Source organism: Aquimarina mycalae (genome assembly GCF_029906345.1).
In the GTDB taxonomy this organism is placed as follows: domain Bacteria; phylum Bacteroidota; class Bacteroidia; order Flavobacteriales; family Flavobacteriaceae; genus Aquimarina.
Genome location: NZ_JARYGY010000004.1, coordinates 1 through 461,373, shown reverse-complemented (window position 1 = coordinate 461,373; position 461,373 = coordinate 1). Strand labels below are relative to the sequence as shown.

The following is a 461,373-nucleotide window of genomic DNA, read 5'->3' as shown; positions in this document are numbered from 1 at the left end:
AATCATTTCTGCTGTGCTTTTCTGTGGAACAATGAATACTATCGTAACCGCAATAATCAATTGTGCAATAATCAATTTTAAAACAGGCTTTGATTTTGTAGGTTTCCTACTAAATTTAATAAGATACACTGAGAAGAAAAAAATAGCGCAAATTACTAAAACACCTATTGAGAAAAACTTTCCATTGTTTAGGTATCCATCAAAAGAAAACGATACCGTATCCACATAATCTGTCATTCTGAAAAACGAATCATAAAACAATAAAGTGAAGCAATTAGATAACACATATACAACTAAAAGGCCAACTACAGGAATGATCCAGTTTCTGTAATTTTTTGGTTCAAAAAATAACACTCCCAAAAAAATAATTAGGATAAACCCTATACTCCAAAAATAAGTCAATGAAGCAATCCCAATGCAAATGGAAGCATCAAGAATATTAGACTTAATATATTTTCCATTTCTCAGGTTTAAAACACTCCTCATTGCAAAAATTACAAATAAGTTAGATAATAATATGCTTGGATCTGTAAGTGAGATAGGTAAAATGGCGGTTAAAAACCCAAATAGTAGTATAGTGTTGGTACTTTTTTGAGTTAGATCGTTTTTTTGAGTTATTAGGTTTAAAACTAACATCGTAATTATGTATGCAATAAACCCTCCTAAAAAAATAAGAATCGAAACATAATTAAGATCGAAACCATTCTTATAATATGCGATGATATACATTACTAACATATATAATCCAACAATTATAAAATTAATCGGTTTTGATTTACTAAAAAAGCTTGATAACACTACTATTTTTTATATTTTTGCGTCAAACAATATATCATTGTTTTTAATTATAATATAACTAATTTATAAAAAGTTTTTAGTTAACTTTTTATAATGAAAATGAAGATCATATTATGAAAGATTTTTTTGAAGCTATCGAATCTCTTGTTGTAAACGTGCTTTTTGCTCCATTTGATGCTCTTAGAGCTTTAGAATTAGAAAGCTGGACTGCTGCCAATATAGTAAACTGGTTGTTTATGCTTATTGGTTTTGTCGCTTTTTTCTATTGGATGAAAGAACTAAAGACATTTAATGACAATAATGAAGAGGATAGAGATCCAAAAGCTCATTCTTTTTTAGATTAAGCTTACTACAGAATATAAAAAAAGCTCGTTGTCTAGACAACGAGCTTTTTTTATTTATATATTTTTTTTACAGATCAAATCCCAAATCTTTTCTGTAATATATATTATCAAAATTTAGTTTTTCAATGTTTCCATAAGATTTTTTCAATGCTACCCTAAAATCATAATCAAAGGAAGTTACAGCGATAACACGTCCTCCATTAGTTATTACCTTATTTCCATCAAGTTTCGTTCCTGCATGAAAAACTAACGAATCGGATATTTGATCAATTCCAGTAATTTCTTTCCCCTTTTCATAGGCTTCTGGATATCCTCCAGAAACTGCCATTACAGTAGTAGCACTTCTAGGGTCAATCTCAACCTCAACCTGATCCAACGTTTGGTTCGATACATGAGTAAATAATGAAACTAAATCTGTTTTTACTCTTGGTAAAACAGCTTCTGTTTCGGGATCTCCCATTCTTACATTATACTCTATTACTTTAGGATCGTCTCCTACTTTAATCAATCCAATAAAAATAAAGCCTTTGTAGTCTATTTTTTCTTTAGAAAGGCCTTCTACTGTAGGCTTTATAATCTGTTTCTCGATCTTATTCATAAAAGCTTCATCGGCAAACGGAACTGGTGAAATTGCTCCCATTCCTCCAGTATTTAGACCTGTATCTCCTTCACCAATGCGTTTATAATCTTTGGCTGTCGGTAAAGTGACATAATTTTTACCATCAGTTAATACAAAAACACTTAATTCAATCCCATCCAAGAATTCTTCTATAACGACTTTCTCACTTGCAGTCCCAAATTTTTTGTTGGTCAACATGTTTTCAAGCTCTGTTTTGGCTTCTTCAATGTCTTGAAGAATCAACACACCTTTACCAGCAGCTAAGCCATCTGCTTTAAGCACATAAGGCGGATTAAGCGTAGTTAAAAACTCCTTTCCTTCGTTAACTGTATTTGCTGTAAAACTTTGATAAGCAGCAGTAGGAATATTATGTCTAAATAAGAATTCTTTCGCATATTCTTTACTACCTTCTAATCTAGCACCTTCTTTTGATGGTCCTATAACCGCTACATTTTTTAAATCTATATCATTCGCAAAGAAATCGGCAATACCTTGCACTAAAGGATCCTCTGGTCCCACAACAACCATTTCTATATTTTTGTTTAATACAAAATCCTTAATTGCAACAAAATCAGTAACTGAAATCGATACATTTGTTGCAATTTTAGCAGTTCCAGCATTTCCAGGAGCTACAAATAATTTATTGCATAGATTACTTTGAGCAATCTTATAAGTGAATGTATGTTCTCTTCCTCCTGATCCTAGTACTAAAATGTTCATTTTTATGGCTGTTTGATGGCTAATTTTATCCGTCAAAAATAGTTCTTTACCTCTTTTCTTACTAATTATTTTTAGATCTATTTTATCTATTCTGGTATCTCCTATGAAATGGGAACATTACGAATAATTCTACTACTTAAAATACTTCTCTTTTTAAGTAATAAAGGAATTATTATTGAGAAAAATACGATCCCATTAAATCGTACCAACATCGATTCAAATATTAGGGATATCATTAGAATTAAGAAAACAGAAAACTCATTTCTACTTCGTTTCATCCTTATTGCAAGTAATATAAAAATACTAACTAAAACTCCAAGTCCAACAATACCCGTCTGAAGTGTAGTTTGAAGAAATTGATTATGCGCATTATACTTATTTTCATAATTATAGGCATATCCTAATTCTTTATACTTTTGGATCAATATATCATTAGCATCTCCAATTCCATATCCTAATAATGGTGCTTCTTCGATTAATTTAACACTCGCGTCCCAAGATAATAACCTTGCTTTTTCTGAAGTAGAATTACCATATTCCATAGTATTCCCAAAATCCTTAACCTTAGAGTAAAAATCAAATACACGTGGATTGTTTAGGAAAACAATACACCCTAAAAAAAACATAATCATCATTGTATGTTTTCTATTCTTATCCGAAATATTAAAAATTAACAATAGTGACATTATGCTTAGTATCATATAAGCAGCTACAGAAGCTAATAAAAAAATATAGAGAAACAAAATAGTAACGATCACCGTTCTTAATCTTGTATCTAATTTATGTTTTAGATAATAACTTAATACAAGTAATATATATAAGGAAAGATAACTGGGGTTTATAAGCTTAGAAAACTCATCTCCTATAAAATAATTCCATCCATTTAAAAATGAATTCAAAAACACATTAAAATCATGGATTGAAATCTCAAATAAGAACTCTTCCTTCATGATTGATATTGAATTATATATCGCTACAGAAAAGTTTATGAAGAATGAAATTATTAATCCTAAAAGTAAAAAATCAAATAGTTTTTTTACTGTAGATGCGTCTTCTTTTACGAAAAGAAAAATAACAGGAAATAAGAATAATGATAAAGAACGCTGCAATATATTTAATCCATCAGAAATATTATCCGTATAGATTAAACTTAATGACATTACGATAAAATACAACGGAAATAGCAGTAGTATTTTGTTATCTGGAATTAGTTTCTTATCAGATTTAAAGATATTAATCCCTCCCAGAACTATTGAGCTAATAAAAAATGGTGTAGGTAGATTAATTCCTAATGGTAATAGAAGAAAAGCAATGTATAAACTATTCCAGAAAATAGTGAGTACCAAATTGTCTTCATGCTTATAAAACATTCCTGAAAACTCAACTATTTTTTTGCTTATTCTCACCAATTTTAATTTTATGTTCTCACAACATTATCACAGTATACGTCAGAAAATCCCGCAATAAAGCCAGGTCGGTTCGACTTATACCTTTAATCAATTCATTTTTGAAAGTTAGGTTTCGTTAATACGCTTTTTCCTGTCCTTTTATTAAGTTAATTATGGTGTCGAATATAATTTTTGAATCTAACAATAATGACCAGTTTTCTATATAAAAAATATCATATTTGATTCGATTTACGATATCTTCATTGTTTTCTACTTCTCCTCTATATCCTTTTACTTGAGCCATTCCTGTTATTCCTGGCTTTACAGAGTGACGAAAAACAAAATTATATTTATCTATTCTCTTACTATAATCTTTGGTATATGAGATCATATGAGGTCTAGGACCAACTACAGACATATCTCCAAAAAGAACATTAAAAAATTGAGGGAGTTCATCAATACTTGTTCTTCTAATAAAACGACCAATCTTTGTAACTCTTTGATCTTCTTTTTTAACCTGTACTAGATCAGAAAAGTTTTCGTTTCTCATAGATCTGAACTTATAACATATAAATTCCTTATAATTAATACCATTTCGTCTATGACTATAAATTAGAGGACCACTAGATTCAATTTTTATCAAAACATATAATAGCGGTATCAACCAGGAGAGAATAAAGATTATAACTAATAATGAGAAAACTATATCAAATCCTCTTTTAATAGCTCTATTTGTGGCACTATTTAACGATACTTCGGGAATAGAAAGTACGGGCAAGTACTCATAATAATCAGTCTTAAGTCTTTTAGAAAAAATTCGTTGTGAACTAGGTATAAACTTGAGAACACAATAATTTTGATCTGCATATTTTACGTATTCATTTACCGTTTCATCCGAAATTTCATCAATGGAACAATATATTTCATCTACATCTTCTTTCTCTAAAAATTCAAAACTATCCTTTATTGTGTTTGAGTGGTTATCAGAAAACACTTGTAGCACTTTATATCCCAAATCTTTTCTTTTTTCAAAAAAGGTTTTGAGTTGTTCTGCACTTTTATTACCACCTATAATAATAACTCTTCTATTATTACCGCCTAAGTATGAGCGATATCTTCTTAATGCATAATATGTGATAACCTTAACAACACCTACGGAAGACATGGTGGTTAGAATAAAATAAAATGTATCTCTAACCGAAAAGAAGTTTATTTTAAGTAATCCAAAATAAGCATAAAGAAGAATAAGAACTAATAAGCCTTGCCTGATTAGAAGAGAAATAATCGTAATTACTTTGGTAAAACGGTATACTTCATAAAAATTAAGCAAGTATGCAGAAACTAACCAAACTATTGACAAAAAGACATATAGTTTATTAGAAACAATATTGTTAAGCAAATAGTAAGAAGAAGCTAATAAGATTAATAGATCAATAACTACAAGTATTGGTCTAATTAAATATGAATATCCTCCTCTTTTATGATGCATTATACATTAAGAATATGATGAAAAATCCTTGTGTTCGCTTTTATAAAGTTCTTCTTTTGATAAATTCTTGAAATATTCTAAAGTTCGTTTCATTCCTTCAGATCTATCTATCTGAGGCTGCCAATCTAAAATTTCTTTTGCTCTAGTAATATCTGGTTGCCTTTGTAAAGGATCGTTAACTGGAAGTGGTTTGTAAATCACTTTTTGTTCGGTTCCAGTTAATTTTATAATCTCTTCTGCAAAATCTTTAATTGTAATTTCGTTAGGGTTACCAATATTAACAGGATACACATAATCACTAAACAACAATCTATAAATTCCTTCTATTAAATCATCTACATAACAAAAAGAACGTGTTTGCAAACCTTCTCCAAATACAGTAAGATCTTCTCCTCTTAGGGCTTGGCCTATAAAAGCTGGTACTACTCTTCCGTCGTTTAATCGCATTCGAGGACCATAGGTATTAAAAATTCGAACAATTCTGGTTTCTATACCATGGTATGTATGATATGCCATGGTTATGGACTCCTGAAAACGTTTGGCTTCGTCATATACTCCTCTAGGCCCAATAGTATTTACATTACCGTAATAATCTTCTGTCTGAGGATGAACAAGTGGATCTCCATACACTTCGCTTGTCGAGGCAATTAGTATTCTTGCATTCTTTTCCTTTGCTAACCCTAATAAGTTATGAGTTCCTAAAGACCCTACTTTTAAGGTTTGAATAGGAATTTTAAGATAATCTATTGGGCTTGCTGGAGATGCAAAATGCAATATATAGTCTAAATTACCAGGAACATGTACAAATTTTGAAACATCGTGATTGTAAAACTCGAAGTTTTCTAATTTAAAAAGATGTTCAATGTTTTTTAAATCTCCTGTAATCAGGTTATCCATACCAACAACATGATATCCTTCTTTAATAAATCGATCACAAAGATGTGACCCCAGAAAACCAGCTGCTCCAGTAATTAAAACTTTTTTCATTTTATAGTTTTATATCTTTTCGTCCAATTGAGAAATAAGAAATACCTTCCTTTTCTATATCCTTCAGATCATACAAATTCCTACCATCAAAAATAACGGGGTCTTTAAGCCCATTCCTTATCTTTTCAAAATCAGGTGTTCTAAAAATACTCCATTCTGTACAAATAACAAGTGCATCTACATCTTCTATGGCTTCATACATAGAATTAGAAAAAGTAATCTTATCTTCATATTTCCTAGAAACATTATCCATCGCTTCTGGATCAAAAGCCTTTATATTTGCTCCTTCAAGTAGTAAGTTATCTATAATATCCAGTGCAGGTGCCTCTCTAATATCATCTGTCTCTGGCTTAAATGCCAAACCCCAAATAGCAATGGTTTTATTTTTAAGATCGTTGCTAAAATATGTCTTTATCTTAGGAAGTAACGCAAGTTTCTGCGCAGCATTAACCTGAATAACGGATTCTAATATTTGAAAGTTGTAATTATCATCTTTTCCTGATTTGTGTAAGGCTTTTACATCTTTTGGAAAACAAGAACCTCCATAACCAATTCCTGGAAATAAAAAACGTTTACCAATCCTAGAATCTGTACCCATTCCGATACGAACCTTGTCTACATCAGCTCCAACTTTTTCACAATAATTAGCAATCTCATTCATAAAAGTAATCTTGGTTGCTAAAAATGAATTTGCCGCATACTTAGTAAGCTCTGCAGATTTCTCATCCATTATGATAATGGGATTTCCTGATCGAACAAATGGCTTGTACAACTTTTTCATTAGTTCTGTAGCTTTTGCAGATGAAGAACCAACGACAATCCTTTCTGGTTTTAGAAAATCATCTACTGCAAACCCTTCTCTTAAAAACTCTGGGTTAGAAACCACATCAAAATCGCATTTAGCGTTCATAGCTATTGCTGCTTGAACTTTCTCTGCTGTACCAACAGGAACTGTGCTTTTATCAACTACAACCTTATAATCCGAAATTATCTTGCCTATTTCATCAGAAACACCTAGTACATAAGACAAATCTGCAGAACCATCTTCATCCTCTGGTGTAGGCAGTGCCAAAAAGATGATCTCTCCGTGTGCTAAGCCTTCTTCTAGTGATGTGGTAAATTGTAGCCTATTTGCTTTTATATTTCTTTCAAACAAAACATCCAGATGAGGCTCATAGATCGGAACTTCACCATTACGCATTTTTTGTACTTTTTGTTCATCTATATCAACACAAACGACTTCATTTCCTGTTTCTGCCAGACATGTTCCTGTTACCAATCCAACATATCCAGTACCAATTACTGATATTTTCATTTTTTAGCAATTAATTTATAGGTTAGATACACTTAACTTATTTCTGGCAATTATCTATACCCTTTGACAAAAATATACTAATTCCTGCTTTTGGCATTAGAATTTTACAGTAAAAATCAATACGCATTTTTATCTCCTTTAAAAATATTTAAAGTTGTTTGAACAATTATATAAATATCCAGTAGCATAGACCAGTTTTCAATATAGAAAATATCATATTTTGTTCTATTTATTATATCCTCATTACTTTCTATTCCTCCTCTATAACCTTTAACCTGAGCTAATCCTGTTATTCCAGGTTTTACAAAATGTCGTACCATATATTTAGATATCTTGGTACCATACAACTCATTTTGTTTCCATAAATGAGGTCTTGGCCCAACTACAGACATATCTCCTAACAAAACATTTAAAAATTGCGGTAATTCGTCTATACTTGTTCTTCTTATAAACCTACCTACTCTGGTAATTCGAGGATCATTTCTACTAGCCGAAACCTCAGATATAGCGTTCATTCTCATAGATCTGAACTTATAACAATAAAAACCCTTTTCCTTAATGCCAGGTCTATTTTGTTTGAAAAAAACAGGCCCTTTACTCTCTAATTTTATAATTAATCCTAAAATAGGAATCAACCAAGAAAGGATGCACAACATTACAAATAAGGCAACAAAAACATCGAAAATTCTTTTACTCCAGCTTTTTAACGAATCATCTAAAGGAATATCTCTTAGTGATAGGATAGGGATTAAATCATAATAATTTAAATAAAGGTTTTTAGAAAACAACTCCTTATTATCAGGAATAAATTTTAGTGATTTCATATGAATGTCACAGAATTCAACATATTTTTTTAACTGATCATTATCCAACTCTTTTATAGAACAATATACTTCATCTATGCCTTCATCCAGTATGTATTTAAAACTCTGAACAAGGTCTCCTTGTCTGTTTTTTGAAGACTTATTGGTAAAAAATCCTTTAAATCGATATCCATAACCTGGCATACTATCAAAGAAATTGATCAATTTATTGGTCAAATCATTTGATCCTATTACAACTACTTGTCTATAGTTACTTCCTGTAAGTATCCTATATTTTCTAAATATTTCGTACAAAAAAATTCTCCAAACATTTAATACTACAAAAAGCCATAGAAAGTACTTTAGAATATCCCACCAATATATATTGGAATTCGCTATATATAAATAAGCAAATATCAACAGCACTAAAACGGTTATTTGTTTAGACAGTAATGCAATAATTTCAATAATTTTGGTAAAGCGGTATACTTTATAGAATGACAAGAAAATAGATAACACTATCCAAAAGAAAATAAAAAAACCCAAATCCATCACATTGGTAGTTAAAAACATAGCGGATAAGGAATATATTATCAATAAATCAATAGCATACAATAATGGTCTAATATATTTAGAATATCTATTATTATTCATAAAGTACTTTCTGTACGCTATTAAGTATTATAATTCGAAAGAAGTAAAAATAGATAGAATTATATTATTCCTAACTATTGCTCGTATATTTTTGATAAATGTCTTCGATAATACCAATATTATTGTTCAAATCAAAATTCTCCCTAAACAGTTTCAAGGAATTGCGTTCCATTGTTAATCTTAACTTTTGATCTTTATATAATTTTATCACTTTTTCTGACATATCCAATACATTCTGATCTTTAATCACATAGCCATTGTGTTCATCAATTATTAAATCTCTATTACCATCACAATCTGTTACAACACAAGATTTTGCTATAGCTAAGCTTTCTATAATAGAATAAGGTAGGCCTTCATATCTTGCAGTAGAGATATATAGTTTAGACTTAGAAATTATTTTAAAAATTTCTTCTCTATCAATCCATTTTACTAATGTTATATTAGACTGCAATTCATATTCATCAATTAATTTTTTAATGCTTTCCAGATTAGGGTAATATTCTCCTACTCCCATTAAAACAAGATGTATATTAGGAATAGTATTTTTTACTTCTCGAACTACCTCTACCATCATTTCTATGTTTTTTTGGTAAGAAGGACGGCCAACCGTACAAATATAATCTGAGGGCCAACTAACATTATAATTAATACTCTCTGGACTTTTTGGTATGGGTAATATCGAATTATTAAATAATTCGGTATTGGATTTGGTATACCCAACCTCTTTAATGCCTCTTTGGAGTTCTGATAAGGATGATGCTACTAAAACAGAATTAATTCTCTTTAACATTCTTTCTATAAACAAAAACACCTTTCTTTTAAACGCATTGTTTGTACTTAAGTATGAATATGCTTGAGGTGTATGAAGTATTTGAACAGGATAGGTTATTGATGCTATCCTGGCGATCAAACCTCCTTTTGCACTATGTGCATGAACAATATCTGGTTTTTCTTTTCTAAATATTGTTATCGTTTTTATAATAGACCGAATATCATTTAAGATACTGATATCTCTTAGAATTGGTAATTTATATTCTCTTATTTGATTTGAATCTTTGTCTAAATAGAGTTTTGAAGTATCTGCCTGACCATGAATTACAAAGTGATCAAACTTTTCCGTATTTACATTTTCCAAAATCAATCGTAATGAAACATCAACTCCTCCAATAGAATTCAATACATGTCCAACTTTTATTCTATTCATCTATTCTTTTTTTAAGAGCTTCATTACTATCAAAGTTTCTTAGCATTATCAAAAAGATCGCAAAACTATACGCTCCAATCTGCCTATGTAAATAATTTTCAACTAACCCTAACAAAACAAAAGCAATTACTAAGGAAATTTTAAGAAAACTATTTTTACCACCCCACAATGCACTAACAAAAATGCTTATAAAACATAAAAATCCAAGAAATCCAGCAACTAATAAAAAATCTAAAAACTGGTTATGAGTATTGTATTTGATATAGAGAAACCATTTTTTCTTTTCGGGATGCTCTATTTTATTACTATAACAATTTACTAGTTCTTGTCTTGATGTCTTATATGATCTAAAACCCATGTACATTTCGAAATCATCACTATTAACTATATCATATACACAAGGCCAAATAACCATTCTAGGCTCCCAAATTTTTAAGTTTTCTATAAAAACATTATTTTGATCAGTATAAAAAAAACGTTTTTGTAAGTTTTTATTTCCAATAAAAAAAATACTGATCACTATACTAATTATTCCAACTGTATAAAAAACTTTCTTTTTATTCAAAAACCTAACGATATAATAGATAGCAATCAGGACCATTGATAGTATTGCCATTCTTGCGGCTATTGTAAGTACGAAACCAACAACTACTATGCTATTTAATATCAATATCTTTTTATAGACGCCTTTGGTTTTATTCAATAAATGCAACGAAAAAATAAAACTTATTACGCATAAAAAAGCGATATAGACTCTTTCTAGTAATAAAATCTCGTTGATAATACTCCCGTTCGAAAAAGAAAACTCGCCTTGTTTATAAACATAAATGCCAATGGAACTTAAAGAAGCTAACACTATCAAAAAAACACCAATCATCAAGGAAGTTTGTAATAGCTTTATTTTTTTGGTAATTGGTAATGAAAGTATAAATAAACTTAAGGGTACATAAAGTTTTCCTAATTGAGACATCTCAGAATCTATTCCTCCTCGAAACCAGATACTAAAACTAACATACACAACTAAAAAAAAATAAATAAGAACAGTTAGTTTTTTAATTTCTAAAAGCATCTCTTTTTTAAAACAAAAAGGAAACAATACAGCCAAAGCAATTAAAAAAATATTTGGGAGTGCAGTTACTACATCGTTAAATGGAATAGAAAACAACAACAAACAAAATATAACAGCATATAGCTTTAAGAATATGTCTTTTTTCACCTTTTGAATTTCGATTTTAATGCATTACTCATCTTTCTGGATAAAAAAAGTAATAATACATTTCTTAATAAACCATATGTAGGATACCAGCCTATGTAATAATTATTAATAATGCCCTTAATTCTACTTTTAACCTGTCTTTTTCGTTTTAAAGAAGATATCGAGTTTGGATCAATAATATAGTCTATCAAAGTTTCAGGATAATTCTCTGATCTAAAATGTTTTACAATTTTCATAAAAAACCCATAATCTTCTGCTGCTTGGTAATCCAAAGGATATAGGCCCACAACTGATAATATATCTACTTCAAAAACCACCGAAGGATGCAAAAAAGTACTATTTAAGTAAATCTTTTTTTTTATCTCTTCGTATGAGACTGGATGTTTCTCTATATAAAGTAAATTATTTTCTTGATCTTTTATATTTCCCCAAGTACCTAATAGTTTTACATCTTTGTTTTTTTTGAGGTAGGTCAATTGCTTTCTTAATTTATCTTTATGAAAAAGATCTCCGCAATCTAATCTAGCAATATATTTATATTTCATTTCCAAAATAATAGAGAGACCAACATTTAGGGCAACTTCTATACCTTTGTTTTCTTCTATAATTTCAAAAATAATGTTTCCTTGATTATTATAACTTTTCTGAATCTCATCAATTGGTAATGGTTTATTTTTACTTCCATCATCCACTATAATTATATCCACAAGAAAGTTTTCTTGTATTGATTTTATAGAATTTATCAATCCTAACACATTTTCATAATGCGGTATCAAAACAATTACTTCAGACGACATTTGTATTTTCTTTTTTCTTATTATATAAAAAACAAAGCAATGCCAGGCATAACCATACTCCATACATTCTAAATGAATCTATCTGCAACCAGTTTAATGTAAACCCACTCATTGAAACAATAATTATTATGCCCATAATTTTATTTTGATTATCCTTTTTCAGTTCATTCGCCTGATAAAAAAACGACCAAATAAAAAACACAAAAAGCAACAATCCTATAATACCAGTCTCAGCCAATAGTCTTGTATATACATTATATCCAGGAGGAAAAGACCTTACTCTTTCATTCAGGTATTTCTGCTCGAACTCCCAATTATTTTTTACTGCCCAATATGGATATTTATGCTCTGCATGAAAAGCTTGTTGTCCATAACCTACTCCAAAAACAGGATTCTCCTTAAATATTAACAAGGAAGTATACTGTATCCCTAATCTGGATTGATTGGAAACATTATCTTTCATATTGGTGAAATCTAGAGAATCTGACTTTTCATCAACAAATTCCCTTACCGTTTTATAGTTAAAAACTGATATTAAAAAAATAATAGAACAGGTTCCCACAAATATTCTAAACACCAGTTTAGAATATTTTTTCAATGAAAAAATATTAATCAAAAAAACTATAAACTGAAAAAGTACAACCACTAAAGAAGTTCTAGAACCTGACAATAAAGCAAGTGATAATACTAAAATAGTTGGGATAAATTTTTTCAACCCTTTATCCGTTAAGATATAAGAAAACATCCATCCTGCTACAGTAATTAAATACATCGCGAGCGCTGGCGGTTCATATGTAATTGAACTTAGACGTTCTAATCTAGTATCTAAACGTACGTCCACAAAAGGTATATAATCAAATAAATTAATTAATGGTATTAATTGTGATAATCCTGCTCTAAGAATTAAAAACTCTAAAAAACCATAAATGGATACTATAATCAATGAAACTAAAAATGTTTTTCTAATAAGTATTAGTATTTTTTGCTTTCCGACATAACTAATTACGTTATAATAGAATACAAAAAATAGAATACTGGAAAGTACTAATGAAAATAACTGACGTAAAAATCTATTGATACCCGATGTCTGTTTAAAATAACTAGGGATAACATCTGGTATATTAACCACAAAACCAATAAAAATCCAGCCAAGAAATATGAGAAATGTATGATTCGTAAAATTAGATACTGGATATCTTATTTCTCCAGTAATAAAAAATTTAAATAATAGAAGAAGTACTCCTATCAATAAAATAAGTGCATTAGCATCTTGTGCATATTCCCCCATAAAAGACACTCCTTTATAGGAATTAAAGGGAATTAGGAAAAGTCCTAAAAAAAAAACCTGAATTATTATTTTTTTAAAAATACTCAACTTAACTCGCTTCCTTTAGAACTTTCTCTAAAAAAGAAAGACGTTGTTCTTCTTTAGTTTCATACCCCAGTTTCTTTGCTACCTTTTCTACTTCAATATTTCTTTCTTTCCAATTATAAACAAACTCTTTAATTATTGGAATATTAGTATGAATATTATCTCTTTTATTAGGCAGTTCCAAAATATATTCACATCCTTTCATATCCACATCAAATCCGCCTAAAATAACTGGAAGTCCATTTGATAAATACTCGCGCACTTTTAAGGTTGAACTTTCTTGTACTCCAGCTTTGTACAAGGATAAACTTCCGATAGCTACATCACAAAACTGGTATATCTTTTTTATCTTTTCTAAGGATAAATATCCATAAAATTTTAAGTTATCTAAACTGTCTCCATTCATCCCAATTATGTGAAAATCAAACTCAGGCAATTTCTTAGCTAACTTATATATTTTATCAACTCCATGCCATTGACAATTGGGGCTTCCTACAAATACCAATTGAGGTCTATCAGATATTTTCTTTTTTTCAATATGGTTTTTATCAAAAACATACCCATTTCCAATTGTAATTTTAGGGACTTCTATAAAATCATATAACGTATTCAATTCGTTGGTAACTGAAACAATTCCATCTATCTTATCTAAGATTTTATTCCTTCCAAACTGATATATTAGTCTCCTAATGTATGACTCGTTTTTTATCTCTATAAGGTCATTAGTATTAACTTCCATTACCGTAGTATAAGCTCCTAAAACCTTTGGTAATCCAGGAAACCAAATTCCTTGTCTATAATAGATGATATCAGGATTAAAAGTATTTATATCTCTTTGAATACGACTTGAGTGTTTTATTTTAAAAAAATAGTTGTTTAAAGAACTGTTTTTTTTTGTGGAATAGTAGTATTTCTTTATTACATCTTTGATCTTAATTTTATTCTTATCTCTGGACGGTTTGGTTGATATAATTTGAACATTATTTCCTTTTTCTACCCATATCCTGACCTGTTGAGAAACCTTATTTAATATCCCACTGGGAAAATTAAGGTCAAAATCTACTATATACAAAATCTTCATTACAACGTTAATCAATTTAAATAGGCTCGTACGATTTGATCGATTATTAATGAAGCTGCTTTACCATTGCCGTAATACTCATTAGAAAAGTTTAATTCTCTTGATTTGACTTTGTCATATAATTCTAATAAACTATCCTCATCCGACCATAGAAAATTACATCCTGCTTCAACCAATTCAGTCCATTCTGTTTCTGACCGTAAGGTAATACAGGGTTTTTTATGAAAAAACGCTTCTTTTTGTATTCCTCCAGAATCTGTAATAATCATGGCACATTTCATTTCTAACATTACCATATCTATATACCCTAATGGATCTATAAAAGTAATGTTTTTTGTTCTTATTTTGTACTCTTTCATTTTTTGATTAGTCCTGGGATGCAGTGGTAATATAACCTTATTGTTTGTAGAAATTTTATCTAATTCTTTCATGATTAAAGTCAATCTTTCTTTATTATCTGTATTTTCTGCTCTATGGACTGTTGCTAAAATGAAAGTAGTATTTATTAAACCTAAAGTTTCAATAATCTCACTCTGTTTAATTGCTTTTTCTTTATAGAATATGGCGGCATCATACATTACATCTCCTACTCTATAAATTTTGGAGTCAGATATACCTTCATTTTTTAAGTTGTTTAGTGCCGCATCAGTAGAAATAAAAAGCATTTCTGAGATGTGATCAGTCAAAACTCTATTTATCTCTTCGGGCATTTTCCTGTTAAAAGACCTTAATCCTGCTTCTATATGTAAAACGGGAATATGTAATTTGGAAGCGACCAGAGCTCCAGCGATTGTACTATTAGTATCACCATAAACGAGCACTATTTTGGGTTCTTCTTTTAATAGCACTTTTTCTATATTAATCAACATCTCTCCCGTTTGTTGACCATGTTTTCCTCCACCAATTCCTAAATTATAATCTGGTTTAGGAATACTCATTTCTTCAAAAAAAACCTTAGACATATTTTCATCGTAATGTTGTCCAGTATGGACAATAACTTCTAAAATACTTTTTGTTTTTTTTATACTTCTTGAGATTGTTGCTGCTTTAACAAATTGTGGTCTTGCACCAATGATCGTTACGATCTTTATCATTCATTTACATTTTTAATTGTAAGAAAATAAATATCTATTGAATTACATAGTTAAAAAACACTCCTGTTTGACATTATTCCAGGAGTTTTTTGCAATTACTTTGCGCTAAAAATAGTATATATTTAATCATTTTTCATTTATTAAACAGATTTGTGCACTTGATCCGTTTAATACATCCGAAAAAGATAATCCGCAAGAAATAAAACAAGGTAAAAAGACACACCATATTTAATTACAATTAACCAATACTTCAATACACCAATATCTGTGTATCTATTAATCATAAATGTGGCATATATAAAATAACTAATCGCACTCAGGTAACCAAAAAGCATTACTGTCATATACGCATCTCGGAAATAAAAAATTCCCATTAATAAGGCAATTAATCGTAACACAGACATTAATGAAAGGAATATAAAGCCTATTTGTTGCTTCTCATAGATCGTAATTATAAAGGTGATAGGTGATACCAAAAAGTTTAGAAATATCCAAGGGATCATTAACATTGCATACGTACCTGCAACTCTCCACTCATCTCCAAATACGAAAGCAAAAATATGATCTCCAAAAACCAAAATGATTAACAAAGGAACGAATGATAAAAACAACAGTTTTTTATGAGTACTAAATACAAGTTCTGAAAATTCCTTTTTGTTTTTTTTGAGTAGAGAACCTTGTTCAAAAAACACTTGTCCTATTGCTCCTCCAATAATAGATATAGGCATCATTAAAACCTTGTAAGCATGAAAATAGAAACCGCCATATAAAGCTCCAAAATAATGAGGTATCAACAATATTGGAGCTTGAATCGTTCCAATATTAAAAAGACTGGAAGGGACATCAAACAACGGGAACTTTGCATATCTTTTTGCCGTAGCTTTTAGCTGTACATATTTTATCCTTTTTATATACTTTCTGTTTCCGCTACATAAAACTATTCCTTCGACAATCGATGAAACAAAAAAACCGATAAGCAAACCAAAGTATTTAAAACTATACAACCCTATTTGTATGGTTGATTGGAATATTGATCTAGTAACTTTAGATAAGGATATGGTCTTATACCTTTTTTTCTTAATATTAGTAAAAGTAAACAGTTTTACAATACCTAAGAACGCAATTGTAGGTACTAATAGATATTTCCAATACACACTACCTGTAACGTTCAGGAATGATATCTTTTCGAAGAATAAAAAAAATAACAATCCAAAAAATAACCCTGTTATTCCAATTACCAATATAGCAAGTGATATTATATTAGTTTTCTCATCTTCATCATCGGCATTCATAATAGCCAACTCAAATTTACCAGTAGTTATTTCGGACAAAATTATTGCAATACTGATATATATTCCCAGAACAGAAAAATCTTGTGGTGTGTAAATTCTTGTAAGTATTGGTGATATTGCTATTGGTATAAACTGTGCTATAGAAGTTCCAGAAATCAGTGTCAATACATGTTTTACAAACTCATTTTTGACAGTTTCGTGAAATTTTCTTTTAACAAAGTTTACCATTACTGTTTATAGAACTTACCTTCTTAAAATATATGTGACAATAAAAAGCTTTTAAAAAAACTAAGTATCCCTTTTAGCTTTGTTTTTTTGAATTAATTTTTCTCCTCCTTTTTTCATTTCATTCTTTAAGTTATCAACTTTTTTTCGGAAAATTATTTTTCTCTTAATATTAGCAAAACTATAGTCAAATCTATAAAAAAAGTATCCTAGTAATATTACAGCAGCAATTAGTATAATAGTTAAATAAAAATTATATGATGCACTTCCAAGAATTACAAAAAGAATTACAAAAATTAGATTAAAACCTCCAATAACAAAGCTTGCGCGTTTATGAGAAATTTTGAAATAATCAATCAATATATGATGGGTATGATTTCTATCAGGAGAAAATGGGCTTTTTTTGTTCGCCAATCTGATTGTAAAAACCCTTGCTGTATCAAACAAGGGAACTATTAGAATGCTAATAGCTATTAGCGGTACATTCTCCAATAAAAACGGAAGAGTATCATATGACTCTGGAGATAACGCTAAAAACTTGAGTGTCAAAATACTTATTATAAAGCCTACAATAAGAGATCCTGTATCTCCCATAAAAATCTTTTTATTAGAAGATAAATTAAAACTCAAAAAAGCTATTAAACTACCATTCAGAGCCAAAGAAACAAGAACATAAAAGTATTCTCCTGTAATATAAAATATAGTCGTATAAATTATCAAAATTACGATACCAACAATTGCTGCTAACCCATCAATCCCATCTATCAAATTATACGCATTAATAATAGTGACCATCATAAAGCCTGCAATAAAATAATAGATATAAATTGGTATTTCATAAATCCCTAAAAAACCATTCAATGAATTTATTGTAAAGCTTTCATTACTTATAATAAAAACAACAGCAATAAGTTGTGCAATAAGTTTTGCATAAGGAGATAGTACAACCAAATCATCCTTTAATCCAATCATAAAAAGGATTGTAAGTCCTGGTATGAAATATATTGCTTCATCATAATTATCCCAATTATGTAGAAAAAAAAGTGCAAAAACTAATGTATAAAAAAAAGAAACACCTCCAAGAGTGGGTGTGATCTTGACATGTGAACTCCTATTATTAGGCTCATCCATAAGTTTTTTATACTCAACCAAACCTATTATTTTAGGTATAGTTAAATAAGTAAGTAAATAAGCTCCAGCAAAAAATATAATGGGATAATATAGCTCCAAGTTTAAAAATTTAGAAAATCATCAAAACAAAAGTACTAAATTTAGTGGCCTACTAATATTAATTCCTCCACCATTTAAAAAAATACTTCAAAAATGAATGGAAATGAATAAGGACTAATTTTAATTTCTTCGCAGATCCTTTCTCAAAATAATGATAAATATTCGCCTCAGGATAATAATAAACATTATATCCTAACTTTTTGACTTTTTTACAAATATCAATATCTTCCAAATACATGAAATATCTCTCGTCAAAACCATTTATATTATTTAAAACTTCAGTTCTAAATAGCTGGAAACAACCCGACAAGGAATCAACCTCTATCGGTTTGTTAATTGAAATATCAAGATAATGAGATCTTCTGTACTGTTTACTCAAAATTTTCTTTAAAAATGGAATTCTTCTAATAAATAAATCCTGAGGTTTGGGGAATTTTCTTATTGAATGCTGTAAATCCCCATTTGGATATAAAACTTTTGGTCCTAAAACACCTATTTGAGGATTTTCTTTTAAAAAAGTCATTAATTCAATTAAAACATTCTTATCAAAATAAACATCTGGATTTAGAATTAAATGAAAAGATGATATGTCTTTAATTTTATTTAGAATTTTATTATGACCAGCACCAAACCCCAAATTAATTCCAGAATGAATATATGTAACATCTGAATCATAATTAAGTGATTGTTTTAAATTTTCTGTCTCTGAATTATCTATTAAATAAAGGTGTGTTTTGCAATCAGTTTCTAAAAAACTATTTATAGATTTTTTTAGTTTTTCTATATCATTATTATATAGAACTATTGAAGCTGTTAACATATTTTTTACTATCAAAGTATTGGACAAATAATGTATTAAAAAAGGCAAAAAACATTACACCATTATTTCTACTTAATATGTTTTCGAAAAGCAAGGCTATAATAACAATTAGTAAAAAACAAATGTATGCATAACTATTGAACTGTAATGCTAATTTAAATAAAACATAAAACATAATTAGAACAGCAAATAAGCCAATAATTCCTGCAACTAATAAAGAGTGTAAGAAATAATTATGCGAGTTATAATTTTTCTGTTGATAAACATCTGTATTAAAATTAGAAAAACAATCATTTAAGCGGTCCTGAACATCACCAATACCAACTCCAAAAAACAAATTGTTTTTTATAACCTTTAAAGAACATTCATAAATTCCAATTCTTATATTGACTGAATTATGTTCTTTACCGACAGGAGGAGACATTTTAGTTTGTTTAAACTCATTTATAAATCTAGAAGAGATATAGGAGACATTTTTAAATGAAAAAGCAATAGCTATAATAAACAAAAAAGACAAAGTCCATTTTGTTTTTTTATTCCTTAACCTCAGAAAAAAACAAAACAAAACAATAATTAACGCTAGTATTCCTATTCTTGAAGAAAGTAATATAATTGTTCCTACTAAAACCAGAATAAAGGTAATTTTAATAAATAATATTAAGGTGTTTTTTCCAAGTTTTAATCGTTCAAAATCCTTTAAAATAAGAACAATTGCAAAACAATACCATAATGACAAATAAGTTGGATGAAGAGATTCATATTCAAAATTTAATACTGCATCTCTAAATGGCAATTTATAGAATTTAGCTTCTTGAATATTATTATACAACCCTAAATCATAAAAATTATAATGAATGTAAATAATATGAAGAAAACAACCAACTAAATATATTTTAAATATTATAGTAATCTCTTTTTTAGAAATTTTTTCAGAAAGAAAAAAAAAAGATATAGGAAAGAGCAATAATGGTATTAAATGTTGAACACTTCTAATTCCATATGATAAGTTTTCAGAAAACAACAAACTGAAAATAAAAACAAAAAAGATTAAAGACGTAAGAAAAAAAATATTTTTTTTTTCTTTAATTCTTATTACCAATTTTTCTCGACTTACTCTTGTTTTTAAACTAGTAATTAATCCATAAACAACTAATAATAATATTGAATAAGAATTATAATTTATTTTATATAGCGGGAATAATGCCACTAATCCCATAAAAAGAATATTTATTCTAATATTTTTAAAATATAAACTATTCATTAATCAAAATCTTATTTAAAAGTTGGGGCCACCCATTGGTATATGGTTCTTCTACCTTGTTTTCTTTGTTACCTTCATATATGATAGTATCATCAATAAAGTCAATTATTAAATCTCTTAATTCCTCTGGGGAGTTTATATCAAAAAAACTTACGTCTTTATATTCTCCAACAGTTTCTTTAGCATACGATTCCTTTGTTAAAAACATTGGTTTGGAAGTAGCTTTAAATTCGGTAATTGGTAAACCCCAAGTTTCTAATTTAGAAGGAAAGATTAGACAATCTGATATATTATAATATTCATATACCTGTTTTCTGGAAAGTAAACCTAAAAAATTTATCCCTTTGAAATTTGAGTATTCCTCAACGATATTTTTTGAATAACTATTTAAGGTTTCATCAATTGTCAAATTTACTTTACAATTATCTTGATATTTTTGAGGTAATAAAGAGTAAGCTTTACATATAATTTCAAAATTCTTAAATGGTCTTGGGAAACTTGGATAAAAAAAAGTTTTTATTTTATTCTTTTTGGGTATCGGAGGGTTTTCATTAAAAACTTCTTCAAAGTTAAATAGTTTCACTTTAGGATATGCAACTAATACATTTTTTAATTGCCAAAATTTCCTAAATTCCTTTCTTATCCAATCTTGTTGAACAATAACATATTTATTCTTTTTGATATTTATCCGATACAAATATTTATAAAATGAAGAAAACAAAAATGTTTTAGTATTCTTAAAAATATCCTTTTTATATGCCTTATAGAATGGAGTTGGATTATGACAATACACGAAACGATTTTTACATCTGACATTAGGAGTCATATCATGCATAGATAACCAAAAATCAGGCTTTATCTTTATGGATAAGAAATAAAAAAAGATATACTCATAGTATAACCTAAATATCCAGTTTTTTTTTGACAACGGAAACTCTATATATTCAATATTCGATATTTCATATAATTTTTTTGAATTAACCAATGCTATAATTTCATAATCCGAAGTATGATTTCTTGATAATTCAGAAAGGCAGTCTTGCATTATTGATAATGGCCCACCTGAATCAAAATTAATTGCTGAAATGACTATTTTCTTTTTCAAAAACTAACATTTTTATTATAAAACTTCCCATTTACTGGTGTCTTCATTATATTTTTTAACAGGTTTTCCTGGAGAGCCTACTACAATCTGATTTTTCTCGTAAAAACCACTTACCACAGAATTCGCACCAATAATACAACCATCTCCTATAACAGTACCTGGCAGTATCGCAACATTCTCAGCAATCCATACATTATCACCTATTACAATCGATTCTGCTATGGACTTCCGCTCTTTTGGAATTGAGAACGGAGAATCTTGATTACCATTTTTGTAGTTTCCGTGATTGTGATCAATAATTACAACATTACTCCCAACAAGAACATTGTTTCCAATCTTAATTTCCTTTATTACTCCAACATGTACATTAAAATTAAAATTAACGTTATTTCCAATTATTAGCTTTGGATCGTCATCAAAACCAACAATAGGATGTCTAACAAATTTAGAATCTAACACTTCAATTCTTAAATTAACACCTGAATTAAAATTCTCCCCAAAAGTAATATACTTTTTTCCAACAATATAAGCTGGTTGTCGAATTAACCTTATTTGACGTGGAAATAAAATCTTAGTAATTATAATATCCCGTATTAATCTAAATATATCTAGAAAATAATATTGGTTAAACAGTCTAATTATTTCTTTCATTAATTACGATTTCTTTCTTAAAAAAATAAAATAATAACAGAAACATTATAAAACCTAATGATGTATAGTGGCCCTGTCTTAATAATCTTAACATAATCAAAACAAAAATACCATTATTAAATGCCCATAAAAACCTTTTGTCCAAATTAATTGATGAAAATTTTATTTTGTTTCTTTGAATAAAAAAGAAAAACAAAAATATACCAGCTAAGCCCGTTTCGGCAAGCAATCTCATAAAGAGACTATTAGCATCTTTCTTATTTAATTGATATCGATCTCTTAATGCTGTTGCAGGAATCAATTCATTTATATATTTATTATAATTGCTTTCATAAGTACCAATACCTGTTCCCAAAAAAACATTATTAAAAAAAGTCTTTTTAGTAACCCTATAATTGCTATACAAAGCATATGTGCTTAAATTCGTTTTACTTATGTCTTGTTTGGAAACATTGTCATCTGAAAACAAATCGTAAGTATCATCAACCCTCAACTTTACATCAGGAATTTGATAAATAGAAAAACCCAACAACGGAATCGTTATTATCAAAGGAATGAAATAGGTTGGTTTTTTTATAATTGGATACTTACTAAAAACTACAATTATCAATGAAAATAACAACCCTAAAAGACCAACTGAAGATTTTGTTAGAAGTAATATTCCAATAATTAGTATAGCTTTTACCTTAGAAATGTTTTTGTGTAAATTAAACAATCTAGATAATGCAACAAATATTGCTGGCATCATTGCGTAGGCCATAAATGATGGTTCCTCGAACCAAGATTGTAATCTATCATTTCCTGTGCCAAAATTCCCTAAATCAAAACCTAAATATGAAAAACTCGCACCATAGTGAAAATTCATTTTAAGCAAGAGTAATTGAATTATTGCCGCATAACAAATTAGATAGGTTATCGATAAATAGTCTTTAAATATTTTTTTAAAATCAAAATTATAAGAACTAATTAAAAGATAACAAAAAAGCAACTGATAATTAATCAATATGAATTGTTTTATAAACCCTAAAATATAATTTCCCTTAAGTAAAGGAATCAAAAAAAAGAAAATGGAAGTTATCAAAAAAAAGAAAAGAGCTTTAAAAGAAATTCTAATCTTATTATGTGTTAAAAAATAATAAACAATAAATACTAAATACAAAAGGTAATTAAATCGAAAATCAAAGCCTAAATCAAATGGTAGATATAAGTTTTCCAAAAAAATAAAAAGAAACCCTAATTTATTTATTATCTGTCCCATTAAAATAACTATTAGGGTTCTTAATTAATTTAAATAACATAAAGATTCTATCGTATTGTTTTCTTTTTATTCTATTAAAAAGAAAGAAAAGAAAAGAAAGATATAATATAGGTGTTAATAATGGAAAAAACTTTTTAGTGAATAAGATCTTACTTCTTATACCATAAAAATCCGATAGTTTACTAGTTTTTCCTCCAGAACTTCCTCCTCCTTTATGGTACACCTCAGCTTCTGGACAAAAACACATTTCATATCCATTCCGTTTTCCTCTTAAGACCCAATCATACTCTTCAAAATAAAGAAAATATTGTTCATCCATAAGACCAACTTTTCGAACAAAATCGATATCTAAAAACATTGAAGCTCCTATAGGGTAATCAAACGTTACCTCTTTAGAATATTTTTTATTTACACTATCACCATTACCTACAATTGAAATTTTACCAATCCAAGGATTATATTTTCCTCCAATAGATTGAATAATTTTAGGATTATCATATTCTATCAGTTTCGCTCCTATTATTCCATACTTTGAATTAGATTCTGAAGTTTCAAGTAATTTGGATAGGGTATTTTTAGAAACAACTGTGTCATTATTTAGTAACCATACCTTTCCAGAACTGTTTGAAACGTTCAATACATATCTTAAACCTACATTATTTCCAGCAGAAAAACCATTGTTTTCGTTGGATTTAATAATAATTAGTTTCTTATCTTCAAAAACAGCTTCTTCAGCATTTTTTTCGGAAGCTAAAACATACTCTATTGGTTTTTTTTCTAAAGGATAAACCAATTCTGGAAAATCAGTTTTAATGTTTTCAATTTTACCGTTAGCCCAAGAAATTATATTATCTATGGATTCATTTGTTGGAGAATTATCAACTAGTATAATCTGAAAGGAATCTCCTTGTAATTTTAAAACACTCTCAAGACATTCAATAGTATCTTTCCACGACTTATAATTTAATAATATGATATATGTTTTAGGTATTTGCATTCTCAATATTTTGTCTGTTTTTATAATACAACATCCTAATCTTTATATTTAATGGTTTTTCGATAATTTCATAAACCAAAAAAGATATTACTGTGAGAGTCAAAACGAAAAATAAAAACCTTTCATTTGAAGTCATTTCTATAGATTTTGTAAAATAATTAAAAAATCTCCAAATAGGGCTTTGTAAAATATAAAATGCAAAGCTTATCCTCCCTAGGTAAATCAAAAATTTACTTTTGAAAACTTTAGTGATTTTTCCTTTACAAGATCCAAGCAATATAAGAAACAATCCAAACAAAGGAGCCAGAACTCCATTATGTAGATTAATAGCTTTAGGCTGAAAATATATACATAAGAATATAATAAAAGATATTATTATTACTTGATATGTTTTACTTTTAAAAGAATCTTTAATTTTTAAAAAAAATACCGCAGAAATAGTTCCTATTAAAAAAGCATTAATATGCATTAAAGGAAAATAAAACGTAAAATTATGAATAGCTGCAGGTGGACTTTTATAAATACCTGTATTTAAAATAACTGTCAAAATAACTAGTGATATTACCCAAATTATAGTTATTACTAAAAAAATCTTCTTTAAGCTCAATTTATAATATAACATTTTAAGTAAAAACGGAAAAACTAGATAGAAGAGAAATTCTACAGAAAGTGACCAAGCTGGTGAATTTAATGATAAAGCTAAACTAGGAAACCATGATTGTATAAATAAAAAATTAATAACAAACTCGTCTAACTGAATCTTATTCCCAATTAATATTGTTTCATAAAAGATATATAAGAATAACGCCAAATATACTGTTGGTAACAATCTAGCAATCCTATTGATATAAAATTGTTGTACTCCAAAAAAATTTCCCCTTTCGTAATATGCCAAAATCAAAACAAAACCAGATAAAACAAAAAAATAGGAAACACCCAAGTTCCCCCTTAATAATACAGGTTTTAGGACTTCAACATTAAAGGGATAAACATTTCTTCCATAATGAAAAACAACTACAAAAAATGCTGCTAAAAACCTAGTAAAAGTAAGTTGTTCAATTCTCATTATTCAGTAATTATATCTAAGCACCAATATTCAATGTATACAACACTAATATTCAAAAAAAACACCAAGGTTTCGCCAACTATTTCTTCTTATGTTTTTTTGTATGCATACATATCAATGGTATAATAAGATCCGCTTTCAAAATGATCTAAAATTTTGTCTTATCCTTTTATATTTGTTTTAGTTCTTTTTCAAATTCCAAATAAGTAGTATTTACAATCTCCATTGCTTTAGTGTTTCCTTTATCTACTTTTTGTTGATTATCCTTTCGACTTCTTAGACTATTTGAAATATCTTGCAACACTTCATTTATATCTTTTTTCGATTTGAAATAAGATAATAAATCTAAATTAAAGTCTTTTAACTCTAAAATAGAAAGCATATTCTCTATTTTATGTTCATAAGATAATGCATAGAATGGTATATTATTATTGATAGAAAAAACAATTGTATGGTATCTTGCACCGATTACAAATTGAGAATTCGCAATAATTTCTTGCTGCAAATCTGAATTATAATGGTCATCTATTATGGTTAATCTTTTGCTATTCACTTCTTTCGATAATCTTGTCATATAGTTCTGATCATTCTCATCCGCAAACATTTGTGGTAACAATACTACATCCAAATCTTCCTTATTAATGATATGCTTGATTATTGAAATATAAAGATCATCCATATCTCTTTTATTGATAGTTTTAAAATAAGTATGCCAACGATATAACTCATTTGGAACTACTACAACATACTCTTTGCTTTTTAGCTCATTATAAACCTCAGGGATTTCAACACTCTTTTTAACCAAATAAGTAGTGTCTATTGCTTTGTTATACCTCAAACCAAGTGTATCGGCAAAACCATGACTTTTATCATCCCTTAATGATAAAAATTTAGCATGCTTCAATACTTCAATTGCTCTTTTTTGAAATATCTTCGGTAATCCATCTAAAGGTCCAAAGGAGATAGAATAAATAGCTAGTTCTTTATTCATCCTTTTTGCCATAAACAATCTCCATAAATAATACCAATCCTGATAAGGCCCCAAGTTAATTCCTCCAGGCGCACTAACAATAAAATCATACGATTTAATCAATTGGTATTGTTTTTTTAATGTAGAACTAAATAAAAGAAATAACGCACTTAAAAACGGCATTAAAATAATTAGCCTGATTATAAGTTTATCCACTTTTCCTATTGGATAATGGTAATGATTTATCCCTTTTAAATCGTCCATGCCATTTCCTATATGTGCTTCAGGACTTAGTTTGAAATACCAATTATAAAGTATATCTATAGTTACATCTACATTGTTTTGTTTAATTTTTCTAATTAAAGCCATACCTGCAGATTCGTCTCCATGATTACAAGTATGTTGATTTATTAATAATATCTTTTTCATATCTTTAATATGTTTTTTTGCTAGTTATTTTATATTTAAAAGGTATACGTATACCTAATGCTGACTTGAACATAAAAGCTCTAATTCCCACAATTAATATATCTATTATAAAAAGTAAAAGAGCAACGATAAGTATGTCCTCTATTTTCATTTTTATAAATGTTATTGCCAATATTACATATATTATTAATGGATAAATCTGAGATAGAGCCAAATTTCTCGTTTTATTTATAATCAATAATCCATTTAATCCCAAGGCATTCACTAATGTATATGTTACTATTAATAGTGTCATTAAATAATAAAGTGAAGTAGTGAATTTAAAAGTCTTTAATTCTGAAAAATAATTAAAAATCAAACTCTTTGACATAAATAATAAAAATAGAATACCTACCGCGGCTATAATACTAACTAGGCTGCTTTTTTTCCAGAGTCTAATAAAATCGGATACATTCTTAGAAAAATAAATTGCTAACCTTGGATGAAACATTTGATTAATTATCATTACCATTTGTTTTCCGAAAGAAACCATTTTCTCAATTGAACTATACACTCCAACGATCTCATATGAAAATAATGATTTCACTAAAAGAGCTGGAGTATTTTGAAAAATATTTGATGCAATTGTAGAAACAAAAACAAAGCTACCTTTGTTCGCAAAATAAATTATATCCTTTTTATTGAAAATAAACTTTAAATTAAAAAAATAAATTGCACTAATAAAGGATATAATACTACCTAATAATAACCCTAACGATCTAAACAAGGTTACATATTTAAAACCAAGATTAATATTTATAAGTACTAAAATACCAATAATGTAAATACAATTTGAAATAAAATTAGTGATTGCAATAAAGCGCATTTTTTCTTTCCCCTGAAAGAACCAATCGCAATTAAAAATTCTTGCTATAATCATTCCTGAACTAAAGATAAATATGATCTCATATTCTTTATAACTTTCATAGTTCTCTACTAAAATATAAAACGTAGTTAATAAAAAAATCGAAAAAATAAGTTTTAGAAAAAAAATCGAATAGAAAATATTACTTGTCTTTTCTCTATTTTGAGCTATAAATTTTACTCCAGAAATATTAAATCCAAAATCGGCAAACGAACAAAATAACAAAGCAAGCACAAAAGATGTAGAAATAATACCATACTTTTCAATACCAAATTCCTTCAATAATAGAGGAAAACTTATCAATGGGCTTAAATAATTAAAAAACTGTGCTAGACCTAAAGAAAAAAGACTTTCGAATAACCTCTTATCAAATCTTATTTTATTTTTCATTTACACGTTTAAATAAAAATCTATATAAATCTTTCGTCCAAGCTGGTATTATACCTCTAATTCCATAAACCAAAAATTTATATCTCAGTATAGGTAAAGCAAGTTTTCGTTTAAAGTGTTTAAAGCTGTTTTTTTCTAATGCTTCTAGAAAATATTCGTCCACAACATCCAAAAATCTCATTCTATAATTCTGTACTTTAATATACTTCTCATCATCAAGTTTAGCTTCTTTTAGGTCTACTCTCTTTTTCGGAGCCCATACGCCTTCTTTATTAAGTTTATACAATCTATAGGCCAACCCTTTTCTTCGATGTCTAAAACTTCCTCCTTGAGATGCTATAACAATATCTTTACCAATAGGGTCAAAATTTAATTTCCCTTTTTTAATACCTTTTTTTAAAAGATCATCAATTGTTTTGTTTCTTGTTATAACAAGATTACTTCCTTTCCAGTCTTTTCTATATTTAGCTGCCCAAGCATCACCAAAAACTACATCTGCCGTTTCTGCTAATACATCATCACAATAATCACACGCTTTATACTTAAAGAATCCTAATCCCCAATCTGTTCCATATAACTCACTAGCAGGTTTTGAAATTTTATGGAGAATTTTATCTTCCTTCTTATAAGTAATTTTAATAGAATACAAAGCTGCAGAAGAAGAAGGTATTTTATGACGAAAATCTATGTTGACTACATCTTTTGGGTGTATTCCTTGTTGCCAAGCAAATAGAGAAGTGAAATTCTTACTTTTTAAGTGTCCACAAACTATTCCTATATAATAGACAATTCTATCTTTAATTTCTTTATCGTTCTCCGATAAATTTCTAATAGCTTTTATAAAACACGGAATACCAACTATCGCGTATCGCTTATCTGTATCTCTTATCTTTTTTAACACCGCAGACATTTCAACAGGGTAATATCTTGATTTGGCTCCTTCTCTTAATTCTTTTGCATTATTGGAAATGGCAAACTCAAATATATTATCCATGTTACCTTCTTTTACATGAATAACTGCATCAATTAAATTTTCTTCTAGTAAACTATTCAACAGCCAAGATACTCCTCCTCCAGAGCTTCCTAACTCTCTATAATTATCCTCTTCCACATAACCAGCATAAGAAGATAAATTATATCCCATTTCATTATCTTTATTAATCCCTTTAATATCAGAAAAGTATTTCTCAGCTAATTCATCTTCATTCAATGAAGATGACGAAAAAGGGCAAACCTTATCAGGCAGCTCATTATTCCCTTCAATATCTGTATTTATAGCCTTATAACGTCCTTCTTTTGTAGTTTCAATTTTATATATAGAATTGTTAACAGAAGCACATATTCCACATCCAATACAATAATTTCCTTCTATTACTTTTTCTATTGTAGTCATTAATTAATTTATTAGTGGAAAGAGTTTATAATGGCGCTCAAACTCTTCAGTTTTTAATACAATTATAGCTTAGTTAAACATTTTTTTAAACTATCTCTCCAATATGGAATTTCAAAATTTAATGTTTTTTTGATTTTGGATTTATCCATTACACTAAAACAAGGTCTTTCTGCTGGAGTCGGATAAGCTTCAGATTTAATTGGTAATAATTTAATCTTAGCATTACTTTCTTCAAAAATAGCTTTTGCAAAATCGTACCAACTCGCCACACCTTCATTACTGTAATGATATGTTCCAAAAGAATTATTTTCCTCCTTTACCAGTTTTACTATTACTTCTGCTAAGTCACCTGCATATGTGGGAGTACCTATCTGGTCGCAAACCACACTAATTTCATCTCTTTCATCACCTAATCTAAGCATCGTTTTCAAAAAATTATTACCATGTTCAGAATAGAGCCAAGATGTTCTAATAATAAAATGTTCTTCTAACGAATTCCTTGTTGCTAATTCGCCATTTAACTTAGTAAGTCCATAGATCCCTAATGGAATTGTTGCGTCTTCTTCTGTATATAGTGTTGCTTTTTTTCCATCAAAAACAAAATCCGTTGATATTTGTATTAAAACAGTATTGTTTTCTTTACACGTTTCTGCCAAGTATTGTGCTCCTATTTCATTAACATTTTTTGCAACTATTGCTTCGGTTTCAGCCTTATCAACAGCAGTATATGCGGCACAATTAATACAATACGCTATCTCTTGGTTTTTGAAAAAGGCATTGAGTTGTTCTTTTTTAGTAATATCTAGTTCTTCATAATCTACATAGATAAATTTAAAATCAACTAGTTTGTTTTCAATATCTTTAATACAAGAGGCTAATTGACCGTTACCACCTGTTACTACAATATTTTTCATAATCTAGCATTTTCCAGCGTTGGTAACATCATATCTTTTTCGGATATAATAAGCTGATCAGATGGTAGTTTCCAATCTATCTCGAGTGTTTTATCATTAAAAATGATACCTCCTTCAGATTCTTTGCTATAATAATTATCGCATTTATAACAGAAAGAAGCAGTATTACTTAAAACCACAAATCCATGTGCAAATCCTCTAGGAACAAAAAGTTGCTTTTTATTCTCTTCTGAGAGCTCTACAGCTACATGCTTTCCAAAAGTTGGCGATCCTTTACGAAGATCCACTGCTACATCAACAACAACACCTTGTATTACTCTTACAAGTTTAGCTTGTGCATATTCTCCCACTTGATAATGGAGTCCTCTAAGCACTCCTTTCGTTGAAAACGATTGATTATCCTGAACAAAATTAACTTCTTCCCCAACAATATTTTTAAAACTCTCTTTATTATAACTTTCATAAAAATACCCTCGCTCATCGCCATATACATTGGGCTCTATAATAAAACATCCTTTGATTTCTGTTTCAATTGCCTTCATTCAATTACTTTTCCAAAATACTTAATAAATGTTTTCCATAACCACTTTTCACAAGTGGTTTAGCTAATTCAATCATCTGATCTTTAGAAATAAAACCCATTTTATATGCTACTTCTTCTATTGCTCCTATTTTAAGGCCTTGTCTTTCTTCTATAACCTGAACGAATTGAGAAGCTTGCATTAATGAATTAAATGTTCCAGTATCTAGCCAAGCTGTACCTCTATCTAGTATACTTACATTCAACTTTTTTCTTTCTAAATAAACCTTATTTACATCGGTAATTTCTAATTCACCTCTATGACTTGGTTTGATACTTTTTGCGATATTTACAACTTCGTTATCATAAAAATAAATTCCAGGAACTGCATAATTTGATTTTGGGTCTTTAGGTTTTTCTTCTATTGAGATTGCTCTCCCTTCTTTATCAAACTCAACCACACCGTAACGTTCAGGATCGTGAACATGATATGCATATATTATTCCTCCATCGGGATCATTATTCGCTTGTAAGAGTTTAGCGAGTCCAGTACCATAAAAAATATTATCTCCAAGAATAAGTGCAACCTTATCTTTACCTATAAACTGTTCTCCTATTATAAATGCTTCGGCTAAACCATTAGGTGCTTCTTGAACCGCATATTCAAACCTACATCCGTGTGCACTACCATCACCTAACAGTTTTTTAAATGAAGGTAAATCATGCGGAGTAGATATGATTAAAATTTCTTTAATACCAGCCCACATAAGTGTGGATAAAGGATAATAAATCATAGGCTTATCATAAACTGGCATAAGTTGTTTGCTGACTGCCAAAGTAAGTGGATGCAACCTTGTTCCTGATCCTCCTGCAAGTATAATTCCTTTCATTTTTCTTTTAATTAATTATTCTAAATAGCTTTGAAAACGATTTATATATATACGTTACGGCTATTTTTTATATCTTTCCAAATACCAAAGTACTGTCTTTTTAATTCCAGACTCAAAATTTTCATCAGCTTTCCACCCCAATTCATCTTCAATTTTAGAAGCATCAATTGCATATCTAAAATCGTGACCAGGACGATCTGTCACAAAACTTATCAACTCATTATAAGATTCTCCAGAGGTTCTTGGCATCATCTCATCCAGTAAATTACATACTGTTTTTACGATGTATAAATTATCTCTTTCGTTTCTTCCTCCTATGTTATATGTTTCTCCTTGTACACCTTTATGGAGTACTTTCTCAATACCTTTACAATGATCTAAAACGTATAACCAATCTCTTATATTTTTACCATCTCCATATATCGGAATCGATTCATTCGATATGGCTTTTCTTATTATGGTTGGTATTAATTTTTCATCATATTGTTTTGGACCATAATTATTAGAACAATTGGTTGTTACAACGTTTAAACCAAAAGTATGGTAATAACTTCGCACTATCATATCAGAAGATGCTTTAGAAGCACTATACGGACTATTTGGTGCATATGGTGTAGTCTCCTTAAATAAACCAGTATTTCCCAAGGTACCATACACCTCATCCGTAGACACGTGTAAAAATCTTGAGTTTTGGTGCTCTTCTTTAATTTGAAAAGGTTTACTCATCCAATTTTTATAAGCAACATCTAACAAAGTGAATGTTCCTAAGACATTGGTTCTAATAAATATTGCAGGATCCTTTATTGAATTATCGACATGAGATTCTGCTGCAAAATGTACTACGCTTTTAATCTTATATTTCTCAAACAATTCTTCTATAAGAGTTCTGTCACAAATATCTCCTTTAATAAAGTGATACCGGGAATTATCAGCAACACTTTTTAAGTTCTCTAAATTGCCCGCATATGTCAAATTATCAAGATTATAAACAACATTCTGTTCATCCTCTAAGATATGTTCAATAAAATTTGCTCCTATAAACCCTGCTCCTCCAGTTACTAAAATGTTGTTCATATATATTTTGCTATTGATTAAGAAAGTTTGAAAAAAACTACTTTTTATTATAATTCTTTAAGAATTTATTTAACAAAACTGTCACTAAAAAAGCAAATGTTATTGCCATAAAAATAATTGGTAGCATAAACACATTTTTCTTAACAATATTGTTAACCGAAGTTGCCTTGTTTGGAAAACCAGATATAATATTAATAATGTTTTTTGTACTTGCCTTTTTATTATTTAAACTTATCTTACTATTTTTCAGTTGTTCTATACGATCAAATAACTCAACTTCAAAAATTGAATTAGATTCATTTTCTCCTAAACTTATGCTTGTGGTTGATGAAGGCTTATTCAATTCAAGAATTTTTATTTTTTTATAAAATTCTTGTAATGAATCAATGCTTGTCATTTGTTTTTTGATAATTGAATCACTTAAAACTAAGTTAACATCATTAACTTGTTTCATGAGTCTAAAATGATCTATTTTTTCTAAAGACTCAATTATTACATTTTCGCATTTTTTTGAAATTTCACTATTTGTAGAAATCATAATAACTCTATGAAATTTGGAATTTCTTTCGTCATAGTTTTTTACAAAATCTTCATAATTGTAATCAGATAATCTAAGAGAGGTCGTATCAATTTCGTTAATAAATTCATTAAACTCTTTGATCTTTTGTGTCTGATCAGAAAAAGGTTCAATGCTTAATTGTTTTATTGTTCTTGCTTCTTCAATAGAAATTCTAAAAACCTCTGAAAGGGACGTGTAATCTTTTTGATCTACCAATTCATTATAGAATTCAACATTATTATAGATTTGCAAAACACTATCAAAATTAGGCTGTATAATCATCGCCGAGGAATATATCGGTTTTAGCTCTTTATCCAAATACCATCCTATAGCTATCCCAAGAAATGCTGCAATAGCAAATTTTAAAAAATGTTTTCTTATAAATTGAAGGAATAAAACAATAAAGTGAAATAATTTATTAAAAATTGAAATAATAAAATGAAATAATTTATTAAAGCCATTCCCAATAAGTCTAAATAATTGACCTAAATCCACTTCTTCTGTAGTACTTTCTTGATTCCTCATATTTTATTAGTCTTGAGAAGGTAATTTTGTGTTAGTTTTCCGCAAAGTTAATTTCTTTTAAAGAATATAAGAATTAATTTATACTAAATCTTCACATCTTCCTAATTATGAATCCTAATTAGAGAGTTTGATTTTTGATACATTTCTCTCCTAATAATTTATCCTTATGATAATCCTTTAAGCTATTTTCAAACTGCATACTAAAAAACTATATCAACATTTCCTAAAATCTAATAACTTTTCAAATAATGATAAATCTAAGGGATTAGTCCAAAAAGGGGTTAACTATTAATATATTCGGTCAGTTTAGCTGGTAATCGTCTTACTAAAAAAAGTAAGGAAACAATTAGCACCAGCAAAATAGGAATTCTAACTAGCATCTTTTTAAAGAAGCCTACTTGAAAAAGTAATATCTCTCCTGTTTCTACAATATTAAAAATCTGGTTATTTAAGGTAAGTAATTCTTCTTGCTTACTTATTGCACTCAATAACCTTAACTTTCTATCTAATAAAGAAGCTACTGTAGGTATCTCTCTTTCTTTACCTACTACTATTATATCATCATCTTTTTTGGGAACATCGTTAATAAACTTTTCCAAATATTTCTCGATGTAGGCAATCATGTTTTTATTCTGATCTAGTGATTCTTTTGTTTTTTTAAGCCTCCAGTCTAAGGTCTTATCGTAGTAATCATTCGAACGAATATATTCGAGGATTTTCTCAGAAATGTTAACGTTATTAGGGTTTTTATCTCTAAAAGTAAATCTCAATCTGTGGTACTTATAGAAGTTCTTATACCTCTCATCTTCTAGCGTTTGAGCATCATATTGTTCAATAATATGATGAAAGTATTCCTTATCCCCATATTCTACATGTAGTTTTTCTAAAACATCTGTTGCCCTTATAATAGGTTTTATTTCTACATTTTTAAATGCTTTAATACTATTGGTGTCAATGTCTATCTTTTGTAAAAATAGAGAATCTCTAAGATTGTTCTTTAAATTATCTACGAGATCATAGATGTATTGCTGTGCATCATATTTAGGTTCGATTACGATTTCCTGAATATATCTTTTGCCATAGTTTCCTTTAGCATCCAAAAAATAACCACCTATCACACCAATAATTATCAATGCCAAAAACAGGATCCATTTTCTCTTGTAGAATAAGAATATTGAAAATAAAGTCTTTAAAACTGACTTAAAAGCTTTTACTATGCTTTTAGAAATATAACGAATATTAACCTCTTCCGTAACTTGTTCGGTGCTCATTTAGTTATCTTTAAATATTTGCTCCAAAATTTTCTCAGTAATGAGATATGTAGGTTTTACCCCTGTTGTTCCTAATCCACCAGAGGCTAATGTACTTCCTGTTTCTAGCGGATTATCTGATGCATAATATGCATAACGTACTTTTACTTCAGAACTTATACTTCCTCTTAATTTTGATGCAGATTGAATGGCTTTTTGATAATGTGCTCCTTCCATTTCTAATCCAATTACATTCCAGGTAGAATCATGGAAAAATTTCAGAATATCTCTATTTTGTAATGATGTTCCCAGTACTGTGATCATAGCTCCATCATATATGTCAATTCCTTGCCCTTCTAAATCATCTTTTTTTAGACCGTTATCAAAGGGATAATTATCTGCCGTTCCTTCAAAAACGTGAGCCGAAGGAATCATAATATCTCCTTTTCCTCCTTCGAGAATACCTGCTTTACCCATCAAAGAAACAGATTTAACATTGAGATACTTTCTTTCGTCTGGTTTTACATATGGTTTTAAAAGCTCATCCATCGTTTCATATGCTTGTTCTCCAAAGGCATAGTCCATAACGATAATTACTGGTTTATCTTCTTTTTTTAGTTTTGAAACCAGCGTTTCATATTCTCCATCAGCATATTTCGAAGTGTCGAATATCTGGACATTGATATTAGTTCCACTTTCATCCTCTAAATACGTCATCCCTTTTTGCGAAGCAAGTTTTTCTACTTTGGCACGTAGTTTATCATTCTTGCCTTCACTTAGTAATTCGTAGATATCAAAAGTAGTTTTGTTTTTCAACTCGGTTTTAAGTGCTATCGGTGCGTATAATGTATTCATTACACTATGCATATTGGCACTGATAATATGTATAGGTCTATCTAGTAAATTAAGTTGTTCTAATTTGTTCTTAATACTATTTGCCCATATTTCTCCGTGAATATGATGTCCCAGACGTTCTCTTAAAACAGGACTAAAGGTAACGATTCGCTTATTTTCATTAACAGATTCATCAATTGCCAATTTACCTAACCAGTATATGATATGTAGAAACCGTTCTTTATTTTCAGGGCAAGAAAAGCTTCCATAGATAGAAGTCACTTCTTCAAAGGTTCTTCCTAAAATATTAGCTGTATGCGTAAGTGCAACTTCTCGTTCTGCTTTTGTAAGATCTTTTTTAGAAGTTACTGCATTTTCTAACTTATCCCAATCACGTGTTACATTTCCTTCTTCATTGATAACCACTCGATTCATAATCTTATGGGATTCAATAAACAAAAATGTAAGGTGGGTAAGAATATCATAGATCTCTGATCGTCCACGAGTAATCTCGATATTCATTTGCTCTGCATCAATTCTGTAGCAATTTCTTCTTCTTTTAGGAGGAACAATTGCTTTAAAGTGTGAGTTTTTGTAGCCTTCTTCACTTGTTAGATTGATATAACGGCATTCTTCGATTCCTATTGGTAATCGATCAATTACGTATAACAATCCGTCTAATTCTACTTTTTCTTCTGCAACTGATCCATAGATTTCTGGTCTCAGTGTTAACAAACCTTCTCTTAGCGTATCTCCAGAAACTCCCATAGGTTTATAAAACCCTCTATTGAATAGGTGTCGCATTGTAATATACATGCGTTCTATTGCACTCGAGCTTTCCTGAGCTCTGGTTCTTCCTTGTAGTTTAAGATTTGCCATATATTTTTCCAAACAAATATATAACTTATTTAGCTATACTGATTGTTAACGAATCTACAATCTTTCTGTCGTTAGAAAGCCTTGGCAGCTTATTCTGCCCTCCTAGTTTTCCAATAGATTTCATATATTCATTAAAACCGTCTTTTGGAACAGGAGAAATTTTTAATGTTCTCAGCACATTACCCACAATCAAATCATCATAATACGTGTTTTGTTTACGAAGTGAATTATCGATTTCTATTGCAAAGTCATCTATATTGTCTGGATATTCCTGAAACTCAATAAACCATTCGTGGTACGGTAGTTCTGAATCTTCTGGATTGATCTGAGGTGCTACTGTAAATTCCTTGATCATTGTTCCTGTTGCTTCTGCAGCTTCTTTTATTGCTTGCTCTACTTCTTTACCAATCACGTGTTCACCAAAGGCCGAAATAAAATGTTTAATTCTGCCAGACACTACCAATCTATAAGGAGCGGTATCTGTAAACATTACTGTATCTCCAATGTTATAAGCCCATAATCCAGCATTCGAAGAAATAAGCATCACATAATTTACACCAATCTCTACATCCGCTATAGTGATTCGTTTTGGGTTTTCTTCAAAGAATTGATCAGCTTTTACAAACTCATAAAACATTCCTGAATCCAGCTGTAGCAGCATCCCTTTTTCATCTTGTTTATCCTGAAAAGCGAAAAACCCTTCTGAAGCAGGATACAACTCAATGCTTGCTACTTTTCTTCCTATTAATTTCTCGAAAGTAGCTTTATAGGGTTCAAAATTTACACCTCCATAGATAAATAATTCAAAATTCTTAAACAGTTCGCCAATTGCTTTTCCTGTTTTCTTTTGTAATTTTTCAAAATACATTTGCACCCAAGGCGGAATTCCACTAATGATTGTCATATCCTCATCTACAGTTTCTGCAACAATCGCATCTACTTTCTGCTCCCAATCATCAATAGAATTTGTTTCCCAACTCGGTAATCTGTTTTTCTGAAGGTATTTTGGTACATAGTGCGCTACGATACCTGATAATCTTCCTAGATTGATTCCGTTTTTCTCTACAAGTTCTGGGCTTCCTTGTAGAAATATCATTTTACCATCCACAAACGCAGTTTTACCACTTTCTGCAACATAACATAATATTGCATTTCGTGCAGCTCTTATATGAGTCGGCATAGAATCAGAAGTTAAAGGAATATATTTTACACCACTGGTTGTACCTGAAGTTTTAGCAAAATATATAGGTTTTCCAGGCCAAAGCACATCACTTTCTCCTTGTACAACACGCTCTACATAAGAGCGCAATTCTTCATAATCACGAATGGGTACTTCTCTTACGTAATCAGCATGGGTTTTTATAGTACTAAAATGATGGTCTTTACCAAAGGCAGTATTATTGGCTTTATGTAACAATTCTTTAAAAACACGCTCTTGAGTTTTTATAGGATTATCAGCCCATTTATTTATCTTTTTGCGAATTCGTTTTGCAAAGATTTTTGCCCCAAATGATTTAATAGACATTGTGTGTAATTATTCAAAATCAATAAATTTTGATGGATCTGTTGGATATCCATCTCTCCATAATTCAAAATGCAAGTGAGGTCCTGTAGAAAGTTCTCCTGTAGATCCTGCTGTGGCAATTACTTCTCCTGCTTTTACCAATTCTCCTTGTTGTTTTGTCAACGAGGCATTATGTTTATATACTGTAAGTAAGCTATTACCGTGTTCTAATATGATCACATGACCCGTCTCTGAGGTCCATTCTGCAAAAATCACGGTTCCAGCGGCAGCGGCTTTTACAGGTGTATCCTTTGGCACTGCTACATCAATTGCATAATGTTTCTCGTTTACATTATACTTAGACGTTATACTTCCTTTTACAGGAGGAAATAGTGAAAAATCGGTGCTAGATTTTTCGCTTTCAAACAAACTGTATTTATCTTCTCTAGATACCTCTTCTCTAAGCTGAATATCTTGTTCTGATGGGTTTAAATCTACTTCTTCTGGATTAAGCTTTTGTGATTGTATTGCAGAATCGATATCAAACTCTACTGTTTTTACATCTCCAATCAGCACTTTTTTAATTGAATTATAATATTTCTGGTTAACACTTAATACTGTTTCTAAAGAATCGGCTGTAGAAACTAATGTCGTTGCTTTTTGATTAAGAGATGTGGAGGAATATCCAGGTATATATTCTCTTAATGGTGTAAATGCAATCAAAATTGTCGTACACGAAACTAAAATAATCGAAGTAATCATTACCAGTACAAAAACATTAAGCCTGGTTAGCTTAAAGGATATACGTTCCTCAAAAGTATCTTCATTAAGGATTACCAATCTATACTTATTCAGTAGTTTTTTAGTAATTCTCTTTTGTTCTTTTTTCTTTTTAGCCATAGATTATTTTAATATCAGGGCACATGTTTTTGTTAACGCAAATATACATATTCTCTTAACGGATAAAAATGCTAAACACTACATTAAAACGTTATTTAATTGTGAATAGTCTTGCTTATTGCTGTGAATATTGTCTTAAAAGGAGTTTTTAATATGCTAAAAACACCTTTTTTGTTTAAATCTTACTAACTTTGTACTCTAATTTTTAAGATCATGATGTCATTAAGTATAGTTTTAGGAATGTTAGGCCCTTGGCAAATCGCATTGATTGTTGCTGTGGTCTTACTTTTATTCGGAGGTAAAAAGATTCCGGAATTGATGAGAGGTTTAGGAAGTGGGATTAAAGAGTTTAAAGACGCTTCTAAGGAAGAAGAAGATCCTAATAAGATAGAAGAGAAAAAGTAATTTTCGACTTCAAAAAGATATTGATAACCCATCTGTTTAAGCAGATGGGTTTTTTATTTTTAATCAATCAGTGATAATTGAATTCTTTTTCGAGGTAAATCTACACTCATCACTGTTACCATTAGGTGCTGATTTAATTGCACTACGGCGTTTACATCACTGATATATTCATTCGCAAGTTTAGAGATGTGTATTAAACCACTTTCTTTAATTCCTATATCCACAAAACATCCAAAATTGGTGATGTTGTTTACAATTCCTGGTAATTTCATTCCACTTTTTAGATCATTAATGGTTTTTACATTAGGATCAAATTCGAAAACCGTTGCTTTCTTTCTTGGATCTACACCTGGTTTTTCTAATTCTTTTACAATATCTGTTAATGTGGGCAACCCTACATTATCTGCAACATAATCTTGTAATCTAATGGTGTCAATTGCTTTTTTGTTTCCTATGAGTTCTTGTAAAGGAACACCAGCATCTTTAGCCATTTTAGAAACTAATTTATATCGTTCGGGATGTACTGCAGAGTTATCCAACGGGTTATTTGGTTCTGTAATTCTCAAAAATGCCGCGGCTTGTTCATACGCTTTTCCTCCTAATCGAGGTACTTTTTTCAGTTCTTCTCTGGTTTTTAACGCACCATTTTCTGAGCGATAATTCACTATATTTTCTGCAAGTTTCTCACCAATTCCAGATACATAACTTAATAGCGGTGCACTTGCAGTATTTACATTAATCCCTACACTATTTACACAACTCATCACCACAGTATCCAGTTCATTCTTTAATTTGGTTTGATCCACATCGTGTTGGTATTGTCCTACACCTATTGCTTTTGGGTCAATTTTTACCAATTCTGCCAATGGATCTGCCAGTCTTCTTCCTATAGATACTGCTCCACGCACAGTTACATCATAATCAGGAAATTCTGCTCTCGCAATTTTAGATGCAGAATACACCGATGCGCCACTTTCGTTCACCATAAATACCTGAATAGCTCCTTCAAAAGGGATTTTTTTTATAAAGGCTTCGGTTTCTCTAGCGGCAGTTCCGTTACCAATAGCAATCGCTTCAATTTTATATGCGTTTACTAAAGATCTTATTTTTTTTATGGCATTGGTCGTTTCACGTTGTGGTGGATGAGGATATATATTTTCATTATGCAATAAATCTCCTTGCTTGTCTAAACAAACCACTTTGCATCCCGATTTAAAACCTGGATCCAACGCCAGGATACGTTTTTGTCCCAAAGGAGACGCCAATAGTAATTGCTTTAGATTTTGAGCAAATACGGTAATGGCATTGTCATCAGCTTTTTCTTTTGCTTGATTTAACACTTCTGTAGAAATCGCTGGTGCTAATAACCTTTTATATGCATCTGCAATAGCCAAAAACATTTGATCTGTGCAAGATTCTACATTAGATTTAATCATGATATCATCAATAATATCTAATGCATCATTTTCTGGAACTGTAATTTTTACTCTTACAAATTTTTCGTTTTCTGCTCTAAGAATTGCCAGCAATCGATGAGAAGGACATTTATGTAATGGTTCCTCCCACTCAAAGTATTGCTGGTATTTTTGTGCCTCTTCCTCGTCTTTTTTAGTCTTAATTACGGCAGAAGATATAGCAGCTCTTCGTTGATATAACCTACGCAACCTATTTCTTACTTTTTCATCTTCATTGATCCACTCTGCAATAATATCTCTTGCTCCTTGCAATGCCAGATCCTCATTAATAATTGTTTCGTTAAAATATTGCGAAGCAACGAATAGAATTTCTTCTTCTCGTTGTTGCATAATAATCTTTGCCAGAGGTTCCAGACCCAATTCTTTAGCAACGGTAGCTTTTGTCTTTCGTTTCTTCTTATAGGGTAGGTATAAATCTTCAACTTCAGACAAGGTCTGTGCTACTTCTATTCTATTTTGTAATTCTGGAGTAAGTGCTTCTTGTTCTTTGATTGACGCAAGTACACTTTCTTTTCTTTTTTGTAAAGCATCAAAAGCGGCTTTATACTTTACAATCTCTCCAATCTCGACCTCATCCAGATTACCAGTCATTTCCTTTCGATATCTTGAAATAAAAGGAATTGTGGCTCCATCATCCAGTAATTCGATGGTTTTATTGATTTGTTTTTCTGAAACAGGAACTTGCTTAGAAATAAAAGAAACAATATTCATTGGTTACGTTTTTGAACCGCTAAATATATGAATTCAGTTCCAAAAATCTAATTCAGTTCTAAAACTTGCACTTTAGATATTAAACTCCCATCGCTTCCCATTCCTTCAATAAAAAGTTTGATGTTTTTAGTTTCGGTATCTGGTATTTTAAAAGTACCTGTTCCTGATTCATTTAAATTAACATAAGGTTGCCAATGAATGGTACCATAATCTCTAAAAAATGGTGTGGCAAAACTTGTATATGCAGGGTTATAGAACTCTTTGATGGACTGAAAACCGTTTTTGGCATTGTACTCAGAAAACTTAGCATTGACACTGCTTAATTCATCATTTTTAAAAGGAGTTTTTCTGCTATACATACGTATTATACCAGAACCTCCGCGAATTCCGCCTCCAAATCCAGAGTTATCAATATATACGTTCTCTATATCGGCGGTACGAATACTTAATAGAATACTGAAATCTAATATTGGTGTATTATCAAGAAATACTGCTGGAGATTGTGATGCCGAAATACTTGTTCTTGCGTTTGATATGATGGTAACCGTTTGTGCTAGCGTATTTATATTTACTCTAAATCCACCTTGCCTTGCTATGAAATCTGCAATATTAGTGCTTAATAAGGCATCTCTTTCTGTTACTGTTTTAGATTTACCAGGTAAAAAATTAGTGATCTTTTCGTTTTTTTCTTTTTTGACCTTTCCAGTAATTACAACCTCATCTAATAATTCTGCATCATCATAAAAATACTCTGGAACCTTTATTTCTGTAGTAATTCCCGTATTCACATAGTCAGGTAACTGATTGCTAGCAGTGAATGATTTTTTAAAACGATCTTCTTGTGTTTGTAGGTATAATCCAGTCTTAATAAGTTTACCATTAGATTTTATTGCCGATACTCTTATCGGTTCGTTCTTTTCTACGTAGTAGTTCTTAATAGTAAATGCATTTGTATCATCCAGATCAATAAATCTAGAAGTATTTTTGTTTGTAGGATATAGATATACTTGTGTGATATCTTTGTCTCTGGTGTTCTGAAGTTTTCCTTTGATCGTTAATCCATTATTAAAATCATACAACACCTTAGGTTGCTGGTTAAAAATAGTATTCCATTTATATCGACTCCAACCTTGTGTAATTAAAAGTAAATCAAGATCGTATGCTTTTCTTCTGTTTGTATTGGTGAAATAATATTTTGGATTTTCTATAAAACCTTGAACATATGGATTGAGCAACATTCCAGAATGGATATTATCCTGATGTTCATATGATTTTGTTTCTTCTGGTAATACAGAAACACTAATATCATACTGTACTTTTTCTTTCTTTGGTACAGCTACATTTAGTATTAGCGAGTCGTTTATACTATTTAGATGGGTGATTCTTACATCCGTATTTGTTTTGTCATATGGATTAAAAAGTAATCTTTCTAATACTGGTGTATTCTCTTGAAACAACGTTATGGTATTCATCCCATCAAATAGTTCTTCTCTTTTGATAGGTACTATCTTTTTTGTCTGATCAGCAGAAAGGTTGATGGCTATTTTTTTTGATGCATCATTCTGATGTACTAATAGATAATATATAGCATCTTTATGTTCGTTTAATGTAATTGCGTTTGTGTTTAACTCCACAATTACCTTATCTTCAAAAAGGTTATTGATACTTATAGCAATTCCTTTGTTTTGGATTTTTGGAAAAGAAGCGATGATCTCTTGCTGATTGCTTAATTGTAAGGTTGCTGTATATTGTTTTCCTTGTTGTGGTGCAAAGCTAAATTTACCAATCCCAAATTGATTTGATTTAAACGTAGTAATCGCCTGACCTTGATCATCTATTACAGTTCCTTTATCAAAAGGAACTCCATATCCACGATTATTAATTAATTTGAAACCGACTGTATTATCTGTATCGTACACGATGTGTCCACCTTCTGGCAATAACTGAAAATCATATTGTACCTTCTCTTCGGTTTTGGATTTTTGTATAGATTGATTTACGATCCTGATTTTTTGGGTATAGGAATCATCTTCTATAAAATTATTCATCCAATTGGTAGAGGTTCTAACATAATAATCTCCGCTTGCCCAAGTAGAATCGATCTTTATATTTCCTTGTGTACTACCTTGATAGCCTAGATACAAACCACTAAATACCTCATTACCTTTATGATCAAAAAGCTCTACATTAAAATTAGTAGTTACCTCTGATGGTAATTGATTTTTTCTATCATATGCATATCCTTTAAACCATATTTCTTCTCCTAACAGATATGTACTTTTATTAAGATGAAAGTATAGGGTTTCTCTGGGAACTTCAAAATATTTAGCATTGGCATCTTCTGGAGATGTTGTTGTAGTTTCCTGCCCTGATATCGTAATTGAGAATAAAAAAAGAAAAATGATGTATAAAGATTGCTTCATAAGAATAATTATTAGTGAATGTGAAATGATACATTCTTTACAATAAGTGTTCCTAAATACTACATTGTTACCCAAAATAGGCGGTTTTTGGAAAAGTTTAAGACTTGTTTGGCAAAAATACCTTAAAGAACATTATAAAAACACAAAAGCAGTTTGAGTAAGTTAATCGAACCTTACGGTTTACCAATTGATATCTAGTTTTTTTCGAATTTCAAATTGACGATACTCTCCTAACCTTCTTAAAAACCTTCCATTTGGCTTAATTATTATATAATTGCCACAATCAAAATTATACTTAAATAATAGATTCCTGATAAGCGCATCTTTATCTTCAAAAACAAAATCTTTTTTATAATCATATCCTTTTTCAGTGATAAAAAACTGGATGTTTTTATCATTTTTTCTAAAATACCTTTTGTATCTATTGTCTGAAGTATAATAATCGATGCACGAACCGTTTGGCTTTCTTGCTGGTTTAAAATAAAAATTAATAACTATTGTTTTTATTGAATCAATTGTAGATGAAGTAAGTTCTTCTAGGTATGTCAGTAATGCTATTCTTTCTTGAGGGCTTATGTTTCCTAGTTCTTCTCGCAAGAAAATTTTACCTAGATATGATGTATCGTTTTCAGTTAACTTATAGGTGAGTTTTTTATCTTTAATTTTGTCATAAAAGTCTTTTAGACTGATAGGATTCCATTCTTCATCAAACAAAATCTCTTCTTTTGATGTTCTCTGAGAATACCCTTGAAGGGCAAATAGAACTATTAAAAATTTTAGCGTCATATTCATAAATAATACAATTTATAAAGTATTGAACATTTGCTTACATCAATTCTTATTTTGATTTTTTAATTTATAATTATTAACCATTTCCCAATATACCTTATAAAACTTTTTTTGATTCTTTAGTTTCTTAATCCCATTAGAAAAATATTGGATTAAAGAATCTCTAATTTTGGAGTTCTTTGTTAAACAATCTTGATTTTTAGAATCAAATATGATCACGGAAGCATATATTTCTTCTCTACTTTCTTTTCCATTTGCAGCTATGGTATACAACTCATTATTAGAATCAAATAGTGAACGTTTTTCCCAAACTAAAATTGGATGTATTTCATTTTTAAGTCTTACTTCTTTGTCCCATTTCCCAAATTTATCATACATCGTTCTTTTTGTGTAAAAAGCCGAATATACTGATTGAAACCTTAGTTCATTAGTAAATGCTGAATCTTTTCCTATAATGCTTAAGATAGGTTTGACCTCATACCGATCAAATCCATTTATGTATGTATAGGGTATATTAGGATTAGAAGTTCTGTTTTTTAAATTTGAACAGCTTAAAAATGAAATTATAAATATGCAAATATACAAGTGCCTTTTAATAATTGCCCATATCCCTTTAAATTTTTCCATTTTTTCTAATAAAATTCAATAGCAGCCTGATCATATCAAACTGCTATTATATATTATTCCTATTTAATTTCTAATTGACTTTGGTTAGGTTCATTAAATATGGGATTTTATATCCTGATGTGAGTTCTCCAGGATTATCTGGATCATCATATAATATCGCATCCAAATACCAGTTTAATTTTTGAGTAAGAGGCGTGTACTCTAGGTACAATAATTGTCCATAATCTCCTATATCACTAGGTTCGTCATAGGTTAATATAATTTTGTTAAGATCTGGTTTTTTTATAATGCCTCCATCAATAAACTGGGATGGATCTTTACCTGTAGGTTGCAATATGGGGTAGGTATCATAAATAACTACTCCATTCTTTACATATTTGTAACGACTAATCAAAAAATCTTCATAATATCCCATTCCAGATCTATGATTCGTTTTCTTTGTAAAAGTAATTTCAAATAACTCATTAGCAGTTTGGTATCTCCAAGTCCCTAAAAACTTATCAAGTACACCGTTTACATCTTTATAGTAATAATCACTTGTGGTTTTTATACGATTTTCGATGTTTTCAAAATCCTCTAAAGGAATTATAGTTTGTGAATATCCTTGTATCGCAAAAAGTACCAATAATATCTTTAGTATTGCTTTCATCTTCTATAACAATAGCAGCTTGATCATATCAAACTGCTATTATATATTATTTCTGTCTAATCTCTAATTTACCTTGGTTAGGTTCATTAAATATGGGATTTTATATCCTGATGTGAGTTCTCCAGGATTATCTGGATCATCATATAATATAGCATCCACATACCAGTTTAATTTTTGAGTAAGTGGTATATATTTTAATTCCAATCGTTGTCCATGAAATCCAACATCATCTGGTTCATGATATGATAAACTAATATCGTTTAGATCACTCTTTTTTATCGCTCTACCAGAAATATACTGAGAAACCGCACTCCCTGAAGGTTGTATTGGAGAATATGTGTTGAATACTTCTTCGCCATTTTTTATATATTTATACTTGCTATTGAGTTCATCGATATAATAACCCATACCAGTACTAATTCTCTCTGACTTTGTAAAGGTAATCTCGAATAATTCATTAGCAGTTTGGTATCTCCAAGTCCCTAAAAACTTATCAAGTACACCGTTTACATCTTTATAATAATAATCACTTGTGGTTTTTATACGATTTTCGATATTTTCAAAATTCTCTAAAGGAATTATAGTTTGCGAATACCCTTGTATTGCAAAAACAACTATTAATATCTTTAGTATTGCTTTCATCTTCTATAACAATAGCAGCCTGATCATATCAATCTGCTATTATATATTATTCCTGTTTAATCTCTAGTTTACCTTGGTTAGATTCATTAAATATGGGATTTTATATCCTGATGTGAGTTCTCCAGGATTATCTGGATCATCATATAATATAGCATCCAAATACCAGTTTAATTTTTGAGTAAGTGGTATATATTTAAGAATTAATTGCTGCCCATAGTCACCAACATCATCAGGTTCATTATATAACAATTTAATTGTATTTAAATCCGTATTTCTTATAAAACTACCCGAAACATAACGAGGCGGAGATTTACCAGCAGGTTGTAATATAGGATAGGTATCATAAATAATGACTCCATTTTTTTTATATTTATAGCGACTGATTAGTAAATCTCCATAGTATCCCATCCCAGATTTATGATTCGTTTTCTTTGTAAAAGTAATCTCAAAAAATTCATTATCAGTTTGATATCTCCAGGTTCCTAAAAACTTATCAAGTACACCGTTTACATCTTTATAGTAATAATCACTTGTGGTTTTAGTATAATTTTCTGGATTTTCATAATCCTCTATTGGAATTATAGTTTGCGAATACCCTTGTATTGCAAAAACAACTATTAATATCTTTAGTATTGCTTTCATCTTCTATAACAATAGGAGCCTGATCATATCAAACTGCTATTATATAATATTCCTATTTAATCTCTAATTTACCTTGGTTAAGGTCATTAAATATGGTGTCTTATATGGGTACACTAAAACACCATTCTCGTTAGGCTCCATAGCTGCACTAACATACCATTTTAATTTTTGGGTTACTGGATTATAAGTAAGCTCCAGATAGTTTGAACCTGCAAAGCTAATCTCGGGCTCATCAAATTGAAGTTTTATTTTATTAAGGTCTGTATTTTTAATAATTCCTCCAAATACATTATGATCTGGATAGGAATCAGCAGCTTGTATCGGAGAAGTAGTGTCGTAAATTACCACACCATTTTTGATATACCTATAACGACTCGTTAATCTATCTTTATAATAATCGACTCGACCATACTTTTCAATTTTTCGAAAAGTTATTTCGAAGAGTTCGGTAGAGGTCTCATACTTCCAGGTACCTAAAAACTTATTTAATACCCCATTTACATCTTTATAATAGGGTTTGTCTTCTCTAGATAGGTCAAGATGGCCTATCATGTTTTCGATAGGTATGATTTCTTGACCATAACTTTGTATAGCAAAAAGTACCAATAATATCTTTAGTATTGCTTTCATCTTCTATAACAATAGCAGCCTGACATATCAAACTGCTATTATATATTATTCTTATTTAATCTCTAATTAACTTTAGTTAAGGTCATTCTTGTAGGTACTTTAAAGGGTGTAATCCGTTTATTTGGATTATTAGGATCTGGCTTGGATAGACTTGTAACTTTCCATTCTAATTTTTGAGTTACAGGATTATAAGTTAGTACTAATCTACCGTCAAAATCTATCTCTAAATCTGGTTCATCATATAACAATTGAATTGAATTTAACTCCGAACTCTTAATGCCACTACCGAAAACATAGTAATCATCATCGTTTTCTTGAGCAACACTTATTATTCCTTGGTTATACGTATTATAAATAGTTTGTCCATTTTTAATATACTTATAACGACTCACTATATAATCTTCATAATATCCCATTCCTGTTTTCTCTCTTTCCTTTTTCCTAAAGGTTATTTCAAACAATTCGGTACTAGTCTGATACCTCCAGGTACCTAGAAATTTATTGAAAACCCCGTTTACATCTTTATAGTAGTAACTAGAACTTGTCTTATTTTCATTTTCAGTACTGCCAAATTTTTCCGCAGGAATAATAATTTGTGCATACGATTGTATAGTAAACACCAGTATGCATATCTTTAGTATTGCTTTCATCTTCTATAACAATAGGAGCCTGATCGTATCAAACTGCTATTATATATTATTCCTATTTAATCTCTAATTTACCTTGGTTAAAATCATATGAAAAGGTATTTTATATGGATATATATCATTATTTGGGCCTATTAAAGGTGCTCTTACAAACCAATCTAATTGTTGTGTAGAAGGATCATAAGTCAGGTATAATTGTTGTAAAAAACTACCCTTTAATATAATACCAGGTTCGTTATACTCTAACTCTAAGCGATTAAGGTTGTCAGAAGTAATAGTTCCTCCAAATATTTTATGATCAGGATATGCATCTGCAGACTGTAACATAGCAGTAGTATCATAAATTACCTCTCCATTCTTTACAAATTTAAAGCGACCTACTAATCTATCACTGTCATAATTTCCGCCTACATATTTTTCTACTTTTCTAAAAGTAATTTCAAACAGTTCATTAGTCACTTGATGCTTCCAGGTACCTATGAACTTATTAAATACTCCATTTACATCTTTATAATATACTTTATTCTCTCTGCTGAGATCTATATGATCTATTTTGTTTTCAATGGGAACGATTTCTTGACTATAACTTATGATAGTAACAAAGAATACTAAAATTTTTATTATTGTTTTCATTTACGATTTCTTTATAATTTTTTCCATTCTTTGATGGTATTAAACTCTCCTTCAACCATTACATAAACATCTATACCAAAACCCTTGCCATTATACCCATCTATCTTATGATTTTTTAAAAAATCTATAAAATTATTTAATCGACAAGTATTATTTCCTGATTTACAAGGTCTATTAACTATATCATTATGGTCCAAAAGTAAATCTATAATTTCATCTTCAGTATCAAATGCATCTTTTAATTCTTTTACTCTTTCTGGATCACTAATTTTTAATGCATACACTCCAGAGTCAAGATTACCATCTGTATCCTTGGCAGGAGAAGTTACTAAAATATAACTAATATTATCATTTTCTACTGCTTCTGGCTTGCCGATATTTTCTCGTTCTCTTATCTTATGTAGTAAAATAAAAGATGCCATATCTTGCGCAGAAAAAATAGCTACGGTACGGCCCGTAGTTTCTTTAAAACCTGTTGGACTTGTACTATCCACAATTCTATCTTTCCAAAATCTAGTATGATAGTGCGTGGCAATATCCGTTTTTCTATTAATATCTAATTCAACCGATTCTTTATCTGTACTTTTTGGTGGTACTTCTGTTTCGGATAATGTTCTTTGTCCATTTACATTAGTAACAGTTATTTCGAATGATGCACCATCCTCCTTAAACTGATTTAAAGAATCTTTTACTTTGTCTCTAAGTCTATTAATCAACGCTTTTACCTTTGGTAAATTAGATTGTTCTAATAAACTCTTTGCATTAGGGTCGGTTTCCTGCGTAGGAGGTATAAACGGGATCACACCGATCTGGCCGATATTATCATCTGTAAGATCTGGGTCAGTTGGGTCAGTTGGAGTACCTGATCCGCCTGTTCCTCCTGTACCAGTTTGACCAGACCCATCACCACCACTGCTACTATCTCCCGCATCTAAACAATTGGTAACCCATCCACCAACACAAATTGTTGTAGGACCATATTGTGTGCCTAATTCATCTAATGAACAACTATCCGTTTGTGATGATCCTGAGTGTTGTCCTGATCCACATTCATAATCCACACAATCTTCTGACCAACTTGTAACAGGAATTTGACTCGCTCCGCAGGTATTCTTTTGTACCAATGCTTCGCCAGTAATCTGTGTAGCAATGGCATTATCGATATCATAGGTAACCGTTTCTTCATCTACCAATATTGGATAGCTTACATACATCTGATGAAAACTGTCATCATTATAGATCGTTAGTACATAGTTATCCAGATAGTTTTCATCTACTGGATTGCGATCAGCCTTAAAAGTATAACTAACATATTGTTCTGCTTCTAAAATCTGCACGATACTGGTATCGATCACAAAGGTGTGATCTTCCGTACCAGACTTGGCCATAATAGCATTACGAGATTGCATCTTTTGTACCTGATCTTGCAGCGTTTTACTTTTGTGTAGTTTGTGAAAATCGTGATACGAATATCCTTTTAAGGTAGACGCTGGTGGTAGTTCTAAGTCGTCATCCTTAGAACAACTGCTCATTAATACACCGCCAATGAGTAGGCAAATGAGCCATCGCATAGGGTATTGTAATCTGTGTTTCATAAATTCTCCCTTTTTTTTAAGTGATACTTTTTTTGTTTTTTCCTTTGCAAACATAGCTAATTTCCCCGATCCTATACTATTGTATACCTACAATAGTATGATTTATACTTTGACAGATCTACTAATTAATTGATTATCAGTACATAAAATATTTTATATTTATGTAGATAAAATAGTATACAAATATTAAAATTACCTTTTATGTCAGATATAATTATACATATTGATTGTTTTTACCTTATGCTTGCTATCTATTCGTGTCACGAGGAGTGTGTATGTCACCCTATATTTTTACTTTTTTTAAAAAAGTTCGTATAAAATTGCGTTTGACCTAGGAAAATTACTTCCTTTCGACACAAAACTTTTATAGAATTTCAATCTATTTTCTTTGCTCGCCTAAAGTAAACGGACCAAAAGGAAAGGTGCTTTTTTCAAAGCTCTGCTTTGGAACGCCAACACATTCAATGAATACAACGTATTGATTGTCTCTAGTTGACATCATTTTTAATTAAAACAGAACTGTAGTGACCATTATAAAAACACAAAAGCAGTTTGAGTAGATCAAACTGCTTTTGCATACTAGTTTTATTATATCAGATACTCAAAAAAGTATTGCACTGACTATATAGAAAAGCTAATAACGCTTTTATTTTTAATTTCACTTCGACAAGCTCAGCGTGACAAATTCGTCCTACTTACTCGAATTTTATGGTTTTGATAATGGCCTCTAATTCGAAGATATTGTCTCTTTTTCTAACCGATGGCGCGAGTACAAATCCTTCGATTACAAATTGTCTGTTGTTAGCAACATCATCGATGGTATAATTTACAAAAGGTCCTGCCATATATCGATCTTTGATTTCCCAGGTACCTTTGGTCTCAAACGCAAATTTATTATCTAATAAGGTTTCATATAAATATGGTGCGTAGGCTTCTTCGGTAATAAATTTTCCTGAGGTTGTTGGTATTTTTAACACACCAACAGAATCTCTTACTTGAATAATCTTTGCAATTGTGCTAGAATCCTTGGGTATGGTTCCCAATGGCAGCTCATATATCATAAGATTCATGTCTCCATTGGTAATATCTTTACGTAACCAAAAGAATTTATCTTCTTCTTTAGCTATTCTATACGCAGATGGGATTTTAAGGGTGATTCCCATCTTTTCTTTGAGTTGAGGGATATACTCTACCGATTTCTTGATTCGATATTGTTTTTCTGTAGTTTCGACTTTTTTATACTTAGAGATAATCCCAGCAGCACGTTCTTGAATTAGTTTAACAATCTCGGCTTCATTAGTACCTGTGATTACATATCCTAATTGTGGTGTTGCATATTTGTTATTTGCCACATATACTTTAGATTCATCTCCTGTTTGGATTTTAAGAAAGGTTCTGTTTCTTCTGGCAAAACTTGTAAAAGCTTCAGGAGGCATTTGTTTCATAGAAAACAACGGTTCTTCTTGTGGTAATCCAGGTACTTCTGCACCAAAATACTTACGGATTGTATCTCCTAAACTACCTTTCCATAAATCATTATCAATAATCACAGATAATTGATTGATTTTACCTGTAGATTGGGCCAGAGAACCACTTATTTTCTCTGCAGTATCTTTTTTTGTCTCTTTACATCCTACAATAGAAAGGATGCAGATCATGGCAAATGCTAGTTTTTTCATAATACAAATATACTTGGGATGAACTAAAATCAAAATAATAATATCCATATAACGGATATCGTGCTTGTTTTGACATCATAAACCGTTCCAATTGTATTTTTTAGAAAGAAACAATCAACAACTATCTAGTATAGAACGGAAAGTATTCTAATTACGGATTACAGGATCTGGATCATTGGGATCAGAAAGACACGATAGAGATATATTGATATTTGGAATCTTAACTGCACAAATGTAACCTTCTGCCTTAAACGTATCGCCATTATCTATTTCTAGTTCATATCGATACACTCTGGTGTCAAAATTATCATCATAAATACCAGAACTAAAATTCTGACTATCTTCAAAACTATAGCCATTGGCTTCAAAAACAAGGTTATTATTCAAGAAAATCTTAACTGTATTATCTGGAAAATCTTCAAGTCCATCAATGTAAAAAGTTTCATGAAACCCATCTTGATTAGGAGTAAAGTATTTAGAAGGATTAATTTCCTTCCCTTCTGGTAAATTATCTGTCTCTACAATATAAGAATCCTCAGAACAGCAACTTTTCTGTTCTAATGGAGTATCATCGTTATCATTACAACCGAATACAAGTACTAGACATACTAGTATTAGTAATTGTTTTTTCATATAATTTGTTTGACTAATTGCTGCTCTATGATTTAGACAACTTCAGTTTCATACCTGGTTTGATACCAGAACCACTGATGTCGTTCCAGCTTCGTAGGTTTTCAATAGAGACTCCTTTAAATTTTTGAGAAATACTCCATAAGGTATCTCCAGATTTTACGGTATACACTTCAGAGCTACCAGGAGTTGTACTTGCTACTGCTTTAGTGGTCGATTTTTTCTTCTGTGGTCTATCCACTACAGGACGTCTGGGATAAATGGTGAGTCGCTGACCTATTCTTAGGTTATTGCTGCGTAATCCATTCCATCTTTTGATCTGGCTTACACGTACACCATATCTTCTGGCAATTTTTCCTAAGAAATCTCCACTACGTACTCGATAGCGAATCTTATCATTGGCTTCATAAAACTTAGGAAGTGGTTTTTCGCGCTTATCGAATTCTGCTTGGGCCAGTGCATATATTTGTTCTTCATTAGATACAAATTTTCCTACTTGATCTAACGGTAATCGAAGTACATAATTTTCATCTTTGATATGTGGAATAATATCTAGCTTGTATGAAGGGTTTAAGAATTGTAATTCTTCTATATTAATATCCATATATTCTGAAACCTGATCCAAAGTGATCATCTGTTTTACCTTGATAGTGTCGGTTTCGAAATACGCAAACTCTGGTCTTTTTGGTTTAAATCCATGTTCTTCTGCATACTCAAAAATATACATCGTAGCTAAAAACGCAGGTAAATATCCAGCTGTTTCTCTAGGCAGGTTGTGACGAATATTCCAATAGTTGGTATATCCTCCACTACGTCGGATTGCTTTGGTTACATTTCCTGGACCAGAATTATAAGATGCCAGCGCAAGATCCCAATCACCAAAAACTCGATATAAACTTGCTAAGTACTTGCAGGCTGCTTGTGTAGCCATAATTGGATCCATACGTTCATCAACGTAAGAACTCACCTCTAATCCAAACATTTTTCCTGTACCAAACATAAACTGCCATAATCCTGTGGCTCCTACTCTGGATTTAGCTCTTGGTTTTAATGCAGATTCTACAATTGCTAAATATTTTATTTCTAAAGGTATGTTCTGATTGTCTAGTTCTTGTTCGAATAATGGGAAATAAAACTCACTTAATGCCATCAATCTTTCCAGATGTTCATGACGATTCTTAAGGTAATTCTTGATTACGCTTTCTAACGAAGCATTATATTCTACATTAAAAGGAGTACGTGCATTTAGCTCTTTTAATCTTGCTTTTAAGGTATCCGTAGGAAGATCTACAAATTCTACGGGTTCATATTCTAATTCTGTTACCGACTTATAGATAGAATCAAACAAACTAGAGTTGTACAATTCTTGTTTCCAAATAGCATCTAATTGAGACATTTTTGGGTGATCCTTGGCTACGTACATCACACTGTCCTTAACACTTGTCTTTGTAAATGTGCTAGTTTTTAACTCACCTATAGTGCTAATCACCTTTGTTGTATCAATTACCTGAACTGTATTTTTCTGAAGGTTTACATCTTTTGCCAAAACGATCGTTCTGGTCGGTTTTGATTTGGTACTTGCAGGTGTAGGAATGGTATCCTGAGCCTGAATAGTTACTAAGCAAAAAAGAAAACTAAGATACAACCAACAATTTTTATTCATTTTCATTCAGGTAACGTTTATATGTGTTCAAACTAACGGACATTTTGTGTTAGTTAGTGCCATGTTTTTATAAGTTATTAACAACACTGCTGCGAAAATCGCATTTTTTTTCTAAAATCCAAAAAATCAGCAAGTTAAAAACATAAAAAAATCAGTCGAAATGACTGATTTTTAATAACTTTTGGTCTTATTAAGACTTTTCTTACAGAAAATTAGTTCTTTTGTTAATTTCTTATGGCAGCAATACCAGGAAGTGTTTTTCCTTCCAGACTTTCTAACATAGCTCCTCCACCTGTAGAAACGTAACTTACTTTTTCGCCAAATCCAAATTGCTTAACCGCAGCTACAGAATCTCCTCCACCAACAAGTGAAAATGCTCCTTTTTCTGTTGCTTCTGCAATAGAATGCCCTAAACTAATCGTACCATTTGCAAAGTTTTCCATTTCAAAAACTCCTAAAGGTCCATTCCATAGTATCGTTTTAGATTGCAATATCACTTCATGAAAATTCTTTAAACTCTCTGGTCCTGCATCCAGTCCTTGCCATCCATCTGGTATGGCATCTACACTCATTGCTTTTGTGTTTGCTTCATTATCAAAGGCATCTGCACCAATTACATCTACAGGTAGGTGTATTTGAACTCCTTTTTCTTTGGCTTTCTTTACGATCTCTAATGCAAGCTCTTGCTTATCATCTTCACAAATAGAATCTCCTATCTGTCCTCCTTCTGCTTTGATAAACGTGTATGTCATTCCTCCACCAATAATCAGGTGATCCACTTTATCCAAAATATTTTCTATAATGGTAATTTTAGAAGAGACCTTAGATCCTCCTAACACCGCAGTAATAGGTTTTTCTCCTGTTGTAAGTACTTTATCTATACTTTCTATTTCTTTTGCTAACAAACTCCCAAAACATTTACGTTCTGGAAAAAACTGAGCCACAATTGTAGTAGAAGCGTGTGCTCTATGTGCAGTACCAAAGGCATCGTTTACATAGATATCTCCTAGTTTTGATAATTGTTCTGCAAAACCAGCATCTCCCTTAGTTTCTTCGCCATGAAATCGTAAGTTTTCTAATAATAATACTTCACCAGAATTGAGTTGTGCAACTGCGTCTTCTGCTTCTTGTCCTACACAGTTGGCTACAAACTTTACCTGTACACCTATTACCTGAGAAACCTCATCCACAATATGTTGTAAAGAAAATTCATCCTGAACTCCTTTAGGTCGCCCTAAATGCGACATTAAAACAGCACTACCGCCATCTTCAAGTACTTTTATAATAGTGGGTTTTGCAGCCTGAATTCTTGTATTATCAGTTACTTCAAAACTTTCATTTAATGGAACATTAAAATCTACTCTAATTAATGCTTTTTTATTTTCGAAATTGAAATCGTTAATCGTCTTCATCGGATTGGATTGGTATTGAGCAAACGAAAATAATTTTATTTCCTCAAAAACACTGAAAACTATTCGAAAAAATATCCAATTTCTACGCTAAACTTCCACTTTTATTGATTTTTAGCAAAAAGATGCTTTTCAATGAAAAAATCACATGCTATTTATATATAAATTGATCCTATAGATATTGTACATTATAAATTATATTTGCTTTATGCTTTTTTCGGAAATATTAGGTTTAACACATATAAAAAGTTATTTAACTACGAGTGTAGCGCGTGGTCGTATTCCACACGCACAGCTTTTTGTGGGTCCTAATGGTAGTGGTACATTGCCTATGGCAATCGCCTATGCTCAATATATTTTATGTCAAAACAAAGACGGAGAAAACACTGGAGGAATTCAATCCTGCAATGTAAAATTTGATCATCTTGCTCATCCAGATCTTCATTTTGCTTATCCTGTAGCAACAAATGATAAAGTAAAAAAACATCCTACTGCCAATCACTTTGCGGAAGAATGGAGAACTTTTATCAAAGAAAACCCATATGGTAGTATTTTTGATTGGTATCTGTCGCTAGGTATCGAAAAAAAACAAGGTCAGATTGGTGTGGATGAAGCATTGGATGTTGTAAAAAAACTATCTCTAAAAAGTTATGAAGGTGGATACAAAGTGATGCTAATTTGGATGGCAAACAAGATGAATATTGCTGCTTCTAATAAATTACTAAAACTTATTGAAGAGCCACCAGAAAAAACAGTTTTCATTCTAATCGCAGAAGACGAAGAACAGTTGATACAAACGATTAGGTCCAGATGTCAGGTATTGCATTTTCCACCTTTGGGTGAACAAGTGATTAAAGAGGCTATTCAAAAATCAGAAAATATTACAGATGCAGAAGCTTTAAAGATTGCACATCAAGCCAATGGTGATTATAGTAAAGCACTACATCTACTACATCACGATGGAGGTGATGAACAATTTGAAGATTGGTTTATTCAATGGGTTCGAACGGCTTTTAGAGCAAAAGGAAATAAATCTGCGGTAAATGATTTGATCAATTGGAGCGAATCTATTGCAGGATCTGGTAGAGAAACACAAAAGAAGTTTCTAAACTATTGCCTTGACTTTTTTAGACAAGCTTTATTATTAAATTATGGCGCAGCTGATCTTGTGTTTTTGGAACCTAAAACCAATGGTTTTAAATTACAAAATTTTGCTCCTTTTATTCATGGTGCTAATATCATGGATATCAGTAATGAAATACAGGATGCGATTTATCATATTGAACGAAATGGTAATGCTAAAATCATCCTAACCGATCTATCTATTAAATTAACACGATTACTTCACAAAAAGGCTAGCTAATATAAACTCACACTACTATGGATAATTTTATGACTCATATTGTATCAATTACAATTTTACTATTCTTACTTATCACTTTTTTGCAATCAGGAATTGACAAAATGATCGATTGGAAAGGAAACCTAAGTTGGCTGACTGGTCATTTTGCAAATACATTTTTAGGTAAACTAGTACCTGTGCTTCTTGGAACAATCTTAATCATCGAAATTATTACCGCTGTATTTTGTGTGATGGGCATTTATCACCTTATTATGGATAACCATACGGGTTTTGCGATTGGAGCCATGTTTTCTGCTTGTATCACCTTGCTTATGCTTCTTTTTGGTCAACGAGTGGCTAAAGATTATCAAGGTGCTTTAACGATTACCTGTTATTTTATCGTTGCCATTTTTGGGCTCTATGTAATCAATGCTTAAAAAATTTATAACATAAAAAGAGCGCCAAAATGGCGCTCTTTTTATGTTAGTTAACAGGTTCACATTATTCTTTCAATAATTTGATGACCTGTTTAGTACCTGCTATCGTTTCTACTTCTGTAAAATATACTCCTTTTCCTAGCGTACTAATATCAAAAGATTTTTGCGATGTTTCGATAACCGTTTTTCCAGAAAGATCGAATACTCTTATGTTTTTAACCTCAGTGTTTATAGTAACAATTGTTTTCGCTGGATTTGGATACAGGTTCACATTAATATCCTGAACATCCTCTGTGTTTAGTAAATTTCCATTTGCTCTAAAATAATACGTTTTTGTGCTTGCTCCAGATTTTGTGTTAAATGTAATAACCACTCTATACTCTCCTGGTTCTGTAATTGTACAGCTCGTGCCTGTTTCGAAATTAAACCAATCTGAACTACAACTATCATCTGTGGTAGGACACGTTTCATCTAAAGGCCTATTACATGAAACCTCATCTAATTGTTGCCATAGGATTGATAATACATTGCTGAACGGAATATCCAACACCTCTCCATTTTCATTTTGAATTGTAATGACTGGGTAGCTTTGCCCTGTGATTGCACAGAACAAAATTTCGTCTGCATAATCTATGATTGGGTTTTCTCCTATATTATCAACCGTAACCGCTTGATCATAAAAACAATCATTCGTGTCAATAACTCTCACCGTATAATCTCCAGCAGTATCCACTATAAAAACATTACTGCTTTGTACTGGTATAACTATATTCGTGTTTGTAGCGTCTCTTAACTCATAACTATAACCACCACCAGTACCTCCACTGGCATTTACCGTTATAGAACCGCTTTCGTTCGTTGTAATTGCAACTACATTAAGATCAATTTCTACTACTGATTGGTTAATAATTATATCAGGAACTGCTTGCGGACATCCATTAGCATCTTGAATTTCTACCCTATAAACTCCTGGTAATAGATTATCAAAAGTGTGTTGTCCCGTTACTCCATCAATTTCATCTCCTATAAAGGCAAAAAGCGGATTGTTTCCAGCATCGTATAAAGAATAAAAATAGGGAGCTGTGCTACCCATAACATTTACTGTAATTGATCCATTTTCGATACCATTACAATTAGTTACATCTCGTGAAGTTATAGATACATCAAAATCTGTTGGTTGCGTTATATCAAAAGGAATACTCGCCATACAGGTGTCACTGGTTACTGTATACGCATATGTTCCTGCAAATAAACCAGAAAAAGCACTCGTTGCTTGTGGCCCAACACTAACAGCACTTCCTAGATAATCTGTTCCTGTTAATGTGTACGAATATATACCTGTTCCACCAGTTACCATAGCATCAATACTTGCAGTTGCGCCTGCATAACAAATAATTTGAGTTCCTGATAAATCCAACTCAATATCTATCTGCGACACTTCATTAATTGTAACATTTAGGGGAGCAATACAGGCATTACTATCTCTTACAAATACTGTATAATTTCCTCCTTCTGTAAAAGTGAAAGAATTTGATGTTATATAATCTATGTTATCTATACTAAGTTCATAAGGAGGAGTTCCTCCAGAAATATCTAAAACAACCGTTGCTTCATCATTATCACAATTAATTTCTTCTATCGTGTCTATACTTGCAATAATTGGAGATGATTCTTGAATACTAAAAGTATCATTGTATCTACATCCCGAATTATCATTAATAACATTGATGGTATACACTCCAGGAATTAAATTATTCAACGTAATTGAGGCACTAGAAATATTTGTTCCTGTTATTGCAGGGACATTATTAGTCGTAACTTCATAACTATACGTGTCATTGGCAAGGTTTATTCCCTCTACAGTAAAGGTTGCAGAACCAGTATCTCCATTACACGTTCCATCTACTGTTGTAATTGAGGGTATTGATATTTCTTCCAGAGAACCAACTGTAATCGCACCTATATCAACAGGACAAGGAGAAGTAGCTGTATCTACTATGTACACGTTATATACTCCAGATGTCAATCCAGTAAAAACTCCAGTAGTATTACTATAATCAACTCCGTCTAAACTATATCTATAATCACCGTTACCTCCTAAAGGGTTGGTAACTGTAATTTCTGCAAATTGAATGCCATTTGCGTTGCATATATAATCCTGTGTAAGAAATACATCTGCTGTAATTGCTATTGGAGCTACAATAGTTACTGTTTCAATAAAAAAACAACCTTCGTTATTAGATAATACTTCTACATCATATGTTCCTATTTCCAGTCCTGTAAAGGTATAATCTGGAAACTCTATTGGTCCTTGAGTAATCGTAAAAGAATTTGTTCTACTCGTAACTTGATACACATAGCTTGGGTTTCCATCGGTAACCATTATGTTTATATCTCCTAGATCTCCTAAACAAATAGGTTGATTGACATTTACTGAAATTAAAGGATCTATTCTATTAAGCACTACATTATACTGAAAAATACAAGCTGATGGTAACCCATTATTTTGACGTGCATTTAACGTGTACTCACCAGCTTCAACTAATCCTGTAAATTCTGGAAATACCTGATAAGGAATAGTTGTTCCTTGTGGTGTTATTAATTGATATTCATAATCTTCAGAAGGATTGGTTACTCTTAGTATTCCCTCGGAATCACAGACAATATCACTTACAACTTCAACACTAAATGCATAATCGTTTATGAACACATTGAAATAAAAATCCTTTGTACAATTCCCTTCGAATTCAGCTCGAATTCTATATTCTCCAGAATCAATAACCGTAAAATCTCTAGTAGTAGCTACCTGAACCCAATCTGGATCACAAGCACTATCAAAAGTAGGGCAATCTTCATCTCTAACTACGGTAGGACAAGCAGCAAAATCTAAGCGTTCCCAAACAATATTAGTTGCATTTACAAAGCCTGAATCTAAATATTGCTCTCCTCCACTACATAAAAATAATTCGGGTAAAAGATCTCCTGTTATAGGACACGTGTTAACATTTCCATTTACAAGAGGGTCGTTTGCGATAGCTATTATCGGATTCTCAACAATTACATCGTCTACTGTCCAAATTTCAGTTTGATCCAAACAATCTGGGTTTCCTGTTTTATCAACTTTATATAAACCTGCCATGTTTAATGTAATTGTTTGTGTGTTTCCAATTACCATATTTGTGCCTAAATCTGTCCATACATATTGAGAAAAACCACTTTCTGCAGTAATATCGACACTTCCTGAACAAATTAATGCATTAAACTCTTGGTCACAATCACCTGGATTGTTCAAAATATTTGAGTTAACAGGCAAAATAAATTCGCAGGATGCAGGCTCAGAAAGAGCTGTATCCAACACTGCTATCATAGAACCTTGACCTGTATATGAAACAAGTAACGTATTTGTTATTTCATAATCACACGCATCTCGTAAATCTCTACAACTATCAACAACTTTTACTCCAAATTGTAATGTTAGTTCGGGATCTAAACGTTCTAAAACACTATCCTGAAACGTAAAAACAACTTGACGATTGATATCATCATATAATGCAGTAACTCCATCAGGAACGATAATTGTTCCTTGTCTAAAATCTACATTATCATTAATTCGAAACGTTGCCGTAACATTGGTTAAGTTTTCGTTTCCTGTATTTTGTACCGAAAACTCATAAACATATTCTTGTCCAAACTCTACATTGGCTCCAGTGATATCATTTCCATTGCTATCTAGTACCCTTGAATAACCTGTAAATTCTGGTTCAACAACTTCTATACTAAATGTATTTAAGAAAATTCTATATCTATCCCCTTTTGTACTGGCTATAAAATCAACTGTTGATTGATTGTTGCCTATAATTGAATTTCCTGTATTCCCAACATTAAAAATATCTGCATCAAACCCTAACGTATTTTCTGAATTAGGATTACGTGCTGTGTTATAATTTCCATCTACAGAGATCGAGCTATTAAAAAAATTAGTTGGTGTATTCACTGGTTCTGCAGATAAAGGAACCTCAAACCCTCCTAAAGGAGCTGCCTGTATTGCCAATTCATCTCCCGTGATCCCAAAATCTCCTTCTAAAGAAACTACTCCCAACCTAGCCCTAACATCATTTGGTGGTGGTGGTGTTTGAAATCCAGTATAAGTAAACGTCTCTGATGGATTTGTACAATCAGAAGGACTGCTGTTTATCAACGTTACACTTATCGAATCGCCCAATGCTTCTTCTTTAATAATTTCATCAATTATTAGGTCACCATCTTCATTACCTATCATCACCGCTGGTATTGAAATAGCTGCATCGCCTCCTGACATTGCCATTACTCCGTTTCCTCCACCATTATTCACTACAATTACCGCAATCGCTCCTGCATTTTGTGCATTTATAACTTTTTCGGTAAAACTGCATTAGCCTCTTCGCAACACTGCTATCTTACCATTTACAGCTGTTGTATTAATTAAAGTCTGACATCCATCATCTGTAGTTCCTGCCCCTGATTGATCATCATTATCATCTACCAATACCAAATCTCCTGTCAATCCAGACGGATATTCTGGTAAAGGTACATTTCCAGGATTAAAAATATTATCCGTATGAGAAAACCCTTGCCCAGCTAATGCTCCATTATTAATACCTAATTCGAATTCATTTTCACAAGCAATCTCTAAAAATCCATGCTGTGTACTAAAATATTTTCTGCTTAAAGCAGGGTCTTCATATATTATGACCATTGCCCAACCAGAAGAAATACCACTACCAGCTGCTGTAAGCCCTGTTGCCGATCGTACATTAGCAACAGTATATGTACCATCAGGATTAGCCAATGTTTTAAGAGTAGCAGTCACATCTGCATAACATACATATGGAATATCATTACTTGCATTATCATTTGGATTTGTTGGAGTGTTTCTATATCCATCATATATAGTACCATCATTTCCTGATTCTGCAGTCACATCGATATAGGTAGATGCACCAGGTAATTTAAGTTTAATTGTCTTAAAATCTGGCCTGGAGTCTACTAATGGAAGATTGTCTAATTGTGGACTGTTGTTTCCGTTAGCAGCATCAATTCTATCTACAAAATAAGTCGCAGACCAATATAATCCAGCGTAAGCAATTTTAGGGCAGTCAACTCCACTTATAAAATCTGCACTACTAGAACTAAATGTAGTAGCATCGCTATCAATATCAATATAATCAAGTGTTAATCGATCATTATATGAACCTCCATTATAAGGATCGTTAGGGTTATAATTTGTGGTATCTCCAGAGAAAAATGGATTCCCTGTTTGACTTTGATCACCACTAAGGCCTGTTATAGCATTAGCAATGATTTTCATATCTCCTTTTACGGTAATGCTACTTGCATTGTTCAAAGGAGCCTTAAAAGCCACCTCTTGAGCTATAGAGCTCAACGTACCCAGTAGATTCGTAAACACAAGTATAACTAGATACTTAAAAAGTAATTTTATTTTCATTAATTCTGTTAGTTATTAGGTACAATTTTTATCCTCATATGTTAGTGTCTTGAACACGCAAAATGTTACTATCAATATTCTATTAAATTGTAAAGAATTATTGTATGCAACTAAAAAAACCTGCCTTATAGGCAGGTTTTACATTTATATATTTTTATGAATTAATATGTACATCCACATTTACTCTGTCTACAACCAAAGTCTATCCCTAGTGTAATCATATGAGATCCTGCAGCACTACTTGCATCAAATACTTCGTTTACATTTATCTGATAACCATAGGCTACATAAAAGTTAGCTTTCTTAATTCCTATCATTGGAGATACAGATAAGGGTTTAAAATCCTGATCAACTAACGATCTTAAACTTACACCTGCCCAATAATAATCTCCTCTATGCAGTTTTCTAACCTTTAAATTTAAATCTGCTGTACTTCTTCCATCACCTGCAAAATTTTGATATAATACTGAAGGTTCAACTTCTATATCCGTAAATCGATCATAAAAAGTATATCCAGAATACACATAGTAATTCTGTATCGAAGATGGCTCTGTAGGATTAAAATCGTCTATCTCTTTCTGTAATAAATTGACAGCATTGGCGCTTAAGAAAAACCTACCTAAACGATATAACACCCCAATATCAAAGTTAGAGTTATTAACTGTAACATTCTGTAATGACTGACTTGGAGGTAAATTTGGGTCACCATCATTAAACTCAGAGGTATCAATACCGAATTGCGTAAACTTATAACTGATACCAAAAGACAAATATTGATTGGTGTACTCGTTCAACGTTAGGTGATGTGCAAAAGATAATTGAACACCTTTTTGCGTTGTAAAACCATTCTGATCGTTAAACAATATAGCACCCACTCCTGAACGATCTGATATACGCCCATCTATAGACACGGATTGTGTGCCTGGAGAATCTGCAATATTAACCCATTGTTCAAAACCAGAAGCGCGAACTTGCCAGCAATCACCAATCCCAGCATATGCACTAGAAATTAAATATGGATTGTCTGCAATATATTGGTTCTGAACTGGCGCAAAAAACTCCTGAGCATAACTCCTAGTACTTGCTATAGTAATTAATAAAACTATAGCTATTATCATATGTCTTGTGTACGTTCTCATACTTATTATCTGTATAAAGTAAAGTGACCTGTAAACTCTCTATTATCAATATCATTTAAGATAATTGTAAACCAATAATCTCCTGATGGTAATTCGCTTCCTTGGTAAATACCATCCCATCCTTCTTCATCTCCAACAAACTCGGCTAACAATCTACCATATCTGTCGAATACCTTAACCTCCATATCACTAAAGAAGAAAGGATCACCAGCTGGATTAGAACTATCTTGTCTTGGATACCATACATCATTGGTACCATCTCCATCAGGAGTAAAGTAATTAGGAATAACAATATTAATAAATGTTAATTCCTGAATTCCTATTACTTCACAGGCTAAATTATCCACTACTCTTAGTGCATATTCAGCTGTTTCATCAATAGAGAATATATTCTCATCTAACTCTCTATAATCAGCATCTGTTAAATCATTTACTGTTGATCCGTTTGGAATTATTGCAACAAAATAAGTGTAATCTCCACTTCCTCCTGTAACAATAATCTCATACTCATTAGGATCTTGTGCATTACCTGTCATCTGCGCAATTGGAACCGATAAAGGAGTGTATTCTTCAACCTCTATCGTACCTGCAGACATCTCACATCCTGATGCATGTAACATCAATCCTTCGTAAGTACCAGGATTCACTGTAAATGTTCCTGTCATATTACTATCGAAAACAATCGTATTGTCATTAGGATCTACTAACGAATAAATAATATCTGTGGTTACAGAATCGTCTCCTAAAATGAAGTCGATATAATAGATTTCATCCACAACTGCTCCTGTAACAGGATCAATTACTGGACAATCTATTCTATCACTTAAAACTCCATTTAAAACAACTCCTGGAGTAATATCTAAGTTCAATGGGAACTCACAGTTTGGACTATTATTAAAGTCTCTTATAAACAATGTAGTTATTCCTCCTGGAAGGTCAGTGATTACCAAATTAGCAGGATCGGCAACTGGTAAGAAAGTAACACCGTCTATACTCCAGAAGTATACTGGGTTTAGCGGGTCAGGACCAATCGTACCACCTGTTATTGATACCGTAGCTGTACCATCTGCAAAACCTGCACATGATTCTGCGGTTGTGGATAAAACAGAACCATCAATAGCAAGAGGTTCGTTAATAATAAGATCTAATATCGTCTCTGGACATCCATTAATATCTTCTACCTCCACTCGATACGTATCAGCAGCAAGCTCATCAAAAATATGCTCACCTGCAACACCGTCAATATCATCTTCCAAGAAGGTAAATAAAGCATTACCCGCACTATCATATAAAGAATAGAAATATGGTGCAGTACCTCCAGTAGCTGTTACAACAATTCTACCATCTGTTTCTCCATTACAAGTAATATCTTCAGTAGTAGCAAGAGCAACAAACTCTGTTGGCTGTGTAATTGTAAATACAGTATCTTCTGGACCACAATCTTCACTAGTTACTCTATATGTATAATCACCTGCCAATAAATCTCCAAAGAAACTCTCGGTTTGTGGACCAATATTAACACCTACTCCAAGGTAATCAGTTCCTATTAATGTATACATATAGTTACCTAATCCTCCTGTAACTTCAGAATCTATAGATCCTGTAGCCTGACTGAAACATATAATTGCTGTATTTCCTAAATCCAGCACAACTGCAAGATCCTCTGGTGCTCTTACTGGAACTGTATTCGATGGACCTCCAATACATCCATTATCATCTCTTACATAGAACTGGTAGTCACCTTCTACAAGAGAGGTAAATGTATCACCAGCAACAAATGTTACTCCATCAATACTATATTCGTAAGGAGGTGTTCCTCCTGATCCTGTTACTTGTATATCAGCAGTAGGATCCGTACAACTAGGGTCTCTAACGGTATCTACAGTTACCATAACCTCTGTTGGAGCAGTAATTGTAACAGTATCGGTTGACTCACAATTAAGGTTATCTGTAACATTAATGGTATATGTACCTGGTCCTAAATCGTTGAAAATAAAGGTATCTGTAGTACTCGTAAACTGTGCAGAGGTGGTACCATTAGGATTTGTAATACTAAATAAATAAGTACCTGGTCCTTGACCTCCACTAGCTGTTGCAGTAATTGCTGCATCTACACTATCAAAACAGAGTAAAGAACTAGTCTCTACAGCAACCACACTTGTTACAGTTGGAGCATTAATGGTAATGTCTTGTGAAGCTACACATAAGCTAGCATCCCTTACACTTACCGTATAAGTACCTGCATCTAAATTCTCAAACAATCCATTAGTAACCACTCCATAAGCAATTAATGGTGTCCCTGCAGGCTGTTCTAATTGATACTCAATTGTTCCAGTTCCTCCAGTTCCAACTGCCTGAATTGAAGCATCATCTCCTGGGTTACAAGTTTCAGCTGACACTGGATTGACAGCAACTGCTAATTCAGCTGGCGAAGCTAGTGTAACTCTATTTGTTGTTTCATCACAGAAAGGTGTATCCAACGCTTCTACAAAAATTTCATATGTTCCTGCTGGTAAACTACCTATTAATAATGGATTAGCTACGGCAGTATCTCCAGATCCAGTCGCAGTAACTGTACTCGTAACAGTATTTGTAACCGTATAGTTATACGTTCCTGTATACATAGAAACATCTAAATTTATCTCACCGTTCGAGTCTCCAAAGCAAGCAACATCGGTTACTAAAGCAGCCGTAGCTATAATAGTGTCGAATGGAGCTACTTCATATGGAGCAGTATCTATATAACATCCTGTATCAAGATCAGTAATTCTAATCACATAATTTCCAACAGCTGGTAGATTCACAGTAGCGGTTGTTGTACCAGAAACATCTTCAGGTACAGTTTGTACATCCGTTCCTCCAACAGGAAGAACATCAAACTCAAATCCAGCTACATTACCAGTAATTCTATCTACTGAAACAGTTACAACCTCAGCATTTGGAGCATCACAAGTAATTCTATCCACTAAAGTAACCGTAGGATTGGTCATTATTGGGAAAGGATTTACTACTTCTGTTGGAACTGCAAATGAACAATTATTATCGTCAAAAACAGTGATATCATAGTTACCAGATACATCCGCGTCAATAATAAACTGTGTTCCTGTTACTGGTTGATTCGTAACTGTAATACCAGGACCTGTATATGATATCGAATATGGAGGTGTTCCATCCACAATATCAACAGTAATGTCTGGGAATATTTCACTATTATCCGTAGGGTCACAACTATATGTGTTTTGTGAAGCAGTCGCCGTTACCTGAGTAGGACTCGCAATAGTAATTGGCTCTAATGTGTCTACACAAGAATTGGCAGAAGTAACTATTACTTGGTAATCTCCTGCAGCCAATCCATCAAACAATGGATCATCAGTTTGAGGCCCTTGTAATAATGCTCCCTGTATTCCTCCTGTGAAATCATATAATTCGTAAACAAAAGGACTATCGCCATCTGTTCCTGTTTGTAGGCTTACTAATATAAATCCGTCGCTATCTCCAATACACGATACTGGTTCATTTTCTTCTAATACTAATATTGGTTCCTCTGGTACATCAAATGAAATCAAGAAATCATCTGTACATCCCGCAGCACTTGCTCCTGGATCTAACGCGATTACTCTATAATCACCAGCAGGAACATTTATAAATACTCCTGTAGTATTCGTTGCAAAGACGGATACTGGTGGCCCTAAATCTTCTAAAGTATAAGTAATAACTCCTCCAGAACCTCCCGTCACAGTCGCGGTAATGGTTCCATTAGCGTCTAAACAAGTTGGATCTGTAGTAAAAGTCGCATCTACTATAAGTTCTTCAAGTACTGTTATACTTTCTTGATTAGATGGACAGTTATTACCATCATACACTGTAACTGTATACGTTCCAGGTCCAGTAACCATAAATTGATGTTCTGTATTACTTACGTTTCCAGGTTCTGGAACTCCTGCATCCAATTGATATGTTAATTGTCCAAAACCAGATGCTGTTACAGTAAACGTATAGTCATTATCAAAATTACACGCATCATCAACAAAAGGAGGTATTGGATCTAATACTGGATCTGGCGTCGGTGCTGGAATTGCTATTTGAGTAGAAACGATACATCCATTAGCATCCTGAACAAATACTACCCAATTTAAACTCACTAGAGGGTCTAAACTAAAGGTATCCGATTCAGGGAATGTTCCTGGGTTCGGTTGTGGCAGAACTCCAGCTACATACGCATAATTATATGGTCCAACTCCACCATCCGCATCTACAACTACATCTGATAGTGCTTCATTACAGTTAGCAGTAGTAGCACTTAAGAAATCTAATGTTAATTCTGCAGGTTGTGCAATAGTAGCTCTATTCGTAGTCTCATCACAGAAAGGCGCATCTAATGCTTCTACTGTAACTTCATATGTTCCTGCTAGCAAAGTACCAATTAATAATGGGTTAGATACTGCTGTATCTCCAGCCCCAGTTGCAGTAACTGTACTTGTAACTGTATTGGTAACTGTATAATTATATGTTCCTGTATACCCTGTTATATTAAGGTTAACTTCTCCTGAAGTATCACCAAAACATAAGACATCAGTAACTAAGTTCAAAGTAGCTGCTATTGTATCAAACGGCATCACTTCATAAGTAGTCGTAACTGAACATCCTGTTCTCTCATCGGTAATTTCAAATGTGTAAATACCAACGTCAGGTAAAGTAAACTGTGCATCTAAATCCAATAAAGCAGTATCCACAATTGCACCTGTCTCAAGTACTTCAAAAATATAATCTCCTGTACCTAAACCATCATCGGCTATAGAAACCAATACTGTTTCTGGGTTATCACAAGAAATTGCACCTAAATTCACAGCTGTAGCATCTCTTACTACCGTTTCTCCTGTAATTGCTGGGAACGCAGGAACAACAACTGTTGGTATTACAAACGGACAATTATTACTATCTGTAACTGTAATATCATAATTACCTGCAACATCAGCATCAATAATAAACTGTGTTCCTGTGACTGGTTGATTCGTAACAGTAATACTAGGCCCAGTATAAGAAATCGTATAAGGAGGTGTTCCGTCTACAATATCAATAGTAATATCAGGGAATACTTCGCTATTATCAGCTGCACAGCTATATGTGTTTTGAGATGGAGTTGCCATCACTTGACTAGGATCAACAATAGTTGCATCATCTTGTGCAGTACAACCATTAATTGTAGAAGTAACAATTACCAAATATTCTCCATCTCCTAACCCATCAAATAACGGATCATCTGTTTGGTCTGGTCCTATCTGTAAACCTTGAACTCCTCCTGTAAAATCAAATAACTGATAAGTATATGGGGTATCTGGTCCAACTGGTGTAGTTACCAATATGGATCCATCAGTTGCGCCTACACACAATGTATTTGTAGGAGTAGCAACTACCGTTGGATTATTAGGTATTACTCTTGACACATCATCACTTGCAGAACAACCCGCAGGCGCAGGTCCAATCCCTATATCAGTAACTGTAACAGTATATGTTCCTACAGAAACCAGCGTGAAAATGTTTCCTCCTGCTCCCGTTTGTGATATAGGACCAACTGGTGATCCTCCACTATCTGATCCTGTCAGTACAAAAGTAAAGTTTCCAGGATTTACTGTGAAGTCAGATCCACCAGTTACGGTAACTGTAATTTGACCATCGGCATCTGTACAGTTAGGTTCTGTAGAGAAATCTGCATCCACTATCAGTTCTTCATATACTATAATATCGTCTGTATCAAAACATCCATTAGCATCTCTAACAGTAAGTGTATACTGATCAACACTTGGTCCTGCTATAGTATATGTATAGGTATATTCATTAGGGTTTCCTGTTGGAGTTCCCGCAACAAATACTGGAGCATCTGCAGTTCCAGTATCTCCATCATCAATACCAAACTCTAATGCTGTTGAGCCAGTTGCAAGTACTGTAAGTGTATAATCATTATCAAATGTACAAGGGTCATCTACAAAATTAGGAACACTTGTAAAAACTGGATCAGGTGTCTCTACTATACTAACATCCAACGGACCTGCAGAACAAAAACCTGGAGCCGCAACTGTTACACTAGAATCAATAACATAAATATCCCAATCTAATCCTAAAGCTGGATCTAATACTAATGTACTACTTGGACCATAAGCACCGATTGCAGGAGCAGCCGCTCCATCCAAAACAGCAGCATATTGATATGGTGGAGTTCCTCCTTGACCATTCACTACTACTTCTGCATCAATGTTACAATTAGCAGCAGTTTGCGATATGAAAACAAGTTCTAATAAAGGTGGTTCTGTAATACTAAAGTTAATCGTTCCCGTACAGAAAGGATCTGTTGGGGTAGCAACAGCTAAAGTATAATTACCAATACCTAGATTTGGTATGTTTAACGAATAAGGATCTGTAGCCGCAGCGTCGTTATTTGTTAATATAGAAGCTCCTGTAGCACTATTGAATAACTCCCATTGCAAGCCAACACCTGCAAAAGCTGTAACATCTACTGTAATAGATCCATCGGTAAGGCCATTACAACTAATATTACTTAAAGTATCTAATGTTACTGTTGGCGAGGCAACATTTGTCTGCGGTGCCAATGTTTCTCTATAAATACACCCTCCAGCATCTTGAATCTCCACTATATAAGAAACACCAAACAATAAACCAGTAAATCTATGTAAGTTTCCTCCAACTGAAGCATCAGGAATAAATGGAGGACCAGGAAAATTAGTTGCTAATCCATTAGTAAGGTTAAAAGTACCTAGAGGTGCTGGTTCACCTACTAGTCTTATCTGATATGGACTGGCTCCATTAACAATTGCAATATCATATACTGCTCCTGTAGCATTACAATCCGAAGGTCCTGGTTCAAATACAATATCTAAATCATCTGGTGGACTCGATACTGTAACAGTACTAGTAGTAATTAAACAACTATTTTCATCCTCTACAGTAATATAATAAGTTCCAAAATTAACTTCTCCAAAAGTAAAATTATCAACAGTCGTGGTTACAGTGTTTCCAGTAGTAAATACTGCAGGTAAAGCACTTGCAGCGGTTACCAATGTTCCATCTGAATTAAATAATGTATATGTATATCCTATAGCACCTGTGGTACCCCCAGCAACATTCTCAACAATAACGGTACCATAAGAAAATGTCCCTCCAGCACAACTCACAGGAGTAGCTCGTATATCTGCAGTGATCGCATCGGGTTCATCAACCGTTACAGTACCTGTAAGTGTACATTGTTTAGCATCTCTTACCACATAGTTATACGTTCCAGCTGCAAGTCCAGAATATACAGTTTGCGAAGAAAAAGTACCTCCATTGTCTATACTTGTCTCATAAGGACCTGTTCCAACTGTCGTATCAATAGTAAATGTAATAATACCTGTTGTATCTCCGTTACAGAAAATATCCGTAGGAACTACTGTTGCTACCGGTGCAGGTGCAGGCGTAACTGTTATTATTGCAGTTTCTGCCTGACAAGCTGTTGGCACAGCCGCATCAGTAACTCTAAATTGGTAAGTTCCAGCGGTTAGTGTTGTAAATGGGAAAGGTCCTCCATAAGCCACATATGCACCTCCATTGGTACTAAGTTCAAAAGTATTTCCTCCGTTACCACCAGTCGTAGTAATATCTATAATAGCATTTTCATTACCAATAATACAAGTTAAATCTTGAGTTAAAGAAGCCGCAATCGTTAACTCATCAGCAATTGTAAAATTAATCGCTGGTGTAGAACAATTGTTTACATCATTTACAAAAAGACTATATGTACCAGGAGTTAATCCTGTTATTTCAAAAGTATTTGCCGGATTAGGTGGTGCTAAGAGGGTAACAGCCACTGGAGCATTTCCATCTAAAATATAGGTATATGGTCCTACTCCTCCTGTAATGGTAATCCACTGGCTGGCTTGATTTGTAGTATCATAACAAGCATCCCCTCCTGTCACAGCTAGTATCGAACCAGGTGATGTTTGTCCCACAATAACCTGACGTGAAAACTCACAAGCAGCAGCACTATTACCATCACGAACAAAAACAGTATATGTTCCTCCAGCTAATCCTGTAAATACATCACTAGCTTGGTATGCTACTAAAACTACAACGCCTGCAGCATCACGTAATTCATATTCATATCCTCCTCTACCTCCAGAGGCTGTTATCGTAATAATTCCTGTACTTGCTCCACAATCAGCAGCATCAACCACTTCTGTAAAACCAAGAACTGTAGGCTCATTAATAATAACGGTATCTGTAGCCATACAATTAGTAATATCGTCTGTTACTGTAATTGTATAGGTTCCTGCACCTAAGTTTCCTAAAGCTGCAACTGTTGCATCCGATATTGTAGAAGCAGTTTCACCAGCACCATTAATTGGTGCAATTGGTACATTTCCACCAGTAACCGTATAGCTATAAGTGGTAGCTGTTAAATCAACACCAGTAACTTCAAAAGAAAGAGAGCCATCTGTATCTGCATTACAAGTAGGTTCTGCTGTTGCAGTTCCATTTACTACAATTGCGTCTATATTGTCAATCGTAATATCCTCTGTATAGATACAACCATCTGCAGTCGTTCTTGCTTCGAAAGTATAAGTATCTCCTGCTGCCAAATTATAGGTGTCATTTATACTAAATACCGTTACACTTCCTGCAGGTGCAGAAATACGATATTCAAAAGTACTAGGTCCATTAGTTCCTGTTGCAGCAACCACTACAGTAGATTCCAATGCAGGACATTGTACCTGACCCAACGTGAAATCAAGATCCGTTACTTCTTGTAATGGATCAATAGTAATTTGAGGCGCTAATGTAACTGGACAACTAGCTGTATTCGTATCTCTGATGTATAATGTATAGGTTCCATCTGTTAAACCAGTGAAAACCCCAGTAGTATTAGTGAAATCCGTTCCGTCTATACTATATTCATAACTTCCATTACCATTGGCAGCACCAGTAATCGTTATTGTTCCAAAAATAAAGCCAGTTCCTGCGGCATCACAACTATAGTCTTGAGTAAGGGTTGGCGTCGCAGTAATCGGAGTTGGTGCAGTAATTGTAACATTCAATGCTGGGCTCAATACACACCCTAGAGGATCACTTACGGTAATTGTATGCGCACCAATTGCTACATTATTGAATGTATATGTGTTGGCAGCAATAGTTACTGTTTGCGCTCCACCATCTAAGTCATATGTATAAGGCCCATCTCCAGCTGTCACTGTAACCAGAATAGAACCTGGATCAGCAGGACAGAAAGGATCTGTACCTACTGCTGTAGCCGCTAATGGTATATAAGGGTTTACTACTATTGGAGCAGAAGTTGCTGTACAATTTTCTGCATCCGTTACTCTAATTTCGTAGGTTCCACCTACACTTGTAGAATAAGGAGAACCTCCTGTATAATTTGCTTCTATTACAGTTCCATCTCGAATTATATCAATTACATTGGTTCCGTTTCCTCCTGTTATTACAAACTCTATAGTCGCATCTGCATTTGGTGCACATGTAATATCTTTTGTTAGGTTGGCAGTAATAGTAAGTTGTGGTTGGATATCAAAATTTATTGGAGCAGAAACACAACTATTACTATCAGTGACCACTACACTATAACTACCTGGTGTAAGATTAGGAATCGTAAAGGTTGGAGTTGTCGCTACTGCAACTGGTCCTCCGCCATTAACACTATACGTATATGGCCCTACTCCTCCTGTAATTGTAATTTCTCTACTTGCGGCATTCGTAGTATCATAACATAGATCACCACCTGCAAGTGCAAGTGTTGGGACACCCGTTGCATTAATAGTCACGGGAGTTGTAGCCGTACACAATGTGTTATTTCCATTATCATCATTCACATAAACAGTATAAGAACCTGCAGCTAAACCAGTAAACACATTAGATGTTTGGAAAGTTACATTATCTAAACTATATACAAAATTACCAAGACCACCAGAAGCCGTAACTGTAATAGTACCAACAGGGTTTCCACAAAATGCATCTGTAGCTACTGCTGTATCTATTGTTATAGGATTCGTTGGTTCAGTTATTGTCACCTGTGCAGAATCTGTACAGTTGTTGGCGGGAGGTGTAATGCTTCTATCAACAATATCAATGGTGTAAGTTCCAGCAGGTAATGACCCTATGACTGTTGTTATAGGATCAGCTCCAGAAGCTGTACCGGTAATATTGGTAGATGGGCCCGTAATAGTATAGTCAAAAGAAGTACTATTGATTACTGTAAAAGAAAATTCTCCATCACCTCCTCCATTACATGTTACTGGATTTGTCTGAACTGAGCTCGTGATTTGTATCTCTGGTAAACCATTTTCACTAAAATCTTCTGAATATGAACATCCACTAGCAGTATTAGTAGCAGTAATTGTATAAACTATACCTCTTCGAAGTCTAAAATCTCCTGTAGTTGAATTTCCTGATATAGGTGCGGGAGTTATGCTATAAGTATACGTTGGTCCAACAGGTTGTCCTATAGCAGTTATATTAAAACTTTGAGTAACACAATTAGAAGCTCCTGGAACCGAAAATGTTATATCATCAACTGTAGCTAACGGATCAATAGTCAAATCTCCTAAATTAACTGGACATGCAGCTGTATCTGTGTCTCTTATATATAACGTATATGTACCATCGGTAAGGCCTCCAAAGACACCTGTAGTATTAGTGAAATCCGTTCCGTCTATACTATATTCATAATTTCCGTTACCATTCTGTGGATTAGAAACCGTAATTTCTCCAGGAATAAATGGCGAACCAGTTGCATCACATCGATAATCATCTGTAATGGCAATGTCTGCTGTTATTGCTGTAGCTCCTGTTAACGTAACATTTATTGGCGTGTTTATGGCACATCCGAAACGATCAAAAACGTTAATTACATGAGTTCCTATGGTTATATTGCTAAATGTTTGGGTAGTAGCGTTACTGGTTACAACTTGTGTTCCTGCATCCAGGTCATATGTAAATGGGCCTTCGCCAGCAGTTACAGTAACTAAAATAGAACCTAAACCACTTGGACAAATTGGATCTGTACCGGCAACAGTTGCCTCAACAACAGTGTATGGATTTACTGTAACAGAATTTGTGTCAATCGTACAACCCGTAGTAGTATCTGCTACTGTAAATGTGTAGGTTCCGTCCGCAGTGATTACAAATATGTTTGATCCTTGCTGACTTGCTGGATTCCCTTGGAAAGAATATACAAAGTTTCCTGAACCACCTGTTACTTCAATTCTTATTTCTGCATCTGTACAGCTTAGATCTGCATCTAAAATTGCCGTTGCAGTAAACGCAGCTGGTGTGTTAATCGTTACCTGTTGTGTATCGATACACTCTCCATCATACGATAATACCTCTACATCATATACATCAGGATCTAAGCCTGTAAAAATATGATTAGGATCAGTTGTTGGACCTTCACTTGCAGTAAATGCAGTGGTTGTACTACTAATATTATAGGTATAATTACTATCACCATCTGTTACCTGAATCTGAATCTCTCCTTGATCACTTGGACAAGAAGGACTAACAGGAGTAATTGATACTGTCGAGTCTAGTTCCTCCATAAACTGAGTCGCTTGGAATACACAAGCCGTAGGCAGACCATTACTCTGACGAACATTTACGGTATATGTACCTTGTTCTGTCAATCCTGTAAATTCTGGTGATGCTTGGTATCCAATTACTGTACCTGATAAAGGTGTGATTAGTTGATATTCGTATTCAGTTGAAGAATTTTGTACTCGTAATGTTCCAGGAATATTACATACGATATCTCTTACGATTACTAAATTAGGCTCGAAATTATTCTTAAAGACATTGAAATAAAAATCTATATTACAATTACCATCAAACTCTACACGTATTCTATATTCTCCTGCATCTGTAACTGTAAAATCTCTAGTTGTAGCAACCTGAACCCAATCTGGATCACAGGTACTGTCTAATGTTGGGCAATCCTCATCTCTTGTCACTGCAGGACAGGCTGCTGGATCTAATCTTTCCCAAACAATGTTGGTAGCATCTACAAATCCAGAATCCAGATACTGAGAATCTGTCGCCCCACATAAAAATATCTCTGGTAAAGCATCTCCCGTAATAGGACAAGTTCTAATATTACCATTTACTGTAGGATCATTTGCAATATCGATAACAGGGTTTGTAACTGTATTAAATGCGGTAACTGTCCAGATTTCAAATAAATCGGCACAATCAGGGTTCCCTGTTTTATCTACTCTATATACACCTCCAGCACTTACTGTTAATGTTTGACTATTACCTACAACTGCACCTGTTCCTAAATCGGTCCAGACATAGTTTGGAAAACCTCCTCCTGCGGTAAGATCTAATGTACCTGTACATAAAAATGCACTAAAGTTTCCATCACAACTATCTAAATTAATCAAGAAATTAGAAGCTCCTGCAATGTCAAAACTACAAGCATCTTGTCCTAATACACTATCCTCTCCAGAATTAGTCACTGTAGAAATTAATCCTGTATATGTTGCCGTAGCTATATTCTCAATTTCATTACTACAAGCATCTCGTAGTTCTGAACAACTACTTACTACCTCAACTCCAAAACGAATGGTTAAAGGCCCATCAAAACGCTCTACTACACTGTCAGCAAAATCAAACCTTACTTCTCTATTTCCATTTGTAAACGTAGCTGTTACTCCCGATGGGGTAGTAATAGTGCCTCCAACATAATCAACATTAGCTGGCAAAATATCATCAATAAAAGCATTTGTAACACTTTCGTTACCCGTATTTTGTACTGTAATTTCATAAAATAACTGTTGCCCCAATATTACATCGCCTCCAGTAATATCAACACCATTTATATCCAATACTCTTTTAAAGACAGATAGTTCTGGTTCTATAATTTCGATACTAAATGTGTTTAAGAAAATTCGATAACGATCCCCTTCTGTACTTGCAGTAAAGTCTACTTGAGTTTGATTGTTTCCGATTACTGAATTACCTGTATTAGGTACATCAAAAATATCTGCATCAAACCCTAATGTATTTTCTGAATTAGGGTTACGGGCAGTATTATAGTTACCATCTACAGAAATAGAACTATTAAAAAAGTTAGTTGCTCCATTTACTGGATCCGCTGATAAAGGAATCTCAAACCCTCCAAGAGGAGCAGCTTGTATCGCTAATCCATCACCTACTAACCCAAAATCTCCTTCTAAGGCAGCTACTCCAAATCTAGCTCTAATATCATTAGGAGGTGGTAATGTCTGGAATCCTGTATATGTAAATGTTTCAGGAGGATTTACACAGCCCACAGGCAAATTGTCTGTAAGCGATGCGTTTACCGTATTCCCTGTCATATCGGTAATAATATTGTTTCCACTAATATTACCAATCATCACTGCTGGAATCGTAATTCCAGTACCATTACCTGTCATAGTAAGGGTTCCATTTCCGCCATCATTATTCACAATTACAACAGCTATTGCTCCTGCGTTTTGAGCATTCAGTACCTTTTGTGTAAATGCACAACTACCTCTTCTGATTACAGCTATATTACCATTTACTGCTGCTGCATTCACTAAACCTTGACAACCATCATCTGTAGTACCATTTCCATCGTCTACCAATACTAAATCTGCTGTCAATAAAGCAGGGTAATTTGGTACTGATACACTTCCTGGGCTGAAGTTATTTTGCGTATGATTTACTCCTTGGCCAGCAAAAGTTCCAGTGTTAAGTGCGAGCTCAAAGGCAGATGTTGATTCACATTCGATCTCTAAGAATCCATGATTTGTACTAAAGAATTTTCTTGATAAGGTTGGGTCTTCATAAATGATTACCATCACCCATCCCGCAGAAATACCACTACCTGATTCTGTAAGTCCAGTAGCTGATCGTACATTGGCTACTGTATAGGTTCCGTCTGCTCTTGCTTCTCCTGTTGCAGGGTCTGCTAAAGATTGTAGTTCGGCAGTAATATCGGCATAACACACATAAGGAATATCATTACTAGCAGTGTCATTAGGATTTGTTGAAGTATTTCTATATCCATCATAAATCGTTCCTGCATCCCCAGCTTCAGCAGTTACGTCAATATAATTCGTAGTACCAGGCATCATTAATCTAACCGTTTTAAAATCTGGTCTAGAATCTGGTAATGGAAGATTAGATAACTGTGGTGCATCATTACCATTGGCAGCATCTACTCGATCAATATAATAGGTAGCAGACCAGTACAATCCTGCATACGCTATTTGTGCACAAGTTGAGCTCGCAGTGAAGTCAGCACTACTGGAGCTAAATGTTGAAGCGTCACTATCTACGTCAATATAATCCTGTGTCAGTTGATCATTATACGCACCACCATCATATGGATCATTAGGATCATAATTGGTTGTGTCTCCAATAAAAAATGCATTTCCCGTACCACTCTGGTCACCACTAAGACCGGTAATTGCGTTCGAAATAATCTGCAAATCTCCTTCTATGGTAAGGCTACTGGCATTACCTAAAGGAGTTGTAAAAGGTACTTCTTGTGCAACTAGACCTTTTATGCCAATGCATAAAAATGTCAATAGTATTACAGCTGATCTGATGTGTACTGCTAGTTTCATAAGCTGTTATTTTTGGGGTTGAGTTTACTTAATATTTTTAATAACAATGCTGACATACATTATTCTATTTTTAATATATAAAGATCTCCATCATATGTATTGTTGACATTAGAGAACAAGCTTTGTTTTGCCTGATCAAGATTATCAAACTTATCTAAATAAACATATATATAGTTGTCTTTTGGGTTCCTGAAAAACTTAGGCTCTAATCCTAGAGATTTAAGTCTAGTCATTCCTCTTTCAAAATAATTTTCTCTTTTGAAAATATTGGTGATCAAATAATATCCGTTTTGAATATTGTGTCCTCCAATATACGATAGACTCTCTGTTAATACAGTGTCATCCTTTACTGTATCTTTGATCAATCGTGTTTCTTGTACTAATCTTTTTAATGATTCAACTCTACTCTTAGCAATATGTAGTATCCACATATCTCCAAAGTATTTGTTTCCAATACTGTTTAAGTAATTTTCAGCTGCTTCGTCCTTATCAGAATAATACTTAATTGCAACATATTGATATTGATTTTCTGGATTAAGGATTACCTGAGAATCATTAAAACCAAGGTCTTTTAACTTTTTAGTAAAGCTATCTGCATAGGTTCCTCCTCTAAATACATTACCTATTAAATAATATCCTTCAGGATATCCTGGTATATATTTGGTAGCATATTTAGCTTCTGGTCTTGACGCTTCAGCAAATTTTATAAATCTATTCTTAGAAGTAAGTCTCCTAGAACTTGCAGGATCATTATCATTCTTAATCTCTTCTGCCTCATCACTCATATTTACCAGAGATTCTAAGAGCTTATTAAAGTCTCTTTTATCAAGGTTTGTAGTAGAGGTTAATAACGAGTCTCTCGTTGCAATTAATTTATTAGTAATCCTACTACTATTATCCAATTCTTGTTGGATCTGATCTAAATCTTCTGGACTCTCTTCTGTGGCTTGAGCCGCTTCCTCAGCTAAACGTGCCTCTTCTGCTAGTCTCGCTTCTTCTGCCAATCTTGCTTCCTCAGCTAAACGTGCTTCTTCTGCCAATCTCGCTTCTTCTGCTAGTCTTGCTTCCTCGGCTAAACGTGCCTCTTCTGCTAATCTCGCTTCTTCTGCTAGTCTTGCTTCCTCGGCTAAACGTGCCTCTTCTGCTAATCTCGCTTCTTCTGCTAGTCTTGCCTCTTCTGCTAGTCTCGCTTCTTCTGCCAATCTTGCTTCCTCGGCTAAACGTGCCTCTTCTGCCAGTCTAGTTTCTTCTGCCAATCTTGCCTCCTCAGCTAAACGTGCCTCTTCTGCTAGTCTAGCTTCTTCTGCCAATCTTGCCTCCTCAGCTAAACGTGCCTCTTCTGCTAGTCTAGCTTCTTCTGCCAATCTTGCTTCCTCAGCTAAACGTGCCTCTTCTGCTAGTCTAGCTTCTTCTGCCGACCTTGCTTCCTCAGCTAAACGCGCCTCTTCTGCTAGTCTCGCTTCTTCTGCCAATCTTGCTTCCTCAGCTAAACGTGCCTCTTCTGCTAATCTCGCTTCTTCTGCCAATCTTGCCTCCTCAGCTAAACGTGCCTCTTCTGCTAGTCTAGCTTCTTCTGCCAATCTTGCTTCCTCAGCTAAACGTGCCTCTTCTGCTAATCTCGCTTCTTCTGCCAGTCTTGCTTTTTCAGCTTCAGCTTCAGCATCTTTTTGTATTGCTACTTCTCTTTCTAAAGTTTTCTGAGATTCTTCTTGTCTCTTCTTCTCTTCCATCTCTAGCTCTAACTTCTTCTGAGATGCTATTCTTTCTTCTTCTGCCTTCTTATTGGCTAATTCTAACTCCAGTTTCTTCTGAGCCTCTAATTCCTCTTTTTCAGCTATTGCTTCAGCCTCTGCTTCTTGGCGTTCTGCTTCTGCTTCTCGTTCTGCTTCTTCAGCAGCAATTCTTGCTTCTTCTGCTTGTCTTCCCGCAGCTTCTTCTTCCGCTTTTTGAGCCATTTCAAGCTCTAGTTGTTTCTGAGCTTCAAGCTCTTCTGCTTGCTTGTTAAGTAATTTAACCTCTTCTTCTCTTTGTAATGCTAACTTACTTGCTTGACGAGCTTCTTCTTCTTTGGCTTCTTGAATAGATCTCTCTAGTCTATTCATGGTTCTTTCTGCCTGACTTAAAGAATCTCCTCTTGTATCTTGTAATTCTCTAATTAGTTTATTTTGCTGTAAAATTTCTTTCTTTAATCTTCTGATTTCAGAATCTCTAGCCTCATAATTTGGATTAGAAACCCCTCTTCTTCGTCTTCTTTTTTCTTCTCTTCCAAAATTATATGCTAATCCAAACTCCCAAGTCGAACCAAATTCTGAAGCATTCGCTTCTCCTCCAATTCCAGGCTCAACAGTAAGACCTATTGAAACAGCCTTAACTATATTTGCACCTACACCAATAGATCCACCATAAAAGCTATTATATCCTAATTGTGCCCACCCATATTTAGGGATTTCGAATAATACATTTCCTCCATATCTTAAATCCTGTTCTCCAGGTTTAGATGCATATACCATTCCGCGCAATTCATTATCCTCTCTCCAATCTAACTCGGTTGTATACATGACATGTCCAGAATAATCAAAATTATCTGTTAACAATTCACTTCCTGTAAGATTATACGCCACTAAGTTTCCAACGGACACACCAACATCAAAATTTCCGTAATTAAAATTTACTCCAGGACGAAGCAAAAACACGGAACTATTTTCATAATTATTAATTACATCATCGCTAACCTGAGCTTCGTCTAAATTACTTTTTAGAGAACTTTGAGAATAACTTAAGTTTACACCAAAGGTGAAATTCATATCTCTGTTTAGTTCTAAGTTATATGCATAGTTAAGTGTGGCTCCAAAGAATCTAAATATTCCTACATTCTGTTGAAAAAGACCAATTCCGACTCCAGTTTTTTCTTCGAATCTAGCAGAGTAATTTAAAAAATATGTTTGTGAATTATCATTAAAACTTGATCTTGGGTTACGGTTAAATATGTTTATAGAGTTCTTGTTTTCACGAACTAAAGAAAACGTTGGATTAAACATAAAACGATTATACTTCAATGAGTTATGCAGTGGAATATCCGACGGCAAAACACCTGAAGTATTAGAAGCACCTTCCTGACCGTAAATGAGATTTAGGGAAGTGACACATATTAATATAAAAAGTATTCTTTTAATCATAAATTATCTCATTACAGTAATTGTTCCTTTTTTGACTACTGCGCTATTTCTGGTAATTATATAATAGTATATAAGCTCACTCGCGCCCGAAGCTGAATTAGAAGGCCAATCTTCATTATATCCTCCTGATTTTTCAAAATCCAACTTACCATTTGAGCTATATATTGTTACTTTAACATCTGATGCTTCAAATTCATCTGGTAAAACCCAATTATCATTAACTCCTGGACTTCCATTAGGAGTTATTACATTAGGGATTACTGCTGATGCTCCTGGTTCATCTCCTACTGATATTTCTCGCTGAACCACACAATCCTGATAGGTAATGATTACTCGGTAATTTGCTTCTTCGGATACCACTAACATATTGGTAGTTTCTCCTTCTATAAGCTGGAAATCTCCACTAACATCTGTAAACCATTCATAAGTGTATAAGCTACTTAGTGGTACACTTAGCGTTACCGTTCCGCCGAAAGGCAAAAACGGTGGATCTGATAGAATCGTGATATCATCTGTTAAAAACTCTATCATTACTGGATCAGAAGTGTCTGTTGGAAAACCACCTGCTATAAATGTAGCTGTAAGTGTATATGAATCATTTTCATTAATTCCATTAACCGTAAAAGTTAATCCCGTTTCTCCTGTAGTAGTACCATCTCTAAACCACTCAAAATCAAAAAATGTATATTGATTAGTGGTTAAAGGAATTTCTAATCCTCCTGCTGTAATACCGAATAAATCTTCTAAAGCAAGTGTTGCAATATTATCATCACAATCAATAACTTGTGATACTGTTGGTTTAAAGTCTACAGGACTAAAAACCTCTGTTTCTGCTTGCAAAGTACTCATACAAACATCATTGGTTAACACATCTGCTCGATACAATCCCGTAGTAGTAATATCAATAGATAGACCATTAGCTCCGATAATTGGTGTGTCATTTTCAAACCATTGTATCGTACTACCTGCAGGTGCATTTGTAGTAATTGCTAATGTTATTGTTTCACTTGGTAATATAATTAATTGTGGTGGTGGTTGTGTAAGGATATCTGATCCAAGATTAATTACTTCCACTGAATTTGTTAATACCGAACAATTTTCACTTGCTGTAACCATCACTGTATAATCCCCTGCAAAATTACTTTGTGGTAAGGTAAGAAATGGAGTATTAGAATCTGCTATCGCTTCTCCATCCAAAAACCACTCATATGTATATGCTGGATCTGTAATGCTACAGGTTAATAATTTAACATCTTCTGGACAATACTCTACAGGTGATGCGGCTTCTTCATTAATAAACACATTCGCGGTGTTAAAAATAAAGACATTGGTATTTGCAGAATCAAAATTGAAAAATGCATTACAAAAACCAAAATCGATTTTCACATTATAATTTCCTGGTTGAGATACATTTTCTAATGTATTACCCGTTTCTCCCGCTATTACATTTCCATCTCTAGTCCAGATATAAGCAGGAAAACCATCAGGTAAAGCAGTTAAGGTTACAGAGTCACCTTGACATAGTGCCACATTATTGGCTTCGATATTTGGTCCTGTCAGCGTAACACCTTGACTAGTATCAAAATAATAGATAGGTATGTTTTCTGTTAGTCCAATAACTTGAGAGTCCGCATCACGTACTCTCATACTATAATTCTCTCCTCTAAGGTCGGTTGGTATAGGGAAAGGGCCAAAATCCAATTCTGCACTCGCGCCAACTGCAGTTGCAGATGTAAACCTAAACAATTCTAGGGGAGGATCTTGAAAAACACCATCAGCATCAGATAACTCTAAAATAAAGACTGTTCCTGGACCAAAAAAGCCTGATGGGCCATTATATTCTGCTATTACCGAACGATTGGGAACGTTCTGATTTACACAAGCAGCAGGTGCAGTAGCATTACTATCGTTGATATAGAATTCAGGCATAGTAATTTCCTGGGCTATAGCTTCAAGGGAAGTAAGGAAGCTAAGCGCAAAGGCAAGTAACGATAGGTTAAGTCTTCTTTTCATAGTAATCACACTGTTATTATGATGTGAATATATGCACAATCAAGCAAGCAATTTGGGGTGCTTGTTAATAATGTTGTTAATATAAATATTGTAAAGTCATAAAATTATGAATTAAATGTTTATATCAAACCAATTTTTCATTTTTTTTTGTAATAATATTCTTACCTTGTTTTGAGGACAATAATTACAATAGATTAAACCATACCTGTTTGGTGAAAAATTATAGTTTAAAAATCTGTTAATCAATATTTTATGTTAATATTAAAAAAGAAAATTACATCACAAAATGATAGTGATTTTGGTTTAAAAATGTCCAAAAAAACAAATTTTTATATGAAAAAATGAAAAAAACCTGTAAATTTTTCGTATTTTGAAAGGTAAAAAAACACCCAAAATCGGCAGGTTTTACCGATTAAGTGTACTTTTTTTATCACTTTTACATTGTTTTTGAGATCAAAAAGACATTTTATTATCCTCTTTTTAATATTTTAAAAATGACCGATTTAATAAACTAGCTACGACCGACCTTTAGTCTCAATTATAAAACTATTTGAAAGCAAAAAACTAGCGCATTACCGTAATTGTTCCTTTTTTTGACTACTGCGCTATTTCTGGTAATTATATAATAGTATATAAGCTCACTCGCGCCCGAAGCTGAATTAGAAGGCCAATCTTCATTATATCCTCCTGATTTTTCAAAATCCAACTTACCATTTGAGCTATATATTGCAACTTGCACATCTGATGTTTCAAATTCATCTGGTAAAACCCAATTATCATTAACTCCTGGACTTCCATTAGGAGTTATTACATTAGGGATTACAACTGATGCCCCTGGTTCATCTCCTACTGATATTTCTCGCTGAACCACACAATCCTGATAGGTAATGATTACTCGGTAATTTGCTTCTTCGGATACCACTAACATATTGGTAGTTTCTCCTTCTATAAGCTGGAAATCTCCACTAACATCTGTAAACCATTCATAAGTGTATAAACTGCTTAGTGGTACACTTAGCGTTACCGTTCCGCCGAAAGGTAAAAACGGTGGATCTGATAGAATAGTGATATCATCCGTTAAAAACTCTATCATTACTGGATCAGAAGTGTCTGTTGGAAAATCGCCTGCTATAAATGTAGCTGTAAGTGTATAAGAATCATTTTCATTAATTCCGTTAACCGTAAAAGTTAATCCCGTTTCTCCTGTAGTAGTAGCATCTCTGAACCACTCAAAATCAAAAAAGGCATATTGATTAGTGGTTAATGGAATTTCTAATCCTCCCGCTGTAATACCGAATAAATCTTCTAATGCAAGTGTTGCAATATTATCATCACAATCAATAACTTGCGATACTGTTGGTTTAAAGTCTACAGGACTAAAAACCTCTGTTTCTGCTCGCAATGTGGCTCTGCAAAGATCATTTGTCATTAATTCTACACTATACATTCCAGGTGCTGTTACATCTATAAAAAGATTTGTTGCTCCAGGAATTTCTATACCATTCTCAAACCATTGGATTTCACTTCCATCTGGCGCATTAGTTGTTATAGCGAGTGTTATGGTTTCTTCTGGTAGTATAATTAATTGTGGGGGCGGTTGTGTAAGAATATCTGATCCCAGATTGATTACTTCCACTGGATTTGTTTCTACAGAACAACCTTCACTTTCTGTTACTATTACCGTATACTCTCCAGCAAAATTGCTTTGTGGCAGATCTAAGAAAGAGGTGTTAGAATCGGCAATTGCCTCTCCATCCAAAAACCACTCATATGTATAAGCTGGATCTGTTATACTGCAGGTTAATTGTTTAGGTACAAAATTAGGGCAAAACTCTATCGGATCTGCCATTTCTTCGCTAATAAAAACATTTGTCTGATCCAAATTAAAAACTTCAATATTAATTCTATTTCTCCCTCCATATGGGGTATTACAAGATCCAGATTCAAATATTACTGTATATGTTCCTGGTTGTGTAATATTATCAAGAATATTAGTCGTTTCTCCAGGAATAGGACTGCCCTCATACAGCCACGTATATTGTGCAAAATCAACAGGAAATGCAGTAAGCGTGGTTGATCCTGTACCACATAACGCCACATTATTAGACAAAGGATTAGGACCAGTTATAGAGATTCCATTCTCACCAGATATATCAATATAGTATATCGGAATACCTTCGGTAACACTTACAATAAGCGAGTTTTCATCACGTATTCTTAAACTGTAATCCTCTCCTCTTAATTCTGATGGCATCTCAAAAGGGTCAAAAATCAAATCCTGACTAGAGGTGATTGCTTCATTAATGGTAAGTGTTGCCAGCTCTAAAGGTGGGTTCTGAAAAACTCCAAATTCATCTGATAATTCCAAATAAAAAGTAGTTCCAGCACTAAAAAATCCTGATGGTCCAGTATATTCTGATATCGCAATTCGTTCTGAACTTTCTGCCAATACACAAACAATTGTTGTAGTTGAAGCACTTCCTTCAAAAGAAAATTCAGGATCTGATAGTGATTGCGCAGTGCTTTCAACATTCATAAAAAACATTATAAATATGCTCACTACTAATATGTAAATCTTCTTCATAGAAATGTGTTTATGTGGTTCATAGATGATTTAAAAGCAATACTAAAGTTAGTAATTTATATAATACCTGTTCTCTTAAGCACATTTTACGCTTTAGAAAAAATATTATGTATTAAAAAACAAGCTTTTTCGGGGAATATTCCCTTAACATAAACACAAAAAAACTCATTTAGATTATCCAAATGAGCTTTAATATTATAATTACATAAGGGACTATTTTTCTTCTTTAGAAGACTTTTCTCCGTTTAATTCCTCTATTATCTTATCTGTCAAATCAAGTTCTTCTTTAGCATAAAAGATATTACCAACTTCGGTTTCACCATAGATATATGTGTATCCATTTTTCTTACCATATTCTTTTATGAAATCTTTTACTTTGCTAATTATAGAATCAATTTCAGTCTGACTACCCTTCTGAATTTCTTGCATTCTAGTCTGCTGTTCTCTTTGCAATCCTTGTTGTTTAACTAACAATTCTTGTTCTTTCTTTTCTCTATTAGCTTTGGTCATGGATTTCATTATAGTTTGATATCCTTGAACTTCTATTTGAAACTGCTTTGCTTTTTCTTCTAACTCAGCTCTAACCTCATTATTCTTTTTTGTCCATTTCTCTTGAGCAGTTTTCATCTCATTAAAATCAGACACTACTTTTGTGTTATTTACAAAACCTGTTTTTTCGATTTGCTGATTACAAGAAGCCATTGTAATTAATGCAACTGCAATCCATATACATTTTCTCATTATTCTAAAATTTAGTTCTGGCAAAAGTATCAAAGTTCATTTGATGTTATGGCGATTAATTCCTCAAATTAAGTAAACATAAGAAAAAACAATAAAGGATAGAAAAACCATAAGAAAAACCGATTAAATTCAATTAAAAAAGAGCTCTTTTAAGCTCCTTTTATAAAAAACCAATACAATCCGAAGTAAAACGTATCAAAAATGTCCTAAATCTTCTTAAAATTGAAAATTATTCGTTTTTTAAAACATATATATGAGAGGAATACTCTTTTGTTCGTTTTGCTTTCATGTTAGAAAGAAATCCTATCCAGAAAGATTTAAGAAAATTCATTTTTCCATTTTTATATTTTTCTGATAAAAGTGACACATAAAACGAATCAAATTTAAGAGGGATTGTTTTATTCAATAAAATTTCTTTATCATCAAAAATCTTAGCTATAGATTTTTTTGAAAAATGCCAAAGATGTCTCGGCACATCATATGCCGCCCAATAAGATTTATAATAATTAGCATCGTATGCCTTAAAATTAGGAACCGCAATAATCAAATGACCTTTGGGTTTTAAAAGTCGTTTTAATTCCTTTATCTGCTCTTCTAAATCTGGCACATGTTCTAATACATGCCACATTGTAATAATATCAAAACTATTGGATTCGAAACATTTTGTTTCTGATTCTAAATTAACACCTTTTTTGTGTGCCAACATTTTAGCATCATCATTAGGCTCCACACCACTTACTTCCCAATTCTTACCTTTGGCATATATTAAAAAATCACCCGTTCCAGCTCCTATATCCAACAAACAACCTGTTCCTTTGTTCAATTCGGAAATAAGCTTAACTTTTTTATGCAACGAGTATTTTTTTACTATGTGGTATAATTTTTCAAAAAGACTTCGTTTAGCATCTGTATGAGAAATATAATCTTCGCTTTCGTAATACTTTCCTAAATTTTCGTTTGTAGGTTTTGGATAGGTAATCAACATATCTCTTTCTCGATCATGATATAACTTAAAACTTTCACCTGACACGGTATGATCTTTACATTCTATAAAAAAATCCAATTTTTCTTTATTCATTACTAATCTGAAGCGATATTAATATAATCCTAATTCTTTAATGTTTTTTTCAAAACTACTAATACTTTTTTCAACTGAGATATTAAACTTTCCTCCTAACGAAAGTTCCGTTTATACAGAAGACAAAGTTTGTCAAAAGATTTTGTTTTATGCGATACACTTTTGTACAAAAAACACTTATTAAACCAAAATTGTTCCACGTGGAACTATGATTTAGTAGCGTCATAAAGTTCAACATTCAAAAGTTTACTCAATGTTTTTGCTTTTTGCAGTGCCATATCATAATTATCCGTTTTGTACAGTGTTACGTTTTTATTGTTCGTAAAAAACCGAATAACAATTTTTTCGTGCCTTTCCTTTATTCCAAGTGCGCTCACAGTACTCCATTCATTCTTTGCACTGAATGAACCTGAAAAAACAGATATATAATCTGGAAAGTCTATTTCTAATCTTGTTCGAAACAAAACAAGACCGAACACTGAAAACAATTTATAATTATTAAAGCTCTTGTCTATTTTATACGATATAGAAAAACCAAAAACCAACAAACTTATACTAAAAAGAATTATTCTTGACGACATAGATTCTGACCCGAAAAACAACATCAGTGTCGAAAAAACTAAAATTATAGCGGTTAGAATCTTTCCTTTTAGCGCTCTATCTTGTTTAAAAATTACATGTTCCATCATCTACCCATATACACCAAAAGAACAGAAATATCGCTTGGAGAAACACCACTAATTCTCGAAGCTTGAGAAATCGTAGCTGGTTGTATTTTTGTCATTTTCTCACAAGCCTCATAAGAAAGAGATTTTAATTTAGTATAATCAAAATTCTTTGGGATTTTAATATTTTCTAAACGGTTTAACTTATCTGCATTATTCTTTTCTTTTTCTATATAACCAGAATACTTTACCTGAATTTCTGTTTGTTCTAATACTTCCTTATCCAGATCATTATCTTTAATATAATTCGCAACTTTTTCAAAATGCTTAATATCATTCAAAGTGATCTGAGGTCGAGAAAATAACTTAAACATTTTTCCGCTTTGGTTAATAAGAGAAGATTTCTTTTTTTCCAAAACTGGATTTGCTTCCTGAGGAGTAACACTTGTATCTTTAAAAAACTGTACAAACGCATTTGACTTCTTTTCTTTTTCCTCCATTCTATTCATTCTTTCATCTGAAGCCAAGCCTATTTTATGTGATTTTGGAGTTAATCTAAAATCAGCATTATCTTGTCTAAGCAATGTTCTATACTCTGCTCTTGAGGTAAACATTCGATATGGCTCTTCAGTACCTTTAGTAATTAGATCATCTATAAGCACACCTATATAAGCCTCACTTCTTTTTAAGATAAATGCTTCTTGTTCTTTCACTTTTAACGCTGCATTGATTCCTGCCATTAAACCTTGAGAAGCTGCTTCTTCATATCCTGTAGTTCCATTAATCTGACCAGCAAAAAACAATCCAGACACTAACTTTGTTTCTAAAGTATGTGTCAGCTGCGTTGGTGGAAAATAATCATACTCGATTGCATACCCAGGTCTAAAAAACTTTACTTGTTCAAAACCTACAACAGACCTCAAAGCTTTAAATTGAACATCCTCTGGCAATGATGTAGAAAAACCATTCACATAAACCTCTACAGTATTCCAACCTTCGGGTTCAATAAACATTTGATGTCTTTCTTTATCAGCAAATCTGTTTATTTTATCTTCTATAGATGGGCAATATCTTGGTCCTATACTTTTAATTCTTCCATTAAACATTGGTGAACGATCAAAGCCTTCTCTCAATAAATCATGTACTTCTGGTGAAGTATATGTCATATAACAAGATCTTTGATTTTCTAATGGCTTTGATAAATCTGAATAACTAAATTTTTCTGGATTATCATCACCAGGCTGTTCTGTCATTTTTGAATAATCCAAAGATCGTCCATCCACTCTTGGTGGAGTTCCTGTTTTCATTCTACCAGAATCAAAACCCAAATTCACCAACTGTTCTGTAATTCCAGTTGCGGCTCTTTCTCCTGCTCTTCCTCCTCCAAATTGTTTTTCTCCTATATGAATTAAACCATTTAAAAAAGTTCCATTAGTTAACACCACGGTTTTGGCTCTTACTTCTATACCTAAAGAAGTTTTAATTCCTTTTATTTTTCCATCTTCAACCAACAGCGCACTTACCATTTCCTGGTAAAAATCCAAATTATGAGTTTGTTCCAAAAGCAATCTCCACTCTTCTGCAAACCTCATTCGATCACTCTGTACTCTTGGACTCCACATTGCTGGTCCTTTGGACTTGTTCAACATCTTAAACTGTATAGCGGTTCTATCACTTACAATACCGCTATATCCTCCCAATGCATCAATCTCTCGAACTATCTGTCCTTTTGCTATTCCTCCCATTGCAGGATTACAGCTCATCTGCGCTATGTTTTGCAGGTTCATGGTAATCAACAGCGTGCTGCATCCTAAATTTGCGGCTGACGCCGCAGCTTCACTTCCTGCGTGACCTCCTCCTACAACGATAACATCATACTCCTTATCAAACATAATTCTTATTCAATTTGTTCCACGTGGAACACTACTATTTTCTCAAAAAAACTTGTTCCACGTGGAACAAATTCACAAAAACAACACTAACGTTCCACGTGGAACATTAGTAGTTTTTCGTTTTCCTTTTCCCTCATCATTCTATCTTCATCCTCAGTCTTATCTTTATAGCCACAAAAATGCAACACCCCATGAACGATTACTCTTCTTAACTCATCCTCCCAACTCACATTAAAAACCCCTGCATTCTCATCTACTCTTTCTTTAGATATAAATACATCTCCATGCAACTCGTTTCCCAAGCTATTATCAAAACTTATTATATCAGTATATGTGTCATGAGCTAAAAATTCTTGATTTATCTTCAACAAATATTCATCATTACAAAAGATAAAGTTTATGTCTCCTTCCTTTTTTCCTTCAGATAAAATAACCTCTTGAAGCCAAGAAATAATCCTATCCTCATTAAGCTCGAATTCTAAAGACTCATAAAAAAAATTAATCATTTGCTTTCTTAAAATATTCCTGAACTTTGCGTTTGTAATTTTGGCGCAAAGGTAATACTTGTCTGTTTAATATTTCAGTAGTATTAAAATATTGTTTAGCCTTTTCTAATTGACCTTCATTATTGTTATCAAACAACTTATTATTGGTTTTGCTTTCCCTTTTTTCTTCTTCACCTTGCTCAAAAGTAGCTTCATCCAATTTCAATAATTCATGTTTAAGATTAAGCATTTTGCTTAACGTACGATCATTGAAGCCCTTCTCTAATAGTTCCCTTTCAACTTGTTCCATCCTCCTTAACAAATCACTTCCTCTATTGTTTTTAATTCCCTCTTTCATTAATTTCTCTTTCAACGCATTTCGTAACTGTTGCTGTTGTTTATATATCTCATACAACTCGCCGTTCATGTTCTCCTCCTGAAGTTCGGACTCTCCTTTTCCATTCTTACCGTCCTTACCATCCTTACCATTTTTACCATCTTTGTTTCCTTTTCCATTCTTTCCATTCTTTCCATCCTTTCCGTCTTTTCCAGATCCACCTTCACTATTCTCTCCTTCCTTTTTTCCTTTACTCTTTCCTTTGTTTTTTTCAGCTCCCTCTTTCATTTTTTCATTTAACTCCTCCTGCTTTTTTATGATATCTGGTAGCTGAAATCCTTTGGATTCTCCCTTTCCTTTTCCCTTACCAGGTGACGGCATACTATTCTGCATTTGGTCCAATGTTTGACTTAAAAAATATGCCAGATCATTAGAACCCGTTACAGTATATTGTTGGTTAGCCGTTCCCTGTACTGATTGATTCTCTGCCAATCTCTCCAATGATTTATCAATATTAAATTCTATATCCGTTAGCTTTCCTGTGACAATATCCGAAATCGTTGGGGTCCTTAACGCCAATGCATATAAGCTATCATCAATATGTATAAAGTTTTCTCTCAAAACACTTTGCTTCTTTAACTTTGTAGAGTACGATGGATTGTCTATATTAATTCCTTTAAAACCTTTCATTAGTGATTCTTGTTCTATTGAAAAATCTACAAGGTTATCCAAGATTTGTCGTAGCATTTCAATATCTTCCTGCTGCTGTTCTCCTCCACCCATTGCCATTTGCATTTGCATGCCATCGCTCATTTGCTTCATTTTTTGAGCAGCACTTTTTTGATTTTTCTTTGCTCCCGATTGTTCTTTCTTCTCTAACTTTTCACTAGCTTCCTGCTGTTCCTTTTTTATTTCCTCTTCCTCATTCTTATCTTGATCCAACTTCATTGGCTTCTTTAAATCTTCATTATCCTTTCTAAGGTTCTCCATTTCCTTTTGGAAATTTTCAAATTCTTTGTTCAGTTCTTCCTGCTTTTCTTTAGTATTCTCCTCTTCATTTTTCTCTGATAACTCCTCCTGTTTTTCCGAAAGATCATTTAATTTTTCCGCAAGCTTTTCATGTTTTTCAATAACATAATATCTCTTTGTTAATTCTAATAACTGCTCTAAATTCTTCTTTAAATTTTTATTCTCTTTAGCAAGCTCTTCTAACTTTTCTGTCAATTCTTCTTTTTGAATTTTATCAGCCAGCTTATTAATTTGATCCAACAGCTCCTCATTCTTTTTCAGCTTTTGCTCATTACGTTCTAACATTTCCTTCAAGGCATCCTTAAATGGTTCCTCTTCCTTTTTTTCCTCAAGCTGGTCCAAATTATCCTTTAGTTTTTTTGAAAAATTTTGCATCATTTTTTCCTGTTCTTTCTGACGCTTTAAATAATCCTCCAATCTTTTTTTGTCATTAAAATCTAGTTGTTTCTTTTCCTTTTGTAACTTACTTAATGACTTCAAATCCTGTTCCTGTTCTTTAAATTTCTTTAAAGATTTATTCAATCCAGAGATAGCCTCATTCTGTTCTTGTAACCTTTTGTCCTCTTCTTCATTATTAGTCAGCTCTCTAAAACTAAACACCTGACTTCTGGTACTTTTGAAATTATGTATTACATCATTATCAAATACTTCAAAATAAAAATCGTAATTAACGCCCTTCCTCAAATCCAAATCTCCAGGAAAAGCAAAAACAAATTCATCAAACACAGAAGAACTTACTTGTAAATTCTTGTAGCTTTTGTTGTCCTCAGTTTCATTATCATAATACACCAAACGCAATTTACTAAGGCCATAATCATCACTTAACCTTCCATAAAAATACATCGTATTATTATCTACAGTATCCTTCTCTGATGTTAGGTTTAATTCTGGATATTGGTCCTTTACAACATTTATATTAAAAGATAAGTTATCGTAATTAGTTACGTTAACGTTAGAAGTAGTGATCTCATAATCCCAATCGGTATATAGTTTATTATCATAATGAAAATCACTTTCACTTCTAGTAAAAAGAATCGTTGAATCCTTTGTAACCATATTTACATTATCTGTATTTCTAGTTTTCACTTTCCAGGTAACTTTTGTGCCTTCAGGTATAGAGGCATTTCCTGAGCTTTTTAATGATTCATCCTTCTTTTTAGTATATCCTGGATAATCCAATTCCATAACAAAATCCAATAATGTTGGTACTGGAACTACAGCCAGCGTATATTCTCTTGAGTATACATCATTAGAAGACAACACAAAATCTACTGGCTTTTTTGGTTGAACAAATGTGTACTGAAACTCACCCACTCCAGTATTCTTTAAAAAATAAATTTCATCATCATAGGTAATCGTCACATTCTCTGGAACTACATCTCCAGAAGTTTTGACTTCTAATACAAAATCCTTGCTTTCTAATGCATTTAAACTATTGTTGAGCACAAAAAACTGAAAAGGTGCTGGTGGTTCATACGCCGTTTCATAATTTACAACTCTATTATAACTTTCTGAAAACCAGTTCTTTTTACTAAAAAAACTTATCAATAAAAATATCACAATCGGAATTGCGACATACTTTAGGTATTTAACATTCTTTTTGAAATCTATAGCTAACTTAAAAGGTATCGGTTTTAACTGACTCGATTTTTGCTCTATACTTGCTAAAAGTAATGCCGATGATCCCTTATCATCACTAAGCTGAAGCAGGTTCAATAATTTATCGTTAACATCTGGGAAATGATCCCCTATAATTCTAGAAGCTTTTGTATAATTTATACCTGTAGTTAACCTGAATAGTTTAGCAATTGGTATAGCGATAAACTTTACAAACAGTGACAACTCCACAAGAATAAACAACCAAAATAATAATGTTCTACCCGTACTATTCAACCATAAAACATACTCGATTAATAGTGTGATCAAAAAATACAATAAACCAATTGCAAAGAATAATAGTACACCCTTTATCAATTCATTTATATAATATTTTCTTATAAACTGTTCTAATTTACCCTTTATGAATTCGAAATTATCCATATTTATACCTTTTCTTTTTCAGTAATCTATAAAGCTACAACTTTATTTCTTATAGATTTGTTATATTTATTATAATTCAAACCCCTAACATCTAAGGTATTATGAAGGATCTAAAATATATTTCTGCATACTCCATTCCTATTATAGCATTTCTTAGTATTTGGCTAGAAGGTATATATACCTATATGACACCATTATATGTGTTTGGTATCATACCGATTATAGAGTTATTTACTCCTTCATCTACCGAAAATCTTGATGATGATAATCGCCTATCTAAATCCAAAAAGCAATTATTTAATTGGCTACTGTATATAAATCTTCCAATTATATACTCTATATTAATATATACATTGTTTGTGGTATCCAATCGACCTTTAGAAAATTTCGAAATTATAGGTATTATTATTTCTACAGGTATAGTTTTAGGTGCAAATGGAATCAATGTTGGTCATGAATTAGGACATCGTTTTTCTAAAGAAAGGTTCATCGCAAAAGCCTTATTACTTCCATCACTTTACATGCACTTTTATGTTGAACATAATTTTGGTCATCACCTAAAAGCCGCCACAAAAGAAGATCCCGCTACCGCCAGATATAACCAACCCTTATATTTTTTCTGGTTTACATCTGTTATTGGTCAATACATTAGTGCCTGGAAAATTCAAACAACCTTATTAAAACAACAAAATCGATCTTTCCTTTCTATCCAAAATGACATGCTTTGGTATCTTATATTTACCACTATATATCTTAGTTTCATTTTTATATTCTTCGGTTTTCTAGGGTGTATTGTTGCGTTCTCTTCTGGAGTTGTTGGTTTCTTATTATTAGAGACTATCAATTATATAGAACATTATGGGCTATTGCGAAAAAAAAATTCCTCGGGCAGGTACGAACGTGTTCGTGAAATTCATTCATGGAACTCCAATCATCTATTGGGTCGTATATTACTTTTTGAACTCACAAGACATAGCGATCATCATTACAGAGCATCAAAAAAATATCAACTTCTTGATCATCATAATGACAGTCCTCAACTTCCATTTGGATATCCAACATCAATGGTATTATCACTGTTCCCTCCTATTTGGTTTATGCTCATGAATAAGCGAGTCCCAAATGAAATGAAACCTTAACTTTCCAATTCCAAGATTTAAAAAGAATACCTAAATACTTTTATTTAAGATTGTATCTTTGTCCACTCTTTTGTACGCCTTTCTTTTTTAAGGCATAAATCACAAGATCATGACAAAAAATACTAGGGTGCGTTTTGCTCCAAGTCCAACAGGACCTTTACATATTGGTGGTGTAAGAACCGCACTGTTTAATTATTTATTTGCTAAAAAACACAATGGAACTTTTGTTCTTAGAATAGAAGATACTGACCAAAACAGGTATGTTTCTGGAGCCGAAGATTATATTGTACAAGCTTTAGATTGGTGTAATATTCCTTTTGATGAAGGTCCAGGAAAAGATGGTGGATATGGTCCTTATAGACAAAGTGAAAGAAAACATCTATATAGACAATATGCAGATCTGTTAATAGAAAACGGTCACGCTTATTACGCATTTGATACCTCTGAAGAACTTGATGCCCAAAGAAAAAATTGTGAGTCTCAAGGAAAAACTTTTATATATAACTGGCATAACCGAGAAAAGCTCAACAACTCTTTATCAATTTCTGAAGAGGAAGTTCAGCAAAAAATTCAATCTGGTGATGCATATGTAATTCGTTATAAATGTCCTACCGATGAAACATTACACCTTAAAGATGAAGTTCGTGGGGACATTAAAATAGACACCAATGTTCTAGATGATAAAATATTATTTAAAAGCGACGGTATGCCTACTTATCATCTTGCTAATATTGTTGATGATCATTTAATGGAAATAACACATGTCATTCGTGGTGAAGAATGGCTACCTTCTTTAGCTCTTCATGTATTACTTTACAGGTCCTTAGGTTGGGAAGCTCCGAGTTTTGCACATTTACCATTAATCCTAAAACCAACTGGCAAAGGAAAGTTAGGAAAAAGAGACGGTGTTGCTGGTGGATTTCCTGTTTTTCCATTACAATGGACAGATCCTAAAACCAATGATATTGCATCAGGATACCGTGAAGATGGATACCTTTCTGAAGCGGTAGTAAACATGCTCTCATTTCTAGGATGGAATCCTGGAACAGAACAAGAGTTATTTTCATTAGAAGAGCTTATTCAAGCTTTTGATCTTGCCAAGGTTAATAAGGCAGGTGCTAAATTTGATCCTGAGAAAACCAAATGGTTTCAACAACAACATTTTCAACAAACAGATACTTCTGTACACGTGGAACAATTAAAAAAAGTACTTAGTGACCAAAATATTACTACTACTTTTGACTTAAACCGCATTGTAAATCTTATAAAAGAACGCGCTGTATTTCCTAAAGATCTCTGGGAACTTAGTTCCTTTTTGTTCATTTCTCCTTCTGAATATGATGAAAAAGCAACTAAAAAAGCTTGGAAGGAAGACACTTCTACTTTGATGCATGAGTTAACCAGAATCATTAGTGATATTCAAGATTTTTCTTCAGAAAACATTTCCAATATTGTAAAAGGATGGATCAAAGCTAAAGAGATTGGCTTTGGAAAAATTATGATGCCACTTCGTATAGTATTAGTTGGCTCTTTGCAAGGTCCTGACCTATTCGATATTATTGCGATCATCGGAAAAAAAGAAACCATTCATAGAATAGAATCCGCAATAGAAAAACTTTAATACTTATTAAGTTTATCTTATAAACACCCATTATCAGACCATAGATAATGGGTGTTGTTTTTTACAACCTGTAACATTTTGATAGAATTATCTACTAATATAGTAACCAACCAAAAACTTTGTCAACAATGAGAAAAGAATTTAGAGTTATCAAAATATCTGATAACTGGTCCATAGAAAAGCTTAGAAAAAAAGTTGAAGACACCTTAAATAAGTCTTCTTCTGAAGGATGGGAAATAGTAGATATTTCCTATATGGCTAATCTTTATACCGCAATGGTAACTATTGCAAAATAAAACACAATGATTTACAATTAATTAGTAAATTCATTTTATCAAATAACTTTTAATCTAAAAACAATGGGACTATATTTAATACCAATAGTAATATTTGGGTTTTTAATCCTTATATCGGGGATATTTACTGTAAAACAACAAACTTCTGCTGTAGTAGAACGTTTTGGTAAATTCCTAAGTATCAGAAATTCAGGATTACATTTCAAAATTCCAATCTTTGATCGTATTGCAGGACGAATCAACTTAAAAATCCAACAACTAGATGTATTAGTTGAAACAAAAACCAAAGATGATGTATTTGTTCGTCTAAAAATATCTGTGCAATATCAGGTAATCAAGGATAAAGTTTATGACGCGTTTTATAAATTAGAAAACCCTCAGGACCAAATTACTTCTTACGTATTTGATGTAGTTCGTGCTGAAGTTCCTAAAATGAAATTAGATGATGTTTTTGAAAGAAAAGATGATATCGCCATTGCAGTAAAACAAGAACTTAACGAGGCTATGGTTAATTATGGTTATGACATTATCAAAACACTAGTTACCGATATTGATCCAGACTTGCAGGTTAAAGAAGCCATGAATAGGATTAACGCTGCAGAACGTGAAAAGGTAGCTGCAGAATATGAAGCAGAAGCTGAGCGTATTAAAATTGTAGCTAAAGCTCGTGCAGAAGCTGAAAGCAAAAGGTTGCAAGGTCAAGGTATTGCAGATCAAAGAAGAGAAATTGCCAGAGGACTTGAAGAAAGTGTAGATGTATTAAATAATGTAGGAATCAATTCTCAAGAAGCATCTGCTCTTATAGTTGTAACGCAACATTATGATACCTTACAATCGATAGGTGAAGAAACAAATAGTAATTTGATTTTATTACCAAATTCTCCACAAGCTGGTAGTGACATGCTAAATAATATGATCGCCTCATTTACCGCTTCCAATCAAATTGGAGAAGAAATGAAAAAGCAAAATGCCAAAAAAGGTATTGGAGGAAAAAAATCAAACGAATAAAGTTTATTTATTATTTTTATAAACCCGATCACACTTTTTGATCGGGTTTTCTTATTTGTTACAATTTTATAACTAGATCTACGTTCTCATTACAAATTTTACTAAAAAATCAAAATAAAACGTTTTAAGACATTCTTTAATAATCTTTAGACAAATCGTATTGCCTAATTTTTATTTTCTCTTAAAACTCTTTAAACAAATCTGTTTTTAATAGATAAAAACAATACCTAAACTAATACTATAGTTATTTTTTATATTATAAAAAATAGTACCTTTATCAAAAAAAGTCGCCATGAAAAATTACCTACTTATTTTGCTTTTTGTTTCTGGAAGCATTTTTTCTCAAAACATAAGCAAACTAGAAAAATTTGCTTTAAGAGATGCCAAAGCAGTTTCTGAAGCTTCCTTAAAAAAAGATGTTAGTACTATCTTAAAATACACACATCCTAAAATATCCAAAAAATATGGTCAACAAGAATTAAAGGATGCTATTGAACAAGTTTTTAGAACCATGACCGCCCAAAAAATAAAAATTGTAAGTTCTGAAATAGATGAAGTAGCAGATATAAAAAAGGAAAAAAAAGAATATCGTTGTTTAGTCACAAACACGATTAAAATGGATTTTAATGGGAGGTTTGTTACCTTAAAAAGTTCTTTGTTTGGATTTTATGATAAAAAGAAAGAGCATTGGTATTTTGTGGAATCTAATAAGTTATTAAATGATGATGAAACAAAGAAAATATTCTCCAATTTTAAAACCGAAATACAAATACCAGAGGATGAACAAATAGCTGATAATTAATACGTTATATTATTTATCACAATAAAAAATAGATTCCTGTCCATTATATTCCTTGATATTAAATATATCCAAAATTGAATGATAAATTACGTCTGTAGTAATACTTTCATTTTTCTTTTCGGTTAATATATTGGTCTTTTCTTTATATTTTTTTCTAAAAGAATCAGAATACCAAACAATCATACCAGGGTTTGTTAAACTTTTATAATGTGAGTGTAACCATTTTCCATCTTCTCCAAGAGCTTCGCCATGATCCGATATATATATTAAAATACTAGGTTCTTGTTGCTGTTCTAAAACGGTTATTGTTTGATCTAAAAAGTTATCTAAATATAGTATTGTATTATCATAAGAATTAATCATTTGATTCTTCGTCATAGATGGAATATACTTACTATCTACAACAGGTTTAAATCGTCTAAACTCGTCTGTATATTTATCTTCATACCACCAATGACTTCCTATCATATGTAAAGAAAATAACCCCTTTTTATCTTTAGAAATTTGCTCCTCGAGTTCAGATACTAAACTAAGATCCTTTTTCTTATTAAAACTCCAAAACGACCTTAATTCATCAATGATTAATACCTCATTATTAGTTTCAACTATCTGTTTATAAGAGCTTTCCAAAAGTTGATTACCAATCCATTTTGTTAGGATATTTCTAGAATCCATCATATCAAAAAGCGATATTATTGAATCTCGATCACTACCATAAATACTTTGGTTTGTTACTATATTCGGTATACTTAATGCGGTGTTAGTTTTGTTAGTAAATACATTATTGAAACTAACTACATTCTTTCTTTTTGCAAGTTTCGGGGTTGTCTCCCTGATATATCCATTCAGTTGTAGATGATCTGCTCTCAAAGATTCTCCTATTACCAAAACTACTTTTATATCTTCTTTTGGTTCCTTAAAATTTACATTTTTTATGTTTTTTAAAGGCAATTCTTCTTCTTCCCAATACTCTTTTGCACTGTAAAATAAAGAATATGGTAATTTGCTACTGAAGCTTTGAAGTCTTTTTTGATCTACCCAGAAAAAAAGGCATATTAAGGCAATACTTGTCGGAACAAACACTTTATACCCCTTCCGTTTTTCTAATCTATTATAGAACCTAAAAATTAAAAAAAGAACACCTATTAATACCAATATATATAGTACCAACTGGATACTTATAAGGTCTTTTATTATATAGGATTTAGTAGTTAATGTAGCATTTATCAGTGCTGGTGAAACAGAAATATCTATACTATACACCCAAAATGAAATAAATCCAAGTACAAGAAATAATATAGAAAAGGTGGTTTTAAATACTATGTTCGATAGCGAAATAATATACAACACTCCCGCAAATGTGGATTGAATAATACACAAATGCATAAAGTACATAAAAACATCTTTTCCTCCATTAAGAGGAATATGATAATATGATGAACAAGTAATAAAAAGAGCAAAAATAAAATTCAATAATAAGTGAAAAAAAATCACCTTCTTATGTGCTCTGAATATCATTTTTCATCAATTAAATTGAAAATTTAGCTACAAGATGTTCTGCTTCTGTTTGCAATAATTCATTACTATCTTCTTTTCCTTTGATAATAAAATCTTTTGCTAACTGATCGGGTTTAAGTCCTTTGGTTTCTAAAACTACACCTAATGCTATTGTTACTACAATTCTAGTTCCGATTTTTTTGGCTGCTGTACCATATAATGGAATTAATTCGTCTATATCAACTTTTTTAGCAGCCTCTATAATCTTTGTTTTAAGCGCTTCTCGCTTCTCTTCTGGTAAATTAGTATACTTCTTCCCTGCTCTTTTGATTTCTTCAATTGCAGGTACCTCTTTTTGCTTATTTTGTTGTGGTTTATTGTTATTAGATTGGTTATTCGCCTTAGGTTTTACTTTTGCCCAAGTATCTCTTAAACCAACCGTTTTATTAAACACTAATTGCTCTGATTTACTATCTGGGTCCACATTAAAATATCCTAATCTCTGAAATTGAAACTGGCTTAATTGCTTTACTTCTTTAAGACTTGGCTCTATATATCCTGTTATTACCTTTAATGAATCTGGATTAAGAAATTCCATAAAATCTTTTTCCTTATGACTATCAGGAGCTTCATCATTAAATAAACGATCATATAGTCTAATTTCTGCAGGAATTGCATGTGCTATTGATACCCAATGTAATGTTCCTTTTACATTACGCTTAGATTCTTCGGTTCCACTACCTGATCTACTTTTTGGATCATATGTGCAATGAATTTCTGTAACTATACCGTTACTATCTTTTACCACACTTTCTCCTTTTAGAATATATGCATTTTTAAGACGAACTTCTTTACCTATTGTAAGCCTAAAATATTTACGTCCTGCTTCTTCCTTAAAATCTTCTCTTTCTATATATAATTCTCTTGAAAAAGGTACTTGCCTTGATCCTGCAGAAGTATCCTCAGGATTATTTTCTGCTTCTAACCACTCTTCTTTTCCCTCTGGATAATTAGTAATAATTAGTTTTACAGGATCTAAAACTGCCATTACTCTTGGTGCCTTTTTATTAAGATCTTCTCTAATACAAAATTCTAATAATGAGACATCAATTACATTTTCTCTTTTGGCAACTCCTACTGTTTCTACGAATTTTCTAATCGATGCAGGTGTGTATCCTCGTCTTCTTAAACCAGAAATCGTGGGCATTCTAGGATCATCCCAACCTTTAACAACACCTTCATTAACTAACCTAAGTAATTTACGCTTACTCATTATGGTATAACTCAGGTTAAGACGTGCAAATTCTCTTTGTTTAGGTCTTATACTACTATCATCATATATTTGATCTAAAAACCAATCATACAGTTTTCTGTGTGGCTTAAACTCCAATGAACAAAGTGAGTGCGAAATGTGTTCTATATAATCACTCTCTCCATGTGTCCAATCATACATAGGATAAATACACCAATCATCTCCAGTTCTATGGTGTGCTTTTTTTAATATTCGATACATCAGTGGATCTCGCATCAACATATTAGGATCTGCCATATCTATTTTGGCTCTAACCACATATGCTCCTTCATCAAATTCTCCAGATTTCATTCTTTTAAATAAATCCAGATTTTCTTCAACAGATCTATTTCTGTATGGACTATTAATACCTGGTTCTGTAGTGGTTCCTTTTTGCTCAGCTATTTTTTCTGAAGACTGACTATCCACATAAGCCTTTCCTTCTTTAATTAACATCACCGTCCAATCATATAACTGCTGGAAATAATCAGAAGAATAGCATTCTTTATCCCATTGATATCCCAACCACGAAATATCATTCTTAATTGCATCTACATACTCTTGTTCTTCTTTGGCTGGATTTGTATCATCAAAACGTAGATTTACAGGAGCATTATATGTAAGTCCTAACCCGAAACTAATTCCTATTGCTTTCGTATGACCAATATGTAAATATCCATTAGGTTCTGGAGGAAAACGAAAACGTAAATCCTTAGAATTCATTCCATTTTCTAAATCTTCTTCTACTATATGCTCTAAAAAATTGAGTGATTTTTTTTCTTCTGTCATTTCTAAAAAATAAAATACAAAACTACCTAATATTTCTAATGATACACAACAATTATATAATATCTATTTGATTACTTAAATACCTATGTATAAAAGGGTTCTTTTCCCATATATTCTTAACAAAGATTCTATTACCTTTGTAAAAAAAATCTGTGGGATTAATTAAACTAAAAAACATCAAGATATATGCGTATCATGGATGTCTGGTTGAAGAAAAAAAAATTGGTTCTGATTATCGTGTTGATTTAAAAGTAAATGCAAACCTTAATAAGTCTGCTAATACTGATCATCTTGCTGATACTGTAGATTACGTTCATCTTAATCACATTGTTAAAGAAGAAATGGCAATTCGTTCTAAATTATTAGAACATGCAGCAGAAAGAATTTTAACTCGTATATTAGATGAATTGCCATTAGTTGATAAAGCAACTGTGGATGTTTCTAAAATTAACCCACCAATTGGAGGAAATGTAGAAATGGTTACTATTACAAGAAGTAAAAAAAGATAAATAAATCTGAAGTAATCATAAATTTTTTTACATTTGCCCTCGAAGACAAAAAGGGTGTCGTGGCCGAGTGGCTAGGCAGTGGTCTGCAACACCATCTACAGCGGTTCGAATCCGCTCGACACCTCAAAAAAAAGTCCTGTAAATATTTACAGGACTTTTTTTATTTAACTATCTCATTATTAAATAAGTTTATATAAATTTTATTTATTTAAGGTGTAATTTTTTCAATCTTATCCTGAATTTTTTTCTCCATAGTTTCAGGAAGTACTCCTTTTAATATTAAGAATACACCAAAAACAATCATAAAAACACTGATCACTCTTTTAATAATATATGTTCTTTTAGGAGTTAATTTTCTTTTTAAACGTTTAGCTAGTAACATTTTAAAAATGTCAATAATAAGATATGTAACTAAAACGATAATAAAAAATACAACTATTCTGTTGGTATTCATATCCAATTGAGGACCGATAACAATAATAATACTCAACCAAAAACCTAACACTCCTATATTTATAAAATTTAATAAGAATCCCTTAATAAATAGAGTAAGATAGTTGTGTTTATTAATTATCTCTACAGATGTATCTCTTAGTCTATTATAATTTTTTCGTTCTTTTATAAAGGAAATAATACCATAAGTAGCTAACAACATTCCTCCAAACATAAATAATGCAGGATCGTCTTTTATTTTTTCTAAAATCTGATTTGTACTAAAATAAGCTATTAAGATAAATGCGATATCTGCTAAAATTACTCCTAAATCTACTGCTAATGCAGCGCGAAACCCTTTTATAGCAGCTGTTTCTAATAAGACAAAAAATACAGGACCTATTAAAAAGGCTAATAAAAATCCTAAAGGTATTGCTGCTTGAGCGTCTTGAAACATATAATGTAAGCGTATTTCTTACAAATTTAGAAAATACAACTTAGTTTACCTCAATAATTTTACCACCAAATACTTTTTTTCCATCAACTTCCTTCGGATTTCCATAAATTCTAATAGTTCCTCCTGCTGCAGTATTTGCTTTTACATAATCACTAGCATTAATATTGGCTTTTCCACCAGCGCTAATTTTTACCTGAGTTCTAAGTGTTTTTAGATCTTCTGCTATAAACTGTCCTCCTGCTTTTACGGTTACCTCTTGTTCTTTAGCGTTTCCTTCTAGATGTAATCCACCGCCACTCACAGCTCTTGCTAATAACTTATCTGTTTCAATTTCTGCATAGATATCTCCTCCTTCTTGAGCTCTTAAATCTAATTCGGTAGCGGTAATTAATTCTTTTACAATGATTTTACCTCCTTCGTTTACATCTAATTTTGATATATCTGTATAATACACAATTACTTTAGTATCATTATCATCCCAGGTATTACTTAAAGACATTTTAATTTTTAGTACCTTATCTTTAATAACTACATCCACTTCTTTTCTACTTATACCAGAAATTTCTACTTTATTTTCTGATCCTTTTAGAAGTTTTACTTCAATTTTATCAAAGACTTTAAGTTCATCAAAATCTCCAACATTTTTTGTGATAACACTTTGAGCAGTTGCAATAGATGCAACAAATAATAACGAAAGAAATACTATTTTTTTCATTGCCTATAATTTAAAATTGATTTATGTGTGATTTACTTTTTTAATAAACGAATACCTAGATTGTTTATTCTATTTCTTCTTTACTACCTAATAATGTAAAATCTAAATGTCTTTTAATAAGGTCTGCATTTTTAACTTTAACATAGACTTCATCTCCTAATTGATATACTTTTTTAGAGTTTTGTCCAATAACAGCATATTCATCTTGATCAAATACATAATGATCATCATTCATATCCTTAAGTCGAATCATACCTTCACATTTATTACTAATAATCTCGACATAAATACCCCATTCAGTTACTCCAGAAATTACTCCTAAAAACTGTTCATCTTCATGATCCTTCATAAATTTTATTTGCATAAATTTTATAGAATCTCTCTCTGCACTTGCTGCTAGGTTTTCCATAGAGCTGCTGTGATTACATCGTTCTTCATATTCTTCTTCTGAAGCAGATTTTCCATTATCTAAATAATGCTGTAACAAACGGTGTGCCATAACATCAGGATAACGTCTTATTGGAGATGTAAAATGAGAATAATAATCAAATGCTAATCCGTAGTGACCAATATTATGTGTAGTATACTCTGCTTTACTCATACTTCGTATTGCTAAAGTATCTACAAGGTTTTGTTCTTTTTTACCTTGAACATTTTTAAGTAATCCGTTTAATGATTTAGTGGTTGTTTTGCGATCTCTTAAATCTAATTTATAACCAAATCGACCAATTACATTTTGTAAAGCTGCTAATTTTTCATCATTTGGTTCATCATGCACTCGATAGACAAAAGTTTTCTTAGGATTTTGTTTTCCTATGAATTCTGAGACCTTTTTATTAGCAAGTAACATAAACTCCTCTATAAGCTTATTTGCATCCTTAGAAGTCTTAAAAAACACTCCTACTGGATTGTTTTCTTCGTTTAGATTAAACTTTACTTCTACCTTGTCAAAAGAAATTGCTCCATCACCCATACGTTTTAAACGCATGATTTTAGCTAATTCATCTAATTTTAATACCGCATCAGCAATTTTTTGATCTGCTTTATATTCTTTTCCTGTAAGAGAAATATTTGACGGAATCGTATTTTCTTTGGTTTCAATAATGTGTTGTGCTTCTTCATAAGCAAAGCGTGCATCAGAATATGTCACAGTCCTACCAAACCATTCGTTCTTAATTTCTGCTTTTTCATTTAGTTCGAAAACCGCAGAAAATGTATATTTTTCTTCGTGAGGACGCAGTGAACACGCATTATTAGATAAAACTTCAGGAAGCATAGGTACTACTCTATCTACTAGATATACAGAAGTAGCTCTCTCATAAGCTTCATCGTCCAAAACTGTACCTGGTTTTAGATAATGTGATACATCAGCTATATGAATTCCTATTTCATAATTTCCATTTTTTAGAACTTCAAAAGAAAGTGCATCATCAAAATCTTTAGCATCTTTAGGGTCAATAGTAAACGTAAGCGTTTCACGCATATCTCTACGTTTCTTGATCTCAGATTCTTGTATAGAAGTATCCAATTCATTTGCATACGCTTCTACTTCTTTAGGAAATTCATAGGGCAATCCATATTGCGCTAATATTGCATGGATTTCGGTATTATGATCTCCTGGTTTACCAAGAACTTTTAGAATTCTTCCAAATGGTGAATCCGCTTTTTCTGGCCAATCTTCTAACTTAACCAATACTTTATCACCATCTTCTGCATCTTTTATTTTATTCTTAGGAATAAAAATATCTGTATACATTTTTGTATCCTGCATATTTACAAATGCATAGTTCTTCTGAATTTCTATAACACCTACAAATTCTTTTCGTTTTCTAGAAATAATTCTAGAAATCTCTCCTTCACTTTTTCCTCTTCTTTTTCGTCTATATACATACACTTCAACTTCATCTCCGTGTAAAGCTTTGTTAAGGTTATTATTAGGTATAAAAATATCATCATCAAGATCTTGTACTACGACATATCCAGTTCCTTTAGATGTTATTTCCAGAATGCCAGAATATGTATTAATATTCGGTACCAGTTTAAATTTTCCTCGTTCAACTTCTTCTATTTCTTTCTTAGAAGCTAATTGCGCTAATTTCTTGATAATTTGATTACGGCTACTAGGATCATCTACTCCAAACTTAGCTGCAATCTGTTTATAATTGAATGATTTATTAGGTTCTGATTTTAGTATTTTGAGTATTCCTTGGGTAATATTTTCTATTTTAGGAGACTTTTTTCCTCTTCTTCTTTTTCTTTTCATTAATGTCTTTTAAATAATATAATATAAAATTACAGCTTATCTTTTAACATAAGTTGTTTTATGCGTAAACTTTTATTAAATATTAAATTTGATTCTTGTTTAAAGTTAAAAAATTGCATTATCTGTAAATCAATACATTACAAATAATTATTTTAAACAAATCTTGTTATTAATCTTAAAATTTCCTTAATTTTAAAATACCAAGATCGTTTTTTATTCGTTTGGTAAAGAGTTCATAATGCATAGAGTAAAAAAAATACATAAAATCATATTTCTATTTATCCTAATTTTTTTATTAGGTATCTATGTTCTTACGCTTTATATAGGAAATACAATGGATCAGAAAACAGATACCAATGAGCAATCAGAAATAAATGGTGCGATACACTCTGATAGGGAAGCTACACAAATCAATTAATTGTTTTTTAGATTAATTTGTATATTTAGATAATCTATTACCTGGATTATTTCTATGAAAGATTTTATTACAATTGCAACCTTTACTTATCCAAACGATTATGCAATATTACGACTTCTTTTGGAAAGAGAAGGTATTTCTTATTTTTTTGAAAACGAAACGATGATAGGAGTCTTTCCTTTTTACTCTAATGCGCTAGGCGGTATCAATCTAAAAATCCACCCAAAAGATCAAACAAGAGTTCAAGAAATCATAGATGATCTCAACACTAATTCACATCTTAATATAGTTTGATAGAATAAATAGCATTTATAATATAGTTGTCAACATATATTATATATATACTTTTTCTTTTTCTAAATTTTAAAATAAAAAATGATGATTATGATGTAGTGTTGATAGCGGTATAACTTTATTATATTTTATTTGTTTGTTAAGTTAATTTGAATTTTCAGATATATATCAACAGGATGTTAATAGGTTAAACAATTGAAAATGTTGTAAAAATGAAATTTAATTAACAGCTGTTGATAGCTTATAAACACATGATTTTATTGATATTTTTATGGCAAAACCGTAGTTTATAACATGAGTTTTATGTTTAAAAACTTATCTAAAAAAAACGGTTTTATAATTTTGATTTATGATACTTAAGCTTGTATTCTAATAAAAAATAAAACTACCAAAAAAAGTTTCTCAATTTTAGCAACTATTTATACACACGCTATGTTAACATAGGAACAGGAGTTATTAACATTGAAAATGTAAGCCGTTAAATTATTGATTTTTTGAAGTTTACTTTTTTGGATTAAATTATCTTTGTTGTCAACATGATATTGAGTGTATAAATAATTCTTAAAATTAAAACTTGTGAAAATAGCTATTGGAAATGATCACGCAGGAACCGAATATAAATTCGAAATTGTAAAGTACCTTAAATCAGAAGGAATAGAGGTTGTAAATTATGGAACAGATGAAAATAGTAGTGTAGATTATCCTGATTTTGTTCATCCTGTAGCAAAAGATGTTGATAACAATGCTGTAGATTTTGGGATTCTAATTTGTGGAAGTGGTAATGGTGTTTCTATGACTGCAAACAAATATAAAAACGTGCGTGCTGGTTTATGTTGGACGAAAGAAATAACTGAGTTAACCAGACAACATAACAATGCAAATATTATAAGTATTCCTGCTAGGTTTACTTCGTTACCACAAGCAATTGAGATGGTGAAAACCTTTTTAGCTACAGAATTTGAAGGAGGAAGACATCAAAATAGAGTAAATAAAATAGCTATGTGCTAATAGATAATATAAGTCGTTAACTTGTTTTTTTTGGAGTATTGATATATGGATATCGTGTTTGAAATTAAAAGCTTTGATGAGTTAAATACTCATGAATTATATAAAATTTTGCGCTTACGCGCAGAAGTATTTATTGTTGAACAACAATGTATTTATCAAGATGTGGATGACAAAGATCAAAAAGCATTACACGTAATAGGTTTTAAAAACAAAGAGATTGTTGCTTATACAAGAATTTTTGATTCAGGTGATTATTTTGAACAACCAAGTATAGGTAGAGTAGTGATTCCTGCTAAGGAAAGAAAATATGGTTATGGACATGACCTTATTAAGAGAAGTGTTGAAGCGATTTTAGAACATTTTAAGACTAAAGAAATTAAAATCTCTGCACAATGTTATCTTAAGAAGTTTTACGAAAAACATGGTTTTAAACAGATAGGAGAGGAGTATCTCGAGGATGGAATTCCACATATTATGATGATAACATCATAACAATAAAAAAACCAGCTATTATAACGCTGGTTTTTTTATTGCTGCTAGTTTTATTTTAAGATCTTATCGTATTTATTTTTGTTACCCAAGATTTCCTTACTTTTTGTAATTTCAGGATTATGATTGATGTAGTAATTATATAATCCTTCTCTATAAGAATAGCGCTTTACAATTTCATCAGTAAGTAAATTTACGATTTCTTTTTTATGAGTATCTAGCCCTTTTTCTTTAGCATTTTTTATGGATATCAACAACGCATTATAACTTTCAGAAATATCTTCATCTAATTTATCTTTTTTAGCAACTTCTAAAGATTTCTTAAGTGACTTTTCTGTGGCTGTTTCATAGTTAAAGCCACTTTGCTTAACAAAGTTTTTAAAATCCTGATAATCTTTATCTGTAAACTTAAAGTTAGTAATATCAGCTTGTTGATGAGCATAATAATATTTAGTTCCGTAATCAAAAATAGCATCAGATTGAAGCAGGGAAGTGGTAATATTACTGAATTTTGAAGTCTCCATTTCTATATCTGGTTGAATTCCACCACCATCATATACTGTTCTTCCTTTTTTTGTTTTAAAGGCTTTAAAATCTTTTTCATTTATTCGAACAGCTTTATTATTTTCATCTCTATTCCAATAATCTAACGCCTGAATACATCTTCCGCTAGGTGTATAATATCGAGATATTGTTATTTTTAGCTGAGTACCATATGTTAGTTTTTTTGGTCGTTGAACCAATCCTTTACCAAAACTTCTGGCACCAATAACGACACCTCTATCTAAATCTTGAATACTACCTGCTACAATTTCACTTGCAGAAGCACTTCTACCGTTAACTAGCACAACAAGAGGGATATTTGTATCAACAGGAGCTTTTTTGGTAAAGTATTCTTTGTTATATTTTTTTACAATTGATTTGGTTGTGGTGATAAGCTCACCTTTAGGAACAAATATATTAGTCACATTTATAGCTTCATTAAGCAAACCTCCTGGGTTTCCTCTAAGATCCAGTATGATTTTATCTGCACCTTTTGCCTTTAGTTGCTTTAAAGCAGCGATCGTTTCAGAAGATGCTTTATTATTAAATTTTGATAACACGATATATCCTGTGTTATCGTCTAATAGCTCAAAGAAAGGAACAGCATTAACCTCTATTTCTTCTCTTGTTAATACTGTGGTTTTTGTTTGACCTTGTCTTGTATATGTGATATCTACTTTAGTACCACTAGCACCTTTAAGTAGCTCTCCTGCATCTTCATTAAAATCCGACACAACTACATCACCAATTTTGATAATTTGATCTCCAGCCTTAAGACCAGCTTTATCAGCAGGATAATCTTTATAAGGCTCTACAATAATTATTTTGTCTTTAACTGTTTTTACTGAAGCACCAATACCTGTATATTCACCAGCATTTCTAATTTTAGAAGCTTCTACATCTTGTTCATTCCAATATTTAGTATACGGATCCAAATCATCTAGCATAGCCTTAATTGCAGTATCCATTAGCTCTGCAGGATTAGTTTCGTCTACATAGTTCATGTTTAATTCTTTAAACATGGTGGTAAAAATCTCAATCTGTTTTGCGATTTCAAAAAAATCAGATTTAAAACTTACTGTAGAAAATAAAATTACAATGGCAATTGCAGGATAAAGAATTTTCTTTTTCATCTTTTTCTTTGTTTTATCAGATAACAAGCGAATTAAAACTAAGTTGGTTTAATTTCTCGTGTTATGAACTTTTGTAATATTTCTTTTATTTTAGATTCTATCAATATATGATCAGGCATTTCTTTGCCTGTATATAAGAACATAAAAGTGAATTGATGAGTAGTGTTGTTGTGTACAATATACTTATTTTTTCTATAACTTTCGCGCAATAAACGTTTTATGCGGTTTCGATCTACTGCTTTTTTAAAATTACGTTTACTAACAGAAACTGCCGCCAGAACATTCACTTCTCCTTGTGACAAAGCTTTTCTATAAATTAGTCGTATAGGATATCGAGCAATGGATTTCCCTTCAGAAAAAAGGAGTTCTATTTCTTTCTTACTTTTAAGTTTTTCTTTTGTACCAAAATTCTCTTTCATCAGGGATAAAAATACTGATAAGATTTGGGATAGGATATTCTCAAAAAGAAAATCCAGTGTTGAAATATTTCAACACTGGATTTTAGTATAATTATATATATAATTTTTAGTTTTTAGTGAAAAGTATTGACTTGTCTCTAGCATTAGAAGACAATTGAAGTATATAAGATCCTTTAGCCAGATCATCTACACCAATTTGTTTTTCAGAACTTAATTCACCTTTTTTAATAAGACTACCTTTTAAGTCATATACAGAGAAATCTAAATCTCCAGCAACAAAGGCGTCATCAACAACTACATTTATAACATCATTTGCAGGAATTGGCCAAGCAACAAAGCTAGATTCTGAAGCATCGAATTCTTCTACAGAAAGTGTAGCTGCTACCGTACCTTCATACATTCCGTTACCATGTGTACCTACTAAAAGTTTATTATCTGCTGGTCTGTAAGCTAATGCACTAACTAAAGCAAAACCAATTTGATTAGGCGCTTCAATAGACCAATCTTGATTTACAGGATCAGTACTACTATACAACCCACGAGCTGTACCAACAAAATATCTTGTTTCTCCATCTACCTCTGTAATTGCAGCAGATCGTATAGAAAAAGCATCCAGATTTCTTTCTGCAACCGTCCATGTAGGAGTTGATGCAGTAGCATTGGTAGTTACATAAATATTAGTGATACCATAGTTAGCATATGTAACCATTGCAATATCATTATTGGTAGGATGAACAGCAATACCACTTACTTTTCCTTGATCTGTATTGGCTTGTGTTGGTGTAATATCTCTTCCTAAGGCAATAACAGCAGAATTTTGTGGGTTATTAAGTCGCACTAGAGACCCTCTATCTCCACCTATAAGTAAATAACTATTAGCACCATCATAAGTCCCCCATGTTGCGGTAAATTGACTTATTTCTTCACCACTTATACCCGCAGCATTAAATAAAGGACCAAGATCGGACCAAGTACCAGAAGTTACAGAGGTAGATTGTGATGTTCTATATAAATTAGTTCTACCCGCATAATAGAGTGCATTGTTACTACTAGGATCTAGGAAAAAGTACGTAACAAATTGACTTGAAGATCCAGTAGGTGTAATGTTTTGTCCATTAGGACAATCTCTAACAATACTACCATTTTGAGTCCCAGAGAAAAAAGGAATACAAGCATCATCTCTTGATATACCAACTGCAACACCATCACCTCCTCTAACACTAGACATTGTAGTAAGATCAGGTTGACCAAAATCGGTTCCTCCTGCAGTAGTTCCATTATCCTGAGCACCTCCGATTACAATATCAGAACTACTATTCGGATCTATAGCCACATGAAAATATTGATAGGTTTGATAGTTGTTATTTAAATTTGTCCAAGCTACAGTTGCCGCCGTAACGTCGGTTCTATGCACACCTCCATCAGTTCCACTAAATAAAATATCTGGATTATTAGGATCAAATACTAGCGCATGGATATCTGGGTGATGAGAATCTCCTCCTCCTAAATTGTATAAACCATAACTTTGATTGTTTATATACCCACCAATTCTAGTAAATGTTCCCTGTGTAATAATATTTTCAATTTTATACACATTGGTTCCTCCTATTACTACAAAGTTAGCATTATCTGGTTTTACACTTACTTCTATATCATATCCAAATTGAACAGAAATAGGGTCATTTCCTGATAAATCTCCTCCAACTTCGTCAGGCATTCTGCTTGTATAATTAGTCCAAGAATCGCTTGAATTATCCCATCTCCATAATCCTGCCTGAACTGTTACGTCTGCAAAAGAACTAACAAAAAATGAATATAGAATATCTTCATTAGAAGGTGCAAGTGCTAGTACCATTCTTCCATTAGAACCAAAACCAGGTGTGGTATTTGATCCTATTCTAGTCCAAGATCCATTACCATTGTTTGTGGATTGCCAAACACCATCTACCGCAGGACTATTGGGAGGGAAGCTAGCATATACATCACCAGATGTTGGAGCAATTACCAGATCAGTGAAAGAAGCACCACCACTTATTTCTGTTGTCCATACATTACCATCAAACCTTCTTATTGCACCTCTGGTTGCTGCAAAAAGATCACCAGTAATTGGATGAACAGCTATTCTGTTATTAAAGTCAAAATCGTCTTCTGTAGTTTGATCAGATGCTGTACTAGGAAGCTGTGTCCAAGTAACACCGCTATCTGTGGATTGCCATATTCCTTGACCAAAAAATGGAGCAGCATTACCTAAACTAGCAGAGTTAACAGTTTGTTCATTATATTCTCCTGTACCATAATACCATATGTTTTCTGACCCTGCTCTAGGATCTTGAACAATTGTTGATACATTATGAATTTGATTGTTAGGAGAAACTTTAACCCAACTAGCGCCTCCATCAGTAGTTCTAAAAAGACCACTTGTTACACCTCCTGCAATAATAGTATTACTCGTAGCATCAGATCTATCTATAACCACAGCTCTTGTCCTACCTCCAAGATTAGAGGGTCCTCTGGAAATATAAGTAGTGTTACTGGCGTCTTTGGCATCCTTAGCAAATGTAGATGCCATTATCTTTTTAGACATAACAACCTCATTTTCTTTTTCTATTCTTGGTATTTCTCCTGTAGTTGGATTAATTTGGAATGAAAGCTCATGTTGAATTCTTTCTTCAGCAAAACGACGACGTTCTTCCATCGTTTTTCCTTTCTTTTTACCCTCCTTTTTTAAAGGGATAATTTCCTTATTAGCTTGATTTTTGTTGTCATTGTTTTTACTATAATAAGTACCCAAAACAACAAAAGAAATCAAAGCAATTGAAAGTGGTAGTAGTAATTTTACCTTTTTCATACGCAATAGGTTTATTTATGTTTACAATTTTTGTCTTCTAAAATAATGAATAATTACATCATTATTTATTAATTATGATTCTAAGAAAAATCAAAAAGGATTTTTCAATATTTATATATAACAATTTATATGTCTAAAACCCTAAAAAATTTACAGTAAAACCATTTTTGTGGCGAAAATAAGCGCTTTTTTAACAAAAAAGCAAAGATTTTGTTATTTAACATTGAATATGTTAAGATAATATCAATAAAAAAGACCTTTTATTATTGGTTTTTTATAAAAGGTCTTTAGAATAAGGTTTAGTACAAATATCTCTATTGAGAAAAACTGTTATTATTGGTATTAATATCTGCAAGTTTATTTGAGGTATCAATCTTAATTGATTTTATATCAGATTTTTGTCTAGATATATCAAAAGAATATGTTGGGTTCGTCCAACTCCAATCGGATAAAACATTTCTATTAATAGAAGGAAATGGGTTTTCTTTATCTTTTCGCATCATTCGTAGCGGAATATAAAAAGACTCTTGTGTACCATCGTTATATTCTACATATAAATCTATTGGCATTGGCATGAGTCCAATGCGTTCTAAAGTTATTGATGTTTTCTTTTCGTTTGCTGAAACCTCCTTGATACCATAATCAATAGTATTGGTTGTTTGTGTCCAGTCTGTTAAATACCAATCAAGTTGCATTCCTGAAACTTTTTCAGCAATACGTTTAAAATCATTAGGAGTAGGGTGTTTAAAGCTCCATTCATCAAAGTATCGTTTAATCGTTTTTGATAAGTTCTCTTCTCCTATAATATATCCTAGTTGCGACATAAAAACAGCACCTTTAGCATATGCAGTGGCTCCATAAGCCGCATTTCTTGTATAACGATCGGCATGTGTTGATTGTGGTTGTTCTATACCAGAAGATGCTAATTGAAAATAACCCATATACATTCCTTGCATTGGGTTTGGTTTATTTTGTTTCATAACCTCATCCATTGCTAAAGTGGAAATGTAACTAGTAAAACCTTCATCCATCCATTCATGTTTGGCTTCGTTTGTTGCTAATATATGCTGAAACCAAGCATGTGCCATTTCATGAGCGGTGACACCAACAAGACTACCTAAATTTCTTCCACCAGTAATTAAAGTACACATAGCGTACTCCATTCCACCATCACCACCTTGAATAATCGAGTATTGTTTATAAGGGTATTTTCCAATTGCGGAGCTGAAATATTTCATTAATTCTACAGACTTCGGCTGCAATTTTTTCCAGTTTTCTAAGTATTCTTTTTTGTTTTTATATAAAAAATGTAATACTGGTCCATCAGGAACTTGAACAACATCATGTACATATTCAGGGTCCGCAGCCCAAGTGAAATCATGTACATTAGGGGCTATAAAATGCCAAGATAGTTTTTTACCTTTTTGTTTTACTTCGGTTCCAGGTTTTTGATATCCGTGTCCAATTTCTTGCGGGTTTTGTAAATATCCAGACCCTCCTATAATGTAATTTTTATCAATATTTATGGTTACATCAAAATTTCCCCATACTCCATGAAATTCACGTGCAATATATGGATCTGCATGCCACCCTTCGAAATCATACTCGGCAATTTTAGGATACCATTGAGTCATCGATAATGCAACGCCTTCTTTATTATTACGCCCAGAACGGCGAATTTGTTCAGGAACTTGCCCTTCGAAATTCATTGAAAAAGTAATCTTTTCTCCAGGAGCAATAGGTTTGTTTAGTTGTACTTCTAAAACAGTTCCTGCTACTTCATGTTTAACATCTGACCCATTTTGTTTTAATGATAAAACTTTTAAATATCCAATTTCTGATGGAGAAAGCTTATTGATTCTATCCATTACTCTAGGATCAGGATCTGCAATATTTCTAGAACGCACATCCATTTCACTTTCAGGTTGAAATGCGTTAAAATATAGATGATAAAAGACCTGATATAATGAATCTGGTGAATTGTTTGTGTATATCAGTTCCTGTGTTCCTGAGTATTGAAAATTTTCAACGTTCATGTCAACATTCATGGTATAATCAACATGTTGTTGCCAGTAACTAGTATTATTTTGTGCGGAAATACTGAGAACGGACAGTAAAAACCCGATTGAAACTATTTTAAACATAATATCTTTTCACTTTTTATTTAGATGTTTTCTCTGCCAAAATCAACGCATTATAAAGATTTACCATTTTACCAGATTTAGATAATTTGGTAAATTTATCAGTGTTTGTCGCTTCTCCACCAACAACTACTGTAGCATTGGTGCTTACACCACTATTCATTAATATTTGCTTTACCTGAGAAGCTTTTAATTTCGGATAATAAGATCGTATTAAAGCAGCAACCCCAGAAACCGCTGGAGCAGCCATAGATGTGCCTTGTAAATATTCATATGTGTTGGATGGAGTAGTAGCCCATATTTTTACACCTGGCGCAAAAGCATCTACATTGTTTTGACCATAATTAGAAAAATCAGCCACAAGATTAGAACCGTATTCATAATTTAAAGCGCCTATAGTAATAAAATTATCAGAAACTTCTTCGGCATTATCCGCCTGATCATTAGGATAAACTGCTTTTTGATCTAAATCTATTCCCTCATTTCCAGCAGCGTTTACAATCAAAACATCTTTTTCTGCGGCATATTGGATCGCTTCTCTTACCCATTCTGGGTGCGTTGAATAATATTTCCCAAAACTAGTATTAATTACTTTGGCACCATTATCTACAGCATATCTAATGGCTAACGCAATATCTTTATCATATTCATCACCATTTGGCACAGCTCTAAGTGCCATTATTTTAACATTTTGTGCGATACCATTAACTCCTTTTCCATTATTTCGCTCTGCCGCAATAATTCCTGAAACATGAGTACCATGTTTAATTCCTTCTTTTGCTGGATTAGGTCCCATTACGTTGTTGTTTCCGTATTTATTATCACTAAGATCATCAACATTATCACCTACTTTTGATCTTCCATCGAAATCAAGGTTAAGGTTATAATTTAATTGATCCGTAAAATGATCTATACCTTCTTTTAAGTTTTTTATTAAATCTGGAATCTTTTCATCATTTTCCAGAAAGCCAAACATTTGAGAAAGAATAGCAACATATTGTTGAGTTTCAGGAGTATCAGCTTTTGCAGCAAGTAACTCTTTTTGAGTATAATCTTTTTTTCCTATGATCTCTGTAAGTTTGTTATGTGATATTTGAACCTGTTGTAATATTTGTTCGTATTGATTTTTATTACCTAAAGCTTTTTGATACTCTTCTTCAAACTCTGCTTTTGCTTGTATATAGGTTTGATATTCGTTTTTATCAGACTCGTCTACAGAAGCTATATTTTTTCCTTCGTATTTAGGTTTAAGTTTTTTTATGATTCTTGTATATTCAAGGTTTTCATTTTCAGAATCTCCCAAAAAGTTCCATCCATGTATATCATCTATATAACCATTTTTATCATCGTCTTTTCCGTTATTTTTAATCTCTTTGGTATTGGTCCAAATCACATCGTCTAGATCTTCGTGTTCTATATCTACACCGCTATCAATAACTCCAACAATAACTGTCTGACCTTTTTTATTTTTGATTAATTCTGTGTATGCTCTATTTACGCTCATACCTGGAACTGTGTCGATTGTCAAATCTGCAGAATTCCAATTTTTTAATTGGGCATCAGTTAATACAATGTTTTTTAAAGGAATTGTATCAATATTTTCTATTGGAGTAGAAATTATTGTTGGCGCTCCACAACTACTTAAAAGAATAGAGGAAGTAATAGAGGCTATTAGTGTTTTGTTAAACTTGGGAATCATAGCTTTTTTAATTAAATATTTCATTACAAGTAAAAGTTTCTTTGTATCGCACACCTTTTTCGGTTTGTTGTACGGTTATAATTTCATTGTGAGCATCGTGCTCCATAAACAGGTACCAATTATTATTGGCCGCATTTTCCAAAAATAATTTTTTTTCAGGTAACGTTAATAAAGGTCTGGTATCATATCCCATAACATAGGGTAATGGAATATGACCAGCTGTAGGCAGAAGATCTGCCATAAACACAATAGTTTTTTCTTTATATGTTATATGAGGAATCATTTGTTTTTCTGTATGACCATCTGCAAATAGTACGCCAAATCCCAATTCTGTGTTTTTTTGAAAGGATTCTCCTGTTCTGGAAATAAAGTTAAGATGTCCACTTTCTTGAATAGGAAGGATATTTTCTTTCAGAAAAGATGCTTTTTCTCTGGCGTTTGGTGTAGTCGCCCAGTTCCAATGATTTTCATTGCTCCAAACTTTAGCATTTTTAAAAGCAAGCTGATAACCAGTTTTGTCATGATTCCATTGGACAACGCCACCACAGTGGTCAAAATGAAGATGTGTTATAAAAACATCGGTAATATCATCTCTATGAAATCCTTTTTCATTTAATGACTTGTCTAAGTTGTCATCTCCCCAAAGAGAATAGTATCCAAAAAACTTATCAGATTGCTTATTGCCCATTCCCGCATCGATTAGGATCAGTCTATCACCATCCTCAATTAATAGGCATCTTGCAGCAATGTCGATTAGGTTGTTAGCATCTGCAGGGTTGGTTTTATTCCATAAAACTTTCGGAACAACACCAAACATTGCTCCACCATCAAGTTTAAAGTTTCCTGCTTTTACCGCATGTAATTTCATGTGCTAATACTATTGTTTTAGATATCAGATGAAACGCTCCGAATAATAATTTTCGATATAGATCGAAAGTTTTTTATTGGTTTATTTCATAATTCGTTTAAAAATCTTTGCAAAATAGAAAAAATGACAAGGATCAGGATTTAATTTGTAGACTTTTTAACAATATTTCATTATAATCAATCTGTGACATAATTTTTTCTAATCGAATTCCATAATCCAATAGTGCTTTTATTTCTTTAACACTAGCAACACGTTCTTTTCTCATCAATAGAAGTGTTTGGCCATTGGATTCTATATGATAATAAGGATTACTCTCAAAAAACAACACCAATTGATTAGTGAAGAACAATTTAATATTTTCTTCATTTTCACCAAAAAGATAAAAACGTTTAGAAAAATCGGGATGACTTTCGATCAAAATATCCTTAAATCCAGCTATTTTATATACATATTCTATAAGCCCTTCTCGATCTAATGTGAATTTTGGAATTTCCTTTTGTAGATCAATAGTTAAAATGGTTGTTCTAATCACCTTTCTGGCGATGAATTCTCCTTCAGAAAATTCGACATCAGAAATTTTGAAAGAAGAATCATTATTATAGATATTATTATTACTGTAATGAATTTTTTTAGTTTTGAAAAAAACAAAACTATTTAAATCAGTAATATTCTCCTGTTTTATTGAGTTGTAGTTCCACACGAAATCGTCAGAAACCTTTTGTAAATCTTGTTGTCTTTTGGTCAGATTAGAGCCTATTTTAAATTTTTTAGAAAAGGAAATAAGACTTCTTACAGCCATAGGGTGTTCTGAAGAGGTGCCATGCTTATCAAGACCTGTTATTTCGAATGATCCGCCTTTTCTTTGGAAAGCTTCTTGATACCCAAATAGACTTTCTTGTACGGTATAATCCACAAAATCACAAAGAGAAAAATCTATTACAATATCACTATCTTCAGGAATAGAATCCAGATTTCTTTTTAACTTATAGTAATTTAGAAAGCTTGAAAAGTTTTTTACACTTACAAAATAGGTTCCGTTTATTTCTTCTTTAAACATCAGAACATTAGGCTTGAATAAGTTTCTGCCAAAAAGCATAATACTCTTATTAAGTATGAAGTGAATAAGTAATGTTGTTAAAATCCCTATAAGAATTCCACTAATTAAATTAGTTGTAATAGTACCAATTATAGTTGCCGAGAAAATAATCAATTGTTCTTTACCAATTTTAGCAACATCTTTTAAGTTTTTTGGCGCTGCCAGTTTATATCCAGTATATACTAAAATTGCTGCTAATGCTGTAAGAGGAATTCTGCTCAGCTGATCCTGAAATAATACAACAAAAAGTACTAGAAAGGTGGCATGGAAAAAGTTAGAAGATCGATTAGCTCCTCCGTTATTTACATTTACAGAACTTCTCGCAATAACGGTTACTACATTTAACCCTCCAAGAAAACCACTTACAATAGACGCAATTCCCAAAGCTCTTAAATCTTTATTGGTATTTGATCTTCTTTTCTCAGGATCTAGTTTATCTACAGCTTTAATACTTAATAAAGATTCTATGCTGGATATCAAGGTAATTGCTAGAACAACACCGATAAACTTAAACTGAAATACGGATGAAAAATCTGGTGAAGGAAAATTAGAAAACACCTTATTTGGTATTTGCACGAGTAATTTATCTGATATTGGGTAGATTTCTGATGAAAAAAACTCATAATAATAACTTAATCCAATAACCAGAAGAACAATCCACATAGGAGCAGGAACAAGCTGAAGGTATTTATTTCTGATTTTACCGTAGAAAACCATGATTAATAAACTTATGATCCCTACTGCGGCAGCAACAGCAAGGTGTCTATATTCTGGAGAAAATAACATAGAAATACTACCAGGAATATCTACAAGAAGAGAAACCGTATCTCCTTTTACTCCAGTATTCGCAATCATTACGTGAAATTGCTTTGCAAAAATACTAATACCAATTGCTGCTAACATTCCTTGAATTGCAGAAGAAGGAAAAAAATCGCTTAATATTCCTAATCGTAGTACTCCAATAAGAATCATTAAAATACCAGAACATATAATGGCAGCCAACGTAAAAAGATATCCTTGATATAAATCTCCATCAGCTAATGTGGTGATTGCCCCAAGCAATACAACCACTAAACCATTCCCAGGACCAGTAATTGTTACATTAGATCCACCAAATACGGCAACAACTATTCCTCCAACTACAGAAGCTATAATCCCAGATATTGGTGGAGCTTCTGAAGCCAATGCTAACCCTAATCCAAGAGGCAAAGCAATTAATGATACTACAAATCCAGAAAAAATGTTTTTAGGCAATGACGAGAGGAACTGCGACGTGTTGTTTTTAAAGTCTTTCATTTATCTAATTATTAACACATCGGTTGGTAATTCTGCTAAAATATGTTCGAGATCGTGAGGAAAAATACGATCCCAAAAATTGGTCTTTTCGGGAGCATTCATTACCAATAAATCTGCACCAATAACACGAGCATAATGACCGATCGAATATCCTCTTTGTCCAAATATTGGTTGAGTTTTAATATGAATTCCGTGTTTAAAGTCTTCGGGGACTTCATTAAGAATATCTTGTACCCTAAGATGCTCTTTTTTAGTTATTTGTTCTTTTCTTTTTATCGCTTTAAGCAGTGATTTATCATCTTGTACTACTACTTGTACTTCTTGTTGCGAAATTTCTTCTACGATTGTTAATTGTTGCGCGCCAAGATTTTGAGCAACCTCAAATGATGCTAAAACTGTTTGTTTGGTTTTATGATCCTTTAACCCGTTTACAACGATATGATTACAGGGTCTTAAATCTTCAGAAGGTTTTATAAGTAATAATACAGAGCAATGAGCGTTTCGAGTTATTTTTCGGGCAATAGACCCAATATAAAACTTTAAGAAATCTTCTCTTGGTGAAGCTCCGAGCATAATCAAGTCTGCATTGTTTTCTTTGGCAGTTTTAATAATTATATCCACTGGATTTCCTTCTCGCCAAATAATCTTTACTTTTTCTGTGTCTTCAGAAAAGCCAGAAATTAATTCTTTTATAGCCGATTCCTTTTTTTCTGTCTTCTTACCTACGTGTACCAATACCATTTTAGAATCAAAGAAATCCACCATTCTCATTGCTTCATATACGTTGTTCTTTAGGTTAGGAGAAAATGCAATTCCTATAAGTATTGTTTTAAATTTATGATCCAAAAGTCCGTTCAATATGATAGCTTCTAATTTAAAGGGCGAGAATATACTGTTAATTTTCGGAAGTATAAAATCCATAAAGGGATATGTATTTCTAAAAAAATTCCGATATTTTGGAGGTCGTAAATAATTTAAGATAAAATATGGTAGAGTTAGCAGGTATTATTATATTAGGAATCTTAGCCCAATGGGTGGCATGGAAATTTAAAATCCCAGCGATTTTACCTCTTATTTTGATTGGACTTTTAGTAGGGCCAATCGCAACTTTGTATACAGAAGATGGCACTAAATTAATACAACCCATATGGAATGGTGCAGAAGGTTTGTTTCCTGGAGAGAGTTTGTTTTATTTTGTTTCATTAGCTATTAGTATTATTTTATTTGAAGGAGGATTGACGCTGAGAAGAGAAGAGATTCTTAACGTTGGTCCAGTAATTCTTAAGTTAATCACAGTAGCCGTGGTTGTAACTTTTTTGGGTGCGGGATTAGCGGCACATTTTATTTTTGACTTAAGTTGGCCAATATCATTTTTGTTTTCTGCTCTTATAATTGTTACAGGCCCTACTGTAATTACTCCTATTCTTAGGAATATACCCTTAAAGAAAGATGTTTCTGCGGTGCTTAAATGGGAAGGAATACTTATTGACCCAATTGGAGCATTGGTTGCAGTTTTGGTTTTTGAATTTATAAGTGCAGGAGAAGGAGGAACTTTTACAAAAACTGCGTTTGTAGAATTTGGAAAAATTGTTTTATTCGGTTTTACTTTTGGTTTTACTTTTGCCTATGGATTGGCTTTTGGAATAAAGAAAAAAATAATTCCACATTATTTATTAAATGTTTTTACACTGGCGATCGTACTTGGTGTGTTTGTTTTATCTGATGCTTTTGCACATGAATCGGGGTTATTATCAGTAGTTGTAATGGGAATGGTTTTGGGTAATATTGACCTGCCAAATTTTGAAGAGTTATTATATTTCAAAGAATCATTAAGTGTTTTATTAATCTCTATTTTATTTATTCTTCTTGCGGCCAACATTAATATAGAAGAGCTTCAATTAATTTTAAATTGGGATGCTGTGTTACTTTTTGCTGCTGTTGTTTTTGTGGTAAGACCAATAGGAGTATTTCTTAGTTCACGAAAATCGGGCCTTAAGACCAATGAGAAACTTTTTATTAGCTGGGTAGGACCTAGAGGTATAGTAGCTGCTGGAATTGCGTCATTATTTGGACTAAAGCTTGCCAAGATTGGAGAGCCTGGAGCAGAATATATTACACCTTTAGTATTTATGATTGTATTAGGGACTGTACTTCTTAATGCGACAACCGCAAGACTATTTGCTAAAATGGTGGGTGTTTTTCTATCAAAATCCGAAGGAATACTTATTATTGGCGCTTCTAAAGTTTCCAGATTAATAGGATCATATTTAAAGACTAACTCACGTCATGTAGTATTAGTAGATAGTAATAGGGATAATATTAGAAAAGCAAAAAGCTTAGGGTTAGAAGCTATTGAAGGAAGCATATATAATGATCAATTAAAAGATAATGTAGAATTAAATGATGTTGGCTTTTTAATGGCCCTTACAGGAAATACAGATATTAATAAGTTTGCAATTGACAAATTTAGAGATCAGTTTGGAGAAAATGGATCTTTTAGATTGGTAAGTTCTGAAGAAATGAATGATCCAGAAAATAATCCAGATGAAGGGTTGTTTTCTCATACAGATGATTATATCAAACTCATGGAGTTAGCAGAAAAATATCCAAGTATTCAGGAGATGAAAATTAATGATGCCTCACATTATCATTCACTCATTCAAACTATCAAAGAAGGCCAAGATATTATTCCTTTATTTATTAAGGATCCAGACAGTAATATTAGAATTATATCTGCATATAGCGAAAAAATGGAACAAATTAATGAAGATAGCTTTTTGGTATATATTGGTAAGCCAATAGATGTAGAGGAGATTTAGTGTTTGTACGATAAAAAGTAGGTTTTTTCCGTCAAAAAGCACTTTATTAACAAAATATTTTGTTAATAAAGAATTAATCCTATATATTCGGCATCCTAAAAAATTAATTTTTTAAAACCCAGATTATGAAAAAACTTATGTATGTTGCCGTTTTTGGTATGGCTTTAGGATTCACTTCTTGTGGAGAAGATGATGTTATCAATTTTGCTTGTGACACAATTGATTCTGAATTAAGAGCTCCAGTAGTTGCTGCTTTAGCTGCTTATAATGATGCTACTACTCAAACGGAAGCGTTATGTAGCGCTGCTAAGAGTGCAATCGAAACGTATAGAGCTACTGATTGTGGTGCAGCTGATGCATATGCAACAGAGTTAGCTGCTTTACCAGCTGATTGTTCTACTGTAGGAAACTAATAGTTAAAAGACTATATACATAAAAAGGAGACCATTTTGGTCTCCTTTTTTGTTTAGTGTTATAATATTAAATATTACATTTCCTTTATAAGGTATACGTATACTGGAAAATGATCACTGTACCCACCAGTATATGCGCCATTTGCAAAACTTCGATAGGGATACCCTTTATACCTTCCTCTTGGATTTGCCAGATAGTTTTTATTAAAAACACCAGCTTTATAATATTTATAAGAAGAATAATCTTTGTCTAATAGGCCTTTAGAAACTATAATTTGATCAAAAAGGTTCCAGCTATCTCTCCAGGCAAGAGAACCAATTCCTTTTTTAGACATATTGTACATTGGATTATATAACCCTTTTAACTTTACATCTTCTTTTTCTGCTTTGGCAGCTAATACCTTTTTTACACTAGCATTGTCAGGATCATCATTTAGATCTCCCATAGTAATAACTTTTGCATAAGGATCGATGTCAAAAAGAGAATCAATAATTTTTTTATTTAGAGCAGCTGCCTTTTCTCTTTTGTAACGACTACGTGCTTCGCCACCACTTCTAGAAGGCCAATGGTTAACAATTACATGAATTAAATCACCATCTAAGTATCCACTAACCAATAATTGATCTCGAGTATACACTCGTTTTTTAGTATCGTTATTATTGTAAATCAACAACTCATGAACACTAGTATTTACTGGTCTGAATAATGATTTTTGATACAATAACGCTACATCAATACCTCTTCTGTCTGGAGAATCAAATTGTACAATCCCATAATCTTTAGGCAAAAGAGCGGGTTCATTGGCTAAGTCTTCCAGTACTTTTCTGTTTTCAATTTCTGCAACTCCCACAATTGCTGGAGCATTCTTAGTGACATCAGCACCAATTTCCGAAATGACCTTCGCCATATTCTTCAACTTGTCCTTATATATGTCTTCTGTCCAATGATCTTTCCCGTTAGGAGTTCGGTCATCATCAAAGGTAATAGGGTCATTCTCAGTATCAAAAAGATTTTCGAGATTATAAAAAGCAATTGTATTAACTTTATACGTTTTCTTTTCCTGAGAAAAAAGAACAATTATCGAGCTTAGTACAAAAGCGATGGTAAGCAAATATTTTGAGTTCATTATATAATTGAGTATTAACTTATTGTAAATTGTATTCCAAATTTTGGGCCAAAATTAGCTTTTCTATTTAAAACATGTACTTTTGCGCGGCAGAAATATTAATTTCTTAACTAAAATAACTATTTAATGAAAGTGTCACAACTCAAAAAGAATCTATTCTTTTTAATGATTTTTTTAAGTTCTGTTGCTACATCTTACGCTCAGCAAACAGGATTAAAGGGTAAAATTGTTGACGCATCTTCTAATGCAAATCTTTTTGAAGTATTAATTACTATCGAAGGAACTTTGGTTTCTACGACAACCAATACGGATGGAGAGTTTGATTTCGGAAGTGCGCAATTACCATTCGGAGAACAAGTAGCAGTAATATCCAAGGAAGGATATGTTACGAAACGTTTTCCTATAATTATTAATGAAGGAAGTATTCTGGATCTAAAAACTATAGATCTAGACTATGATCTAAATCAAGAGCAAATTCAGATAGGTACGATAAGCCTTTCTGATAATGAATTAGATGACGGGGACGATAATGCCTCTTTTAATGTATCTGGACTTCTACAAGCATCAAGAGATGTATTTCTTAGTGCAGCAGCCTTTGATTTTAGTGCAACGTTTTTTAGACCAAGAGGCCTTGGTAATGAAAATGGTAAAGTACTTATCAATGGTATCGAAATGAATAAGTTTTCTACAGGAAGACCACAATGGAGTAATTGGGGAGGATTGAATGATGTACAGCGAAATCAAGAATTTTCAATGGGTATTGCTGCAAATGATTATACTTTTGGTGATCTATCGGGAACTACCAATATTATTATGAGAGCTTCTCAATATCGAAAAGGAGGAAGAATTTCTTATGCAGCTTCTAATAGAAGTTATACAGGAAGAATGATGGCTAGCTATAGTTCTGGATTGATGTCTGATGGATGGGCATATACAGTTTCTCTAGCACGTAGAATGGGTACTGAAGGTTTTATTGATGGTACTTTATATGACGCTAATTCGATTTTTGCATCTGTTGAGAAAAAGATCAATGATAAGCATAGTATAAATCTTACTAGCTTTTATACTCCTAATCGTAGAGGAAGATCTACTGCAATAACAGAAGAAGTTTTTAACTTAAGAGGAAGAAAGTATAATCCTAATTGGGGTTATTTTGATGGAGAAAAGAAAAACTCCAGAATTCGAGAGATAGAAGAACCAGTAGCTATGTTAAATCATTACTGGAACATTACCAATAAAACTACGCTAAACACTAATGTTGGTTTCCAAACAGGAAAAATAGGAAATAGTCGTATAGATAATGGAGGTACTGATTTAGTTACTTTTAATGGTCAGGATACTTATGTAGGAGGTGGAAGAAGTAGAGATACTAACCCAATGCACCCAAGTAATTTACCAAGTTTCTACTTACAAGATGCAAACCCTACACCTTTGGATTTTCAGAATGCATTCTTAGCGCAACAACGTTTTAGAGCAGATGGTCAGTTAGACTGGAATAATTTGATAGAGGCAAACCAGTTAAATAGACAACAAGGAGGTAATTCGACTTATATTCTATATGAAGATAGAAACGATGATACACAGTGGACATTTAATACCATATTAAATAGTCAGGTATCTGATAATATTAGTATTAATGGTTCTATTAATTATAGAACATTAAAAAGCGAAAACTTTGCAGAAGTTTTGGATCTTTTAGGAGGTACTGGATTTTTAGATGTTGACGGTTTTGCATTAGACAACCCTTTGTTATCTTCAAGTCAATTAGCAGATAGAGCACAAAGTGATTTAAGAAATCGTAATCGCCTTGTAGGTGTTGGTGATCGATATGATTATAACTATGAAATTGATGCCAATACTTTTGGAGGTTTTGCTCAAGCGCAGTTTAAGTTTAATAGAGTAGACTTTTTTCTTGGAGGAAATGTATCTCAGACTTCTTACCAAAGAAATGGATTGTTTCAGAATGGGTATTTCCCAAATAATTCTTTTGGAAAAGGAGAAAAATTAGAGTTTACAAATTACGGAGCAAAAGCAGGTCTTACCTATAAAATTAATGGTCGTAACTTAATTGATGTTCACGGAACTTATTTTACAAAGGCACCAACGATTAGAAATGCATATGCTAATGTTCGTCAAAACAACATTACAGTTTCTGATATTGTAGGTGGAGATCAGGAAAGCGAAAAAATACAATCGTTTGATGCTAGTTATATTTTACGTACACCAAAGTTAAAAGCTAGAGTAACGGGTTACTATACTAAAATTGAAGATGCTACTGATATAGGATTTTTCTTCACCAATGCAATTTCAGGTTCTTTTGTACAGGAAATATTAACTGATATAGATAAATTACATATTGGAGCAGAATTCGGGATAGAATACCAAATTACTCCAACAATAAAACTTAAAGCAGCAGCAGCTATAGGTCAGTTTACTTTTGACAACAATCCTAATTTGACCTTAACCAGTACAAGCGAAGGTTTTACAAACCTTAGTCAAGGAGCGGTTATTGAACCAGCACCAAGATCATTTGGTAAATCTTTTCTTGAAGATTATAATATTGCAGGAGGTCCACAGAATGCAGCTCAGTTTGGTTTTGAATATCGTGACCCTAATTTCTGGTGGGTTGGAGCTACAACAAACTATTTTTCTAATGCATATATAGATGTGAGTCCTTTGACAAGAACTGAGAATTTTAGTATAGATCCAGAAACTGAGATACCATTTAACGATTATGACGAAAATATTGCTAGGGAATTATTGAGACAAGAGCAGTTTGATGATTACTTTTTAGTAAATGTAGTTGGAGGTAAATCCTGGAGAGTAAAAGATTACTACATAGGTTTCTTTGCAACGATTAATAATGTTTTTAATCAAGAGTATAGAACAGGAGGATTTGAACAAGCAAGAAATGCAGATTATAGAGCAGCTCTTGAAGAATCTCAAAGAGACACTCCTGTTTTTGGTTCCAGATATTTTTACGGATTTGGTACTTCGTACTACCTTAATGTATATGTAAGATTTTAATGATGAACACAACAAAAAAATATTATAAAATGAATACGATTAATTTAAAGAAACTAATAAGTGTTTTGGTTTTGGCAGTAACGTTTACTGCTTGTGTACAAGACGATGATTTTAAAACGCCACCACTAAGTATTGATGAGCCAAACATTGATGGAACAGTGATTGGTGTAGATGCGGTATTAGGTATTTTGGCTCAGGAAATAGCAGACGAAGGTGCTGATGCTAAAGTAACTTTTGAAGACACAAACAATTATGTAGAAGGATACATTGTGTCTAATGATAAAGCAGGTAACTTTTTCGAAGAATTTGTGATGCAGGATGCTGCAGAAAACCCAAGCGGAGGATTAAGAGTACTTATTGATGTAAACCCATTATTTACTACCTACGAATTTGGTCGTAAGGTGTTTATAAAACTAGATGGTTTATCTGTTGGAATTGAAAATGGTGTTACTACTCTAGGTGTTTTATCAGGTGATGAGGTGGATCAGATTCCTTCTTTTTCTCAAAATGATTTTATTAAAAGATCGGCAGAAGTAGCAACCATTGTTCCTTTAGAGATTACTTTTGCAGATTTTTCTGATGACATTACGAATGTATATGTTAAAATCAACAATGTTCAGTTTAATAAAAGTGATGTATTAGGAGATAATCCACTTACTTTTTCTGCCGAAGCAACTGATGAGTTCGATGGAGAAAGAAATCTAGAGAGTTGTGATGATGGAGGAATTGCTGTGTTAAGCACAAGTACATTTGCAGACTTTAAAGGATTAACTCTTCCGTCTCAACAAGGAAGCTTTGAAGGAATCTTAACAAAGAACTTCTTTGGTGACACTTTTAATTTAGTGCTTAATGACCCTACAGGTTTAACATTTGATAACGAAACCCGTTGTGACCCTAACGTATTAGAATGTACAGGAAATAGTGGAGGATCAACGGTAATCTTCGAAGAAGACTTTACAGGGTTAAGCATTAACGATCTTGAAAATGCAGGATGGTTAAACGTAAATACTACAGGTGGAAGCTTAGATTATTTTGTAGGAAGTTTTAGTGGTAATCAATATGCTCAGATTTCTGGATTTAACTCAGGAGAAAACCCATTCGAGGTTTGGTTAGTAACTCCAGAAATTGATCTTACAGCTTCCATAGAAGAAGAATTATCTTTTGATATTCAGGCTAATTTTGATAATGGTAACATTTTAACTGCTTTTATCACCGATAACTTTACAGGTGATGTAACTACTACAGAGTGGACACAATTAGATGCTAGTATCCCTAATGGGAATCCAAATGGTTTTGGAAGTTTTGAAGCCGTTGGACCAGTTAATATTTCTTGTATCGAAGGTAATGTAAGAATTGCATTCCGTTATGCAGGAGCAGATCCTGGACCAACAACCAGATACCATATTGATAATATAGAGATCTCAGGAAACTAAGAATTTCTGATATACTACAAAACAGTATAATAAAACTCCCTGAAGAAAGATTCTTCAGGGAGTTTTTTGTTGGCCTTAGGGTAATATATTAGTAGTCAAAAGTAACTGAATACGCGCTATTCTTTTTAGTTTTTACTCGCATTCTAAATTGATGACAAGGATTCTTTGTATGAGAAAAACTCTGATTATTTTTAATCAATTTCCACTCGTTCTGAATAGTTGCCCAACTACTTCCGCTATACGCTTTATACTTTAAACCATAGTATACTCTTCTCCAAACAGAGTGTCTTGCGATTTCAGCAATCTGAGCCTCACCAACAGCACTGTAATGAGTATAATATTGCCAGCTAGCTTTGGCAGTATTGTTTTGTGGATGATTAAAATTGATAGCATATTTTGAATTAGCATTTGTTTTAGTAAGCTGCACTAATTCGAAAGCGATATCATTACCAACGTCTTCAAAAGAATCACTTTTTTCATACTCGATATTAAGATTCTCATCTGGTTGCGTTAGATTCATTTTATCGTGGCGTACTAAACTCTGTTTTAAAGTTTCGTCCTGATTGATCTCCATTAGACTTAGATTAGCACTAGAATAGTTGATTAAAGCCGCTTCATTATTAGCATAAACACGTACAATTCCCGTACTTCCTTCTTCTGAAGAAACACTTATATCTTTATTAAAATCATAGATACTTTTTAAAGAAAACTCTTGTGCAATTGCTGATTCATCTATTACTTCGTTAGCTTCGTCTTTATCGCATGAAGCGAAGAATAATAGACCAATGATTGGTAATGCATAAAATAACTTTTTCATTTGTTTGGTTTTAAGAATAATTAAATTGATTTGTTAGTTTTTGGATACTAATGCATCCTGATTTTCACTGTTTGCTAAAAGGAAATTATTAATATAGAAACTACTGTTGGCGCCTGTTGTGTTTCTGATCCAATAGATGGAAGGTCTTTATAATTATCCTCATCATACAAGTGAAATTAACACTATAAGTATATGCTTATAGATGTGAGATCAAAAGTAGAGTAGGGTTTATAATTGGCAAAAAGAAAAATTTTATCCGCGGAAATTTCCGCAAAATAACAAGCTGATAAACAAGTGTTTATTGTTTTTTCGAGGGGTTTTGGCCAAGTCAAAAAAGGGCATATACCCCTTCTTTACTAAGTGGAACCGCTTTAATACACTAAGGTGTTTATGAGGTTTTTTATATGGAAAGCACGTATTTTATAATAGGACTAAAAAGCTACGTATACCTAATTACGTTTTAGATATACGTATACAGGAAAATGATCACTATATCCACCTTTATATTTTCTTCCGGTATATGTTCTAAAAGGTTTTCCTTTGTATCTGCCTTTATAGATTTTTAAAAAACTATCATCAAATATGTTGGCTTCAGAAAAACTGTGCGTAGCTTCTTGAAATTTATGAAAGTTATTACTAAAAATAATTTGATCGAATAAATTCCATCGACCTTTATAGCTCAGAGTTCCTCTATAACGTGTATGAAGCTTTTCCATAGGATTATAAAAATCGTGCAAAACCAAATGTTTTTTAATACTTTCACTATTAGGATCATCATTAAAGTCACCCATTATGATAATCTTCGCTTCAGGATCTTTTTCTAGAATCTGCTGTATGATTTCTCGGTTTTTATCAGCCGCAGCAATTCTCTTATAGGCTGTTAATTCGGCTCCATCTCTGCGAGAAGGCCAATGATTAACTAGTATATGTATTTCTTCATCATGTAAGTTTCCAGTAACCCATAAGATATCACGAGTAAAATCTCTTTCACCATGTTCATTATAGACCAACACCTGGATACTTTCTGAATGTGTTACTTTAAATTTTTCTTTCTGATATAAAAGCCCTACATCGATGCCTCGTTCATCTGGAGATTCATGATGAACGACACCATATTTTTTGTTCACCAAATGCTTTGTTTTAACGAGATCCTCTAATACGTTTTTATTTTCTACTTCAGCTACACCCAAAATTACGGGAGCCTTACCGGTTTTGGCAAATCCAATATTAGAAATAGCGGTCCCCAGCTTAAATATCTTCTTTTGGTATCTTTTTTTGTTCCAACGTTTTTCTGAATCAGGCAAAAAATCATCATCCAATGTTTTAGGGTCATCTTTGGTATCAAAAAGGTTTTCTAAGTTATAAAATGCTACCGTATGTAACTCTGTATGTTTCTTTTTAAAATAAGACTTTGAAGGCATTCGATAAAAATTTGTTGTAAACATCTAATGTACAAATTCAAATGCAGACAATATTGTACCTTTGTTGATTAATTGTAGAAAAATAGGATAAGAAGTAGATCGCTAGAAAAAGAGGCATTAATGATAGAGAAGGAAAAAACAGTATACGAAAAAGCAATTTTAATAGGTATTATCACCAAAAATCAAGATGAAGACAAACTGACTGAGTTTTTGGATGAATTAGAATTCCTTACATATACAGCTGGTGGAGAAGTGGTAAAACGATTTACCCAGAAAATGGACGTACCTAATTCTAAAACCTTTATTGGATCAGGTAAAATGGAAGAGGTGCTGACCTATGTGGAACAGCATGATATTGGAACTGTGGTTTTTGATGATGAATTAACTCCAGGACAACAACGTAATATTGAACGTATTTTAAAAGCTAAGATCATTGATCGTACGAACTTGATCTTGGATATTTTTGCTCAGCGAGCTCAGACAAGTTATGCTCGAACTCAAGTAGAATTGGCGCAATGTCAATATTATTTACCTCGATTAACAGGGTTATGGACGCATTTAGAGCGTCAACGAGGTGGTATTGGTATGCGTGGTCCAGGAGAAACAGAAATTGAAACTGACCGTCGTATTGTAAGAGATAGGATATCATTGTTAAAAAAGAAATTATTAACGATCGATAAGCAAATGGCTACCCAACGTGGTAACCGAGGTAAAATGGTACGAGTAGCATTGGTAGGATATACCAACGTTGGTAAGTCTACATTGATGAATGTAATTGCTAAAAGTGAAGTTTTTGCAGAGAACAAGCTTTTTGCAACTCTTGATACCACCGTAAGAAAAGTTGTGATTGGTAACCTTCCGTTTTTATTAAGTGATACAGTTGGTTTTATCAGAAAACTACCCACACAATTGGTTGAAAGTTTTAAAAGTACTTTAGATGAGGTGAGAGAAGCAGATTTATTATTACATGTTGTAGATATATCACATCCTCAGTTTGAAGATCATATTGATTCTGTAAACAAGATTTTAGATGAAATCGAAAGTGTTGACAAGCCAGTCATTATGGTTTTTAATAAGATAGATGCTTATAAATATGAAACGATTGATGAAGATGATTTGACCACAGAAAAAACCAAAGCGCACTACACTCTTGAAGAGTGGAAACAGACTTGGATGGCAAGAATAGGGGATAACGCCTTGTTTATATCTGCGATCAATAAAGAAAATATAGATCAGTTTAGAAAAAGAGTTTATAAAGAAGTAAGGGATATACATGTAACACGTTTTCCTTATAACAACTTCTTGTACCCAGAATTTGTAGAGGAGTAGTGTAGGAACTAAAATTCATAGTTAAGCCCTAATCCGATTACTTCTCTAATCTGAAATCCGCTGGTGGCGTTGTCATCATAAATTGCCTGAAAAGCAAAGCTACCAGAAATATATTTATTTACAATAAGGTTTAGATTTAGAGTGTAATCAATATCCACATTGTATGGATCCTCTATATAGTTAGTATACAGGTTCAATATGTTTTCTATGGTAATGTTTTTTATAAGTTTAAACTTAGTATATGCTGCTAAAGATCCTCCAAACTCAAATCGAGAGCTTTTACCTGCATCTACTCCAAAATAGTCTCCATCTACATAATCAGGAACAGTGGTAAATCGATCATCCACAAAGATCATACGCGAGGTAACAGGAGCAATGTTAACATTGAAATTGTCGTTTTTTTTCCATAAAATTCCAGGACCAATCTGTATAAAAGCAGGAGAGAAGAAATGGGTTTCTTCTGTACGAATAGTTTCATCAGTATCTGGATCTTTACTAAAACTATATCCTTTAGCGAACTGAGATCTGAAATTCACAAATAAAGAATAATTCCAGAAACTCTCTCCGATTCGTTGCCCTAATCTGGAGTTAAACTCTACTCTGTCATTGGTTTTTCGAGCAAAGTTTTCTCCTTTTAAAAAGGTAAGGCCATAATCAGCTAGAATTTTATTATCCCAAGTTAGACTTTTCCTTTTATAATTGAATTCATAATTAAGAGCCGTATTGCCAGCAATATTAGAAGTACCACCTCCTTGCCAATCAAAGTTAAAAGCAGATTGGTTAAAAAACAATGAGAATTTACCAATCTTTTTCCAGCCTTCTTCAGACTTTTTAGGTGGTTTAGGAGTGATTTTTTTAAGCAGATCTTTTAATACGATAATATTAAGATCATTTGGAGTGTTTTTAAGCACACTATCCAGAGCACGAGTCAAGTGTACCTGAATAGAATCCAATTGCTTTACTTCTTTCTTTTCCTGCCCAATTATTTTGAAGACAAAAGCAAATAGAAAAATAAGTAAAACAATCTTTCGCATGGTATAAATAATAAATTTTTGCACAAATATACTTTATGCATATAGCTTATTCAAATGTGATTAATCTATGCCAAAAATGTATTTCGTAGTAAGTGATTGTTATGATTAAAAGAACTTTTATTTTTTTAGAATAGTATATATTTATTCGAAAATTATCTTAGAATTTAAAGAACTATGGATGTAGAATTAGTTAAAGCAGCAGATGTTGACATAGAATTTTTATTTCAATTAAGAAAACAAACAATGGTAGAGCATCTAGAAAATGCAGGGCTGTATTTATCAGACAAAGACCATATGTCAAGAGTAAAATTCCATTTTGATGGTTCTTATATAGTAACACAATCTAATGAAAAGGTAGGTGTACTGAAATATATTAAAACGGATAAAACAATAGAGATTCTGCAATTACAAGTATTGCCAGAACACCAAGGAAAAGGAATAGGGAAGTATCTTTTAGAATACATGACATCATTAAGTAGATCCCTGAATAAAGAATTGATCTTAAAAGTGCTTAAAGAAAATCCTGCACGATATTTATATGAAAGAAATGGATTTAACGTAATAGATGAGGATCAATATGAGTTTCACATGAAACAGGTATATAATCATCTAGATCTATGATCAATCCAAAGCAAAAAAAATCCTGCTTTATCTTGTATAAAGCAGGATCACAATATATTTAATGGTTGGTTTTTACTATCCGAAATTTATTAGAAAGAATAGCTTAATCCTAGATTCCAGAAAGACTGTAATTCATTATCTGTGTTTTCTAGTGTTGGTGTTACTGCTGGAGGAGGAACTGCTATTGCAGCCTGTCCTAAAGCATAATTAAATGCTTCTTGTTTATTACTTCTAAGTCCAAAATCAAATCCAACTCCAATTGCTTTCCATAAGGTATAAGAAAAAGAATTTGTCCAAGTCCAGTTAGAATAGTCCGTATCTTCATAACTTACGAAAGCAGAAAGATTAGTTTTAAAATTAATAGCTCCGAATTTACGAGTATAGTCTGCAACAATTTTAGCTCCTAAAGAAGATTCATATTGCGCAGCACCTTCACTAAACACAAAGTTATAGTTAAGAGGGTGTACAACTACTATTAGATTATTAATAGGAGTCCAAGTGATACCAACACCAAGATCTAAGTATCCAGGATCATTAAAGTTATTTAAAACAGTAGTTCTGTATTCTCCTAATGTAGAAACTGCTAATGTTTTAGTTAGTTTATATCCAAATAAAGAAGAAATATTAAATACATCTGTAGCTTCTCTAAAATCATCATCATCCGTTGGATCGTCTCTATCATTTAGCTTTACCCAAGCAAGATTTACAGTTGCATTATTTCTCCAAAAATATTTTTCTTGTAATAAATTAGCATAAGCATTTACTGTAATACCAATTGTACCTGCATCGTTATTTGGAATTCCTTGTGAGAACCAATTATTAAATCCAGAAAGGCTTCCACCGATAGTACCGAAAGCTCCTATTTTCCATCCTGGCAATGCATCTATTTGCGATTGTATAGCGTTAGCTCTACCTTGTATTGCCGCAATAGAATCTTTTTTAGCAGATAGTTTTGTCTTCAATTCTTCTTCTGTTTGTGCAAGACCAATTTGGGTACCTGCAACTAGAAGGATAAATGTGAATACGATTTTTTTCATAAGTAATAGTTTTAAGTAGTTTGTTTTTGTTTTAAAAGTGTTGTGTAGAACTACATTTTACAAAAACATGTTCAAGATTTATGTTAAATTTTGCTTGGCAAATATAATTGAAGTAACGTTTTTCAGCGTAATACTATACAATCGAAGGAAGAATTTTCGATAAAAAACCACTTTATTGGATGAAACGAATTATTTTCTTTTAAATAGAGGGACAGAAGAACAAGCTTCACCATACATGATGCTTTTGGCGATAGGTTGTAGTTTTTGGATAAGTTCTATATAAGCGTTTTCAGGAACAGGCTTATTTGAACAACCTTTTATAATTAGAAATTTATCTTGATATTCTGCAACATCCATTGCATCAATAATATACGTGTAAAGAGTGGTTTCTAGATTTTCTAGCGAACCGACTACCACCTTTTTGGCAAATGGTATTAGAGAACTTGTTAGTAAAAGATATGCCCAACCAGGAATTATCGCATCTGTAGAACAGTTCAAAGCAACATATGCGTCCTGATACTGACTCCAATCATGATCAGAAACGTGTTTTCTGAAATCTTTTTCACGAAGAATGAAACCCTCAAAAAGCCAATCCTTTATATCAAACAATATACGTTTTCCATCAGGATAATAATCTTCCAGATCTAAGGTAATCAGGTTTTGGTTATTCGCTACTCTATTGATAATTTCTTCTGCCATCGAATAAAAAATCTGTTTTTTTTAAAGCATTCCTAATTCTAGCTTTGCTTCTTCACTCATTAAATCTTGTGTCCAGGTTGGTTCAAATGTAAGTTCTAGTTCTACATCATTTACAGCGTCCAAAGACTTTACTTTTTCTCGCACCTCTTCAGGTAAAGATTCTGCAACAGGGCAATTAGGTGAAGTAAGTGTCATAAGGATTTTCACATCATAATCTTCATTAACAAATACATCGTATATTAAACCTAATTCATATATATCCACAGGGATTTCTGGGTCATAAATTGTTTTAAGAACTCTCACAATTTTTTCGCCAAGTTCTGTAGTATCTATATTCGTTTCGCTCATTTTTATTTTTTTAGTCGACTTTTATTGATTATACCTAACAATAAAGACGAATTAACTTAATTGTGTTTGGTATGCAATTGCATACATCTTTAGTTGTTTGATCATGCTTACCAAACCATTTGCTCTGGTAGGAGATAGATGTTCTTTTAAACCAATCTCATCAATAAAAGCAGTATCTGCATCTATAATAGCTTTGGGGTGTTGACCAGAAAAAACTCTGATAAGGATAGCAATAATTCCTTTGGTAATGATAGCATCACTATCAGCGGTAAATTCAATTTTATCATCGTTCATTTCTGCATGAACCCATACTTTACTCTGACAACCCTTTATGATATTTTCCTCAATTTTGTATTTCTCTTCAATTAAAGGAAGTGATTTTCCAAGATCGATCATATACTCATAACGCTGCATCCAATCATCAAACATGCTAAACTCATCAACAATCTCTTCCTGAAGTTCTTGTATAGACATATACTTACAATTTTTGTACAAAAATACAATAAGATATGGGCATAATCAAAGTTTTCAATACGAACTAAAATTGATTGCCAAATAATTTATTGTATCCTTAAAAAACGATAAATTAAATAGTTGAATAGGGCTATTCAATACTTTCTGTCAATGACAATATAGTATTTACTAATACTTTTAAATCTTCAGGAGGATTTCCGTGATCAAATCCTGCAGAGGTATATATCTTATCTCCAGAAATGATTTTTAGTCGGGCGTGGGCTGCACCGTCAAAAGTACGCTTATCACTAGGTGCTTGTAGTGTATTAATTTTTTTGAGTTCTATATCATTAATAAGCAAAAGTACTTTGTTCCAATCTTTTTCTGTACAGTTTTTGGTGTCAAATTCTTTTAGATTCCGATCCTTAAATTTTTTGATTTGGTCTTTGTCAATGCTTACGGCAAGAAAATAACCTCTGGAAAAAGCATCGTATTGTATCGTAGTAATGTTCTGTTGATTGTAAGTAGTACCGTTTTGGATTATTGTTTTGGGTTGACCACAAGATCCTAAAAAGAAAAGAAACTGTGTACATAGAAAAAGCACCCTCATGGAATGGTATATAATAGGTTAATAGGTTTTAAATGTAATAAAAATTAATTCTTTGATGATCACTATTATATAAAACAAATAATCCCAAACAGCATATTAGGCTTTATATGCTATTCGGGATCCGTTAATCAAATTGAACTTAAATGAAAAAAAATTATTTTTGAATTATTATTTGCTTGGTTGTTACTGCGTTGTTGGTATATATTCTTACAATATAACCACCTGATTTTAAATTAGAAACATTTGCTTCATTGTTAAATGAAGTGAATACTTTAACTCCTTGTTGGTTATAAAATTCAACCTTTTGGAATGATTTTTTATTTTCAACACCAATAGTTATTTTTCTTGACGCTGGATTAGGAGTAATTAAAATTGAAGGTTCGTTTTCAATAGATGATATGGTATTAACACCTTCTGCACAATCGTTTTCATGTGCAACATCATCAGATGATTGTAGGTCATTTGCAAATTTCTGTTTTGCTGCTAGATCATCTTTTAACTTATAGTCAAACCATGAATTAAGAAAGTTGAATACTATTTCCTGTTGTTCATCTCTTGTAATCTGAATATCTCCAGAAGAAGTGTTTTCTCCAAAATCACAAGCAAAATTACTATTTGCATAATAGCAATGTGCACCTCCTAAAATATTGATAAAATATTTACAAGATGAACCTAAACTATTATAAATAGGAATGTGATTTTCGTCGGCAGGTGTTACTGCATCTCCACTTCCTGAAAAGACAATAGCGTCTTCTGTAACTTGAGAAGCAGGAGTTAACGTGTTAAAACGTAGCTTTGCGGGAGCAAATGTTACTAATGTTTCTACATCTGTTAATGATGCGGCTACAGTAGCTGCTCCACCACCCATAGAATGACCAATTAATGCACTTTTGTCTGCAACTGATTGGTAAAGAACGGAGTTTGAATTATCGTTTTCGGCTTGAATAGCGCCAACCATAAAAGCTAAATCTTCAGAGAAAGCCCTATGATTTGCAAAAAAAGAACCTTCTGTGTTAACAAAGACCACGATGTAACCTCTAGGAACTAAAGTGTCATAAAAATTTTGATAAGCATCAGATCCCATGATAAAACCGTGTCCTAGAATAATAACAGGAAACTGTCCTTCTGCAATTTCGGATTGGTTTCCAAAGTTAACTGTAGGATAGTAAATTCTGGCATTGACTCTTCGATTTCTTCGATCAGAATCTCTAAATGTTTTGGAACTTGAGCCAACATCGTATTGCGCAATTGCACCCGAAGTCATTAAGATAAAAGCGAGTAGTGTGAAGAATAAATTTTTCATTTGTGTTATCTATTTTTTGGTTAGTTACGTAAAACTATCTCTAAAACAGATACTATGCAAGCATAACAAGAACTTTTTTGTACTGGAAACCAGCATATTAAGTAGTATAAAACTATAAAAATTAACAAAAATTAACAGTAACTAACTAACATTCATTAGTTTACTAAAAAAATGTTAAGACAACATGATTTTCGCTTTTTTTACAGATTCTACAAGAATATCGATTTCTTGTTTAGTATTATAAAAGGAAAAAGAGGCACGAATGGTACCAGGAATTTTATAGAAATCCATAATAGGTTGTGCACAATGATGACCTGTTCGAACAGCTACACCTAATTTATCTACAATGGAACCTATATCATAAGGATGAATACCTTCTATATTAAATGAAATTACAGAAGTCTTATTTTCAGAAGTTCCATATATTTTTAATCCTTCGACTTCTAATAATCTTTGAGTTCCATACTTTAGTAATTCATCTTCATAGGCTGCGATATTATCAAAACCAATACTGTTCATATAATCTAACGCAGCTCCAAAAGCTATTCCGCCACATATATTAGGTGTTCCTGCTTCGAATTTGTGAGGAAGCCCAGCATACGTTGTTTTTTCGAAAGTAACCTGATCAATCATTTCTCCTCCACCTTGATAAGGAGGCAGTTTAGTAAGCCATTCTTCTTTTCCATATAATAAACCTACTCCCGTAGGCCCACAAAGCTTATGTGCAGAAGCAACATAAAAATCTACATTCAGGGCTTTAACATCAGGTTTAATATGTGGACAAGACTGTGCTCCATCAATTAACACAGCGGCTCCCACATTATGAGCTTTTTGTATAATCTCTTCGACAGGATTAATAGTTCCCAAAGCATTAGAGATATGATTGGTAAAAACCAGTTTTGTTTTGTCAGAGAGTAGTTGATCATATACTTCCATTACTAATTCTCCTTCTTCATTCATTGGGATAACCTTAAGAATGGCACCTGTTCTCTCACAAAGCATTTGCCAAGGAACAATATTGGAGTGATGTTCTAAAGCCGAAACGATGATCTCATCACCTTTGGTTAGTAAATTAGTAAAACCTGTAGCCACAATATTGATACTATGGGTTGTTCCAGAGGTTAGTATAATTTCATGAGAATGAGTTGCATTAAAATGCTGTTGCACTTTTTTACGAGCAATTTCATATGCATCTGTAGCTTCTTGCGATAGTGTATGCACACCACGATGAATATTAGCATTATAATTACTGTAATAATCCACAATCGCATCAATAACTACTTGAGGAGTTTGGGATGTGGCAGCATTATCGAAATACACTAATGGTTTTCCGTTTACTTTTCTATTAAGAATAGGAAAATCTTCTCGTATTTTCTGTACATCTAGCATATCAATTTCTTTCTGCAAAAATAGGAACTATTTCTAAGTGATATTGCTTATTTTTAAAAGGATTTAACACTTTACTCGATGAAACGATTTAAAAAGATTTTAGGGTTTGTATTTATTGGATTCGTTGGACTTATTCTGATTGCTGCTTTCTGGAATTACCCAAAACTCACGATACTTTCTGGGTACTCTGCTAAAAATATGGCGTCATCTGTTTTTATCGGAAACCGTAGTGTAGAATTTACAGATATCAATGATAATAATTTTGTTCCAGTTCATTTGGCAGATGATAAGGTGAATGTGGATGAAAAATTCTCTGTTGCTTCGGTTTTTGGATTAAAAGAAAGAAAAGCAATATATAGAGAAGGTTTGGGAAGTGTGTTGATTGATGATAGCTTTGACATTGATGTTCCTTATTTAAAACCAAAACGTAATAAGAAGAAAATAAATGTAGCTTTTCCATATGGAGATTTACCTCAAAAGGACACTGTTTTTGATACCGTTGATTATCACAAAATAGATACTACCGTTTCGTCAGTTTTTGATAAAGAAGGAGAAAGTATCAAAAAAACTAGAGCCGTTTTGGTAATTCATAAGAATCAGATTATTGCAGAAAAATATGCCGATGGTTTGGATGAGAATTCTATTCTTTTAGGATGGTCCATGACTAAAAGTGTATTGGCTACCAATTATGGAGTATTACAAAAACAAGGCAGGATTAATATCAATGAAAAAGCACCAATAAAAGCGTGGCAAAATGATCCAAGAAAGGAGATAACGATACATAATTTGCTCCAGATGAATTGCGGATTGGCATGGGATGAAGATTATGGGTCAATTTCTGATGCTACTAAAATGCTGTATATAGAGAAAGATATGACCTTAAGTCAGATTGATAAAGAAGCAATTCGCAAGCCTAATGAATATTGGTACTATTCATCTGGTGTGTCTAATCTGTTATCTGGAATCCTTAGAAAGCAGTTTGATAGTTATCAGGAGTATCTTGATTTTCCGTATCGAGAGTTTATTGATAAAATAGGGATGCATTCTATGCTTATAGAAACTGATATGGCAGGTAATTATGTAGGTTCTTCATATGCGTGGGCAACGGTTAGAGATTGGGCCAAGTTTGGTCTGTTATACTTACATAAAGGAAATTGGAATGGAGAACAAATTTTTGATCCTAGTTGGGTAGATTATGTTACTACACCAAGTCCAACATCCGAAGGAGATTATGGGGGACATTTTTGGTTAAATGCAGGAGGATTTTATCCAGATGCTCCCAGAGATATGTTCTCTGCAAATGGTTTCCAAGGACAGCGCGTATTTATAGTACCATCCAAGGATTTGGTAATTGTACGTTTTGGATTAATAGGAGACGCAGGGATGGACTTTAATACCTTTTTAAAGGAAATAGTTGCTGCCATTAATTAGTGCGCGAGTGCATCTAAAAAACAAAATAATATTGTCAGTCTGAGCTTGTCGAAGTTTTTAATCTATTGATTTTCGAAATGTCTTCGACAAGCTCAGACTGACATATCAGTATTGTTATAGTTTTTTTAGATTGTCTTTAGCATTATTTACCTCCCAAAGTAGTCATAGTATCTTTCTGCATGTTGTTCATAACGATTGATAAGATCAATATTTTAAGGGCTCTAGTTATATAAAGGTAAGCTTTTCGAAAATGAAAAAGCCAAATCTTTTAAAATTTGGCTTTAACAATACAGTTTATTATTGAAGTAGAAATTCTACAAATCAAATCCAATATTAACACCAAGTTTTTTGGCGATTAACTTGTTGATTCGTTGTTTAAGCTGAGGTATTTTTACACTTTCTAATACATTGTTAGCAAAGGCATACATCAGTAATGCTCTGGCTTCTTTTTCACCAATTCCTCGAGATCTCATATAAAACAACGCTTGCTCATCCAGCTGACCAATGGTACAACCATGAGAACATTTTACATCATCCGCAAAAATCTCTAGTTGAGGTTTAGAGTTAATTGTTGCTTTATCACTTAATAAAACGTTATTATTAGACTGAAAAGCATTGGTTTTTTGAGCTTCTTTATTTACAATGATCTTACCATTAAAAACACCTGTTGCTCTTTCATCAAAAATACCTTTATAATCCTGATGGCTTTCGCAATTAGGCGTAGTATGATGTACCAACGTATTGTGATCAACATGCTGTTTGCCTTCAAGAATGGTAACACCATTAAGAATAGAATCAATCCCTTCACCTTGCTGATAGAAATTAAGGTTGTTTCTGGTTACATTTCCTCCAAAAGCAAATGTATGAACAGAAGCTATACTTTGTGCTTGCTGTTCAATAAATGTATTATCGATCAATGAAGCGTTTTCGTTGTCATTTTGGATTTTGTAATAATCCACAATAGCTCTTTTGTCTACAAATATTTCAGTTACAGAGTTGGTCAAAACAGGATTATCTGTTAAACTCTGATGCCGCTCTATAATCTGTACATGTGAATTTTCTTCAACTACGATAAGGTTGCGTGGTTGTAATAGCTGTGCAGATTCACTTCCTGTAGAAAAATGAATAACCTGTATTGGTTTATCAGCTAACTTATTTTTTGATATATAGATGTAAGCTCCTTCACTAGAAAAAGCTGTGTTCAATGAAGTAAGACCATCTTCTTTGGCAACTTTATTAAAATAATTCTCGATAATTGGTTTATACTTATCGTGAGTTAAAGCAGATGACATTAGACACACATCTATTTTATCATGTGTGGTTTCTGACAAATGAGAAGAGTATTTCCCATCAATAAATACAATTTTATAAGTATCTAAGTCAGAAATGAAGTACTTTTTTACATCTTTAAATTCTAATGCATTTTCTTCTTTAGGAAATATACTATAGTCGTGCTTTAAGATCGCATTAAGTGAAGTATACTTCCAAGCTTCTTCTTTTTTAGTAGGGAATCCTTTTTCTTCAAAAACTTTTATGGCGTGGCTTCTGATATCATGCACAGGAGCATCTACATCTACCGTGTTTTCAAAAGCTAAAAAAGAGGATACTAATTTTTCTTTCAGCTCCATAACTATGCGTTTATCTCTTCTTTTATCCAGTCGTATCCTTTTTCTTCTAATTCTAAAGCCAAATCTTTAGTTCCAGATTTTACTATTTTACCATCGTATAAAACGTGAACAAAATCTGGTACAATATGATCTAGTAAACGCTGATAGTGAGTAATGACGATAACTGCATTGTCTTTACTTTTTAGCTTATTCACACCATTGGCTACAATACGTAAGGCATCGATATCTAATCCAGAGTCAGTTTCATCTAGGATGGCCAATTTGGGTTCCATCATTGCCATTTGGAATATTTCATTACGCTTTTTCTCTCCTCCAGAAAAACCTTGGTTAAGTGAACGTGATAAAAACTTACGATCGATATCCAATAATTCAGATTTTTCTCGAATTTTCTTCAACATATCCTTTGCAGGCATTTCTTCTAAGCCTTGTGCCTTTCTGGTTTCGTTGATTGCGGTTTTCATAAAGTTAGTAACCGTAACACCAGGTATTTCTACTGGATATTGAAAAGAAAGAAAAATACCTTTATGAGCACGCTCTTCTGCAGCAAGTTCTTCTATATCTTCTCCTTCTAACAGGATGTTACCTTCTGTTACTTCATATTCTTCTTTTCCTGCAACTATACTGGCTAATGTACTTTTACCAGCACCATTAGGGCCCATAATTGCGTGAACTTCTCCTGCTTTTACATTTAGGTTAAGACCTTTTAAAATTTCTTTGTCTTCAACACTAGCGTGTAAATCCTTAATTTCTAACATCTTCTGTGTTTATATCTTTTTTAAATAAATTCTTAGTGATTATGACCTTCATGTCCTGTCTCACTTGGTTCTTGTAATGAGTCCGAGGATTTGATTTTTGTCGGTAATTCTGACGTTGGCTCACTAACACCAACAATTTCTTTTATTTCTACAACTTCTGGCCATCCATCTTCAGTGTTGGCTTTTATAGTACCTTTAATTACTACAGGTACCATGTCATATTCTTCCCGTTGTAATGGTTTAATTTTTTTGTTCAATTCTATAGCCATTTCATCGATGACAACACCATAAATAAAATCTTTACCTTTAATAACCCCAGCATCGTCAATTAAGATAAACTCTCCTCGAATTAAGCTAGGTTCTTCTGTATCAGAGGATTTTTTCGAATCGTTTTTACACGATATAATGGATAGACTAAGGGTAAGTATTATAAAAAAATTCTTCATATTAATTTAAAAATTGAGGAGCCTTTGGCATTTTTGAAAAATCAGATAATTCGTGCTGTATATATACTTTAGCGTTCTTTTCTTTTGCATATTGTTCGAACAGTTCCATACTTTTTTCTGACAAAGGTATATCATGGTTAAACTGTGGTATTACTTTATCTTTTCTATTCTTAGCAAAATGGTACATATCACCAGACAGAAGAGTAGGTCCGTGATTAGGAAGATCTACAAATAAAACCTGATGACCTGGTGTATGGCCAGGTAATGATTTAATGATTACAGAGCCATCTCCAAATACATCGTGATCACCATTTAGCTTTTTTACATTAGATAGTGCATTAAAAGAATCTGGAGCATAGAAACCATTGCTTTTAATTTCTTCTCCTTTAGCATACTCATATTCTGGCGTTTGTACCAACCAAAGCGCATCAGAAAAGTTATTTGCTGCACCTGTATGATCAAAATGTATGTGAGAAAACGCAATATAATCAACTTGATCGTTAGTAATTCCTATAGATGTTAACTGGTTGCTAATTGAATCTTTTCTGGAGATTGTAAACGCTCCATCTGGAGTTGTATATGCTGGATTACCAATAAGACCTTCTGGTAAGCCTGTGTCCCATAATAAAACTCCTTTAGGATGTTTTACCACATAAAATGCATTTCCTAATTGAAGAGAATCACCTTTATACGTATCACCTTGTGCAAAAAGATTTAGGTTGTTCACTCCGATACTTCCTCCATCAAAGGTATAAAGCTTAATTTCGGGTTTGATAACCTGTTCAATTTCAGTGGATTCTTCAGTAACCTCTTGCGTTTTAGCATCCTTACAAGCAAGAAAACTGGTTATAATTAGTATTGAGAAAATTAGTTTTTTTATTAACATTTCAGGTTTCAATGAGTTTTTTAATTTTAAAGCTATCCAACAGAACCTTCCAAAGAAATTTCTAAAAGCTTTTGAGCCTCTACAGCAAATTCCATAGGAAGCTTATTTAATACTTCTTTACTAAAACCATTAACGATAAGAGCAATTGCTTTTTCTGTATCAATACCACGTTGGTTACAGTAAAAAATTTGATCTTCTCCAATCTTACTAGTTGTAGCTTCGTGTTCTATTTGAGCAGTTTTATTCTTTGCTTCAATATATGGAAACGTATGAGCACCACATTCATTGCCCATTAACAGCGAATCACATTGCGAAAAATTTCGTGCGTTTGTTGCTCTACTATTAATCTGTACCAATCCACGATAACTATTCTGAGATTTTCCTGCAGAAATACCTTTAGATATAATGGTACTTTTAGTGTTTTTTCCTAAATGGATCATTTTTGTTCCTGTATCTGCCTGCTGATAATTATTGGTCACAGCGATAGAATAAAATTCACCCACAGAATTATCTCCTTTTAATACACAAGAAGGATATTTCCAGGTTACTGCAGATCCAGTTTCTACTTGAGTCCAAGAGATTTTGGCATTAGTTTCGCAAATACCACGTTTGGTAACAAAATTAAATACTCCACCTTTTCCTTCAGCATTACCAGGATACCAGTTTTGTACTGTAGAATATTTTATTTCGGCATCATCAAGAGCAATCAGTTCTACAACTGCTGCGTGTAATTGATTCTCATCTCGAGAAGGAGCAGTACAACCTTCTAAATAACTTACGTAACTACCTTCATCTGCGATGACTAATGTACGTTCGAACTGACCAGTTCCTGCTTGGTTAATTCTAAAATAGGTAGACAACTCCATTGGGCATCGTACTCCTTTAGGGATGTAACAAAAAGAACCATCACTAAACACAGCCGAATTTAAAGCTGCATAGAAGTTATCTTTTTGTGGCACTACAGAACCAATATGTTTTTTTACTAATTCAGGGTGTTCTTGTATTGCTTCAGAAATTGAGCAGAATATAATTCCTTTTTCACCAAGAGTTTCTTTAAAAGTAGTTGCAACAGAAACAGAATCCATTACAATATCTACAGCTACTCCAGCTAATTTTTTCTGCTCATCAATAGAAATACCTAATCTTTTGAATGTATCCAATAATTCTGGATCTACTTCATCAAGACTATCATACTTTGGTTTTTTATTGGGTGCAGAATAGTAAGAGATGTCTTGAAAGTTCGGTTTTTCATATTGTACGTTGGCCCATTCTGGCTCTTCCATCTGTTCCCAAACCCGAAAAGCTTCGAGTCTCCAAGATGTCATCCACTCTGGCTCATTTTTTTTCTTAGAAATCGCACGAACAATATCTTCATTTAAACCTACAGGAAATGTATCCGATTCTATATCAGTATAAAAACCGTATTCATATTCTTTGGTTTCTAATTCTTTCTTTAAGTCGTCTTCAGTATATGCCATTTTCATAGGTCCTAAATTAAGTTTAGGATCTTTTTTTAATTTTTAAAGGGAAAAACTTTCACCGCAACCGCAGGTTCTGTTAGCGTTGGGGTTGTTAAATACGAAACCGGTTCCATTAAGTCCGCCGGAATACTCTAAGGTAGTACCAATAAGATATAAAAAGCTTTTTTTGTCTACTATTATTCTTACACCATTGTCTTCAAAAACCTTATCTCCTTCTTCTTGGGTTTTATCAAATTTTAAGTCATAAGATAAGCCAGAACAACCACCACTTTTAACACCTACGCGAACATAATCAGCGGTAGCATCATAACCATCGTCACTCATTAATTCTACGACTTTCTTTTTAGCTGTATCTGATACTTTAATCATACTATAATAAAATAGATTAATTCTAAATTGAATGCAAATATACTACATATGTAGGTTTTATTTACATAACCTAACATTTATCTGCTATATATTACAATAGGTAAAAGTTATGATAAATTAGAAGAATGGATTTTAGAATTCAGAAAAACGATTATCATTTACAAAATCATCATCAGTTAGCGTTTTTAGAAAAGAAATAATTTGCTGCTTTTCTTCATCCGTTAAGGCTATTCCTAATGTTGTTCCATCTGGATTTTTAAAAACAGGGTCTAAGGTTTCAGAATCTACCATACCATCACTATAGTGATCTAATACATCCATAAGTGTTTTTAGTCTTCCGTCATGCATATAAGGAAAAGTTAACTCAATATTTCTAAGCGTTGGCACTTTAAACTTATACAGATCAGAAGTAAGACCAGTTACTCTGTTTCTACCAATATCATTGTACTGTGGATCAATAGATAGACCATTATTGCGATAGGATTGGTCTGTAAACAATGTTCCAGAATGACAAGAAGCACATTTGGATTTAAAAAGCTCAAATCCTGCAGATTCATCAGTAGTGAAAACTGAGCCTTCATCTCTTTCTATTTTATCATACTTAGAATTAGAAGAGATCATCATAATCATAAATTGAGATAAGGCCTTAAGTAGATTTTCTGAGTTGATTTTTTGATCTTCAAATGCTTCAGAAAATAGCGTTACATACTCGGGTTGTTCTTCTAGTTTTTTAATGATACCACTAAAAGATTCGTTCATTTCTACTTCTGCCGTAATAGGTATAATTGGTTGTAAATCTAAATGTATCGCTGCACCATCCCAAGTAAACTCTTTCATAAATGCTAAATTATGCAAGGGTTGAGCATTGCGTGTACCAAGTGCTCCATTAACACCATGACTTACAATATGTGTGTGATGTGTAAAAGCAAAATCCTGAATATGGCAAAATCCACAAGAAATCACTCCGTCAGAAGACAAACGACCATCATAAAACAATTTTTTACCTAGTTCAAATCCTTTTTCTGTAGGAGGATTAAGCGTCACATTATAACTTGGCTCTGGAAAATTGGATGGAATAGTAAATTCTAATTCGGGATTTTGAGAAATGGGCACATAATCTTCCTTATCAGAACCACAAGAGATTCCGAAAAGAACAAGCATTATATAACCTAAGTTTCTTATCATTTAATTGGAAACCGTATTTATTGTAAACATAGTACTTACATTTTCTGCCAGTATTGGAGCATTAATTGGATCTACTTGAACATCGCTTTTTTGTTCTAAGGAATAGGTATTCGTACTGTCGAAAATTTTGGCAACATCTGTATCAATTGAAACACTTGATGTAGTTTCATCTCCTATTGTAAGGGTGTTAGAGATATCCAATGTAACCTCTTTATAATTATCCAAAACAGTACCGTGACTTCCTATATGTAAAAGAAAATCGTTAGCAGTACCTCCTTGAGGAGTAAAAGAGCCTTCGAACTTAAGAAATTTATATCCTGCTGACCAAGACCAAAGCATTCCGCTTTCTTCTGCTGTAGGGATAAAATTTGCTATTCCATTAAGTGGATAATTAGTTTGATCAACACCAAATCCAAATCTAATTTTTGTATAAGTGTCTGCATCAATATCGCTAAGTGTAATTTGTTTACTTGAAGAAACTTCTTCATTAATTAAGAAATAACTATCAGCTACTGGATAGACAAATTCATCTCCGTTTTCTTTGATCAATACAATATTACTAATAATATACTTTAGTTCAGAAATGGAGTATGTTTCATCACTAAGGTTGGTATAAGATTCTGTATTTAAAGTAATAACATCCGTACCAACTTTATTGCTGAAAGTTATATTTAGTTTTCCAAATTTTGGTGCGTTATCAGTATTTACATTTGGATCATCATCTTTACAGGATGTTATAGCAATTAAGATACTTAGTACTAGCGCAATTTTTTTCATTTCTTTTTATTTATATTTTATAATAATAACGTCTTTTCCTCCTCGATTATTAGGAATATCCATATCGCTACTTTCTGAGCTACCAGCGATAAGAATTTTACGATCACTTGTTTCAATACATCCTACTGCAAATTCAGAAGCACTTCCACCAATCGTAGATTGCCAGGTAACATCTCCGTCATTATCGATCATAATACTCCAGGCATCACTTTGACCATTATTTTCACTGATATCTCCATCATTACTTCTGGAGTTTCCTGTAATAATAAAACCTCCATTTTGAGTTTTATAAATTCCTCTTCCAGTATCAAATTCAGTTCCGCCTAATGATTTTTCCCAAATTAAATTACCGTTACCATCAATTTGAATCATCCAAAGATCTGCATTGCCATTGGCTTCAGAAATATCACCATTATTGCTTCTGGAATCTCCTACAATGATATATTTTCCATTACCTGTAGTTGTAATAGCATATCCTACATCAATTTCTGATCCGCCATATGATTTTTCCCATACTTTGGTGCCTTCTGTATTTACTTTTATAACCCAGAAATCATAACTTCCGTTACTATTGGTTACATCAAAATCATCACTTTCTGAGGATCCAATCATTAAGAATCCATTATCTTCAGTTTGTATAACATCATAACTACGGTCATTATTAGATCCACCAAAATAACGTCTCCATTCTTTATCGCCTAAGGCATCTAGTTTGATACCCCAAAATTCTCCAACACCATGTTTTTGAAAACCACTTTTGTCATCATTACCTTCTCCATTACTAGCAGATACATCTAGAAATCCAGTGATAAAATATCCGTTATCATTCGTTTGAACTATTGAAAACGCTCTATCAACACCTGGAAAACCGAATGATTTCTCCCATTGTATTTCTCCGATAGCATTAATTTTTACAATCCAATAATCTTGTAACCCTTCATTAGCACTAACATCTCCGTCATTACTTCTACTGTAACCGACTAAGGCATATCCTCCATCATTGGTTTTAATTATTTTTTGACCTCTGTCATCTCCAGTACCACCATAGGTTTTACTCCAAACAACATTTCCTTCTGCAGATATCTTAAGCACCCAATAGTCGCTATCAGTTGCATCCTTATCCGTAATATCGCCATCTGTACTTTGTGTATATCCAAAAACAAGATAACTCCCATCGTCTGATTCTATGACTGAAAAAGCATCATCTTCACCACTACCTCCAAAAGTTTTTATCCAATCTATTTCACCTTGAAATCCATCATTTTGATTAGGGTTGTTGGGTTCTGTTGGTGTATCATCACTACTACAGCCTATAAGACTCATTAGAATAAAACTAATGATGAAAACCTGAAAAATATAACGTCTTTTTTTCATGTTCTAATTGATAATTAATTTTTTGGTTGAATTGTTTATTCTTACCAAATAGATTCCAGGAGCATAGTTTAGTGTTAGATTTATTTTTTCAGAATCATTAAATTCAGTGACCTCCTTCATTTTTTCGCCTAGTATATTATAAATCTCTATTTTTTCTAATTGAGAAGTATTTCCTTTATCAATTGTCACTCCAGATTTTGTAGGGTTTGGATACATAGCAAAATTAGATTTGTTTGAAAAATCGTTTATACTTAATGTATTACTTTGTCTAACAAGTAAAAACCCCGATTCAATATCACTGATTACGATATTTCCACTATCGAAATATGGATATACACTCCAGGCTCCATTAAAACCAGCATTATTGTTGGATGGGAAACTATCAAAAGAACCAATCTCAAAGATATTTTTATTCGCAATATCTGCAATGTCAATTACCCGTAAACCAGCTCTATAATTGGCAAGAAAGAACTTATTTCCTTTAACATATCCATTATGATCTATTGCTGGAGTTGGACCAGTATAGTTCATATGAAATTTTGGATTATCTAAATCTTCAAAATCGAAAATAATTGTTCTGGTATCAAATCCAACGTTACTTTCATCAAACTCATCTCCTAATAAAAAATAGCGATGATCTTCAGTAAACCATCCTTGATGAGTATATCCTATATCAGAATAATTAATAGTAGATAATGTTATGGGGTTTGCTTTATTGGTAATATCTGCAATTACAATTTCGAGTTGATTACTTCCTATAAGAATTTCTTTTCCGATATGATCGGTATCAGGTCCATTGTATGTAACCACCTGAGCATCATGAGAATAAGGGTCTCCTCCAGAAGACACAAAACCACCTGCAGCAACAGGGTTTTTAGGGTCTTGCAGGTTTATAAAATGAGGCCCTCCACTAAAAGTCAAGGTTCCAACCGCATAGGCAAATCCTGTATCTTCATTAATCACAATATTATGAGCTTTTCCAAAACCCGTATATCTTCCATCTTCTGCAAATGTTTGAGGTGGATTCGTTACAGATCTTAATTTGGTAAGATCAAAAACCTGCATTCCATGATTGTGATCTCCAGGAAAAATATCAGAGACTACATATGCGTGATTTTGATACACTTTAATATCTCTCCACGATGTAGGAGGTGTAGGAGAAGGTAATTTTCCTAAGTAGATAGGATTAACAGGATCAGAAATGTCAATAAAGGCAGTTCCGTTATCAAGTCCAATTATAGCATATTCTTTTCCTGTTGAGGTATCTGTCCATCCCCAACTATCATTTCCATCGGAGGCATTCATAGTTGCTAAGGAAATTTGAGACATAAGATCATAATCATTACAAGGAAATGAATTTGCAGAACCATTATCACATATTGTTTGAGATTGAATCTGCGACGATAGTATTATTAAGATTAATAAAAATAGTTTTCTCATTTGTCTGGGTTTTAAGAGTGAAATGAAATTAACTTTTATAGCATACTAATGCTTTTTATTTTTCTTAGTTTGTAGAAAAACTTTCTTTTACAAGCAAAAACCCAGATTCAATATCACTGATAACGATATTACCACTTTCGAAATATGGATATACATTCCATACACCATTGAAACCTGCTCCATTATTTGAAGGTAATGTATCAAAAAAACCAATTTCAGACATGCTTCTATTCGAAATGTTAGAGATATCAATTATTCTTAAACCAGCTCTATAGTTAGCCAAGTAAAATTTATTCCCCTTTATATATCCATTATGATCGATCGCAGGAGTAGGGCCACTGTAGTTCATATGAAATTTTGGACTATCTAAGTCTTCAAGGTCAAAAACAATTGTTCTAGTGTTAAAGCCAACTTGTTGTTCATCAAGTTCATCACCTAATAAGAAAAATCGCTGATCTTCGGTAAACCAACCTTGATGGGTGTATCCTACATTAGAATAACTAATTGTAGAAATAGTTTGAGGATTATCCTTATCTGTGATATCTGCGATTACAATTTCTATTTGATTACTACCTATTAATATTTCTCTTCCTGTATAATCAGTATCAGGACCAGTATAGGTTACTACTTGAGCATCATGGCTATATGCATCCCCACCACTAGAGACAAATCCTCCAGCCGCTACTGGACTGATAGGATTTTGAATGTTTACAAAATGTGGGCCACCACCAAATGTAGAAGTACCAACTGCATATGCGAAGCCAGTATCTTCATTAATTACAATATTATGCGCATTACCAAAACCAGTATATCTAGTATCTGCTGTAAACGTTTGAGGAGGATTGGTTACATTTCTTAATCTGGTAAGATCAAAAACTTGCATTCCATGATTTGAGGCTTCACTTACGATAAAAGCGTGGTTTTGATACACCTTTACATCTCTCCAAGAACTATTTACTGTTGCAGTTGGTATTTTACCAAGGTACACAGGATTTTCTGGAGTAGAAATATCTATAAAAGCGGTACCGTTATTAAGTCCTATAATAGCGTATTCTTTATTGTCGGAAGGATCTGTCCATCCCCAGCTATCATTTCCAGCACTAGCTCCCATAGTGTTGAGAGATATTTTGGAAACTAAATCATAACGATTACAAGGGTATATACCACCTGCAATTCCATTTACACACGCATTACTACTATTATCTCCATCATCACCACCGTCGTCGTCTCCACCACCACTTCCAATAGGGGTTACTACTATAGGTTGACTACTATCATCGTTACTACAGTTATAGAAACCAATAAAGATTGAAAAGCAAATAATGTAAATAAAATATTTCTTCATGATGAGCAAATTGAGTGAATGTATATATATAAAACATTTAAATGTATGAATACCCTACAAATCCTCAAAGATAATGCCAACTATATAACATATTATTAAGATCGTTGTTAGATACATGAACTCCCAAAATCAGGCATTATTATGCTCAATTTTTTAAGAATATAAATGCAAAGGGGTAACAAAAAATGAAGATTGTTTATATGTGGTTGAAGAATATTAAAAAATAATACCAATGAAAACACAGATTTTAAAAAGAGTAATGATGTTATTAGTGATAGTATTATCCATTAGTTGTTCTAAAGATGATGATGTACCAGTAGTAAACCCAGGTGTAACGCTAATAGAAAAAGAAGGAGAATGGAGCTGTAACTTATCTGAAACTTGTCAAGATATATATAAATTTCAGTTTAAAGCAGGTTCAAGAATTTCAATAAGTATTGAAGAAGTTACAGGTAGTTCAGTAGTTTCATTGGATGTTTATGTCGATTTTGGTGAAATAGGAGGCCCAAATTTACTAACCAATGGAGGAATTACACATTACGGTTGTACAGGCCAGAATGAAGAGGTCTCATTAGGAAATATCCTGTTACCAGAGGATGAAACTTATAATATAGCTGTTGCTAGGGATTGGGGACTAAGTGCAGGTTTTGATGGCACTTATAAATTAACGGTAATTTCTGATACTCCATTTTTAGAAGGAGAAGTTATGGATGATGCTGCTGCTTCGGATTATGAACGAGAATGTATCTAGAGCTAACAAATTAATCCCGAAATTTTTTTCGGGATTTTTTATGTATTGAAATCCCCTTGTTTCCTACCTTTGCAAGTATGATTGAAGATAAAAACACATCAAGAACATCCTTGTCCGAATTAGGAGAATTTGGGTTAATAGATCACTTAAGTAAAAATTTCGAAATCACTCAGGAATCTACTATACGAGGAATTGGAGATGATGCTGCAGTGTTGGATTTTAAAAACAAGAAATGCGTATTGACTACGGATTTACTAATAGAAGGAGTTCATTTTGATTTATCGTATGTTCCGTTAAAACATTTAGGTTATAAAGCGGTAATGGTAAATCTTTCTGATGTATATGCAATGAATGCTACCGCAACACAGATTACAATATCTATTGCAGTTTCTAATAGATTTCCACTAGAAGCGTTAGAAGAGCTGTATGCAGGCATTCAAACAGCAGCTAAAATATACAATGTAGATGTGGTTGGAGGAGATACAACTTCTTCTACGACAGGTCTAATGATTAGCATTACTGCTGTGGGTCAGGCAGATGAAGAAGATTTGGTATATCGTGATGGAGCAGGAGAAAATGATCTGCTGGTAGTTACTGGGGATTTAGGAGCTGCTTATTTAGGACTTCAGATATTAGAAAGAGAAAAACAAGTCTATAAGGCAAACCCTAATTCTCAACCAGATTTAGATCAGTATTCATATTTAATAGAACGTCAATTAAAACCAGAGGCAAGAAAAGATATTCAAGAACTTCTAAAGGCATTAGAAGTAAAGCCTACCAGTATGATTGATATAAGTGATGGATTATCTTCTGAAGTAATTCATTTATGTACGAAGTCTAAAGTGGGAGTAAATCTCTATGAAGAAAAAATACCATTAGATCCAGCTGTGATTTCTACTTGTGAAGAGTTTAAATTAAACAGTACAACAGTTGCACTTAGTGGTGGAGAAGATTATGAATTATTGTTTACGATTAAACAGGAAGATTTTTCAAAGATAAAAGCAAACCCTAATCTTACCGTAATAGGTCATATGACCGATGAAAAAAGTGGAATAGGATTGGTAACTAGAGCAAACGAAAAGATTCAGTTACAAGCTCAAGGTTGGAATCCTATAAAAGAATAGTTTAAGACGCTGCCTGTAGATTTATATTGTTTTTGTTTCTTGCAATTTTCTTAGCATGAACAGAAGCTAAAGCATCATTAATTTCTTTAAGTTTCGGAGTCATCACTTCTAATCTACCTCTGCTGTTAGTAGTAGCTTGCTCACGGCAATGAGAACATGTATATTCTTTTATATGCTGCGTAACCTGTTTAGAAGTAACATAATTATGGCCAAATAAGGCACAATATATTTTTGATATGGAGAATGACGAATGGGGGGTATTTTTCTTCATCTTTGTGGGGTTAAAATTTCATTATCAATACAATAATAATGTTTTTTTAGTTATTAACAGCATTTTGTAAGAAAAAAATTTGAAAAATTGTCAAATTTTGCTTTAAAAGTGTATTTTATAGTGATTTTGACCCGTAAAAATGTATTTCATCGGTAAAATAAGGCATAAAAATGGCCTGTGCTACCCTTTTTTATCAAGGTTGTAAATAAGATATTAAACCACTAAAGCTTTTGTGAAATGATGTAATGATTTTTTAAAATCATCGCTGTTTTCAAGATAGGACATATGACCTCCATCAAAGGTTATTAATTCGGTATTACAAAGTTTTGATTCTGCTATGTTTTGTGAGTTCGACATCACAGGATCTTTCTCCCCAGAAAAAATGATCTTAGCGTGATTAAATTTTAATAAAGTGTCTGTATGATCTTTTCTAATTTTCATTCCTTCTAAAGCAGCTATTATTCCTTGTAGAGGAGTTTTTGCAGCTTCATTCTTTATAATTTCTATTTGATTTCTGAATTTAGAGCGATTTTCTTCCGCAAAAAGATTAGCAATTGCCATACTAGTATAAGCATGAGGGTTTTTCTTTACGATATCAATTGCTCGACTGCGATTTATTTTCCTTTCTTCACTGTCAGGAAATGAGGTCGAATTTAATAATACAAGTCCTGTAGCTATTTCTGGAAATAAGCTTAAATATGCTAAGGCCACATAACCACCCATAGAATGACCAATCAATACGGGGTTTTGGATGTTGATAGTTTCTAAAACGGCATGAGTTGCATTTGCCATATCATCCATGGTATGTATATAACCAAGACAATCTGTTTTTCCATGACCTAATAGATCAATTGTGATACATGTGTGACTATCTTTAAAATCTGAAATTATATCATCCCACATCGTTGAGTTTTCTAAGAAGCCATGTAAAAAAACCAAAGGAGTGCCTTTTCCTGAGATGTGATAATTAATTTCAATGCCTTTATATGCTAATGTCATTTTGAAATTTTATATTTCAACTTTTTTATAAATATACTAATGCTAGTTTAAGCGATATAAACCTAACTAAATGCGATTTAATAAAGAAACTTTTATTACGGGATTTGCTTTGTTCTCTATGTTTTTTGGAGCTGGAAATTTGATTTTACCTCCTAATCTAGGTTTTAAGGCTGGAGATATGTGGTTTTGGGTTACAATAGGTTTTGTTATTTCTGCAGTTGTACTTCCATTACTTGGAATTTTTGCCCATGCTCGATTGCAAGGAACTATGTTAGATTTTGGAAAGAAAGTGTCTCCCACGTTTAGTCTTATATATTGTTTTATAGTATATGCAATTTCAATCACATTGCCTTCGCCAAGAACTGCCTCAGTAACTCATGAAATGGCAATTCAACCTTTTTTTGGAACAAGTTCTTTATTAACCAGTAGTGTATATTTTGCAATTGTATTATTCTTTGTATTGAATCGATCAAAGATTTTGAACATCTTGGGTAAGTTTTTGACACCAATTATTTTTGTGGTTATTCTTAGTATTATTTTCATTGGAATATTTGCTGCACATCCTCCTATGAACGCTTCAGTTTTTCAAACCCCTGTTATCGATGGGTTATTAGAAGGATATCAAACATTTGATGCTATTGGGGCTGTAGTTGTTGGTGGAGTAATTATAATTTCTCTTCAGTTAAAAGGAAAGAAAAGCTTTGATGAAAATCGATCGCTGATAAGAAATTCTGGAATTATTGCTGGTATTGGACTCTTTATAGTATATGCTGGTTTGATATTTAATGGAGCATTATTTAATGGAGATTTTGAACAAGAAATTAGTCGTACAGAGTTGTTATCTGGACTTAGTCTGAAGACGTTAGGAAGTGTGGGAAGCACGTTTTTAAGTGTACTGGTTTCTCTTGCCTGTTTTACTACAGCTGTTGGAATTGTGACAGGAACTGCAGATTTTATAAAAGGAATATTTAAAGAATCTCAAGAAGCTTATATTATTACTGCTATTATTGGATGTATTCTGGGAGTTACTATGGGACAATTAGATGTGCATGATATAATTGTAGTTGCGATACCTGCATTAATGTTTATTTATCCAATCACAATCGTTTTAATATTATTAAATGTTTTGCCAGATAAATTTACCCCAGTATTTGTGTTTAGGGCGGTTGTTATTGTAACGATAATATTCAGTTTGCCAGATTTTTTAGCTTCTATAGGGTTTAAAGAGCAAGTACAACCAATTTTGGAGTTGATTCCATTTGGTCAATATAGTTTAGCTTGGTTATTACCTGCTATTTTTTGTCTTATCATTAGTAATACTTTTATAAAAATGACACCTTCAGAATAATAAGCGTTATTTTTAAAAAGTAAATAGTCTATGGTATTACCTTTTTTATTAAATTCGCGCCTTTAACATTTTATTAAGAATGTTGATAGCAAAAAACTCATCTAAAAAGGGAAACATATACCAAATGAAAAAATTAGCAATTCTAACTGCCATTACACTTATTTTGTCATCATGTACCAAGGATGACTATATTCCTATAACTTCTAGTTTAGATGATCAATTATTAGTTGCATTGGATAATGCATCTAATGGTGAAGGGGCAACTTTCTTTGTACTTCCAGAAAGTGATGATTATACAAGTATTCCACAAGATCCTCTAAACCCAATTACTAAAGAAAAAGTTGCCTTGGGTAAATTATTAATGCACGAGACAGCAACTGGAGGAAGCCCAAAAATTCCTGAGATGAAAGCTACTTATTCTTGTGCTTCTTGTCACCAAGCTGCAGCAGGATTTAGTGCAGGATTGAGGCAAGGAATTGGAGAATGTGGAGTAGGTTTTGGAGTAAGAGGAGAAGAGAGAATTGTAAATAGTACGGTAAATAGAGATTCTGTAGATATTCAACCTTTACGATCACCGACAATACTAAATGTCGCTTATCAGGATGTGATGCTCTGGAATGGACAGTTTGGAGGAACAGGGACTAATGCAGGTACAGAAGCCAGTTGGACTAATATACAGGAGAATTTCTTAGGGTTTCAAGGGGTCGAAGTACAAGCTATTAAAGGACAAAAAGTACATAGATTATTAATTGATGAAGACTTTGTAAATACTTTTGGATACAAAGGTCTTTTTGATGCTGCTTTTCCAGATGTTGCAGAAAACGAAAGATATACAAAAGACAATGCGGCTTTGGCAATTGCAGCATATGAGAGAACATTATTAGCCAATAAATCTCCTTGGCAAGAATGGTTAAAAGGGGATACTAACGCGTTGACCGATACAGAGAAAAAAGGTGCTATTGCTTTCTTCGGAAATGGGAAATGTTATGAGTGTCATACAGGTCCTGCTTTAAACGATAAAGGTTTCCATTCTTTTGGTATGGGAGATTTTGATAATGTTAGTGGTGCATTACTTTTATACGATGTAAATATTGAAAACGTTAAAAGAGGAAGAGGAAACTTTACTAATGATCCTGCAGATAATTATAAATTCAAAACTCCTACATTATATAATATAGTAGATAATGGTTTCTATGGTCATGGAGGAACTTTTACTTCTATAAAAGATGTGATAGCCTATAAAAATAATGGAGTTCCACAAAATACAGAAGTACCTGAAGAAAATTTAGCATCTCAATTTGGAACAATAAATCTTACAGAACTGGAAATTGATAATATGACTTCTTTTATTACCAATAGTTTAAGAGATCCTGAGCTAAATAGGTATGTACCTGAATCAATTAATTCTGGAAATTGTTTCCCCAATAATGACGATGCATCTCGATTAGATTTGGGATGTGATTAATTCAAGGTAGCGATCCACCAGGTATTACCATACGGATCTTTAAAACCAGCGCCGCGGGCTCCATAATCTTCTTCCATTGGTTGCATTAAAGATTTGGCGCCTGCATCTATCGCATTATAGTAGGTTTGGTCGGTATCTTTTACATACACATACATAGAGGTGTGTTGGGCAGGATAGGTTGTAGAGGCTTCGGTAATCATTATGGTAGTGTCTCCGATCATTACTTCAGAGTGCTCAATTTTATAGGCAGCATCTACTTTACGCACCATTTCCTGAGCATTGAATATTTTTCGGATAAAATCAATAAAATCGTCTGCATTTTCAACCACCAAATAAGGCATTGCCTGTTGATGACCAGCTGTAATTTTCATTCGTTGCATTCTTAATCTTTAACGTTTTGCTAGGCAACGATGAAACAGTCATAAATATTCTACAAAATTTCAAAAAACAATCATAAAAAAGCCCTACAACTTTTTTAAAGTTATAAGGCTTCTGATATATAATGGTATTAATATTAAGTTTATGACTTGTTCATTAATTCTTCAATTTCTTCTGCTTCAATAGGAATATTACCCATTAAATTAAAAGGCGCTCCTTTTTCTTGTATTACAACATCATCTTCTAATCTGATTCCGAATCCTTCATCAGGAATATAAATTCCTGGTTCTACTGTGAAAACCATATTTGCCTGCATAGGTTCTGTTAAGATTCCGTAGTCATGAGTATCTAAGCCAATATGATGAGAAGTACCATGCATAAAATACTTTTTATATGCTGGCCAATCTGGATCTTCTTTTTGAACATCAGCTTTATCAATAAGCCCAAGACCAAGTAATTCTGAAGTCATAATTTTACCAACTTCTATATGATAATCCGCCCAAATGGTACCAGGAACTAGCATATTGGTTGCTTCATTTTTTACCCTAAGAACGGCATCATAAACGGCTCTTTGGCGATTAGTGTATGTACCCGATACAGGAATCGTTCGACTTAAATCACTAGCGTAATTAGCGTACTCTGCCGCGATATCCATTAATATTAATTCACCTTCTTTACACTGTTGATTATTCTCTATATAATGTAGTACATTAGCATTATTACCACTAGCAATGATTGGAGTATATGCAAAACCCTTAGATCTGTTATTGACAAACTCATGTAGTAATTCTGCTTCAATATTATATTCCCATACTCCTGGCTTTACAAAACCAAGCAATCTTCTAAACCCTTTTTCTGTAATATTACAAGCTGTCTGCATCAAATCAATTTCTATAGAATCCTTTACTGAACGAAGTCGTTGTAAAATAGGATTGCTTTTTGCTACAGTGTGAGCAGGATATTTGGCTTTCCACCATTTGGTAAAACGATCTTCACGAGTTTCTGTTTCAACATTAGCTCTATAATGTTCATTTGTATTAACATATACTGTATCGCATTGTGTCATAATCTCAAAGAAAATCTTCTCTAAATCTTGTAACCAATACACCGTTTTGATTCCTGAGGTTTCAAAAGCTGTTTCTTTAGTTAATTTTTCACCTTCCCATATCGCTATTAATTCGCTGGTCTCTTTTAAGAACAAAATTTCACGATGTTTTTCATTAGGAGCATCAGGAAATAGTACTAATATACTTTCTTCCTGGTCAACACCACTTAGATAAAAAATATCTCTATGTTGTTCAAAAGGCATCGTACTATCAGCACTAATAGGATAGATATCATTACTATTAAAAACCGCAATACTATTAGGTTTCATTTTAGCAGCGAAATTTTTTCTATTCTTAATGAAGAGGTTTTTATCTATTTGATGATATTTCATGATTTTATTTTTAAAAAAGATGTGTTTCCAAAAATAGAATAATTATTTGCGTAATAAAAAAAGGAACTCAGAAGATTTGAGTCCCTTTTGCAAAGTATATGAATACCTAATATTTTTTTAACTAAAACCGATGTTTTATTTGCTGATTGCTTTTTTAATAAAGCCAATAATGGCCATTAAAACTCCACCACCAACTCCACCACCAGCAATGCTTCCTAATATCCCAGCGATATCCATGCCTCCAGATGTGTCTATTCCTAGATAACTTAGTAAATAGCCTCCTATTCCTCCTCCGAGTATTCCGAGAATTGAATTTCCAACTCTACCTAGAGAGGCATTCTTTAACAAAGAGCCAGCGATATTTCCTCCAACTGCCCCACTGATTAATTGAATAATTAATGGCAAGTATTCTTCCATAATTGTTTGTGTTTTGATTAGTTATCAATGAATTAACGAAAAATCCACGACAAACGCAAAAATAAGCCAGAATGATATCGTTTTTTGAAGAATCGTTTTTGACGTATTGTTAAACAATCTCTAAAAATTTTGACACTATATTAGCATTATATACTTTCAGCGAACTAAATTTCCATCATAATGAAAACATACGTTTTAGCTTTTTTATTACCACTCATTAGTATTTCTATTTTTTCTCAGCAATCTGCAACTCAGGCTGAAGAAATACAAAAAGCATTATTACAGAAAAAACAGCTCGAAAAATCATCCTTAGTAAAGAATGTTCCCTTTCAGAATATTGGCCCATCAGTTATGAGTGGTCGTGTAGTTGATGTGGATGTAAATCCTGATAATACCACAGAGTTTTATGTAGCCTATGCCTCTGGAGGATTATGGTATACTATCAATAATGGAACAACTTTCGAACCTGTTTTGGATTCTGCAGAAACAATCAATGTTGGAGATATTGCGGTGGATTGGAAAAAAGGAATTATCTGGGTTGGGACTGGAGAAAATAATTCTTCAAGATCATCTTATGCAGGAATAGGAATATTAAAATCTTTGGATAAAGGTAAAACATGGAATAATGTTGGGCTTATTGATTCTCATCATATCGGACGCATTATCATTAATCCTGATAACTCTGATGAGGTGATAGTTGGTGTTACAGGACACTTATATTCTTCTAATGAAGAAAGAGGAATTTATAAAACGATAGATGGAGGAGTTACCTGGAAAAAAACACTATTTATTGACAGCGAAACTGGAATTATAGATGTTGCGTATGCACCAGGAAACTTTAATGTTATGTATGCCGCTGCTTGGGATAAGGATCGAAAAGCATGGAATTTTGAAGGGAATGGTATAGGTTCTGGTATTTATAAGAGTATGGATGCTGGGAATACCTGGAATAAAATTTCAGAAAAAGGAAGCGGTTTTCCCACAGGAGATGGAGTTGGAAGAATAGGATTAGCGGTTTACGATGAAACTACTTTATATGCAGTTCACGATAGTCAATTTAGGAGAGACGAAAGCAAAAAGACAGACAAAGGTTCTGGATTAACTAAAGATGATTTTAAAACCATGTCTGTAGATACTTTTTTAAATCTAGAAGATAAAAAGCTAAATCGTTATCTAAAAACCAATGGATTTCAGGAAAAGTATCGTGCAGAAAATGTGAAACAGATGGTTCGAAGCGGTTCTGTAAAACCTATAGATCTTGCAAAGTATTTAGAAAATGCAAATGCAGCACTTTTTGATACTCCTGTAGTCGGAGCAGAAGTATATAGAAGCGATGATGGAGGAAAGACCTGGAAGAAAACACATAAGGAATACCTGGATGATATTTTCTATAGTTATGGGTACTATTTTGCGCAAATACAGGTAAATCCAACAAATAAGAATCACATCTATATTTCTGGTGTACCGATCCTAAAATCCAAAGATGGAGGAAAAACGTATAAAAGTATCAGCGCAGAGAATGTTCATGCGGATCATCACGCACTTTGGATAAACCCTAAAAACCCAAACCATCTTGTTAACGGAAATGATGGAGGTGTTAATATAACTTATGATGATGGAGAAAACTGGATTAAAGCAAATCAACCCAATGTAGGACAATTTTATGCAATCAACATAGATCATGAGAAACCTTATAATGTCTATGGAGGGTTACAGGATAATGGCGTTTGGGTCGGATCTGTAACATCAAGAGAAGATAAATCATGGCATCAAAGTGGACACTATCCTTGGGAAAGTATTATGGGAGGTGATGGAATGCAGGTACAAATTGATAATAGAGATAGTAATATTGTATATACTGGGTTTCAATTTGGAAATTATTTTAGATTAAACCGCTCAACCAATGATCAAAAATATATTCAGCCAAAGCATGAATTAGGAGAATCTCCATATCGATTTAATTGGCAAACCCCTATTTTATTATCTCCGCACAATCAAGATATTCTTTATTTGGGAGGTAATAAATTAATGCGTTCCATGAATCAAGGTGATGATTGGACTCCTATATCAGGCGATTTAACGAATGGAGGAAAAAAAGGAAATGTTGCCTATGGCACTCTAACATCAATTGCGGAGTCAACATTTCAGTTTGGACTAATGTATACTGGTAGTGATGATGGTTTGGTACATGTTACGAAGAATGGGGGTGGAAATTGGAGCAAAATTTCGGATAATCTCCCAAAAGATTTATGGGTGTCTAGAGTTGTTGCTTCATCTCATAAAAAAGAACGAGTATATGTAAGTCTTAATGGATATCGATGGGATGATTTTACAGCATATGTATATGCAAGTGATGACTATGGAAATACCTGGAAAAACATTGGTCAAAATATTCCAGCATCAGCTGTAAATGTAATCAAAGAAGATCCAGTAAATGAAAATATCCTATATGTAGGAACAGATAATGGAGCATATGTATCTCTTGATAAAGGAAACACCTGGCAAGTATTTTCTAAAGGGTTGCCTAATGTTGCGGTTCATGATATTGTAGTACAACCAGTGGCGAATGATCTGTTATTAGGAACACATGGTAGAAGTATTTATAAAACTAATATCGAATCACTACAAAACTTAAATGAACAAATTCTTAGTTCAGCTTTATATTTGTATCCAGCAAATACGGTAAAGGCTTCTCCAAGATGGGGAAGTTCGTGGAGCAAATGGTTGGATGCTTACGAACCTTCTACAACCTTGAAATATTATTCGAATAAGACAGGTGCCATCTCAGTTAAAGTTGCTTTAGAAAGTGGTAAAATTCTTCAAGAGTTTTCTTCTAATGCAGATAAAGGTCTGAATTATGCGGATTATGACCTTACAATTTCTGATAAAGGAAGGAAAGCGTTGTTAAAAGAATTCCCTGATGAAGATATTTCTAAAAAGAAAAATGGTAAGTATTATCTTCCTGTAGGAAAATATGAACTAATTATTTCGGATGGTAAGCAAACAGAAAAAGTTCCTTTAGAAATAAAATAAAATCATAAGCATAAATTTGTTGGGTTTAGAATTTATTTAAACAATTATATATAGACAATCAATCTTTTTTGTTACCTTATATAAAAGTTTATTAACCAACGTAATGAAAGTAAACCCCTACAATACGGTTATCTTTATAGGATGCCTGGTGCTTGTTATTCTCGCACTGTGGAGGCTTGTTAAGCATTGGAAAAAAGGCAAAACTTTCAGGTATTTTTATGGGTTTTTTATCACGGCAAACCTAGTAATTATCCAGGTGCTATTGATGGATTTTGGGCTTCATAAGCAATATCCATGGATATTGGTTTTATTTATCCCATTTCAATATTTATCTCCAGTATATTTTACAGCATTTATTTGTTATTACCTTAAAAAAGAAGAAATATATAAAAGGAATAGAATCTATCTATTCTTTCCTTTTATAGGCTTTTTTGCTTTATACACAATACTTAAGATTAATATATTTTTAGATTATGCCTGGATTTCAAAAGAAATCTTTACGATTATTCATACAGAAATCGATGAAAATTCTGCAGTGACATTTAGTATCGTTCTAAGTATATGCAACCTAGTGATCATTCGTAAATATGAGCATGCTATAGGGAAATTATCTTTTACCGAAGTTAAGAAAAAAACGCAATGGATTAAGACCATTGTTGCGGTGTTCATTACATTTAATGTGATATGGCTGCTCACAATTATTTTATTTTTTATTAGAGAGGATATAAGTGGACATTTTCCATATTATCCGTATTGGATAATGTATATGGTATTTTACTTCACCTTTTTATTTTTAGGATCAAAGCATCTTAATGATGTATCTATGAAAAATAAAACGGAGGAAGAAGAGGTACAAAAGGCAATTCAGAATTTTAGAATGTCTGGATTAAACCACATGTTTTCTGAAGAAGAATTAGAATTGATACATTATGATAAACCGTCTCAGATTACGGGTATATTGAGTTATTTTTCAACATCCTTATTTGACAAAAATAAGCTAGAAGATGTATTGTGGGATATCGTAGAGAATTGCATCTCTTATTTGCAATTAGAAGATTGTGTTATATATATATTGGATGTCTCGAAGAAAGTTTTGATCCAAAAGGCAGCTTATGGCAATAAAGATGGAGGAGGCCGAAGTATATTAAGCCCTATTGAGATTTCTTTAGGTGAAGGAATTGTAGGGCAAGTTGCGTTATCAGGAGCGTACGAATGTGTTTATAATGTAACGTATGATAATAGATATGTTGTTGATGATATTTACCGTAGATCAGAATTAGCTGTTCCTATCATTGTTGATGATAAAGTGGTAGGAGTTTTAGATTCAGAACATTCTCAAGAAGGGTTCTTTAATGAAAACCACATTATTTTGTTTCAGCTAATTGCAAAACTTACATCAAAGAAATTAGCACAGATTAATGTAAAGAATACTACTAATATCACAGATGATAATATGTATTTTAAAGAACTTAATTTCTTGATGAAAGAAGCCAAAATATATAGGGATGCAAGTTTAGGTTTAGAAGGTATTTCTAAAATGCTAAAAATAAGTAGCAACTATTTATCGCAGATGGTTAATAAATTAAGTGGAGCTAATTTTTCGGACTATGTGAATAGCTTTCGTGTTGAAGATGCTAAGTCTAAACTTAAAGACCCTAATTTTGCTAATTATACCGTTTTGGCAATTGCTTTAGAATCTGGTTTCAATTCTAAATCTACTTTTTATAATGCTTTCAAAAAACATACGGGTATTTCTCCTAACGAATACAGAGAAACTTCTTTAGAACTTAAATAATCTAAAATTACTAAGAGATATAAAACTTCTTGTAGCGGTATCTTAAAGTGAGATATTGTAAAAAAAGTTGTTCTTTTACAATAAGGTACAAAGTTAAATACCAAATTAAATCGTGTTAGATATTTAAAAACCAATGAAGTGCATCCATAAATTAATAGTGTTTTTTGCATGCTTTCTACTATCCTATTTCGATATTTCTGGACAGGCAGATGTTACTTATAATGTTAAATCATATAATGTTTTTAATGGACTATCTAATAATTGGGTTTCTAATATATTTCAAGACAAAGATGGTTTTATATGGTTTGCTACGCAATACGGATTAAATCGTTTTGATGGTCAGAAATTTAAGATTTACACCTATGTTCCAGGAGACACAGAAGCGCTTAGAGCCAATTGGATTCGCAGTATAACACAAATTGATAATGATCATAAACTATATTTAGGAACGCTTGGAGGAGGAGTTAATGTTTTAGATCCATATCAAGAAATCTTCTCCCAACTTTTTGTCAATGCCGACACTACCGATTATAACATGGCTAATATCAACAATCTGGTAAGTGATCATAAAGAAAATATTTGGATTTCTTCTACTGTTGGAGTATTTCGTTACCAGCCAAAGGATAGTACTATCAAAAGATTTTATGATAATACCTCTTCTAATATCAGTATTTCAGAAAATGGTTCAAAACGTATTTTAGTAAAACACTCCAAGGAGATATATGATATCGTAAATGATACTATTCAAAAAATCAACCTACTTAAAGGCAAACAATTTCGTAATATTTATACTGTTTCTAGGGATAGTATGCTAGTATATACAAACGAGGAATTAATACTTGCTTATAAATCGGATAGCATCTGGCAACTCAAAAAATTAGATTTTGAAACCAAATACACCACTAGTGTTCGAGAGCGACCTTTTATTTTTAAAGATAAAGATGAATATATCTGGATAAATGCTGGAGACAAGATCTATAAATTTTCACCCAATCTCGGTCAGAGTAGTGTAATACCAATAAAAGATTTATTAAACTCTAAATCATCAAAGAATATTAAAGCCAATTGTATGTTTCAGGATCAAGAAGATAACTATTGGATTGGGACTAATTTGGGAGCATTTCAACTCATTCCTCATAAACCACTTAGACATCCTTTTTTAGGAAATATAGGTAAAGCGAGAGAAATTGTAGAATGTGGTAATAAAATTTGGTATGCACTTTCTGATGGTATTTATTCTTGGGACAAAAACCCTGATAATCCTCCTAAAAAAGTTAGAAAAAGTATCGTTACATCCATGATTTGTGCTAGTGATACGTTTTTATATACTATGGGAAAGGATGATAATAATGAATTGGGATTGTTAAAAATTAATCCCGAAACTAATATCACAACACCAATATATTTTCCAGAATTAGAATTTCCTCTAGGAGTAAGTTGGCGAATTATAGAGGATAAAAATCAAAGATTATGGATTGCGCAATGGGATAATATTATTATTTATAGTTTGAAGGATCAGGATAATTTTAGTATTCCAGTTTTTAAAGAAAACACAGGAATTATAGAGTTATATAATGATAATCAAGATAATGTGTGGCTGGGAAGTATCGGAAAAGGGTTGCTAAAATTTTCGAAAGCCAGTACAATTACAGCAGATAACACTTACGAATATAAACAATACTTGCACGATATTAATGATCCAAAAAGTATTAGCTCTAATCTAATTCAAACCATACATCAAGATCATAAAGGCGTGTTATGGATTGGAACAGATGGTGGACTTAATAATCTTGATATCAATACAGAAAAATTTCAAAGATTTCTCAGAAATGATCAAATGCCAAATGATAAAATTTTAAATATTATAAGTGATAAAAATGGTGTGATTTGGTTGAGTACTGTGAGTCACGGAATCATATCATATCATCCTAAAACCAAAAAATTTACAATTTACAATGTAAAAGATGGCTTATTTGATAACTCTATGGTATTGAGTTCTGTATACCAAAATAAAGAAGGATTTATATGGATTGGAAGTGAAGGAGGTGTTCAATATTTTCATCCAGATCAATTAACTTCTACTATTGATGATGCTCCTAATTTAACGTGGTTATCTTTTACAAAATATAAAGCAGATACAACAGTTGTAGAGAAGTTTCCTAATAAAAGAGACATAAAGCAAGATCAAATAAAAGTATATCCTGAAGACCAAAATATTAGTCTTCATTTTCAGACTTTAACTTTTGAGAGGCCAGAGAATGTTAGATATCAGTTTTGGTTACAAGGGTTTCATGAGGACTGGTTGCCAATTCAGGAAAAAGGATTAATTACTTTGTCTTACTTGCCGAAAGGAAACTATACATTACATGTTAAAGCATCCAGTTCTGAGGATACCTGGGAAATTATACATAACCCAATAGCGGTGATCGTATTACCTCCTTGGTATAAAACTAATGTGGCGTATGTAATGTATTCACTGTTTCTATTTCTGTTAATGTACATCTTTTATAAAATTCAGTTAAGAAGAAGAGTCGCGGAGACAGAGAAAGAATACGTTTCTAATCTGGCACAAGTAAAAACACGATGGTTTAATCAAATCGCACATGAGTTTAGAACTCCACTTACTGTAATTTTGGGTGCAGTTGATCAGATAAGAACTAAATCTGTAAATAATAATCAATCAAAAGAGAATAAGCATTTAAACCAAATTGAAGATCAGGCAAACCATTTATCTAATCAGGTACATCAAATTTTGGAAATTGCACAGATGCAGGATGATCAGATAGAGGTAGATGAACAGATGGGAGATTTTATTTCTTTTCAGAGGTATCTATTATATTCATTTAATTCTCTTGCAGAGGAAAAAGAAATATCACTTACATTTTCGAGTGTTCCTGAAGAATTGAACATGTATTTTGACGAAGACAAATGGAGAAAAATTACTACCAACTTAGTTTCGAATGCTATTAAATATAATGTAGTTGGTGGAACAGTGTCTTTACAAATAAAATACACAGAAAATAAAGAAAATTCTGTTATCAATGTTATTATAAAGGATTCAGGAATTGGTATTTCTTCTGATTTCTTAAAAATCCTATATGACCCTTTTACAAGATCCCAAACCGCACAGGAAAAAGGAGTGGGATTGGGCTTAACACTAACGAAGGAACTTGTTGAGCTTATGCAGGGAGATATTACTGTAGAAAGTGAAAAAGGAATAGGAACTACTTTTAGCATACGTATACCAGTAACTATATCACCTGATTTTCAGGATTCTGATAAAGGGTTAGATTCACAAGATTCGTCTTTACCAATAGTTTTAGTCGCAGAAGATCATAAAGAAGTACAAGAATATATTCAATTTTGTTTGGCATCAAGTTATAAAGTGTTATTAGCAAGTAATGGACAGCATGCATGGGAGCTATGTCAGGAACACCTTCCTGATCTCGTGATTTCCGATATTATGATGCCTAAATGGGATGGTATAAAGTTAGGAACAATGATCAAAGATCATATAGCTACCGATCATATTCCTCTTATTTTCTTAACGGCCAAAGCAAATCAGAATAGCCAAATAGAAGGTTTGAAAATTGGAGCAGATGCATATTTGGCGAAACCTTTTGATAGAGAAGAATTGTTGATTAGAGTAAATCACTTAATACAAACTAGAAGAAAATTAAGAGAAAAGTATGATCGAGAAGATGTAGTAAGCATTTCTGAAAATAAAGCTATAGACAGCTTTATGCAATCTGTTATTGATATCGTGAAAGATCATATGGATAATGATGAGTTTAGTATACCTTTATTGGCAGAGAGGTTACATATGAGCAGAGTTCATTTGTTCAGAAAAATTAAAAACTTAACAGGCATGTCTCCTACTAAATTTATTCGTAAAATTAGACTACAACATGCGCGGGATTTACTAAATAATAAGGAATTTTCAATTGCCGAAATTGCATATCAAACTGGATTCAAGGATCCTGCATATTTTACTAGAGTATATGTAGAAGAATTTGGCAAACCTCCATCAGAATCCAGAAAATAAACCTCACAAACCTTTGTAAAACCTTGATTTTGTTACTAATGTAACCATAGTCCATGTATTGGTAACTATAGTACAACCTAACCTCTGCTTCTTATTTTACCTTGCTTACGTATTTAAAAGCAAACAAATTTAATTTGAAAGTATAACCTCTTTTTCGGGTTTGACTCAAGTTGTTTTTGTAAGGACAAAAAAAGTAAAATGGACACTCAGAAAAATTCAGGCTATAAAAATGCCAAGCAAGTTATATGTAAGCCAATAGAAATATATATATTATTTATAATTGCGATACTTACATTATATACACTAAAATATGACACATCTCTTTTATATAATGATCTTAGTCTAGGAGTAAACTTTTGGTGTGTCCTAAGCATCTTATTTCTTCCTCTTTTTTTGAGATTCGTAGAGCATTCAGAATCATTAAATACTGTTTTTCTAAATTCTTTTGAGCAACATATTACATCAAGAGAGACTTTTCAGACCTCTGTAAATAATAAACAAGCATATGAGAAATCATATTCTAAAAAAGATGCGCCATCTAATGCTACTAATAAAAGAGTATCAATTCCTTATCTTGATGAAGTCTTTGATGAGTTTGAGGATGATTATTTGCACAATGCACCTATCCAAACAATCTCCATACTGAGTTATTTTGCAACATCGCTTTTCGAAAAAAATAATGTTAATGATGTACTTTGGGATATTGTAGAAAATTGTATTTCCCATCTCCATTTAGAAGATTGTGTTATCTACATGCTTGATAAAGAAAAACAATATTTGATTCAAAAAGCAGCGTTTGGAAACAAAAACAATGGAGAAAAAAAAATCATAAGTCCAATTAAAATAAAGAAAGGAAAAGGTATTGTTGGAAATGTGGCAGAATCAGGAAGATATCAGCGAGTCAATGATGTAAGTAAAAACTCAACATATATTATCGATGATGCCTCTAGAATGTCAGAACTATCCGTTCCAATATGTATTGAAGGGACAGTGATAGGTGTTCTGGATTCTGAACATTCAGAAAAGAATTACTTTACAAATGATCACGTGTTCTTATTTCATTTAATAGCAAAGCTTACAGAAAAAAAACTGAAACAAATATGTAGCAACAGTACTCCTTGTAATATAACAAATGATAATTCATACTATAAGGAACTTGAATTCTTAATGAAGGAGGTCAAAATATATAGAAACCCTAACTTAGGATTAGAAAGTGTTGCGAAAAAACTAAAAATCAGCAGTAATTATTTATCCCAATTGGTGAATAAATTAACGGGCAAAAACTTTGCGGATTATATAAATACATTTAGAGTAGAAGATGCTAAATTAAAACTAAGGAATGTCAATTTTATAAATTATACAATTGTAGGTATTGCTTTAGAATCTGGATTTAACTCTAAGTCTACTTTTTATAGTGCGTTTAAAAAAATTGCAGGAATCTCTCCAAGTATTTATAGAAAAAAGATATAAGGTGTCCTAATTCTTTGAATTTCAACTTTTCTGGACATCAATTATTTTTGGAGGTGGTATATTTTCCAAAAATCAAACTGATGGAAACTGTATGATCGATGACAGGTATTACTACGAATCGAAAAGGAACCTGAAGAAATTTTGACTATTAAATTAGAATAATGGTAAGAACATGTAATGATTAGGTTTTTGTCCAATTGCTTTTCATTACTATCGGGTCCTCATTATCTAACCTAATCAAAGTGATGAGGATCCTTTTTGTTAAATTTAGATATGAAACGACTAGCACTATTTTTTGTATGCACTTTTTCTACTTGTTTTTTTGGGTTCTCGTGTTTTTGGGACTACGATACCATAGAAATGGAAAGAATACAGTTCCCAGATGTAATTGAATTAATATCTGGAAAGTTTTTAAGGCACTCACCAGAATTCTATCAATGGAGAATAAAGGATCGAACCCTAAGGCTTCAAAAATCTCCAGATAGTCTTGAGTTATATGATGATCTTGCTGTCGCATATTCTAAGATTGGAAATGACACAAAGGCTATTCAGATTATTCTGAAAAAAGACAGTATCGCTCCAAAAAATTATAAAACATATGCCAATTTAGGAACTTTTTATATCCATAATAAACAATTCTCTAAAGGGTTAGAATATATAGATAAAGCGATTGCAATAAATCCAAACGCACATTTTGGAAGAGAAATATATCAAAGACATCTGGTAGAATATGTAATGAGTAAAATGAAGGATGGTAAAATAACACTACCCCTTTCTTCCGAATTAAGCCCTAGTTTTGAGCGCTATCCACGCCATAAACTGGATAATTTCTATAATTTTTTGGTGCATAAGATTCATAATAAAACAGAAAACTCAGTAGAGAATAATACCTTGTCTAAAAAAGAACAGGATAATGCCATAAAAGGTATTCTGGGAATGATGAAGTTTGGAAACTATAACTCTCCTATTTTATTAGAAGCTTTAGGGGATTTATTGATGGCCAATGCATGGAAAGATGGAGCAAGACAATTGGCTGCAAGGGCATATTTTAAAGCGTCTTATCATAGCAAAGCACCAGAAACAAAAGAAATTTATAAACAGAAAGTTGCCTTTGCGCTATATCATCAATACACAAAAAAACAAGGAAAACGGTTTACCATTTTAGAGTTGGAAAAACTTTTAAAACAAGAAATAATAGAAGGAAACGATTTTTACCAAAGTATACGTAATGATGAAATACAATGGATACGACTTGATCAAAATCCAGAATTCGAGTTTTCAAAAAAATACTATCAAAAACCCTTACTAGGTGTAACTATTCAAAAATCAAATACTTCAATTGATAAAGTCGAAAATGATTATCAAAAGTTTAAGAGTACCAATATGGATACTACGAATCTCCAATCTACTTCAAAGGATACTATTTTTTTAAACAATAATACTGACAAAGAAATTGAATTGACTTCGTTAAAAAAACAAATTAAAATACCTAAGGTCATTTTTTTAGTAATTCCTATCGTAATCATTTTACTATTGTATGCTTTTAAAACCCGAAGAATAAAATAGTAATACTTTTTTTTTTAAACTCGATCTTAATTAAAATGAGATATCACATTAAATAGTATCCGGATTCTTTGAAATTCAAACTTTTCGGACATAGACATTGAGGACCCATGCTATTTTTGATTTATAATATCAAAATGTGATACAAATGAAAAATAGAATCAGATTAAAGTCCCTGAGTTCACTTATAGTACTATTATCGATCATCTGTTCCTGCGAAAAAAATGAAGACATATTAGAAATGTCTAATGAATCTTTTGCTAAGAAATCAATCACTAAAATAGATACAGATACATCTTCACCTTTTATAAATAAAGAAACTCCTTATGGAGGAAGAGCTAGTCATACTTCTGTAATTTTTGATGATAAGATGTGGGTAATAGCGGGTATAAATCATGATACAACCTTTAATGATGTATGGAGTACCAAAGACGGAAAGAATTGGGATGTAATGACTAAGGATGGTGGATTCGAAGAAAGATATGGCCACGCTTCTACAACTACAAAGACAGGTATGTGGATTGCAGGAGGAATGAACGGCGCTACTTTTTTAAATGACGTGTGGTATTCAAAAAATGGTAAAGAATGGATAGAAACCATAAAAAACGCTCCGTTTTCTTCAAGGAGATGGCATACACTAACCAACCTTAGCGGTAGAATGTTCCTGATTGGAGGATTCAGTGGCGATGTAGATGCTATAAAAGGAGATATTTGGGTAAGTAGTGATGGAGTACAATGGAATCAGGTAACTAATCTAGCTCCATTTGGTAGACGTTATGGACATGCAACGGTTGTATATGATCATAAAATTTGGGTTATAGGAGGATATGATCAAAACAATAATTATCTGAATGACGTATGGTATTCAAAAAATGGATTTCAATGGAATCTTGCTACACCGAATGCAGACTTCTCTATTCGACGAAATCATGCTGTGGTAGCCAACGAAAAAGGAATGTGGCTCACAGGAGGGATTGCTGCAGGACATGTGTATTTTGATGATATATGGTTTAGTAATAATGGGGTGAATTGGGTGAAGGTAAAAACCAACAAAAACTTTCCTTCCAGAGGATATCACTCTTCAGTTTATTATGATAAAAAACTGTGGGTCTTACATGGATTTAAACAAAACATAAACACGCCTAATGATTACTATAGTGATATATGGGCATATTAATACAATGTGAAACAATGAAAAATTTAATATTTATTTTAATTTTTTCTGTCAATGCTATGTTCGCACAACAGAAAAATACCATAATGGTTGCAGGAGAAGCAACAAAAACGATTGCTATTGAAAAATATGTGGTTAATGTGGAGTTTAGAGAGATTATGGCTGATACATACCAAAATATAAAACCTCAAAACCTTGAGGAACTAAAAAAAGAATATGCAAGTATGCTAAGTAAAATCGGTGTTGATTTTAGCCAATTTCAGGAAAATGCGTTATATCGTGTAACCTCTGGTCAATATAACACAACCACGTATTACTATTATACTGCAAACTCAATTGAAGAAGTACAAAAAATAATAAGCCTAAGAATGAAAGGTGTTACGAGCACTTGGGTGGATATCGTGTCAAAAGAAAAAACGACTATGGAAATAGCCGCTTTAAATAAAAAAGCTATTGAAAATGCCAAAGATAAAGCAAACGCGATAGCTAAAAATATTGATAAGAAGATTGGAGAAATTTTAAATATTGAAGATGTTAATTATCAGCAACACCTCTATTATCCTAGTAAACCAACAGAATCTTTAAAATACTATATAAAAGTTACATTCTTATTGGAATAGTAACATTATATATGATAGAATGATCTAATTTTAATACGTTATGGTAAAGCGAATTTCACTCAAAAACCAAGGAACAATCGAGGAAAAGAATATCGTGTAGACGGTGTTCTTAAAATTGAAAATCGATTGTATCAAATTAATGCATGTGATTTTAAAGAATTTGGTAGCTGAGAAACTAAGTTTTGTTTAGATTACCTATCCACAATTCAATTGATAAAATGATGATTTTATAATGAATTTAATTAAAATATACATTTTCGGTTTTATACTAATAATTGTTAGTTGTAAGGAAACAAGCCACCAGGAAACAAAGAATACACTAGAGATCGATAAAGAACAAGAGCAGCGTAACAATCAATTTACCCAGTTAGATACTTTTAATGTTGGTTATACATATTGGTGGCCCCAATCAGGACCATTTATAGGGAATTGTGGAGAAAAGTATAGCTTAGTTTTTTTGGGAACCATTCATGAGATTTATAAAAAAACCGAAGAAATACAATATCAATCCCAGAAAGGAATAATTAGTATTGATAAAGTACTTGTCGCTAAGAATCTTAAAAAGAAGACTTATAATCGAGAAGCTTACTTTTCCTCTGATTGCTTTGATAATGTTTTGGCAAATAAAGGGGATAAAGTTATTGTATTTTGCCATGAGTATGAAGGGAGTTATAGTATAGCAGGAGCAAAATCAATACTAAAAATTAGTGGAGTTAATGATCCAATCGTGAAATCCATAGAACGTTATATTCAGTCTAATCAGAACCCTTTGGCAATACAACAAGATATTCCTCTTTGGAAAAAGCATCAATTTGATACCGAGTTAAAACAATTGATTTTGTGTAAAGAAATGATGAATCCCTAAAACCCTAGAACATTTTTTTACTTATTAAATACGTCCGGATTCTTTGAGTTTCAAATATATCGGACATTCGAAAAGCAATTCGTATCTAAGTTTGCTTCATTAACATAAAAACTTTTATAAGATGAAAGCAATGAAAAATTTAATTGGATGTATCGCAATTCTATTAATATCTGCGAGTATTATCTCCTGTGAAGGAGAAGATGGAGCTGTTGGGCCACAAGGAGAACAAGGGCTTCAAGGAGATCAAGGACCACAAGGTGACCAAGGAGATCCAGGAACGGCTAATGTTATTTATTCCGATTGGATCATTAGAGATTATGAAAATAGTGGTGGATTAGCCGAAGAAACCAATACGCAATTGTTGGCTACGTTAGGTGTTGGTGATTTTGACCTTACTCAAGATATATTATTAGTTTACGGTAGACGCGAAATTAATGCAATAGTTACTGAGATTAATCAGCTACCATATATAGCTGTTTCGGATAATGACTTTTATGGCTTTGAGGTTGCTAGTTTTAATGGTGGCTTTACCCTAAGAGTACAAGTAGCAACTTTGGATGGCGCTACTAGTGCATTTGCATTCTTTGATAGCTTCAGATATGTCATAATTCCTGGCGGTGTAGGTTCAACTAAGTCGGTTAATGATTATAAAAAGATGTCATACGAAGAAGTAACAGCTCTTTTTAATATTAAATAATAGATACAAGGAATTAGCTGTTTTACCCCTTGACTTATTGATGTTACCTATTTTTTATTAAATGAACAGCAAACTTAATATCAAGCTTGCTGTTCATTAAAAATAGACAATAAAAATGCTCCTATTTAGTATACGAACTAAGAGAGAGTATTATCTAAGACTAATTAAGAGTAAAGAAAAGATGAAAACAATTAAATATATATTGGGATTACTATTTTTTGTAATCATAAATGCTTGTAATAATGATGATGACGCTAATAGTTTAAGAATTGAATATGAAAAAACATTTATAGAAAACACTTTTTTAGAAACAGGAGAAACACCAGCACCTATTGTAAACTGGTTAGAAGAAAAGGGAAGTTTCACTGCTACATCTATGCTGGGATCAAAAGGAGATGACCTGGTTGGCAGAGTAGTGTTTATTGATGAGGAAACTGGCGTTTTATCATGGAATCGATCTTTTCCAATAGGAGAAAGGGATATTTATATTACTGCGGCCAACTCATCTCAAACCGCTACCGTAACAATAACCATTAAAAACACTTTTACTGAAGGTTTTTTTGTTGGAGGGTTTAACAATGATACTTCAGAAGAACCAGACATTTCTACAATCATGAATGATACTTTTTTGATATTATCTAAAGAAGGTAATGTCGCATTGTCATCATCTAGCGAAAATGATGTAAGTTTTATTGGAACAGGAACCTGGATCGCAGATGATAGCAACATAACTATTAACTATACAATCTCAAATATGCCAGGAGAAAATTTAACAATGACAGGCTATTTGAATGGTAGTACTAGTCTACCCGCTGCTAGTTTTATTGGACAATGGGGAAAAGGGCTGAATCAAGATAATACAATAGAAAGCGCAATGGGGTTATTTAGTTTCGAAAATGATTAAAATTATGAAACAAAGTATGGTAAATTAGGCTACCTTAGTGTTGTATAAAGTATTTGATTATGACACTTACGATGAGTATTCCAGCATTACTTTTTCCAGCTATATCCTTAACCATGTTGGCTTATAATGCTAGATATTTGGCAATAGCAGCATTGATACGTCAATTACATAAAGAGTATCTTACTTCACCATCAAAAAACACAGTATTGCAAATCCAAAATCTAAGAAAACGATTATGGTTAATAAGAAATATGCAAGCTATAGCTATAGTTAGCTTTCTTACCAGTGTAGTCACTATGTTTTTATTATATGTTGAAGAAAATAGTTTAGCAAACTTAATATTTGGAATAAGTTTGTTTGCACTAATGATTTCACTTTTTTTATCATTTATTGAAGTTCAGATTTCTACAAAAGCACTATCTATAAGATTAGATAAAATTGAAGAAAACAACTAGAAATCCTTATCTTGTTAGGATCAATGTTTTTTTAGCCGATTTTAATGCTCCAGAATGAACTTTTTAATAATGTAATGCAAGATTTCAATACGGGTTATTGGGAGTTGCATCATGATCCTTATAGAGAAAATTGGTCAGAAAATTTTTATGAAACCCTTGGATATACTAGTAATGATGTACAATCCAATTTAGACTTTTTTTTAAATCGATTATTGCACAAAGAAGATGTTGAGGTTTTTAGAGATAATTTTCTTAATTACAGGAATAATAATCTAAATTTTAAACAGCATATTAAAATACTGAATAAACAGGGGAATTATCAACTATTTAGATGTGCTACAAATGATGAATTGCCTGTAAATATAAAATCTGGAGTTAATTTTATATTTTTCTTTGAGATCAGATTAGAACTAGATAAGGCCTTAAAAAAAGATAATTTCTATTATAAAGAAACTGCCCAGATGACCGCAACGGGTAGTTGGTATGTAGATTTTAATAAAAAAGAAAGTCACTGGGATTTTGAAACGTATAGAATATTAGAATATCCAGAAGATTATAAACCTTCTCTAAAAGACTCTGCAAATTATTATACTGAAGACTGTAGGCAATTGGCAGCAGATTGTTTTTTTAATTGCGCTATGATGGGAACTCCATTTAATACCGAAATAAAGATGGTCACTGCTAATAATAGAGAGTTTTGGGCAAGAGCAATAGGAAAACCAATGTATAATGAGAGTAAAGAAATCATTGGTATTCGAGGAGTTTTTCAGGATATTGATGATATAAAAAGTAAAGAAATTAAATTACAGCAGTCTGTTGATATTATAGCTGCGCAGAATTCAAGACTATTTAATTTTGCTCATATTGTATCTCATAACCTTAGATCACATACCAGTAACTTATCATTATTAGTGCAACTGATTGAAGATATTGATGACCCAAAAGAAAAAGAAGAACTAATTAAAGAGGTTAAAACCATTTCTTCTAACCTGAATACAACTATAGAGCACCTCAATGAAATTGTAACAATACAAACCAATAATAAACAAGAACGAGTACCCGTAAAGTTTAAAGAAGCTTTAAAGTTAGTAATCAATGGAATTAGTCATATGATTAATAATAGTAATTGTCAAATACGTTCGGATTTTAATGAGGTAGAAGAAGTTAAATATATCCCAGCATATTTAGAAAGTATTTTATTGAACCTGATCACTAACGCAATTAAATATAAACACCCAGATAGAGACCCTATTATTATTATAAAAACATATATTGAAAAAGGGGAAAAATATTTAAAAGTATCGGATAACGGGGTTGGTATTGATATGGCTCTTTTTAAGGACAAAGTTTTTGGGATGTATAAAACATTTCATTACAACAAAGATGCCGTAGGAATTGGATTATTCTTAACAAAGAACCAAGTAGAAGCAATGGATGGTAACATTTCTGTGGACAGTGAGGTTAATAAAGGAACAACTTTTACAATTGAATTTTAAACACACAATTCATATATAATGGGCGATAAAATAGGAGTAGCATGTATCATCGATGATGATAGTGTCTATGTGAATTTAGTTAAACGAATCATTGAAGCAAAACAGCTTTGTCAAAACCTATTGATATTTGAAAATGGGAAAGAGGCATTAGGATATTTTGAAGCTATTCTAAGTAATATGAATGAAGAAAGTATTCCTGAAATTATATTTTTAGACCTTAATATGCCAATAATGGATGGATGGGAGTTCTTAGCCAACTTCACAAATATCAAAAATAGATTTGGAAAAGTAATTACACTATATATTGTGAGCTCTTCTATCAATCCATTAGATATCAAAAAAACCAAAAGCATTAATGGTATCAAAGATTATTTGATTAAACCTATTACTATTGGAGAATTAGAATCAATTTTTAGTGCTGTTTAGAATAAAAGAGGTTATCTAAAAAAGTTATAAAAATATTCAGATGTCAGTCTGAGCTTGTCGAAGACATTTTAAAAAATCAACAATTCAAAAACTTCTACAAGCTCGATTTGACAATAAACTATATTTTAGGCTACTTCTCTTTGTATAGCGTTTATAAGAGAAATACGTTTATGTTTGAGATACTCTTAGTGTGTTCACCATTCCTTTTTCGGCAACAGGCATGGCGGCTAGATTAATCAGCATATCTCCTTTTTCAACAAAACCGCGTTCTAAGGCTAAATTATTAACGTCTTGTACGGTTTCATCTGTACTTACATATTTGTCATAATAGAATGCTTTTACTCCCCAGAGTAAGCTAAGCTGCGAAAGAATTCTTTTATTACTGGTAAAAACAAGAATATGTGCTCCTGGTCTCCAAGCAGAGATCTGAAAAGCAGTATATCCACTGTTTGTTAATGTACAAATTGCTTTAGCGTCAATGTCATTAGCCATGTGAGCTGCATGATAGCAGATAGATTTCGTGATAAATCGATTCGTTCTGATATGAGGAGGGTTTTGCGGAACCTGTATAAGATCAGAGTTTTCTACACTATTAATTATCTTGGTCATTGTTTCAATAACCTGCACTGGATATTTACCAACAGATGTTTCGCCAGATAACATTACGGCATCTGCACCATCCATTACAGAATTAGCTACATCATTAACCTCGGCACGAGTTGGTGTCAAGCTGTCGATCATAGTTTCCATCATCTGCGTTGCAATGATCACCGGTATTCGAGCTGTTTTAGCTTTTAAAACTAATTTCTTTTGAATCAGAGGTACTTCTTGCGCTGGAATTTCTACTCCTAAATCCCCTCTAGCTACCATTAAACCATCACAATAAGCTACAATTTTATCAATATTCTCAACACCTTCAGGTTTTTCGATTTTGGCTACAATAGGAATTTTGTGTTCGCTATGTTCTTTGATTAAGTCTTGTAGCTCTATAAGATCCTGAGCATGACGTACAAAAGATAATGCAACCCAATCTACTTCTAAACTACAGGCAAAAATTGCATCTTTTACATCTTTTTCAGTAAGCGCTGGTAAAGAGATATCAGTATTAGGAAGATTCACTCCTTTTTTTGATTTTAAAGGTCCTCCTTGTATTACTTTAGCCTTAACAGTGTCTTTATTATTAGAAGAAACTACTTCAAATATTAATTTCCCGTCATCAAGTAGAATTCGTTCCCCTGATTTAACATCTTTAGGAAAATCAGCATAGTTCATATAGACACTTTCTGCAGTGCCCTCAAAAGGAGTACCTGTTGTAAAGTTAATAAAATCACCATCCTGAACGATCACATCACCTTTCATGACACCAACTCTCAATTTGGGCCCTTGTAAATCTGCTAATATCGCTGCATTATAACCAAATTCTTCACTTAAGTCACGTATCATTTTTACGCGTTCTTTTACATCTTCATAGTCGGCATGAGAAAAATTTATTCTAAAAACATTTACACCTGCATTTAGCATTTTTTTCAAAATACCTTTAGTACTGGTAGCAGGTCCAAGTGTTGCCACTATTTTAGTCTTTTTACGTTTTGGCATTATTCAAATATTAAGTTGTTCTTTGATTTTAGTTGGGTATAATCCACAACATAAGCTGTTATGATTTGCGGAATGGTTAACAATCTAGCAGTCAATGACTTGCTAGAAAACTGATAATTTTCAGCTTCGATCTTTAAAAAATAATCTACATTTTTTAATTCTGGGATTAAATATTTAGTAACGTAATTGCTCTCCTCTGTCGACGTAAATAAACTTGTCGACACCGTATTGGATTCAATTTTTGTTCTAAACTTATTTCCCAAAAGACTATACGTGTTGTATTGAAAATGATTGTGATACTGAAACAGCGGAAAATGTGCTGAATAAGAATCATATTCAAATTTTATATCATTTTTTTTTCTGGAAAGTCGAAGATCCATATCTTTATTTAACATAAAGGCAAGTCTATATGAATCTAATGAACAATGAATAGCAATTAGATCATAATCATCATCATCAATGGTATCTAATATTAACCTTTGGACTGCCATTATAAATTACATTTTTCCAGAATTATCGAGAAATATACAAATAAAATACCCTTAGAAGTTTAATAAAGCATAAAGAAATTATACGAAAACGATTGAGTTAGTATCTTTTAACTAATTGTGAGCTAAGCGAGAGACAAAACTGTATTTTTTTACGTTATTCTTTTTTTTTAAGATATTAAAAAAACAACGAAATGTTACGGCAAATTGATTTTTGATTGCAATGCAAAATATGCACGTTTTGAAGCTTTTTCTTCTGCTTTTTTCTTAGAAGTTGCACGAGCCTTAGCAACTACCTTTTCATCAATCCAAAGTTTTACAGCAAAATGTTTCATCTCATCTTTTCCTGTGTCTTCGTAAATTTCATAATTAAAGTTATTTTTCTCTTTTTGACACCATTCTATCAATAGACTTTTATAACTAATAATTTGTCCCTCGAGGCTTTCTATATCAACATATGGGTTGATAACTGCTTCGTGGATAAATCGTTCACAATAGACAAATCCTCTGTCTAGATAAATAGCACCGATTAGTGCTTCAAATAAGTTTCCGTGGATATTAATTCCGAATTGAGATTTTGGAATATTTGTACGAACAAGGTCAATCAATTTTAAATCTTTCCCTAATTCATTCAGGTGCTTTCTACTTACTACTTTAGCTCTCATTTTTGTAAGGTATCCTTCATTACCTTCGGGAACTTCTTTAAAAAGATGAGCGGCAATAACGCTGCTTAGCATAGCATCACCAAGAAATTCTAATCTTTCGTAATTGACAGCATTTCCTTTTTTGTCCTTAAGATTTAATGATCTATGTGTAAAAGCTTTTTCGTAAGGACCAATATTTTTGGGCTTGAACCCAAGGATTTTTTGAATTTTTGAAAAAAAATTCCCGTTCTTGTCAGAGCGGGAACTTAATATGTTGCGAATAACACTCATTATTATTCGTCTAGTTTTTTAAATAACACACAAGCATTATGACCTCCAAAGCCAAAAGTATTACTCATTGCATATGTAATATCACGTTTTTGTGCTTTGTTTAAAGTTAAATTTAACCTAGAATCTATGTTTTCATCCACAGTAGTGTGATTGATTGTTGGTGGAATCATACCATGTTGCATCGCAAGTATAGAAGCAATTGATTCTATAGCTCCAGCTGCACCAAGTAAGTGTCCAGTCATAGATTTTGTTGAATTTATATTCATGTTAGGTGCATGATCACCAAAAACTTTAGTAATTGCTTTCAATTCGGCAACATCTCCTAAAGGAGTGGATGTTCCGTGAGTATTTATAGCATCTACTTGTTCTGGTTTTACACCTGCATCTCTTAAACAGTTAAGCATTACACGTTCTACTCCAATCCCATCTGGATGAGGTGCAGTCATGTGATAAGCATCACTAGACATTCCACCACCTACAACCTCTGCATAGATTTTTGCACCACGTGCTTTAGCGTGTTCATATTCTTCAAGAATAAGGGCTCCACCACCTTCTCCTAATACAAAACCATCTCTGGTTGCATCAAAAGGTCTAGAGGCAGTTTCTGGACTCTCATTTCTTGTTGATAATGCATGCATAGCATTAAACCCTCCCATACCAGCAATAGTAACTGCCGCTTCACTTCCTCCAGTAACAATGATATCACAGTGCCCTAAACGAATATAGTTTAAAGCATCGATCATTGAATTGGCAGAAGAGGCACAAGCCGAAACCGTAGTATAGTTAGGTCCCATAAAACCATTTCTGATAGAAATATGTCCAGGAGCAATATCAGCGATCATTTTCGGAATAAAGAAAGGATTGAAACGAGGTGTTCCGCTTCCCTTGGCATAACCAATTACTTCTTCCTGAAAAGTTTCCAATCCACCGATACCAGCACCCCAGATAACACCAACTCTAAATTTATCAACCTTCTCAAGATCAATAGCAGCATCTTTTATTGCTTCTTCTGAAGAAACAATAGCGTACTGCGCAAATTTATCAAGTTTACGTGCTTCTTTTCTTTCGAAATAATCTGTGGGATTATAATTTTTGACTTCGCAAGCAAATTTAGTCTTGAAATTTTCGGTGTCGAAATAAGTAATGGGTGCGCAACCGCTTTTACCATGTACTAATCCATCCCAATACTCTTCAATATTGTTACCGATGGGCGTTAATGCCCCTAGTCCTGTGACTACAACTCGCTTAAGATTCATATTGTGTTGTGAAGTTATTACTTTGCGTCTTCAATATAAGATATTGCTTGACCAACTGTTGCAATGTTTTCAGCTTGATCATCTGGAATCTGAATATCAAATTCTTTTTCGAATTCCATAATCAATTCTACAGTGTCTAACGAATCAGCGCCTAGATCGTTTGTGAAGCTAGCTTCAGTTACAACCTCATTTTCGTCTACTCCTAATTTGTCAACGATTATCGCTTTTACTCTTGATGCAATGTCTGACATAATGTTTAATTTTAATTTTTTAATTAGGTGGCAAAAATAAAAAACTTTATTTTAAAACCCCACAATCCTATAAAAATGTATTTGTATTTTATCAAATATATGGAAGTATTGGCTTTTTGCTACCTAAAAATGGATAATAATTATTTTTTTTGTGCTCTCTAATTAACAATTCAATCAAACTATGAAGCGTATTATCATTTTTGCTTCCGGCTCTGGTACCAATGCCGAAAATATAATAAAACACTTTCAGGATCGAAAGAATGCTGAGGTTACACATGTGTTCTCTAACAACCTGCGTGCCAAAGTCTTGAAACGTGCTCATGACCTAAAAGTAAAGGCGTTACACTTTGACAAACAGTCATTTTATGACACAAATGAAGTGTTAAACATACTTACTGATGCACAACCTGACATTATTGTATTAGCTGGATTTTTATGGATCTTTCCTAAAAAAGTTATTGATGCTTTTCCAAATAAAGTAATCAATATCCATCCAGCATTACTTCCTAAATATGGAGGAAAAGGTATGTATGGACACCATGTTCACGACGCAGTAGTTAGAAATAAGGAGAAAGAAAGTGGTATTACGATCCATTATGTAAACGAACATTATGATGAGGGAGCTATTATTTTTCAGGCAAAAACGTTAGTGCGTAAAGAAGATACCGCAGAAGATGTGGCTAAGGCAATTCATACACTAGAATATAAACACTTTCCTAACGTTATAGAAAAGGTTTTAGGTTTAAGGGATGAAGTATAGAAGGTAAATGATTAGCTAAAAATGGCAAAAAAGGAAAAGTTTTATGTGGTTTGGGAAGGTCACAGACCTGGTATATACACTAAATGGGATGATTGTAAAGCCGCAGTTAAGGGATATGCTAGCGCAAAATACAAGTCTTTTGAGTCTTTTGATATGGCAAAAAAGGCATATAATGGAGATTATGAAGATTATAAAGGTAAAAGCAAACCTAAAGCTTCTCTAACAGATGAACAATTATCAAAAATAGGAGAACCTAATCTATATTCTATAGCTGTAGATGCCGCATCTAGCGGTAATCCTGGAAAAATGGAATATAGAGGTGTAGATACACAGACCGAAAAACAACTTTTTCATCAAGGACCTTTTCCCCAAGGAACCAATAATATTGGTGAGTTTCTAGCATTAGTTCATGGCTTGGCGTATCTAAAAAAGAAAGGAAGTGATAGAATTTTGTACACTGATTCTAGAATTGCTATGGGATGGGTGAAAAAAAAGACATGTAAAACAAAGCTTAAGCGTAATGCTAAAAATAATGAAATGTTTGATTTGGTAGATCGCGCAATCCTTTGGCTTAAAGAAAATAAATATACTACGGTAATAGTTAAGTGGGAAACCAAAGCATGGGGCGAAATTCCTGCTGATTTTGGTAGAAAATAAAACGATGTTATAGTATCAAGATATTATATGTAAAAAAATGCCCTGAAGTAAAACTCAGGGCATTTCTTATTTTTAATCTATCTTATTATTAGTGTTTTTTACCCACCACATGCTCCTAGATTTGACCATCCAGTAGAAGTTCTTTGATATAAATCTCCGTTATAAGTAACTTGATCTCCCGCAGAATACGAAGTGTTACCATTATATGGTGCTACACCGTCACAAGGATCAGTACTAACAGGACCACATGCTCCTAGATTTGACCATCCAGTAGAAGTTCTTTGGTATAAATCTCCGTTATAAGTAACTTTATCTCCAGTAGAATACGAAGCGCTACCACTATATGGTGCTACACCAGCACATGGATCACCTCCTGTATCAGGAAATGGATAGATCGAGCCAATAAAAGCTTTATCCGTTGCTGATAATTGAGAATTAGAACCCACTCCAACTCCATCTAGCGTATGTTCTGCAGGAATAGGATAGTGCATAATTGATAAAGGATCATAAGTACTATAATTAGTAATGCTCGCCTCATAACGTCTAAAAAGATTGTTATCAACCTGCGCTCTAGACCAATTGTTTGGTGGACCAGCATAATATGCGTAAACAGCCTCTCTATCCCAATTAATTCCAGCAACAGGATTTTGATGCTCATGAATTAATCCAAGTGCATGTCCAAATTCATGGATTGTAGTTCTTCTAAATTCTGAATCTGTCGTATTATTATTAAACCATCCAAAATGCATACTATGTGAGTAGCGATTAGAATCAGTTCCTAAATAGGACCATGAACCTGCCTCATTTGCGTATTGACCTTCTCTAAAAGCAATTTTAATGTTTGCACTGCTGTTAGAGGAAACCCATTCGAATTTAAGGTTTGCATAGTTTTCCCATTCTACTGCATACTGTCTTACTTTGGATTGAACAAAGCTACTCCCGTTTAAAAATTTTATACGAATAGTTTGACCAGGATCCCATTGTACATCTTTGACGCTGGTCGCTTTTGTGTCATCAGATAAATTCCACTTTGCAATACATACATGGGCACTTTTAGAATTATCAACCTGATTTACCTCTAATACATCCTCGGTATCCTTTTCACAATTAAATAGAGAAAACGAAACTAGTGTAGCTAGAGCAAGTCTAGCCATCTTACTTTTTTTCATAATATAGTTGAGTTTTTGTTAAATATCTCATAAAATTAACAAATTTTTAGTAGGAATGCAAATTTATTTGAAAGAAAAAAGAATAAAACCATTTATTAAGTACGCTAAAACCGTAAAAAATTGAACTCTGTTTTCATGAAGTTTTTTAGTGAATCACCCTGATTATTAGTTGTTAATATGCACTTCTTATAGTGCGACTTTGTTTTAAAAAACGTGTAATTAATACAGGATTGGATATCGCCTTTTTAGAAAGTATATAATAAAATCAGTGAATATAAGAGAGGTAAAAGAAGTATAGATTTTGATAGAAAGTAAGTTTGCTTTAATGTCTTTCCGACTCAAAAGTAAAACGTATATTTGCAAAAAAATTATTACGCTATTTTATGAGTAAATTACTTATTGTAGGTACCGTGGCTTTTGATGCTATCGAAACACCTTTTGGTAAAACAGATAAGATCTTAGGTGGAGCTGCAACATATATAGGCCTTTCTGCAGCTAACTTTAATATTTCTTCTGCTATTGTTTCTGTAGTTGGAGAAGATTTTCCAGAAGAATATATTCAAATGCTTCAGGCTAAAAACATTGATACCTCTGCTATAGAGGTTGTAAAAGGTGGGAAGACTTTTTTCTGGAGTGGAAGATATCATAATGATTTAAATTCTAGAGATACATTAGATACTCAGCTTAATGTATTGGCTGATTTTAATCCAGTAGTTCCTAATGAATATAAAGATGCAGAAATTGTAATGTTAGGAAATCTGCATCCATTAGTTCAACTTAGTGTTTTAGAACAAATGTCAACTAAGCCTAAGTTAGCGGTGTTGGATACTATGAACTTCTGGATGGATAATGCTTTAGAAGATTTGATGAAAGTGATTGCCAAAGTAGATGTAATTACAATTAATGACGAGGAAGCAAGACAATTAAGTGGTGAATATTCACTTGTAAAGGCTGCAAGAGCTATCGAAAAAATGGGACCTAAATATGTAGTGATTAAGAAAGGTGAGCATGGAGCACTATTATTTCATGATGGACAGATTTTCTTTGCGCCAGCATTACCATTAGAAGAAGTATTTGATCCTACAGGTGCAGGAGATACTTTTGCAGGAGGTTTTACAGGGTATATTGCTAAAACAGGTGATATCTCTTTTGAGAACATGAAAAAAGCAATTATTCACGCTTCGAACCTAGCCTCTTTTTGTGTGGAGAAATTTGGAACAGAACGAATGGAAGATTTGAGGCGAGAAGAAGTTCAGAAACGTCTTCAGCAATTTAGGGAATTGACACAATTCGAAATAGAATTATCTGAATGATAAATAAATAGCCCTGCTCATTTTGTGTAAGGGCTTTTTTAATATGAATAATACCTACGATAACACAACAATAGAATTTTTGGAATACAATGAGTGATGCCTTAAAACATGAATGCGGAATAGCATTTATCCGACTACTAAAACCATTAGAATATTATAAGGAAAAATATGGAAGCGCATTTTATGGAGTAAATAAAATGTATCTAATGATGGAAAAACAGCATAATCGTGGACAAGATGGTGCTGGATTTGCTAGTGTAAAACTAGACACGCCTCCAGGAGAAAGATATATAAGTAGAGTTCGTTCATGTGAACCACAACCCATCCAAGATATTTTTTCTCAGATTAATGACAGAATTAATCATGAATTAGAAAGTCATCCAGAATATGTGGATGATGTAGAACAACAAAAAAAGAACATTCCTTATATTGGAGAAGTATTATTAGGGCATGTTCGTTATGGAACATTTGGTAAGAATAGTGTAGAAAGTGTACATCCTTTCTTAAGGCAAAACAACTGGATGCATCGTAACCTTATTGTAGCAGGTAACTTTAATATGACAAACAATAATGTATTGTTTGATAATCTGGTAAGATTAGGACAGCATCCTAAAGATAAAGTGGATACTGTTACAGTAATGGAAAAAATAGGGCATTTTTTAGATTCTGAAGTCGCTAAGTTATATAAAAAGCTTAAAAAAGAAGGTTATAGCAAGGTTGATGCTTCTCCACAAATCGTAGAACGATTAAATGTAGCTAAGATTCTTAAAAAATCATCAAGAGATTGGGATGGTGGATATGCCATGGTAGGAATGTTAGGACATGGAGATGCATTTGTACTTAGAGATCCTGCGGGAATACGTCCAGCATATTACTATAAAGATGATGAGGTTGTGGTTGTAGCTTCAGAGAGGCCAGTAATTCAGACCGTATTTAATGTGCCTTTTGATGAGGTTATAGAGTTAGATCCTGGAAAAGCTATTATTGTTAAGAAAGACGGTAATGCTGCAGTACATAAAATTATTGAACCATTAGAGCGTAAAGCATGTTCTTTTGAACGTATTTATTTCTCTAGAGGAAGTGATGCAGAAATATATGAAGAGAGAAAAAATCTTGGTAAATTAATTATGCCACAGGTATTAAAAGAAATTAATCATGATACTGTGAATACTGTTTTTTCTTTCATTCCTAATACCGCAGAAACTTCTTTTTATGGAATGGTAGAAGCGGCACAGGATGAGTTGAACAAACAAAAAAACGAAACCATACTTTCTGAGAAAGAATCATTAACTGATGAACGATTATCAGAAATTCTTTCATATCGATTGAGAACTGAAAAGTTAGCAATTAAAGATGCTAAGTTGAGAACTTTTATTACAGAAGACAGTAGCAGGGATGACTTAGTCGCTCATGTTTATGATGTAACTTATGGAGTTGTAAAAAAAGAAGATAATCTCGTAATAATCGATGATAGTATTGTAAGAGGTACTACTTTGAAAAAGAGTATTATTAAGATGCTCGATAGATTGAAGCCTAAAAAAATTATTGTAGTTTCTTCGGCTCCACAGATTCGTTATCCAGATTGTTATGGAATTGATATGGCAAGACTTGAAGGTCTTATTGCATTTAAGGCTGCTTTGGAGTTATTAAAAGAAAACGGTAATTATGATTTAGTAGAGCAGGTTTATGATAAGTGTAAAGCACAAGAAAATCTAGCTGATGAAGAAGTTCAGAATTTTGTAAAAGAAATCTATGAAGGGTTTTCTGATCAAGAAATAAGTGATAAAATAGCAGAATTACTTAGTGATGAGTCCGTAAATGCTGAAATAAAAATCATCTATCAAACCGTGGATAACTTGCATATAGCCTGCCCTAAGAACTTAGGAGATTGGTATTTTACAGGTGACTACCCTACTGTTGGAGGGAATAGAGTCGTGAATAAGGCATTTATAAATTTCTTTGAAGGTAAAAACGAGCGCGCGTACTAAAAAATTAAAAAACCACGCTGTTAAAATCAGTTAAATTGTGTATTTCAACAAGTATTTTAGCTTTTCATCTAAAACATTTTTACACAATGAAATAACGCTTTATATTAGCAGAGCCATAGCATAAGTAGGTTAAGTTCATGGTAGATTTGGGGCAAAAAAAGGTGGACTTTCCACCTTTTTTTATTTTATGACATTTCGTAAAATACAGATATAAAAAAGAGTCGCAGTTTATGCGACTCTTTTTGTTTTAATCGTATAGTTGTTTTATTTTCCTTGTGCGTATCTACTAGATACTTCATCCCAGTTAATCACGTTAAAAAACGCAGAGATATAATCAGGACGACGATTTTGATAATTTAGATAATATGCATGCTCCCAAACATCTAACCCTAAAATAGGAGTTCCTCCACAACCAATACCTGGCATTAAAGGATTATCTTGATTTGGTGTAGCGCATACATCCACTTTACCTCCTTCTTGAACACATAACCACGCCCATCCAGAACCGAATTGGGTAGCAGCCGCTTTAGAAAAAGCATCTTTAAATGCTTCAAAAGAACCGAAAGCAGCATTGATTGCATCGGCTAGTTCACCAGAAGGAGCTCCACCTCCGTTAGGAGACATAACTTCCCAGAATAAACTGTGATTATAAAAACCACCACCATTATTTCTAACAGCACTATTAGACTTATCCAGGTTGATAAGAATGTTTTCTATAGTTTTACCTTCTAAATCAGATCCCGCAATAGCCGCATTTAATTTACTAGTATATCCTGCATGATGTTTATCATGGTGAATTTCCATAGTACGTGCATCTATATTTGGTTCTAGCGCATCAAAGGCATAGTTTAATTTTGGTAATTCGAATGACATAATCTACTTTTTTAGTTAATAAGAAAAAAAATGAACCCAAATTTAGGAATTAGAGTGATCAATAAAAATTAATATTTGTTATAAATTGATTAAATCCTTTTTTTGTAAACTTCTTGTGATATCGGAGGTGTTCTCTTTTTATATTTATTTAATATTGATACTCGAAAACTACACTTTTTTGATACTTTAGTAAAAAAACAAACTTGAATTCTCAATACGCTTTTACGATATATAATGCTGCTGCTGGAGCAGGAAAAACGTATACCATAGTTAAAGCGTATCTAACCACATTATTAACTGGAGAATACAAGGATAGTTATAAGAATATTTTAGCGATCACTTTTACCAATAAAGCAGTAGCTGAAATGAAAACCAGAGTTTTAGAAAACCTGGTGGGTATAAGTGAATCTGTAACCTCGCCAAAATATGTGTCGTTATTACAAGATATTACAAATGATACTGGACTAGAAGAGCATATTGTAAAACAAAAAGCGAATCGTGTTCTTAAAAGCATTTTGCATAATTATGCAGCATTTGATATTGTTACCATAGATACATTTACACATAGAGTGATTAGAACATTTGCTCGAGATTTAGGGATTCCTATGAATTTTGAAATAGAAATGGATACCGAATCGTTAATTGAAGAGTCAGTGGATGCTGTGGTAGCTAAGGTTGGAGAAGACAAAGTGTTAACAAAAACAATTATAGAATTTGCGCTAAGTAAATTAGAAGAAGATAAGAGTTGGGATATTACGGTAGAGCTTAATAAAGCAGCACGCCTTTTATTTAGTGAAAATGATAGAGCTTATCTCGATAAACTCTCAGATAAAACTATAGAAGATTTTGAAGATTTAAAAAAAATATTGCTTCAGAAGATTACAGTTACCAAAAATAAGATTGTTACCACTTCAAAAGAAGTTTTAGATAAAATACGTGAAATTGGAGTAGCATATAATGATTTTACTCGTGGATCTATACCTAATCATTTTCAAAAGTTAGCTAATGGAGAAACGAAGTTAGATTTTAAAGCGGCTTGGAAGCAAAATATTGAAACCGCATCGTTTTACGGATCAAAGTTGGATACATCCAAAAAAGACGCTATTGACAATATTAGATCCCGTATTGAAGAAGCGTTTCTAGAGTCCAAGCAACAACTATTAGAAGTCGGTTTGTTTGAAAATGTAATTAAAAACATTATACCTCTTTCTGTATTACATGTCATTAACAAAGAACTTCAAAAGATCAAGAAGGAAAGGAACATTTTGTTAATCTCGGAGTTTAATAAAATTATTAGCGAAGCTATCCAAGATCAACCAGCTCCTTTTATATATGAACGATTGGGAGAACGGTATCGGGATTATTTTATAGATGAATTTCAGGACACTTCAGAATTACAATGGAAGAATATTATTCCACTTATAGATAATGCGATATCTTCAGAAACACTGACGGGAAAAAGAGGGCGAATCACTATTGTTGGAGATGCAAAACAGGCTATTTATAGATGGCGAGGAGGAAAAGCAGAGCAATTTATTAATCTTTCTTTAGATCAAAATCCGTTTTCTATCGAAGAAAAACAAGTGCTAGATTTACCTAAAAATTATAGAAGTAGTAGAGAGATTATTAGGTTTAACAATGATTTATTTACTTTTTTGTCAAATGATTTTAGTAGTGAACTACATAAAAAACTATATCTATTAGGAAACAATCAGGAGTATAATGATAAAAAAGGAGGATATGTAAATCTGTCTTTTATTAACGCAAAAAATGTAACAGAAGAAAACGAAATATATCCAGAACGAGTATATCAATCTGTCTTAGAACTTACAGAAAAAGGATATAGACTCAATCAAATTTGTGTACTCACAAGAAAACAAAAAGAAGGGGCTTTGATCGCTGATTTTCTAACAGAAAAAGGATTGTCCATTATATCTTCAGAAACTTTATTGCTTAAAAATGATCCAAGAGTCCGTTTTGTAATAGACATCCTTACTTGGTTTGTGTTTCCTAAAGAATTGTTGGCAAAAACCAATGTTTTGCATTTCATAGCAGAACAATATACGATCATTGATAAACATTCTTTTTTGGCTAAAATGGTGTTTACAGATAAAAAAGTATTCAGCGAAGAAATTAAGTCCTTGGGGATTGAGTTTAGTTTTAGTGAATTAGATGTAAAACCTTTTTATGAAGGAGTGGAGTATATTGTGAGTAGTTTCAACCTTACTAACTCGGCTCCAGCATATCTCCAGTTTCTTTTGGATATAGTGTTTAGTTACACTCAAAAAAACTCAGAAGGGATTATCGGTTTTTTATCATATTGGGAACAGAAAAAAGAGAAACTAAGCATAGTAGCTCCAGAAGGAGAAGATGCAATTCAGATAATGACCATACATAAATCTAAAGGATTGGAATTTCCTTGTGTTATTTATCCTTATGCTAATATTGATGTATATAAAGAACTTGAACCTAAAACATGGTTGCCAGTAGCTAAGGAAGATTTTAATGGCTTTGAAGAAGTGTTTGTTAATTACAATAAAGAAATTTCAGCGTATGGTGCTGTTGGAGAAAAAAATGTTCTGAAGAGACAATCTCAATTGGAGTTAGATGCATTTAATCTTTTATATGTTGCTTTAACAAGAGCAGAAGAACAATTGTATATTATTTCTAAAGCCGAAATAAATAGTAGAGGAGAAAATAATCCGAACAAGTTTTCTGGAAAGCTAATAAATTATTTAATACATACTGGAAAATGGAATAGTGAGCAATTGGTATATAGCTTTGGTGATGCTAAAAAAGCAGCTGAAGAAATTATCGAAACAGATGTTAAAACGAAAAATGTATTAGTAACTAAATTTGAGAATTCTAAGAAAAAATATAAAGTAAATATTGTTACCAATTCTGGAAAGTTATGGGATACATCTCAGGAAGCTGCAATAGAAAAAGGAAATTTAGTACACGATTTAATGTCGTTTATATATACTCATAAAGATTTGGATGTTGTTGTAGAAAATGCATTTGAAATGGGAATGATAGGCCTTTTGGAAAAAGAAATACTCTATACTGAATTAAAAAGGGTAATCTATCATCCAGAACTGTCGAATTATTTTTCTGAAGAGAATACGGTGTTAAATGAAAGAGATATTATATCTAATGGAGAAATATATAGACCAGATAGGGTAGTAATTGACCCCTTAGGGTTAGCTACTGTAATTGATTATAAAACAGGGAATCACAGTAATTCTCATACAAAACAATTAGAAGATTATGGTTTGCTTCTTGAGGCAATGGGGTATCAATTAAACCAAGGAATACTTGTATATTTTAATGACAAAATCACTTTAAAATATATATAAATAACAATTATTTTCGTAATTACTAGTAGAAATTTACTGATAAAAAATATTTTTATCTTATAATTGTAGCGTATTTATGGAAATTATTACCGTAAATTTTGTTTTAGCAGGTCATTTTTTTCACATTTGAGGGGTGCTTAAGGGGATTAATTGGAACTTTAAAAACTTCGCAAAGGTCGATATACACTGGCCTATTAAGAAAAATTTATTAGTTTTGTCTTTGACAGTAATTTTTAACATATTACATTTGCTCTAATTAACACTTAAAAATTAAATTATTGAATATGAAACATCTTAGCAGATTTTTAGTGGCTTCGTTATTAGTACTTGGGTTTAGTACTGCGAATGCACAAGATCAAAACAACCCTTGGGCAGTATCGATTGGCGTTAATGCTGTTGATATCTTTCCTACCGGAGGAGATTTACCTATACAAGGAGAAATCTTTGACGAGTTTTTTAACGCTAGTGACCACTGGAACATTCTTCCATCTGTATCTAGATTATCTATTGGAAGATATATAGGAGATGGTTTTACTTTTTCTGTTGCGGGATCAGTAAACAAAATAGATAAATTAGGAGAAACTCCTGATGGAACTGCAGTTACTGCAGATGACTTATCTTATTATGCAGCAGATGCAAACATAAGCTATAGTCTTAAAAACTTATTAAAAACAAAATGGTTTGACCCTTACCTAGGAGTAGGTGGAGGTTATACTTGGGTTGATGAGATTGGTGCTGGAACTTTAAATGGTTCTTTAGGTCTTAATCTTTGGTTGACTGAAAACTTAGCTTTCAACATTCAAACTACTTATAAGCACGTATTCGAAGATTACGAGGTTAATAACTATCCTCCAACTCATTTCCAACATTCTGCTGGACTTACTTTCGCTTTCGGAGGTAAAGATACTGATGGTGATGGAATATATGACAAAGATGACGAGTGTATTGATGTTCCTGGTTTAGCTGAATTTAATGGATGTCCTGATACTGATGGTGATGGAATCACTGACGCTAAAGATGACTGTCCTGATACTGCTGGAGCTGCTGAATTTAACGGATGTCCTGATACAGACGGTGATGGAATCGCAGATCCTAAAGATGAGTGTCCTACAGTTGCTGGTTTAGCTAACTTAAATGGATGTCCTGATGCTGATGGTGATGGAATCACTGACGCTAAAGATGGTTGTCCTAATGAAGCAGGTCCTGCTGCTAACAATGGATGTCCTTACCAAGATAAAGATGGTGACGGAGTATTAGACAAGGATGATAACTGTCCTGATGTTGCTGGTACTGTTGCTAACAACGGATGCCCAGAAGTAACTGAAGAAATTCAGAAAACTTTAAATGAGTATGCTGCACAAGTATTATTTGATTCTGGTAAATCTACAATCAAAGAGCAGTCTACTAAGGTATTAAATGATATCATCAAAATCCTTAAAGAATATCCAACAGCTAAATTCGTTATCGAAGGACATACAGATAGCCAAGGTGGTGCAAACGCAAATCAGAAGTTATCTGATTCTAGAGCGAACGCTGTTAAGAACTTCTTAACTAGTAATGGTATTGATCAGTTCAGATTATCTGCTATTGGTTATGGAGAAGAAAGACCAGTTGCTTCTAATAAAACTAGAGCTGGAAGAGCACAAAACAGACGTGTAGAGATCAATTTAGTGAAGTAATTATATATCACTAAATAATAAATAAGAAAACGTCCCGATTATTCGGGACGTTTTTTATTTTTAATGGGTGGATAGTTTTTTAAAAGAAATCATATCAGAAGTAAAAAGTAAGCATCAGAATATTAGTAAGCTTATTTTTATTCTTCCAAGCAAAAGAGCAGGTCTTTTTCTAAAAAAAGAGTTACTGAACCAGTATCCTGATCAAACATTTTTTGCACCCGTTATATGGAGTATAGAAGACTTTATTACACAATTATCTGGGTTACGACAGATTGATGCGATCCAAACACTATTTGAGTTTTACGAAACGTATCTCACTACACATAATCATTTAGAAAAAGAAAGCCTTGAAACATTTAGTAGCTGGGCGCAAACCTTGATTCATGATTTTAATGAAATTGATAGATACTGTATAGATCACCAGAGTTTTTTTTCATACCTGTCAGGAATACAAGATCTAAATCATTGGTATCTTCAGAAAGAAAAGACAGAACTGATACAAAACTATGTTAGTTTTTGGAATAACTTGTCTGATTATTATACTAACTTTAAAAGTAAACTTCTCGAAAAAAAAATAGGTTATCAAGGATTACTATATAGAGAGGCTTCAGAAAATATAACCGATTATATAAAAGAAAATACGCAGAAGCATATTTTTGTTGGTTTTAATGCCTTGAATAATGCTGAACAACATATTTTTCAATCTTTATTAGAAGCTAATATAGGAGAGATATATTGGGATGCCGATACTTTTTTTATAAAAAACAAGTACCATGAGGCTTCTTTGTTTCTAAGAGAATATAAAAATCAATGGAGCTATTATCAAGAAAAACCATTTAAATGGATAAGAGATAATTTTTCATCCTCAAAAGATATAAAGTTAATCGGTGTTCCTAAAAATATTGGTCAGGCCAAATTAGCAGGTCAAATACTCTCGTCAATACCATCATCAGATATAGAAAATACTGCATTGGTTTTGGCAGACGAATCCTTGCTGTTGCCTGTTCTTAATGCATTACCAGAATCAGTCGATTCGCTCAATATAACGATGGGACTTCCACTAAAAGAGGTGCCAATCGCTTCTTTCTTCGAATTATTATTTATACTACATAAAAACCCTAACCCCAAAGGGTTGTATTACAAGTCGGTTTTAGAGATTTTAAACAGCCAGCCAGCACATTGGTTACTTGGTTCATTTGCGTATCAATTGGTCACTATGATTTCCAGAGAAAATCTGGTTTTTATAACCACAGAAAAATTACAGCAGAATATTGGTGAATCAGAAGTTAGCATCATTGATGCATTATTTTCGCCTTGGAATACGGCAAAAGAAGCGATAGAGCAATGTAGAAAAATAGTGCAATTATTAAAAACAAGCTTAGATACAGAACAGAATTCTTTAGAATTAGAGTATGTATATCATTTTCATCTTGTATTTAATAAGTTATTGGCATTGAGTAACAGCTATCAATATTTTACAACGATCTCTTCTTTATATCACTTGTATAGAGATGTTATAAGTTCAGAGACATTGGATTTTAGAGGGGAACCGTTTAATGGACTGCAGTTAATGGGGATGTTAGAATCTCGTTGTCTTGATTTTGAAACAGTGATTATCACATCGGTCAATGAAGGAGTTTTACCTGCAGGTAAAAGTATGAACTCTTTTATACCGTATGACCTCAAAAGAGCCTATAATCTTCCTACGTATAAAGAGAAAGATGCGATATATACGTATCATTTTTATCGCTTAATCCAAAGAGCTAAAAATGTGTATCTTATATACAATACCGAGGATGAAGGAGTTGGTGGCGGAGAAAAAAGTAGATTTTTACGGCAGTTAGAGATAGATAAAATACCAGAGCATCAGCTATCTAAATATATCGCCTCTTCAGAAGTTCCTACGCTGAATAAAATTCCATTGGTTGTTGAAAAGAACAAAGCAATCGTTCAAAAATTAAAGGAATTGTCAGCGCATGGATTGTCCCCTTCTGGGTTAACAACTTATATTAGAAACCCCATAGATTTCTATTATAAGTATATATTGGGGATCAAAGAAAGTGAACAAGTTGAAGAGACTATTGCGGCGAATACGCTAGGAACCGTGATTCATAATACACTGGAGAATTTTTATAAGCCGCTCGAAAATCAATTTCTGACAGTTGAAGATATTACAAAAATGATTTCTCAAATTGATACCGAAATTAAATATCAATTCAGAAAGGAATATTCTAAACTAGACATCACTCAAGGTAAAAACCTGTTAATTTTTGAAGTAGCTAAAAGATATATTTATAACTTCTTGAAAGCTGAAGATAAAGTCCTGAGAACAGGTGCACAAGTAAGAATTATTGCAATTGAGAATAACCTAAAAACTGAATTGAAGATACCAGAACTTGATTTTCCAGTATATATTAAAGGAAAAGTAGATCGCATTGATGAAATAGATGGGAAGTTACGGATCATCGATTACAAAACAGGAAAGGTTAATAAAAGCGATGTAGTTCTTATGGATTGGGATGTAATTACTGAAGATTATAAGTATAGCAAAGCAATTCAGGTACTAGCATATGCTTATATGCAGCATGAAGAAAAACCAAGGACAGAATCATTTAACGCTGGAATCATTTCATTTAAAAACCTCAAAGAAGGGTTTCTAAAGTTTGGAACGAAAGCATCCGTAAGAGGAAAAGTAGATTATGAAATTACTCCAGATGTATTTGATGAATATCTGTTGCAACTTAAGAAGTTAATTATTGAAATTTCAACATTAGAAATTCCTTTTACAGAAAAAGAAGTATAGCTATGGTAACAAAACACAAAAATATAATTATAAACGGGAAACATGATAAACCAATTTTGGTTGATGTGTTTTATAAGAAACCAAAGACACAACAACCGATAGTTATTTTTTGCCATGGGTATAAAGGGTTCAAGGATTGGGGTGCTTGGGACTTGACAGGTGAAGCATTCGCAAAAGCGGGATTTTTCTTTGTGAAATTTAATTTCTCTCATAATGGAGGAACCATTGAACAACCAATAGACTTCCCCGATTTAGAAGCTTTTGGGTATAATAATTATATCAAAGAACTTGATGACTTAACATCAGTATTGGACTTTATTACCGCTCCTGATTTTGAGTATAAAGCATATGTAGATTCTGATCGAATTACTTTAATCGGGCATTCACGCGGTGGCGGTATTACAATGATTAAAACATCTGAGGATTCTCGAATTAGTAAATTAATCACCTGGGCAAGTGTTTCTGATTATGAAAGTAGATTTCCCAAAGAAGAGGCATTCGAAACCTGGAAAGAAGAAGGTGTTTTTTTCATAGAGAATGGCAGAACCAAACAACAAATGCCACATTATTTTGAGTTTTACACATCATTTATAGAAAATAAAGAAAGGCTTACTATAGCTAAAGCAACAAAAAATATAAATGCCCCTCATCTTATTATTCATGGTACCAAAGATCCAACAGTAACTATGCAAGAAGGTAAAGACCTACATAGCTGGAACCCACAAAGTGAATTGTTTTTAGTTGAAGGAGCAGATCACGTTTTTGGAGCTAAACATCCTTGGGAGAGCGTTGATATGCCTAAAGATTTGCTAAGAGTTGTTAAAAAATCTATAGATTTTGCAGTATTTTAACATAGTTATGTTATCAAATATGCATTGATTCTTATTTTTTTTTGTTTATTTGCGTTTATGAAGTCTAATAAACATATCATTGCTTCTGTATTTCTGATCTTATTCAGTTTTATGCAATTAGCGGATCTACACGCTGTAGATCATGATGCTAATGATATGGATTGTAAGATATGTCAGTTAGCTTCAGAAAATTTGGATGATGATTTCGTTTCTGTAGATTTTACAGAAATACCAAAAGTGGTTATTATTCCAGTAGATCGTATCCAGATCAATAATGTAGACACCTATTCTAATAGTGAGTCACATTATTCTTTCCTCAATAAAGCACCACCTGTAGTTTAAGTTATTAACTAATCAGGTGTTTTCACCAATTTTACTATTGCCTATTAGCAATAGAGATCCTTTTTTTTTAAATAATGAAACGAAACACATTATATATTGTGTTTCTTCTAGCAGCTAACTATTTATTCGCTCAGGATTGTAATAAAACACTTTCTGGTCGTGTAATTGATTTCCACGACGGAGTATCTCTAGAAGGAGCAACAATAACGTTTAACAGTACAACGGTTAAAACAGACAGTAACGGGATGTATAAATTAACAGGACTTTGCGCCACTTCTTATGCCTTTACCATATCTCATGAGGATTGTAATTCTCAGGTTGTTACTATCGATTTAAATGAGGTTTCGAGTAAAGATTTTTATTTAGAACATCACTTTACAAATCTAGAAGAAGTGGATGTGGCTTCTTCTGGCCAAAAGAAAACGACCAACAGTCAGACTGAAGATAGACTTAGTAGAAAACAATTGGATCAATATAGCAGCCTATCAATTGGAGATGCATTACAAGAAATATCAGGTGTAAATAGTTTAACTTCTGGAAACACTATTGTCAAGCCTGTTATACAAGGATTACATAGTAGTAGAATTATTATTATAAATAATGGAGTTCGTCAGGAAGATCAAGAATGGGGAGAAGAGCATTCACCAAATCTAGATATCAATGCCTTTAATGAACTTAAAGTTATAAAAGGAGCAGGAGCATTACAATATGGAGGAAATGCAATTGGAGGTGTAATCATAGCTGAAAACAAATTAACCACGCTTCAAGATACCATTTTTGGAAAAGCGCAATTGGCACTAAGTAGTAATGGTAGAGGAGGAGGAATCAACTCAGCTCTAAATCTTGGTTTTAAAGATGGATGGGGAGCTAAATTTCAGGGTACAGTTAAGCATTTTGGAGATAGTGAAGCTCCTGATTATGTTTTAAGTAATACAGGACATAGAGAACAGAGTTTCTCTACAGGGTTTGGATATAATGATTTTACATATGGGTTTGAAGGATATTATAGTTTTTTTAATACTTCACAAGGGATTTTAAGAGCGTCACACATTGGAAATGTAGGAGATTTAGTGAGAGCTATTAATAGTTCGGAACCATTAGTTATTAATGATTTTACTTATGATATTAACGCCCCAAAACAAGAGACACAGCATCATTTAGCAAAACTAAAAGCATACAAAAGGTTTCAAAACCTAGGAAAGTTAAACGTTCAATATTCTTTTCAATATAACAACAGAAAAGAATTTGATATAAGAAGAGGTGATGATCGGGATAAGGCGAGTTTGGATTTAGAATTAGTCACTCATAATCTAGAAAGCTCCTTTTTATTTGATTCTAATGATGATTTTACAAAAAACATTGGATTTCAATACACATATCAGATTAACACTCCTAATCCTGAAACTGGGATTCGAAGACTGATACCAGATTATAATAAAATGTCTGCAGGTGTTTTTGCGATTACAGAATTTAATATTTCAGAAAATTTGAAAGCAGATTTGGGCGCTAGATACGATTTTGTAAATATTGATGCCAAGAAATTTTATAGAAAAGATTTTTGGGATGAGCGAGGATACAATGCAGAATTTGCAGATCTTATTATTGCAGATGAAGGAGATCAATGGTTAACGAATCCCAATTTTGATTACCATAGTGTTTCTGCTTCTGCTGGAATTAATTATTTATATGGAAATCAGAATTCTCTTCTATTTAATGTTTCTTTTGCTAATCGTGCTCCAAATCCAGTAGAATTATTCAGTGACGGCTTGCATCATAGTGCTGCTATTATAGAGTTAGGAGATTTACGTTTTGATCAAGAAAAAGCGTTGAAGTTTTCGTTAAGTAGTGCGCATCAGGATTTATTTGGCGTAGGAAGTTTAACAGTTTCTCCTCATTTAAGCAGTATACAGGATTTTATATTATTAGAACCAACAGGATTAGAGTTTACAATACGAGGAGCATTTCCAGTATGGGAGTATACACAAACTAATGCTATTTTATATGGAGTAGATATTGATTATGGAGTTTCTATAACAGATTATCTTAAGTTTAATACATCCTTTTCTTATATATATGGGCAAGATACTGAAGCAGATGAAGCTTTAATTAATATGCCTGCACCTAATTTTAGATCAGAATTGATATATGAAAGAGAAAGATGGAACTTAAAACTGAAAAACCATTCGGTATTAGAACAAACAAGATTTCCTGATAATAATTTTGAAACAGATTTTATTGAAAATGGAGTAGAACAAACTGCATTGGTTGATGTTTCTACAACTCCAGCAGGATACAGCATTTTTGATATATCTGGGTCATATGTTTTTGATATATGGAATCGAAAAGATTTAACTGTTGGAATGAGCATTACCAATATGTTTGATACAAATTATAGAGATTACCTCAATAGACAGCGATACTACGCCGATAATGTTGGCAGAAACTTTACACTTAACATAAATTTTAAATTTTAAAAAAAATGAAAACAACAATTAACAAACTAGCGGTATTATTTTTATTTACTATAGCATTCACATCTTGTAGTAGTGATGATGATAATCCACTAGTAATTAATGAAGAAGAAACAATTACAACAGTTAGATTAACAGTTTTAGAATCTGGAACAACTGCTTCTCAAGTATACACATGGACTGAAGATAACCAAGATGCAATTACCCTATCTGCAAATTCTTCATATAATTTTAAAATTGAATTTCTTGACGAATCAAACCCTTCTGATGTAGAGGATATTACAGCAGAAGTGATCGAGGAAAGAGATGAACATTATGTTTTTTATGAAACCACTGTTACTGGATTATCATTTACAAACGCATCTGACGATACTATCGATGGTGACAATATCGGAATTAACATTTCTACAGATTGGTCATCTACAGATGCTGCTACAGGAATTGTAAGAGCGTTTTTGATTCATGAGCCTACAACAAAGACTGGAGACTCTCGAGATGACTTTGGAGGAGAAACTGATATCGAAGTAACTTTTAACGTAACAGTACAGTAAAATAGTAACAACACCAAGTATAACGATAAGTTGAGTTTGTTTATACTATAAGCAAACTATTTTTTCTGAGCAAGGCTCTTGAGAAGTAGTTACCTCAAGAGTCTTGTATTTCGATTTCTCATAAAGAGAAATCACTATTTAGTTGAAGCACCTATTCATAGCATAATAATAAGTTGAGTTTGTGTATTTTATTATTAGTAATGATTTGTTTCAATCCAACCCTTGAGGTATTTTATCTCAAGGGTTCTTTTATTTAATAAACATTTTAACCTCAATTTCCTGAATTTGGCACGCTATTTGAAAAAAAATAGTCATTCATCTATTTTTAGATAAAAAATGGCTAAGAATATGGTAACAAATTAGAGAGAAAAGATACTAATATATAGTAAAGGTTGATTTTTAGTGGTTTAATCTCAAAGATTTTAATGAGATATTATCGGATCGTTAAATGTGTATTATCACTCAAAATTCGTTCAAAAAATTGAAGATTAGAGCTTATATTCGCGACGGAAAAAAATCAATCAAAAAGAATAGCAAAATTGAAACAATCATAATTATGTATAAGTTGAGTTTGTGTTAAATATTATAATTTAGTTTCAATTCAGACCCTCAGGAAGTAGTTAGCCTGAGGGTTGTTTGTTTTAAATAGATAACTACATCTTTTTTTAACCCAACTTTATTTTTCAGGCATGGAGAAATAATACTGTTATCTTATAATGGTTAACAACCTCATTAGACAACACTAAATATGGGGGATAGTAAAATAAACCCTTTAAGGGATTACATCTCTGGAGGAGTTCCTTTTAATCGCTTTTCTATCTTACGCTTTTTTGCGGTTAATAGTTTCATAAGATCCATGATTTCAGGATCTTTACTTTCTTTATAAATCTCATTCAGACTTAAAATAAGCGACTTGGCTTCTCTAGAAGCTGCTACCCTATCACTGGTAGTCATGTTACTCATTTTTCTACCCTCGAATTCTAAAGCTTTTTCAATCAATGTCATATATCACTTTTTACAAAAATAGAATTTACTCTATATTTTAGAAAATGTATTACAAAAGTACAAACTTTTATTAATTTGTGGAGAGGATGGGACTCGAACCCACGACCTCTTGACTGCCAGTCAAGCACTCTAGCCAGCTGAGCTACATCCCCTTTAGGTATTTGCTATCTGGCTCCCTTAAGCACTAATAACGGAATTCTACTTTCAAAATCTTTTTTCAGTACTACATTTTCTTCCCAGAGCTTAGCAAAAAATCCTCTTCTACGCCTAAAAACGCATAATAAATCTGGATCGTTTTCATTAAGATGTTCTAAAACTCCCTGAAATAAAGTTCCATTTTCTGAGGATTTAAATGAACTAATAAGTTTAGCTAAATCCTTATGAAATTCTGCATCTTCTGGTAAGAACTCCGTTGTTTTCACCTGAAGAAGTTTCATTTCGGCACTAAATGTATTCAAAATTTCTTTTACAGGAGACAAAGTACTTTGTTTTTTAATGATTCCAGATTTGATTGCCATCAAAATCTTAGAAATAGGTTTAAAAATATAGTTTTCAGGAACTACTAATACAGGTATTTCTGTCTTTTTAACCAAACTTCCAGATATTTCACCAAGGAAATAAGGATCTTTAATATTACCACTTTCAGGTCCTAAAACTATTAAATCTATAGAATGTTTTAAATTAAATTCTGGAATCGCTTCTAATAAATCACCTTCTAACGGTAATGCAATTACATCGACACCTTTTTTATCAACCGCGTCCAGTTTTTCCTCAATTGTAGCGATTGAGATATCTTTTAAAGTTTTATTTACTGAGGGAAGACTACTCGATCTCGGTAATTCTTTAAAAACTTGTACTGCATACACTGTTCCTCCGAGTTCTTTTGCAAAATTGATTACATATTGAAGCCTGGCTATACTTACTGAATTTTCTGATAGACCTAAAGGAACAAGAATATTTTTCATCATTAAACTTGATTTGTGTTTTAGAGAGCAAAATTACAATTTTGAAACCTATAAACGCATTCTTTTGAGGATTCTTGCACCTAGAACTGTTTTTCTTTTCTTAAAGTTTGTATAAAATAACATCAAGGTATAATATAAACCCTGTTGCAGAAAAAGAAAGTTAGTATTTTTGATTTTTCCAAAGAAAATATGGTTCGTAAAGCAGCACTATCAGATTTAGATACTATTCATAAATTAACATTAGCATGTGCGAAAGCCATGATTGCAAAAGGTATCTATCAATGGAATGAACACTATCCAACTCGGACACGTTTTCAGAAAGATATTGAATTACAAGAATTATATGTGCTCGAAGAAGATCGTTTGATAAAGGGGATTGTAGTGATCACTGAAGTTATGGATGAAGAGTATGTCCCAGTCAAATGGGTAACTGCTAATGAAAATAACCTCTATATACATCGTTTGGCGGTACATCCTGAATATTGGAGTAAGGGATATGCTCAAGAATTAATGAATTGGGCAGAGGCGTATGCCAAAAAAAATAAATATACCTCAGTACGATTAGACACATTTAGTCAGAATAAAAGAAATCAGAAATTTTATGAAACTAGAGGATATCAAAAATTAGGAGATATCTATTTTCCGAAACAAAGTGAATATCCATTTTATTGTTATGAACTAGTATTGTGAATAGTGTTATAAGTTTTAAAAATATAAATAAACTAGCCATTCCAGCAATAATTGCAGGAGTAGCTGAACCTGTGTTGTCAGCTACGGACACTGCAATAGTTGGTAATATACCTGTGAATGGCACAGAATCACTTGCAGCCGTAGGGATAGTTGGATCTTTTCTGTCTATGTTAATCTGGGTATTGGCTCAGACTCGCGCGGCAATTTCAGCTATTATTTCACAATATTTAGGAGCAGGAAAATTAGAAGAAGTAAAAACATTACCAGCTCAGGCAATACTTTTTAATATAGGATTGAGTATTACGATTCTCCTTATTACGGTACCTTTTATTAAGGAGATTTTTGTGCTTCTTAAAGCCGAAGGTCAGGTATTGGAGTATTGTATTTCTTACTATAGCATTCGTGTTTGGGGGTTTCCACTATCCTTATTTGTATTTGCAATTTTTGGGATTTTTAGAGGGCTTCAAAATACATTTTGGCCAATGATTATTGCGCTTATTGGAGTTTTGGCTAATATCATATTAGATATCGTTTTAGTCTATGGAATAGAAGGCGTTTTAGAACCTATGCACCTTGAAGGAGCTGCTTGGGCAAGTCTGTTTTCACAGATGTTAATGGCTGTTTTATCATTTATATTATTGCTCAAAAAAACAGACGTATCGTTACGATTAGAAAAGCTTTGGCATCCAGAAATGAAACGGTTCTTAGTTATGAGTGGAAATCTTTTTATTAGATCCTTAGCATTAAACACAACATTACTTTTAGCGGTAAGAGAAGCAACTAGTTTAGGCACGAATTATATAGCAGCTCATAGTATTGCTATTCAACTGTGGTTGTTTTTTGCTTTTTTTATTGATGGATACGGAGGCGCTGGTAATATTTTGGGAGGTAGATTATTAGGAGCAAAAGATTATAAAAGTCTGGTTATTATGGCTAAGAAGGTGAATGTTTATGGAGTTATTGTAGCGTGCATTTTAGGAGGAATTTCTTTATTGATTCCTGAACAGCTAGCCTTAATTTTTACTAAGGATCAAGAAGTATTAACTATTTTTACAGGCTTTTTCTATCTAGTGGTAATAGCATTACCCATAAATGCACTTGCTTTTGTTGGTGATGGTATTTTTAAAGGATTAGGAGAAACCAGTTTTTTACGCAATGTACTGATAGGATCCACTTTTTTTGGTTTTATTCCTACCTTATTAATTGCTAGATATTTTGATTGGAAGCTTCATGGAATATGGATTGCAATCACCGTTTGGATGCTGATCAGAGGTTTAGCATTGATCGTAAAATTCAGAAATAAATATTACAGATTGGCGAATGTTTAGAATATAAACCTAATGATTGCCATCGCAATAATAACATATAGACAAATTAGTACAGCTACTAACCTGAATTTTTCCACATACTTTTTTTCCATATTTTCAAAAGTATACTAAATAGGAAAAAACATAAATACGTGTAAATACGTGTTTTACACACAGTTAAAAGAACACAGCCCTGAATATAAAATATTACTTATTTTTATCAAAAAAACATAATGACTACTACTCGTATCAACGGAAGTTTATATACCAATATAGAAAATCACATTGCTACTATAGAGTTTGGGCATCCTGCAAGTAATTCTTTTCCGTCCGAATTATTACAGAGATTGACTAATGCGCTAGATGAACTATCTAGTGATCCTTCTGTATTCGTAATTGTGTTAAAATCCGAAGGCGAAAAGGCCTTCTGTGCAGGGGCTTCTTTTGATGAGTTAGTAGCTGTCGATAATTTGGAGGAAGGAACAAAGTTCTTTTCTGGTTTTGCAAATGTAATTAATGCAATGCGCAAATGTAGCCAACCAATTATAGGAAGAATACAAGGAAAAACTGTAGGCGGAGGAGTAGGCTTAGCATCTGCTTGTGATTACTGTATGGCTACCGAAGCTGCTTCGGTTAAATTAAGCGAAATAACAATTGGAATAGGACCTTTTGTAATTGAACCAGCTGTATCCAGAAAAATAGGATTGGCTGCATTTGAAGCGTTGGCTTGGGATGCATCCCAATGGAAAAACGCATATTGGGCTAAAGATCAGGGTTTATTTGCCAGAGTGTTTGAAACAATTAGTGAGTTAGACAAAGAAGTTCAGTTGTTTGCAGAAAAATTAGCTAGCTATAATCCAGAAGCAACTAAACAAATGAAAAAGACATTATGGAAAGGAACAGAACATTGGGAAGAACTACTAATTGAAAGAGCTGCAGTTTCTGGAGCATTAGTGCTTTCAGAATTTACTAAGGAAGCATTGGAGAAATTTAAAAAGTAATACATGGATATATTGAATTTTTTAGGAGGTAACGGACTATTTTTGATCATGGGAATTATATTGGTCGTAGTTTACTTTATTAATAAAAGGAAGAGAAGATAATGTTCATTAACTTTGCAAAAAGTTACAATCTAAGAGATGAGCAAGATCAGAATCACCAAACAGTTTTCTTTTGAAACCGGTCACGCACTATATGGTTATGATGGCAAATGTAAAAATGTTCATGGTCATAGCTATAAATTAAGTGTTACAGTTATAGGAAGCCCTATAACTGACACTTCTCATGTGAAATTGGGAATGGTGATTGATTTTGGAGATCTTAAGAAAATTGTTAAAGAGGATATTGAAGATGTATTTGACCATGCAACTGTTTTTAACAAAAACACTCCTCATATAGAGTTAGCAAAAGAATTAGAACAAAGAGGTCATAATGTGATTTTAGTAGATTATCAACCAACTAGTGAAAATATGGTGATTGATTTTGCAAGCAAAATAAAAGCCAGACTACCAGAAAATATTGCACTGCATTCATTAAAACTTCAGGAGACTGAAACCTCTTTTGCAGAATGGTATGCAAGCGACAACTAATTAATTAGAGCTATAAGGTTTTGATAAGCTGATAGGTCTTCGTTATATTTGTTTTCTACATGAAGCATCCTTCCGAACAACACATAACTCTTACTCAAGGTAAAAAGATATATTTTGCATCTGATAATCATTTAGGTGCTCCCACTTCAGAGAAAAGTTTTCCTAGAGAGCAAAAATTTGTAAGTTGGTTAGATGAAGTTAAAAAAGATGCAGCGGCCATTTTTTTATTAGGTGATCTTTTTGATTTTTGGTTTGAATATAAAACAGTAGTTCCTAAAGGATTCACTAGAACCTTAGGAAAGCTCGCAGAGATTACTGATTCTGGAATTCCTGTATATTATTTTGTTGGCAACCACGATCTATGGATGAATGGTTATTTCGAAGAAGAATTAAATATCCCTGTGTTTCATAAACCACAAGAATTCGTGTTCAATAACACTACATTTCTTATAGGTCATGGAGATGGTTTGGGGCCTGGAGATAAAGGATATAAACGAATGAAAAAAGTGTTTACCAATCCTGTTGCTAAATGGTTTTTTAGGTGGTTACATCCTGATTTAGGAGTAAAATTAGCGCAATACCTTTCTGTTAAAAACAAATTGATTTCTGGAGATGAAGACGTTACCTTTCTTGGCGAAGAGAACGAATGGTTGGTGCAATATTGCAAGCGAAAATTAGCAGCAAAACATACAGATTACTTTGTTTTCGGTCATAGACATCTTCCTATGGAAATTGAGTTAAAAGAGCAGGCAAAATACATTAACCTTGGTGATTGGATAGTACATTATACATATGCCGTTTTTGATGGTGAAACATTGAAGCTAGAAAAGTATTAGTTTTTATAACAGGATATTGAAATAAATTCTGAATCGTATTCTATAGTTCCTTCTTTTCTCATTCCGCTCATAATATTACTTACAGTCTGGCGTGAAGTATTGGTAATACTAGCAATATCTTTATGAGACAAAAGGTTTTTTGCAATTACCCTTCGATTTTGTTGTTGGCCAAATTCTGAAATATAATTTAAAATAAAATCATTTATTCTAGTAGCACTATCATTAGATGCGATCGCTCCTAATCTTTGTTCTAATTTTTTTATTCTTGCTACATATGCCTTAAACATATTTTTCTTTAAGAATGGAAACCTGTTCATAGCTCCAAGCATCCTATCAACTTCAATAGAGCATAATACACAATCTTCTAATGCTACAGCTTGCTCCTGAACACAAGAATCGTGATCAAATAATGCTAACTCTCCAAAGATACTTCCCTTGTTGACTACATCTTTTGTAATACCAGTATAAGTATCTACGATTTTAACAACTCCTTTTTTAAGAAAAAAAATATGCTTTTTATGTCCTCTATTTAGTTCTATGATTTCTTTTTTATCAATGTTTTCCATTTCTAGAACAGAAGCCATTTTCATCATTGTAATTCTTCCCAAATTATTAAAAAGAATAAAGTCTTCTAGAAACCAAAGTTTAGTATACGTATTCAATATGCTTACAATTATATCCTTTTGCAAAGTAAGAAAATTTTACTTGCAGCTTTTAATAAGGGATTACACGAATACTATGAGTAAAAAAGTATGGTGTATTATGATAAGCTTTTTATTCTTTGTTGAATAATTTTTTCATCAATTGAAATTCCAACAATTTCTGAAGCCTGAAGTACCGCAGGGTGATTAAAAAAGATAACGGTATTATCAAAAACAGCTTCTATTAAGTAATGACTTCCATTAAAATAAGCTTTTTTCACTGTAGCATGTCGACTAGCATTTGGATCTATTTTTAACTCATGAGGATATACAAGAATAGTATTGTCATTTTCAGAATTTGGGAAAAAAGTAGTGAGAGGTAATTCATTTACTTCACCAAAAAGTGAAGCTATATAATAGTTTTTCGGATTTTGATAGATGTCGTATGTGCGTTCTTTTGCGATTATTTCACCTTGACGGATTACAATAGTTTCATCAGCAAATGATAAAATATCTGTTTTATCATGGGTAGCAGTAATACTAGTAATTTTATTTCTTTTTAGGTACGCAAAAAGATTTCTTCGTAACGAACTACGTCTAAAATTGTCAATATTGCCAAAAGGTTCATCAAGTAATAATAGTTCTGGTCTTTTGGCTAATGCTTTAGCCAATGCAACTCTTTGTTTTTGTCCACCACTTAAATTCTCGACTTTAACCTCAGCAAATGGAGTCATTTCTACAATCTCTAACAACTCATTTACACGACCAGTTTTAAGTTCTGGTTCAAAACTGGATAAGTATTGACCAATGTTTTCGACAACTGTTCGATAAGGTTGTAATTCAAATCCTTGAGAAAGGTATTTCATGTTTTCCTGCCCTGGAACCAAATTATACGCTGGACCCAGTATTTTTTGATCATCCCAAAACAAGGCACCTTGATCTACATCCAATAATCCATAAATAATCTTTAGTAAGGTGCTTTTTCCACAACCACTTGCGCCAATTAATGCAATGTGTTGCCCTTTTTCAATAGTAAAATTGATGTTTTTTAAAACAGGAACAGTATCATACTTGAAGGAAACATTTTGGATTGCTAGCATATCCCAAATATAAATAACTTCAACAAAAAATCCGTCTCTTTTCAGAAAACGGATTTTTTATTGTGTGTAAATAAAATATTATCCTTTTATCTCGTCGTTTACTTGTTCTGGTAATACTTCATAACCCATGTTATAAAGTGTGAAACTAAAAATATCTGCATATTGCTCGATTGTTTTAGCAACAGGTGTTCCTGCTCCATGACCAGCATTGGTCTCGATTCTAATCAATGTTGGGTTTGTTCCATTTTGCTTTGCCTGCAACTCTGCCGCAAATTTAAAGGAATGTGCAGGTACTACACGATCATCATGATCACCTGTAGTAACTAGTGTAGCAGGATATTGCACACCTTCTTTTACGTTATGTACAGGAGAATATCCTTTTAAGTATTGAAACATCTGTTTGTCATCTTCTGCAGTTCCATAATCATATGCCCAACCTGCTCCAGCAGTAAACGTATGATAACGTAGCATGTCTAGAACTCCTACAGCAGGTAATGCTACCTTCATTAAATCTGGACGTTGAGTCATAGTAGCTCCCACCAATAAACCTCCATTAGAACCTCCTCTTATAGCCAGATATTCACTTGAAGTATAATTGTTGTCAATTAGATACTCTGCCGCGGCAATAAAATCGTCAAATACATTTTGTTTTTGCATTTTAGTACCAGCATCATGCCATTTTTTACCATATTCTCCTCCACCTCTTAAGTTAGGTACAGCATAAATCCCTCCTTGTTCCATCCATACTGCATTGGCAATACTAAATGAAGGAGTTAAACTGATATTAAACCCACCATAAGCATACAAAATGGTTGGGTTTTTACCAGTTAGGGTTACACCTTTTTTATGCGTAATAATCATAGGAACTTTGGTGCCATCCTTTGAGTTGTAGAAGACTTGCTTACTCTCATAATTTTCTGGATTAAAGTCGATCTTTGGTTTACGATATAAGGTTGAAGTACCTTCTGCAATATTATATTTATAAATACTACCTGGAGTTTTATAGTTCGTAAATGAATAATATAATTCTGTTTCTTCTTTTTTAGTACCAAAACCACCTACACTTCCAACTCCTGGTAATTCTACATCACGTATAAGTTTACCATCATAGTCATATTGTAATACTTTAGATACGGCATCTACCATATATTCTGCAAAGAAAAAGCCTCCACCTGTGCTTGGACTTAATACATTTTCGGTTTCTGGAATAAAATCTTTCCAATTTTCTGGTGTTGGATTAGAAGCATCAGTAGTTACTATCTTTTGATTTGGAGCATTTAAATTAGTTACCAGATATAATTTGGAACCTACATTGTCAATAACATAAGTATCACTATCAGTATTATCTAAAATGGTAACCAGTTTGCTATTAGGTTTGGTAAGATCTTTAATAAACAATTTATTTCCTGATGTTGAAATACTCGCCGAAATAACTAAGTATCGGTTATCTTTAGTTACTCTTCCTCCAATATAGCGATGTTTTTCTTCTGGAGTACCTCCAAAAACTAACTTATCTTCTTTTTGAGGAGTTCCGAGTTTGTGATAATATACTTTATGTTGATCTGTTTTAGCAGAAAGTTCACTTCCCTTTGGCTTATCATAACTAGAATAATAGAACCCTTCATTCTCTTTCCAAGACATACCTGAAAACTTAATATCAACCAATGTATCTTCTATGATTTCTTTGGTTTCTACATTTTTAACAATCACTTTACGCCAATCACTACCACCTTCAGAAATTGCATAAGCCAGAAGTTTTCCATTATCAGAAAAACTAGCCCCACCAAGAGAAGTGGTTCCATCTTCACTAAAAGTATTTGGATCTAGAAACACTTCTGGTTCATCACCTTCATTTTTAAATCTATAAATAACATATTGATTTTGAAGTCCGTCGTTTTTGTAAAAATAAGTGTAATCTCCTTCTTTAAATGGAGCACCTACTTTTTCGTAATTCCATAAACCAGATAAACGTTTTTTCAATTGATCTCTAAAAGGGATACTATCCAGATATCCAAAAGTGACCTTGTTTTGTTCAGTAACCCAATTTTCAGTTTCTTCACTACGATCATCTTCTAACCAACGATAAGGATCTTTGACTTTAACATCAAAATAAGTGTCGACAGAGTCTACTTTTTTAGTTTCTGGATAATTCAATGGAATAATAGTTTTAGCGGTTTCTACTTTTGATTCATCGTTACATCCCAATATGGATAGAATCAAAAATAGCATAAAAAGCGTGTTTTTCATGATGAGTTAAATTTTACAGAAATAATTAATGGCGTATTAAACATATGCCAAGTATTTAATTTTTAATACTTAGTACACTAACTCACAAATCTATTAAAACTAGTTTGGCAATATGCTAAAGAAAATATAAAAAAAAAGACCGCTCAAACAATGATCATATATATAGTTACACATTTGTAGCGTTGCTTTGGGGTTTAGCAACTCTTTTGATCATTTTATAGAGCGGTCAAGGTTTTCTGTACCCGAAGTAACGAAAAATTTTACTTTTATACCAGTAAAATTTTAATGTATAGTGTTTTAGAAGAGGGATTTAAAAGTACTCCAGTTTGCATAAATAAGGAATGCATTTACTAAAAAAACAAAGGCTCCAGGCCCAATGTTCGCTGGGTCTAAAGTCGCGTGGAATAATATGATATTTACTGAAATAGGAGCCATTAGGATTAGAGCAAAAGGAACAGCTTTATTAAGAACAAGAAACAGTCCCACTAAAACTTCTATAAGCCCCACAGTTTTTAATACGTAACTTCCAGCTAATGCGCCGAAAAGAACTCCAGCCTCTGGATTCGCAAATTCAAAATCTGGCAAAAACCCGATAAACTTGTTACTTCCAAAAACGATTAATAAGACTCCTAATAGCATTCTTAAAGCTAAAATTAATTTAGTATTCATTGTTTTATCTTTTTGTAATTAGTGATGTATTAGAAGGTAAAATGTTAAAAACCTTACAAGGATTTAAGATAAAGAATACATAGGATAAATAAAAAACCCTCACTAATATGCTTATAGTGAGGGTTCGTATATGTGTGTAAACTAATTATCCAATCAGTTCATTTTCAATAAGGTATTCTCCTATCTGTACAGCGTTCGTAGCAGCTCCTTTACGTAGGTTATCGGCTACTATCCACATATTAAGTGCATTTTCTCTAGAATGATCTCGTCTAATTCTACCTACAAAGACATCATTCTTTCCTTCTGCATAAATCGGCATTGGATAGGTATTTGTATCTGGATTATCTTGAACAGTAACCCCAGAAGTGTTATTTAGTATTTGACGAATTTCATTTTCTTTGAACTCGTCTTCGAATTCAAGGTTTACACTTTCACTATGTCCACCAACAACAGGAATACGAATTGCAGTAGCAGTAACTGCAATGGTACGATCATCAAGAATCTTTTGAGTTTCGTTCACCAATTTCATTTCTTCTTTAGTATATCCATTTTCTTGGAATACATCACAATGAGGGATTGCATTACGATGAATTGGATAAGGATATGCCATTTCACCTTTTTCTCCTGCATATTCATTTTCTAATTGTTGTACAGCTTTAACTCCAGTACCAGTTATTGATTGGTATGTAGAAATAATAGCACGTTTGATCTTGTATTTTTGATGCAAAGGTGCTAAAGCCATTACTAATTGTATGGTGGAACAATTAGGGTTAGCAATAATTTTATCTTCTTTAGTTAAGTCTTTAGCATTAATTTCTGGTACGACTAACTTTTTGGTTGGATCCATTCTCCAGGCAGAAGAATTGTCGATAACTGTGATGCCAGCTTCTGCAAATTTTGGAGCCCATTCTTGAGAAGTACTTCCACCAGCAGAAAATAAAGCAACATCTGGTTTCATTTCTATAGCTGTAGTCAAACCAACTACTGTAAACTCTTCATTTTTATAAGATATCTTTTTACCTATAGATCTTTCTGAAGCCACAGGAATTAATTCTGTAACTGGAAAATTACGTTCTTCTAATACTTTTAACATTACTGTACCCACTAAACCAGTGGCACCTACAACAGCTACTTTCATCAGCTTTATTTATTAATAACATTTAACGATACAAAAATCGGTCTTTTTTTTAAATTCCAGCAAATGTGTCGATTATTTATAATAGAAACATTATTTTTCTTGAAAAATACATCAATTTAAACATTTTGTTATATATAAAACATTTCGTAAAAAGAACCGCCCCATTTATGAAGCGGTTTAGTTAGAATATATAGTATAGCGGTAGCTATAGATAAAACATTCTGATAGTTTGAGTTTTATTTTTTAAGTAAATCTCTAATTTCAGCTAGTAATTCTTCTTGAGTTGGACCAGCTGGAGCTGCAGGAGCTTCTTCTTCTTTTTTCTTTGATTTTTCGTAAGCTTTAAGAACAACAAAAATGAACAGACCAACAATAATGAAGTTAATAATCGCTTGAATTAAGTTACCATAGGTCATAACTGCAGCACCTGCTTCTTTTGCAGCGGCTAAACTTGCATATTCTCCTCCATCTAAAGCTATAAATTTTTGTGTAAAATCAGTTCCTCCTGTTATAACACCTACGACAGGCATGATAATATCTGCAACAGCAGAGCCAACAATTTTATTAAAAGCTCCTCCAATTACAACAGCAGTAGCTAAGGCTACAATATCTCCTTTTAACAAGAAAGACTTAAAATCTTTAAAAAATCCCATTTTATTTATTTTAGATAATTAGTATGCTACTAATTTAACAAAAATTAAGAAACAAATGAGGAATGCACACTGGCTTAAAATGTCTTTTTTTCGACAAAAATCAATTAGTATCGATAATAGTACGTTTTACTCTTGGTGAGATCGCCGTAAGGAGTTCATAAGAAATGGTACCTGTCGTTTCTGCTATTACTGCTGCAGAAGATGTATGATCGAATATAACTACTTCGTCTCCTTCTTTACAATCAATATCCGTGATATCGATCATAATCATATCCATGCAAACATTACCAATGATATAGGCCTTTTTTCCATGAACAGTGACAAACCCCTTTTTGTTCCCATATTGTCTACTTATTCCATCTGCATGACCAATAGGAATGGTTGCCGTTTTAATAAAACCACTAGCTGCGAAAGCTCTATTATATCCCAAGGTTTCTCCTGGTTCTAACATATGAATCTGAGAGATAACAGATTTAAGTGATGCTACAGGTTTTAATTTATGATCATAGATGGCTTCATTACCATATCCATATAAGCCTATTCCAGTTCGGACCATATCAAAATGTGCTTCGGGATAATTTAAGATTCCAGAAGTATTGCATTGATGGAGTAACGGTTTGTACCCCAGTTTATCAATCATTTCTGAAGCTGTTTTCTGAAAGGAATTGATCTGATCTGTTGTAAACTCTTTTTCATTGTGGTCCTCACTCGCTGCAAGGTGAGAGAAAATAGATTTTATTTTAATAGAGCTAGTTTCATTTAAATGACTCATAATATAATCCACATCATTTTCCCAAAGACCTAATCGGTTTAATCCAGTATTGAACTTAATATGTACTGGATACTCTTTTTGTTTTTTAGCTTCAGCTGTGGTTATGAATTCTCTTAAAATTCGCGGACTATACAAACTAGGTTCTAGTTGATGTTCTATTAATTCCGAAAAATTTACTGGTTGAGGATGTAGAACAAGAATTGGGGTTTGTATTCCAGCATTTCGTAGTACTACTCCTTCTGAAACATAGGCAACGGCAAAGTAATCTGCGCCAATTTTCTCTAAATGTTTTGCTATAACTACTGCATCACTGCCATATCCAGCTGCTTTTACTACAGCTAATAGTTTAACTTCTGGTTGGAGCTTACTTTTTAAATATGTATAGTTATGGGTAAGATGCGCCAGATTAATTTCCAGAATGGTTTCACGTGCACTACTCATTGGATTTTTCAGAATTTTTGGATAATTCTTTCGGATCAGTTACCTCTATATCTTTTACTTTCTCTTTTAAAGAAGCTTTGTAGTATGCAGCGCGACTTAGCGGCTCATACTCATCAGTTTCTCCTAATAATACCAAATCATCCTTTGTGGATTTTCTATAACTATATTGAGCAAGATTACCTGTTCTTGTGCAAACTGCATGAACTTTGGTAACATATTCTGCAGTTGCCATAAGTGCAGGCATTGGACCAAAAGGATTTCCTTTAAAATCCATATCTAAACCAGCAACTATAACTCGAATCCCTTTATTAGCTAAGTCATTGCACACACTTACTATTTCATCATCAAAAAACTGTGCTTCATCAATTCCTACCACATCACAAGTATCTGCAAGGATTCTGATATTAGCTGCTGCAGGAACTGGAGTAGAACGAATTTCGTTGGCATCATGAGAAACCACCATTTCTTCATCATAACGCACATCAACTGCTGGTTTAAAAATTTCAACTTTTTGTTTGGCAAATTGTGCACGTTTCAGTCTGCGAATCAATTCTTCAGTCTTACCAGAAAACATTGAACCACAGATCACTTCTATCCACCCAAATTGCTCTTTATGATTTACCGTATTTTCGAGAAACATTTTGTATTTTTCAGCATCAATTAAAAGAAACCCTACTCCTTTAATACCAAATGAATTTTGAAATGATTCTTAAAACGATGACTCATTCCATTTTATTATTTGGTATTGCTCTAAAGATGAGGTAAATTTATTAAAAAACAAAAAGCATAGCCCAAACGAATAAGAAAGTTATGAAGAAGAAATTGGAAGCAGAACTTATAAGCATCGCACACAAGATACTGCAGCTTAAGGATACATCAACCTTGCCTCAATTACAGGAAGAGACAAGACAGTTATACGAAAAATTAAGTGTTTTAAATTTTGTTGAATCTCATTTTGCGGATATTGAACCTACAATAGGACAAATCAAAAGTGTACTAGAAGGTCAACAGACGCAAGAATTTCAAGAAGAAACTGCAGAGGTTATAAAGCCAAAGCCAATTGTAAATCTGGATCAGAAAAATGAAATAGAAGAGGTTTCAGAAACAATGTTTAATCTTGGTAATAAGGTCATGGATTCGCAGATTGAAGAAGTTGAAGAACAGAAACCTGAAATTATTATTGAAAAAATTAATGAAAAAGTAACAGAAGATCTTTTTGTTCCTGTTCCTAAATTTACCGAAGAAAACGTTTCCTTATCTGAACCAGTGTATGAAAAAAATGATAAAGAAGAAATAGGATCTGCTCCCCAAAGTATGCCTATTTTAGATAAGGTTAATGATCAAGATGAAAAACCTAAATCACTGAATGATCAATTAAAAAAAGGAATAAACATTGGACTTAATGACCGTCTTGCGTTTATAAAACATTTATTTGACGGAAGTTCTACTGATTATAATAGGGTACTTTCTCAATTGAATACCCTAAATAGTAAAAGTGGAGCAACTCAGTTTATTAAAAATATGGTAAAGCCAGATTATAACAATTGGGTAGGCAAAGATGAGTATGAAGAGCGTTTTATGGAGATCGTGACCAATAAATATGAGTTTTAGGTAAGGATTATTCTTTTTTGATCACTAAAGTCTTCAAGAAATAAAATAAAAAAACAAATTATATGAAGATCATTTATTGGGTTGCTACAGTTGCCATGTGTGGAATTATGTTGTTTTCTGCGCAGATGTATTTTAGAAATACAGAAATGGTAAGAGGTTTTTTTGAAAATCTGGATTACCCGACATACTTGGTAATACCTCTGGCGATTGCCAAAATATTAGGAATTATTACAATTCTTACCAATAAAATAAAATGGTTAAAAGAGTGGGCATATGCTGGTTTCTTTTTTGATATGGTGTTAGCTTATACTGCACATTACATGAAAGACGATGGGCAAGGTTTATTCGCTACTTTGGGATTAATATTCCTTGTGATATCTTATGCAACAGGTAAAAAAATAAGACCTTAATAGATGGCTAAATTATATCTGGTTCCTACTCCAATAGGTAATTTGGAGGATATGACTTTCAGAGCTATCAAAGTTCTGAAAGAAGTAGATTTAATTTTAGCAGAAGATACCCGTACAAGTGGTAAACTGCTAAAACATTATGAAATTGCGACACATATGCAAAGTCATCATATGCATAATGAACACAAAACTACCGAAAGTATTATTCGCAAACTGAAGAGTGGAGAAACTATTGCATTAATTAGTGATGCAGGAACTCCAGCAATTAGTGATCCAGGGTTTTTATTAACCAGAGCTTGTGTAGAAAATAATATTGAAGTAGAATGTTTGCCTGGAGCAACTGCATTTGTACCAGCTTTGGTAAATAGTGGATTACCAAATGATAAGTTTGTGTTTGAAGGGTTTCTTCCGGTAAAAAAAGGAAGACAAACTCGATTACAACTTTTAGCAGAAGAAACCAGAACGATGATCTTCTATGAGTCTCCTCATAAACTGATAAAAACATTAGGAAATTTAGTAGAATATTTAGGGGCAGATCGAGCAGTATCTGTATCTAGAGAATTAAGTAAATTTCATGAAGAAACGGTTCGAGGAACTGTAAAAGAAGTACTATCTCATTTTGAACAGAAACCTCCTAAGGGTGAGATTGTAGTAGTAGTTGCAGGTAAGAAATAACATATGACTATCCCAAAATTTATTCACAAACTTAGAGATACTCCCGAAGAAGTTACATTTCAAGATACGATGCAGGTTATAGATGTTAATTATAACTTTAAGTCAGTATCTTTTATCAACGGAGAAGTTACAAATGATGTTGGACAAAATATGGGTTCTTGTAAATTGTTTTCTTTTGCAAAAATTCAGAATTTAAACAAAGAAGAAACATTATATTGTTTTGGAGAACATTATAAGAGTGTTATCAATACTCCAGAAGGAAATGATCATCAAAATATTCGCAATTTTATAAAAACTGGTTGGGAAGGAATCTCCTTTGAAGAATCTCCTCTAGTCGAAAAATAAATACGTTTTAGTTATTTATCTCTTTTAAGTTTTTTTGCAATCTCTCCATATGTTAATTGCCTTTTTGGATTTATCAATAGGGATGAAAAAGGATCATATATCGGCATTAGTATTTTTTCTTTGGTATCATTAATAAGAGCAAATTTGATCTGATTATCTAGATTATAGTTTGGATTATAAACAGGCATTGTATACAAATTTTTGGGATCACTGCGCTGATCAGATGAAAGGATAGTATTGTTCTTATTCTTTTCTTTTGTAACTTTCTCTTGACCATGAATACAAATAGTTAATAAGCAAGCCAAAACAAGAATCTGATATTTTAAGATAGATGAATTCATACCAAGCGATTTTTGTGAAACGTAAAATAAGGTATTAGGTTTGTAATAAGGACTTTAAATTAATTTAAAAATTACAAATATCTCTAAACGTTTTGATTATACCATAGTTGTCGTTGCCTTAGTAGTTATCATATTGTGGCAATTACCTTATTTTGGTTGGGTTCAATACCCGTTTCGTTTATTGGGCACCTGGTTTCATGAAATGGGTCATGGACTTACTGCTTTATTTGTAGGTGGCAGTTTTGAGTTTTTAGAAATTTATGAAAACGGAGGCGGTGTTGCCTATTACCATTTAGGAGGAAGTTATTTACCATCTTTTGTTGGCAACGCATTAGTAGCGGTAGGAGGATTGTTAGGTCCCGCAATTGTCGGTGCATTGTTAATCATATCTGCCAGATCACACAAAACTTCTATGGTAGCTCTTAGAATTCTGATAGGTATAATGATTCTTTCTTTGCTATTATGGATTCGATCTTTTTGGGGCATTGCAGTACTTACTAGTTTTGCCGTATTTTTATTTGTAATTACATTATTTAAAAGCAGAAGATTAGAAGAGATCATTATTTTGTTTTTGGGATTGCAATCTGTGTTGAGTACCTATCTTCAGTTAGATTATTTATTCACTAAACAATTCGAAAGAGATGGTGTGATCCAGATCTCAGATACACAGGCAATTGCAGAAAACACAATCGGTACCTATTGGATATGGGCGATATTGATTATTATGATCAGTGTTTATTTGCTTTGGAAAAGTTTTCAATATTATTTTAAAAAGTAACAACCCGAATCGACAGATTCAGGTTGTCTTTGAAAATGTTAGAGGCTATTAGCAAGAGATTTTTGCATATTTAGGATCTAATGTTGTTCCATAAACTTTATAGCATTCTGTCACTGGTTTGTCGTAGTTTTTTGTGAAAATCGTAGACCAACCAAATGCCCAGTTTTCTTCCACTTTTAGATGTATAGAAGTCGCTCCTTCTGGAATAGTTTCTGACTTATTTACTCCTAGCGAGATATTTCCTGAGTGTTTGCTAAACTCTTTACCATTTAATTGATATGAAAGTGTAAATCGTGCCACATATCCTCCTTCACATCGTATGAGAATAGATCCTGTTTGTTTTGCGTCTAAGTGAGATAATACCGCTTCTTTTAATTCCATGATTTGTTTTTTTATACTTCTACTCTATTTATAATTTGGCTTTTCGAATCCGCCATTGTAATCAAAAAAAGTAGCTACCCTTTTTAATATTATGTTTTTAATTACATTCAAAATTATTGCAACTATTTGTTTATCAATAGCGTAGAAGTTTCCGTTTTTTAAAACAGGTATTTGCCGCAATTGAACAGTAGAATTACAGATTTTAAAATCAAGGAATAATACGTATAAATCAATTTTGATACATATATGTGTGAAACAGAAACTATAGGCACGTGGTAAATACGTGTTTTTTAATGGTAATTACCTGTTAATTCAGTCATTATTAGTAGCAATCTTGTTTTTTATGTAGCTTTAATGGAACAAACCAATTTAACGTAATAAATTTTCACACAAATGGAACAAACAATAGAACTAGATCAGGTACTGACTAAGAAACAATCGGATAATATAAAACGATGGGAACAAGAAGAAGTATTGTTACTAGCAAGACATTTTCAGCGATTAAATGATGGAACTAAATCATCTGGCAGTTACTATACTCGTACGAATCGTTTTGTGATGAGTGATAATGATTTAAAATGCTTAAATAAATTAAAAGATATTACAAGCATTCGAATTTATATGAGTTTGGAAAAGGAGGATAAAACCAAATTCACATTTTGTCCAATTATAAAAATAACAACTACTAGCAGAAAGCATCCTTATTGTTTTTCTCTTATACCTGAATTTGATAAACCACGACCATTACGTATGAATAATGAAAGTGTGAACGGCGGAGGAAGGTTGGTTCCAGGTATTTTTAAAGAAATGATTTTAACCAATTGGAATAATGTAGAGGATAACCTAATTGATGATCTTTTCGTAGCAAAAGATGAGGGAACAAGATCTTTAATGCGCGTTAATTTTTTTGATGTTAGTAGTGATATAGTATTGCATCTTTTTAATGGCACATTTCATAATAATGTAGCAAGATTTATTATGTATCCAGGTATTGATATGAATAAATTTCAGAACCGGAATATGATTTCATTTACACCTGTATTGGGTATCGTTCCAAAGAAAAAAGTACAAACTGAAATAATATCAAGACATGGATTTGCTGAATTCGGAGATGAAGAAATTTTTATAGAATATTCTACACCATGTCCGCCCACTTGTCCCAACGAATAAACTATATAATAAGATACTAATGAATGAGGAGTTTTTTAAATTTTTAGGGAATGTTTCGTCTTTTATAGTGATTGTACCACTATTATTGGCGATATATAGATTTAAGAAACTAAACACTGTACAAATAAGGCTTTTGTATTTATTAGTATTAGTACTAATTGTAGAGTTTATTTCAAATATGCTTTGGCGTAAAAAAATTAATAATTTACCAGTATATCATTTTTACGCGATCATAGAGTTTTTGTTGATCATTAATATATATAGAGCTGTCTTATCGAAAACATTTTCTAAACAGTTTTTTATCGTCTTGGGTATTTCTTTTACTGTATTTTCAGTTGTTAATACCTTGTTTTTTCAGAACCTGAATACATTTAATTCTAATGCGACAACACTTTTAGGAGTAGTAGTAATATTTCTTGCGTTAAGTTATTTTTATACGTTATTAAAAGAAGTAAAATATAGTGCGTTAGAAACCAATCCTATGTTTTGGATTAACGCGGGCTTTTTGATTTATTTTTCTAGTAACTTAATATTGTTTTTTATTAATAACAATATGTTTAAAGGTTCTACAGAAGCAAGTTATTTGGTTTGGGGTCTTCATGCTATTGTAAATATAGTATTAATGTTATTTTACACTTTCGCTATATGGGTGAATCCGAAGAAGCTATAACACTAAAGATCATCATCATCGGTATGGTAGTGATATTTTTACTATCACTATCAGTGATTGTGTTTTTTATTATTTATCAGCGCAGATTACTTGCACAGCAAAAAAAACATCAAAAAATAGAGTCGGATTATCAAAAGGAATTGCTTAAAACATCGATTCAGAGTCAAGAAGAAGAACGAACAAGAATTGCCAAAGAATTACATGATGATGTAGGAGCCATGTTAACTACTACAAAACTTTATATGGGTCAGATAGAACCAGAATTAGCGCCAGAAGAATTAACAAGCATTGTAAATAAAATAGGCGGTTTTTTTGATGATATGATTAGAAGTGTACGTGGTATTTCTCAAGACTTAAGACCAGTTGTATTAGAAAAACTAGGATTTTCTGAAGCGGTGGATAGCTTAGTACAAACAGTGCGTGATTCTGGAAAAATTAAAATATCTTTTGTAGACAGCACAACGCAAAACATTGCAAAAACTAAAGAATTAAATTTATATCGGATCATTCAGGAATTGATTACGAATACACTAAAACATGCAGAGGCCTCTAATATATATATAGAAATGAAGAATCATGACAATATATTGATTCTGGTATATGAAGATGACGGAAAAGGTTTGGATCAAAAACAACTTCAATATAGAAAGGGATTAGGGCTTAAAAATATAGAAAGTAGATTATCTATTTTGTCTGGGACAATTAGTTTTCAGGAAGAAAAACATGGAATGAAAGTACAACTAGAAATTCCATTATAAATACACTTAACAACCTAAAATGATACAACCATGAAAAGAATTCAATTAGGATTGGTAGATGACCACAACCTGTTTCGGGAAGGCATAAAATCTTTATTAGATAAAATGAACAATATCGAACTTGTTCTGGAAGCAGTGAGTGGAAAAGATCTTTTAGCTAAATTAAATAACACTACCCCAGATGTGATATTATTGGATTTAGAGATGGAGGAAATGAATGGAGTAGACGCAACGGTAAAAATAAAAGAGTTGTATCCAGATATCAAGATTATCATTCTTACGATGCATAAAGAAGAACGAATGATCTCTTATCTTATGGAAGTTGGTGCTAATGGATATTTATTAAAAGATACAAATCAACAAGAACTGGAAGAGGCAATTCGATCTGTCTTCGAAAAAGGTTTTTATTTTAATCCTTTTGTTTCTCAGGCATTATTGAAAGGGCTTAAAAATAAAACCAATAAACCACCTATAATAGGTAAAGATTACCACCTTACCACAAGAGAAATGGAAGTATTAGAATTGGTTACCAAAGAATATACTACCGCAGGAATTGCTGAAGAGTTATTTTTGAGTATTCGAACTATCGAAGGACATCGCAAAAATCTAATGATCAAATTAGGAGTAAAAAACACTGCTGGATTAATTATTAAAGCAGTCAAGGAAAAGATTATTTCTGTATAAATAATTTAAAAAAAGACCTGTAGTATTTCAAAAATACCACAGGTCTTTTTTATTTTTTTGGATAAAGAATCAAATAAAAACTATACGTGTTTTCCTTTTTCCCATCCGTGTTTACCAAGATATTGTTCTCCAGATTCGATGGCTCCTTCTTCTACGGTAGTTCCCATAGAATCATTCCATCGGTTTAGGTATCCAAATAAAGAAATAACACCAAGCATTTCTACAATTTCGCCTTCGTCCCAATATTTATATAACTCGGTTTTGATCGCTTCATCCACATTATTAGGTACTAAGGATGCTGCTAGCGAAAAATCAAGTGCTGCTCGTTCTGCATCGCTAAATGCTGGGTGTGTTTTATATTCCCAAATATTATCTAATTGTTCTTGCTCTGCTCCATAACGTTCAGCAGCACGAATTGCGTGAGCCTGGCAGTATCTACATCCTGTAGCATTACTACTTACCCAGGCAATCATACGTTTTAATGCTGAGGTTACACGACCTTCATTCGCCATAACCGCTTTATTAAGGTTAATAAAAGCTTTAGAAATGGCAGGTCTTCGTTGCATAGTTAATACCGAATTAGGGCAAAATCCAAGTGTTTCATTGAAGAATTCAGCTAATTCTTTGGTTTCAATATCGTGATCCGCTGATAAAGGTGTTACTAATGGCATGTGTATATCTAATTTTTTGAGTTTACTTATATTTTTGACAAAGCAAAATACGAAACTAATGTCAAACGGAAAGCAGTAGAGATGTTTTTTGTACTTTGGATTTTTAAATAATTTTTGGAATCACAATGCCGATGAGATGGACCCTAAAACCAAAACCTGATACTGCAATAGTTAACAATTTAGCAAAAGCTCTTAACGTAGATTCGACAGTTGCTTTGTTATTAGTTCAGAGAGGTATCGAAACGTATGATCAAGCTAAAACATTTTTTAGGCCCTCATTAGAAGATTTACACGATCCTTTTTTAATGAAAGACATGGATAAAGCTGTTTCCAGAATAGAGAAAGCAGTATCAGATCAAGAAAATATTATGGTTTATGGGGATTATGATGTAGATGGAACAACGTCTGTAGCGCTAATGTCTTCGTATTTAGAATCAATATCGCCTCAAATCACTACATATATTCCAGATCGTTATAAAGAAGGATATGGAGTGTCATATCAAGGAATCGATTATGCATCTGATAATGATATCTCATTGATTATAGCACTGGATTGCGGGATCAAAGCTATAGAAAAAGTGGCCTATGCAAAATCAAAAGGAATCGATTTTATAATCTGTGATCATCACCGACCAGGTGATACCATTCCAGATGCAGCAGCCGTATTAGACCCTAAACGAGAAGATTGTGAATATCCTTATAAAGAATTATGTGGTTGTGGAGTAGGGTTTAAATTAATTCAGGCAATTGCTGTAAAAAAGCAACAGTCTATCGATGATTTAGTATTGTATTTGGACCTGGTTGCCACAGCGATAGGAGCAGATATTGTTCCGATAACAGGAGAGAATAGAGTATTGGCTTATTATGGTCTTCAGGTTATTAATCAAAATCCTAGAACAGGTTTTAGAGCAATGCTTTCGCAAGTCAAAAAAGAGATCCTAACAATTACTGATGTAGTCTTTATAATAGCCCCAAGAATTAATGCAGCCGGAAGAATGAAACATGGATTACATGCAGTGAATTTGCTGAAAGAGGAAGATCCTAAGATTGCATCAGAATATGCTGCCGAAATAGAAACGTATAATAGTGATCGAAAGGATGCAGACAAAAACATTACAGAAGAGGCTTTAGTACAAATAACTAAAAACAAAGAAGAAGACAGATTCACTACAGTGGTGTATGATGAAAATTGGCACAAAGGTGTTATCGGGATTGTGGCATCAAGACTTATAGAAACGTATTATCGACCTACTTTGGTTTTCACCAAAAGTGGTGCAATGCTGGCTGCTTCTGCCAGATCTGTAAAAGGGTTTGATGTATATAATGCCTTAGATGCATGCTCAGAACATATAGAACAATTTGGAGGTCATAAATACGCTGCAGGATTAACGCTAAAAGAAGAACAATATGAAGTATTCAAGCAAAAATTTGAGGAAGTTGTAAGTGAAACCATAGATAAACATCTGTTGATTCCAGAAGTAGTAATAGATATTCCGATAGAATTAAATGAGATTACACCAAAGTTCTTTAGGATTCTTAAACAATTTGCGCCATTTGGTCCAGGAAATATGACACCAGTATTTATGACAGAAAACGTTAAGGATTCTGGATATGCAAAATGTGTAGGAGCCGATGAGAAACACCTGAAATGTAGAATTCAAAAAAATGGATTGGGTATAAATGCGATTGGCTTTAACTTGGGACCAAAACAAAATTTGATTTCGAATAACCAGAATATTAAGGTTGCCTATACTATAGATGAAAACCATTGGAATGGTGAGGTATCACTACAATTGAAATTAAAAGATATAAATTAACTTATTTTTATTTAGATTAATTATAAATAATTAATACTTTTGAATCTAATAAAATTCGAAATGAGTGCTATCGATAGAATTTACAGTAATAAGTTAGGAATATCTTTTTTTTGGAAAAAGAAAGAACGTAATACGTTAAGTAAGGTTCAGTTGGTGTTTAGAGATATTGGATTCTTACTTACGCTAAACGAGTTAAAGGATTTCTCGGATGCTTGTATACTTGCGAAACAATCTCAATGCTGTGATGATTGTAATCATGATCAACATTGTAGATCACTTTTACTAAGAACACCATCTGATAAAATAGATTTGGCATTAAATAAGGAGGAACTTGATCAGGTTCAAGAATTGATAAATGGTACTATTTTTAGAATAGAATTAGAGGATTGGGTTAAGAATGTTGGTCTTAATTAAATAAATATTATCGGAGAAAGTCCAATATTTTATAAGAAATCTCTTCTGCTTTTGTTTCTTGTATAAAATGTTTTTCATCAATGAAATGAACATCGGCTTCGTCGATTTTTAAAGCCGTAACTACCTTGGTTTGTTGAGGGGTCCATTGTAGCATAGTATCATGAATTCCCCATATTACAGCAACAGGAATATCAATACTTTCAAAAACAAGAGAGTAATCAGGAAAATAATTACAAGTTCTTGTAAAGAAATAATACATTCCATCCGTTTTACCTTCGAGCAACGGAGTTTTATATCCTTCTATATCTAACTCATTTAATTTATTTTCTTTTAGACCTTCTTTAAAAAGCATTTTTAATAAAGTATTGGTGGTAACTCCATTACGATAGGACCACATAGCTGCTTTAGCCGCAGGACCTGGACTAAATCGGATCGGTGGATAGAATCCTTCTTCGTATAAAAGTGTATTCAATACAATTAATTCTTCAATTCTTTTTGGAGCTTGATTGAAAAGTTCCCAAGTCCATACACCTCCTACATCATGCATTACATGTGACCAATAATCAATGCCTAAGCCATCCATAAGTTCGAGGATGCGTTTAGCATGTTCTTTTTCACTATATATTTTATATCCTTCTGGAGAGTCGCTAGAACCATACCCTAACATATCAGGCACAATAACTCGATATCCGCCAGCTACAAGAGGATCAATCATTTTACGATACAACCAACCAGAAGTAGGAACTCCATGAAGTAATAAAATCACGGGGCCATTTCCTTTATCTATATATTTTATGATGCCATCTTTACTAGGAAAAGATCGTTGTTGCGCTCTAAACTCTTCATAAGTCATCTGACCTTTTCTGATTTTAGTATTTTGATATGGTTTACACCCAAAAACGAATACCCCGATTAGAAGTAATAAAGAAAGCTTCTTCATTTAGAATGATAATTTGTGAATTGGCAATTTACTTAAAATCATTTTTTTATGCTATCGTATTTGATAATTTTAAGAGAAAGAAAAAAAATACGCTTTATACTATGCTATTTTCTGGATTATATATTGTTTTTCATTAAAATTAAAATGATCACTGGTTTTCTTTCCTAATAAGAGTTTTCCAATGGGAGTATTTGGAGCTATGGCAAAATAGAATTCGTTTTCAACAGTTATTTTTCCAACAGAAATACTTATAAAATAATTGCCCTGAGAAGTTTTAACTAAGCTTCCGAGTCGGATAACTTCAGAAGATGATGAAACATCTATCTTAGCTAAAAGTATCTGTAAATTCTGAGCTTCAGCTAGCTGAACACCAGCCTTTTCTCTTTCTAGTTGCAGCATTGCCCTTCCAGTTTCATGTTTGTCTCCTGCGGTACTTTTTGTTTCGGATCCTAATGATTCTTGAATGTTAGCAATTCTATTTCGAATTCTATGAAGACGATCTTCTACAAATAGCTCACATTGATGATATAATTCTTCCTTTATCTTTTTCAATAAAAAAATGTTTAGGATTTCAAGATAGAATAACCATGGTGATTGCACAAATATAATTCTGATGATAGCATAAAAAAAGGAGGCAGTTTTGTAACTAAACTACCTCCTTGGCGTATAAAAATAATTAAAACTAAATTTCAGGTAAAAAAATATTTACTATTCCTTCTAAATAACCTGTGTTACTGTATTTAAAGTCAATGACTCTAGAATCTTCTGCTACTATAGCGATCTCATCGATCAGAATTCTTGGATCATTTTTAAAGTAGATTTGAGTTTCTAAAGTAGTATGTCCTTCTGCAGAAATTTTATAATGAAAATGTCTCGCTCTATATCCATAAATCCCTGGGCGGATTGTTCTTATTTTGTATTCACCAGCTGCGTTTGTGAGGATGCATCCAGATAAAGTAGTTTGTCTAGGAAAATAAAAATTTCTATCTGTATGATAGGCTCCTGCATCATCTGCATGCCAAATTTCGATTTTTGCATTTGACACAGGTTGCTTGTCTTTTGTATAAACTTTTCCAGAAACGACAGTAGGGATTCCAGGTAAATTTCTGGTATTTAGGTTTACAATTTGAATGGATTCAGTATAGTTTGATACTTTTTTCTGAATCTTATTTCCTACATAATATGGTATTACAAGACTATTTTTTCTTTGACTGGCTTCTTCTGAAAAAGAATAATTTCTATGAGTATTTTCCATAACAAAAGGTTTTAGGGGCTTTATTATAAAACAAGACATTATGGTTTTACCCTACCGTTAAGAAAAATATTTTTTAAAAATTATTCTTTTATAAAGAAAAAGAACCATAATTCTGCATTTGTTGTAGAATCCATTTTTTTCTTTCCTGAATATAGTTGGATGGAGGGTTGGCGAGATGTTTTCTTGGATTAGGTAGTATTGCTGCGATGGCTGCAGCTTCAGATGTGTTTAGATCGATGGCGGATTTATTAAACCAAAATTGAGCGGCAGCTTCTATACCGTATATTTCATCACCCATCTCTATACTATTTAAATATACCTCAAGAATTCGTTCTTTACTCCAAAAGGTTTCGATCAAAAAAGTAAAATAACTTTCTAAACCTTTTCGAACCCAACTACGATGAGGCCATAAAAAAACATTCTTAGCTGTTTGCTGCGAAATAGTACTTGCTCCTCGTAATCGTTTACCAGATTTATGATCTTTGATTGCTTTTTGAATTGCTTTAGTGTCAAAACCGCCATGGTTTAAGAACCTTTGGTCTTCGCTACAAATAATTGCTAGTTGAACGTTTTTGGAAATACGTGCGATGGATACCCATTGATGTTTCGTTTGTATTTTTTTTTCGGACTGAAAATCACGAATAATCATTAATGGAGTTCCTGGTACATCTACCCATTTGTATACAAGAACCCACAATACACTTAGGATTATGAAAGCGATAAAACTTTTAACTATAAAACCAAAAATTTTTCTCATAACAAATAGTAATTAGCTACATAAGATCTGCTAATTCTGTACCAACAAGACTTCCAATTGCTACACCCATACCACCAAGCCTTACGCCACAGTACACATTATTAGAAATTTGTTTCACGATGGATTTCTTTTGATTTCCAACGCCCATAATTCCACTCCAACGATGTTCTATTTCAAAATCTATATTTGGTAGAATTACTGTTTTTAATATTTCCTCTAGTTTTTGTTGCACTAATTGGGTTTGGCCTAATTCTGTGGTTTCTTCTGCTTTAAAATCTAAGTTTCTTCCGCCACCAAAAAGAATTCTATTATCGATATTTCTGAAATAATAATATCCTTTATCCAGATGAAATGTGCCTTTAATATGCAAGTCTTGTATAGGCTTCGTAATTAATACTTGCGCCCTTGCAGGTTGTACATTATCAATTCCTAATTGAGAAGCAAAACCATTTGTTGCAATTAGTACTTTATTAGAAGAAAACGTAAAATCATCTGTTTTTATTTCTACAGCACTATTGGTTTCTGTAAAAGAATGCACATTACAATTATTAAGTATTTTAATACCCGCAATTTGTACTTTTTGTAAAAGAGCTTCCATCATTTTACCAGTATCAAGTTGTGCTTCGAATTGATTAACTATGTATGTAGGCTGGATATTATCAAAATTAAAAATATTGTCTTTTTTAAGAAACACATCATTCTTAAAAATGGATTTCAATAAAGTGTTAATGTCTTCTATTTTGGAAAGGCAAGTTTCGTATAATCCAGTGTCTGTTTTTGTGAAAAGTTCATATCCGCCATTTTGGATATATGCTATAGTGGTATCTCCAAGGTTTTTGCGTAACAACCGCAAACCTTGATATCTTTTTTGTACCAATTGTAGTACTTCTTCTTCAGAATGTGAGTTGAGGTCATCCAGAATTTCAGATAGACTGCCAAAGCAAGCAAATCCAGCATTTTTAGTACTAGCGCCATTAGGAAGCATTCCTCGTTCGAGGATCAGAATATTAGCTTTTGGAAATTTATTTTTTAACCGAAGCGCACAATTAAGCCCAACGATTCCACTACCAATAATAGTAAAATCGACATTAGACAACCAAGTTTTATGTTCCCAGTAGCTTGCGATCATTTTTAAAACGTATAAAAAAAGCCTCATTGCTGAGGCTTAATCGTTAGTTAGTTTTGTGGTTCTTCCATCTCAAAATCCTCCATAAACTTAGTGGTATAATTTCCAGAAACATAATCCGGATGATCCATTAATTGTCTATGAAATGGGACAGTAGTTTTTATTCCTTCTACCACAAATTCATCAAGGGCTCTTTTCATCTTATTAATTGCCTCTTCACGAGTTTGGGCAGTAGTGATTAATTTAGCGATCATAGAATCGTAATTAGGTGGAATGATGTAACCACTGTATACGTGTGTATCAATACGAACTCCGTGACCACCAGGAATATGTAAATTTGTTATTTTACCTGGCGAAGGTCGGAAATCCTTATATGGATCTTCTGCATTGATTCTACATTCTATAGAGTGTAACTGCGGGTAATAATTCTTGCCAGAAATTGGCACGCCAGCAGCTACTAATATTTGTTCTCTTATTAAATCGTAATCAACCACTTGTTCTGTGATTGGGTGTTCTACCTGGATACGAGTATTCATCTCCATAAAATAGAAATTACGATGTTTGTCTACTAAAAACTCTACAGTTCCTGCTCCTTCATATTTGATATATTCAGCGGCTTTTACAGCGGCTTCACCCATCTTGTTTCTCAATTCATCTGTCATGAATGGAGAAGGAGTTTCTTCAGTTAATTTTTGGTGTCTTCGTTGTACAGAACAATCTCTTTCTGATAAGTGACATGCTCTACCATTACTATCACCTACGACTTGAATTTCTATATGACGTGGTTCTTCAATAAGTTTCTCCATGTACATATCATCGTTGCCAAAAGCAGCTTTACTTTCTTGTCTGGCAGATTCCCAGGCATTTTGCAGATCTTCTTCTTTCCAAACTGCGCGCATACCTTTACCACCACCACCAGCACTGGCTTTAAGCATTACTGGATAACCAGTTTCTTTAGCTACCTTTATACAAGTCTCAAAATCTGGAATTACACCTTCACTTCCTGGAACACAAGGTACTCCAGCTTCGATCATAGTAGATTTAGCTGATGCTTTATCTCCCATTCTGTCGATCATCTCTGCACTAGCACCAATAAATTTTATTTCGTGCTCTTCACAAATTTTAGAGAATTTAGCGTTTTCTGAAAGAAAACCATATCCAGGATGTATTGCATCTGCGTTTGTGATTTCTGCAGCAGCGATGATGTTAGACATTTTAAGATAAGACTCACTACTTGGCGCTGGTCCTATACAAACGGCTTCATCTGCAAAACGCACATGTAAACTTTCGGCATCTGCTGTAGAATATACAGCTACAGATTTGATACCCATTTCTTTGCAGGTTCTGATTACACGCATTGCAATCTCACCTCTATTTGCAATTAGAATTTTTTTAAACATAACGTTCTAAATTTAAAAATCTCAAATTCCATGTTCCAAATTCCATAGTGTTGGATTTTGGGATTTGTCAATTGGAATTTTAAAATTGGGTTATGATGGGTCTACTAAGAATAATGGCTGATCAAACTCTACAGGAGATGAATCATCCGCTAATACTTTTACAATTTTACCAGAAACTTCACTTTCAATTTCATTAAAAAGTTTCATTGCTTCGATAATACATAGTACATCTCCTTCTTTAATGGTATCACCAACCTCTACAAAAGTTGGTTTGTCTGGAGACGGTTTTCTATAAAGGGTTCCTATAATAGGAGATTTTATAGTAATGTATTTCGAATTGTCTTCTGTTGCTGCGGTATTAGCAGGAGGAGCAACAGGAGTTGGTTCTACTACTTGCGCAGGAGCTACTGGTTGGGAAGTAACAGGTGCGTTAACAGGAATCTGTTGTACAAAAGTTGTTTCTTTGTTTTCTTCTGAAGTTGTTTTGATAGTAATTTTTACATCTTCCATCTCTAACTTCACTTCGCTCGCCCCAGATTTGGCAACGAATTTAATTAAATTCTGAATTTCTTTTAAATCCATAATGTTGGGTATTGTGTGTTTTAGTTGTTTAGGAATTATAGGCCCATTTTAAGAAAATTGAACCCCAAGTAAAGCCTCCACCAAATGAGGCAAATACTATATTATCTCCTTTTTTGAGTTGTTTTTCGTAATCACTTAATAATAGTGGTAATGTAGCTGAGGTTGTATTACCGTATCGATGGATATTCATAAGAACTTTATTCTCATCCAATTCCATTCTTCTTGCCGTAGCATCAATTATACGTTTATTAGCTTGATGCGCAACAAGCCAATCTACATCTTCTCCAGATAGATTGTTACGCTCCATAATTTTAGAGCTAGAATCGGCCATATTAGAAACTGCATATTTAAATACAGATTTTCCATCCTGTTGCACAAAATGTTGTCTATTAGTGACAGTTTCTTCTGTTGGGGGCAGTATAGAACCACCAGCTTCGATTTTTAGAAACTCTCGTCCGATTCCATCCGTACGTAAATATTCATCTTGTAGCCCTAAACCTTCGTGATTTGGTTCAAAAAGGGCAGCTCCACCACCATCGCCAAAAATAATACAAGTAGTTCGATCTGTATAATCAATAATTGAAGACATTTTATCTGCTCCAATTAGTAATATCTTCTTGTATCTACCTGATTCGATATAACTGGCTGCTGTGGACATTCCGTATAAAAAACTGGAACAAGCTGCTTGTAAGTCATAAGAAAAAGCATTAACAGCGCCTATTTTTGAAGCGGTGTATGCTGCAGTTGCTGCAACTGGGAGATCAGGAGTAGCAGTAGCAAAAATTACCATATCAATCTCTTTAGGATCGAGATTCTTTTTAGCAATTAAATCTTCTGCTGCTTTTATTCCTAAAAAAGAACTTCCTTGACCTTCTTCTTTTAGAATTCTCCGTTCTTTAATACCTGTACGAGTGGTAATCCATTCATCGTTTGTATCGACCATTGTTGCTAATATCTCATTAGATAACACATAGTCTGGCACATAAGCGCCTACAGCTGTGATAGCGGCTGTGATTTTACTCATATCTTGATTTTAGTTTCATCTAAAATTTCTATTATTAAATTCTAGATGGAATTCGCTAATAACTACTCTGCTTGCCTGCAAAGCAGGAATTAACATCAATAAATTGCTTAGCTCATTTCATGAACCATTGCACAAACATGTGCAAAAAGTGGTCGAAAATACTAAATTACATGCAAATATGGCGCAAAATAACTGGATTTTGACACATATTCAACTAAAAACAAAAAAACTCTCACATTTGTGAGAGTTCTCTTTAGAATTTTAACAGTATCCTTATGCTACTTCTTCCTCAGTATTATCAATAATTACCTGACCGCGGTAGTATAATTTACCTTCGAACCAATGTGCTCTGTGGTATAAATGTGCTTCTCCTGTTGTAGGATCTGTAGCTATTTGTGGTACAGTAGCTTTATAATGTGTTCTTCTCTTATCTCTTCTTGTTCTGGAGATTTTTCTCTTAGGATGTGCCATTGTTAGCTATTATTTATCGTTTAATAAGTTTTTTAATTTATCCCAACGAGGATCAATTTCCTCGTTATCATTTTCTAATGTTTCCTCTTTCGGGCTTAATTCATCTAATTTTTCAAGTATATCAGATTTTAATGTCCCGTCTTCAACACCAGGATGAACTCTTTTAGAAGGTACTCCTAAAACAACAAGTTCATATATATATTGTTGAACGTTGATTTCATATTCTCCATGTGGGATAATAAGAATTTCCTCGTTCTCATCATTATATTCGTTTCCAAATTTAACTACTAAAAACAATTCGTTTTTAATAGATAAATCAAAAGGTTCGTTGGTAACGTCGCAATTCACATTTATATTACCATCAGCTCTAAAAGCTAACTCTAACATTGTTGTTTTCTTGTTAAATTCCAGATCGACCTTTATTGCAGATGCATTAAATTCATCATACTCAAAATGTTCGAAGAACGTATTGCCAATTTGATACTCAAACTTGTGTAATCCTTGCTTCAGTCCAACAAAAGGGATATTAAACTCTTTTAGTGGTTTCATTTCATCATCAGTTTCGAGTCTCTGCCAATTCGGCAAAGGCGGGTGCAAAGATAACAAAAAAACATTATGAAAGCATTTTTGTAAATAAAATTATATCAGAAAGTTAGTGATCAATTAACTTTAAGGTCTGAGATATTAGATAATATAGGTTTTTACGTTCTATAGATCTAATCTCTTGGAGTCTTATTCTGGGGTTTTCGGGGTTGCTTTTTTAATGGGTTTTGGGTTAATTCAGTATATTCTTGCCTGTTTTTAAAAATTTTTATAGCAGAAAACACAGCTTCTTTAAAGGATCCATTATCTGCTTTATTCTTTCCAGAGATCTCAAAAGCAGTTCCATGATCTGGAGAAGTACGTACTTTATTTAGTCCTGCAGTATAATTTACACCTTTTCCGAAGGATAAGGTTTTAAACGGAATTAATCCTTGGTCATGATAAGATGCAACAATTGCATCAAAAGTTTTGTAACTATCAGAGCCAAAAAAACTATCTGCGGCATATGGGCCATATACTAATTTACCCGTTTCATTTATTTTTTTGATAGTTGGTTTTAGAATTTCTTCATCTTCTTTTCCAATTACACCATTATCTCCACTATGAGGGTTAATACCTAATACGGCTATTTTTGGTTTGCTTATTGCAAAATCCTGTTTTAAGGCCTGATATATAGTGTCAATCTTCTGTTCAATAAGTTCTGGAGTAATAGTATTTGCTATATCTTTTAGAGCCACGTGATCCGTAAGTAATCCTACTTTTAGTGTGTCTGTAATCATAAACATTAGACTATTACCATCAAGTTCTTGATCAAGATAATCTGTGTGTCCTGGGAAATTAAAATCTTCTGATTGAATACTATGTTTATTAATAGGAGCAGTTACCAATACGTCAATTTCATCATTTTTTAAAGAGGCAGTTGCTGCTTTTAATGATTTGATAGCATATTCGCCGACCTTCTGATCTTCTTGACCAAAATTAATATTAACTCCTTCTTTCCATACATTAAGGACATTGATTTTGCCATCAATAATTTGAGAAGTTTTATCTATTCCGTGAAGATTAGCGTTGATCTGGTATTGTTTTTTAAGAAAAGAAAGAATCTTTACGGATGCAAAAATTACAGGAGTGCAAAAATCCAGCATTCGCGGATCTTCAAAAGTTTTAAGTACTACTTCACTTCCAATGCCATTTAAGTCACCAATAGATATACCTAATCTTATTTTTTCTTCTTTCTTCATTATAACCTACTTTATAAGTATTTTTGAAATCTAAAAATTGATCGCAAATTTTGAGGTCACAAATTTAACTAAATAATTCGCATTTATGTTTACAGGAATCATCGAAGAATTAGGAACGGTTACAAATCTAAAAATAGATAAGGAGAATCTTGATATTACCGTTCGTGCGAATTTTACTTCAGAGTTGAAAATTGATCAAAGTGTTGCGCATAACGGAGTGTGTCTAACGGTAGTTTCTATAGAAGACCAAACATATACTGTTACTGCAATTAAAGAGACATTAGATAAAACGAATCTGAATCATCTTAAAACTGGACATATTGTAAATTTAGAGCGAGGTATGAAATTAGGAGCTCGACTAGATGGTCATATTGTGCAAGGTCATGTGGATCAAACTGCAGTGTGCAAAAGTGTAAAAGAAGCAGATGGAAGTTGGTATTTTACATTTGAATATGATCCTTCATTACACAATATTACGATAGAAAAGGGTTCTGTTACTGTAAATGGAGTAAGTCTTACTGTTGTTAATTCCAAAAGAAACGAATTTAGTGTGGCAATAATTCCTTTTACTTACGAACACACTAATTTTAACGGGTTCGAGGTTGGAACGGTAGTTAATTTAGAGTTTGATGTTATTGGTAAATATGTAAAAAGAATTACAGAATTAGGTGTGTAGATATAAGTTACTTTTGCTTTTCGTATTTGGCATAAAACCATAATCTAGGAGATAGTTCGGGATTATCACCTTCATAATATCCCCAGCCAAGAATTTCATAAAAATTTTCAGACACTGTTTCTTTAAAGTATTCGATTTTTTGAGGTGTTTGCTCTTTGCGTTGCCATATGATAGTATTCCCGCTTGCCGAACCTTCATGAATTACAGTTTCATTTGGTTTTTTTACAACACACCACAAGATACCGTTCTGGATTTTATTAACTCCATTACTTATAATTTTTTGCCCAGTATCAGGATAATAATCGATTATAGATACCGTTTGAAAGTATGGACTCTTAGAGGTGTAAGTCTGTTGTACCTGAATACTATTGACTTGTTTTATACCATCTTTTTGTAAACTGGATAATGAAATATTTTTTAGATCAATTTTATTAATCGACAATTGTTTTTCATCCTCAAAAATTAAAAATTCTCCTTTCCAAACACCATCTAGTATTTTAAAAACATCGGTATATTTTTGGTCATTTTCTGTAATCTGAGGGATATTTTTAATATCATCTATAGGAATCTTATGTTGGCAGCTGCTTATGGTACAGCATAGTAATAGTATACCTGTATATAAACTCCTCATACGTTTAATATATTATTATACTCCTAGATACACACTAGATGCACATAAAAAAAATCACATGTATGTAGTGTGATACACTGTGTGTTACAAAGAAGCGAATTCGAATTCATAAAATAGCACCATTATATGAAAAATGGTTTATATTTTTTCTACTTCGTTAAATTTGAAAAGTGAAAAGTTATGTTTGTCAATTTTGAGTATTACCCCTCCTAAATCGCTAAGGTGCGAGCAGGACATGAAATCCAATACTCTACCAAAATGCTGGCTTTTAGTATCAATCACTTTATACTGCATAATTACAAGTTTTGATTTGTATTCCTTTTATCATTGCTGATGTTCTTTCCCCAAAAAACATACCAGAATGTAATAAGATCAAAAGTAAATTTAATAGGAGTGATGCTATTTTAAAAATTATTTTATCAGGTTTTATTAACAACATAGCTTTTTTGAAAACCTAATTATCTGTTTGTAAGTCTTTTGTTGTTGAAATGTTAGTGAGATCCAAGAATTTAAAATTTGATGATTATCATAACGATATTTTAGGATAAAACAGTTCTTGTTTTTTGTAATAATTTAAAGGGGATCACTATAAATAATGAGTGCCTAAATTCACTGTTTATGGTGAGCAATTCCCGATGTTTTATGTTGAGATTTGTGCAGACATTCTTGAGTTATTTAGTGATGACTCAGGTGTTATTTTAATTATTAATCTAAATATTATTCAGTATGATCAAAGACATCTTAAATTTAAAGGGGGCTCAAAAAATTAACAAAAACCAACAAGAATCAATCAAAGGAGGAATTGGTCTACCATCAACAGATGATTGTGGATGCGTAGTGGTTGGACGCTTTGGTTTCCAGGAAATTGTTGCGGTTTCATGTGATAGCACATGTCCTGATGGATCAGTACCAACACCAGGATTAGGTTTCTAGTAGTGTTGTTTTATAAGGAATCATGGTTTCAATTTTTTGATTAGGGAATTGTAAAAACATGAAAAAAGGGTGTCTATTAATAAACACCCTTTTTTTCGTTTTGTATGATCAGTTATTATGAGCTTAATATATCATCTTTAATTATTTTTTCAATATTTCGCTCTGCAAGTGCAGTTATCGTTACAAAGGGGTTTACTCCAAGACTACCTGGAATCAAAGAGCCATCATTGATATATAAGTTCTCATAACCTTTGACTCGTCCGTAATTATCTGTCGCCTTACCAATAACACATCCACCTAACGGGTGATACGTATAATCATCTCCAAAGGTTCCATTATCAAACAAATCTCGTCGATAATCAGTGCGATTGGCTTTATTCATTTTATCAAACATCCCTCTTGCGGAGTCTACTGAAGGTTGATTTTGATTTGCTCCCCATTTTAGATCTACTTTTTCAGTACCTGGGTCATATTCAAAATATCCTCTTTCTGGGTTTCTGGTAACTGTAAGATATAGGCTTACAAAATTTTCAAAGCCAGTAGGCAATGGTGCTACTTCAGCAAAAACAGGATTAGCTACATTATCAGTATCGTCAATTCCAATGGCTGGTATGGAAGATTGTTTGGTACCTGTAGGGTTCCAAAAATAATTACCACGAGCTACCATCACGTTTCCGTTATTGCCCCATCCCATGCCGATTTCGTCATTAAGTAATGGTAATTTACCAGTTTCTCTTGCCTTCAATAAAAGCTCTGATGTTCCTAATGAACCAGCTCCTAGTATTAGGTGTTCACAGGAAAATGAAAATACTTCGACAGTTGCACCAGTATCGTCAATTTCACTTACCTGTAATACATACTGTCCATTAGCATCTTGTGTGATTTCGTCCACTCGGTGCATGCTCTTCAATGTCACATTTCCAGTTCCAATGGCATCAGCGATATATGTTTTGTCTAAACTGTTCTTTCCTCCATTATTGCCATATAACGCTTCATCTCCAAATGCAGATTTATGAACCGTTCCGTCTTCTTCAGCTTGCATATAATCATAATCATATACAGTAGGAATAACAAATGTTTTAAAATCTGCTCTTTCTGCTTGTTCTCTTGCCAATCTAGAATATCTGAAATATTCAGACTCTTCAAGTAATGAATCAGGAATAGTATTAACTTTTAGCATGCGATTGGCTAAAGGAAAGTATTTACTATACATCTCTGATGAATTAATGTTTGGTAACATTTCTTCAAAATAACTCCTAGAAGGTGTAGGTGCTAGCCCTCCGTTTACGACAGAACCACCACCTACACAACGACCAACATATACATTCATGTTTTTGTAATTAACTCTGTCTAGTGCACCTGGATATTTATCTATGTTTTTGTTTATGACATCGAGCCATAAAAATCTACCTACTGGAGCTTCTGTTCTGTCTTTAAACCACATGGCTCTACCATCAGGATTACTCATACTACAAAATATCTGTCCATCTCTGGTTGGAGTATCCCATAGTTTTCCCATTTCTAACATTAGAGTAGGAATACCAGCTTCACCAAGTCTTAGCGCAGAAACAGCACCGCCGTATCCTGTACCGATGACTATAGCACGATAATGTTGCTGTGAATTTGTGCCTAAGTTTTTTTGTTTGTCTTCTTCGGATAACAGATCGTCATCCTGAGTACAGCTTACTAAGTTGATGGTGGTTAGCCCAAAAAGGGACGCACTCGCCATGGCGGAGAGGCCGAGAAACCTTCTCCTGTTTAATTTTGACTTCATTTATTTTTTGGTTTTAAGGTTATATTGGTTGGAAAATGAACTATTTATAATTCATTTTCCAACCACAAAATAAGGATTTTAATTATAGCGAGTTTTAAGGCAGGAAATTTTTTAGATTGTATGTTCTAATTAATTTTTAGGTTTGATAATATATCTACCTTAAAAAATGGAAAATACTAGTGATTATTCCGTATGCAAATCGTATGCACATGAAAAAAGCCTTTGCGAGGTAAAACTCTGCAAAGGCTTCTGTGTAAAAGGTGGTCCCACTTGGGCTCGAACCAAGGACCCCCTGATTATGAGTCAGGTGCTCTAACCAGCTGAGCTATGGGACCTAAAACGGAGGGCAAATTTAAGTAATTGCTTCAAACACGCCAAACATTTTTATGATTTAATTTATCTCCTGACAAAGCTCTACCAAAACACCATTGGTAGTTTTAGGATGAACGAATGCAACAAGCTTATTATCAGCTCCTTTTTTAGGAGTTTTATTGATCAATTGAAACCCTTCATTTTCTAATCGTTCTAATTCTTTCTCGATATCATCTACATCAAAGGCAATATGATGAATACCTTCTCCTTTTTTAGTTATAAACTTCCCTATTGGGCCATCTTCTTTGGTACTAGCTACAAGTTCTATTTTATTTTCTCCAACCCTAAAAAAAGAAGTAATCACGGATTCACTTTCTACTTCTTCTTGTTTATATGGAGGAACTCCTAGTAATTTTTCATACAAAGTGTTGGCTTGATCAATATCTTTGACGGCAATACCGATGTGTTCTATTTTGTTAATATGATTCATGAGGTGCTTTTATAAAGAGCTGTAAAAGTACAAAATCGTCTGTATGTAAGGGATTTTGTAATAAAAGAAAATAATAAATGTCTACTTTTGCAGTCATGGAAACAAACAGACAGAAAAAAATAGGTGGAGTATTACAACGTGATGTTGCAGATGTGATACAACATGCATTACGTGAAGCAGGTGTTCAAGGGATTTTGGTTTCTGTAACTAAGGTAAGTGTAACCACTGATTTATCGATAGCCAAAGTATATATGAGTGTTTTTCCGCATAATGAGGGAGAAAAAGTATTGAATGAAGTTAATGCTGTAAAATCGCAAATTAAACATCAGGTAGCGCAACGAACTAAAAATCAATTGCGTCGTATGCCCGAATTGTCTTATTTTATTGATGATTCATTGGAATATATAGATAATATAGATAAAGCAATAAAAGGAGAAGAAAACCCACTACAAGATCCTGATTTATTGCCGCGTCGTAAGAAGAAGTAAGATTGTAATAACAATACCTAGAAGTTGTTGGGATAGTATATTTTATCATTGTATTTTCTCTTATCTTTAGTCCTGAATTAAATTTTATTATACTCCTTATTAAAAGATTTGAATTTTCCGTACTACATCGCTAAGCGTTATTTGTTTTCTCCAGGTAGTAGCAATGCTATCAATATTATTACAGGGATCGCTGCTGCGGGAGTAGTTATTGGAGCCATGTCTTTGTTTATTGTATTGTGTGGCTTTGCGGGACTTAAGGATTTTAGTTTGCAGTTTTCTTCTTATTTTGATGCTGATCTTAAGGTTTTTCCGTCAAGCGGAAAGACATTTACTTTTACAAAAGCTCAAAAAGAAAAGCTATCTCAATTAAAAGATGTGGTTAGTTTTTCTGAAGTAATAGAAGAACGTGTCTTTTTGGAATTTAAAGACAAACAAAAGACTGCATTTATAAAGGGAGTTGATGCAAATTATCCAAATGTCATCCAGACCGACAGTATCGTTTTTTATGGAAATTGGCTAACTGATAATGACGCTCAGATTGTTGCAGGTAGAGGTATTAGTATAGAATTAGGAATGGCGGTGGAGCAGGTTTACACTAATTTCTTAAGTATATATGTGCCTAAACCAGGGAAAGGAATTCCCAGAGATCCATCTAAAGCATTTAGAAAAAAGACAGCTGTAAATATTGGGATCTACACTGTAAACGAAGATCTTGATAAAAAATATATTTTTAGTACCATTGGATTGGCTAGAGCATTATTAGACTTGCCTGAGGATCAAGTAACCAATATAGAGCTTAAATTAACTCCTGGTATAGATGAAGCATCAGTAAAACGAGATGTGCTAAAAATATTTGACAATCAGGTTATTGTAAAAGATAGAGTTCAGCTTAACGATACCTTGTATAAAATGCTAAATACAGAGAATTTGGCAGCTTATCTTGTGATTACCTTGATTGCAATTATCGCTTTGTTTAATGTTGCAGGTGCTATTATTATGATGATTATTGATAAAAGGAAGAACATTAAAACATTGCATAGTGTAGGAGCATCATTGCAAAATGTTAGAAAAATATTTCTGTTTCAAGGATCATTGATGACTATTTTAGGGGCATTGTTAGGGTTACTTATAGGATTTACAATTATTGTATTGCAGCAACAATATGGATTATTAATGATCACACCATCCTTGCCATATCCAACCAAAATTACTGTAACCAGTTTTATAATTGTATTTTTTACAATTACTATTATCGGAGTAGTAGCTTCGTTATTAGCTTCAAGTAGAATTAACAGAAAATTAGTGAGTTAGCTTTAGGCTAAGAACTACTTCAGACAAATTCAAATCCAGCAAACTTCTCCTGAATTTCATTAAACGTATCAAAAACATCTACTGAATGATCACTAGTTACCATTTTCATTCGATATTCTTTGAAATGGGGAATTCCTTTAAAGTAATTGGTGTAATGTCTGCGCGTCTCAAAAACACCTAGTTTTTCGCCTTTCCAATCGATTGCCATCTCAAGATGTCTTCGTGCAGCAATCACACGTTCTTCTATAGTTGGTGGCGGGAGATGCTCGCCTGTTTTAAAATAATGCTTTACTGCCGCAAAAAACCATGGATATCCAATACTAGCACGGCCAATCATCGCTCCATCTAATCCGTATTCATCTCGCATTTCCATAGCGCGCTCTGGAGAATCAACATCTCCATTACCAAATACAGGAATATGCATTCTCTGATTATTTTTTACTGCTGCGATCGGTTTCCAGTCAGCATTTCCTTTATACATCTGTGCTCTGGTACGACCGTGTATAGCGATCGCTTTTGCTCCTACATCTTGTAATCGTTCAGCAACTTCTACAATTTTTATCGACTCATGATCCCAACCTAATCTGGTTTTTACTGTGACAGGAAGTTTAGTATGCTTTACCATAGCTTCTGTAAGCGAAACCATAAGGTCAATATCTTTGAGAATACCAGCACCAGCACCTTTGCTTACCACTTTTTTTACGGGACACCCAAAATTAATATCTATAATATCAGGACCCGAAGCTTCTACGATCTCAATAGATCTAAGCATAGAATCCAGATTAGCTCCAAAAATTTGAATTCCTACGGGACGTTCTTTCTCATAGATATCCAATTTCATCACACTTTTTGCCGCATCACGAATTAATCCCTCACTAGAGATAAATTCTGTGTATACCACGTCTGCTCCTTGTTCTTTACATAATGCACGAAAAGGTGGATCACTTACATCCTCCATAGGTGCTAATAACAACGGAAATTCTCCTACATCTATGTCTCCTATCTTTGCCAAAAATTCTGTTTGTTAAGTTATTCGTAATTTAAATATGAGACAAAAGTACAAATAATCGGGAATCTTCATAGATCTATTGGCTTTTGCAATATCCAGAAGGTTTAAAAATGCTTGAATAGATGATATAAACCTTCTAAAATCGATTATATTTGCAGACTAAATGATTTTGATTCAGAAGAATCGAATGTTTCGGGCAAGGATAGTAGTGACATCCTTTTTTGTAGCTGAAGGAAATAGCGAAGGATCACAAAAAAGATATAACGGATAGCCTGGTTTAGCCCGCCAAAAAAAATTAGAATGAAGAACATAAGAAATTTTTGCATTATTGCGCATATTGATCACGGTAAAAGTACACTAGCAGATCGACTGTTAGATTTTACAGGGTCTGTTTCTGCTCGTGAAGCTCAAGCACAATTGTTGGATAGCATGGATTTGGAACGTGAACGTGGAATTACGATCAAGAGTCATGCGATCCAGATGGAGTATACATATAAAGGAGAGGAATATATCCTGAACCTTATAGATACTCCAGGACATGTGGATTTTTCGTATGAGGTTTCTCGTTCAATTGCTGCTTGTGAGGGTGCTTTGCTAATTGTAGATGCTGCACAAAGTATACAGGCTCAAACGATCTCTAATTTGTATTTGGCTTTAGAAAATGATCTGGAGATTATTCCAGTATTGAATAAGGTTGATTTACCAAGTGCCAATCCTGAAGAAGTAACCGATGATATTGTGGACTTATTGGGTTGTGATGCAGAAGAGGTAATTCCAGCCAGTGCGAAAACTGGAATCGGGATTGAAGAGATTCTTACTGCTATTATAGAGAGGATTCCTGCTCCTACTGGTAATCCTGATGAACCATTACAGGCATTAATTTTTGATTCAGTTTATAATTCTTTTAGAGGAGTTGAAACCTATTTTAAAGTAGTAAATGGTGAAATAACAAAAGGACAGCAAATTAAATTTGTTGCTACAGGAAAAGATTACTCTGCTGATGAGGTAGGGACACTGAAATTAAATCAGGTTGTTAAAAAATCTATCAAAACTGGTGATGTAGGATATCTAATTACTGGAATTAAAGATGCTCGTGAGGTGAAAGTTGGAGATACTATTACCGATGCGAAAACCCCAACTAAAAATGCAATTGAAGGTTTTGAAGATGTAAAACCTATGGTATTTGCGGGGATTTATCCTGTAGACACAGAAGATTATGAAGAACTACGTTCTTCTATGGAAAAATTGCAGTTAAATGATGCCTCACTAGTTTTTGTGCCAGAGAGTTCTGCTGCTCTAGGTTTTGGTTTTCGATGTGGATTTTTAGGAATGTTGCATATGGAAATTATCCAAGAACGATTAGAGCGTGAGTTTAATATGACCGTAATTACTACGGTACCTAACGTATCGTATCACGCATTTACTAATAAAAATCCAGATGATATTATCATTGTAAACAACCCTACTGATTTACCAGACCCATCTTCTATGAATCGTGTAGAAGAGCCTTATATTAAGGCAACTATAATTACCAAGTCGGATTTTGTAGGTTCTGTGATGTCACTATGTATTGAGAAACGTGGTGAGATAACAAATCAGACATATCTAACTACAGAGCGTGTAGAGCTAACATTTGATATGCCGCTTGCTGAGATCGTTTTTGATTTTTATGATCGCTTAAAAACGGTATCCAAAGGGTATGCATCTTTTGATTATACACCTATCGGAATGCGTCCATCAAAACTGGTAAAAGTAGATATGTTACTTAATGGAAATATTGTAGATGCACTGTCTGCTTTATTGCATAAGGATAATGCTTATGGTATTGGTAAAAAAATCTGCGAAAAATTAAAAGAATTAATTCCTAGACAACAGTTTGATATTCCGATTCAAGCTGCGATTGGAGCAAAATTTATTGCTCGTGAAACTGTAAAAGCATTGCGTAAGGATGTAACTGCTAAATGTTATGGTGGAGATATTTCTCGTAAACGAAAACTACTAGAAAAGCAGAAAAAAGGGAAGAAACGTATGCGACAAGTTGGTAATGTAGAAATCCCTCAGGAAGCATTTATGGCTGTACTAAAGCTAAATGATTAGCGTTTCTTTATTCATTACAAAGAAGGAAAAAGACTACTTTTTAATGTTAAAAAAATAGATTAAAAGCATTTTTATTAGATTAAGTGTGTTTTATAACGATATTTTTATATATTTGCATGAACATCTACATTCCCAAAGATATGTTAGTTTTTTGGGAGTATTATGATTTGATAAGACAACTATAATCTAACTAGCTATGCAGAATTTTTTTACGAAGCTACCTATTTATGTATATTTTTTTATTATATCCATTGTATTAGCTTGTCTTTCATAGGCTAAATTCGCTTTAGGGTATAATATAATTGACAGATTAGATAAGATTTGTTTTTTTAGCTTCTATCATTTTGGCTAGCATGTATTCTACGCCGTTTTCATCATTACTTTTAGTACTGTAGTTTGCAACCGCTTTTACGTTAGGATGTGCGTTTTGCATTGCAAAGCTATATGTCGCTTGCGACATCATCTCTAGATCGTTATTGTAATCACCAAAGACCATGGTTTCTTCTGGAGAAATATTAAGGCTTTTTTGAAGATTTTTAAGTGCGTGTCCCTTATTTGCATCGTTATGAGATAGGTCTAGCCATACTTTACCAGATACTTTTACCTTTAATTTGTTTTCTAAATGTTTTAGTGCTGGATACAAGTATTTTTCAGATCCTTTTTCATTACAAATCGCAATTTTTAAGTATTGATCATCAATTACTTGCGAGAGATCATCTACAATTTCATACCTTCCATAAAACTCATTGAGCATATTTATGAAATCCTGCCCATAATTCTCAATATATGCTTTTTTCCGCCCACATAATATTACTTGAGACCCTTTTAAATCTTTGGTTATATCCAATAATCCTAAATATGTTTCACGATCAATTTCTGTAGTCTGTAACTCTTGATTCTTATGCATGGTTAGCGCGCCATTTTCTGCAATGACCATTATATCATCTTTAATAGCATCTAGTTTATGTATAATACTGTAATACTGTCGTCCGCTTGCTGCGACAAAGGTAACTCCCAAATCTCTTAGTTCATCAAATAGATAATAAAAGGATTGACTAACTTCTCCTCTGGAATTAAGAAGCGTTTCATCCATATCTGTAGCGACAAGTTTTATTTGGGATAAATCCATAGTATACTTTTTTAAGAAGCAAAGGTATTGGACTTAAAAGACATGGAATGTAATATTACCACTAAATTTATATTAAATTGCCTGAAGAATAGTTTAAAAATGAAGTTTTTTCAAAAAGAGATTAAATTACCTCCATATCCCAGAGGTTTTCATTTGATTACGGATATGGTGATTTCAGAAATTCCTGAGATTAGTCATATTGATATCGGTCAATTCCAAATATTTATTAAACACACTTCGGCGAGTGTAACGATTAATGAAAATGCAGATCCTACAGTACGACAAGATTTTGAAAGCCACATAAATGAGATGGTTCCTGAGAATCAACCTTATTATATTCACACATATGAGGGTCCTGATGATATGCCTGCCCATATTAAAGCTTCGTTAATGGGTACTTCTGTGCAAATACCAATTACCAATGGCACATTAAATTTAGGAACCTGGCAAGGAGTTTATCTATGCGAACATAGAAACTATGGAGGTTCTAGAAAATTAGTACTGACAGCTTTTGGCAATTAAAACCAGTTAGCCCAAGGAATTCTTGATAACATCAATATCCAAGCAAGGGTATAAAAAATTGCTAACATCTTAAATTTTGGAGTAGATGTTAGTTTCTTTTTGTGCTTAGAATATCCCACAGTAATAAAAACTACAGTTAAGATCATTACCAAAGGATGTTCTACATTATATAACCTGAGTAATGGATCTTTCATAATATCACCCATACCTATTCCTTCTGTAAACCAAACAATTGTGGGAGAAACAAAAAGTATAATAATACCTATCAACAATTGTAAGTGTGTAACAATTAAGGCAAAAAGAGATATTCTAAAATCTTTAGGAGCATATTCTTTTTTCGTAAAGAATCCAATTAATGCATTGATGGTAGCAAGAGTTACAATAAGAACGACTAGATAAGCCCAATAAGAGTGAACGATTTGTATAGCTTCGTACATAATGATATGTTTAGTTTATCCAAAGGTAAACATAATGTATAAAAAAACCTCGCTCAATTAGAGCGAGGTTTTTTATATATAGTTGTTTAAAACGTTTAGTTAAAGATATATCTTATACCAACTTGCATTTGCCATCTAGATGATTGGTTACCAAAATCATCTACTTGTTCTACATCGTCTACAACATTTTGATTTAACTCGAAAGTAGGAACATTATTACTGTCAATATCTACTACATCTAATAAATTTACTTCGCTAGATATAAAGTTTCTTACTCCCCACTCTTTATTTAGGAGGTTCCCAAAATTAAGGACATCAGCTGTAAATTGTAAGCCATGAGTTTTATTGCCAATTTTCATTGAAAAATCCTGAACAAATTTAAGATCAAATATATGATTCCAAGGTCCTCTGTCTCCATTTCTTTCTGCGTACTGACCTCTTCTTTCACTCAAGTAATCATCATTTGCTATATAATTGTTAAAAGCTTCCCATTGAGTAGCTTGCTCTTCTGGTGTACCTGAAAAAGTAATTTCGCTAGCATCGTTAGGTACATAAATTAAAGCTCCATCATCAAAATCATCATTTAAGATTAGCTCATTGTTATCGTTTCCATATGTGTATGAGAATGATCTGGATTGAGATCCTTCATATACTAAACCAATAGTTGTTTTAATATTATCATTCCACTTCAATTCGTAAGAAACATTACTTATAATTCTATGTCCAGCTGAAAAATCCGAACGAGATAATGGAATACTTGCATTCTTACCATTTACAGTAACTTGATTATTCCATTGAGAGCTATTCTGAGAAGATGTGGCATCAAAAATATTTTTTGAATCACCATAAGAATAAGATATACTTCCTTGGAAACCATTTTGGAAAGGCTTTGTAAGGGTTACAGATGCATTATAAGAATACCCTTCTCCAGTATTAGAAGCTAGATAAATACCAGAACCATAAGTGTTATCGATTCGATTAAACAGATTATAACGAGGTCTGTTGTCAGGTCCGTTATTAAGTGTTTCTGTAGCATTTCTTATGTTTAAGTTTTCGTATTGTAATTGAGTAATATTATCTTGATATAATAAATCAGCAGAAACGATTAAACCCCACCAAGGTAATTTCTGGTCAATTGCAAGATTATATTTCATGATTTGAGGTAGTTTAGTATCTGGAGCAAACAAATCAATTTGACCTCCAACATCTCCTGATCCTGGTGTGAGATGTCTTTGCTGAGTTGTTACATCTGGATTAAAGAATACAGGGTCTGTAAAATCTCTGGCATCACTAACACCTTGTGTTACACCGTTATTATTGTAAGTTCCTCCAGCCCAAACCAATGGAACTCTAGAAGTAAAAACACCTAATCCACCTCTTATCTGAGTGGTATTATCTCCTTTAACATCCCAGTTAAAACCAACTCTTGGCGCTATATGAGCTCTTGATCTAATTGCTTTACCAACTCTAGCTCCTTGAAGATCCTTACCATTTGCTTCTAAAAGAGCGACAGTTCTAGTGTTAAAATCTTCATTAGCTAAACCATCTTCCCAGAAAGGAATATCTACTCTTAATCCACCAGTTACCTTAAGATTATCGGTAACTTGAATTTCATCTTGTACATAAAAACCTAAAACAAAACGTTTAAACTCTGCTGCACCTGTTGATTCGTCACCAATTCCACCACCTGGAATTAACGAATAATTATAATCATATCTACTTGCTGCTTCATTATTCAAGAATGCATCTACTCCAGTTGTACCTGCACCACTGTTATCAAAATATCTATAACGACCAAAGTTATTTCTGAAAAATAAATTTTTAGTTTTAGCAAATTCATTTTGAGTACCAACTGTTACAGTATGTTTTCCTGAATAGATACTAAAATTATCTGCCAACGTGAATACATCTTGATCTAAAAGGTTAGCGGTACTAAAACGTTCAGCACCGAAATTGATTCCACCATCACCATCATCTAAAAATACTGTAGGGAAAGGATTTCCATCAGGATCTCTATCATCTCTTACAAGAGAATAACCCAAAATTAAGTTGTTAGAGTATTTGTTTCCGATAGAAGAATTCCATTCCAACGTAGTAGTATTTGATACACTTTCAAATAACTCAGATCCATTACTAAAATTAATAGTTCCGTTACTAGAACCTCTACCTTCAAGATTTTCAGATTTAACATAGTTGTTCTTGATAAAGATTTGGTTATTATCATTTATGTTCCAGTCTAATCTTACTGTAAAAGTATTCCCTAATAATGTAGATGCATTATCTTCATAACCTCCTACATCGTAATTGTATCTATCTAGTATAGTTTGTCTTAAATCTGCAAGATCTTGAGCACTAGAATTACCTCTATAATTTGAAATATTAAAAGGAGCAGGAGTTTCATTGTCTATTCTTTCATAGTTAGCAAAGAAGAATAATTTATCTTTAACGATAGGTCCTCCAACTCTAAAACCGTACGTTAAAGCAGTAAATTCACCTGTTTTTTCTCTTTCTTCTCCGTCATTAACTAAATCAACAGGGGTTTTTCCAACTAAATCCTGATTTTTAAAGAAAGTGTATGCAGATCCTTCCCAATTATTCGAACCAGAACGTGTAATCGCATTAATAGCACCACCAGCAAATCCAGATTGTCTTACATCAAAAGGAGCAATATTAACTTGGAATGATTGGATGGCATCAATAGAAAAAGGATTAATTCCCGTTTGACCACCGTTAGTTCCTGAACCAGCGAGACCAAATACATCATTATTTACTGCACCATCAATATATATTCCATTGAATCGGTTGTTTTGACCTGCTATAGAGATCGAGAAACCATCATTACCTTCATTTAACTGTGCTTGTGGAGTAACTCTCACAAATTCTGCAACAGATCTTGATGTGTTTGGTAGAGTGTTAATTTCTCTTTGGGATACTTTTCTTCCCGCACCAGTTTTGTTGGAATCAAAAATACCATTTCCTGTAGCCGTAATTATAACTTCCTCCAGTTCACTGGTAGATTCCTGAAGTTGCGCACTTATTCTATCAGATTGACCTAGTTGAAGATATAAACCGTCTTTTACAAAACCATTAAAACCTACATAAGTAATTGTAACCCTGTAAGGTCCACCAACACGCATATTTTGTATACGATAAAAACCATCAAAATCTGTAGTAGTAGCATACTTAGTAGCTGTAGGACCATGGACAGCTATAATCGTAGCACCTGGTAATGCGCCACCGTTATTATCGGTGATTTTACCATTAATTGACGAAGTTGTTACCCCTTGAGCGAAAGTTTCACTAGTAAACGCCATAAGGATTACAACAAAGAAAAATATAATTTTTTTCATTATAATAATTTGAGTTAATTGTTTGGCGCAAAAAAACAAATCTTTACGCAATCTGAGTTTATCTTAATGTTAAAACTTTTACATAAAATTTTAACGGTTTTAAGGTAACTCAATTTTGCATTTAATTGATTTGCAAGCTGTTGAAAATATTCAAAAGTTATTAACCAAAAATTAATTAACTAAAATACTTTTTTAGAAGTGTTTTTGTTGACGAATCATGGCTAGAAACTTGTGAACTCTCAATCTCATTTAGAATTTTTGTAGCTAATTGTTTACCTAGTTCTACACCCCATTGATCATAACTAAATATATTCCAAACCACTCCCTGAACAAAAATTCGCTGTTCATACATGGATATTAAAGCACCTAAACTTTTAGGAGTTAATTTGTTAATAAGTACAGTTGTGGTTGGTTTATTACCCGTAAAAATTTTGAAAGGTACTAACTGTTTTAGCTTATCTTTAGGAAGATTTTTTGATTGTAATTCTTCAAGAACTTCAGCCTCCGTTTTTCCATTCATCAAAGCTTCAGTTTGAGCAAAGAAATTAGCCATGAGCTTATCCTGATGATCCTTGTCTTCAAACAAGGAATGTTTAAAGCCTATAAATTCTGCTGGAATAAGTTTAGTTCCTTGATGAATTAACTGAAAGAATGCATGTTGAGCATTTGTTCCTGGTTCTCCCCAAATAATGGTTCCTGTTTGGTAATCAATCTGATCACCATTTCGATCTACACTTTTACCGTTACTTTCCATAATACCTTGTTGCAAATAAGCAGGTAATCTATGTAAGTATTGAGAATACGGAATGATAGCTTCGCTCTCTGCCCCAAAGAAGTTGTTATACCATATACTAAGCATTCCTAAAATGACAGGTATATTTTCTTCAAAGTTAGTAGTTCTGAAATGCTCGTCCATTTCATGTGCTCCTTCTAATAAAGCTTCAAAATTTTTATATCCTGCTGATAAACTTATAGATAGCCCTACTGCACTCCATAATGAAAAACGACCGCCAACCCAATCCCATAATGGGAATATATTCTCTTCTGCAATACCAAATTTGGTCACATTAGGAATATTACTGGATACTGCTACAAAATGGTTACTTACAGCTTCTTGAGAAGCTTGTTTTGTAAACCAATTTCTGGCTGTAGTAGCATTTGATAGGGTTTCTTGTGTAGAGAAAGTTTTTGAGACCACCACAAATAAGGTGGTTTCTGGGTTTAGAGATTTTAGGTTTTGATGTACATGATCACCATCTACATTAGATATGAAGTGTACTTTTAGATGATTTTTATAGTATTCTAAAGACTCGGTGATCATAGCGGGTCCAAGATCAGAACCTCCAATACCAATATTTACAATATCTGTAAACGATTTATTTGTATATCCTTTTAATTCGCCATTAATAACTTTATCACAAAATACTTCTATCTTATTTTTTACATCAGATACTTCTGATACTACATTTTTGTTGTCTAATTGAATAACTCTATTTGATGGAACTCTTAAAGCTGAATGTAACACAGCTCTATCTTCAGTTTCATTTATGAGTTCTCCTGCAAAATAACTTTGTATTGCTTTATCTAATTGTACCTCTTTAGCAAGGTCTATTAAAAGCTTTTTTGTAGTTTCATCTATTCTGTTTTTAGAATAATCTACGTAGAAATCATTCCAAGCGATTGAGAATTTGGTTGCTCTTTCTGGCGATTGAGTAAAAAGATCTTTTAAATGTGTGTTTTTAATGTTCTCATAATGATCTTGTAGTGCTCCCCAAGCTTTTGTGGTGGTGGGATTAATAGTTGGTAATGCCATTTGGTTATAAAATTTCTTGTTTTGGTTTGAATATAATACTATCTAATTTGGTTTTCATTGGTTCTATATGTTTAAAATAAGCTGGCCGTAAACTATCATTGAGAGGTTTTGAGGCAGGTAAATCTTGTCTAAAAGGATCTACTTCTTTACCATTTTTCCAGAAACGATAACAAACATGTGGTCCGCTAGTATTTCCTGTCATTCCGATATAACCAATAACATCTCCTTGTCTTACAAACTCTCCTACTTTTACAGCACGCTTACTCATATGTAGATATTGAGTGTCATAAGTAGCATTATGTCTTATTTTTACATACTTACCATTTCCGCCCCTACGTTCTGACTTAGTAACGGTACCATCTGCAGTAGCGAGAATTGGAGTTCCGATAGGAGCAGCAAAGTCTGTTCCTCTATGTGGTCTTATTTTGTTTCCATAATATCGAATTCTTCGTTTAAGATTATATCTCGATGAAATTCTGCTAAACTGAACTGGCGCTCTAAGAAAAGCTCTTCTCAAATTATTGGCTTCTTGATCAAAATAATCTGAAGTTCCATTAATAGTGTCATCTTCGAAACGAAAAGCGTACAACGGTTTACTTTTATGCTCAAAATACGAAGCTTTAATTTCACCAATTCCAGCGGGAATGGTATCGTTTATATATTTCTCAGTATAAATAACCTTAAACTGATCTCCAGCCTGAAGCCTTGTGAAATCTATAGTCCATGCATAAATATCGGCCATTTTATAAGCAACAAGAAAACTAAGATCCATATCATCAAACGTTTGAGATAGATTGCTTTCTATGGTTCCAGAAGCTATACGTTCTACTAGTTTTACTGGTTTTGCGCTTTTTCGAGCAATGATACTGTCTCTGAAATCCACAACCGTATAGTCTATAAGTCCATTTTGATAGACAAAAACCTGTGCTTTTTCTGTAGTATCTTTAGATTTAAGTAAAGTGTATGCTTTTCCTGCGGTAATTCTTGCAACATTAAATGTGTCTTTGATTTTATTTGAAATTTCAAAAACTTTAGCTCTGGAAATTCCATGACTATCTAAAATAGCTCCAAAACTATCTCCAGGACGTACTGTATCTCTAACTACATTAAAATCATTAAGGTTGTAGCCAAATTCTTTAATAATCGGAGGCGTCTTTTCTTCTTCAACGACCTCAGGAACAATAACTGTTGCTTCTTTTTTTTCTTGCTGACATGAAATCAATACTACTGCAATAAGTAGCATATAACCTAAATTCTTCAACTGACTTTATTTTGTGGTATTAAATTGATGGGTAACCCATTGCTGTCCCCAATTTTCTTTTTCTTCTGCGCTCCAAAGATTAGGGAAAAATATAACCTTTTGAAAACTAGGGGGTAAAAATTTCTTCCAGTTGGTTCCTCCTGTAGCTAATACTTCACCTTTATCTCTATTAAGATATCTATAGGCGGCACCCATATGCATTAATAACCAATTAATATTCACATTGGTGTCAAAAGTACGCAATGCATTAATAAGCTGCACATTATTTCGCTCTTTTTCCGGAAGTTCCAGGTATCTATGATAAATTGTGCTCTGTTTTACCTGATGTGCAATACGCATCATTCTTGGAGTATAACGGTATTCGAATTGTTTAAGAGTTAACGTTTTTTCTCCTGTGTTAATGTCAGTTGCACCTGATTTCCAATACAAATGTTCATAGACTTCTTCTAAAGAATCTTCTTCAGAAAACTGCTCTCTTTCTTTACTATTAACTAGGTTGGCTAAAGGAGTCGCATAAATTTCGATCATCCTGAATTGTACTGATTGAAATCCACTGGCGGGAAGCAAAGACATCCTGTATTTTAGAAATTGATCTCTATCCATTCCTTTTATCATCACATCAAAGGAATTTATCAATACTCTGAAATATCGATTAATACGATCTAACTTTTTAGTAAAAAACTCAGCTGTTTGGAGCTTATCGTCGATAATTTGTTTAAGTTCATGTATAATTAACTTAAAATAAAGTTCTGTAATCTGATGATACATGATAAAGATTTCTTCATCAGGAAAATGGGTTCTGGGTATCTGCAGACTAAGTAGTGTGTCTAGATGTATATAATCCCAATAAGTAAGATATCGATCGTGTAATAAACCATCTAAATAGGATCCTAGATCCTGACCAGAATTTTTAAACTTTTTCTCGAGTTGCTTTATTTTTTCAGCAATCTCAGGTTTTATGGATTCGTCCATTAATCTACAACAATTTTAAAGGGATGCTTTAAACCTTTAAAAGCATCCAGATCTGCTTGTATGGAGCCAACCAATATATCAGCTTTGATTTTTACTGGCATCCGATTATCATCATCGCTTACCCATACAGTTAAACTTTCTTCTTCCTTAAATACTCTTTCCGCTTGAACATAAGGACGGAATTTAAGACAACGAATCTTTCCAACTTTAGTTTTAATAGTTTCTCTACCAAGAAATTTCAACTTAAACAGGTAGTTCTCATTGTCAAAAAACATGTTGACGAATTGCTCATCTCCTTGCTTAAGCGAAGATACATTAATATTATTTCTTAAGTAATAAAATGAGGACATCATGTCCTGAATATTATCCTTTGTAGTAAATGTTTCCTTTTTATTATACTTTTTATTAAATACAAGTGCTTTTTTGTTTTCGTGATCAAAGTTGATCTCAATATCTTTAGTATGTCCTCCTTCATTTATCTTGCGAATAAAGCGATAAGGTTTGACTTCGTTTTTATCAATATAAGTTTCGTAATAATCTTCTACTTTAAAAAAAGCGCTTAAAAGTCCTGAGGATTTACCAGTCCCAACAATATGATGAACGGGTTTATTATTAAGAATTTCATCCTTAACTTCGAGGGTTGCATAACTTGCGGTAAACCAGCCATAATGAATTCTAAACTTAAACCATTCACCCGTTTTAAAAGAGCTATGATCTTCTTGGGCAATAGCTGGTGTTATAACCATAATTAACAATAAAAGAACATATCTTTTCATAACTATTTTCAGTGTTGTTTAGTTTAACGTAAATATTATCTCTGAAGTATTTGCAATATCTATTCCAAAAGTACTGTTTAATATAAACAGATAAAAATGGATACTGTTACTAAATTGCATAAAAAAGTCATAAAAAAAGAGAGCCACCACAGCTCTCTTTTACTTTTATTAACCAACTAAAAACTTAAATTATGAGAATAATTATTGTTTTTGGTATAAGCAGTAACCACTCCGCTTATGATACAAACATCAGCTTTTTTTGCATATTTATCAAACGAAAACGTTTTTTTATTATGATATTTAACAAAAATTTAAGCAGAAACGAATAATTTTTCAATAATCTCAATTTATTAACATTGGTTGGTTGAATTTTTCAAGAGATTCTAAAAATCTTACTTTATAGAGTTCCTCGTTGCTCTTGTTCTCGTTCTATTGCTTCAAAAAGCGCTTTGAAATTTCCCTTTCCAAAAGATTGTGCTCCTTTTCTCTGAATTATTTCAAAAAACATGGTTGGACGATCCAGTACTGGTTTGGTAAAAATCTGTAAAAGATATCCTTCATCATCACGATCTATAAGAATTCCAAGTTCTTTTAGAGGTTCTAGATCTTCATCAATCTCGCCAACTCTATCCAGTACAGTTTCATAATAACTAGCAGGCACTGTAAGAAATTCTACTCCTCTGTCTTGAAGTGCAGAAACAGTTTCTATAATATTATCTGTTGCTAATGCCATGTGTTGCACTCCTGCACCATTATAGAAATCGATATATTCTTCAATTTGAGATTTTTTTCTTCCTTCTGCTGGTTCGTTTATCGGAAATTTGATTCGACCATTACCATTACTCATTACCTTACTCATTAAAGCAGTGTATTCTGTAGAGATATCCTTATCATCAAATGATACTAATTGCGCGAATCCCATTACTTTGGCATAGAATTCACACCATTTATTCATCTCATTCCAACCTACATTACCAACCATATGATCAATAAATTTTAAACCTGTAGATTCTGTTTTAAAAGGTTTGCTCCAAGGCATGTAGCCTGGTAAGAATGTTCCGTTGTAATCTTTTCTTTCTACAAAAATATGAACGGTTTCTCCATATGTATGTATTCCTGAAAACACTACTTTTCCGTCTTTGTCTTCTTTTGTAACTGGCTCCATATATGATTCTGCACCACGTTTAATGGTTTCTTCATAACTTTTTGTGGCATCATCAACCCAAAGTGCAACAACTTTTACGCCATCTCCATGAGCGTTGATATGTTTGTTAATGTCTCCATCTGGTTGTAATGGAGAAGTAAGTACTAATGTTATCTTATCCTGACGCAAAACATAAGAAACACGATCTTTAAGACCAGTTTCTAATCCAGCATAGGCAATTGGTTGAAATCCCCAGGCACTTTGATAGTAGTAAGCAGCTTGTTTGGCATTACCTACATACAATTCTACATAATCAGTTCCTAGAAGCGGTAAGAAATCTTCAGCTAAAGGAACAGTTTTTTCTAAATCTTGAGGTGTTATATTTGTTGACATAATATTTTTAATTTGATAATTAGTACATGCGTTTATTTCGTTTCTGAAATCCTTATTAGGATATTCTGATCAAACCTACCACATTGCTCTAAGGTGAGCTGTAATATCTTTTCTATAATTCAACATTGATAAATAGTTATATTTTTTTAATTAATCTAACCAGGATTTATGATAATCGTCATCCGCTATTTTCATTGCTTCCTTGGTCACCATAAGAGGTTTAAAGGTGTCAACCATTACCGCTAATTCATCAGTTTTAGTTTTGCCAATACTTCGCTCTACCGCTCCAGGATGTGGTCCATGAGGTATTCCAGCTGGATGTAAAGAGATATGGCCTGCATCAATGTCATTTCTGCTCATAAAATCTCCATCAACATAATAAAGCACTTCATCACTGTCTATATTGCTATGGTTGTATGGAGCAGGAATACTTTCGGGATGATAGTCATATAATCTGGGAACAAATGAACAAACCACAAAAGCATCTGTCTCAAAAGTTTGGTGTACTGGAGGTGGTTGATGTATTCTTCCAGTTATTGGCTCAAAATCATGAATAGAAAATGCATATGGAAAATTAAATCCATCATAACCTACCACATCAAAAGGATGTGTAGCGTAGATCATATCAAAGATTTCATCTTGTTTTTTTACTTTAATCAAAAAATCTCCTTTTTCATTATTACTCTCTAATTCATAAGGAGCTCTCATGTCTCTTTCGCAAAAAGGAGAATGTTCTAATAACTGTCCAAACCAATTTCTATATCTTTTTGGAGTATATATAGGTCTTCTGGATTCTACAATAAATAAACGATTATCAGTTGTGTCAAAATCCAGTTTATATATAGTACCTCTTGGTATCACAATATAATCCCCATATTTGAAATCTAAATTTCCTAAATGACTTCTGAATTTACCAGTTCCCCGATGTACAAAAATTAATTCATCTGCATCCGTGTTTTTGTAAAAATAATCTGAAGTAGATTGTTGCGGGGCAGATAGAATAATACTTACATCACTATTAGTAAGTACATTTTTTCTGCTTTGTAAATAATCTTTTTCGGGAGCGACTTTAAACCCGTGTAATCTGTAGGATTTTATATTGTTTTTAATAGCTATTTCTGGTGCTACACTATAACTTCCTTGAATTTCTTTTACTTGTGTCGGTCGTTGATGATGGTATGAATTAGTGGACATCCCATCAAAACCAATGGTTCCGAATAGTTGCTCGTAATATAGATTACCATCAGGTTTTCTGAAAATTGTATGACGTTTAGGTGGTATAATACCTAAAGAATGATAAAAAGGCATGTTCTTAAGATTATGATATTAACTATTAAGTTTTAAAAAAAGTAATGCAATAGTAAATCTCTGCCTTATTCTGGATTTCGCTTAATAAGGTAGTGTAGAAGCAATAGTAAATCGTGCCAGTACAAGCTCATAATAATACAAATATCGGAAATATTTCTATCTTTTTGATTGTAAAAGCTTTTTAAAACCAAAAACCAATACTAAAAAACCATTCTCCTTCTTCTAGTTCTGGTGAATATGAATATTTGATCTGTACAGGGCCTGCAAAAGTTTCCAAACCATACCCTAAAGCATATCCAGAATATTCTGGCGATTCTAGCCATTCTCCGCTATTAAATAATTTATTACCAACGTTAGCGTAATTCGCTGATACATTGATATGATTTTTAGAAAATATTTCATAATCTACAGTGATAGCTGCTTTGGCAAAACTATCACCTACAATACTTAAGAAATCGTATCCATAAAAAGGGATGTTATTATTGATTGTCTTTGCACCAAAACCACCCACAAAAAAGTTGAGACTTCTTATATTTTCTTCACCAAATTTTCCGCCAGCACTTAGTTCTAAATTAACAGCAGTTTTATCAAAAACCTTGAATGCATAACCAAAATTAGCTTTAGCAACAACAAAATTACTGTCTTCACTATTTGGATTGCTATCGAATATATAATAATTAGTATCTCCTTCAAACAAAAAACCAGAACTTGGGAAATATTTATTGTTATAACTATCGAATCTTAAGTAGCCAAACGCACTCCAATAATTACTATTGTCAAAAACAAATCGAGGCAATTGATCTTCGTCTTCTCCAATCGTTTCTGATATCAGTCTAAACCTTCTATATTCTGCTCCAATACCAAAAGAAAAAGTTTGATTTAATAGCGTTTCTAAATAAAATTGTGTCTTAAGATCTAAAAAGTCCAAGTTGATTTTATTAACTTCAATATCAGGCAAACTAAAATCTTCTCTTACCAGATCATATTCCACATTTCTATTAAAGCGATTAAAACTGTTTTTTACCCCAATACTCCAGTAATATCCTTTATCAATATAATAATCAAAATCATATCTAATATTATCTCCTAAGGCGATATCAAAAGAGAGTACATCATTATGGAAAAGCAAACTTTTTTTAGTAAAATTTACTAAAGCAGCTGTTTTATATAGGTCATCATAATGCAATGCGAAACGTAACAACATTGTGTTTTTAGATTCTTTTACATTAAGGACTAGTTCTTTTCCTAATTCATTATCTACTAATCGATGACTAATTCTATCAAAATTACCTGTCGCAGATAGGTTGTTAATGCCTTCATATAATTTTTTATAAGTAGTAGTTTTTGGGGTTTTTAATTTTAGTTTTCCTTTAATATAAGATCTGGTATATCTTTCATTACCAGATATTACTAAGCTATTGATGTGTAGCGTATCTGAGACTCTTGGTACTTTTGCCTTGGATGGTGCTGTTTTTTGACGTCTTTTTATGGCTCTTAATTTTTCATAACTAGCAAAAGCGGCCTTTTCTCCATTGGCAATAATTTTATCTGCTTGGTCAAAGGATATCAATGAAAAATCAGAAATAGACGGTTTTATATATATATCTGTTTCGGGCATTTTACTTTTCATTGCCTTAATAGTTCTGAAATTACTTATCTGAAGCATTATGTTGGTTACAGAATTCAATTGATCTTTAGGCAATAAGCTATCTTGTACATCAATTCCTATTACGATTTCTGCACCTTTTTTACGAATTTCTTGAATAGGATAATTATTGGCAACGCCTCCGTCGGTCATTAAAATGCCATCTAGTTCAATTGGACTAAAGATAGAAGGTAACGCTCCACTTGCAGACACAGCCTCTGGTAAGTATCCCTTATCTAATAAAATTTGTTCTCCAGTTGCAATATTTGTTGATATGCAGAAAAAAGGAATGGGTAACTTACTAAAATCATTGACATCGTGCACATGAGATGTTAATCGAGCAAATTGATTGAAAAAATTTTGTCCTTTTGATAATCCTTGGGGCAACCCTATTGTAAAGTCATCAAAAGGAAGTGTTAGCGCATATTTTTCTGAATCTTCACGTTCATAGAATGTTTTGGCTTTTCTTGGTAAATCATCTTGAATTAGAACATCAAAATCTACAGATCTGAATATAGAATCTAATTCTTTGGCAGTATATCCAGATGCGTATAATGAGCCCACAATTGCTCCCATACTAGTTCCTCCGATATAATCTATTCGAATTCCCGCTTCCTCAATAATTTTTAAAGCACCAATGTGAGCAAGTCCTTTTGCGCCACCACCACTTAAAACTAATCCCACCTTGACATCTTCATCTTCTGGGAGATCATTAATTTCTAAAATTTCTCTCTCTTGAGACCAGCTAACATTGTACGCAAAAAATATCCCAATAAATAATAAGAGGCTAAGAATGTTGTTTGAGGTAGCATGCATAATAAACCTATTCTTTTTTAGAAAGATAATAATTATACACTTTGGTTGCGCGTGAATCTCCAACTACTTCACTAAGTTCTTTTTTGGAAGCCTCACTAATTCTCTTTACAGATCTAAAATGTTTTAATAATTCTATCACTGTTTTTTCACCTATTCCAGGAATTGTATCCAATTCTGTATCCAGCGCTGCTTTGCTTCTTTTTTGTCTATGAAAAGTAATACCAAAACGATGGGCCTCGTTTCTAAGATGCTGTATTATTTTTAAAGATTCAGATTTTTTATCTAGATATAATGGTATCGAATCTCCTGGATAGTATATTTCTTCTAATCTTTTTGCAATTCCTATAATCGTTATTTTTCCTCTCAGATTAAGATCTTCTAATGCTTTTAATCCAGAAGAAAGTTGTCCTTTTCCACCATCAACTATAACTAATTGAGGTAATGGTTGTTCTTCATCCAATAATCTTTTATAACGTCTATAGACCACTTCTTCCATAGAGGCAAAATCATTGGCGCCTTCAACAGTTTTAATATTAAATTTTCGATATTCTTTTTTACTCGGTTTACCATTTTTAAATACTACACAAGCAGCAACGGGATTCGTTCCTTGGATATTAGAGTTATCAAAACATTCTATATGTGTAGGCTCTTCTGGTAATCTCAAATCTTTTTTCATCTGAGCCATTAATCTTTTTACATGCCTGTCAGGATCAATAATTTTAATTTGTTTAAATCGCTCCTGGCGATAGTATTTTGCATTACGTAATGATAAGTCTACAATTTTCTTTTTATCACCTAATTGCGGAACTGTAATTTTTAAATTCTCGCCAACATCAACAGTAATAGGGGCGAATATTTCTTTGGACATAGAACCAAATCGCTGCCTTAATTCTACGATTGCTAATTCTAAAAGTTCTTTGTCTGTTTCTTCCAGCTTTTTTTTGATTTCGGTAGTATGTGATCGAATAATTGCCCCATACGAAAGCTGAAGAAAATTTACATAACCATATGATTCGTCTGATATTATAGAAAATACGTCTACATTGCTAATTTTAGGATTCACCACGGTAGATTTTGCCTGATACTTTTCAAGAATTTCAATCTTTTCCTTGATTCGTTGTGCATCTTCATATTCCATTTTTTCAGCATGAGCTACCATCTGTGTACGAAATCTGTTCAGAGAATCTTTAAAATTACCTTTTACAATTTGCCGAATTGCTTCTATATTCTGACGATATTCTTGTTCTTTTTCTAATCCTTCACAACCACCTTTGCAATTACCTAGATGATATTCTAGACATACTTTGTATTTACCGCTGTCTATTTTTTCCTGAGATAAATCATAATTACATGTTCTTAATTGGTATAAGCCTTTGATAAGATCTAGAAGCGTATTTACAGTTTTAAAATTAGTATATGGGCCAAAATATTCAGAACCATCTTTAATCAGATTACGTGTGGGGAAAATTCTAGGAAAACGCTCTTTTTTAATGCAAATCCAAGGATACGTTTTATCATCCTTTAACATCACATTGAAACGAGGTTGATGCTTTTTAATAAGATTGTTTTCTAATAACAGGGCATCTGTTTCTGTTTCTACCACGATATGTTTGATAGAGTTGATTTTTTTTACCAGTACTTTTGTCTTGTAATTATCGTGATTCTTTGTGAAATAGGATGTAACTCTTTTTTTGAGATTTTTGGCTTTACCAACATATAATAATGTATCCTCTTTATCATAGTATTGATATACTCCAGGACCAGTTGGTAATGTTTTGACTTGTATGTCTAGAGAAGGTTTCTGCATATTCTAAGTGTAAATTTAATGCTTTGCTGCAATTATTAAGTACACTTACTAGGATTAAATTGTGTTAAAAAAGTAAGATGAATTTAACTATTAAAAAGCATAAGAGTATAGAATCCATCAGGTTTTTTATTACTTTAGTAACTATATTATTCTAAAGTTATTTTTTTGGAAAATCAGAAGAAAATAATTGGCAGGACTGACAAAGTGGATTTTTCACTTTTAGATTTGCAAGATATCGATGCAAAAGTTGATACAGGAGCGTATACTTCTTCAATACATTGTAAAGAAATCAAAGAAGTAGGTCAGATCTTAGAGTGTCGATTTCTCGATCCCACACATCCAGAATACAATGGCAAGAAATTTACTTTTAAAAACTACGATATAACCGCTGTAAAAAGTAGTAATGGTAAAGTAGAGGTGCGATATGCCATAAGAACTAAAATTACTTTATTCAATGAAACTCAGCTGATCACACTTACATTATCTTCTAGGGATGATATGCGTTTTCCAGTATTAATTGGGCGTAAGTTTCTTAGCGGTAGATTTTTGGTAGACCCACAATTAGAAGATCAGTCGTATAACTTAAAATCCTAATGAACATAAAAATATTATCGCGCAGTGCGAGTTTATATTCTACAAATGCTTTGGTTCAGGCAGCGATAAAACGTAAACATAATGTGCAAGTTATAGATCCTTTAAGCTGTGATATTATTATCGAAAAGGAGAAGCCAGAAATTTATTATAGAGGAAAAAAATTAGATCATGTAGATGCGGTAATCCCAAGAATAGGATCTTCAATAACTTTTTATGGCACTGCAGTGGTAAGACAATTCGAAATGATGAATGTGTTTACAACTGTGCAATCTCAGGCATTAGTACAATCAAGAGATAAGTTGCGAAGCTTGCAAATATTATCTAAAGCAGGATTAGGACTTCCTAAAACAGTGTTTACCAATTACTCAAAGGATGTTTCTGAGGTAATATCTCATGTAGGAGGCGCACCACTCATCATCAAATTATTAGAAGGTACACAAGGATTGGGCGTGGTACTCGCTGAAACTCAAACGGCTGCAGAATCGGTACTCGAAGCATTTAATGGACTACAAGCAAGAGTAATTGTTCAGGAATATATTAAAGAAGCAAAGGGATCAGATATTAGGGCATTAGTAGTTGATGGACATGTGGTTGGTGCAATGAAAAGACAAGGAAAAGATGGTGAGTTTAGATCTAATTTACATCGAGGAGGCACTGCCGAGATTATTACGCTAAGTGATGAGGAGGAAAATGCAGCGATAAAAGCAGTAAAGGCTTTGAAATTAGGCGTAGCAGGAGTAGATATGTTGCAGAGTGAAAGAGGACCTCTAATTCTTGAAGTAAATTCATCACCTGGTTTAGAAGGAATAGAAAGCGCAACGGGAAAAGATATAGCAAAAACGATTATTCGTTATATCGAAAGAAGTGTATAGCAGTTATATGATAAAAGAGAAAGACATACTAAGTATCCTTGGAGAAGAGATTCCGCTCGGAGCAAGCAAGCAAATTAATTTTAATATTGCCAAATTATATACCTCTACCAAGGTAGAAATACCTATTATTATTGAGCGATCTAATGAACCAGGCCCTACAGTTTTAATTACTGCTGGAATTCATGGTGATGAAATTAATGGAGTAGAAGTTGTTAGACAAATTATAGCAAAAAAGATTAATAAACCAGCTAAGGGAACTATTATTTGTATTCCAGTACTTAATGTGTTCGGGTTTTTGAGTATGAATCGGTTTTTTCCTGATGGACGTGATCTGAATCGGGTTTTTCCAGGAACCAAAAACGGATCTTTGGCAAGCCGTTTTGCGTACCAATTCGTCAATGAGATTTTGCCAATTGCAGATTTTTGTCTTGACTTTCATACAGGAGGCTCGAGTAGATTTAATGCGCCACATATCAGAGTTGATCCTAAGAATGAAAAACTGATAGGTTTGGCTAAAATATTTAATACTTCGTTTATTCTTTTATCTAAAAACCTGGATGGATCATATCGGTATGCCTGTGCAAAAAAGGAGGTAGATATTTTGTTGTTTGAAGGAGGGAAATCTCAAAATAGTAATAGAGATATTGCTGTAGAAGGAGTACTTGGAACCATGAGGATATTAAATCATCTGGAAATGTTAAAATCTGATTTTACGATCCCAAATAAAGATGAAGCAAGTATTATTATCAAGAAAAGCTTTTGGATGCGTGCCAAATATAGTGGGTTATTACATATCAAAATCCCAATTGGAAAGTACGTAGAAAAAGGAGAGATTCTTGCCACCATAACGGACCCTTATGGTAAAATGAGGCATGTGGTAAAAGCTACAAATGCAGGATATATTATTAATGTAAATGAAGCGCCGATTGTATATAAAGGAGATGCTATTTTTAGGATTACAAAAGAATTCACTTCTTAGAAAATGGATAAAAAAGAATTAAGAGTTAAGTATAAAGGATTGCGATCCCGATTAGATGAGGAAGAAATAGATGATAAAAGCATGAGTGTTGCAAATAACTTATTGAAGTTACCGATTTGGGAACAAGCATTCTATCATGTTTTTTTACCTATTCAAAAACAAAAAGAAGTTAATACAGAATTTATCATGCATATTTTGCAAGGCAAGGATAAAAACATAGTAGTATCTAAGAGTAATTTTAAGGATAATACGTTGGAGCATATTTTACTTACTGATGCCACAGTGCTAAAAGTAAACTCTTGGGGAATTCCAGAACCAATAGATGGAATCCCAATACCTGAAAATAAAATTCAAGTGGTTTTTGTTCCATTGTTGGCATTTGATACAAAAGGAAATCGCGTGGGATATGGCAAAGGATTTTATGATATATTCTTAGCAAAATGTGACTCCAAAACGATTAAAATTGGACTTTCATTTTTTGATCCTGAAAAGGAGATTAGTGAGGTTTTACCAACAGATATTAGCCTTGATTATTGTATCACTCCATCAAATATATATACTTTTAACTAATCGTAGACAATTTTTAATGTCAAGAGTAGTTATAGGATTTTAAGATTTAATTTTTACCCCAGCATGTCCCAACAGATTAGAAGTGTTTGCATCATTGATGATGACAACATGTATGTTAATTTAGTTAGTAAAATTATAGAAATAAAAAAACTATCGGAGAAAATCATCGTTTTTAATAATGGTAAAGAAGCGTTAGATTTTTTTATTGATTCTATAGAAAATACCACAGAAAATGTTGTTCCTCAGGTTGTGTTTCTTGATTTGAACATGCCTATTATGGATGGTTGGGAGTTTCTTCGGGAATTTGCCAAAATCAAAGATAAAATTAGTAACACAATAGATCTATATGTAGTAAGTTCTTCTATTGATAATAGAGATATTGATAGGGCTAAATCTATCGAAATGGTATCAGATTACTTGACCAAGCCTATTAAACTAGATGATTTCGAAAAAATTTTAGTGTAAAAGATTATGCTTCTTTCTTTGGGAAAGCTCTTTTATTAAAAACCAAGAGTAGAAAAACTCCAATACTAATCGCAGAATCAGCAACATTAAATACAGGATCAAAGAAAGAGAAGGGTTCACCTCCCCAAAAAGGAATCCATTCTGGTAATATGTCGTCATAAAAAGTAAACTGAATCATATCAACTACCTTACCGTAAAATACACTTTCATATCCACCAGCTTCTGGCAAAAATTCTGCTATTTGTGTCTGCGTACTTGCATTAAATAAAACACCATAAAATATTGAGTCAATAATATTTCCAAATGCTCCAGCAAAAATTAAAGCAATACAAAACGTGAGTATTTTAGAGCTATTTTTTCGAACAGAATCATATAACCAATATCCAATCCCAGTTATGGCAACCAGTCTGAATAGTGTAAGTATTAATTTGCCATAATTACCTGGTAGCTCAACTCCCCACGCCATTCCTTTGTTTTCTACAAATACAATTCTAAACCAACTAAACACTGGAACTTCTTCGTGTAATGTAAAATTAGTTTTGATATATATTTTGGAAATCTGATCTATTAGCAGAACTATGATGATAACTAAAATAGATTTCTTAAGAGACATAAATTTCTATGATTTCAGAATAGTGACGGACAAAAATAGTGTTTTATTTTGTTTTGTATACACTTATATTTCCGCTTATGGAATTTAGTTCTATTTGATGTTGCCCCCAAATGCTTTCAGAATTGATAATTCCAGATTTTGTGGATGTCTTAATTGTTGCATTTTTTGTGAACAACATAATATCTCCAGTCAACGTGTTAATTTTTGCATTACCAATAAAATGATGTAGCTGACAATTGCCAGAATTAAGCTCTACAAATAACGATTTTAGTATAGCATTTATTTCTAATGACGCAATTCTTGACCTAATGGTTACTTTAATATGCTGTGGAATCTGAATTTTTATTTTTAAAGAAGTAACCTTATGAGCACTAAGTTTATCATTATGATTTTTTGAAAAAGGTTGAATGTCATCTTGGATTATAATTTTATGCTCATCTCGTTGCATTTTTAATAGCATATTATTTTGATACTCACCTTCTGAGATTGCACTTGCTATGATTTTGTTTTCTGAAGTATTTGAGATTTCTATCAAAAACGTATTGTCTAGAATGATCGTTAACTCTTTGATATCAGTGGCATCTGTACTTTTGTCAAAAGTTGATTGCGATAGCAAGGACATTGATAATAAAAGGAAGGTACAAAAGAAAAAAAGCTGCCTCATATTTTTCTAAGGTAGCTTTTTTTCTGATGTTATAAAGTACTATCTCCTAAGATTTTGGTACTATACGATTATTACTGTTTTCTTAAGAAAATATCTCCACTAATAGTTTTTAGATGCAAATTGCTTTTAACATTACCAAAGGTACCCGTTACCTTACTGCCAACCATTCTGTTTTTACCCTGATCAAACTCCATTTCTTTATCAGAATAAATGAGTCCAGTAATAGTTTCTGCTAATAACTTGGATTGAGAAATATTAATATCAATATCGCCGCTAATGGTTTTTAGCGTAAGCTCTCCACCATATTTTTTAATATCAATATTTCCACTGATAATATCTACTTCTAGATCTCCTTGGTAATTTTCAGATTCGACATTACCTGAAATGCTTTTAACTTTTAATTTGGCACTTTTAGGAATATATATAGTGTAATTGGCTTCCATGTTTAGATTATTACAAGGTCCCCAATTATTCTTTTTGTTCTCCCCCTTTTTTTTATTCCATTTCTTGAATAAATCTCCATAGGTTGATTCTATGTTCAAAATAGATGAAGAGTTATTTATTTTTAAATCATAATAATCGTCAAATTCTCCATCGTTGATGCTTACTTCAGCTTTGAGATAGACGGTATTCTTGTCCCAGGTTTTGATACTAATGTCCTCTGCAAATTTAAATTCTATTTTAATTTGGTCTGCAGTTGTGTTGATCTCTTTTTCAATTACTTTTTGAGCATTTAGTTGAAGTGCAATACAGCAAAATACGATTAGATTTACTAAAATTTTCATGATGTTTTGTTTTTGATTGATGAATGACCTTTTTATTGTTTTCTTAGATATATATTTCCAGTTGCAGAACGTAAACTTATTTCTACTCCTCCGTTATTTAATTCGGTTTCAATGGTTCTTCGTGCCCCTACAACTTTCATGTTTTTAATTTCATCAGGGAACTTGAGTTCAAAATCCGTAAAGATTTCTCCCATTGTGGTTTTTAGTTTTAAGTTAGTTGGTGTATTAGAAGGAAGGCTAATATCTATTGATCCTGCTGCGGAGACTAGTGAAATGGGGGATTTTTGATTTACCTTTTCAAAAATAACATTAATATCACCTGTACCTGTTCTTGCAACAACGGGCCCTGTAATATCTTTGAGTGTTATGGCTCCCATATTTGTAGAAGCTTCAATTTCCGAAGAAAACCCTGCTATTTCTACATCTCCTAAACTATTCCTAGATAGAGAAACGTTAATTTCTTTTGGAAGAAATAATTCGAGTGTATTACTGTGCATGTTCTTTAAATTTTTTACAAGTAAGATATCTCCTTCTCTTTTAATAAAAACACCAATACCAGTATTATCAGAACCACCTGCATATACCGCTTTTAGGCCTTTTGCTTTTTTGGGTAGTTCGCGATCTTCTCCAATAATTAATATTTCATTTTTGTTATGTACCTTAATTGATACACTCGATTCTGAACTAATTTTCACCTTTTTAATTCCTTGCAAATCATTAGTGTAATTTGTCTGTGCTTGTAAATGCCCTATAGTCATGAATAATACTATGGCGATTGCTATATTTTTCATTTGTTCTTTTTTATTGATTTTTGATTGAAATTTTTAAATTAAATTTGGTAGACCAATCGTTACCTGATCTTTTACATAATTTGGTGTTGCTTCATTTTGAAGTAACTTTTCCATAGAAGGAACTGCGCGTTTTTCATGTATAGAAACTAATATTTGAATTAATTCAATTTGCATGCCTGGATCTTTTTCAATCTCCAAAGCATCGATTAATGATTTACGAACCATTTCTACATCCGAAAATTTACTAAGCGCTTCTGCTGCAGCAAGTCGCACATTAATATGGTTGTCATAAAACATTTTATTAATTAAAGCTTTCAATATCTCATTTCCTGGTTTATCAAATTCTTCTGCGTAGTTTACTGCTTGTAAACGTTTACTGGCAGATTCATTTTCAATAAGAGAAATAGTTACTTCTTGCTTTAACTGTACTTTTTCTTTTTTTAATATGGCTACTTCTTTGGCAATGGATTCATCATTTTGATATTTTCCGTAAAAAAAACTTGAAACAACTAGTGCAATAGTAGCAGCAACTTGCAAAGCAGTCTTCCAATGGTTTTTCCAAGAATTATCTAATGAAACCACTTTTGACTCACTCATTAGACTTTTTTCTTTTTGAAGCATTTCTTCAAAATTCATCTTCATCTTCAGGTCAGGTAATTCTTGTGAATCATTATCAATTCTTTCAAAAACTAATTTTAGTTCCTGTAATGATTCTTTACAATTATTACAGGTAGTAAGATGAGCTGTAATAGCTTTATATGTTTCCTGATCTAGATTGCGATCAATATAATCGATGAGTTTGTTTTCTATCTTTTTACAGTTCATATCGTTATATGTTTTGTAGGTAATGATCCTTTAATTTATGAATTGCTCTATGTACCTTGGTCTTTACCGCTCCTGCAGTAGAACCTGTTATCTCAGCAATTTCCTGATACTTGATACCTTGATATCTATTCATGATGACTAATTCTCTATCTCCATGATTTAATTGTTCTAATGCTCTATGCAGTTGTTCCTTAATTTCATCTTGTGCTATGCTATCAGTTTCTTCTCTTTCTATTTTGTATTCGATATTGTCTAATCGTTGATCTTTATTTTTTTGACGTTGATAATGATCTGAGAATATATTTCTGGCAATAGTATATATCCATGATGAAAACTTACCATTTTTATAAGAAGCTCTATACTTTATAGCTTTATAGAACACCTCTTGAGTAATATCCTGACTGATATCCCGATCTCTCGTCATTTTTAGTAAAAAATTAAATATTCTTATATGGTATCGATCGAAAAGGATACTCATCATATCTAAGTTTCCCTTAGATACCAGAATCATTAATTCTTCGTCAGTTGAATTTTTCAAGATGTCACTCTTTTTGGTTAGCTTCTATTAGTAATACCTGAGTTTTTTAAAAAGGTTACATTAGGAAATAAAAAAAGTGCTTCCCAATCTTTGGAAAGCACTTTAAAAGTACAATATTTTATTATTTGTTAGCTCTGCATATTCTTAGCTTCTATACTAAGTGTTGCATGAGGAACGAGTTTTAATCGCTCTGGGTTAATAAGTTTTCCCGTTACACGACAAATACCATATGTTTTGTTTTCAATACGTAACAAAGCATTCTTTAAATCACGTACAAATTTCTCTTGTCTAATTGCAAGTTGTGTATTTGCTTCTTTAGACATAGTCTCGCTTCCTTCTTCAAAAGCTTTAAATGTTGGAGAGGTGTCATCTGTACCATTATTTCCATCATTTTTGTAAGCACTTTGTAACAATTCTAAGTCTTTCTGTGCTTTTTCCATTTTGTCAACGATAATTTCTTTGAACATCGCTAAATCGTTGTCACTATACCTTACTTTTACATCTTCTGCCATACTCTTATTGTTTTTTTATTACCAATTGGGTTGCAATGTCGTCAAACGCAATTTCTGTACCATTTATTACATCTGTTGCAAATTCAATTGTCTCGGTTAAGGTTTCATTTTTGATGTATGCTTCATTGGTTGCAACCGCTTCTTGTATCGATTTGTTTTCTTTTATTACTATTTCTATACGATCAGTCACCTCTAATCCGCTATCCTTACGAATATTTTGGATTCTGTTTACAAGTTCTCTGGCAATCCCTTCTTTTTTAAGTGCTGGAGTTATGGTTATATCCAATGCTACGGTAAGGGAACCTGAATTTGCAACCAACCAACCTTCAATATCCTGAGAGCTGATTTCCACATCATCGGTTTCTAAAGTAATAATTTTATCATTAATTTCTATATCAAATTTGCCAGTTTGTTCAAGAATTTTAATAGCTTCTTGATCAAAAGATTGTATCTTACTAGCAATCAGCTTCATATCTTTTCCGAAACGAGGACCTAAATTTTTAAAATTAGGCTTAATTTGTTTTACTAATATACCAGAAGCATCATCTAACAGCTCAATTTCTTTAACATTCACTTCACTTTTTATAAGTCCTGCGATATCATTTATTTCTGCTTTGTCGGTATCATTCAATACAGGAATCATAATTCGTTGCAATGGCTGGCGTACTTTGATCTTTTCTTTTTGACGTAATGAAAGGACTAAAGAACATACTGATTGTGCTTTTTGCATTTTATGTTCCAGTGCTTTATCTACAAATGAACTGTCGTATTCTGGGAAATGCGCCAAATGAACACTTTCAAAAGTTTTTTGTTCCGAATTAGACGTCAAATCTTTATACAAGCGGTCCATAAAGAATGGCGCGACAGGAGCACCAAGTTTTGCAACGGTAAGCATACAAGTGTATAAAGTCTGATATGCTGATATTTTATCTTGTTGATAATCTCCTTTCCAATATCTTCTTCGACTTAAACGAACAAACCAGTTACTAAGATTTTCCTGCACAAAATCAGAAATAGCTCGTGTAGCCTTTGTTGGTTCATATTCGTTATAATATTGATCTACATTTTTAATCAATGTATGCAACTCACTTAATATCCATCGATCAATTTCTGGACGTTCTGCCAACGGAATATCGGCTTCAGCATACGTAAAATTATCGATGTTGGCATATAATGTAAAAAAGGAATAAGTATTATATAATGTACCAAAAAACTTACGTCGTACTTCTGCAATACCTTCAGAATCAAATTTTAGATTATCCCAAGGATTGGCATTACTGATCATGTACCATCTGGTAGCATCAGGGCCATAAGCTTTTAAAGTATCGAATGGATCTACAGCATTACCTAATCGCTTAGACATTTTTTGACCATTTTTGTCCAATACTAAACCATTAGAGACTACATTTTTATAAGCCACATCATCAAAAATCATAGTTCCAATAGCGTGTAATGTATAAAACCATCCACGTGTTTGATCTACACCTTCTGCAATAAAATCTGCTTTTTTCTCACCAGATTCAACCTTTTCTTTATTTTCAAAAGGATAATGCCATTGCGCGTATGGCATAGATCCCGAATCAAACCATACATCAATCAGATCACTTTCTCGCTTCATTGGCTTTCCAGATGGAGAAACTAAAGTAATCTTATCAACTACATTTTTATGAAGATCTATTTTATCATAGTTTTCCTCACTCATATCTCCAACTATAAAATCTGCAAAAATATCTGCTTCGAGAACTCCAGCTCCTATAGCTTTAGACATTTCAGTTTTTAATTCTTCTACAGATCCGATGATCATTTCTTCTTTACCATCTTCTGTACGCCATATAGGTAAAGGGATTCCCCAGAAACGAGATCTGGATAGATTCCAATCATTGGCGTTAGCTAACCAATTTCCAAAACGTCCTTCTCCTGTTGCTTTTGGCTTCCAATTAATACCTAAATTAAGTTCATGCATACGATCCTTAAAATCGGTTACTTTTATAAACCAAGAATCTAATGGATAATATAAAACGGGTTTATCGGTACGCCAACAGTTTGGATAACTGTGTACATATTTTTCAACCTTAAAGGCTTTGTTTTCTATTTTTAGTTTGATAGCAATTTCTACATCTACAGATTTTTCTGGAGCTTCACCATCATTATAATATTCATTTTTTACATATTTACCAGCAAATTCTCCCAGATGTTTTGTGAATTTACCTTGCAAATCTACCAATGGGACTAAATTGTCGTTATCATCTTTAACCAATAATGGCGGAACCTCTGGAGTAGCTTGTTTTGCTACCATAGCATCATCTGCTCCAAAAGTTGGTGCCGTATGTACGATACCCGTACCATCTTCGGTTGTTACAAAATCACCAGAAATTACTCTAAATGCGTGTTCTGGATTATTGTAAGGAGTAGCATAATCTAGCAATTGTTCATAACGAATCTCCACAAGATCAGCTCCCTTGAATTCCTTAAGAATAATATATGGAATCTTCTTATCGCCTTCTTTAAAGGTGTTAAGAGTTTCTTCATTTTCTGCCAATATAAATTTTCCAGTAAATTGCTTCCCAACAAGGTTTTTAGCAAGAATCACATGGATTGGTTCAAAAGTATATTGATTGAAAGTTTTTACAACTACATAGTCAATTTTTGGCCCAACAGTAAGTGCAGTATTAGATGGTAATGTCCATGGTGTAGTTGTCCAAGCTAAGAAATGAATATCACCTTGTATATCTTCTAGAAATGATGGTAGTGTTTCTTTTTTTGCCTTAAACTGAGCTACTACTGTAGTATCGGTTACATCCTGATAGGTTCCTGGTTGATTAAGCTCATGTGAGCTTAGTCCTGTTCCTGCTTTAGGAGAATATGGTTGAATAGTATATCCTTTGTACAGTAATCCTTTCTTATAAATTTCTGAAAGTAACCACCATACTGTTTCCATGTACTTGGCTTTGTAGGTGATGTACGGATCTTCCATATCAACCCAATATCCGATCTTTTCTGTAAGATCATTCCAGATATCTGTATAACGCATCACGGCTTTTTTACAAGCCTCATTATATTCTTCTACGGTTATTTTTTTACCGATATCTTCTTTGGTAATCCCCAATTCTTTTTCTACCCCTAATTCTACAGGAAGTCCATGAGTATCCCAACCAGCTTTACGTTTAACCTGATATCCTTTTTGGGTTTTATATCGGCAAAAAATATCTTTAATAGCACGAGCCATTACATGGTGAATTCCAGGCAGCCCATTTGCAGAAGGAGGCCCTTCAAAAAATACAAAAGGAGTTGCATCTTCTCGTTCAGAAATACTTTTCTCAAAAATATTATTCTGCTGCCAGAATTGTAGTATATCATCTGCCACTTTTGGCAAGTTAAGTCCTTTATATTCAGGAAACTTCGTGCTCATTGGATCGTTCTTTCTATTAAGTCTGCGAAAATAAGGATTTTCTGGAAAAATGACGAGTGTAAACTGCTCAAATATTGATGATTATTGGACTGTCAAATTTCTGTTGTTAAATCTCATACTTAGTTTACTTTTAATCTAATTTAAAACGTGCTACCTAAATTGATAAAATATAAATCAGAATGTTTGTAATTTTAAATGAAAAGTTATTTTTGAAATCTAAACCTAAATTATGAGTTTAAAACATTCTATTCTTAAAGTGCAAGCAGCTCTTGGTAATGTGAAAGCAATGGAAAAATTACATGTTGATACCTATACCGAAGATATTATTATTAAAGTAGAAGGGACAAAGTTTGCTAAATCTCAATTAAATGAGATTTATATGGATATTGTTGAGTTGGCAGGTTATTATTATGTAAAAACTATTATTTTAGGAAGCTTTCATATTAAAACCTGGAAAGGAGCAAATCTTTTGATTAAAGGCGAGAATTTTGAGTTGAATTTAATTTCGGATATGCAAGAAATAGAATCTGATTTTTCAAATGTATCTAATAGAAGTATAACTCGCATAGATTTTATTATTGAAGAGTCTGATATTGATAAAATTGAAAAGTCTCAAATAAATAAAATCATTGTTTCTTCTAAAAAGAAAACTGCTCACTTTGAAAGTACTACTATCGATGATGAAAATGAATAGTATATTAAGTCTTTCTAAGAAGATATGATTTCATTATTTTTAGCAAATGAATGCAACACTAGAAATTGCTTTAATCCAATCCCATTTATCTTGGGAGAATCCAATACAGAACAGATCAAATTTTGAACAAAAGATTAATCTTATGGATCAAAAAGTTGATCTGATTGTGTTACCAGAAATGTTCAATACTGGTTTTACCATGAATGCAGTTGAGGTTGCTGAGACTATGGATGGAGAAACCATTAATTGGTTAAAGAAATTGGCTAAAGAAAAAAATTGTGCGATCTGTGGTAGTATTATTATTAAAGATATAGATCGCTATTATAATCGTTTTCTGTTTGTGACGCCTGATGGGACTGTACAGAAATATGACAAACACCAATTATTTACCTTAGCAAAGGAAGAAGAGGTATTTACTGCTGGTATGGAGGATGTGATCATATCATATAAAGGATGGAAAATAAAACCACAGGTTTGTTACGATCTTAGATTCCCTGTTTGGGCAAGGAATACTTCAGGATATGATGTTTTGTTATATGTAGCAAGTTGGCCAAAACCAAGAGTGAATGCTTGGGATGCCCTATTAAAAGCAAGAGCAATAGAAAACATGTCTTATTGTATTGGTGTGAATCGAGTTGGATTAGATGGTAAAGGTTATGAATATAACGGTCACTCTGCAGTATATGATGTGTTAGGAAATTCTGTATTAGAAGAAAATCCGATTGAAAAAGAAACAACCTTGTATGCCAGGTTAGAAAAGTCTCATATCCAAAATACTCGTAACAAGCTTCCTTTTCTTAATGATGCAGATGATTTTCAGATTACTCTAAAATAAAAGTTTGTTTTAACTCCCAATTGGCTCTAACATCAATTGTTTCTGGGTAGTATACTACTTCTTCAGGTTGAATTCCTTTTAGAAAATTACCAGTATCCCATTTCCCATTATTATTGGTGTCAAAAATAACTCTTAGGTTGTATTTTCCAGGATTCAAGTTATCAAAAACAATGGTTTCTTCATTTTTGGCAATTTTCTCGTCAATAAATTTTCCTTTTTCATCCGTTGCTTGCACCAATACTGGATATTTTTTGACTTTCTTAAGGGTTAGAAAAATCGAACCGTAATCAGCAAGTTTTTTGGTTCTAAAGTTAAAATTAATCGTATCATTTACGTTTCCAATAAAATCCGTAACCGCTTCAGGCAATAATTGCATATTGTAAGAATTACTTTCTGTTCTTTCGAAAGTAAACGTAGCCTCATTGCTTGTTTTGTCTAATTGTATAGAAAATGGAACTGTTAAGGTGTCTTTATCTGTTAATGAAATTAATTGATCATTTATAGATGCTATTGGGGTATTTGCAGATAATGTGAAATTCTGATTAAAGGCCATACTGCCTTTTACATTGTTACTAAGTTTTAAAGAGTCTTTATATTGATCCTTAAATCTTGCGACCAATGTGTCTTTAAAATTTTTGCTGTTAGATACTTCAAAAATCAGAGAATCCGCTTCAAAAAACGGTTTAAACCAATAATGTAAAGTGTCTTTCTCTTTATCCTGAAATATTCTAGTTTCAAAGTTTTCAGGTTTGTTGCTTAGCATACGAATCTGCATAGCGTCTATCTCTCCTTCATACCCAAAGACAAAGGCATTTTTGGAAACCTGTTTAGGTTTTAATGCTTCGAAATCTAAAACTTCTTTAAATAATTTGAGGTTTAAAACTTTTGCAGTATCCGCAGGTAAATTCAAAACACCTTCATAAAACCCAATTTTATCCTGTTTTGGTTCATAGGTATAATTAGTTCCTACATCTTTCAGAGCAATTAACTTATATTTTCCTTGTCTTAGATTATCAAGGTTAAAATTAATACTGTCCAATGTACTGGTTATATATCTTGGAACTTCATTAAACACTAAGGAATCTGAGTAATTTTCATCAATCTCATACAAGGCCACAGTTATAAAAGGATCTGCTTCTTTTTCTAATGCATCACCAATGGAACCTTGTATTTTAAGCGAGTCAAGAGAGTTTCCAGTAGAGAAAACATATCTAAAAAAAGGATTTGGATTTCCTTCGTTATTGTCAACTACACTTTGACCAAAATTGATGCTATAGGTTGTGTTTTCTAGTAAAGTATCTAGAAATTTAATTTTCAAATATTTGCTTGCACCTCCCAATGGTGTTATCACTGGTTTTGGATCCATCGGAGGAGATATAATGATTTGTTTTTGTGGGTCCTTTAGTTTTACATATTCATCAAAATAAATACGGATTTCATTCTTGTCAAAATTCGTCGAAAAATTTGGAGGAGTTGCCTTTACAAATTTCGGAGGAATTTCATCCTTTTCTCCACCTGTTATCGACCCTTTTTTAGCACAACTAATGATCAATAATAAGGAAAAAGCAGTAAACAATAACGTATAGGATCTTTTATACATAGTTCCGTTACAATTTTTAAAAACACAAAGAAACGACTATTTATAACAAACAAAAAATCTATACCGTTATAGCCATAGTTGCAATGCTTATTTTAATACCAGGGATTGATTTGAGTACTTGTATACAAGCTTCTATCGTAGCTCCTGTAGTGACAATATCGTCAACAATCAAAATGTGTTTGTTTACCAGTAAAGACTCGTTTTGAACCCCAAATGTTTCAGAAGTATTCATCCAACGGGTAAATCGGCTATTTTTTGATTGTTTTTGATTGTAGGAATTTTTTTTCAAAACGAAATCGATGTATTCAGCGTTTAATTTTTCGGCGATTTCTTGTCCAAATTTCTCCACTTGATTAAACCCTCTTTCTCTCAATCTTCTGGGATGTAATGGAACAGGTAATACAATATCAATATCTTGATAAACAGTGTTTTGAGAGAGTTCATGGCCTAACCAAATACCAAGTTCTTTTCCTATTTCTTCTCTACCTCTATATTTAAGGTTGTGTATGAGATTTTGTACTAATCCTCCTTTCTCGAATACCAATAAAGAGGTTGCATTTTCTATTTTGGCACGCCCATAAAATACTTTTTCAATCTTTTTAGCGTTTACCTTATGGAAATTACCTAATGGGAGCTTGTGTCTACAAGAAGTACACAAGACTCGTTCATTCTTATATAATGGGTTATCACAAGCAGCACAATATATAGGATAGAATAAATAAGCTAAGTCGCTTAGCATATTAGGTGAATTAACATTAATTACTATATTTAACTAAATTTACTATTTAACGTAACCATCAAAAATTAGAAATTTATTATGACAACTCAAAACAATAACTTGACCCTTAAGATACTAATTGGTGTTCTGGGAGCTCTATTATTAATTCTGGGGATCTTCACGTATAAGTTTTACAACGAAGAAAAGAGAGAAAAAGCAATTTTGCAACAAGAAAAGGATTTAATTGAAAGCGAATTAGGAGAATTAATAACAAAATATGATAATGCAATTGCTCTAAACGAGGTGATGGATGATCATTTGCTTAAAGAAAAGCAACGTGTTGTGGTTTTATTAGATAGCTTAAAAGATTATGACGCTAATGTAGCATTAATTGCTCGATACAGAAGAGAAGTAAGCAAGCTTAAGAAAGAAAGAGAAAGATTATTTAAACTTGCAGATAGTTTAACTACAGCAAATGCTCAATTAGCTACGGATTTAGATAGTACCAATACCGCTTTAACCGAAAGAATTGTATTCTCTGATTCTTTAGCATCACAGAATAATAAATTAGCAGAAATAGTAGAAAGAGGTTCTGCATTACAAGCTTCTGGAATTAAGGCAGAAGGAGTTCGAGTGCGTAATAGTGGTAAAATTACTACAACAGCAAGATCAAGCAGAGCAGAGAAAGTAAGAGTATGTTTTACACTTTCTCCTAATAAATTAACAGAGAAGGGTGATAAAGATTTATTTGTACAGGTAATTAATCCTGAAAATAACTTAATCGGAGATAAAGTATCTGTAAATTTTGATGATGCCGTTCTTACTTATAGTGGACGTAACAAAGTTTTTTATGAAAATGATGCTTTGGATGTTTGTGTTCTGGTAGATGCAGTAGAAGGAGAATTGGTAAAAGGGAATTATGTGGTAAACTTATTCTCTGGACCTAGAATGATTTCTAATACACAGTTTGAACTGAAATAAAGTAGTATTTACAATATAGATGAACCACCATGTTAGTATTAATATGGTGGTTTTTTTATGTTTTTGTCAGAAATTACTTCTTAAGGTCATTAATTGAATAAATTCGTTTTCAGTTCTTGTAAATTCGGTTATTTTTGCGCCATGGCAAATCAAGAAGATAAATTTAAAAAAGTTATAGCCCATGCAAAAGAGTATGGGTATATTTTTGGTTCTAGTGAGATCTATGATGGATTGAGCGCAGTATATGATTATGGACAGAACGGAGCAGAACTAAAAAAGAATATACGCGAATATTGGTGGAAAAGTATGGTGTATATGCATCAGAATATCGTAGGTCTGGACGCAGCTATATTTATGCATCCTACTACTTGGAAAGCCTCTGGTCATGTGGATGCATTTAGTGATCCGTTAATAGATAATAAAGATTCCAAAAAACGATTTAGAGCTGATGTTTTAGTTGAAGGTTATGCAGAGAAATTATACCAAAAAGCTCAGAAAGAAATAACAAAAGCAAAAAAACGTTTTGGGGATTCATTTGATGAAGATCAATTTGTATCTACAAATCCTAGAGTAGTTAAGTATTTATCTCAAAAAGAAACGATCTTAAAGAGATTAGCAAAATCTTTGGGAGAAGATGATCTTGCAGATGTTAAAGCATTAATTGAAGAATTAGGTATTGCGGATCCAGATACTGGATCTAAGAACTGGACAGATGTAAGACAGTTTAATCTTATGTTTGGAACAAAATTAGGAGCTTCTGCAGAGTCTGCAACAGATTTGTTTTTGAGACCAGAAACAGCGCAAGGTATTTTTGTTAATTTTTTAAATGTTCAGAAAACTGGTCGTATGAAAATTCCTTTTGGGATTGCTCAAACTGGTAAAGCATTTAGAAATGAGATTGTTGCTAGACAATTTATTTTCAGAATGAGAGAATTTGAACAAATGGAAATGCAGTTTTTTGTACGTCCTGGAGAAGAAATGAAATGGTATGAGTACTGGAAAGATACACGTCTTAATTGGCATTTGTCATTAGGATTAGGGAAAGAAAATTATCGATTCCATGATCATGATAAACTTGCTCATTATGCAAATGCGGCGGCAGACATAGAATTTAATTTCCCATTTGGATTTAAAGAGTTAGAAGGAATTCACTCTAGAACAGATTTCGACTTGAAAGCACACGAAGAATACTCAGGGAAAAAATTACAGTTCTTTGATCCTGAATTAAAAGAAAGCTATGTTCCTTATGTTGTAGAAACCTCTGTAGGATTAGACAGAATGTTCCTGGCGGTATTTTCTACTGCATTACAAGAAGAGCAATTAGAAGATGGTTCAAGTAGAGTTGTGTTAAAATTACCAGCGGTGGTTGCACCTGTTAAGGCAGCAATTTTACCATTGGTTAAAAAAGATGACTTGCCAGAAGTAGCTCAGAAAATAGTGGAAGACTTAAAGTGGAAATTTAATGTGATTTATGACGAAAAAGATGCTATAGGACGTCGTTATAGAAGACAAGATGCTAATGGTACTCCTTTTTGTATTACGATTGATCACGATACATTAAATGATGAAACGGTTACAATTAGAGATAGAGATACAATGGAACAAAAACGTGTTCCAATTGCAGCATTAAAATCTATAATTTCGGAAAAAGTGGATGCTGAGTTTTGGTTGAAATAAGCAAAAAACTTTTGTGAACTAATAATAAAAAACACCAGCTATTTTGCTGGTGTTTTTGTTTTCAAAAGTGCTTTTTTGAGATATTACCTTTTGGTTATTTTCCTAATAAATAGTCAAAAGTGTTTTAGTTTTACTATGTAAGTACATTAGTAAACTTGTTTTATATAAAACAAGTTAGATCCATAAAACCCTACATAAAAATAATTTTATGAGAAGAAATATTATAGTTGTTTTGAAATCGTTTATAAATAATAAATGCTAATCATTACTTGTAGGAAATGCCTGTTGTTTTATAAAGTGATTATAGATTAAGTGTTTTGTTTTTACCATATTTTGAAGTTTAATTGTATTTTAGACCAAAAATCGAGATAATTCTCGCCTTAAAAATTCTCATATGCTATTGAAAAGGGTTGTTTTCTTTTCTTTCTTGTTTTTCTATGCGATTGGTTTTTCTCAGGAGAAAAAAACCATGACCGCAACTTTAATTACGACTTCAAGTCAGATGAAAGAAGTTGCCCCGTTAATGGGTAAAAAACTAGTTCCAGAACAAGCTAGGGTTGGAGAGGTTAATCCTAAGAGAACGGATGCTAATAAAATTGTACCAGGTAAAGGATTACCCAAAGGACCAGATCAGTTAATCGAAAAACAAAAGAATATGGGTCTTTCTAGAGCTAGTAAATTACCTTCATTGGTATTTGAAGCTAATTCTAGTCCAGGAGCTCCAAGTGATCCAACAGGAGCAATAGGGCCTAATCATTATATAAGTGCAAAAAACTCTGCATTTGCAATTCATGATAGAAACGGAAATGTTTTAGTTCCGTCTAATTCCTTGACAAATATTTTTCCAGGAGAATCTTTAGGAGATCCAATAGTATTCTATGATAATTTTGCAGATAGATTTGTAATAACTCAGTTTAGTGAGACTCCTAATGGTTTTTTGGTTGCTGTTTCTCAAGGACCAGATCCAGTGAATGATGGGTGGTTTACATATCGTTTTAATACGGGTAGTTTTCCAGATTATACGAAATTTTCAATTTGGTCTGATGGGTATTACGTTACTGCTAATAAAGATCAAGGGCAACAAATGACCAGTGAAGTAGTATATGTTATTGATAGAGAACAAATTTTAGCTGGAGTTGATACTGCACAAATGATAGGTTTTCCGCTTCCTGGAGCCAGAATAGGTGGATTCTATAGTCCTGCTTCTTTTAATGCAATCGGAAGTACGCTTCCTCCCGAAGGGAATGCAAAGATTGTTTATTTTCAAGATGATGGTTGGCAAGATGTTAATGAAGATGCTTTAAAACTGTGGACTATAAGTGTGGATTGGATAAACCCAGCACAGTCTACAATTACAGAAGCAGAAGAATTAACTGTAAGTAATGGAAGTATAACACCTTTTGATTCTACTTTTGATGGTGGATCATTTGCTAACCTTCCTCAACCAGGAACTGATGGACAAGATATTGATGTGCTGCAAGGAGCTGTAATGTATGCTACTAATTACAGAAGGTTTTGTAACTATAATTCTGTGGTACTTAATTTTCCTGTAGATATAGACGATCGACCAGATACAGATGATGTCTCAGGTATTAGATGGTATGAGTTAAGACAGAATGGAGACGATCAACCATGGACAGTTTTTCAAGAAGGAACTTATACATCTCCAGATGGCAAAAGTGCTTGGTGTGGTAGTATGGCTATGGACATTTTTGGGAACATAGGTATGGGATATACGACTATGGGAACCATAGCTGATGGCGCAAGTGCGGATAGTTTTGCTTCGATACGATATACAGGTCGATTAGCAAACGACCCCTTAGGAACCATGACTTTTGCTGAAGAAACCATTATCATTGGTACTGATGTGGATAGAACTACTCAAAACCGATATGGTGATTATGCACAGATAACTGTAGATCCAGTTGATGATCAAACATTCTGGCATATTGCAGAGTATTTCGAAAATACTGGAAATAATGCCAGAAATATTGTAGGAGTATTTAAGATAGCAGAAGATGTAGCTAATGATGTTGGTATCGTTAGTATAGACACACCAAATGATGCAACTTTTACTACTTCAGAAGTAATTACAGTTACCATTCAGAATTTTGGATCTACAACACAAAGTAATATTCCAGTAAGTTATACTATTAATGGAGGTGTTGCAGTGAATGAAATATTTACAGGATCCATTGCAGCTGGACAAACGGCATCTTTTACCTTTAATACTACAGCTGACTTAACTAGTGGGAATAGTTCTTTTATAACCGCAGAAACCAATCTGATTGGGGATGCTATGCCAGAAAACGATTGTGCAACCAGAGAGGTTATTAATTTATTACCTAATAATGTGGGAGTGAGTAGTCTTGTTTCTCCAGTATCTGGTGGTGGGCTTTCTTCTACAGAAAATATTACAATTACGATTCGAAATTATGGAGGGTTACCTCAAAGTAATATTCCTGTTTTTTATACTTTGGATGGAGGAGCTGCAATTAATGAGGTTTTTACTGGAACAATTGATGTTGGAGAATCTGCTGAGTATACATTTACCGTAACAGCAGATCTGTCAGAATTTCAAGCATATAATTTTCAAATAGGTACTGCATTAACAAATGATGAAGATACCAGCAATGATGTTATAACAAGAGTAATAGAACATCGATTATGTTCACCAACTTCTGACTGTGAAAGGTTTGGAGATGGAATATCTTCTTTTGAGTTGTCTAATATCTCTAATCCAAATATTCAATGTAATGATGGTTATGAGGATTTTACGGATTTAGTGATTAACCTTGATAGATCGATAGGTGTATATGCATTAACAGTTCAGGTTGGATTTGCAGAAGGTGATGCTGAGCAATTATCATTATGGATAGATTATAATGATAATGCTGTTTTTGAAGATGAAGAGTTAATCATTAGTAATCAGGTGGTTGCTTTAGAAAATGTAGATCAAACTTTTCTTTTTTCTTTAGATAATGAAGCTCCGCTTGGCACTCATTTATTGAGAATTAGAGCAGGAGATACGAATACAAATAATGGTGCAGCACTTAATGAACCTTGTGAATCTATGCAGTTTGGTACAACCCATGACTATACTGTTGAAATTGGAGAGAATACCGATCCTAATTCGGATTTAATTGTAATTAGTCAACCTAATGATCAGTTTTTGATTACCATGAGTGATTCTAATGCGGATGATGTCCTTAGATTAAGTGTATTTACTATTACAGGAAAAACGATCGTTTCTAATCTTGTAGAGAAAGATGCAAACAGTAGATTCTCATACCTGCTGGATATGTCTTATGTGAGTACTGGGATTTATTTTGTTCGATTAGGTAGTAACAAAACAGGGAAATCAGTTAAGTTTTCTGTAAATTAATCTGTGCGAGCACTGATTTCTGTAATAGATACAGGTCTTGCGTCATTACATCTACTATTCATTCTTAGACTACTGTATTTTACCCATACTTTTTCTGGGATATTGTTTTTGAAAAAATCTTGAATGTTTATTGGATCCAGTTTATCAGTATACTTTTCTACAGTTAGAATGTAGGGGCAATCAGAAGATTTGTTAGTTGTAAGTGTTCCTTTAATAAAACCATCTTTTTGCATTTTTTCTGAACTTATAGATTGAGAATCATTTTTAGTGTCATTTACCGCTTTATCATCTGTTCCTTTGGCTGTAATACAACTACCAAGAACAAAAATAATTACTAAACAAGATATTTTTAGAAGCCTTTTCATATTGTTTTATTTGTGTTCTCTAAAGATAAGCAATAGTCCGATAGACTTATTAAAAATATGCTCTAAGTTGAATACTTCCTGTATGTATGGTATTAGCAGTTTCACTTTTTCGACCTAAATACGAAACATTAAGATCTAGGTATTTAGTCAATTTTTTTTGTCCTAAAACCGACCAAGTATAATTATCTCCAGGTTGTAACCCATTAAGTAACTGATAACCTACTGGAGAAAAAGCGTTTCCAGTAAAATCGTTATTAAAATAATTAAATTCTCCTGTTATTGATACTTGTTGTTTGTTAGCGTAAGAAAAAGAAACTCCTAATTTTTGTTGCGCTAGGGCTTCTTCTCCCGAAGTATTCTCCTGATCATTTAAAAGATAAAAAATACTGAATTGTGTTTGGGGAGATAATAAATAAGACAGTTTAGGTTCTATTTTAAAACCTTCTAACCTATAATTTCTATTCGTGAAGTTTTCGGAAATGCTTTCAGTTTCTATGAGCTCGTTTTTAAAATCTACAAGCCACGTTTTAGCCATTTTATGTGTAAATGCCAATTGATGACTTTTTATAATATTTTCTTGAAGACCTGTCACCTGCAAGCTTGTATTTTTAGTAGACAAAAAAGTATATGAGGTCGTATATCTTTGCTTTCCTCTGTTGAAAAACAATGAGTTTCTAAAACTTAAATTCAACGCTAATTCGTTCTCATTTTTGCTAAAAGGATTAATGTCAAAAGAATTATCGTCACGCAGATTTTTTCTATCTACAAGATAAGAGGTTTGATTATAAAAATGAGAGAGTATTTTTTTTACTTTGTTTTCTGATCCTGACCATGAAAGAAGGTTTAAGGTAATGATTTGGCTCAATCGATTTTGGTGTGTTTTTACAAAAAGTTGGTTTGGTAATAATACTCTTAAATAAATCGCTTCATCCGTAAATTGAGCAATTTCAAATTCTTCCAGTTCCTGAACTCCATTATTGTTGTAATCATTCCAGGTATACGTTCCTTGTCCTGGATCTACTTGCACATAAGTAAACTCCTGTTGAGGTAATGTTCCGCTATTGGTTTCGAAAACAGTATTCCAGTTGATTTTACCACCTAAGAATCGTTGATTATATAATAATCGAGAATTTAAAGACTGCTCGTTTTCACGGTTTTGATCTTCATTATTTAGGGTTCGGTAATTCACAAATAAGGATAATTGTGTTTTAGGAGTATTTAGTAAATTAGATTTTAGAAAATAAGTATTAGAAGTACTTACTTTATTTAATAGATTATTACGTACACTATCATTGATTCGGTGTCTATATCCGATTTCTGCGTAAATTTTTGTACTATCTCCTACACCACTATATACTTCATAGGATGTAAATCGTTGTGTATTGAGCGTAAATGTTTGATCGCTTAGGTTAATTTCTTTATTCTCTTCTGCTGCGATCTTACCACCAATCCAGTTTTTAGGAAAACTGTAAGTTAGAGTACTATATATTCTGAAGAATCTAGAATCTAATTCGGCATTTTTACTATTTAATAAACTTGAATATAAAGAGATACCAAGTTTATTAAGGCTTAAATCACTGTGCAGAATATGCCTGTTTCCGTTGTAGTTTTCAGAAAAATTTAAATGTTGAAATGAATATCGTGTAAATCCTTTTTTGGGATGAAGTATTTCCACGCCAGAAGTGAAAAATTGTTGATCTCCAAGCGGGTTGTTAATATTCCAATCCCTATTAAATTCTACATTATAGATTCTTTCAATACTCTTAAATTCTTCCTGAACATAATCGCCATTGGCAAATGCATTCATGGTCCAACTACTGTCTTTAGAAAAAATACGTTGTTTTAGTTGTAATCGCCCTGCAACGCCATCATTATCATCATCATCAAGATCAGAAAAAAGATTGAGATCATTTTTACTTCCCGAAATTTCGAATCCAATAGATGTTTTTTCATTAGGAATATATGAACCTTGCACTACAGCAGTTTGCAATTTGGTTGGAGCTTGAAGTTGAATGACTGGAGCATAATTTCCTTGAGAGATTCCACTGATCGGAGCTACATATTCAAAAATCCGACTGATTGTGGTTACATCACTTACAATATAATCACCTTGATTATCTCCTACTAATGAGAAACGAACATTGAATAATTCATCCTCTGGATTATTAGAAAACACGAACACTTCCTGACCGTCAATAACATCTCTTCGGTATAAAATTTTGTTTTCACTAAATACATCTGGTACTGCAGATGGAGATATCATTTGGGTAGGATCATCACCAGCATTAGATAGAATTTCTTTTTGTGGATCACTTAGGTTTTGTTGTAAAGATTGATTTTTGGCATCATTCTCTGAATATACAAAGGCGCCAATGTTTAATTTTTCGCTAGTGTGATTTGCTCCGCCATATACTATAATTCTAGAATAATTACGTTCTGTAGTTTGGTACTCGATAGAAATCCTCATATCAGATGTTATAGGATATGTTGGATTAAAGCGTACTTCTCCTGCGTTATAGTCAATAATATAATCCTTGTTTTCACCTCTTTCTAGGAGCAACCCATTTACATAAACACGTTCACTACCAGATACAATTAGGATAAATAATTCTCCATTAGGTCCTGTAAGCTTATAGGGCCCTTGATTTCCTTCTTGACCTGTAAATTGACTTCGAGTAAAAACTCCTCGTACTAAGGCGCCAGCAGCAAACAAGTCTGTTTTGGATTCTGGATGATTTAGTGTTCCATTGATAGAGATTCCTTGTACATTTTTGGTAAATCGATTAAAATAGCTTGTGGTATTCTGCAACTGTACATCACCAGCTCTGATATTCCAATTTTTGCTATACAATTCAATAAAAACTTGGTCAAATTCATCCAAATTCTGTGAATATCCACTTTGCTGTACTGGTACATTAGCATCCTGTATCGATGCTCGTAATGATATATTGTCACTTATTTTACCAGAGATTTGAAGATCTAGTTCAGAGTTCAATACTGTATTTTGATTACTACCTACAGTAACTCCTCTAGAAATACTTCCGTTAGTAGTAAGGCCATCGAAGGGAGTAAAAGCCTTCTTGTTGTTAGTCTCAGAAAGGCTATATAGTTTTTGCAACTCACTACTTTCTTCCACAATAATAGAAGGGTCGAACTCAAAATATTTTTTGGTTAAAAAATTTGGATAGCGATAGTATTGTATGGTTATAGAATCATTTTGAGAACATATATCAGGCGATAGAATAACAGAAGCATTCTCAAAATTAACTTTGTATAAGGCACTGTCTATTTGTTTTCCTTGTTTTGACAGTAATTTAAAATTAAAGGAGTTGATGCCTACAGAATCGATACGGATGGTATCAGTAACACGTACTTTTTTACTTCTAAAATTTCCAGAAGTATCTTGTCCAAGTAAAGTATTGGTGCAGAATAATAATAAAAAACCTAAAACCGTAAAAATGCGCATCGATACAAAACTAAAGTTTTTCATTTACAGAGGCAGTGCAAACCCCTTAAATTACTATGATTTATGCAACAAGTATTGATTGGAAAGGTTTTTATACTAGGTATAACGCTAAAAATAATATTTAGTTTTATAAGTATGGAGTTATTTAATAAAAGTTTATGGATCAATTGAAGCAAGAAAAAAGTTGGTGGAAAAAAAATCGAAATTGGGTGTTAACAATTTGTGTTCTGATGATTGGTTTTTTTATAACTGTAATCATGTTTTTAGGAAAGCCGATAGGTGATTTTACTAAAGCAATAATCGATCGATCTGTGTATGATAATGCGTTTGATATCGTGAATGAAGATAAGCGAGTAATTGAGGCATTAGGAACATTGAAACCAATTGGTTTTTTTGAAGTGTTAGAAGGAGAGGTTCATTATAGCGAGGATAATAGTAAGGCATTCATAACGGTTCGTGTCTTAGGATCAAAACAAAAAGGGAAAATGGACATTGTAGCAAGTAGAAAAAATGAGATCTGGAAATACGAAAGGATTAGAATCCGAACAAAAAAACCGAAAAAAACAATTGAGATTTTGGATGGTAAATAAAATAACCTGAGTTGGGGTGTTTATACGGTAGTAAAAATGTATCGAAAACAAGATGTTTTAGAAGGAGTTATCTAATTTTTTAAAATATCTTAGCTATCAGCTTTTAAAACGTACCCACATGAACTTCTCAAAAACCCTCGTCTTATTCTTGTTTTGTATCAACCTTAGTTTTTCTCAAACCAATACTGCAAATGATACCATCATTGCCACTCAATATTTTAAGAAGGCAGATTCTTTGTTGACGGATAAAAAATATGATGAATCTATTGAGTTCTTTAAAAAGGCATTACCTATTTATGAACAAGTCAAGGCTTGGGATCGAGTTGCTGGGTGTTATAATGGGATTGCAGAGAATCATTGGCTTAATGCTAATGATGATGATGCAATGTCAAACTCTAAAAAGGCATTAGAGATTAGTAATAAATACCTTACGAAAGATAATAAAGAAGAAGCAAACGCTTATGAAAGAATAGGGAATTACCATTATTACAATACAGTACTATATGATACCACTATTGAAAATTTTAAAAAAGCGCTGGAAATTAAAACAAAAATATTTGGAAAGAATAATGAGAATATTGCCAGACTATATAGCCGTATTGGGATAACAGACTTAGAGAGAGGTAATTTAAAAGAAGCCCTGAAATTTCTTTTAATTGCTGATACAATGTATGAAAATTTAGGAGGAGGAAATTCTTTTGCAAAAGTGGACACATATACGAATCTTAGCAGAATTTACGCTGATAAAGGTGATTACGAAAAAGGATTAATGTATCAAAATAAAGGTTTAACGATGATGATTGATATTCAAGGGTTGAATCATATTGAGGTTGGATATCATTATAATGACTTGGTACTAATGTATTTAAGGTTAGGTAAGTATGACAAAGCAAGTACCTATTATAAAAAATCACTTTCCATATTAGAAAATTCTCCAAAGGTCAAGACAATTAGACTTGCTATTTTTTATAGTAATTTAGGAGGTGTTTTTAAAGAGAAAGGGGATTATTCGATTGCATTAAAATATTACAGAAAAGCTTTAAGCTTAGCAAATGGATCTAATGATAAAGATGTTAATTCTCTTTTGTTTAATAATATTGGTCTATTGTATAATAGAATGGAAGAGTATGACAAAGCTCTTGATTATTGTCAAAAATCTTTGAGTATAAGAAGACAAATTTTTAACAAAGATAATCCACATATAGCCGCCACTTTAGAAAATTTAGGGTACGTTTATCAGAAAAAGGAAGATTTTGAAAAAGCACTTAATAGTCATAAAAGTGCTTTAGTTATTTTTGAAAATTACATAGGGAGTAATAGTCATTATGTTGCCAATTCTTTTAATAATGTAGCGAATGTTTATGCGGAAACTGAAAGATTAGATAAAGCAATATTAAATTATGATGCTGCTTTAATTGCAAATTCGATTCCGCTAGAAGTATCGGATAATAAACAAAAGTTTAATCCGAGTAATTATTTAGATCTTGAAGTATTATTATTAACTCTAGCAGGAAAAGGAAATGTGGAGAGGTCTAAATATAAAGAGAATAATAAGGTTGATTTTTTAATAAAATCTGCTACGACATATCAAAAAGCTGATGTTGCTATTAGTTACGGTAGACAGACTCTGAATAATCATAATGATAAAATAACTTTTGCCAAAAAAGCTAAAGACATTTATAAAGGAGCAATTGAAACACATATTTCTTTTTTTGATCAAAATCAGAATTCTTTTGAAAAGGCCTTTTACTATACAGAAAAAAGCAAATCCAATACACTTAAAGATTTGTTGAATTCTGCAAATGCAAAAAACTTTTCAGGATTATCGGCTAATCTTATTCGTTTAGAAAAAGAGCTAAGAATCGATAAAGCCTTTTATCAATCTAAGGTAAATGAAACTCTTTCTAATAAAGAAATAGATTCTACAAAACTTTCTAATTATGAGAATAAATTATTCGATATCTCAAGAAGACAGGATTCCTTAACTGAAGTCTTAGAAAAAAATTATCCTAAGTATTATGAGTTAAAGTATCAAAATGAAGTGATTTCTGTAGCTGAAATTCAACAGAAACTGCAAGAGAAAACCACGTTGTTGGAATTTTTTACTACAGATAGTATAACCTACGCTTTTACAATTTCAAAAAATAAGATTGAAGTAAAAGAGCTGGCAACTCCAGAGCTTACTGTGCAAATAGAAAAACTAAGAGCGACAATTACGAATAAAAACACAAAATCTTATAAAAGAGAGGCGTACCAATTGTATGAACTCTTAATAGCACCCATAAAAAATCAATTGGTAGGCAGTGAATTAATTATAGTCCCAGATGGACCCTTATGGCATCTTAATTTTGATTTGCTATTGAGTCAAGAAGATGATTCTAACAACCCAAAAGAATTACCATACCTTTTAAAAGAATATACGATTTCATATGCAAACTCGGCAACCTTGTTATTTGCAGAAGATAAAAACGCATTCGATGCATCTAAAAAACAAGAAGAATGTTTGGCATTCTCTTTTTCGGATAGTACTAATGTGATGGATACTAAAACAATGAGTTTGGCAACACTTAGAGATACGGGAGATGATCTGCCAGGAACTCGCAAAGAGATACAAGCTATTGCGGATATCATTGATGGGCAATACTATTATGGATCAGAAGCTGTAGAATCTAATTTTAAGAAAAACGCAAGCTACTATAATATTTTGCACCTTGCTTTACACGGTGAAGTAGACAATGAACGTCCTGAGAATTCTAAACTCTTTTTTACTAAGAGTAAAGATACTATCGAAGATAATCTGCTATATAGCCACGAGTTATTTGCATTAGATATTCCTGCAGAATTAACAGTGTTAAGTGCTTGTAATACAGGAACAGGTAAAATTGCCAAAGGAGAAGGAATCATGAGTTTAGGTACAGCGTTTCAGTATGCAGGAACAAAAAGCTTGTTGTTAAGTAGTTGGGAAGTATCAGACCAAACTACTCCTGAGTTGATGAAATATTTCTATACCAATCTAAAAGAAGGAATGAATAAAGCAAAAGCTTTGCAACAAGCAAAAATACAATACTTAAGTAGTGCAAACTTAAATCGGACCCATCCATTTTATTGGGGAGGTTTTTATTTAGTAGGCGATGCTACTCCAATTCAGTTTAGTAATGATAATTATTTATATTGGTTAATTGGAGCTGGTATTTTAGCAATGATCTTATTAAGTTTGTTTTGGTATAGAAGAAGGATCAATAATTAAATCAATAGACTAAAAAGGGCATATGAAAATAATATCATACAACGTAAACGGAATTCGAGCAGCATTAAAAAAAGGATTTATAGATTGGTTGATACAAGCAGATCCTGATGTAATCTGTTTACAGGAAATCAAAGCCAATAAAGAACAACTAGATTTAGAGGTATTTGCAGCAGCAGGATATACATATAACTACTGGTATAGTGCTCAGAAAAAAGGTTATAGCGGAGTAGCTGTTTTATCCAAAACAGAACCTGACCATATAGCGTACGGTACAGGAATCGATTATATGGATCACGAAGGAAGAAACCTAAGAGTAGATATTAATGGAGTTTCTATCATGAGTCTATATCTGCCTAGCGGATCTAATATAGAACGTGTAGAACATAAACTAAAGTTTATGGATGATTTTCAGGAATATATTAATGAATTGAAAAAATCTCATCCTAATCTGATCATTCTTGGGGATTATAACATTTGTCATCAGGCTATTGATATTCATGATCCAGTACGTAACAAAAATGTATCAGGATTTTTACCAGTAGAAAGAGAATGGATCGGTAACTTTATTGAGAGCGGGTTTATAGACTCTTTTAGACATTTTAATAAAGAACCGCATAATTATTCTTGGTGGAGTTACAGAGCAAACTCCAGAGCGAATAATAAAGGCTGGCGTTTAGACTATGGTATGGTCGCGAAACCATTACAAGATAAATTAGAAAGAGCTGTTATCTTATCAGAGGCAAAACATAGTGATCATTGCCCGATAATGGTAGAATTAAAGATGTAATACACGGATTCTAGCTTGTGCTGGGGTAAAGTGTATAAAAACAGAAAAAATTCAAAATTGTCACACTGATCTTGTCGAAGTGTTATTATGATACTTATGTAGTCTTTTATAAGCTAAGACTGAAATAAAAAACAAAAAATATGATAAAAAGAATTGCAATATTAATATTCATAGCAGCATTTGCCACTTCTTGTGTTTCTTCTAAAGTACATAAAGAATTAGAAGGCAAATATGCGCGATTAAAGCGTGATAATCGTAAACTAAAAGATACATATAATGCACTAAAAAGAACTAGTGAAGCAGATAAGCTGGCGATGGATCAATTGAATGATGCATATGAAAAAACCCGAACAGAAAGAGATGAGTTGAAATCAAAATATGAGGCATTATCTTCTAATTATGAAAATTTAAAAAATTCATATGATGCATTAGGTAAGAACAGTGCTGAAGCTATTAATGCAAATAGTAAAAGAAATAGAGAATTACTTGCTCAGTTAGAAGAAAAAGAAAGAACATTGGCAGCAGAAAGAAATCGACTGGAAAAATTACAGAGAGATCTGGAGAGTCGTTCTAAACGAGTGGATGAGTTAGAAGGTTTGATTGCAGCCAAAGATGCCAAGATGCAAGCCTTAAAATCAGCTATTTCTAAAGCCTTACGAAACTTTGAAGGAAAAGGATTGACGGTAGAAGAACGTAACGGTAAAGTATATATCTCTATGGAAAACAAATTATTGTTTGACTCTGGTAGTTGGGCAGTAGGAACCCAAGGAAGACAAGCGGTTAAGCAATTAGCATCAGTCTTAGGAGAAAATCTAGATATTGCTGTGCTGATAGAAGGTCATACAGATAACGTACCTTATACAGGTAATGGGCAGTTAAAAGGAAACTGGGATTTATCTACCAAAAGAGCCACAGCAATTGTGAATTTATTATTAGAAAATCAGCAAATAGAAGCCGAAAATCTTACGGCTGCTGGTAGAGGAGAACATTCACCAGTAGCATCTAACGAAACATCTGCTGGTAAGGCTAAAAATAGAAGGATAGAAGTAATTCTAACACCTAAGTTAGATGAGATTACTAAATTATTGAATGATATATGATATATAGCAATAAGGATAGCGCATAAAAAAAGCGGTCAATTGACCGCTTTTTTTATGCGTAATTAGGGATTTTAGTTAAATAAATCTCCAAGAATTTTTTCTACATCTGCATCTTGATTCACTCTTAGTTCTTCTTTTAGTTTCAGAAGTTTTGACTGAAAAGTTTCAATTACACGTTCAGAATTCATTTTATCCAATAAAATAGATTTCCCACTAGAAGTTAGGAGTGTATATTGATAATGTTTTAGTTCTTTTGCTTTTTTAGGGTCTAATTTTTGTTCAACAGAAATAGTACCTTTACCAGTTACTATAGAGATGATACTTCCTTGTGCGGTTACTTTATCGGTTTGTACATTTAGATCCGTAGCAAGACTATATACTTGCTCAAAAATTTTAGGAAGATCTTCCCAGTTTTCTTGTGCTTGACTGGAAAATCCTGCGCCTACCATAAGTAAAAGTAGAAATAATTTTTTCATAATATTTGGGTGTTATAAATTTAGTATCAAAACTGCGTATTTGATTTCACGTATTCCAAAACGGAATAAATATAAATTTAGTATTAAAGTTATCTTAAAAACTGCTTTAAAATAACTATTTTAATTTGAAGTTTCCAAAAAGTGTGCCATGAATTTAGTAAACAAAAATAAAATCCTTAATTATGCAAGTAGCAAAAAGTGTAAAAATAAGGAAGACAGATAACAAAAGGACATTTCCAGACGTTTATAATACCCAAATAATTTAAAACTATAGAGCCAGATGAAGAGGTTATCCATTTTTGTAATATTATTATTATCTGTAATTAAAGGAGTGAGTCAGGAAAGCGAAGAAGAGTACTACGAGGAAGAAGAAACACAAAGTGATGAGTACTCAGAAGATGGTGAAGAACAGGAAGAAGATCAAGGCACTTATTTTGATTTCTATCAATATTTTAATTTTACCAATGATGAGTATTCCAATGTCTTGGATAAAGTAAATGATATGGATTCAGATGAGGAAAATTTACTATATGAATTTGTAGTAGCGGTGAATCAAGATAAAGTATTAAAAGGTCGTTTATTCGGCGAATTGGTTACAAAACCTAAGAAAAAGAGTCGTTATAAAGGTAAGGACAGTCCTGGTTTTGTTTGTGTTCTTCGTGGTCTTATGGAGAATAAAACAGTATATGACGAAATCATTAAAGACGGTCGCTCCTCTGAGAGTCAGGCTAGAAATGCCGCAGCGCTCTCCGAAAGAATTGTTCGCAGAAAATGTGGTATCACCAAAAAAGCAAATAACGAAGAAGGGCAATAAGGATTCTGCTTTAGATCATACATTCTATGTAGAAAGTAGATAGATCGGTATGCTTTAGCTTATCGAATCGTATCCAAAATAATCATATTTTCTTTCCTTCTAATGTTGGCAATATTAGAATTATTAAAAAACACCTATCTTTGACATGTACTTAGGTACATGTTCTTTGTAAAACCATACTCCATAGTTTTTGAGTTAAATGTTTAATTTTTAAAACTATGATTATGAATTGGAAAATTCAAAAACTATTGAATGGCGAGACGATTGTCTCCAAAGAACCTGGTAATTCGATGTTGCCAATCTTACGATCAAAACAACCTGTCGTACTAGAACCTATAAATTGGGAAGATTGTGAAGCAGGAGATATTGTTTTTTGTAAAGTAAGAGGTAACTGTTATACGCATTTAGTCAAAGGCAAAAATGCAAAACGAGGATTACTAATCGGTAATAACCGAGGACGCCTTAATGGGTGGACCAAAAATGTTTATGGCAAAGTAATAGAAATATTACCGATGTCATAATAGTAGCGCGGTAAGCGCTTTTTTTGTTTGTAAAAGTTTGTTTTGAAAATTACTTTGAGTAATTTTTAATAATATGTGGTGGATTTGCATGCTATTGGTAAGGTCGTATTGCAAATTATTGATCAGTATATCATTAGGTATGACTGAGTCTAGTAATGAGAATTTGAAAACAAAAAAATTAAAAACTTCGGAAGACTCAGTTTGACAATAAGAATAAATAATTATTTTTCTAGAGCCTCTTTCTTATTTTTATAAAAAACCTTTTATAGGATGACAACCCGTAACCGAGGAAAAGAAGCTAGCGATGATCGTTTGTTCGGTGATCCAAAGATGCAGAAAAAACTGAAAGAAGGCGCAAAAGATATGTGTTGCCTACTCAGTAGAGGCTTTGCAGAAAAATCATCGTTACAATTAGTGGGAAATCGATATAGGCTTAATGCCAGACAACAAAAAGCATTACAAGGAATGAGTGCCAGTAAGCAACAGATACTTTTGCGTGCAGAAAAAGGCATATCAACAGATAATCTGAAGTGTAAAACGGTTGCCATAGATGGATTTAATCTACTGATTATTTTAGAAAGTGCCATGTCTGGCGCTTATGTTTTTAAGGGATTAGATGGATATTATCGTGATGTATCGGGAGTGCATGGGACTTATAAAAGAGTAAAAAAGACTAAAGCAGCGGTTCTTTTAATTGGCAATATACTTCAAGAATTAGGTGTAAATTATGTTCATTGGTATTTTGATGCTCCAGTATCCAATAGTGGCAGATTAAAGACAATACTAAAAACATTGGCAGAAAAATATCAGTTTCCTTGGCAAATATTGTTAGATAATAATCCAGACAAACTTTTAGCTGAATCTGATCATATCGTAATCAGTTCTGATGCGTGGATATTGGATCGAGCAAAGCAAAATTTTAATTTGGGAGCATACCTCATAGAAAATAAAATACCCAAAGCTTCTATTGTGATTGCTAGATAATAAAAACTACTATTTCCCTAATTCAAAATACCGTTTCCCTCATTCTTGGTTTCATACAATGTAGAACTATCATACTTTTATATCAATCTAAAAGATAAATACGTGTTGGTTGAGTGAGGAGTTAATTTTTTAGGTTGGTTAGTTGTAAAAACGGATGTGGTAAAGGGGTAACTGCATCCGTTTTTTTTATAGTAGAGGTACTTTTTCTCTACGAATATCCTTAACCAATTTGTTGTAAGCATTGCGATGCACTACTACACGATTTTTTTGAATATCCATTAATGGATTAAAATGTTCCAGTACCTTTTTAACAATTTCTTCGGTAGCATCATTTCTAGATGCTATTCTATGTATTGCAAACTGTTTATTTGTAGGGGTTAAATCTTTAAAATATGTGTTTAACATAGAGTTTTCTCATTAGTATTTAAAAAACGGAATTATTAACGAAAGATAAGAAAATATATACAAAACTATCAATTTATATATAATAATATATGAATTAATTAGTATTTACTTAGATGATAAAAGACCTGTTTAAGTAATTTTTTTTAAAATAATCTAATAAAAAAAGAGAGTTTCTTTAATTAGAAACTCTCTCTCTCTGGTTAAAAAATAAAGGGTTCGAAGATATTCACCCTTCTTTCTGGTTGGTATAAGTTATTTTATAATTTTTTGTCTATCATTAAAAACTCTAAACTATATTTTACAATTTCATCCTTATTATTTTTCGGGGTTGAGCTATATATAATAATAGTATAGAAATAACTATTCCATAAACCTACAGAATATTGTAAAAGATTGACAATCAGTTTTTTGATTGTTTTTTAGTTTTTTTTCAGACTCGTTTTATGTAGATTTTATAAGGATTATCGTGGATAAACTTCACACTTTAAGTGTATTAAAGATCATATAACTCCGATACATTTATTATGATAATTTTTGGAATAACTAAGAGAAGAGTTTTTACTTTTGGATTTAATTTATCTAGTAGATCAATAGAGTAAAGAATGAAGTATACAACATTACCAAATACAGATATAAAAGTAAGTAAGATATGTCTGGGCTCTATGACTTGGGGAGAGCAGAATACAGAAGCAGAAGGTCATCAGCAAATAGAGTACGCAATTAGCAAAGGAGTTAATTTTATAGATACCGCAGAATTATATTCTGTTCCCTCTAAAAAAGAAACACAAGGGAGTACAGAGCGAATTATTGGTACTTGGTTAAAGAAATCTGGAAAAAGAGATGAAGTTGTAATTGCATCAAAAATTGTGGGGCCTGCAGAGTTCACTACGCATATTAGAAAAGGAGAATTCACAAAAAGTGAGATAGCAGATGCTATTCATAAAAGTTTAGAAAGATTACAAACAGATTATATAGATTTATACCAATTGCATTGGCCAGAACGACAAACAAATTTTTTTGGTAAGTTGGGTTATACACATGATGATAATGATGCTTGGGAAGATAATTTTGCAGAAGTATTGGACCATCTTAATGGTTTTATAAAAGAAGGTAAGATAAGACAAATAGGGGTTTCTAATGAAACAGCTTATGGTTTGATGAGGTATGCGGATGAAGCAAAAAAAGATGCTCCTAAAATGATTACTATCCAAAATCCATATAATTTATTAAACCGAAAGGATGAGGTAGGGCTTGTAGAAGTATTACATCGTGAAAATGTTGGATTATTGCCATATTCTCCTTTAGGCTTTGGGATGTTAACAGGAAAATATCTAGAAGAAATACCTAAAAATTCAAGAGTTGATTTATTTCCAAATTACAATCGCTATATGAATGAGAATAGCTATAAAGCTACTAGGTTGTATAATGAAATAGCCAAAAAACACGGAGTTAGTTTAACAGAATTATCGTTGGCATTTATAAATCAACAACCTTTTGTAACGAGTAATATTATCGGAGCAACATCCATAGAGCAACTTACAGAAAATATAGGTAGTATTGATGTAACTTTATCTCAGGAAGTGATGAACGAAATCAATGAAGTACATGCACAAATACCAAATCCAGCACCTTAAAAAAGCTATCCAAATAAATATTCAACAACATCTTCAATTTTAGCAACTAATTGGATGTTGATCTGAGTATTTTTTTGTGAAATTTTATTGTATTTAGAAACAAATATAGTAGAGAAACCTAGTTTCTCTGCTTCTTGTATTCTTTGTTCTGCTTTATTAACTGGTCTAATCTCTCCTGCAAGGCCAACCTCTGCCGCAAAACAATAATCTTTTGCTATGGGAATGTCTTCACTAGAAGATAAAATTGCAGCAACCACGGCTAGATCAATAGCGGGATCATCAACAGAAATACCTCCAGTAATATTTAGAAAAACATCTTTGGCGCCTAATCTAAAACCAGCTCGTTTTTCGAGAACTGCTAGAATCATATTTAATCTTTTTAGATTATATCCTGTTGCGCTTCTTTGTGGAGTTCCATATACTGCTGTGCTTACAAGTGCTTGTATTTCTATCATTAGCGGTCGCATGCCTTCTACGGTTGCAGAAATTGCCGTTCCGCTAAGCTCTTCTTCTTTTTTAGAAATTAGAATCTCACTAGGGTTACTTACTTCTCTTAAACCACTACCAAGCATTTCATAGATTCCTAATTCTGATGTAGACCCAAAACGATTTTTGAGTGCTCTCAAAATTCTATAAACGTGGTTACGATCTCCTTCGAACTGAAGTACTGTGTCTACCATATGTTCTAGGATTTTAGGACCTGCGATGTTTCCATCTTTGGTAATATGTCCAATAAGGATTACTGGAGTTGCTGTTTCTTTAGCGAATTTAATAAGCTCTGTGGTACATTCCCTAATCTGTGAAATACTACCAGCACTACTTTCTATATAATCGCTATGCAGGGTTTGTATAGAATCGATAATAACAATATCGGGTGTAGTTGCTTCTATCTGCCTAAAAATATTTTGAGTTTTGGTTTCTGTAAGGATAAGACAATTATCCGTTTTAGAATGGATGCGTTCTGCACGCATTTTTATTTGTTTTTGGCTTTCTTCACCAGAAACGTAGAGTGTTTTATAAGGTAGTTTTAAACTAATCTGTAGTAAAAGTGTACTTTTTCCTATACCAGGTTCACCACCTAATAGAGTAAGCGATCCAGGCACCAATCCTCCTCCTAATACTCTATTTAGTTCTGCATCATCTGTATTGTATCTTGCTTCCTGACTTGTATCTATTTCAGATATTTTTAATGGCTTAGAAACCCTATTTGTTTTTGACGAAGTATTAGGATCTTTCCAATCATTTTTTGAGGCTTTTTGAACTACTTCTTCAGCAATGGTATTCCATTCCTTGCATGAAGTGCATTGCCCTTGCCATTTTGCATATTGCGCTCCACAGTTTTGACAGTAAAAAACAGTTTTAGTTTTGGCCATTGATTTTTAAGTTGATTGTAAAAATACTATTATTTAGGGTCATTTTACTAATGGCAAGAAAACAAAAAGATCCCATTTTATGGGATCTTTTTGTTTTCTATCGTGATAGTTTATTAATAACCGAAGTCTTCTTTGATTTTATTAACTTTCTCTAACATATAATCCTTAGTAAGAAAAGCAATTTCATTTAATAAAAAACCATTTTCATAGGCTCTCATTGCTTTTTTAGGCTCCCCAAGTTGTTCGTAGCCTAAACCTAGATAATAATATCCCAACATAGTCTCGGGATGCTCTTTAATTGCTAATTTTCCAAGTGGCTCTAGCTCTTCCCATAATTCCTTTTTTTCTATTGCAGTAGAAATAGCTATAAAATCGTTAATTCTAATTTGACGTTTTATACCATATAATTTTTCGGTAGTATCATATATGTCTACAAGATAATCATACAAGGATGTTTCTAAGGTAAGAATGTCTTCTTTGTATGTTTTTTTACTAATCGGACGGTACATCTCAAAAATAGTCTCCAATGCTCTAGGGATTGCTCGACCTACTAACGTATAGTGAGAAGATTCGTCAAAGTTATCAAAGAAATAGTTTACTTCTGGATTTTCTATTGTTGATAGCTTTTCATCCGTAGCAATCAAATCTTTTTTGATTACTTCTGCATCATTAGTTGCTGTGGCCAAATAATACCAAACATCCGATTTTGCACTACTTAGTACATTAAAAACACGCTCTTTCATTGGAGGCGTCAATTCGGGACTTAGATTAATATATGCTTGAAAAATAGGATTTTCTTTAAATAAAAAATAATTAATAAAATTGGAAGTGTAATCGTGACCAACAATCATTTTTAGTTGTGCAGTCCTGTAGGTCTCATTAATATAAGGCATTAATTCCTGACCAATAAACTCAAAAAACTCTGCTCCTTTACCTTCAGGCAAATAACTTGCTAAATCATATCTACAATCGTCTTCTCTTGTTTTTCTTTGAACAATACCTACTACAATGGATTCAGGCATATCTTCCCAATATGAGAAATAATCAACGTTACCAGCAACAGGTTCGAATAAATGATCCCCATCCAGTACAATAATTACAGGATATGTTTTGTCTTCATTTTTTTCGTAGTTACGAGGCAGTTGGATTTTTAAATCCCTGTTTTGATCTAATTTGATAGATCTAAATGTTTCATATTTCACCTGACCATACGATATAGTCGTAAGGATAGAAATAAGGATTAAAAAGATACTTTTTTTCATAAGTAGTAGGATTAGGGTTAAGTGGACGACAATATATAAATTATTTCAGACGTTTAAAATTTTATGAATAAGTCTTAAGAAATAATCAATCTATTGTTTATAAGGGTTTTATTATAATTCTTTATGTTGTTTTTTCTCTATTTAAAATTGGGAGAAACAAAAATGATAACGCCCCAATGACAATATTTATTGCGGTTTGCGATCCCCATAGAATCCAACCAAAGGCTTCTCCGTCACTTTTTTCGAAGCCAAAAAACACAAAAACAGCTCCCACAACAATAGGAAACGGTAAAATACCGATACCTCCATTAGTTGTGGACATTGAAAAAGAACCTACAACAAAGGCTACAAGAATTACTCCTATTGAGGCATCGCCTAAATTAGGAATTGCAAACTTTATTACATAAAACATTAATACGTATAAGAACCAAATTAGGACGGTATGAAAAAGAAAAGCCCATTTTTGTTTCATGGTAAAGATACTTTTCATTCCATCTAATAAACCCATTCCAAAATCTCTAATTTTAACAATGAATGTATTCGAAGATTTCTTAAGAATCCTTAGGCCTAATAACCCTATAATAATTAATATCAATATTATACCCAATGTAAATACAGGATTAATGTTTTTTTCTTCAAGAAAATTCAATAAGTATTCTGTTTGTAGAATTCCAGCCATAGAAGTAACGATGATAAGCATAATCAAATCTATGATCCTCTCTGAAACAATAGTGCCAAAAGCTTTTTCAAATGGAATTTTTTCGTAAGTAGATAACGAAAATCCACGTAATACTTCACCAGATCTTGGAATTCCAAGATTCGCTAAGTATCCAGCCATTACAGTCATAAAACTATTATATAATTTAGGACTGTATCCGAGAGGGTTCAACAAAAATTTCCAACGATAAGCTCTTGAAAGATGGGATATAATACCTAATGTTAAAGATATAAATACCCAAAACGGATCGGCATTTTTGATATTCTTTAATAATGAAGTTCGATATTCTGGAGTTGCCGAACTTAGAAAGTACCATATTAAAAAAACTCCCAAAAGAAGCGGGAGTACTATTTTTAAAAACTTTATAAGTTTAGGATTCACACTGTTATTTTAGCAAATTATTTTCCTCATTAGGAAATAATATTGAAGGCTTAAATTTTTTAGCATCTTCAATATCCATCATTGCATAGGTAATCAGGATTAATACATCTCCTTTGGCTACTTTTCTTGCTGCTGCGCCGTTTAAAGTAATTTCCCCACTGTTTCTAGGTCCAGGAATTGCATAAGTCTCTAATCGTTCTCCATTATTGTTGTTAACGATCTGTACCTTTTCTCCTTCTACAATATTAGCAGCATCCATTAAATCTTCATCTATGGTGATACTACCAATATAATTTAGGTCAGCACCCGTTACCTTAACGCGATGGATTTTTGATTTTACAACGTGTACAAACATGTTACAAATTTAGTTATTTTTTAATTTAGGGCAATATTATCAATAAGTCTAACTTCACCTGCAAATGCAGCGATAAAAGCTCGATATTTAATGTTCTTGTATTTTCTTTTCACAGATTTAAGATCAGACACTTTAGCAATCTCAAAATATTCTAATTCTAAGGCCTCATTATTTTTAAACTCTTTAGAAACCCATTCAGTAAGTTTGGATACACTTTTTGTGCCAAAATCATTTTTTACCTCATGTAATGTTTTATAAATCAATGAAGATTCCTGTAATTGCTTTTTGGTCAATCTTTTATTACGTGAGCTTAATGCTAAGCCACTTTCTTCTCTATAAATAGGGCAACCGATAATTTCTACAGCCATTTTTTCAATAGCAACTAGTTTTTTTACTATTTGTAATTGTTGAAAATCTTTTTCACCAAAATAAGCTTTGGTTGGAGAGACAATGGTAAATAAATGTTTTAAAACGGTCCCGACACCATCAAAATGTCCAGGGCGAAATTTACCCTCCATTTCATGTTCTAGTCCTCCAAAGTCATACTTTGTTGCATTTGTATGAGAACCATATACTTCCTTTGGTAATGGAGCAAAAACGATAATTTCATTAGATAAACCCGAAAGAAGTGCTATATCAGACTCTAAAGTACGGGGATAATTTGTTAAATCCTCTGGATTGTTAAATTGAGTTGGATTTACGAAGATACTAACAACAACTACATCATTTTCATCAAGTGCTTTTTGTACCAAGGCGAGGTGACCTTTGTGTAACGCACCCATTGTAGGGACAAAACCGATTGTTTTATTTTGTTTTTGTAAGTCTGCAACATCCTGTTCAACGTCCAGTCTTTTCTCGTGTAACCGCATTTATCTAAAAGTTAAAGGCGTGCAAAAATAAGATATTACTGGCAGACTACATAAATTTTCGTAATTTTGCAAAAATTTATTCCTAAGGAGACGAGAAAAGTATCAACTATATGAAAGATAAGAGGATATTGTATGTATCATCAGAAGTAATACCTTACCTACCAGAGACAGAGATTTCATCTATGTCTTTTGAGGCGCCAAGAATGGTAAATAGCAAAGGAGGGCAAATTAGAATTTTTATGCCGAGATATGGAAACATTAATGAGCGAAGACATCAGCTACATGAGGTTATTCGTTTATCTGGTATGAATTTGGTTATTAATGACCTAGATATGCCCCTTATTATTAAAGTGGCTTCTATTCCTAAAGAAAGGATGCAGGTTTATTTTATTGATAACGAGGATTATTTTAAACGTAAGGCAACGTTGACTGATGAAGAAGGGAACTTGTTTCCTGATAATGATGAAAGAGCTATCTTTTTTGCTAAAGGTGTGATAGAGACCGTTAAGAAATTGAACTGGTCTCCTGATGTAATTCATGTTCATGGATGGTTGGCATCAATGCTTCCATTATATCTTAGGAATTATTACGCTAATGAGCCTTTGTTTAATCATAGTAAGATTGTAACCTCGGTATACGATCATGGTTATAAAGGGACATTAGATAAAAATATGTTGGAAAAAGTAAAATTCGATGGTATCGATGAAGAAAAGATCAGTGATCTTGCTAAGCCAACATATAATAACGTTATGAAAGTTGCTATTGACAATTCTGATGCTATAATTGTAGGATCAGAAGAAATTCCAGCAGAACTTTCTAAACACCTAAAAACCATTGACCAGCCTGTTTTAGAATATAAAAAACCTGATGAATTTGCGGTTGCCTATGAAGCCTTCTATGAGACGGAGGTATTGGTATAGCAAAAGGAACTATTATGAAATTGAAAAATGTTATGATCAAAATAACGGCTATAGTAGCTGTTGTTTTTACTGTTGCATCATGTGATGATGATTTTAATTCAGTTGGAAGTGAAGTAATCGGAGATGTAAATTTCGAAGATGATGAGTATACTGCTGTTCCAGTAGCATATAGTAAGAGATTCGAAAGAGTACAGTCAAGTAATCTTCCTAATAATTTACTAGGGATATATAATGACCCAGTATATGGCCAGACAACTTATAATGTGCTATCTCAGGTATTATTATCTCGTCAGAATCCAGTTTTTGGAGAAAACGCAGTATTAGATAGTGTGGTTTTAAACTTACCTTACTTTAGTTCAGTTACAGAATCAGAAGTCAATGATGATGGTGATGTTGTGAATACGTATGAGTTAGATTCAGTGTACGGAATTGCACCAATGAATTTATCGATATATCAATCAAATTATTTTTTAAGAGATTTTGACCTAGGATCTGGAGCAGAAGATAGACAGTTGTATTATTCTAATGATATTAGTGATAATTTCGGAATGTCTGTAGAAGGAACACTACTTAAAGAAATAGAATTCTTTTTGCCTTCAGAGAATGAAGTTGTACTAACAACTCCAGATGGAGCTGATGAGGATACCGATCCAGATAAAACAAGATTTTCTCCAAGATTAAGAATATCATTAAAAAAAGCAGATGCTCTGGGAACTAATGATCAGCCAATTATTGATCATTTTACTTCATTGTTTTTGGATAAAGAAGGAAGTGTTGAGCTGAGTAACGCCAATAACTTTAGAAATTATTTCAGAGGGGTTTATTTTAAGACTCAACCTGTTACGGGTAATGGAAGCTTAGTATTTTTTAATATTGCAGATGCCGATATTACACTTTTTTATACTTTTGACAAAGTAGATACTTTGGATGAAGACGATGATGATGATACAACAGATTTCATAGAGGATAATGGAGAGCTTGAGCTTAGTTTTTCTAACAATATAGTTAATGGTATTGAAAATAACTTTAATACAACGATTTTAGATGAATTGGCAAATCAGGATGAAGTTAATGGTGAAGAAAACTTATATCTTAAAGGAGGTGAAGGAGCGTATGCTGTTGTAGATTTGTTTAATGGTAATATCATTAACGAAAACGGAGAAGAAGAAAACGAATTGGATTTTCTTATCAGACAAGATTGGTTAATCAAAGATGCAAGCCTTAAGTTTTATATTAATCAAGACCTTGTTACAAATGAAGTTGTTAACCCAGGAAGGAGAAGTTCAGAACCAGAGAGAGTCTTCTTGTTTAATTTAGAAACAGGAGAGGTGCTGATAGATTATATTGCAGATGGAACAGGGAATAATACAGTTCCAATACTTTCGGTAATTGATCACTTAGGAAGAATTACTAGAGACTCTGATGAGAATGGAGAGTTTTATAGAATAAGGTTAACACAGCATATAATTAATGTTTTAAATGGAGACATAGATAATGTAAAATTAGGATTGTCTGTTTCACAAAATGTTAATATTGTAGCTAATGCAGCAGGATTCACCCCCACTAATACAGAAGATGAAATCATCCCCTTTTCATCTATAATATCTCATGAAGGAACAATTCTTTATGGAAATGGAACTAATGTTCCTGATGACAAACGTTTAAAGCTTGATATTTTTTATACAAAAGCAAAAAGTAATTAACTGACAAACAATTTAAAACCATGTGTGGAATAGTAGGGTATATAGGTCATAGGGAGGCCTATCCAATTGTATTAAAAGGATTAAAGAGGTTGGAATATAGAGGGTATGATTCTGCAGGAATTGCCCTTTATGATGGTAGTGATATTAAACTATCTAAAACTAAAGGAAAAGTAGCCGATCTTGAAGAAAGATTAGTAAAAGAAATTTCTACTGAAGGTAGTATTGGTATAGGTCATACCAGATGGGCAACTCATGGAGTGCCTAATGATATAAATTCTCACCCACATTATTCCAATTCAGGAAATTTGGTAATTATTCATAATGGAATTATAGAAAATTATGAGTCGCTAAGAAAAGAATTAACAAATAGAGGGTATACATTTACATCTGAAACCGATACAGAGGTATTGGTTAATTTGATTGAAGATGTAAAGACGAAGGAGAATGTAAAATTAGGAAAAGCGGTTCAGATTGCATTAAATCAAACTGTTGGAGCCTATGCGATTTCAGTTTTTGATAAACAAAAACCCGATGAGATTGTAGTAGCAAGATTAGGAAGTCCATTGGCAATAGGAGTTGGAGAAGATGAGTTTTTTATTGCTTCGGATGCCTCTCCTTTTATTGAATATACAAATAATGCAATTTACCTAGAAGATGGTGAAATGGCAATTGTTCGTAGAAATAAAGGAATCAAAGTTAGGAAAATCAAAGATGATAGCCTTGTTGATCCATATCTTCAGGAGTTACAGATCAATCTTGAACAAATAGAAAAAGGAGGATATGATCACTTTATGCTCAAAGAAATTTATGAGCAACCTAATGCCATAAGCGATACCTATCGAGGTAGAATGAGAGTAGCAGAAGGAATTATTAAAATGGCGGGGATCGATGATAATTTGGCAAAACTTCTTAACGCTAAACGTATCCTAATTATAGCATGTGGTACCTCATGGCATGCTGGTCTAGTTGCAGAGTATATTTTTGAAGAACTGGTTCGAATTCCTGTTGAAGTAGAATATGCTTCTGAGTTTAGATATAGAAATCCAGTAATTCATCAGGATGATGTGGTAATAGCAATATCACAAAGTGGAGAAACAGCTGATACTATGGCGGCCATTAAATTAGCAAAAGAGAGAGGAGCTTTTGTTTTTGGAGTGTGTAACGTTGTTGGGTCTTCTATTTCTAGAGAAACTCATGCAGGAGCATATACGCACGCAGGCCCAGAGATTGGAGTTGCTTCTACAAAGGCTTTTACTACTCAGATAACAGTACTTTCATTAATTGCATTAAAATTAGCAGAAAGAAAAGGAACTATATCTAATAGTGATTTTCATTACTACCTTCAGGAATTAGAGCGTATTCCAGAAAAAGTAAAATTAGCGTTAGAATCAAATGACCACATAAAACTTATAGCAGATACCTATAAAGACGCTAAAAACTTCTTGTACTTAGGAAGAGGATATAACTTTCCAGTAGCCCTAGAAGGCGCTTTAAAATTAAAGGAAATTTCTTATATCCATGCCGAAGGTTATCCTGCAGCAGAGATGAAACATGGTCCTATTGCTTTAATTGATGAGCATATGCCAGTTGTAGTTATTGCAACAAAAAAAGGACATTATGATAAAGTAGTAAGTAATATCCAGGAAATAAAATCCAGAAAAGGAAAAATTATTGGGATTGTCACAGAAGGAGATGAAACCGTAAAAGGCCTTGCGGATCATGTGATTGAAATTCCTGAAACTATAGAGTTTTTGACACCGCTTTTAACTACAATACCGCTTCAATTATTGTCATACCACATTGCAGTGATGTTAGATAAGAATGTAGATCAACCAAGAAATTTGGCAAAATCGGTTACAGTAGAGTAGTAAATCTATAGATAGAAAACATATAATTAAATGCAAAAAAGAGCGGTATATCGCTCTTTTTTGCATTTAATCGGTAAAAAATCAATAAAAATGATTTCTAACAATTTTTTTTTCATTAGTTTCGCGGCCGAAAATTGATGTTTATCCATTTTCAACGAATTTAAGTTCCCCAAACAACTTAAAATTTAAAATAACCTATTTATGAAAAAAATTACTTTTGTAATAGCGCTATTGATATGCGCTATAAGTAGTGCTCAAACTACAATTAATGGTACTGTTGTTGATGAAAATAACCAACCAATTCCTGGAGCTAATATTTCTTTGAAAGGAGAAGCGATAGGAACAGTTACTAATTTTGATGGTCTATTTTCTTTGACTGTTACCAAAAAACCACCCTTTACAATTACAGCAAGTAGTATTGGATATGAATCTAATTCTGTTGAGGTAACTTCTGAATCTGGAGAAGTGACAATAATTCTTATTGAGGGGAATGTTCTTGATTTGATCGTAATATCAGCTTCTAGAGCACCAGAACGTTTATTCGAATCACCAGTAAGTATTGAAAGATTTGGTGTAAAAGAAATTAAAAACACTGCTTCCGTGGATTTCTACGATGGTTTAGAAAACTTAAAAGGAGTAGATGTAAATACAAATAGTTTAACGTTTAAATCTGTTAATACAAGAGGATTTGCGTCCTTTACGAATAATCGTTTCGTTCAGTTAATAGACGGGATGGATAACACTTCACCATCATTGAATTTTGCTTTAGGTAATCTTATAGGAATGAATGAGCTTGATGTGGAGAATATCGAATTACTTCCTGGAGCTTCTTCTGCACTATATGGAGCGAATGCTTTTAACGGTATATTGTTTATGACCAGTAAAAGCCCATTCGACAAACAAGGGATCAGTGCATATGCAAAAGGAGGCATTACATCTCAAGACGCAGCTGGTAATAACGAATTTTATGATTTCGGAATTAGATTGGCTCATGCTTTTACGGATAATTTTGCTGCAAAAGCAAACTTTTCTTATATGAATGGTACGGATTGGTTCGCTGTTAGTCAAGAGAATATTGAAAACCCTGGAGAAAGTCGTGAACTAGATCCTGCATATAATGGTCTAAATGTATATGGAGATGAGGTAAGAGCTGTTATTCCTGGTATTGGTGTTGTAACCAGAACGGGATACAATGAATCAGACCTTACTGATTATAATGCAGAGAATATCAAGTTTGATGGAGCGATTCATTATAGACCTTTTAGTGATGATTTTGAGATTATTTATGCAGGAAAGCTTGGTAAAGGACAAACAATATTTCAGGATTCTAACCGATTTTCCTTAAATGACTTCTTTTTTCAACAGCATAAACTAGAACTAAAAAATAATAATTTCTTTGTAAGAGGATATATTTCTGCAGAAGATGCTGGAGATACGTATGATCTACGTTTTACAGGAATTAATATTAATAGAAGATGGAAATCCGATACTCAATGGTTTCAGGAATATGCAGCTACATTTACAACTGCCGTAGGTACAGATCAGCAGAGGCATCAGGCAGCAAGAGATTTTGCTGATAGAGATCGATTACAACCTGGTACTCCTGGTTTTGAAAATGCATTTAATCAGGTAACAAGCAATCCTGATTTTCAAACGGGATCAAGATTTATCTCTAAAACAGAATTACGCCATGTAGATGGTAATTATAATTTTAGTCATATAACTAGCGATTTTGCAGATATTCAAGTTGGAGGATCTTTTAGAGAGTATTCATTAAATTCTGAAGGTACATTTTATACTGATTTTGACGGAGCAATTAATTATTCTGAAATAGGAGTGTATTCACAAATACAGAAAAAATTATTAGATGATAGATTAAAACTGACAGGATCTGTTCGATATGACAAATCTCAATTATTTGATGGTAATTTTTCTCCTAGATTTTCTGTAGGATATACATTAGGGAAGAATAGAAATCGTAATCTTCGTGCTTCTATCCAAACAGGTTTTAGAAATCCGACTACCCAAGATTTGTATTTGGGTCTTGATATTGGAGAAGGTGCCATAGTTGGATCAGCACCTGATAATTTAGATCGCTATACAAGAACCATAAATGGAACCACGATTACAGGTCGCGCAGCATACGAAAATTCCTATACTGCAGAATCAGTAGAAAGTTTTATTAGATCAGGAGGTACTGCGCCATTGGAAATTGCAAACCCTGACATCGTACAGCCAGAAAGAGTAACAGCAATCGAGATAGGATATAGAGCTGATTTTGGTAAACTATTACTTGATTTAAGTGGTTACTATAATATGTATGAAGATTTTATTTCTACTATTGATGTAGTAAGTCCTTTAAGCGGGACTGTAGGGACTCCAGAAGCTCAAGGCGCAATTGGAACTGGTGATTTTGCAGGTTTTCAGGCAATTACTAATTCTGATGTGAATATTAATTCCTATGGAGCTGTTCTTGGAATAAGTGCTAAAGTATTTGGAGATTTTGATCTTAATGCTAGTTATACATATTCTAAGCAAGATTTTGATCAAAATGAAGATCCTGGTTTTAGAACAAACTTTAACACTCCAGAACATAAAGCCAAAGCAAGTTTCGGACACGATAACTTATTCAGAAATTTTGGTTTCAACACAGCTGTTAGATGGAGTGGAGATTATGTATGGGAATCTGCTTTTGCTGTAGGAGATGTTCCTTCATTTACTGTTTTTGATGCCCAACTTAACTACAGAATACCTTCATTAAAAACTACGTTTAAAATTGGAGGAACTAATATTGGAGGAAGCGAATATTTTACAGCTGTAGGAACAGCTTCCATTGGTTCTCAGTACTATGTAGGGCTTACAATAAACAATTTATAAGTAGAATCAATATAAATAAGCATTTAAAAACCTGTCTGATAACACGTTTCAGACAGGTTTTTTCTATTTTATATGAGGGAATTTATCGAAATTTTAAACACCTCTTTTTTAAGGTGTAAAAATGGCAAAACGTATTGTAAATCTGTACTTTATTATGCGTGAATAGTATCTAATAAAATTACTGTTTAACCGCAAATAGGGTAAAATTGGCAATCGCATAATGATATCCCTGAGGAAAATACAAAAAATTAACTTTTTTTATAGAATTACTAAAAAAGCGTATATTGTTGTCATAACATAAAAACTAATTTAGGATATGAGGACAATTACGTTAGTAATAATGCTTTTTATGGGCATTATAGCTACTGCACAAACAACAATTAGTGGTAAAGTTGTTGATAACAATAATCAACCAATTCCAGGGGCTAATATATCGTTACAGGGAGCTTCTGTAGGAACAGTTACCGATTTTGATGGATTATTTACATTAACATTACAGGAGACACCTCCGTTTACAATTATAGTCAGTAGTGTTGGTTTTGAATCAGCATCGGTAAACATCACTGCAAGTGCCAGTGATTTAACGATTTCGCTAAAAGAAGGAACAGAGTTAGATGAGGTAATTATTTCTGCTTCCAGAACACCAGAGAGAATTTTCGAATCACCTGTAAGTGTTGAACGGTTTGGGATTAAGGAGATTAAAAGCACACCTGCTGTGGATTTTTATGATGGATTAGAAAACTTAAAAGGGGTTGATATCAATACCAATAGTTTAACCTTTAAATCTGTAAATACCAGAGGTTTTGCTTCTTTTGCTAATACACGTTTTGTTCAGTTAGTGGACGGAATGGATAATTCTTCACCAGCGTTGAACTTCGTTTTAGGTAACCTTTTAGGGATGACGGAATTAGATGTAAATAGCGTAGAATTACTACCAGGAGCATCTTCTGCACTTTATGGAGCAAATGCATTTAATGGTATTTTATTTATGACCAGTAAAAATCCATTTGATCATCAAGGAATAAGTGCATATGGTAAAGGAGGAATTACTTCTCAGGAAGCTGCAGGAGATAATGAGTTTTATGATTATGGTTTTAGAGCTGCACATGCATTCTCTGATAAGTTTGCTGGAAAAGTTAATTTTTCTTACTTAAGAGGTACAGACTGGTTCGCGACAAGTCAAGTGGATGTTTCTGCTAATCCTATTACAGGTACTAGATTGGATCCAGATTATGATGGATTGAATGTATATGGAGATGAAGTAAGTACTAATATTAGAGGTGTTGGTGTAGCATTGGTTAATTTAGGCGTATTGCCTGGAGGAGCTGAAAATCTGTTACCTAATGAAAATGTAAGTAGAACGGGTTATTTAGAAAGTGATTTAAATGACTATAAAGCAGAGAGTATCAAATTTGATGCTGCAATGCATTATAGACCTTTTGCTAATGATTTTGAAATTATTTACCAAGCTAAGATTGGTAGAGGAACAACTATTTACCAAGGTGCTAACAGATATTCTATTCGTAATTTCTTCTTACAACAACATAAAATAGAGTTTAAGAATAATAACTTTTTCTTAAGAGGATATATAACTGACGAAAGTGCAGGTGATTCTTATGATACCAGATTTACAGGAATTAATATTAATAGAGCTTGGAAAGATGACCAAACTTGGTTTGGAGAATATGCAGGGGCTTTTGTGCAAGCAACATTAGCAGGGCAATTACCGGAACAAGCGCATTTAATTGCTAGACAAACAGCAGATACTGGTCGTTTGATTCCAGGTACTCCAGGATTCGAAAGTGTATTTAGACAAGTTATTTCTGATCCAGATTTAGCTACTGGATCTAAGTTTCAGGATGCTACCCAACTTAGACATGCAGATTTAAATTATAATTTCAGTCATTTAACGAGTGAAATTGCTGATATACAAGTAGGGGGATCATTCAGAGAATATAAATTAAATTCTTCTGGAACTATTTTTACTGATTTTGACGGACCAATTCGCTATTCTGAATATGGATTATATACACAAATCCAAAAGAAATTATTAGATGAGCGTTTAAAATTAACAGGTTCTGTGCGTTACGACAAATCTGAATTATTTGATGGAAACTTTTCACCTAGATTATCAGTAGGTTATACTGCAGGTCAGGACAGAAATCATAATCTTCGTCTTTCTGCACAAACAGGATTTAGAAACCCTACTACTCAGGATTTATTTATTGGTTTAGATGTAGGTAGAGCAATTCTAGTAGGATCGGCTCCAGAGAATTTAGATCGAGATGTTAGAAACTTCACCTTAAGCGGTGATGGTCAAAATATTACAGGATCAACAACAGCTTCGATTACAGGTAGAGCAGCTTATGAAAATTCTTTTTCTTTAAATTCAGTACTTAACGGAGCTCCTGTAGCATCTGAATCTGGAATAGTACAGCCAGAAAAGGTAACAGCATTCGAATTAGGGTATAGAGGAAAAATAAAAGGATTTGTTATAGATATGAGTGGTTACTATAACATGTACGAAGATTTTATTTCTAATGAAAATGTATTAGTTCCTTTATATGGACAAGTTGGTGATGGAACCTTATCCTTATTAGCTTTGCAAAATGGAGATACTCAAGTGTATCAGACATATACTAACTCTGCAGTAGATATTAATTCTTTTGGAGCAACAGTAGGAATTACTACCAAAGTTCATGGTTTCGATCTAGCAGCTAATTATACATATTCTGAACAAGATTTTGATAGAAATCAGGATTCAGATTTCAGAACAAGCTTTAATACTCCAAAACATAAAATAAAAGGTTCTATAGGTCATACTAATCTATTTAAGAATTTTGGGTTTAATGCAAGTTATAGATGGAGTGATGAATATTTCTGGGAAGCAACCTTTGGTGATGGAGAAGTGCCTTCATTCTCAGTAATCGATGCTCAAATAAACTATAGAATCCCAGCATTGAAGACTGTTATAAAAGCAGGTGCTACCAATATTGGAGGAGATGAGTATTTTACTGCATTTGGAACAGGATTTATAGGTTCTCAGTATTACATAGGGTTATCTATAAACAACTTATAATAAACATAAATGATATTAAGAAATTTAAATATGAATATTCAATATAAATGGCTATTAATCTTATTCGTTTTTGGATTTGTAGCATGTGAATCCGACGATGATTCGCCAGTGGTAGAAGAAGTAGTAATTACTTCTGGTACAGCAGATTTTTCAACCTATGTAGCGTTAGGAAATTCTTTAACTGCAGGTTTTACGGATGGAGCTTTATTTATTGCTGCACAAGAAAATTCGATGCCTAATATTTTAGCGCAGCAATTTGCATTAGCAGGTGGAGGTACATTTACACAACCTTTAATGAGTGACAATGTTGGTGGAGCTCTGTTAGGTGGAACTCAAATCTTGTCTCCTAGATTCTTTTTTAATGGAGCAGGTCCAGCAGTATTGCCTGCTACTCCAACAACAGAAATTTCAGCAGGATTATCAGGTACATTTAATAATATGGGAATACCTGGAGCTAAAAGTTTTCACTTATTAGCTAATGGTTATGGAAACATTGCTGGATTGCCTAGTCTTGCAAACCCTTATTTTGTACGTATGGCTTCTAGCCCAAATGCTTCTGTATTAGAAGATGCAATGGCACAGAACCCTACATTTTTCTCTTTATGGATTGGTAATAATGATGTATTAGGGTATGCATTATCTGGTGGAGACGGATCAGATCCAATTACAGATACTGCTACGTTCGATCAAGCTTACGGTGCTTTAGTAGCTACTTTGACATCTGGTGGGGCAAAAGGAGTGATAGCTAATATTCCTGATGTAACTTCAATTGCAAATTTTACAACAGTATCTCATAATCCAGTGCCTTTAGATGCAGCAACCGCTGGAGCGGTAAATGCAGCCTATGCACTTTATAATGGAGGTATTGTTCAAGCTTTTGCTGGATTGGTTATGGCTGGTGCTATTTCACAAGAAGATGCTGATGCAGAAATCGCTAGAAGAACTATTAGTTTTACTGCTGGAGAAGGTAACGCTGTGGTTATTTTAGACGAAGACCTTACAGATTTAACTGGCTTAAATCCTAATTTAACAAACATGAGACAAGCTACAGCTGATGACCTTCTGGTTTTAGCCTCAGCTTCTTTTATAGGAACTCTAGCAGATCCAGGTAATCCGCTATCTGTAAATGGAGTTGCGATTCCTTTAGCTGACAGATGGGTATTGACACCTGAAGAGCAAGCAGAAATTGCAACAGCAACTACTGCTTTTAATGCGACTATTTCTGCTGCTGCACAACAAGCAGGATTGGCTTTTGTAGATGCAAATGCACTACTTGTTGAAGTTGCTTCTACAGGAATTGCCTTTGATGAATTTTTATTACAAGGTGATTTAGTATTTGGAGGGGCATTTTCTTTAGATGGTGTGCATCCTACTGCTCGTGGTTATGCATTTATTGCAAATAAAACTATGGAAGCAATTAATGCTACTTACGGTTCTAATCTTCCGATGGTAAAAGCAGAAGATTATCCTACATTTTATTCTCCAATGTTGCCATAGGTAAGATATTTTAATATAAATTTTTATAAAGCCTACAAGAAATATTTCTTGTAGGCTTTATTATTATATCATTGGATCAATATGTCTGACAGAATATTTTTTTTCTACGAATTGAAAATAAATAGCCATGATAAACGATATTATAATGTAACCTAATACCAAATAGGTAGCTCCATTAAAAAGAGTGTCAATTCCAAACCATCCATCTCCTTTATTAATATAATATACTCCTAAACCAAGTTTTACGATTTCAGAATAAATAGAAATTATATGTCGATCCATTAATGAAGTATAAGCAAATATAGAAACCATTAAAAAGATAGCATAGTTTATAATTTCTAGAAAGTCAAGATTACCAAAACTAACCAATAAGTAATATAATAGGGCTATGGTAATTGTTAATTGTATCCAGGACCAGAGTTTTAAGAACAAAGAGCTTTCTGTTTTATATTTTTCTCTGGAATATGGATCAGTTATGATTTGGATAGGATATTTTTCTTTAACATCTTCAGGTCTCCATCCTGTTGGCATATACCAAATTCTGATTTTATCTATAATGTTTTTGGTTCTCCAGGCATCTTTAAGAATCCCCCACGCGTGCATAAAGTTAATGAAAAACGGATTCCAGGTGTTTACAGGTTTTTTTACACCATATACAGGTGGTTTTTCTGGTATTTCTTCTTGAAACGTTCCGAAAAGTTTATCCCAAAAGATGAAAATTTGAGAATAGTTCTTATCCAGATACTCATCATTTATCGCATGGTGTACTCTATGATGAGATGGAGTAACTATAATATGTTCTAAGACACCCATTTTATCAACTAATCGCGTATGATACCAAAATTGTGCAAATAAATGTATTGGAGCTACAAGAGCAACAACGTTCGCAGGGATCCCCAATAAAGCTAATGGGATATAAAGAAAGAAATAAATAGAAATTATAGCTGATATACTTTGTCGTAGTGCACACGCCAGATTAAACTCTTCACTACTGTGATGAATTATATGTCTATTCCAAAATAAATTGATAGTATGATTAAAGCGATGGGACCAGTACCCTACAAAATCCAACCCAATAAATGTTATGATATAAACCAGAACAGATGATTTGATTTCGATCAAGGCAATATGGTCTACCATCCAATCATAACTAATGATAATTACTGCAAGACCAGTTAGGCTTCTTAATGTATCTGTAATACCAGAACTAATACTGGAAATAGTATCCATTGCTTGATTAACAGGAATTCCTTTCCATCTGCTTACCAGATACTCCAGAAGAATAAGAATTACGAATCCAGGTATTGCATATGTTAAAGCCGTGGCATAAGTTTCCATAGAGTCAATTATTATATGATAACATTTTGTTTGTAGGAAAAGTACAATTTAATGATTTTAAAATCAAATAAATGCTTCCCAAAATCAATACTTTTTAGGGAGTAAATAGACTTTGTTTTTTCGGATAAAAAAAACAAAATAAAAGACGCTATTTTATTCATTTTAAAAGCCTATATTTGCAGCCTGAAAAAAGGTCGTATTCGGGATTACTGAAAAAAGGGTCTTTTAAATAGTTAAATACTAAACATTAAATAGTTATATAATGTCTCAAGTTACGGGTAAAGTATCACAAATTGTAGGTCCGGTTATAGACGTAGCATTCGCTGCCGGTACTGAATTACCAAAAATTTACGATTCGTTAGAAATTAATAAAGCAGACGGTACCAAGTTGGTGTTAGAGATTCAGTCTCACATTGGTGAAGATACTGTACGTACTATCGCGATGGATTCCAGTGATGGATTAAGCAGAGGAGTAGAAGCTGTAGCAACAGGTTCTGCAATTCAGATGCCAATCGGTGGAGATGTATATGGACGTCTATTTAATGTAATTGGTGATGCGATTGATGGTCTAGGAGATCTTCCTAAAGCAGGAGAAGATGGTCTTCCTATTCACCGTCAGGCGCCAAAGTTTGAAGATTTATCAACTTCTACTGAAGTTCTATTTACTGGTATTAAAGTAATTGATCTTATTGAGCCTTATGCAAAAGGAGGAAAGATTGGATTATTTGGAGGTGCTGGAGTAGGAAAAACAGTATTGATTCAGGAGTTGATTAACAATATTGCAAAAGGTCACGGTGGTCTTTCTGTATTTGCAGGAGTAGGAGAAAGAACACGTGAAGGAAATGATTTACTTCGTGAGATGTTAGAGTCTGGAATTATCAAGTATGGTGATGACTTTATGCATTCTATGGAAGAAGGAGGATGGGATCTTTCTAAAGTAGATAAAGAAGTAATGAAAGAATCTAAAGCTACTTTCGTATTCGGACAGATGAATGAGCCACCAGGAGCACGTGCTCGTGTTGCACTTTCTGGTCTTACGATTGCAGAATATTTCCGTGATGGAGCTGGAGATGGACAAGGAAAAGATGTACTTTTCTTCGTAGATAACATCTTCCGTTTTACACAAGCAGGTTCTGAGGTATCTGCACTTCTTGGACGTATGCCATCAGCGGTAGGATATCAGCCTACATTAGCAACTGAGATGGGTGTGATGCAGGAACGTATTACTTCTACTAAGAAAGGATCTATTACTTCTGTACAGGCGGTTTATGTACCTGCAGATGATTTAACGGATCCAGCACCAGCAACAACATTTGCTCACTTAGATGCAACAACAGTATTATCTCGTAAGATTGCTGAGCTTGGTATTTATCCAGCGGTAGATCCATTAGATTCTACTTCAAGAATTCTTACAGCTGATATTTTAGGAGATGAGCACTATAACTGTGCACAAAGAGTAAAAGAGTTGTTACAGCGTTATAAAGAATTACAAGATATTATTGCAATCCTTGGTATGGAAGAATTATCTGAAGAAGATAAATTAGCGGTAGGACGTGCACGTCGTGTACAACGTTTCTTATCTCAGCCATTCCACGTAGCAGAGCAGTTTACAGGTATCCCAGGATGTTTAGTAGATATTAAAGATACTATTAAGGCATTTACAATGATTATGGATGGTGAACTAGATCACCTACCAGAAGCAGCGTTTAACCTTAAAGGTACTATCGAAGAAGCTATCGAAGCTGGTGAGAAAATGTTAGCTGAAGCATAAATAGTAGTGAGAAGTTAGTAAAGAGTGGTGAAAAAAGTTTATTTTATTAATCACTATCTTAATACTAATTACTCCATACTCAATACGTTAAAAATATGTACTTAGAAATAGTAACTCCAGAAGCAGTTTTATTTAGTGGTGAAGTAACTTCTGTTGCAGTACCAGGTGTGAATGGAGAGTTTCAGATGTTAGATAATCACGCACCAATAGTTTCTTTACTTGCTAAGGGAAATGTAAAGGTGTATGGAGATATGAATTTAGAAGAAGAAGTTGCCGAAAAATTCACTAAAGAGAATGGTGTAACATTACTTCCGATAAATTCTGGAACTATAGAAATGAAGGATAATAAAGTAATTGTACTAGCAGATTAGTTAGTTCTTTTACTTTACTACAATAGATACAAAAACGTCAAGAGATTATATCCTTGACGTTTTTTGATTTTTAAATGTTTTATATAAACAGAATCCTGTCATTATTAGAAATACATTCAGGATATTGAACCCTAAAGTAAATTGCTCTCGTATGTGCATTTCATCAATAGAAGAGAAATAAAATAAAAGCTCTATAGCGATTCTTATACTTCCGTAGATAATAAGTAAAATCCCCCAAACCTTAATCAACCTGTGACGCTTAGTTTTCATATAATATAAGCTGCATAGGATTGGTAAACCTATAATCATTGTGAATATTAATGGCGTATAACTTCCAATTAACATATAGTTTATCGATCTGATTATAAATGGAATAAAGGTTAATAAGAGAACGAATAAATAATATTTTTCAAATAGCTTTTGTTGTTTCATATGTCTAGTTTTTTGCGAGTTGTTCCATAACTAAATAGACCATTTCAGTATTGTTTGCCAAATACTCAAAATTTATGGTGTTATACGTATCTTTTGGAGAATGATAATTACTATTAAAATCACTATTACTAAATTCTTCTGAAATTAGCACAGCTGGATATCCTAGATCGTAAAATGATTTGTGGTCAGATGACATAAGATTTCTGGGTTGAATAGGAATTGATAAGCTTCTTGCAATAAGATTGTATATTGAAAGAATATCATCTATCGGTGGAGATAAAGTTATCATACCGTTATTATCACTATCCCATCCTACCATATCTGCAATATGAACTGAGTGGATATTTTTCCCTTCTTGTTGTATCTTTTTTGCAAAAGCTTTGCTACCTATCTCGTTTTCTTCTTCTTGATCAAAAAAAACAATCATAAAGTTTTTTGAACGATGAGTTAATTGTGAGATTTGATATGCCACAGCATAGATTAAAGCTACGCCAGATGCATTATCATCGGCTCCTGGAGCATAGGGCTCAGAGTCATAATGTGCTCCCAGAATAATATACTCATCACTTTCTATTGTTGCCGGAATAATTGTGTAAATATTTGTGCCTTTATATGGATCAAAAAGAAGATCAATTAAAAAAAACTCATTCGGTAATTTATATTTATGTTTTTCTGGAGTTAACGAAATGTTTTGCAGTGATTCTCCTAAAAAATCAGCTGCAATTTTCCTTTCAGAACTACTGCTTCGCACTGCAAGTATATTAGATCCTTTTATACTCGTAGTACCTGATAGTTTTGCAATGAGTTTTTTCTGGATTAATGTTAGTTGTTCTTTTGTATGTACATCTAAAGATTGTCCATTTATGTTATATGAGAATAAAAATATTCCTAACAGATATAATAACATTTGATGTTTCATAATAGATTGCTTTTTTTGATTGTAACAACTAAAGTATTTTCTAGTTTTTCTCAGATATAATTATTTTGATATAATGCATAAAAAATTAGTTCAATTGTATGAGATTAGTGGTAACCGAGTTTTGTACTAAAAAAGAATCTGTTTGACCTAATTTGACCCTTGTTGGTCAGATAATCTTAAAGAATTAAGTGAATTTAGATACTTTTGGGATATGTTTCATGTGGTATTTAAGTATAGACGGGTATTAATTTCTACAGTTGTAATTGCCTTTTTTGTAGGAATGATAGTAATGGCAGAACATGAAGCTTATAGAAATAGTTATGGTGTATTATTAATTGTCTTTATCCTTTATAATTTTATAATTCACTTTTCTAAGAAGTCGTTTCTTTATAAAGAACTTCCTTTTTACATTACCTATGAAATTTATATTACTTCGTTTTTATTACTTATTACCATGGCAATTGCGATAACCGAATCAGTTGATTTTGATAATAATAATGGAGTTGTGTACGGAGTTTTGTGGATGGGTATCATATTGTATAATTTAGGAGCCTTTATAGAAGATAAAAAGCAAAAATTCACAGCATTTTTTCTTGAATCTCCTCAAATACATAAAGACTCAATTTTATTTAAATATAGAGTCCGCATTTTTGTGATAGGTGCTCCTATGCTCGTTGCTGGTTTCGTTTTGAGCAAAAACTGGAAACCAGCTAATGGATTGGAAGATGTATTCGGAGGATTACTTTTTTTAGTGTTACCTGGATACATTATACTTTCTTGGATTTTCGAAAAGTGGTTATTAATAAAGAAATTGAAGAATGAAAATACACACGCAGAATTGACAATGCTAAAAAATCAGGTAAATCCTCATTTTTTCTTCAATACACTTAATAATTTATATGGTTTGACAGTAGAAAAATCAGATCAGGCACCAGAAGTAGTTTTAAAAATTTCTGATATGATGCGCTATAGTATTTATGAAGGTCAAAAAGATACTGTGTTATTGGTAGACGAATTAGAATATTTGAAAAACTATATTGAACTTCATAAAATTAGACATTATGAAGAGTTAGATATCCGTTTTGATCATAAGATTGAAGATGAAAACTATAGAGTCACACCACTGCTTTATATTATTTTATTAGAAAACGCATTTAAACATGGAATAGAGAACCTTACAGAAAACCTGTATATTCATATCAATTTAATTGCAGAAGATAATAGGATTCTTTTTAGTATTGAAAATAGCTTCGATTCCTCCCAAATATGTGAAACTACAGGAATTGGATTGAAGAACTTAAAAAGACGTCTCGAACTGATTTATCCCGATAAGCATCAGCTTTTGGTTGTAAATAATGATAACATATTTAGAGTACAATTAGATTTAAATATCCTATGATTACCTATATTATTGTTGATGATGAGCCTATTGCCCACCGAATTATTGAACGGTATGGCAACGATATTCCTCACCTAGAGCTTAAAGGGAAATTCTATAACGCTTTGCAGGCAATGCAATTTTTAAGCACAGAAGCAGTAGATCTAATGTTTTTAGATATTAATATGCCTAAACTAAAAGGGTTTGAGTTTTTAAAAACACTAAGTCATCCTCCAAAAGTAATTGTAACAACAGCTTACAAAGAGTTTGCATTAGAAAGCTACGAACTAAATGTATGCGACTATTTATTAAAACCCTTTAGTTTTGAACGCTTTGTTACTGCCGTAAATAAGGTAGTACCAACTATTTCAAGAAATAATACAGCTATTTCATCCGAAGATAAACAACGGTATCTTTTTTTAAAAGGTGATAAGAAATATCATAGAATACATATTGATGATATTTTGTTTGTTGAGGCTTTAGGAAATTATACCAAAATAATGCTCATTGATGAAACTGTTATTACACATCTGAAGATTTCGAGTTATGAAGAATTATTATCATCAGATTTTCTTAGAGTGCATAAATCATTTATTGTTGCAATAGATAAGATAAATGTAATAGAAGGAAATCGGATTCATATTAAAGAACATAACATACCTATTGGTACAACTTATAAAAAAAGTGTAACCGAACTATTGAATAATTATGGGGATCATTAATTTGAAAAGATAATTTGATAGTAGTATTAGTTGATTGTTAATTAGTATTTACATCTATAAGATGATTATATTTAATCCCAATCATTAGTTAGTAGTTTTTTTTATGTTTTTAAACAAAGCTTTTCCATATTCCACATCATTTCGGAATCATTTTTTGATCGCTTCTATCCTAAGTTTTGTTGTTGTATTTATCCTAGTTTTTTTACAACCATTTGGAGCTAATAATTTTAATCATCCCAACAAGCATCTTTATTTTATTGGTTATGGCATTATTTCGATAGTAGTGTACTTAGTTGTCTATCTTTTGTCAAGATTGTATTATATCAATTTTAAGAGATGGAAATGGAGTGAAGAATTAATATTCTCTTTTTTTTATGTTACTATAGCAATTATTATCGCTTTCTTCTATACAGAATTAATGATCAACAAGAGATCTAACTTTTTGATATTCAGTTTCTTTATAAAGTGGTTTCGATTTATTTTCTTAGGTTTTGGTATCATCTTGTCTGCGTTATCGATTTTTTTGAGATTATATTATGGTAAGAAAGAGGAAGAAAGAAAGATGCATAAATCGGATAACAAAGAGAAAGTTGTAGTAAATAGTACTTTAAAAAAAGAGTCTTTTTCTGTTTTACCAGAGGATATTGTATACATTAAATCAGAAGATAACTATGTAAATATTTATTATATAGAAGAAGAGGAATTACAAAAAAAGGTAATACGTAATACCCTTTCTTCTTTGCATAAGCAACTTAATCATTTAATAAAAGTACATCGTTCCTATTTAGTCAATCCTATTTTTATAATTTCTATTGAAGGAAATGCACAAAAGGGTAGCATACATTTAAAATATATAGAAGAAAAGTTACCAGTATCAAAAACCTATTTTGATTCTTTAAAATTATCCTTTATAAATTGACCACAAAATATAAGATCTGGCCACGAAAAGTATTTTTATACCCCAAAAATTATGAATCCATAACAATGTTTTTTTTTTGATTTTCAATGCTTGTTTATTTGAAATGTTTACAAATTAAAAACATAAAAAATGAAGAAGTTTATAAAATTTACAAAGGTTGCCGTTCTATCACTGTTTTTGATATTATTAGGAAGTATTCTTTATATCAGGTTTTCCAGATATACAGATACACTAATTTATAACGTAAATGGGTTGGAGTACGATAGTTTTGAATCTAATATTCCTCATAAGGAATATTATTTTGATGTTGATAAGAATACTGTTTTACATGGAGTTCTTTTTAAACCAAAGGGTCTAGCAATAGGGACTATTATTCACCATGCTGGTAAAGGAATGCATTTAATGTCGTCTCAAAGCTATTATAAGCTATTAACAGATAGAGGTTTTCAGGTATTTGGTTATGAGCGGAGAGATTTTGGGAAATCAACAGGCATAGCAGATAATTCGTTGATACTAAAAGAAGATGCATTATACGTTTTTGATACAATGTTAGAAGATGAAAAGGTAAAAGAAACTCCAATAATTATTTGGGGTCAATCTTTGGGAGGTGCTTTTGCTATGATGAATGCCGCAGAAAGAAATGATAAGATAGCAGGTGTTATTGTAGAAGGTACATTTAATTCGTTTCCCGACATAGGAAAGGAGTATGCAAGAGCAATAAACCTAGAAAACTTCAAATGGATGATGCCAATGTTAATGAATAATGATTTTCCTGCAGAAAATGAGATAAAAAAGATTAGCAAGCCAGTATTAATACTACACAGTAAAATGGATGAACAAGTTCCATATCAGTTAGGAAAGAAACTTTATGAAGCATCAAATAAATCAAATACAGAGTTTTGGGAAATTGAAGGAAAACACATTAAAGCAATGTTTGATTATGAAGAAGAATATATAGAGCGATTTGAAGAGATGATACGCTTGTAATATTCATATAACTCCTAATTCTAGTCCTTTAGAATTAGGAGTTATATGTGGTTATATTGCTTATTTTTATAACCGAATTATATTATCAATTCTATTCTTATCCAGTCGTGTTCCATAAGGATCGATAGCAATGTATTCTGGTAATTCATCTACAATGATTTTGATAGTAGAATGCTCTGTGTTAAATCGGCGAGCTTCTAAATATAGAATTTCATCTCCTACATCAATTTTTTTAGGGTGTTTTCTAAACAAACCTATTTGGATAGGTTCATCGATAGATATAGTTAGATCTTCGCCTTGATTTTTAGTTTCAAACCTTTTAGCTACTACGTCTAATGTGATTTCAAATTGACCAGTTGATAGTTCTTTATAAGAAGCCTGTTCTACTTTTAGATCATAGGTAATAATTCTTTTAAACCAATCATCAATCAAAGTATGATATTCTGATGGTGTAACTTCATATACTTCTTTCAAAAAATCTAATGTGATTACCTCAAATTCTTCTTTATGCCTGTATTTAGAGACTATTTTTTGTAGAATAAGATTTATTTTTTCTGTTCCTATTAGTTCTTTAAGCGCTAACATCGTCGTATAATCTTTACCATACAACAGGTGATTTTCTCCATCAGATAAATATATAGGTGGTTCCATCTCAGAAGCGTAAGAACGTCCTGTAAAATATCGATTATTAGAATATTCTGATAAGTTCCATAATGCACCTTTACCATAATGTTTTTCCATCACCGCAATTTCTGTGTATTTTGCTAACCCTTCTATAAAAAAACCAGCTCCCGAAGTCATTTTAGGAGTTAAGATATGTCCCCACCATTGATGTGCGATTTCATGAATAGTGCGTTTAGCAACCAAGTTGAAGACATCAGTATTCCGTTGATCTAATAAGTAAAATCGATCTTCAACCATACTAATAGTTCCTGGTAACGCTTGCCCTCCAAATGGCCAATATGCTGGTATTTCTGCAATTCGAAGGTGATCAAAAGGATAATCTCCAAAATTCTGAATACAATAATCTAATGTTTCCTTACTTGCTTTCATGGTTGAAGCAACATTCATATTATGACCTGGATGGAAATATTGCTCTATACTGACTCCTTTATATGTTTCTTTTTGTACTTTATATTTGGCAGAAAAGTACCCTAACAATGGAGATATTTTACCATCTACTTTATAATGGTAAAAGTTTCTATTATCTTTTTTCCATTCTTTAATTAAATTTCCTGGTGCAATAGCAATTTGATCTGATTGGGTAGAGACTATGGTTTCAAAAGGAAGTTTGCCAATGAGATTATCTGGTATGCTATGGAGATCATTAGCCTGAATAATCTCTTCTTTTAATTCGGGTAAACCTCTTTTTTTTCGTTCTGAATAATTTCGGATTTCTCTACTATTTCGATAGCCTAATGAAGGTTCAAAAGAAGAATGGGTTATATAACTGCCATTCTCAACAATAGCACCTCGCCTTTCAAAACCATCATTCTGTACAATAAGTTCATATCTAAACTTTAGCTGTTCCTTTGGTAATAATGGATCCTTTAATTGGAATAAATAGGTCTTAAAAACTGAGTCATATTCTAAGAGTTCAGCGTTTTCTAAAAATACTGATTGTAACGGTTCTCTAGGTGAAATAAAAACAAGGTCAACTAAAGAATTGCTCTTGTTTTTTAGTACGTAATCGGCTTTTACAGTATACTTTTTAGCATCTGGATAAATATCTACTGTTGTTTTGATAGCAACAGGATATAATTCTTCTAGCACATCATATTGTTTAAATTTACGTTCATACGCTTCAGCTAAATCTAATTGTTTATTAGAAGAGGTATATTGGTTTACAATATTAGTATTATAAAAAATAATATTGCCAGCACTTATAAAAACAATAAGAAACCCAAAAACAATACTTCTTTCTGATCTTTTCCAATTAGAAAACAATTGTTGTATTCGAAATTTAAAATTTGAAATAATGCCTCGTCTCCATAATTTAAAAGCTAATACCACTAAGATTCCGGCAAAAGCCATCCAATATAGAGCATACCAATGAAAAGGTTTTAAGTAAACTCCATATCCATTCATATCTATATATACTATTGGTGGAGTTTTTCCTAATTGTAGTAACATATGTTCGATTCCTATGTAACTACTTAAAGAACTACCTAATAAAAAAATTAGGATCCCTGAAAGGAACATTCCCAGATATTTATTGGATACCAAACTTTGAATAAACAAAGCAACTACTCCGTAAAAAATCAATCCGATTCCTTCAAAATAGAATAGATTGATATACTGTGTCCATTCAAATTGGTAATAATTTCCTGCAATTTGAAAGCCAATACAAATCAAAACTCCACTAAGAATCAATAAGATGGGTAGTAATAATAAGGCTACATATTTTGAAAAAAAGAGAATATTATTGGATGCTGGAGTAACATCTGTTATGGAATTGAAATGTAAACTACGTTCTCGCCATACTAACTCTCCACTATAAAAAATGATCAAAATCAATCCCATTATAGGCAAAGGATCACTTATTTGTTCAATTAAAAGATAGGTTGCTGGATATAGGCTATCGTGATAGGCTCCTCCTTCATAAACCTTACTATAAATTTCTGTAAAGGCTATCAAAATCCATATTAAAAGTATAGCGATAAACGGTAGACTTGTAAAAATAGCTCTCAATTCTAGTTTTGTAAGTGATATAAACCCTAATAACTGAGCTTTAGTAGTTTCTGAATAAGTTAAAACAGGAGTATATTCTTTTTTCTGTATGGCATCATTGATAACATTTTTAGCTTTTTTAATTTTTCTAATTCCTTTTCTAAAAGAAAATAATTTATAAGTAATGATTAATAATACTATTGAAAAAGATACCCAAACAATTCTATTCCAAAGGAAATATCCTGAAAAAGAGATTAGTTGATTGTTTTTTTGAAATGGAGTCCAGTACATGGTTTGTTCAAAAAAAGCGGATAAACCAAACGGATCCATTAATGCTGCAATGATCATATTCTCTGGCGATGGTGGAACAGCTTGAGCTAGCATAGGAGAGTTTAAGAATATAGAACATCCCCAGTATAATGCATAGATAAAAATGGCTCCGATGTATACCAGTAATGCTTTTCTGAAAAAAGCTGCAAAACAGAATAATAAGGCAGTTAGAATAAACAAATTAGGAAACACCATTGTACTCCATATATATAAATAATGGTGTAATATAAAAGGAGCAATACCATCAGGATTGTTAGAAAAAAAAGTACCTAATGCAAAACCTAAAAGCATAAGTGTATAAACTAATAGACTGACGAAAAATCCTCCTAAAAAGCGACTCCAATAAAAATGTTGTTTTTTTACGGATGTACTATGAATTATTTCTTCGATATTGTATTGCCTATCTCTAACAATGGCATTTATACAATAAAACATAATAGCAAAAACAGATACTAAGCTAAATATTCCTATAAAAAAACTAATTTGATATGGAGAGTTAGTTTTTACTAATTCTGTTGCTCCTAACCTTCCTCCAGAAGACATATAAAATCCTAAGAGGAAAAAGATAATCGAAAACATATAGAATGATAATTGCTTGGAATGGTATCTCCATTCGAATTTGAGAAGTTGCATAAACATAGCGTATATATTTTTTAAGGTTAGTGTTATCGTTGTAGTGTGCTGAAGTACACATCTTCTAATCCTGGATTGACCCGTTCGAATCCAGCTTCAGGCCTTTCGTTGGATAATACATGAAGTTGTGTTTTTCCAGAAAATAAACGAGTAGAAATAACCTGAAATGCAGATTGATAGCTCTTCAGGTCTTGTTTTTCAATAATCTTATACCAGACTTTGTCTTCTAGTTGCTCAGTTAATTTAGCAGGGATTCCTTGAGTAATGATTTTTCCTTTATTCATAATAGCCATATTAGTGCATAGATCTTTTATGTCTTCTACAATATGTGTTGATAAAATAACAATGATATGCTCTCCTATTTCACTTAATAAATTCAAGAAACGATTGCGTTCTTCAGGATCCAATCCTGCCGTTGGTTCGTCTACAATGATTAACCTGGGATTTCCTAATAAAGCTTGAGCAATACCAAATCGCTGGCGCATTCCGCCTGAAAAAGTATGTACTGCTTTTTTACGATCTTGGTATAGATTAGTTTGATGTAATAAAGAGTCTACTTGTGCATTACGTTCTTTTTTGTTTATGATTCCTTTGAGTATGGCAAGGTGATCCAATAGTTTTTGTGCAGAAATCTTTGGATATACTCCAAATTCTTGTGGCAAGTATCCCAATTGACTTCTTAGTTTTTGAGGTTGTTTCAGAATATCAATACCATTGAATAGAATATTTCCTGAGCTTGGTTCTTGCAAGGTTGCTATGGTACGCATTAAAGAAGATTTTCCTGCCCCATTAGGACCTAATAATCCAAATAGACCGTTTTCTATAGTCAATGAAATGGTATCTAATGCGTTTACACCATTGGTATATGTTTTTGATATATCGTTTATCTGTAGTGTGTTCATAAAAATTAGTTTTGATTCTGATACGAACATAAAATGAGTTAGAAAAGAAATCCAATAATTTGTATAGACACTGTTTATGCTGAATAGAAACCTTAAAAAAAAGTATCAATCTCATTCATTGCAAAAAATAGTGTGTTCGTGGTAATTTTAAAGGCATCTGTTCATATAACTATGGAGATATGCATAGGTTTGTTACTTTTGGATCTATGATTCGGTTTTTAATAAAATATAGAGCGATTCCATACGGGTTTAGTATACTTTTTGTGCTAATAAAAGCGCTGGAGTATATTGATTTTATTAGGATAGATCCAAAAGAAACCTTGGTAAATATAATAGGTGCTATATTTTGGGGTCTTGTGATTTCCTTAATTATACATGCGATGCTTTTTCATAGAAAAGAGAAGGTCTTTTATTGGATGGTTGCAAGTTGGGTGATTTCGTTATTAGGCTTTGTATTTGGTAGACCGTTGGAGTATAGAGTAGTAACTGTTAGCTGTGTTTTTCTGTTTTTTATTACGAGTAGTTACATTCTATGGTCCTGGTACATGCAGCGATATAAGAAAAGAAATGTAGTTGCTTTTTTAAAGGAGCGTAAGTTTTTTTTGATAAAGCTAATACTACTTTCAGTGGTGTTTATCATTATGTTTACGATAGATCATTATATGAATGTACCTGATAACCCTATTACTTTTGTACTACTCACTCTATTTTGGTTAGGTGTATTTTATATTTTGGCACCAAAGTTTTTTCAGAGATATAGACGATGGGTTATAGTCCTTTATACCTTGTTGTTCACTTTTTTCTTTTTATTCATAGCTTTTTTTCGGGATAGAACACATGAAGAAAACATGGATGTATTTTTATTGTTTTTATTCCCTTTGCCATTGTTTGTGCTATTATGGATCTATGATCAATGGAAATGGTTTCAACACTTAAAAGCAGATAAAGCAAAGGCTGAGTTAGCATTATTAAAACAACAAGTCAATCCGCATTTCTTTTTCAATACGTTGAATAACCTTTATGGACTGGCAAAACGAAAATCCGATCTGGCTCCAGAGCTTATTCTAAAATTGTCAGATATTATGCGTTATGTGATCTATAAGGGAAAAGAAACAGAAGTGCCTGTAGAAGAAGAAATTGAATATTTAGAGAACTATATAGAACTCCAGCAAATAAGACATCATCAAGAAGTTGATATTCAATTTGTCAAGCAAGTACAACAAAAAGGAGTTCTAGTACCTCCATTATTGTTTATCATTTTATTAGAAAACGCTTTTAAACATGGTGTGGATTCCTTGATGCATAATGCTTTTGTACATATCAAATTAGAAGTTACAGATCGCGAAATTATTTTTGAGGTTATCAATAATTATGATGTATCTTCCATAGACGAAATAAAAGGAATAGGATTAGAAAACCTGAGAAAACGACTTGAGATCATATATGATACTTCCTATTCATTAAATTTTATAACAGAAGGAGATGTCTATAAAGCTCAATTAACCATTATTATCTAATATATGAATTATATCATCGTAGATGATGAACCCATAGCCCACGACATAATCGAGGATTATGCAGCTTCGCTAAACGACTTAAGTTTAGTAGCTAATTGTTATAATGCAATCGATGCATTAACATTTCTACAAAAGAACCAAGTGGATTTAATCTTTCTAGATATCGAAATGCCAAAATTAAAAGGGCTGGATTTTTTACGTACACTGACTAATCCGCCATTAATAGTTATTACTTCTGCTTATTCAGAATTTGCGGTAGAAAGTTATGAATTAGAAGTTTGTGATTATTTGCTAAAACCGTTTTCGTTTGAGCGGTTTCTGAAGGCATATACCAAGGTGTTAAAGTTAAAAGAACAATCACTAAAAAAAAGCAAAACGGTTACTGAGGCAACCAATACAAGTATTTTTCTTAAGGGGGATAAGGAAACACATCATATTCAATTAGATCAAATTAAGTATTTAGAAAGTTATGGGAGCTATGTGAAGTTGTATTTACAAACAGAAATGCTATTGATTCATGAATCAATATCTCATTTTGAAACGATATTACCTGCCGAATTGTTTATTAGAGTACATCGATCTTTTATGGTTAGCGTAATAGCTATAAAGAGTATTGTTGGTAATCAAATCAAACTCAAAGATGTTACTATTCCAATTGGTCAATCGTATAAAGCAATCATTAAGAATAGATTCTTTTAATAGCGTGTTTTCTTCTTTAGAGAAGAAAGTACATTCGGATATTACTCTTTATTTTATTCCCAGTTCCAATGTATTAAATGCCATTCTATATTATCCGCTTCATAAATTACTAGTGTTTTAAAACCTACGGCATAATGTGCATGCAGAGATCGTAAATTGTTTGCGGCGACTTCAGTAATTAGGAGATTGTATTTTTCTTGTAATTCTATTTTCATTTGTTGGTACAAGCCTCTAAAAAGCCCTTGACCACGATAGGCTTTGTCAATGCAAACTTGTCCCATAACAATATAATTTTTTGATGGATCCAATGATTTTTTGATTTTACTGAACATAGGTTTTAGGATTTCTATGTCATTGCAAAAATCTTTCGTCATACATAATGTATAACCTACAACCATATCATTGTCTTTAGCGATGATATGTGGTTGTTGATCATTCATTTTTTTAAGGATATCAAAATCGTGTTCTACAGTTACAAAACCTTCTTTTTTCTTCTCTTCTGATGAAATTGAAGCAGTTAGGTTTTTTTGTTGAAGCAGAAGGATCTCCTCCAACTCTTGGTGAGATGTGACTGTGGTATATTTTAGTTGTTGCATAGCCATCTTTTTAACTTTACGATTTAGATATAAAGATAGGATTATACACCTATCTTTGCCGAAAATATTTTTATGTCAAATCAGTTTCTTAATTTAGGAGTTACTGCTCCTTTGCAAAAGAGTTTAGCGGATTTAAACTTTTCTACTCCTACAGATATTCAGGAAAAATCAATTCCTATTTTATTACAAAAGAAAGATGATTTTGTTGGATTAGCAAAGACAGGAACTGGAAAAACTGCAGCTTTTGGGCTGCCTTTACTGCAGTTAGTTGATTTGGATACTCCAAAAATACAGGCAGTAATCCTTGCTCCTACAAGAGAATTAGGACAACAGATTTATGATAACTTACTGTCTTTTTCTAAGTATTTACCTAGTATATCAATAGCTTCGATATGTGGAGGGATTCCTATCAAACCGCAAATAGAGCGTTTAAAGAGTACTACTCATATTGTGGTGGCAACTCCAGGACGTTTAATTGATTTAATAAAGAGAGATAAGATTGATATAAAAAGTGCTGATTATCTCATTCTTGATGAAGCTGATGAAATGATTAGTTCTCTAAAAGAAGGATTAGATGAAATTGTTGCTGTCTTACCAAAAAAAAGAAGAACGATCTTGTTCACTGCAACAATGCCAGGAACTATAAAGCAGTTGATCCAGAATTACATGTCTAAACATGTTATTCAGGTAAGTGCAGATATGGATACTGTTGGACATCAAGGAATCGATCATCAGTATGTGGTTGTAGAGCCAATAGAAAAATTAGAAGTTCTAATGCATTTTCTTAGTGCTAGAGAAGGCGAACGTGGTATTATTTTCTGTAAAACGAAAGCAGCAGTTAATAAATTAGCAAAGAACTTGGCAATCAATAAATTCTCTTCTGGCGCACTTCACGGGAGTTTATCTCAACCTATACGAGATAGAATAATGGGACAGTTTAGAGAAGGACATATTAATATCCTTGTTGCGACAGATTTAGCAGCTAGAGGAATTGATGTAAAAGAAATATCATATGTGGTAAACTATCATTTACCTGACGTTTATGAGACCTATGTGCATCGTAGCGGAAGAACAGCAAGAGCTGGTGCTAAAGGATTGTCATTAACTGTATTGCAAGAAGAAGAAATTGAGGATTTAGAAGAGTTTACAGAAGAATTAGGAATTAATTTCAAAGAATTTAAAAAAGCAGACCCTCAGAGTATAGAAGAAAATAATGCATTTTTGTGGGCTAAGAAAATTTTCAAAACGAAACCTAACCATGATGTTTCTACTGAGTTTAAAGAAAAAATCAAAACCGTTTTTCATCATCTTACAAAAGAAGAATTAATTGAGAAAGTATTAGCCAACTATATTCTGGAAAATACAAGCGCAAAGACTTCTAAAGTTGAAATACCTAAAAAGAAAAGGAGATAGTTATTGGTAATATCTTATTGATAATTATTTAGAATATAAAGAGGAAAACTGTAATTATAACTAGCTTGTCTATATAATTACAGTTTCTTTTTTTGATCACTATGTAATACCAACCTTACCTTTTATATAGTAAGATCAACAGAGGTGTCAACAAAGTTTTAATATGGATGACTAATTGAAGAAAGTCTAATAATATTTCCTATGGTAGATAGTATCATTTTCCAATCATTTATGCTACCAAAAGAAAAATCTCTTTGATACATATTATGAGTATTTTCTTGTTTAATTATACCAATATCAACAACTTTTAACACGTCGTTTTCAAAAACTAAGGCTTCAGAAGATGTCTCGATAGCATTAATATCATATATCTTTCCATCATATAGGGGTTTGATTTTGGTAACATTCGTATGTCCAACTATGATTTGCGATGCATTATAGGTTTCAAGAATAGTATTAATCTGTTGTGGAGTTGCTTTTTTAACTTCGTCATTTTGTCTAATATAACCTCTGTATTGAGTGACTCCTGTTTTTCCTAAAATAACCTCTTTTAGGCTATCGTCGACTGATTTGTTTTCCCAATAATCCCACATGGCTTGATTAATTTGTTGTAAACTAAAGTTTTTATTAGCTGTATCAGGACTTATTCCACCATGAGTAATAATCATAGAACCAATTTTAACAATAACTGGTCGAGTTCTTAACCATTTTCCTAAATAAGTTTCATCAGAAAAAGCATCTTTAAAAGACATTATTTGTTGTATGGCGTATAAATTAAGAGGATCGACCCGACTAAAATTTCCTTTAAGAATATATTGCTCGTGATTTCCAATAAGATAATGTACCATACCACCAGCTTCTCTTGCTTGTTCGGAGAGAGTGACTATTTTCCATAAAACACCGCTAACTTCATTGCCGCGATCAACCATATCACCTGCAATTACTAAATGATTTTTGTTAAAATTCCAATTTCCATCAGAATCAATAACATTTAGATTTTTTAGAGTACAATCCATGTACGTATAATCTCCATGAATATCACTTATAAATGCAATCTTATCAGGAACATTATTTATTTCAACAGCAGGTTTGTTAATTTTTGGTAACATAAAGTCGAGTTGCTTACCTTCTGTATCTATACTAAAACTTTTAATAGAATTACTATAGTTTTTGTGATACACTTCACCATTATAAAACCAATCTATAGAAATTTGTTCGTTGTCATTATAAGTAACAATAGGACCTTCCATAAAATCCTGAGTGAAACTAGTAGAATCAGCAGTACCAGATAAGTTTATGTTTATATCTATAAATTTTTCGTTAATAGGAACTTGAAGCGAAGTATAGATTCCGTTTTCAGAAAAGAAAACAGAACTTTGATTGAGTTTGTAAACTACAACAAGAATTAATACTAGTAATATTCCTAAAATTGGATATAAGAAAAATGCACGTATTTTTTTTAATTTTTTCATAAGTTTTAATTTTTAAAATAGGATATAGGAGTGGCTTGTCAAGACTTTTGTAAGCTTAACAAATTGATAGTTAGAATCCAGTTAATTCTATAGAATTATAGTTCTAGAAAAGGTTTTATGCAGTAGTACCTAAGGATAAATGTGGTAATAATGTGATTGATTTCATTTGATTGATTTTTAATGTTGATGATAAAATTTTATGATTGATATTCTAAAATATCCGAAGGTTGACACTCTAATGCTTCACAGATTGCTTCTAACGTTGAGAAACGGATTGCTTTAGCTTTTCCTGATTTAAGGATGGAGAGATTGGCTGTAGTAATGCCTATTTTTTCTGCCAACTCTTTACTCTTCATTTTTCGTTTGGCGAGCATGACATCGAGATTTATGATTATTGGCATAGTTATATTGTTAATTCGTTTTCTTCTTGTAATGTAAAACCTAGTTTGAAAATGGTAGCAATGAATGCAGCAAAAATTCCTAACCCTATGTGTAATAGTCCAGGAACTATATCATCAAGAGTAATTCTGTTATTAATTAGAATTCCAGCTACGGCATAAGCTACTGGTAAAATTAGATTCAATATGGTAAACCATCTCAGGTATTTTATGGCTTCTTCTGTAAACAGTTTTTCAGCGCTAAACGTCTTGAAAATTAAAGATAGCAAGAAGAAAAAAGAAGTGTAAAATACAAGGAAACACAAAATACCAATAAATGTATGTACACTATAATCACCTTTTATAACAGAGTTTGTAAAAGGAATATGTATCTGAAGATGATTCGTTTCTGTGATAATAAAGTTATTACTTATTAGCGATATAATGATGAATAATAGAAATAGTCCATATCCTATTATAATAAAACGAGTAGCATAAAATAATACTGTAGAGAATGATCTTTTCCCAAACATTTTTAAATTCATAATTATACAGTTAGTTGGTTTTCTAATTGAATTTCTACACCTCTTTTGAAGATGAATCCTATAATAAAGATAATTCCAGCCATAAAAAGGAATTCAGAACTTCCCCAGTCTAAATTAAATACGGCACCTTTTTTCAGCAACCATTTACAATAATTATTTGCAAAATAAGCTAATAATCCGGTCCATAGTGAAACGTAACTAATAGATGAAATTAAGATTGCTACAGGTTTTGTAAATGGTTGGTCAAAATCGATTTTTGAGAATATTTTGAGGACTAAATAAAATAAATAAGCTTTTAGCGCTGATACTGAAACAAGCAGTGATAAGACCAAAATGTAATAGCTAGTCGAAAATTTATAAAGCTGTGATAGGTCTAAACCTAAGTATAGGTTTTCTGTGGCTTTTTCGTTTACAAAAAGACTGATTCCACCAGAAATAAGTATCGCTCCTAGTTTAATACATAAACCAATAAATAATATCCAGGATACTATCTTCATTAAGGTTAAAATTTGCTTTGTCTTCATAATTATTATTGTTTTACAATAACAAATATATAAAAATTATTGAAAAACGATAATTTTTTATCAAAAAAGAATATTTAATTATTGTTTTTCAAATTTAATAATGATTAGAAGAGCAATTACAGTAGTATCATTTTATTGTATTTTAGCACTATGGAAGGCTTGCCCAAAAAACTTAAAAAAAAACTTGAGGATAGAGAAAAAAGTAATGCATTACGTAAGCTTCTTAGAAGAAGCGATTTGATTGATTTTGCATCAAATGATTATATCGGTTTTTCTACCTCTACATCCATTTTTGATCATACGCATAAAATATTAGCAGAAAAAAGGATGCATCAAAATGGCGCCACTGGATCCCGCTTACTTTCTGGAAATCATGAGTTATATGTAGAAGCAGAAGAATTATTGACAAGTTTTCACAATGCAGAATCGGCCTTGATTTTTAATTCTGGATATGATGCCAATGTTGGTTTCTTTTCATCGGTACCGCAAAGAGGTGATATTATTGTATATGATGAGTTCATTCATGCTTCTATACGAGATGGAATTACGATGAGCAATGCCAAATCCTATAAATTTAAACATAATGACTTAGTGGATCTTAGTCGTATCATTGAGCGAAGTAGAAATGCAGATAACGTTGCGAAAGAAATATATGTAGTTACCGAATCGGTGTTCTCTATGGATGGCGATGTACCTGATTTAATTGCTTTTGCGAAGTTCTGTAAAAAGAATAATTGTCATTTTATAGTAGATGAAGCACACGCTGTTGGAGTATTTGGAAACAAAGGTGTAGGTCTTATTCAGGAATTGAGATTGGAGAACCAAGTATTTGCTAGGATAAATACATTCGGAAAAGCACTTGGTTGCCACGGTGCTGTTGTCTTAGGGTCAATGGATTTAAGAAGTTATTTAGTCAATTTTGCCAGAAGTTTTATATACACAACTGGATTGCCACCTCATTCACTGGCAACAATACAAGGAGCATATAATGAATTAGAAACCAGTACTGATATAGAAAAGCTTCAGAAGAATATTCAATTTTTTAATCAAAAAATCAAAGAATTACAGCTAACATCTATATTTATAAAAAGTAATTCTGCAATACATTGTTGTATCATTTCTGGAAATGAAAAAGTAAAAAGAACGGCACAATATCTTGGTGAAAAAGGATTTGATGTAAAACCGATCCTTTCTCCAACAGTAACAAAAGGAAAAGAAAGATTACGTTTTTGCCTACATTCTTATAATACAAAAGAACAAATAGTAGAAGTTTTAGAGTTGTTAGCTACCTTTGCCAAAAATTAAAAACACACAAATCATGTCGAGCACTGTCGAGACAACTCAAAAAAAAATATTTATTACTGGTATTGGAACTGATGTCGGTAAAACGATTGCATCGGCGATTGTTGTCGAAGCATTAGAAGCAGATTATTTTAAACCAGTTCAGGCAGGTGATCTATCATATTCTGATACCGATAAGGTACAGGAATTAGTGTCTAATACAACATCAAAATTTCACTCAAATAGTTATGCGTTACAGACTCCAATGAGTCCGCATGCTGCTGCAGAAATTGATGGTATTACTATAGATGTAAAAAAAATTAAATTACCGAAAACTAAGAATAATATTGTAGTTGAAGGTGCAGGTGGATTATTAGTACCTCTCAATGATAAAAATACAATCTTGGATCTTATAGATTCTGACTATAAAGTTATTGTGGTTTCAAGACATTATTTGGGGAGTATTAATCATACATTAATGACGATACAATTATTACAGAGTAAAGGAATAAAGCCTGCAATTATTTTTAGTGGAGATGAGCATACGACTACAGAAAGTATTATCAAAAAAATGACGGGAGCTCCAATTATAGGAAGAATTGAGAATGAACCATATTTTGATACAATGGTTATCAAAGAATATGCGGCGTTATTTACAGATACCTTAGCAAGCTTATGAGTCTAAAAGAAAGAGATAAAAAACATCTTTGGCATCCGCTGACACAACATAAAGTACATCCAGAAGCATTACCCATAGTAAAAGCAGAAGGAGCATTGTTATATGATGATCAGGGAAAAGAATATATCGATGGAATAGCTTCTTGGTATACCGCTATGTACGGGCACTGTAATCCATACATTATAGAAAAGGTCAATGAGCAAATGCGCACACTGGATCAGATCGTGTTTGCTGGATTTACTCATGAACCTGCGGTTCGACTTTCTGAGGAATTGATTAAAATATTACCAAACAATCAAGAAAAGATTTTCTTTTCAGATAATGGTTCTACAGCCAATGAAGTGGGAATTAAAATGGCATTACAATACCATTTTAATAGGGGAAACAAAAGAAATACGATCATTGCTTTCAATGATGGATTTCATGGAGACACTTTTGGAGCCATGTCTGCATCAGGTTTATCTGTGTATAATGGACCTTTCGAAGATTTTTTTATAGATGTTCAACGAATTCCTACTCCAAATAAGGAGAATTTCGAAAAGGTAAAAAAAGAGTTGTTAGAGATCATAAAGACATATGATGTAGCTGCTTTTATCTACGAACCATTGGTTCAGGGAGCTAATGCAATGCATATGTTTGAAGAAGAGTATCTAAACGAAATTCTCAAAATCTGTACTAAAAACGATATCATTACGATTGCTGATGAGGTGATGACGGGTTTTGGTAAAACTGGTAAAACTTTTGCATCAGAATTCATGGAACATACACCTGATATTATTTCTATGTCCAAAGCATTGACAGCTGGTTTTGTGCCAATGGCGGTGACTAGTTGTACTCAAGAAGTATATGATGCATTTTTAGATGATTCTGTAGGGAAAGCTTTTTTTCATGCACATACGTATTCGGCTAATCCCATTGCGTGTACTGTTGCGATAGCTGGTATTGAACTTCTGTGTTCCGAAGAAATTCAGAAAAACATTCAAGAAATTATAAAGTCTCATCAAGATTTTGATGCCAAAATAAAAAACCACCCTAAAGTAAAAACCACGCGACAAAAAGGAGTGATCTATGCATTAGATCTTGATATAGAAATGGATCGTTATGGTAAAAAAAGATATGAGATTTTTGAACACTTTATGAAACATGGAGTTTGTTTGAGACCTTTAGGAAAAACAATATATATATTGCCTCCATATGTAATTACAAAGAATCAATTAAGTAAAATTTACGAATCCATTTCGGCACTTCTAACTTCCTTATAGATAGGTGATTATAAAATAATTAAAAAATAGATAGAACTAAAGGGTAACAAACCCTATAGTTATGACACTCTTATTAATAAACTTAGTGTATTGCTAGGTTATTAAAATCAGTTAAAACCAATATAATTTAGAATGAAAAAACTTTTATTTCTATCCGCAATTTCGATTACATTATTTGCAAGCTGTGACAGCGATTCTGTTACCGATGAGTTTAATGATTCAAATGGGGATACAGCCAAAAAACTTATTGAAAAAGTAGAATTTGATTCTGCACAGATTGACGAAGAAGATTATGATATTGTTGTTGATTATGACGCTAATAATAGAGTAACTAGTGTTACCAATGGTATTGATACAGGAGTATTAGCATACGATAACGATGGATTGTCTACAGTAACTGGTGGAGAAGAACCATTTAGTATTAGTGAATTATACCAAGATCCGTATGATGTTTTCGAAAATGGAGATGTATTAGAATATGATAATAACGGGAATCCAATATCGATTAAGGTGTTAGAAGAGGACTATGAGTATAATGAAACCTCAGGCATTTACGAAGAAGTAATTAATGAGTATTTTGCTACAATATCATACGATCCAACACCAAATCCATATTTTTATACTTTTGAGGCAGCTGGCCTTATAGAGGTATTAGATGGTGTTCAGCTTAATTTTAGTATGGTACCACAGAGTTCAGAATTAATTAAAGCACGTGCATTGTTTCCTCTTAATAACATTAAGTCTATTCTTTATAAAGATGAAGATGGAGAAGTAATTGGAGAAGTAAAAATTGATTATGTATATGATGCTGATAATTACCCATCTTCTGCAACCATGACGGTTACAGCAGATGAAGAGCCGACATCAATATTTAGAGCAAACTATATCTATAAACAATAAATAGTTGTAGTATTATAAAAAAGAGGGTAGTATTTGCTCCCCTCTTTTTTATTCTAATAACTGAATTTTTTTGTCTAATTCAGCTTTGAATTCTTCTTTTTTGTCAATGTAAAAAGCAAGAGTTTTAAATTTTCTTTTAATTCCATAAAGTCCAATCATAGAATTTTCATTCTTAACCGTGAGAATCATATTGTGACTTTCTAGCTCACCTAACGGAGATAATTTTAGCGTATTATCGGTAAACTCGATCGGTTTGGAAGAAATTTCAACTGATGCTATATTGTCGATATCTATTGCAGCTTCACTTAAGATTCCATATCGAAGATAAAGTGTGTTGGTTTCAATAGAAGAAGGTCTTTTTAGCATTGATTTCAAAAATCCGAAAATCTGAAAACCAGAATAAATACTTAATCCGCTAACAATCCAGGCTGCTATGATACTCCATTTCATAAGGAGAATGTGTAGCACGTATGTTTCTATTCCAATTATTGGGATAAGTGCAATTAGAATTGAAATGGTACCGCTATTCTTATGATAAGAGAATTCGTTGTTTCGTAATTTTCTTTTTTTCCAATAGATAAATCCGTAATAAAAAACAGCAATTTCCATGGCAAGTAACACGGATATTTTTTTAGGTAATATTTCTTCGCAAGTAATTTTTAAGGTAGAGAAAAAATCACGGTCATCTTCTTTATTAATACGATACGATTTTAGCACTTTTCTTACCTTATACACTACAAATGAAAAAACACCAATTTCTACAATCGGCAAGAACCAAGTTTTGATTTGATCTAGAAAAAATTGGTTTTCTTCAGGGATAATAAATGTTGTTACGACTACTCCTATAATGAACAATGATAGTACTGTAATTTTCGGGATGTTCTTTTTTCTAATCAGTAGAAAGTAAATGAAAGGAACTGTAAAAAGAAGATCAGCGGTAATACCAATTGATAAAGCTTCTGGGTTTAATTCAAATAATCTTGAATTTGCTATTACAATCATCAGAACAATGATCAATAAAGGAAATCCGAATATAATAATTGAATTGCTAATGCTTAATTTGTTGTTCATAAAGTAGTGTTGTTATTGCAAAAACGGTTATTCACTATTTCCTGCACCCCATAATAAATCAACCTGTTCATTGGTTTCCTCTATAATGACATAGAGTTCAGAATAGGTCCAATTATCATGTTGTTTGGTACCTACAACATATATTCTGGCTTCTCCTTCAGGACCTTTTATAGGTATTGAAATGTCTGCCATTCCTGTATTATTTTTAAAATTAAGTTCTCCTTGCATAATACCATTGGTTTCTATTGGCTCTCCAAGCAATTGAATGATATACTCGTCTTCTTGAGCCTTAGCAAGAGCATCTTGATAAGGTGTTGAGCTTGTCAGGGCTTTAGAAACTCCAAAGACCACAGAGCCCAGAAACACAAAGAATACAATAATTAGCGTAAGGCAACCTCCAACAGGCACTACCCAAGGCCAATTTCTACTAAACCAACTTTTTTGCGGTCTGTGTTCTTCCATAATAACAAGATCAGATTAAGTTTATTATATAAGTCTAGTAGTCACCGTTTTTGTTACAATTAATATGTTATATAATTTAATTAAAAAAAACGATATACAGTTGAACAAAAATTAACAAACCCCTACATTTGCTGAAAAATTAAGTATTGCAAAATCCTGTATCTATAACCGGAATTTCGTCCATTTCTCCATTAGGGATTACTGCCGAAGAGATTTGGAATTTATACAAAGAATCAGCACATCGGATTACGTTTGAAAACTTTTCTGATAATCAGGCTCCTGTTGCAAAATTAGATGTTTCATCCAGACAAGAAATTGAAAAACTTAGAGAAGAGCACTCCCAGTATACGCCGTTGGATGATTCTGTTTTGTTTGCAATTTTTGCGGCAAGAAATGCGATAAAAGAAGCAAGTTGGGAAGGTGAGTTTAATTTCGGAATTAATGTAGGCTCTTCTAGAGGAGCAACAGGTCTTTTTGAAGAATATCATAAGGAATTTCTAGAAACTAATCAATCTTCTACATTGAGTTCTCCTACTACTACTCTTGGTAATATTTCATCATGGATCGCTCAGGATTTACGATCCAAAGGTCCAGATATTAGTCACTCTATAACTTGTTCTACCGCATTACATGCAGTATTAAATGGTATTGCATGGATTCAATCAGGTTTAAGCGATAAGTTTTTGGTAGGAGGAAGTGAAGCGCCATTAACTCCCTTTACCATCGCTCAGATGAAAGCTTTAAAGATTTATGCCTCAGGGAAAGGAACGATGTATCCATGTCAGGCGATGAATTGGAACAAAACCAGAAACTCTATGTTTCTTGGAGAAGGAGCTGGGATTGCTTGTTTAGAAAATGGTATTCAAAAGAATGCATTGGCGTTAATCTCAGGTATTGGATATGCCACAGAACCTTTAACTCATAATATATCGATATCCACAGATGCTGATTGTTTCCAAAGATCTATGAAAATGGCTTTAGGTACTTCAGCTATAGATGAGGTTGATGCAATAGTTTTACATGCTCCAGGAACCGTAAAAGGAGATATCGCAGAGTATAATGCCATTGAGGCTGTTTTTGGAGAAAAACTCCCAGCATTGACAACAAATAAATGGAAAATTGGCCACACTTTTGGAGCTAGTGGAATTCTAAGTATGGAGCTGGCAATTTTGATGATGAAACATCAGGAATTTATTCCAGTCCCTTTTATAGAGCATAAAAGAATTCCTGAAAAATTACATAAGATTATCGTTAATGCAGTAGGTTTTGGAGGAAATGCGGTAAGTATTTTATTAGAGTTACCTCCGAAAAAATAAAGCAGTAAAAAAATAGATTGTTATTAAAACTATTGAATTTGATAAAGCTAATTTGTGTTTTTTGATTTTAAACAATTACTTTTGAAAATTCACATACCAGTAATTTATGAGCGTTATTAGACACGATTGGACATCGCAGGAAATACTAGATATTTATAATAAACCATTAATGGAATTGCTGTATGAAGCAGCAACTATCCATAGAGAATATCACGACCCTAATACTGTACAGGTTTCTACTTTATTGTCTATCAAGACAGGAGGATGCCCTGAAGATTGTGGATATTGCCCACAAGCGGCAAGATACCATACAGATATTGAGGGGAATGATTTAATGAGTGTACAGCAAGTAAAAGCGCAAGCATTACGTGCTAAAGCATCTGGTAGTTCTAGAGTATGTATGGGAGCTGCTTGGAGAAATGTAAAGGATGGACCAGAATTTGATAACGTATTAGAAATGGTACGTACAATCAATAAATTAGAAATGGAGGTATGTTGTACCTTAGGAATGATTACAGAAAATCAAGCACAACGACTTGCCGAGGCAGGTTTGTATGCATATAACCATAATCTGGATACCTCAGAAGAGTATTACAAAGAAGTAATCTCAACCAGAGGTTTTGAAGATCGTTTACAGACAATAGATAATGTTCGTAAAACAAACGTTACTGTATGTAGTGGTGGTATTATTGGAATGGGTGAGAAAACTGAGGATAGAGCTGGAATGTTAGTGGCTTTAGCGAAATTAAACCCACAACCAGAATCTGTACCTATTAATGCATTGGTAGCTGTAGATGGAACACCTATGGAGGATCAAACACCCGTAGAAATTTGGGATATGATTAGAATGGTTGCTACAACCAGAATTGTGATGCCACAAACACAAGTAAGATTATCTGCTGGTAGAACAGAGATGAGTAGAGAAGGACAGGCAATGTGCTTTTTTGCTGGAGCTAATTCTATTTTTGCTGGAGATAAATTATTAACAACTCCTAATCCTGATGTAAACCAGGATATGGAAATGTTTAAAAAACTAGGACTTAATCCTCAAAAACCTTTTGTAAAAAAGGCACAACCTGATACAGTAGAGGCAGAAGATTCTAGGTTTGAAGCTAAGGGAGAAAAACCAAAATGGTCTAGACCAGATCATACTATCGAAAAGAACGAAATAGCTAAGCAAAAAGGTAAAGAAGCCATACTCAATAAATAATTGTGAGGTTAACAATCTTAGAAAATAAGGTGTTAGAATTATTTCATAGTCAGTGGAATTAAATTTAGAGCAAATACCAAGAGTCGAGACAATCACTAAAGAAGAATTTCTTAAAGATTACTTTCTGCCACAAAAACCTGTGGTTATTGAAAAGTTAATAGAAGATTGGCCTGCCTATAAGAAATGGAATCTGGATTATATTAATGAAGTCGCTGGTGATAAAACAGTACCATTATTTGATGATAGACCGATAAATTCTAAGTTTAAGTTTAATGAACCTCATACCAGCATGAAAATGAGTGAGTATGTAGATTTGCTAAATTCACAACCCACTAATTACAGAATCTTTTTATATAATTTATTAAAGGAAGTGCCAAAACTTAGGCAAGATTATTCATATCCCGAGATAGGATTAAGGTTGCTAAAAAAAATGCCTTACTTGTTTTTTGGCGGAGGAGGTTCTAAGGTATTTATGCATTATGATATTGATTTAGGAAATATTCTTCATTTTCATTTTCATGGAGAAAAACAATGTATTTTGTTTCCGCCTTCACAAACTAAATATTTATATAAAGTTCCTTATGCTTTAATTGCACATCAGGATATTGATTTTACAAATCCAGATTTAGAGAGATGGCCAGCTCTTAAAAAAGCGAAAGGCTATGTAGCTAATCTTTCACACGGAGAAACGTTATATATGCCAGAAGGATATTGGCATCATATGACTTATCTTACTCCAGGATTTTCTATGAGTATACGAGCAATGGCTACGCAATTTGGGCACTTAGCGCAAGGTTCGTATAATGTGTTTTTTATGCGTTATTTTGATAATATTATGCGAAGGATAAGAGGTCAGAAATGGATAGATTATAAGAATACAGTTGCTATTAGAAGAACGAATAGGAAGAATTCGATTTAGGCAGAAAGCTCATTAGCCTTTTCAAAAACCAATTGATTTTCCCATCCTCTGTAGAGAAGATAATCAATCAGTTTTTTTCTTTTTTTATAAATGTTTACTTCAGCTATTGATGCAAACTTCTTTTCTGCCAGCTCATGAAAAGTTTCTAAATAATCAGTTTCCGAGATTTCCTTTAAAGCAGTCTTTATATTATATTCAGAAATTTGTCTAAACTTTAATTCTCTGACAATCCGCTGTTTTCCCCATTTCTTAATTCTAAATTTTCCTCTGGCAAAACTTTTAGCAAAGCGTTCTTCGTTTAAGAAATTATGTTCTAGAAGATGTAAAATGATTTTTTCTTTTGCCTCAGGAATCAATTTCATGGTTTTTAACTTATCACTGATATCTTTATGGCAACGTTCCTGATAAGCGCAGTAATGCTCCATTTTTTTTGTAGCCTCTGTAACTGTTATGGATTCAGGTGGTTTTTGATACATCGGGATAAAGATAAACTTTATCAGAATTTATTCTAAGAAGAAAACACGTTCTTCTTTAGTTAATAATCTACATTGATCAGAAGACCCCATAATAATATATCGATACTTAGCTATTATAGAATAACAAAAATCCCTTATCGGAGCAGGTATTATAATGAAATAGTATAAATACTTCCATCGGGTATTAAGCTTATTTAAAACTTTTAATACAGCAGAAGATTTGGAGTAGAGTTTTCCATTTTCAACCAATAAAATAGAACTCATATCTGTTTTGATCTCTTTTTTTGCCATTAATTCTTTAGCAATCTCTGATTGAAATGCTATAAAACGAATCTCAGAGTTAGGTTTGTTTTGTAATATAAACTGTACTGATTTATTACAAAAACCACAAACCCCATCGTAAATAATAATCGATTTATTTTGTAAACTGGTTTCTAGATCAGTCATAAGTTACGTCTTTTTAAAAGTAAATAAGAAATCGATAATAGAGTGAGATTAACTACCGTCATGATAAATACGTGATAAATTGATGAATGTAACGCACCATAATAGTCGGTGAATGAAATTAGATTGATATTAAAATACGTTATTAATAAAAATGAGACTTCAAATAGTTTTGAAGATTGAGAGATCACTCCCATAAATGTTGATAGCGAAATTATGAAAACAGCACCCAGAATTATATTGATAAATGATGTAAGATTCCCTGTGATGATAGCTATAATCAATAATGGAGATGCTAGCATAATTGCTGAGAAGATTCCAGCGATTATTCTTCCTGCAAAAATTCTATCTAAAGGTTTATAAGATGAATAAATAAAATAAAATGTACGATACTCAGTGTCTTTAGTTATTAAGTTTGACCATCGAGGAACTTGTAAAAACCATAATATAGGTAGTAGGAACTTATGTCCTGTATCAGTAGCACTTACTATCATTCCGAGCATTAAAAAAACACTTAGAGTATTGAGCCATTTAGCACCTCCTCTAATGAGCATTATCAGCTCTACTTTAAGAACTGGGATAATACTAAAAACGGTTTGCTTTTTTTGTATCCAAGGAGCAAGTTGCAGTCTTGCACTCTTTAACTCTGTGTTAGATTCTTGTGGATCGTCAATAATTAATTTGTCGCTACCAACATTAAAACGATGAAAAAATATTGATGAAAAAAGAACTAATCCCAAGCCTAATAGGATCCAAGAAAAACGATACATTAAAAACGAATCAGAAAAATGAATGGGTTCAAAATTTACTAGCTTGATTTTGTCATTGTTTGTTTTCTTAATGAATCCGATGGATAATTCTGTATTTTTAGCTTGAACTTGGTTGTTTAACTGGTTTTCCATGACCATGGTTGTGTACTTAAAACCAAAAAGATCGATGTTTTCAGAACCTTTTTTCTCAGGAATAAATAACATACAAAAAAACAAGAATACGAATACTAAATATTGAGCAATTCGTACCCTACTTAAAAAAACTTCTGTAATTACAGCTGTTGAAGCAATGAAAAAAACAGATGGAAGTGTAATCACAAGATATGGTAGCAGGAAACTTTTTATATTAAAATCGAATTCACTTCCGTATAGATATTGTAAAACGATACTCATCAACATAATAACTATTACCATAGTAAGTAACACTAAAAAGTTACTAAACGTTTTAGCAAGCAAATATTTGTAGTTTTTGATTTTTGTGGTAGCAATGATTTGCCCCAAATGTAAATCAGTATCTCGTTTAATACTTCCGCTTACTAAAAAATAACCAAATAATGATAAAAAAACACTGGTCATAAGTGCGGTAACATATCCGATCCAAGTAGAATTATAGCTTCCGATAAAATCTCCAAATCTTATGGTAGTATAATTGGCGTCTGGTGAAGGGATAAATGCATATGCTGCATATAAACTAAGTGCAAGAGTTATCAGAAAAGAATAACTTCTAATGTGCTGAAAATAGTTTGCTTTAATAATTTTCAATAATAACCCCATATCGTTATTTTTGGTTTAGATAGATATATGCGTCTTCCAGAGTTGGGGTAACCTTATCATATACATGAGTTGTGTTTTCAGAAATGAATCGTATTCTGTAACCATTCTCTACTCGAAAAGAACTAATTGTTTTGTAGTCATTTTTAAAGTTTTTAAGCTCGGATTGTTTTATTACAGTTTCATAGACCTTGTCCTGTACTTGATTCATAATATCTTCTTGAGTTCCTTTAGTAATTAGCTGCCCTTTGTTCATGATAACTACCTGATCCGCTATAGTTTCTATGTCAGAAACGATGTGTGATGATAAAATAATAATTCTATCATTTGATAATTCTGAAATTAGATCTCTAAACCGTAATCTTTCTTCTGGATCTAATCCAACAGTTGGTTCATCTAGGATCAAAATTTTTGGATCATTTAATAAAGCTTGAGCGATACCTATTCTTTGTATCATTCCTCCAGAATACGTACTTAGATGACTTTTTGCTACTTCTGAAAGGTTGGTTTCTTCAATAAGGCGTTCAATTTTTTGCCTTAAATCACTTCCTCCTACTCCTTTCATGGCTGCAATATATTCTAGGAATTCGTATGCGTTTAGATTAGGATATACGCCAAACTCTTGAGGAAGGTATCCAAGAACATTACGGATGTAATTGGGTTTTTTTACTATGTTTTTTTGATTAAAAAATATAGTTCCTTCAGAAGGTTTACTGATCGTAGATATAATCTTTAACAAGGTTGATTTTCCTGCTCCATTAGGACCTAGCAAACCTAATATTCCACTGGAGATTGTAAGAGAATAATCCTTTAATCCGAATTTATTCGCAGCATATCGTTTAGATACGTTTTTAATTTCTAAAGTCATCATAGTTTATTGTTATGGGTTAGCAAAAAAAGAAAGAGAGATTAACTCTTTCCTTTTTCTGCCATTCTTTTGAAATTTTCCTTTTTTACAATTACTTCTTTTAGGGTAACATCATTACTTTTTTTAATTTCTTGTTCAATAGAAGCAAGTTGTTCTTTAAAAATATTTTCTTGACTGTAAGAAATAGAAGAAGCAGTAATTGATTGAAAAAAGCTATTAGACTCTAGTACTAATCCAGGTAATCCATAGTAGATATACGGACCTGCATTAACTGGAATATCGGTTGTAAACCAAACATAAATATCAGGGTTACTTTCTAAAATAGCTTTTCTACTGTTGTATCCATTAATTTCTTTGGTTTCGTTAGATATTTTCCACTTAAGATTTTCTGATTCGCCTTTAAATCTAAACTCTTTACCCATAAAGTTTTCTTTTCCAAAAAGCTCTTTTTTTGAATCTTTAAAAGTGTATGATGCGTGACCTACAGTACTCATACCTTTTACAGCACTAACCGAATCTAAAATATAAACAGATTCTTTAGTTTTTAGATTTTGATATAGCGTATGGTATATTTTGTATGCGGATATTTTATTCAGAACTTTAGAATATTGAGCAGGATCTTTAATTTGAGCTTTAAGAGATCCTATTAAAAAGTCAGAAACGTTACTTGTGGTATAAGAAACTTTAAGAATTGTTTTTTCTTTTTGCTGCGCTTTAACACTGAAAGTGAAAATCATACATAAGATGATGGCGGAAAATAATTGTGAAGTTTTCATAATAATAAAGTTTTAAGATTTATAATTTATATTTAATACCAAGTATTAAATAATTGAGTGATTGATTATTAATAGTTAAACTACTGATCCCATCAGACAGATTAAATTGTGAGTTATATGAATCATTATTTATTAAAGATAATAACTCTCCAATATGTCTGGCCTCTGCAGAAAAAGTGATTTTATTTATTGTATAGGAGATGTCGAAATTGATGTTCTTTCTAGAGTATGTAATGTCATTAATTTTATTATTGTCATAAAGAAAGGTGAGATTTCCACTCCAGTTTTTGTTTTTTAATAAAACAGAAGCTGAATTACTATTATATACAGCATCGTAACTTGTACTTTGAGCATCATTAGTAATGAAAGAAAACCTTGAAGAAATGCTAAAATTCAATAAGTTGTCAGTAATGGTTTCCAATTTAAATTTTGGAGAAACTTTAGTATCTCTAACATCGATCATTTCGTTATTTATAATAAAAGGGTAGAAATCTCTAGTATAAGAAAGTGATAAGTCAACTTTGGTAGGATAATCAATTTGGAAAAATGTTTTGGAATAGTTTCCAGCAATTGTAAAATCCTTAGATGACGAGGCATTGAAAAGACCAAACTCCGATATACCATTCGTAAGTTGTAAAAAATATTTTTTTAAAATATCACTGCGCGTATTATAAGAAAATGATAAGGAGTAGGATGTACCGTCAAAAATACTATTATAGCTATATCGAGTAGAAAATTCGTTAGAGGTGCTAAACATACTTGGGAAATCGATATTTCCCATAACCAATTGATTAAATGGTTGTATGGTGTTTATTCCTGATTCTAGATTATTAAAACTCCTGATTCTATTGTATTCGAAAGATATTCTGTTCAATTTGTTTTCATATGCTGTAAAAAATGTAATAGGAATGAACGTTGAATTCTTAGTGTCGAGTAACGAGGTGCTATTACTTACATTATTTAATGATATTGATAGGTTATACTCTACTTTTTTAAATAGATCGTTTCCAGAAAAATCTAGATTTATATTGTAATCATTCATTTCTCGAGAGATTACCTCTGTTTCAGAAGTGCGATCCTTAAGTCTTTCTTCGAGATTAGTATAGTCAAAGGTTAATTTAGAAATAAATTGATCGGTCAATCTATATTTAAGATATGTTGAGCTCTTTACATTATCTTTATTGTATTTATAATCTTGTGCATCTGTAAACTCATTAGTATTGATGTTATAATCATTTAACAGATTGTTAGTCTCTTGATAGAGATTTATTCTAGTGTCGAAAATTAGATTTTTTCTAAGTTTACTTGTAAATGAGAGTTGGTTAAGTAATGAAGAGGTATCATAAAAATTATTAGATATGATGGTGTTGGTATTATTGGGCAAGCCATTATCAAATAATTGATTTGTGATGTTATTAGTATTTTTGTTGTCAATTAGATTACCATTTATACTATATGATAGAATAGTTTTGTTTGTTAATTTATAAGCTAATGATCCTGCACCTAATAAAGAACTAGCTTTGGACTTGGTTGTACTTTCACTATTTAGCAAAGATGTTCCATCGATAGTAGCAATATTGTTTATGATACTATTTAATCTATTCGGAGCGATATAATAAAAAACTGCTGAAGTTTTTAAACGCTTACTTTGATTTCGTAATGTTAAGTTGGTATTCGTAAAAAAATCTTTTTTTAGATTTTCGTTTGAAGAAAATAGGATATTTAAAGCACTGGCTTGATAGGGAGAAAAAGCTTGATTTTCACTAAATATAGCACTGATTTCTTTTATTTGAGTTATGTTTTCCCCAATATTGTTAGTGTTATTGGTTAAAAATGCATTTACATTTTTTGAGAATAGAAGTCCATTTGCTTTGATGTCATATTTATTTTTTACACCGTATCTGGCTTCTATAGATCCATTGATAATATTTTGAGTACTTTTTTTGGTGTTTATATTAAGAACGGTTTCTTCGATCTCATCAAAATCTAGTGAGAAGTCATCTTTGTAATTGTTTACGATACTGATTCCATCGATGATTTTATTTTCGATACTTTCTAGCGCAATACTATTTTGATTAACAAAAGATTCTTTTTCGTTTACAAGAATTTTATTAATGCTTTTTCCTTTGTAAATAATAGTTCCATCATCACTCAAACGAAAATTAGGAATCTTTTTTAGAATATCCTTAAGAGAACTGTCATCAAAAAGGTTTAGTTTTTTAAGATCTAATTTTACAGTATCATTTTCCTTGTTGGCTGATAATATTATTACTTCATTTAAAGTGTTAGTGTCTTCTTTTAATATAAAATCAAGAGTGATGTGTGATCCATCCGTTGGGATATTGGTTATAGATTTTCGCTCTTTTTTGAATGCAATATGTGTTACCTCTACTAGATAACCTGTAGCTATTTTATTTTCTAATGTGTATGCTCCTGTTTGGTTAGTAATAGTGTATGCAACCATATTGTTAGATCCATCATAAAGTATAACCGTTGCTCCTTCAATATTATTATTACTTATATCTGTTACTGTACCTTGAATAATAGCTTGTTGAGAATACATCAATGATGTAATCAAAAGACAAAATGAGATGATGATATGTTGTACGTTAACTTTCAAAATTTAGAGTTCTATTTATTATGAGTAACAATGCATTTTTTTAAACATTATATATAGTTATACTATGTATTGAATTAAATTTTTTTATTTCTTTTTTGTCAACTTCATTAATAAGGTTGTTAATAGATAGAAGAACAAAGTAATACTTGCTATTATAGGTATAAACCAGTTACCTAAAACCTCAGTCACATCTCTTTGCGTTTCTAACCTGCCAAGAGCTACAAATTCATCTCCAGAGAAAAAGAGCCCCGTTTGTTCTGGATATCTAATTTCTGAAATGATAAGTACAACAAACAGAAACAGGCTTAGATATAAAATAACGAATATGAAAAATACACCACTTCTTTTTGTGTTAAGAGTTATGGCCTGAAAGATATGTTTTGGGTTAAATGTCTTAGTTGCCTGGTTTAGTTTTTTCTCTGCAACAAGACTTTTAAGAACAATTTCAGGATCCCCTAATTCTTGGGTTATTTCCAGTAAATTTGTTACTTCATCATCTTCGTTTTTATGTGTTAATGCTTCATATATATGGCTATTAAATTCCATCAGTACGTCCTCTTGATCATTAGAAGAAAGAACTTTTATGGTCCTACGAATTCTTCTAAAATAACTGTCATAGATCTTCTTGGCTGATTTATTTTTGAATTCAATAGCTTTCATTGTGTAATCTTTTGAATTGAATCTCCTAAATTATCCCAATACTTAATCATTTCTTTTAATGTGACAGTTCCCACATCAGTTAGTTGATAATATTTTCTTGGTATACCTGACTCTTGTTCTACCCATTTAGAAGTTACTAAACCTTCTTTTTTTAATCTATTCATTAATGGATATAATGTGCCTTCTGCAATTTCGATCGTAGTATATTTCCGAACTTCTTCCATCAATTCATACCCATAGAATTCATTGTCTTTTAGGATATTTAACAGTATAAATGCTAATGTTCCCTTTTTGACTTGCGATTGCCATCTATTTACAAAATCAGAATTCATACCTCAAATATAAAACAAAGTACATAGTTATGCAATGTATTTTGTTGTTTTTTTATCGAAGTAACTGAGGAAGCAATTTCTTTTTAACTATAAAACCTCGTATCATATCATATTCTGGCTTTAAATAGTGACCAAAAGCCATAATATTTAATATGATCATTATTGCTCCAAACGAATAAAACTTCATAAATATTCCTATCGATAGATGAAGCCCTATGATCATAATCAGGGTGATTTTTTTCGTTTTTGGGATAAAAATCAAAATAGGATATAGAAGTTCTATAAAAACTGACCAGGACATAACCTTAAATAAGATCGGATAGTCAACAAAGTTGAGCATGAACTTGGTAGCTCCTGGTGAAAACTCATTTACTACGTACCAGACAGCATTTCCATCAAGCCAATCTTTACCTAATGCTTTTCCGAATCCTGCGAAGAAATAAACAATACATAATTGAATTTGCGTAAATCTAATGATAAAGGAATATAATATTTGACTAGTTTCCTTTTTAAATAGAGGAGTCAGATTGATTAAAAAATTAATAAAAAGAGCAAAAGAAATAAAGTAATCCGCGCCATAAGAAAATAAATGACTGGAATTTATAATCGAAATATGAATAAACCAAGCAAGAAATGCAAATAACGACCTCTTAAAATTAAAAACAATTAATAGAAGGGATGAAAGATATATGGTAAAAATTATCAATATCGAAGTATCCTTAGATAATCCAATAGCAGCAAAAATGTTTGTATACCACTCTAAAATAGGCTCATGGGATTCTACAAAACGATTATTAATCTCGGCTTGAATAAAACTACCATCACCAAATAACGTATGTATATCAGGGAATATATATGCTATGTTAAGAATACAAAAAATCGATATTATAATGGAAACCGTATTCCTACTAAGAAAATGGTTGTTTGGAATAAAAAATCTATCTAACATAATGCTTGTTTTTAAAGCTCGAACGACTGCTTACAAGCTGTAAATCCGAGTATTTTTTTGTTTTTTAATCTAAATCCATGATCCTTTACTTTTTTTAGATCTTCTACTTTATAAAGGTCTAGATAAATGTCAATTTGTTCAATTTCTGGATTGCCGTTAAATAAATACGCTGACATCGATTTTAGGATAAGTTCTCTAAGTTCTTCATCTTCCATTCGACTTTTAAAAAAATAACTTGCTGTTTTAAATTTAAGAAAGGATTCTTCAGATAATAATGAGAAATCTACTCGTTCTCCATCAGCAATAAAAAGAAGTTCAGAAGATTCGCCTCCTACATTAGGCGAGAAAAAGGAATACCCTTTACTTGCTCCCGTATACGATGAATATAGCATCATAAAATCAATCATTTTGCTTTTCAATTCCACGGCAGGTTTTACATTTTTAACGATCGTTTTTCCTCCATTATTTAATTTCTTCATGTAAGTGTCAGTATTAAACTTATCGTATAAGGCGAAATTTAATACTACCGATAAAAATATATGTAAGCACAGGAATGATAATAAGCTAATTTTTAATGTTTTCATAAGTACTTTTTTTAGAGATAATAGAAGAGAAGAAGAAAGCTATAATTAAATTACAGCTTTCTTCTATCATTAAACTGAATTAGCCTTTAAAAGACTTTCTTATTCAGTTACTTTCTTTCTCCATACATAGTGCTCAGAAATGTACTCCCACTCTTCGTCACGTAGTAAATCATCAACATCAGCTACTGTGCTAATTTCTACTTCGTCCATAGATACATCGTTAGCTTTTGCGTCTGTAGTTGCTGCTGCAAAAAATAAAGCAGCTACTGCTAATCCCCCTGTAAGTTTTAATAATTTTTTCATTATTACGGTTTTAAAATTTAATCCCTACTCTGTTTTTTTTTGGATTTTCGGGAAACTCCTTTTACTAATGTTGCGCAACATTATAAGTTTGATCAAGGCAAATATAGGTTGAGAAAAAAGCACAAAACAAACGTTGTAACTCGCCATTCTGGGAAAACAGAGTCGGGATTCTGAGAAATCAGACTAAGTAAAAAACACGTAAAAATCTTATAATCAATTAATTGTGTGTGTTTTGTAAAAATTTAGGTTTACGGGATAAAAACACTATATTTATGTGTTTACTGAACTAATTTCCCCTAGATTAATTATTAAAATGCATATATCAACGAATTCATTTATTACTTTAAATACCTTTTGTACTTGTGTAAGCTCGCTATTTCATTCAGCAATAATTAATTGGTTATGTTTAACTAATAGAGTTTTTGCAGAAATATTAAAAAATAGAGAGGTTGATAGACTTTAAAGGATAAATTGATTTATAAAAAACGGATGAGACCTACCTAATTTAAATGAAACCTTAATTATTACTCTTCATCGATTCTCTTTTAAAACCTATGAAAATTAATACTTCGTATAGATACTTTATTGTAATACTTTGTTTGTATTCTATTTTTTCATTTTCTCAACAAAACGAAACGTATATAATTCCAGACTCGTTAAAAAATAAAACGTATCAAGAATTGTATGATGACTGTTACTTAGTTGCCAACGATACTGTCAAATCATTGATATACTTAAATACTTATTTGCAGAAAAGTAAAGATGAGAAAAATGTGATAGAAACCGCTAAGGCATATAGTTTTCTGGCCTCTTATCAAAGAGAAGAAGAAGAGAAACTAAAACTTATAGATACAGCAATATACTTAAGTAAGGATAAAAGTCATGATTATTATCCTACTGTGGCGTATTCATTTAAAGGAGGGCATCATTATGAAAAAGGAGAGTATAAAAAAGCATTAGATGCATACTTGCATGCGTTAAGCTCTGCATATGAGATGAATAATACCGAGTACATATATATAACTAAACATAATATAGGTAGATTAAAAAGTAGAACAGGAGACTATGATGAAGCTTTAGTTATATTAAAAGAATGTTTTAAATATGAGGAATCTAAGAAACCTATAGATGAAAGAGGTTTTCTTAAATCAGTGTTGCTATTAAGTGAAACGTATACTAAAAATAAACAATTGGATTCTTCTTCCTATTTTATTAATAAAGGAATTGGATTGTCAAAAAAAGTAAACGATAACATTTATAACAGGTTTATTCTTAATGAAGGTATAAACTTATTTCATAAACAAAGGTTTAACGAAGCAAATGATAGTATTTATAAATCACTTTCCAAAATCTCTAAATTAGAAGATAAATCATTTCTAATCACTGCTTATTTTTACATGGGAAAAATTAACATGATTCAGGATGATGTAGATAAAGCGAATGTAAATTTCAAAAAGGTAGATTCTGTTTATAATGTTATTAGTTATCCATCTCCAATTGTAAGAGAGACCTATGAACATTTTGTGAAGTATTATAAATTACAAGAGGATATAAGTAATCAGTTGGCTTACATTGAAAAAATATTAAAATTTGACAGTATCTCGAATATTAGCAATAATTATCTAAAGGAGAGAATAATTAAAGAATATGATACACCAGAATTGCTTAACGAAAAAGAAAAAATAATTGATTCTCTTGAAAGTAAGAATAAGAATTCTTTTTTATTAACTTCTATCTTGATAGGTGTAAGTTCGTTAACAATTATATTATTATTTCTTAATTATAGAAAAAGAAAAATATATCAAAAAAGATTTGAGGAACTACTTCAGGCTAAAGAAACCCGAAAAGAAACACCTGTTGATTTGGAAAAAATTGAGAAAACAAATAGTTCCATAAAGATTGCTCAAGAAATTATTGATAAAATTTTAGAATCCCTGCAAAGTTTTGAACAAAAAAAGGGGTTTTTAAAGTCTGACATTACCACCAATTCATTAGCAAAAGAATTTAGCACCAACTCTAAATATCTCTCAAAAATTGTAAATTCATATAAACAAAAAAGTTTTAGTAACTATATAAATGACCTTAGAATAGATCATGCTGTAGATAAACTAAGAAGTGATAATAAGTTTAGGAATTATACAATTAAAGCAATATCAAAAGATATAGGATTTAATACTACTGAAGCTTTTTCTAAATCTTTCCATAAAAAAACAGGATTATATCCCTCTTATTTTATCAAAAAACTTGTGGAACATAACAAATAACAAATCAATATTTTTAACTGATATTCAGGTGTTTAAAGGTCTGTTTTCTGGAATTCAGATAAGGACTCCTGTTTTTATGCGATATTATATTTTTAGATGTGTAGTTTTGAAATATTAAAACCTAAAACATTTTAAAAATGAAAAATTCACACAACAAAAGAAAATTAAAATTAGAAAAGTTAAAAGTCGCTAAACTTAATAATCTTTATATTATAAATGGAGGAAGAACTCCACCAGGCAAAAGTGAACGATTTACTTGCCCAACTCAGGAAGAACAATAATTAAGTAATATTGCAAGAAATGTTTAGAAAAGTCTCTCTCTTTTTAGTTATAATTTTTTCTTGTAATACTGAGAAAAGTGTACCACTAGCTCCTTCAAAACTAAAAATAGACAAGTATTATGGGATATCCGTTAAAGACCCGTACAGGAATTTGGAAAATTTAGAAGATGCAATTGTTGTTAATTGGTTAAAGAAGCAGGAAGCATATAGCAATAGCATTTTAAGTACTATTCCGAATAGAAACAATTTTTTAGAAAAACAAAAAAGCTATGATAAAAAGGAGGGTACTAACATTTCTAAAACGAGAATAACAAATGATGGTGTTTATTTTTATTTAAAACAAACATCTTTAGAAGAGACGCCTAAATTATATTACAGAGATAGCTTGGAGTCTAAAGATGAAATAGTATTATATGATCCCGCAAATTATAAGGTTAATTCTGGCTTTAAATATAAAATTAACTATTTCAAGCCTAATTGGGGAGATACTAAAATTGCGATAAGTCTTGCTAAAGAAGGAGAAGAGGTTTCTGAATTAATTATTGTCGATGTTACATCTAAGGATATATCTCCTGATGTTATTACAAATGCTAATCCAAAAGCATTGGGAGGTATAAGTTGGCTTCCTGATAACTCGGGATTTATATATCAACATATACCTCTGTTAAATATAACAGAGAGAGAATTTATGTTGAATACTAAATCTGTTGTATATAGATTAGGAGGGGATCCAACAAAACTGAAAGATATTTTTTCTAAAGAGAGTTGCCCAGAATTGGATATTAAAGAAGAAGATTATCCAGTTGTACAATATGAGTCTAATAAAGACTCATATTTGTTTGGGATTTTGGATGGAGATTCCAGTTATAAAGATACGTATTATGCTTCCATTAAGGGGATTAATAAAGAGAGTTTAAACTGGAACTTATTGTTTTCTAAAGAAGATAAAGTAAAGGACTTTATTCTTCGTGGGGATGATATTTTCTTTACTACGGCAAAAAATGCTTCAAATTTTAAAATTTGTAAGACATCATTAAAAAGACCTAATTTTCAACAACCTTTAATTCTGGTTGCAGAAAAAGAAAAAAGTGTTATTCTGGATTTTGAAATAGTCAAAGATGATATCTATTTTACGACCTTAAAAAATGGAGTAGAATCTAAATTATTTGTTTTGACCGAAGATCTAATTGAAAAAGAAATCCAATTACCAAAGCCTTCAGGAGGAAGCTACTTAAAATCTAATGGAGTAGATCTATATGTTTCTATGAGAGGTTGGACTATTCCTTACTGTTTATATAAATATGATATTAAAGAGAAGGTTTTTCAAAAAGCAGATTTGCTACTAGAAAATTCTAATTCTAAATTCAAAGACCTTATTGTCGAAGAAATTGAAATTAAATCTCACGATGATACCATTCTACCTATATCAATAATTCATAAAAGAGGTCTAAAAAAGGATGGAAATAATAGCACTTTGATTTTGGGGTATGGTTCTTATGGTGCTTCTTTCACCCCTTTTTTTTCGATTCCATTATTAACTTGGGTAACAGAAGGAGGAGTATTAGTTATCCCGCATGTTAGAGGAGGAGGAGAAAAAGGAGATTTATGGCATAAGGCTGGATATAAAGTTTCTAAGCCTAATACCTGGAAAGATGCAATTTCTTGTACTGAATATTTAATCAAACAAGGATATACATCTAAACGTAAAACGGTTATATATGGGGTAAGTGCTGGAGGTATTATGGTAGGTAGATCTATAACAGAAAGACCAGATCTTTTTGCAGTTGCGCTTGCCGATGTTCCTGCAATGAATATGATACGATCAGAAATACAACCTAATGGTCCAAATAGTATAAAAGAATTTGGTTCTATAAAAGACTCTATTGAATTTAGAGCTTTATTAGAGATGGATTCATATCACAATATAAAGGAAAATGCTGCATATCCTGCTACATACATAACAACTGGGATTAAAGACTCTAGAGTAGTTGCGTGGGATCCTGCTAAGTTTGCTGCAAGATTACAGGCTGCAAACACATCAGGGAAACCAATCTTACTTTCGGTAGATTTTAATTCTGGTCATGGTGTAAATTATACAAAGTCTAAATACTACAAAGATATGGCGGATGCATTGTCTTTTGCTTTTTGGCAAACTGGGCATCCAGATTATCAACCGTAAAAAAGAACTTTCAAATTATAGGTATAAAAAAACCCAGCATACTACTGTAGTATGCTGGGTTTCATTTTTTTATTGTATCATTTCACCGTCTTTGTCGTGGAAATGATATTCTAAATACGTGTAAGCGTCTCTAGGTATTATTTTTACCCATCTTTTGTGGTCCATAAACCATTTAGATCGGGTGGATGGAAATCCTTTAGTTAAAAAAGCTGCAATAAAAGGATGCGCGCTAAGCGTTAGCTTTTTATGTTCTTTTTTAATTAATTTTTCTAAATCGACCTTTATTTTATCTACTAAAACTATTGGCGCCTCAACTTCGCCGTTTCCTCCGTTAGGATTTTCCTCACGGGTTTTGATATTCATTTCTGGTCGTACGCGTTGTCGCGTAATTTGAATCAAGCCAAACTTACTTGGCGGTAAAATTTTGTGCTTCGCCCTGTCGTCTTTCATCTCTTCACGTAAGTGATTGAAGAGTGTTCTTCGGTTATCGGCATTATTCATGTCTATAAAATCGACTACGATAATACCTCCCATATCCCTAAGACGTAGTTGGCGGGCTACTTCAGATGCACTGATTAGGTTGACTTCTAGTGCAGTGTCTTCTTGATTTTTGGCTTTGTTCGATCGGTTTCCACTATTTACATCAATGACGTGCATTGCTTCAGTGTGTTCGATTACAAGATAGGCTCCTTTACTCATGGATACCGTTTTACCAAAACTTGTTTTGATTTGTCTTTCGATACCATGTTTTTCAAAAACTGGAACGTTAGACGTGTGTAATTTTACGATTGATTCTTTTTTTGGTGCAATTTCTTGCAGATAATCTTTGATTTGATTGTAGAGATCTTGTTCGTCTACAACAATGGAGGTGAAAGTGTCATTAAAAACATCTCGTAGAATCGAGGAAGCTCTATTCATTTCACCTAAAATTTTTGATGGATGGGGTGCTTTGTATAATTTCTTACACATGGACTCCCAACGATCCACCAAATTTTGCAAATCTCTGTCTAGTTCTGCTACTTTTTTGCCTTCTGCTACCGTACGTACAATAATTCCAAACCCTTTTGGCTTAATACTTTTTACTAGTCTTTTCAGACGTTCTTTTTCTTCAGAGGATTCTATTTTTTGAGAAATAGAAACTCGATTAGAAAAAGGTACTAATACAATATATCTACCCGCGATCGATAGCTCAGAGCTAATTCGAGGACCTTTAGTAGATATGGGTTCTTTTACTATTTGTACCAATAGCGATTGATTTGATTTTAACACGTCTGTAATAATACCGTGTTTATCAATATCGTTCTCAAAAGGAAAATCCTTTAAAGAATAATCTCTTAATTTACCTGTGCTTACACGTTTAATGAATTTAAGTAAAGAAGATATTTGAGGGCCCAGATCATGATAGTGCAAAAATGCATCTTTCTCGTAGCCTACATTAACAAATGCGGCATTAAGACCTGGGACAGCTTTGCGAATTTTGGCAATAAAAATATCACCAACAGCAAAGTTACTGTCATCTTCTTCCTTATGTAATTCAATTAGTTTTCCATCTTTTAATAAGGCAAAATCAGTAGAGGAACCAGATCTAATGATCAATTCTTTGTTCACTCTGATTAGATTTTTATCCACCTCGATACATTCGAGACAGATGGATTAAACAATTTTTTCACAGGAATTTTAATAATTCCGTTGAAACAAAGTCTTATAAAGGTAGAGATATAAGATACTCTATTTCGATTTCAAAGAACATTTTTAAACAAAAAAAGTAGTTAGAAAACTACTTTTTCTTGTGGCGATTAGCTCTTCTTCTCTTTTTACGCTTGTGCGTAGCTACCTTGTGTCTTTTACGTTTCTTACCACTTGGCATAGTGTGATCTATTTATTGATTATTAATGTTTTACTTAACTTCTACGTTAGTTTTTACACCTTCCACAAATACTTTTGCCGGTTTAAAGGCAGGAATATTATGTGCAGGAATTTTGATTGTAGTGTTTTTAGAAATATTACGGCCAGTTTTTTCAGCTCTTGTCTTGATGATAAAGCTACCAAAACCTCTAAGGTATACATTATCACCGCTCTCTAAAGAACTTTTTACTTCTTCCATAAAGGTTTCAACAGTTGCCTGAACATCTCCTTTTTCAATTCCTAGTTTTTCTGAAATTTTTGCTACAATATCTGCTTTAGTCATTATATTACCTATTTAGGGGTTTTTAAATTTTCAAGGGGGCAAATATAACAATTTAAAATCCAAAATATCAATACTTAAGATGAAATTATCATCTTTTAAAGGTATAATTTTACAAAACATAAGATTTTACTATGATTTTCTCTAAAAAACTCATTTCGTGGTACTTACAAAACAAAAGATCGATGCCATGGAGAGAAACAACCGACCCATACCGTATTTGGCTGAGCGAAATTATACTTCAACAGACCAGAGTTGCACAAGGATTACCATATTATTTGGCATTTACAGGTCAATATCCAACTGTTTTTGATTTAGCAAAAGCAGAAGAAGAACAGGTGCTTAAATTATGGCAAGGATTGGGATATTATTCCAGGGCAAGAAATCTGCATTTTACTGCAAAATATATAGCTAATGATCTCAATGGAGTTTTTCCTGATAATTATAAGGATTTATTAAAGTTAAAAGGTGTTGGTGATTATACAGCAAGTGCTATAGCATCGATATGTTATAATGAAGCAGTTCCTGTAGTAGATGGTAATGTATATAGAGTGTTATCAAGATATTTTAATATTGATACTCCTATTAATAGTACTACAGGAATAAAAGAGTTTAAAAAAATTGCTTTTGAACTAATTGATCCAGAACAGCCCGCAACTTATAATCAGGCGATCATGGAGTTTGGGGCATTGCAGTGTAAACCTCAAAGTCCTTATTGTATTGTATGTCCATTAAATGATAGTTGTGGATCATTACAAAAAGGAACAGTAGTATCATTACCAGTTAAACTAAAAAAACTAAAGATCAAAAAGCGATATTTTAATTATCTGATATTCGTAATTAATAATAGACAAACAATAATTAAACAAAGAAGAGGTAAAGGTATTTGGCAAAATTTATACGAATTTCCCTTAATAGAAGGTGATGGCGAGTTAGATCTAATAACTATAAAAGAAGATACTGTTTATAAAAGTCTAGTAAAAGATATGGATATCGAGCTTACTCTTTTTGAAGAAAAGTTTGTTGTTCATAAGCTATCTCATCAACATTTATATACTCGTTTCTACATAATAAAGATCGATAAATCTCCAGAAATCAGAGAAGAATATGAGCTAATAGAATCAAACAAGATTCATTCATATCCAGTACCTATATTACTAGGTAATTTTATAGATCGGTTTTTTTAGGTATGATGCTTTTTTAGTACATTTACTATAAATATAAAGTGTATGTCTGGAACGTTGAATAAAGTAATGCTTATTGGTCATACTGGTGATGAAGTGAAAATGCATTATTTTGAAGGAGGGAATTGTATTGGTAGGTTTCCGCTGGCAACTAATGATTCTTATGTGAATAAAACTACTGGAGAACGAGTTACTTCTACAGAATGGCATAATATTGTTGTGCGTAATAAAGCTGCAGAAATCTGTGAAAAATACCTAAAAAAAGGAGATAAAGTCTATATAGAAGGCCGTCTTAAAACCAGAAAGTGGCAAGATGAGCAAGGGAAAGATAGGTATAGTACAGAAATACAATGTACGGATTTTACATTTTTAACACCAAAAACGGAAAATCCACAGGCTGGGATAATTGAGCAAAAACAACCAGTGGTGAACACTCAATCGGTTGATAACTCACAATCCGTTTCGCCTTCATCTCCAGATATGGAAGAAGATGATCTTCCGTTCTGATATGTTTAACTAAATACATATAATTTGGACCCTGATCCTGAACCTTTGTTGATTTCATTATTTGTTTTTGATTCGATGCAAGCAATTAATTTGCTTGTCCTTATTTTATTATTGGTATGTTCTGCCTTAATTTCTGGAAGCGAGGTTTCGTTATTTTCGCTTACACCTTCAGACCTAAAAATAGATGGAGAAGATCCTACTGTTAACCAAAAGATAATTTCAAAACTACTTAGTAGACCAAAGAAGTTATTGGCTACTATATTGGTTGCTAATAACTTTATTAATATCGCTATTGTATTACTATTTGATTCTTTGGGGGAGATTTATTTTAAAAGCCTTGATGATATTAAATTGTTTGATTTAGATTGGTTAAATCTTCGTTTTATTATAGAGGTAGGACTAGTTACCTTTTTGATTTTACTTTTTGGAGAAATTTTGCCTAAGATCTATGCTAGTAGAAATAAGGTAAAGTTTGCTAATTTTATGGCAAGACCGTTAGGTGTTTTGGATTGGATTTTTTCTCCAATTAGTTTTCCAATGCGAGCTGTAACTATTGGTATTCATAATAAATTAGGAAAACAAAAGTCAAATATCAGCGTTGATCAATTATCTCAGGCTTTAGAGTTAACATCAGATAAGGATACCACTTCTGAAGAAAAGAAAATATTAGAAGGAATTGTGTCCTTCGGAAACACAGATACAAAACAGGTAATGAGGCCAAGGATTGATATTTTTGCGCTTAATCGTGAATTAGAATATGCCAAAATTATTCCTGAAATCATTGAACATGGATATTCACGTATTCCTGTATATGAAGACAGTATTGATAAAGTAACAGGGATTCTATATGTAAAAGATCTATTGCCGTATATTAACGATAAACAAGTAGATTGGGTTAGTTTGGTACGAGAACCTTATTTTGTTCCTGAGAATAAAAAATTAGATGATTTGCTAAATGATTTTAAAGATAAAAAGAATCACTTGGCGATTGTTGTAGACGAATATGGAGGTACCAGTGGTTTAATTTCCTTAGAGGATATTATAGAAGAAATAGTTGGAGATATTAGTAATGACTTTGATGATGAAGATTTAATATTTTCTAAGTTAGATGATAATAATTATGTTTTTGAAGGAAGAACATCGTTGAAAGATTTTTATAAAGTACTTAAATTAGAGGATAATTCAATATTTGAGAACAAAAAAGGGGATGCAGAAACGGTCGCTGGATTATTATTAGAAATACTAGGAAGTTTTCCTAAACAGGGAGAAACAGTAGTGTTAGGGAAATATAGTTTTAAAATAGAATCCCTAGATAAAAAACGAATAAAACGAATAAAATTGACAATCAATGAATAATGCGTTGAGCAAATTATTTTTAGGAATTATAGTGTGTGCCTTATTTTCTTGTGGAGGTGATACGTTGCCAAAGCCGAAAGCGATGCTAAGGTTAGATTATCCATCTCCTAAGTATGAAAAATCCTCATTAGATTGTTCTTATAGTTTTGAAAAAAATGAAATTGCGAAATTTCAAAAAGCTAAAGGAAATAGAGCTTGCTGGTATAATATTAATTATCCAAAATTAAAGGCAACGATTTATGTTTCTTATTATGATATAGAGAATAATTTGGATTCATTGCTTAGAGATGCGCAGAACCTTACTCAAGAACATTTTATAAAAGCAGATGCTATCCAGCCAAAAGACTTTGTGTATCCAGAAAAAAAAGTATATGGAAGAATATATGAGGTGTCAGGCAATGCTGCTTCTTCTTGTCAGTTTTATGTAACAGATAGTCTACATCATTTTGTATCAGGCTCTGTTTATTTTAAAGTAAAACCAAATTACGATTCCATACTTCCAGCAGCAAAATATCTGAGAAATGATATTATTCACTTTATGGAAACTATACAATGGAAAGAATAAAGCTAAACTGTAGTTAATTTTTATCTATACCGCATCATTACTTTCATAATTTTAATGATTTTTGCAGCTTATAAAACAGCACATGCAAAACACAAATGTAAAATGGATATATTTAGCAGTACTATCCGTAGTTTGGGGAAGCTCATTTATACTAATAAAAAAATCATTGATAGGGTTGACTCCTATGCAATTAGGAGCGTTAAGAACATTGTTTGCAGCAGTGTTTTTATTTTTAGTTGGTTATAAGAGTATTAAGACTATTAAGAAAAACGAATGGAAGTGGGTAATTATATCTGGTTTTTTAGGGACATTTATTCCAGCGTTTTTATTTGCTTTTGCAGAAACAGAAATAGATAGTGCAATAGCTTCTATATTAAACTCTACAACTCCATTAGTCACTTTAATTTTAGGAACTTTAATCTTTTCGATAAGCTTTAATAAAAACCAATTACTTGGTGTTATTGTAGGATTAATAGGATGTTTGGCTTTGATATGGGAAGGTGCTTCTATAAATCCTCATCAGAATTATTGGTACGCTTCTCTGGTGCTATGTGCGTCTGTTTGTTATGCAATTAATGTAAATATCATAAAAAGATATATGCAAAATATCTCTCCGATGGCAATTGCTAATGGTAATTTTATTGTTTTAGTAATTCCCTCTTTGATAGTTTTATATTGCTCGGATTTTTTTAAATCCGAAGTAATGGCTAATCCAGTAGTGCATACAAGTTTAATGTATATTTCTATTCTTGCTGTAGTAGGTACTGGTATTGCTAAGGTTTTGTTTAATAAGTTGGTGCAGATTAGTAGCCCTGTTTTTGCAACTTCAGTGACATATACGATTCCGATTGTTGCTTTAGCGTGGGGATTACTTGATGGAGAAGAATTTTCTTTTTATCAAGTAATTGCTGCAGGAGTTATTATTCTGGGAGTGTATCTAGCTAATAGAAATAAATAAAGGTCCGTTCTGCAAAAGAACGAACCTTTATGAATAAGGTATTAATAGAATAAATACTATTTAAAATCTTCTTCAGTTACTCCTTCATTGATTTTTACTTCTTTTACCGTAAAGTCAATTTTCTGAGGTCCTAAAGATTGAGAAATTGTAAAAGGGAACTTAATTCCATTAACTTCTTTATAGTTACTATACATAACAGCAACTGGAATTTTCTGTCCTGCTTGTTCTTGTATCGTTACTTCTTTTACTTTTAAGCCAGTCTCAGTATCAAAGAAAGCTGTTTTTTTATCACTTAGTTTAATAGCATATGCTTTGCCATTTTCATAAGGCTGTACTCCATCCAAAGTAGCTGCAGAGTTTTTAAGTTCAGCAAAAGGATATGAATCACTTTTAGCATCCGTAATTTGTGCATCAGTGTAATCCATTCGTTGACCTTGTGCCATTACATATCCTTTTTCACCGTCAAAAACAACTTTTTGAGCAGTCATAGCCCCAAACTTAACCTCAAGCAGTGATTGGTTTTTAGCGGTTGTTTTAGATATTAACCCTAGCGTGTTCCCGTTAAAAGGAGCTTCAGCAGTAAAAAATGTAGATTGTACAGCTTCTAGCTTATCTTTTCCTCCGATAGCTTTATAGTAATTCTCTAAAACTGATTGAGCGGTTACACCTTCTGGTGTGGCAGCATTATAATCTGGTTTTTCTGTTTTGTTTCCAAACTTATCAAAATAGAAAACAGGTACTTTTTTATCATTAAAAGTCACTTTTTCCAAATTTTCTATAACATCACTTCCTTTTCCTGTAACAACTATACGAGCATTACCTGAGCTGAAATATTTTTTAGCAGCTTTTTGAACATCCTCTACCGTGATTGAATTAATTCGTTCTATATAGGTTTTATAGAAATCCTTAGGTAATCCTTCTGTTTCAGTATTTAAAGCATAACGAGCAATAGTTTCAGGTCTTTCTAGTGCAAGCACAAAATTACCAAGATATTTTGCTTTAGTGTTTTTTAATTCTTCTGCAGAAACTGGTTCTTTAGTGATACGATCGATTTCTTTTAAAATCTCAACAACAGAGCTATCTGTAACAACGTTACGCACACTTGCAGTTGCACTAAATCTGGAAGGAGCGTATTTGTCATTTCCTATTCTAGAATAAGAACCGTAAGTATATCCTTTGTCCTCACGAAGATTTAAGAAAAGACGAGCTTCTCCACCTCCACCTAAAATTTGATTGGCTACAAGTGCAGAAAAATAATCAGGATCACTCATTTTAAGATCTACTAGATTTTGAACCGCGATTTCTGATTGCACTGCATTAGGAACATCTACAAAATTAATTTGTGTATACTGCACATTTGATGGTTTAGTGTAACCAACAGATATTGACGTCTTTTTAGCCCAAGGAGTGAAATTTTTCTTAACTAATTTCTGTACTTCATCAAATTTGACATCACCGATTACAATTAAATAAGCATTTGCAGAGGTAAAATAATCAGAATAGAATTTTTCAACATCAGCAAGTGTTACCTTGTTTACAGTTTCTTCTGTAGCAAATTCACCATAAGGGTGTTGCACACCATATGCAAGTGCATTTTGTACTCTACTTGCAATAGAAGAGACGTCTTTTTCTTGGGTTTTTAATCCTGTAATTAATTTTGCTTTTTCTTTTTCGAATTCCTCTTGAGTGAAATTAGGATTAATCGCTGCATCAGCCATTAATTCCATAATTCTTGGGAAATATTTAGAAAGTGAAGAAGCAAAAGCGCTTTGAGATCCAAAATTCATACTGGCACCTAAGAAATCTACTTCTTCGTTGAAATCATCTTTGGAAATTGATTTAGAACCATTTCCTAGTAAACTAGAAGTAAGACTAGCTACACCAGCTTTATCTCCTTCTCCTATAGGAGAGTTATCAATTTGTAATTGGATGCTAACTCTTGGTAATTTATGATTTTCAACAACCAACACTTTTAGTCCATTGCCTAATTCGAAACGTTGTGCCTCTTTTAGGTTTATTTCTGGAGAAGGCCCTGGTTTTGGCATTTTACTCCTATCTACTTGAGCTTGTAGGTTTACGACCATAAAAGCCAAAACCAATGTTATAAGTATTTTTTTCATGTTTTAATATTTCTTAGTTTTCGGCTTTTTCTTTTGGTAAGTAATCTATTACTAATCTTTGATTAGGTTTTAAATGCTTCTCTGCAACCTCCTTAATCTCCTCACGAGTTATAGAGCGGTAGATTTCGATCTCTTTATTGATTAGATTAGTATTGTTATAAAGCATATTATATCTTGCCAAAGAATTAGCAATTCCTGATACACTTGAATTGGAATTAACAAAACGATTTTCAAACTTGTTTTGCAATTTTTGATAATCTTTTTCAGAAATAAGCTCGGTTCTTACCTTGGCAATTTCTTCTTCCATTTCATTAACTAAAACATCGAGTTTTGTGTCTCCTACAGGAAGTGCAAAAACTAAATACATTCCATAATCCTCTTGAGGAATACTAAATGCCCCAACTTGTAATGCTTGTTTTTGTTCATCCACCATTTTCTTGTATAGTTTAGAACTTTTCCCATCACTAAGATATGTAGAAATCATTTCCAGAACATAGGCGTCTCTTTCTTTAAAACCAGGAGTTCTATACGCTACTCCAGTAGCTGGTATCTGTATGTTTGGATCATACGCCTTCGTAGTTATTTCCTGTGTAATAGGTTCTTCTTTAGGGTAATTTCTTAATACTTCTTCTCCTTTTGGAATTGGAGCAAAATACTCATTGATTAACTTTTTAGTCTCATCAATCTTGATATCACCAGCAACAACTAATACCGCATTGTTTGGAACATAGTATTTTTTGTTATAAGCAATTACGTCTTCTAAAGTTGCAGCATCCAAATCTTTCATGTATCCAATATTAGGATCCTTATATGGATGCGCTTTGAATAAGTTTTTTCCTAAAACAGGTAAAAATTGTCCGTATGGAGAATTATCGTAACGGAGTCTTTTTTCTTCTTTTACAACTTCCTGTTGTGTGTCAATACCTTTTTGGTCAATTACAGGATGTAACATACGTTCTGATTCTAACCATAATCCTAATTGTAGGTTGTTAGAAGGAAATACTTCATAATAATATGTTCGGTCCTGAGAAGTATTGGCATTGTTTTGACCTCCATTAGAAGATACTATTTCAAACCATTTTCCTCTTCCTATATTTTTGGTACCTTCAAATAATAAGTGCTCGAAGAAATGAGCAAATCCTGTACGTCCTTCTGTACGATCTTTTCCTCCTACATGGTACATAACAGAAGTGGTGACAACAGGTGCGCTATTGTCTTGATGTAGAATTACATGAAGACCATTATCCAGATCATATTCTGTAAATTCTACTTCTTGTGCGCTAGCAGATATAGATATCATAAGCCCACAAGCGATTGCATAAAGTTTATTTTTCATTAGTAATAATTTTGTTTAAAAGAATTTGTGTGTAAATATCGTGTTTTGTTACAACTTTATATGAAAAAAAGTAGAGATCTGTGCTAAAGTACTTAATAGCAATAAATTAACAGTTTTTTAAGGCGAAAAACCGCTAAGAATTCATAAATTTCTGTTAAACCAAATATATAGAATTATGAAAAAGTCAACTATTCCTGTTAAATATGGTGTTATGATCTCAATTGGACTTATTGTCTATTTTTTAATTCTATCGTTAATTGGAGTCCAAACCAATCCAGTTTTTAGTTTAGGTAATGGAATTATTGTAGCTATAGGATTATATAAAGCCATGAAAGACTATAAGGTTGAAAAAGGAGGTGCTTTTGAATATCAAAAAGGTTTTATGGCTGGATTGTTTACTGGGTTTAATGCAACGTTAATTTTTACTATTTTCTTTGCTATTTATGTAACCAATATTAATACAAATTTTCTTCCGGAAATGCTTGCAAATTGGAGCTCTCATTATCATGTTGGCGTAGGAATTGTGGTTTTTGTGGCGGCAATTATGGGTTTTGCAACTACATTTGTACTTACATTGTCTTTTATGCAATTATTAAAAGATAGTTGGAACATCAAAAAAAAGCATAATTCGCATCCCATAAAAGCGTAAAATGTTTGTCAGTTAATTAATTAGCAGTATATTTGCAACCGCTTATTTTGGATAGGCGAAAGTTTTTTATTGTAAAAATTAATTAAACGTTACGCTATGTACGCAATTGTAGAGATAGCAGGGCAGCAATTTAAAGTTGCAAAAGACCAAAAAGTTTTTGTTCATCGTTTAGCAGGAGAAGAAGGAGATAAAGTATCTTTTGATAAAGTACTTCTTACTGCAGATGGAGACAATGTTACTTTAGGCGCCCCGGCTATAGATGGAGCTCAGGTAGGAGCAAAAATCACAAGACACCTAAGAGGTGATAAAGTTATTGTTTTCAAGAAAAAGAGACGTAAAGGATACCGTGTTAAAAATGGTCACCGTCAATCTCTTACTGAAATCATTATTGAAAGTATAGTAGCCTCTGGAGCTAAGAAAGCTGCTCCTAAAAAGGAAACTAAGAAAGCTGCTCCTAAAGCAGAAAAGAAAGTAGAAGCTAAAAAAGCTGCTGCTCCTAAGAAAGCTGAAGCACCAAAGAAAGCCGCTCCTAAAAAAGCAGCTAAAGCAGATGATCTTAAGAAAATTGAAGGTATCGGACCTAAAATTGCATCTACCCTAGTGGAAGCAGGTATTAGTACGTTTGCCGAATTGGCAAAGACTGATGCTGCCAAGATTTCAGAGATTATTGCAGATGTGCGTGGAAATCACGTTACAGATACTTGGCCAGCACAAGCAAAACTTGCTGCAGATGGTAAGTGGGATGAATTAAAGAAATGGCAAGACGAATTAGATGGTGGTAAAGCGTAATTGCTCCAACATCTGATTTTAAGTTTAACAGATAAAACCTTAAGAAAATGGCTCATAAAAAAGGAGTTGGTAGTTCTAAGAATGGTAGAGAATCAGAATCGAAACGCTTAGGTGTTAAGATTTTTGGTGGACAAGCTGCCATAGCTGGTAACATCATTGTAAGACAAAGAGGTACAGCACATAAACCAGGTGAGAATGTTTACGCTGGTAAAGACCATACACTACACGCTAAAGTAGATGGTGTAGTAAAGTTTACTAAAAAGAGAGATAATAAATCATATGTTTCAATAGTTCCTTTTGAAGCATAAGGATATTTTCCTTTGTAATAAATATAAAAACCTTTTCAAGTTAACTTGAAAAGGTTTTTTTTATCCTATTGATTACATATGAACAGGACAAATACCTTTAGTATTTTGACCCATATAGGCAATAAGCTTGGAATATCTTGATAGAATTTTGGATACTTCCTTATCATTACAAACTATTTCCTTATTCTTAAAATGATCGGATAGGCGTTCATAATTTTCTCTGATTTCTTTAGTGGTATTTATATTGTCGTATCCCTTTGTTAAGCATTTTATTGCTTCATTGGAATCAAAGTAAATTCTGGTTTCTGAGACACTCCAATTTTCTTGTATAGCCAATAATTCTCCTGTGTGTTTGTCGTGAATAGAGGTGTCGTTATCAACATGTTCTTCTGAAAAATAAAAGAATAATATTTCATCTTGAACATAATAATTATGAGTAATGGTATAATGCCCTTGATCATAAGCATGTACAATGAGTTTTAAGCTTTTGTCTTTATAATAATAGGTTAATAAACCTTCAACACTTATGTCTTTACAGAAATAAGGAATTTCTTTTTCTGTAAGTCGATTTTTTTCTTTTAATTCAGAAATTAATGTGAATTGTTTTTTAATATTTTGAAAGGCATTATTGTTATTTTGTCCCAAGGTGATCGAGGTGATAAGACAAAAGGTGAAAAGTAATTTCATAGTGAAATAGATAAAAGGAATTGCCTAAATTTATGACGTGAAATCACAAAACTGAATAAAAGTATGAAAATTTCAATGATTCGTTCCTTATGGTGTGCCCTTTTTGTATTATTTGTAAGTGTCGAAGTTATAGGGCAAGAACTTCCAAAATATGATTATTTAGAAGTTATTGTAATACAAAAGGCCAATAATAGTGGAAGAGTAAAAAGAATAAAAGTTCAGGAACAAAAATCACTAGAAGGAAAGCAAATAACGATTAAGCAACTGGAAAATTTAGAAGGAACTTCGGATTTATTAAATTATATGAATGCAGCAAATTGGGAGTTTGTAGATAGACAATCTATAGTATCAGAAGAAAACGATCCTGTATGGATGAGTTATATTTTCAGGAAAAGAAAGTAAAGTGAAAAATAAAACCCTTATCAAAAAATGATAAGGGTTTTTTTATTATGCTAAAGCGAAGCGGTCTAAAAACTTAGAAGCAACGCAATCTAATTAGTATCTGTAATGTTCAGGTTTAAATGGCCCTTCTACAGTTACGCCAATATATTCAGCTTGATCATTACGTAACTCTGTAAGTTCAACACCAATTTTAGCCAAGTGTAATTTTGCTACTTTTTCATCTAAATGTTTTGGTAGCATGTATACTTGGTTATCGTATTTTTCACTGTTTTTCCAAAGCTCGATTTGTGCTAAAGTCTGGTTTGTAAATGAATTACTCATTACAAAACTTGGATGACCTGTTGCACAACCTAGGTTTACTAAACGACCTTCGGCAAGGATGATAACATCATTTCCGTTTACGTTGTATTTGTCAACTTGAGGTTTAATTGTGTCTTTAGTATGTCCGTACTTTTCGTTTAACCAGGCCATATCAATTTCATTATCAAAATGCCCGATATTACATACAATTGCCTTGTCTTTTAAAGCTTCAAAATGATGCCCTTGTACAATATCTTTATTTCCAGTTGTCGTGATAACGATATCACTGTTTCCTATAACAGTTTCTAGTTTTTTAACTTCAAAACCATCCATAGCAGCTTGTAGCGCACAGATTGGGTCAATTTCGGTAACGGTAACAATACTTCCTGCACCTTTAAAAGAAGCAGCAGTACCTTTACCAACATCACCATATCCACAAACTGTTACACGTTTTCCAGCAAGCATAACATCAGTTGCACGACGAATAGCATCTACAGCACTTTCTTTACAACCGTATTTGTTGTCGAATTTAGACTTAGTAACAGAATCGTTAACGTTGATTGCAGGCATTGTTAGTGTTCCATTTTTTACACGTTCGTATAAACGATGAACACCAGTAGTTGTTTCCTCAGATAAACCTTTTATTCCAGCAGATAATTCTGGATAACGATCTAAAACCATATTCGTTAAATCACCACCATCATCAAGAATCATATTTAATGGTTGTCTATCTTCTCCAAAGAATAATGTTTGTTCAATACACCAGTCAAATTCTTCTTCGGTCATATCTTTCCAGGCATACACTGCAGTTCCCGCTGCAGCAATAGCAGCCGCCGCTTGATCTTGTGTAGAAAAAATATTACAAGAACTCCATGTAACTTCTGCTCCAAGAGCTTGTAATGTTTCTATTAACACTGCCGTCTGGATAGTCATATGAAGACAACCAGCAATACGTGTACCTTTTAGGGGTTGTTCGTCTTTATACTCTTCACGAAGTGACATAAGACCTGGCATTTCAGCTTCTGCCAATTCGATTTCTTTTCTTCCCCAGTCAGCTAATGAAATATCTTTAACCTTGTAAGGAACATAAGGCATTGTTTTGGTACTCATAGTATCTGTTTTATATTTATGAAGTGCAATAATTTTTAGTATATCGCACTAAATTATTCTAAATTCGTCTCCTGAAAATCAAGACGCTGGTTCTTGAATTTCAGTTTGCAAAGGTACGTAATAACTTTAAGAATATATGCCTCTTTACAAAACTATAACAGTAGATGAAAGTACTAATATATTGATTTGGAAGATAGAAGAATCTTTTGAGTTTTTATGTGAAGGAATTCAGTTAACCGATCATTGCCAAAACAGAGTGGATAACATGAAATCAGATATGCATAAAAGAGGATTTATGAGTGTTAGGCATTTATTAGCAATTTTTGGTTACACAGATCATGATCTGTATTATGATGATTTTGGGAAGCCTCATCTTAAAGACGGGAAACAAATTTCTATAACACATTCATACGAGTATGCAGGAGTTATTGTTAGTGATAAACTTGTAGGGATCGATATAGAAAAACAACGTGAAAAGATTCATCGGATTGCTCACAAGTTTATAGAATCTGAACAAGAATTTGTAGATCAACATACCGAAGAAAAAACGCGTATATTAACTGTTATTTGGGGAGCAAAAGAATCATTGTATAAACTATTTGCAACGCCAGGATTAAGTTTTGAACAGAACATTCATATTATGCCATTTGATTTAAATATGCCGTTCACTGCAGGAAGTATTCATTATAAAGATAACATAAATCATTACGATATTACATTTACAGAATTTGATGGCTTTACTTGTGTATATGCTTTACCATATGCTTAATGTTGTATATTCTTAATCATTTAATAGACGTATGGAGATATCAGTAGAATTAACACTCACACCGTTACAGAGTAATTTTGAAGAACATATTATTCGATTTATAAAAAAACTACGAACTTCGGAGTTTACAGTTTTAGAAAATCCATTGAGTACCCAAGTATATGGAGAATATGATAAGGTTATGCCATTTCTAACTGAAGAAATTAAAAATGCCTTTGGGGAAATGGACCATGTATTAGTTTATATGAAACTGGTAAAAAGCAACAGAAGCGACTATGAGCCAAATTTTTGATTTTTTGTTTGGGCAATATGCAGAATATGCTACGTTGGATATTTCTTTGGAAATTGTTGCCGTCCTTTTTGGGATAGCAAGTGTTCTTTTTGCTTGGTTTAATAAAATATGGGTATATCCAACAGGGATAATAAGTACTTCTATTTATGTCTATCTTTTGTTAAAATGGTCGTTGTTAGGAGACATGATGATCAATGCATATTATTTTATCATGAGTATATATGGGTGGTATGTTTGGACAAGAAAAATAGATGGGACACAGACTACTCCTATTTCCCGAACAACGTCTAAGGAGAAAATAATTGAAGTGGTAATTTTTATAGCAACATTAATTTTTGTCTATACCGTATATATTGCATTTGAAAAATGGAATGATTGGACTGCCTATGTAGATACACTGACCACAGCTATATTTTTTGTAGGTATGTGGTTAATGGCAAGAAGGAAAATCGAAAATTGGATTTTTTGGATTATAGGTGATGTTATTTCGATACCCTTATATTTCTATAAAGGATTCACATTTACCAGTTTTCAGTATGTTATATTTACGATTATGGCAATTTTTGGGTATTTAGCATGGAAGAAAAGCTTAGACAAAAAACTGGTGACTGTATAAGAATCGTATTATTCGGACCAGAATCTACTGGTAAAACTACGCTGTCTAAAAAGCTAGCTGAGTACTATTCTACGGATTGGGTATTAGAATACATGAGGGAGTATCTACAGAAAAAATGGGATGAGAAAAAGGAGGTATGTTCTTATGAAGATTTGATACCTATTGCAATAGGCCAAATGAAATTGGAAAATGAGATTGTTGAAAAAGGAAACAAAATTATATTTTGTGATACTAATCTTTTGGAAATTAAAGTGTATTCTGAGGCATATTATGATGGAATGGTTCCAGAAATCATGAACAAAATTTCACTAGAAAATGTTTACGATTTATATCTTTTGACTTATATTGACGTTCCTTGGACTCCTGATGATCTAAGAGATAAACCTCACCAAAGGAAAGAAATGTTTTTTCGATTTAAGGAATCTTTAGAAAAGAATAAATTTCCATATATTACTTTAAAAGGAGATTTTACAACTCGTTTCAATAAAGCGGTAAAAGCTATTGATCAATTAATTGAACAGAAAAAGTGAATATTACAGATAAAGATATTAAACTGATTAAATCCAAAGGGTTAACAGTAGAAAAAGTATTATCTCAGATAGAGACTTTTAAAAATGAAATTCCATTTGTAGCTCTTAGAAGTGCGGCTAGTCTTGATAACGGTATCTTAAAGTTTTCTGAGCATTACCAGACAGAACTAACTAAATTATATGAATCCAGAGCTTCTAGTTTGGAAACGGTAAAATTTGTACCAGCATCTGGTGCAGCTACAAGAATGTTTAAAGATTTGTTTCGGTTTTTAGATACTTACGAATATGAAAAAGAAAGTTTAAATTCATATACCAATCATGAAAAAGCAAATGCAATACGACTCTTTTTAATAGGTTTAGAAAAATTTCCTTTTTATAGTTTAGTGATGGAAAAAGTAAAAAATTCCTATCCGAACTTTGAAACACTATCTGAAGGAAGACAACTTTATATTTTTGTTGAGATGATGCTTAAAGAAAAAGGACTGAACTTTGGTGCATACCCAAAGGGATTATTACCTTTTCATAAATATAATAATAGCATATCCACTTCTTTTGAAGAACATTTGTTCGAAGCTGCAGGATATAATAAAAATTCCAATGGAGATTCTAGGCTACATTTTACTATTTCTAAAGAACATTTGGAGGCATTTAAATATGAATTTGAAAGAATTAAGAAAAAGGTAGAAGAAGAAACCGATACTAATTTTATCATAACCTACTCATTTCAAAAATCAGAGACAGATACGATTGCTGTTACCGAGGAGAATAAGTTGTATAGAACCGAAGATGGGTCTTTATTATTTAGACCTGGAGGACATGGAGCATTAATAGAAAATCTCAATGAACTTGATGCAGATATTGTGTATGTCAAGAATATAGATAATGTGGTGGTACGTAAATATCAAGACGAAGTATCTGGTTATAAAAAAATATTGGCTGGTAAACTTATAGAAACGCAGGATGAAGTACGAAGGATATTAAATGCGATCGATGAGAAAACTCCATCTGAAGCTGAGCTAAAGGATATCAAAAAGTTTTTGGTGCAACAACTTAATGTTAGGTTACCATTAGACTTTGATAAATTTGCAGAAACACACAAAATACAGTTTTTAAAAGAATCTCTGAACCGTCCAATTCGTGTATGTGGAATGGTTATCAATGAAGGAGAACCAGGAGGAGGTCCTTTCTGGATCAAACGAGAAAATGGTAGGCTAGTTTTACAAATTATAGAAACACCTCAGATCAATAAAAATGATCGGAGACAACAGGATATTTTAACGAGTGCTACTCATTTTAATCCTGTGGATTTAGTATGTGGAGTTCGTGATTATAAAGGCAATAAATTTAATTTGCAAGACTTTGTAGATCCAGATGCTGGTTTTATTACCAGAAAAACTCTGAATGGAAGTATTGTAAAAGCATTAGAATTGCCTGGGTTGTGGAATGGAGCTATGGCTAACTGGATTAGTGTTTTTGTAGAAGTCCCGTTAACTACCTTTAACCCAGTAAAGACAGTGAATGATTTATTAAAATCAGCACATCAGGTAAGGCTTTTCTCATGAACACTTCAATAATTATAAGTGAATTAAAGTATAAAGCCATTAGGAGTTCTGGTGCTGGTGGTCAACATGTAAATAAGGTATCTTCGAAAATCGAACTTAGTTTTAATATCATGGATTCGCAAGGAATTAGCGATGAGGAAAAACAACGCATCCTTAATAAGTTAGCTTCAAGAATAACTAAATCGGGAAATTTAATTCTTCAATGTGGTGATACTAGAAGTCAACATAAAAATAAGGAGCTAGTGATTAAAAGGTTATTAGATATTCTGAAAGCTAGTGTCTACATTCCGAAATTAAGAAAGCCCTCTAAACCGTCTAAAGCTTCTATCAAAAAGAGATTAGAAAGTAAGAAAAGACAAGCTTTAAAAAAATCCAATCGTAGAAAACCTTTATGACTATAATTGTTTTGCATAAAAGTGTGTAAAATTTCCACACTTTTGTGTGGATTCTACACTTTTTTATGCTTTTTTAATTTATTTTATAATAATCAAAATACTGATAATCAAGTTATTGCGTGTATTTTTTTGATAAACTGTGTTTTGGAACAATTATTCCTATCTATATAATCGTAAAACAAGTTTTTACAATTATAAACAAATGAAAAATTTACAAATGATCATCGCTATAGTAGTTAGTATTACATCAGCACAGGGAGTGATTGCACAAGACGACTTGGCTGAAAATGATAGGTGGGAGTTTATGGATTATGAATATGAGCTGCAAGAATACACTGAGATTGAAATTGTAGAACTACCAATGGCAATTCAGGATGCAGCCGCAAAAGATTTTGAAAACTTACGTATATATAAAGCTTACATTTCTAAGGATAATACCTATAAAATTATTCTTAAAAGTAAAGATAACTACACTAAAGTTGTATTTGCAAGCGCTAATGGCGAATGGATTAAGCCAGACGACAAATCTTAAATCTAGGGGTAGAAAAGGAATATCGTTTTGCAACCAAAAGGCGATATAAAGTTGTTTAGTGCTAAAAAGAGACCCAATCCCAAGGGTCTCTTTTTTATTTTATATATTTCTTTGATGTTATAGAATAATTAAATGTTTTTAATGTTTAATTTTATGTAATACATTTTAGAATTAAATGATATGAATATGTCTAAATTACTAATAGTTGAAGATGATGTAGCTTTTTGTACAATGCTCAAAACTTTTTTACAAAAAAAAGGATATGAGGTGTCAACTTCTTTTTCTGGTAATGAGGCTGTTATACAAATTCAAGAGCGTGTATTTGATGTGGTGCTGACAGACGTACGTTTACCAGATAGAGATGGTATTACACTGCTTGAAGATATTAGGGCAAAAAACCCAAAGACTCAGGTCGTTATTATGACTGGTTATGCAGAAATAAATATGGCGGTTAATGCTATTAAACAAGGAGCTTTTGATTACATATCTAAGCCTTTTAATCCCGATACTATTCTTCAAATTATCGAAAAAGCACTGAAAACGGATAAGAAAGGGGATACTCAAAATGAAGTTAAAATCCCTGCTTCTAATCAAGTGCGTCATCGTACAAATAATTCTTTTGTAAAAGGAGTTAGTGATGCCTCAAAGAAGTTAAATGAGTATGTCGCTCTTGTTGCACCTACTCGTATGTCTGTGCTGGTTATTGGAGATAGTGGAACAGGAAAGGAATATGTTGCCAGTAGTATTCATAAAGCAAGCAAAAGAGCAGATAAGCCATTTGTGCCTGTGGATTGCGGAGCCATTCCAAAAGAAATTGCTTCTAGTGAGTTTTTTGGTCATATTAAAGGCTCTTTTACAGGAGCCGTAAATGATAAAGTAGGACATTTTGAAGCTGCAAACGGTGGCACTTTGTTTTTAGATGAAATAGGTAATCTGAGTTACGAATTGCAGGTTCAACTTCTAAGAGCGTTGCAAGAAAGAAAGATTAAACCAGTAGGAAGTAATACAGAAATTGAAGTTGATATTCGGGTTATTGCGGCAACAAATGAGGATCTAAGTAATGCGGTAAAAGAAGGTGAGTTTAGAGAAGATTTGTATCATAGATTGAACGAATTCTCTATAAAAGTACCTCCGTTAAGAGATAGAATCGAAGATCTTATGTTATTCGCAAATTATTTCCTCGAAGAATCTAATGTCGAATTGGATAAGCATGTCGTTGGTTTTGCGGATGAAGTATTAGATACATTTAAAAAATACGATTGGCCAGGAAATCTAAGAGAGTTAAAAAATATTGTAAAAAGATCAGTGTTGCTTTCTCAAAATGATATGATTACAATGGATGTTTTACCTAATGATGTAGCATATGCGTCTCACAATGCTAAACAGACCTATGGATTGTTTAAAAATCAAAATGAGCAGGAATTAATTCTCGACGCTTTGGAAAAAGCAAATGGAAACAAAGCAAAAGCAGCAAGAATGTTGGATATCGATCGAAAAACATTGTATAACAAGTTAAAACAATACGATATCAGTCTTTAGTTTTTGACATTTAACTTATCGATTAAATCTTCTATTTTATGAACTCCTTCTTTGGTCAGTTTAAAGATTTCACTAGCCGTTATATTGTATTCATCAGGATGTTCTAATTTATCTAAAATTGGGATTACTTCTTTTGCTTTAATTTGCTTAAACATTGGTAGCATCTTATGCGCTATTTTTTTTATTTGATCAATTTCATTGTTTTCCATTGCTGATTTTAACTCTTCTATATTGTTAATAGTACTACTATAAAAGGTTTCTAAAATAGCATAGAGAGAGTCAGAATCTCCTTGAGCAAAAAGCATTAAATCATTTAGCGAGTATGTAGCATCCTCTTCCTGATCGGTAATCTGATTTTCATAACCTAAATCAACCGCATCAATTTTTAAGAGACTTGCTATTAATTCCATCAAATCTTTTGGAGCATATGGTTTACGAAGGCTTCCAGAAAAACCAGCTTGTTTATATTCAATAGATGAAGTATCTGTTCTTCCAGATAATGCAATGATCGGAATATCGCTATAATTAGCATTTTTTTGAATGGTATTTAAAAGTTCAAAACCATCCATTTTTGGCATTTGGATATCTGTAAGAATAAGATTGTATTTGTTTTTATTCAAAAGATTAATAGCGTCTACACCATTTTCACAGATATCATATGATAGACTCATCAACGATACAACTTCACTGGTTAAATCCAGTTGACTAAGGTCATCATCAACAATCAGAACTTTTTTATTAGTAAAATGCTGAATTTCTATAGCTTCATTTTCTTCTTCAAGAATTTGTGTTTTGGCAAGTTTAATTGGAATACAAAAAGTAAAATCACTCCCCTTTTCCAGTTGGCTTTCTAATGTAATTTTTCCGTTAAGAAGCTTAATTATTTTTTTGGTAATTGCTAACCCTAAACCAAAACCACCATATTTTTTTTCGGTATCATCATCTCCTTGCGAAAATTCTTCGAAAATGTATTTTTGCTGCTCTTGAGTAATCCCAATACCTGTATCTTTTACGGATACAATAAGTTCTTTTTCGGCAAGACCATTTTGTACAATTTTACTATCTATTGTTATGGATCCTAAATCTGTAAATTTATAGGCATTATTAACTAAATTCGTAAGAACTTGTTTTATTCTAAATGGATCTCCAAGGTATTGTTTGTTAAGCTCTTTTTCAGAGTTTATAAAGATTTCTAATTTTTTAGTATCATTTACAGGAATAATACTGGAAATTGTATTTTCGATCAATTTTTTAGGAGAAAAGGGAAGTTCTTCGATGATCATTCTTCCAGCCTCAAGTTTAGATAAGTCAAGAAGATCATTTACTAAATGTAGAATATAGTCTGAAGATTTCTTAAGGTGACTTAAATAATGTTTCTGTTTATTATTCAGTCCTGTTTTTTCTAACAAATCAGAATACCCAATAACCGTATTCAATGGAGATCGAAGATCATGAGTTACAGTATTAATTAAGGATTCTCTGGTTTTTAGAAGGGACTCTTTATATACTTTCTCCGCTTCCAGTTCATTCCGGTATTTTTGACTCTTAGAAACATCTCGAGTGATTAAATAAAGAAATATGATGGCAATTAACAAGCTAATTGCAGTTATGATGATGATGAAATTAGAAGTTTTATCCAGAATATTATTAGATCGTTCTAGTTTCGCCAGATATTCTTTTCGCTCACTATCTTCAATTGCAGCCATTAAATCACGAAGCTGTTTGGTAATAATTTGATCGTTTTTTAGAAGTTTATTTTCACGGGCCGTAATTTGACGTTCGTATCTTCTTTCCTTTTCTTCTACCTCAATTAATACTTTATAGAAATGATTGGCAACAGAATCTAAAGTCTGGCTTGTTAAACGTTCTTCGTTATCTTTTTTTGACCAATTTAATAGGTTTTTTATAAGTTTTTTTGTGGCAGGATTGTAATCTTTAATACGCTTATCTAGATCAAGATAATTACCATATTCCTTACTAGATTTTTTAAGTTGATCGATTACATTTTCTTTTAAACCTTTTTCTTTCTGTTGCTCATATATTGCAATGAGTTTTTCAAAATTTTCGTTTTTACTATCAATAAGTATTTTAATACTATCTATTTTATTTGATTGAAACTCATCAAAAGACATTCCTGCTACTTGATCAATAGTAGTAATTATAGAATCAATCTTTATTTTATAAGCTGCAAATTTTTCGGTATCCGAGGTCTGAATTATATTTCTGGTTAAACTTTCTGCTTCATATAGACCAGTGATGGCTTCGCCAACTAATACTAACTTCTCATTATTATCGTTTTTCCTTTCGTTTATTTCTGTGTAATTACCTAATTGCCTGTAAATCACCCAAAAAGCAATAATTGCTAGCACAATCGCTAAGGCATACCCAGCAATTATTTTTAACGTTATGGAACGTTTTGTGTTTTTCATACCTTTTTATAACTTCAAAAAAACAGGGGGATTGCTTTTAAACTTAATAAAGTTACAATAAATCAATAAAACATAGTATTTTTGCGGCAAAATCTCAAAGGGGTGCTTTAGATTAGGTGCGATGTAAGAGACTTATAGTGCGAGAATTAACAAGTATTAATTCTTAAGACTAATCCTCTAACCAAAAACCTATAAAAGGCTGAGATCATACCCAATGAACCTGGGCGGGTAATGCTGCCAAGGGACATCCATAAGTTGTTATGATTATGTAACCATGACACTTTAGGGAAAAATAAATTGTATAATCATTACAATTTTGAATTTAATTAATTTTTAATCTTTGAATAATTACCCCTTTTATTCGTAATAATGTTTTACGAATGAAAAACGTATTATTTTATTTTATTATTTTCTTTTCGAGCTTGCAATTATTTGCTCAGGAAAAACCAAAAGATTCCATTGCAAATGGAGTTGAAAAACTTGATGAAGTTTTAGTAAAATCTGTTCGAGTGGATGCCGATTCACCAATTACTCATTCTAATGTATCTAAAGAAGAATTAGCAAGTCGTAACCTTGGTCAAGATATCCCAATATTACTTAATTATTTACCAGGTGTAGTCACCACTACGGATGCTGGAGCTGGAGTAGGATATACATATATTCGTGTGAGAGGTAGTGATGCTTCTAGAGTTAATGTAACCTTAAATGGAATTCCGTTTAATGATGCCGAAAGTCAGGGAACATTTTGGGTAAATTTACCAGACTTTGCATCTTCGGTAGAAAATTTACAATTACAACGAGGAGTTGGAACTTCTACCAATGGTTCTGGAGCATTTGGAGCTAGTTTAAACTTATTGACGGATGCTGTTTCTGAAACTGCAAACGGAGAAATCTCTAACTCATTTGGATCCTTTGGAACCAGAAGACATAATCTTAAATTTAGTACAGGATTGCTAAATGATCATATAGAGATTGCAGGTCGTTTATCTGCAATTGCTTCAGATGGATATATTGATAGAGCTTCTTCTGATCTTAAATCGTATTTTCTACAAGGGTCATATGTAGATGATAATACATTAATAAAAGCAATTACTTTTGGAGGGCATGAAATTACTTATCAATCTTGGTTCGGAATTGATCAAGCTACTTTAGACAGTGACCGTACATTTAATCCTGCAGGTCAATATACAGACGAGAACGGAGATACTCGCTTTTATGACAACGAAGTTGATAATTATAAACAGGATCATTACCAATTACACTGGAACCAAAAGTATAACAACAATTGGTCTACTAACTTAGGATTAAACTATACGTATGGTAGAGGATTTTTTGAGCAATATAAGGAAGATGAGGATTTTGCAGATTATGATTTTACACCAATAGTTTTAGGAGGAGAAACGATAAATACAACAGATTTAATCCGTCGTAGATGGTTAGATAATGATTTTTATGTAGTTAATGCTTCTGCAAATTACAAAAACCATAATCTAGACGTAGATTTTGGTGCGTTTTATAGTCATTATGATGGAGATCATTTTGGAGAAGTAATTTGGGCACAAAATGCAGGAGGATCTGAAATAAGAGATAATTACTATTTCGGTAATGGAAAGAAAAATGAATTCACAATTTTTGGAAAAACTACTTATAGAGTAAATGACAAATGGAGTGCATTTTTGGATCTTCAAGGTAGGTTTGTAGGATATGAAACTTCTGGATTAACATCAGATCGTGTTCCTTTGGAGGTAGATGAAAACTATGATTTTTTTAACCCAAAATTAGGAGCGACGTATCAGATCAATAATACGAATCAATTATATGTATCCTATGCTAGAGCCAATCGAGAACCTAGAAGAAGTGATTTTGAAAACGGAATCAATACGGCAGAGAGATTAAATGATATAGAATTAGGGTGGAGATTTAACAAGAAGAGAACTATTGTAAATGCCAATCTGTATTATATGTGGTACAAAGATCAATTAGTACTTACGGGTGCTTTAGATGATGTAGGAGCACCAATAAGAGCTACAAGTGGAGAGAGTTATCGTCTTGGAATTGAAATTGATGCCGATATTACAATTTCGGATAAATTTATAGTGAAACCTAATGTAGCCATAAGCACCAATAAGAATAAAGATTTTGTTACATCCAGAGATGGTAGTTTAGTGAATTTGGGAAATACTAATATTTCATATTCTCCTAATATTGTAGCTGGTAATATGTTTATATACCAACCAATAAAAAACCTCCAATTAGGATTTCTTTCAAAATTTGTAGGAGAACAGTATATGGGGAATATTGATAGTGAGACTTCTAAACTCGATAGTTTTTTTATCAATGATCTTAATGTGGTGTATGAAATTAAAAATATTCCTGTATTTAAATCCATCGTACTTACTGGTTTAGTAAATAATATTTTTGATACTGAATATGTGTCCAATGGATATTTTTTCACTTTTGATGATGATTTTACAAATCCAGGAACCGTTACAACTATAGAAGGAGCAGGTTTTTATCCACAGGCTGGAATCAACTTCCTAGTAGGAGCAACTTTAAAATTTTAATGAATATCTCAGAAAAACGATAGTAATTAATATTGTTTTTCTGAGATTTATTACCTTTATAACTTAAACTTTAGGGGTGTCTCCATTAGGAGTCTGAGAAATACCCTTTGAACCTGATGCAGTTAATACTGACGAAGGGAAAAGTTAATACCACTACTTATTGGAGTGTGGTTTTTCTTCTCAAAATTAGGTACTGCCCTAAAGTTTATGGTTTAATCTAATATCAATGATCATAAACATTAATAATCAGACATATTCTATTTCAGAAAATTGTTCAGTAAAAAAACTACTGAAGCAATTGGATATTGTTACTAACGGAATTGCGATTGCAATTAATAACGAAATAGTTCCCAGGGAAAACTGGAATCATAAAGTTGTTAGAGAACACGATATCATAACAATTATACAAGCTACGCAAGGAGGATGAAAATTGATTATAAAAAAGCAGAAATTAAAAATTAACACGCCAAAAGAATTGCTCAAAACCTAATAATTATGAAGAAAAAAGATACCGCTCCACAAGGGGATACTGTTACAACAAAACCCTTTCCTAATTCAAAAAAAATATATGTATCAGGAACGATTCATCCACAGATTAATGTTGCGATGAGAGAAATCGCATTAGATGATACATTGGATAGTTTTACAGGAAAAAAAACACCAAACCAAGCTATCACTGTTTATGATACTAGCGGACCGTATACTGATCCTGCTAAAACAATAAATGTTCATAATGGTATAGAACCTATTAGAGAGCAGTGGGTATTAGATCGAGGAGATGTGGAAGAATTGGATAGTTTTTCTTCAGAATATTGTAATCAACGTTTAAATGATAGCAGTTTAGATCATCTGCGATTTAATCATCTTCGTAAGCCTAAAAGAGCAAAATCTGGGAAAAATGTTTCGCAGATGTATTATGCGAAACAAGGGGTCATTACTCCAGAGATGGAATATGTTGCGATTCGAGAAAATCAAAAAATACAAGAAGCAAAACGATTGGCTAAACAACATCCAGGACAAGATTTTGGAGCAAGTATTCCTGAAATAATTACGGCAGAATTTGTAAGAGAAGAAGTGGCCAGAGGAAGAGCGGTAATACCTTCAAATATTAATCATCCAGAAGCGGAGCCAATGATTCTGGGGCGTAATTTTTTAGTAAAAATAAATGCTAATATTGGTAATTCAGCTACAACTTCAAGTATAGAAGAAGAAGTAGAAAAAGCCGTTTGGGCTTGTCGTTGGGGAGCAGATAATATTATGGATCTTTCAACTGGTAAGAATATCCACGAAACAAGAGAATGGATTATTCGTAATTCACCCGTTCCAATAGGAACAGTTCCTATTTATCAAGCATTAGAAAAAGTAAATGGTAAAGCAGAAGATCTAACTTGGGAAATATTTAGAGATACATTGATTGAACAAGCCGAGCAAGGAGTGGATTATTTCACAATCCATGCAGGTGTACGTTTAGCATATGTGCCAATGACAGCTAAGAGAATTACTGGGATTGTTTCTCGTGGAGGATCCATCATGGCAAAATGGTGTTTGGCACATCATAAAGAAAGTTTCTTGTATACTCATTTTGAAGAAATATGTGAGATCATGAAATCTTATGATGTAGCATTTTCTCTAGGTGATGGATTACGTCCTGGATGTATTGCAGATGCCAATGATGAAGCACAATTTGCAGAATTAGAGACATTGGGAGAATTAACCAAAATAGCTTGGAAACATGATGTACAGACATTTATAGAAGGACCTGGTCATGTACCAATGCATATGATCAAAGCAAATATGGATAAGCAATTAGAAGCTTGTGGAGAAGCTCCTTTTTATACATTAGGACCTCTAACCACAGATATTGCACCTGGATACGATCATATTACTTCTGGAATTGGTGCGGCTATGATTGGTTGGTATGGAACAGCAATGCTATGCTACGTTACTCCAAAAGAACATTTAGGTTTACCAAATAAGGAAGACGTGCGTGTGGGAGTAATCACATATAAACTAGCAGCACATGCGGCAGATTTAGCAAAAGGACATCCAGGAGCTCAACATAGAGATGATGCATTAAGTAAAGCTCGTTTTGAGTTCCGTTGGGAAGATCAATTCAATCTGGCATTAGATCCAGAAAGAGCAAGAGAATATCATGATGAAACATTGCCTGCAGAAGGAGCAAAAATTGCTCATTTCTGCAGTATGTGTGGTCCAAAATTCTGTTCTATGAAGATTTCCCAAGAGGTTCGTGATTATGCAGCAAAAAAAGAAATTGAAGATCAAAAAGCAATAGAAACTGGAATGCAAGAAAAAGCTGAAGAGTTTAAAGAAAAAGGAAGTGAAGTTTATTTATAGATAACAAAGTTGAGGTGTGAGAAGAAACCTCATATCTCAACTCTAAAATCTCATACTCGAATTATGGTAATAGTACTTACATCAGAAAAACCGTTATCCAACGAAGCAGTTCAGATTAATGCTTTATTTAATGCAGGATTACAAATATTACATCTTCGTAAACCTACATTTACAATTGATGGGTACCGATCTTTATTAGATTTGATAGAAACTAGATATCATAATAGAATTATGCTACATCAATTTCCCGAATTGACTCAAGAGTATGGATTAAGAGGGATACATTTACAAGAACAGGCTCGAATAAATTTAGAAGATGCATTAGAAGTAACGGTTCAGGTATATAAAAACAAAGGCTTCTCTGTTACAAGCTCATTTCACGCTATAGAAGAGATTAAAAGTTGTAAGACAGATTTTGAGTATGTATTGTTAAGTCCAGTTTTTGGTTCGATTTCAAAAAAAGGCTATGAAGGAAAAGGATTTGATGTGACACACTTGGATGAAGTTGTTATTGGAATGGGCGGAATTAATGAAGCTACATTACAAAAAACATATGAGCTGGGATTTAAAGGGGTTGGAATTTTAGGAGGTGTTTGGAATACCGAAGATCCTGTAACTAGCTTTGTGCAAATTAATGAGGTAAATAATAGAATTGTAAAGGATATTCATTAGAATACGCATGCAACACCGTCCAAATGTACTTACAATTGCTGGCTTTGATCCCTCTTCTGGAGCTGGATTAACAGCTGATATTAAGACTTTTGAAGCATTAAAATGTTATGGTTTTGCAGTGTGTACTGCTAATACAATTCAGAATGATACAGATTTTGAAGCATGTCATTGGATAGACGTAAAGCTGATAAAAGATCAAATAAGAGTTTTGTTTAAAAAATTTACAATCGATTACGTAAAAATTGGTATCATCAAAGATTGGAAAGTTTTAGAAGAGATTATAGATTTTTTAATAACCCAAAATTCAACAATCAGGATAATATTAGATCCGATATTAAAATCGAGCTCTAATTTTGATTTTCATAATTCAAAAGAAGATGAAGCTACATTTGATCAGGTTTTGAGTAAAATTTACTTATTAACTCCTAATTATGAAGAAATACAAAGATTATATAGTGGTAAAAATATTGAAGAAACAATAACACATATCTCTAACAAAACTAATTTATTTCTTAAAGGAGGTCATTGTAAAGAGGCCATTGGTAAAGATGTGTTGTTCACATCTAAACACAAGAAATTTACACTAAACCCGAAATTGAAAGAGATTTATGAAAAACATGGTAGTGGTTGTGTTTTATCTTCTTCGATTACGGCTCAACTAGCACTTGGTTTTCCGATATTAAAGGCTTGCAATAGAGCAAAACGATATACAGAGAAAGTGTTAAGCTCTAATAAAACATTACTAGGATATCATAAAATGTAAAATACATATGATGCAATTACAATACATATCCCAAGGGAATACCCCAAAAGAACATCTGATAAATATTGGAGAGGTTTGCGAGGCAGGTGGTAGATGGATTCAACTAAGGTTAAAAGACGTTGACTTGGCTGTCTATCTGGAGACAGCAATAAAATGTCGTGAAATTTGTGATCAATATGGTGCAATTATGATTGTTAATGATCAGGTAAGCATAGCGCAAGCTGCTCAAGCAGATGGTGTTCATTTAGGGTTAAACGATATGAGCCCTAAAGAAGCTCGAGGTATTTTGGGAGAAAACTTTATTATTGGAGGAACTGCTAATACAATACAAGATTGTATGGATCAGGTTGAAGCAGGTGTTGATTATGTGGGTTTAGGGCCATATAAAAACACTATTACCAAAAAGAAATTAAGTCCTTTGTTGGGAACTAAAGGGTATGCATCTATCATGACTGTATTAAGAAATAAATACCCAGAAGTTCCTGTGGTAGCTATCGGAGGAATTTTATTAGAAGATATATCACCAATTTTGGAAAGCAATGTTAACGGAATTGCAGTTTCGGGAATGCTAACAAAGAAGGATGATTTAGAAGAAAGAATACAGTTCGCAACAAAACTAATAGCCGAAAAAAAAGAAGCCAAAAGCTAATACAATGGATACATTAAAAATTGCTAATAAAGAATTTTCTTCAAGATTATTCACTGGTACAGGAAAGTTTAGCTCCTCTAAGCTAATGAAAGAAGCATTACTGATTTCAGAAAGTGAATTGATTACAGTAGCACTCAAAAGAGTAGATGTAGAGAATGAAAATGATGATATTTTAAACCATCTGGATCATCCTAGAATTAACCTATTGCCGAATACATCTGGTGTTCGTAATGCTAAAGAAGCTGTTTTTGCAGCGCAAATGGCAAGAGAAGCATTAGAAACGAATTGGATTAAATTAGAAATTCATCCAGATCCTAAATATCTATTACCTGATCCTATTGAAACATTAAAGGCGGCTTCTGCATTAGTAAAACTTGGTTTTGTAGTAATGCCATACATTCATGCAGATCCTGTTTTATGTAAAAGATTAGAAGAAGTAGGAACTCAGTGCGTAATGCCTTTAGGCGCACCGATAGGAAGTAATAAAGGGTTAAAAACATTAGATTTTTTAGAAATTATAATTGATCAGAGTAATGTTCCTGTAATTGTAGATGCAGGGATTGGTAGCCCTTCACATGCGGCTTATGCAATGGAAATTGGAGCTGATGCAGTTTTAGTAAACACGGCTATAGCAGTATCTCATCAACCAATTGCGACGGCAAATGCTTTTAGAATGGCTGTAGAAGCTGGGCGCATGGCTTTTAATGCCAAGTTGGCTCCAGTAAATCAATATGCAGAGGCAAGTAGTCCTTTAACATCATTTCTAAATGAGTAGCTTTAAAGATATATTTGATCAATATGATTGGGCTAGTACCCTTTCTGAAATCTGTAACAAAACCGAAGTTGATGTTCACAGAGCCTTGCATACTTCTAGAAGAACTATAGAAGATTTTAAAGCATTGATTTCCCCAGCAGCAAAGCCTTTTTTAGAACAAATGGCTCAAATAAGTTGTAAAATTACAAAGAAACGTTTCGGCAACACTATTCAGATGTATGTTCCAATGTATTTAAGTAATGAATGCCAAAATATTTGTACCTATTGTGGATTTAGTATGACCAATACAATTCCAAGAAGAACCTTAACAGATGAAGAGATCTTAAGAGAAATAAATTTTCTTAAAAGTAAAGGATATGATCATATTTTGTTGGTTACAGGAGAAGCAAACAGAACCGTAGGAGTAGATTATATTAATAATGCAGTACAACTCATTAGAGCTAAGTTTGCCAATATTACTATAGAAGTGCAGCCAATGGATCAATTAGAATATGAATTGTTAATTGATAATGGTTTATATGGAGTATTGGTGTACCAAGAGACATACCATAAATCAGCTTATAAAACACATCACCCCAAAGGAAGAAAATCTAATTTTGACTATCGATTAGAAACTCCTGACCGATTAGGACGTGCTGGGATTCATAAAATAGGATTAGGAGCATTGTTTGGATTAGAAGATTGGAGAGTAGATAGTTTTTTTACGGCATTACACTTACAATATTTACAGAAAACGTATTGGAAAACAAAGTACTCTATATCATTTCCCAGATTAAGACCTCATAGTGGTGGACTAGAACCAAAAGTAGCAATGACAGATGCTGATTTAGTTCAATTAATTTGTGCTTTTAGGTTATTAGATGAAGATGTAGAACTGTCTATGTCAACCAGAGAGAGTGAAGCGTTTAGAGAAAATATTGTAAATCTGGGAGTGACTTCGATTAGTGCAGAATCTAAAACCAATCCTGGAGGATATGTGGTTGAACCCAAATCTTTAGAACAATTCGAGATTTCTGATGAGCGCCCTACAGAAGAAGTTGTGGCAATGTTACAATCAAAAGGATTAGAAGTTGTCTGGAAAGATTGGGCAAATAATTGGCAACAATAGTTTTTTTAATTTTCAAAAGTATCGTTGTTTGAAACACAAGTTTCGGGTTCAGAATATGTTACCTTTTTGGTGTTACCATCAAAACCAATTCGCTCTAAATTCCAAAACTCATTAAATACTGATTTATAACATATACTGACTTTTATTTTACCAGCATTTTTTCTAATAATATCAACTAACTCACTGTTTCCTGACCAGTTAATGAATGTGATATTCTCATTTGGAGATATTACTTTATTGCTTATAGAAGATTTTATATATCCTATTTTCAGGATAGAGTCAGGAATATTTAGTGTAGCATGGAATTCTTTCCAATTTCTCACAAGTTTATTATTATAGCTAATAGAAACATTTTGAATAATAGCTGGCCCAGTTCCTTTATTAACTACTGATAATGAATATTTTTTATTAGAATCATTTTTCCCAGAGCTATTATAAGAGTAAGAAAGATCTAAATATGGCCAGGAGTTTGCTTTTGTTTGTTGTAAAAGTATTTCTGTTTGTTCACTCATTATAGCAGCTTGGCGCATATAGACAAAAAGTGCAGCAAAACTGGCAATAAGTACTCCAATAGCAATTAATAAATTAGGATCAATCTGTTTTTTAAATAATTTCATAGAAGTGTCAGATTCTAGATAGAAAGTAGTTAAGAATTAATTAAGTATTAAAAGTAAAACAATATTTCGGTTAAATAGAAACTGTTGATTATTTACTTAATTTTACAAAGGAATACAAGGTTATTGTTCGATATGCTAAGTAAAAAAGAAAATATTCAATATAGTCGTCATATCTTATTAGATGAAATAGGGATTGTTGGACAAGAAAAACTTAAATCTGCAAAGGTATTAGTAATCGGAGCTGGTGGTTTGGGATGTCCAGTATTGCAATATCTTACTGCAGCTGGGATTGGCACAATTGGAATTATTGATGATGATCAAGTGGATCAAACCAATCTTCAACGTCAAATATTGTATACCATCGATGATATCGGAAAATCAAAAGCTAAAGTAGCATCAGAACGATTATCCAAACTTAATCCTTTCGTGTTTTTTAAAGTATATGAAGAGAAATTAGATGTTGATAATGCATTGGATATTTTTCAGGAGTACGATATTATAGTAGATGGTAGTGATAATTTCCCTACTCGATATTTAGTGAATGATGCTTGTGTTTTAACTGGAACACCATTGGTTTTTGGGTCAATTTTTAAGTTTCAAGGACAGGTTTCGGTACTTAACTATAAAGATGGACCTACCTATCGTTGTCTATTTCCTGATCCACCAGCACCAGAATCAGTTCCTAATTGTTCGGATATTGGGGTTTTGGGAGTGTTACCAGGAATTATAGGAAGTCTTCAGGCAAATGAGGTTATAAAAATGATAACAGGTATAGGAGAAGTGCTAAGGGGAAAACTATTGTATTTTGATTCGTTAACATTGCAACAGCAGATCCTGAATTTCAAAAAAAATGAAGAAATTGAAGTTGATCAGTTAGATGATGACTATGATTTTTTCTGCGGAATTAACTCAATTGATTTAGAGGAAATATCAGTTGCCGAATTAAAACAAAATCTTAAAAATTATCAGATTTTAGATGTTAGAACACTAAAAGAATATAATAATTTTAATATAGGCGGAAAACATATTTCATTGGATACGCTCCCAAAAAGAACATTAGAATTAAATAATCAAAAACCAATAGTGGTTTGTTGTCAATCAGGAATACGAAGCAAAAAAGCTATCGAAATTATTTCTGAACAACGAAATGATCTACATCTTATTAATCTAAAAAATGGTTTATCCTCCTATTAATTAGATATAAACAGTGTGTTTCCTTCTCGTCTAATTTGATAGCGTAATAGAGGATATCCTCCTTCACCTTCTAATTGTTGGCCATTTATTATCTCATAAGCATTGTCATTACCACAATTCGACTCCGCACGTATACCATTTACACTAAGTGCAGAACAGCTACTGGGTGCAATATTAGGATCACTCAACTCAAAAGCCGAATACAATGTATTATCTACATTAAAAATAATTACTCCTTTAATTCCTACACCATCTGTTGTAATGACTTCACTATTATTAGGAAAATCAAGGCTGTTAAATTGTGGTAGATCCAGATTTATGGTATGATTAAAACCAATAGACGGAAGATTAGGGTTATTATTACGGCTATCATCACTGCTACATGAAAATGTTAGTAGTGAGATGAAAAATAGTATTGCGATTTTTTTCATTTTTTCTAGTATTAAAAGAAGCTTTTTTTTTAAAGGACCAAATTAGGGAAAAATGTGATTCCGTATTATTTTTTATTATATTTGTTTATAGTTAAAGTCCCATATCTATGGGATTTTTTGTATTTATATAAACGATGAAGTTATGAGCAAAGTATCTTATTACACTGCAGAAGGGCTAAAAAAATTAAGAGACGAGTTAAATAATCTTAAGGATATAGAGAGACCAAAGGCATCACAGGCAATTGCAGAAGCCCGTGATAAAGGAGATTTAAGTGAAAATGCTGAGTATGATGCGGCAAAAGAGGCGCAAGGATTGTTAGAAATGAGAATTTCTAAATTAGAAGAGACCTTGTCAGGAGCACGTTTAATTGATGAATCTCAATTAGATACCTCAAAAGCCTTAATACACTCTACAGTGAAAATAAAAAACCAAACCAATGGTGCGCAGATGACTTATAAGTTGGTAGCACAGAGTGAAGCCGATCTTAAAACAGGAAAAATATCAGTGGATTCTCCTATTGGCAAAGGCCTTTTAGGTAAAACTGTAGGTGACGTTGCAGAAATTCAGGTTCCTAATGGAATTATGAAATTCGATATAATCGAAATTACAAGAGAGTAATATCTTCTTCATAAATAAAAAAACCTTTCTAAATATTGTAAGAAAGGTTTTTTTATGCTGTTGTTTTTGGCAAAAATACCCTATATTTCGTAACGATAAACCAACAAAAATTTTAATGAATGTCTACCCTGTTCACTAAAATCGTTCATGGCGAAATACCCTCCTATAAAGTTGCCGAGAATGATAATTTTTATGCTTTTTTAGATATAAATCCGAATGCTGTAGGGCATACTTTGTGTATTCCAAAAAAGGAAGAAAATAAAATATTTGACCTTGATGAAGAAACCTATATAGAACTTATGCGTTTCTCTCGTGAAGTTGCTAAAGCATTAGAGAAATCTGTTCCTTGTAAGCGTGTAGGAGTTGCTGTTGTGGGATTAGAAGTGCCTCATGTACACGTACATTTAATACCTTTAAATGATATGAAAGAAATGACATTTCAACATAAGGTATCTTTATCAGTCGAAGAATTTAAAGAGTTAGCTACTAAGATTCAATCGAATTTGTAAAAATGAATACTTCAGATTTTAAATTATCGCTACAGTTAAGGATTGATTGGAGTGAGATGGACACATATCAACATGTAAATAATGTTAATTTCATGAAGTATATGCAAAGTGCACGTGTTCAGTTTTGGGAAGTATCAGGATTAGCTATATTGCATACAGAAACCAAGAAAGGACCAATGCTGGTCTCTACTAAGTGTGATTTTAAAAACCCTTTATTTTATCCAGGGAACGTACTTATAAAAACAAGAGTAGAATTTATAAAGAACTCTAGTTTTGGATTATATCATGAGTTATACAACGATGATAACAAGTTATGTGCAATAGGACATGATATTGCAGTTTGTTTCGATTTTAACACCAATAAAACGTTTAAGATTTCTGATGAATTGCGAGAAACTATGAACAAATATGTATAAGGCCTACAGCTGCATAAAAACTTCTTGATGAAATAGGTAAGTGTATAATGTTGCCAGTATTAACAAGGATAATAATAACATTACATAAAAGAGTCCTGTAAATTTAATAGATGTAGGCGTAGCGCTGATTGTTTTTTTGTGATAATCATATACACGTTCGATATCATCTGTCCAGCGTCCTGGAAATATGATTGTTTCACACTTTTTACAATTCATACTTTCAATAACTTCTCCTTTGGTTTTGACAAAAAAGTTATTCAGTAATTTTTTTTGCTTAAACGATAGTGTGAGACTTTCTGTAGAATAGCATTCTGGACAGTTGTTGTTAAGGATCGTTTCTTTTAAAACAATATACTCGGTTTTCACGTTGCTTATTTTAGAATATATAACGTTTAGAAGATAATTATGTTATAAAGAAGTCTCAGATTTACTTAACGTAATCTGAAAAGTAGTGCCTTTACCCATTTCGGATTTAAGGACTTTAATTTTTCCAGAATGATAATCTTCAATGATCCTTTTAGCAAGAGAAAGCCCTAATCCCCATCCTCTTGTTTTGGAAGTGTAGCCAGGTTCAAAAATTTTGGTAAACTTACTTTTTGGGACTCCTTTACCAGTATCTGTAATTTTAATAAATACTCGTTTTGCATCTTGTGTAAGTTCAACATTCAAATCCCCTTTACCTCGCATTGCATCAATTGCATTTTTCACAAGGTTTTCTATAGTCCAGCTATATAATTGAGAGTTTAGATCGACAGGAATAAACTCTTCTGGTAAGCTAAGCGAAAAGTTAATTAATTTAGAACTTCTGGATTGTAAATAGGTATATGCATTTTTAGTTTCTGCTACAATATCTAATTTCTCTAATTTAGGAATAGAACCTATTTTAGAAAAACGTTCTGTAATCACTTTTAATCTCGAGATATCTTTTTCTATTTCAATAATGTACTCTGGATTTACATTTTCTACCTTTAGAATTTCGTTCCAACCCACTAAAGATGATAGAGGTGTTCCGATTTGATGTGCTGTTTCTTTTGCCATACCAGCCCATAACTTATTTTGTTCACTTGCTTTAGAAGTGGTGAAAAAGAAATAAATAACGCCAATCAGTAAAAAAATGATTAAGGCAATAGCAATAGGGTAGTATTTTAACTTTTGTAGAATAGAAGAATTTCCATAATAAACATATTGCACTGTACCTTTTAGATCCAAAGCGATTGGCTCATTCTCCGACTTCATTTGTTCAAGATACTCTGGTAATTCCTCTTCTGTAATATCTTCAGGTAAATTTAAAGTAGTATCCTGAATATTGATTTCTCCAGAAGGATTTTTTATAAAATCACCTTCAGAATTAGTAATTATAATAGGAATAGTATTATTAGTGCTATTGATGATACGAGATAATTCTAAATAATCATCATTAATATCATTTGATACATCTATACCAGAGCTACTTAATGCTTTAAAGGATTGTGCCCAGACCTGCGTTTTGATCGTTTCATCCTTTTTTAATCGCTGTAAAAAAAGAGAAGTGTTCCAAAGCACAAGACCAGTAATTACCAGAACTGCAAATATTATAAAATAACTAGCCAGATTTCGCTCGTCGGAAAAATTCATACAAAAGATACGTTAACTAAATCCTAAATATAAACGTTTTAATACGATTTTATTGTTAATACAAGGTAAGTAAAACCAAATAAACAATGCATATTAAGGATTAAACTTTAATTATCTTTGTTTGATATAATAATAACGTATGATCAGTATAGACCCCTTAAAAGTTTCCACAGGAAAATTACATGGAATGATGCTAGGTGCTATAGGACCAAGACCTATAGCATTTGCCAGTACTATAGATGCAGAAGGAAACCCCAACCTTTCTCCTTTTAGTTTTTTTAATGTGTTTAGTGCTAATCCACCTATTCTTATTTTTTCGCCAGCAAGAAGAGTAAGAGATAATACGACTAAACATACACTTGATAATGCAATTGCTACAAAAGAAGTTGTAATTAATATTGTTAATTATGATATAGTACAACAAATGTCTTTATCTAGTACCGAGTATCCTGAAGGAGTTAATGAATTTGAAAAATCAGGTTTAACCATGGTTGCTTCAGAAAAGATAAAAGCTTTTAGAGTAAAAGAAGCGCCCGTGCAATTCGAATGTAAGGTGAATCAAATAGTGCCTATGGGAGAAGAAGGAGGAGCTGGGAACCTTATTATTTGTGAAGTGTTACTAATGCACGTTAAGAAAGAAGTACTGGATGATGATGGTAAAATTGATCAACATAAAATAGATCAGGTTGCTCGTATGGGAGGAAATTGGTATTCGAGAGCAAATATGGGAATGTTTGAAGTACCAAAACCATTAAGTTCCATTGGTATAGGAGTGGATTCGTTACCCAAAAGTATCCAGAACAGTTCGGTGTTTACTGGAAATGACTTAGGGAAGTTAGGTAATATAGAAAGAATACCTGCAAATACAGATGCACAAACCTTTGTTAATAACAATAGTAAAATTCAAGATAAAATTCAGGATGCTAACCTAATAGAAATTCATAAATTTGCAAAGCAGTATTTGGATATGGATGATATTAATACTGCCTGGAATATTTTAGCAGCAATACAATAATAAAAAAAATGGAAGTACAAGGTAAAGTAAAAATGGTCGGTGAGACACAAACTTTTGGAAACAATGGTTTCAGAAAACGTGAGATAGTTGTTACTACAGAAGAGCAATATCCACAACATATAATGGTCGAGTTTGTTCAGGATAAGTGTGATTTATTAAACAACTTTCAAGTAGGTCAAGATGTAAAAATAAGCATCAATTTAAGAGGACGCGAGTGGGTAAACCCGCAAGGAGAGACTAAATATTTTAATTCAATCCAAGGATGGAGAATAGAAAATTTACAAGTAGCAGCTCCTTCTGGTCCTTCACAAGTGCCTCCAGCAGATGCTTTTGAGCCTGCAACAGATTTAAAAGAAGAAGATCACGATGATTTACCGTTTTAATTAAAACGATATTATAGATAATATAACACTTTGCTTGTTGAGGTGTAAAAGTAAAAAGTCCGATACATAAGTATCGGACTTTTCATATTGTGGTTTTAGGTTAACCTTTTAATAAAACTCAAAAAAGCAATGATGAACAAAATTTATCTTAAAAGGTTCTAACAAATATTGCGATTTTTTTGGTCAATTCAAACAACTAATTGATATTTAACGTTGTAGAAACAATTTAGTGTTCGGTTTTGTACATACTTAATGACACCATAAATTTCCCGCCTGTATCTATTGCTGATGAGGATGGATTGTTAGCTATAGGAGGAGATCTTTCTGTACCTAGATTACTTACGGCATATGCTAGCGGAATTTTTCCGTGGTATGATGAGGATCAACCTATTTTGTGGTTTAGTCCAGATCCAAGAATGGTGTTATTTCCAGAAGATCTTAAAATAAGTAAAAGTATGCGACAATTGATTCGGAAAAATCATTTTGACGTAACCTTTAATAAAGAATTTAAAACTGTGATTCAATCTTGTGCTACAGCAAATCGTGTTGATCAATATGGTACTTGGATCACATCAGATATGCAAAATGCCTATACAAAACTACATGAGCTGGGATATGCTATTTCTGTAGAAGTGTGGAAAGAAGGAGAATTAGCTGGTGGTTTATATGGTATTTGGCTAGAAGATAAAAAAGTGTTTTGCGGAGAAAGTATGTTTACTAATGTGAGTAATGCTTCTAAATATGGGTTCATTAAGTTAATTGAAGTTTTACAACACAAAGGAGTTAATGTTGTAGATTGCCAGGTATATACAAATCATTTAGCAAGTTTAGGCGCGAAAGAAATTTCTAGAAACGAATTTATGGAATATTTGAAGTAGTTTTACCACTACTAAATATAACCATTATGATCATTCATAACCTTGAAACTGAAAACTCTATTTTGAATCAATTTATTAGCGAAATAAGAGATGTCAGTATACAAAAAGATGCAATGCGTTTTAGAAGAAATATAGAACGTATTGGAGAGGTTTTAGGGTATGAATTAAGCAAAACTCTGGAATATAAATCTAAAACTATTCAAACTCCTTTAGGTACCAAAGAGATTTTAGTACCAGAAAAAGAATTGGTTCTTTGTTCCATTTTACGAGCTGGCTTACCACTACATCAAGGATTACTAAACTATTTTGATGCTGCAGAAAATGCTTTTATAGCCGCGTATAGGAATCATCCAAATAATGAAGATGATTTTGAAGTGATTGTGAACTATTTGGCTTCACCTTCTGTAGAAGATAAAATATTGCTATTAGTGGATCCAATGCTTGCTACAGGTAAAACCTTAGAAAATACGATTAAAGCGCTGCAAACACATGGGAATCCTAAGCAAGTTCATATCCTTTCTGTTATTGGTTCCACAGAAGGAGTTGAGTATATTAAAGATGTTTTTCCTGAAAATACACATTTGTGGATTGCCGCTATTGATCCAGAATTAAGCAGTAGAGGGTATATTATTCCTGGTTTGGGAGATGCAGGAGACTTATCATATGGAGTAAAAATATAAATTTAGACCTCTTGATATCTAAAACAGTGTATTGTGTGATCATTAACCATCCCAATAGCTTGCATAAATGCATAGATCACAGTAGATCCTACAAACTTAAAACCGCGTTTTTTTAGATCTTTACTGATTTGATCTGAGATATCTGTATTAGCAGGACATTCTTTATGATGTTTCCAAGTATTGACAATTGGTTTTCCGTGTACAAACCCCCAAATATACGAATCAAAGCTTCCAAACTCTTCTTGAATTTTCATGAAATTTTGCGCATTGGTTATCGCGGCATTTACTTTAAGTTTATTACGAATAATCCCAGCATTTTGAAGTAGTTCCTGCTTCTTGTCTTCATTGTATTTGGCAACAATTTTATAGTCAAAATTATCAAAAGCTATTCTGAAATTCTCTCGTTTACGAAGAATGGTAATCCAGCTTAGTCCTGCTTGAAAAGTTTCTAACACTAAAAATTCAAATAAAAGTTGCTCATCATGTAATGGTACTCCCCATTCCTTATCGTGATAGGATTCGTACAAAGAATCACCAATACACCATCCACACTTGTGTTTTTCCATGAAATAATATTTTTCGAAGTATAAAGATATTACATTAGTATTGAATTTTGGTTTGTAAGTTTTAACAATACATACCGTCCTATATGTTAACAATAAAAAATTATGGAAACAACATCACCAATGACGATAGACCAGTTAATAGACGAAGGAATAAGTAATTCATATACTTATCAAGAATATAAAACTTTGGTTAAAGATTTATTAATCGAAGGAAAATCAACAGGTCATGAGCAGTCAGAAGCACTTACCAATTATAGTATGCTAAATGATCGTAGAATGAAACGTCTTGATAAGACATTAAAAATTGATGAATCTATTAAGGAGGCTTTTTCTAACGCTACTACAGATATTACTTGGTTAGTGTTGACAGAAGGATGGTGTGGTGATGCAGCACAGTCTTTGCCAGTAATTAATAAGCTTTCAGAAATGAATGATGGAATTGACCTAAGAATTATTTCTAGAGATGATCATGATGAGTTGATGAATAATTTTCTTACTAATGGAGGGAAGTCGATACCTAAACTGATTGCTTATAACAAACAGAATAAGGAAGTAGTTGATTCTTGGGGACCAAGGCCATCAGTTGCTACAAAAATGGTAAATGATTATAAAGCAGCACATGGAAGTCTTGATCCACAATTTAAAGAGGATCTTCAGGTGTGGTATAATAAAGATAAGGGTGTTAATATTGCAGAAGATCTATTAAATCTGTTATAAATAAGTTAACCTCCGTAGTTAAAATAATACGTAATAAAACCTTTTTGTTCTTTTAGATCAGATGATGAGAATAAAGCGTCCTGAGCATAATCTAATGCATTGTCAAAAAGACACTCATTTCTTGTTGAGGATTTCTTTTTATCAATCTTAGCATCTGTAACATATCCGTTTTGATTGACTTCTATTTTAACTACAACTTTCCCACTACCATTACAGGTATAGATAGGATTTGGGATGTCTTTCTTTTCTCTTCCTTTTAATGTAAAAGTGACAGAACTATGTCTATTATTGACCTCTTCAGAAATTGGTTTCTCATCTTTTTTAGCCTCTTTAACTTCTTCGTTAATAATCTCTTCATTAATAGCTTCTTGACCTTCGGTCATCGGATTATTGTCAGAAGTTTGTTCTGTAGCTTCAGGGCTTTCTGTTAATGATTTAATTCTTTGTTCTATATCATCATGATCTTCAAAATCTTCATTAAAAGCATTGTGCGTTCTTTTAGAAGCAATAAGCTGTCTGTCTTCTTCTGGTTGAGGTTCTTCTTCTTGTTCTTTTGTAAGTTCTTCCATCAACTCTTCAGGGATCTCCATCAATATTTCAGACTGCTCTTTTTTTCTGTTGATCATATTGATATTATAGAGACCTAGTACAAAAATCCCCATCAACAATGATGTGATAATTAATGCTTTATGTTTTTCTATAAATTCCATAGGTATCTATAACTCCTTTTATACAACTATATTTTATGCAGTTTCTATTTCTGCACCTAATTGATTTTCAAATGTTTCAGGAGTAATGGCATCCTCTACAGAGAATTCTCCTATTTTAGTCCTTCTTAAAACACTTAGATGACCACCACTTTCTAATGCTTTGCCAAAATCGTGGGCCAATGATCTAATATAAGTTCCTTTACCACAAACTACTCTAAAATCTACTTCTGGTAGTTCAATTCTGGTAATTTCAAATGCTGAAATTGTAATTTTTCTTGCCGAAATTGCGACTTCTTCTCCTTGACGAGCATATTCATACAATCTCTTACCATCTTTTTTTAACGCTGAAAATACTGGAGGATATTGTTCGATCTCACCAATAAATTGCTCAGTAGTCCTTTGCACCATCTCCTCCGAAATATGATCGATCGAATATGTTTTGTCAATCTCTGTTTCAAGATCATAAGATGGAGTAGTTGAACCCAAAGTAATGGTTCCAGTATATTCTTTGGTCTGTCCCATAAATTCCTGTATTCGTTTAGTAAACTTACCAGTACAAATAATAAGTAATCCTGATGCTAAAGGATCTAATGTTCCTGCATGACCTACTTTTATTTTTTTAATCCCGAAGTTCTTACGAATCAGCCAACGCAGTTTATTAACAGCCTGAAAGGATGTCCATTGAAGAGGTTTATCAATCAAAAGAATTTGACCGTCTTTATAATCTTGTTCGGTTAGCATTATTGGGGACTATTTAATAAAACCAAAGATGATGGCAACAATGCCAACAATAATACAATATAAGGCAAAATATGATAATTTACTCTTTTTTACCAAAGAAATCATCCAAGTGCAGGCAAAAAGCCCCGAAATAAATGCCGCAATAAACCCTAAAAATAACGGCATACTATTTTCTGTAGCAAGATTAAGATCGCCACTAAGTATGTCTTTCCCTATTTTACCAAAAATTAAAGGAATAACCATCAAGAATGAAAAGCGAGCAGCCTTGGTCTTATCATTACCAAGTAATACAGATGTAGAAATCGTAGCGCCACTTCTGGAAATTCCAGGAAGCATTGCTATTGCCTGAGCAATTCCGATAACAAAAGCATTAGGTGTTGTAACTATTTTTGAAGTATCTTTTGCTTTATCAGCAAGCCATAGAAGAATAGCAGTAATAATAAGCATAAACCCCACAAATGCAATGTTTCCTCCAAAAAGTTGTTCTAATTGTTCTTCAAAAAATAAACCGATGAGCACCGCAGGAATCATAGAAACTATAATTCGTAAAGAAAACATGGTTTCTTCATTTTTCTTAAATTGAAGAAGTCCTTTAAGAATTTGTAGAATATCTTTTCTAAATACAACAATAGTACTTAGTGCAGTAGCAAAATGCAAAACAACTGTAAAAAGTAGTGACTCTTCTGGTACGCTGTCATCTCCAAGAATAGCTTTTCCTAATTCTAAATGACCACTGGAAGATACAGGAAGAAACTCTGTAAGTCCCTGAATAACTCCTAAGACAATCGCATCAATAGTTTCCATAAAAGAGGGGTTCTAAAATTCGATGCAAATATATAATTACCCAAAGATAAATTGTTTAATTACTTGCTTTTCTTCTTGTCAGGATCTAGTAATATTGCATATACTTCAATACCAAAACCAATTAAAACAATAGTGGGTGCTAACCTTATTCTTCTAAAGTTATAAATATCTGGATTAAATACATTAGGATCATCGCTTCCTCCTCCTGCCATAAGGATAAAGCCAAAAGCAATTACAGCGATCCCAATTGCCATCATAACATAATTCTTTTTTCCAAAAACGAAATCTGGCTTATGTGGCGTACTTTTATTTGATTGTTTGCTCATGAATGTCGTTATTTATTTCATTAAAAATCACACGATCTTCTATCATTAGTTTGGATACGTGACCCATAATTCCATCGCGTGTAAATATAGTCCATCTATCTATAGGATACAAAGTCACTTTTTTGTTCAATATATCCTTGCGTAATTGCGCTAAGTTTAGTCCATATTGCAATCCTCGATTAATATAGTAATAATGACTGTCATTTTCCAGAGTTATTACAATATCAAAACCACTACCTTCTTCTATCTTAGTCACAATGCCTGTAATTTTAATTACTTCATCTGGTTGTACATTGCGTATGGGCTTAAACGTCTGTATTGCAATCCACATAAAGATGATGAATAATACAGCGGATATGGAGAAAAATATAGTACCTGTTTTACGCATGATATTAGATTGTGAATTGATTTTTGATGTTAATAATATAATTCATCAGTTCTGAGATTCAGAAAACGTTGTGTAGCAAAAAAGGTGCTAATCCAGGTAATTAATACACCAATTCCAAAAACACCTGTAAATAATCCAACCAATAGGATTTCGTCTTTAAGTAAAGCCAATTCAGGGAAAGCTTTATCTAAATAAAATAATACTATCGCGACACCAATCAGAGCTACTATCGCACCTATCATTCCTAAGCGTACGCTTTTCCAAACAAAAGGTTTGCGAATAAACTTTTTTGTGGCACCAACCATTTGCATGGTTTTGATAATAAAACGTTTAGAATAAACAGATAGACGGATCGAACTGTTGATAAGAAGTACCGCAATAAACGTAAAGATTCCGCTAATTAATAATACCCAAAAACTTATTTTTTTGATATTATCATTTAATAAGGATATCAAAGGTTTGTCATAGATTACCTCGTCTACAAAATCCTTTTTCGTGATCGATTTAGTAATCTCATCAATTTGTACCTGATCGACAAAATCAGCTTTTAAATATACATCAATGGAATTCTGAAGAGGATTATACCCAAGAAAATCCATGAAATTCTCGCCAATATCTTTACTGTGTTCTTCTGCAGCTTCGTCTTTGGAGATATATGTTGTTGATTTAGTGTATTCTGATAAGGCTAAGCTTTTCTCCATTTGTTTGATCTCTACTTCTTTGGCAGTATCTTTTAAATAGATAGTAAGTGCAATTTTTTCTTTAAAATGATCTGCAACCTTTTTTGTGTTTAATACCAAAAGCCCTAATAATCCAAGTAAGAAAAGCACCAGAGAAATACTAATAACTACAGAAAAATAAGAAGATATTAATCTGCGTTTCTGATATTTTTCAAAAGATGAGCTCATAGAGAATAGTTTTGCAGGTAAAAATAATAAAGAATAGTTAACTAATTTTGGTTTCTTAAGAAATAACGCAAACTTACAAACAATCTTATTTTTAATTAAGTGATAATATGCATACGGTGGTTATAGGTATTGGTGGTGTAGGAGGATATTTTGGAGGGAAAATCTCAAATTCTGGTCAAAAAGTCACAATGATCGCCAGAGGAAAACATGGTGAAGCAATTCGTAATAAAGGATTGCAAGTCAATAGTATTGATGGTGACTTTATAACAAAACCATTTTTAGTAACAGATGATGTCTCTAGAATAGAAAAAGCAGATTTGATTTTGATATGTACCAAATCCTGGCAGGTACAGGAAACAACTGAACTTATCAAATCAACCCTGAAAGAAGATACAATTGTGATCTCGTTACAAAATGGAGCTGATAATGCAGAAAAAGTAATGTCTGTAATTGATAAAAAACATGTGTTGGGAGGATTGTGTAAAATCTATAGTAAAATTGAGTCTCCTGGAATTATCTCTCATTTTGGTCATACACCAGAAATCGTTTTTGGAACATTGGATAAAAGTAAATCCAACCGTTTACAAAACGTAAAGTCAGTTTTTGATAAAGCTGGATTTAAGAACAAGATTTCTGAAGATATTCAGGTAGATATCTGGAGTAAATTTATGTTTATTGCTACAGTTAGTGGTTTGGGAGCTTTGACAAGAGCGACCATAGGAGAAATGTATGCGCATCCAGAATTAAACAATATGCTTAGAACAACTGCTCGGGAAATTTATAAGATAGCCATTGCCAAAGGAGTAGCAATGCCGCCGAGTATTGTGGATGGGATAATGAATTTTATAGAAAAACAACCTTTTACCGCAACAGCCTCTACACAAAGAGATATTATGGAAGGAAGACCATCAGAGTTGGATAATTTTAATGGTTTTATTGTAAAAGAAGGACAAAAACTCAAAATAGATACACCAACAAATACATTTATCTACAGTTGTTTACAACCAATGGAAGCTAAGGCCAGGTTAAATTCTTAGAATTTAGTCAAGCTTTGAGTATAGTTTTATAAGATTTATCAAATAAATATGTAAGAATTTGTCTTTAAGGCATAGATGTAAAGAAGAACTTAAAAGTGATCTGTCGTTTAACTCACATAAAATCGTAAATTTGCGGTCTTAATTTCAGATCATGAGTTACGATTTTAATACAATTGAAGCCAAATGGCAAGCCTACTGGGCAGAGAATGGAACGTTTAGAGCAGAAAACAGTAGTGATAGACCAAAATATTATGTACTGGATATGTTTCCTTATCCTTCTGGAGCAGGGTTGCACGTTGGGCATCCATTAGGATATATTGCCAGTGATATATACGCAAGATATAAACGTCACAAAGGTTTTAATGTATTACATCCACAAGGGTATGACTCATTTGGGTTACCAGCAGAACAGTATGCAATTCAAACAGGACAGCATCCAGCAGTTACTACTAAAGAAAATATTACTCGTTATCGTGAGCAACTGGATAAAATAGGTTTTTCTTTTGATTGGAGTCGTGAAGTAAAAACCAGTGATCCTAAGTTCTATAAATGGACACAATGGATATTTACTGAGCTTTTTAATTCATGGTATGATAACGAAGCGGATAAAGCCAGATCAATTAGTGAATTAGAAAAGGTATTTTCTAAAGAAGGAAACACAAAAGTACAAGCTGTTTGCGATGAAGATGTAACAGAATTTACAGCTGATGATTGGAACGGTTTTTCATTAAAAGAAAAGCAAAAAGTACTATTAAAGTATAGATTAACCTATTTAGCAGAAACCGAAGTGAACTGGTGTCCGCAGTTAGGAACAGTATTAGCTAATGACGAAATTGTGAACGGAGTTTCTGAGCGAGGTGGTTATCCTGTGATTCGTAAAAAGATGACACAATGGAGTATGCGTATTTCTGCATATGCACAACGTTTAATTGATGGGTTAAATACTATTGATTGGCCGCAACCATTAAAAGATTCCCAAACGAATTGGATTGGTCGCTCTGAAGGAGCTAGCGTAACTTTTAAAATCAAAGATCATGATGAGGTGATCGATGTGTTTACAACACGTCCAGATACCATTTTTGGGGTAAGTTTTATGACATTAGCTCCAGAGCATGAATTGGTATCTAAAATTACTACATCAGAGCAAAAATCCGAAATTGAAGCATATATAGAAGCGACTGCCAAACGTAGTGAACGTGATCGTATGGCAGATGTAAAAACTATTAGTGGTGTTTTTACAGGAGCCTATGCAGAGCATCCGTTTACCAAAGAGCTAGTCCCAATCTGGATTGGAGATTACGTATTAGCAGGTTATGGTACAGGAGCTGTCATGGCAGTACCTTGCGGAGATCAGCGTGATTATGATTTTGCAAAACATTTTGGGATTGATATTCTTAATATTTTTGAAGGAATTGATATTTCTGAAGAAGCTTTTGCAGATAAAGACAATACAATAATCGCTAATTCTGATTTTTTAAATGGATTGAAATATAAAAAAGCAGTAAAAACAGCCATTTATGAATTAGAAAAACTAGGGCAAGGAGAAGGCAAAATCAATTATAGATTACGTGATGCGGTATTTAGTCGTCAGCGATATTGGGGAGAACCATTTCCTGTGTACTATGTAGATGGAATGCCAAAGATGATTGACCTAAAGCATTTACCAATCGAATTACCTGAAGTAGAAAAATATTTACCAACTGAAACTGGCGAACCGCCACTAGGTCGAGCAGACGTTTGGGCTTGGGATGCCGAAAAGAATGAAGTAGTAGCTAATGATCTAATAAATCATACAACTGTGTTTCCTTTAGAGCTAAATACCATGCCAGGTTGGGCAGGAAGCTCCTATTACTTTAATCGGTATATGGATCCAAATAATGAAAATGAGGTGTTTTCGCAAGATGCTATTGAGTACTGGAAAGAAGTTGACCTATATATAGGAGGAAGTGAACATGCAACCGGACATCTACTATATGCACGTTTTTGGCAAAAGTTTTTATTTGATATAGGTATCACGCCTGTTGATGAATTTGCTAAAAAACTGATCAACCAAGGAATGATTCTGGGAACAAGTGCTATTGTGTATAGAATTAGTGGTTCAAATAAATATGTTTCCAAAGGATTGAAAGATCAATATGATGTAGAAGAACTTCGTGTGGATGTAAATATGATAAATGCATCGGATGAATTACTTCCTGAAGATTTAAAAAACTGGCAACCACAATTTAAGGATGCAGAATTTGAGCTCGAGGAAGGAAAGTATATTGTAGGAAGAGAGGTTGAAAAAATGTCTAAGCGTTGGTTTAATGTTGTAAATCCAGATGGTATTTGCGAACAATATGGTGCAGATAGTCTAAGATTATATGAAATGTTCTTAGGACCTTTAGAGCAAGCAAAACCTTGGAATACAGCTGGAATTACTGGTGTGCATTCGTTTCTTAAAAAGTTGTGGAAGCTATATCACGATGGAGAAGAGTTTGGAGTAGCGGATACCGAACCAACTAAAGATAATTTAAAAACGTTGCATAAAACCATCAAAAAAGTCGAAGAAGATATTGAGAACTTTTCTTTTAATACTTCGGTAAGTACTTTTATGATTGCGGTAAATGAACTAACCGCTCAGAAATGTAATGCCAGAGCTGTTTTAGAGCCATTATTAGTATTAGTTTCTCCGTATGCTCCGCATATTGCAGAAGAGTTATGGTCAAAACTAGGACATAATCAATCTATTGCTACTGCAACATTTCCTTTGTTTGAAGAGAAGCATTTGGTAGAAAGTACGAAGCAGTATCCTATTTCATTTAATGGTAAGATGCGTTTTACGATGGAGCTTTCATTGGATTTAAGTAAAGATGATATTGAAGCAGCGGTTATGGCACATGAAAAAACGCAACAACAACTAGAAGGGCGTACACCTAAAAAAGTGATTGTAGTGCCAGGTAAGATTGTAAATGTAGTTGGGTAATTATTGATTAAGTTAAACTAGATTATCACACAGAGCTTGTCGAAGTGTTCTTGTAAATGATACAGAAAATCTTCGACAAGCTCAGACTGACATTATTGCGTAGTCATTTTTTACAATAATAAATATGATCAACTCAGTAGAAATTCTTGGATTTATAGCAGCTACCTTAACTACAGCTGCTTTTTTACCACAAGTGTATAAAACATGGAAAACAAAATCAGCAGAGAGTTTATCTATGACTATGTTGTTAATTTTTGTAACAGGTGTTTTATGTTGGCTTGCTTATGGTGTTTTAATAGATAGTTTGCCAATAATTTTGTGTAATCTGATTACTGCGATATCAGGATTTTTATTGCTTTATTTTAAATTTCGTTATAAATCCTGAAATCAACTGTCAATCCTGATGGTTTTTTAACAGCTTTAGTCTTGTTTTTGTATAATTACGGATAAGATATTTTTTAGGCATATTTTATTGTTTTATTTCAGGAAAAAATCTATTTTCGACCAAAAAATAAGAATATGATAATTGGTGTTCCTAAGGAAATCAAGAATAACGAGAATAGAGTGGGTGTAACACCTGCTGGAACTATGGCACTCGTTAGACATGGTCACACTGTTTTCATTCAGCATAATGCTGGTCTTCAGAGTGGTTTTAGTAATGAAGAATATATTGGTGCTGGAGCGAAGATTTTACCTACTATAGAAGAGGTATATCAAACTGCAGAAATGATCATTAAGGTTAAAGAACCGATAGAACCAGAATATAAATTGATCAAAAAAGATCAATTGTTGTTTACTTATTTCCACTTTGCTTCTAGTGAGCCATTGACTAAGGCAATGATTGAAAGTGGAGCAGTTTGTATTTCTTATGAAACTGTAGAAGATCCTGATCGTAGTTTACCACTATTAACACCTATGAGTGAAGTGGCTGGACGTATGTCGATTCAACAAGGAGCTAAATATTTAGAAAAACCATTAAAAGGAAGAGGAATCTTACTTGGTGGTGTTCCTGGAGTTGCCCCAGCAAAAGTATTAATCCTTGGAGGAGGAGTTGTTGGAACTCAGGCAGCTAAAATGGCAGCAGGAATGGGAGCTGATGTTACTATTCTTGACATTAGTATGAAGCGATTACGTTATCTTGATGATGTAATGCCTGCAAATGTTAATACTGAATTTTCTAACGAATACACCATTCGTGAACATATAAAAACTTCTGATTTAATTATTGGAGGTGTACTAATACCTGGAGCAAAAGCACCTAAGCTTATTACTCGTGATATGCTTAAAGATATGAGAACAGGTACAGTATTAGTAGATGTAGCTGTGGATCAAGGAGGTTGTTTTGAAACAACAAAACCAACTACACATCAAGATCCCGTATATATTATTGATGACGTGGTACATTATTCTGTAGCAAATATGCCAGGAGCAGTGCCTTATACATCCACTTTGGCATTAACAAATGTTACTTTGTCATATGCGATTCAATTAGCAAATAAAGGCTGGAAAGCAGCTTGTGCTGATAATGAACCACTAAAAAAAGGATTGAACGTAATCAATGGAGATGTAGTGTATCAGGCTATTTCAGAAGCATTTAACCTTCCTTTGGAAGATGTAAATAACTATCTAAGTTAAACTCGACTTATTGGCTAACTCAAGTTTATTTAACTGAAAACCTCGTCTTTATGGCGAGGTTTTTGCTTTTTATTTACTAAATTTATTTTATTGCTTGGGAAGGTAAAGGTATTTTAATTAAAATGATAAATTATGATTTCAGGATATATGGGTTATTACGTGATTGTTGGATTAATAGCTCTTGTAAGTGGTTTAGTAAGTTCTAGGTTAAAGAGTAAATTTAATCATTATTCTAAGCTGCATTTAAGAAATGGAATGAGCGGAGCAGAGATTGCTACAAAAATGTTGCAGGATAATGGGATTCGTGATGTAAAAGTAATTTCGACGCCAGGAATGTTAACAGATCACTACAATCCAAGAAACAAAACGGTTAACCTAAGTGAAGGTGTTTATAATCAAAGAAATGCAGCGGCAGCGGCAGTAGCGGCTCACGAAGTTGGTCACGCAGTGCAGCATGCAACTGCGTATTCGTGGTTGACCATGAGGTCGAAATTAGTTCCAGTGGTGAGTATTGCTTCAAAAATGTCTATGTGGGTAATTATGGGTGGAGTTGCATTGATGGCAAGTATGCAATTTGGACAAACAGTAGCGTTAATAGGTTTGGCATTATATGCTACAAGTACTTTGTTTAGTTTTATCACGTTGCCAGTAGAATATGATGCTAGCAACAGAGCATTAGCTTGGTTAGAAGATGCTAATATGGTAACTAGGGAAGAGCATGCAGGTGCTAAGGATGCTTTAAAATGGGCTGCAAGAACTTATGTGGTAGCGGCTATAGGTTCACTGGCGACTTTATTATATTTTGCATTGCAGATATTGGGTAGAAGAAGATAATTAGAATTACTTCTATATCTTAATCTGTCTGCTAATTTGTTGATCTAAAGATATAAATGTTTCAGTTCTGGAAACTCCTTCAATAGCTTGAATTTCTTTGTTTAAGACGTTCATTAAGTGTTCATTGTCTTTACAAAGTATTTTGATAAAAATTGACCAATTTCCTGTAGTATAATGGCATTCGATCACTTCAGGGATATCCTTTAGTTGTTTAACTGCCTTAGGATTGCTGACTGCTTTATCTAGGTATACTCCAACAAAAGCCATGGTTTTGTACCCAAGAATTTTTGGGTCGATAATAAATTTAGAACCTGCAATTAATCCAGAAGCTTCTAGTTTCCTTAGTCTTTGATGTATGGCAGCACCAGAAATTCCGATTTTTCTGGCGATTTCTAAGATTGGTCTTCGAGCATCTTCCATAAGGTTGCGAAGAATCTCTTTGTCGATTCCATCTATTTTTAAGTTACCATATTGCTTTTTCATGAAGAAATGAATTACAGTTAATAATCAAAAATAGAGGTTGTGATTTAAAATTGAAACTTTTTTCAGGAGATTATCCCTTTACTCCATCAGGATTATATCCTAAGTACTCACGTTCCTTTTCTTTGAAAACAATACCATATTCTTCCAGTTCTTTAAGAATAGGTGTGTATATTTCTTCGTGAATAGGTATCTGCACTCCAGTGGATGTAATTTCTTTGTTAAGTATTCTTAACGCAGCCATAGCAACTGGTAGTCCAACAGTTCTGGCCATCGCAGTGTATTTTTGATTTTTGCCAATACTAACCATGGTTGCATCAATTTGTTTTCGCTCTCCGTCAAGCTCATATCCAAATTTATGATACATTACAATCATATCTTTATCTCCTTGATCTAATGACCATTTGTCCATTAAAATTTTCTGAAGAATTTGTGCAGGTGAAGCATTAGGAATACCTACTTTTTTATCAGTATTGAAGATATCTAGTTCTAATAGCTTATCCCAGATGATGTCATCTTGATCAATTTTTAAGTAATGACGAAGTTTTAATTCTACAGAATCAGTAGGAGAATATGCAAGAAATGAGTTGGTAAAGTCACGATAGGTCATATGTTCAGAATTGGCTAATGTATAATCATCAGCAGTCATACCTAGTTGAACAAAAATGTTCCATGCTTTAGAGAACCCTACTCTTCTAATTGTTCCGCGATATAACGTTAGTATATCGTCTAGTTCATAAATACTCTGATATTTTAAAGAATTTCTGTTGGCATATGCTTCGAAACGACCATATTCTTCTACTTCTAGAAATTCGGTTCTTCTAAATAATTTGTGATAAGGAATATACTTATAGGTTCCTTCTTGTAAAAACTCAGCAGCTCCTCCTTGTCCAGCTACCACAACATTTCTTGGATTCCAGGTGAATTTATAATTCCATAGATTCGTGTCACTTTCTGGAGCAACAAGTCCTCCAGTAAATGATTCAAACAGGATAATTTTACCACCTTGTTTACGTATGCGATCTATGACTTGCATTGCGCTCATATGATCAATTCCTGGATCTACTCCAATTTCATTCATGAAGATAAGCCCTTTTTTTCTGACTTCTTCGTCAAGCTCTTGCATCTCTTTACTTACGTAAGATGCTGTAACCATTGATTTTCCGAAATGCAGGCAGTCTTTAGCGACCTCAATGTGAAATCTTGCAGGTAGCATAGAAACTACGATGTCAGCTTTTTGAATCACTTCTTGTCTAGAAGCTTTATCAAAAACATCTAATTTGATAGCATCGGTATTTGGGTGATCTGCTGCAAGCTTTTGAGCATTTTCAATAGAAATATCTCCAATCGTAATGTGTAGATCTTCAGAAATTGATTTATCCTGAAAATATTTGATTAAAACAGCAGTTGATTTACCTGCACCAATGACCAGTATCTTTCGCATACCTAATGATTATTTTGATAACTTTGTTGCGAATGTAATAAATACATCAAAAAGTAAGTTCTCAATTTTGACGTATTCGTTATAATTTAAAACAAAATATGTCTAAAATTGTTTTTTTACATAAAAACAGAATCAATTTTTGCTAAAAGAAGAATGAATAAAACAATTTTGATTACAGGAGCTATTGCAGCATTATTAGCTGTGCTATTCGGAGCGTTTGGGGCACATGGATTAGAAAAACTTGTAGATGCAGGAAGTATAGATTCTTTCCAGACAGGAGTTCGCTATCAAATGTACCACGCAATTGTTTGTATTATTTTAGGCAACATGACTATAATAGAAGATGTTTCTAAAAAACGTATTTTTTATTTTTTCTTGAGTGGAATGACCCTTTTTTCTGGGTCTATTTACCTTTTGGTGATTGATGATGTCTTAGGGATTTCTCTGTTAAGTATTGGTTTTATTACGCCTTTGGGAGGTTTTTTGTTAATTTTAGGGTGGATTTTCTTTATAATATCGTTGGTGAAGATTAAGTGATTTTTTTGACGGTTAGTGTAATTTTTATTTATAATTTTGCCGTACATAACATACACAACATATTTTTTATGGAATCACTGTATCCAATTACGAAAACGATTTCGTTAAAGCATTACGGTATTGAAAATGCTACAATACGCTATCAGTTATCTCCTGATGAACTTCAGGATGAGGTAGTGAAAAAAGGACAAGGGGAAATTACAAAGTCAGGCACCCTTGCCGTAAATACAGGCGAGTTTACAGGACGTTCTCCTATGGATCGCTTTATTGTAAAAGATCAAATCACCTCTGATAAAGTGTGGTGGGGAGATATTAATATTCCTTTTGAACCAGATGCATTTGATGCATTATACAACAAAGTGATAGCATATCTTTCAGGAAAAGAAATATTCGTGCGTGATAGTTATGCATGTGCAGATCCTGACTATAAATTGAACATAAGGGTGATTAATGAATATCCTTGGTCTAATATGTTTGCTTATAATATGTTTTTAAGACCAACGGATGAAGAGTTGAAAGATTTCGATCCAGAGTGGACTGTAATTAATGCTCCTGGTTTTATGGCAGATGCTTCTGTAGATGGTACTCGTCAACATAATTTTGCAATATTAAACTTCACGAAGAAAATCGCACTAATTGGTGGAACTGGTTATACAGGAGAAATTAAAAAAGGTATTTTCTCAGCATTGAATTTTATTTTACCAGTTTATAAGGATACTCTTCCGATGCATTGTTCTGCTAATGTTGGTTCAGAAGGAGATACAGCTATCTTTTTTGGACTTTCAGGAACTGGAAAAACTACCTTGTCTACGGATCCTAACCGTAAATTGATTGGAGATGATGAACACGGATGGACTAAGGAAAATAGTATTTTTAATTTTGAAGGAGGATGCTATGCTAAAGTAATTGACCTTTCGCAAGAAAAAGAACCTGAGATATACGGAGCTATTAAGAAAGGAGCGATCCTGGAAAATGTAATTATTGGTAAGGATGGAAATGTAGATTTTGCAGATACTTCGATTACTCAAAATACGAGAGTTAGTTATCCGATTCATCATATTGAAAATATTAAAGAACCTTCGATAGGTAAAAATCCGAAGAATATATTCTTTTTGACAGCAGATGCTTTTGGTGTAATGCCTCCAATTTCTAAGTTAACTCCTAGTCAAGCGGCATATCATTTTATATCTGGATATACTGCAAAGGTTGCAGGAACTGAAGCTGGTGTAGTTGAGCCTACTCCATCTTTTTCTGCTTGTTTTGGCGCTCCATTTATGCCATTACATCCTGCAAAATATGCAGAGATGTTGATTAAGAAGATGAAAGATACTGGTGTAAATGTATGGTTGGTTAATACTGGATGGACTGGTGGACCATATGGCGTAGGAACCAGAATTAAATTAAAGTATACTCGTGCAATGATTCAAGCAGTATTGAATGGAGATCTAGGATTGTATTCGTATGATGATTATCATATCCATTCTGTATTTGGAGTTGCGCAACCAAGAGAATGTCCAGGTGTTCCAACTAGTGTGTTAAGTCCTAGAACTACTTGGGGTAATGATGAGGAATATTATAAAACTGCATTTAAGTTAACAAATGCATTTAGAGAGAATTTCAAAAAATTTGAATCATATGCAAATGAGGAAATCCGTCGTGGAGGACCACAACGCTATGCTTTTTAATATAGAGAAATACTAAAATGAAAAAGCCTGAAATATTAATTTCAGGCTTTTTTTGTGCTAGTTTTTAAAAGAAACTAGATTATTTTTTATTTGCTTCTTTAATGTATTTCTGAAGTGCCATTGTCATCGAAGGAGTTTCTGGAGTAGGCGCTTGTATGTTTACAACAAGATCGTGGTCTTGTGCAGCCTTTACAGTAGAATTTCCGAAAACAGCAATTCGAGTGTCATTCTGTTTGAAATCAGGAAAGTTCTCAAATAATGATTTTATTCCAGAAGGGCTAAAAAATACTAGAATATCGTAAAATACATCTCTTAAATTAGAAAGATCACTTACTACAGTTCTGTAAAAAATGGCCTGTTTCCATTCAACCTTTAGAGTATCTAGAGTATTAGGAATTTCAGGCTTTAATTTGTCTGAAGAAGGAAGTAAAAACTTTTCGTTTTTATATTTCTTAATTAAAGGAGTTAATTCCTGAAAAGTACGTTTTCCAACATAAATTTTTCTTTTTCTATATACCACGTACTTCTGCAAATAATAAGCTACGGCTTCACTCTGACAGAAGTATTTAAGAGTATCGGGTACTTTAAAACGCATTTCTTCTGCGATTCTGAAAAAATGATCCACAGAATTTCGGCTTGTAAGAATAATAGCAGTGTATTGAGATAAATCTACTTTTTGCTGCCTCACCTCTTTAGCATCTACGCCCTCTACGTGAATAAACGGTATAAAGTCAATTTTTACCTTTTCTTTCTCCTCAAGTTCGAAATAAGGTGAATTTTCTACTTTAGGCTCTGGCTGTGAGACCAAAATCGTTTTCACTTTCATATATAGTCTTTTTTGTAAACGTCTTTCCTATATTATATAATAAGCTTGTACAGCATAAAATAGGGTGCGATTTCAAGTGCGCAAAGATACAAAATAAAATAAAACGAATGGTTTAAAATAATGTTTTCGTTTTTCTTATAAATAGAAAAAAGCACTATTAAGTTTAGAATTAGTAGAGAGACTACTAATATGATTAAAACAATTTTTGAAGGTTTCGCAGTATAAATGAACAAAAGATTAAGAGGTAATAAAAATACGCCTAAAAAATTGCGATATGATATTTTATAAAAAAGATAATCCTCAATTAAAGTTTCTATAGAAAAAATGGTAGAGATAATTTTTTCTACTAATATTTTACATATCAATACAACTAAGTATAAGGTTGCTATCTTAAAATAAAGTGTGATGTTTATGGTATCTGTTTGCCATTCAAGTACATCCAGACATAGATATAAGAATAAAGACACTGAAAGAATCTGAACCAACATTAGAAGTCCATTAAAAGGAGTAGATAACTTATTCCCTTTTTGATGAAGAACAATGTATTTATTAGTGTTAAAGAGCATTACAAAATCAGAAAACTGGATAGAGTTAACAAGTTTAGCTATTGCTAAAAGCGAAAAACACACAATGATTACAATGGTAATCCAGTCAGTACTTATAATTTCTCTAGTGATAATTTCCATACATAATAAAAGGATAAAATTAAGTTATACTTATTAGATAATAAAATTAAGTCCATTAAATAAGAATGCAACACCGTTTTAAATACATAGTTATTTAAGCAAACGATTATAATTAGAGTAAAAAACTAAAAAATATCTAGTAATTATTTAGTTATATTTGCCTGAAAATAGCCCAAATGGTAGATGCAGTTGTAATTATACCTACCTATAATGAGATTGAAAATGTAGAGCGTATTATAAAAAATGTGCTCTCGCTTCAACGTGATTTTAACATTCTTATAGTTGATGATAATTCTCCTGATGGAACAGCAACGAAGATTAAGGAATTACAATCAGAGTATTCTGACCGTCTTTTTTTAGTAGAACGTAAAAGTAAAATGGGCTTAGGAACGGCTTATATTACAGGATTTAAATGGGCATTAGAACACTCTTATGAGTATATTTTTGAGATGGATGCAGATTTCTCTCATAATCCCAATGATTTAATAAGATTGTATAATGCGTGTGCAAAAGGTACGTCTCAGGTAGCTATTGGATCAAGGTATGTTACAGGAGTAAATGTAGTGAATTGGCCAATGAGTAGAGTGCTCTTATCTTGGTTGGCGTCTAAATATGTTAGATTTATTACAGGCATGGATATTCATGATACAACTGCTGGTTTTATCTGTTATAAAAGAGAGGTGTTAGAAAAAATTAACCTAGATAAAATCAAATTTGTAGGATACGCTTTTCAGATTGAAATGAAATTTAAAGCGTATTTATCAAAATTTAAAATAAAAGAGATACCAGTAGTTTTTACTGATAGAACACGTGGAACCTCTAAAATGAGTAAAGGAATAATTTCTGAAGCTGTGTTTGGGGTACTAAAAATGAAATTTAAAAGTTTATTTAACCGTTACGAAATATGATCAAGAATAGTGTATTAATTAAGAATACCAATATTGTTAATGAAGGGAAGATTATTAATGGCGATGTATATATAGAGGACGGTTTTTTTAAAGAAATCGCACCTCAGATTAGTGCTAAATCTCCAGATGTACAGGTTTTTGATGCAGAAGGGAGATATCTTTTACCAGGAGTTATTGACGATCAAGTACATTTTAGAGAACCTGGTCTGACCCATAAAGCAACTATAGAAACAGAATCAAGAGCTGCAATTGCGGGTGGAATTACGTCTTTTATTGAGATGCCTAATACAAACCCTCAAACAACTACAATAGAAAAATTAGAAGAGAAATTCGAGATCGCTGCAAAAACCAGTTATGCGAACTATTCTTTTATGTTTGGAGGAACTAATGATAATCTCGAAGAGATATTAAAAGTAGATCCTAAAAAAGTAGCTGCACTTAAATTATTTTTAGGTTCTTCTACAGGAAATATGTTAGTAGATAATCCAGAGATTTTGGAGAAAATTTTTGCATCTACAGACTTATTAATAGCTGTACACTGTGAAGATGAAGATACCATTAAAAATAATACCGCAAAATATAAAGAACAGTACGGAGATGATATACCTATAGAATTACATCCGGTGATCAGAAGTGAAGATGCTTGTTATATATCATCATCCAATGCAGTAGCTCTTGCCAAAAAAACGGGTGCTAGATTGCACGTTTTTCATCTATCTACTGCAAAGGAACTAGCGTTGTTTACAAATAAGATTCCGCTAAAAGACAAGAAAATCACGGCAGAAGTTTGCATACACCATCTTTGGTTTTCTGATGAGGATTACAAAGAAAAAGGAACGTTGATAAAATGGAATCCAGCTGTAAAAACGGCAAAAGACAGGGATGCTTTGTTTGATGCTCTTCTTAAAGATAAATTAGATGTGATTGCTACAGATCATGCGCCACATACTAAGGAAGAGAAAGATAATGCCTATACCAAAGCACCTTCAGGAGGACCATTAGTACAGCACGCATTACCAGCAATGCTAGAGTTTTATCATAGAGATAAGATTTCGCTAGAAAAGATTGTAGAAAAAATGTGTCATAATCCTGCTATTTTATTTCAGATTGAAAAACGAGGATATATTAAGGAAGGATATTGTGCAGATGCAGTTTTAGTAGATCTAAATGCTCCTTGGACTGTGAATACTGATAATATTGCGTATAAATGTGGTTGGTCTCCGTTTGAGGGTACTACATTTAAATCCAGAATTACTCATACGTTTGTAAATGGAAGTCTGGTTTACAAGAATTTCAAATTCTATGATGTTAAAAATGCACAACGATTAACTTTTGACAGATGATAAAAAAAATAACGTATTGTTTTTTTCTTTTAGCTCTTATGATGTATTCCTGTCAAAGCCTAGAAGAACAGCCTAAACCAAAACAGTTGATCGAGGAAGGCAAAATGATAGAAATTCTAACAGATATTGCATTTGTAAAGGCAGCAAAAGGATCATATAAAAAGGTTTTTGATATTGAAAAACTTAATCCCGAAACCTATATTTTGGAAAAACACGGTATAGATAGCTTGGTTTTTGCAGATAATAATCGTTGGTATACAAGTCAATTAGAAAAATATAAAGAGATTTTTGACAGTGTAAAAAATAACCTAGAAGGATCAAAAATAAGGTTTGAAAAATTAAAAAAAGAGGAAGATTCTATTAGAAAAATAGAAGATTCTATAAAGAAAACGAAAGGAATTAAAGAAGGGATAAAGCGTGGAATCCCTTCTAAAGTATATGATAAAGAATCTATTGAGCAAGAATCTATTGAGGAAGAAATAGAAACCGCAATTAAAAAAAGGAGTAAGTCTAAAACTATTTTAGATAAAAAGAAGCAGTCTCCTGAATAGCTTTTTCAATAGGTTTAAAACTATACGTTAATTCTTTTTTTATTTTTTCATTTTCATAAAATGAATTTGAGAAAGCACTTTTAATAGATGATTTAAATATAGATCGTTTGGTTCTAAAAATAGAATGGCTAAAGAGTTGAATATAATAAGCGATCTTCATCAAAAAAGGAGAGATTTTCTTCTTAGGAGCTGATTTACCTAATGATGTTGCAATAAGAGTAAATGCACTTTTGAAACTCAAATTTTCTCCAACTAGGATATATCGTTCATTATTGATATTACTACCCATAAGATGATACATAATTTTAATAACATCTTTAATAGCTACGTATCCAGTAGTACCTGTGGTATAATATTTCATTCCATTATGGATTTTCTTGAATAGATACCCACTACCTGAATTGAAAAAACCAGGTCCAATAATAATACCAGGATTCACAATAACTGCATTAAGCCCTTCTTGTGTACCTCGCCAAACTTCCATTTCTGCTCCGTATTTGGTAATAGCATATACAGAATCAGAAACCTCGGGATTCCATTCAGCTGTTTCATCGATTGGCTTTTGTGAAGTATGCTCACTTAAAGTTGCTATAGAACTTACATAACATAATTTTTGAACATCATGAATAAGGCACAGGTTTACGATATTAGCAGTTCCTTTAATATTAATTTTGCGAAGTTTCCTATAGTGAGATGGATTGAAAGATATCATTGCTGCACAATGATATACGTGAGTTACACCTTCAAAAGCTTCTGTAAGTGATGGAATATTATTAAGGTCACCTTGTGCCCAGTGTATAGATTCAAAATGATCTCGCTCTTCGGGAGCGCAGCATTGCAAAAAAACATTTTTGGCATGTTCTCTTTTAGCTTCGGTTCTATATAACGCACGTATCTGATGTTTTTCTTGTGCTAGCAGAATCAATAAATGGGTTCCTACTAAACCTGTAGCTCCAGTAACTAATATCATGATTTTTGTTCTATGATACTAATGTAAACAATTAGAGATAAATATTGTATGCTACTTATTCAAAAGAAGTTTCCTTTTGAGAATAGAACTCTTTTTATTGCGCCAAAATATACCAATAAAAACTAAAACAAACACCATTAATCCAATTACCCAATATAAGGTGTAATCATTGCTAAATTGAATTGTACTGGCATCACCAACTAAATAAAAACCTCCCCAATAAAATGGATGGGTTCGGTTAATATTTGCAGTGTTAAGATATTCTAACTTAGCTTGCTGTAATGCTTTTGCTTTATTCATACCAGATTTTAAGTTCGTATAGAAGTACTTCATTAATTCTGGTGTAGTTTGATCAGATACCTCCCAACTACTCAATAATAAACTTTTAGTCCCAGCATATTGAAAAGCAGTTCCTAAACTCATAATCCCTTCTCCTTTAGCAATTTTCCCAGTACCAGTATTACAAGCACTTAGAACTGTTAGTTCGGCAGGAATATCTAAAGCAAATAATTCGTGACTATATAGTAAGTTATCTTCCAAAGTGTCTTTACTTTTGGTAAAAAACAACTTAGAGTTTTCAGGATGTTCGTTATCTACTTCTCCGTGTAATGCTAGATGTAATATATTATATTGACTAGCGTTTTTTTTAAAATTAGTTTCTATTGCTTCTGATCCATAAAAATATTGTCCATTAATAATATCTGCGATAGCTTTGATTTCTTTACGTGTTCCTGGTAGGTCATCGCCAGTATCTCTTAGTATTGCCATGCTCATAGTTTTACTTGTTACTATATTGGTGCTATCAGAAAAAGAAAATGCTAAACATTCTTTTAGTTTCTTTGATCTTAGGTTATTTTTAAATGGTGTAAATAACAGGTTGGCAGAATTGGCGTAGCTGATAGTATAGTTCTTTAATAAATAAGATAATTTTTTCGGATTATTAGAGTCATTGTTTTGAGTAAGTAATAAATCAAAATTAAGATGCCATAATGGACCATCAGGAATAATAATCAAACGATCACCTACTATTAAATCTTGAATAGGAGCGATTAAATTTTTATATAGTCGATGTGCTTTGCTTTTATAGACAGCAATGTTTTTGTCACTAATAGATCTTCTTAATTCTTGAATGCTTTCAATCAATTTTGGTGTTTTCAGCTCTTTTACAGTAATCTTGTTTTTAGAGATGGTAAAAGCATAAGTAATACTATCTGAGGTAAAGAATTCTAATATAGTGGTTTGATAGTCTATTTTCTTTTGAATATTTCCTACAGATATGATGTTGTTTTGATGTTTAAGTTGATAGTAGTTGGGGTATCGACTTTCAATAATTTTGGAAATAGAGTCAAGACTTTTATCGATATCGAACAATTTACTTTCGTAGTTTTTTATATTCAATGAATCAAAACGTTCTTTTGAGTATGCTTTAGTGATTTCTGATTTGTAATACGATTTTTTTATTCTTAGTTGTTGTCTTAGGAGTCTTATACCATTAGAAAGTATTGAATTTGTTTTCATATCTGTTTCTAGTAAAGACTCTTTTAATATATTGAATTTTGATTTTTCACTATAATATAGAGCTTTATTTAAATAACTTTTGTCCTTAGTCTGGTTATATAAAGATAATTGATTACCTATTGCTTGATTTAGTATTTTTTTCCCTAGCTCGGCTGCAGTTATTTTATCTTGATGGTTTTTAAAAGAACTTCTAATAACATTTAGAATATTGTCTGCTTGTTTGTAAATAGAGTCACTTTTTTTTAGATACTCGATATTTTTTTTATTTTCAAATAATTTATCGAAAGCATATCCTTTACCTTTTAAACTTCTTATAAAAAGATTTAAATTATGGTAATTGTTTTTGTCAAAATTATTATTGTTTGACGACTCTTGTTTAGCATTGGTTTTTATAGCCTTATTAAAACTCAATATTGCGTTATCATATTTTTTTTCCTCCAAAAAAATGGCGCCAATCGAATTATATGTACTAGATAAGTTTTGATGATTTGTATATTTCGTTTTAAGGATTTCTAAAGATTTTCTTGCATAATGATGTGCTTTGTCAAAGTCCTTTTTGTCAAAAAAAACTTTAGACATGTTGTGTAATGTTTCCGAAATGTCTAAAAGATCTTCCCCATAATTTTTTTTTGAAACGGATAGTTCTTTTTCAAAAAAATAAATTGCTTTTTCATGGTCACCTAAACTTGAATAAACGCCAGCAAATGCACCATACAATTTAGAAGGTGGTATGGCGTTTTTTTTGTATATTTCAAAAGCTTTTTTGATGTGAAATAAAGCTTTTTCATAATCCTTGCTGGATTCATAGGTTATTCCAATATTAAGATGTGTAGAGCCCATTAATATATGGTCATTTCCAAGTAGTTTTGAGCAAATAACTAAGGACTTTTTGTAAAAATTTATAGCTTTTTTATATTGACCAACGTAAGTATAACCATTTCCTGTCAATGCATAACAGATAATAAACCTCTAGAATATTTTTGTTTTTCAAAGATTATTTGTGCTTTGTTAAGGGTCTTTTTTGCTTCTTCAAACAACTTTAAATCTAAATATACTATTCCTAAATTGTTATATATTTCAGCGGTTTTTATATGATCTTCGCCAAGGTTTTTTTTTCTTATTTTTATAGCTTTTCGATAGAAAACAATTGCTTCAGTATAATTACCTAATTCTCTATGGATTAAACCAAGTGTAATAAGAGGTTGGGAAATTTGAATATATGAATCTCCAAAAATTTTGGCTTTTAGATCGATACCCTTTTGATAAAAAGGAATGGCTTTATAGTATTTTTGAGTTTTTCGATAAATACTTCCAATGTTTAAGTATGAGTTTGCAATATTTAAATCTCCATTCGGAGCATTTATTTTTCTTATTCTCAGAGCTTCTAAATGACTTTTTAATGCTTTCTCAAACTTTTTCTTTTTATTGTAATAGATTCCAAGATTGGTGTGTGATTTTGCAATATGTATATGGTTTTCTGGTAAAACTTTAAGTTGAATTTTTAATGCTTTGTTATAATATCTAAAAGCCTTTTCCAGATCCTGCATGCTTTCATAGTAATTCCCCATGTTATCATATGCATAAGCTTCTTGATCGGTTTCTTTGCCAAACTCTTTTAAGCAAATTTTTAAAGCTTTGTTGGCATTGGTATAAGAGCTCTTAAAATCTTTCTTACGCCATAAGTTTTCAGAAATTCCATTATAACAATTAGCTATTTTTCTCCAATCTTTTGATTTTTCATAAATCGATAATGCTTTTGTGAAATAAACCAAGGAGCTATCAAGGTTTCTATTAATTAAAAAAGAATCTGCTTTCTTATAATACTGATAAGCCTTTATAGTATCGTTGACAGTCTGTGCATTGATAAAATTAAATGAGAGTATTAACGTGTAAAAGCATAAAACCTTTATATTAAAAATATATTCCAATCGTTTCATAGGTAAATAGTATATTTATAAATAGCATAGCAAGTAAAAATGTTACTTTTACAAAGTAAAATAAAATTTAATATAAAAAAGGTAACAGTTTGCTGTTAGATGACATTAATATATGAGTAACCCCGAAGAACGTAAAATTATAGAAGGTATTCTAGCAGGTGATGAAACTATTATTAAAGCTTTCTATAAAAGGAATTATAACTATGTTAAAAGTTATGTCCTTAAGAATTCAGGGGATAATGTGGATGCAGAAGATGTGTTTCAGGATGCCTTGGTATTGGTGTATCAAAAATTAAAATCGGATTCTTTAGAACTTCGTGTTTCGGTTAGTGCATATTTTTATGGAGTTTGCAAGAATATCTGGAGGAATCGATTAAGAAAAAAAAGAAAGCTAATTATTAGTGATGAAGTAATAGAAACTAATGACGAAATCGATGGATCGATTATTGAAGATATAGAGAATAAAGAAAGAGAAATGTTATATCGTAAATATTTTGTGACATTAAGTGATAAGTGCAAAGAATTGTTAAACTTGGTTTTTGCTGGTAATAGTATGAGAGAGATTGCTAATATTACTGGATATTCAGAAGGGTATGCTCGAAAAAAGAAATTTGAATGTAAAAAATCTTTGATAGAGATGATAGAAACGGATCCCGTATATAGTGAATTGAAAACAACTTTTGAAAAAGAATAATATAATGGAAAGGACTCAACAATTATTTGAAAAAATAGAGGAGTATCTTGCTATGGTATTATCTGAAGAAGATATGGTTGCTTTTGAAAAAGAAATGGCAGCGGATCCAGAACTACGAGATGAAGTTGAAAAACAACGCGAATTACATCACATATTAAGTGATAAAGATACACTTGATTTTAAAGAAAAAATACAAAAGATCGCAGCAGAGATTAAACAGGAAGAATCCAAAGCGAATACTACATCTTTCTTTTCGTATTGGAAAATAGCAGCTTCTATTATTATAATCTTAGGAGTAGGCGGTTTATTGTGGAATAATTTAGATACCAAAACCACTTTTTCTGACTTGTACGCCTCTCATTATGTTCCTTATCCTGCAGAAGATGTAACTCGAGGAGAAACTGAAAATAAATTAGATACTATTCTTAAGGAGTATACTAATGGAAATTATGAGAAAGTAATTCGTGAATTACAAAAAATCACAACCCTTTCTAAGGTAGAACAACTAAGATTATATTTAGGGAATAGCTATCTAAATACCAACAAGGAGCAGGAAGCTATATTACAGTTCGAACGGATAAGTGATACTAGTAAATATTATGAAGATGCTTCCTGGTATCGCGCACTAACTTATCTAAAGTTGGGAGATTCTAAAACATCAAAAGAAATTTTAGAATCTATTATACAATATAATGGCATTTATAAAGAGAATGCAATGAAACTAATTGAAAAAATAATGGAATAATATTAGTCAACACCATTGTGCATTTTGAAACTAATATTGTCAAAAAGTAGAAGTGCATAAAGAGTTAATTATTCCATTGCTTCAGATATAAAAAAGAGATACGCTATATTTTTGTTTACATTCCGTATTCGATATCCAACACAGACATTATTTACAATGTGATTTCTTAATTATTCATAGTGCTATATTAACCATATTTTTATCTTTGCCGCATCTAATTGAATTATACTAAAATGGCCGTAAATTTTATTGAAGAGTTACGTTGGAGAGGAATGCTACACGATGCTATGCCTGGAACTGAGGAATATTTGATGGAACAAATGAGAGCTGCATATGTAGGGTTTGACCCAACAGCAGATTCATTACATATCGGTAATCTGGTGCCTATAATGTTATTAGCCCATTATCAGAGAGCTGGTCATAAACCTTTTGCTTTGGTTGGTGGAGCTACAGGTATGATTGGAGATCCCTCTGGAAAATCAGCAGAACGTAATCTATTAGACGAAAAAACATTACGTCATAATCAAGAAGCTATAAAATCTCAATTAGCGCAGTTTTTGGATTTTGAAAGTAATGCAGATAATGCAGCTGTATTGGTTAATAATTATGATTGGATGAAAGAATTTTCATTCCTTGATTTTATTAGAGATGTAGGTAAACATATTACTGTAAACTATATGATGGCAAAGGATTCTGTAAAAAATAGAATTTCTTCAGAATCTTCTGATGGGATGTCTTTTACCGAATTTACTTACCAATTGGTGCAAGGGTATGACTTTTTGCATTTGTATAGAGCACATGATTGCACACTACAGATGGGAGGAAGTGATCAATGGGGTAATATAACTACAGGAACTGAATTGATTAGACGTATTGGTGGTGGAAAAGGGTATGCCTTAACCTGTCCATTGATTACAAAATCTGATGGATCAAAATTTGGTAAATCAGAAGGAGGAAATGTATGGTTGGATGCCAAGCGTACTTCTCCATATAAATTTTATCAGTATTGGTTGAATACTAGTGATGAAGATGCAGAGAAATATATTAAGATTTTTACTTTTCTTACCAAAGAAGAGATAGATAATCTAGTAGCCTCACACGCTGAAGCACCGCATCAAAGGATTCTTCAGAAAAAACTAGCTGACGAAATTACCGTAATGGTGCATACTCAAGAAGATTTGGATAATGCGATTAAGGCGTCAAATATATTATTTGGAAAATCTACTTCTGAAGATTTGAAAGGGTTAGATGAAGCCACTTTTTTAGATGTTTTTGATGGAGTTCCTCAAGCTGAAATTTCTAAAAATGTAATTGATGAAGGATTAGATATCATTGGTGCATTAGCTGGGGACACTGGATTCTTGAAATCTAATGGTGAGGCAAGAAGAGCATTGAAAGAAAATTCTATTTCAGTAAATAAAGAAAAGGTACAGGAAGGATATGCTATAACCCCTGATGATTTAATTAATAATAAATTTGTTTTGTTACAAAGAGGTAAGAAAAATTACTTTGTTATTAGGGCGGTTTAAGGGTAAGAATTTTTGAAAAAAAACATAAAAAAACAAAGCCTGCCGGAATTTCTTCTTAGCAGGCTTTGTCAACTAACCAATCAATTATTGAAAAAAACTTAGCGTTCTATATTGTTATCGATATACTCGATTATTTCTTTGTTTTTATTTTTTGCCAATTTATATCAGCTTTACTTTTTAATTCTTCGGCTCCTTCTTCATTCCATTTTGTCAATGTATTTATTCCCCAGGAATTGTAAAACAAATACAATTTACCGTCTCTTATTTCATAAGTTTCTGGATCAATATCAACCTTTTCTGATTTAGCGCCAATTGCATAAGCGCAATAGCCACCGTACTGAGGTACAAATTTTGCTGGATTACTTTTAAATTCTTCCAGATTTGCTTGACTAGCAAATTTATACATCACATTATCGTGAGTTAGCGTAAATTTACTTTCTCCTTTTACAGTTTTATTGTTGAAATACTCTGTAACATCATACCCTTCAGCGACATATCCTTTTTTAAGGTTATAATCTATTTGCTGAGCATTGATGCTAAAGGTCAATCCAAAAAACAATAAGACAAAGAACTTTTTCATTGTACGTGTGGTTATTTTTTTGTTACATCTATTCAGTCGTAAAAAAAATGGAACATTACAACTTTAACATAATTATAGGTTTTGCAATTGGTAATTAGGTGTTATTGATTGTTTTAATAACCTAAAATCGTTTATACACACAAATACGTTACAAAAAAGCAATAGTTGCATAAAAAGAAAAAATCTGCAAGAATTTCTTCTTAGCAGATTTTATCAATCAATTATTGAAAAAAACTTAGCATTCTATATTAATGTCGATATACTCGATTATTTCTTTGTTTTAATTTTCTCCCAATTTGCATCTGCTTTTGGTTTTAGCTTCTCAGCTCCCTCAGCTTTCCATTTTTTATGAGTATTGGTTCCCCAAGAGTTATAAAATAGGTACAATCTACCGTCGTTGATTTCAAAGGTTTCAGGATCAATATCTACTTTATCTGCTTTGGTTGCCAGTGCATAGGAACAGTATCCTCCATATTTTGGAACATATTTTCCTGGATTACTTTTGAATTTTTCCAAATTCGCCTGAGTAGCAAATTTGTATTTTACATTATCATGAGAAGTAACATAGTTACTCTTTCCTTCTACCGCTTTATTATTAAAATACTCTGTAACATCGTATCCTTCTGCTACGTAGCCATCATCAGTATTATAATCTATTTGTTGAGCACTTAGGGTTACTGCAAATGTGAAAAACAGTATGTTGATTAATTTTTTCATTGTTGTTGTTTTTTTATTGTGGGAATTAGATCGGAAAATAGAAGGTGACCTTACATTCTGTATTAACAAAACAAAAATGATTCGAAGAAAAAAAGACTATAATGCCATTAGATTACATCCTCTAATATCACTATGATCAAAGCGACCGAGAATTTCGAAACTCCCGTTGTCATAGGTTTTTCCGAGGTCTTGTGTGGCAATAAAAGAGCAAGAATTTATATTTGCTAAATCTATAATATTAATACCACCTGTTTTTCCTGAATTTAATGGAGTTAACGCATCTTCAGGATCACGAGTTGAGATTTTCATCCAAGGAGGACAATAAAAAATACCTTCACCGTTGGAGTATGCTTGTGATAGTAATTCAGTCATTCCATATTCACTATGAATTTTGGAAACACCAAAACCAGCAGCTAGAATATCATGTAATTCAGAACGAATCATTTCTTTTCTTCTGCCTTTCATTCCACCTGTTTCCATGACTATTGCATCAGGATTAAGTTGGATATTGTAGTTTTCTACTAAGTCTAATAATGCAAAAGAAACCCCGATAAGTAATATTTTTTCACCTTGTTTGGTCAATTTTGTTAATGTAGAAATCAATTTTTCGGTTTCATCAAGATAAAAGCCACTTTCTGGGCGTTCACTTTCTTTGATTAGTGTATCTGCCATATAAACTAATGAAGAACCATCGCGTTCTAAATAAGATGGCAACAATGCTAGTACAGAATAGTCTTTTATGTTGCCATAAAAATGATTAAAACCATTTCTAAAGCTTGTCTCATATACTTTTAAATTTGTTACGTGATGCTTACTAGTAATGCTGCCAGTTGTACCACTGCTGGTAAAAATTTGTTGAATATTGGCCTGAGAACTAATTATTTTTTCTTGTTTGAAAAATTCAATCGGTAGATAGGGAATATCATTACTATTTTTTATTGAGGTTTTAATAATTCCCAGAAGATTACAAAAACGTTGATACGTAAGGCAGTTTAAGTATTGATGTTTAAACACTCTTAATGCTGCTTTTTCAAAATCTTGATCGTTTTGAATTGAAAAAATGGTTTCAGTGAGCATAGAGGTTTGATAAATGGACTTTGTTGCAACAAATGTATAAAAAAACACCCTTGAAAAAGAGTGTTTATAGTATTATGGCTGTTATTTTAAACAGTATACTCTAAATTAAGGATACTATTATTTTCTGATTAATTTTTTCATGAAAGCTTCGTCTCCAATTTTAATTCTTAGTACATAAACTCCAGGAGGTAGCGAGGAAATATCCAATTCTGTAGAAGTAATTACTTTAAAGAGTACGGTTTTACCCAGTACATTAAATACTCTACATGTCTTTGATTTTCCAGATTTGGATGTAATATTAAGTTTGTCTCCAGAAACAGGGTTAGGAAATACCTGAACCTCTTCTTGAAGATCTTGTTTAGGTTCGTTTATAGAGGATTGAGCCTGTACTCCTGTAGAAAAGGAGAGGACAAAAACACCAATAAGTATGAGTAGTAAGTAGATTTTTTTCATAAAAACTTTATTTTGGGACTATAAAAGTACAATATTTAATTAATAATTGAGTTACGCATCCTCCTTTTTAAATGTTAAATCTCTAAAAAAAACGAATTTAATTTAAAAACTATGGGTTTGCCATAGTATAAATATGTTTAATCATTTGTTTTGTATTTTCGCAAAAATAATGGATATTTGTTTTATGAAGTTATAAAGAATTTATGATCGTCTTTCTGGAAATATCGGTTTCGGTATCAAATAGCTAAAGAAATCTCTTTAGCCGTTTCCTTTTATTTCTTTTTTTCAAAACATAATTCTTTATAGCAATGACACAAAATAAACTTACCCTTTCTAAACTATTCTCTTATTTTAAAATTGCCGTTACAGGCAAAGAACAAGAATTTACTTCTGGCAGTATTCGCAAAGCAGTATTTATGCTAGCAATTCCAATGATTCTGGAAATGATGATGGAATCTATTTTTGCGTTAGTAGATGCTTATTGGGTTTCCAATCTTGGAGCGAATGCAATAGCTACAGTAGGATTAACAGAATCCGTAATTACATTAATTTATGCTGTAGCCATTGGACTTAGTATGGGAGTTACCGCTATTGTTGCAAGAAGAGTTGGAGAAAAAGACATCCGTGGAGCATCTCAGGCGGCAGTGCAATCAATATTTTTAGGAATTTCTGTAGCTCTTATTATTAGTGTTATAGGGATACTTTTTCCTAAAGAAATTTTAGCATTAATGGGAGCAGAGCCAGATTTGATAGCAGAAGGATATGGATATACTCAGATTTTATTAGGAGGAAACATAACAATTATGTTGTTGTTTTTAATTAATGCTGTTTTTCGAGGAGCAGGTGATGCTTCTGTAGCTATGAAAGTGCTGATTTTTTCAAATCTTTTAAATATTATCCTTGATCCTATTTTTATTTTTGGATTTGGACCTATTCCCGAATTTGGCGTAAAAGGAGCCGCTATTGCTACAACTATCGGAAGAGGAAGTGCTGTAATATTACAACTTCTGATCCTTTTCTTTGGATGGAGCAAAATTAAAGTGGCTTTTAAAGATATTGCTATTCATACTAAGGTGATGATAAACCTAATTAAGGTTTCTCTTGGAGGGATAGGTCAATTTATAATAGGGACTTCGAGTTGGGTTTTCTTAATGAGAATTATGGCAGAGTTTGGTAGTGAAGTATTAGCAGGATATACTATTGCAATTAGAGTGTTGATGTTTACACTTATGCCTTCTTGGGGTATGAGTAATGCGGCAGCGACCCTTGTTGGTCAAAACCTGGGAGCCGGAAAACCAGATCGTGCCGAACAATCTGTATGGAAAACAGGAAAGTATAATGCATACTTTATGCTTTTTGTATCGATACTTTATTTACTATTAGCAGAGGTAATTATTAAGATTTTTAGTACTGAGCCAGAAGTGGTTAAATATGGAGCATTAAGTCTTCGTGTAATTGCAGCTGGATATGTATTCTATGCATATGGAATGGTGATTATACAATCATTTAATGGTGCAGGTGATACAAAAACACCAACGATTATTAATTTCTTTTGTTTTTGGTTGTTTCAACTTCCGTTTGCTTATCTGGCGGCTATTGTGTTCGATTGGGGAGCAATGGGTGTATTTATTGCGATTACCCTTGCAGAGGCATTAATTGCAATAGTTGGAATCGTATGGTTTAGAAAAGGTAAATGGAAAGAGGTGAAAGTGTAATACCAATGATTAATTATTCATAAAAGGATTATAGAGTTTAGTTACAGCGTAGCTTTATAAATAAAAACACCCTCGATAGAGGGTGTTTTTATTTATAATACAATTAATTTGTAGTAATCAGAGATTATAAACCTGCATTTCTCCAAGACCATCCAGAGATATCAAGTGCAGTAGCATTGAATACATCATCAGTAACAGCAGTTAATGGAGTGCTATCAACAATTACATTAGCTACAGAACCGTCATCTTTCATATCTACGTTAGTAGTATAGTCAGTTAATAATACGTTAGTCATTGTAGCACCAGATTCTTTTTTGAACTGTAATGCAGTACCTCCTTGAGTAGAGATAGCAGTAAAATTAACAATAGTTGGATTTCCATTAATTCCATCGGCTTCAACAGCAGTAGAGAATCCAGCTGCGGTATGAGATACGTATGTGTTAGTAAGCGTACCATTCCATCCTTCAGTCCAGTCAATAGCATCATCTTGAGTGTTTTCAACATACACGTTTGTAGCGTTTACTGTACCACCGAAGAACTCAACACCATCATCTGCACCATCATATACTGCGATATTCTCAATAGTTGTACCAGAACCAACTGCATATAAAGAAAGCCCGTTGTACTGAGATTCAGAGTTGATTTGCGCTCCAGTTCCTCTTAAAACTAGGTAAGTAACCGATCCAGAATTGTCATTGTCAGTGTTCCCTCCGTAGATAAATCCACCGATCTCTGCAACAGCATCAATACCTTCAGTAGTAGTAGCATTTCCACAGATTACTAATCCACCCCAATCGCTTGGGTTTCCGTCAGCAGAAGCGATTACAACTGGCTCAGCAGCAGTACCGTTTACTTCGATTTCACCACCTTTTAATACAGCAATGTAAACACCAGTTCCACCAGCTCTTGCAGTAATTTTTGTTCCTGCAGGGATCACTAATTTCCCGCCATCTTGAACAATGTAAGAAGAATTTAATGTATAACTTACTGAAGCATCAAGTGTTACTGTTCCAGAAATAGTTCCTTGTAATAAAGTAGCATTACCAGTTTGGTTAGAGTTCACCCAGTCAAACATGGTAACATCTACAGTTGCAGGTACTGTATAATTTAAAAGAGGATCAGAATCAGCACCTTCAATTTGTACGTTAGAAAGAGCTCCATCGTCTTTAAAATCTAGAGAAGTATCATAACCAGTTAAAGAAAGACCCGTGATCGTTGCACCAGATTCTTTTTTGAACTGTAACGCAGTACCACCAGTATTAGATACAGCAGTAAAGTTAACAAGTTTGGGGTTACCATTTACTCCATCAGCTTCGACAGCGGTAGAGAAACCACTAATAGTATGAAGAACATAAGCGTTGGTTAATGTACCATTCCACCCTTCTGTCCAGTCTACAGAATCATCTTCGTTGTTTTCAAAATAGAAATTACTGGCAGAAACTGTACCACCAAAGAATTCGACTCCATCATCCGTACCATTAAGCATTGCTACGTTAGAAATAGATGTGGCAGAACCTACAGCATATAACGTAAGACCATTAAACTGAGATTCAGAATTGATCTGTGCACCAGCGTAATTAATGATTAAGTAATTGATGCTACCAGAATTATCGGTATCATTAGTTCCACCATAAACGATACCGCCAACTTCTGCGATGGCGTCGATTCCTTCTGTAGTAGTTGCTTCGCCAGCAATTACCAATCCACCCCAGTCACCAGAAGTAGTAGCAGAAGAGGTCATAATAACTGGTAAACTTGCAGTACCATTGATTTCAATCTGAGCACCTTGCTCTACAGCAATATATGTAGATGTGCCAGGAGTAGCAGTAATTACAGTTCCTGCTGGGATCGTTAATTTGTTTCCACTTTTTACAGTGTATGTACCTGTAAGTTTATAACCTACAGTGGCGTCAAGAGTTAAATCTTCTTCAAGATTTCCTACAAGAGTGTCATTAGTTGTTGGGGTTATTGGTCCTCCATCATCATCGCTACCACAACTGGTAACTAAAACTAAACTGAATACAACAATAAATGTTGTGAATTTTCTAATTTGATTAATCATTGCTTTGAAATTTAAAGTTTAAAAATTATAACTGAAGTTTAGACTTATTTGTCTGCCATTTGTGTAAGAACGAACTGTTTCTTCTGTTTGAATACCTGTCGTACTTGGTTTTACCAATTGAGTTCTTTGAATATCTGGGTTGATTAAATTCTTGCCAGATAATCCAATTTTCATATGATCATTTAATTTTTTACTTAATATAAGATCTAGTGTTACGAACCCTTTTTCGATAATAGCATCATTATAGAATTGATCACCAGCACTCTGTATTTCAGGTGCTCCTAAAGCAAATACTCTATCAGATGCATAGTTTGCAGAAACAGTAGCTTCAAAAGGGAACTCTTGTTTAGTGTTAAAGTTTAAAGAAGCGTTTACAATCCAGTCTGATGCTCCTTGAAGACCTACTTCAGTTAAATTATTATATCTAAAGGTTCTTATAAGGTTTCCTTGATCATCTCTTATTTCTTTTAAATCCTGTGTATGCCACATTCTAGAAACATTAAAGTTTAAACGTAAATCAGGTAATGAGTCACCTGTTTTAAGAAGATTTATTCTTCCTTCAACTTCTAAACCGTAAATGTTAGCTTCGTCTCCTGAATTAAAATAAGAGAATACACCTGCAGAACCTCTATCTTGTACCTTATTGATTGGATCTTCAATATTTTTGTGAAACCCAGTAAGTGAGAATAATTGATCTGGCGTAGGAAAGTATTCGAATTTTAGGTCATAATTAAAATCTAAAGATGCTTCTAAGTTTGGATTACCTCGTGTTACTTGACCAGTAGGTGATACATATTCAAAAGGAGCAATTTCTTTAAACTCTGGTAGCGTGGTTGTAATACTGTTAGCAATACGTACGCTAAACTTTTCGTTTACTGCGTACTTAAGATTTAATGAAGGGTATAAACGATTGTATTCTTTGTCAGCACTTCCTAGTCTTCCTGGAAAGTTATTTACATCAAAATCAACATCAATATTGTCTTTTTGATATCTAACTCCTGCTTCTGCAGATAATTTTCCAATTCGCCCCGTGAAATTTACATATCCAGCTAAAGATTGTAAAGAACCTTCATAAGAATCTTCTTCAAGAATATTGATGTCTAACAGAGGATTTAAACCGTTATTTACTATAATCGCTTCGGACAATGCATCTATAGATATAGGATTTACTGCATTCGTAAAGTCTTCTTCTAGTCCAAAGAATTGGGAACTAAAATCTCTGGTTTTATTTCTGTAATTAACTCCAGCTGAAATATTAAATGTTTTATTTTCGGTATCTACGATTTTATATAGATCGTTGATTTTTCCATTAAATTCGTTATCTGTAATCTCCTGTGTAGATTTACGTTGTTGAAAACCACCAGTACGTCCAAATTGAACAAAGCTGTCTTCAGTAAAATTCACTTCGTTTCGGATACGATTTGGCTCATCAGCAATCACATTATTATACCCTATAGACCAATCTAGTTTGTTTTTTTCGGAGAAATCATGAGTACCATGTAATTGAGCAATATTTAATTGTGTTTTCTTTATATTTTGATCTCTGATAAATTGGAAAAACACATTTCCATCAGGGGCAATTTCCATTTGATCTGTTTCCTCAAAAATGGTTGCTGTTCCTGCTCTACCTCCTTCGAAAACCTGCTCTGTAATTTTATTAATATGAAGAATTGTAAATTTAACCTTGTTATCTTCATTAATTTTATACTCTGTATTCACCAATGCAGAGGTTGTGATTTTTTTATTCCATTGAATAGCATCTGGAATTGTATCATCAATAAAATTAGATCGGAATTGTCTGAATATACCATCTCTATACTCAAAAGACGTAGATTGACCAGCTGTAGCTAAGAATTTAATTTTTTCCCCAAACCTTTTTCCAAAAGTTATAGCGACATTCCTATTTATAGGTGTGCTTACTGTTTCTGGAGACCAACTTTGATTGGTTAATGCAGCTTCTGAAGCACCTTCTCCATTATAATATCCTAAGGTAACATCATCATTGTTAGGCGATACTTTAAAATTATCAAAGACATCATTTTTAATAACATTTGTGTTTACTCCAGCACTGACATTTGCAGAGATTGTTCTTTTGGCAGTAGGATCTTTTGTTACAATATCAATATTACCAGATGCTGCATCCGAAGATAGATTAGAAGAAAACGTTTTGCTAATAGCTACGTTTTGTATCAATCTGGTAGAAAACAAATCTAATCCAATGTTTTTACGTTCTATATCATCAGATGGAACTGGTAAACCGTTTAGGGTAGTTGTTAAGTATCTGTCTCCTAAACCTCGTACATAAACATCTCCTGATCCTTCGGTTTTAGAAACTCCAGATATTTTGGTAGTAGCTCCAGCGGCATTAGATACTCCTAGTTTAGTAAGTTGTTCTGCTCCAATACTTTCTTTAACAACGACAGCTTTTCTTTGTTCTAGTAATAATGCTTGTTCTCTTTCTTTACTCGTTTGGACTTTAATAAAGACTTCTCCCAATTCTGCGGCAGTAGCACCTAATCCTGTATCAATTACTGTGACCTTATCAGATTCCACGATTACATTAGGAATACGTAGGGTTTCGTATCCCGTAAAACTGAATTCTAATGTATAGGTTCCGATCGGAATATTCGTCATTTCGTATTTTCCGTCAAAATCTGTTGAAGTTCCTGTACTGGTCCCTACAATGACAATGTTAGCAAAAGGTAGTGGTTGATTGTTTACTTCTTTATCTAGAAGTGTTCCAGCGATTGAGCCAGTTTCTTGTGCAAAATTTAATCCGAGATAAAACAGTGCAATTGCTGTAAAAAGTTTTTTCATTTCGTATTCGTAAAATTCTGATACAAATAAATACGGTTTTACAGTAAGAAATCTTATCCTATTATTATGCTTACTTTAAGGGATTGTGATGAAAGGAGTAGTAGATTTTTGTTATCAATAAGTACGATAAAAGGAGGTTTTTATCATTTGTTTTTGATGATAAAATAAATGTATTCAATGGTTTGAGGTTTATTTCGAGTTAAGAAAATAATCTCAAACTTAATCTGTAAATGAGAAATGCAGTTTTTGTTAAATATCACGAAAACATTAACCGTAAGTTAAATCAATAAAAGTTCAAAAATATCACTTAACATTAAAGTAAAATTGGAAGTGTATCACAATTGATTTTTTTTGAAACTTACTAAGTTTTTTAAGAATATGATCTTTTTACAATGATTAAAGTGTTAAAAAACAAAAGAGTATGGATTGAGCTAAAAAAGAGAAGACCGAATATAAACATTATTGTTGTTGGATAATAATGATTTTTCGGCCTTCTACGAACACGTATTTTTATATCAATCGGCTAACTCATTTAATAAAAAACGGATTGATAATGAGATGTTTTGAAAAGTAGTTTGTAAGTATTTAATCTGATCACAAATAACAGGACTTTATGACTTATTTGTTTTAACCTAGTATTATTCTTGGATTAAGTAACTGTAATTTTTTTTGATAATTAGCAAGGTTTTATTTTGTTTAATCAAAAGGTGCAGTATTCTTTTATACTTAATAAAATATATAAGTTGTTGTTTGTTAGTCTTTTTAATTATATAAGTCTATAATCTAAGCATTAGGTTGTTGTGTCATTTATTTTAAATAATATTATCTAAAAGTTAAGTGACCGTGTAACATCAAAACATGTTTTATTAAGAGGTAAAATAAGGTTTCAGATAAAAAAAGCACCTTGTAGATCAAGGTGCTTTTTCTCATTTAGTTGTATATACTACAATCTTGCCCATCCATCTGTCCAGGTATCACTATCTTGTAATGCTCCAGCGTAGTTAGCAGCAGTAAAGAAAGAGTTTAGTGTAGAAGGGTCAAAGTTGTCTACTCCGTCTACTGCGGTTGTATACTCATATGAACCTCTAACACCATTGATTACAAATCCACTAGGAATTGCTGTACCCATAGTATTAAATGGAGCACCAGAACCGTCAACAGTAAAGTTGTTAAACGTTGCAAAATCGGCTAAATCTACTGTAGCAACACCTCCATGATCCAGATCAAAAGAATTTACGTTATCAATAATTGAATTTCTTACAATTACTTCATTGTTGTTTAGATTTACTAAAGTTTGGTCATCATCTACTTCGATTCCTTTTCCTGGGAATGCTTTGATAATAGTGTTGTACATAGATACTTTAGTACCTGCTCTAAACTCAATACCCTTATTCTCACCATCGCCATCTTCAGCTCCAATTAGTGTGATGTTAGATAATGTTGGATTAGAAAAAGGAGCTGCACCTGGATTATCAGAAAAGTTATCTGCTTCTATACCTTTATCACCTGCAGCAGAAGTTTGCTGAGCAATCCAGAATTGACCATTTCCTACCCATCCATCTGTCCAGTCATATGAATCATCTCCTGCACCTGTTACAATTGCATATTTTAGATTTACAGTTCCTCCAAAGAACTCAATTCCATCATCATTTCCGTTAAATGCTTGGATATATTCTATGGTAGTTCCATTACCTACACCATATAGAGAAAGACCATTATATTCTGCATCGTCATTGATTTTTCCACCAGTATATTCTAAACGTACATAACGTAAGATTCCTGAGCTATCTGCAGCGTCAGTTCCACCATATGTAAGGTTTGCAACTTCTGTAGTTGCTGTAGTTCCTCTATTGATAGGCGCTCTTCCAGCAAGTAATAATCCACCCCAGTCTCCAGGATTTGGAGTAGATTTGTTCGATGTAAATACAATTGGTTGACTTGCAGTTCCTTCTGCCATTATTGTAGCACCTTGCTCAATTGCTAAGTAAGAGAATACACCACCTACATCACCAGCTATGATTCTGGTTCCTGCATCTATAGTTAAAGTAACTCCGTCAACAACAGATACACCACCTCTTAGTTCATATGTTTCACTAGCGTTTAATGTTAAGTCAGAAGTAATTTGACCTTCAAGAACTATAGTTCCAGAAGTACTTCCATCACCACCTTGGTTAATAATTACATCACCAATGTTGTCTTCTTGTATAGTACAAGCAGAGAACAACAAAGCTGTACCAAATAATATTCCAGTAAATAAATTTTTAGTTTTCATTTTTAATATTAATTGTGTTCGTATTTTTTTAAAGTTTAAATGTTACTCCAAGACTAAAGTTGATACCGTTGTCAAATCTATAAGTTGTCAAATCTTGGTTTAAATTTTCCTGATCCTGAAATCTTGATATAGAAGGATTCAATAAATTTTTAGCTTTAAAGCTGATTTCTATATGTTTCCCGATTTGATCTTTAAAGTTAAAATTCAAAGTTCCGTATCCTTTTTCGAAGATGTCTCCTCGACCATTACTTCCAGCAGCATATATTCTATCTCCGAAAATGTTGAAATCTAATGCCGAAGTAATTTTATGGTTGTTTATCTCTTTGCTATATGCTATATCTGCATTTATTAAGAATGGAGATGCTCCTTGTAGTTGACGTTCGTTATTAGTAGGAGCAATGTTTACTCCATTGATCTGAAGATCTTCATCTATTTTTACTTTAGAATACATAATTGTAGTATTCACTCCAAAATTAAGATCGTTCCAAGCTGTTTCTTCTAATTTAAAAAGGTTTCCAAGGTTCTTCCTGTATTCTAGCTCTAAACCAAACACAGTAGCACTAGAGGTGTTTCCAAAGGAGTTAAAGTTGGATGCAGAAGCTAGACCTATTTTTTCAATAGGCTTATCTATATACTTACCGAATATCGTAGCACTTAATAATTCTCCTGATTGCTCTGGAAAATATTCCCATTTAATATCGGCATTATAGTTATCCGAGTTCTTTAACTGTGGGTTACCTACAGTAGCTTCTGTTACATCTTCATCTAAGAAAGGAGCTACCTCAGTGAATTTCGGTAGAGTAACTGTCTTACTAGCTGCAAATCTTAGATTAGATTTTTCATTTAGTGAATATTTCAAGCTAATACTAGGTAAAATAAACGTTTCCTCTAATACACTATTTCTAAAAGGACTGGTTTCTAAATCTTGCTGAAGTCTAAAGAAAATGTTTTGCTCAAATATTTCTGCCCTTATACCTCCATTAAAAATTAATTTTTCTCCCAGTGCATATTGAAGATTAGCATATCCTCCGAAGTTAGTAAAGTCAGCCTCGTAAATACGAGTAGAATTTAAGTTTTCTAATACGATATACTCCCCAGCAAGAAAGTTTTCTTCATTTAGTAACGCATCAGGATTGTTAAAATCAACATTAAGATTATTAAGATTGTTTAGATTGTAGTTTAACTGATTTGCTTCAAACTCTCTGTCTTTACTTCTAAAGAACGTACCGATAGTAACTTTGTTTTTGAAGTTGTCATCTTCATCTTTGCCAAAGTTAATGTCGAAATCTATGTTGAGGGAATAGTCATTTTCGTTTAATTCTTGATAGAAACGTTGGTTATTTGCAAAATCTGGACTAGTTGCATCACCAAGAATTAGATTTCCGTTAGAAGCTTCTGTAAAAATTAATTGACGTCTGTCTGGAATCAAACCTTGTGCTTTATTATAAGCAACTCCCCAACCTAGAGAATATTTACCTTCATTAAACTTATGGTCTCCAGTAAGTTGTTGTGTAAACAAGTTGTTCTGCTCATAAGTACCTCTTCTGATTCTAATAAATACATCAGTATCTTCGCTACTTCTCCCTCTTAATTCCCTCAATTCATCTTGTGTATCATTTACGTATAAAGTCGTAGAAAGAATCTTGTTATTACTATTCCAACGATATCCTAAACTACTAAGTACTGTGGTGTTAGTTTTATATCTATAACGATCTACATCTTCAAAAAAGCCAATCCCAACAGTTGATTCTCCTTGTGAGTTATAGGCAGCTTCTACGCCATCTAATGCTGTCTCATGGCCTTGGCTAAATGATCCTGTAAAAAGAAAATCTATTTTGTGGGGATTATCTTCTCCAAACGTAAAAGTCTTTCCTCCCGTAATACTAAGTCCACCATCTGGACCATTAAATCTTTTTTGTGGATTAAAAGATGTGTCAAAAGGAAAATAATCAATCTCTGTACTGTTATAATTGTAATTAGGAATATCTAAAAAGACAGGAACTCTTCTAGATCCGTCGTCAATACCCCATTGGTCATACTGACCTCCATTTAATAAAAAGAAGTCATTTGCAATAGCATTGGTGTTTACTCCAGAACTGAAACCGATCTCTAAAAATCCTTTTCCTGGACGATCCTTTGTATCAATATTTACACTTGCTCCAGCAAAATCACCATAGATATTGGGAGAATATGTTTTAAAAATCCCTAAGTTTTCTACAATATCTGTTGGGAAAATCCCTAAATCAATTAATTTTAATTTTGGATTTAAAGAAGGAATCGGCAACCCATTAAGGTATGCATTATTGTAACGATCTCCCAAACCACGAACATATAATTTGTCACTTTGTTTAGAAATACCAGTAGCTTTGGTCAAACCAGTTGCTACATCACTTACTCCTTTTTTAGAAAGTTCTTGTGCACCAATCTTTTGCTGAATAGTGACAGCGTTTTTCTGCTCAAGTAGAATGGCAGCTTCGGATTCTTTTTTGACTGTAGTCTTAATAATAACCTCATCTAATGCAGCAGCACTTGCTCCTAAAGCTGTATTTATAGTGGTGGTTTGATTAGCAACTACTACTGCTTCTTTGTCTAAAGTTTCATATCCTACAAAACTAAACTCTACAGTATAAGTTCCTGGTTCTAAGTTTTCGATAGTGTATAACCCATCAAAATCAGTAGTTGTTCCTTTAGTAGTTCCTTTGATTAATACATTAGCAAAGGGTAAAGGTTGATTATTTGCTTCTTTATCAAGCAAAGTACCAGCTATTGAGCCAGTTTCCTGCGCACTAACTATTCCAACAACGAATAGTGCACAGAGAATTACAATTTTTCTCATAACGTATTCTAAATTCGGTGCAAATAACGATAGCTATTGTTACCTGTGCGTTATTGAAAAATTAAATAAGAGTGATTATAATGTTTCTTAATTGTTAAGTTATTTACGGTTGAATTCTTTTCAGGAAGAGTTTTTTTTGACCTTAAATGAAGAAACATATTGATTATAAAGAGATATCCTGCTTTTTTTAGAATATTACCTAAATATTAAATCAGGAAAATTGAAGTGTTTTTGTAAGAATAAAATAATTCTTAGATGACAATAGAAATCTAAAATAAGTTTTGATAAAATAAAAAAGCGTTCATTTAATGAACGCTTTGATAATACATTTATAGTGTTAAATTTAATTTCTATTTAAATTAACTACCACATTATTTTTATCTGACCAGGTAGTAACATCTGCAATTTGATTATCAGAATAGTTTACTTCTGATAACTTATTATCGTTCCAAAAAAACCACTTTCCAGTTTTTACTCCGTTATGATATTGTCCCATGGCTATTTTTTTACCTGTTGCATTATATGCTTTCCATTCTCCATGTAATTTACCATCTTTATAAAAACCTTGTTGACGAATTTCTCCATTATCATAAAAGAAAGTTCCTTTTATTACATCTCCTTGTTTTTCAAAAGTAGGTTTTACATCCTGAGCTGTCATAGTTGCAGAAAATACTATGGCAATTGCTAAAAGTATCTTTTTCATGTTCTTTAATTATTTACTGTTATTTGAGGATGTCGACTTAATACTATAAAAGTAATATTTATTTTACATTTATGCAACATATACATAACATTAAGTTAACATTAATTATTTAAAACACTGATCTTAAGTAGTTTGATTTTGACAAAGAAGTTGTGAAAAGATATTTTTTAAGTGTAAATCGTCTTTAATTTGAGAATTAATTGTCAGTAATATTTATATTTTTGACCACTTAATTATAGAGAGAAGGTTAATACAAGAATGTTATATACATGAGTAAAAAAAGAAACTTATAGAAGTGACTACAGTTTTTTTTAAGTTGGGTTGCTTTGCTTTTGGCGGGCCAGCTGCTCATATAGCTATGATGGAAGAAGAGGTAGTTCATAAGAGAAAATGGATGGATCGACAGTATTTTTTAGATCTTATTGGAGCTACGAATCTTATTCCTGGGCCGAATTCTACCGAGATGACCATGCATTGTGGTCATGAGCGCGCAGGAATTGCAGGCTTGTTTGTTGCTGGAATCTGTTTTGTTTTCCCCGCCGTGATTATTACTGGAGTTTTAGCATGGTTTTATACTTCATATGGTCAATTGCCAGAAGTATCTCCTTTTATTCTAGGGATTAAACCTGCTGTATTGGCAATTATTGCTTCAGCTATTTTAAAGTTGGGTAAAAAAGCTTTAAAGAGTTGGGAGATTGGTATTATTGGTGCTTTAGTTTTGATTATTAGTTTATTGGGTGTAAATGAGGTTATGGCATTGTTGAGTGCTGGAGTATTAGGGGTTATATATTTCTGTTCTAAATCCAAATTTATTACTACAAAATCTATCGCTCCTTTCTTTCTTTTAAACATATCATCAGCTTCTCTTATTAAACTGTCATCGTTTAAGGTGTTTTGGACTTTTCTTAAGGTTGGTGCTATATTATATGGTAGTGGTTATGTATTGTTTGCTTATCTTGATGCAGAACTAGTAACCAAAGGATGGCTAACAAGGCCAGAATTAATAGATGCTATTGCTGTTGGTCAATTTACACCTGGTCCAGTATTATCTACAGCAACTTTTATAGGATACCAATTAGGAGGGTTTTGGGGTGCACTTGCTGCAACAATAGGAATCTTTCTTCCTTCTTTTCTTTTTGTATTATTACTCAATCCTCTTATTCCCAAAATGAGAAAATCTAAAGTGTTAAGTTATTTCTTAGATTCAGTTAATATTGCGGCAGTAGCTATAATGTTATCTGTGTTATACGCAATGAGTGTAGATACATTAGTAGGTTGGAGATCAGTACTTATTGCACTTATAAGTTGTGTCCTAATTTTTGGACTTAAAAAAATAAATGTAATGTATATTGTACTTGGAGGTGCTGTTTTAGGGTATTTGTTACACTTGATCTAAAAACATTTTTAACAATAGCTTAAAGTTGAGGTAACATAAAAACTCGCCAAAAAAAATATTTTTGGCGAGTCGCAAGACATACTGTAATTTCAAAAAATCGTATTAGTTTTTGTCGACTTTAGATTTTTGAAATACATGGGCTGATCTTAATAGATCAGCCTTTTTTTGCCCTTGCATAAGTACTCAAAAAAAAGGTCTTTTTAAAATAATCATTATAAAACATTAAGTTAACACTAACTTAACATTGGTATTGGTTCTTTGCAGCGACAAAAATTAATACTGAATTATGAAATTAAAGATTACTCTTGTAGCGTTATTCTTTTTTACGCTTTGTTATACAAATGCCCAAGAAACTACTGAAACAAAATTCGGAAAAGGCATTCTTAATGTAATTGCTAAAGATAGCTCTTGGAGCATGAGATTTGCAACAAGATTCCAATTACTTGGTACATCAGAATGGGGTATCAATGATGGAGACTATAGCAAACCCGAAACTTCATTTTTAGTAAGAAGAGCACGTTTAAAGTTTGATGGTTTTGCCTATAGTCCAAAACTTAAATATAAAATAGAACTTGGTTTATCTAACAGAGATATATCTGGAGCTTCAGAATTTACTAATAATGCTCCTCGATATATTCTTGATGCAGTTATCAAGTGGAATTTTTATAAAAACTTTACGCTTTGGGCAGGACAAACTAAGCTTCCTGGTAACGTAGAGCGTGTTATTTCTTCTGCAAATTTACAATTAGTAGATCGTTCAAGATTAAACAGTAGATTTAATATTGATCGTGATATGGGATTACAATTAAGACATCATTTTAAACTGTCTGAAAAATTTCTTGTTAGAGAAGCATTTGCAATTTCACAAGGTGAAGGAAGAAATATAACTTCTGGAAACTTAGGAGGTCATCAATATACTGGTAGAGTAGAATTATTACCTTTTGGAAAGTTTCAAAGTAAAGGAGATTATAAAGGAGGAGATCTTAAGAGAGAACAAACTCCTAAGTTAATGCTTGCTGCAACGTATGATTTTAATGCTGATGCGGTTAAAAATAGAAGTAACCAAGGATCCTATATGGTTACGAGTACAGGTTTTTATGAGACTAATATCTCTACCATATTTGTAGATGCAGTGTTTAAATATAAAGGCTTTTCTTTTATGGGAGAGTTCGCAGATAGGGATGCAGATGAAGCTATTGCAGTAGAAGAGGATGGAACACCTACAGGAGATATTGTTCAGGTAGGAAATGCTTTAAACCTGCAAGCTGGTTATTTATTCAAAAATAATTGGGAAATTGCAGGAAGATATACGAATCTTAATTATGATGCTGTAGTTGGAAGAGACTTAGAGCAACAATATACTTTAGGGATTTCTAAATATGTTGCTGGACATAATCTAAAAGTTCAGTCAGATATTAGTTATACTACAGAAGCAGGAGAAGCTAGTGGATTAATGTATAGATTACAATTTGATATACATTTCTAGACAATAGACAGATACATAACAGTTTGGTAACATTGGACTGGGAATTGATTTTAATATTTGCACTTTAAAACAAAAAAATAATGGATACGAATACTATTTATTTATTAATGGTGGTTGCACTTGCTGTCTTAGCAATTGCGGATCTTGTAGTAGGAGTTAGTAATGATGCAGTTAACTTCTTGAATTCTGCGATTGGTTCTAAAGCAGTGTCTTTTAGAACAATTATGATTGTTGCCAGTATTGGTATCGCGGCAGGAGCTATTTTCTCAAGTGGGTTGATGGAAGTAGCACGAAAAGGGATATTTAATCCTGGTGAGTTTTATTTTGATGAGATCATGATCATCTTTATGGCGGTGATGATAACTGATATACTCCTCCTCGACTTTTTTAATACCTTGGGTATGCCTACTTCTACAACGGTATCTATTGTATTTAATCTTTTAGGAGCCGCTGTATGTGTTGCATTAATTAAAATAGGTGCAGATCAAGGGCAAACCTTTGCAGACTTAGAGAACTATATCAATACAAAGACTGCGAAAAAAATTATCAGTGGTATTCTGCTCTCGGTAGTGATTGCCTTTTCGGTAGGAGCCATTGTCCAATTCGTTACTCGTCTATTATTATCATATAATTTTGAGAAGAAAGCCAAATGGGTTGGTGCTTTATTTGGAGGTGTTGCTTTAACAGCATTGTTGTATTTCATTTTTATGAAAGGAATTAAAGGAACTGCTTATGCTAAAGCGATTGTTGATGTTATATATAGTGGAGGTCCTGAAGGATTGTTAGATGCTGCAAAAGATTATTTTGGCACTTCTTATGAGACAGTAAAAGAATTGGCTAAAGATCAAAAAAATCTATTTAAAATAGATGGAGATGCAGGTACAATTAAAATGACTCTAAGAGGATTCTTAGAAACATATGTATTCCAGATTGTAGCTGCAGGTTTCGTATTCTGGTCAGTATTGTCTTATGTAATCATTAATTTCTTCAAGGTAAATATTTATAAACTAATTATTATCGTTGGAACTTTTGGATTGGCATTGGCATTTTCTGGTAATGATTTAGTAAACTTTATTGGAGTTCCGATTGCTGGATGGCAATCTTATGAAGCTTGGATAACTTCTGGTATTCCTGCAGCAGAGTTTGCTATGGATGGTTTAGCTAAGAAGAGTGAAACACCAGTATTCTTATTGTTTGCAGCGGGAGCAATTATGGTATTAACCTTATGGTTCTCTAAAAAAGCAAGATATGTTGCTGATACAGAAATCAATCTTTCCAGAGAAGGAGAAGCTAAAGAACGTTTTAAGCCTAACTTTTTATCGAGAGGAGTCGTTAGAGGAACGGTATTGATATCGCAAGGACTTGCTGCGATTACACCAAAACCTGCAATGGATTTTATTGAAAAAAGATTCACCAAGCCTGTAATAGAATTACCAAAAGATAAGACCTATGAGATGCCAGCATTTGATATGATAAGAGCTGCGGTTAATCTTGTGGTTGCAGGAATTCTGATTTCTATTGCTACCTCTATGGGATTACCACTTTCTACAACTTATGTAACTTTTATGGTAGCTATGGGTACGTCATTAGCAGATAGAGCTTGGGGAACAGAAAGTGCAGTATATCGTGTGGCTGGAGTATTAAATGTAATTGGTGGATGGTTTATGACCGCAATCAGTGCATTTATTGCAGCAGGAACAGTGGCATTTTTAATTAACCTTGGTGGTGCTCCAATGGTAGCTGTATTATTGCTTGTAGCAGTATTACTCCTAGCAAGAAACACAATAAGTTATAGAAAAAAGGTAAAAGCAGATAAAGCAGAAGATAGTCTTAAGAGTTCTGAAAGTAGCTCTGTTCAAGGAGTAATCGAAGAGAGTGCAGATAATATCAAATCTTTTGTAAATAGAGGAACGAAGATCTATACAAGTACAATAGAGAGTTTAATAAAGTACGATTTAGCTGCATTAAAGAAAAGTAAAAAAGGAATTGCTAAACTGGATGCAGAGGTAGAAGATTTAAGAGATAATATCTTTTATTTTATTAAGAATTTGGATGAATCCAGTGTGGGTGCAAGTAATTTTTATATCAATATCTTAGGGTATTTACAGGATATGTCTCAATCATTAGCATATATTTCTAAAGCTAGTCATAAACATGTTAATAACAATCATAAGAAACTTCGATTTAATCAAATCAAAGACCTTAAAGAAATCGAGGAACAATTGAATGAATTGTTTGGACAAATTAAAGGAGCATTTAGTGATAGAGATTTTGATCAGATAGATGCTATTCTTAATGAAAAACAAGAATTGTTCAATAAGGTAAATGAGAAGATTGATAAGCAAGTTGCAAGAACCAGAACAGAAGAAAGTAGTCCTAAGAATACCACCTTATATTTTGGGTTATTATTAGAAACTAAAGACTTGATTACGGCAACAATGAACTTGTTAGAAACGTATAAGGATAATAAATAATAAACTCTTTTTTGGGAGATATGTTAAAAGCTGAATATTTTTATATTCAGCTTTTTTTTGATTGATATTAAAGGTAACGTTAAGTAAATGTTATCCTTATAAGATTTTTATGTTAGTTTATTGTTTCCTAGCTTTATAGTCGAAGGAACTTTCACAGTAACATGGTATATTTACATAAGAGATGTAATTCAATAAACAAATGAATAAAAAAGATATTACGATTTTACTAGTAGATGATGAGCCAGATATTTTAGAAATTGTTGGCTATAATCTAACGGCAGAAGGCTACAATGTCCTAACAGCAGAAAATGGTATTGAAGCAGTTAAAATTGCTAAAAAGAAAAAACCACAGTTAATTATTTTGGATGTCATGATGCCAGAGATGGATGGTATTGAAGCATGTGAACAAATACGTAAAGTACCAGACTTAGAAAATACAATTATTACCTTTTTGACAGCTCGTGGTGAGGATTACTCTCAGGTAGCAGGTTTTGATGCTGGAGCCGATGATTATATTACTAAACCTATTAGACCCAAAGTATTGGTTAGTAAAGTAAAAGCATTACTACGTAGATTAAAAGAGGATGACGCTTCTGATAATGTTGTAAAAATTGGAAACCTTGTTATTAATAGAGAAGAGTATAAGATTATAAAGGATAAAAAAGAAATTGTATTGCCAAGAAAAGAGTTTGAATTATTATCTTTATTAGCATCAAAACCAGGTAAAGTCTTTAAAAGAGAGGATATTCTTGATAAAGTTTGGGGTAATGAAGTAATTGTTGGTGGGCGTACTATTGATGTTCATATCCGAAAGTTAAGAGAAAAACTTGGAGATGATAGTTTTAAAACCATAAAAGGAGTTGGTTATAAGTTTGTGATATAATGGCAGAAAATTTTAAGAGATCGTATAGGTTTGCATACTTATCATCTTTATACATATCGTTAATACTTGCGCTCTTATTGAGCGTTTTTTTATATGTTCAAAATCAATTGAATTTTCTATTTGTAATTGGTTTTGTTATTCTGTGTTATGCAGTATCTTTTCTAATAATCCAATATCGGGTTCAGAAATTTATTTATCGTAGAGTTCGAAAAATATATGATGATATCGAAATGTTGGATGTAGATACTATTGGAGAAAGTCCAGTTACAACCGATATGCGAACATTGATCAAGGAGGTAGAAAAGTTTGCCCAGAAAAGAAAAACTGAAATAGAAACTCTAAAAATTAGAGAGGATTATCGTAAGGAGTTTATGGGTAACGTTTCTCATGAGCTAAAAACTCCGTTGTTTACTGTACAAGGATATGTATTAACCCTTCTTGACGGAGCGATGAATGACCCTGCAATTCTTGAAAAATACCTGAATCGCGCTAATAAAGGAGTAGAACGGCTGATTTATATTGTTAATGATCTGGATATGATAACCAAACTAGAAGTAGGTGATCTAAATATTAACTATACCAATTTTGATATTATCGAATTGGTGCAAAGCGTTTTTGATCTATTTGAGATGAAAGCCTCAAAAAAGAATATTGCATTAACTTTTGATATGAATTATCAAGATCCAATATTGGTGCACGCAGACAAAGAAAGAATTCAGCAAGTACTATCTAATTTGGTAGTTAATTCTATCAAGTACGGAAAAGAAGACGGTACAACAGAGGTAAGTATCGAAAATTTAATTCGTAATAAGGTAATTGTTAGAGTTACAGATAATGGAGAAGGGATTGCTCAGGCACATATACCTAGATTGTTTGAACGCTTTTATCGTGTGGACAAGAGTGGATCTCGTAAAGAAGGAGGTTCTGGTCTTGGGTTAGCTATTGTAAAACATATTATAGAAGCACATCACGAACGTATCTATGTAGAAAGTGATTATCGTGTGGGAAGCGAATTTTCATTTACTTTGGAAAAAGTGAAAAAGTTCCCCGTAGTCGATGTCAGTACTAAAGCTGTTTAGTCCTTTGTAATTATTAAGATCATATAACTTCTTTAAAGTAAATTCATTCTGATTACAACTTGGAACAAGTTTTTTATTAGTTAGACGTTTTGCCAGATATTCTTGTTCAAATTGTCCTGGAGTGGGTATAAAAAAAGCTTTTTTCTTTAATTTGGCAAGATCCATTACCGTAGTATACCCAGATCTCGAAATGATAATATTGCTACTATTAATAGTGTCTTCTAATGCTTTTCCTGTAAGGTAATTGTGAACGATTATATTGTTTTTTCTATATGTTTTCTGAGTGTTTTCAATAACACCTCTAACAAATACTATTTTTTTATCACTTCGTTCGAATTCTTGAAAAAGCTTTTTTTCTAACATGGTTCTTTGCGGTTCAGGACCAGAAAGTAATACCATAATATCATATTGTTTGGGTAAGTTTTGGTAATTAAACCTACTTAATGGTCCCAAATAAGTAACAGGAATATTACTTCTTTTAGGATGCCCCAGTTCTCCACTTAAGTTTGGATCACCAGCCATGTCTGGTACCCAACAGACATCGAATTTTTTTATATATTTTTTGTGGATTTTTGTGCTAATTGATGTTGTTTTTCCACTTAGAACCATAAGTTGATGGGTTATAAAAACAGATGGAATACTTTTATGTCGTACACCCATTCTATTATCAGAGATGATTCCATAAAAATCATCAGATTCTATAATACGTTTGGTAACTTTTTTTTCAGCAGAGATTGTATGAGCAATTTTAGGACTTTTCAGGAACATTTTAAGCCTAAAATCCCTTCCTTTCTTAGCATACTCAATATTGTATGAAGGAAGTTCTTCGGTTTTTAAATCGGGAAATTCTTTTTTTAAAAGAGCAAGAGCCGCTCCATCAGATGCTATTACTGGTTCATAATCTTGATCTTTTAGAGCGTTGATTATTGGGATACATCGAGTGGCATGACCCAACCCCCAATTTAGTGGTGCTATCAATACTTTTTTACTCACAATCAATTAGTTTTAATAAATAGAAAGATCCCCGCGGATTCTTTATATTTTAAAATTAATAGTATTCTTCTGTGTATATATTTCCTTAATTTTACCAAAAAATTATGTTTAGGTTAGTGAAATTGTATTTTCAGATAGAGGGAACAACTGTTGAAAAGTGTTTGAATAAAGGAAGAATCTAACATCTAAATGTAACATAAAACCAATTAAGGAGTCAAATAGATATAGCATAGAAAAAGGTGGGAAGCAAGAATAAATTAAAGCGTTTTAATGAGAACAAAACCTTTCAAAATGTAGTAGAACCTACAAGAGAAGAGGTCTTAAATAATTCTTTGGGGTATAAAGGAAAATGGAGAGAGAAGTTCTTTAAGAACCAAAATCCAATTGTACTAGAATTAGGATGTGGTAAGGGCGAGTATACAGTAGGATTAGCAAAAAAATACCCTGAGAAGAACTTTATTGGAATCGATATTAAAGGAGCTCGTTTCTGGCGTGGAGCTAAAACAGCTATTGAAGAAAAAATGACTAATGTAGGTTTTATAAGAACTCAGATTGAATTAGTGGATCATATTTTTGAAACTAATGAAATAGATGAGATATGGATTACCTTTCCAGATCCACAAATAAAATATAAACGTACTAAACATAGAATGACCAATCATGAATTCTTGCAACGTTATAAGAAAGTTCTTAAACCTGATGGATTAATGCATCTTAAAACGGATAGTGAATTTATGCATGGATATACATTAGGATTATTACAGGGAGAAGGACATGAAGTGTTGTATGCAAACCATAATGTGTATCATCAAGAAGGATCACCTGATGAGGTGATTTCTATTCAAACTTTTTATGAAAAACAATATTTGGAAGAAAATAAACCTATAACTTACATCCAGTTTAAAATCAATTAATTACCATCTTCGATTTGGAAACTACTAAACTCTTTTTGGTTACTTTTTTTGCGTCTTTAGTTGGTGTAATTCCACCTGGATTGATCAACATGACAGTGGCTAAGACTTGTCTGGAGAGAGGAAAGAAAAATGGTGTTTTGGTTGCCATAGGAGCCTCAGTAGTTGTTTTTGTACAAGCATTATTTGCGATTTTACTTGCTAAGTATATTTTTTTCAACCCTTTTGTGAAAAATATTTTACTTAGAACAGGAGCTGTTATATTTTTTCTAATGGCCATTTACTTTTTTGTAAAGGCAAAACAGAGAAGAACTAAAATCAAAGTATATAAGCATGCAGGTTCACGTAGCCTTTTTAAAGGAGCTATGATGTCTGTAATCAATGTGTTACCAATTCCTTATTTCTGTACAATTGCTGCAGCCATGAGTGTTAGTGGTAAAATAGAATATGATGCATTAAGAATTGTTACGTTTGGTGTTGCTGCTGGTGCAGGAACTTTCGTAACTCTATATTTTTATGTGCTTTCTTTTCTTAAAATAGAGAAAAAAACAGCATCCATAACTAAGTATTCTAACTATTTTATGGGAATATTAATGTTGATTTTAGTAATTATAACCTTAACAAGAATTATTTATACCTGGGATGAAGGATAATAGTGCTAATGAAAATTTTTTTGATAGAGTATACGAAGTAGCAAAGCTAATTCCATATGGAAGGATTACCTCTTATGGTGCTATTGCAAAGTATTTAGGAGCTGCTCGTAGTGCAAGAATGGTAGGATGGGCAATGAATGCATCTGGAAAACAAGAAGATGTTCCTGCACATCGTGTTGTAAACAGAAAAGGAATTTTAACAGGGAAGCATCATTTTGATGGTACAAATTTAATGCAACAATTGTTAGAAAATGAAGGTGTTGAGGTGATTGAGAATCAAATACAAGATTTTGAAAAATTATTCTGGGATCCAACGAAGGAATTATAACTAGAGTAGTTTCTTTTATGTCTTGCCTTGATTCAAATAAAAATACCTATACCTGCAGAAAAAGTAGAAAAGTCAATTCCTCCTATTCTTAAATACTCATATCCTCCCGTTACTCTAAATCGATTGAGGTGATAATTTAATAAGGCATTTAGTTTATCAGAAGATCGAGTATTAATAATAGTTTGATTATAATTTACTTCAATGCTTAATGGTTTTGCAAAAAAGTATTCTGCCCCGATACCATATGTAAAACCTAATTCTTCTACACTTCCGCCAACGTAGGTTGCACCGATACCCCAATAAGCATTAAATCTTTCTGTACGAACTCTATGATACTTAGCTAAAAATGTAAACGTCGCTAAAGAGTTATTACCAAAAAAAGTATTATTCTCCCATAGTTGCAAGTAATCAGCTTCTATACTAACTCTACGTAAGAATCTAAAATCTATATTCAGGTGATTGCCATAAAGCTCTTTGTTTTCTGCAATAAATCGATTGCTTAGAGTAATTCTGGTTAGATTAGTGTCTCCACCCCAATCATATGCATAATTACCTTTGTTAGTATTGTAATAAGGATATTTGGTTATAAAAGCACTGCTGGCACTATTTTCTTGCTCGGCGGGACTTTCAATTAAACCATAATAGGTAGCATATAAACCAATCTCGACAAAAACCATTATGAGATCACCCCAAAGTGGATCATCGTTAAAAGAAGAACTCCCAGAACCTCTGGAACTTGATATTGATGAACTGGAACTATTGCGTTTAGATAATCCTTTTTCAGCTTTTTCCAGTTTTCCTTGACTGAAACTTAAAGAAGATATTGTAAGAAATAAGGACAAAGTAAAAATTGTTTGTTTCATCATTAAGTATTGATTTATTTTAGAAATTCATCATCATCACAAATTATACCGTTTTGTAGATATACATTGTATTAACAATCTCAATACAGCTATAAATTGAAATGATTTATAGGTTTTATAATCTTAACTTTTCGACCTATCTTTGCGCTTAGAATCATTCTAGATTGATTCATTGTTAGAAAAAGAAACAATACGCATGAAGTTAGAAAAATCAGATATATTAAAAGCGCTGGAAACGATCACTGTTGCTGGAGAAGGAAAGAATATGGTAGAGAGTGGTGCTGTAAAAAATGTGATCACGTTTGGAGATGAAGTAATAGTGGATTTAGAGCTGTCAACACCTGCTTTGCATATCAAAAAGAGAGCAGAAGTAGATGTTATGAAAGTAATTCATGAAAAGGTATATGAAAAGGCAAAAGTAAAAGTGAATATAAAGGTTGATGCTCCTGCCCCTAAACAACCCGAAAAAAATGTGATTAAAGGAAAACCAATTCCTGGTATTAAAAATATTATTGCTGTAGCTTCTGGAAAAGGAGGAGTAGGTAAATCTACGGTAACATCTAATTTGGCAGTTACTCTTGCCAAAATGGGTTTTAGTGTAGGGTTATTAGATGCAGATATTTATGGTCCTTCTGCTCCGATTATGTTTGATGTAGAACGAGAAAAACCATTATCTGTTAGAGTAGGAGATAAATCTAAAATGAAACCCGTAGAAAATTATGGTGTTAAGATTTTATCTATAGGTTTTTTTACACAACCTAATCAAGCTGTTGTATGGAGAGGACCTATGGCGGCAAAAGCATTAAACCAAATGATTTTTGATGCGGCTTGGGGAGAATTAGATTTCTTATTACTCGATTTACCGCCAGGAACAGGAGATATTCATTTATCAATTATGCAATCATTGCCAATTACGGGAGCTGTAGTAGTAAGTACGCCTCAGAATGTTGCATTAGCTGATGCTAGAAAAGGAGTAGCAATGTTTCAGCAGGATAGTATTAGTGTTCCTGTATTAGGGATTATTGAAAACATGGCATATTTTACTCCAGAAGAACTTCCTAACAATAAATATTATATCTTTGGGAAAGAAGGTGCAAAATACCTTGCAGAAGATATTGATGTACCGTTTTTAGGAGAAATACCGCTGGTACAGAGTATTAGAGAAGCTGGAGATGTAGGTCGACCTGCAGCATTACAAACAGCAACGCCTATAGAAAAAGCTTTTGAAGAATTAACAAGAAATGTAGTTCAGCAGGTAGTGGATAGAAACGAGAACTTACCACCTACTGAAGCAATTAAAATAACAACAATGGCGGGATGTTCTGCTATAAAAAAATAGAAAATGACTTCTGAAGAATTAAGAATTAATGTAGAAAAAGCGCTAGATGAGATTCGTCCTTTCTTAGAGAGTGATGGAGGTAATATTTCATTGGTGGGAATTGAGAATGATAAGAAGGTCAAAGTTCAATTAGAAGGAGCTTGTGTAGGTTGTAGTGTAAACCAAATGACACTAAAATCGGGAGTAGAAATGACAATTAAAAAATATGCTCCTCAGATTGAAGAAGTAATAAATATAGAGTAAGATAGTTTATCATATCACTATAAGTCATAATATATGCTCAAGAAGAACCCTTTTCTTGAGCATATGTTTTTTTATGACCAAAAGGGTGTGGTAAGAGATTTTTAAAATAATCAATCTTGAAGATACTCGTACTTTCGATGTTTATAATACCCATTGTACTCTTATTTTATTTAAATAAGGTATATGAATACTTTTCATACCAGCGTACAATACAATTATTCCGTTATGAAGTCAGTTAGTTTTTGAGGACCTTCTAGAGGAACTCTAATAATTTTTAATGTACCATCTCCTGAGGTAGCAATTTGCCATTTAATCAATGTGATATTTCCATGTTCGATTTCGATTCCAGTAATAGATCTTGGATGTACACAACTACCATCATTAAACAGTGCTAATTCTCCAGCTTCAGGAAAACGAGGACGATGGGTATGACCAATAATAGTAAATTGATTCTTATGATTAGCAATCCATTTTTTTATTCTTCGTTCTACCTTGATCGTTTCTTTATAATTTTTAGCAGGACTTGTAGGATCAGCGATACCCACAACTTGGAGCGGTTTCCATAACACTCGTACTAAAAACCTATTGATTCTCCATCCTACGTAATTCATGAAATCTGCCTGGTGACCGTGTAAAAGAAAAATCCCTTGCCCTGTATTTTGATGTTTTAGAACAATAGCTTCGTGATATTGTATATCAGGAAATAATGGGACATCTTTATCGATTTTTGGATCAAAATAAGTGCTCAAATGTTTTTTTACATATTTTGGATCACGATATACCATATCATGATTTCCCCAAATCATTTCTAGTCTGTTATCTAGGTAAAATTTTTGAAGTAATTCATAAACGTTTTTATGCGCTTTTAGAATTGTTTCGAAATGGAGATTTTCCCACAATTCATCACCATCACCAATTTCACAATATGTAAATCCTTGATCATAATAGTGTTGTATTGCATGGTAATAAATGTTACGATTATTGGCAAAATCATCCGCAAAACTATTATCTCCTCTATGGCAATCACTAAAAAGAATAAACTTAGATGAATCGTCAAATGGTATGACTTTAGCGTTTTTAAAAGCACGATCCAGACGAGATTGAGAAGACATATACACTACATTTGGTATAAATATACAATACTATATGTTTTTATAGATTACTATTCACTAAATATTAATGATTCTCTAGTACTGGTTTTTTTTGTAGATGAAAATTACTAAGAATCATCAAAAAAGCAACAATATATAACCACCAGGTTTGTGTGTAATCCAAATAATAAACGGTTAGAAGAAGGGTTAATCCCGAAGTATATAATAAAATATTCAACCAAGACCTGTTTTTGTAATGTTTCCACATCAGGAAAACACTACCTAAAAGAAATATACCAAGGATAATATATTTCCATTTAGAATTATACGATAGTTGTCCTAAACTGGAGATTCCTATGAATTTGACCCATCCATTCCTGTTTAAATTGCGCATAGTAAAACAGGTTCTAAAAAGAGCGGTTTTGTGATTATAAAAGTATAAAAAATATTATTGTTTTTTTCTTT

399 protein-coding genes, 3 tRNA genes, 1 pseudogene and 1 riboswitch (1 of these 404 only partly in view) are annotated in these 461,373 nt (G+C 32.5%); of the genes and pseudogenes, 173 read left to right on the top strand and 230 right to left on the bottom strand.

Translation table 11 applies throughout. The features are described from left to right. Nucleotides 1-798, bottom strand: the 5' portion of a protein-coding gene (locus QBK95_RS12165; RefSeq protein WP_280934068.1) for a DUF6427 family protein. It extends 123 nt beyond the left edge of the window; the window shows 798 of its 921 coding nt (coding positions 1-798); its start codon is at nt 796-798; the stop codon falls past the left edge of the window. 113 nt (nt 799-911) lie between these two features. Between QBK95_RS12165 and QBK95_RS12160 the strand changes: the two genes are divergently transcribed. Then, a complete protein-coding gene (locus tag QBK95_RS12160; protein ID WP_280934065.1) occupies nt 912-1,142 on the top strand; it encodes a DUF6341 family protein in 231 nt (76 codons plus the stop codon). Between the two features lie 67 nt (nt 1,143-1,209). On the opposite strand, the gene purD is transcribed toward QBK95_RS12160, so the two are convergent. From purD to QBK95_RS11995, 33 genes are all read right to left on the bottom strand, one after another. Further along, nucleotides 1,210-2,481 (bottom strand): phosphoribosylamine--glycine ligase, encoded by a 1,272-nt coding sequence (purD, locus tag QBK95_RS12155; RefSeq protein WP_280934063.1) that lies wholly within the window; start codon nt 2,479-2,481, stop codon nt 1,210-1,212. 101 nt (nt 2,482-2,582) lie between these two features. After that, nucleotides 2,583-3,887 carry an O-antigen ligase family protein gene (locus QBK95_RS12150; RefSeq protein WP_280934061.1) on the bottom strand — a complete coding sequence of 435 codons (1,305 nt, stop codon included), beginning with the start codon at nt 3,885-3,887 and terminating at the stop codon, nt 2,583-2,585. Nucleotides 3,888-4,005: 118 nt separating this feature from the next. After that, on the bottom strand, nt 4,006-5,358 hold the full coding sequence (locus QBK95_RS12145; protein ID WP_280934059.1) for an exopolysaccharide biosynthesis polyprenyl glycosylphosphotransferase: 1,353 nt from the start codon (nt 5,356-5,358) through the stop codon (nt 4,006-4,008). A 6-nt stretch (nt 5,359-5,364) separates the two neighbouring features. Next, the gene (locus QBK95_RS12140) at nt 5,365-6,345 is read right to left on the bottom strand and encodes a UDP-glucuronic acid decarboxylase family protein (protein WP_280934057.1); all 981 of its coding nucleotides are present in this window, start codon (nt 6,343-6,345) and stop codon (nt 5,365-5,367) included. A gap of 1 nt (nt 6,346) precedes the next feature. Further along, nucleotides 6,347-7,660, bottom strand: coding sequence for a UDP-glucose dehydrogenase family protein (locus QBK95_RS12135; protein WP_280934055.1), 1,314 nt, complete (start codon nt 7,658-7,660; stop codon nt 6,347-6,349). Nucleotides 7,661-7,776: 116 nt separating this feature from the next. Then, nucleotides 7,777-9,117, bottom strand: a complete 1,341-nt coding sequence (locus QBK95_RS12130) for an exopolysaccharide biosynthesis polyprenyl glycosylphosphotransferase (RefSeq protein WP_280934053.1) — start codon at nt 9,115-9,117, stop codon at nt 7,777-7,779. A 70-nt stretch (nt 9,118-9,187) separates the two neighbouring features. After that, nucleotides 9,188-10,324, bottom strand: coding sequence for a glycosyltransferase (locus QBK95_RS12125; protein WP_280934051.1), 1,137 nt, complete (start codon nt 10,322-10,324; stop codon nt 9,188-9,190). Continuing rightward, entirely contained in the window at nt 10,317-11,540 is a 1,224-nt protein-coding gene (locus tag QBK95_RS12120; RefSeq protein ID WP_280934049.1) for an O-antigen ligase family protein, read from the bottom strand. Before QBK95_RS12120 ends, QBK95_RS12125 begins: the two co-directional genes overlap by 8 nt. Further along, entirely contained in the window at nt 11,537-12,337 is an 801-nt protein-coding gene (locus QBK95_RS12115) for a glycosyltransferase (protein WP_280934047.1), read from the bottom strand. The genes QBK95_RS12120 and QBK95_RS12115 overlap by 4 nt, the downstream gene beginning before the upstream one ends. Next, nucleotides 12,327-13,625 carry an O-antigen ligase family protein gene (locus tag QBK95_RS12110; RefSeq protein ID WP_280934046.1) on the bottom strand — a complete coding sequence of 433 codons (1,299 nt, stop codon included), beginning with the start codon at nt 13,623-13,625 and terminating at the stop codon, nt 12,327-12,329. Before QBK95_RS12110 ends, QBK95_RS12115 begins: the two co-directional genes overlap by 11 nt. A gap of 88 nt (nt 13,626-13,713) precedes the next feature. Further along, nucleotides 13,714-14,790 (bottom strand): glycosyltransferase family protein, encoded by a 1,077-nt coding sequence (locus QBK95_RS12105; protein WP_280934044.1) that lies wholly within the window; start codon nt 14,788-14,790, stop codon nt 13,714-13,716. Nucleotides 14,791-14,801: 11 nt separating this feature from the next. Continuing rightward, nucleotides 14,802-15,884: a non-hydrolyzing UDP-N-acetylglucosamine 2-epimerase gene (wecB, locus tag QBK95_RS12100; RefSeq protein ID WP_280934043.1), complete on the bottom strand. Its 1,083-nt coding sequence runs from the start codon at nt 15,882-15,884 to the stop codon at nt 14,802-14,804. A 167-nt stretch (nt 15,885-16,051) separates the two neighbouring features. Continuing rightward, a complete protein-coding gene (locus tag QBK95_RS12095) occupies nt 16,052-17,404 on the bottom strand; it encodes a lipopolysaccharide biosynthesis protein (protein ID WP_280934041.1) in 1,353 nt (450 codons plus the stop codon). A 60-nt stretch (nt 17,405-17,464) separates the two neighbouring features. After that, the gene (locus QBK95_RS12090; RefSeq protein ID WP_280934038.1) at nt 17,465-18,631 is read right to left on the bottom strand and encodes a glycosyltransferase family 4 protein; all 1,167 of its coding nucleotides are present in this window, start codon (nt 18,629-18,631) and stop codon (nt 17,465-17,467) included. Nucleotides 18,632-18,689: 58 nt separating this feature from the next. Then, nucleotides 18,690-19,451 (bottom strand): glycosyltransferase family 2 protein, encoded by a 762-nt coding sequence (locus QBK95_RS12085; protein ID WP_280934036.1) that lies wholly within the window; start codon nt 19,449-19,451, stop codon nt 18,690-18,692. Next, complete coding sequence (locus QBK95_RS12080; protein ID WP_280934033.1) at nt 19,423-20,712, bottom strand: O-antigen ligase family protein; 1,290 nt, start codon at nt 20,710-20,712, stop codon at nt 19,423-19,425. Before QBK95_RS12080 ends, QBK95_RS12085 begins: the two co-directional genes overlap by 29 nt. Continuing rightward, nucleotides 20,705-21,817, bottom strand: a complete 1,113-nt coding sequence (locus tag QBK95_RS12075) for a glycosyltransferase (protein WP_280934032.1) — start codon at nt 21,815-21,817, stop codon at nt 20,705-20,707. The genes QBK95_RS12080 and QBK95_RS12075 overlap by 8 nt, the downstream gene beginning before the upstream one ends. Before the next feature lie 15 nt (nt 21,818-21,832). Then, nucleotides 21,833-22,468 carry an LbetaH domain-containing protein gene (locus tag QBK95_RS12070; RefSeq protein WP_280934030.1) on the bottom strand — a complete coding sequence of 212 codons (636 nt, stop codon included), beginning with the start codon at nt 22,466-22,468 and terminating at the stop codon, nt 21,833-21,835. Further along, nucleotides 22,452-23,333 carry an O-antigen ligase family protein gene (locus QBK95_RS12065; RefSeq protein ID WP_280934027.1) on the bottom strand — a complete coding sequence of 294 codons (882 nt, stop codon included), beginning with the start codon at nt 23,331-23,333 and terminating at the stop codon, nt 22,452-22,454. The genes QBK95_RS12070 and QBK95_RS12065 overlap by 17 nt, the downstream gene beginning before the upstream one ends. A 373-nt stretch (nt 23,334-23,706) precedes the next feature. After that, a complete protein-coding gene (locus QBK95_RS12060) occupies nt 23,707-24,723 on the bottom strand; it encodes a glycosyltransferase family 2 protein (RefSeq protein WP_280934025.1) in 1,017 nt (338 codons plus the stop codon). Then, the gene (locus QBK95_RS12055) at nt 24,710-25,789 is read right to left on the bottom strand and encodes an acyltransferase family protein (protein ID WP_280934024.1); all 1,080 of its coding nucleotides are present in this window, start codon (nt 25,787-25,789) and stop codon (nt 24,710-24,712) included. Before QBK95_RS12055 ends, QBK95_RS12060 begins: the two co-directional genes overlap by 14 nt. A 169-nt stretch (nt 25,790-25,958) precedes the next feature. Then, a complete protein-coding gene (locus tag QBK95_RS12050; RefSeq protein ID WP_280934022.1) occupies nt 25,959-27,188 on the bottom strand; it encodes a polysaccharide pyruvyl transferase family protein in 1,230 nt (409 codons plus the stop codon). A 4-nt stretch (nt 27,189-27,192) separates the two neighbouring features. Next, nucleotides 27,193-28,482 carry an oligosaccharide flippase family protein gene (locus tag QBK95_RS12045; protein ID WP_280934020.1) on the bottom strand — a complete coding sequence of 430 codons (1,290 nt, stop codon included), beginning with the start codon at nt 28,480-28,482 and terminating at the stop codon, nt 27,193-27,195. After that, nucleotides 28,472-29,875, bottom strand: a complete 1,404-nt coding sequence (locus QBK95_RS12040) for a Coenzyme F420 hydrogenase/dehydrogenase, beta subunit C-terminal domain (RefSeq protein ID WP_280934018.1) — start codon at nt 29,873-29,875, stop codon at nt 28,472-28,474. The genes QBK95_RS12045 and QBK95_RS12040 overlap by 11 nt, the downstream gene beginning before the upstream one ends. A 62-nt stretch (nt 29,876-29,937) precedes the next feature. Continuing rightward, nucleotides 29,938-30,789: a dTDP-4-dehydrorhamnose reductase gene (rfbD, locus tag QBK95_RS12035; protein ID WP_280934017.1), complete on the bottom strand. Its 852-nt coding sequence runs from the start codon at nt 30,787-30,789 to the stop codon at nt 29,938-29,940. Further along, a complete protein-coding gene (rfbC, locus tag QBK95_RS12030; RefSeq protein WP_280934015.1) occupies nt 30,786-31,331 on the bottom strand; it encodes a dTDP-4-dehydrorhamnose 3,5-epimerase in 546 nt (181 codons plus the stop codon). Before rfbC ends, rfbD begins: the two co-directional genes overlap by 4 nt. A gap of 4 nt (nt 31,332-31,335) precedes the next feature. Continuing rightward, the gene (gene rfbA, locus QBK95_RS12025) at nt 31,336-32,199 is read right to left on the bottom strand and encodes a glucose-1-phosphate thymidylyltransferase RfbA (protein WP_280934013.1); all 864 of its coding nucleotides are present in this window, start codon (nt 32,197-32,199) and stop codon (nt 31,336-31,338) included. A gap of 60 nt (nt 32,200-32,259) precedes the next feature. Further along, complete coding sequence (gene rfbB, locus QBK95_RS12020; RefSeq protein WP_280934010.1) at nt 32,260-33,273, bottom strand: dTDP-glucose 4,6-dehydratase; 1,014 nt, start codon at nt 33,271-33,273, stop codon at nt 32,260-32,262. A 37-nt stretch (nt 33,274-33,310) separates the two neighbouring features. Continuing rightward, nucleotides 33,311-34,357 carry a YveK family protein gene (locus QBK95_RS12015; protein ID WP_280934008.1) on the bottom strand — a complete coding sequence of 349 codons (1,047 nt, stop codon included), beginning with the start codon at nt 34,355-34,357 and terminating at the stop codon, nt 33,311-33,313. A 281-nt stretch (nt 34,358-34,638) separates the two neighbouring features. Continuing rightward, complete coding sequence (locus QBK95_RS12010; RefSeq protein WP_280934006.1) at nt 34,639-35,628, bottom strand: CREC-EF hand family protein; 990 nt, start codon at nt 35,626-35,628, stop codon at nt 34,639-34,641. Next, nucleotides 35,629-37,320, bottom strand: a complete 1,692-nt coding sequence (locus QBK95_RS12005) for a DUF6909 family protein (RefSeq protein WP_280934004.1) — start codon at nt 37,318-37,320, stop codon at nt 35,629-35,631. 25 nt (nt 37,321-37,345) lie between these two features. Further along, entirely contained in the window at nt 37,346-38,845 is a 1,500-nt protein-coding gene (locus QBK95_RS12000) for a GH3 auxin-responsive promoter family protein (protein WP_280934002.1), read from the bottom strand. A 9-nt stretch (nt 38,846-38,854) separates the two neighbouring features. Then, nucleotides 38,855-39,724, bottom strand: coding sequence for a M23 family metallopeptidase (locus tag QBK95_RS11995; protein WP_280934000.1), 870 nt, complete (start codon nt 39,722-39,724; stop codon nt 38,855-38,857). A 213-nt stretch (nt 39,725-39,937) separates the two neighbouring features. On the opposite strand from QBK95_RS11995, the gene tatA reads away from it, so the two are divergent. Beyond that, nucleotides 39,938-40,129: a twin-arginine translocase TatA/TatE family subunit gene (tatA, locus tag QBK95_RS11990; RefSeq protein ID WP_280933998.1), complete on the top strand. Its 192-nt coding sequence runs from the start codon at nt 39,938-39,940 to the stop codon at nt 40,127-40,129. Between the two features lie 59 nt (nt 40,130-40,188). On the opposite strand, the gene QBK95_RS11985 is transcribed toward tatA, so the two are convergent. The 15 genes from QBK95_RS11985 to QBK95_RS11915 all read right to left on the bottom strand — a co-directional run bounded on the left by QBK95_RS11985 (nt 40,189) and on the right by QBK95_RS11915 (nt 56,976). Further along, nucleotides 40,189-42,315 carry a Tex family protein gene (locus QBK95_RS11985; protein WP_280933996.1) on the bottom strand — a complete coding sequence of 709 codons (2,127 nt, stop codon included), beginning with the start codon at nt 42,313-42,315 and terminating at the stop codon, nt 40,189-40,191. A gap of 47 nt (nt 42,316-42,362) precedes the next feature. After that, the gene (locus tag QBK95_RS11980; RefSeq protein WP_280933994.1) at nt 42,363-44,738 is read right to left on the bottom strand and encodes a hypothetical protein; all 2,376 of its coding nucleotides are present in this window, start codon (nt 44,736-44,738) and stop codon (nt 42,363-42,365) included. Nucleotides 44,739-44,918: 180 nt separating this feature from the next. Then, nucleotides 44,919-45,530, bottom strand: coding sequence for a hypothetical protein (locus tag QBK95_RS11975; protein ID WP_280933990.1), 612 nt, complete (start codon nt 45,528-45,530; stop codon nt 44,919-44,921). Between the two features lie 39 nt (nt 45,531-45,569). Further along, nucleotides 45,570-46,154, bottom strand: a complete 585-nt coding sequence (locus QBK95_RS11970) for a hypothetical protein (protein WP_280933988.1) — start codon at nt 46,152-46,154, stop codon at nt 45,570-45,572. A 70-nt stretch (nt 46,155-46,224) separates the two neighbouring features. Continuing rightward, nucleotides 46,225-46,803 carry a DUF6705 family protein gene (locus QBK95_RS11965; RefSeq protein ID WP_280933986.1) on the bottom strand — a complete coding sequence of 193 codons (579 nt, stop codon included), beginning with the start codon at nt 46,801-46,803 and terminating at the stop codon, nt 46,225-46,227. Between the two features lie 63 nt (nt 46,804-46,866). After that, nucleotides 46,867-47,445 (bottom strand): DUF6705 family protein, encoded by a 579-nt coding sequence (locus QBK95_RS11960; RefSeq protein ID WP_280933984.1) that lies wholly within the window; start codon nt 47,443-47,445, stop codon nt 46,867-46,869. A gap of 63 nt (nt 47,446-47,508) precedes the next feature. After that, nucleotides 47,509-48,087, bottom strand: a complete 579-nt coding sequence (locus QBK95_RS11955) for a DUF6705 family protein (protein ID WP_280933983.1) — start codon at nt 48,085-48,087, stop codon at nt 47,509-47,511. Between the two features lie 63 nt (nt 48,088-48,150). Beyond that, the gene (locus tag QBK95_RS11950; protein ID WP_280933981.1) at nt 48,151-48,717 is read right to left on the bottom strand and encodes a DUF6705 family protein; all 567 of its coding nucleotides are present in this window, start codon (nt 48,715-48,717) and stop codon (nt 48,151-48,153) included. A 62-nt stretch (nt 48,718-48,779) separates the two neighbouring features. Then, nucleotides 48,780-49,367 (bottom strand): DUF6705 family protein, encoded by a 588-nt coding sequence (locus QBK95_RS11945; protein WP_280933979.1) that lies wholly within the window; start codon nt 49,365-49,367, stop codon nt 48,780-48,782. A gap of 63 nt (nt 49,368-49,430) precedes the next feature. After that, entirely contained in the window at nt 49,431-49,997 is a 567-nt protein-coding gene (locus tag QBK95_RS11940) for a DUF6705 family protein (protein ID WP_280933977.1), read from the bottom strand. A gap of 11 nt (nt 49,998-50,008) precedes the next feature. Beyond that, a complete protein-coding gene (locus tag QBK95_RS11935) occupies nt 50,009-51,592 on the bottom strand; it encodes a hypothetical protein (protein WP_280933975.1) in 1,584 nt (527 codons plus the stop codon). Between the two features lie 695 nt (nt 51,593-52,287). Continuing rightward, complete coding sequence (locus tag QBK95_RS11930; protein WP_280933973.1) at nt 52,288-53,271, bottom strand: DUF4837 family protein; 984 nt, start codon at nt 53,269-53,271, stop codon at nt 52,288-52,290. A 147-nt stretch (nt 53,272-53,418) separates the two neighbouring features. Continuing rightward, complete coding sequence (locus QBK95_RS11925) at nt 53,419-53,904, bottom strand: T9SS type B sorting domain-containing protein (RefSeq protein WP_280933971.1); 486 nt, start codon at nt 53,902-53,904, stop codon at nt 53,419-53,421. Between the two features lie 25 nt (nt 53,905-53,929). Further along, a complete protein-coding gene (locus QBK95_RS11920) occupies nt 53,930-55,564 on the bottom strand; it encodes a LysM peptidoglycan-binding domain-containing protein (protein ID WP_445012626.1) in 1,635 nt (544 codons plus the stop codon). Between the two features lie 224 nt (nt 55,565-55,788). Next, nucleotides 55,789-56,976 carry a phosphoglycerate kinase gene (locus QBK95_RS11915; RefSeq protein ID WP_280933968.1) on the bottom strand — a complete coding sequence of 396 codons (1,188 nt, stop codon included), beginning with the start codon at nt 56,974-56,976 and terminating at the stop codon, nt 55,789-55,791. A gap of 205 nt (nt 56,977-57,181) precedes the next feature. On the opposite strand from QBK95_RS11915, the gene QBK95_RS11910 reads away from it, so the two are divergent. Both QBK95_RS11910 and QBK95_RS11905 read left to right on the top strand, forming a co-directional pair. Beyond that, nucleotides 57,182-58,336 carry a DNA polymerase III subunit gene (locus tag QBK95_RS11910; protein WP_280933966.1) on the top strand — a complete coding sequence of 385 codons (1,155 nt, stop codon included), beginning with the start codon at nt 57,182-57,184 and terminating at the stop codon, nt 58,334-58,336. 17 nt (nt 58,337-58,353) lie between these two features. Beyond that, nucleotides 58,354-58,752: a DoxX family protein gene (locus tag QBK95_RS11905; RefSeq protein ID WP_280933963.1), complete on the top strand. Its 399-nt coding sequence runs from the start codon at nt 58,354-58,356 to the stop codon at nt 58,750-58,752. Nucleotides 58,753-58,816: 64 nt separating this feature from the next. Here QBK95_RS11905 and QBK95_RS22910 read toward each other — a convergent pair whose 3' ends face one another. The 14 genes and pseudogenes from QBK95_RS22910 to QBK95_RS11835 form a co-directional block, all read right to left on the bottom strand. Next, a complete protein-coding gene (locus tag QBK95_RS22910) occupies nt 58,817-61,891 on the bottom strand; it encodes a T9SS type A sorting domain-containing protein (RefSeq protein WP_348637336.1) in 3,075 nt (1,024 codons plus the stop codon). A 1,125-nt stretch (nt 61,892-63,016) separates the two neighbouring features. Beyond that, nucleotides 63,017-63,151, bottom strand: a pseudogene (locus tag QBK95_RS22905) (PA domain-containing protein); the annotation flags it as partial. A gap of 12 nt (nt 63,152-63,163) precedes the next feature. Beyond that, nucleotides 63,164-64,237, bottom strand: a complete 1,074-nt coding sequence (locus QBK95_RS11890; RefSeq protein ID WP_280933961.1) for a hypothetical protein — start codon at nt 64,235-64,237, stop codon at nt 63,164-63,166. Between the two features lie 161 nt (nt 64,238-64,398). After that, the gene (locus QBK95_RS11885) at nt 64,399-65,376 is read right to left on the bottom strand and encodes a PorP/SprF family type IX secretion system membrane protein (protein ID WP_280933959.1); all 978 of its coding nucleotides are present in this window, start codon (nt 65,374-65,376) and stop codon (nt 64,399-64,401) included. Nucleotides 65,377-65,381: 5 nt separating this feature from the next. Then, the gene (locus QBK95_RS11880) at nt 65,382-80,009 is read right to left on the bottom strand and encodes a T9SS type B sorting domain-containing protein (protein WP_280933956.1); all 14,628 of its coding nucleotides are present in this window, start codon (nt 80,007-80,009) and stop codon (nt 65,382-65,384) included. 59 nt (nt 80,010-80,068) lie between these two features. Continuing rightward, a complete protein-coding gene (locus QBK95_RS11875) occupies nt 80,069-83,185 on the bottom strand; it encodes a PorP/SprF family type IX secretion system membrane protein (protein WP_280933954.1) in 3,117 nt (1,038 codons plus the stop codon). A 3-nt stretch (nt 83,186-83,188) separates the two neighbouring features. Then, nucleotides 83,189-85,198, bottom strand: coding sequence for a T9SS type B sorting domain-containing protein (locus QBK95_RS11870; RefSeq protein WP_280933952.1), 2,010 nt, complete (start codon nt 85,196-85,198; stop codon nt 83,189-83,191). A gap of 538 nt (nt 85,199-85,736) precedes the next feature. After that, nucleotides 85,737-87,782 (bottom strand): T9SS type B sorting domain-containing protein, encoded by a 2,046-nt coding sequence (locus QBK95_RS11865; RefSeq protein WP_280933950.1) that lies wholly within the window; start codon nt 87,780-87,782, stop codon nt 85,737-85,739. A 213-nt stretch (nt 87,783-87,995) separates the two neighbouring features. Then, nucleotides 87,996-88,523: an OmpH/Skp family outer membrane protein gene (locus QBK95_RS11860; RefSeq protein WP_280933948.1), complete on the bottom strand. Its 528-nt coding sequence runs from the start codon at nt 88,521-88,523 to the stop codon at nt 87,996-87,998. Between the two features lie 229 nt (nt 88,524-88,752). Next, on the bottom strand, nt 88,753-89,601 hold the full coding sequence (locus QBK95_RS11855; RefSeq protein WP_280933947.1) for a class I SAM-dependent methyltransferase: 849 nt from the start codon (nt 89,599-89,601) through the stop codon (nt 88,753-88,755). 206 nt (nt 89,602-89,807) lie between these two features. Next, the gene (locus QBK95_RS11850) at nt 89,808-90,287 is read right to left on the bottom strand and encodes a hypothetical protein (protein ID WP_280933946.1); all 480 of its coding nucleotides are present in this window, start codon (nt 90,285-90,287) and stop codon (nt 89,808-89,810) included. Continuing rightward, a complete protein-coding gene (gene mnmG, locus QBK95_RS11845; RefSeq protein ID WP_280933944.1) occupies nt 90,287-92,158 on the bottom strand; it encodes a tRNA uridine-5-carboxymethylaminomethyl(34) synthesis enzyme MnmG in 1,872 nt (623 codons plus the stop codon). Before mnmG ends, QBK95_RS11850 begins: the two co-directional genes overlap by 1 nt. 86 nt (nt 92,159-92,244) lie before the next feature. Beyond that, nucleotides 92,245-92,664, bottom strand: a complete 420-nt coding sequence (gene ybeY, locus QBK95_RS11840; protein WP_280933942.1) for an rRNA maturation RNase YbeY — start codon at nt 92,662-92,664, stop codon at nt 92,245-92,247. Next, entirely contained in the window at nt 92,657-96,049 is a 3,393-nt protein-coding gene (locus QBK95_RS11835; protein WP_280933940.1) for a coiled-coil domain-containing protein, read from the bottom strand. Before QBK95_RS11835 ends, ybeY begins: the two co-directional genes overlap by 8 nt. Before the next feature lie 101 nt (nt 96,050-96,150). Between QBK95_RS11835 and QBK95_RS11830 the strand changes: the two genes are divergently transcribed. The 5 genes from QBK95_RS11830 (at nt 96,151) to QBK95_RS11810 (ending at nt 100,915) form a co-directional block, all read left to right on the top strand. Continuing rightward, entirely contained in the window at nt 96,151-97,188 is a 1,038-nt protein-coding gene (locus QBK95_RS11830) for an alkane 1-monooxygenase (protein ID WP_280933938.1), read from the top strand. Between the two features lie 109 nt (nt 97,189-97,297). After that, nucleotides 97,298-98,809 carry a glutamate--tRNA ligase gene (gene gltX, locus QBK95_RS11825; RefSeq protein ID WP_280933936.1) on the top strand — a complete coding sequence of 504 codons (1,512 nt, stop codon included), beginning with the start codon at nt 97,298-97,300 and terminating at the stop codon, nt 98,807-98,809. 128 nt (nt 98,810-98,937) lie between these two features. Beyond that, nucleotides 98,938-99,105 carry a DUF4177 domain-containing protein gene (locus tag QBK95_RS11820; protein ID WP_280933934.1) on the top strand — a complete coding sequence of 56 codons (168 nt, stop codon included), beginning with the start codon at nt 98,938-98,940 and terminating at the stop codon, nt 99,103-99,105. Between the two features lie 63 nt (nt 99,106-99,168). Continuing rightward, a complete protein-coding gene (locus QBK95_RS11815) occupies nt 99,169-100,113 on the top strand; it encodes an SPFH domain-containing protein (RefSeq protein WP_280933932.1) in 945 nt (314 codons plus the stop codon). Between the two features lie 292 nt (nt 100,114-100,405). Next, nucleotides 100,406-100,915, top strand: a complete 510-nt coding sequence (locus QBK95_RS11810) for a hypothetical protein (RefSeq protein ID WP_280933930.1) — start codon at nt 100,406-100,408, stop codon at nt 100,913-100,915. A 9-nt stretch (nt 100,916-100,924) separates the two neighbouring features. Here QBK95_RS11810 and QBK95_RS11805 read toward each other — a convergent pair whose 3' ends face one another. Both QBK95_RS11805 and QBK95_RS11800 read right to left on the bottom strand, forming a co-directional pair. Next, nucleotides 100,925-102,433 carry a phosphoethanolamine transferase gene (locus tag QBK95_RS11805; protein WP_280933928.1) on the bottom strand — a complete coding sequence of 503 codons (1,509 nt, stop codon included), beginning with the start codon at nt 102,431-102,433 and terminating at the stop codon, nt 100,925-100,927. A 10-nt stretch (nt 102,434-102,443) separates the two neighbouring features. Then, the gene (locus QBK95_RS11800; RefSeq protein WP_280933926.1) at nt 102,444-104,492 is read right to left on the bottom strand and encodes a glutamine--tRNA ligase/YqeY domain fusion protein; all 2,049 of its coding nucleotides are present in this window, start codon (nt 104,490-104,492) and stop codon (nt 102,444-102,446) included. Nucleotides 104,493-104,644: 152 nt separating this feature from the next. Here QBK95_RS11800 and folB point away from each other — a divergent pair, with 152 nt between their 5' ends. After that, on the top strand, nt 104,645-105,001 hold the full coding sequence (folB, locus tag QBK95_RS11795; RefSeq protein WP_280933925.1) for a dihydroneopterin aldolase: 357 nt from the start codon (nt 104,645-104,647) through the stop codon (nt 104,999-105,001). 53 nt (nt 105,002-105,054) lie between these two features. Beyond that, nucleotides 105,055-105,125: transfer RNA gene (locus tag QBK95_RS11790), tRNA-Cys, on the top strand. An 84-nt stretch (nt 105,126-105,209) separates the two neighbouring features. Here QBK95_RS11790 and QBK95_RS11785 read toward each other — a convergent pair. The 3 genes from QBK95_RS11785 to rnr all read right to left on the bottom strand — a co-directional run bounded on the left by QBK95_RS11785 (nt 105,210) and on the right by rnr (nt 108,868). Beyond that, complete coding sequence (locus QBK95_RS11785; RefSeq protein WP_280933923.1) at nt 105,210-105,890, bottom strand: LysE family translocator; 681 nt, start codon at nt 105,888-105,890, stop codon at nt 105,210-105,212. A 40-nt stretch (nt 105,891-105,930) separates the two neighbouring features. Further along, a complete protein-coding gene (locus tag QBK95_RS11780; protein WP_280933921.1) occupies nt 105,931-106,605 on the bottom strand; it encodes a head GIN domain-containing protein in 675 nt (224 codons plus the stop codon). 64 nt (nt 106,606-106,669) lie between these two features. Next, nucleotides 106,670-108,868 (bottom strand): ribonuclease R, encoded by a 2,199-nt coding sequence (gene rnr / locus QBK95_RS11775; protein ID WP_280933919.1) that lies wholly within the window; start codon nt 108,866-108,868, stop codon nt 106,670-106,672. A gap of 238 nt (nt 108,869-109,106) precedes the next feature. Between rnr and QBK95_RS11770 the strand changes: the two genes are divergently transcribed. The 4 genes from QBK95_RS11770 (at nt 109,107) to QBK95_RS11755 (ending at nt 111,080) form a co-directional block, all read left to right on the top strand. After that, nucleotides 109,107-109,286, top strand: coding sequence for a hypothetical protein (locus tag QBK95_RS11770; protein WP_280933917.1), 180 nt, complete (start codon nt 109,107-109,109; stop codon nt 109,284-109,286). 54 nt (nt 109,287-109,340) lie between these two features. Next, a complete protein-coding gene (locus tag QBK95_RS11765; protein WP_280933915.1) occupies nt 109,341-109,580 on the top strand; it encodes a DUF2007 domain-containing protein in 240 nt (79 codons plus the stop codon). A 576-nt stretch (nt 109,581-110,156) separates the two neighbouring features. After that, complete coding sequence (gene rpiB / locus QBK95_RS11760; RefSeq protein ID WP_280933913.1) at nt 110,157-110,588, top strand: ribose 5-phosphate isomerase B; 432 nt, start codon at nt 110,157-110,159, stop codon at nt 110,586-110,588. Between the two features lie 45 nt (nt 110,589-110,633). Further along, nucleotides 110,634-111,080, top strand: coding sequence for a GNAT family N-acetyltransferase (locus QBK95_RS11755; RefSeq protein ID WP_280933911.1), 447 nt, complete (start codon nt 110,634-110,636; stop codon nt 111,078-111,080). Between the two features lie 50 nt (nt 111,081-111,130). Here QBK95_RS11755 and QBK95_RS11750 read toward each other — a convergent pair whose 3' ends face one another. The 8 genes from QBK95_RS11750 to QBK95_RS11715 form a co-directional block, all read right to left on the bottom strand. Further along, nucleotides 111,131-112,753, bottom strand: a complete 1,623-nt coding sequence (locus QBK95_RS11750) for a S41 family peptidase (protein ID WP_280933909.1) — start codon at nt 112,751-112,753, stop codon at nt 111,131-111,133. A gap of 38 nt (nt 112,754-112,791) precedes the next feature. Beyond that, nucleotides 112,792-113,172 (bottom strand): ribonuclease P protein component, encoded by a 381-nt coding sequence (gene rnpA / locus QBK95_RS11745; RefSeq protein ID WP_280933908.1) that lies wholly within the window; start codon nt 113,170-113,172, stop codon nt 112,792-112,794. Between the two features lie 106 nt (nt 113,173-113,278). Next, a complete protein-coding gene (locus QBK95_RS11740; RefSeq protein WP_280933906.1) occupies nt 113,279-116,020 on the bottom strand; it encodes a T9SS type A sorting domain-containing protein in 2,742 nt (913 codons plus the stop codon). 314 nt (nt 116,021-116,334) lie between these two features. Then, nucleotides 116,335-118,164 carry a M1 family metallopeptidase gene (locus QBK95_RS11735; protein ID WP_280933904.1) on the bottom strand — a complete coding sequence of 610 codons (1,830 nt, stop codon included), beginning with the start codon at nt 118,162-118,164 and terminating at the stop codon, nt 116,335-116,337. A gap of 16 nt (nt 118,165-118,180) precedes the next feature. Then, on the bottom strand, nt 118,181-119,884 hold the full coding sequence (locus QBK95_RS11730; RefSeq protein ID WP_280933902.1) for a S8 family peptidase: 1,704 nt from the start codon (nt 119,882-119,884) through the stop codon (nt 118,181-118,183). Beyond that, complete coding sequence (locus QBK95_RS11725; protein WP_280933901.1) at nt 119,868-120,728, bottom strand: MBL fold metallo-hydrolase; 861 nt, start codon at nt 120,726-120,728, stop codon at nt 119,868-119,870. The genes QBK95_RS11730 and QBK95_RS11725 overlap by 17 nt, the downstream gene beginning before the upstream one ends. 133 nt (nt 120,729-120,861) lie before the next feature. Further along, the gene (locus QBK95_RS11720) at nt 120,862-123,120 is read right to left on the bottom strand and encodes a SulP family inorganic anion transporter (protein WP_280933899.1); all 2,259 of its coding nucleotides are present in this window, start codon (nt 123,118-123,120) and stop codon (nt 120,862-120,864) included. Then, nucleotides 123,121-124,041 (bottom strand): universal stress protein, encoded by a 921-nt coding sequence (locus QBK95_RS11715; protein WP_280933897.1) that lies wholly within the window; start codon nt 124,039-124,041, stop codon nt 123,121-123,123. A 65-nt stretch (nt 124,042-124,106) separates the two neighbouring features. Here QBK95_RS11715 and QBK95_RS11710 point away from each other — a divergent pair, with 65 nt between their 5' ends. Together QBK95_RS11710 and QBK95_RS11705 are read left to right on the top strand one after the other, a co-directional pair. After that, on the top strand, nt 124,107-125,939 hold the full coding sequence (locus tag QBK95_RS11710) for a cation:proton antiporter (RefSeq protein WP_280933895.1): 1,833 nt from the start codon (nt 124,107-124,109) through the stop codon (nt 125,937-125,939). Between the two features lie 125 nt (nt 125,940-126,064). Next, nucleotides 126,065-126,352 carry a hypothetical protein gene (locus tag QBK95_RS11705; RefSeq protein ID WP_280933893.1) on the top strand — a complete coding sequence of 96 codons (288 nt, stop codon included), beginning with the start codon at nt 126,065-126,067 and terminating at the stop codon, nt 126,350-126,352. 74 nt (nt 126,353-126,426) lie between these two features. Here QBK95_RS11705 and QBK95_RS11700 read toward each other — a convergent pair whose 3' ends face one another. After that, nucleotides 126,427-127,479 carry an endonuclease/exonuclease/phosphatase family protein gene (locus tag QBK95_RS11700; RefSeq protein ID WP_280933892.1) on the bottom strand — a complete coding sequence of 351 codons (1,053 nt, stop codon included), beginning with the start codon at nt 127,477-127,479 and terminating at the stop codon, nt 126,427-126,429. Nucleotides 127,480-127,605: 126 nt separating this feature from the next. Here QBK95_RS11700 and QBK95_RS11695 point away from each other — a divergent pair, with 126 nt between their 5' ends. Both QBK95_RS11695 and QBK95_RS11690 read left to right on the top strand, forming a co-directional pair. Further along, nucleotides 127,606-130,506, top strand: coding sequence for a carboxypeptidase-like regulatory domain-containing protein (locus QBK95_RS11695; protein WP_280933891.1), 2,901 nt, complete (start codon nt 127,606-127,608; stop codon nt 130,504-130,506). A 29-nt stretch (nt 130,507-130,535) separates the two neighbouring features. Next, on the top strand, nt 130,536-131,939 hold the full coding sequence (locus QBK95_RS11690) for a DUF5689 domain-containing protein (protein WP_280933889.1): 1,404 nt from the start codon (nt 130,536-130,538) through the stop codon (nt 131,937-131,939). An 88-nt stretch (nt 131,940-132,027) separates the two neighbouring features. Here the strand turns inward: QBK95_RS11690 and QBK95_RS11685 are convergent, their stop codons facing one another. Next, nucleotides 132,028-132,756, bottom strand: a complete 729-nt coding sequence (locus tag QBK95_RS11685) for a hypothetical protein (protein ID WP_280933886.1) — start codon at nt 132,754-132,756, stop codon at nt 132,028-132,030. A gap of 449 nt (nt 132,757-133,205) precedes the next feature. Continuing rightward, the gene (locus QBK95_RS11680) at nt 133,206-134,177 is read right to left on the bottom strand and encodes an endonuclease/exonuclease/phosphatase family protein (RefSeq protein ID WP_280933884.1); all 972 of its coding nucleotides are present in this window, start codon (nt 134,175-134,177) and stop codon (nt 133,206-133,208) included. Between the two features lie 120 nt (nt 134,178-134,297). Here QBK95_RS11680 and hflX point away from each other — a divergent pair, with 120 nt between their 5' ends. Then, nucleotides 134,298-135,506 (top strand): GTPase HflX, encoded by a 1,209-nt coding sequence (gene hflX / locus QBK95_RS11675; protein ID WP_280933882.1) that lies wholly within the window; start codon nt 134,298-134,300, stop codon nt 135,504-135,506. A gap of 8 nt (nt 135,507-135,514) precedes the next feature. On the opposite strand, the gene QBK95_RS11670 is transcribed toward hflX, so the two are convergent. Then, entirely contained in the window at nt 135,515-136,540 is a 1,026-nt protein-coding gene (locus tag QBK95_RS11670) for a DUF3078 domain-containing protein (protein WP_280933880.1), read from the bottom strand. A 174-nt stretch (nt 136,541-136,714) separates the two neighbouring features. On the opposite strand from QBK95_RS11670, the gene QBK95_RS11665 reads away from it, so the two are divergent. Then, complete coding sequence (locus QBK95_RS11665) at nt 136,715-137,161, top strand: GNAT family N-acetyltransferase (protein ID WP_280933878.1); 447 nt, start codon at nt 136,715-136,717, stop codon at nt 137,159-137,161. Nucleotides 137,162-137,250: 89 nt separating this feature from the next. Here QBK95_RS11665 and QBK95_RS11660 read toward each other — a convergent pair whose 3' ends face one another. The 7 genes from QBK95_RS11660 to QBK95_RS11630 all read right to left on the bottom strand — a co-directional run bounded on the left by QBK95_RS11660 (nt 137,251) and on the right by QBK95_RS11630 (nt 143,000). Continuing rightward, a complete protein-coding gene (locus QBK95_RS11660; protein WP_280933876.1) occupies nt 137,251-138,198 on the bottom strand; it encodes a DUF3078 domain-containing protein in 948 nt (315 codons plus the stop codon). Nucleotides 138,199-138,387: 189 nt separating this feature from the next. Further along, nucleotides 138,388-138,897, bottom strand: a complete 510-nt coding sequence (locus tag QBK95_RS11655; RefSeq protein ID WP_280933874.1) for a DUF2480 family protein — start codon at nt 138,895-138,897, stop codon at nt 138,388-138,390. A 21-nt stretch (nt 138,898-138,918) separates the two neighbouring features. After that, nucleotides 138,919-139,245, bottom strand: a complete 327-nt coding sequence (locus tag QBK95_RS11650; RefSeq protein WP_280933872.1) for a DUF59 domain-containing protein — start codon at nt 139,243-139,245, stop codon at nt 138,919-138,921. 51 nt (nt 139,246-139,296) lie between these two features. Next, a complete protein-coding gene (locus QBK95_RS11645) occupies nt 139,297-139,719 on the bottom strand; it encodes a SufE family protein (protein WP_280933871.1) in 423 nt (140 codons plus the stop codon). 130 nt (nt 139,720-139,849) lie between these two features. Further along, the gene (locus QBK95_RS11640; RefSeq protein WP_280933869.1) at nt 139,850-140,308 is read right to left on the bottom strand and encodes a hypothetical protein; all 459 of its coding nucleotides are present in this window, start codon (nt 140,306-140,308) and stop codon (nt 139,850-139,852) included. Nucleotides 140,309-140,462: 154 nt separating this feature from the next. Next, nucleotides 140,463-141,611 (bottom strand): poly(ethylene terephthalate) hydrolase family protein, encoded by a 1,149-nt coding sequence (locus QBK95_RS11635; RefSeq protein ID WP_280933866.1) that lies wholly within the window; start codon nt 141,609-141,611, stop codon nt 140,463-140,465. 174 nt (nt 141,612-141,785) lie between these two features. Further along, nucleotides 141,786-143,000, bottom strand: a complete 1,215-nt coding sequence (locus QBK95_RS11630) for an aminotransferase class V-fold PLP-dependent enzyme (protein ID WP_280934144.1) — start codon at nt 142,998-143,000, stop codon at nt 141,786-141,788. A 78-nt stretch (nt 143,001-143,078) separates the two neighbouring features. Here QBK95_RS11630 and QBK95_RS11625 point away from each other — a divergent pair, with 78 nt between their 5' ends. Further along, on the top strand, nt 143,079-144,431 hold the full coding sequence (locus QBK95_RS11625) for a serine hydrolase domain-containing protein (protein WP_280933864.1): 1,353 nt from the start codon (nt 143,079-143,081) through the stop codon (nt 144,429-144,431). 314 nt (nt 144,432-144,745) lie between these two features. Here the strand turns inward: QBK95_RS11625 and sufD are convergent, their stop codons facing one another. From sufD to QBK95_RS11570, 11 genes are all read right to left on the bottom strand, one after another. Further along, complete coding sequence (gene sufD / locus QBK95_RS11620; RefSeq protein ID WP_280933861.1) at nt 144,746-146,059, bottom strand: Fe-S cluster assembly protein SufD; 1,314 nt, start codon at nt 146,057-146,059, stop codon at nt 144,746-144,748. 2 nt (nt 146,060-146,061) lie between these two features. Then, nucleotides 146,062-146,814, bottom strand: a complete 753-nt coding sequence (gene sufC, locus QBK95_RS11615) for a Fe-S cluster assembly ATPase SufC (RefSeq protein WP_280933859.1) — start codon at nt 146,812-146,814, stop codon at nt 146,062-146,064. Between the two features lie 32 nt (nt 146,815-146,846). Beyond that, the gene (locus QBK95_RS11610) at nt 146,847-147,260 is read right to left on the bottom strand and encodes a hypothetical protein (protein ID WP_280933857.1); all 414 of its coding nucleotides are present in this window, start codon (nt 147,258-147,260) and stop codon (nt 146,847-146,849) included. Between the two features lies 1 nt (nt 147,261). Beyond that, entirely contained in the window at nt 147,262-148,146 is an 885-nt protein-coding gene (locus QBK95_RS11605) for an N-acyl homoserine lactonase family protein (protein WP_280933855.1), read from the bottom strand. Between the two features lie 32 nt (nt 148,147-148,178). After that, nucleotides 148,179-149,624: a Fe-S cluster assembly protein SufB gene (gene sufB, locus QBK95_RS11600; protein WP_280933853.1), complete on the bottom strand. Its 1,446-nt coding sequence runs from the start codon at nt 149,622-149,624 to the stop codon at nt 148,179-148,181. A gap of 42 nt (nt 149,625-149,666) precedes the next feature. After that, complete coding sequence (locus QBK95_RS11595) at nt 149,667-149,996, bottom strand: HesB/IscA family protein (protein WP_280933851.1); 330 nt, start codon at nt 149,994-149,996, stop codon at nt 149,667-149,669. A gap of 132 nt (nt 149,997-150,128) precedes the next feature. Further along, complete coding sequence (locus QBK95_RS11590) at nt 150,129-151,181, bottom strand: cytochrome-c peroxidase (protein ID WP_280933849.1); 1,053 nt, start codon at nt 151,179-151,181, stop codon at nt 150,129-150,131. Further along, a complete protein-coding gene (locus tag QBK95_RS11585) occupies nt 151,182-151,958 on the bottom strand; it encodes an MbnP family protein (RefSeq protein WP_280933847.1) in 777 nt (258 codons plus the stop codon). It lies immediately after the preceding gene. A gap of 6 nt (nt 151,959-151,964) precedes the next feature. Beyond that, on the bottom strand, nt 151,965-153,332 hold the full coding sequence (locus QBK95_RS11580; RefSeq protein ID WP_280933845.1) for a hypothetical protein: 1,368 nt from the start codon (nt 153,330-153,332) through the stop codon (nt 151,965-151,967). 3 nt (nt 153,333-153,335) lie between these two features. Continuing rightward, nucleotides 153,336-154,772, bottom strand: coding sequence for a choice-of-anchor B family protein (locus QBK95_RS11575; protein ID WP_280933843.1), 1,437 nt, complete (start codon nt 154,770-154,772; stop codon nt 153,336-153,338). A 64-nt stretch (nt 154,773-154,836) separates the two neighbouring features. Next, entirely contained in the window at nt 154,837-156,117 is a 1,281-nt protein-coding gene (locus tag QBK95_RS11570) for a choice-of-anchor B family protein (protein ID WP_280933840.1), read from the bottom strand. Between the two features lie 232 nt (nt 156,118-156,349). Between QBK95_RS11570 and QBK95_RS11565 the strand changes: the two genes are divergently transcribed. Continuing rightward, entirely contained in the window at nt 156,350-156,868 is a 519-nt protein-coding gene (locus QBK95_RS11565; RefSeq protein WP_280933839.1) for a PPC domain-containing protein, read from the top strand. A gap of 77 nt (nt 156,869-156,945) precedes the next feature. Then, nucleotides 156,946-157,992, top strand: a complete 1,047-nt coding sequence (thiL, locus tag QBK95_RS11560; RefSeq protein WP_280933837.1) for a thiamine-phosphate kinase — start codon at nt 156,946-156,948, stop codon at nt 157,990-157,992. Nucleotide 157,993: 1 nt separating this feature from the next. On the opposite strand, the gene QBK95_RS11555 is transcribed toward thiL, so the two are convergent. Both QBK95_RS11555 and QBK95_RS11550 read right to left on the bottom strand, forming a co-directional pair. Next, a complete protein-coding gene (locus QBK95_RS11555) occupies nt 157,994-158,263 on the bottom strand; it encodes a DUF1660 family phage protein (RefSeq protein WP_280933835.1) in 270 nt (89 codons plus the stop codon). Nucleotides 158,264-158,476: 213 nt separating this feature from the next. Beyond that, the gene (locus QBK95_RS11550) at nt 158,477-159,262 is read right to left on the bottom strand and encodes an alpha/beta fold hydrolase (protein WP_280933834.1); all 786 of its coding nucleotides are present in this window, start codon (nt 159,260-159,262) and stop codon (nt 158,477-158,479) included. Between the two features lie 70 nt (nt 159,263-159,332). On the opposite strand from QBK95_RS11550, the gene brnQ reads away from it, so the two are divergent. Both brnQ and QBK95_RS11540 read left to right on the top strand, forming a co-directional pair. Continuing rightward, a complete protein-coding gene (gene brnQ / locus QBK95_RS11545; RefSeq protein WP_280933832.1) occupies nt 159,333-160,610 on the top strand; it encodes a branched-chain amino acid transport system II carrier protein in 1,278 nt (425 codons plus the stop codon). Between the two features lie 124 nt (nt 160,611-160,734). Further along, the gene (locus QBK95_RS11540; RefSeq protein ID WP_280933830.1) at nt 160,735-162,075 is read left to right on the top strand and encodes a cytochrome-c peroxidase; all 1,341 of its coding nucleotides are present in this window, start codon (nt 160,735-160,737) and stop codon (nt 162,073-162,075) included. On the opposite strand, the gene QBK95_RS11535 is transcribed toward QBK95_RS11540, so the two are convergent. From QBK95_RS11535 to QBK95_RS11525, 3 genes are all read right to left on the bottom strand, one after another. After that, on the bottom strand, nt 162,072-162,455 hold the full coding sequence (locus tag QBK95_RS11535) for a VOC family protein (protein ID WP_280933827.1): 384 nt from the start codon (nt 162,453-162,455) through the stop codon (nt 162,072-162,074). The genes QBK95_RS11540 and QBK95_RS11535 overlap by 4 nt on opposite strands. 140 nt (nt 162,456-162,595) lie before the next feature. Next, on the bottom strand, nt 162,596-163,891 hold the full coding sequence (locus QBK95_RS11530; protein WP_280933825.1) for an aminopeptidase P family protein: 1,296 nt from the start codon (nt 163,889-163,891) through the stop codon (nt 162,596-162,598). 135 nt (nt 163,892-164,026) lie between these two features. Next, nucleotides 164,027-164,308: a hypothetical protein gene (locus QBK95_RS11525; protein ID WP_280933824.1), complete on the bottom strand. Its 282-nt coding sequence runs from the start codon at nt 164,306-164,308 to the stop codon at nt 164,027-164,029. 180 nt (nt 164,309-164,488) lie between these two features. On the opposite strand from QBK95_RS11525, the gene QBK95_RS11520 reads away from it, so the two are divergent. The 13 genes from QBK95_RS11520 to QBK95_RS11460 all read left to right on the top strand — a co-directional run bounded on the left by QBK95_RS11520 (nt 164,489) and on the right by QBK95_RS11460 (nt 182,851). After that, a complete protein-coding gene (locus QBK95_RS11520) occupies nt 164,489-167,341 on the top strand; it encodes a beta propeller repeat protein (RefSeq protein ID WP_280933822.1) in 2,853 nt (950 codons plus the stop codon). A 103-nt stretch (nt 167,342-167,444) separates the two neighbouring features. Beyond that, the gene (locus QBK95_RS11515) at nt 167,445-169,136 is read left to right on the top strand and encodes a helix-turn-helix domain-containing protein (RefSeq protein WP_280933820.1); all 1,692 of its coding nucleotides are present in this window, start codon (nt 167,445-167,447) and stop codon (nt 169,134-169,136) included. Nucleotides 169,137-169,269: 133 nt separating this feature from the next. Next, nucleotides 169,270-173,181 carry a hybrid sensor histidine kinase/response regulator transcription factor gene (locus tag QBK95_RS11510; RefSeq protein ID WP_280933819.1) on the top strand — a complete coding sequence of 1,304 codons (3,912 nt, stop codon included), beginning with the start codon at nt 169,270-169,272 and terminating at the stop codon, nt 173,179-173,181. Nucleotides 173,182-173,379: 198 nt separating this feature from the next. Next, nucleotides 173,380-174,651, top strand: a complete 1,272-nt coding sequence (locus tag QBK95_RS11505; RefSeq protein WP_280933816.1) for a helix-turn-helix domain-containing protein — start codon at nt 173,380-173,382, stop codon at nt 174,649-174,651. A gap of 273 nt (nt 174,652-174,924) precedes the next feature. Beyond that, nucleotides 174,925-176,217, top strand: a complete 1,293-nt coding sequence (locus tag QBK95_RS11500) for a tetratricopeptide repeat protein (protein WP_280933815.1) — start codon at nt 174,925-174,927, stop codon at nt 176,215-176,217. Between the two features lie 145 nt (nt 176,218-176,362). Next, entirely contained in the window at nt 176,363-177,391 is a 1,029-nt protein-coding gene (locus tag QBK95_RS11495; protein WP_280933814.1) for a Kelch repeat-containing protein, read from the top strand. Nucleotides 177,392-177,405: 14 nt separating this feature from the next. Then, complete coding sequence (locus QBK95_RS11490; RefSeq protein ID WP_280933812.1) at nt 177,406-178,008, top strand: SIMPL domain-containing protein; 603 nt, start codon at nt 177,406-177,408, stop codon at nt 178,006-178,008. Nucleotides 178,009-178,240: 232 nt separating this feature from the next. Further along, nucleotides 178,241-178,873 carry a hypothetical protein gene (locus tag QBK95_RS11485; RefSeq protein ID WP_280933810.1) on the top strand — a complete coding sequence of 211 codons (633 nt, stop codon included), beginning with the start codon at nt 178,241-178,243 and terminating at the stop codon, nt 178,871-178,873. A 121-nt stretch (nt 178,874-178,994) separates the two neighbouring features. After that, a complete protein-coding gene (locus QBK95_RS11480; protein ID WP_280933809.1) occupies nt 178,995-179,570 on the top strand; it encodes a collagen-like triple helix repeat-containing protein in 576 nt (191 codons plus the stop codon). Nucleotides 179,571-179,751: 181 nt separating this feature from the next. Then, complete coding sequence (locus QBK95_RS11475; protein WP_280933807.1) at nt 179,752-180,474, top strand: hypothetical protein; 723 nt, start codon at nt 179,752-179,754, stop codon at nt 180,472-180,474. Nucleotides 180,475-180,533: 59 nt separating this feature from the next. Then, entirely contained in the window at nt 180,534-180,929 is a 396-nt protein-coding gene (locus tag QBK95_RS11470; protein ID WP_280933805.1) for a DUF2721 domain-containing protein, read from the top strand. A 44-nt stretch (nt 180,930-180,973) separates the two neighbouring features. After that, on the top strand, nt 180,974-182,425 hold the full coding sequence (locus tag QBK95_RS11465; RefSeq protein ID WP_280933803.1) for a PAS domain-containing protein: 1,452 nt from the start codon (nt 180,974-180,976) through the stop codon (nt 182,423-182,425). Nucleotides 182,426-182,443: 18 nt separating this feature from the next. Next, nucleotides 182,444-182,851 (top strand): response regulator, encoded by a 408-nt coding sequence (locus QBK95_RS11460; RefSeq protein WP_280933801.1) that lies wholly within the window; start codon nt 182,444-182,446, stop codon nt 182,849-182,851. 168 nt (nt 182,852-183,019) lie between these two features. Here QBK95_RS11460 and pyk read toward each other — a convergent pair whose 3' ends face one another. From pyk to QBK95_RS11435, 5 genes are all read right to left on the bottom strand, one after another. After that, on the bottom strand, nt 183,020-184,447 hold the full coding sequence (gene pyk / locus QBK95_RS11455; RefSeq protein ID WP_280933800.1) for a pyruvate kinase: 1,428 nt from the start codon (nt 184,445-184,447) through the stop codon (nt 183,020-183,022). Then, nucleotides 184,447-184,938 (bottom strand): IPExxxVDY family protein, encoded by a 492-nt coding sequence (locus QBK95_RS11450; protein WP_280933797.1) that lies wholly within the window; start codon nt 184,936-184,938, stop codon nt 184,447-184,449. Before QBK95_RS11450 ends, pyk begins: the two co-directional genes overlap by 1 nt. 194 nt (nt 184,939-185,132) lie before the next feature. Then, nucleotides 185,133-185,870, bottom strand: coding sequence for a ribonuclease III (gene rnc / locus QBK95_RS11445; protein WP_280933794.1), 738 nt, complete (start codon nt 185,868-185,870; stop codon nt 185,133-185,135). 2 nt (nt 185,871-185,872) lie between these two features. After that, the gene (fabF, locus tag QBK95_RS11440) at nt 185,873-187,126 is read right to left on the bottom strand and encodes a beta-ketoacyl-ACP synthase II (protein WP_280933791.1); all 1,254 of its coding nucleotides are present in this window, start codon (nt 187,124-187,126) and stop codon (nt 185,873-185,875) included. A gap of 17 nt (nt 187,127-187,143) precedes the next feature. Then, nucleotides 187,144-187,377 carry an acyl carrier protein gene (locus QBK95_RS11435; protein WP_027394586.1) on the bottom strand — a complete coding sequence of 78 codons (234 nt, stop codon included), beginning with the start codon at nt 187,375-187,377 and terminating at the stop codon, nt 187,144-187,146. Between the two features lie 181 nt (nt 187,378-187,558). On the opposite strand from QBK95_RS11435, the gene purN reads away from it, so the two are divergent. Both purN and QBK95_RS11425 read left to right on the top strand, forming a co-directional pair. Beyond that, complete coding sequence (gene purN, locus QBK95_RS11430) at nt 187,559-188,137, top strand: phosphoribosylglycinamide formyltransferase (RefSeq protein ID WP_280933778.1); 579 nt, start codon at nt 187,559-187,561, stop codon at nt 188,135-188,137. Between the two features lie 21 nt (nt 188,138-188,158). After that, nucleotides 188,159-188,794 carry a ribonuclease H1 domain-containing protein gene (locus tag QBK95_RS11425; protein ID WP_280933775.1) on the top strand — a complete coding sequence of 212 codons (636 nt, stop codon included), beginning with the start codon at nt 188,159-188,161 and terminating at the stop codon, nt 188,792-188,794. A gap of 98 nt (nt 188,795-188,892) precedes the next feature. Here the strand turns inward: QBK95_RS11425 and QBK95_RS11420 are convergent, their stop codons facing one another. After that, nucleotides 188,893-189,963 carry a matrixin family metalloprotease gene (locus tag QBK95_RS11420; protein WP_280933773.1) on the bottom strand — a complete coding sequence of 357 codons (1,071 nt, stop codon included), beginning with the start codon at nt 189,961-189,963 and terminating at the stop codon, nt 188,893-188,895. A 383-nt stretch (nt 189,964-190,346) separates the two neighbouring features. Between QBK95_RS11420 and QBK95_RS11415 the strand changes: the two genes are divergently transcribed. Beyond that, nucleotides 190,347-191,276, top strand: coding sequence for a PfkB family carbohydrate kinase (locus QBK95_RS11415; RefSeq protein WP_280933771.1), 930 nt, complete (start codon nt 190,347-190,349; stop codon nt 191,274-191,276). Nucleotides 191,277-191,365: 89 nt separating this feature from the next. Then, nucleotides 191,366-193,264 carry an amidophosphoribosyltransferase gene (locus tag QBK95_RS11410; protein ID WP_280933769.1) on the top strand — a complete coding sequence of 633 codons (1,899 nt, stop codon included), beginning with the start codon at nt 191,366-191,368 and terminating at the stop codon, nt 193,262-193,264. A gap of 264 nt (nt 193,265-193,528) precedes the next feature. Here the strand turns inward: QBK95_RS11410 and QBK95_RS11405 are convergent, their stop codons facing one another. Further along, on the bottom strand, nt 193,529-194,137 hold the full coding sequence (locus QBK95_RS11405; protein WP_280933767.1) for a superoxide dismutase: 609 nt from the start codon (nt 194,135-194,137) through the stop codon (nt 193,529-193,531). A 203-nt stretch (nt 194,138-194,340) separates the two neighbouring features. Between QBK95_RS11405 and QBK95_RS11400 the strand changes: the two genes are divergently transcribed. From QBK95_RS11400 to QBK95_RS11370, 7 genes are all read left to right on the top strand, one after another. Continuing rightward, nucleotides 194,341-197,493, top strand: a complete 3,153-nt coding sequence (locus QBK95_RS11400) for a UvrD-helicase domain-containing protein (protein ID WP_280933765.1) — start codon at nt 194,341-194,343, stop codon at nt 197,491-197,493. Between the two features lie 284 nt (nt 197,494-197,777). After that, a complete protein-coding gene (locus tag QBK95_RS11395; RefSeq protein WP_280933763.1) occupies nt 197,778-199,172 on the top strand; it encodes an OmpA family protein in 1,395 nt (464 codons plus the stop codon). 67 nt (nt 199,173-199,239) lie between these two features. Further along, a complete protein-coding gene (locus tag QBK95_RS11390) occupies nt 199,240-201,975 on the top strand; it encodes a PD-(D/E)XK nuclease family protein (protein ID WP_280933761.1) in 2,736 nt (911 codons plus the stop codon). Between the two features lie 2 nt (nt 201,976-201,977). Continuing rightward, nucleotides 201,978-202,826, top strand: a complete 849-nt coding sequence (locus QBK95_RS11385; protein ID WP_280933760.1) for an alpha/beta hydrolase family protein — start codon at nt 201,978-201,980, stop codon at nt 202,824-202,826. A 57-nt stretch (nt 202,827-202,883) separates the two neighbouring features. Continuing rightward, the gene (locus QBK95_RS11380; protein WP_280933758.1) at nt 202,884-203,168 is read left to right on the top strand and encodes a hypothetical protein; all 285 of its coding nucleotides are present in this window, start codon (nt 202,884-202,886) and stop codon (nt 203,166-203,168) included. A 74-nt stretch (nt 203,169-203,242) separates the two neighbouring features. Further along, nucleotides 203,243-205,642, top strand: a complete 2,400-nt coding sequence (locus tag QBK95_RS11375; RefSeq protein WP_280933756.1) for a TonB-dependent receptor — start codon at nt 203,243-203,245, stop codon at nt 205,640-205,642. 5 nt (nt 205,643-205,647) lie between these two features. Then, the gene (locus QBK95_RS11370) at nt 205,648-206,190 is read left to right on the top strand and encodes a type 1 periplasmic binding fold superfamily protein (protein WP_280933755.1); all 543 of its coding nucleotides are present in this window, start codon (nt 205,648-205,650) and stop codon (nt 206,188-206,190) included. A gap of 780 nt (nt 206,191-206,970) precedes the next feature. Here QBK95_RS11370 and QBK95_RS11365 read toward each other — a convergent pair. The 3 genes from QBK95_RS11365 to QBK95_RS11355 all read right to left on the bottom strand — a co-directional run bounded on the left by QBK95_RS11365 (nt 206,971) and on the right by QBK95_RS11355 (nt 208,163). Next, nucleotides 206,971-207,195 (bottom strand): hypothetical protein, encoded by a 225-nt coding sequence (locus tag QBK95_RS11365; RefSeq protein WP_280933754.1) that lies wholly within the window; start codon nt 207,193-207,195, stop codon nt 206,971-206,973. Between the two features lie 78 nt (nt 207,196-207,273). Then, nucleotides 207,274-207,347 (bottom strand) — tRNA-Ala (locus QBK95_RS11360). 12 nt (nt 207,348-207,359) lie between these two features. Continuing rightward, complete coding sequence (locus QBK95_RS11355; RefSeq protein ID WP_280933751.1) at nt 207,360-208,163, bottom strand: universal stress protein; 804 nt, start codon at nt 208,161-208,163, stop codon at nt 207,360-207,362. A gap of 186 nt (nt 208,164-208,349) precedes the next feature. Here QBK95_RS11355 and QBK95_RS11350 point away from each other — a divergent pair, with 186 nt between their 5' ends. From QBK95_RS11350 to QBK95_RS11330, 5 genes are all read left to right on the top strand, one after another. After that, nucleotides 208,350-208,850: a GNAT family N-acetyltransferase gene (locus QBK95_RS11350; RefSeq protein WP_280934142.1), complete on the top strand. Its 501-nt coding sequence runs from the start codon at nt 208,350-208,352 to the stop codon at nt 208,848-208,850. After that, nucleotides 208,847-210,178 (top strand): MATE family efflux transporter, encoded by a 1,332-nt coding sequence (locus QBK95_RS11345; RefSeq protein ID WP_280933749.1) that lies wholly within the window; start codon nt 208,847-208,849, stop codon nt 210,176-210,178. The genes QBK95_RS11350 and QBK95_RS11345 overlap by 4 nt, the downstream gene beginning before the upstream one ends. A 212-nt stretch (nt 210,179-210,390) precedes the next feature. Next, entirely contained in the window at nt 210,391-211,158 is a 768-nt protein-coding gene (locus tag QBK95_RS11340) for an enoyl-CoA hydratase/isomerase family protein (protein ID WP_280933747.1), read from the top strand. A 138-nt stretch (nt 211,159-211,296) separates the two neighbouring features. Next, a complete protein-coding gene (locus QBK95_RS11335) occupies nt 211,297-211,746 on the top strand; it encodes a 6-pyruvoyl trahydropterin synthase family protein (RefSeq protein ID WP_280933744.1) in 450 nt (149 codons plus the stop codon). Between the two features lie 59 nt (nt 211,747-211,805). Next, nucleotides 211,806-212,582 carry a UDP-2,3-diacylglucosamine diphosphatase gene (locus tag QBK95_RS11330; RefSeq protein ID WP_445012625.1) on the top strand — a complete coding sequence of 259 codons (777 nt, stop codon included), beginning with the start codon at nt 211,806-211,808 and terminating at the stop codon, nt 212,580-212,582. Here the strand turns inward: QBK95_RS11330 and QBK95_RS11325 are convergent. The 8 genes from QBK95_RS11325 to QBK95_RS11290 form a co-directional block, all read right to left on the bottom strand. Continuing rightward, nucleotides 212,579-213,271: a Crp/Fnr family transcriptional regulator gene (locus QBK95_RS11325; protein ID WP_280933742.1), complete on the bottom strand. Its 693-nt coding sequence runs from the start codon at nt 213,269-213,271 to the stop codon at nt 212,579-212,581. The two genes, QBK95_RS11330 and QBK95_RS11325, sit on opposite strands and share 4 nt — an antisense overlap. A 71-nt stretch (nt 213,272-213,342) precedes the next feature. Next, nucleotides 213,343-214,323, bottom strand: a complete 981-nt coding sequence (locus tag QBK95_RS11320; RefSeq protein ID WP_280933740.1) for an ABC transporter ATP-binding protein — start codon at nt 214,321-214,323, stop codon at nt 213,343-213,345. A gap of 78 nt (nt 214,324-214,401) precedes the next feature. Next, entirely contained in the window at nt 214,402-216,570 is a 2,169-nt protein-coding gene (locus QBK95_RS11315; RefSeq protein ID WP_280933738.1) for a prolyl oligopeptidase family serine peptidase, read from the bottom strand. A 297-nt stretch (nt 216,571-216,867) separates the two neighbouring features. After that, nucleotides 216,868-217,239: a DoxX family membrane protein gene (locus QBK95_RS11310; protein ID WP_280933736.1), complete on the bottom strand. Its 372-nt coding sequence runs from the start codon at nt 217,237-217,239 to the stop codon at nt 216,868-216,870. 145 nt (nt 217,240-217,384) lie between these two features. Then, nucleotides 217,385-218,377 (bottom strand): aspartate-semialdehyde dehydrogenase, encoded by a 993-nt coding sequence (locus QBK95_RS11305; protein WP_280933734.1) that lies wholly within the window; start codon nt 218,375-218,377, stop codon nt 217,385-217,387. 236 nt (nt 218,378-218,613) lie between these two features. Then, on the bottom strand, nt 218,614-219,030 hold the full coding sequence (mscL, locus tag QBK95_RS11300) for a large conductance mechanosensitive channel protein MscL (protein ID WP_280933732.1): 417 nt from the start codon (nt 219,028-219,030) through the stop codon (nt 218,614-218,616). A 100-nt stretch (nt 219,031-219,130) separates the two neighbouring features. Further along, nucleotides 219,131-220,243: an alanine racemase gene (alr, locus tag QBK95_RS11295; RefSeq protein WP_280933729.1), complete on the bottom strand. Its 1,113-nt coding sequence runs from the start codon at nt 220,241-220,243 to the stop codon at nt 219,131-219,133. Next, nucleotides 220,236-220,883, bottom strand: coding sequence for a thymidine kinase (locus QBK95_RS11290; RefSeq protein ID WP_280933727.1), 648 nt, complete (start codon nt 220,881-220,883; stop codon nt 220,236-220,238). The genes alr and QBK95_RS11290 overlap by 8 nt, the downstream gene beginning before the upstream one ends. Before the next feature lie 170 nt (nt 220,884-221,053). Here QBK95_RS11290 and QBK95_RS11285 point away from each other — a divergent pair, with 170 nt between their 5' ends. The 4 genes from QBK95_RS11285 to QBK95_RS11270 all read left to right on the top strand — a co-directional run bounded on the left by QBK95_RS11285 (nt 221,054) and on the right by QBK95_RS11270 (nt 223,284). Continuing rightward, complete coding sequence (locus tag QBK95_RS11285) at nt 221,054-221,854, top strand: DUF8457 domain-containing protein (protein WP_280933725.1); 801 nt, start codon at nt 221,054-221,056, stop codon at nt 221,852-221,854. 62 nt (nt 221,855-221,916) lie between these two features. Continuing rightward, on the top strand, nt 221,917-222,264 hold the full coding sequence (locus QBK95_RS11280) for a DoxX family protein (RefSeq protein WP_280933723.1): 348 nt from the start codon (nt 221,917-221,919) through the stop codon (nt 222,262-222,264). A 3-nt stretch (nt 222,265-222,267) separates the two neighbouring features. Then, nucleotides 222,268-222,939 (top strand): 16S rRNA (cytidine(1402)-2'-O)-methyltransferase, encoded by a 672-nt coding sequence (gene rsmI, locus QBK95_RS11275; protein WP_280933720.1) that lies wholly within the window; start codon nt 222,268-222,270, stop codon nt 222,937-222,939. A 3-nt stretch (nt 222,940-222,942) separates the two neighbouring features. After that, nucleotides 222,943-223,284 (top strand): HopJ type III effector protein, encoded by a 342-nt coding sequence (locus tag QBK95_RS11270; RefSeq protein WP_280933719.1) that lies wholly within the window; start codon nt 222,943-222,945, stop codon nt 223,282-223,284. Nucleotides 223,285-223,295: 11 nt separating this feature from the next. On the opposite strand, the gene QBK95_RS11265 is transcribed toward QBK95_RS11270, so the two are convergent. Continuing rightward, on the bottom strand, nt 223,296-223,625 hold the full coding sequence (locus QBK95_RS11265) for a hypothetical protein (RefSeq protein ID WP_280933716.1): 330 nt from the start codon (nt 223,623-223,625) through the stop codon (nt 223,296-223,298). Nucleotides 223,626-223,683: 58 nt separating this feature from the next. On the opposite strand from QBK95_RS11265, the gene QBK95_RS11260 reads away from it, so the two are divergent. Then, nucleotides 223,684-224,403: a M50 family metallopeptidase gene (locus tag QBK95_RS11260; RefSeq protein ID WP_348637335.1), complete on the top strand. Its 720-nt coding sequence runs from the start codon at nt 223,684-223,686 to the stop codon at nt 224,401-224,403. A gap of 48 nt (nt 224,404-224,451) precedes the next feature. On the opposite strand, the gene QBK95_RS11255 is transcribed toward QBK95_RS11260, so the two are convergent. Next, nucleotides 224,452-224,784 carry a thiol-activated cytolysin C-terminal domain-containing protein gene (locus tag QBK95_RS11255; RefSeq protein ID WP_280933714.1) on the bottom strand — a complete coding sequence of 111 codons (333 nt, stop codon included), beginning with the start codon at nt 224,782-224,784 and terminating at the stop codon, nt 224,452-224,454. 393 nt (nt 224,785-225,177) lie between these two features. Here QBK95_RS11255 and QBK95_RS11250 point away from each other — a divergent pair, with 393 nt between their 5' ends. The 4 genes from QBK95_RS11250 to QBK95_RS11235 are packed head-to-tail and all read left to right on the top strand — an operon-like array spanning nt 225,178 to nt 228,066. Continuing rightward, nucleotides 225,178-225,954 carry a hypothetical protein gene (locus tag QBK95_RS11250; protein WP_280933712.1) on the top strand — a complete coding sequence of 259 codons (777 nt, stop codon included), beginning with the start codon at nt 225,178-225,180 and terminating at the stop codon, nt 225,952-225,954. A 19-nt stretch (nt 225,955-225,973) separates the two neighbouring features. Continuing rightward, nucleotides 225,974-226,624 carry a hypothetical protein gene (locus QBK95_RS11245; protein ID WP_280933709.1) on the top strand — a complete coding sequence of 217 codons (651 nt, stop codon included), beginning with the start codon at nt 225,974-225,976 and terminating at the stop codon, nt 226,622-226,624. After that, on the top strand, nt 226,600-227,382 hold the full coding sequence (locus QBK95_RS11240) for a sensor histidine kinase (RefSeq protein WP_280933707.1): 783 nt from the start codon (nt 226,600-226,602) through the stop codon (nt 227,380-227,382). Before QBK95_RS11245 ends, QBK95_RS11240 begins: the two co-directional genes overlap by 25 nt. A 30-nt stretch (nt 227,383-227,412) precedes the next feature. Beyond that, nucleotides 227,413-228,066, top strand: coding sequence for a response regulator transcription factor (locus QBK95_RS11235; protein ID WP_280933705.1), 654 nt, complete (start codon nt 227,413-227,415; stop codon nt 228,064-228,066). A gap of 80 nt (nt 228,067-228,146) precedes the next feature. Here QBK95_RS11235 and QBK95_RS11230 read toward each other — a convergent pair whose 3' ends face one another. Then, a complete protein-coding gene (locus QBK95_RS11230) occupies nt 228,147-228,737 on the bottom strand; it encodes a carboxymuconolactone decarboxylase family protein (RefSeq protein ID WP_091406766.1) in 591 nt (196 codons plus the stop codon). 131 nt (nt 228,738-228,868) lie between these two features. Between QBK95_RS11230 and recJ the strand changes: the two genes are divergently transcribed. Beyond that, nucleotides 228,869-230,554: a single-stranded-DNA-specific exonuclease RecJ gene (recJ, locus tag QBK95_RS11225; protein WP_280933701.1), complete on the top strand. Its 1,686-nt coding sequence runs from the start codon at nt 228,869-228,871 to the stop codon at nt 230,552-230,554. A gap of 60 nt (nt 230,555-230,614) precedes the next feature. Next, nucleotides 230,615-230,968 (top strand): hypothetical protein, encoded by a 354-nt coding sequence (locus tag QBK95_RS11220; RefSeq protein ID WP_280933699.1) that lies wholly within the window; start codon nt 230,615-230,617, stop codon nt 230,966-230,968. Between the two features lie 7 nt (nt 230,969-230,975). Here the strand turns inward: QBK95_RS11220 and QBK95_RS11215 are convergent, their stop codons facing one another. The 11 genes from QBK95_RS11215 to pdxA form a co-directional block, all read right to left on the bottom strand. Further along, complete coding sequence (locus QBK95_RS11215) at nt 230,976-231,908, bottom strand: alpha/beta fold hydrolase (protein WP_280933697.1); 933 nt, start codon at nt 231,906-231,908, stop codon at nt 230,976-230,978. 99 nt (nt 231,909-232,007) lie between these two features. Beyond that, on the bottom strand, nt 232,008-232,460 hold the full coding sequence (locus tag QBK95_RS11210) for a 3-oxoacyl-ACP synthase (RefSeq protein ID WP_280933695.1): 453 nt from the start codon (nt 232,458-232,460) through the stop codon (nt 232,008-232,010). A gap of 130 nt (nt 232,461-232,590) precedes the next feature. Continuing rightward, nucleotides 232,591-233,163: a dioxygenase family protein gene (locus QBK95_RS11205; protein ID WP_280933693.1), complete on the bottom strand. Its 573-nt coding sequence runs from the start codon at nt 233,161-233,163 to the stop codon at nt 232,591-232,593. An 88-nt stretch (nt 233,164-233,251) separates the two neighbouring features. Continuing rightward, nucleotides 233,252-233,920: a monofunctional biosynthetic peptidoglycan transglycosylase gene (mtgA, locus tag QBK95_RS11200; protein WP_280933691.1), complete on the bottom strand. Its 669-nt coding sequence runs from the start codon at nt 233,918-233,920 to the stop codon at nt 233,252-233,254. A gap of 16 nt (nt 233,921-233,936) precedes the next feature. Next, a complete protein-coding gene (locus tag QBK95_RS11195; protein ID WP_280933690.1) occupies nt 233,937-235,049 on the bottom strand; it encodes an NAD(P)/FAD-dependent oxidoreductase in 1,113 nt (370 codons plus the stop codon). Between the two features lie 47 nt (nt 235,050-235,096). Beyond that, complete coding sequence (gene accC, locus QBK95_RS11190; protein WP_280933688.1) at nt 235,097-236,446, bottom strand: acetyl-CoA carboxylase biotin carboxylase subunit; 1,350 nt, start codon at nt 236,444-236,446, stop codon at nt 235,097-235,099. Between the two features lie 90 nt (nt 236,447-236,536). Beyond that, nucleotides 236,537-237,028 (bottom strand): acetyl-CoA carboxylase biotin carboxyl carrier protein, encoded by a 492-nt coding sequence (gene accB / locus QBK95_RS11185; protein WP_280933685.1) that lies wholly within the window; start codon nt 237,026-237,028, stop codon nt 236,537-236,539. A gap of 28 nt (nt 237,029-237,056) precedes the next feature. After that, complete coding sequence (locus QBK95_RS11180) at nt 237,057-238,052, bottom strand: beta-ketoacyl-ACP synthase III (RefSeq protein ID WP_280933683.1); 996 nt, start codon at nt 238,050-238,052, stop codon at nt 237,057-237,059. 273 nt (nt 238,053-238,325) lie between these two features. After that, complete coding sequence (gene rpmF / locus QBK95_RS11175) at nt 238,326-238,523, bottom strand: 50S ribosomal protein L32 (protein ID WP_280933679.1); 198 nt, start codon at nt 238,521-238,523, stop codon at nt 238,326-238,328. Between the two features lie 9 nt (nt 238,524-238,532). After that, nucleotides 238,533-239,072 (bottom strand): YceD family protein, encoded by a 540-nt coding sequence (locus QBK95_RS11170; protein WP_280933677.1) that lies wholly within the window; start codon nt 239,070-239,072, stop codon nt 238,533-238,535. A gap of 167 nt (nt 239,073-239,239) precedes the next feature. Beyond that, complete coding sequence (gene pdxA, locus QBK95_RS11165) at nt 239,240-240,307, bottom strand: 4-hydroxythreonine-4-phosphate dehydrogenase PdxA (protein ID WP_280933675.1); 1,068 nt, start codon at nt 240,305-240,307, stop codon at nt 239,240-239,242. An 85-nt stretch (nt 240,308-240,392) separates the two neighbouring features. On the opposite strand from pdxA, the gene QBK95_RS11160 reads away from it, so the two are divergent. Beyond that, nucleotides 240,393-240,983 (top strand): riboflavin synthase, encoded by a 591-nt coding sequence (locus QBK95_RS11160; RefSeq protein ID WP_280933673.1) that lies wholly within the window; start codon nt 240,393-240,395, stop codon nt 240,981-240,983. A 7-nt stretch (nt 240,984-240,990) separates the two neighbouring features. Here the strand turns inward: QBK95_RS11160 and QBK95_RS11155 are convergent, their stop codons facing one another. Next, nucleotides 240,991-241,614: a hypothetical protein gene (locus QBK95_RS11155; protein ID WP_280933671.1), complete on the bottom strand. Its 624-nt coding sequence runs from the start codon at nt 241,612-241,614 to the stop codon at nt 240,991-240,993. Nucleotides 241,615-242,340: 726 nt separating this feature from the next. Here QBK95_RS11155 and QBK95_RS11150 point away from each other — a divergent pair. Further along, nucleotides 242,341-242,547 (top strand): hypothetical protein, encoded by a 207-nt coding sequence (locus QBK95_RS11150; protein ID WP_280933669.1) that lies wholly within the window; start codon nt 242,341-242,343, stop codon nt 242,545-242,547. A 115-nt stretch (nt 242,548-242,662) separates the two neighbouring features. On the opposite strand, the gene QBK95_RS11145 is transcribed toward QBK95_RS11150, so the two are convergent. The 3 genes from QBK95_RS11145 to mce all read right to left on the bottom strand — a co-directional run bounded on the left by QBK95_RS11145 (nt 242,663) and on the right by mce (nt 245,123). Then, a complete protein-coding gene (locus QBK95_RS11145; protein WP_280933666.1) occupies nt 242,663-244,321 on the bottom strand; it encodes a GMC oxidoreductase in 1,659 nt (552 codons plus the stop codon). Between the two features lie 261 nt (nt 244,322-244,582). Then, nucleotides 244,583-244,656: transfer RNA gene (locus QBK95_RS11140), tRNA-Ile, on the bottom strand. A 56-nt stretch (nt 244,657-244,712) separates the two neighbouring features. Next, the gene (gene mce / locus QBK95_RS11135; protein ID WP_280933664.1) at nt 244,713-245,123 is read right to left on the bottom strand and encodes a methylmalonyl-CoA epimerase; all 411 of its coding nucleotides are present in this window, start codon (nt 245,121-245,123) and stop codon (nt 244,713-244,715) included. A gap of 95 nt (nt 245,124-245,218) precedes the next feature. On the opposite strand from mce, the gene rbfA reads away from it, so the two are divergent. Together rbfA and QBK95_RS11125 are read left to right on the top strand one after the other, a co-directional pair. After that, a complete protein-coding gene (gene rbfA, locus QBK95_RS11130) occupies nt 245,219-245,611 on the top strand; it encodes a 30S ribosome-binding factor RbfA (RefSeq protein ID WP_280934136.1) in 393 nt (130 codons plus the stop codon). 108 nt (nt 245,612-245,719) lie between these two features. Continuing rightward, nucleotides 245,720-246,922, top strand: a complete 1,203-nt coding sequence (locus tag QBK95_RS11125; RefSeq protein WP_280933662.1) for an ABC transporter permease — start codon at nt 245,720-245,722, stop codon at nt 246,920-246,922. 19 nt (nt 246,923-246,941) lie between these two features. Here the strand turns inward: QBK95_RS11125 and dusB are convergent, their stop codons facing one another. Next, nucleotides 246,942-247,934 carry a tRNA dihydrouridine synthase DusB gene (dusB, locus tag QBK95_RS11120; RefSeq protein WP_280933659.1) on the bottom strand — a complete coding sequence of 331 codons (993 nt, stop codon included), beginning with the start codon at nt 247,932-247,934 and terminating at the stop codon, nt 246,942-246,944. 297 nt (nt 247,935-248,231) lie between these two features. Here dusB and lepA point away from each other — a divergent pair, with 297 nt between their 5' ends. Continuing rightward, nucleotides 248,232-250,028: a translation elongation factor 4 gene (gene lepA, locus QBK95_RS11115; RefSeq protein ID WP_280933657.1), complete on the top strand. Its 1,797-nt coding sequence runs from the start codon at nt 248,232-248,234 to the stop codon at nt 250,026-250,028. A gap of 310 nt (nt 250,029-250,338) precedes the next feature. Here lepA and QBK95_RS11110 read toward each other — a convergent pair whose 3' ends face one another. Then, the gene (locus QBK95_RS11110) at nt 250,339-251,157 is read right to left on the bottom strand and encodes an HAD family hydrolase (protein WP_280933655.1); all 819 of its coding nucleotides are present in this window, start codon (nt 251,155-251,157) and stop codon (nt 250,339-250,341) included. A 99-nt stretch (nt 251,158-251,256) separates the two neighbouring features. Between QBK95_RS11110 and QBK95_RS11105 the strand changes: the two genes are divergently transcribed. Continuing rightward, entirely contained in the window at nt 251,257-251,679 is a 423-nt protein-coding gene (locus QBK95_RS11105) for a secondary thiamine-phosphate synthase enzyme YjbQ (RefSeq protein WP_280933654.1), read from the top strand. Here the strand turns inward: QBK95_RS11105 and QBK95_RS11100 are convergent. From QBK95_RS11100 to uvrC, 10 genes are all read right to left on the bottom strand, one after another. Further along, the gene (locus QBK95_RS11100; protein WP_280933652.1) at nt 251,676-252,116 is read right to left on the bottom strand and encodes a hypothetical protein; all 441 of its coding nucleotides are present in this window, start codon (nt 252,114-252,116) and stop codon (nt 251,676-251,678) included. The genes QBK95_RS11105 and QBK95_RS11100 overlap by 4 nt on opposite strands. 95 nt (nt 252,117-252,211) lie before the next feature. Then, the gene (locus tag QBK95_RS11095; RefSeq protein WP_280933650.1) at nt 252,212-255,466 is read right to left on the bottom strand and encodes a TonB-dependent receptor; all 3,255 of its coding nucleotides are present in this window, start codon (nt 255,464-255,466) and stop codon (nt 252,212-252,214) included. A gap of 175 nt (nt 255,467-255,641) precedes the next feature. Further along, nucleotides 255,642-257,279: a glucose-6-phosphate isomerase gene (gene pgi, locus QBK95_RS11090; protein WP_280933648.1), complete on the bottom strand. Its 1,638-nt coding sequence runs from the start codon at nt 257,277-257,279 to the stop codon at nt 255,642-255,644. A 4-nt stretch (nt 257,280-257,283) separates the two neighbouring features. Next, nucleotides 257,284-258,540 (bottom strand): peptidoglycan DD-metalloendopeptidase family protein, encoded by a 1,257-nt coding sequence (locus QBK95_RS11085; protein ID WP_280933646.1) that lies wholly within the window; start codon nt 258,538-258,540, stop codon nt 257,284-257,286. A gap of 6 nt (nt 258,541-258,546) precedes the next feature. Beyond that, nucleotides 258,547-259,512, bottom strand: coding sequence for a tryptophan 2,3-dioxygenase family protein (locus QBK95_RS11080; protein ID WP_280933644.1), 966 nt, complete (start codon nt 259,510-259,512; stop codon nt 258,547-258,549). Next, entirely contained in the window at nt 259,512-260,288 is a 777-nt protein-coding gene (locus QBK95_RS11075; protein ID WP_280933642.1) for a DUF3108 domain-containing protein, read from the bottom strand. Before QBK95_RS11075 ends, QBK95_RS11080 begins: the two co-directional genes overlap by 1 nt. Before the next feature lie 397 nt (nt 260,289-260,685). After that, nucleotides 260,686-261,825: a 4-hydroxyphenylpyruvate dioxygenase gene (gene hppD / locus QBK95_RS11070; protein ID WP_280933640.1), complete on the bottom strand. Its 1,140-nt coding sequence runs from the start codon at nt 261,823-261,825 to the stop codon at nt 260,686-260,688. Nucleotides 261,826-261,975: 150 nt separating this feature from the next. Next, a complete protein-coding gene (locus QBK95_RS11065; protein ID WP_280933638.1) occupies nt 261,976-263,133 on the bottom strand; it encodes a homogentisate 1,2-dioxygenase in 1,158 nt (385 codons plus the stop codon). 181 nt (nt 263,134-263,314) lie between these two features. Next, nucleotides 263,315-265,594: a patatin-like phospholipase family protein gene (locus tag QBK95_RS11060; RefSeq protein ID WP_280933636.1), complete on the bottom strand. Its 2,280-nt coding sequence runs from the start codon at nt 265,592-265,594 to the stop codon at nt 263,315-263,317. A gap of 7 nt (nt 265,595-265,601) precedes the next feature. Continuing rightward, the gene (uvrC, locus tag QBK95_RS11055; protein WP_280933634.1) at nt 265,602-267,401 is read right to left on the bottom strand and encodes an excinuclease ABC subunit UvrC; all 1,800 of its coding nucleotides are present in this window, start codon (nt 267,399-267,401) and stop codon (nt 265,602-265,604) included. Nucleotides 267,402-267,566: 165 nt separating this feature from the next. On the opposite strand from uvrC, the gene QBK95_RS11050 reads away from it, so the two are divergent. From QBK95_RS11050 to QBK95_RS11030, 5 genes are all read left to right on the top strand, one after another. Continuing rightward, nucleotides 267,567-267,995 (top strand): ATP-dependent zinc protease family protein, encoded by a 429-nt coding sequence (locus QBK95_RS11050; RefSeq protein WP_280933633.1) that lies wholly within the window; start codon nt 267,567-267,569, stop codon nt 267,993-267,995. Further along, the gene (rimK, locus tag QBK95_RS11045) at nt 267,995-268,867 is read left to right on the top strand and encodes a 30S ribosomal protein S6--L-glutamate ligase (protein WP_280933631.1); all 873 of its coding nucleotides are present in this window, start codon (nt 267,995-267,997) and stop codon (nt 268,865-268,867) included. Before QBK95_RS11050 ends, rimK begins: the two co-directional genes overlap by 1 nt. A gap of 7 nt (nt 268,868-268,874) precedes the next feature. Then, on the top strand, nt 268,875-269,846 hold the full coding sequence (locus QBK95_RS11040; protein ID WP_280933630.1) for a succinylglutamate desuccinylase/aspartoacylase family protein: 972 nt from the start codon (nt 268,875-268,877) through the stop codon (nt 269,844-269,846). A 3-nt stretch (nt 269,847-269,849) separates the two neighbouring features. Further along, nucleotides 269,850-270,416: a 5-formyltetrahydrofolate cyclo-ligase gene (locus QBK95_RS11035; RefSeq protein WP_280933628.1), complete on the top strand. Its 567-nt coding sequence runs from the start codon at nt 269,850-269,852 to the stop codon at nt 270,414-270,416. Between the two features lie 63 nt (nt 270,417-270,479). Further along, on the top strand, nt 270,480-270,881 hold the full coding sequence (locus QBK95_RS11030; RefSeq protein ID WP_280933627.1) for a response regulator: 402 nt from the start codon (nt 270,480-270,482) through the stop codon (nt 270,879-270,881). A gap of 4 nt (nt 270,882-270,885) precedes the next feature. Here QBK95_RS11030 and QBK95_RS11025 read toward each other — a convergent pair whose 3' ends face one another. The 8 genes from QBK95_RS11025 to ileS all read right to left on the bottom strand — a co-directional run bounded on the left by QBK95_RS11025 (nt 270,886) and on the right by ileS (nt 279,018). Continuing rightward, a complete protein-coding gene (locus QBK95_RS11025; protein WP_280933624.1) occupies nt 270,886-271,494 on the bottom strand; it encodes a lipoprotein signal peptidase in 609 nt (202 codons plus the stop codon). A gap of 43 nt (nt 271,495-271,537) precedes the next feature. Continuing rightward, nucleotides 271,538-272,158 (bottom strand): hypothetical protein, encoded by a 621-nt coding sequence (locus QBK95_RS11020; protein WP_280933621.1) that lies wholly within the window; start codon nt 272,156-272,158, stop codon nt 271,538-271,540. Nucleotides 272,159-272,229: 71 nt separating this feature from the next. Continuing rightward, a complete protein-coding gene (locus QBK95_RS11015; RefSeq protein WP_280933620.1) occupies nt 272,230-272,943 on the bottom strand; it encodes a DUF4097 family beta strand repeat-containing protein in 714 nt (237 codons plus the stop codon). A gap of 32 nt (nt 272,944-272,975) precedes the next feature. Continuing rightward, the gene (locus QBK95_RS11010; protein ID WP_280933619.1) at nt 272,976-273,734 is read right to left on the bottom strand and encodes a DUF4097 family beta strand repeat-containing protein; all 759 of its coding nucleotides are present in this window, start codon (nt 273,732-273,734) and stop codon (nt 272,976-272,978) included. A gap of 33 nt (nt 273,735-273,767) precedes the next feature. Then, nucleotides 273,768-274,559: a HEAT repeat domain-containing protein gene (locus QBK95_RS11005; RefSeq protein ID WP_280933617.1), complete on the bottom strand. Its 792-nt coding sequence runs from the start codon at nt 274,557-274,559 to the stop codon at nt 273,768-273,770. 4 nt (nt 274,560-274,563) lie between these two features. Then, a complete protein-coding gene (locus QBK95_RS11000; protein ID WP_280933616.1) occupies nt 274,564-275,097 on the bottom strand; it encodes an RNA polymerase sigma factor in 534 nt (177 codons plus the stop codon). 128 nt (nt 275,098-275,225) lie between these two features. Then, entirely contained in the window at nt 275,226-275,609 is a 384-nt protein-coding gene (locus tag QBK95_RS10995; RefSeq protein ID WP_280933613.1) for a TraR/DksA family transcriptional regulator, read from the bottom strand. A gap of 4 nt (nt 275,610-275,613) precedes the next feature. After that, nucleotides 275,614-279,018: an isoleucine--tRNA ligase gene (ileS, locus tag QBK95_RS10990; RefSeq protein WP_280933611.1), complete on the bottom strand. Its 3,405-nt coding sequence runs from the start codon at nt 279,016-279,018 to the stop codon at nt 275,614-275,616. A 229-nt stretch (nt 279,019-279,247) separates the two neighbouring features. Between ileS and QBK95_RS10985 the strand changes: the two genes are divergently transcribed. Next, complete coding sequence (locus QBK95_RS10985; protein WP_280933610.1) at nt 279,248-279,712, top strand: hypothetical protein; 465 nt, start codon at nt 279,248-279,250, stop codon at nt 279,710-279,712. Between the two features lie 46 nt (nt 279,713-279,758). Then, entirely contained in the window at nt 279,759-280,547 is a 789-nt protein-coding gene (locus QBK95_RS10980; protein ID WP_280933609.1) for an amidohydrolase, read from the top strand. On the opposite strand, the gene QBK95_RS10975 is transcribed toward QBK95_RS10980, so the two are convergent. Both QBK95_RS10975 and QBK95_RS10970 read right to left on the bottom strand, forming a co-directional pair. After that, entirely contained in the window at nt 280,534-282,147 is a 1,614-nt protein-coding gene (locus QBK95_RS10975) for an Ig-like domain-containing protein (RefSeq protein ID WP_280933607.1), read from the bottom strand. The two genes, QBK95_RS10980 and QBK95_RS10975, sit on opposite strands and share 14 nt — an antisense overlap. Before the next feature lie 58 nt (nt 282,148-282,205). Further along, complete coding sequence (locus QBK95_RS10970) at nt 282,206-282,886, bottom strand: ComF family protein (RefSeq protein ID WP_280933605.1); 681 nt, start codon at nt 282,884-282,886, stop codon at nt 282,206-282,208. Nucleotides 282,887-282,964: 78 nt separating this feature from the next. On the opposite strand from QBK95_RS10970, the gene QBK95_RS10965 reads away from it, so the two are divergent. The 3 genes from QBK95_RS10965 (at nt 282,965) to QBK95_RS10955 (ending at nt 288,908) form a co-directional block, all read left to right on the top strand. Next, the gene (locus tag QBK95_RS10965; RefSeq protein WP_280933603.1) at nt 282,965-283,846 is read left to right on the top strand and encodes a DUF8428 domain-containing protein; all 882 of its coding nucleotides are present in this window, start codon (nt 282,965-282,967) and stop codon (nt 283,844-283,846) included. 141 nt (nt 283,847-283,987) lie between these two features. Next, nucleotides 283,988-285,523, top strand: coding sequence for a glycine--tRNA ligase (locus QBK95_RS10960; protein WP_280933601.1), 1,536 nt, complete (start codon nt 283,988-283,990; stop codon nt 285,521-285,523). Nucleotides 285,524-285,917: 394 nt separating this feature from the next. Continuing rightward, complete coding sequence (locus QBK95_RS10955) at nt 285,918-288,908, top strand: GEVED domain-containing protein (protein WP_280933599.1); 2,991 nt, start codon at nt 285,918-285,920, stop codon at nt 288,906-288,908. Here QBK95_RS10955 and QBK95_RS10950 read toward each other — a convergent pair. Beyond that, complete coding sequence (locus QBK95_RS10950; protein ID WP_280933597.1) at nt 288,905-289,273, bottom strand: hypothetical protein; 369 nt, start codon at nt 289,271-289,273, stop codon at nt 288,905-288,907. The two genes, QBK95_RS10955 and QBK95_RS10950, sit on opposite strands and share 4 nt — an antisense overlap. A gap of 49 nt (nt 289,274-289,322) precedes the next feature. Continuing rightward, entirely contained in the window at nt 289,323-292,739 is a 3,417-nt protein-coding gene (locus tag QBK95_RS10945) for a DUF8818 domain-containing protein (protein WP_280933594.1), read from the bottom strand. 158 nt (nt 292,740-292,897) lie between these two features. Here QBK95_RS10945 and QBK95_RS10940 point away from each other — a divergent pair, with 158 nt between their 5' ends. The 4 genes from QBK95_RS10940 to QBK95_RS10925 all read left to right on the top strand — a co-directional run bounded on the left by QBK95_RS10940 (nt 292,898) and on the right by QBK95_RS10925 (nt 298,463). After that, nucleotides 292,898-293,329, top strand: a complete 432-nt coding sequence (locus QBK95_RS10940; RefSeq protein ID WP_280933592.1) for a cytochrome c oxidase assembly factor Coa1 family protein — start codon at nt 292,898-292,900, stop codon at nt 293,327-293,329. Nucleotides 293,330-293,447: 118 nt separating this feature from the next. Then, nucleotides 293,448-296,576 (top strand): CHAT domain-containing protein, encoded by a 3,129-nt coding sequence (locus QBK95_RS10935; RefSeq protein WP_280933590.1) that lies wholly within the window; start codon nt 293,448-293,450, stop codon nt 296,574-296,576. Between the two features lie 22 nt (nt 296,577-296,598). Then, a complete protein-coding gene (locus tag QBK95_RS10930; protein WP_280933588.1) occupies nt 296,599-297,363 on the top strand; it encodes an exodeoxyribonuclease III in 765 nt (254 codons plus the stop codon). Nucleotides 297,364-297,503: 140 nt separating this feature from the next. Continuing rightward, nucleotides 297,504-298,463, top strand: coding sequence for an OmpA/MotB family protein (locus QBK95_RS10925; protein WP_280933586.1), 960 nt, complete (start codon nt 297,504-297,506; stop codon nt 298,461-298,463). A 71-nt stretch (nt 298,464-298,534) separates the two neighbouring features. Here QBK95_RS10925 and QBK95_RS10920 read toward each other — a convergent pair whose 3' ends face one another. After that, a complete protein-coding gene (locus tag QBK95_RS10920; RefSeq protein WP_280933584.1) occupies nt 298,535-298,939 on the bottom strand; it encodes a hypothetical protein in 405 nt (134 codons plus the stop codon). 280 nt (nt 298,940-299,219) lie between these two features. Between QBK95_RS10920 and QBK95_RS10915 the strand changes: the two genes are divergently transcribed. The 3 genes from QBK95_RS10915 (at nt 299,220) to QBK95_RS10905 (ending at nt 301,258) form a co-directional block, all read left to right on the top strand. After that, nucleotides 299,220-299,753 carry a hypothetical protein gene (locus QBK95_RS10915; protein ID WP_280933582.1) on the top strand — a complete coding sequence of 178 codons (534 nt, stop codon included), beginning with the start codon at nt 299,220-299,222 and terminating at the stop codon, nt 299,751-299,753. A 224-nt stretch (nt 299,754-299,977) separates the two neighbouring features. Further along, on the top strand, nt 299,978-300,274 hold the full coding sequence (locus tag QBK95_RS10910) for a hypothetical protein (RefSeq protein ID WP_280933580.1): 297 nt from the start codon (nt 299,978-299,980) through the stop codon (nt 300,272-300,274). Nucleotides 300,275-300,544: 270 nt separating this feature from the next. Then, entirely contained in the window at nt 300,545-301,258 is a 714-nt protein-coding gene (locus tag QBK95_RS10905; protein ID WP_280933577.1) for a DUF434 domain-containing protein, read from the top strand. A gap of 186 nt (nt 301,259-301,444) precedes the next feature. On the opposite strand, the gene QBK95_RS10900 is transcribed toward QBK95_RS10905, so the two are convergent. Then, nucleotides 301,445-301,663: a hypothetical protein gene (locus QBK95_RS10900; protein ID WP_280933575.1), complete on the bottom strand. Its 219-nt coding sequence runs from the start codon at nt 301,661-301,663 to the stop codon at nt 301,445-301,447. A 602-nt stretch (nt 301,664-302,265) separates the two neighbouring features. Between QBK95_RS10900 and QBK95_RS10895 the strand changes: the two genes are divergently transcribed. Continuing rightward, nucleotides 302,266-303,297 (top strand): aldo/keto reductase, encoded by a 1,032-nt coding sequence (locus QBK95_RS10895; RefSeq protein ID WP_280933573.1) that lies wholly within the window; start codon nt 302,266-302,268, stop codon nt 303,295-303,297. A gap of 5 nt (nt 303,298-303,302) precedes the next feature. On the opposite strand, the gene radA is transcribed toward QBK95_RS10895, so the two are convergent. The 5 genes from radA to panC form a co-directional block, all read right to left on the bottom strand. Next, nucleotides 303,303-304,670 carry a DNA repair protein RadA gene (radA, locus tag QBK95_RS10890; RefSeq protein WP_280933571.1) on the bottom strand — a complete coding sequence of 456 codons (1,368 nt, stop codon included), beginning with the start codon at nt 304,668-304,670 and terminating at the stop codon, nt 303,303-303,305. 113 nt (nt 304,671-304,783) lie between these two features. After that, the gene (locus QBK95_RS10885) at nt 304,784-305,932 is read right to left on the bottom strand and encodes an alpha/beta hydrolase (protein ID WP_280933569.1); all 1,149 of its coding nucleotides are present in this window, start codon (nt 305,930-305,932) and stop codon (nt 304,784-304,786) included. Between the two features lie 121 nt (nt 305,933-306,053). Continuing rightward, nucleotides 306,054-307,031 (bottom strand): lysylphosphatidylglycerol synthase transmembrane domain-containing protein, encoded by a 978-nt coding sequence (locus QBK95_RS10880; RefSeq protein WP_280933568.1) that lies wholly within the window; start codon nt 307,029-307,031, stop codon nt 306,054-306,056. Between the two features lie 4 nt (nt 307,032-307,035). Next, nucleotides 307,036-307,386: an aspartate 1-decarboxylase gene (panD, locus tag QBK95_RS10875; protein WP_280933566.1), complete on the bottom strand. Its 351-nt coding sequence runs from the start codon at nt 307,384-307,386 to the stop codon at nt 307,036-307,038. A 20-nt stretch (nt 307,387-307,406) separates the two neighbouring features. Beyond that, nucleotides 307,407-308,255, bottom strand: coding sequence for a pantoate--beta-alanine ligase (gene panC, locus QBK95_RS10870; protein WP_280933564.1), 849 nt, complete (start codon nt 308,253-308,255; stop codon nt 307,407-307,409). Between the two features lie 110 nt (nt 308,256-308,365). Here panC and QBK95_RS10865 point away from each other — a divergent pair, with 110 nt between their 5' ends. From QBK95_RS10865 to QBK95_RS10840, 6 genes are all read left to right on the top strand, one after another. Further along, nucleotides 308,366-309,175: a glycogen/starch synthase gene (locus QBK95_RS10865; RefSeq protein WP_280933562.1), complete on the top strand. Its 810-nt coding sequence runs from the start codon at nt 308,366-308,368 to the stop codon at nt 309,173-309,175. A 14-nt stretch (nt 309,176-309,189) separates the two neighbouring features. Beyond that, complete coding sequence (bamH, locus tag QBK95_RS10860) at nt 309,190-310,878, top strand: BamH family beta-barrel-assembly machinery protein (RefSeq protein WP_280933559.1); 1,689 nt, start codon at nt 309,190-309,192, stop codon at nt 310,876-310,878. 20 nt (nt 310,879-310,898) lie between these two features. Beyond that, complete coding sequence (glmS, locus tag QBK95_RS10855) at nt 310,899-312,746, top strand: glutamine--fructose-6-phosphate transaminase (isomerizing) (protein WP_280933558.1); 1,848 nt, start codon at nt 310,899-310,901, stop codon at nt 312,744-312,746. A gap of 201 nt (nt 312,747-312,947) precedes the next feature. Then, nucleotides 312,948-315,623 carry a TonB-dependent receptor gene (locus QBK95_RS10850; protein WP_280933554.1) on the top strand — a complete coding sequence of 892 codons (2,676 nt, stop codon included), beginning with the start codon at nt 312,948-312,950 and terminating at the stop codon, nt 315,621-315,623. 316 nt (nt 315,624-315,939) lie between these two features. Further along, nucleotides 315,940-318,702 carry a TonB-dependent receptor gene (locus QBK95_RS10845; protein ID WP_280933551.1) on the top strand — a complete coding sequence of 921 codons (2,763 nt, stop codon included), beginning with the start codon at nt 315,940-315,942 and terminating at the stop codon, nt 318,700-318,702. Between the two features lie 30 nt (nt 318,703-318,732). Next, nucleotides 318,733-320,199, top strand: a complete 1,467-nt coding sequence (locus QBK95_RS10840) for an SGNH/GDSL hydrolase family protein (protein WP_280933549.1) — start codon at nt 318,733-318,735, stop codon at nt 320,197-320,199. 63 nt (nt 320,200-320,262) lie between these two features. On the opposite strand, the gene QBK95_RS10835 is transcribed toward QBK95_RS10840, so the two are convergent. Next, on the bottom strand, nt 320,263-321,537 hold the full coding sequence (locus QBK95_RS10835) for a sterol desaturase family protein (RefSeq protein ID WP_280933547.1): 1,275 nt from the start codon (nt 321,535-321,537) through the stop codon (nt 320,263-320,265). Between the two features lie 262 nt (nt 321,538-321,799). Between QBK95_RS10835 and atpD the strand changes: the two genes are divergently transcribed. Continuing rightward, nucleotides 321,800-323,308, top strand: a complete 1,509-nt coding sequence (atpD, locus tag QBK95_RS10830; protein WP_280933545.1) for a F0F1 ATP synthase subunit beta — start codon at nt 321,800-321,802, stop codon at nt 323,306-323,308. Between the two features lie 95 nt (nt 323,309-323,403). Next, on the top strand, nt 323,404-323,679 hold the full coding sequence (locus QBK95_RS10825) for a F0F1 ATP synthase subunit delta/epsilon (RefSeq protein ID WP_280933543.1): 276 nt from the start codon (nt 323,404-323,406) through the stop codon (nt 323,677-323,679). A gap of 436 nt (nt 323,680-324,115) precedes the next feature. On the opposite strand, the gene QBK95_RS10820 is transcribed toward QBK95_RS10825, so the two are convergent. Then, a complete protein-coding gene (locus QBK95_RS10820; protein ID WP_280933540.1) occupies nt 324,116-325,030 on the bottom strand; it encodes a M28 family metallopeptidase in 915 nt (304 codons plus the stop codon). A gap of 211 nt (nt 325,031-325,241) precedes the next feature. Between QBK95_RS10820 and QBK95_RS10815 the strand changes: the two genes are divergently transcribed. From QBK95_RS10815 to QBK95_RS10800, 4 genes are all read left to right on the top strand, one after another. Continuing rightward, nucleotides 325,242-326,429, top strand: a complete 1,188-nt coding sequence (locus QBK95_RS10815) for a sensor histidine kinase (RefSeq protein WP_280933538.1) — start codon at nt 325,242-325,244, stop codon at nt 326,427-326,429. Next, nucleotides 326,426-327,130, top strand: coding sequence for a LytR/AlgR family response regulator transcription factor (locus QBK95_RS10810; protein WP_280933536.1), 705 nt, complete (start codon nt 326,426-326,428; stop codon nt 327,128-327,130). The genes QBK95_RS10815 and QBK95_RS10810 overlap by 4 nt, the downstream gene beginning before the upstream one ends. A 103-nt stretch (nt 327,131-327,233) precedes the next feature. After that, on the top strand, nt 327,234-328,049 hold the full coding sequence (locus QBK95_RS10805) for a LytR/AlgR family response regulator transcription factor (RefSeq protein ID WP_280933533.1): 816 nt from the start codon (nt 327,234-327,236) through the stop codon (nt 328,047-328,049). Between the two features lie 129 nt (nt 328,050-328,178). Continuing rightward, nucleotides 328,179-329,036: an alpha/beta hydrolase gene (locus QBK95_RS10800; protein ID WP_280933531.1), complete on the top strand. Its 858-nt coding sequence runs from the start codon at nt 328,179-328,181 to the stop codon at nt 329,034-329,036. A 66-nt stretch (nt 329,037-329,102) separates the two neighbouring features. Here QBK95_RS10800 and QBK95_RS10795 read toward each other — a convergent pair whose 3' ends face one another. Next, a complete protein-coding gene (locus QBK95_RS10795) occupies nt 329,103-332,669 on the bottom strand; it encodes a M1 family aminopeptidase (protein WP_280933529.1) in 3,567 nt (1,188 codons plus the stop codon). 32 nt (nt 332,670-332,701) lie between these two features. After that, nucleotides 332,702-333,571 carry an ABC transporter ATP-binding protein gene (locus tag QBK95_RS10790; protein WP_280933525.1) on the bottom strand — a complete coding sequence of 290 codons (870 nt, stop codon included), beginning with the start codon at nt 333,569-333,571 and terminating at the stop codon, nt 332,702-332,704. Nucleotides 333,572-333,750: 179 nt separating this feature from the next. On the opposite strand from QBK95_RS10790, the gene QBK95_RS10785 reads away from it, so the two are divergent. Both QBK95_RS10785 and QBK95_RS10780 read left to right on the top strand, forming a co-directional pair. After that, nucleotides 333,751-335,088 carry a sensor histidine kinase gene (locus tag QBK95_RS10785; RefSeq protein WP_280933523.1) on the top strand — a complete coding sequence of 446 codons (1,338 nt, stop codon included), beginning with the start codon at nt 333,751-333,753 and terminating at the stop codon, nt 335,086-335,088. Nucleotides 335,089-335,091: 3 nt separating this feature from the next. Continuing rightward, the gene (locus QBK95_RS10780; protein ID WP_280933521.1) at nt 335,092-335,787 is read left to right on the top strand and encodes a LytR/AlgR family response regulator transcription factor; all 696 of its coding nucleotides are present in this window, start codon (nt 335,092-335,094) and stop codon (nt 335,785-335,787) included. A 53-nt stretch (nt 335,788-335,840) separates the two neighbouring features. On the opposite strand, the gene QBK95_RS10775 is transcribed toward QBK95_RS10780, so the two are convergent. After that, nucleotides 335,841-336,383: a GNAT family N-acetyltransferase gene (locus QBK95_RS10775; protein ID WP_280933519.1), complete on the bottom strand. Its 543-nt coding sequence runs from the start codon at nt 336,381-336,383 to the stop codon at nt 335,841-335,843. 72 nt (nt 336,384-336,455) lie between these two features. Between QBK95_RS10775 and QBK95_RS10770 the strand changes: the two genes are divergently transcribed. Further along, the gene (locus QBK95_RS10770; RefSeq protein WP_280933516.1) at nt 336,456-337,796 is read left to right on the top strand and encodes a DEAD/DEAH box helicase; all 1,341 of its coding nucleotides are present in this window, start codon (nt 336,456-336,458) and stop codon (nt 337,794-337,796) included. Nucleotides 337,797-337,954: 158 nt separating this feature from the next. Here QBK95_RS10770 and QBK95_RS10765 read toward each other — a convergent pair whose 3' ends face one another. The 4 genes from QBK95_RS10765 to QBK95_RS10750 all read right to left on the bottom strand — a co-directional run bounded on the left by QBK95_RS10765 (nt 337,955) and on the right by QBK95_RS10750 (nt 340,714). Beyond that, complete coding sequence (locus QBK95_RS10765) at nt 337,955-339,268, bottom strand: metallophosphoesterase (RefSeq protein WP_280933511.1); 1,314 nt, start codon at nt 339,266-339,268, stop codon at nt 337,955-337,957. 197 nt (nt 339,269-339,465) lie between these two features. Then, a complete protein-coding gene (locus QBK95_RS10760; protein ID WP_280933509.1) occupies nt 339,466-339,669 on the bottom strand; it encodes a helix-turn-helix domain-containing protein in 204 nt (67 codons plus the stop codon). Between the two features lie 2 nt (nt 339,670-339,671). Next, the gene (locus QBK95_RS10755; protein ID WP_280933507.1) at nt 339,672-340,190 is read right to left on the bottom strand and encodes a DUF2975 domain-containing protein; all 519 of its coding nucleotides are present in this window, start codon (nt 340,188-340,190) and stop codon (nt 339,672-339,674) included. Between the two features lie 2 nt (nt 340,191-340,192). After that, the gene (locus QBK95_RS10750) at nt 340,193-340,714 is read right to left on the bottom strand and encodes a DUF2975 domain-containing protein (protein WP_280933504.1); all 522 of its coding nucleotides are present in this window, start codon (nt 340,712-340,714) and stop codon (nt 340,193-340,195) included. Nucleotides 340,715-340,864: 150 nt separating this feature from the next. On the opposite strand from QBK95_RS10750, the gene QBK95_RS10745 reads away from it, so the two are divergent. From QBK95_RS10745 to QBK95_RS10730, 4 genes are all read left to right on the top strand, one after another. Beyond that, nucleotides 340,865-342,019 (top strand): aminotransferase class I/II-fold pyridoxal phosphate-dependent enzyme, encoded by a 1,155-nt coding sequence (locus tag QBK95_RS10745; protein WP_280933502.1) that lies wholly within the window; start codon nt 340,865-340,867, stop codon nt 342,017-342,019. A 13-nt stretch (nt 342,020-342,032) separates the two neighbouring features. After that, nucleotides 342,033-342,674 carry a dethiobiotin synthase gene (gene bioD, locus QBK95_RS10740; RefSeq protein WP_280933500.1) on the top strand — a complete coding sequence of 214 codons (642 nt, stop codon included), beginning with the start codon at nt 342,033-342,035 and terminating at the stop codon, nt 342,672-342,674. Beyond that, entirely contained in the window at nt 342,671-343,936 is a 1,266-nt protein-coding gene (bioA, locus tag QBK95_RS10735; RefSeq protein WP_280933499.1) for an adenosylmethionine--8-amino-7-oxononanoate transaminase, read from the top strand. Before bioD ends, bioA begins: the two co-directional genes overlap by 4 nt. A gap of 132 nt (nt 343,937-344,068) precedes the next feature. Then, nucleotides 344,069-344,836 (top strand): hypothetical protein, encoded by a 768-nt coding sequence (locus tag QBK95_RS10730; protein WP_280933497.1) that lies wholly within the window; start codon nt 344,069-344,071, stop codon nt 344,834-344,836. 48 nt (nt 344,837-344,884) lie between these two features. Here the strand turns inward: QBK95_RS10730 and QBK95_RS10725 are convergent, their stop codons facing one another. Next, entirely contained in the window at nt 344,885-345,907 is a 1,023-nt protein-coding gene (locus QBK95_RS10725; protein ID WP_280933495.1) for a hypothetical protein, read from the bottom strand. 27 nt (nt 345,908-345,934) lie between these two features. Next, entirely contained in the window at nt 345,935-346,369 is a 435-nt protein-coding gene (locus QBK95_RS10720; protein WP_280933493.1) for a cytochrome c oxidase assembly factor Coa1 family protein, read from the bottom strand. A gap of 146 nt (nt 346,370-346,515) precedes the next feature. Between QBK95_RS10720 and QBK95_RS10715 the strand changes: the two genes are divergently transcribed. The 3 genes from QBK95_RS10715 to QBK95_RS10705 all read left to right on the top strand — a co-directional run bounded on the left by QBK95_RS10715 (nt 346,516) and on the right by QBK95_RS10705 (nt 349,814). Next, nucleotides 346,516-347,685: a beta-ketoacyl synthase N-terminal-like domain-containing protein gene (locus QBK95_RS10715; RefSeq protein ID WP_280933491.1), complete on the top strand. Its 1,170-nt coding sequence runs from the start codon at nt 346,516-346,518 to the stop codon at nt 347,683-347,685. 106 nt (nt 347,686-347,791) lie between these two features. Further along, nucleotides 347,792-348,895: a biotin synthase BioB gene (gene bioB / locus QBK95_RS10710; protein WP_280933488.1), complete on the top strand. Its 1,104-nt coding sequence runs from the start codon at nt 347,792-347,794 to the stop codon at nt 348,893-348,895. A gap of 52 nt (nt 348,896-348,947) precedes the next feature. Continuing rightward, the gene (locus QBK95_RS10705) at nt 348,948-349,814 is read left to right on the top strand and encodes a cupin-like domain-containing protein (protein WP_280933487.1); all 867 of its coding nucleotides are present in this window, start codon (nt 348,948-348,950) and stop codon (nt 349,812-349,814) included. Here the strand turns inward: QBK95_RS10705 and QBK95_RS10700 are convergent. The 11 genes from QBK95_RS10700 to QBK95_RS10650 form a co-directional block, all read right to left on the bottom strand. Then, nucleotides 349,811-350,239, bottom strand: a complete 429-nt coding sequence (locus QBK95_RS10700; protein WP_280933484.1) for a regulatory protein RecX — start codon at nt 350,237-350,239, stop codon at nt 349,811-349,813. The genes QBK95_RS10705 and QBK95_RS10700 overlap by 4 nt on opposite strands. A 78-nt stretch (nt 350,240-350,317) precedes the next feature. Continuing rightward, complete coding sequence (locus tag QBK95_RS10695) at nt 350,318-350,737, bottom strand: thiol-disulfide oxidoreductase DCC family protein (protein WP_280933482.1); 420 nt, start codon at nt 350,735-350,737, stop codon at nt 350,318-350,320. Continuing rightward, complete coding sequence (locus QBK95_RS10690; RefSeq protein WP_280933480.1) at nt 350,734-352,278, bottom strand: hypothetical protein; 1,545 nt, start codon at nt 352,276-352,278, stop codon at nt 350,734-350,736. Before QBK95_RS10690 ends, QBK95_RS10695 begins: the two co-directional genes overlap by 4 nt. Nucleotides 352,279-352,282: 4 nt before the next feature. Then, complete coding sequence (locus QBK95_RS10685; protein ID WP_280933479.1) at nt 352,283-353,146, bottom strand: ABC transporter ATP-binding protein; 864 nt, start codon at nt 353,144-353,146, stop codon at nt 352,283-352,285. Between the two features lie 38 nt (nt 353,147-353,184). After that, nucleotides 353,185-353,919 carry a GLPGLI family protein gene (locus QBK95_RS10680; RefSeq protein ID WP_280933477.1) on the bottom strand — a complete coding sequence of 245 codons (735 nt, stop codon included), beginning with the start codon at nt 353,917-353,919 and terminating at the stop codon, nt 353,185-353,187. A 19-nt stretch (nt 353,920-353,938) separates the two neighbouring features. Continuing rightward, complete coding sequence (locus QBK95_RS10675; protein WP_280933475.1) at nt 353,939-356,539, bottom strand: carboxypeptidase-like regulatory domain-containing protein; 2,601 nt, start codon at nt 356,537-356,539, stop codon at nt 353,939-353,941. Nucleotides 356,540-356,623: 84 nt separating this feature from the next. Then, on the bottom strand, nt 356,624-357,199 hold the full coding sequence (locus QBK95_RS10670; protein WP_280933473.1) for an HAAS signaling domain-containing protein: 576 nt from the start codon (nt 357,197-357,199) through the stop codon (nt 356,624-356,626). Next, nucleotides 357,196-357,531, bottom strand: coding sequence for a PadR family transcriptional regulator (locus tag QBK95_RS10665; RefSeq protein ID WP_280933471.1), 336 nt, complete (start codon nt 357,529-357,531; stop codon nt 357,196-357,198). The genes QBK95_RS10670 and QBK95_RS10665 overlap by 4 nt, the downstream gene beginning before the upstream one ends. 52 nt (nt 357,532-357,583) lie before the next feature. Beyond that, a complete protein-coding gene (locus tag QBK95_RS10660; protein ID WP_280933469.1) occupies nt 357,584-358,480 on the bottom strand; it encodes an HTTM domain-containing protein in 897 nt (298 codons plus the stop codon). Nucleotides 358,481-358,491: 11 nt separating this feature from the next. Beyond that, nucleotides 358,492-358,959: a hypothetical protein gene (locus QBK95_RS10655; protein ID WP_280933466.1), complete on the bottom strand. Its 468-nt coding sequence runs from the start codon at nt 358,957-358,959 to the stop codon at nt 358,492-358,494. A gap of 204 nt (nt 358,960-359,163) precedes the next feature. Then, nucleotides 359,164-359,367: a hypothetical protein gene (locus QBK95_RS10650; RefSeq protein WP_280933464.1), complete on the bottom strand. Its 204-nt coding sequence runs from the start codon at nt 359,365-359,367 to the stop codon at nt 359,164-359,166. A gap of 554 nt (nt 359,368-359,921) precedes the next feature. Between QBK95_RS10650 and QBK95_RS10645 the strand changes: the two genes are divergently transcribed. The 3 genes from QBK95_RS10645 (at nt 359,922) to QBK95_RS10635 (ending at nt 364,091) form a co-directional block, all read left to right on the top strand. Further along, a complete protein-coding gene (locus QBK95_RS10645) occupies nt 359,922-361,631 on the top strand; it encodes an AraC family transcriptional regulator (RefSeq protein ID WP_280933462.1) in 1,710 nt (569 codons plus the stop codon). Between the two features lie 137 nt (nt 361,632-361,768). Further along, on the top strand, nt 361,769-361,912 hold the full coding sequence (locus tag QBK95_RS10640) for a hypothetical protein (RefSeq protein WP_280933461.1): 144 nt from the start codon (nt 361,769-361,771) through the stop codon (nt 361,910-361,912). Between the two features lie 19 nt (nt 361,913-361,931). Beyond that, a complete protein-coding gene (locus tag QBK95_RS10635; protein WP_280933460.1) occupies nt 361,932-364,091 on the top strand; it encodes a prolyl oligopeptidase family serine peptidase in 2,160 nt (719 codons plus the stop codon). Between the two features lie 69 nt (nt 364,092-364,160). Here QBK95_RS10635 and QBK95_RS10630 read toward each other — a convergent pair whose 3' ends face one another. Together QBK95_RS10630 and QBK95_RS10625 are read right to left on the bottom strand one after the other, a co-directional pair. Then, nucleotides 364,161-365,699 (bottom strand): Rne/Rng family ribonuclease, encoded by a 1,539-nt coding sequence (locus tag QBK95_RS10630; protein ID WP_280933458.1) that lies wholly within the window; start codon nt 365,697-365,699, stop codon nt 364,161-364,163. A gap of 289 nt (nt 365,700-365,988) precedes the next feature. After that, nucleotides 365,989-366,279: an HU family DNA-binding protein gene (locus QBK95_RS10625; protein ID WP_024768281.1), complete on the bottom strand. Its 291-nt coding sequence runs from the start codon at nt 366,277-366,279 to the stop codon at nt 365,989-365,991. 131 nt (nt 366,280-366,410) lie between these two features. Here QBK95_RS10625 and mutY point away from each other — a divergent pair, with 131 nt between their 5' ends. The 5 genes from mutY (at nt 366,411) to QBK95_RS10600 (ending at nt 370,846) form a co-directional block, all read left to right on the top strand. Continuing rightward, nucleotides 366,411-367,463, top strand: coding sequence for an A/G-specific adenine glycosylase (gene mutY, locus QBK95_RS10620; protein ID WP_280933442.1), 1,053 nt, complete (start codon nt 366,411-366,413; stop codon nt 367,461-367,463). Between the two features lie 42 nt (nt 367,464-367,505). Further along, a complete protein-coding gene (locus QBK95_RS10615; protein ID WP_280933440.1) occupies nt 367,506-367,967 on the top strand; it encodes a single-stranded DNA-binding protein in 462 nt (153 codons plus the stop codon). A 24-nt stretch (nt 367,968-367,991) separates the two neighbouring features. After that, entirely contained in the window at nt 367,992-369,323 is a 1,332-nt protein-coding gene (locus QBK95_RS10610) for a gliding motility-associated protein GldE (RefSeq protein WP_280933438.1), read from the top strand. After that, the gene (gene gldD, locus QBK95_RS10605; protein ID WP_280933436.1) at nt 369,316-369,888 is read left to right on the top strand and encodes a gliding motility lipoprotein GldD; all 573 of its coding nucleotides are present in this window, start codon (nt 369,316-369,318) and stop codon (nt 369,886-369,888) included. The genes QBK95_RS10610 and gldD overlap by 8 nt, the downstream gene beginning before the upstream one ends. Nucleotides 369,889-369,970: 82 nt before the next feature. After that, nucleotides 369,971-370,846, top strand: coding sequence for a DMT family transporter (locus QBK95_RS10600; protein WP_280933434.1), 876 nt, complete (start codon nt 369,971-369,973; stop codon nt 370,844-370,846). Between the two features lie 56 nt (nt 370,847-370,902). Here the strand turns inward: QBK95_RS10600 and QBK95_RS10595 are convergent, their stop codons facing one another. Beyond that, nucleotides 370,903-372,966 (bottom strand): M16 family metallopeptidase, encoded by a 2,064-nt coding sequence (locus tag QBK95_RS10595; protein WP_280933432.1) that lies wholly within the window; start codon nt 372,964-372,966, stop codon nt 370,903-370,905. A 13-nt stretch (nt 372,967-372,979) separates the two neighbouring features. Continuing rightward, nucleotides 372,980-374,302: a M16 family metallopeptidase gene (locus QBK95_RS10590; RefSeq protein WP_280933430.1), complete on the bottom strand. Its 1,323-nt coding sequence runs from the start codon at nt 374,300-374,302 to the stop codon at nt 372,980-372,982. Nucleotides 374,303-374,477: 175 nt separating this feature from the next. On the opposite strand from QBK95_RS10590, the gene QBK95_RS10585 reads away from it, so the two are divergent. The 3 genes from QBK95_RS10585 to rpmA all read left to right on the top strand — a co-directional run bounded on the left by QBK95_RS10585 (nt 374,478) and on the right by rpmA (nt 376,048). Then, nucleotides 374,478-374,951 (top strand): DUF4199 domain-containing protein, encoded by a 474-nt coding sequence (locus QBK95_RS10585; protein WP_280933429.1) that lies wholly within the window; start codon nt 374,478-374,480, stop codon nt 374,949-374,951. A 96-nt stretch (nt 374,952-375,047) separates the two neighbouring features. Continuing rightward, nucleotides 375,048-375,740 carry a 50S ribosomal protein L21 gene (gene rplU / locus QBK95_RS10580; RefSeq protein ID WP_280933425.1) on the top strand — a complete coding sequence of 231 codons (693 nt, stop codon included), beginning with the start codon at nt 375,048-375,050 and terminating at the stop codon, nt 375,738-375,740. A 47-nt stretch (nt 375,741-375,787) separates the two neighbouring features. Further along, nucleotides 375,788-376,048, top strand: coding sequence for a 50S ribosomal protein L27 (gene rpmA / locus QBK95_RS10575; RefSeq protein WP_280933423.1), 261 nt, complete (start codon nt 375,788-375,790; stop codon nt 376,046-376,048). Between the two features lie 72 nt (nt 376,049-376,120). On the opposite strand, the gene QBK95_RS10570 is transcribed toward rpmA, so the two are convergent. After that, nucleotides 376,121-376,735, bottom strand: a complete 615-nt coding sequence (locus QBK95_RS10570; protein WP_280933421.1) for a hypothetical protein — start codon at nt 376,733-376,735, stop codon at nt 376,121-376,123. A 63-nt stretch (nt 376,736-376,798) separates the two neighbouring features. Here QBK95_RS10570 and QBK95_RS10565 point away from each other — a divergent pair, with 63 nt between their 5' ends. Beyond that, nucleotides 376,799-377,137 (top strand): hypothetical protein, encoded by a 339-nt coding sequence (locus QBK95_RS10565; protein ID WP_280933418.1) that lies wholly within the window; start codon nt 376,799-376,801, stop codon nt 377,135-377,137. Nucleotides 377,138-377,230: 93 nt separating this feature from the next. On the opposite strand, the gene ahcY is transcribed toward QBK95_RS10565, so the two are convergent. Then, nucleotides 377,231-378,547 (bottom strand): adenosylhomocysteinase, encoded by a 1,317-nt coding sequence (gene ahcY, locus QBK95_RS10560; RefSeq protein WP_280933416.1) that lies wholly within the window; start codon nt 378,545-378,547, stop codon nt 377,231-377,233. A gap of 136 nt (nt 378,548-378,683) precedes the next feature. Here ahcY and QBK95_RS10555 point away from each other — a divergent pair, with 136 nt between their 5' ends. The 8 genes from QBK95_RS10555 to QBK95_RS10520 all read left to right on the top strand — a co-directional run bounded on the left by QBK95_RS10555 (nt 378,684) and on the right by QBK95_RS10520 (nt 384,782). Beyond that, the gene (locus QBK95_RS10555) at nt 378,684-379,316 is read left to right on the top strand and encodes a 4'-phosphopantetheinyl transferase family protein (RefSeq protein WP_280933414.1); all 633 of its coding nucleotides are present in this window, start codon (nt 378,684-378,686) and stop codon (nt 379,314-379,316) included. Nucleotides 379,317-379,347: 31 nt separating this feature from the next. Next, a complete protein-coding gene (locus tag QBK95_RS10550) occupies nt 379,348-379,608 on the top strand; it encodes a hypothetical protein (protein ID WP_280933412.1) in 261 nt (86 codons plus the stop codon). Next, complete coding sequence (pnuC, locus tag QBK95_RS10545; RefSeq protein WP_280933410.1) at nt 379,592-380,224, top strand: nicotinamide riboside transporter PnuC; 633 nt, start codon at nt 379,592-379,594, stop codon at nt 380,222-380,224. Before QBK95_RS10550 ends, pnuC begins: the two co-directional genes overlap by 17 nt. After that, nucleotides 380,185-380,754 (top strand): AAA family ATPase, encoded by a 570-nt coding sequence (locus QBK95_RS10540; RefSeq protein ID WP_280933409.1) that lies wholly within the window; start codon nt 380,185-380,187, stop codon nt 380,752-380,754. Before pnuC ends, QBK95_RS10540 begins: the two co-directional genes overlap by 40 nt. Then, a complete protein-coding gene (locus QBK95_RS10535; protein WP_280933407.1) occupies nt 380,751-382,316 on the top strand; it encodes a DUF4301 family protein in 1,566 nt (521 codons plus the stop codon). Before QBK95_RS10540 ends, QBK95_RS10535 begins: the two co-directional genes overlap by 4 nt. Beyond that, the gene (gene arfB, locus QBK95_RS10530; RefSeq protein WP_280933405.1) at nt 382,313-382,711 is read left to right on the top strand and encodes an alternative ribosome rescue aminoacyl-tRNA hydrolase ArfB; all 399 of its coding nucleotides are present in this window, start codon (nt 382,313-382,315) and stop codon (nt 382,709-382,711) included. The genes QBK95_RS10535 and arfB overlap by 4 nt, the downstream gene beginning before the upstream one ends. Before the next feature lie 217 nt (nt 382,712-382,928). Then, nucleotides 382,929-383,243: a hypothetical protein gene (locus tag QBK95_RS10525; protein ID WP_280933402.1), complete on the top strand. Its 315-nt coding sequence runs from the start codon at nt 382,929-382,931 to the stop codon at nt 383,241-383,243. Between the two features lie 186 nt (nt 383,244-383,429). Further along, nucleotides 383,430-384,782, top strand: a complete 1,353-nt coding sequence (locus QBK95_RS10520) for a sigma-54-dependent transcriptional regulator (RefSeq protein ID WP_280933399.1) — start codon at nt 383,430-383,432, stop codon at nt 384,780-384,782. On the opposite strand, the gene QBK95_RS10515 is transcribed toward QBK95_RS10520, so the two are convergent. Continuing rightward, nucleotides 384,779-387,211 carry a hybrid sensor histidine kinase/response regulator gene (locus tag QBK95_RS10515; RefSeq protein ID WP_280933397.1) on the bottom strand — a complete coding sequence of 811 codons (2,433 nt, stop codon included), beginning with the start codon at nt 387,209-387,211 and terminating at the stop codon, nt 384,779-384,781. The two genes, QBK95_RS10520 and QBK95_RS10515, sit on opposite strands and share 4 nt — an antisense overlap. A 380-nt stretch (nt 387,212-387,591) precedes the next feature. Here QBK95_RS10515 and QBK95_RS10510 point away from each other — a divergent pair, with 380 nt between their 5' ends. From QBK95_RS10510 to thiH, 8 genes are all read left to right on the top strand, one after another. Continuing rightward, nucleotides 387,592-389,775, top strand: coding sequence for a TonB-dependent receptor (locus QBK95_RS10510; protein ID WP_280933395.1), 2,184 nt, complete (start codon nt 387,592-387,594; stop codon nt 389,773-389,775). A 62-nt stretch (nt 389,776-389,837) separates the two neighbouring features. Next, nucleotides 389,838-389,932: riboswitch (TPP riboswitch) on the top strand. A gap of 69 nt (nt 389,933-390,001) precedes the next feature. Then, on the top strand, nt 390,002-390,202 hold the full coding sequence (thiS, locus tag QBK95_RS10505) for a sulfur carrier protein ThiS (RefSeq protein ID WP_280933393.1): 201 nt from the start codon (nt 390,002-390,004) through the stop codon (nt 390,200-390,202). 68 nt (nt 390,203-390,270) lie between these two features. After that, nucleotides 390,271-392,130, top strand: a complete 1,860-nt coding sequence (thiC, locus tag QBK95_RS10500; RefSeq protein ID WP_280933391.1) for a phosphomethylpyrimidine synthase ThiC — start codon at nt 390,271-390,273, stop codon at nt 392,128-392,130. A 63-nt stretch (nt 392,131-392,193) separates the two neighbouring features. Further along, complete coding sequence (locus QBK95_RS10495) at nt 392,194-392,802, top strand: thiamine phosphate synthase (protein ID WP_280933388.1); 609 nt, start codon at nt 392,194-392,196, stop codon at nt 392,800-392,802. A 7-nt stretch (nt 392,803-392,809) separates the two neighbouring features. Then, entirely contained in the window at nt 392,810-393,565 is a 756-nt protein-coding gene (locus tag QBK95_RS10490; protein WP_280933386.1) for a hydroxymethylpyrimidine/phosphomethylpyrimidine kinase, read from the top strand. A 7-nt stretch (nt 393,566-393,572) separates the two neighbouring features. After that, complete coding sequence (thiE, locus tag QBK95_RS10485; RefSeq protein WP_280933384.1) at nt 393,573-394,214, top strand: thiamine phosphate synthase; 642 nt, start codon at nt 393,573-393,575, stop codon at nt 394,212-394,214. Between the two features lie 4 nt (nt 394,215-394,218). After that, the gene (locus tag QBK95_RS10480; RefSeq protein ID WP_280933382.1) at nt 394,219-394,989 is read left to right on the top strand and encodes a thiazole synthase; all 771 of its coding nucleotides are present in this window, start codon (nt 394,219-394,221) and stop codon (nt 394,987-394,989) included. Next, nucleotides 394,982-396,097: a 2-iminoacetate synthase ThiH gene (gene thiH, locus QBK95_RS10475; protein WP_280933380.1), complete on the top strand. Its 1,116-nt coding sequence runs from the start codon at nt 394,982-394,984 to the stop codon at nt 396,095-396,097. Before QBK95_RS10480 ends, thiH begins: the two co-directional genes overlap by 8 nt. A 5-nt stretch (nt 396,098-396,102) precedes the next feature. Here the strand turns inward: thiH and QBK95_RS10470 are convergent, their stop codons facing one another. Then, a complete protein-coding gene (locus QBK95_RS10470) occupies nt 396,103-396,714 on the bottom strand; it encodes a DUF8453 domain-containing protein (protein ID WP_280933379.1) in 612 nt (203 codons plus the stop codon). A gap of 132 nt (nt 396,715-396,846) precedes the next feature. Here QBK95_RS10470 and moeB point away from each other — a divergent pair, with 132 nt between their 5' ends. Further along, nucleotides 396,847-397,908 (top strand): HesA/MoeB/ThiF family protein, encoded by a 1,062-nt coding sequence (gene moeB, locus QBK95_RS10465; RefSeq protein WP_280933377.1) that lies wholly within the window; start codon nt 396,847-396,849, stop codon nt 397,906-397,908. Here the strand turns inward: moeB and QBK95_RS10460 are convergent. Further along, nucleotides 397,905-398,339, bottom strand: coding sequence for a hypothetical protein (locus QBK95_RS10460; protein ID WP_280933375.1), 435 nt, complete (start codon nt 398,337-398,339; stop codon nt 397,905-397,907). The genes moeB and QBK95_RS10460 overlap by 4 nt on opposite strands. Before the next feature lie 142 nt (nt 398,340-398,481). On the opposite strand from QBK95_RS10460, the gene greA reads away from it, so the two are divergent. The 3 genes from greA to QBK95_RS10445 all read left to right on the top strand — a co-directional run bounded on the left by greA (nt 398,482) and on the right by QBK95_RS10445 (nt 399,883). Continuing rightward, nucleotides 398,482-398,958 (top strand): transcription elongation factor GreA, encoded by a 477-nt coding sequence (gene greA / locus QBK95_RS10455; RefSeq protein ID WP_280933372.1) that lies wholly within the window; start codon nt 398,482-398,484, stop codon nt 398,956-398,958. A gap of 119 nt (nt 398,959-399,077) precedes the next feature. After that, a complete protein-coding gene (locus QBK95_RS10450) occupies nt 399,078-399,467 on the top strand; it encodes an HIT family protein (RefSeq protein WP_280933370.1) in 390 nt (129 codons plus the stop codon). 2 nt (nt 399,468-399,469) lie between these two features. Continuing rightward, a complete protein-coding gene (locus tag QBK95_RS10445) occupies nt 399,470-399,883 on the top strand; it encodes an acyl-CoA thioesterase (protein ID WP_280933368.1) in 414 nt (137 codons plus the stop codon). Nucleotides 399,884-399,886: 3 nt separating this feature from the next. Here QBK95_RS10445 and QBK95_RS10440 read toward each other — a convergent pair whose 3' ends face one another. Both QBK95_RS10440 and QBK95_RS10435 read right to left on the bottom strand, forming a co-directional pair. Next, on the bottom strand, nt 399,887-400,249 hold the full coding sequence (locus QBK95_RS10440; RefSeq protein ID WP_280933366.1) for a hypothetical protein: 363 nt from the start codon (nt 400,247-400,249) through the stop codon (nt 399,887-399,889). A 42-nt stretch (nt 400,250-400,291) separates the two neighbouring features. Next, nucleotides 400,292-401,497, bottom strand: coding sequence for a sensor histidine kinase (locus QBK95_RS10435; RefSeq protein WP_280933364.1), 1,206 nt, complete (start codon nt 401,495-401,497; stop codon nt 400,292-400,294). A gap of 139 nt (nt 401,498-401,636) precedes the next feature. Between QBK95_RS10435 and QBK95_RS10430 the strand changes: the two genes are divergently transcribed. From QBK95_RS10430 to upp, 4 genes are all read left to right on the top strand, one after another. Next, entirely contained in the window at nt 401,637-402,512 is an 876-nt protein-coding gene (locus QBK95_RS10430; RefSeq protein WP_280933362.1) for a flavin reductase family protein, read from the top strand. Nucleotides 402,513-402,520: 8 nt separating this feature from the next. Further along, nucleotides 402,521-402,895: a DUF3127 domain-containing protein gene (locus QBK95_RS10425; protein WP_280933360.1), complete on the top strand. Its 375-nt coding sequence runs from the start codon at nt 402,521-402,523 to the stop codon at nt 402,893-402,895. Nucleotides 402,896-403,134: 239 nt separating this feature from the next. Then, on the top strand, nt 403,135-403,773 hold the full coding sequence (aat, locus tag QBK95_RS10420; protein ID WP_280933359.1) for a leucyl/phenylalanyl-tRNA--protein transferase: 639 nt from the start codon (nt 403,135-403,137) through the stop codon (nt 403,771-403,773). Nucleotides 403,774-403,799: 26 nt separating this feature from the next. After that, entirely contained in the window at nt 403,800-404,453 is a 654-nt protein-coding gene (upp, locus tag QBK95_RS10415) for a uracil phosphoribosyltransferase (protein WP_280933357.1), read from the top strand. Between the two features lie 2 nt (nt 404,454-404,455). On the opposite strand, the gene QBK95_RS10410 is transcribed toward upp, so the two are convergent. Continuing rightward, nucleotides 404,456-405,019: a DNA-3-methyladenine glycosylase I gene (locus QBK95_RS10410; RefSeq protein ID WP_280933355.1), complete on the bottom strand. Its 564-nt coding sequence runs from the start codon at nt 405,017-405,019 to the stop codon at nt 404,456-404,458. Nucleotides 405,020-405,121: 102 nt separating this feature from the next. On the opposite strand from QBK95_RS10410, the gene QBK95_RS10405 reads away from it, so the two are divergent. Further along, nucleotides 405,122-405,736 (top strand): thioredoxin family protein, encoded by a 615-nt coding sequence (locus QBK95_RS10405; protein ID WP_280933353.1) that lies wholly within the window; start codon nt 405,122-405,124, stop codon nt 405,734-405,736. Nucleotides 405,737-405,741: 5 nt separating this feature from the next. Here the strand turns inward: QBK95_RS10405 and QBK95_RS10400 are convergent, their stop codons facing one another. The 6 genes from QBK95_RS10400 to QBK95_RS10375 are packed head-to-tail and all read right to left on the bottom strand — an operon-like array spanning nt 405,742 to nt 409,613. Then, nucleotides 405,742-406,446 (bottom strand): hypothetical protein, encoded by a 705-nt coding sequence (locus tag QBK95_RS10400; RefSeq protein ID WP_280933350.1) that lies wholly within the window; start codon nt 406,444-406,446, stop codon nt 405,742-405,744. A gap of 33 nt (nt 406,447-406,479) precedes the next feature. After that, nucleotides 406,480-407,187, bottom strand: coding sequence for a tRNA pseudouridine(55) synthase TruB (truB, locus tag QBK95_RS10395; RefSeq protein ID WP_280933348.1), 708 nt, complete (start codon nt 407,185-407,187; stop codon nt 406,480-406,482). 9 nt (nt 407,188-407,196) lie between these two features. Beyond that, nucleotides 407,197-407,991 (bottom strand): undecaprenyl-diphosphate phosphatase, encoded by a 795-nt coding sequence (locus QBK95_RS10390; RefSeq protein WP_280933346.1) that lies wholly within the window; start codon nt 407,989-407,991, stop codon nt 407,197-407,199. Nucleotides 407,992-408,050: 59 nt separating this feature from the next. Beyond that, nucleotides 408,051-408,317, bottom strand: a complete 267-nt coding sequence (locus tag QBK95_RS10385; RefSeq protein ID WP_280933343.1) for a DUF3098 domain-containing protein — start codon at nt 408,315-408,317, stop codon at nt 408,051-408,053. Then, on the bottom strand, nt 408,298-408,705 hold the full coding sequence (locus tag QBK95_RS10380) for a hypothetical protein (protein ID WP_280933341.1): 408 nt from the start codon (nt 408,703-408,705) through the stop codon (nt 408,298-408,300). The genes QBK95_RS10385 and QBK95_RS10380 overlap by 20 nt, the downstream gene beginning before the upstream one ends. 29 nt (nt 408,706-408,734) lie before the next feature. Further along, on the bottom strand, nt 408,735-409,613 hold the full coding sequence (locus tag QBK95_RS10375) for a cell division protein FtsX (RefSeq protein ID WP_280933339.1): 879 nt from the start codon (nt 409,611-409,613) through the stop codon (nt 408,735-408,737). Nucleotides 409,614-409,720: 107 nt separating this feature from the next. On the opposite strand from QBK95_RS10375, the gene QBK95_RS10370 reads away from it, so the two are divergent. The 5 genes from QBK95_RS10370 to QBK95_RS10350 all read left to right on the top strand — a co-directional run bounded on the left by QBK95_RS10370 (nt 409,721) and on the right by QBK95_RS10350 (nt 416,084). After that, on the top strand, nt 409,721-410,650 hold the full coding sequence (locus QBK95_RS10370) for a ketopantoate reductase family protein (RefSeq protein WP_280933338.1): 930 nt from the start codon (nt 409,721-409,723) through the stop codon (nt 410,648-410,650). 151 nt (nt 410,651-410,801) lie between these two features. Next, complete coding sequence (leuS, locus tag QBK95_RS10365) at nt 410,802-413,615, top strand: leucine--tRNA ligase (RefSeq protein WP_280933336.1); 2,814 nt, start codon at nt 410,802-410,804, stop codon at nt 413,613-413,615. A gap of 124 nt (nt 413,616-413,739) precedes the next feature. Then, nucleotides 413,740-414,000, top strand: coding sequence for a SemiSWEET transporter (locus tag QBK95_RS10360; RefSeq protein ID WP_280933334.1), 261 nt, complete (start codon nt 413,740-413,742; stop codon nt 413,998-414,000). A gap of 134 nt (nt 414,001-414,134) precedes the next feature. Beyond that, nucleotides 414,135-415,250, top strand: coding sequence for an alanine dehydrogenase (ald, locus tag QBK95_RS10355; protein ID WP_280933332.1), 1,116 nt, complete (start codon nt 414,135-414,137; stop codon nt 415,248-415,250). Nucleotides 415,251-415,382: 132 nt separating this feature from the next. Continuing rightward, the gene (locus QBK95_RS10350; protein WP_280933330.1) at nt 415,383-416,084 is read left to right on the top strand and encodes a zinc metallopeptidase; all 702 of its coding nucleotides are present in this window, start codon (nt 415,383-415,385) and stop codon (nt 416,082-416,084) included. Nucleotides 416,085-416,096: 12 nt separating this feature from the next. Here the strand turns inward: QBK95_RS10350 and QBK95_RS10345 are convergent, their stop codons facing one another. Continuing rightward, nucleotides 416,097-416,567, bottom strand: a complete 471-nt coding sequence (locus QBK95_RS10345) for an Lrp/AsnC ligand binding domain-containing protein (RefSeq protein WP_280933328.1) — start codon at nt 416,565-416,567, stop codon at nt 416,097-416,099. A 70-nt stretch (nt 416,568-416,637) separates the two neighbouring features. Beyond that, entirely contained in the window at nt 416,638-418,008 is a 1,371-nt protein-coding gene (locus QBK95_RS10340; protein ID WP_280933327.1) for a saccharopine dehydrogenase family protein, read from the bottom strand. Nucleotides 418,009-418,161: 153 nt separating this feature from the next. Here QBK95_RS10340 and QBK95_RS10335 point away from each other — a divergent pair, with 153 nt between their 5' ends. Both QBK95_RS10335 and pckA read left to right on the top strand, forming a co-directional pair. Continuing rightward, nucleotides 418,162-418,545, top strand: a complete 384-nt coding sequence (locus QBK95_RS10335; RefSeq protein WP_280933325.1) for a DUF423 domain-containing protein — start codon at nt 418,162-418,164, stop codon at nt 418,543-418,545. A 68-nt stretch (nt 418,546-418,613) separates the two neighbouring features. Continuing rightward, on the top strand, nt 418,614-420,230 hold the full coding sequence (gene pckA / locus QBK95_RS10330; protein WP_280933323.1) for a phosphoenolpyruvate carboxykinase (ATP): 1,617 nt from the start codon (nt 418,614-418,616) through the stop codon (nt 420,228-420,230). A gap of 79 nt (nt 420,231-420,309) precedes the next feature. Here pckA and QBK95_RS10325 read toward each other — a convergent pair whose 3' ends face one another. Further along, entirely contained in the window at nt 420,310-421,056 is a 747-nt protein-coding gene (locus QBK95_RS10325) for a uroporphyrinogen-III synthase (protein WP_280933322.1), read from the bottom strand. A 32-nt stretch (nt 421,057-421,088) separates the two neighbouring features. Next, a complete protein-coding gene (locus QBK95_RS10320; RefSeq protein WP_280933320.1) occupies nt 421,089-421,742 on the bottom strand; it encodes a DUF4271 domain-containing protein in 654 nt (217 codons plus the stop codon). Between the two features lie 176 nt (nt 421,743-421,918). On the opposite strand from QBK95_RS10320, the gene QBK95_RS10315 reads away from it, so the two are divergent. From QBK95_RS10315 to QBK95_RS10305, 3 genes are read left to right on the top strand one after another with little or no spacing between them, the layout of a single operon-like run. Beyond that, nucleotides 421,919-422,650 carry a polyprenol monophosphomannose synthase gene (locus QBK95_RS10315; RefSeq protein ID WP_280933318.1) on the top strand — a complete coding sequence of 244 codons (732 nt, stop codon included), beginning with the start codon at nt 421,919-421,921 and terminating at the stop codon, nt 422,648-422,650. After that, nucleotides 422,647-423,993 carry a dihydroorotase gene (locus QBK95_RS10310; protein WP_280933315.1) on the top strand — a complete coding sequence of 449 codons (1,347 nt, stop codon included), beginning with the start codon at nt 422,647-422,649 and terminating at the stop codon, nt 423,991-423,993. The genes QBK95_RS10315 and QBK95_RS10310 overlap by 4 nt, the downstream gene beginning before the upstream one ends. Then, entirely contained in the window at nt 423,990-424,544 is a 555-nt protein-coding gene (locus tag QBK95_RS10305; RefSeq protein WP_280933313.1) for a DUF4296 domain-containing protein, read from the top strand. The genes QBK95_RS10310 and QBK95_RS10305 overlap by 4 nt, the downstream gene beginning before the upstream one ends. On the opposite strand, the gene QBK95_RS10300 is transcribed toward QBK95_RS10305, so the two are convergent. Genes QBK95_RS10300 through QBK95_RS10290 form a run of 3 tightly spaced genes read right to left on the bottom strand, consistent with a single transcriptional unit; the run spans nt 424,510 to nt 428,969 of the window. Then, nucleotides 424,510-425,514: an NAD-dependent epimerase/dehydratase family protein gene (locus QBK95_RS10300; RefSeq protein WP_280933311.1), complete on the bottom strand. Its 1,005-nt coding sequence runs from the start codon at nt 425,512-425,514 to the stop codon at nt 424,510-424,512. The two genes, QBK95_RS10305 and QBK95_RS10300, sit on opposite strands and share 35 nt — an antisense overlap. 51 nt (nt 425,515-425,565) lie before the next feature. Continuing rightward, nucleotides 425,566-427,980 (bottom strand): CHAT domain-containing protein, encoded by a 2,415-nt coding sequence (locus tag QBK95_RS10295; RefSeq protein WP_280933309.1) that lies wholly within the window; start codon nt 427,978-427,980, stop codon nt 425,566-425,568. Next, nucleotides 427,977-428,969, bottom strand: coding sequence for a tetratricopeptide repeat protein (locus tag QBK95_RS10290; RefSeq protein ID WP_280933307.1), 993 nt, complete (start codon nt 428,967-428,969; stop codon nt 427,977-427,979). The genes QBK95_RS10295 and QBK95_RS10290 overlap by 4 nt, the downstream gene beginning before the upstream one ends. A 112-nt stretch (nt 428,970-429,081) precedes the next feature. On the opposite strand from QBK95_RS10290, the gene QBK95_RS10285 reads away from it, so the two are divergent. The 3 genes from QBK95_RS10285 (at nt 429,082) to tyrS (ending at nt 431,937) form a co-directional block, all read left to right on the top strand. Continuing rightward, a complete protein-coding gene (locus tag QBK95_RS10285; RefSeq protein ID WP_280933305.1) occupies nt 429,082-429,663 on the top strand; it encodes an RNA polymerase sigma factor in 582 nt (193 codons plus the stop codon). A 4-nt stretch (nt 429,664-429,667) separates the two neighbouring features. After that, on the top strand, nt 429,668-430,408 hold the full coding sequence (locus QBK95_RS10280; RefSeq protein ID WP_280933304.1) for a tetratricopeptide repeat protein: 741 nt from the start codon (nt 429,668-429,670) through the stop codon (nt 430,406-430,408). 233 nt (nt 430,409-430,641) lie between these two features. Beyond that, complete coding sequence (gene tyrS, locus QBK95_RS10275) at nt 430,642-431,937, top strand: tyrosine--tRNA ligase (protein WP_280933302.1); 1,296 nt, start codon at nt 430,642-430,644, stop codon at nt 431,935-431,937. Nucleotides 431,938-432,067: 130 nt separating this feature from the next. Here the strand turns inward: tyrS and QBK95_RS10270 are convergent, their stop codons facing one another. The 4 genes from QBK95_RS10270 to QBK95_RS10255 form a co-directional block, all read right to left on the bottom strand. After that, nucleotides 432,068-432,517 carry a YHS domain-containing (seleno)protein gene (locus QBK95_RS10270; protein ID WP_280933300.1) on the bottom strand — a complete coding sequence of 150 codons (450 nt, stop codon included), beginning with the start codon at nt 432,515-432,517 and terminating at the stop codon, nt 432,068-432,070. Nucleotides 432,518-432,784: 267 nt separating this feature from the next. Continuing rightward, nucleotides 432,785-433,234 (bottom strand): YHS domain-containing (seleno)protein, encoded by a 450-nt coding sequence (locus QBK95_RS10265; RefSeq protein WP_280933298.1) that lies wholly within the window; start codon nt 433,232-433,234, stop codon nt 432,785-432,787. A gap of 96 nt (nt 433,235-433,330) precedes the next feature. Then, the gene (locus tag QBK95_RS10260) at nt 433,331-434,311 is read right to left on the bottom strand and encodes a LuxE/PaaK family acyltransferase (RefSeq protein WP_280933295.1); all 981 of its coding nucleotides are present in this window, start codon (nt 434,309-434,311) and stop codon (nt 433,331-433,333) included. Nucleotides 434,312-434,428: 117 nt separating this feature from the next. Beyond that, nucleotides 434,429-434,764: a T9SS type A sorting domain-containing protein gene (locus QBK95_RS10255; RefSeq protein WP_280933292.1), complete on the bottom strand. Its 336-nt coding sequence runs from the start codon at nt 434,762-434,764 to the stop codon at nt 434,429-434,431. Between the two features lie 308 nt (nt 434,765-435,072). Here QBK95_RS10255 and QBK95_RS10250 point away from each other — a divergent pair, with 308 nt between their 5' ends. After that, on the top strand, nt 435,073-436,479 hold the full coding sequence (locus tag QBK95_RS10250; protein ID WP_280933289.1) for an MATE family efflux transporter: 1,407 nt from the start codon (nt 435,073-435,075) through the stop codon (nt 436,477-436,479). Nucleotides 436,480-436,603: 124 nt separating this feature from the next. On the opposite strand, the gene QBK95_RS10245 is transcribed toward QBK95_RS10250, so the two are convergent. From QBK95_RS10245 to QBK95_RS10225, 5 genes are all read right to left on the bottom strand, one after another. Further along, nucleotides 436,604-438,541, bottom strand: a complete 1,938-nt coding sequence (locus tag QBK95_RS10245) for a beta-helix domain-containing protein (protein ID WP_280933286.1) — start codon at nt 438,539-438,541, stop codon at nt 436,604-436,606. An 18-nt stretch (nt 438,542-438,559) separates the two neighbouring features. After that, complete coding sequence (locus tag QBK95_RS10240) at nt 438,560-441,358, bottom strand: TonB-dependent receptor (RefSeq protein ID WP_280933283.1); 2,799 nt, start codon at nt 441,356-441,358, stop codon at nt 438,560-438,562. A 943-nt stretch (nt 441,359-442,301) separates the two neighbouring features. After that, nucleotides 442,302-443,630: a beta-helix domain-containing protein gene (locus tag QBK95_RS10235; protein ID WP_280933281.1), complete on the bottom strand. Its 1,329-nt coding sequence runs from the start codon at nt 443,628-443,630 to the stop codon at nt 442,302-442,304. 28 nt (nt 443,631-443,658) lie between these two features. Further along, entirely contained in the window at nt 443,659-446,466 is a 2,808-nt protein-coding gene (locus tag QBK95_RS10230) for a TonB-dependent receptor (protein ID WP_280933279.1), read from the bottom strand. A gap of 343 nt (nt 446,467-446,809) precedes the next feature. Next, nucleotides 446,810-447,169 carry a toxin-antitoxin system YwqK family antitoxin gene (locus QBK95_RS10225; protein ID WP_280933277.1) on the bottom strand — a complete coding sequence of 120 codons (360 nt, stop codon included), beginning with the start codon at nt 447,167-447,169 and terminating at the stop codon, nt 446,810-446,812. Between the two features lie 295 nt (nt 447,170-447,464). Between QBK95_RS10225 and chrA the strand changes: the two genes are divergently transcribed. From chrA to QBK95_RS10200, 5 genes are all read left to right on the top strand, one after another. After that, nucleotides 447,465-448,565, top strand: a complete 1,101-nt coding sequence (chrA, locus tag QBK95_RS10220; protein WP_280933275.1) for a chromate efflux transporter — start codon at nt 447,465-447,467, stop codon at nt 448,563-448,565. 286 nt (nt 448,566-448,851) lie between these two features. Next, a complete protein-coding gene (locus tag QBK95_RS10215; RefSeq protein ID WP_280933271.1) occupies nt 448,852-450,051 on the top strand; it encodes a porin in 1,200 nt (399 codons plus the stop codon). A gap of 80 nt (nt 450,052-450,131) precedes the next feature. Then, a complete protein-coding gene (locus tag QBK95_RS10210; protein WP_280933269.1) occupies nt 450,132-452,525 on the top strand; it encodes an inorganic phosphate transporter in 2,394 nt (797 codons plus the stop codon). Between the two features lie 199 nt (nt 452,526-452,724). Further along, nucleotides 452,725-453,408, top strand: a complete 684-nt coding sequence (locus QBK95_RS10205; protein ID WP_280933267.1) for a response regulator transcription factor — start codon at nt 452,725-452,727, stop codon at nt 453,406-453,408. Then, nucleotides 453,408-454,487 carry a sensor histidine kinase gene (locus QBK95_RS10200; protein WP_280933266.1) on the top strand — a complete coding sequence of 360 codons (1,080 nt, stop codon included), beginning with the start codon at nt 453,408-453,410 and terminating at the stop codon, nt 454,485-454,487. Before QBK95_RS10205 ends, QBK95_RS10200 begins: the two co-directional genes overlap by 1 nt. Here the strand turns inward: QBK95_RS10200 and QBK95_RS10195 are convergent. After that, a complete protein-coding gene (locus QBK95_RS10195; RefSeq protein ID WP_348637333.1) occupies nt 454,425-455,480 on the bottom strand; it encodes a glycosyltransferase in 1,056 nt (351 codons plus the stop codon). The genes QBK95_RS10200 and QBK95_RS10195 overlap by 63 nt on opposite strands. Before the next feature lie 239 nt (nt 455,481-455,719). Between QBK95_RS10195 and trmB the strand changes: the two genes are divergently transcribed. From trmB to QBK95_RS10180, 3 genes are read left to right on the top strand one after another with little or no spacing between them, the layout of a single operon-like run. Continuing rightward, nucleotides 455,720-456,394 (top strand): tRNA (guanosine(46)-N7)-methyltransferase TrmB, encoded by a 675-nt coding sequence (trmB, locus tag QBK95_RS10190; RefSeq protein ID WP_280933261.1) that lies wholly within the window; start codon nt 455,720-455,722, stop codon nt 456,392-456,394. A 14-nt stretch (nt 456,395-456,408) separates the two neighbouring features. Beyond that, on the top strand, nt 456,409-457,044 hold the full coding sequence (locus tag QBK95_RS10185; RefSeq protein WP_280933259.1) for a LysE family translocator: 636 nt from the start codon (nt 456,409-456,411) through the stop codon (nt 457,042-457,044). Continuing rightward, nucleotides 457,034-457,372: an MGMT family protein gene (locus QBK95_RS10180; RefSeq protein ID WP_280933257.1), complete on the top strand. Its 339-nt coding sequence runs from the start codon at nt 457,034-457,036 to the stop codon at nt 457,370-457,372. Before QBK95_RS10185 ends, QBK95_RS10180 begins: the two co-directional genes overlap by 11 nt. Before the next feature lie 32 nt (nt 457,373-457,404). On the opposite strand, the gene QBK95_RS10175 is transcribed toward QBK95_RS10180, so the two are convergent. Beyond that, nucleotides 457,405-458,238 carry an outer membrane beta-barrel protein gene (locus QBK95_RS10175; RefSeq protein WP_280933255.1) on the bottom strand — a complete coding sequence of 278 codons (834 nt, stop codon included), beginning with the start codon at nt 458,236-458,238 and terminating at the stop codon, nt 457,405-457,407. Nucleotides 458,239-458,431: 193 nt separating this feature from the next. Between QBK95_RS10175 and QBK95_RS10170 the strand changes: the two genes are divergently transcribed. Together QBK95_RS10170 and QBK95_RS10165 are read left to right on the top strand one after the other, a co-directional pair. Beyond that, on the top strand, nt 458,432-459,574 hold the full coding sequence (locus QBK95_RS10170) for an Mrp/NBP35 family ATP-binding protein (RefSeq protein ID WP_280933253.1): 1,143 nt from the start codon (nt 458,432-458,434) through the stop codon (nt 459,572-459,574). 3 nt (nt 459,575-459,577) lie between these two features. Beyond that, nucleotides 459,578-459,817: a NifU family protein gene (locus QBK95_RS10165; protein ID WP_280933251.1), complete on the top strand. Its 240-nt coding sequence runs from the start codon at nt 459,578-459,580 to the stop codon at nt 459,815-459,817. Between the two features lie 215 nt (nt 459,818-460,032). On the opposite strand, the gene QBK95_RS10160 is transcribed toward QBK95_RS10165, so the two are convergent. Then, nucleotides 460,033-460,929 (bottom strand): metallophosphoesterase family protein, encoded by an 897-nt coding sequence (locus tag QBK95_RS10160; RefSeq protein WP_280933249.1) that lies wholly within the window; start codon nt 460,927-460,929, stop codon nt 460,033-460,035. 64 nt (nt 460,930-460,993) lie between these two features. Then, on the bottom strand, nt 460,994-461,302 hold the full coding sequence (locus tag QBK95_RS10155; RefSeq protein ID WP_280933248.1) for a hypothetical protein: 309 nt from the start codon (nt 461,300-461,302) through the stop codon (nt 460,994-460,996). Nucleotides 461,303-461,373: the final 71 nt, after the last annotated feature.

Bases quoted from the DNA above. Each gene is read 5' to 3' on its own strand.
- QBK95_RS11370 (WP_280933755.1), top strand. From the start codon at position 205,648: ATGAAAACAACAATTAACAAACTAGCGGTATTATTTTTATTTACTATA.
- QBK95_RS11605 (WP_280933855.1), bottom strand. From the start codon at position 148,146: ATGTTAATAAAAAAACTAATTTTCTCAATACTAATTATAACCAGTTTT.
- QBK95_RS10540 (WP_280933409.1), top strand. From the start codon at position 380,185: ATGGAAGAAAAGCTTAGACAAAAAACTGGTGACTGTATAAGAATCGTA.
- QBK95_RS11640 (WP_280933869.1), bottom strand. From the start codon at position 140,308: ATGAGGGTGCTTTTTCTATGTACACAGTTTCTTTTCTTTTTAGGATCT.
- QBK95_RS10765 (WP_280933511.1), bottom strand. From the start codon at position 339,268: ATGAAAAAATTAAAAAAAATACGTGCATTTTTCTTATATCCAATTTTA.
- QBK95_RS12055 (WP_280934024.1), bottom strand. From the start codon at position 25,789: ATGAGAATTGAACAACTTACTTTTACTAGGTTTTTAGCAGCATTTTTT.
- QBK95_RS11240 (WP_280933707.1), top strand. From the start codon at position 226,600: ATGGGTGAATCCGAAGAAGCTATAACACTAAAGATCATCATCATCGGT.
- QBK95_RS11235 (WP_280933705.1), top strand. From the start codon at position 227,413: ATGAAAAGAATTCAATTAGGATTGGTAGATGACCACAACCTGTTTCGG.
- QBK95_RS11010 (WP_280933619.1), bottom strand. From the start codon at position 273,734: ATGAAAAATATAGCAATCGCCATAGTATTATTCATGACTATAGGGCAT.
- rfbA (WP_280934013.1), bottom strand. From the start codon at position 32,199: ATGAAAGGAATTATACTTGCAGGAGGATCAGGAACAAGGTTGCATCCA.
- QBK95_RS11945 (WP_280933979.1), bottom strand. From the start codon at position 49,367: ATGAAAGCAATACTAAAGATATGCATACTGGTGTTTACTATACAATCG.
- QBK95_RS11610 (WP_280933857.1), bottom strand. From the start codon at position 147,260: ATGAAGAATTTTTTTATAATACTTACCCTTAGTCTATCCATTATATCG.
- QBK95_RS12110 (WP_280934046.1), bottom strand. From the start codon at position 13,625: ATGGGGGAATATGCACAAGATGCTAATGCACTTATTTTATTGATAGGA.
- QBK95_RS10340 (WP_280933327.1), bottom strand. From the start codon at position 418,008: ATGCGAAAGATACTGGTCATTGGTGCAGGTAAATCAACTGCTGTTTTA.
- QBK95_RS10320 (WP_280933320.1), bottom strand. From the start codon at position 421,742: ATGGAAATTATCACTAGAGAAATTATAAGTACTGACTGGATTACCATT.
- QBK95_RS10360 (WP_280933334.1), top strand. From the start codon at position 413,740: ATGATCAACTCAGTAGAAATTCTTGGATTTATAGCAGCTACCTTAACT.
- QBK95_RS10515 (WP_280933397.1), bottom strand. From the start codon at position 387,211: ATGAAAAACACAAAACGTTCCATAACGTTAAAAATAATTGCTGGGTAT.
- QBK95_RS10775 (WP_280933519.1), bottom strand. From the start codon at position 336,383: ATGCAACAACTAAAATATACCACAGTCACATCTCACCAAGAGTTGGAG.
- QBK95_RS11305 (WP_280933734.1), bottom strand. From the start codon at position 218,377: ATGAAAGTAGCTGTTGTAGGTGCCACTGGTTTAGTGGGTACAGTAATG.
- QBK95_RS11450 (WP_280933797.1), bottom strand. From the start codon at position 184,938: ATGGCAGTCCAAAGGTTAATATTAGATACCATTGATGATGATGATTAT.
- QBK95_RS10570 (WP_280933421.1), bottom strand. From the start codon at position 376,735: ATGAAATTACTTTTCACCTTTTGTCTTATCACCTCGATCACCTTGGGA.
- QBK95_RS11525 (WP_280933824.1), bottom strand. From the start codon at position 164,308: ATGGAAGAATACTTGCCATTAATTATTCAATTAATCAGTGGGGCAGTT.
- QBK95_RS10655 (WP_280933466.1), bottom strand. From the start codon at position 358,959: ATGAAGAAATTAAATAATGGAGGAAAAACGATCGTTAAAAATGTAAAA.
- QBK95_RS11460 (WP_280933801.1), top strand. From the start codon at position 182,444: ATGGGCGATAAAATAGGAGTAGCATGTATCATCGATGATGATAGTGTC.
- QBK95_RS11485 (WP_280933810.1), top strand. From the start codon at position 178,241: ATGAATTTAATTAAAATATACATTTTCGGTTTTATACTAATAATTGTT.
- ahcY (WP_280933416.1), bottom strand. From the start codon at position 378,547: ATGAGTACCAAAACAATGCCTTATGTTCCTTACAAGGTTAAAGATATT.
- QBK95_RS11660 (WP_280933876.1), bottom strand. From the start codon at position 138,198: ATGAAAAAAATCGTATTCACATTTATCCTTCTAGTTGCAGGTACCCAA.
- pckA (WP_280933323.1), top strand. From the start codon at position 418,614: ATGGAATCACTGTATCCAATTACGAAAACGATTTCGTTAAAGCATTAC.
- QBK95_RS10825 (WP_280933543.1), top strand. From the start codon at position 323,404: ATGTACTTAGAAATAGTAACTCCAGAAGCAGTTTTATTTAGTGGTGAA.
- QBK95_RS11365 (WP_280933754.1), bottom strand. From the start codon at position 207,195: ATGACATTGATTGAAAAAGCTTTAGAATTCGAGGGTAGAAAAATGAGT.
- upp (WP_280933357.1), top strand. From the start codon at position 403,800: ATGATCATTCATAACCTTGAAACTGAAAACTCTATTTTGAATCAATTT.
- QBK95_RS11330 (WP_445012625.1), top strand. From the start codon at position 211,806: ATGAAGCATCCTTCCGAACAACACATAACTCTTACTCAAGGTAAAAAG.
- QBK95_RS11595 (WP_280933851.1), bottom strand. From the start codon at position 149,996: ATGATTAAAGTATCAGATACAGCTAAAAAGAAAGTCGTAGAATTAATG.
- QBK95_RS11765 (WP_280933915.1), top strand. From the start codon at position 109,341: ATGAAAGATTTTATTACAATTGCAACCTTTACTTATCCAAACGATTAT.
- glmS (WP_280933558.1), top strand. From the start codon at position 310,899: ATGTGTGGAATAGTAGGGTATATAGGTCATAGGGAGGCCTATCCAATT.
- QBK95_RS10270 (WP_280933300.1), bottom strand. From the start codon at position 432,517: ATGAAAAAGTTCTTTGTCTTATTGTTTTTTGGATTGACCTTTAGCATC.
- purN (WP_280933778.1), top strand. From the start codon at position 187,559: ATGAAGCGTATTATCATTTTTGCTTCCGGCTCTGGTACCAATGCCGAA.
- QBK95_RS10285 (WP_280933305.1), top strand. From the start codon at position 429,082: ATGAGTAACCCCGAAGAACGTAAAATTATAGAAGGTATTCTAGCAGGT.
- QBK95_RS11625 (WP_280933864.1), top strand. From the start codon at position 143,079: ATGAAACGATTTAAAAAGATTTTAGGGTTTGTATTTATTGGATTCGTT.
- bioB (WP_280933488.1), top strand. From the start codon at position 347,792: ATGAGCGTTATTAGACACGATTGGACATCGCAGGAAATACTAGATATT.
- QBK95_RS10920 (WP_280933584.1), bottom strand. From the start codon at position 298,939: ATGAAAAAATTATTTCTACTTTTACTTATGGTAGGCGCAGGATTTTCC.
- alr (WP_280933729.1), bottom strand. From the start codon at position 220,243: ATGAGTAGTGCACGTGAAACCATTCTGGAAATTAATCTGGCGCATCTT.
- QBK95_RS10645 (WP_280933462.1), top strand. From the start codon at position 359,922: ATGAAAATTAATACTTCGTATAGATACTTTATTGTAATACTTTGTTTG.
- QBK95_RS11995 (WP_280934000.1), bottom strand. From the start codon at position 39,724: ATGGCTAAAAAGAAAAAAGAACAAAAGAGAATTACTAAAAAACTACTG.
- QBK95_RS10895 (WP_280933573.1), top strand. From the start codon at position 302,266: ATGAAGTATACAACATTACCAAATACAGATATAAAAGTAAGTAAGATA.
- QBK95_RS11520 (WP_280933822.1), top strand. From the start codon at position 164,489: ATGAAAACATACGTTTTAGCTTTTTTATTACCACTCATTAGTATTTCT.
- QBK95_RS11040 (WP_280933630.1), top strand. From the start codon at position 268,875: ATGATAAAAGAGAAAGACATACTAAGTATCCTTGGAGAAGAGATTCCG.
- QBK95_RS11515 (WP_280933820.1), top strand. From the start codon at position 167,445: ATGAAAGTAAACCCCTACAATACGGTTATCTTTATAGGATGCCTGGTG.
- QBK95_RS11720 (WP_280933899.1), bottom strand. From the start codon at position 123,120: ATGAAAGACTTTAAAAACAACACGTCGCAGTTCCTCTCGTCATTGCCT.
- QBK95_RS10785 (WP_280933523.1), top strand. From the start codon at position 333,751: ATGCATAGGTTTGTTACTTTTGGATCTATGATTCGGTTTTTAATAAAA.
- QBK95_RS10985 (WP_280933610.1), top strand. From the start codon at position 279,248: ATGAGTTTAAAACATTCTATTCTTAAAGTGCAAGCAGCTCTTGGTAAT.
- QBK95_RS10930 (WP_280933588.1), top strand. From the start codon at position 296,599: ATGAAAATAATATCATACAACGTAAACGGAATTCGAGCAGCATTAAAA.
- rimK (WP_280933631.1), top strand. From the start codon at position 267,995: ATGAACATAAAAATATTATCGCGCAGTGCGAGTTTATATTCTACAAAT.
- QBK95_RS11925 (WP_280933971.1), bottom strand. From the start codon at position 53,904: ATGAAAAAACAATTACTAATACTAGTATGTCTAGTACTTGTATTCGGT.
- QBK95_RS11160 (WP_280933673.1), top strand. From the start codon at position 240,393: ATGTTTACAGGAATCATCGAAGAATTAGGAACGGTTACAAATCTAAAA.
- panC (WP_280933564.1), bottom strand. From the start codon at position 308,255: ATGCGGTTACACGAGAAAAGACTGGACGTTGAACAGGATGTTGCAGAC.
- QBK95_RS11355 (WP_280933751.1), bottom strand. From the start codon at position 208,163: ATGATGAAAAATATTCTTGTTCCTTTAGGTCTATCAGAAAATTCAGTA.
- mce (WP_280933664.1), bottom strand. From the start codon at position 245,123: ATGAATCATATTAACAAAATAGAACACATCGGTATTGCCGTCAAAGAT.
- QBK95_RS11095 (WP_280933650.1), bottom strand. From the start codon at position 255,466: ATGAAAAAAATTATATTTTTCTTTGTTGTAATCCTTATGGCGTTTACT.
- QBK95_RS11770 (WP_280933917.1), top strand. From the start codon at position 109,107: ATGCATAGAGTAAAAAAAATACATAAAATCATATTTCTATTTATCCTA.
- leuS (WP_280933336.1), top strand. From the start codon at position 410,802: ATGAGTTACGATTTTAATACAATTGAAGCCAAATGGCAAGCCTACTGG.
- QBK95_RS10665 (WP_280933471.1), bottom strand. From the start codon at position 357,531: ATGAATTCTGATTTTGTAAATAGATGGCAATCGCAAGTCAAAAAGGGA.
- QBK95_RS11820 (WP_280933934.1), top strand. From the start codon at position 98,938: ATGAGAAAAGAATTTAGAGTTATCAAAATATCTGATAACTGGTCCATA.
- QBK95_RS11425 (WP_280933775.1), top strand. From the start codon at position 188,159: ATGGCAAAAAAGGAAAAGTTTTATGTGGTTTGGGAAGGTCACAGACCT.
- QBK95_RS11350 (WP_280934142.1), top strand. From the start codon at position 208,350: ATGGTTCGTAAAGCAGCACTATCAGATTTAGATACTATTCATAAATTA.
- QBK95_RS11155 (WP_280933671.1), bottom strand. From the start codon at position 241,614: ATGAGGAGTTTATATACAGGTATACTATTACTATGCTGTACCATAAGC.
- QBK95_RS10445 (WP_280933368.1), top strand. From the start codon at position 399,470: ATGAATACTTCAGATTTTAAATTATCGCTACAGTTAAGGATTGATTGG.
- QBK95_RS10370 (WP_280933338.1), top strand. From the start codon at position 409,721: ATGCATACGGTGGTTATAGGTATTGGTGGTGTAGGAGGATATTTTGGA.
- QBK95_RS12095 (WP_280934041.1), bottom strand. From the start codon at position 17,404: ATGGTAAACTTTGTTAAAAGAAAATTTCACGAAACTGTCAAAAATGAG.
- QBK95_RS11310 (WP_280933736.1), bottom strand. From the start codon at position 217,239: ATGAATACTAAATTAATTTTAGCTTTAAGAATGCTATTAGGAGTCTTA.
- QBK95_RS10380 (WP_280933341.1), bottom strand. From the start codon at position 408,705: ATGCGTAAAACAGGTACTATATTTTTCTCCATATCCGCTGTATTATTC.
- ybeY (WP_280933942.1), bottom strand. From the start codon at position 92,664: ATGATTAATTTTTTTTATGAGTCTTTAGAATTCGAGCTTAATGAGGAT.
- atpD (WP_280933545.1), top strand. From the start codon at position 321,800: ATGTCTCAAGTTACGGGTAAAGTATCACAAATTGTAGGTCCGGTTATA.
- QBK95_RS10565 (WP_280933418.1), top strand. From the start codon at position 376,799: ATGAAAATTTCAATGATTCGTTCCTTATGGTGTGCCCTTTTTGTATTA.
- QBK95_RS12050 (WP_280934022.1), bottom strand. From the start codon at position 27,188: ATGAAAAAGATATTATTAATAAATCAACATACTTGTAATCATGGAGAC.
- QBK95_RS11100 (WP_280933652.1), bottom strand. From the start codon at position 252,116: ATGTACGAAGCTATACAAATCGTTCACTCTTATTGGGCTTATCTAGTC.
- QBK95_RS10915 (WP_280933582.1), top strand. From the start codon at position 299,220: ATGAAGAGGTTATCCATTTTTGTAATATTATTATTATCTGTAATTAAA.
- QBK95_RS12115 (WP_280934047.1), bottom strand. From the start codon at position 12,337: ATGTCGTCTGAAGTAATTGTTTTGATACCGCATTATGAAAATGTGTTA.
- QBK95_RS10685 (WP_280933479.1), bottom strand. From the start codon at position 353,146: ATGATGACTTTAGAAATTAAAAACGTATCTAAACGATATGCTGCGAAT.
- QBK95_RS10730 (WP_280933497.1), top strand. From the start codon at position 344,069: ATGAAAAAACTTTTATTTCTATCCGCAATTTCGATTACATTATTTGCA.
- hppD (WP_280933640.1), bottom strand. From the start codon at position 261,825: ATGTCAACAAATATAACACCTCAAGATTTAGAAAAAACTGTTCCTTTA.
- QBK95_RS11715 (WP_280933897.1), bottom strand. From the start codon at position 124,041: ATGGATTTTATACTTCCGAAAATTAACAGTATATTCTCGCCCTTTAAA.
- QBK95_RS10470 (WP_280933379.1), bottom strand. From the start codon at position 396,714: ATGAAATTATTTAAAAAACAGATTGATCCTAATTTATTAATTGCTATT.
- QBK95_RS10615 (WP_280933440.1), top strand. From the start codon at position 367,506: ATGTCTGGAACGTTGAATAAAGTAATGCTTATTGGTCATACTGGTGAT.
- QBK95_RS10810 (WP_280933536.1), top strand. From the start codon at position 326,426: ATGATTACCTATATTATTGTTGATGATGAGCCTATTGCCCACCGAATT.
- QBK95_RS10865 (WP_280933562.1), top strand. From the start codon at position 308,366: ATGAAAGATAAGAGGATATTGTATGTATCATCAGAAGTAATACCTTAC.
- QBK95_RS10390 (WP_280933346.1), bottom strand. From the start codon at position 407,991: ATGGAAACTATTGATGCGATTGTCTTAGGAGTTATTCAGGGACTTACA.
- QBK95_RS10745 (WP_280933502.1), top strand. From the start codon at position 340,865: ATGGAAGGCTTGCCCAAAAAACTTAAAAAAAAACTTGAGGATAGAGAA.
- QBK95_RS11555 (WP_280933835.1), bottom strand. From the start codon at position 158,263: ATGAAGAAAAATACCCCCCATTCGTCATTCTCCATATCAAAAATATAT.
- QBK95_RS11630 (WP_280934144.1), bottom strand. From the start codon at position 143,000: ATGCTAGATGTACAGAAAATACGAGAAGATTTTCCTATTCTTAATAGA.
- QBK95_RS12145 (WP_280934059.1), bottom strand. From the start codon at position 5,358: ATGCATCATAAAAGAGGAGGATATTCATATTTAATTAGACCAATACTT.
- QBK95_RS10835 (WP_280933547.1), bottom strand. From the start codon at position 321,537: ATGGAAACTTATGCCACGGCTTTAACATATGCAATACCTGGATTCGTA.
- QBK95_RS11410 (WP_280933769.1), top strand. From the start codon at position 191,366: ATGAGTGATGCCTTAAAACATGAATGCGGAATAGCATTTATCCGACTA.
- QBK95_RS11420 (WP_280933773.1), bottom strand. From the start codon at position 189,963: ATGAAAAAAAGTAAGATGGCTAGACTTGCTCTAGCTACACTAGTTTCG.
- QBK95_RS11285 (WP_280933725.1), top strand. From the start codon at position 221,054: ATGAAGAAGAAATTGGAAGCAGAACTTATAAGCATCGCACACAAGATA.
- QBK95_RS10350 (WP_280933330.1), top strand. From the start codon at position 415,383: ATGATTTCAGGATATATGGGTTATTACGTGATTGTTGGATTAATAGCT.
- QBK95_RS11505 (WP_280933816.1), top strand. From the start codon at position 173,380: ATGGACACTCAGAAAAATTCAGGCTATAAAAATGCCAAGCAAGTTATA.
- QBK95_RS10700 (WP_280933484.1), bottom strand. From the start codon at position 350,239: ATGGAGCATTACTGCGCTTATCAGGAACGTTGCCATAAAGATATCAGT.
- accC (WP_280933688.1), bottom strand. From the start codon at position 236,446: ATGTTTAAAAAAATTCTAATTGCAAATAGAGGTGAGATTGCAATGCGT.
- QBK95_RS10165 (WP_280933251.1), top strand. From the start codon at position 459,578: ATGACTTCTGAAGAATTAAGAATTAATGTAGAAAAAGCGCTAGATGAG.
- sufD (WP_280933861.1), bottom strand. From the start codon at position 146,059: ATGGAGCTGAAAGAAAAATTAGTATCCTCTTTTTTAGCTTTTGAAAAC.
- QBK95_RS10430 (WP_280933362.1), top strand. From the start codon at position 401,637: ATGATCAGTATAGACCCCTTAAAAGTTTCCACAGGAAAATTACATGGA.
- QBK95_RS10240 (WP_280933283.1), bottom strand. From the start codon at position 441,358: ATGAAAAAACTTTTTACAGCAATTGCACTGTTTTATCTCGGATTAAAT.
- QBK95_RS12105 (WP_280934044.1), bottom strand. From the start codon at position 14,790: ATGAAGATTTTGTATATAGTAGATTTTGACCTTAATTTTCCCAGTGGG.
- QBK95_RS10250 (WP_280933289.1), top strand. From the start codon at position 435,073: ATGACACAAAATAAACTTACCCTTTCTAAACTATTCTCTTATTTTAAA.
- rbfA (WP_280934136.1), top strand. From the start codon at position 245,219: ATGGAAACAAACAGACAGAAAAAAATAGGTGGAGTATTACAACGTGAT.
- rnr (WP_280933919.1), bottom strand. From the start codon at position 108,868: ATGAAAAGAAAAAGAAGAAGAGGAAAAAAGTCTCCTAAAATAGAAAAT.
- QBK95_RS10845 (WP_280933551.1), top strand. From the start codon at position 315,940: ATGAGGACAATTACGTTAGTAATAATGCTTTTTATGGGCATTATAGCT.
- QBK95_RS10490 (WP_280933386.1), top strand. From the start codon at position 392,810: ATGCAACACCGTCCAAATGTACTTACAATTGCTGGCTTTGATCCCTCT.
- QBK95_RS10760 (WP_280933509.1), bottom strand. From the start codon at position 339,669: ATGCCAATAATCATAAATCTCGATGTCATGCTCGCCAAACGAAAAATG.
- gldD (WP_280933436.1), top strand. From the start codon at position 369,316: ATGAATAATGCGTTGAGCAAATTATTTTTAGGAATTATAGTGTGTGCC.
- QBK95_RS11065 (WP_280933638.1), bottom strand. From the start codon at position 263,133: ATGCCTTTTTATCATTCTTTAGGTATTATACCACCTAAACGTCATACA.
- rsmI (WP_280933720.1), top strand. From the start codon at position 222,268: ATGGCTAAATTATATCTGGTTCCTACTCCAATAGGTAATTTGGAGGAT.
- QBK95_RS10305 (WP_280933313.1), top strand. From the start codon at position 423,990: ATGATAAAAAAAATAACGTATTGTTTTTTTCTTTTAGCTCTTATGATG.
- QBK95_RS10160 (WP_280933249.1), bottom strand. From the start codon at position 460,929: ATGTCTTCTCAATCTCGTCTGGATCGTGCTTTTAAAAACGCTAAAGTC.
- QBK95_RS12040 (WP_280934018.1), bottom strand. From the start codon at position 29,875: ATGACTACAATAGAAAAAGTAATAGAAGGAAATTATTGTATTGGATGT.
- QBK95_RS11710 (WP_280933895.1), top strand. From the start codon at position 124,107: ATGGTAGAGTTAGCAGGTATTATTATATTAGGAATCTTAGCCCAATGG.
- QBK95_RS11910 (WP_280933966.1), top strand. From the start codon at position 57,182: ATGCTTTTTTCGGAAATATTAGGTTTAACACATATAAAAAGTTATTTA.
- QBK95_RS11685 (WP_280933886.1), bottom strand. From the start codon at position 132,756: ATGAAAAAGTTATTTTATGCATTACCAATCATTGGTCTATTATTCTTC.
- QBK95_RS10155 (WP_280933248.1), bottom strand. From the start codon at position 461,302: ATGCGCAATTTAAACAGGAATGGATGGGTCAAATTCATAGGAATCTCC.
- QBK95_RS12085 (WP_280934036.1), bottom strand. From the start codon at position 19,451: ATGTTAACAGCTTCAATAGTTCTATATAATAATGATATAGAAAAACTA.
- QBK95_RS10905 (WP_280933577.1), top strand. From the start codon at position 300,545: ATGACAACCCGTAACCGAGGAAAAGAAGCTAGCGATGATCGTTTGTTC.
- QBK95_RS10790 (WP_280933525.1), bottom strand. From the start codon at position 333,571: ATGAACACACTACAGATAAACGATATATCAAAAACATATACCAATGGT.
- QBK95_RS10180 (WP_280933257.1), top strand. From the start codon at position 457,034: ATGAAGGATAATAGTGCTAATGAAAATTTTTTTGATAGAGTATACGAA.
- QBK95_RS11535 (WP_280933827.1), bottom strand. From the start codon at position 162,455: ATGCAACGAATGAAAATTACAGCTGGTCATCAACAGGCAATGCCTTAT.
- bamH (WP_280933559.1), top strand. From the start codon at position 309,190: ATGAAATTGAAAAATGTTATGATCAAAATAACGGCTATAGTAGCTGTT.
- QBK95_RS10750 (WP_280933504.1), bottom strand. From the start codon at position 340,714: ATGAAGACAAAGCAAATTTTAACCTTAATGAAGATAGTATCCTGGATA.
- greA (WP_280933372.1), top strand. From the start codon at position 398,482: ATGAGCAAAGTATCTTATTACACTGCAGAAGGGCTAAAAAAATTAAGA.
- accB (WP_280933685.1), bottom strand. From the start codon at position 237,028: ATGGATTTAAAAGAAATTCAGAATTTAATTAAATTCGTTGCCAAATCT.
- QBK95_RS11725 (WP_280933901.1), bottom strand. From the start codon at position 120,728: ATGAAATTACATGCGGTAAAAGCAGGAAACTTTAAACTTGATGGTGGA.
- pyk (WP_280933800.1), bottom strand. From the start codon at position 184,447: ATGCCAAAACGTAAAAAGACTAAAATAGTGGCAACACTTGGACCTGCT.
- QBK95_RS10235 (WP_280933281.1), bottom strand. From the start codon at position 443,630: ATGAAAACTAAAAATTTATTTACTGGAATATTATTTGGTACAGCTTTG.
- QBK95_RS12000 (WP_280934002.1), bottom strand. From the start codon at position 38,845: ATGTCTATTAAATCATTTGGGGCAAAAATCTTTGCAAAACGAATTCGC.
- QBK95_RS10950 (WP_280933597.1), bottom strand. From the start codon at position 289,273: ATGAAAAGGCTTCTAAAAATATCTTGTTTAGTAATTATTTTTGTTCTT.
- QBK95_RS11550 (WP_280933834.1), bottom strand. From the start codon at position 159,262: ATGACATTAGCATATAAAGGCATTGAAATTAATTATCACATCTCAGGA.
- QBK95_RS10480 (WP_280933382.1), top strand. From the start codon at position 394,219: ATGGATACATTAAAAATTGCTAATAAAGAATTTTCTTCAAGATTATTC.
- QBK95_RS11575 (WP_280933843.1), bottom strand. From the start codon at position 154,772: ATGAGAAAACTATTTTTATTAATCTTAATAATACTATCGTCGCAGATT.
- thiS (WP_280933393.1), top strand. From the start codon at position 390,002: ATGATCATAAACATTAATAATCAGACATATTCTATTTCAGAAAATTGT.
- bioD (WP_280933500.1), top strand. From the start codon at position 342,033: ATGTCGAGCACTGTCGAGACAACTCAAAAAAAAATATTTATTACTGGT.
- panD (WP_280933566.1), bottom strand. From the start codon at position 307,386: ATGTTTGTACACGTTGTAAAATCAAAAATCCATCGCGTTAAGGTAACG.
- wecB (WP_280934043.1), bottom strand. From the start codon at position 15,884: ATGATAAAGATCGTAACGATCATTGGTGCAAGACCACAATTTGTTAAA.
- QBK95_RS12125 (WP_280934051.1), bottom strand. From the start codon at position 10,324: ATGAATAGAATAAAAGTTGGACATGTATTGAATTCTATTGGAGGAGTT.
- QBK95_RS11290 (WP_280933727.1), bottom strand. From the start codon at position 220,883: ATGTTTCTCGAAAATACGGTAAATCATAAAGAGCAATTTGGGTGGATA.
- QBK95_RS10280 (WP_280933304.1), top strand. From the start codon at position 429,668: ATGGAAAGGACTCAACAATTATTTGAAAAAATAGAGGAGTATCTTGCT.
- QBK95_RS11565 (WP_280933839.1), top strand. From the start codon at position 156,350: ATGAAAACACAGATTTTAAAAAGAGTAATGATGTTATTAGTGATAGTA.
- QBK95_RS10965 (WP_280933603.1), top strand. From the start codon at position 282,965: ATGACAACTCAAAACAATAACTTGACCCTTAAGATACTAATTGGTGTT.
- QBK95_RS10495 (WP_280933388.1), top strand. From the start codon at position 392,194: ATGGTAATAGTACTTACATCAGAAAAACCGTTATCCAACGAAGCAGTT.
- QBK95_RS11030 (WP_280933627.1), top strand. From the start codon at position 270,480: ATGTCCCAACAGATTAGAAGTGTTTGCATCATTGATGATGACAACATG.
- hflX (WP_280933882.1), top strand. From the start codon at position 134,298: ATGATAGAGAAGGAAAAAACAGTATACGAAAAAGCAATTTTAATAGGT.
- QBK95_RS11885 (WP_280933959.1), bottom strand. From the start codon at position 65,376: ATGAGAACGTACACAAGACATATGATAATAGCTATAGTTTTATTAATT.
- QBK95_RS11655 (WP_280933874.1), bottom strand. From the start codon at position 138,897: ATGGCAGAAGAAATTATCAATAGAGTAGCGAATAACCAAAACCTGATT.
- QBK95_RS11230 (WP_091406766.1), bottom strand. From the start codon at position 228,737: ATGCCATTAGTAACACCTTTATCAGCGGATCACGATATTGAAACCAAA.
- QBK95_RS10755 (WP_280933507.1), bottom strand. From the start codon at position 340,190: ATGAATTTAAAAATGTTTGGGAAAAGATCATTCTCTACAGTATTATTT.
- rplU (WP_280933425.1), top strand. From the start codon at position 375,048: ATGTACGCAATTGTAGAGATAGCAGGGCAGCAATTTAAAGTTGCAAAA.
- QBK95_RS11875 (WP_280933954.1), bottom strand. From the start codon at position 83,185: ATGATTAAAAGAATACTTTTTATATTAATATGTGTCACTTCCCTAAAT.
- QBK95_RS12140 (WP_280934057.1), bottom strand. From the start codon at position 6,345: ATGAAAAAAGTTTTAATTACTGGAGCAGCTGGTTTTCTGGGGTCACAT.
- rpmF (WP_280933679.1), bottom strand. From the start codon at position 238,523: ATGGCACATCCTAAGAGAAAAATCTCCAGAACAAGAAGAGATAAGAGA.
- ald (WP_280933332.1), top strand. From the start codon at position 414,135: ATGATAATTGGTGTTCCTAAGGAAATCAAGAATAACGAGAATAGAGTG.
- QBK95_RS12135 (WP_280934055.1), bottom strand. From the start codon at position 7,660: ATGAAAATATCAGTAATTGGTACTGGATATGTTGGATTGGTAACAGGA.
- QBK95_RS11395 (WP_280933763.1), top strand. From the start codon at position 197,778: ATGAAACATCTTAGCAGATTTTTAGTGGCTTCGTTATTAGTACTTGGG.
- QBK95_RS11815 (WP_280933932.1), top strand. From the start codon at position 99,169: ATGGGACTATATTTAATACCAATAGTAATATTTGGGTTTTTAATCCTT.
- rfbC (WP_280934015.1), bottom strand. From the start codon at position 31,331: ATGAAGGCAATTGAAACAGAAATCAAAGGATGTTTTATTATAGAGCCC.
- QBK95_RS11755 (WP_280933911.1), top strand. From the start codon at position 110,634: ATGGATATCGTGTTTGAAATTAAAAGCTTTGATGAGTTAAATACTCAT.
- QBK95_RS11510 (WP_280933819.1), top strand. From the start codon at position 169,270: ATGAAGTGCATCCATAAATTAATAGTGTTTTTTGCATGCTTTCTACTA.
- QBK95_RS11110 (WP_280933655.1), bottom strand. From the start codon at position 251,157: ATGGATTTATCCCAAATAAAACTTGTCGCTACAGATATGGATGAAACG.
- QBK95_RS11480 (WP_280933809.1), top strand. From the start codon at position 178,995: ATGAAAGCAATGAAAAATTTAATTGGATGTATCGCAATTCTATTAATA.
- rfbD (WP_280934017.1), bottom strand. From the start codon at position 30,789: ATGAAAAATATTGTAGTAACAGGTGGTAACGGTCAATTAGCCTCTTGT.
- QBK95_RS10410 (WP_280933355.1), bottom strand. From the start codon at position 405,019: ATGGAAAAACACAAGTGTGGATGGTGTATTGGTGATTCTTTGTACGAA.
- QBK95_RS10695 (WP_280933482.1), bottom strand. From the start codon at position 350,737: ATGACTGATCTAGAAACCAGTTTACAAAATAAATCGATTATTATTTAC.
- QBK95_RS11385 (WP_280933760.1), top strand. From the start codon at position 201,978: ATGGTAACAAAACACAAAAATATAATTATAAACGGGAAACATGATAAA.
- QBK95_RS12130 (WP_280934053.1), bottom strand. From the start codon at position 9,117: ATGAATAATAATAGATATTCTAAATATATTAGACCATTATTGTATGCT.
- QBK95_RS10940 (WP_280933592.1), top strand. From the start codon at position 292,898: ATGGATCAATTGAAGCAAGAAAAAAGTTGGTGGAAAAAAAATCGAAAT.
- QBK95_RS10625 (WP_024768281.1), bottom strand. From the start codon at position 366,279: ATGACTAAAGCAGATATTGTAGCAAAAATTTCAGAAAAACTAGGAATT.
- QBK95_RS11695 (WP_280933891.1), top strand. From the start codon at position 127,606: ATGAAAGTGTCACAACTCAAAAAGAATCTATTCTTTTTAATGATTTTT.
- QBK95_RS11650 (WP_280933872.1), bottom strand. From the start codon at position 139,245: ATGAGCGAAACGAATATAGATACTACAGAACTTGGCGAAAAAATTGTG.
- QBK95_RS10955 (WP_280933599.1), top strand. From the start codon at position 285,918: ATGCTATTGAAAAGGGTTGTTTTCTTTTCTTTCTTGTTTTTCTATGCG.
- QBK95_RS11020 (WP_280933621.1), bottom strand. From the start codon at position 272,158: ATGAGGCAGCTTTTTTTCTTTTGTACCTTCCTTTTATTATCAATGTCC.
- QBK95_RS10425 (WP_280933360.1), top strand. From the start codon at position 402,521: ATGGAAGTACAAGGTAAAGTAAAAATGGTCGGTGAGACACAAACTTTT.
- QBK95_RS10300 (WP_280933311.1), bottom strand. From the start codon at position 425,514: ATGATATTAGTTACTGGAGCTACAGGTTTAGTAGGAACCCATTTATTG.
- QBK95_RS10840 (WP_280933549.1), top strand. From the start codon at position 318,733: ATGAATATTCAATATAAATGGCTATTAATCTTATTCGTTTTTGGATTT.
- QBK95_RS11205 (WP_280933693.1), bottom strand. From the start codon at position 233,163: ATGGAAAATACTCATAGAAATTATTCTTTTTCAGAAGAAGCCAGTCAA.
- QBK95_RS11500 (WP_280933815.1), top strand. From the start codon at position 174,925: ATGAAACGACTAGCACTATTTTTTGTATGCACTTTTTCTACTTGTTTT.
- QBK95_RS11080 (WP_280933644.1), bottom strand. From the start codon at position 259,512: ATGGACGAATCCATAAAACCTGAGATTGCTGAAAAAATAAAGCAACTC.
- QBK95_RS10175 (WP_280933255.1), bottom strand. From the start codon at position 458,238: ATGATGAAACAAACAATTTTTACTTTGTCCTTATTTCTTACAATATCT.
- lepA (WP_280933657.1), top strand. From the start codon at position 248,232: ATGAAGAACATAAGAAATTTTTGCATTATTGCGCATATTGATCACGGT.
- QBK95_RS10450 (WP_280933370.1), top strand. From the start codon at position 399,078: ATGTCTACCCTGTTCACTAAAATCGTTCATGGCGAAATACCCTCCTAT.
- QBK95_RS11830 (WP_280933938.1), top strand. From the start codon at position 96,151: ATGAAGGATCTAAAATATATTTCTGCATACTCCATTCCTATTATAGCA.
- QBK95_RS10795 (WP_280933529.1), bottom strand. From the start codon at position 332,669: ATGCAACTTCTCAAATTCGAATGGAGATACCATTCCAAGCAATTATCA.
- QBK95_RS11005 (WP_280933617.1), bottom strand. From the start codon at position 274,559: ATGAACTGTAAAAAGATAGAAAACAAACTCATCGATTATATTGATCGC.
- QBK95_RS11930 (WP_280933973.1), bottom strand. From the start codon at position 53,271: ATGAAAAAACTAGCATTTGCCATGATCTGCATCCTTTCTATTGTAGGA.
- QBK95_RS10960 (WP_280933601.1), top strand. From the start codon at position 283,988: ATGGCAAATCAAGAAGATAAATTTAAAAAAGTTATAGCCCATGCAAAA.
- QBK95_RS11805 (WP_280933928.1), bottom strand. From the start codon at position 102,433: ATGATATTCAGAGCACATAAGAAGGTGATTTTTTTTCACTTATTATTG.
- QBK95_RS10400 (WP_280933350.1), bottom strand. From the start codon at position 406,446: ATGGAATTTATAGAAAAACATAAAGCATTAATTATCACATCATTGTTG.
- QBK95_RS11915 (WP_280933968.1), bottom strand. From the start codon at position 56,976: ATGAAGACGATTAACGATTTCAATTTCGAAAATAAAAAAGCATTAATT.
- QBK95_RS11475 (WP_280933807.1), top strand. From the start codon at position 179,752: ATGAAAACAATTAAATATATATTGGGATTACTATTTTTTGTAATCATA.
- bioA (WP_280933499.1), top strand. From the start codon at position 342,671: ATGAGTCTAAAAGAAAGAGATAAAAAACATCTTTGGCATCCGCTGACA.
- QBK95_RS10345 (WP_280933328.1), bottom strand. From the start codon at position 416,567: ATGAAAAAGCAATATGGTAACTTAAAAATAGATGGAATCGACAAAGAG.
- QBK95_RS11890 (WP_280933961.1), bottom strand. From the start codon at position 64,237: ATGAAAATAAAATTACTTTTTAAGTATCTAGTTATACTTGTGTTTACG.
- QBK95_RS10260 (WP_280933295.1), bottom strand. From the start codon at position 434,311: ATGCTCACTGAAACCATTTTTTCAATTCAAAACGATCAAGATTTTGAA.
- pdxA (WP_280933675.1), bottom strand. From the start codon at position 240,307: ATGAAGAAAGAAGAAAAAATAAGATTAGGTATATCTATTGGTGACTTA.
- QBK95_RS10720 (WP_280933493.1), bottom strand. From the start codon at position 346,369: ATGGAAGAACACAGACCGCAAAAAAGTTGGTTTAGTAGAAATTGGCCT.
- QBK95_RS11705 (WP_280933893.1), top strand. From the start codon at position 126,065: ATGAAAAAACTTATGTATGTTGCCGTTTTTGGTATGGCTTTAGGATTC.
- QBK95_RS11195 (WP_280933690.1), bottom strand. From the start codon at position 235,049: ATGATCGCAAGCTACTGGGAACATAAAACTTGGTTGTCTAATGTCGAT.
- QBK95_RS10385 (WP_280933343.1), bottom strand. From the start codon at position 408,317: ATGAGCAAACAATCAAATAAAAGTACGCCACATAAGCCAGATTTCGTT.
- QBK95_RS10310 (WP_280933315.1), top strand. From the start codon at position 422,647: ATGATCAAGAATAGTGTATTAATTAAGAATACCAATATTGTTAATGAA.
- thiC (WP_280933391.1), top strand. From the start codon at position 390,271: ATGAAGAAAAAAGATACCGCTCCACAAGGGGATACTGTTACAACAAAA.
- QBK95_RS22910 (WP_348637336.1), bottom strand. From the start codon at position 61,891: ATGGCAGGTTTATATAAAGTTGATAAAACAGGAAACCCAGATTGTTTG.
- QBK95_RS10200 (WP_280933266.1), top strand. From the start codon at position 453,408: ATGGCAGAAAATTTTAAGAGATCGTATAGGTTTGCATACTTATCATCT.
- QBK95_RS10660 (WP_280933469.1), bottom strand. From the start codon at position 358,480: ATGTTAGATAGATTTTTTATTCCAAACAACCATTTTCTTAGTAGGAAT.
- QBK95_RS12160 (WP_280934065.1), top strand. From the start codon at position 912: ATGAAAGATTTTTTTGAAGCTATCGAATCTCTTGTTGTAAACGTGCTT.
- QBK95_RS10670 (WP_280933473.1), bottom strand. From the start codon at position 357,199: ATGAAAGCTATTGAATTCAAAAATAAATCAGCCAAGAAGATCTATGAC.
- QBK95_RS11955 (WP_280933983.1), bottom strand. From the start codon at position 48,087: ATGAAAGCAATACTAAAGATATTAATAGTTGTTTTTGCAATACAAGGG.
- QBK95_RS11780 (WP_280933921.1), bottom strand. From the start codon at position 106,605: ATGAAAAAAATAGTATTTCTTTCGTTATTATTTGTTGCATCTATTGCA.
- QBK95_RS11635 (WP_280933866.1), bottom strand. From the start codon at position 141,611: ATGAAAAATTTATTCTTCACACTACTCGCTTTTATCTTAATGACTTCG.
- QBK95_RS10265 (WP_280933298.1), bottom strand. From the start codon at position 433,234: ATGAAAAAATTAATCAACATACTGTTTTTCACATTTGCAGTAACCCTA.
- QBK95_RS11970 (WP_280933988.1), bottom strand. From the start codon at position 46,154: ATGGAAAAATTTAAAGGGATATGGGCAATTATTAAAAGGCACTTGTAT.
- QBK95_RS11950 (WP_280933981.1), bottom strand. From the start codon at position 48,717: ATGAAAGCAATACTAAAGATATTATTGGTACTTTTTGCTATACAAAGT.
- moeB (WP_280933377.1), top strand. From the start codon at position 396,847: ATGCTAAGTAAAAAAGAAAATATTCAATATAGTCGTCATATCTTATTA.
- QBK95_RS10550 (WP_280933412.1), top strand. From the start codon at position 379,348: ATGGAGATATCAGTAGAATTAACACTCACACCGTTACAGAGTAATTTT.
- QBK95_RS11860 (WP_280933948.1), bottom strand. From the start codon at position 88,523: ATGAGAAAATGTATATGGATTGCAGTTGCATTAATTACAATGGCTTCT.
- tatA (WP_280933998.1), top strand. From the start codon at position 39,938: ATGATGTCATTAAGTATAGTTTTAGGAATGTTAGGCCCTTGGCAAATC.
- QBK95_RS11880 (WP_280933956.1), bottom strand. From the start codon at position 80,009: ATGAAACTAGCAGTACACATCAGATCAGCTGTAATACTATTGACATTT.
- QBK95_RS10995 (WP_280933613.1), bottom strand. From the start codon at position 275,609: ATGGCAGAAGATGTAAAAGTAAGGTATAGTGACAACGATTTAGCGATG.
- QBK95_RS10520 (WP_280933399.1), top strand. From the start codon at position 383,430: ATGTCTAAATTACTAATAGTTGAAGATGATGTAGCTTTTTGTACAATG.
- QBK95_RS10290 (WP_280933307.1), bottom strand. From the start codon at position 428,969: ATGAAACGATTGGAATATATTTTTAATATAAAGGTTTTATGCTTTTAC.
- QBK95_RS11750 (WP_280933909.1), bottom strand. From the start codon at position 112,753: ATGAAAAAGAAAATTCTTTATCCTGCAATTGCCATTGTAATTTTATTT.
- QBK95_RS11105 (WP_280933654.1), top strand. From the start codon at position 251,257: ATGAAGTTTTTTCAAAAAGAGATTAAATTACCTCCATATCCCAGAGGT.
- QBK95_RS10210 (WP_280933269.1), top strand. From the start codon at position 450,132: ATGGATACGAATACTATTTATTTATTAATGGTGGTTGCACTTGCTGTC.
- QBK95_RS11405 (WP_280933767.1), bottom strand. From the start codon at position 194,137: ATGTCATTCGAATTACCAAAATTAAACTATGCCTTTGATGCGCTAGAA.
- QBK95_RS11375 (WP_280933756.1), top strand. From the start codon at position 203,243: ATGAAACGAAACACATTATATATTGTGTTTCTTCTAGCAGCTAACTAT.
- gltX (WP_280933936.1), top strand. From the start codon at position 97,298: ATGACAAAAAATACTAGGGTGCGTTTTGCTCCAAGTCCAACAGGACCT.
- QBK95_RS11690 (WP_280933889.1), top strand. From the start codon at position 130,536: ATGAATACGATTAATTTAAAGAAACTAATAAGTGTTTTGGTTTTGGCA.
- QBK95_RS11870 (WP_280933952.1), bottom strand. From the start codon at position 85,198: ATGAAAAGAAGACTTAACCTATCGTTACTTGCCTTTGCGCTTAGCTTC.
- QBK95_RS12010 (WP_280934006.1), bottom strand. From the start codon at position 35,628: ATGAGCACCGAACAAGTTACGGAAGAGGTTAATATTCGTTATATTTCT.
- QBK95_RS11380 (WP_280933758.1), top strand. From the start codon at position 202,884: ATGAAGTCTAATAAACATATCATTGCTTCTGTATTTCTGATCTTATTC.
- QBK95_RS11075 (WP_280933642.1), bottom strand. From the start codon at position 260,288: ATGAAAAGATATGTTCTTTTATTGTTAATTATGGTTATAACACCAGCT.
- QBK95_RS10555 (WP_280933414.1), top strand. From the start codon at position 378,684: ATGCCTCTTTACAAAACTATAACAGTAGATGAAAGTACTAATATATTG.
- QBK95_RS11810 (WP_280933930.1), top strand. From the start codon at position 100,406: ATGAAAAATTACCTACTTATTTTGCTTTTTGTTTCTGGAAGCATTTTT.
- QBK95_RS12060 (WP_280934025.1), bottom strand. From the start codon at position 24,723: ATGCAAATACCTAAAACATATATCATATTATTAAATTATAAGTCGTGG.
- QBK95_RS10525 (WP_280933402.1), top strand. From the start codon at position 382,929: ATGATCATCGCTATAGTAGTTAGTATTACATCAGCACAGGGAGTGATT.
- QBK95_RS10435 (WP_280933364.1), bottom strand. From the start codon at position 401,497: ATGAATTTTTCCGACGAGCGAAATCTGGCTAGTTATTTTATAATATTT.
- ileS (WP_280933611.1), bottom strand. From the start codon at position 279,018: ATGAGCACGAAGTTTCCTGAATATAAAGGACTTAACTTGCCAAAAGTG.
- QBK95_RS11540 (WP_280933830.1), top strand. From the start codon at position 160,735: ATGAAAAAATTAGCAATTCTAACTGCCATTACACTTATTTTGTCATCA.
- rnc (WP_280933794.1), bottom strand. From the start codon at position 185,870: ATGAGTGTTATTCGCAACATATTAAGTTCCCGCTCTGACAAGAACGGG.
- QBK95_RS11315 (WP_280933738.1), bottom strand. From the start codon at position 216,570: ATGAAAAACACGCTTTTTATGCTATTTTTGATTCTATCCATATTGGGA.
- thiL (WP_280933837.1), top strand. From the start codon at position 156,946: ATGATTGAAGATAAAAACACATCAAGAACATCCTTGTCCGAATTAGGA.
- QBK95_RS10205 (WP_280933267.1), top strand. From the start codon at position 452,725: ATGAATAAAAAAGATATTACGATTTTACTAGTAGATGATGAGCCAGAT.
- QBK95_RS10600 (WP_280933434.1), top strand. From the start codon at position 369,971: ATGCAAAACACAAATGTAAAATGGATATATTTAGCAGTACTATCCGTA.
- QBK95_RS11680 (WP_280933884.1), bottom strand. From the start codon at position 134,177: ATGCCTTCAAAGTCTTATTTTAAAAAGAAACATACAGAGTTACATACG.
- QBK95_RS11215 (WP_280933697.1), bottom strand. From the start codon at position 231,908: ATGAAGAAGCTTTCTTTATTACTTCTAATCGGGGTATTCGTTTTTGGG.
- QBK95_RS10375 (WP_280933339.1), bottom strand. From the start codon at position 409,613: ATGAGCTCATCTTTTGAAAAATATCAGAAACGCAGATTAATATCTTCT.
- QBK95_RS11435 (WP_027394586.1), bottom strand. From the start codon at position 187,377: ATGTCAGACATTGCATCAAGAGTAAAAGCGATAATCGTTGACAAATTA.
- brnQ (WP_280933832.1), top strand. From the start codon at position 159,333: ATGCGATTTAATAAAGAAACTTTTATTACGGGATTTGCTTTGTTCTCT.
- QBK95_RS11025 (WP_280933624.1), bottom strand. From the start codon at position 271,494: ATGTCTCTTAAGAAATCTATTTTAGTTATCATCATAGTTCTGCTAATA.
- QBK95_RS11865 (WP_280933950.1), bottom strand. From the start codon at position 87,782: ATGAAGAAGATTTACATATTAGTAGTGAGCATATTTATAATGTTTTTT.
- QBK95_RS10725 (WP_280933495.1), bottom strand. From the start codon at position 345,907: ATGAACAACAAATTAAGCATTAGCAATTCAATTATTATATTCGGATTT.
- QBK95_RS12015 (WP_280934008.1), bottom strand. From the start codon at position 34,357: ATGAGGAATCAAGAAAGTACTACAGAAGAAGTGGATTTAGGTCAATTA.
- QBK95_RS11335 (WP_280933744.1), top strand. From the start codon at position 211,297: ATGAGCAAGATCAGAATCACCAAACAGTTTTCTTTTGAAACCGGTCAC.
- QBK95_RS11740 (WP_280933906.1), bottom strand. From the start codon at position 116,020: ATGAAAAAGGTAAAATTACTACTACCACTTTCAATTGCTTTGATTTCT.
- QBK95_RS11730 (WP_280933902.1), bottom strand. From the start codon at position 119,884: ATGAAATATTTAATTAAAAAAGCTATGATTCCCAAGTTTAACAAAACA.
- QBK95_RS11170 (WP_280933677.1), bottom strand. From the start codon at position 239,072: ATGAAACCACTAAAAGAGTTTAATATCCCTTTTGTTGGACTGAAGCAA.
- QBK95_RS10405 (WP_280933353.1), top strand. From the start codon at position 405,122: ATGGAAACAACATCACCAATGACGATAGACCAGTTAATAGACGAAGGA.
- QBK95_RS10315 (WP_280933318.1), top strand. From the start codon at position 421,919: ATGGTAGATGCAGTTGTAATTATACCTACCTATAATGAGATTGAAAAT.
- rfbB (WP_280934010.1), bottom strand. From the start codon at position 33,273: ATGAACAACATTTTAGTAACTGGAGGAGCAGGGTTTATAGGAGCAAAT.
- QBK95_RS11855 (WP_280933947.1), bottom strand. From the start codon at position 89,601: ATGAATAAAGAAAAATTGGATTTTTTTATAGAATGTAAAGATCATACC.
- QBK95_RS10980 (WP_280933609.1), top strand. From the start codon at position 279,759: ATGAATGCAACACTAGAAATTGCTTTAATCCAATCCCATTTATCTTGG.
- QBK95_RS11060 (WP_280933636.1), bottom strand. From the start codon at position 265,594: ATGCATGCTACCTCAAACAACATTCTTAGCCTCTTATTATTTATTGGG.
- QBK95_RS11280 (WP_280933723.1), top strand. From the start codon at position 221,917: ATGAAGATCATTTATTGGGTTGCTACAGTTGCCATGTGTGGAATTATG.
- QBK95_RS11340 (WP_280933747.1), top strand. From the start codon at position 210,391: ATGACTACTACTCGTATCAACGGAAGTTTATATACCAATATAGAAAAT.
- QBK95_RS10885 (WP_280933569.1), bottom strand. From the start codon at position 305,932: ATGAAAAAAAGTATCTTTTTAATCCTTATTTCTATCCTTACGACTATA.
- QBK95_RS10850 (WP_280933554.1), top strand. From the start codon at position 312,948: ATGAAAAAAATTACTTTTGTAATAGCGCTATTGATATGCGCTATAAGT.
- rpmA (WP_280933423.1), top strand. From the start codon at position 375,788: ATGGCTCATAAAAAAGGAGTTGGTAGTTCTAAGAATGGTAGAGAATCA.
- truB (WP_280933348.1), bottom strand. From the start codon at position 407,187: ATGCTAACCGAACAAGATTATAAAGACGGTCAAATTCTTTTGATTGAT.
- QBK95_RS11015 (WP_280933620.1), bottom strand. From the start codon at position 272,943: ATGAAAATTTTAGTAAATCTAATCGTATTTTGCTGTATTGCACTTCAA.
- QBK95_RS10805 (WP_280933533.1), top strand. From the start codon at position 327,234: ATGTTTTTAAACAAAGCTTTTCCATATTCCACATCATTTCGGAATCAT.
- QBK95_RS11570 (WP_280933840.1), bottom strand. From the start codon at position 156,117: ATGAAGAAATATTTTATTTACATTATTTGCTTTTCAATCTTTATTGGT.
- QBK95_RS11850 (WP_280933946.1), bottom strand. From the start codon at position 90,287: ATGGAACATGTAATTTTTAAACAAGATAGAGCGCTAAAAGGAAAGATT.
- QBK95_RS10820 (WP_280933540.1), bottom strand. From the start codon at position 325,030: ATGAAACATCAAATGTTATTATATCTGTTAGGAATATTTTTATTCTCA.
- QBK95_RS11145 (WP_280933666.1), bottom strand. From the start codon at position 244,321: ATGAAGTCAAAATTAAACAGGAGAAGGTTTCTCGGCCTCTCCGCCATG.
- QBK95_RS12045 (WP_280934020.1), bottom strand. From the start codon at position 28,482: ATGAAAAATAAAATAAGATTTGATAAGAGGTTATTCGAAAGTCTTTTT.
- QBK95_RS10460 (WP_280933375.1), bottom strand. From the start codon at position 398,339: ATGAAAAAAATCGCAATACTATTTTTCATCTCACTACTAACATTTTCA.
- recJ (WP_280933701.1), top strand. From the start codon at position 228,869: ATGAGATGGACCCTAAAACCAAAACCTGATACTGCAATAGTTAACAAT.
- mtgA (WP_280933691.1), bottom strand. From the start codon at position 233,920: ATGAGAAAAATTTTTGGTTTTATAGTTAAAAGTTTTATCGCTTTCATA.
- QBK95_RS11470 (WP_280933805.1), top strand. From the start codon at position 180,534: ATGACACTTACGATGAGTATTCCAGCATTACTTTTTCCAGCTATATCC.
- QBK95_RS11645 (WP_280933871.1), bottom strand. From the start codon at position 139,719: ATGTCTATACAAGAACTTCAGGAAGAGATTGTTGATGAGTTTAGCATG.
- QBK95_RS10800 (WP_280933531.1), top strand. From the start codon at position 328,179: ATGAAGAAGTTTATAAAATTTACAAAGGTTGCCGTTCTATCACTGTTT.
- QBK95_RS11665 (WP_280933878.1), top strand. From the start codon at position 136,715: ATGGATGTAGAATTAGTTAAAGCAGCAGATGTTGACATAGAATTTTTA.
- QBK95_RS11965 (WP_280933986.1), bottom strand. From the start codon at position 46,803: ATGAAAGCAATACTAAAGATATTATTGGTACTTTTTGCGATACAAGGA.
- QBK95_RS11220 (WP_280933699.1), top strand. From the start codon at position 230,615: ATGAGTGCTATCGATAGAATTTACAGTAATAAGTTAGGAATATCTTTT.
- QBK95_RS11835 (WP_280933940.1), bottom strand. From the start codon at position 96,049: ATGGATAATTTCGAATTCATAAAGGGTAAATTAGAACAGTTTATAAGA.
- mnmG (WP_280933944.1), bottom strand. From the start codon at position 92,158: ATGTTTGATAAGGAGTATGATGTTATCGTTGTAGGAGGAGGTCACGCA.
- QBK95_RS11905 (WP_280933963.1), top strand. From the start codon at position 58,354: ATGGATAATTTTATGACTCATATTGTATCAATTACAATTTTACTATTC.
- QBK95_RS11590 (WP_280933849.1), bottom strand. From the start codon at position 151,181: ATGATAAGAAACTTAGGTTATATAATGCTTGTTCTTTTCGGAATCTCT.
- QBK95_RS10945 (WP_280933594.1), bottom strand. From the start codon at position 292,739: ATGCGCATTTTTACGGTTTTAGGTTTTTTATTATTATTCTGCACCAAT.
- QBK95_RS12080 (WP_280934033.1), bottom strand. From the start codon at position 20,712: ATGAATAGTTTATATTTTAAAAATATTAGAATAAATATTCTTTTTATG.
- QBK95_RS11180 (WP_280933683.1), bottom strand. From the start codon at position 238,052: ATGAGTAAAATCACAGCCGCTATCACAGCTGTAGGCGCTTATGTGCCA.
- sufC (WP_280933859.1), bottom strand. From the start codon at position 146,814: ATGTTAGAAATTAAGGATTTACACGCTAGTGTTGAAGACAAAGAAATT.
- QBK95_RS11270 (WP_280933719.1), top strand. From the start codon at position 222,943: ATGACTATCCCAAAATTTATTCACAAACTTAGAGATACTCCCGAAGAA.
- QBK95_RS10975 (WP_280933607.1), bottom strand. From the start codon at position 282,147: ATGTATAAAAGATCCTATACGTTATTGTTTACTGCTTTTTCCTTATTA.
- QBK95_RS10170 (WP_280933253.1), top strand. From the start codon at position 458,432: ATGAAGTTAGAAAAATCAGATATATTAAAAGCGCTGGAAACGATCACT.
- QBK95_RS10590 (WP_280933430.1), bottom strand. From the start codon at position 374,302: ATGAAAAATAAACTTTATGCAATCGCTTGTGGGCTTATGATATCTATA.
- QBK95_RS11800 (WP_280933926.1), bottom strand. From the start codon at position 104,492: ATGACAGAAGAAAAAAAATCACTCAATTTTTTAGAGCATATAGTAGAA.
- QBK95_RS11265 (WP_280933716.1), bottom strand. From the start codon at position 223,625: ATGAATTCATCTATCTTAAAATATCAGATTCTTGTTTTGGCTTGCTTA.
- QBK95_RS12005 (WP_280934004.1), bottom strand. From the start codon at position 37,320: ATGGCAAATCTTAAACTACAAGGAAGAACCAGAGCTCAGGAAAGCTCG.
- QBK95_RS12065 (WP_280934027.1), bottom strand. From the start codon at position 23,333: ATGAATTTTCACTATGGTGCGAGTTTTTCATATTTAGGTTTTGATTTA.
- purD (WP_280934063.1), bottom strand. From the start codon at position 2,481: ATGAACATTTTAGTACTAGGATCAGGAGGAAGAGAACATACATTCACT.
- uvrC (WP_280933634.1), bottom strand. From the start codon at position 267,401: ATGCAGAAACCTTCTCTAGACATACAAGTCAAAACATTACCAACTGGT.
- QBK95_RS11465 (WP_280933803.1), top strand. From the start codon at position 180,974: ATGCTCCAGAATGAACTTTTTAATAATGTAATGCAAGATTTCAATACG.
- QBK95_RS10215 (WP_280933271.1), top strand. From the start codon at position 448,852: ATGAAATTAAAGATTACTCTTGTAGCGTTATTCTTTTTTACGCTTTGT.
- radA (WP_280933571.1), bottom strand. From the start codon at position 304,670: ATGGCCAAAACTAAAACTGTTTTTTACTGTCAAAACTGTGGAGCGCAA.
- QBK95_RS10925 (WP_280933586.1), top strand. From the start codon at position 297,504: ATGATAAAAAGAATTGCAATATTAATATTCATAGCAGCATTTGCCACT.
- pnuC (WP_280933410.1), top strand. From the start codon at position 379,592: ATGAGCCAAATTTTTGATTTTTTGTTTGGGCAATATGCAGAATATGCT.
- QBK95_RS11495 (WP_280933814.1), top strand. From the start codon at position 176,363: ATGAAAAATAGAATCAGATTAAAGTCCCTGAGTTCACTTATAGTACTA.
- QBK95_RS10935 (WP_280933590.1), top strand. From the start codon at position 293,448: ATGAACTTCTCAAAAACCCTCGTCTTATTCTTGTTTTGTATCAACCTT.
- QBK95_RS10910 (WP_280933580.1), top strand. From the start codon at position 299,978: ATGAATTGGAAAATTCAAAAACTATTGAATGGCGAGACGATTGTCTCC.
- QBK95_RS11245 (WP_280933709.1), top strand. From the start codon at position 225,974: ATGAATGAGGAGTTTTTTAAATTTTTAGGGAATGTTTCGTCTTTTATA.
- mscL (WP_280933732.1), bottom strand. From the start codon at position 219,030: ATGGGATTTTTTAAAGATTTTAAGTCTTTCTTGTTAAAAGGAGATATT.
- QBK95_RS10245 (WP_280933286.1), bottom strand. From the start codon at position 438,541: ATGATTAATCAAATTAGAAAATTCACAACATTTATTGTTGTATTCAGT.
- QBK95_RS11670 (WP_280933880.1), bottom strand. From the start codon at position 136,540: ATGCGAAAGATTGTTTTACTTATTTTTCTATTTGCTTTTGTCTTCAAA.
- pgi (WP_280933648.1), bottom strand. From the start codon at position 257,279: ATGGCATTACCAACTATTAATCCCACCACCACAAAAGCTTGGGGAGCA.
- QBK95_RS11935 (WP_280933975.1), bottom strand. From the start codon at position 51,592: ATGAAACACAGATTACAATACCCTATGCGATGGCTCATTTGCCTACTC.
- rnpA (WP_280933908.1), bottom strand. From the start codon at position 113,172: ATGAAAGAGAATTTTGGTACAAAAGAAAAACTTAAAAGTAAGAAAGAA.
- QBK95_RS10255 (WP_280933292.1), bottom strand. From the start codon at position 434,764: ATGAAAAAAATCTACTTACTACTCATACTTATTGGTGTTTTTGTCCTC.
- fabF (WP_280933791.1), bottom strand. From the start codon at position 187,126: ATGAATCTTAAGCGAGTTGTAGTCACAGGACTAGGGGCATTAACGCCC.
- QBK95_RS10640 (WP_280933461.1), top strand. From the start codon at position 361,769: ATGAAAAATTCACACAACAAAAGAAAATTAAAATTAGAAAAGTTAAAA.
- QBK95_RS12070 (WP_280934030.1), bottom strand. From the start codon at position 22,468: ATGAAAGAAATAATTAGACTGTTTAACCAATATTATTTTCTAGATATA.
- tyrS (WP_280933302.1), top strand. From the start codon at position 430,642: ATGGCCGTAAATTTTATTGAAGAGTTACGTTGGAGAGGAATGCTACAC.
- QBK95_RS10690 (WP_280933480.1), bottom strand. From the start codon at position 352,278: ATGGGGTTATTATTGAAAATTATTAAAGCAAACTATTTTCAGCACATT.
- QBK95_RS11735 (WP_280933904.1), bottom strand. From the start codon at position 118,164: ATGTTTAAAATAGTTTCAATCGGGTTTTTACTGTCCGTTCTCAGTATT.
- QBK95_RS11785 (WP_280933923.1), bottom strand. From the start codon at position 105,890: ATGTTTCAAGACGCTCAAGCAGCAATACCTTTAGGATTTTTATTAGCC.
- QBK95_RS10635 (WP_280933460.1), top strand. From the start codon at position 361,932: ATGTTTAGAAAAGTCTCTCTCTTTTTAGTTATAATTTTTTCTTGTAAT.
- QBK95_RS11530 (WP_280933825.1), bottom strand. From the start codon at position 163,891: ATGAAATATCATCAAATAGATAAAAACCTCTTCATTAAGAATAGAAAA.
- thiE (WP_280933384.1), top strand. From the start codon at position 393,573: ATGATGCAATTACAATACATATCCCAAGGGAATACCCCAAAAGAACAT.
- QBK95_RS10595 (WP_280933432.1), bottom strand. From the start codon at position 372,966: ATGAAAAAAATACTTATAACATTGGTTTTGGCTTTTATGGTCGTAAAC.
- QBK95_RS10680 (WP_280933477.1), bottom strand. From the start codon at position 353,919: ATGAAAACTTCACAATTATTTTCCGCCATCATCTTATGTATGATTTTC.
- QBK95_RS10815 (WP_280933538.1), top strand. From the start codon at position 325,242: ATGTTTCATGTGGTATTTAAGTATAGACGGGTATTAATTTCTACAGTT.
- QBK95_RS10780 (WP_280933521.1), top strand. From the start codon at position 335,092: ATGAATTATATCATCGTAGATGATGAACCCATAGCCCACGACATAATC.
- QBK95_RS11700 (WP_280933892.1), bottom strand. From the start codon at position 127,479: ATGAACTCAAAATATTTGCTTACCATCGCTTTTGTACTAAGCTCGATA.
- QBK95_RS11985 (WP_280933996.1), bottom strand. From the start codon at position 42,315: ATGAATATTGTTTCTTTTATTTCTAAGCAAGTTCCTGTTTCAGAAAAA.
- QBK95_RS11975 (WP_280933990.1), bottom strand. From the start codon at position 45,530: ATGAATATGACGCTAAAATTTTTAATAGTTCTATTTGCCCTTCAAGGG.
- mutY (WP_280933442.1), top strand. From the start codon at position 366,411: ATGATTTTCTCTAAAAAACTCATTTCGTGGTACTTACAAAACAAAAGA.
- QBK95_RS11490 (WP_280933812.1), top strand. From the start codon at position 177,406: ATGAAAAATTTAATATTTATTTTAATTTTTTCTGTCAATGCTATGTTC.
- QBK95_RS10900 (WP_280933575.1), bottom strand. From the start codon at position 301,663: ATGTTAAACACATATTTTAAAGATTTAACCCCTACAAATAAACAGTTT.
- QBK95_RS10585 (WP_280933429.1), top strand. From the start codon at position 374,478: ATGAAAAAGTCAACTATTCCTGTTAAATATGGTGTTATGATCTCAATT.
- QBK95_RS10650 (WP_280933464.1), bottom strand. From the start codon at position 359,367: ATGAAAAAATTATTAAAACTTACAGGGGGATTAGCAGTAGCTGCTTTA.
- QBK95_RS11980 (WP_280933994.1), bottom strand. From the start codon at position 44,738: ATGAAGCAATCTTTATACATCATTTTTCTTTTTTTATTCTCAATTACG.
- sufB (WP_280933853.1), bottom strand. From the start codon at position 149,624: ATGGCATATACTGAAGACGACTTAAAGAAAGAATTAGAAACCAAAGAA.
- QBK95_RS11035 (WP_280933628.1), top strand. From the start codon at position 269,850: ATGGATAAAAAAGAATTAAGAGTTAAGTATAAAGGATTGCGATCCCGA.
- QBK95_RS10970 (WP_280933605.1), bottom strand. From the start codon at position 282,886: ATGCTAAGCGACTTAGCTTATTTATTCTATCCTATATATTGTGCTGCT.
- QBK95_RS10230 (WP_280933279.1), bottom strand. From the start codon at position 446,466: ATGAGAAAAATTGTAATTCTCTGTGCACTATTCGTTGTTGGAATAGTT.
- QBK95_RS11320 (WP_280933740.1), bottom strand. From the start codon at position 214,323: ATGCTAGCAATCCAAAATGTTTCCTTCAAGTATGATACTGTTCCTGTT.
- QBK95_RS10335 (WP_280933325.1), top strand. From the start codon at position 418,162: ATGAATAAAACAATTTTGATTACAGGAGCTATTGCAGCATTATTAGCT.
- QBK95_RS10225 (WP_280933277.1), bottom strand. From the start codon at position 447,169: ATGAAAAAGATACTTTTAGCAATTGCCATAGTATTTTCTGCAACTATG.
- QBK95_RS11940 (WP_280933977.1), bottom strand. From the start codon at position 49,997: ATGAAAACAATAATAAAAATTTTAGTATTCTTTGTTACTATCATAAGT.
- QBK95_RS11150 (WP_280933669.1), top strand. From the start codon at position 242,341: ATGATCAAAGACATCTTAAATTTAAAGGGGGCTCAAAAAATTAACAAA.
- QBK95_RS11250 (WP_280933712.1), top strand. From the start codon at position 225,178: ATGGAACAAACAATAGAACTAGATCAGGTACTGACTAAGAAACAATCG.
- QBK95_RS11585 (WP_280933847.1), bottom strand. From the start codon at position 151,958: ATGAAAAAAATTGCGCTAGTACTAAGTATCTTAATTGCTATAACATCC.
- QBK95_RS11580 (WP_280933845.1), bottom strand. From the start codon at position 153,332: ATGAAAAAAAGACGTTATATTTTTCAGGTTTTCATCATTAGTTTTATT.
- QBK95_RS10510 (WP_280933395.1), top strand. From the start codon at position 387,592: ATGAAAAACGTATTATTTTATTTTATTATTTTCTTTTCGAGCTTGCAA.
- QBK95_RS11920 (WP_445012626.1), bottom strand. From the start codon at position 55,564: ATGAATAAAAATTGTTGGTTGTATCTTAGTTTTCTTTTTTGCTTAGTA.
- thiH (WP_280933380.1), top strand. From the start codon at position 394,982: ATGAGTAGCTTTAAAGATATATTTGATCAATATGATTGGGCTAGTACC.
- QBK95_RS10325 (WP_280933322.1), bottom strand. From the start codon at position 421,056: ATGAAAGTGAAAACGATTTTGGTCTCACAGCCAGAGCCTAAAGTAGAA.
- QBK95_RS11255 (WP_280933714.1), bottom strand. From the start codon at position 224,784: ATGGAATTAAAAGAAGCGGTATTATCTCACTTAGACGCAAAACAAACA.
- arfB (WP_280933405.1), top strand. From the start codon at position 382,313: ATGAACACTTCAATAATTATAAGTGAATTAAAGTATAAAGCCATTAGG.
- QBK95_RS11415 (WP_280933771.1), top strand. From the start codon at position 190,347: ATGAGTAAATTACTTATTGTAGGTACCGTGGCTTTTGATGCTATCGAA.
- QBK95_RS10770 (WP_280933516.1), top strand. From the start codon at position 336,456: ATGTCAAATCAGTTTCTTAATTTAGGAGTTACTGCTCCTTTGCAAAAG.
- QBK95_RS11960 (WP_280933984.1), bottom strand. From the start codon at position 47,445: ATGAAAGCAATACTAAAGATATTAATAGTTGTTTTTGCAATACAAGGG.